Source organism: Vibrio sp. HDW18, assembly GCF_011306175.1.
GTDB classification, from domain to species: Bacteria; Pseudomonadota; Gammaproteobacteria; order Enterobacterales; family Vibrionaceae; genus Vibrio; species Vibrio chanodichtyis.
This window is the reverse complement of record NZ_CP049913.1, coordinates 1,613,829-2,075,201: the sequence shown is the minus strand read 5'-3', so window position 1 is coordinate 2,075,201 and position 461,373 is coordinate 1,613,829. Positions and strand designations below refer to the sequence as shown.

Annotated in this window: 382 protein-coding genes, 13 tRNA genes, 7 rRNA genes, 3 other RNA genes, 7 pseudogenes and 2 other annotated features (2 of these 414 running past the window's edge); of the genes and pseudogenes, 170 read left to right on the top strand and 242 right to left on the bottom strand. The window is 47.9% G+C overall.

Annotated features, from left to right (window positions below; all coding sequences use genetic code 11):
• From G7083_RS09995 to nagE, 3 genes are all read right to left on the bottom strand, one after another.
• Nucleotides 1-1,552 carry the 5' portion of a FimV/HubP family polar landmark protein gene (locus G7083_RS09995; protein ID WP_166014633.1) on the bottom strand. Its footprint begins 1,976 nt before the window's first position, so only the first 1,552 of its 3,528 coding nucleotides appear in the window; it begins with the start codon at nt 1,550-1,552; the stop codon falls past the left edge of the window.
• 223 nt (nt 1,553-1,775) lie between these two features.
• Nucleotides 1,776-3,446, bottom strand: a complete 1,671-nt coding sequence (gene glnS, locus G7083_RS09990) for a glutamine--tRNA ligase (RefSeq protein WP_166014632.1) — start codon at nt 3,444-3,446, stop codon at nt 1,776-1,778.
• A gap of 302 nt (nt 3,447-3,748) precedes the next feature.
• A complete protein-coding gene (gene nagE, locus G7083_RS09985) occupies nt 3,749-5,236 on the bottom strand; it encodes an N-acetylglucosamine-specific PTS transporter subunit IIBC (RefSeq protein ID WP_166014631.1) in 1,488 nt (495 codons plus the stop codon).
• A gap of 718 nt (nt 5,237-5,954) precedes the next feature.
• On the opposite strand from nagE, the gene nagA reads away from it, so the two are divergent.
• From nagA to asnB, 4 genes are all read left to right on the top strand, one after another.
• Entirely contained in the window at nt 5,955-7,091 is a 1,137-nt protein-coding gene (gene nagA, locus G7083_RS09980) for an N-acetylglucosamine-6-phosphate deacetylase (protein ID WP_166014630.1), read from the top strand.
• Between the two features lie 2 nt (nt 7,092-7,093).
• Nucleotides 7,094-8,308 carry an ROK family protein gene (locus G7083_RS09975; protein ID WP_166014629.1) on the top strand — a complete coding sequence of 405 codons (1,215 nt, stop codon included), beginning with the start codon at nt 7,094-7,096 and terminating at the stop codon, nt 8,306-8,308.
• Nucleotides 8,309-8,401: 93 nt separating this feature from the next.
• Nucleotides 8,402-9,988, top strand: coding sequence for a cation:proton antiporter family protein (locus tag G7083_RS09970; RefSeq protein ID WP_166014628.1), 1,587 nt, complete (start codon nt 8,402-8,404; stop codon nt 9,986-9,988).
• Between the two features lie 198 nt (nt 9,989-10,186).
• On the top strand, nt 10,187-11,851 hold the full coding sequence (gene asnB / locus G7083_RS09965; RefSeq protein ID WP_166014627.1) for an asparagine synthase B: 1,665 nt from the start codon (nt 10,187-10,189) through the stop codon (nt 11,849-11,851).
• A 112-nt stretch (nt 11,852-11,963) separates the two neighbouring features.
• On the opposite strand, the gene rfaH is transcribed toward asnB, so the two are convergent.
• The 4 genes from rfaH to htpG all read right to left on the bottom strand — a co-directional run bounded on the left by rfaH (nt 11,964) and on the right by htpG (nt 16,605).
• A complete protein-coding gene (rfaH, locus tag G7083_RS09960) occupies nt 11,964-12,461 on the bottom strand; it encodes a transcription/translation regulatory transformer protein RfaH (protein WP_166014626.1) in 498 nt (165 codons plus the stop codon).
• A 118-nt stretch (nt 12,462-12,579) separates the two neighbouring features.
• A complete protein-coding gene (hemH, locus tag G7083_RS09955) occupies nt 12,580-13,563 on the bottom strand; it encodes a ferrochelatase (RefSeq protein ID WP_166014625.1) in 984 nt (327 codons plus the stop codon).
• 120 nt (nt 13,564-13,683) lie between these two features.
• A complete protein-coding gene (adk, locus tag G7083_RS09950; protein WP_166014624.1) occupies nt 13,684-14,328 on the bottom strand; it encodes an adenylate kinase in 645 nt (214 codons plus the stop codon).
• Between the two features lie 369 nt (nt 14,329-14,697).
• Nucleotides 14,698-16,605 (bottom strand): molecular chaperone HtpG, encoded by a 1,908-nt coding sequence (gene htpG / locus G7083_RS09945; protein WP_166014623.1) that lies wholly within the window; start codon nt 16,603-16,605, stop codon nt 14,698-14,700.
• A gap of 263 nt (nt 16,606-16,868) precedes the next feature.
• Between htpG and G7083_RS09940 the strand changes: the two genes are divergently transcribed.
• The 6 genes from G7083_RS09940 to G7083_RS09915 all read left to right on the top strand — a co-directional run bounded on the left by G7083_RS09940 (nt 16,869) and on the right by G7083_RS09915 (nt 21,909).
• On the top strand, nt 16,869-17,711 hold the full coding sequence (locus tag G7083_RS09940) for a transcriptional regulator (protein WP_166014622.1): 843 nt from the start codon (nt 16,869-16,871) through the stop codon (nt 17,709-17,711).
• A 9-nt stretch (nt 17,712-17,720) separates the two neighbouring features.
• Entirely contained in the window at nt 17,721-18,242 is a 522-nt protein-coding gene (locus tag G7083_RS09935; protein WP_166014621.1) for a regulatory protein ToxS, read from the top strand.
• A gap of 172 nt (nt 18,243-18,414) precedes the next feature.
• Nucleotides 18,415-19,365: a TIGR01777 family oxidoreductase gene (locus G7083_RS09930; RefSeq protein WP_166014620.1), complete on the top strand. Its 951-nt coding sequence runs from the start codon at nt 18,415-18,417 to the stop codon at nt 19,363-19,365.
• A gap of 143 nt (nt 19,366-19,508) precedes the next feature.
• Entirely contained in the window at nt 19,509-20,363 is an 855-nt protein-coding gene (locus G7083_RS09925) for a co-chaperone YbbN (RefSeq protein ID WP_166014619.1), read from the top strand.
• Between the two features lie 162 nt (nt 20,364-20,525).
• On the top strand, nt 20,526-21,446 hold the full coding sequence (locus G7083_RS09920; RefSeq protein WP_166014618.1) for an SPFH domain-containing protein: 921 nt from the start codon (nt 20,526-20,528) through the stop codon (nt 21,444-21,446).
• A gap of 13 nt (nt 21,447-21,459) precedes the next feature.
• Nucleotides 21,460-21,909 (top strand): NfeD family protein, encoded by a 450-nt coding sequence (locus G7083_RS09915; RefSeq protein ID WP_166014617.1) that lies wholly within the window; start codon nt 21,460-21,462, stop codon nt 21,907-21,909.
• Between the two features lie 66 nt (nt 21,910-21,975).
• On the opposite strand, the gene cueR is transcribed toward G7083_RS09915, so the two are convergent.
• From cueR to zipA, 5 genes are all read right to left on the bottom strand, one after another.
• Nucleotides 21,976-22,410, bottom strand: a complete 435-nt coding sequence (gene cueR, locus G7083_RS09910; RefSeq protein WP_166014616.1) for a Cu(I)-responsive transcriptional regulator — start codon at nt 22,408-22,410, stop codon at nt 21,976-21,978.
• Nucleotides 22,411-22,591: 181 nt separating this feature from the next.
• Entirely contained in the window at nt 22,592-23,389 is a 798-nt protein-coding gene (locus G7083_RS09905; RefSeq protein WP_166014615.1) for a VvgS protein, read from the bottom strand.
• Between the two features lie 129 nt (nt 23,390-23,518).
• On the bottom strand, nt 23,519-24,556 hold the full coding sequence (locus G7083_RS09900; RefSeq protein ID WP_166014614.1) for a porin: 1,038 nt from the start codon (nt 24,554-24,556) through the stop codon (nt 23,519-23,521).
• A gap of 556 nt (nt 24,557-25,112) precedes the next feature.
• Nucleotides 25,113-27,119, bottom strand: coding sequence for an NAD-dependent DNA ligase LigA (ligA, locus tag G7083_RS09895; RefSeq protein WP_166014613.1), 2,007 nt, complete (start codon nt 27,117-27,119; stop codon nt 25,113-25,115).
• Nucleotides 27,120-27,229: 110 nt separating this feature from the next.
• On the bottom strand, nt 27,230-28,105 hold the full coding sequence (gene zipA, locus G7083_RS09890; RefSeq protein ID WP_166014612.1) for a cell division protein ZipA: 876 nt from the start codon (nt 28,103-28,105) through the stop codon (nt 27,230-27,232).
• Nucleotides 28,106-28,333: 228 nt separating this feature from the next.
• On the opposite strand from zipA, the gene cysZ reads away from it, so the two are divergent.
• The 5 genes from cysZ to crr all read left to right on the top strand — a co-directional run bounded on the left by cysZ (nt 28,334) and on the right by crr (nt 33,279).
• A complete protein-coding gene (gene cysZ / locus G7083_RS09885; protein ID WP_166014611.1) occupies nt 28,334-29,080 on the top strand; it encodes a sulfate transporter CysZ in 747 nt (248 codons plus the stop codon).
• Nucleotides 29,081-29,280: 200 nt separating this feature from the next.
• Nucleotides 29,281-30,249: a cysteine synthase A gene (gene cysK, locus G7083_RS09880; RefSeq protein ID WP_166014610.1), complete on the top strand. Its 969-nt coding sequence runs from the start codon at nt 29,281-29,283 to the stop codon at nt 30,247-30,249.
• Nucleotides 30,250-30,547: 298 nt separating this feature from the next.
• Nucleotides 30,548-30,805 carry an HPr family phosphocarrier protein gene (locus tag G7083_RS09875; protein ID WP_166014609.1) on the top strand — a complete coding sequence of 86 codons (258 nt, stop codon included), beginning with the start codon at nt 30,548-30,550 and terminating at the stop codon, nt 30,803-30,805.
• A 134-nt stretch (nt 30,806-30,939) separates the two neighbouring features.
• The gene (gene ptsI / locus G7083_RS09870; RefSeq protein ID WP_166014608.1) at nt 30,940-32,661 is read left to right on the top strand and encodes a phosphoenolpyruvate-protein phosphotransferase PtsI; all 1,722 of its coding nucleotides are present in this window, start codon (nt 30,940-30,942) and stop codon (nt 32,659-32,661) included.
• A 108-nt stretch (nt 32,662-32,769) separates the two neighbouring features.
• Nucleotides 32,770-33,279, top strand: a complete 510-nt coding sequence (crr, locus tag G7083_RS09865) for a PTS glucose transporter subunit IIA (protein WP_166014607.1) — start codon at nt 32,770-32,772, stop codon at nt 33,277-33,279.
• Between the two features lie 112 nt (nt 33,280-33,391).
• Here the strand turns inward: crr and G7083_RS15000 are convergent, their stop codons facing one another.
• Complete coding sequence (locus G7083_RS15000) at nt 33,392-33,844, bottom strand: apolipoprotein A1/A4/E family protein (protein WP_206212093.1); 453 nt, start codon at nt 33,842-33,844, stop codon at nt 33,392-33,394.
• Between the two features lie 131 nt (nt 33,845-33,975).
• On the bottom strand, nt 33,976-35,136 hold the full coding sequence (locus tag G7083_RS09855; protein WP_166014606.1) for a 2-octaprenyl-3-methyl-6-methoxy-1,4-benzoquinol hydroxylase: 1,161 nt from the start codon (nt 35,134-35,136) through the stop codon (nt 33,976-33,978).
• Nucleotides 35,137-35,387: 251 nt separating this feature from the next.
• Here G7083_RS09855 and miaB point away from each other — a divergent pair, with 251 nt between their 5' ends.
• The 5 genes from miaB to lnt all read left to right on the top strand — a co-directional run bounded on the left by miaB (nt 35,388) and on the right by lnt (nt 40,954).
• Complete coding sequence (gene miaB / locus G7083_RS09850; RefSeq protein ID WP_166014605.1) at nt 35,388-36,812, top strand: tRNA (N6-isopentenyl adenosine(37)-C2)-methylthiotransferase MiaB; 1,425 nt, start codon at nt 35,388-35,390, stop codon at nt 36,810-36,812.
• 67 nt (nt 36,813-36,879) lie between these two features.
• Nucleotides 36,880-37,998, top strand: coding sequence for a PhoH family protein (locus tag G7083_RS09845; RefSeq protein ID WP_166014604.1), 1,119 nt, complete (start codon nt 36,880-36,882; stop codon nt 37,996-37,998).
• The gene (ybeY, locus tag G7083_RS09840) at nt 37,995-38,459 is read left to right on the top strand and encodes an rRNA maturation RNase YbeY (RefSeq protein WP_166014603.1); all 465 of its coding nucleotides are present in this window, start codon (nt 37,995-37,997) and stop codon (nt 38,457-38,459) included. Before G7083_RS09845 ends, ybeY begins: the two co-directional genes overlap by 4 nt.
• A 69-nt stretch (nt 38,460-38,528) precedes the next feature.
• Entirely contained in the window at nt 38,529-39,401 is an 873-nt protein-coding gene (gene corC / locus G7083_RS09835) for a CNNM family magnesium/cobalt transport protein CorC (RefSeq protein WP_166014602.1), read from the top strand.
• Between the two features lie 38 nt (nt 39,402-39,439).
• Nucleotides 39,440-40,954, top strand: coding sequence for an apolipoprotein N-acyltransferase (gene lnt / locus G7083_RS09830; RefSeq protein ID WP_166014601.1), 1,515 nt, complete (start codon nt 39,440-39,442; stop codon nt 40,952-40,954).
• Between the two features lie 113 nt (nt 40,955-41,067).
• Here the strand turns inward: lnt and G7083_RS09825 are convergent, their stop codons facing one another.
• Nucleotides 41,068-41,538, bottom strand: coding sequence for a zinc ribbon-containing protein (locus tag G7083_RS09825; RefSeq protein WP_166014600.1), 471 nt, complete (start codon nt 41,536-41,538; stop codon nt 41,068-41,070).
• A 173-nt stretch (nt 41,539-41,711) separates the two neighbouring features.
• Here G7083_RS09825 and leuS point away from each other — a divergent pair, with 173 nt between their 5' ends.
• The 12 genes from leuS (at nt 41,712) to lipA (ending at nt 54,383) form a co-directional block, all read left to right on the top strand.
• Nucleotides 41,712-44,288 carry a leucine--tRNA ligase gene (gene leuS / locus G7083_RS09820; RefSeq protein ID WP_166014599.1) on the top strand — a complete coding sequence of 859 codons (2,577 nt, stop codon included), beginning with the start codon at nt 41,712-41,714 and terminating at the stop codon, nt 44,286-44,288.
• A gap of 170 nt (nt 44,289-44,458) precedes the next feature.
• On the top strand, nt 44,459-45,076 hold the full coding sequence (gene lptE / locus G7083_RS09815; RefSeq protein ID WP_166014598.1) for an LPS assembly lipoprotein LptE: 618 nt from the start codon (nt 44,459-44,461) through the stop codon (nt 45,074-45,076).
• Nucleotides 45,077-45,081: 5 nt separating this feature from the next.
• Complete coding sequence (gene holA, locus G7083_RS09810; protein ID WP_166014597.1) at nt 45,082-46,110, top strand: DNA polymerase III subunit delta; 1,029 nt, start codon at nt 45,082-45,084, stop codon at nt 46,108-46,110.
• Nucleotides 46,111-46,303: 193 nt separating this feature from the next.
• A complete protein-coding gene (gene rsfS / locus G7083_RS09805; RefSeq protein ID WP_166014596.1) occupies nt 46,304-46,621 on the top strand; it encodes a ribosome silencing factor in 318 nt (105 codons plus the stop codon).
• Between the two features lie 2 nt (nt 46,622-46,623).
• Nucleotides 46,624-47,094 carry a 23S rRNA (pseudouridine(1915)-N(3))-methyltransferase RlmH gene (gene rlmH, locus G7083_RS09800; RefSeq protein ID WP_166014595.1) on the top strand — a complete coding sequence of 157 codons (471 nt, stop codon included), beginning with the start codon at nt 46,624-46,626 and terminating at the stop codon, nt 47,092-47,094.
• A gap of 6 nt (nt 47,095-47,100) precedes the next feature.
• Complete coding sequence (gene mrdA / locus G7083_RS09795; RefSeq protein ID WP_166014594.1) at nt 47,101-48,993, top strand: penicillin-binding protein 2; 1,893 nt, start codon at nt 47,101-47,103, stop codon at nt 48,991-48,993.
• Nucleotides 48,993-50,114 carry a rod shape-determining protein RodA gene (gene rodA / locus G7083_RS09790; RefSeq protein WP_166014593.1) on the top strand — a complete coding sequence of 374 codons (1,122 nt, stop codon included), beginning with the start codon at nt 48,993-48,995 and terminating at the stop codon, nt 50,112-50,114. The genes mrdA and rodA overlap by 1 nt, the downstream gene beginning before the upstream one ends.
• Complete coding sequence (locus G7083_RS09785; RefSeq protein WP_166014592.1) at nt 50,114-50,899, top strand: septal ring lytic transglycosylase RlpA family protein; 786 nt, start codon at nt 50,114-50,116, stop codon at nt 50,897-50,899. The genes rodA and G7083_RS09785 overlap by 1 nt, the downstream gene beginning before the upstream one ends.
• Before the next feature lie 90 nt (nt 50,900-50,989).
• Entirely contained in the window at nt 50,990-52,165 is a 1,176-nt protein-coding gene (locus G7083_RS09780; protein WP_166014591.1) for a serine hydrolase, read from the top strand.
• A 143-nt stretch (nt 52,166-52,308) separates the two neighbouring features.
• Nucleotides 52,309-52,587 carry a DUF493 family protein YbeD gene (gene ybeD / locus G7083_RS09775; protein WP_166014590.1) on the top strand — a complete coding sequence of 93 codons (279 nt, stop codon included), beginning with the start codon at nt 52,309-52,311 and terminating at the stop codon, nt 52,585-52,587.
• A gap of 184 nt (nt 52,588-52,771) precedes the next feature.
• On the top strand, nt 52,772-53,425 hold the full coding sequence (gene lipB / locus G7083_RS09770; RefSeq protein WP_166014589.1) for a lipoyl(octanoyl) transferase LipB: 654 nt from the start codon (nt 52,772-52,774) through the stop codon (nt 53,423-53,425).
• Entirely contained in the window at nt 53,418-54,383 is a 966-nt protein-coding gene (lipA, locus tag G7083_RS09765; protein ID WP_166014588.1) for a lipoyl synthase, read from the top strand. Before lipB ends, lipA begins: the two co-directional genes overlap by 8 nt.
• A 92-nt stretch (nt 54,384-54,475) precedes the next feature.
• Here the strand turns inward: lipA and glyA are convergent, their stop codons facing one another.
• From glyA to vpsL, 6 genes are all read right to left on the bottom strand, one after another.
• The gene (gene glyA / locus G7083_RS09760) at nt 54,476-55,726 is read right to left on the bottom strand and encodes a serine hydroxymethyltransferase (RefSeq protein ID WP_166014587.1); all 1,251 of its coding nucleotides are present in this window, start codon (nt 55,724-55,726) and stop codon (nt 54,476-54,478) included.
• A gap of 348 nt (nt 55,727-56,074) precedes the next feature.
• The gene (locus tag G7083_RS09755; protein ID WP_166014586.1) at nt 56,075-56,500 is read right to left on the bottom strand and encodes a VanZ family protein; all 426 of its coding nucleotides are present in this window, start codon (nt 56,498-56,500) and stop codon (nt 56,075-56,077) included.
• A 49-nt stretch (nt 56,501-56,549) separates the two neighbouring features.
• A complete protein-coding gene (vpsO, locus tag G7083_RS09750; protein ID WP_166014585.1) occupies nt 56,550-58,763 on the bottom strand; it encodes an exopolysaccharide regulatory tyrosine autokinase VpsO in 2,214 nt (737 codons plus the stop codon).
• A 24-nt stretch (nt 58,764-58,787) separates the two neighbouring features.
• Nucleotides 58,788-59,309, bottom strand: coding sequence for an exopolysaccharide export protein VpsN (gene vpsN, locus G7083_RS09745; RefSeq protein ID WP_166014584.1), 522 nt, complete (start codon nt 59,307-59,309; stop codon nt 58,788-58,790).
• A 6-nt stretch (nt 59,310-59,315) separates the two neighbouring features.
• The gene (locus tag G7083_RS09740) at nt 59,316-60,503 is read right to left on the bottom strand and encodes an outer membrane beta-barrel protein (RefSeq protein ID WP_166014583.1); all 1,188 of its coding nucleotides are present in this window, start codon (nt 60,501-60,503) and stop codon (nt 59,316-59,318) included.
• 77 nt (nt 60,504-60,580) lie between these two features.
• On the bottom strand, nt 60,581-61,978 hold the full coding sequence (gene vpsL / locus G7083_RS09735; protein ID WP_206212092.1) for an exopolysaccharide biosynthesis glycosyltransferase VpsL: 1,398 nt from the start codon (nt 61,976-61,978) through the stop codon (nt 60,581-60,583).
• Nucleotides 61,979-62,495: 517 nt separating this feature from the next.
• Here vpsL and G7083_RS09730 point away from each other — a divergent pair.
• Nucleotides 62,496-63,653 (top strand): glycoside hydrolase family 55 protein, encoded by a 1,158-nt coding sequence (locus tag G7083_RS09730; protein ID WP_240911902.1) that lies wholly within the window; start codon nt 62,496-62,498, stop codon nt 63,651-63,653.
• A 205-nt stretch (nt 63,654-63,858) separates the two neighbouring features.
• Here the strand turns inward: G7083_RS09730 and G7083_RS09725 are convergent, their stop codons facing one another.
• The 14 genes from G7083_RS09725 to G7083_RS09660 form a co-directional block, all read right to left on the bottom strand.
• Complete coding sequence (locus tag G7083_RS09725; protein WP_166014580.1) at nt 63,859-64,641, bottom strand: hypothetical protein; 783 nt, start codon at nt 64,639-64,641, stop codon at nt 63,859-63,861.
• Between the two features lie 297 nt (nt 64,642-64,938).
• Nucleotides 64,939-65,655 carry an exopolysaccharide biosynthesis glycosyltransferase VpsK gene (gene vpsK, locus G7083_RS09720; protein WP_206212125.1) on the bottom strand — a complete coding sequence of 239 codons (717 nt, stop codon included), beginning with the start codon at nt 65,653-65,655 and terminating at the stop codon, nt 64,939-64,941.
• Nucleotides 65,656-65,674: 19 nt separating this feature from the next.
• Entirely contained in the window at nt 65,675-66,847 is a 1,173-nt protein-coding gene (locus tag G7083_RS09715; protein ID WP_166014578.1) for an aspartate-semialdehyde dehydrogenase, read from the bottom strand.
• Nucleotides 66,844-67,920: an exopolysaccharide biosynthesis glycosyltransferase VpsI gene (gene vpsI / locus G7083_RS09710; protein WP_206212091.1), complete on the bottom strand. Its 1,077-nt coding sequence runs from the start codon at nt 67,918-67,920 to the stop codon at nt 66,844-66,846. Before vpsI ends, G7083_RS09715 begins: the two co-directional genes overlap by 4 nt.
• Nucleotides 67,917-69,257 (bottom strand): exopolysaccharide biosynthesis protein VpsH, encoded by a 1,341-nt coding sequence (gene vpsH / locus G7083_RS09705; protein ID WP_166014577.1) that lies wholly within the window; start codon nt 69,255-69,257, stop codon nt 67,917-67,919. The genes vpsI and vpsH overlap by 4 nt, the downstream gene beginning before the upstream one ends.
• A complete protein-coding gene (locus G7083_RS09700) occupies nt 69,257-69,688 on the bottom strand; it encodes a serine O-acetyltransferase (protein ID WP_166014576.1) in 432 nt (143 codons plus the stop codon). Before G7083_RS09700 ends, vpsH begins: the two co-directional genes overlap by 1 nt.
• Before the next feature lie 10 nt (nt 69,689-69,698).
• Entirely contained in the window at nt 69,699-70,919 is a 1,221-nt protein-coding gene (locus G7083_RS09695) for a VpsF family polysaccharide biosynthesis protein (protein WP_166014575.1), read from the bottom strand.
• Nucleotides 70,916-72,325: an oligosaccharide flippase family protein gene (locus G7083_RS09690; protein WP_166014574.1), complete on the bottom strand. Its 1,410-nt coding sequence runs from the start codon at nt 72,323-72,325 to the stop codon at nt 70,916-70,918. Before G7083_RS09690 ends, G7083_RS09695 begins: the two co-directional genes overlap by 4 nt.
• On the bottom strand, nt 72,322-73,470 hold the full coding sequence (locus G7083_RS09685) for a VpsD family glycosyltransferase (RefSeq protein ID WP_166014573.1): 1,149 nt from the start codon (nt 73,468-73,470) through the stop codon (nt 72,322-72,324). Before G7083_RS09685 ends, G7083_RS09690 begins: the two co-directional genes overlap by 4 nt.
• A 64-nt stretch (nt 73,471-73,534) precedes the next feature.
• On the bottom strand, nt 73,535-74,776 hold the full coding sequence (gene vpsB, locus G7083_RS09680) for a UDP-N-acetyl-D-mannosamine dehydrogenase VpsB (RefSeq protein WP_166014572.1): 1,242 nt from the start codon (nt 74,774-74,776) through the stop codon (nt 73,535-73,537).
• 10 nt (nt 74,777-74,786) lie between these two features.
• Entirely contained in the window at nt 74,787-75,914 is a 1,128-nt protein-coding gene (gene vpsA / locus G7083_RS09675) for a UDP-N-acetylglucosamine 2-epimerase (non-hydrolyzing) VpsA (protein WP_166014571.1), read from the bottom strand.
• 439 nt (nt 75,915-76,353) lie between these two features.
• Entirely contained in the window at nt 76,354-76,863 is a 510-nt protein-coding gene (locus G7083_RS09670; RefSeq protein WP_166014570.1) for a low molecular weight protein-tyrosine-phosphatase, read from the bottom strand.
• Between the two features lie 288 nt (nt 76,864-77,151).
• Nucleotides 77,152-80,262 (bottom strand): vibriobactin export RND transporter permease subunit VexH, encoded by a 3,111-nt coding sequence (gene vexH / locus G7083_RS09665; RefSeq protein ID WP_166014569.1) that lies wholly within the window; start codon nt 80,260-80,262, stop codon nt 77,152-77,154.
• Entirely contained in the window at nt 80,262-81,320 is a 1,059-nt protein-coding gene (locus G7083_RS09660; protein ID WP_166014568.1) for an efflux RND transporter periplasmic adaptor subunit, read from the bottom strand. Before G7083_RS09660 ends, vexH begins: the two co-directional genes overlap by 1 nt.
• Before the next feature lie 286 nt (nt 81,321-81,606).
• Here G7083_RS09660 and G7083_RS09655 point away from each other — a divergent pair.
• From G7083_RS09655 to G7083_RS09640, 4 genes are all read left to right on the top strand, one after another.
• A tRNA-Tyr gene (locus G7083_RS09655) sits at nt 81,607-81,691 on the top strand.
• Nucleotides 81,692-81,776: 85 nt separating this feature from the next.
• Nucleotides 81,777-81,861, top strand: a tRNA-Tyr gene (locus G7083_RS09650).
• Nucleotides 81,862-81,945: 84 nt separating this feature from the next.
• A tRNA-Tyr gene (locus G7083_RS09645) sits at nt 81,946-82,030 on the top strand.
• Between the two features lie 84 nt (nt 82,031-82,114).
• A tRNA-Tyr gene (locus G7083_RS09640) sits at nt 82,115-82,199 on the top strand.
• A gap of 159 nt (nt 82,200-82,358) precedes the next feature.
• On the opposite strand, the gene gmhB is transcribed toward G7083_RS09640, so the two are convergent.
• On the bottom strand, nt 82,359-82,919 hold the full coding sequence (gene gmhB, locus G7083_RS09635; RefSeq protein WP_166014567.1) for a D-glycero-beta-D-manno-heptose 1,7-bisphosphate 7-phosphatase: 561 nt from the start codon (nt 82,917-82,919) through the stop codon (nt 82,359-82,361).
• Between the two features lie 210 nt (nt 82,920-83,129).
• Between gmhB and metN the strand changes: the two genes are divergently transcribed.
• From metN to metQ, 3 genes are read left to right on the top strand one after another with little or no spacing between them, the layout of a single operon-like run.
• A complete protein-coding gene (gene metN / locus G7083_RS09630; protein ID WP_166014566.1) occupies nt 83,130-84,164 on the top strand; it encodes a methionine ABC transporter ATP-binding protein MetN in 1,035 nt (344 codons plus the stop codon).
• Complete coding sequence (locus tag G7083_RS09625) at nt 84,154-84,831, top strand: methionine ABC transporter permease (protein WP_166014565.1); 678 nt, start codon at nt 84,154-84,156, stop codon at nt 84,829-84,831. Before metN ends, G7083_RS09625 begins: the two co-directional genes overlap by 11 nt.
• Nucleotides 84,832-84,867: 36 nt before the next feature.
• Complete coding sequence (metQ, locus tag G7083_RS09620; RefSeq protein WP_166014564.1) at nt 84,868-85,677, top strand: methionine ABC transporter substrate-binding lipoprotein MetQ; 810 nt, start codon at nt 84,868-84,870, stop codon at nt 85,675-85,677.
• A gap of 199 nt (nt 85,678-85,876) precedes the next feature.
• On the opposite strand, the gene G7083_RS09615 is transcribed toward metQ, so the two are convergent.
• Entirely contained in the window at nt 85,877-86,653 is a 777-nt protein-coding gene (locus G7083_RS09615) for a Zn-ribbon-containing protein (RefSeq protein WP_166014563.1), read from the bottom strand.
• Between the two features lies 1 nt (nt 86,654).
• Nucleotides 86,655-87,203, bottom strand: coding sequence for a SecY-interacting protein (gene syd / locus G7083_RS09610; RefSeq protein WP_166014562.1), 549 nt, complete (start codon nt 87,201-87,203; stop codon nt 86,655-86,657).
• Nucleotides 87,204-87,299: 96 nt separating this feature from the next.
• Between syd and queF the strand changes: the two genes are divergently transcribed.
• From queF to xni, 5 genes are all read left to right on the top strand, one after another.
• Nucleotides 87,300-88,145 carry an NADPH-dependent 7-cyano-7-deazaguanine reductase QueF gene (queF, locus tag G7083_RS09605; RefSeq protein ID WP_166014561.1) on the top strand — a complete coding sequence of 282 codons (846 nt, stop codon included), beginning with the start codon at nt 87,300-87,302 and terminating at the stop codon, nt 88,143-88,145.
• A gap of 14 nt (nt 88,146-88,159) precedes the next feature.
• Nucleotides 88,160-90,418: a tetratricopeptide repeat protein gene (locus tag G7083_RS09600; RefSeq protein WP_166014560.1), complete on the top strand. Its 2,259-nt coding sequence runs from the start codon at nt 88,160-88,162 to the stop codon at nt 90,416-90,418.
• A 121-nt stretch (nt 90,419-90,539) separates the two neighbouring features.
• Nucleotides 90,540-92,102 (top strand): GGDEF domain-containing protein, encoded by a 1,563-nt coding sequence (locus G7083_RS09595; RefSeq protein WP_166014559.1) that lies wholly within the window; start codon nt 90,540-90,542, stop codon nt 92,100-92,102.
• 46 nt (nt 92,103-92,148) lie between these two features.
• Entirely contained in the window at nt 92,149-93,507 is a 1,359-nt protein-coding gene (gene ppnN, locus G7083_RS09590) for a nucleotide 5'-monophosphate nucleosidase PpnN (protein ID WP_166014558.1), read from the top strand.
• 134 nt (nt 93,508-93,641) lie between these two features.
• Nucleotides 93,642-94,421 carry a flap endonuclease Xni gene (xni, locus tag G7083_RS09585; protein ID WP_166014557.1) on the top strand — a complete coding sequence of 260 codons (780 nt, stop codon included), beginning with the start codon at nt 93,642-93,644 and terminating at the stop codon, nt 94,419-94,421.
• Between the two features lie 85 nt (nt 94,422-94,506).
• Here the strand turns inward: xni and G7083_RS09580 are convergent, their stop codons facing one another.
• The 4 genes from G7083_RS09580 to pomA form a co-directional block, all read right to left on the bottom strand.
• Nucleotides 94,507-95,418: a transcriptional regulator GcvA gene (locus G7083_RS09580; RefSeq protein ID WP_166014556.1), complete on the bottom strand. Its 912-nt coding sequence runs from the start codon at nt 95,416-95,418 to the stop codon at nt 94,507-94,509.
• Between the two features lie 402 nt (nt 95,419-95,820).
• Nucleotides 95,821-97,272, bottom strand: coding sequence for a tRNA uracil 4-sulfurtransferase ThiI (gene thiI, locus G7083_RS09575; protein ID WP_166014555.1), 1,452 nt, complete (start codon nt 97,270-97,272; stop codon nt 95,821-95,823).
• Between the two features lie 161 nt (nt 97,273-97,433).
• The gene (locus G7083_RS09570) at nt 97,434-98,378 is read right to left on the bottom strand and encodes a flagellar motor protein MotB (RefSeq protein WP_166014554.1); all 945 of its coding nucleotides are present in this window, start codon (nt 98,376-98,378) and stop codon (nt 97,434-97,436) included.
• Nucleotides 98,379-98,389: 11 nt separating this feature from the next.
• The gene (pomA, locus tag G7083_RS09565) at nt 98,390-99,154 is read right to left on the bottom strand and encodes a flagellar motor protein PomA (RefSeq protein WP_166014553.1); all 765 of its coding nucleotides are present in this window, start codon (nt 99,152-99,154) and stop codon (nt 98,390-98,392) included.
• A gap of 312 nt (nt 99,155-99,466) precedes the next feature.
• Here pomA and xseB point away from each other — a divergent pair, with 312 nt between their 5' ends.
• The 3 genes from xseB to dxs all read left to right on the top strand — a co-directional run bounded on the left by xseB (nt 99,467) and on the right by dxs (nt 102,560).
• A complete protein-coding gene (gene xseB / locus G7083_RS09560; protein ID WP_166014552.1) occupies nt 99,467-99,709 on the top strand; it encodes an exodeoxyribonuclease VII small subunit in 243 nt (80 codons plus the stop codon).
• Between the two features lie 66 nt (nt 99,710-99,775).
• Nucleotides 99,776-100,660 (top strand): (2E,6E)-farnesyl diphosphate synthase, encoded by an 885-nt coding sequence (ispA, locus tag G7083_RS09555; protein ID WP_166014551.1) that lies wholly within the window; start codon nt 99,776-99,778, stop codon nt 100,658-100,660.
• Nucleotides 100,661-100,679: 19 nt separating this feature from the next.
• Nucleotides 100,680-102,560: a 1-deoxy-D-xylulose-5-phosphate synthase gene (dxs, locus tag G7083_RS09550; protein WP_166014550.1), complete on the top strand. Its 1,881-nt coding sequence runs from the start codon at nt 100,680-100,682 to the stop codon at nt 102,558-102,560.
• 125 nt (nt 102,561-102,685) lie between these two features.
• Here dxs and truC read toward each other — a convergent pair whose 3' ends face one another.
• Both truC and G7083_RS09540 read right to left on the bottom strand, forming a co-directional pair.
• Entirely contained in the window at nt 102,686-103,417 is a 732-nt protein-coding gene (gene truC, locus G7083_RS09545) for a tRNA pseudouridine(65) synthase TruC (protein ID WP_166014549.1), read from the bottom strand.
• Nucleotides 103,418-103,729 (bottom strand): YqcC family protein, encoded by a 312-nt coding sequence (locus G7083_RS09540; protein ID WP_166014548.1) that lies wholly within the window; start codon nt 103,727-103,729, stop codon nt 103,418-103,420. It abuts the gene before it with no gap.
• A gap of 188 nt (nt 103,730-103,917) precedes the next feature.
• Between G7083_RS09540 and G7083_RS09535 the strand changes: the two genes are divergently transcribed.
• From G7083_RS09535 to G7083_RS09505, 7 genes are all read left to right on the top strand, one after another.
• Nucleotides 103,918-104,217, top strand: coding sequence for a DUF3301 domain-containing protein (locus tag G7083_RS09535; RefSeq protein ID WP_166014547.1), 300 nt, complete (start codon nt 103,918-103,920; stop codon nt 104,215-104,217).
• A gap of 87 nt (nt 104,218-104,304) precedes the next feature.
• The gene (locus G7083_RS09530) at nt 104,305-104,601 is read left to right on the top strand and encodes a DNA-binding protein (protein WP_166014546.1); all 297 of its coding nucleotides are present in this window, start codon (nt 104,305-104,307) and stop codon (nt 104,599-104,601) included.
• Nucleotides 104,598-105,047, top strand: coding sequence for a YaiI/YqxD family protein (locus tag G7083_RS09525; RefSeq protein WP_166014545.1), 450 nt, complete (start codon nt 104,598-104,600; stop codon nt 105,045-105,047). Before G7083_RS09530 ends, G7083_RS09525 begins: the two co-directional genes overlap by 4 nt.
• 152 nt (nt 105,048-105,199) lie before the next feature.
• Nucleotides 105,200-105,895: a tRNA (N6-threonylcarbamoyladenosine(37)-N6)-methyltransferase TrmO gene (gene tsaA, locus G7083_RS09520; RefSeq protein WP_166015035.1), complete on the top strand. Its 696-nt coding sequence runs from the start codon at nt 105,200-105,202 to the stop codon at nt 105,893-105,895.
• Between the two features lie 130 nt (nt 105,896-106,025).
• Entirely contained in the window at nt 106,026-107,741 is a 1,716-nt protein-coding gene (locus tag G7083_RS09515; protein ID WP_166014544.1) for a proline--tRNA ligase, read from the top strand.
• 202 nt (nt 107,742-107,943) lie between these two features.
• Complete coding sequence (locus G7083_RS09510; protein ID WP_166014543.1) at nt 107,944-108,147, top strand: YaeP family protein; 204 nt, start codon at nt 107,944-107,946, stop codon at nt 108,145-108,147.
• Between the two features lie 5 nt (nt 108,148-108,152).
• Nucleotides 108,153-108,344, top strand: coding sequence for a DUF4250 domain-containing protein (locus G7083_RS09505; RefSeq protein WP_166014542.1), 192 nt, complete (start codon nt 108,153-108,155; stop codon nt 108,342-108,344).
• A 181-nt stretch (nt 108,345-108,525) separates the two neighbouring features.
• On the opposite strand, the gene purL is transcribed toward G7083_RS09505, so the two are convergent.
• The gene (gene purL / locus G7083_RS09500) at nt 108,526-112,419 is read right to left on the bottom strand and encodes a phosphoribosylformylglycinamidine synthase (RefSeq protein WP_166014541.1); all 3,894 of its coding nucleotides are present in this window, start codon (nt 112,417-112,419) and stop codon (nt 108,526-108,528) included.
• Nucleotides 112,416-112,622, bottom strand: coding sequence for a hypothetical protein (locus G7083_RS09495; protein WP_166014540.1), 207 nt, complete (start codon nt 112,620-112,622; stop codon nt 112,416-112,418). Before G7083_RS09495 ends, purL begins: the two co-directional genes overlap by 4 nt.
• Nucleotides 112,623-112,728: 106 nt before the next feature.
• Here G7083_RS09495 and mltF point away from each other — a divergent pair, with 106 nt between their 5' ends.
• Complete coding sequence (gene mltF, locus G7083_RS09490; protein ID WP_166015034.1) at nt 112,729-114,309, top strand: membrane-bound lytic murein transglycosylase MltF; 1,581 nt, start codon at nt 112,729-112,731, stop codon at nt 114,307-114,309.
• Between the two features lie 285 nt (nt 114,310-114,594).
• Nucleotides 114,595-114,729 (top strand): hypothetical protein, encoded by a 135-nt coding sequence (locus G7083_RS15325; RefSeq protein WP_274723536.1) that lies wholly within the window; start codon nt 114,595-114,597, stop codon nt 114,727-114,729.
• A gap of 87 nt (nt 114,730-114,816) precedes the next feature.
• Here the strand turns inward: G7083_RS15325 and tadA are convergent, their stop codons facing one another.
• The 6 genes from tadA to G7083_RS09460 form a co-directional block, all read right to left on the bottom strand.
• Entirely contained in the window at nt 114,817-115,329 is a 513-nt protein-coding gene (tadA, locus tag G7083_RS09485) for a tRNA adenosine(34) deaminase TadA (RefSeq protein ID WP_166014539.1), read from the bottom strand.
• 148 nt (nt 115,330-115,477) lie between these two features.
• A complete protein-coding gene (locus tag G7083_RS09480; protein WP_166014538.1) occupies nt 115,478-117,037 on the bottom strand; it encodes an AbgT family transporter in 1,560 nt (519 codons plus the stop codon).
• Between the two features lie 356 nt (nt 117,038-117,393).
• A complete protein-coding gene (locus G7083_RS09475) occupies nt 117,394-117,807 on the bottom strand; it encodes a prepilin-type N-terminal cleavage/methylation domain-containing protein (protein WP_166014537.1) in 414 nt (137 codons plus the stop codon).
• Nucleotides 117,797-119,104 (bottom strand): hypothetical protein, encoded by a 1,308-nt coding sequence (locus G7083_RS09470; protein ID WP_166014536.1) that lies wholly within the window; start codon nt 119,102-119,104, stop codon nt 117,797-117,799. Before G7083_RS09470 ends, G7083_RS09475 begins: the two co-directional genes overlap by 11 nt.
• The gene (locus G7083_RS09465; protein ID WP_166014535.1) at nt 119,101-119,691 is read right to left on the bottom strand and encodes a pilus assembly protein PilW; all 591 of its coding nucleotides are present in this window, start codon (nt 119,689-119,691) and stop codon (nt 119,101-119,103) included. The genes G7083_RS09470 and G7083_RS09465 overlap by 4 nt, the downstream gene beginning before the upstream one ends.
• The gene (locus tag G7083_RS09460) at nt 119,672-120,184 is read right to left on the bottom strand and encodes a Tfp pilus assembly protein FimT/FimU (RefSeq protein WP_166014534.1); all 513 of its coding nucleotides are present in this window, start codon (nt 120,182-120,184) and stop codon (nt 119,672-119,674) included. Before G7083_RS09460 ends, G7083_RS09465 begins: the two co-directional genes overlap by 20 nt.
• A gap of 96 nt (nt 120,185-120,280) precedes the next feature.
• On the opposite strand from G7083_RS09460, the gene G7083_RS09455 reads away from it, so the two are divergent.
• Entirely contained in the window at nt 120,281-120,730 is a 450-nt protein-coding gene (locus G7083_RS09455; RefSeq protein WP_166014533.1) for a type IV pilin protein, read from the top strand.
• 49 nt (nt 120,731-120,779) lie between these two features.
• On the opposite strand, the gene dnaJ is transcribed toward G7083_RS09455, so the two are convergent.
• From dnaJ to grpE, 3 genes are all read right to left on the bottom strand, one after another.
• Nucleotides 120,780-121,910, bottom strand: coding sequence for a molecular chaperone DnaJ (gene dnaJ, locus G7083_RS09450; RefSeq protein WP_166014532.1), 1,131 nt, complete (start codon nt 121,908-121,910; stop codon nt 120,780-120,782).
• Between the two features lie 195 nt (nt 121,911-122,105).
• A complete protein-coding gene (dnaK, locus tag G7083_RS09445) occupies nt 122,106-124,013 on the bottom strand; it encodes a molecular chaperone DnaK (protein ID WP_166014531.1) in 1,908 nt (635 codons plus the stop codon).
• A 259-nt stretch (nt 124,014-124,272) separates the two neighbouring features.
• A complete protein-coding gene (gene grpE / locus G7083_RS09440) occupies nt 124,273-124,869 on the bottom strand; it encodes a nucleotide exchange factor GrpE (protein ID WP_166014530.1) in 597 nt (198 codons plus the stop codon).
• A gap of 145 nt (nt 124,870-125,014) precedes the next feature.
• Between grpE and nadK the strand changes: the two genes are divergently transcribed.
• The 3 genes from nadK (at nt 125,015) to bamE (ending at nt 128,196) form a co-directional block, all read left to right on the top strand.
• The gene (gene nadK, locus G7083_RS09435) at nt 125,015-125,899 is read left to right on the top strand and encodes an NAD(+) kinase (RefSeq protein ID WP_166014529.1); all 885 of its coding nucleotides are present in this window, start codon (nt 125,015-125,017) and stop codon (nt 125,897-125,899) included.
• 117 nt (nt 125,900-126,016) lie between these two features.
• Nucleotides 126,017-127,681 carry a DNA repair protein RecN gene (gene recN, locus G7083_RS09430; protein WP_166014528.1) on the top strand — a complete coding sequence of 555 codons (1,665 nt, stop codon included), beginning with the start codon at nt 126,017-126,019 and terminating at the stop codon, nt 127,679-127,681.
• A 158-nt stretch (nt 127,682-127,839) separates the two neighbouring features.
• Nucleotides 127,840-128,196: an outer membrane protein assembly factor BamE gene (bamE, locus tag G7083_RS09425; protein ID WP_166014527.1), complete on the top strand. Its 357-nt coding sequence runs from the start codon at nt 127,840-127,842 to the stop codon at nt 128,194-128,196.
• A gap of 83 nt (nt 128,197-128,279) precedes the next feature.
• On the opposite strand, the gene G7083_RS09420 is transcribed toward bamE, so the two are convergent.
• Together G7083_RS09420 and G7083_RS09415 are read right to left on the bottom strand one after the other, a co-directional pair.
• On the bottom strand, nt 128,280-128,594 hold the full coding sequence (locus G7083_RS09420) for an RnfH family protein (protein ID WP_166015033.1): 315 nt from the start codon (nt 128,592-128,594) through the stop codon (nt 128,280-128,282).
• A gap of 2 nt (nt 128,595-128,596) precedes the next feature.
• Nucleotides 128,597-129,031, bottom strand: coding sequence for a type II toxin-antitoxin system RatA family toxin (locus G7083_RS09415; protein WP_166014526.1), 435 nt, complete (start codon nt 129,029-129,031; stop codon nt 128,597-128,599).
• Nucleotides 129,032-129,274: 243 nt separating this feature from the next.
• Between G7083_RS09415 and smpB the strand changes: the two genes are divergently transcribed.
• Nucleotides 129,275-129,760, top strand: a complete 486-nt coding sequence (gene smpB / locus G7083_RS09410) for an SsrA-binding protein SmpB (RefSeq protein ID WP_166014525.1) — start codon at nt 129,275-129,277, stop codon at nt 129,758-129,760.
• 68 nt (nt 129,761-129,828) lie between these two features.
• Nucleotides 129,829-130,195, top strand: a transfer-messenger RNA (tmRNA) gene (gene ssrA / locus G7083_RS09405).
• 150 nt (nt 130,196-130,345) lie between these two features.
• Here the strand turns inward: ssrA and G7083_RS15165 are convergent.
• A protein-coding gene (locus G7083_RS15165) for an IS630 family transposase (protein ID WP_240911889.1) occupies nt 130,346-131,381 on the bottom strand; the annotation gives its coding sequence in 2 pieces (ribosomal slippage) (nt 130,346-130,921 and nt 130,923-131,381; 1,035 coding nt in all).
• A 94-nt stretch (nt 131,382-131,475) separates the two neighbouring features.
• Between G7083_RS15165 and G7083_RS09385 the strand changes: the two are divergent.
• A pseudogene (locus G7083_RS09385) lies at nt 131,476-131,730 on the top strand (Arm DNA-binding domain-containing protein); the annotation flags it as partial.
• Between the two features lie 228 nt (nt 131,731-131,958).
• Here G7083_RS09385 and G7083_RS09380 read toward each other — a convergent pair.
• Nucleotides 131,959-132,462: a ribonuclease HI gene (locus tag G7083_RS09380; RefSeq protein WP_166015032.1), complete on the bottom strand. Its 504-nt coding sequence runs from the start codon at nt 132,460-132,462 to the stop codon at nt 131,959-131,961.
• A gap of 42 nt (nt 132,463-132,504) precedes the next feature.
• On the opposite strand from G7083_RS09380, the gene G7083_RS09375 reads away from it, so the two are divergent.
• The 4 genes from G7083_RS09375 to G7083_RS09360 all read left to right on the top strand — a co-directional run bounded on the left by G7083_RS09375 (nt 132,505) and on the right by G7083_RS09360 (nt 135,384).
• Entirely contained in the window at nt 132,505-132,756 is a 252-nt protein-coding gene (locus tag G7083_RS09375) for a hypothetical protein (RefSeq protein ID WP_166014524.1), read from the top strand.
• Between the two features lie 140 nt (nt 132,757-132,896).
• Nucleotides 132,897-133,232, top strand: coding sequence for a hypothetical protein (locus G7083_RS09370; RefSeq protein WP_166014523.1), 336 nt, complete (start codon nt 132,897-132,899; stop codon nt 133,230-133,232).
• Nucleotides 133,233-133,334: 102 nt separating this feature from the next.
• Nucleotides 133,335-134,024 (top strand): hypothetical protein, encoded by a 690-nt coding sequence (locus G7083_RS09365; protein WP_166014522.1) that lies wholly within the window; start codon nt 133,335-133,337, stop codon nt 134,022-134,024.
• Between the two features lie 4 nt (nt 134,025-134,028).
• Nucleotides 134,029-135,384: a hypothetical protein gene (locus tag G7083_RS09360; protein WP_166014521.1), complete on the top strand. Its 1,356-nt coding sequence runs from the start codon at nt 134,029-134,031 to the stop codon at nt 135,382-135,384.
• Nucleotides 135,385-135,432: 48 nt separating this feature from the next.
• Here G7083_RS09360 and G7083_RS09355 read toward each other — a convergent pair whose 3' ends face one another.
• The 3 genes from G7083_RS09355 to opgC form a co-directional block, all read right to left on the bottom strand.
• Nucleotides 135,433-135,600: an inovirus-type Gp2 protein gene (locus tag G7083_RS09355; RefSeq protein ID WP_240911901.1), complete on the bottom strand. Its 168-nt coding sequence runs from the start codon at nt 135,598-135,600 to the stop codon at nt 135,433-135,435.
• Between the two features lie 4 nt (nt 135,601-135,604).
• A protein-coding gene (locus G7083_RS09350) for an IS3 family transposase (protein WP_166014520.1) occupies nt 135,605-136,755 on the bottom strand; the annotation gives its coding sequence in 2 pieces (ribosomal slippage) (nt 135,605-136,512 and nt 136,512-136,755; 1,152 coding nt in all).
• A gap of 320 nt (nt 136,756-137,075) precedes the next feature.
• Nucleotides 137,076-138,278, bottom strand: coding sequence for an OpgC domain-containing protein (opgC, locus tag G7083_RS09345; RefSeq protein ID WP_166014519.1), 1,203 nt, complete (start codon nt 138,276-138,278; stop codon nt 137,076-137,078).
• A gap of 143 nt (nt 138,279-138,421) precedes the next feature.
• Here opgC and G7083_RS09340 point away from each other — a divergent pair, with 143 nt between their 5' ends.
• Genes G7083_RS09340 through G7083_RS09310 form a run of 8 tightly spaced genes read left to right on the top strand, consistent with a single transcriptional unit; the run spans nt 138,422 to nt 149,999 of the window.
• Nucleotides 138,422-140,254 carry a glycosyltransferase gene (locus tag G7083_RS09340; protein ID WP_166014518.1) on the top strand — a complete coding sequence of 611 codons (1,833 nt, stop codon included), beginning with the start codon at nt 138,422-138,424 and terminating at the stop codon, nt 140,252-140,254.
• A gap of 1 nt (nt 140,255) precedes the next feature.
• Complete coding sequence (locus tag G7083_RS09335) at nt 140,256-141,620, top strand: DUF3131 domain-containing protein (RefSeq protein ID WP_166014517.1); 1,365 nt, start codon at nt 140,256-140,258, stop codon at nt 141,618-141,620.
• Between the two features lie 19 nt (nt 141,621-141,639).
• A complete protein-coding gene (locus tag G7083_RS09330; protein ID WP_166014516.1) occupies nt 141,640-143,211 on the top strand; it encodes a DUF3131 domain-containing protein in 1,572 nt (523 codons plus the stop codon).
• Nucleotides 143,196-143,933, top strand: coding sequence for a DUF3131 domain-containing protein (locus tag G7083_RS15320; protein WP_206212090.1), 738 nt, complete (start codon nt 143,196-143,198; stop codon nt 143,931-143,933). Before G7083_RS09330 ends, G7083_RS15320 begins: the two co-directional genes overlap by 16 nt.
• A 17-nt stretch (nt 143,934-143,950) precedes the next feature.
• Nucleotides 143,951-144,547 carry a DUF3131 domain-containing protein gene (locus G7083_RS15315; RefSeq protein ID WP_206212089.1) on the top strand — a complete coding sequence of 199 codons (597 nt, stop codon included), beginning with the start codon at nt 143,951-143,953 and terminating at the stop codon, nt 144,545-144,547.
• Entirely contained in the window at nt 144,548-145,000 is a 453-nt protein-coding gene (locus tag G7083_RS09320) for a Globin (protein WP_166014515.1), read from the top strand.
• Nucleotides 144,994-147,789: a response regulator gene (locus tag G7083_RS09315; protein WP_166014514.1), complete on the top strand. Its 2,796-nt coding sequence runs from the start codon at nt 144,994-144,996 to the stop codon at nt 147,787-147,789. The genes G7083_RS09320 and G7083_RS09315 overlap by 7 nt, the downstream gene beginning before the upstream one ends.
• Complete coding sequence (locus G7083_RS09310; protein WP_206212088.1) at nt 147,786-149,999, top strand: glycoside hydrolase family 2 TIM barrel-domain containing protein; 2,214 nt, start codon at nt 147,786-147,788, stop codon at nt 149,997-149,999. Before G7083_RS09315 ends, G7083_RS09310 begins: the two co-directional genes overlap by 4 nt.
• 82 nt (nt 150,000-150,081) lie before the next feature.
• On the opposite strand, the gene G7083_RS09305 is transcribed toward G7083_RS09310, so the two are convergent.
• From G7083_RS09305 to G7083_RS09290, 4 genes are read right to left on the bottom strand one after another with little or no spacing between them, the layout of a single operon-like run.
• Nucleotides 150,082-150,528, bottom strand: a complete 447-nt coding sequence (locus G7083_RS09305) for an ATP-binding protein (RefSeq protein WP_206212087.1) — start codon at nt 150,526-150,528, stop codon at nt 150,082-150,084.
• Between the two features lie 23 nt (nt 150,529-150,551).
• Complete coding sequence (locus G7083_RS09300) at nt 150,552-150,896, bottom strand: STAS domain-containing protein (protein WP_206212086.1); 345 nt, start codon at nt 150,894-150,896, stop codon at nt 150,552-150,554.
• A gap of 21 nt (nt 150,897-150,917) precedes the next feature.
• Complete coding sequence (locus G7083_RS09295; RefSeq protein WP_166015028.1) at nt 150,918-152,153, bottom strand: SpoIIE family protein phosphatase; 1,236 nt, start codon at nt 152,151-152,153, stop codon at nt 150,918-150,920.
• Between the two features lie 18 nt (nt 152,154-152,171).
• Nucleotides 152,172-153,053, bottom strand: coding sequence for a hypothetical protein (locus G7083_RS09290; RefSeq protein ID WP_206212084.1), 882 nt, complete (start codon nt 153,051-153,053; stop codon nt 152,172-152,174).
• 325 nt (nt 153,054-153,378) lie between these two features.
• Here G7083_RS09290 and G7083_RS09285 point away from each other — a divergent pair, with 325 nt between their 5' ends.
• Complete coding sequence (locus G7083_RS09285) at nt 153,379-154,062, top strand: VC0807 family protein (RefSeq protein WP_166014513.1); 684 nt, start codon at nt 153,379-153,381, stop codon at nt 154,060-154,062.
• A gap of 65 nt (nt 154,063-154,127) precedes the next feature.
• On the opposite strand, the gene G7083_RS09280 is transcribed toward G7083_RS09285, so the two are convergent.
• Nucleotides 154,128-155,744 carry an NAD(P)/FAD-dependent oxidoreductase gene (locus G7083_RS09280; protein WP_166014512.1) on the bottom strand — a complete coding sequence of 539 codons (1,617 nt, stop codon included), beginning with the start codon at nt 155,742-155,744 and terminating at the stop codon, nt 154,128-154,130.
• A 238-nt stretch (nt 155,745-155,982) separates the two neighbouring features.
• Between G7083_RS09280 and fdxA the strand changes: the two genes are divergently transcribed.
• Nucleotides 155,983-156,306: a ferredoxin FdxA gene (fdxA, locus tag G7083_RS09275; protein ID WP_166014511.1), complete on the top strand. Its 324-nt coding sequence runs from the start codon at nt 155,983-155,985 to the stop codon at nt 156,304-156,306.
• Nucleotides 156,307-156,465: 159 nt separating this feature from the next.
• On the opposite strand, the gene G7083_RS09270 is transcribed toward fdxA, so the two are convergent.
• On the bottom strand, nt 156,466-157,200 hold the full coding sequence (locus G7083_RS09270; protein WP_166014510.1) for an RNA methyltransferase: 735 nt from the start codon (nt 157,198-157,200) through the stop codon (nt 156,466-156,468).
• Between the two features lie 140 nt (nt 157,201-157,340).
• Complete coding sequence (locus G7083_RS09265) at nt 157,341-157,670, bottom strand: DOPA 4,5-dioxygenase family protein (protein WP_166014509.1); 330 nt, start codon at nt 157,668-157,670, stop codon at nt 157,341-157,343.
• 232 nt (nt 157,671-157,902) lie between these two features.
• Between G7083_RS09265 and G7083_RS09260 the strand changes: the two genes are divergently transcribed.
• Nucleotides 157,903-159,441: an alanine/glycine:cation symporter family protein gene (locus G7083_RS09260; RefSeq protein ID WP_166014508.1), complete on the top strand. Its 1,539-nt coding sequence runs from the start codon at nt 157,903-157,905 to the stop codon at nt 159,439-159,441.
• A gap of 104 nt (nt 159,442-159,545) precedes the next feature.
• Here the strand turns inward: G7083_RS09260 and G7083_RS09255 are convergent, their stop codons facing one another.
• The 3 genes from G7083_RS09255 to guaB all read right to left on the bottom strand — a co-directional run bounded on the left by G7083_RS09255 (nt 159,546) and on the right by guaB (nt 163,515).
• The gene (locus G7083_RS09255) at nt 159,546-160,127 is read right to left on the bottom strand and encodes an acetate uptake transporter (RefSeq protein ID WP_166014507.1); all 582 of its coding nucleotides are present in this window, start codon (nt 160,125-160,127) and stop codon (nt 159,546-159,548) included.
• A gap of 233 nt (nt 160,128-160,360) precedes the next feature.
• Entirely contained in the window at nt 160,361-161,914 is a 1,554-nt protein-coding gene (gene guaA, locus G7083_RS09250; RefSeq protein WP_166014506.1) for a glutamine-hydrolyzing GMP synthase, read from the bottom strand.
• Between the two features lie 137 nt (nt 161,915-162,051).
• Entirely contained in the window at nt 162,052-163,515 is a 1,464-nt protein-coding gene (gene guaB / locus G7083_RS09245; protein ID WP_166014505.1) for an IMP dehydrogenase, read from the bottom strand.
• Nucleotides 163,516-163,722: 207 nt separating this feature from the next.
• On the opposite strand from guaB, the gene xseA reads away from it, so the two are divergent.
• The gene (gene xseA, locus G7083_RS09240) at nt 163,723-165,063 is read left to right on the top strand and encodes an exodeoxyribonuclease VII large subunit (protein ID WP_166014504.1); all 1,341 of its coding nucleotides are present in this window, start codon (nt 163,723-163,725) and stop codon (nt 165,061-165,063) included.
• Here xseA and G7083_RS09235 read toward each other — a convergent pair.
• The 20 genes from G7083_RS09235 to trmJ form a co-directional block, all read right to left on the bottom strand.
• On the bottom strand, nt 165,038-165,277 hold the full coding sequence (locus tag G7083_RS09235) for a zinc ribbon domain-containing protein (protein WP_166014503.1): 240 nt from the start codon (nt 165,275-165,277) through the stop codon (nt 165,038-165,040). The genes xseA and G7083_RS09235 overlap by 26 nt on opposite strands.
• Nucleotides 165,278-165,582: 305 nt before the next feature.
• On the bottom strand, nt 165,583-166,467 hold the full coding sequence (locus G7083_RS09230) for an alanyl-tRNA editing protein (RefSeq protein ID WP_166014502.1): 885 nt from the start codon (nt 166,465-166,467) through the stop codon (nt 165,583-165,585).
• Between the two features lie 54 nt (nt 166,468-166,521).
• Complete coding sequence (der, locus tag G7083_RS09225; protein ID WP_166014501.1) at nt 166,522-168,006, bottom strand: ribosome biogenesis GTPase Der; 1,485 nt, start codon at nt 168,004-168,006, stop codon at nt 166,522-166,524.
• Nucleotides 168,007-168,259: 253 nt separating this feature from the next.
• Nucleotides 168,260-169,417 (bottom strand): outer membrane protein assembly factor BamB, encoded by a 1,158-nt coding sequence (gene bamB, locus G7083_RS09220; protein WP_166014500.1) that lies wholly within the window; start codon nt 169,415-169,417, stop codon nt 168,260-168,262.
• Between the two features lie 12 nt (nt 169,418-169,429).
• Nucleotides 169,430-170,044, bottom strand: a complete 615-nt coding sequence (locus tag G7083_RS09215) for a YfgM family protein (protein ID WP_166014499.1) — start codon at nt 170,042-170,044, stop codon at nt 169,430-169,432.
• 36 nt (nt 170,045-170,080) lie between these two features.
• On the bottom strand, nt 170,081-171,349 hold the full coding sequence (gene hisS, locus G7083_RS09210) for a histidine--tRNA ligase (RefSeq protein ID WP_166014498.1): 1,269 nt from the start codon (nt 171,347-171,349) through the stop codon (nt 170,081-170,083).
• 25 nt (nt 171,350-171,374) lie between these two features.
• Nucleotides 171,375-172,499 (bottom strand): flavodoxin-dependent (E)-4-hydroxy-3-methylbut-2-enyl-diphosphate synthase, encoded by a 1,125-nt coding sequence (gene ispG / locus G7083_RS09205; RefSeq protein WP_166014497.1) that lies wholly within the window; start codon nt 172,497-172,499, stop codon nt 171,375-171,377.
• A 9-nt stretch (nt 172,500-172,508) separates the two neighbouring features.
• Nucleotides 172,509-173,510: a cytoskeleton protein RodZ gene (rodZ, locus tag G7083_RS09200; protein WP_166014496.1), complete on the bottom strand. Its 1,002-nt coding sequence runs from the start codon at nt 173,508-173,510 to the stop codon at nt 172,509-172,511.
• Between the two features lie 309 nt (nt 173,511-173,819).
• Entirely contained in the window at nt 173,820-174,941 is a 1,122-nt protein-coding gene (locus tag G7083_RS09195) for a bifunctional tRNA (adenosine(37)-C2)-methyltransferase TrmG/ribosomal RNA large subunit methyltransferase RlmN (protein WP_166014495.1), read from the bottom strand.
• 320 nt (nt 174,942-175,261) lie between these two features.
• Nucleotides 175,262-175,687 carry a nucleoside-diphosphate kinase gene (ndk, locus tag G7083_RS09190; RefSeq protein ID WP_166014494.1) on the bottom strand — a complete coding sequence of 142 codons (426 nt, stop codon included), beginning with the start codon at nt 175,685-175,687 and terminating at the stop codon, nt 175,262-175,264.
• Nucleotides 175,688-175,801: 114 nt separating this feature from the next.
• On the bottom strand, nt 175,802-177,085 hold the full coding sequence (gene pepB / locus G7083_RS09185; protein ID WP_166014493.1) for an aminopeptidase PepB: 1,284 nt from the start codon (nt 177,083-177,085) through the stop codon (nt 175,802-175,804).
• 164 nt (nt 177,086-177,249) lie between these two features.
• Nucleotides 177,250-177,444 carry a Fe-S cluster assembly protein IscX gene (gene iscX / locus G7083_RS09180; protein WP_166014492.1) on the bottom strand — a complete coding sequence of 65 codons (195 nt, stop codon included), beginning with the start codon at nt 177,442-177,444 and terminating at the stop codon, nt 177,250-177,252.
• A 47-nt stretch (nt 177,445-177,491) separates the two neighbouring features.
• Nucleotides 177,492-177,830: an ISC system 2Fe-2S type ferredoxin gene (gene fdx / locus G7083_RS09175; RefSeq protein WP_166014491.1), complete on the bottom strand. Its 339-nt coding sequence runs from the start codon at nt 177,828-177,830 to the stop codon at nt 177,492-177,494.
• 13 nt (nt 177,831-177,843) lie between these two features.
• The gene (hscA, locus tag G7083_RS09170; protein WP_166014490.1) at nt 177,844-179,694 is read right to left on the bottom strand and encodes a Fe-S protein assembly chaperone HscA; all 1,851 of its coding nucleotides are present in this window, start codon (nt 179,692-179,694) and stop codon (nt 177,844-177,846) included.
• A 23-nt stretch (nt 179,695-179,717) separates the two neighbouring features.
• Nucleotides 179,718-180,233, bottom strand: a complete 516-nt coding sequence (gene hscB, locus G7083_RS09165) for a co-chaperone HscB (RefSeq protein WP_166014489.1) — start codon at nt 180,231-180,233, stop codon at nt 179,718-179,720.
• Nucleotides 180,234-180,281: 48 nt separating this feature from the next.
• The gene (iscA, locus tag G7083_RS09160; RefSeq protein WP_166014488.1) at nt 180,282-180,605 is read right to left on the bottom strand and encodes an iron-sulfur cluster assembly protein IscA; all 324 of its coding nucleotides are present in this window, start codon (nt 180,603-180,605) and stop codon (nt 180,282-180,284) included.
• Nucleotides 180,606-180,675: 70 nt separating this feature from the next.
• Nucleotides 180,676-181,059, bottom strand: a complete 384-nt coding sequence (gene iscU / locus G7083_RS09155) for a Fe-S cluster assembly scaffold IscU (protein WP_166014487.1) — start codon at nt 181,057-181,059, stop codon at nt 180,676-180,678.
• A 36-nt stretch (nt 181,060-181,095) separates the two neighbouring features.
• Entirely contained in the window at nt 181,096-182,310 is a 1,215-nt protein-coding gene (locus G7083_RS09150; RefSeq protein ID WP_166014486.1) for an IscS subfamily cysteine desulfurase, read from the bottom strand.
• Between the two features lie 26 nt (nt 182,311-182,336).
• Nucleotides 182,337-182,858, bottom strand: coding sequence for a Fe-S cluster assembly transcriptional regulator IscR (iscR, locus tag G7083_RS09145; RefSeq protein WP_166014485.1), 522 nt, complete (start codon nt 182,856-182,858; stop codon nt 182,337-182,339).
• 147 nt (nt 182,859-183,005) lie between these two features.
• Nucleotides 183,006-183,737, bottom strand: a complete 732-nt coding sequence (gene trmJ / locus G7083_RS09140; RefSeq protein WP_166015026.1) for a tRNA (cytosine(32)/uridine(32)-2'-O)-methyltransferase TrmJ — start codon at nt 183,735-183,737, stop codon at nt 183,006-183,008.
• A 180-nt stretch (nt 183,738-183,917) separates the two neighbouring features.
• Between trmJ and suhB the strand changes: the two genes are divergently transcribed.
• The gene (gene suhB, locus G7083_RS09135; protein WP_166014484.1) at nt 183,918-184,721 is read left to right on the top strand and encodes an inositol-1-monophosphatase; all 804 of its coding nucleotides are present in this window, start codon (nt 183,918-183,920) and stop codon (nt 184,719-184,721) included.
• 199 nt (nt 184,722-184,920) lie between these two features.
• Here the strand turns inward: suhB and secF are convergent, their stop codons facing one another.
• The 5 genes from secF to queA form a co-directional block, all read right to left on the bottom strand.
• Complete coding sequence (gene secF / locus G7083_RS09130) at nt 184,921-185,868, bottom strand: protein translocase subunit SecF (protein ID WP_166014483.1); 948 nt, start codon at nt 185,866-185,868, stop codon at nt 184,921-184,923.
• 14 nt (nt 185,869-185,882) lie between these two features.
• The gene (gene secD, locus G7083_RS09125) at nt 185,883-187,736 is read right to left on the bottom strand and encodes a protein translocase subunit SecD (RefSeq protein ID WP_166014482.1); all 1,854 of its coding nucleotides are present in this window, start codon (nt 187,734-187,736) and stop codon (nt 185,883-185,885) included.
• Nucleotides 187,737-187,757: 21 nt separating this feature from the next.
• Nucleotides 187,758-188,090 carry a preprotein translocase subunit YajC gene (gene yajC, locus G7083_RS09120; protein ID WP_166014481.1) on the bottom strand — a complete coding sequence of 111 codons (333 nt, stop codon included), beginning with the start codon at nt 188,088-188,090 and terminating at the stop codon, nt 187,758-187,760.
• Nucleotides 188,091-188,194: 104 nt separating this feature from the next.
• On the bottom strand, nt 188,195-189,334 hold the full coding sequence (gene tgt / locus G7083_RS09115; protein WP_166014480.1) for a tRNA guanosine(34) transglycosylase Tgt: 1,140 nt from the start codon (nt 189,332-189,334) through the stop codon (nt 188,195-188,197).
• A gap of 193 nt (nt 189,335-189,527) precedes the next feature.
• Nucleotides 189,528-190,586: a tRNA preQ1(34) S-adenosylmethionine ribosyltransferase-isomerase QueA gene (queA, locus tag G7083_RS09110; RefSeq protein ID WP_166014479.1), complete on the bottom strand. Its 1,059-nt coding sequence runs from the start codon at nt 190,584-190,586 to the stop codon at nt 189,528-189,530.
• Nucleotides 190,587-190,850: 264 nt separating this feature from the next.
• Here queA and G7083_RS09105 point away from each other — a divergent pair, with 264 nt between their 5' ends.
• Entirely contained in the window at nt 190,851-191,297 is a 447-nt protein-coding gene (locus G7083_RS09105; protein ID WP_166014478.1) for a CBS domain-containing protein, read from the top strand.
• Nucleotides 191,298-191,305: 8 nt separating this feature from the next.
• On the opposite strand, the gene G7083_RS09100 is transcribed toward G7083_RS09105, so the two are convergent.
• Nucleotides 191,306-192,211, bottom strand: a complete 906-nt coding sequence (locus tag G7083_RS09100) for a hydrogen peroxide-inducible genes activator (RefSeq protein WP_166014477.1) — start codon at nt 192,209-192,211, stop codon at nt 191,306-191,308.
• Between the two features lie 222 nt (nt 192,212-192,433).
• Here G7083_RS09100 and G7083_RS09095 point away from each other — a divergent pair, with 222 nt between their 5' ends.
• The 3 genes from G7083_RS09095 to ppk2 all read left to right on the top strand — a co-directional run bounded on the left by G7083_RS09095 (nt 192,434) and on the right by ppk2 (nt 194,955).
• Complete coding sequence (locus G7083_RS09095) at nt 192,434-193,039, top strand: peroxiredoxin C (protein WP_166014476.1); 606 nt, start codon at nt 192,434-192,436, stop codon at nt 193,037-193,039.
• Between the two features lie 314 nt (nt 193,040-193,353).
• Nucleotides 193,354-194,118, top strand: a complete 765-nt coding sequence (locus G7083_RS09090) for a copper homeostasis protein CutC (RefSeq protein WP_166014475.1) — start codon at nt 193,354-193,356, stop codon at nt 194,116-194,118.
• A gap of 60 nt (nt 194,119-194,178) precedes the next feature.
• The gene (ppk2, locus tag G7083_RS09085; RefSeq protein ID WP_166014474.1) at nt 194,179-194,955 is read left to right on the top strand and encodes a polyphosphate kinase 2; all 777 of its coding nucleotides are present in this window, start codon (nt 194,179-194,181) and stop codon (nt 194,953-194,955) included.
• A 36-nt stretch (nt 194,956-194,991) separates the two neighbouring features.
• Here the strand turns inward: ppk2 and phoU are convergent, their stop codons facing one another.
• Genes phoU through G7083_RS09065 form a run of 4 tightly spaced genes read right to left on the bottom strand, consistent with a single transcriptional unit; the run spans nt 194,992 to nt 200,430 of the window.
• Complete coding sequence (phoU, locus tag G7083_RS09080) at nt 194,992-195,702, bottom strand: phosphate signaling complex protein PhoU (RefSeq protein WP_166014473.1); 711 nt, start codon at nt 195,700-195,702, stop codon at nt 194,992-194,994.
• 34 nt (nt 195,703-195,736) lie between these two features.
• Nucleotides 195,737-196,558 (bottom strand): phosphate ABC transporter ATP-binding protein PstB, encoded by an 822-nt coding sequence (gene pstB / locus G7083_RS09075; protein WP_166014472.1) that lies wholly within the window; start codon nt 196,556-196,558, stop codon nt 195,737-195,739.
• A gap of 2 nt (nt 196,559-196,560) precedes the next feature.
• The gene (gene pstA / locus G7083_RS09070) at nt 196,561-198,225 is read right to left on the bottom strand and encodes a phosphate ABC transporter permease PstA (RefSeq protein ID WP_166014471.1); all 1,665 of its coding nucleotides are present in this window, start codon (nt 198,223-198,225) and stop codon (nt 196,561-196,563) included.
• 9 nt (nt 198,226-198,234) lie between these two features.
• Nucleotides 198,235-200,430 carry an ABC transporter permease subunit gene (locus G7083_RS09065; protein WP_166014470.1) on the bottom strand — a complete coding sequence of 732 codons (2,196 nt, stop codon included), beginning with the start codon at nt 200,428-200,430 and terminating at the stop codon, nt 198,235-198,237.
• 198 nt (nt 200,431-200,628) lie between these two features.
• On the opposite strand from G7083_RS09065, the gene ppk1 reads away from it, so the two are divergent.
• Nucleotides 200,629-202,731, top strand: a complete 2,103-nt coding sequence (gene ppk1 / locus G7083_RS09060) for a polyphosphate kinase 1 (protein ID WP_166014469.1) — start codon at nt 200,629-200,631, stop codon at nt 202,729-202,731.
• Nucleotides 202,715-204,214 (top strand): exopolyphosphatase, encoded by a 1,500-nt coding sequence (ppx, locus tag G7083_RS09055; RefSeq protein ID WP_166014468.1) that lies wholly within the window; start codon nt 202,715-202,717, stop codon nt 204,212-204,214. The genes ppk1 and ppx overlap by 17 nt, the downstream gene beginning before the upstream one ends.
• A 119-nt stretch (nt 204,215-204,333) precedes the next feature.
• Here ppx and G7083_RS09050 read toward each other — a convergent pair whose 3' ends face one another.
• The 3 genes from G7083_RS09050 to phoB all read right to left on the bottom strand — a co-directional run bounded on the left by G7083_RS09050 (nt 204,334) and on the right by phoB (nt 207,414).
• Nucleotides 204,334-205,302, bottom strand: coding sequence for a PstS family phosphate ABC transporter substrate-binding protein (locus G7083_RS09050; protein ID WP_166015025.1), 969 nt, complete (start codon nt 205,300-205,302; stop codon nt 204,334-204,336).
• A 5-nt stretch (nt 205,303-205,307) separates the two neighbouring features.
• Nucleotides 205,308-206,609: a phosphate regulon sensor histidine kinase PhoR gene (gene phoR, locus G7083_RS09045; RefSeq protein ID WP_166014467.1), complete on the bottom strand. Its 1,302-nt coding sequence runs from the start codon at nt 206,607-206,609 to the stop codon at nt 205,308-205,310.
• A 115-nt stretch (nt 206,610-206,724) separates the two neighbouring features.
• A complete protein-coding gene (phoB, locus tag G7083_RS09040) occupies nt 206,725-207,414 on the bottom strand; it encodes a phosphate regulon transcriptional regulator PhoB (RefSeq protein ID WP_166014466.1) in 690 nt (229 codons plus the stop codon).
• Nucleotides 207,415-207,648: 234 nt separating this feature from the next.
• Here phoB and rdgC point away from each other — a divergent pair, with 234 nt between their 5' ends.
• From rdgC to G7083_RS09025, 3 genes are all read left to right on the top strand, one after another.
• Nucleotides 207,649-208,563 (top strand): recombination-associated protein RdgC, encoded by a 915-nt coding sequence (gene rdgC / locus G7083_RS09035; protein ID WP_166014465.1) that lies wholly within the window; start codon nt 207,649-207,651, stop codon nt 208,561-208,563.
• A gap of 150 nt (nt 208,564-208,713) precedes the next feature.
• Nucleotides 208,714-210,114 (top strand): tRNA 5-hydroxyuridine modification protein YegQ, encoded by a 1,401-nt coding sequence (gene yegQ / locus G7083_RS09030; RefSeq protein ID WP_166014464.1) that lies wholly within the window; start codon nt 208,714-208,716, stop codon nt 210,112-210,114.
• Nucleotides 210,115-210,116: 2 nt separating this feature from the next.
• Complete coding sequence (locus tag G7083_RS09025; RefSeq protein ID WP_166014463.1) at nt 210,117-210,371, top strand: YfhL family 4Fe-4S dicluster ferredoxin; 255 nt, start codon at nt 210,117-210,119, stop codon at nt 210,369-210,371.
• A gap of 35 nt (nt 210,372-210,406) precedes the next feature.
• Here the strand turns inward: G7083_RS09025 and nfsA are convergent, their stop codons facing one another.
• From nfsA to G7083_RS09010, 3 genes are all read right to left on the bottom strand, one after another.
• On the bottom strand, nt 210,407-211,129 hold the full coding sequence (gene nfsA, locus G7083_RS09020) for an oxygen-insensitive NADPH nitroreductase (RefSeq protein WP_166014462.1): 723 nt from the start codon (nt 211,127-211,129) through the stop codon (nt 210,407-210,409).
• A gap of 115 nt (nt 211,130-211,244) precedes the next feature.
• Nucleotides 211,245-212,336, bottom strand: coding sequence for a GGDEF domain-containing protein (locus G7083_RS09015; protein ID WP_166014461.1), 1,092 nt, complete (start codon nt 212,334-212,336; stop codon nt 211,245-211,247).
• The gene (locus G7083_RS09010; protein ID WP_166014460.1) at nt 212,270-212,671 is read right to left on the bottom strand and encodes a hypothetical protein; all 402 of its coding nucleotides are present in this window, start codon (nt 212,669-212,671) and stop codon (nt 212,270-212,272) included. The genes G7083_RS09015 and G7083_RS09010 overlap by 67 nt, the downstream gene beginning before the upstream one ends.
• A gap of 78 nt (nt 212,672-212,749) precedes the next feature.
• On the opposite strand from G7083_RS09010, the gene G7083_RS15155 reads away from it, so the two are divergent.
• From G7083_RS15155 to G7083_RS15140, 4 genes are all read left to right on the top strand, one after another.
• Nucleotides 212,750-213,785, top strand: a protein-coding gene (locus tag G7083_RS15155) for an IS630 family transposase (protein ID WP_240911889.1) whose coding sequence is annotated in 2 segments (ribosomal slippage) — nt 212,750-213,208 and nt 213,210-213,785 — 1,035 coding nt in all. Because the reading frame shifts where the segments join, the coding sequence is not laid out codon by codon here.
• 79 nt (nt 213,786-213,864) lie between these two features.
• A protein-coding gene (locus tag G7083_RS15150) for an IS630 family transposase (protein ID WP_240911900.1) occupies nt 213,865-214,900 on the top strand; the annotation gives its coding sequence in 2 pieces (ribosomal slippage) (nt 213,865-214,323 and nt 214,325-214,900; 1,035 coding nt in all).
• A 78-nt stretch (nt 214,901-214,978) separates the two neighbouring features.
• Nucleotides 214,979-216,014 (top strand): IS630 family transposase gene (locus G7083_RS15145; protein WP_240911899.1). Its coding sequence is split into 2 segments (ribosomal slippage): nt 214,979-215,437 and nt 215,439-216,014, totalling 1,035 coding nucleotides; the frame shifts between segments, so codons are not numbered across the junction.
• Nucleotides 216,015-216,092: 78 nt separating this feature from the next.
• Nucleotides 216,093-217,128, top strand: a protein-coding gene (locus tag G7083_RS15140; protein ID WP_240911898.1) for an IS630 family transposase whose coding sequence is annotated in 2 segments (ribosomal slippage) — nt 216,093-216,551 and nt 216,553-217,128 — 1,035 coding nt in all. Because the reading frame shifts where the segments join, the coding sequence is not laid out codon by codon here.
• 98 nt (nt 217,129-217,226) lie between these two features.
• Here G7083_RS15140 and G7083_RS08965 read toward each other — a convergent pair.
• The 11 genes from G7083_RS08965 to rluD form a co-directional block, all read right to left on the bottom strand.
• A tRNA-Asp gene (locus G7083_RS08965) sits at nt 217,227-217,303 on the bottom strand.
• Between the two features lie 33 nt (nt 217,304-217,336).
• Nucleotides 217,337-217,452: ribosomal RNA gene (gene rrf, locus G7083_RS08960) — 5S ribosomal RNA — on the bottom strand.
• Between the two features lie 111 nt (nt 217,453-217,563).
• Nucleotides 217,564-220,450, bottom strand: a 23S ribosomal RNA gene (locus G7083_RS08955).
• Between the two features lie 286 nt (nt 220,451-220,736).
• A tRNA-Ala gene (locus G7083_RS08950) sits at nt 220,737-220,812 on the bottom strand.
• Between the two features lie 6 nt (nt 220,813-220,818).
• Nucleotides 220,819-220,894: transfer RNA gene (locus tag G7083_RS08945), tRNA-Val, on the bottom strand.
• 30 nt (nt 220,895-220,924) lie between these two features.
• Nucleotides 220,925-221,000: transfer RNA gene (locus G7083_RS08940), tRNA-Lys, on the bottom strand.
• A gap of 18 nt (nt 221,001-221,018) precedes the next feature.
• Nucleotides 221,019-221,094: transfer RNA gene (locus G7083_RS08935), tRNA-Glu, on the bottom strand.
• Nucleotides 221,095-221,161: 67 nt separating this feature from the next.
• Nucleotides 221,162-222,719: ribosomal RNA gene (locus G7083_RS08930) — 16S ribosomal RNA — on the bottom strand.
• Together the 16S, 23S and 5S rRNA genes with 5 tRNA genes alongside form the textbook arrangement of a ribosomal RNA operon.
• A gap of 592 nt (nt 222,720-223,311) precedes the next feature.
• On the bottom strand, nt 223,312-225,885 hold the full coding sequence (clpB, locus tag G7083_RS08925) for an ATP-dependent chaperone ClpB (RefSeq protein ID WP_166014458.1): 2,574 nt from the start codon (nt 225,883-225,885) through the stop codon (nt 223,312-223,314).
• A 184-nt stretch (nt 225,886-226,069) separates the two neighbouring features.
• Nucleotides 226,070-226,792 (bottom strand): peptidoglycan editing factor PgeF, encoded by a 723-nt coding sequence (gene pgeF, locus G7083_RS08920; protein WP_166014457.1) that lies wholly within the window; start codon nt 226,790-226,792, stop codon nt 226,070-226,072.
• Nucleotides 226,793-226,794: 2 nt separating this feature from the next.
• Nucleotides 226,795-227,769, bottom strand: coding sequence for a 23S rRNA pseudouridine(1911/1915/1917) synthase RluD (gene rluD / locus G7083_RS08915; protein WP_166014456.1), 975 nt, complete (start codon nt 227,767-227,769; stop codon nt 226,795-226,797).
• Between the two features lie 153 nt (nt 227,770-227,922).
• Here rluD and G7083_RS08910 point away from each other — a divergent pair, with 153 nt between their 5' ends.
• The 6 genes and pseudogenes from G7083_RS08910 (at nt 227,923) to yjjX (ending at nt 235,016) form a co-directional block, all read left to right on the top strand.
• On the top strand, nt 227,923-228,648 hold the full coding sequence (locus G7083_RS08910; RefSeq protein ID WP_166014455.1) for an outer membrane protein assembly factor BamD: 726 nt from the start codon (nt 227,923-227,925) through the stop codon (nt 228,646-228,648).
• Nucleotides 228,649-229,091: 443 nt separating this feature from the next.
• On the top strand, nt 229,092-229,418 hold the full coding sequence (raiA, locus tag G7083_RS08905; protein WP_166014454.1) for a ribosome-associated translation inhibitor RaiA: 327 nt from the start codon (nt 229,092-229,094) through the stop codon (nt 229,416-229,418).
• Nucleotides 229,419-229,571: 153 nt separating this feature from the next.
• Nucleotides 229,572-229,688, top strand: a sequence feature (Phe leader region).
• An 11-nt stretch (nt 229,689-229,699) separates the two neighbouring features.
• Nucleotides 229,700-230,875 carry a prephenate dehydratase gene (gene pheA / locus G7083_RS08900; RefSeq protein ID WP_166014453.1) on the top strand — a complete coding sequence of 392 codons (1,176 nt, stop codon included), beginning with the start codon at nt 229,700-229,702 and terminating at the stop codon, nt 230,873-230,875.
• Nucleotides 230,876-231,127: 252 nt separating this feature from the next.
• Nucleotides 231,128-232,168 carry a spermidine/putrescine ABC transporter substrate-binding protein gene (locus G7083_RS08895; protein WP_166014452.1) on the top strand — a complete coding sequence of 347 codons (1,041 nt, stop codon included), beginning with the start codon at nt 231,128-231,130 and terminating at the stop codon, nt 232,166-232,168.
• A pseudogene (locus tag G7083_RS08890) lies at nt 232,152-234,547 on the top strand (GGDEF and EAL domain-containing protein). The gene G7083_RS08895 and the pseudogene G7083_RS08890 overlap by 17 nt, the downstream one beginning before the upstream one ends.
• On the top strand, nt 234,522-235,016 hold the full coding sequence (gene yjjX / locus G7083_RS08885; protein WP_240911937.1) for an inosine/xanthosine triphosphatase: 495 nt from the start codon (nt 234,522-234,524) through the stop codon (nt 235,014-235,016). The pseudogene G7083_RS08890 and the gene yjjX overlap by 26 nt, the downstream one beginning before the upstream one ends.
• 99 nt (nt 235,017-235,115) lie before the next feature.
• On the opposite strand, the gene trpR is transcribed toward yjjX, so the two are convergent.
• Together trpR and sltY are read right to left on the bottom strand one after the other, a co-directional pair.
• A complete protein-coding gene (gene trpR, locus G7083_RS08880) occupies nt 235,116-235,427 on the bottom strand; it encodes a trp operon repressor (protein ID WP_166014449.1) in 312 nt (103 codons plus the stop codon).
• A 54-nt stretch (nt 235,428-235,481) separates the two neighbouring features.
• Nucleotides 235,482-237,416: a murein transglycosylase gene (gene sltY / locus G7083_RS08875; protein ID WP_166014448.1), complete on the bottom strand. Its 1,935-nt coding sequence runs from the start codon at nt 237,414-237,416 to the stop codon at nt 235,482-235,484.
• A gap of 378 nt (nt 237,417-237,794) precedes the next feature.
• On the opposite strand from sltY, the gene ettA reads away from it, so the two are divergent.
• Together ettA and G7083_RS08865 are read left to right on the top strand one after the other, a co-directional pair.
• Complete coding sequence (gene ettA / locus G7083_RS08870; RefSeq protein WP_166014447.1) at nt 237,795-239,462, top strand: energy-dependent translational throttle protein EttA; 1,668 nt, start codon at nt 237,795-237,797, stop codon at nt 239,460-239,462.
• Between the two features lie 182 nt (nt 239,463-239,644).
• Nucleotides 239,645-240,013, top strand: a complete 369-nt coding sequence (locus tag G7083_RS08865) for a PilZ domain-containing protein (protein ID WP_166014446.1) — start codon at nt 239,645-239,647, stop codon at nt 240,011-240,013.
• A 67-nt stretch (nt 240,014-240,080) separates the two neighbouring features.
• Here G7083_RS08865 and tyrA read toward each other — a convergent pair whose 3' ends face one another.
• The 3 genes from tyrA to nagZ all read right to left on the bottom strand — a co-directional run bounded on the left by tyrA (nt 240,081) and on the right by nagZ (nt 243,488).
• Nucleotides 240,081-241,208, bottom strand: a complete 1,128-nt coding sequence (gene tyrA, locus G7083_RS08860) for a bifunctional chorismate mutase/prephenate dehydrogenase (protein ID WP_166014445.1) — start codon at nt 241,206-241,208, stop codon at nt 240,081-240,083.
• 12 nt (nt 241,209-241,220) lie between these two features.
• Nucleotides 241,221-242,294 carry a 3-deoxy-7-phosphoheptulonate synthase gene (locus G7083_RS08855; protein WP_166014444.1) on the bottom strand — a complete coding sequence of 358 codons (1,074 nt, stop codon included), beginning with the start codon at nt 242,292-242,294 and terminating at the stop codon, nt 241,221-241,223.
• Between the two features lie 204 nt (nt 242,295-242,498).
• Entirely contained in the window at nt 242,499-243,488 is a 990-nt protein-coding gene (nagZ, locus tag G7083_RS08850) for a beta-N-acetylhexosaminidase (RefSeq protein ID WP_166014443.1), read from the bottom strand.
• 105 nt (nt 243,489-243,593) lie between these two features.
• Between nagZ and G7083_RS08845 the strand changes: the two genes are divergently transcribed.
• Nucleotides 243,594-244,724: an anhydro-N-acetylmuramic acid kinase gene (locus G7083_RS08845; RefSeq protein WP_166014442.1), complete on the top strand. Its 1,131-nt coding sequence runs from the start codon at nt 243,594-243,596 to the stop codon at nt 244,722-244,724.
• Between the two features lie 17 nt (nt 244,725-244,741).
• A complete protein-coding gene (gene murQ, locus G7083_RS08840) occupies nt 244,742-245,668 on the top strand; it encodes an N-acetylmuramic acid 6-phosphate etherase (protein WP_166014441.1) in 927 nt (308 codons plus the stop codon).
• 111 nt (nt 245,669-245,779) lie between these two features.
• On the opposite strand, the gene fusA is transcribed toward murQ, so the two are convergent.
• Both fusA and radA read right to left on the bottom strand, forming a co-directional pair.
• On the bottom strand, nt 245,780-247,867 hold the full coding sequence (gene fusA, locus G7083_RS08835; protein ID WP_166014440.1) for an elongation factor G: 2,088 nt from the start codon (nt 247,865-247,867) through the stop codon (nt 245,780-245,782).
• Between the two features lie 314 nt (nt 247,868-248,181).
• Complete coding sequence (radA, locus tag G7083_RS08830; protein ID WP_166015024.1) at nt 248,182-249,558, bottom strand: DNA repair protein RadA; 1,377 nt, start codon at nt 249,556-249,558, stop codon at nt 248,182-248,184.
• Between the two features lie 128 nt (nt 249,559-249,686).
• Between radA and G7083_RS08825 the strand changes: the two genes are divergently transcribed.
• A complete protein-coding gene (locus G7083_RS08825; RefSeq protein WP_166014439.1) occupies nt 249,687-252,029 on the top strand; it encodes a PilZ domain-containing protein in 2,343 nt (780 codons plus the stop codon).
• A gap of 89 nt (nt 252,030-252,118) precedes the next feature.
• Here G7083_RS08825 and serB read toward each other — a convergent pair whose 3' ends face one another.
• On the bottom strand, nt 252,119-253,111 hold the full coding sequence (serB, locus tag G7083_RS08820; RefSeq protein WP_166014438.1) for a phosphoserine phosphatase: 993 nt from the start codon (nt 253,109-253,111) through the stop codon (nt 252,119-252,121).
• A 102-nt stretch (nt 253,112-253,213) separates the two neighbouring features.
• Between serB and G7083_RS08815 the strand changes: the two genes are divergently transcribed.
• Complete coding sequence (locus tag G7083_RS08815; RefSeq protein ID WP_166014437.1) at nt 253,214-253,837, top strand: YtjB family periplasmic protein; 624 nt, start codon at nt 253,214-253,216, stop codon at nt 253,835-253,837.
• Nucleotides 253,838-253,947: 110 nt separating this feature from the next.
• Here the strand turns inward: G7083_RS08815 and deoD are convergent, their stop codons facing one another.
• The 8 genes from deoD to G7083_RS08775 form a co-directional block, all read right to left on the bottom strand.
• Nucleotides 253,948-254,673 carry a purine-nucleoside phosphorylase gene (deoD, locus tag G7083_RS08810; RefSeq protein ID WP_166014436.1) on the bottom strand — a complete coding sequence of 242 codons (726 nt, stop codon included), beginning with the start codon at nt 254,671-254,673 and terminating at the stop codon, nt 253,948-253,950.
• An 80-nt stretch (nt 254,674-254,753) separates the two neighbouring features.
• Nucleotides 254,754-255,974: a phosphopentomutase gene (locus tag G7083_RS08805; RefSeq protein ID WP_166014435.1), complete on the bottom strand. Its 1,221-nt coding sequence runs from the start codon at nt 255,972-255,974 to the stop codon at nt 254,754-254,756.
• A gap of 19 nt (nt 255,975-255,993) precedes the next feature.
• Entirely contained in the window at nt 255,994-257,340 is a 1,347-nt protein-coding gene (gene deoA / locus G7083_RS08800) for a thymidine phosphorylase (protein WP_166014434.1), read from the bottom strand.
• Between the two features lie 87 nt (nt 257,341-257,427).
• Nucleotides 257,428-258,207, bottom strand: coding sequence for a deoxyribose-phosphate aldolase (deoC, locus tag G7083_RS08795; RefSeq protein ID WP_166014433.1), 780 nt, complete (start codon nt 258,205-258,207; stop codon nt 257,428-257,430).
• A 425-nt stretch (nt 258,208-258,632) separates the two neighbouring features.
• Nucleotides 258,633-259,889: a NupC/NupG family nucleoside CNT transporter gene (locus G7083_RS08790; protein ID WP_166014432.1), complete on the bottom strand. Its 1,257-nt coding sequence runs from the start codon at nt 259,887-259,889 to the stop codon at nt 258,633-258,635.
• A 204-nt stretch (nt 259,890-260,093) separates the two neighbouring features.
• A complete protein-coding gene (locus G7083_RS08785; protein ID WP_240911897.1) occupies nt 260,094-260,873 on the bottom strand; it encodes a TatD family hydrolase in 780 nt (259 codons plus the stop codon).
• A gap of 7 nt (nt 260,874-260,880) precedes the next feature.
• On the bottom strand, nt 260,881-261,654 hold the full coding sequence (gene yaaA / locus G7083_RS08780) for a peroxide stress protein YaaA (RefSeq protein WP_166014430.1): 774 nt from the start codon (nt 261,652-261,654) through the stop codon (nt 260,881-260,883).
• Nucleotides 261,655-261,846: 192 nt separating this feature from the next.
• Nucleotides 261,847-263,277 (bottom strand): sodium:alanine symporter family protein, encoded by a 1,431-nt coding sequence (locus G7083_RS08775; RefSeq protein ID WP_166014429.1) that lies wholly within the window; start codon nt 263,275-263,277, stop codon nt 261,847-261,849.
• 689 nt (nt 263,278-263,966) lie between these two features.
• On the opposite strand from G7083_RS08775, the gene G7083_RS08770 reads away from it, so the two are divergent.
• The gene (locus tag G7083_RS08770; RefSeq protein ID WP_166014428.1) at nt 263,967-264,146 is read left to right on the top strand and encodes a DUF3545 family protein; all 180 of its coding nucleotides are present in this window, start codon (nt 263,967-263,969) and stop codon (nt 264,144-264,146) included.
• Nucleotides 264,147-264,180: 34 nt separating this feature from the next.
• Here the strand turns inward: G7083_RS08770 and G7083_RS08765 are convergent, their stop codons facing one another.
• The 3 genes from G7083_RS08765 to nfo all read right to left on the bottom strand — a co-directional run bounded on the left by G7083_RS08765 (nt 264,181) and on the right by nfo (nt 266,714).
• Nucleotides 264,181-264,729 carry a hemerythrin domain-containing protein gene (locus tag G7083_RS08765; RefSeq protein WP_166014427.1) on the bottom strand — a complete coding sequence of 183 codons (549 nt, stop codon included), beginning with the start codon at nt 264,727-264,729 and terminating at the stop codon, nt 264,181-264,183.
• An 88-nt stretch (nt 264,730-264,817) separates the two neighbouring features.
• Nucleotides 264,818-265,498: a uracil-DNA glycosylase gene (gene ung, locus G7083_RS08760; RefSeq protein ID WP_166014426.1), complete on the bottom strand. Its 681-nt coding sequence runs from the start codon at nt 265,496-265,498 to the stop codon at nt 264,818-264,820.
• 367 nt (nt 265,499-265,865) lie between these two features.
• Nucleotides 265,866-266,714, bottom strand: coding sequence for a deoxyribonuclease IV (gene nfo, locus G7083_RS08755; protein ID WP_166014425.1), 849 nt, complete (start codon nt 266,712-266,714; stop codon nt 265,866-265,868).
• Nucleotides 266,715-267,059: 345 nt separating this feature from the next.
• Between nfo and grcA the strand changes: the two genes are divergently transcribed.
• Nucleotides 267,060-267,437, top strand: a complete 378-nt coding sequence (grcA, locus tag G7083_RS08750; RefSeq protein WP_166014424.1) for an autonomous glycyl radical cofactor GrcA — start codon at nt 267,060-267,062, stop codon at nt 267,435-267,437.
• Between the two features lie 137 nt (nt 267,438-267,574).
• Here grcA and thrC read toward each other — a convergent pair whose 3' ends face one another.
• From thrC to G7083_RS08725, 5 genes and pseudogenes are all read right to left on the bottom strand, one after another.
• Complete coding sequence (thrC, locus tag G7083_RS08745) at nt 267,575-268,864, bottom strand: threonine synthase (RefSeq protein ID WP_166014423.1); 1,290 nt, start codon at nt 268,862-268,864, stop codon at nt 267,575-267,577.
• The gene (gene thrB / locus G7083_RS08740; RefSeq protein ID WP_166014422.1) at nt 268,861-269,817 is read right to left on the bottom strand and encodes a homoserine kinase; all 957 of its coding nucleotides are present in this window, start codon (nt 269,815-269,817) and stop codon (nt 268,861-268,863) included. Before thrB ends, thrC begins: the two co-directional genes overlap by 4 nt.
• 35 nt (nt 269,818-269,852) lie before the next feature.
• On the bottom strand, nt 269,853-272,315 hold the full coding sequence (gene thrA / locus G7083_RS08735; RefSeq protein WP_166014421.1) for a bifunctional aspartate kinase/homoserine dehydrogenase I: 2,463 nt from the start codon (nt 272,313-272,315) through the stop codon (nt 269,853-269,855).
• 30 nt (nt 272,316-272,345) lie between these two features.
• Nucleotides 272,346-272,465, bottom strand: a sequence feature (Thr leader region).
• A pseudogene (gene thrL, locus G7083_RS15335) lies at nt 272,401-272,494 on the bottom strand (thr operon leader peptide). (Overlaps the previous feature by 65 nt.)
• 211 nt (nt 272,495-272,705) lie before the next feature.
• Nucleotides 272,706-273,191 carry a putative 4-hydroxy-4-methyl-2-oxoglutarate aldolase gene (locus G7083_RS08725; protein WP_166014420.1) on the bottom strand — a complete coding sequence of 162 codons (486 nt, stop codon included), beginning with the start codon at nt 273,189-273,191 and terminating at the stop codon, nt 272,706-272,708.
• Between the two features lie 664 nt (nt 273,192-273,855).
• Between G7083_RS08725 and arcA the strand changes: the two genes are divergently transcribed.
• Nucleotides 273,856-274,572, top strand: a complete 717-nt coding sequence (gene arcA / locus G7083_RS08720; RefSeq protein WP_166014419.1) for a two-component system response regulator ArcA — start codon at nt 273,856-273,858, stop codon at nt 274,570-274,572.
• Between the two features lie 105 nt (nt 274,573-274,677).
• On the opposite strand, the gene arcB is transcribed toward arcA, so the two are convergent.
• Both arcB and G7083_RS08710 read right to left on the bottom strand, forming a co-directional pair.
• Nucleotides 274,678-277,032, bottom strand: coding sequence for an aerobic respiration two-component sensor histidine kinase ArcB (gene arcB, locus G7083_RS08715; protein WP_166014418.1), 2,355 nt, complete (start codon nt 277,030-277,032; stop codon nt 274,678-274,680).
• 91 nt (nt 277,033-277,123) lie between these two features.
• On the bottom strand, nt 277,124-278,056 hold the full coding sequence (locus G7083_RS08710; protein ID WP_166014417.1) for a TIGR01212 family radical SAM protein: 933 nt from the start codon (nt 278,054-278,056) through the stop codon (nt 277,124-277,126).
• Between the two features lie 574 nt (nt 278,057-278,630).
• On the opposite strand from G7083_RS08710, the gene gltB reads away from it, so the two are divergent.
• From gltB to G7083_RS08680, 6 genes are all read left to right on the top strand, one after another.
• The gene (gene gltB, locus G7083_RS08705) at nt 278,631-283,175 is read left to right on the top strand and encodes a glutamate synthase large subunit (protein WP_166014416.1); all 4,545 of its coding nucleotides are present in this window, start codon (nt 278,631-278,633) and stop codon (nt 283,173-283,175) included.
• The gene (locus tag G7083_RS08700; protein ID WP_166014415.1) at nt 283,176-284,645 is read left to right on the top strand and encodes a glutamate synthase subunit beta; all 1,470 of its coding nucleotides are present in this window, start codon (nt 283,176-283,178) and stop codon (nt 284,643-284,645) included.
• 276 nt (nt 284,646-284,921) lie between these two features.
• Complete coding sequence (gene mtnN / locus G7083_RS08695; RefSeq protein WP_166014414.1) at nt 284,922-285,617, top strand: 5'-methylthioadenosine/S-adenosylhomocysteine nucleosidase; 696 nt, start codon at nt 284,922-284,924, stop codon at nt 285,615-285,617.
• A gap of 12 nt (nt 285,618-285,629) precedes the next feature.
• Nucleotides 285,630-286,583 (top strand): cobalamin biosynthesis family protein, encoded by a 954-nt coding sequence (locus tag G7083_RS08690; protein ID WP_166014413.1) that lies wholly within the window; start codon nt 285,630-285,632, stop codon nt 286,581-286,583.
• Entirely contained in the window at nt 286,584-287,414 is an 831-nt protein-coding gene (gene btuF, locus G7083_RS08685; RefSeq protein ID WP_166014412.1) for a vitamin B12 ABC transporter substrate-binding protein BtuF, read from the top strand.
• A gap of 72 nt (nt 287,415-287,486) precedes the next feature.
• A complete protein-coding gene (locus G7083_RS08680; RefSeq protein WP_166014411.1) occupies nt 287,487-288,107 on the top strand; it encodes a TRIC cation channel family protein in 621 nt (206 codons plus the stop codon).
• 16 nt (nt 288,108-288,123) lie between these two features.
• On the opposite strand, the gene G7083_RS08675 is transcribed toward G7083_RS08680, so the two are convergent.
• The 6 genes from G7083_RS08675 to secA form a co-directional block, all read right to left on the bottom strand.
• Nucleotides 288,124-288,909 carry a TSUP family transporter gene (locus G7083_RS08675; RefSeq protein WP_166014410.1) on the bottom strand — a complete coding sequence of 262 codons (786 nt, stop codon included), beginning with the start codon at nt 288,907-288,909 and terminating at the stop codon, nt 288,124-288,126.
• A gap of 208 nt (nt 288,910-289,117) precedes the next feature.
• Nucleotides 289,118-292,348: a carbamoyl-phosphate synthase large subunit gene (gene carB / locus G7083_RS08670; RefSeq protein WP_166014409.1), complete on the bottom strand. Its 3,231-nt coding sequence runs from the start codon at nt 292,346-292,348 to the stop codon at nt 289,118-289,120.
• 16 nt (nt 292,349-292,364) lie between these two features.
• Nucleotides 292,365-293,504, bottom strand: a complete 1,140-nt coding sequence (gene carA / locus G7083_RS08665) for a glutamine-hydrolyzing carbamoyl-phosphate synthase small subunit (RefSeq protein ID WP_166014408.1) — start codon at nt 293,502-293,504, stop codon at nt 292,365-292,367.
• Nucleotides 293,505-293,986: 482 nt separating this feature from the next.
• Complete coding sequence (gene dapB / locus G7083_RS08660) at nt 293,987-294,796, bottom strand: 4-hydroxy-tetrahydrodipicolinate reductase (protein ID WP_166014407.1); 810 nt, start codon at nt 294,794-294,796, stop codon at nt 293,987-293,989.
• A 112-nt stretch (nt 294,797-294,908) separates the two neighbouring features.
• Nucleotides 294,909-295,307 (bottom strand): 8-oxo-dGTP diphosphatase MutT, encoded by a 399-nt coding sequence (gene mutT, locus G7083_RS08655; protein WP_166014406.1) that lies wholly within the window; start codon nt 295,305-295,307, stop codon nt 294,909-294,911.
• Nucleotides 295,308-295,481: 174 nt separating this feature from the next.
• Nucleotides 295,482-298,196 (bottom strand): preprotein translocase subunit SecA, encoded by a 2,715-nt coding sequence (secA, locus tag G7083_RS08650; RefSeq protein WP_166014405.1) that lies wholly within the window; start codon nt 298,194-298,196, stop codon nt 295,482-295,484.
• Between the two features lie 355 nt (nt 298,197-298,551).
• On the opposite strand from secA, the gene G7083_RS08645 reads away from it, so the two are divergent.
• Complete coding sequence (locus G7083_RS08645; RefSeq protein ID WP_166014404.1) at nt 298,552-299,019, top strand: DUF721 domain-containing protein; 468 nt, start codon at nt 298,552-298,554, stop codon at nt 299,017-299,019.
• Nucleotides 299,020-299,143: 124 nt separating this feature from the next.
• On the opposite strand, the gene lpxC is transcribed toward G7083_RS08645, so the two are convergent.
• The 22 genes from lpxC to xerD form a co-directional block, all read right to left on the bottom strand.
• A complete protein-coding gene (gene lpxC / locus G7083_RS08640; RefSeq protein WP_166014403.1) occupies nt 299,144-300,061 on the bottom strand; it encodes a UDP-3-O-acyl-N-acetylglucosamine deacetylase in 918 nt (305 codons plus the stop codon).
• Between the two features lie 97 nt (nt 300,062-300,158).
• A complete protein-coding gene (ftsZ, locus tag G7083_RS08635) occupies nt 300,159-301,355 on the bottom strand; it encodes a cell division protein FtsZ (RefSeq protein WP_166014402.1) in 1,197 nt (398 codons plus the stop codon).
• Nucleotides 301,356-301,385: 30 nt separating this feature from the next.
• Complete coding sequence (gene ftsA, locus G7083_RS08630; protein ID WP_166014401.1) at nt 301,386-302,648, bottom strand: cell division protein FtsA; 1,263 nt, start codon at nt 302,646-302,648, stop codon at nt 301,386-301,388.
• Nucleotides 302,641-303,423, bottom strand: coding sequence for a cell division protein FtsQ/DivIB (locus tag G7083_RS08625; RefSeq protein ID WP_166014400.1), 783 nt, complete (start codon nt 303,421-303,423; stop codon nt 302,641-302,643). Before G7083_RS08625 ends, ftsA begins: the two co-directional genes overlap by 8 nt.
• Nucleotides 303,424-303,605: 182 nt before the next feature.
• Complete coding sequence (gene murC / locus G7083_RS08620; RefSeq protein ID WP_166014399.1) at nt 303,606-305,066, bottom strand: UDP-N-acetylmuramate--L-alanine ligase; 1,461 nt, start codon at nt 305,064-305,066, stop codon at nt 303,606-303,608.
• A gap of 13 nt (nt 305,067-305,079) precedes the next feature.
• Nucleotides 305,080-306,120, bottom strand: a complete 1,041-nt coding sequence (gene murG / locus G7083_RS08615) for an undecaprenyldiphospho-muramoylpentapeptide beta-N-acetylglucosaminyltransferase (protein ID WP_166015023.1) — start codon at nt 306,118-306,120, stop codon at nt 305,080-305,082.
• Between the two features lie 7 nt (nt 306,121-306,127).
• Nucleotides 306,128-307,321 (bottom strand): cell division protein FtsW, encoded by a 1,194-nt coding sequence (gene ftsW / locus G7083_RS08610; protein WP_166014398.1) that lies wholly within the window; start codon nt 307,319-307,321, stop codon nt 306,128-306,130.
• Nucleotides 307,322-307,337: 16 nt separating this feature from the next.
• Nucleotides 307,338-308,660, bottom strand: coding sequence for a UDP-N-acetylmuramoyl-L-alanine--D-glutamate ligase (murD, locus tag G7083_RS08605; protein ID WP_166014397.1), 1,323 nt, complete (start codon nt 308,658-308,660; stop codon nt 307,338-307,340).
• A 24-nt stretch (nt 308,661-308,684) separates the two neighbouring features.
• Nucleotides 308,685-309,767, bottom strand: coding sequence for a phospho-N-acetylmuramoyl-pentapeptide-transferase (gene mraY / locus G7083_RS08600; protein ID WP_166014396.1), 1,083 nt, complete (start codon nt 309,765-309,767; stop codon nt 308,685-308,687).
• Nucleotides 309,764-311,125 (bottom strand): UDP-N-acetylmuramoyl-tripeptide--D-alanyl-D-alanine ligase, encoded by a 1,362-nt coding sequence (murF, locus tag G7083_RS08595; RefSeq protein ID WP_166014395.1) that lies wholly within the window; start codon nt 311,123-311,125, stop codon nt 309,764-309,766. Before murF ends, mraY begins: the two co-directional genes overlap by 4 nt.
• Nucleotides 311,122-312,609: a UDP-N-acetylmuramoyl-L-alanyl-D-glutamate--2,6-diaminopimelate ligase gene (murE, locus tag G7083_RS08590; RefSeq protein ID WP_166014394.1), complete on the bottom strand. Its 1,488-nt coding sequence runs from the start codon at nt 312,607-312,609 to the stop codon at nt 311,122-311,124. The genes murF and murE overlap by 4 nt, the downstream gene beginning before the upstream one ends.
• A gap of 100 nt (nt 312,610-312,709) precedes the next feature.
• Complete coding sequence (locus tag G7083_RS08585) at nt 312,710-314,455, bottom strand: penicillin-binding transpeptidase domain-containing protein (protein WP_166014393.1); 1,746 nt, start codon at nt 314,453-314,455, stop codon at nt 312,710-312,712.
• On the bottom strand, nt 314,452-314,772 hold the full coding sequence (gene ftsL / locus G7083_RS08580) for a cell division protein FtsL (RefSeq protein ID WP_166014392.1): 321 nt from the start codon (nt 314,770-314,772) through the stop codon (nt 314,452-314,454). Before ftsL ends, G7083_RS08585 begins: the two co-directional genes overlap by 4 nt.
• 9 nt (nt 314,773-314,781) lie before the next feature.
• Nucleotides 314,782-315,732 (bottom strand): 16S rRNA (cytosine(1402)-N(4))-methyltransferase RsmH, encoded by a 951-nt coding sequence (gene rsmH / locus G7083_RS08575; RefSeq protein ID WP_166014391.1) that lies wholly within the window; start codon nt 315,730-315,732, stop codon nt 314,782-314,784.
• A gap of 175 nt (nt 315,733-315,907) precedes the next feature.
• Nucleotides 315,908-316,309, bottom strand: an RNA gene (gene rnpB / locus G7083_RS08570) — RNase P RNA component class A.
• 174 nt (nt 316,310-316,483) lie between these two features.
• Nucleotides 316,484-317,911: a dihydrolipoyl dehydrogenase gene (lpdA, locus tag G7083_RS08565; protein WP_166014390.1), complete on the bottom strand. Its 1,428-nt coding sequence runs from the start codon at nt 317,909-317,911 to the stop codon at nt 316,484-316,486.
• 262 nt (nt 317,912-318,173) lie between these two features.
• Complete coding sequence (aceF, locus tag G7083_RS08560; RefSeq protein WP_166014389.1) at nt 318,174-319,778, bottom strand: pyruvate dehydrogenase complex dihydrolipoyllysine-residue acetyltransferase; 1,605 nt, start codon at nt 319,776-319,778, stop codon at nt 318,174-318,176.
• Nucleotides 319,779-319,796: 18 nt separating this feature from the next.
• Nucleotides 319,797-322,472, bottom strand: coding sequence for a pyruvate dehydrogenase (acetyl-transferring), homodimeric type (gene aceE / locus G7083_RS08555; protein ID WP_166014388.1), 2,676 nt, complete (start codon nt 322,470-322,472; stop codon nt 319,797-319,799).
• A 49-nt stretch (nt 322,473-322,521) separates the two neighbouring features.
• On the bottom strand, nt 322,522-323,307 hold the full coding sequence (pdhR, locus tag G7083_RS08550; protein WP_166014387.1) for a pyruvate dehydrogenase complex transcriptional repressor PdhR: 786 nt from the start codon (nt 323,305-323,307) through the stop codon (nt 322,522-322,524).
• A 557-nt stretch (nt 323,308-323,864) separates the two neighbouring features.
• Nucleotides 323,865-325,604: a single-stranded-DNA-specific exonuclease RecJ gene (recJ, locus tag G7083_RS08545; protein ID WP_166014386.1), complete on the bottom strand. Its 1,740-nt coding sequence runs from the start codon at nt 325,602-325,604 to the stop codon at nt 323,865-323,867.
• 67 nt (nt 325,605-325,671) lie between these two features.
• A complete protein-coding gene (gene dsbC, locus G7083_RS08540) occupies nt 325,672-326,433 on the bottom strand; it encodes a bifunctional protein-disulfide isomerase/oxidoreductase DsbC (protein ID WP_166014385.1) in 762 nt (253 codons plus the stop codon).
• Between the two features lie 16 nt (nt 326,434-326,449).
• Nucleotides 326,450-327,328 (bottom strand): site-specific tyrosine recombinase XerD, encoded by an 879-nt coding sequence (gene xerD / locus G7083_RS08535; RefSeq protein ID WP_166015022.1) that lies wholly within the window; start codon nt 327,326-327,328, stop codon nt 326,450-326,452.
• Nucleotides 327,329-327,582: 254 nt separating this feature from the next.
• Here xerD and fldB point away from each other — a divergent pair, with 254 nt between their 5' ends.
• On the top strand, nt 327,583-328,101 hold the full coding sequence (gene fldB / locus G7083_RS08530) for a flavodoxin FldB (RefSeq protein WP_166014384.1): 519 nt from the start codon (nt 327,583-327,585) through the stop codon (nt 328,099-328,101).
• 93 nt (nt 328,102-328,194) lie between these two features.
• On the opposite strand, the gene ampD is transcribed toward fldB, so the two are convergent.
• A complete protein-coding gene (ampD, locus tag G7083_RS08525) occupies nt 328,195-328,749 on the bottom strand; it encodes a 1,6-anhydro-N-acetylmuramyl-L-alanine amidase AmpD (protein ID WP_166014383.1) in 555 nt (184 codons plus the stop codon).
• A 267-nt stretch (nt 328,750-329,016) separates the two neighbouring features.
• Between ampD and nadC the strand changes: the two genes are divergently transcribed.
• The 8 genes from nadC to yacG all read left to right on the top strand — a co-directional run bounded on the left by nadC (nt 329,017) and on the right by yacG (nt 336,136).
• Nucleotides 329,017-329,916: a carboxylating nicotinate-nucleotide diphosphorylase gene (nadC, locus tag G7083_RS08520; protein WP_166014382.1), complete on the top strand. Its 900-nt coding sequence runs from the start codon at nt 329,017-329,019 to the stop codon at nt 329,914-329,916.
• Between the two features lie 219 nt (nt 329,917-330,135).
• Nucleotides 330,136-330,600, top strand: a complete 465-nt coding sequence (locus G7083_RS08515; RefSeq protein ID WP_166015021.1) for a prepilin-type N-terminal cleavage/methylation domain-containing protein — start codon at nt 330,136-330,138, stop codon at nt 330,598-330,600.
• Complete coding sequence (gene pilB, locus G7083_RS08510; protein ID WP_166014381.1) at nt 330,601-332,289, top strand: type IV-A pilus assembly ATPase PilB; 1,689 nt, start codon at nt 330,601-330,603, stop codon at nt 332,287-332,289.
• Between the two features lie 34 nt (nt 332,290-332,323).
• A complete protein-coding gene (locus tag G7083_RS08505; RefSeq protein WP_166014380.1) occupies nt 332,324-333,550 on the top strand; it encodes a type II secretion system F family protein in 1,227 nt (408 codons plus the stop codon).
• Nucleotides 333,551-333,604: 54 nt separating this feature from the next.
• Nucleotides 333,605-334,477 carry an A24 family peptidase gene (locus G7083_RS08500; protein ID WP_166014379.1) on the top strand — a complete coding sequence of 291 codons (873 nt, stop codon included), beginning with the start codon at nt 333,605-333,607 and terminating at the stop codon, nt 334,475-334,477.
• A complete protein-coding gene (gene coaE, locus G7083_RS08495; protein WP_166014378.1) occupies nt 334,474-335,082 on the top strand; it encodes a dephospho-CoA kinase in 609 nt (202 codons plus the stop codon). The genes G7083_RS08500 and coaE overlap by 4 nt, the downstream gene beginning before the upstream one ends.
• Nucleotides 335,083-335,113: 31 nt before the next feature.
• Nucleotides 335,114-335,854: a cell division protein ZapD gene (gene zapD, locus G7083_RS08490; RefSeq protein ID WP_166014377.1), complete on the top strand. Its 741-nt coding sequence runs from the start codon at nt 335,114-335,116 to the stop codon at nt 335,852-335,854.
• An 84-nt stretch (nt 335,855-335,938) separates the two neighbouring features.
• Complete coding sequence (gene yacG / locus G7083_RS08485) at nt 335,939-336,136, top strand: DNA gyrase inhibitor YacG (RefSeq protein ID WP_166014376.1); 198 nt, start codon at nt 335,939-335,941, stop codon at nt 336,134-336,136.
• A gap of 58 nt (nt 336,137-336,194) precedes the next feature.
• On the opposite strand, the gene parC is transcribed toward yacG, so the two are convergent.
• The 6 genes from parC to nudF form a co-directional block, all read right to left on the bottom strand.
• Nucleotides 336,195-338,480, bottom strand: a complete 2,286-nt coding sequence (parC, locus tag G7083_RS08480) for a DNA topoisomerase IV subunit A (RefSeq protein WP_166014375.1) — start codon at nt 338,478-338,480, stop codon at nt 336,195-336,197.
• Nucleotides 338,481-338,483: 3 nt separating this feature from the next.
• Nucleotides 338,484-340,364 (bottom strand): DNA topoisomerase IV subunit B, encoded by a 1,881-nt coding sequence (gene parE, locus G7083_RS08475; RefSeq protein ID WP_166014374.1) that lies wholly within the window; start codon nt 340,362-340,364, stop codon nt 338,484-338,486.
• Nucleotides 340,365-340,544: 180 nt separating this feature from the next.
• Nucleotides 340,545-341,132, bottom strand: coding sequence for an esterase YqiA (yqiA, locus tag G7083_RS08470; RefSeq protein WP_166014373.1), 588 nt, complete (start codon nt 341,130-341,132; stop codon nt 340,545-340,547).
• Between the two features lies 1 nt (nt 341,133).
• Complete coding sequence (cpdA, locus tag G7083_RS08465; RefSeq protein ID WP_240911896.1) at nt 341,134-341,964, bottom strand: 3',5'-cyclic-AMP phosphodiesterase; 831 nt, start codon at nt 341,962-341,964, stop codon at nt 341,134-341,136.
• A gap of 30 nt (nt 341,965-341,994) precedes the next feature.
• A complete protein-coding gene (locus G7083_RS08460) occupies nt 341,995-342,444 on the bottom strand; it encodes a DUF1249 family protein (RefSeq protein WP_277347082.1) in 450 nt (149 codons plus the stop codon).
• A 9-nt stretch (nt 342,445-342,453) separates the two neighbouring features.
• Nucleotides 342,454-343,089 (bottom strand): ADP-ribose diphosphatase, encoded by a 636-nt coding sequence (gene nudF / locus G7083_RS08455; protein ID WP_166014370.1) that lies wholly within the window; start codon nt 343,087-343,089, stop codon nt 342,454-342,456.
• Between the two features lie 230 nt (nt 343,090-343,319).
• Here nudF and tolC point away from each other — a divergent pair, with 230 nt between their 5' ends.
• Nucleotides 343,320-344,630 (top strand): outer membrane channel protein TolC, encoded by a 1,311-nt coding sequence (gene tolC, locus G7083_RS08450; protein ID WP_166014369.1) that lies wholly within the window; start codon nt 343,320-343,322, stop codon nt 344,628-344,630.
• A 211-nt stretch (nt 344,631-344,841) separates the two neighbouring features.
• Here the strand turns inward: tolC and hldE are convergent, their stop codons facing one another.
• The 4 genes from hldE to G7083_RS08430 form a co-directional block, all read right to left on the bottom strand.
• Nucleotides 344,842-346,272 (bottom strand): bifunctional D-glycero-beta-D-manno-heptose-7-phosphate kinase/D-glycero-beta-D-manno-heptose 1-phosphate adenylyltransferase HldE, encoded by a 1,431-nt coding sequence (gene hldE, locus G7083_RS08445; protein WP_166014368.1) that lies wholly within the window; start codon nt 346,270-346,272, stop codon nt 344,842-344,844.
• Between the two features lie 63 nt (nt 346,273-346,335).
• Nucleotides 346,336-349,179: a bifunctional [glutamate--ammonia ligase]-adenylyl-L-tyrosine phosphorylase/[glutamate--ammonia-ligase] adenylyltransferase gene (gene glnE, locus G7083_RS08440; protein ID WP_166014367.1), complete on the bottom strand. Its 2,844-nt coding sequence runs from the start codon at nt 349,177-349,179 to the stop codon at nt 346,336-346,338.
• Between the two features lie 163 nt (nt 349,180-349,342).
• Nucleotides 349,343-350,599 carry a methyl-accepting chemotaxis protein gene (locus G7083_RS08435; protein ID WP_166014366.1) on the bottom strand — a complete coding sequence of 419 codons (1,257 nt, stop codon included), beginning with the start codon at nt 350,597-350,599 and terminating at the stop codon, nt 349,343-349,345.
• 300 nt (nt 350,600-350,899) lie between these two features.
• Nucleotides 350,900-352,417 carry an inorganic triphosphatase gene (locus tag G7083_RS08430; protein ID WP_166014365.1) on the bottom strand — a complete coding sequence of 506 codons (1,518 nt, stop codon included), beginning with the start codon at nt 352,415-352,417 and terminating at the stop codon, nt 350,900-350,902.
• 205 nt (nt 352,418-352,622) lie between these two features.
• Between G7083_RS08430 and G7083_RS08425 the strand changes: the two genes are divergently transcribed.
• The 3 genes from G7083_RS08425 (at nt 352,623) to G7083_RS08415 (ending at nt 355,482) form a co-directional block, all read left to right on the top strand.
• Nucleotides 352,623-353,303, top strand: a complete 681-nt coding sequence (locus tag G7083_RS08425; protein ID WP_166014364.1) for a TIGR00153 family protein — start codon at nt 352,623-352,625, stop codon at nt 353,301-353,303.
• Nucleotides 353,304-353,444: 141 nt separating this feature from the next.
• Nucleotides 353,445-354,707, top strand: a complete 1,263-nt coding sequence (locus G7083_RS08420; RefSeq protein WP_166014363.1) for an inorganic phosphate transporter — start codon at nt 353,445-353,447, stop codon at nt 354,705-354,707.
• Between the two features lie 166 nt (nt 354,708-354,873).
• On the top strand, nt 354,874-355,482 hold the full coding sequence (locus tag G7083_RS08415) for a TIGR04211 family SH3 domain-containing protein (RefSeq protein ID WP_166014362.1): 609 nt from the start codon (nt 354,874-354,876) through the stop codon (nt 355,480-355,482).
• 90 nt (nt 355,483-355,572) lie between these two features.
• Here G7083_RS08415 and G7083_RS08410 read toward each other — a convergent pair whose 3' ends face one another.
• Together G7083_RS08410 and G7083_RS08405 are read right to left on the bottom strand one after the other, a co-directional pair.
• Nucleotides 355,573-356,343 (bottom strand): general secretion pathway protein GspB, encoded by a 771-nt coding sequence (locus G7083_RS08410; protein ID WP_166014361.1) that lies wholly within the window; start codon nt 356,341-356,343, stop codon nt 355,573-355,575.
• Nucleotides 356,343-357,932 (bottom strand): ExeA family protein, encoded by a 1,590-nt coding sequence (locus tag G7083_RS08405; RefSeq protein WP_166014360.1) that lies wholly within the window; start codon nt 357,930-357,932, stop codon nt 356,343-356,345. The genes G7083_RS08410 and G7083_RS08405 overlap by 1 nt, the downstream gene beginning before the upstream one ends.
• A 92-nt stretch (nt 357,933-358,024) precedes the next feature.
• Here G7083_RS08405 and G7083_RS08400 point away from each other — a divergent pair, with 92 nt between their 5' ends.
• Complete coding sequence (locus G7083_RS08400) at nt 358,025-359,236, top strand: multifunctional CCA addition/repair protein (RefSeq protein WP_166015020.1); 1,212 nt, start codon at nt 358,025-358,027, stop codon at nt 359,234-359,236.
• 105 nt (nt 359,237-359,341) lie between these two features.
• Here G7083_RS08400 and eno read toward each other — a convergent pair whose 3' ends face one another.
• From eno to rlmD, 5 genes are all read right to left on the bottom strand, one after another.
• A complete protein-coding gene (eno, locus tag G7083_RS08395; protein ID WP_166014359.1) occupies nt 359,342-360,643 on the bottom strand; it encodes a phosphopyruvate hydratase in 1,302 nt (433 codons plus the stop codon).
• 78 nt (nt 360,644-360,721) lie between these two features.
• On the bottom strand, nt 360,722-362,359 hold the full coding sequence (locus tag G7083_RS08390) for a CTP synthase (RefSeq protein ID WP_166014358.1): 1,638 nt from the start codon (nt 362,357-362,359) through the stop codon (nt 360,722-360,724).
• A 273-nt stretch (nt 362,360-362,632) separates the two neighbouring features.
• Entirely contained in the window at nt 362,633-363,433 is an 801-nt protein-coding gene (gene mazG / locus G7083_RS08385; protein WP_166014357.1) for a nucleoside triphosphate pyrophosphohydrolase, read from the bottom strand.
• 27 nt (nt 363,434-363,460) lie between these two features.
• Entirely contained in the window at nt 363,461-365,677 is a 2,217-nt protein-coding gene (gene relA / locus G7083_RS08380; RefSeq protein WP_166014356.1) for a GTP diphosphokinase, read from the bottom strand.
• Nucleotides 365,678-365,734: 57 nt separating this feature from the next.
• Complete coding sequence (gene rlmD / locus G7083_RS08375) at nt 365,735-367,063, bottom strand: 23S rRNA (uracil(1939)-C(5))-methyltransferase RlmD (RefSeq protein WP_166014355.1); 1,329 nt, start codon at nt 367,061-367,063, stop codon at nt 365,735-365,737.
• 173 nt (nt 367,064-367,236) lie between these two features.
• Here rlmD and barA point away from each other — a divergent pair, with 173 nt between their 5' ends.
• The gene (gene barA / locus G7083_RS08370; protein WP_166014354.1) at nt 367,237-370,038 is read left to right on the top strand and encodes a two-component sensor histidine kinase BarA; all 2,802 of its coding nucleotides are present in this window, start codon (nt 367,237-367,239) and stop codon (nt 370,036-370,038) included.
• Between the two features lie 20 nt (nt 370,039-370,058).
• Here the strand turns inward: barA and acpS are convergent, their stop codons facing one another.
• The 11 genes from acpS to rpoE all read right to left on the bottom strand — a co-directional run bounded on the left by acpS (nt 370,059) and on the right by rpoE (nt 379,257).
• Nucleotides 370,059-370,436, bottom strand: coding sequence for a holo-ACP synthase (gene acpS, locus G7083_RS08365; RefSeq protein WP_166014353.1), 378 nt, complete (start codon nt 370,434-370,436; stop codon nt 370,059-370,061).
• A gap of 4 nt (nt 370,437-370,440) precedes the next feature.
• Nucleotides 370,441-371,172: a pyridoxine 5'-phosphate synthase gene (gene pdxJ, locus G7083_RS08360; protein ID WP_166014352.1), complete on the bottom strand. Its 732-nt coding sequence runs from the start codon at nt 371,170-371,172 to the stop codon at nt 370,441-370,443.
• Nucleotides 371,169-371,894 carry a DNA repair protein RecO gene (gene recO, locus G7083_RS08355; RefSeq protein WP_166014351.1) on the bottom strand — a complete coding sequence of 242 codons (726 nt, stop codon included), beginning with the start codon at nt 371,892-371,894 and terminating at the stop codon, nt 371,169-371,171. The genes pdxJ and recO overlap by 4 nt, the downstream gene beginning before the upstream one ends.
• Before the next feature lie 72 nt (nt 371,895-371,966).
• On the bottom strand, nt 371,967-372,944 hold the full coding sequence (gene era, locus G7083_RS08350) for a GTPase Era (RefSeq protein ID WP_166014350.1): 978 nt from the start codon (nt 372,942-372,944) through the stop codon (nt 371,967-371,969).
• Nucleotides 372,937-373,614 (bottom strand): ribonuclease III, encoded by a 678-nt coding sequence (gene rnc, locus G7083_RS08345; RefSeq protein WP_166014349.1) that lies wholly within the window; start codon nt 373,612-373,614, stop codon nt 372,937-372,939. Before rnc ends, era begins: the two co-directional genes overlap by 8 nt.
• Before the next feature lie 32 nt (nt 373,615-373,646).
• Nucleotides 373,647-374,543 carry a signal peptidase I gene (gene lepB / locus G7083_RS08340; protein WP_166014348.1) on the bottom strand — a complete coding sequence of 299 codons (897 nt, stop codon included), beginning with the start codon at nt 374,541-374,543 and terminating at the stop codon, nt 373,647-373,649.
• A 91-nt stretch (nt 374,544-374,634) separates the two neighbouring features.
• Nucleotides 374,635-376,428, bottom strand: a complete 1,794-nt coding sequence (gene lepA, locus G7083_RS08335; RefSeq protein WP_166014347.1) for a translation elongation factor 4 — start codon at nt 376,426-376,428, stop codon at nt 374,635-374,637.
• A 112-nt stretch (nt 376,429-376,540) separates the two neighbouring features.
• A complete protein-coding gene (locus G7083_RS08330) occupies nt 376,541-377,011 on the bottom strand; it encodes a SoxR reducing system RseC family protein (RefSeq protein WP_166014346.1) in 471 nt (156 codons plus the stop codon).
• Nucleotides 377,008-377,973 (bottom strand): sigma-E factor regulatory protein RseB, encoded by a 966-nt coding sequence (gene rseB / locus G7083_RS08325; RefSeq protein ID WP_166014345.1) that lies wholly within the window; start codon nt 377,971-377,973, stop codon nt 377,008-377,010. Before rseB ends, G7083_RS08330 begins: the two co-directional genes overlap by 4 nt.
• Entirely contained in the window at nt 377,970-378,611 is a 642-nt protein-coding gene (locus G7083_RS08320) for a sigma-E factor negative regulatory protein (RefSeq protein WP_166014344.1), read from the bottom strand. Before G7083_RS08320 ends, rseB begins: the two co-directional genes overlap by 4 nt.
• Nucleotides 378,612-378,684: 73 nt before the next feature.
• Nucleotides 378,685-379,257, bottom strand: coding sequence for an RNA polymerase sigma factor RpoE (gene rpoE, locus G7083_RS08315; RefSeq protein ID WP_166014343.1), 573 nt, complete (start codon nt 379,255-379,257; stop codon nt 378,685-378,687).
• 639 nt (nt 379,258-379,896) lie between these two features.
• Between rpoE and nadB the strand changes: the two genes are divergently transcribed.
• Nucleotides 379,897-381,504 (top strand): L-aspartate oxidase, encoded by a 1,608-nt coding sequence (gene nadB, locus G7083_RS08310; protein WP_166014342.1) that lies wholly within the window; start codon nt 379,897-379,899, stop codon nt 381,502-381,504.
• Between the two features lie 57 nt (nt 381,505-381,561).
• Here the strand turns inward: nadB and G7083_RS08305 are convergent, their stop codons facing one another.
• Together G7083_RS08305 and G7083_RS08300 are read right to left on the bottom strand one after the other, a co-directional pair.
• On the bottom strand, nt 381,562-381,906 hold the full coding sequence (locus G7083_RS08305) for a hypothetical protein (RefSeq protein WP_166015019.1): 345 nt from the start codon (nt 381,904-381,906) through the stop codon (nt 381,562-381,564).
• 49 nt (nt 381,907-381,955) lie between these two features.
• The gene (locus G7083_RS08300) at nt 381,956-382,216 is read right to left on the bottom strand and encodes a succinate dehydrogenase assembly factor 2 (RefSeq protein ID WP_166014341.1); all 261 of its coding nucleotides are present in this window, start codon (nt 382,214-382,216) and stop codon (nt 381,956-381,958) included.
• A gap of 168 nt (nt 382,217-382,384) precedes the next feature.
• Here G7083_RS08300 and ygfZ point away from each other — a divergent pair, with 168 nt between their 5' ends.
• Complete coding sequence (gene ygfZ, locus G7083_RS08295; RefSeq protein ID WP_166014340.1) at nt 382,385-383,356, top strand: tRNA-modifying protein YgfZ; 972 nt, start codon at nt 382,385-382,387, stop codon at nt 383,354-383,356.
• Nucleotides 383,357-383,999: 643 nt separating this feature from the next.
• Nucleotides 384,000-384,206 carry a DUF1107 domain-containing protein gene (locus tag G7083_RS08290; protein WP_166014339.1) on the top strand — a complete coding sequence of 69 codons (207 nt, stop codon included), beginning with the start codon at nt 384,000-384,002 and terminating at the stop codon, nt 384,204-384,206.
• Between the two features lie 174 nt (nt 384,207-384,380).
• Here G7083_RS08290 and G7083_RS08285 read toward each other — a convergent pair whose 3' ends face one another.
• From G7083_RS08285 to G7083_RS08275, 3 genes are all read right to left on the bottom strand, one after another.
• Nucleotides 384,381-385,610 (bottom strand): FAD-dependent 2-octaprenylphenol hydroxylase, encoded by a 1,230-nt coding sequence (locus G7083_RS08285; protein ID WP_166014338.1) that lies wholly within the window; start codon nt 385,608-385,610, stop codon nt 384,381-384,383.
• Nucleotides 385,611-385,621: 11 nt separating this feature from the next.
• Nucleotides 385,622-386,791 carry a 2-octaprenyl-6-methoxyphenyl hydroxylase gene (gene ubiH / locus G7083_RS08280; protein WP_166015018.1) on the bottom strand — a complete coding sequence of 390 codons (1,170 nt, stop codon included), beginning with the start codon at nt 386,789-386,791 and terminating at the stop codon, nt 385,622-385,624.
• 84 nt (nt 386,792-386,875) lie between these two features.
• Nucleotides 386,876-387,451, bottom strand: a complete 576-nt coding sequence (locus G7083_RS08275) for a YecA family protein (protein WP_166014337.1) — start codon at nt 387,449-387,451, stop codon at nt 386,876-386,878.
• A gap of 241 nt (nt 387,452-387,692) precedes the next feature.
• Here G7083_RS08275 and G7083_RS08270 point away from each other — a divergent pair, with 241 nt between their 5' ends.
• The 5 genes from G7083_RS08270 (at nt 387,693) to serA (ending at nt 391,017) form a co-directional block, all read left to right on the top strand.
• Nucleotides 387,693-387,998 (top strand): cell division protein ZapA, encoded by a 306-nt coding sequence (locus G7083_RS08270; protein ID WP_166014336.1) that lies wholly within the window; start codon nt 387,693-387,695, stop codon nt 387,996-387,998.
• 13 nt (nt 387,999-388,011) lie between these two features.
• Nucleotides 388,012-388,196: non-coding RNA, 6S RNA (gene ssrS / locus G7083_RS08265), on the top strand.
• 3 nt (nt 388,197-388,199) lie between these two features.
• Nucleotides 388,200-388,784: a 5-formyltetrahydrofolate cyclo-ligase gene (locus G7083_RS08260; protein WP_166014335.1), complete on the top strand. Its 585-nt coding sequence runs from the start codon at nt 388,200-388,202 to the stop codon at nt 388,782-388,784.
• A 102-nt stretch (nt 388,785-388,886) separates the two neighbouring features.
• Nucleotides 388,887-389,543, top strand: a complete 657-nt coding sequence (gene rpiA / locus G7083_RS08255; protein ID WP_166014334.1) for a ribose-5-phosphate isomerase RpiA — start codon at nt 388,887-388,889, stop codon at nt 389,541-389,543.
• Nucleotides 389,544-389,787: 244 nt separating this feature from the next.
• Entirely contained in the window at nt 389,788-391,017 is a 1,230-nt protein-coding gene (gene serA / locus G7083_RS08250; protein ID WP_166014333.1) for a phosphoglycerate dehydrogenase, read from the top strand.
• A 107-nt stretch (nt 391,018-391,124) separates the two neighbouring features.
• Here serA and ilvN read toward each other — a convergent pair whose 3' ends face one another.
• From ilvN to G7083_RS08220, 6 genes and pseudogenes are all read right to left on the bottom strand, one after another.
• The gene (gene ilvN / locus G7083_RS08245; protein WP_166014332.1) at nt 391,125-391,619 is read right to left on the bottom strand and encodes an acetolactate synthase small subunit; all 495 of its coding nucleotides are present in this window, start codon (nt 391,617-391,619) and stop codon (nt 391,125-391,127) included.
• A gap of 1 nt (nt 391,620) precedes the next feature.
• Nucleotides 391,621-393,342, bottom strand: a complete 1,722-nt coding sequence (locus G7083_RS08240; RefSeq protein WP_166014331.1) for an acetolactate synthase 3 large subunit — start codon at nt 393,340-393,342, stop codon at nt 391,621-391,623.
• A 443-nt stretch (nt 393,343-393,785) separates the two neighbouring features.
• Nucleotides 393,786-395,591, bottom strand: coding sequence for a long-chain fatty acid--CoA ligase (locus tag G7083_RS08235; RefSeq protein WP_166014330.1), 1,806 nt, complete (start codon nt 395,589-395,591; stop codon nt 393,786-393,788).
• 175 nt (nt 395,592-395,766) lie between these two features.
• The gene (gene leuO / locus G7083_RS08230; protein WP_166014329.1) at nt 395,767-396,726 is read right to left on the bottom strand and encodes a transcriptional regulator LeuO; all 960 of its coding nucleotides are present in this window, start codon (nt 396,724-396,726) and stop codon (nt 395,767-395,769) included.
• Nucleotides 396,727-397,030: 304 nt separating this feature from the next.
• Nucleotides 397,031-398,119 (bottom strand): annotated as a pseudogene (locus G7083_RS08225) (MJ1255/VC2487 family glycosyltransferase).
• Nucleotides 398,116-398,649, bottom strand: a complete 534-nt coding sequence (locus G7083_RS08220; protein WP_166014328.1) for a phosphatase PAP2 family protein — start codon at nt 398,647-398,649, stop codon at nt 398,116-398,118. Before G7083_RS08220 ends, G7083_RS08225 begins: the two are co-directional and overlap by 4 nt.
• Before the next feature lie 380 nt (nt 398,650-399,029).
• Here G7083_RS08220 and leuA point away from each other — a divergent pair, with 380 nt between their 5' ends.
• From leuA to G7083_RS15135, 5 genes are all read left to right on the top strand, one after another.
• Nucleotides 399,030-400,580 carry a 2-isopropylmalate synthase gene (leuA, locus tag G7083_RS08215; protein WP_166014327.1) on the top strand — a complete coding sequence of 517 codons (1,551 nt, stop codon included), beginning with the start codon at nt 399,030-399,032 and terminating at the stop codon, nt 400,578-400,580.
• Nucleotides 400,581-400,684: 104 nt separating this feature from the next.
• Nucleotides 400,685-401,776, top strand: a complete 1,092-nt coding sequence (leuB, locus tag G7083_RS08210; protein WP_166014326.1) for a 3-isopropylmalate dehydrogenase — start codon at nt 400,685-400,687, stop codon at nt 401,774-401,776.
• Nucleotides 401,777-401,826: 50 nt separating this feature from the next.
• Nucleotides 401,827-403,230 (top strand): 3-isopropylmalate dehydratase large subunit, encoded by a 1,404-nt coding sequence (leuC, locus tag G7083_RS08205; RefSeq protein ID WP_166014325.1) that lies wholly within the window; start codon nt 401,827-401,829, stop codon nt 403,228-403,230.
• 15 nt (nt 403,231-403,245) lie between these two features.
• Nucleotides 403,246-403,848, top strand: coding sequence for a 3-isopropylmalate dehydratase small subunit (leuD, locus tag G7083_RS08200; protein ID WP_166014324.1), 603 nt, complete (start codon nt 403,246-403,248; stop codon nt 403,846-403,848).
• A gap of 127 nt (nt 403,849-403,975) precedes the next feature.
• A protein-coding gene (locus G7083_RS15135) for an IS630 family transposase (RefSeq protein ID WP_240911891.1) occupies nt 403,976-405,011 on the top strand; the annotation gives its coding sequence in 2 pieces (ribosomal slippage) (nt 403,976-404,434 and nt 404,436-405,011; 1,035 coding nt in all).
• An 83-nt stretch (nt 405,012-405,094) separates the two neighbouring features.
• Here the strand turns inward: G7083_RS15135 and rrf (G7083_RS08185) are convergent.
• The 8 genes from rrf (G7083_RS08185) to G7083_RS08145 form a co-directional block, all read right to left on the bottom strand.
• Nucleotides 405,095-405,210 (bottom strand): 5S ribosomal RNA (gene rrf, locus G7083_RS08185).
• A 42-nt stretch (nt 405,211-405,252) separates the two neighbouring features.
• Nucleotides 405,253-405,328, bottom strand: a tRNA-Thr gene (locus tag G7083_RS08180).
• Nucleotides 405,329-405,376: 48 nt separating this feature from the next.
• Nucleotides 405,377-405,492 (bottom strand): 5S ribosomal RNA (rrf, locus tag G7083_RS08175).
• 93 nt (nt 405,493-405,585) lie between these two features.
• Nucleotides 405,586-408,472 (bottom strand): 23S ribosomal RNA (locus tag G7083_RS08170).
• A 286-nt stretch (nt 408,473-408,758) separates the two neighbouring features.
• Nucleotides 408,759-408,834, bottom strand: a tRNA-Ala gene (locus G7083_RS08165).
• Between the two features lie 8 nt (nt 408,835-408,842).
• Nucleotides 408,843-408,919, bottom strand: a tRNA-Ile gene (locus G7083_RS08160).
• 62 nt (nt 408,920-408,981) lie between these two features.
• Nucleotides 408,982-410,539: ribosomal RNA gene (locus G7083_RS08155) — 16S ribosomal RNA — on the bottom strand.
• 761 nt (nt 410,540-411,300) lie between these two features.
• Nucleotides 411,301-411,385, bottom strand: a tRNA-Leu gene (locus tag G7083_RS08145).
• A 187-nt stretch (nt 411,386-411,572) separates the two neighbouring features.
• Between G7083_RS08145 and G7083_RS08140 the strand changes: the two genes are divergently transcribed.
• Nucleotides 411,573-412,037 (top strand): RDD family protein, encoded by a 465-nt coding sequence (locus G7083_RS08140; RefSeq protein ID WP_166014323.1) that lies wholly within the window; start codon nt 411,573-411,575, stop codon nt 412,035-412,037.
• A 112-nt stretch (nt 412,038-412,149) separates the two neighbouring features.
• Here G7083_RS08140 and lptG read toward each other — a convergent pair whose 3' ends face one another.
• Nucleotides 412,150-413,220: an LPS export ABC transporter permease LptG gene (lptG, locus tag G7083_RS08135; protein ID WP_166014322.1), complete on the bottom strand. Its 1,071-nt coding sequence runs from the start codon at nt 413,218-413,220 to the stop codon at nt 412,150-412,152.
• Nucleotides 413,221-413,223: 3 nt separating this feature from the next.
• Nucleotides 413,224-414,324: an LPS export ABC transporter permease LptF gene (lptF, locus tag G7083_RS08130; RefSeq protein ID WP_166014321.1), complete on the bottom strand. Its 1,101-nt coding sequence runs from the start codon at nt 414,322-414,324 to the stop codon at nt 413,224-413,226.
• 193 nt (nt 414,325-414,517) lie between these two features.
• Between lptF and pepA the strand changes: the two genes are divergently transcribed.
• From pepA to G7083_RS08115, 3 genes are all read left to right on the top strand, one after another.
• A complete protein-coding gene (gene pepA / locus G7083_RS08125; protein WP_166014320.1) occupies nt 414,518-416,029 on the top strand; it encodes a leucyl aminopeptidase in 1,512 nt (503 codons plus the stop codon).
• A 44-nt stretch (nt 416,030-416,073) separates the two neighbouring features.
• Complete coding sequence (locus G7083_RS08120; protein ID WP_166014319.1) at nt 416,074-416,523, top strand: DNA polymerase III subunit chi; 450 nt, start codon at nt 416,074-416,076, stop codon at nt 416,521-416,523.
• Between the two features lie 93 nt (nt 416,524-416,616).
• On the top strand, nt 416,617-419,478 hold the full coding sequence (locus G7083_RS08115) for a valine--tRNA ligase (protein WP_166014318.1): 2,862 nt from the start codon (nt 416,617-416,619) through the stop codon (nt 419,476-419,478).
• A 108-nt stretch (nt 419,479-419,586) separates the two neighbouring features.
• On the opposite strand, the gene G7083_RS08110 is transcribed toward G7083_RS08115, so the two are convergent.
• Complete coding sequence (locus G7083_RS08110) at nt 419,587-420,324, bottom strand: pseudouridine synthase (RefSeq protein ID WP_166014317.1); 738 nt, start codon at nt 420,322-420,324, stop codon at nt 419,587-419,589.
• A 243-nt stretch (nt 420,325-420,567) separates the two neighbouring features.
• On the opposite strand from G7083_RS08110, the gene G7083_RS08105 reads away from it, so the two are divergent.
• Together G7083_RS08105 and G7083_RS08100 are read left to right on the top strand one after the other, a co-directional pair.
• A complete protein-coding gene (locus tag G7083_RS08105; RefSeq protein WP_166014316.1) occupies nt 420,568-421,839 on the top strand; it encodes a divalent metal cation transporter in 1,272 nt (423 codons plus the stop codon).
• Between the two features lie 89 nt (nt 421,840-421,928).
• On the top strand, nt 421,929-423,764 hold the full coding sequence (locus tag G7083_RS08100) for an acyltransferase family protein (protein ID WP_166014315.1): 1,836 nt from the start codon (nt 421,929-421,931) through the stop codon (nt 423,762-423,764).
• 92 nt (nt 423,765-423,856) lie between these two features.
• Here G7083_RS08100 and rapA read toward each other — a convergent pair whose 3' ends face one another.
• Nucleotides 423,857-426,766 carry an RNA polymerase-associated protein RapA gene (gene rapA, locus G7083_RS08095; protein ID WP_166014314.1) on the bottom strand — a complete coding sequence of 970 codons (2,910 nt, stop codon included), beginning with the start codon at nt 426,764-426,766 and terminating at the stop codon, nt 423,857-423,859.
• A gap of 440 nt (nt 426,767-427,206) precedes the next feature.
• Here rapA and G7083_RS08090 point away from each other — a divergent pair, with 440 nt between their 5' ends.
• The 5 genes from G7083_RS08090 (at nt 427,207) to G7083_RS08070 (ending at nt 431,890) form a co-directional block, all read left to right on the top strand.
• Complete coding sequence (locus tag G7083_RS08090; protein WP_166014313.1) at nt 427,207-428,583, top strand: PhoH family protein; 1,377 nt, start codon at nt 427,207-427,209, stop codon at nt 428,581-428,583.
• 147 nt (nt 428,584-428,730) lie between these two features.
• Nucleotides 428,731-429,732 carry an ornithine carbamoyltransferase gene (locus G7083_RS08085; RefSeq protein WP_166014312.1) on the top strand — a complete coding sequence of 334 codons (1,002 nt, stop codon included), beginning with the start codon at nt 428,731-428,733 and terminating at the stop codon, nt 429,730-429,732.
• A gap of 266 nt (nt 429,733-429,998) precedes the next feature.
• A complete protein-coding gene (pyrB, locus tag G7083_RS08080) occupies nt 429,999-430,928 on the top strand; it encodes an aspartate carbamoyltransferase (RefSeq protein ID WP_166014311.1) in 930 nt (309 codons plus the stop codon).
• Nucleotides 430,929-430,940: 12 nt separating this feature from the next.
• Nucleotides 430,941-431,408, top strand: coding sequence for an aspartate carbamoyltransferase regulatory subunit (pyrI, locus tag G7083_RS08075; RefSeq protein WP_166014310.1), 468 nt, complete (start codon nt 430,941-430,943; stop codon nt 431,406-431,408).
• A 92-nt stretch (nt 431,409-431,500) separates the two neighbouring features.
• The gene (locus G7083_RS08070; RefSeq protein WP_166014309.1) at nt 431,501-431,890 is read left to right on the top strand and encodes a Rid family detoxifying hydrolase; all 390 of its coding nucleotides are present in this window, start codon (nt 431,501-431,503) and stop codon (nt 431,888-431,890) included.
• 76 nt (nt 431,891-431,966) lie between these two features.
• Here G7083_RS08070 and G7083_RS08065 read toward each other — a convergent pair whose 3' ends face one another.
• From G7083_RS08065 to mlaF, 8 genes are all read right to left on the bottom strand, one after another.
• Nucleotides 431,967-432,695: a 1-acylglycerol-3-phosphate O-acyltransferase gene (locus G7083_RS08065; protein WP_166014308.1), complete on the bottom strand. Its 729-nt coding sequence runs from the start codon at nt 432,693-432,695 to the stop codon at nt 431,967-431,969.
• A 72-nt stretch (nt 432,696-432,767) separates the two neighbouring features.
• A complete protein-coding gene (gene murA, locus G7083_RS08060) occupies nt 432,768-434,033 on the bottom strand; it encodes a UDP-N-acetylglucosamine 1-carboxyvinyltransferase (RefSeq protein ID WP_166014307.1) in 1,266 nt (421 codons plus the stop codon).
• Between the two features lie 7 nt (nt 434,034-434,040).
• On the bottom strand, nt 434,041-434,295 hold the full coding sequence (gene ibaG / locus G7083_RS08055) for a BolA family iron metabolism protein IbaG (protein ID WP_166015017.1): 255 nt from the start codon (nt 434,293-434,295) through the stop codon (nt 434,041-434,043).
• Nucleotides 434,288-434,617 carry a lipid asymmetry maintenance protein MlaB gene (locus G7083_RS08050; RefSeq protein ID WP_166014306.1) on the bottom strand — a complete coding sequence of 110 codons (330 nt, stop codon included), beginning with the start codon at nt 434,615-434,617 and terminating at the stop codon, nt 434,288-434,290. Before G7083_RS08050 ends, ibaG begins: the two co-directional genes overlap by 8 nt.
• Nucleotides 434,614-435,252: a phospholipid-binding protein MlaC gene (gene mlaC / locus G7083_RS08045; RefSeq protein ID WP_166014305.1), complete on the bottom strand. Its 639-nt coding sequence runs from the start codon at nt 435,250-435,252 to the stop codon at nt 434,614-434,616. The genes G7083_RS08050 and mlaC overlap by 4 nt, the downstream gene beginning before the upstream one ends.
• Before the next feature lie 3 nt (nt 435,253-435,255).
• Entirely contained in the window at nt 435,256-435,744 is a 489-nt protein-coding gene (mlaD, locus tag G7083_RS08040) for an outer membrane lipid asymmetry maintenance protein MlaD (protein WP_166014304.1), read from the bottom strand.
• 2 nt (nt 435,745-435,746) lie between these two features.
• Nucleotides 435,747-436,523 (bottom strand): lipid asymmetry maintenance ABC transporter permease subunit MlaE, encoded by a 777-nt coding sequence (gene mlaE / locus G7083_RS08035; RefSeq protein WP_166015016.1) that lies wholly within the window; start codon nt 436,521-436,523, stop codon nt 435,747-435,749.
• 4 nt (nt 436,524-436,527) lie between these two features.
• Nucleotides 436,528-437,331, bottom strand: coding sequence for a phospholipid ABC transporter ATP-binding protein MlaF (gene mlaF, locus G7083_RS08030; protein WP_166014303.1), 804 nt, complete (start codon nt 437,329-437,331; stop codon nt 436,528-436,530).
• A gap of 603 nt (nt 437,332-437,934) precedes the next feature.
• Here mlaF and G7083_RS08025 point away from each other — a divergent pair.
• The 12 genes from G7083_RS08025 (at nt 437,935) to mgtE (ending at nt 447,218) form a co-directional block, all read left to right on the top strand.
• On the top strand, nt 437,935-438,897 hold the full coding sequence (locus tag G7083_RS08025; RefSeq protein WP_206212122.1) for a calcium/sodium antiporter: 963 nt from the start codon (nt 437,935-437,937) through the stop codon (nt 438,895-438,897).
• A gap of 24 nt (nt 438,898-438,921) precedes the next feature.
• On the top strand, nt 438,922-439,896 hold the full coding sequence (kdsD, locus tag G7083_RS08020) for an arabinose-5-phosphate isomerase KdsD (RefSeq protein ID WP_166014302.1): 975 nt from the start codon (nt 438,922-438,924) through the stop codon (nt 439,894-439,896).
• Nucleotides 439,896-440,453 (top strand): 3-deoxy-manno-octulosonate-8-phosphatase KdsC, encoded by a 558-nt coding sequence (gene kdsC, locus G7083_RS08015; RefSeq protein WP_166014301.1) that lies wholly within the window; start codon nt 439,896-439,898, stop codon nt 440,451-440,453. Before kdsD ends, kdsC begins: the two co-directional genes overlap by 1 nt.
• Nucleotides 440,450-441,013 carry an LPS export ABC transporter periplasmic protein LptC gene (gene lptC, locus G7083_RS08010; protein WP_166014300.1) on the top strand — a complete coding sequence of 188 codons (564 nt, stop codon included), beginning with the start codon at nt 440,450-440,452 and terminating at the stop codon, nt 441,011-441,013. The genes kdsC and lptC overlap by 4 nt, the downstream gene beginning before the upstream one ends.
• Nucleotides 440,994-441,488 (top strand): lipopolysaccharide transport periplasmic protein LptA, encoded by a 495-nt coding sequence (lptA, locus tag G7083_RS08005; RefSeq protein ID WP_166014299.1) that lies wholly within the window; start codon nt 440,994-440,996, stop codon nt 441,486-441,488. The genes lptC and lptA overlap by 20 nt, the downstream gene beginning before the upstream one ends.
• Before the next feature lie 2 nt (nt 441,489-441,490).
• Nucleotides 441,491-442,216, top strand: a complete 726-nt coding sequence (gene lptB / locus G7083_RS08000) for an LPS export ABC transporter ATP-binding protein (protein ID WP_166014298.1) — start codon at nt 441,491-441,493, stop codon at nt 442,214-442,216.
• 56 nt (nt 442,217-442,272) lie between these two features.
• Nucleotides 442,273-443,733 (top strand): RNA polymerase factor sigma-54, encoded by a 1,461-nt coding sequence (locus G7083_RS07995; RefSeq protein WP_166014297.1) that lies wholly within the window; start codon nt 442,273-442,275, stop codon nt 443,731-443,733.
• Between the two features lie 24 nt (nt 443,734-443,757).
• Nucleotides 443,758-444,045, top strand: a complete 288-nt coding sequence (gene hpf / locus G7083_RS07990) for a ribosome hibernation promoting factor (RefSeq protein WP_166014296.1) — start codon at nt 443,758-443,760, stop codon at nt 444,043-444,045.
• Nucleotides 444,046-444,047: 2 nt separating this feature from the next.
• A complete protein-coding gene (gene ptsN, locus G7083_RS07985; RefSeq protein WP_166014295.1) occupies nt 444,048-444,503 on the top strand; it encodes a PTS IIA-like nitrogen regulatory protein PtsN in 456 nt (151 codons plus the stop codon).
• A 19-nt stretch (nt 444,504-444,522) separates the two neighbouring features.
• Entirely contained in the window at nt 444,523-445,383 is an 861-nt protein-coding gene (gene rapZ / locus G7083_RS07980; RefSeq protein ID WP_166014294.1) for an RNase adapter RapZ, read from the top strand.
• A gap of 8 nt (nt 445,384-445,391) precedes the next feature.
• Complete coding sequence (locus G7083_RS07975) at nt 445,392-445,670, top strand: HPr family phosphocarrier protein (protein ID WP_166014293.1); 279 nt, start codon at nt 445,392-445,394, stop codon at nt 445,668-445,670.
• Nucleotides 445,671-445,856: 186 nt separating this feature from the next.
• Nucleotides 445,857-447,218 (top strand): magnesium transporter, encoded by a 1,362-nt coding sequence (gene mgtE, locus G7083_RS07970; RefSeq protein WP_166014292.1) that lies wholly within the window; start codon nt 445,857-445,859, stop codon nt 447,216-447,218.
• A gap of 74 nt (nt 447,219-447,292) precedes the next feature.
• Here mgtE and pmbA read toward each other — a convergent pair whose 3' ends face one another.
• The gene (gene pmbA, locus G7083_RS07965; RefSeq protein ID WP_166014291.1) at nt 447,293-448,636 is read right to left on the bottom strand and encodes a metalloprotease PmbA; all 1,344 of its coding nucleotides are present in this window, start codon (nt 448,634-448,636) and stop codon (nt 447,293-447,295) included.
• A 111-nt stretch (nt 448,637-448,747) separates the two neighbouring features.
• On the opposite strand from pmbA, the gene yjgA reads away from it, so the two are divergent.
• Nucleotides 448,748-449,317 (top strand): ribosome biogenesis factor YjgA, encoded by a 570-nt coding sequence (gene yjgA / locus G7083_RS07960; RefSeq protein ID WP_166014290.1) that lies wholly within the window; start codon nt 448,748-448,750, stop codon nt 449,315-449,317.
• 103 nt (nt 449,318-449,420) lie between these two features.
• Here yjgA and thiQ read toward each other — a convergent pair whose 3' ends face one another.
• From thiQ to mpl, 5 genes and pseudogenes are all read right to left on the bottom strand, one after another.
• Entirely contained in the window at nt 449,421-450,134 is a 714-nt protein-coding gene (gene thiQ, locus G7083_RS07955; protein WP_166014289.1) for a thiamine ABC transporter ATP-binding protein, read from the bottom strand.
• Nucleotides 450,128-451,722, bottom strand: a pseudogene (gene thiP / locus G7083_RS07950) (thiamine/thiamine pyrophosphate ABC transporter permease ThiP). The gene thiQ and the pseudogene thiP overlap by 7 nt, the downstream one beginning before the upstream one ends.
• Nucleotides 451,723-451,731: 9 nt before the next feature.
• Nucleotides 451,732-452,724, bottom strand: coding sequence for a thiamine ABC transporter substrate binding subunit (gene thiB / locus G7083_RS07945; RefSeq protein ID WP_166014288.1), 993 nt, complete (start codon nt 452,722-452,724; stop codon nt 451,732-451,734).
• Between the two features lie 314 nt (nt 452,725-453,038).
• Nucleotides 453,039-453,668 carry a flavin prenyltransferase UbiX gene (locus tag G7083_RS07940; RefSeq protein WP_166014287.1) on the bottom strand — a complete coding sequence of 210 codons (630 nt, stop codon included), beginning with the start codon at nt 453,666-453,668 and terminating at the stop codon, nt 453,039-453,041.
• A gap of 12 nt (nt 453,669-453,680) precedes the next feature.
• Complete coding sequence (mpl, locus tag G7083_RS07935; protein WP_166014286.1) at nt 453,681-455,036, bottom strand: UDP-N-acetylmuramate:L-alanyl-gamma-D-glutamyl-meso-diaminopimelate ligase; 1,356 nt, start codon at nt 455,034-455,036, stop codon at nt 453,681-453,683.
• 295 nt (nt 455,037-455,331) lie between these two features.
• Here mpl and G7083_RS07930 point away from each other — a divergent pair.
• Nucleotides 455,332-455,601, top strand: a pseudogene (locus G7083_RS07930) (fructose-bisphosphatase class I); the annotation flags it as partial.
• A 200-nt stretch (nt 455,602-455,801) separates the two neighbouring features.
• The gene (gene ppa, locus G7083_RS07925; RefSeq protein ID WP_166014285.1) at nt 455,802-456,332 is read left to right on the top strand and encodes an inorganic diphosphatase; all 531 of its coding nucleotides are present in this window, start codon (nt 455,802-455,804) and stop codon (nt 456,330-456,332) included.
• A gap of 103 nt (nt 456,333-456,435) precedes the next feature.
• Here ppa and G7083_RS07920 read toward each other — a convergent pair whose 3' ends face one another.
• The 3 genes and pseudogenes from G7083_RS07920 to G7083_RS07910 all read right to left on the bottom strand — a co-directional run.
• A complete protein-coding gene (locus G7083_RS07920) occupies nt 456,436-456,783 on the bottom strand; it encodes a gamma-glutamylcyclotransferase (protein WP_166014284.1) in 348 nt (115 codons plus the stop codon).
• 10 nt (nt 456,784-456,793) lie between these two features.
• Nucleotides 456,794-460,560: pseudogene (locus G7083_RS07915) on the bottom strand (translocation/assembly module TamB domain-containing protein).
• Nucleotides 460,557-461,373, bottom strand: the end of a protein-coding gene (locus G7083_RS07910; protein WP_166014283.1) for an autotransporter assembly complex family protein. It continues 911 nt past the right edge of the window; only the last 817 of its 1,728 coding nucleotides appear in the window; its start codon lies off the right edge, out of view; its stop codon occupies nt 460,557-460,559. Before G7083_RS07910 ends, G7083_RS07915 begins: the two are co-directional and overlap by 4 nt.

Below are 461,373 nucleotides of genomic sequence, written 5' to 3'. Positions count from 1 at the left end.
GTTCAAAATCATCATCCGTCGAGAGTGAATCCAACTCTTGATTAAGCAGCCCCTGTAGTGTTGCGCTATCTTGCAAGGCTGGTTCAGGGTCAAGCGCATCCAACTCGCTGGCTAATAACTCATCCAACAATGACTGTTCGACCTTCCCCTCCAACAACAGATCATTTTCATCGCCCGCTAATAGCGATTCGATATCATCATCGGAAAGGTGATTTTGATCGGCTAAGTCAAACGAGTCTGCCGCCATCATAGGAGCATCGGCTTGACTCGCTTCATCCAGCGCGCGCACCATTTCGTCTAAACCGAGGGCTTTATCCTCTTCGTTGACTGAGATGCCATTGGCGCTGGTCCCCAAAATATCAAACTCGGTATCCAAATCACCGTCATCATCGATGCCGACAAATAGCTCTTCACTGTCTGGTCGATTCAGATTAAAGTCGAGATCTGCTTCATCTAAATCAGCAAACACATCATCATCAGCAAAAGCTTGTTCAACATCATCCAGTGGTTTTTCATCACTGCTACTGAATAAGTCATCATCCAGCAGTAAATCATCACCAATATCTTCGATCTGATCCGCAGCTAACCCCATAGGGGCCGCCATGGCTAGATCCCCAGCGATGCTGGATGATGGCTGCGCCATTTGTTGCTGATCCGCCGAGCGACGATTGATCAGCAGCAGTATCACAATGGCAAGCAATAACCCTGGGATCAGCGCCAGTACAGCGACTAACCAGCCATTGGCAAGTAAATTATCTAAAGCAGAAGGTGCTAGGCGCTGCGCCTCTTGTGCTTTAATCCTTTCTTCTTCAAGCAGTTTCTCAACTTCGCTACGGATGCGGTTTTCATCACCCAATTCTTGCTTGAGCGTACTCATTTCTAATTGCACTTGTGACAGCATGACCCGCAAACTGTGATTTTTCTCCTCTAGCGCCATCACTTCCGCTTCTGCAGCTCGATTAATATCCGCCGCACGGTTTGCCTCAAGTTGAGCATTATTGGCAACATTAGCGTTGATTGTCTCCGCTTGTACTTGGGCTACCACTTCAGTTTTAGGGCTGGCCACTGGCACAGGTGCGCTACGAACTGGCGCCGGACGCACCCGTGGTGGGGTAACTGGAGAGGCGGTTAATTTCGCTTGATGAGCCGCCATAATATCAACCGCTTGTTGATTAGTATTCGCGCTAATCTGTGCCAATGAGGGAATACGCAACGTGCTACCGGGGATCAACGTATGAATATTCTGCCCCTCAAACGCTTGTGGGTTGAGTTGATAAATCGCCAACAAGGTTTGCTGTACCGAAACACTCGCTGATGGGCGGAATTGACTCGCAATCGACCATAAAGTTTGATCGGCGCTGGTCGGTCCAAAAAATCGAGCTGGCTCGGTATTAACCACCGATGGACGCACAGTGTTATCACTGTATTGTGGTGCAGATTGTACTTGGCCATTAGGACCAACCAAACGAATGCTTTCTGCACTGACAAAAGAAATCTGAGTCACAACCACAGTGGTTATCGACAGCAGCAGTCGTTGAAAAAATCGACGCATAAAAGGCTCAATATGTGCTTTGAATTTTGAAGTACGGAGATTGATTAAATATATCGGATCCACTTAGCAAAACTATAGACTGGCAGGCAAAAAATGTGTCATGACCGGAATAATCGCAGCAATCTCACACAAATTTCAGCGCTAACCTCAACCAAATTTATTTTCACCGTAAAAAATAAGCCAGCACTGTGGCTGGCTTAGCGAACAAAACTAACCGTTTTGATTACTGTTCATCGATTTTTGCAAAGCTATCGCGTAAACCGACCGTGCGATTGAACACCAATCCTTGTGGCGTAGAATCTTGGTTATCGGCACAGAAATACCCCATCCGCTCAAATTGATAACCGCACTCCGGTTGGGCGGCAAGCAAACTTGGCTCAACATAACCTTGCACTTTGGTTAATGATTGTGGGTTAATTGTAGCCGCAAAGTCATCGGCAGCAGCCGGATTTGGCACAGTGAACAGAGGCTGGTACAGACAAAATTCAGCAGCGACACCCTGTTCTGCAGATACCCAGTGGATCACCCCTTTCACTTTACGTCCATCGGCTGGATTTTTACCCAAAGTTTGTGGATCGTAAGAGCAGAAAATAGTGGTGATATTGCCTTGTGCATCTTTTTCGATACGCTCAGCTTTGATCACATAAGCACCACGCAGGCGAACTTCTTTACCTAACACCAAACGCTTGTATTTCTTGTTGCCTTCTTCACGAAAATCTTCGCGCTCAATCCACAATTCGCGCGTAAATGGCACTTCGCGCTCACCCATCTCCGGTTTATTGGGATGATTGGCTAAAGTTAGGGTTTCTACACTTTCCGCGGCGAAGTTCTCAATCACCACTTTAACTGGATCCAGCACCGCCATCGCACGCGGGGCATTTTCATTCAGGTCGTCACGAATGCATGATTCTAACGCACTGTATTCAATCATATTTTCTTGTTTAGTCACCCCAATCCGTTTACAAAACTCTCGAATCGCACTTGGGGTAAAACCACGGCGACGTAAACCGGAAATGGTTGGCATGCGCGGATCATTCCAGCCAGTAACCAGTTTTTCAGTCACTAGTTGGTTGAGTTTACGCTTAGACATCACCGTATATTCAAGGTTTAAGCGGCTGAATTCATACTGGCGTGGTTGGCAAGCAATCGTAATATTATCCAGAACCCAGTCATACAAACGGCGGTTATCTTGGAACTCAAGAGTACAGATTGAGTGAGTGATCCCTTCTAGCGCATCGGAAATGCAGTGAGTAAAGTCGTACATCGGGTAGATACACCACTTATCACCGGTTTGATGGTGAGTGGCAAAGCGCACGCGATACAACACAGGATCACGCATCACAATGAAAGAAGAAGCCATGTCAATTTTGGCGCGTAAACACGCTTGGCCTTCAGCAAATTCACCGGCACGCATTTTTTCAAACAAGGCCAGGTTTTCCGCCACGCTACGATCGCGGTATGGGCTGTGCTTACCTGGCGCAGTTAAGGTGCCACGGTATTCACGAATTTGTTCAGGTGTCAGCTCATCGACATACGCCAAGCCTTTTTCAATCAGCTCAATCGCATACTTATACAACTGGTCAAAATAATCCGATGAGTAACAAACCTCACCTGACCACTCAAAGCCAAGCCAAGTCACATCTTTCTTGATTGACTCAACATATTCGAGGTTTTCTTTTTCTGGGTTGGTATCATCAAAACGCAGATTACACTGGCCCTGATAATCCTGAGCAATACCAAAATTCAGACAAATTGATTTCGCGTGACCGATATGCAGGTAACCATTCGGCTCCGGCGGGAAACGAGTATGCACGGTGGTGTGTTTACCATCCGCAAGATCTTTATCGATAATTTGGCGGATAAAGTTCGATGGACGAGCCTCAGCTTCACTCATCTATAGCACCTCAAAATTCATTTAGTATTGTCAGAAAGCGTTTCTGTCTCTTGCGCGGCAAAAATTTGCGTAGCGTAGCATAGGCTAGAAAACAGAAAATATTGCCGCTAATCATCCACAATTCTTAGCGTTGGCACAATAAAAAGTATGGATTTGTTGTGATTATTTCTATGGTTTGCTGGTTATATCGTCGCTCACTCACCAAATGACGGGTAGCGGTCACCGGTTGTCGCTTGGCAAGCGGTAACGAAAAAGCCTCCGCTTTCGCGAAGGCTTGAAGTATCTCTAAAATTGATCAACGACTATGGCAGTTTTACAGCTGAGAGATCATCGTTTGGGTTGATATTTTTCATTTCACCCGCCACGATTTCAGCTAGAGGGCCAAGGATCACTTGCAGGTTATTGGTACCCAATTTCACCACACCCATTGCACCCAATGCTTTTAAGGTTTTCTCATCAATTACGCTCATATCGTTAACCGATAGGCGTAGACGAGTGATACACGCATCAATGCTTGACAAGTTAGCATGGCCACCCAGAGCTTTCAGGTACTGTTTTGCTAGCTCAGAAGACTCTTTTGCGCCAGAGATTTGATTGTCGCTGTCATCATCTTCACGACCTGGTGTTTTCAGACCGAATTTTAAAATCGCAGTGCGGAAAATCACATAGTACAGAGCAAAGAATACCAGACCTTGTGCAATCAGCATGTACCAGTTAACGGCTAGAGGGTTGCGAGATGACAACACCATATCGACCAGACCGGCTGAGAAACCAAAACCTGCAATCCACTGCATTGAAGCGGCGATGAACACTGACAGACCCGTTAACGCTGCGTGCAGTACATACAGCGCTGGAGCTAGGAACATGAATGAGAATTCAAGTGGTTCAGTTACACCAGTAAAGAATGAAGCAAAGCCTGCTGCGATCATGATCGAAGCCACTTTTTCTTTATTCTTAGCTGTAGAGGTGTGATAGATAGCCAGTGCCGCACCTGGTAGACCAAACATCATGATTGGGAAAAAGCCCGCTTGGTACATACCGGTAATACCTGGGATACCCGTACCTTCAGCGATAGATTTTGCACCACCTAAGAAGTTAGGAATATCGTTGATACCCGCAACATCAAACCAGAATACTGAGTTAAGTGCGTGATGTAAGCCAACAGGGATTAATAAACGGTTAAAGAAGGCATAGATACCCGCACCAGCAGAGCCTAAATCTTGGATAGACTCACCAAATGTCACCAGACCACCATACACATGTGGCCATACGTACATCAGGATAAAGGCAATGAAGATACCCGCGAAAGAGGTCAAGATTGGTACCAAACGTTTACCAGAGAAGAACGCCAACGCTTTGTGCAGCTCAACACTTGAGAAACGGTTATAGATTTCCGCCGAAACAATACCGACTAAGATACCCACAAACTGGTTGTTAATTTTGCCAAACGCAGCAGGCACAGCACTTGGATCAATACCTTGAATTTGTGCAACCGCTCCTGGCGACAGTAGGGTTGTCACCACTAAGAAGCCAACAAAACCCGATAGTGCCGCTGCACCATCTTTATCTTTAGACATACCGTACGCGACACCGACCGCAAACAGTACTGACATATTGTCGATAATCGCAGCACCCGCCTTGATCAAGAAAGCGGCTAATGCACTGTTTGCACCCCAACCATTAGGGTCGATCCAGTAACCGATGCCCATGAGTATTGCAGCGGCAGGCAAGGTGGCAACCGGTACCATCAACGCCTTACCTACTTTCTGGAAGTATCCGAGAATATTCACCTTAAGTTCCCCCTATAGGATTTTTATATAGTATTAGAAGACTTTTTTTAGCCTCCCAATTTAGTCCAAGTCAGTTTATGACATTAATTTTGCTCCGCAAATTAAAACCTCATCATTTGTGATCCTAATCACCAGACGCGGGCACAACACAAGGATTTTGCTAGCCAGATCATAAAACTTATTTTAAGATACAAAAAAACAGCCTTGATACATTAGTATCATAGCGTTTGTTGGTCAGACCTCCATCGTGTTACACTATTAAACATCGCTTTACGCACTTAATTAACCAGGTAAAGCTCGATAAAAAATAGCCAGACCAGCACTTATTTTTAGCCGCAGTTACTGTCGGCTTCAGCAAAAAAGATAATTCGCGTCTTGATTAAAGTTCGCTAACTAAGTGAAAGATACCCAAACTCCTTGGAGTTGCAGGTAAGCGGCAAGTGATTGAGTCCCCATGAGCATAGGCAAACTATGTGATTGGGGTGAGCAAACGTAGCCAACACCACTGCAGCTTCAAGCAGAAAGGGGATACACGTTTTAGTGGCGTCATCTTGTCAAGTCGCTATGCCCAAACCTCTTGGTGTTGCAGCTAAGCAGCAGATCCGTCCCCATGAGCATAGCAACAGGCTACGACTGGGTGAGCGAAGGCTGCTCGACAATGTCAACGAGTAAGGGAAGACACTGAATCTAAAAATATTGACAAGAGGATTAGCTGATCATGTACGCGCTAACTAACTGCAAAATCTATACTGGCAATGATGTACTAATAAACCACGCGGTGGTTATCCAACACCAACAAATCGAAGCGGTTTGCCCAGTCGCGTCTTTGCCTGCGGATATTAAAGTGATTGACCTACAAGGTGCGAATCTTAGCCCTGGTTTTATCGATTTACAGCTCAACGGCTGTGGTGGAGTGATGCTCAATGATGAGATCACGGCAAAAACCATCGATATCATGCACCAAGCCAATTTGAAATCTGGCTGTACTAGCTTCTTACCGACCCTGATCACCTCTTCTGATCAAGATATGCGTCAAGCGATTGCAGCAGCTCGTGAGTATCAAAACCAATATCCGAATCAATCGCTCGGTTTGCATTTAGAAGGCCCTTACCTCAATGTGATGAAAAAAGGCATTCACAGTGTCGATTTTATCCGCCCTTCTGATGACGAAATGATTGAAACCATGTGTGCCAATCGCGATGTGATCGCCAAAGTGACTCTAGCACCGGAAAATAACCGACCTGAGCACATCGAAAAACTGGTTAAAGCCGGGATTGTAGTTTCTATCGGCCACACCAACGCAACTTATGCCGAAGCACGCCAAAGCTTTGAATCTGGCATCACTTTCGCCACTCATTTATTTAATGCGATGACGCCAATGGTGGGTCGTGAACCCGGCGTAGTCGGCGCAATTTATGATACGCCAGAAGTGTATGCGGGGATCATCGCCGATGGCTTCCATGTTGATTACGCCAACATCCGAATTGCTCATAAAATCAAGGGCGATAAGCTAGTATTAGTGACCGATGCCACAGCTCCTGCAGGTGCAGAGATGGATCACTTTATTTTTGTTGGTAAGAAAGTATATTACCGAGACGGCAAATGTATTGATGAAAATGGTACACTTGGCGGTTCAGCCCTAACCATGATTGAAGCAGTTCAAAATACGGTTGAGCATGTAGGGATCGCTTTAGATGAAGCGCTGCGAATGGCGACTTTGTATCCAGCCAAAGCAATCGGTGTTGATGATAAATTAGGTCGTATCAAAAAAGGTATGATCGCCAACCTGACTGTTTTTGACCGCGACTTCAATGTTAAAGCGACAGTAGTTAACGGACAATACGAGCACAATTAATAATGAATGGCGGACAAATTGGTAACGTAGATTTAGTTAAACAACTAAATAGTGCAGCGGTTTACCGCTTGATTGACCAACAAGGACCGATCAGTCGAATCCAAGTGGCTGATATCAGTCAGTTGGCTCCCGCCAGTGTTACTAAAATTACCCGCCAACTGCTTGAGCGCGGCCTGATTAAAGAGGTCGCCCAACAAGCTTCGACGGGTGGTCGACGAGCGATTTCGTTAACCACCGAAGTACAACCCTTTCACTCTATCGCGGTCCGTATCGGCCGCGACTATATCCAGCTCAGTCTGTATGACTTGGGCGGAAACTCGCTGGTTGATGAGCACCATGAGTTTCACTACCACAACCAAGAGGTGTTGCTGACCAACCTTATCAAACGCATCCAACAATTTGTGCAACAACATAACGCTCTGATTGAACAATTAATTGCGATTGGTGTTGCACTACCTGGTTTGATTAATCCAGAGACGGGCGTAGTGGAATACATGCCCAATGTTGAGATCAATCAACTACCGCTTGGTGCTGCCATTCGTGAACAGTTTGCGGTGGAATGTTTTGTCGGTAACGATGTACGCGGTATGGCGCTGGCCGAGCATTATTTCGGAGCCAGCCAAGACTGCCAAGACTCGATCTTAGTTAGCGTGCACCGCGGTACTGGGGCAGGGATCATCGTTAACGGCCAAGTATTTTTAGGCTATAACCGCAACGTTGGTGAAATTGGCCATATTCAAATTGATCCACTCGGTGAACAGTGCCAGTGCGGCAATTTTGGCTGCCTAGAAACTGTCGCCACCAATCCAGCGATTGTTTCACGAGTTAAAAAATTGATCGCACAAGGCTATGAATCATCACTGGCTAATTTATCCAGCATCACGATTGATGAAGTTTGCCAACATGCCAATGCAGGTGATGAACTGGCTAAACAAGCGCTGGTGCGAGTCGGCAATCAACTCGGTAAAGCGATTGCCATTACCGTCAACCTGTTTAACCCACAGAAAATTGTGATTGCCGGACAAATCACCGCCACCAAAGAGATCGTGTTTCCTGCCATTCAACGTAATGTCGAAAATCAATCACTGAAAACGTTCCACCAACATTTGCCGATTGTCGCTTCACAACTCGATAAGCAACCAACCATAGGTGCTTTTGCAATGATCAAGCGCGCGATGTTAAATGGCGTTTTGTTACAAAAATTGTTGGAAGACTAAGCTTTTTAGTTAAATTTGAGCAACAGATTAACCTATAATGGCGGTGGTATGTAATACCACCGTTTTTTTATTATTAAATTAAGAACATAGCTCATGGATTTGATACTTCTTTCTGCGGCTTTTCTAGCCGGATTTATCGCTTTAAAGTGCCATTTACCCCCACTGGTCGGCTTTTTGATCGCCGGATTTGCCCTCAATGCTTATGGATTTACAAGCAATGCGACCCTTTCGACCTTGGCGGATTTAGGGGTCACTCTGCTTCTGTTTACCATCGGCTTAAAGCTGGAGGTCAAAACTCTGCTCGCGAAAGAGATCTGGGCCGGTGCGACCATCCACAATTTGCTCTCGACCGCACTATTCACGATTTTATTGTTGATCTTCAAACAACTAGGACTCACCAGTCTGGCCGAGCTCTCGTTGGATAAACTGCTTTTGGTCGGTTTTGCCCTGTCATTCTCTAGTACGGTTTTTGCGGTAAAATCGCTACAAGAAAAAGGTGAAATGAATGCCACCTACGGCACGCTGGCGATTGGTATTCTGGTCATGCAGGATATTTTTGCAGTAGTGTTCCTCACCGCCTCCACTGGCAAACTGCCAGAGTGGTACGCCATTGGCCTATTCATTCTGCCGTTACTACGCCCACTGTTTTATGAACTATTAGATTGGGTCGGCCATGGTGAAATGCTGGTCCTATTTGGCATTTTCTTTGCGCTAGTCGTTGGCGCAGGCAGCTTCCAACTGGTTGGTATGAAACCCGATCTTGGCGCACTGATTTTAGGCATGATGCTCGCCAGCCATCATAAAGCCTCGGAATTATCCAAAGCCCTATTCAATCTCAAAGAAGTATTCTTAGTCTGCTTCTTTCTCAATATCGGACTGTCCGCCCAACCGACCAGCACCGGGATCATGCTTGCGCTGCTGTTACTGCTGCTGCTGCCAATCAAAGGGGTTCTGTATTTTTGGGTCATCCATCAATTCCATTTCCGGGTGCGCACCTCATTGCTTGCGTCATTCTCACTGTTTAACTTCAGTGAATTTGGGCTGATTGTCGGTGGACTGGCGTTCAAAATGGGCTGGATCAACAGTGATATTCTGGTCGCCCTAGCGGTTTCGGTGCCTTTATCGTTTATTTTAGCCGCGCCAATTGAACGTAAAGGTCATGCCATATACCAGCGTTCAGCCAGATGGCTGAAAGAGTGTGCCGCCGAGTCACTGCATACCCGTGATCGGCTGATTGATCCTGGTACAGCACAAGTGCTGATTTTAGGCATGGGCAGGATCGGCCGTGGCGCTTATGAAGAGCTCACCTCACGGCATGGCGAGATCTGTCTCGGGGTCGAAATTCGTGAAGATGCCGCAATTAGCCATCGTGAACAGGGACGCAATGTGATCTCTGGTGATGCAACCGACCCTGATTTTTGGGAGCGCATTTTTGACACCGGAAAAGTCAAACTGGTGTTACTGGCGATGCCCCACCATCAAGCTAACCAAGTGGCACTTGAACAATTACACAAACGCCATTACCAAGGACAAATTGCCGCGATAGCAGAGTATCCAGATCAGATCGAGAGCCTGCTTGAGCAAGGAGCTCACGCGGCATTCAACATTTACAGTGAGGCGGGTACTGGTTTTGCACGCCATGTATCGGAGCAACTCAAGCCAAACTTTACCAAACGCTAGTCAGGCATAGGGCGAATTTCGCCCTATCGTCTATTTTCCCATCAATTATTAAACCGCATCTAACCAAACCAACAAATAAATAGAAAAAATTTAATCAAAATCTTTTTATTCAAAATAAAACCTAAGCAAGGGTTGCGATTTTTAATCAGAATGGCAAATTAATGCCAACAGATTAAAAAACATTTAAAAGGAATTGATATGTGTTCTATTTTTGGCATCTTAGACATTAAAACCGATGCAGCGGCATTACGACCAGTGGCACTGGAAATGTCGAAAAAACTGCGCCATCGTGGCCCTGACTGGTCTGGGATCTACGCCTGCGACAAAGCCATTCTGGCTCATGAACGTCTGGCAATTGTCGGTCTGAGCAGCGGTGCGCAACCCCTGTATAGCCCAGATCGTAAGCTGATCTTAGCGGTCAATGGTGAAATCTATAACCACAAAGAGATCCGTGAGCGTTACCAAGGCCAATATCAATTCCAAACTGACTCTGATTGTGAGGTGATCTTAGCTCTATACCGTGATAAAGGGGTTGAGCTATTAGAAGAACTCAACGGCATTTTCGCCTTCGTCCTCTACGATGAAGAAAAAGACCAGTACCTGATCGGCCGTGACCATATTGGCATCATCCCGCTTTATCAGGGCCATGATGAACACGGTAACTTATATGTCGCTTCGGAAATGAAAGCACTGGTTCCGGTGTGTAAAACCTTGAGTGAATTTCCTCCTGGTAGCTATTTAAGCTCACAAGATAAAACCGCGACGCGCTACTACGTGCGAGACTGGAACCACTATGATGCAGTAAAAGACAACGTCAGCAGCAAGCAAGAACTCACCCAAGCGTTAGAAGCCGCAGTAAAACGTCAACTGATGACCGATGTGCCTTATGGGGTACTGCTGTCTGGTGGACTCGACTCATCAATTACCTCAGCGATTGCGAAACGTTTTGCCGCCATGCGAATTGAAGATGATGAGAAAACCGCCGCTTGGTGGCCACAATTGCACTCATTCGCGATTGGTTTAGAAGGCGCGCCAGATCTCAAAGCGGCGCGTGAAGTGGCAGAGCAAATTGGCACCGTTCACCATGAAATGATCTATACCCTGCAAGAAGGATTAGACGCGATCCGTGATGTGATTTATCACATTGAGACTTATGACGTCACAACGATTCGAGCCTCAACCCCGATGTTCTTAATGGGCAGAAAAATCAAAGCGATGGGGATTAAAATGGTGCTTTCTGGCGAAGGGGCAGATGAAATCTTTGGTGGCTATCTCTATTTCCACAAAGCCCCCAACGCGCAAGAATTCCATGAAGAAACGGTTCGCAAACTGCTAGCACTCAACCTATTCGACTGTGCTCGCGCGAACAAATCACTGGCGGCTTGGGGCGTAGAAGGCCGTGTTCCCTTCCTCGATAAAGAGTTTATTGATGTCGCGATGCGCCTCAACCCACAAGATAAAATGTGTGGCAACGGTAAGATGGAAAAACACATTCTACGCGAATGCTTTGAGGATTATCTGCCGGCGTCGATTGCATGGCGTCAAAAAGAGCAGTTTTCTGACGGCGTCGGTTACGGCTGGATTGATACTCTGAAAGCCACCGCGGAAGCCAAAGTCACCGATCAACAGATGGAGAGCGCGTCATTCCGCTTCCCTTACAACACGCCGACCACCAAAGAAGGCTACGTGTATCGAGAAATTTTTGAAGAGCTGTTCCCACTAGAATCGGCAGCACGCTGCGTACCGGGAGGCCCATCCGTCGCTTGCTCTTCCGCGAAAGCCATTGAGTGGGATGAATCGTTTAAAAACTGCATCGATCCATCCGGTCGTGCGGTGAAAGCGGTGCACAAACAGGCTTACTAAGTTTTAATGCGTTCACAGCAAACTCAAATAGAACGCAGATAACAAAAAAGCCAGAGCCGATCCGATCGCTCTGGCTTTTTTATCGTGTGCAGCGTAGAAAACTCACTCAGCGTTAGGTGATTTCCCAATCCGTATTTTCAATACTGATCGGTACTTGCTGACTGATCATGTTAACCAGCATAATCGAGCGAGTTTCGCCATCCGGTTGCTGATAAATAGCATCAATCCCAGCAAACTGGCCTCGGGCAACGTGTACCGTTTGTCCTTGCTCTGGCAACTGATTAACCACTTGGCGCGATTTTTCAGCATCAAGCAGCTTTAATTGATCAATCAGTTCTGCTGGCACTTCATGTGGGATGAGCCCCAAGCGTACAAAATCCACCACTCCTCGCGTTGAACGCACAGTGGTAAAGCAAGGACCCAATTCAAAATCAAAGTGCACAAAGAGATAGGATGGAAACAGTGGTTCCAAGCGCTTTTGCTGCTTACCTTTGTGAATTTTCTCCACCCATATTTTCGGGTAGAAACACTCGACACTCTGATTGTTCAAGTGCAGCTGCGCGCGCTGCTGTTCACCGCGCTTACAGTAAAGTAGATACCAACGTTTCATCTTTATTTTTATCAGCCAACTTTTTTGGGCATGCTATCACACCCAACTGACAAAGGTGAAATCAGCCATTAAGCGCCATTGCACTAAATTGCCATACCAGCACACCAAGGGGGATTTTCTAATACTCCATGATTGGCTTGCCAATATTCGTATTGACCAGATCCGCCATCAGCGCAATATGCGGCGAGCTATCGTTTAAACAAGCAATGTAATGGAAAGCTTCACCACCATGGTGCAGGAAAATGTGCCGATTCTGCTCAGCGATCTCTTCTAACGTTTCTAAACAATCGACCGAAAAGGCAGGACAAATCACATCCAGCTTTTTCACCCCCTGATTGGGCAAGGCTTGCATGGTTTGGTCAGTATAAGGCTGCAGCCATACTTCCTTACCAAACTGCGACTGGTAACTCATCATCACCTTATCCGCCGCTAACCCTAACGCCTCAGCCAGTAAGCGAGTGGTGGTTTGGCACTGTAGGGGATAAATATCACCATGATCGGCATAGCGCTGCGGAATACCATGGTAAGAGCAAAGTAACAGATCACCTTGTCCATGTTGCTGCCATGAATCGCGAACAGTTTGCGCGAGCGCTTGGATATACAGCGGATGATCATGATAATCGGGAATAAATTGCAACTGAGGGACTACAGGTAATTGGCGCAACGCTCGTGCTAGACCATCAAATACCGCCGCCGTTGTCGTAGCGGAATATTGCGGATAGAGCGGTAGCACAACAATCTGCTCTACGCCTTGCTGCTGCAACTTACGTACACCGTCCAATAAGCTCGGCTGGCCATAAGTCATACCCAGCTCGACTGGAAATTGAGTTAGCTGTGCCAGCTTTGCCTGTTGACTGAGCGAATAAACCATCAGTGGCGAGCCTTGCTCCATCCAAATCGACTGATACAGCTTAGCCACTTTCGGTGCGCGAGTCGGCAAAATAATCCCATGCAGCAATGGACACCATAACCAGCGATTCATATCCACCACCCGCTGATCATGTAAAAACTGACTCAAGAACGCTTTCACCGCTTGCGTAGTTGGTGCATTAGGCGTACCCAAATTGGCCAGCAAAATACCGACTTTTTTATGCTGATTCATCGCTTCCTTCAATAAGCACAAGGCTAAGATTATCGTTCTACGGATTAAAGTGTATAAAAAAAGCGGCATCACTGCCGCTTTATTTGACCTATCAATCCAATCAGATAATCGGAAGAATTGTTACGCCAAAGCGTGAGCGATGTCAGCACTCACTTCGCTCACTGGTTTAGTACCATCAAACTTAAGATATTGAGTATGACCAGCCGCCGCTTCTTTACCGTAGTAATCAATCAGCGGCGCAGTTTGGGTGTGATAAACTTGCAGACGTGCACGAACGGTCTCTTCTTTATCATCTTCGCGGATCACTAAATCTTCCCCAGTCACATCATCTTTACCCGCCACTTGCGGTGGATTGTAAACTACGTGGTAAGTACGACCTGAAGCAATATGCGCACGACGACCGGCCATGCGCTCAACAATCACATCATCAGCCACATCAAACTCAATCACATAATCGACATTGATACCCATCGCTTTTAAGCCATCCGCTTGTGGGATAGTGCGTGGGAAGCCATCAAGTAGGAAACCTTTCTCACAATCCGCTTGAGCAATACGCTCTTTGATCAGACCTAAAATGATCTCATCTGAGACCAATTGCCCAGCATCGATTACCGCTTTCGCTTGCTGACCAAGCTCAGTGCCCGCCTTGATGGCTGCACGCAGCATGTCACCAGTCGAAATTTGTGGGATCGCAAATTTGTCCATGATGAATTGAGCCTGTGTGCCTTTACCTGCACCCGGAGCGCCGAGAAGAATGATGCGCATGTTTTATCCTCATACTAATTAATTTTTATACCGAAGCTCACTGCATAAACCAAACTAACGGTAAGTTTCGGTATAACCGATAGCAATCTCGCCAAACGATCACTTAACTTTAGAAAAATTCACCACCAAGGCTCACTTACTAAGGTTCGCTTGCCAAGTCGGCGTGCAAAAATACACGCGTTAATCGCCACATTCAAGTGCGGAATTCTACCACACAAATTTGCCCGTATAGCGGCCACAGCAAAAGAATGTGATACCCCAAACCCACATCCGTCAGCGTGCTGCAACAACCACTCTAAAAACGCCAACTGAGGCCACTAAAAAGCCCGCCGAAGCGGGCTGAGAAACCGAAGATCACACCAGTAAGCTTTAGTGTGTTGAGGTTAATAGTTGGTTAATCGCCGTTAAAAATTGGCTTGGATCTTCCATCGAACCGCGTTCGGCCAACATGGCTTGTCCCAGTAATACCTCAACCCAGCGGCCAAAAATTTGTTCATCCGCTTGATCAGCCATGCTTTTCACCAACGCATGCTCTGGGTTAATTTCAAGGATGTATTTCACTTCCGGTACTGGCTGGCCAGCCGCCGCCAGCAACTTAGCCATTTGTGTGCCCATTTCCGCATCATCAGTCACCACTACCGCTGGGGTATTGGCCAGCTTAAAGGTAGTACGCACCTCTTGTACGCGGTCGCCTAAATAGTGCTGCACCCGTTCAACCACCGATTTGAATTGCTGTTCGGTCTGTTTGTGCTGCTCTTTTTGCGCTTCATCTTCAAACTGGCTAAGATCCAGTCCCGCCTTGCTGATCGATTGCAATGTCTTACCGGCAAACTCCGGCAAGTAGTTCATCAACCATTCATCAATTCGATCGAACATCAGAATGACTTCAATCCCTTTCGATTTAAATTGCTCTAAATGCGGGCTATTTTTGGCAGCGTTATAGCTATCGGCAGTGAGGTAATAGATCTTATCTTGCCCTTCTTTCATGCGGTCAATATAAGCGGCAAGACTGACGGTTTGCTCTGCCGAATCAACCTCAGTCGAGGCAAAACGCAGCAAACCGGCCACTTTATCACGGTGGGCAAAATCTTCGGCTGGGCCTTCTTTGAGCACCAAACCAAACTCTTTCCAGAATTTTTGATAGTTTTCGGCATCATTGCTCGCCATACGCTCCAGCATGGTCAGCACGCGTTTGGTACAAGCTTGACGCAGCGATTGGGTCACCTTGTTATCTTGCAGAATTTCGCGTGACACGTTGAGCGGCAGATCGTTGGAGTCAATCAAACCACGCACAAAACGCAGGTAAGAAGGCATAAACTGCGCTGCATCATCCATAATAAACACGCGTTGCACATACAGCTTCAAGCCATGTTTATGGTCGCGGTTGTAAAGATCCCACGGCGCTTTGGCTGGAATATACAGCAAGCTGGTGTAATCATTTTTACCTTCAACCTTGTTATGGCTCCACAACAAAGGATCGCTAAAATCATGCGACACATGCTTATAAAATTCTTTATATTCTTCATCGCTCACCTCTGATTTAGAACGAGTCCACAACGCTTGTGCCTTATTGACCTGTTCCCATTTAGTGACAGAGGTTGCTTGACCTTGTTCATCCAACTCTGCAGTTTGGATATAAACCGGAATACCAATGTGATCAGAATATTTACCAATCACATCGCGCAGACGCCACTCGGACAGAAATTCTTGGCCATCTTCGCGCAAATGTAGAATGATTTCGGTACCACGCGAGGCTTTATTAATGGTTTCAACCGTGTACTCACCTTCCCCTTGCGAATGCCACTGTACCGCATCGGCCGCCGCGCTTCCCGCAGCACGGGTGCGCACGGTCACCGCATCGGCAACAATAAAGGCCGAATAGAAACCGACCCCAAATTGACCAATCAATTGTGAGTTTTTCGACTGCTGATCGGAAAGTTTGGAGAAAAACTCCGCGGTCCCCGATTTCGCAATGGTGCCAAGGTTTTCGATCACTTCATCACGACTCATACCGATACCATTATCGGCAATGGTCAACGTCTGCTGATCTTTATCAAACGATAGCTTGACCGCTAACTCGGCATCCCCCTGATACAGTTCAGGGTTTGAGAGAGCTTGAAAACGCAACTTATCCGCTGCATCAGAAGCATTAGAAATCAATTCACGTAAAAAAATCTCTTTGTTGGAATACAAAGAGTGAATCATCAGGTGCAGTAGTTGCTTAACTTCCGATTGAAAACCACGGGTTTCTTTATTAGTGGTTACTGTATCGCTCATAATCGCTCCGTTTACTTCTGTTTCAAACTGTTGATCCATCGAGAGACAATGGAATGACCTTGATCTGTCAGAGAGATATGGACAAAAAATGTAAATTCAAGGTCAAAAGTCATAAAAACACTGTTTTTTGTTGGCGATTGGATTATCCTAGCCACATATTTTTATCAAAAAAGATAAAAAACCAGTAAAGTCTGCCTATTGGGACAAGGAAATACTGGGATAGCCGATGTTCATACTAGGACGCAACTCAAAAGAAGATATCGATGGGTAATATTGGTACTAAATTCATTGTTGCTGAAAGATTCACCTTTGATCCCTTAAGCAATGCGCTGATTGATAAAGACAATGATCAAGAGTTAATCCGGCTCGGCAGTAACGAAAGCCGCATTCTATGGTTACTGGCCCAGCGTCCCAATGATGTGGTGTCTCGCCATGATTTACATGCTTTTGTCTGGCGCGAACAAGGATTTGAGGTCGATGACTCCAGTCTGACCCAAGCCATTTCAACCTTGCGCAAAACGCTGAAAGATTCCACTAAACTGCCACAATACATTAAAACCGTGCCCAAACGTGGTTATCAACTCATCGCGCGGGTGGAAATTGTTGAACAAACCATTCAGCGCGACAGCGAATTATTAAGCACCGAGTTTGCCGAAACTGACAAGATGTCGTCTGAAGTGCTCGAAGAGTGTACTGCCCCCAAAATCAGCCACTCTCAACCCTCAACTAGCGCAACGCCAGTCAAAACTAAGCCCGACTGGCTCACTCGGCTAATGTTTTTGGTCGCGATTGTGATGCCATGTTTAGTGTTGCTCACCAACCCAAGCCAAGCCAATTTCAAACCGTTAACCACGGTAGATGGGATTGCGGTCAATACCCCGATTAACCATCCGGATCTGTCACCTTGGCTAATTCCGATCAAATTATGCATCCAAAAATATAATCAACAACATACGGATCAATTAAAGCCACTGATGGTGATTGCCACCGGTGGGCAAAATAACCAACTCACGCTCAACTATATTCATAGCACTGCAGCCTCTAACAGCAATATCAGTTTACGCATTGTGGCCAATCCCAGCGATGCAATTAAAGTGTGCGAATAGGACTTTTCGATGAAATATAGATATATCGCGATTGGCAGCTTATTGTTTAGCCTGTTACTCACCGCCAAGCTGTACTGGGGCAGTGATTTTAAGCTGGAGCAAGTGTTAACTTCGCGTGAATGGCAATCCAAAATGGTTTCGCTGATCACCAGCCAAAATAACAGCCCAGCCATGGGCGAGTTACGCCGTGTCGAAGTTAATTCGAATGTGAAATATTTGCCCAACGGTACTTATTCGCGGGTTTCGATTGTTAAACTGTTTGCCGAAGATCATACATCTGAGAGTTCAATTAATATCTCCGAATCCGGAGAATGGGATATCAGTGATAATTATCTGCTGGTCACCCCAAACGAATTTAAAGATATCTCATCCAGCCACAATAACGATTTTAATCCAGAACAGCTTCAGCTCATCACTCAACTGTTCAAAATGGAAGCACAACAGAGTCGCCGGATCGATATTGTCAATCCCAGAACGCTGCTGTTTACTAGCCTCAATCATGGTTCGGCTATATTGTTTAGTAATGAGTAAAGCCTAGGTTCTCGGATCTATACCCAAACAACGTGAAGTTGCAGGTAAGCGGCAAGTAAATGAGTCCCCATGAACATCGACAAACTATGTGATTGGAGTGAGCCAACGTCGCCAACACCGCTGCAGCTTCAAGTAGTAAGGGGATAAACATCACTCGCGACAAGGAGTCATCATGCGCATATTGATCACTGGTGGTAGTGGCTTTATTGGTAGCCAACTGATAAAGATGCTGAGTGGGCATCAACTGCTGGTGCTGACTCGCGACATAACCAAAGCTCACGCGCATTTTAGCGCGCTCGGGGTATTGCCAAAGGCACGCGCAAATCTGACCTTGCTCGACTCACTGGATTCGCTAGCCGATTTCAATCAAATTGATGCGGTAATCAACCTGGCTGGTGAGCCGATTGCCGATCGGCGCTGGACGACCGCGCAAAAGCAGCGCATTACCGACAGTCGCTTAAACATCACTGAACAGTTGGTCGCAAAAATTCATGCCAGCACCCAACCGCCACGAGTATTACTCAGTGGTTCAGCGGTCGGTTGGTATGGCGATCAGCAACAGCACGCGTTTGATGAGCAGTTACACGTACATAGCCAACATTTCTCGCATCAAGTTTGCCAGCAATGGGAACAGCTCGCTTTGAAAGCCCAATCAAACCAAACTCGTGTTTGCCTACTGCGCACAGGTATTGTGCTCGCCCGCCATGGCGGTGCGCTCAAAAAAATGCTACCCGCTTACCGGCTCGGTCTCGGTGGACCGATTGCCGATGGTCAGCAATATCTGCCGTGGATTCATATGCAAGATATGCTGCGCGCGATACTGTTTTTGCTCGAAACCGAACACGCCCAAGGTGCGTATAATCTCTGTGCACCCCATCCAGTACCCAATGCGCAATTTAGCCTTACCCTTGCTAACACCTTACAGCGCCCGCATTTATTGACCATTCCACGCTGGCTGATACAACTGTTAATGGGTGAAGCCAGCGAGCTACTGCTCGATAGCCAACGAGCCAAACCGAAAAAACTGACTGATTTAGGCTTTCAATTTAACTACTGCCGAATTGAAAGCGCACTCCAACAACTATACCCAAACAACTTGGAGTTACAGGTAGGCGGCAAGTGAGTGAATCCCCATGAGCATAGGCAAACTATGTGATTGGGGTGAGCGAACGTAGCCAACACCGCTGCAACTTCAAGTAGGAAGGGTATATTAAGCCCAACTTCACCCCCAATTTAAATGGGATATTGTGCCACTAAGGATCGACCATGCCAGCCAGCACTATGATTGATATTACTGAATATAATTTCCAGCAGGTACTTGAACACTCTAGCCTTACGCCAGTGCTGTTTTATTTTTGGGCAGAAGCCAGCCCAGAGAGCGTGCAACTACTACCGGCATTGGAGCAACTGGTTGAACGTTATCAAGGCGCAGTGGTATTGGCTCGTTTAAATTGTCAGCAGCAACAAGCGATTGCCGCACAATTTGGCATCCAGGCAATCCCAACCATTGCCCTATTTATTCAAGGTCAGCCCGTCGATGGTTTAGGTGGCGCGCAACCGATCAGTGCGATTGAAGAGATGCTTGAACGCCATTTACCCAATGCGGAACAGCGTTTAATTCAGCAAGCGCTTGAGTTGGTCGCACAAGGCGAATACCAACCCGCGCTAACGCTATTATCCGGTTTAACAGAACCGTGGTGTAGTCAAGGCGAAGTCAAACTCGCTTTAGCCACTTGTTATCTCGAAACCGGCGCGTTCGATGCCGCCGAGGCGATGCTGGCCAGCATTCCACTCGCCTACCAACAAGGCGATTACCGAACCCTATTGGCCAAGCTTGAATTGCATCAGCAGGCCGCAAATAGCCCTGAGTTAATCGCGCTTGAACAGCAGTGGCAAGCCGATCCCAAAAATCCAAGCCTAGCTCTGGAACTGGCACGCCAATACCATCAAGTTAAACGGGATGAAGAAGCGTTGAGTTTACTGTGGTCTTGGCTCAGTCATGATCTCAATACGCTTGAGGGGGAAATGAAAAAAACCTTGATCGATATGCTCACCGCACTCGGCCAAGGCAATCCGCTCGCTACTCAATATCGCAAACAGCTTTACTCGCGACTGTATTAATTTAACCTGAATCGATAAATTGCCACCAGATCGCAATCTTAGCGATGGGTGGCACTCTCTAACCAGTAAGTGCGTATACTTTTTACTTAGGCGTATACCACTTGGCGCTGCCGCCAACACGGCACCACAACCACACGCTTCACTCAACAACAAGGAAAGATTATGGCTATTGATTCATTGATCACCATTGCAATATTGGTCGGCGCGGTGGTGATTTTTCTCTCATCGGCGGTCAAAACCGTACCACAAGGACACAACTGGACGGTAGAGCGCTTTGGTCGTTATACCCAAACCTTAAAACCGGGGCTCAATCTGATCATTCCGTTTATTGATCGGGTTGGGCAAAAAATTAATATGATGGAGCAAGTGTTAGATATTCCCGCCCAAGAAGTGATTTCTAAAGACAACGCCAATGTGGTGATTGATGCGGTGTGCTTCGTGCAAGTGATTGATGCCGCTAAAGCGGCTTATGAAGTCAGCCAACTGCAACATGCGATCCGTAATCTGACCTTAACCAATATGCGTACCGTATTAGGATCGATGGAGCTGGATGAAATGCTCAGTCAACGTGATATGATCAACACTAAACTGCTGTCGATTGTTGACCATGCCACTAGCCCATGGGGTGTGAAAGTCACCCGGATTGAAATTAAAGATGTGCAACCACCGGCGGACTTAACCGCAGCCATGAATGCGCAGATGAAAGCCGAACGTAATAAACGCGCTGAAGTCCTTGAAGCAGAAGGGGTGCGCCAAGCGCAAATCTTACGTGCAGAAGGGCAAAAGCAATCCGAAATTCTTAAGGCAGAAGGGGAAAAGCAAGCGGCGATTTTACAAGCGGAAGCGCGTGAGCGTGCCGCAGAAGCCGAAGCGAAGGCCACTACTATGGTGTCCGAAGCTATCGCCAAAGGCGATATGCAAGCGGTCAATTACTTTATTGCCCAAGGCTATACCGAAGCGCTCAAAGCGATTGGTCAGGCAGAGAATGGTAAGATCATCATGCTACCACTGGAAGCTACCGGTCTGATGGGCTCAATCGCTGGCATCGCTGAAATGTTTCAATCCTCTCAATCTAAGCAATAGGTAAGGTAATCTTGTGATCGCGCTGCTCTCGCAATTGAATGTTTGGCACTGGCTAACTTTAGGCTTGCTACTGCTCGCCGTCGAACTGCTCGGTACCGCAGGTTATTTCCTGTGGCTGGGGCTTTCTGCATTATTGGTCGGAGCGCTACTGCTGGTGCTGCCTTTAGGTTGGCAATTACAGTGGTTGGCGTTTGCCAGCTTCGCTCTCGTCACCACTTGGTTGTGGTGGCGACGCCAATTTAGCCAAGATAAACAGCACGATGCCACGCGCGATCTGAACCAAAAAGAGAAGCAACTGATTGGGCGGATGATCCCGATTGCGCAAGATACCGCCGCCGGAGAGTTTCAAGTCACGCTGGGTGATACGCGCTGGACTGCGCGCTGCGCTACCCCGCTGGCCGCAGGCACTGTGGTCAGCGTGATTGCGCTAGATGGCATTATTCTGCTTGTTGAGCCAATTTAGCCGACACTCTCGCTAACCCGCTTGCTTTATATCTCCAAACCACTTGGCGTTGCAGGTAGGCGGGTTCTAACTTTGATCGTGGATTGCTTTGATCGTGGATTGATTGCAACACTCACCTTGTTTGAGCTGATCAATGATCGGGCATTCGCTGCCCTCATCGCCAGGGCACGAGGCAATCCAACTCTCTAGCTGCTGCTTGATCAGGCTTAGCTCGGCCAGTTGGCTTGATACTTGTTGTAGCTTGTGCTGCGCTCGGGCACGAACGGCGGCCCGGGTGCGCTCTGGGTTATTGGCCAACGCCAGCATGGCTTTACACTCATCTAAACTAAACCCTACCCGCCGACAGCGTGCGATCAGCAGTAAATCATCCACATGCCGCTGCGTATAAGTGCGATAACCACTGGCGGAGCGCAGTGGCGGGGTAATAAGACCTTTCTCTTCGTATAGACGAATCGACTTGGCGGTAAGCTCGGTCAGTTTGGCGACTTGGCTAATATTCATAGGCTCCCCCCTAAACAAAAAAGATAAACAAAAACATACCCACAAAGACAAAAATCCAACGATAAAAACCACAAAGGCATGGGGTTAACCATGCCTTGTTAGGATTTAAAATGCAATTCAATGCCGTGAGCGCAAAAATAGCCGCCAGCAACTTTGCATTACAGATAAGAGCAGTAAACGCTTACTCTTGGCTGATCAGCCAAGCCAGAATCGCCGCTTTATCGGCTTTGTCGGCTTTTTGGTACCAATCCGCCATCATGGTCACCAGCTTATGCTCGCTAACCAAAGGCTTATCAACCGCCGCGCGGTTGGCAAACGCCCAGTTGGCAAATTCTTGTTGTTCAGCGCGAGTGGCTTCGCTATACAGATATTGGACCATTTGGTTAGGTTTTGATTCAGTCACCGACTTTACTGGCTCAGCCACCAATACAGGACTCACTTGAAATCCACCAATTGAAAGTTGTAAGTCACTCTCCCTAGCTAGTGCATTCATAAACCCAGAAGCAATACTAAATTGCGTATTCAATCGTCGACTTGCAGATTCAATAGTAAACGCAAAATCCTCTTGGTTGCGCAGAACAGTGTAGTCGATAGGAAAACGAACATATTGGGTTGAAGTGCAGTGTTCTGAACAACTACTTTTCGAAGGTTGCGTCACTTCTAAAGCATATTCTTTATCTTGATATTTTACCGTCTGATATTCATCAAAATTTTCAAAATAGCTTACCTGAAGATAAATATAGCTTTCAGGTACCTCATTTGAAGAACGTGGGATATTAGCCACAATATCTACAGATGATTTAAGTATATCTGGCCCTTTTAGCGCTTTAACTTGCGGAGTAAAACTCTTACTTTTTAGTTGAACAAAATCATAACGTTGATTAACGCTATCAAGGACATCTTGAAAACTACTATCTGCATTAAGAGAACCGCAGGCATTTAATACAAAAGGGATAAGAAAAATTAGTAGTTTACGCATAAAAATGCTACTCCATAAGTTTAAATTGATTCATCGTAATCCATTCATATAAAAAACGCTGACATAATGCCAGCGTTTTAACTAAATATTTTCTAAACCTTAACTTAAAAAATAGATTGTCAGAATCTATTAGAAACCGTACTCAAGACCAACGCGAGTTACAATGTCGGTATCTTTATCAGCTGTGAAATCTGAACGGCCAGCAACACGAATATATGGTACAAATCCGTTGATAACACCCATAACTTGTGCAGATAAGATGTTGTTAGCGTCATCCTGATCTACGCCACCTTTTTCTGAATCAAGGTTAGCTGCATAGCCAACCTTGATTCCAACCGGTCCATTCCAGTATTGACCAACAATTGAGAAAGAGTCTTGAGTATGTTTTACACCTGCAAGTTCAAGTTCTTCACCTTTAAATGCAGCAGCAATACCAAAACCACCAGGTAAACCAGCTTCAAAACCTACGATATAAGCAAAGGAATCTTGCCCGGCAAGACCATTGAAGTCACTTGCAGTCTCAACTCCACCCATCAGTGTCACTGTATCAATAGTATAGCGAGCATTAGCGCCTACGAATGATGAATCTCGTGTTGCTGCACCGCCACCATTGGCATTGTCATCGCGACCAACTGATGTAGCAAAAGAAAAACCACCAAATTTAGGTGAATCATAACGAATCTGGTTTGATTGACGATCATAGTGAGCGGCAATGCCACCCCAGTCAAAGGCTGCACCTAAACCTGGATTAGAAAATGGCCAGTCAACGATTTCATACAGAGGAGTCAAAACTCGACCAACACGCACATTACCCCAATCGCCTGATGCACCGAGATAAGTATCACGGAAGCCTAACACACCACCAGAAACACCACCATGGCCCCAATCGGTACTATCAACATAGCCAGATTCAATTTGCATGGTAACGGTAAAGTTTTCAAACATATCTTTATGGGCACGGAAACCAATACGTGATTCGTTTTCGACTACATAACCCGCGCTATCATCACGATTATCACCAGTGTTGTAGTTCACAAGAGAGATTGCTGCAACACCGTAAACATCTACATTAAAGTCTGAACCAACATTAACACTTGCTGCCATTACGCCAGTTGACGCCATCGCTACTGCAGCACCGAGAAGAGTACGTTTAAACATTTTGTCCATGGATAACTCCTAAAAATGGATATAGCTGTTTTTTGAGTTTCTCCCTTAAGTTGGCCGCCGAAGGGAGAAGTCATTTCCTTTTCGAGTATCGAAACCGATTCTCTTAGTTGTTGGCACACTGTTGTGTATCCATGTCTGTAGACTAACGCTCGGTGCAGAAACATCAATCAGAACTTAATTTTTATCTAAAAAAATATGAGCTACGGCAAACTTCTGGCCGGTTAGTGATCAAGATCGAATTCTTTTCACAAACTGGATGCGGTTATTTCAAAATATTGATTTATAAGCGAATTCACCAATGATGATGCGCATTTTTTTGAATTAGATCGAAAAATAGCGATTTGTAGGGTGACAATTTAAAAACCGATTTGACGACATCGAGAGGCAAAAAACCTAGGTTGTTTTTAGCCAAAAATAAACCCCAGCACAGGCTGAGGTTTAGATAAATTTAATCAAATAAGTTCCCATCGTAATGGCTTGAGCTGGCCAAAAGCTGGCGTCGATCACATTTTGCTGGGGTTGGCAAATCTTACCCTTCGGGTAAGCTGGCGCTGACTTATGTTAACCACGCCAGCAGTGCCGCTTCATCTTGCACCTCAACCCCAAGCTCCAGCGCTTTGTTAAGCTTAGAGCCCGCGGCTGCGCCGGCAAACAGAATATCGGTTTTGGCCGAGACGCTACCGGTCACTTTGACGCCTAACGCTTGCAGTGCCGTTTTCGCTTCACTGCGCGACAGCTTAGTGAACGTGCCGGTGATCACCACCACTTTACCGGCTAACGGTGAATCGATCGCCGCTTGCGCGACCATATCCGGCCAAGTCACGCCGAGCGCTTGCAGATCAGCAATCACTTGCTGGTTGCGAGGCTCTGCAAAAAAAGCCAGCAAATGGTCGGCGACCACGCTGCCGACATCGGCAACCGCCAGCAACTGCTCGCGAGAGGCGTTGGCAATCGCCTCTAGGCTTAAAAAATGCTGCGCTAGGTTAAGTGCGGTGGCTTCCCCCACTTCACGAATGCCGAGCGCATACAAAAATTTGGCTAAGCTGGTGTGTTTGGCTTGCTTGAGCGCATCCAGCACATTTTGCGCCGATTTGGGCCCCATGCGCTCTAATAATGTAAGTGGCGCTAGGGTTAAGCGAAATAGGTCAGCGGGAGTGTGCACCAGCTCGCGATCCACCAACTGCTCAATCACTTTATCGCCTAAGCCTTCGACATCGAGCGCTTTGCGCGACACAAAATGTTTTAACGCTTGTTTACGCTGAGCTTGGCAAATTAACCCGCCGCTGCAGCGTGCTACCGCTTCACCGGCCACGCGTTCAATCTCAGATTGACACACTGGGCAACGCTGCGGAAACACGATGGGCTTGGCATCGGCTGGACGGCGTTCAAGCACCACCGAGACAATTTGCGGGATCACATCGCCCGCGCGGCGGATCACCACCGTATCGCCGACCATCACGCCTAAACGGGCAATTTCATCACCATTGTGCAAGGTGGCATTACTGACGGTCACACCGCCGACAAACACCGATTCGAGTTTGGCAACCGGTGTGATGGCCCCCGTGCGACCAACTTGAAATTCCACTTCGTTGAGCAGAGTTAACTCTTCTTGAGCGGGAAATTTGTAGGCAATCGCCCAGCGCGGCGCTTTGGCCACAAAGCCAAGTCGATCTTGCAGGGCAATATCATCGACTTTGATCACCACTCCATCAATCTCATAAGCGAGCTCTGCGCGGCGCGCTAAAATATCTTGATAGAAGGCTTTCACCTTATCGAGCGAATTGACCTGCTGGGTAGCGGGGCAAATCGGTAATCCCCACTTTTTCAGCTGTAGAAAACGCTGATAGTGACTGCCCGCTAACTCGCCACCTTCAATAATACCGACGCTGTAGGCATAAAAGGCCAATGGACGCTGGGCGGTAATTTTAGAATCTAATTGACGTAAACTGCCAGCCGCGGCATTACGCGGGTTGACAAACTGCTTTTCACCTTTTTTAAGCGCACGTGCGTTAAGTGCTTCAAAACCCGCTTTAGGCATAAACACTTCACCGCGCACTTCAAGGCGAGTTGGAAAATCACTGCCTTGTAGACGCAGTGGGATCGCTTTAATGGTGCGCACGTTAGCGGTGATATTCTCGCCCGTCGCGCCATCACCACGAGTCGCAGCGCGAGTCAGCACGCCCTCTTCATACAATAAACTGACCGCTAAACCATCGAGTTTAGGCTCGCAGCAAAATGGGCTATCGGCTACTGCAGCAATTCGATCCAGCATACGACGATAGAAGCTATCCAGCTCACTATCATCAAACGCATTATCCAGCGATAACATCGGGATTTCATGCTCAACCGGCGTAAAGCCCTCTAATGGGCGGCCACCCACGCGCAAACTGGGGGAATCTGGGCTGATTAATTCAGGATGCTCAGCTTCTAAAGCGAGCAGTTCGCGCATTAAGCGATCATATTCGGCATCCGGAATGGTCGGTGCGTCTTCTACATAATAACGCACACCATGTTGATGCAGGGTTTGTCTTAGCTCGGTTAATCGTTGCGCGGCAGTGGGCATGGTGATTCTCTCGTATCTCGATGAAAAAAGGCTCCGCAGAGCCTTATCAGTATAATGAGCCCCATGGTGAAGCGCTTGGTGAGCGCTGGGGCTTGCGCGCCAATTCGCTATTATTCGTTATGGCGCGCTTTAAATTCTTGAATTTGCTTGCGATAAGCATCCAATCGATTGGGCGTCATTAAATTGCGCGCATCGTCCAACACATGACCACTGAGATCATCAGCAATTTGCTGCGCAGTTTTCAGCATCAATTTAAAGTTTTGCTCAGGATCGCCAAAACCCGGCAAGGTCATAAAAAACGAGATGCCTTGGGTAGTAAAATCGGCCGGATCATCATGCATCAAGGTTCCCGGTTGCATCATATTGGCGACGCTAAACAGCACTTTGCCGGTGCCTGACAGATCCGCATGCCGATGGAAAATATCCATCTCACCAAATAACAAGCCATTTTGTTGCATACTATCGAATAACTTAGTACCAACGAACGGCTGGTTACCTGCACAGTGCACGTTAAGCACAATCACATCGAGTGGATCTTCCTGAGGCGAAGGTTCAATCTGCGGCGATGGTGGTGTTGGACTCTCGGAGGCAATGACAGAGTGCACCACCGGTTCAGGCTGGGTGAGCGTGGAAGTCGCAGATGATGCGGGTACTGATTGGCGATGATAATTCGCCTCAATAGCTGCAGATTCAGCCGCCGATTCGGGCAACTCATCGCTAGAGAGAAAATCGGCGATCAGCGGATCGGCAGATCCTTTTGACAAGCCAAAATCGGGCTCTTTACGCGGTTTACGAATGATCTCAAATTCATCGGCAGCTGCCGATGACGGCGCAGTGGGTTGCTCACTAGCGGTATCAATTTTACGCAGAGGTTTATGCCCAAACTTGGACTTTCCCTCTTTTTTGCTGGTCCACAGACCGTGAAATAGCAACGCGGCAATTGCCAGCGCGCCAACCATTATCAATACGAATCGCAATTCCTGCATCTTAAATTCTCAATATCCCGTTTGATGTTCTGAGCTCTAGCGCCCGACAGGACGTGGTTCAGGGTGTGGGTTTGGCTTGTCGCGATACTTTACCAAAACTCTCGTTGAATTTAGAACAACTTAATGTGAGAAGTTGCCAACATCACGCGTTTTTTTGCGGTTTAAGCATTTTACTTAGCTCGCAATCCAGTACAATTTACCTTCGGTTTATCAAGGAACATCGCGTTTATGCACCCTACCCGTTCTGGATTTGGCTACTTCTACTATGGCCTATGTTTGGCATTTACCCCCGGCATCCGTCGCTTTGTCGCACTGCCGCTGTTGGCCAACATGCTGCTGGTGGGCGGCGCAATGTACTACTTATTTAGCCAGTTGGATATGTGGATTAGCCAGTGGCTCGGCCACTTGCCCGTCTTTTTGGCTTGGCTGCGCTATGTGTTGTTGCCATTACTGGCGTTAACCATTATTGCCACTTTTTCCTATTTTTTTAGCACCTTGGCTAATTTTATTGCGGCACCTTTCAATGGGTTATTAGCGGAAAAAATCGAGCAGCACTTATCTGGCCAAGTGCTCAGCGAACAGAGTGTATGGTCACTGATCAAAGATGTGCCACGCATATTGGCACGCGAATGGCGCAAGCTGCGGTATATGCTGCCCAGAGCGCTGGGGCTGCTACTGTTATTGCTGATCCCAGCGCTTGGACAAACAGTAGGTCCACTGGCTTGGTGGCTGTTCAGCGCTTGGATGCTGGCAATCCAATATTGTGACTACCCGTTCGATAATCATAAAATTGCTTTTGATGATATGCGTAATACTTTGCAACAAAATCAGCCGCAAGCTTATAGCTTTGGATTGATGGTTGCACTGCTCGCCAGTATTCCGATCATCAATCTGTTTATCATGCCGGTAGCGGTGTGCGGCGCCACCGCGATGTGGGTGCACGAATTTAAGCCACACTATCGGCACAACCGTTAGACGGCAAACACGTTAGGGTTGCCGCTAAGGGATCGTACACCAGCAAAAAATGAAGCTTTTATCGGCTACTCACACCACATAAGTTATAACTTTTTAATCTTTTTCGCTTAGTGAATATACACTTATGCTCTCATCATACTCACTATTCACGCACATACCGCTTAACGGGCTGACGGCGTACTGAATGAAGGAACATCACCATGAGCAAAATCTATCAAGACAACTCCCTGACGATTGGTAACACACCGCTGGTGCGCTTAAACAAAGTGTCAACTGGCAATGTGTTGGTCAAAATCGAGGCACGCAACCCGAGTTTCAGTGTTAAATGCCGGATCGGTGCCAACATGATTTGGGATGCCGAAAAGCAAGGCAAACTTAAGCCTGGGATTGAATTGGTTGAGCCGACCAGTGGTAACACTGGGGTAGCGCTGGCTTTTGTCGCCGCGGCACGGGGCTATAAATTAACCCTAACCATGCCAGAATCAATGAGCTTAGAGCGGCGTAAACTGCTCAAAGCACTGGGTGCCAATTTAGTGCTAACTGAAGCAGCCAAAGGCATGAAAGGCGCGATTGCTAAAGCGGAAGAGATTGTCGCCAGCAATCCAGAAAAATACCTGTTATTGCAACAATTTAACAACCCAGCCAACCCACAAATCCACGAGCAAACCACTGGCCCAGAGATTTGGGACGCCACCGATGGTCAAGTGGATGTGTTTGTGGCTGGCGTCGGCACTGGCGGCACATTAACCGGCACCAGCCGTTATATTAAAGGCACCAGAGGCAAAGCAATTGTGTCGGTGGCGGTCGAGCCCGCCGAGTCACCGGTCATCACCCAAGCGTTAGCGGGCCAAGAAATCAAACCCGCTCCGCATAAAATTCAGGGCATTGGTGCCGGTTTTATCCCCGGCAACTTAGATTTAAGCCTGATTGACCGTGTTGAGCTGGTGACCTCAGAAGAGGCGATTTCAATGGCGCGTCGCCTAATGGAAGAAGAAGGTATTTTAGCCGGAATCTCTTCTGGCGCGGCGGTAGTTGCCGCGAATAGAATAGCGCAATTACCTGAATTTAAAGGAAAAAACATTGTAACCGTACTACCAAGTTCTGGTGAGCGCTATTTGAGCACCGCGCTGTTTGCGGGCATTTTTACCGATAAAGAGAACCAACAATAATATGTAGCGAAATCAATTTTTCGTTTAAAAAAGCCCCAGTCAGGGGCTTTTTTGTTGATCCCTGCCTCACCTTTGGTAATATCGGGGCGTTTTATTTTTCGCTTCAAAATAAAGAAGCCATTGATTTACACTCTACCGCTCAAATTGCAAAAAATAGCAAAGGCGATAGGTAAAATTTTAACCAGTCTTAAGTTCTAACACGAAAAGCCTGTGACAGTGCTAGCACAAAGCGGGTTATGCAGTTAAGCTAATTCTGGTTAACAAACTTACAAAAAATAATCTTATTGGGGTATTAAACATGTACGAGAAGCAAGTAGAAATCACAGCAGAAAATGGCCTTCACACTCGCCCAGCTGCACAGTTTGTAAAAGAAGCGAAAGCTTTCGATGCAGACATCACTGTGACTTCTAACGGTAAAAGTGCAAGTGCAAAAAGTCTGTTCAAGCTGCAAACGCTAGGTCTGGTAAAAGGCACAGTTGTGACTATCTCTGCCGAAGGCCCTCAAGCGAAAGAAGCCGTTGACCACTTAGTGGCTCTGATGGACCAACTTCACTAATCCTGTCTTCCTGTTAAAGCCATTTTGTGCACACAAAATGGCTTTGTTGGAAATAACCCGAGAAATACGCTACATATTTATGGTTAGCGTTTGTCCCATCTCCCGTTTACAGTTGACCAGTTTAAGGTAAGGCTATGATTTCAGGCATTCTAGCATCTCCAGGTATTGCTATTGGTAAAGCACTACTTCTTCAAGAAGATGAAATTGTCCTAAACACAAACACCATTTCAGATGATCAAGTAGAAGCCGAAGTTGAGCGCTTTTACACTGCGCGTAACAAATCTTCTGCGCAGTTAGAAGTGATCAAACAAAAAGCACTTGAAACTTTTGGTGAAGAAAAAGAAGCCATCTTTGAAGGCCATATCATGTTGCTTGAAGATGAAGAGCTAGAAGAAGAGATTTTAGCCCTCATCAAGAATGATAAAATGGCGGCCGATAACGCGATCTACACCGTTATCGAAGAACAAGCTACCGCGCTTGAGTCATTAGACGATGAATATCTCAAAGAACGTGCCACCGACATCCGTGATATCGGTACCCGTTTTGTGAAAAATGCCCTAGGTATGCATATCGTTTCGCTCAGCGAAATCGATCAAGAAGTGATCCTAGTGGCCTACGATTTAACGCCTTCTGAAACCGCACAAATTAACCTGAACTATGTGTTAGGTTTTGTGTGTGATATCGGCGGCCGTACTTCTCACACTTCTATCATGGCGCGTTCTCTAGAACTGCCAGCGATCGTCGGCACTAACGACATCACTAAGAAAGTGAAAAACGGCGACACCCTGATCCTGGACGCAATGAACAACAAGATCATTGTTAATCCAACCCAAGCTCAAATTGAAGAAGCGAAAGCAGTTAAAGCCGCTTTCCTTGCTGAAAAAGAAGAGCTGGCGAAACTGAAAGACCTACCAGCAGAAACGCTTGATGGTCACCGCGTTGAAGTGTGCGGCAACATCGGTACAGTAAAAGACTGTGACGGCATCATCCGTAACGGCGGTGAAGGTGTTGGCCTATACCGTACTGAATTCCTGTTTATGGATCGTGACGCACTACCGACTGAAGAAGAGCAATACCACGCTTATAAAGAAGTGGCAGAAGCGATGAACGGTCAAGCGGTGATTATCCGTACTATGGATATCGGCGGCGACAAAGATCTGCCTTACATGGATCTGCCAAAAGAGATGAACCCATTCTTGGGTTGGCGTGCAGTACGTATCAGCTTAGATCGTCGTGAAATCCTGCGTGATCAGCTACGTGGTATTCTGCGTGCATCTGCTCACGGTAAACTACGCGTCATGTTCCCAATGATCATTTCAGTAGAAGAGATCCGTGAACTGAAAAACGCGATTGAAGAGTACAAGGTTGAACTGCGTGCTGAAGGTCATGCATTCGATGAAAACATCGAAATCGGTGTGATGGTGGAAACTCCTGCGGCGGCTGCAATTGCGCACCACTTAGCTAAAGAAGTTTCTTTCTTCTCTATCGGTACTAACGATTTAACTCAGTACACACTGGCGGTTGACCGTGGTAACGAGATGATTTCTCACCTGTATAACCCACTTTCGCCTGCGGTACTGACCGTGATTAAGCAAGTGATTGACGCTTCTCACGCGGAAGGTAAATGGACCGGTATGTGTGGTGAGCTAGCTGGCGACGAACGTGCTACTCTATTACTGCTGGGTATGGGTCTTGATGAGTTCTCAATGAGCGGTATCTCGATTCCAGTTGTGAAGAAAGTGATCCGTAATGCTAATTTCGCTGAAATCAAAGCGATGGCTGAACACGCAATTTCACTGCCAACTGCGGCAGAAATTGAAGCTTGTGTCGATCAGTTCATCGCTGCAAAAGCGTAATTATTGGTTAATACCAACAAGATAGACGATGAAAATAGTCGTCTATCTTTGGCGATTGGTATACTATACTTCGACAGAATAAAACTAACACGTTAGGAGCATGACACAATGGGTCTGTTTGACAAACTTAAAAAGCTCGTCTCTGACGACAGCGCTAACGCAGGTGCAATCGAAATCATCGCACCTCTTTCTGGTGAAATCGTTAACATCGAAGATGTGCCAGATGTGGTTTTTGCTGAAAAAATCGTTGGTGACGGTATCGCGATCAAGCCTGCTGGTAACAAGATGGTGGCTCCTGTTAACGGTACTATCGGCAAAATCTTCGAAACCAACCATGCATTCTCTATCGAATCTGACGACGGCATCGAGCTGTTTGTTCACTTCGGTATTGATACTGTTGAACTGAAAGGCGAAGGCTTCACTCGCATCGCTGAAGAAGGTCAATCAGTAAAAATCGGCGATACTATTATCGAATTCGATTTGGCTCTACTAGAAGAGAAAGCAAAATCAACTCTGACTCCTGTGGTTATTTCTAACATGGATGAGATCAAAGAGCTGAACAAACTTGCTGGTTCAGTAGTGGTTGGCGAAACTGCAATCCTACGCGTTACCAAGTAATCCACTTGTGTGATGTCAAAAACGCTGCCTTGCGCAGCGTTTTTTTGTTTTTAGCACCAGAATCAGTACGTTATCCCTATGCTGCTCTTTGATAAGTACTCAAGTCAGCACATTAGGCTTTGATGAGTTGTGCTAAGGCGATTAATAAGCCGCCAAGAGCAATAACCGAACCAATAGCGGTGACAATAATTGTTGATTTCAAAGAAGAAAACTTCATATCCATTTTAGTTTCAAGCTCACCAATGCGAGTAGAAAGCTTAGTATCAACCTCATCAATGCGTGCTGAAAGCTTAGTCTCAACCTCATCTATACGCGCTGAAAGCTTAGTCTCAACCTCATCTATGCGCGCTGAAAGCTTAGTCTCAACCTCATCTATGCGCGCTGAAAGCTTAGTCTCAACGGCATCAATGCGTGCTGAAAGCTTAGTCTCAACGGCATCGATGCGAATGATGAGTTTATCTTCCACACGGTTAAGTTCATCGCGGGTAGCGTTATGCTGCGCCTGATCAACAAGCAATTTGAGTAGATCTTTTTGTGTAATTTGGCCTGTATCGTTCATTTTCATCGCCCCAAATACCTTTGATTAACAATTATACCACAGCTCATATTAAAACTTGTTGGCCACTTTAGCATAAACAAAGCGTATTCAGTGAATGAATGCAGAACATTCATCCGACTTGCGAGAGATAACCAAGACTAAAGGCCGAGCGCATAACGCAGCACTTGTTTTTTTAATGGCCCAGCACATTCGGCCGCCGCCAGCGCAGCATTGCGCAGCAACTTGAGTGGTAGATGCGAGTTACTGAACGTTTGATAAAACAGATCCATACCGGTTTGCATCAATAGATTATCAGCACGCCGACCACGCTGATAAGCGGCAAAGTGTTCGACCGTCAGCCGCGTTTGATGCTCGGTTTGGGCCAATAATTCCGCCACATCTTTAAAACCAAGGTTTACCCCCTGCCCGGCAAGTGGGTTAATGGTATGTGCCGCATCCCCCACTAACACACAGCGATTTTTCACATACTGCTGAGCATGACGACGAGTCAGTGGGAAGCTGGCCTGCTGCAATACGCGAATATCACCAAGTTCGGCAGGGAAATGCTCAATAATCTCACTACGTAATTGCGCTGGGTTTAAACCTACCAAAGTGCGGATCCGCTGTGGGCTATCGTACCAAACCAACGATGCTTGATTGCCACCTAGCGGCAAATAAGAGCGCGGCCCAGTTGGGAAAAACTGCTGCCAAGTCGTCTCTTGCTGAATACGCTGAGTCTCAACATTAATCAACAAACAGTGTTGACGATAATCCCACGCAGTGATGCCAATCTGTGCCAATTGACGTACTTGGGAGTTGGCGCCATCGGCTCCAATCACCCAATCGCACTCCAGTACGGTACCCGATTGCAAAATAGCCTGACATCCCTGTCCACTTATCTCCAGTTTTAGCAACTGCTCTGGGCACATCAAGGTCAGTTGCGGATAATCCGCCAACTGCTGCCACAAGCCAAGTTGAATAATGCGATTTTCCACCATGTAACCCAACTGTGGTAAATCCAAGGCGTGACAGGAAAAACGTGTGCGACACTCAGGATGTTCCCACGTTTCCAAATGGTGATAGGGACAAGCACGCATCGCCACAATGTTTGGCCAAGCGCCAAGTGATTCTAAAAGCTGCACTGAGGTGTGTGATATAGCCGAGACACGCACATCCATCGCTTGAGCTGGCTCAAATGGTTGCGGTGCACAGCTATCGATCAAGGCAACCGTGCGTCCTTGCTGGGCAAATCCCAGCGCCGCCGCCGCGCCAACCATGCCTCCACCTACTACTAAAATGTCAAACTTGTTGCTGCTCATCGGTTTCTCACTCGGCCTATCATCCCCAACGCATTGTACGGAGTGGTTTCAAGATTGCGACCTTTTTTACCGGAAAACCTAACGACGAATCAGAGCAAAACCCAATCGCCATAAGGGCAACAGAGAATGATGCCAATTACTAGTCAGTCAGTTTTTAAAGCAGTACAATACGCTGCTTACCGCCGAGAGGGCGGCTAGAATGTGAGCTAAAGCTCAAATGATTGAAGAACTATTGAACGAGCGAAAGTGTGATGAGTAAGAAACTGCTAATTAAAACTTGGGGCTGCCAGATGAACGAATACGATTCATCCAAAATGGCTGACCTGCTTAATGCTGCTAACGGCTATGAGCTGACCGAAATACCCGAGGAAGCAGACGTTTTACTCCTAAATACCTGTTCAATTCGTGAAAAAGCACAGGAAAAAGTCTTCCACCAACTTGGACGTTGGAAAACGCTGAAAGATAAGAAACCCGGTGTAGTGATTGGGGTTGGTGGTTGCGTAGCGACTCAAGAAGGCGACTCGATTCGCCAGCGCGCACCGTATGTCGATGTAATTTTTGGCCCGCAAACCCTGCATCGTCTGCCTGAAATGATTCAGCGTTCACAAACCAGTTCTGCACCGGTGATGGATATCTCTTTCCCTGAAATTGAAAAGTTTGACCGCCTACCTGAGCCGCGTGCTGAAGGCCCGACAGCCTTTGTCTCGATTATGGAAGGCTGCTCAAAATACTGTACTTACTGCGTAGTACCTTACACTCGCGGTGAAGAAGTAAGCCGCCCAGTCGATGACGTGCTGTTTGAAATTGCGCAACTGGCTGAACAAGGCGTGCGTGAAGTTAACCTACTCGGCCAAAATGTTAATGCTTATCGTGGTGCAACGCATGATGGTGATCTCTGCTCTTTTGCTGAACTGCTGCGTTTAGTTGCCACCATTGACGGGCTTGATCGTATTCGCTTTACCACCAGCCATCCACTGGAATTTACCGACGATATTATTGCCGTGTATGAAGACACGCCTGAGTTAGTGAGCTTCCTACACCTGCCGGTACAAAGTGGTAGCGATCGCATCTTAACTATGATGAAGCGACCACACACGGCGATTGAATACAAATCGATCATTCGCAAACTGCGTAAAGCACGCCCAGATATTCAGATCAGCTCAGACTTCATCGTCGGCTTCCCTGGTGAAACTGATAAAGATTTCCAAGACACCATGAAGCTGATCCGCGATGTGGATTTTGATATGAGCTTTAGCTTTGTGTTCTCGCCACGCCCAGGCACCCCAGCGGCAGATTATCCTTGCGATCTGTCGGAAGAGGTGAAAAAAGCGCGCTTGTACGAGCTACAGCAACAAATCAACAGCCAAGCGATGCGTTATTCGCGCTTAATGCTCGGTACTGAGCAGCGAATTTTGGTCGAAGGTCCTTCGAAGAAAAACTTGATGGAGCTGTGTGGTCGTACTGAAAATAGCCGCTTTGTTAACTTTGAAGGCTCACCAGATCTGATTGGTCAATTTGTCGATGTCAAAATCGTGGATGTGTTTGCCAACTCACTGCGTGGTGAATTAGTGCGTACCGAATCGCAAATGAATCTGCGGATTGCCACCTCGCCTTCAGCAATGAAAGCCAAGACTCGCCGTGAAGATGAGCTTGGAGTGGCTACATTTACTCCTTAATCTCGTATACACTGTCGATAAATGTCCGGTCACAATCGGACATTTATTGGCATAGTGAGAGGCAAATTTGAGCAATAAAATTATAACCTTAGAAATCGATCTACACCCTTCTGATAACCAACGCTTAGCCAGCCTATGTGGCCCTTTCGATGATAACATCAAGCACCTCGAACGGCGCTTAGGGGTTGAAATCAATTACCGCGGCCATTTTTTTACCATCGTCGGCCAAACACATACTGCCGCTGCAGCACTGGATATTATTAAGACCTTATATGTGGCTACCGCGCCGCTGCGTGGTGAGATTGCCGATATTGAACCTGAGCAAATTCACTTAGCGATCAAAGAGTCTGGCGTGCTGGAACAGCAGCATGAGTCGAGCATTCGCTACGGCAAAGAAGTGGTAGTAAAAACCAAAAAAGGCGTGATCAAACCGCGCACCCCGAATCAAGCTCAATACTTGATGAATATGGTGACCCACGATATTACCTTTGGCGTTGGCCCAGCTGGCACCGGCAAAACTTATCTTGCGGTCGCCGCCGCAGTGGATGCACTTGAGCGCCAAGAAATCCGTCGCATTCTGCTCACCCGCCCTGCGGTTGAAGCGGGGGAAAAACTCGGCTTTCTGCCTGGCGATCTCAGCCAAAAAGTCGATCCTTACTTGCGGCCACTGTACGATGCCCTGTTTGAAATGCTCGGTTTTGAGCGGGTTGAAAAACTGATTGAGCGCAATGTGATTGAAGTCGCTCCCCTCGCCTACATGCGCGGACGCACCTTAAATGATGCGTTTATCATTCTTGATGAAAGCCAAAATACCACCGTAGAGCAGATGAAAATGTTCCTCACCCGGATTGGTTTTAATTCGCGAGCGGTGATCACTGGTGATGTGACCCAAATCGACTTACCACGCGGTGCAAAATCGGGGCTGCGCCACGCAATTGAAGTACTCAGTCAAGTCGAAGAGATCAGCTTTAACTTTTTCCAAGCTGAGGATGTGGTACGCCACCCAGTGGTGGCACGCATCGTCAATGCTTATGAACAGTGGGAAGCGCAAGATCAAAAGCAGCGTCAGCTACATGAGCAGCGCCGCCGTGAGGAGCGAGCAGCGGGGCTACTCAGTAGCGTCGTGAGCGAGACTTCGCCAGCTCAGCCAACGTCATCTAACCCACATGAGTCGCACCTGTCATGAGTATCGAACTGGACTTACAATTTGCCGTCAGCGATCACCATGGGCTACCAAGCGCTGCTGATTTTGCCACTTGGCTAACCCATACCATTAGCCCATTTCAAGCCCAAGCTGAAGTAACGATTCGGATTGTCGATAGTGCGGAAAGTCATCAGCTCAATCTCAATTATCGCGGCAAAGATAAACCGACCAATGTGCTCTCTTTCCCATTTGAAGCTCCTCCGGGTATCGAACTTGATCTGCTCGGTGATTTGGTGATCTGTCGCCAAGTGGTTGAACATGAAGCGATTGAACAAAATAAACCTTTACAGGCTCATTGGGCGCATATGGTTGTACATGGTAGCCTGCATCTGCTAGGTTATGACCACATCGAAGATGATGAAGCCAAAGAGATGGAAGCACTGGAAACCGAAATTATGCAACAAATGGGCTTTAGTGATCCGTATCTGACCGAAAAAATGTAACCCTTATCGGCCAAGATAAGGCACATGTGAGCTATCACACTTCTGATAGCGTTAGTAAATTGAGACATAATGAACGACGACAATGCTCAAAATTCGGAAGGTCCGAGTAGAAAGTCCTTCTTTGAACGCCTAAGCCAACTTTTTCAGGGTGAGCCAAAAGATCGCCAAGAGCTGGTCGATGTGATCCGCGACTCTGAAATCAACGATTTGATTGACCATGACACCCGCGACATGCTGGAAGGGGTGATGGAAATCGCCGAAATGCGCGTACGCGACATCATGATCCCACGCTCACAAATGGTCACCATCGATCGTACCCACAATCTCGATAGCTTAGTCGCCATCATGACCGATGCGCAGCACTCACGTTATCCAGTGATCAGCGAAGATAAAGATCATGTGGAAGGCATTCTACTTGCGAAGGACTTACTCAAATATCTCGGCTCGAATAGTGCTCCATTCGATATCCAGCAAGTGATCCGCCCAGCGGTGGTCGTTCCGGAGAGTAAACGGGTTGACCGCTTGCTCAAAGAGTTCCGTGAAGAACGTTACCATATGGCGATTGTGGTGGATGAGTTTGGTGGTGTTTCCGGGCTAGTGACTATTGAAGACATTCTGGAAGAAATCGTCGGCGACATTGAAGATGAATTTGACGATGAAGAGCAAAAAGAGATCCGTCAACTGAGCAAGCACACTTTCTCGGTCAAAGCTCTTGCCACTATTGAAGAGTTTAACCACACCTTTGGCACCAAATTCAGTGATGAAGAGGTGGATACCGTCGGTGGTTTGGTGATGACCGCCTTTGGACACTTACCCGCCCGTGGCGAGGTGGTCGATATCGCAGGCTACAATTTCAAAGTGATGGCAGCGGACAATCGCCGCGTGGTCGCCTTGCAAGTGACCGTGCCAGATCTAGAAACGCTCTCGCATGCACAAGAATAACCCTCTCCGATGACTGAGCAACGGTAAATAACAACACGATGAACAGCCTATTATCTCATCGCCTAATGCGGCCGCTCGCGGCCGCTTTGGTTGGTGTGTTGACCCCGCTGGCTTTTGCCCCCTATCAAATTTGGCCACTCGCCTTAATCAGCCCCACTTTACTGCTGCTGCTGCTGCATCAACAAACTGCACGGCGAGCTGCGATAATTGGTTATGCGTGGGGAATTGGGCAATTTGCCTTCGGGATCAGTTGGGTACATGTCAGTATCGACACCTTTGGCGGAATGCCTAAAATCGCTAGCCTGTTTTTAATGACCTTACTGGTCGGTTATCTCGCCCTTTATCCGGCACTTTTCGGCTGGCTGCTCAATCGCTGGTTTGCCAATAACTCGCGCAGCAAATGGTTAGGCGCAGTACCGGCATTATGGTTAATCACTGATTGGTTACGCGGTTGGGTGATGACCGGCTTTCCTTGGCTATGGCTTGGCTACAGCCAAATTGATAGTCCATTGGCTAACTTCGCGCCGATCGGCGGAGTGGAGTTGATCACCTTACTACTGCTGATCTGTGCCGGCAGTTGTGCTTATGCTCTGCTCAATCGCCGCTGGCTCACTCTCTTAATCCCGCTAATCATCTATGCCACTGGCTATGGCTTACAAGCAATCCAATGGGTCACCCCGCAAACCGAACGCAACACAGCGGTCGCGCTGATCCAAGGCAACATTGAACAAGGCTTAAAATGGCTACCCAACCAGCGCTGGCCAACCATCATGAAATACACCGATCTCACCCGAGAAAACTGGGATGCGGACATCATTATTTGGCCAGAAGCGGCAATCCCTGCACTGGAATCTGAAATTCCGTCATTCTTGCATAATTTAGATGCTGCGGCGCGAATCAATCAGAGTGCTGTGATCACCGGCATTATCAATCAAAATGATGATCAACAGTATTTCAATAGTGTACTGACCCTTGGCGTTACTCCTCACGAAGAGTATCGCTATGACCTAAGTCTGCGCTACCACAAATACCATTTGTTGCCATTTGGCGAATTTGTGCCATTTGAGGCGCTGTTAAGACCGCTCGCTCCCTTTTTTAATTTGCCGATGTCCTCGTTTAGCCAAGGCGAGTATGTACAGCCGAACCTGATTGCCAAAGGCTTCGCGTTTGCTGCCGCACTGTGTTATGAAATTATCTTTAATCAGCAAGTGCGTGACAATGTGACCGCTGAGACCGATTTTCTGCTCACGCTATCCAATGACGCTTGGTTTGGCCGCTCCATCGGTCCGATGCAACATATGGAAATTGCCCGTATGCGCGCATTAGAACTCGGTAAACCACTGATCCGTGCGACCAACAATGGCATTACCGCGATCACCGATCAACGTGGGCGGATTATCGCTCAACTGCCACAATTTGAAACTGGCGTATTAAGAGCCACAGTCACCCCAACTCGGGGCAGCACGCCTTATTATCAAGTCGGCACCACACCACTCTATCTCTGGGTCGGACTGGCTCTGATGTTGGCTGGCTGGCGACGTCGCCATATATAAGTACTGATATAAATACCAGTGCTGACACAAATAAACACTGACACAAACGGGAAGCAAAGCTTCCCGTGATTGGTTTGGATCAGGTTGGGTTTTTCAATAGATCTAAGATTGTGCTAAGGCTTAAGAGCTTGGCGGCTGAAAGCTTTACCGCCACATTGAGTACAAGGCTCTACCACAGTTGGGTGAGTAAACTCGGTTTTGTGACCGCAGTGATCGCACACCAAGATCCCCAAGCCAATCATGTCACCGACTTGATACAAGCCTTGATGCTCCAAATCGGCAAACAACTCTCGCCACTCGACGCTGGTGCGATCAGTAATCTCCAGCAGCCCCTGCCAAATCGAGTTAGTGATCATCAGATAAAATGGGCCACTTTTGCTCTGCTCAACACGTTCCGAAAACTCTTTGAGATCGGCTTCGATATAAGCTGAGATTAAGGCGAGCTCATCTTTGGTTAAATCATTAGCCGCATTCACATACTTGGCGGAAGATTGCACAATCTCATGCACACCATCAGAACTGTGTTTAAGGGTTTCTACCACCTCAGCCAATAAGGCTTCATAACTTGCTTTCTGTTTTGGCATATCTTACCTCTCTCAAGCCTGATGACTAGCGGATCATCCCCTTCCAACTTCAAGTTGCAGCTTCAAGTTGGAAGGGGATAGCTATTGTTGTAAACCCCTGCTTTCTGTATTCTATGCCGAACCGAAAGAGTTCGTTCCTACTGAACTCACAAATTCCAAGATGGATGTCATCGATGCAAGAGCAATACAACCCACAAGAGATTGAACACAAGGTTCAACAGCACTGGGACAACCACCAAACCTTCGTGGTTAGTGAAGACCCAAACAAAGAAAAATTCTACTGTCTTTCTATGTTCCCGTACCCAAGCGGCCGACTGCATATGGGTCATGTGCGCAACTACACCATCGGTGATGTAGTCTCTCGTTTCCAACGTCTGCAAGGCAAAAACGTACTACAACCTATCGGTTGGGATGCATTTGGTCTGCCAGCAGAAAATGCGGCGGTCAAAAACAATACTGCGCCAGCGCCTTGGACTTACGAAAATATCGAATACATGAAAAACCAGCTCAAATTACTGGGCTTTGGTTATGACTGGAATCGTGAATTTGCCACTTGCCGCCCAGAGTACTACCGTTGGGAACAAGAGTTCTTCACTAAACTGTTTGAAAAAGGCTTAGTGTACAAAAAAACCTCATCGGTTAACTGGTGCCCTAATGACCAAACCGTGCTGGCCAACGAGCAAGTAGAAGATGGTTGCTGCTGGCGCTGTGATACTCCGGTTGAGCAAAAAGAGATCCCACAATGGTTTATTAAGATCACGGCCTATGCCCAAGAGCTGCTTGATGATCTGGATAACCTAGACGGTTGGCCTGAAATGGTTAAAACCATGCAGCGTAACTGGATTGGTCGCTCTGAAGGTGTAGAACTGAAATTTGCCGTCAAAGGCGAAAACACTGACCTTGAAGTGTATACCACACGCCCTGACACCTTGATGGGTGTGACCTACGTGGCAATCGCCGCAGGTCACCCTCTGGCCAGCAAAGCGGCAGCCAATAACCCAGCCCTCGCCGCCTTCATCGATGAATGTAAAAACACCAAGGTGGCCGAAGCCGAAATCGCGACCATGGAAAAGAAAGGCATGGCAACTGGCCTAACAGCTATCCATCCTTTAAACGGTCGTGAAGTACCGATCTACATCGCCAACTTCGTATTAATGGATTACGGTACTGGGGCAGTGATGGCGGTATCAGCTCATGACCAACGTGACTTTGAATTCGCGACCAAATACGGCCTAGATATCATCCCTGTGATTAAGCCTGCTGATGGCAGCGAGCTGGATGTGTCTGAAGCCGCTTACACTGACAAAGGTGTGTTGTTCGCTTCTGGCGAATTTGATGGTTTGGATTTCCAAGCCGCTTTTAACTCGATCGCGGCCAAATTGGCAGCAGAAGGCAAAGGCACTAAAACAGTTAACTTCCGTCTGCGTGACTGGGGCGTGTCCCGTCAACGTTATTGGGGTGCACCAATTCCGATGGTGACGACTGAAGATGGCCAAGTCCACCCAGTACCAGCAGACCAACTGCCTGTGATCTTGCCAGAAGATGTGGTGATGGATGGGGTAACCAGCCCAATCAAAGCCGATAAAGAGTGGGCAAAAACCACCTTTAACGGTGCGCCAGCCCTGCGCGAAACCGATACCTTTGACACCTTTATGGAGTCTTCATGGTATTACGCGCGTTACTGTTCACCACAAGCGGATGATATTCTTGATCCAGCCAAAGCCAATTACTGGCTGCCAGTCGATCAATACATCGGTGGTATTGAGCATGCGTGTATGCACCTGCTCTATTCACGTTTCTTCCACAAACTGCTGCGTGATGCAGGTTACGTGCAAAGCGATGAGCCATTTAAAAAGCTGCTATGCCAAGGCATGGTACTGGCTGATGCTTTCTACTACACCAATGACAAAGGTGGTAAAGAGTGGGTTGCGCCAACTGAAGTCAAAGTAGAACGTGATGGCAAAGGCCGTATCGTCTCGGCAGTGGATACCACAGGTCGTCAAGTTGAGCACTCAGGCATGATCAAAATGTCTAAGTCGAAAAACAACGGCATCGACCCACAAGAGATGGTCGACAAATACGGTGCTGACACGGTACGTCTGTTCATGATGTTTGCCTCACCTGCAGATATGACCCTGGAATGGCAAGAATCTGGTGTTGAGGGCGCTAACCGCTTCCTGCGTCGGGTTTGGAAACTGGTTCGTGAACATGCTGCGCTTGGCCAAGCTCCAGCACTGGATGCATCTGCTCTGAATGCAGACCAAAAAGCGCTGCGCCGCGATGTCCACAAAACCATCGCCAAAGTGACCGATGATGTCGCGCGTCGTCAGACTTTCAATACCGCTATCGCTGCGATCATGGAGCTGATGAACAAGCTGACTAAAGCACCAATGGCCGAAGCGCAAGATCGTGCGATTCTGGATGAAGCACTGCAGGCGATCACGCTGATGCTGTACCCGATCACTCCACATATCTGTTTCGAAATGTGGGTGGCACTCGGTCAAAGCAATATCGATACGGCAAGCTGGCCAACGTACGATGAAGCCGCACTGGTCGAAGATGAAAAGCTGATCGTGCTACAAGTCAACGGTAAACTGCGTGGCAAACTGACCGTTGCTGCTGATGCCACTCAACAACAAGTGGAAGCATTAGGCATGCAAGATGAGAACGTGCAGAAATTCACCGATGGTCTAACCGTACGTAAAGTGATTTATGTGCCGGGTAAACTGCTCAATATCGTAGCGAGCTAACTTAGCCTAGCGTAACCAATCAACCCGCCATTAGCGTAACCAATGAACTAATGGCGGGTTTTAAGGTCAGTAAACAGGAATCGTCCTGTGTATTTATCTCAGCTTATCGCATGATCAACGCTTGATAAGCTGAGATAAGTATTGTGCCTAATAATGAGACTGAAGCCTCCATGCCTACCCCTGTTGTTACTAGTTTGAAATGGTCACTTTTGGTATTGCTCACCAGCTTACTGACCGCGTGTGGTTTCCACTTACGTGGTGACTACAGTATTCCACAAGAGCTATCGAGCATGTCTTTAACCAGTTATGACCAATACAGCAGCTTTACACGCTTAGTTCATCGCCAATTACGTCTGAATAAGGTCAACTTACAAACCCCCGCCGCCGATGTGCCGAATTTACATCTGCTCAGTGAAAGTGTCGGCGAACGCACCTTATCGCTATACCAAAATACCCGCGCCGCAGAAAAAGAGCTGACCTTTCGAGCCTCTTATCGAGTAACCGTGCCTGAGCTAGGCAGCCGGACTTTTTCAACCAGCGTTACGCGTAGCTATCTAGATAACCCACTGACTGCACTGGCAAAATCTGTTGAACGCGACATGATTGAAGAAGAGATGCGCCGCTTGGCCGCTAGCCAAATTGTGCGCCAAATGGCACGTTTAAAAGCCGACTTCGCCCGTAAAACACTGGATGAGCAAGCCTTAGAACATGAAAACGCTCAGGCCGATTATCAGCTTGAGACTCAAGAATTGACGGAGCCAACCGCCACAGAAGGCCAAAGTGAGTAGTTTCGATGCGCATTTACGCTGAAAAACTGGCTGAGTCACTGCACAAAACCCTGTATCCGATTTACCTCGTATTGGGTAATGAACCGCTGTTGATCCAAGAAGCCAAAACCGCGATTGAAACCGCGGCCAAAGCGCAAGGATTTATCGAAAAACATCGCTTCAGCGCGGATGCCAGCTTAGATTGGAGCTCTGTCTATGATTGTTGTCAGGCTCTCAGCCTGTTTTCCAATCGTCAGTTAATCGAGCTGGAAATCCCAGAATCGGGCATCAACGCCGCGACAGCAAAAGAGTTAAACACCTTAGTAGGTCAGCTCCACGCGGATATTCTGCTGGTGGTGATCGGTCCTAAACTAACTAAGGCCCAAGAAAGTGCCGCTTGGTTTAAAACCCTGAGCCAAAACGCCTGTTGGGTCAATTGCCTCACTCCTGAGTTAAACCGCCTACCACAGTTTGTGCAACAGCGCTGCTACACACTCGGCTTAAAACCGGACGCTGAAGCGGTACAAATGCTGGCACAGTGGCATGAAGGTAATTTATTTGCACTTAGTCAAAGCCTAGAAAAATTAGCCCTACTCTACCCTGATGGCCGACTCACCTTAGTGCGTTTAGAAGAGTCACTAAGCCGCCATAACCATTTCACGCCTTATCACTGGATGGATGCCTTGCTTGAGGGCAAGGCTAACCGTGCTCAGCGCATCTTACGCCAACTGATGCTGGAAGAGAGTGAGTCAATCATATTGATCCGTAGTGCGCAAAAAGAGCTGATCCAACTGTTAAAATGGCAGCAAGAGCGCCAAACGCTGGGCAATCTCGGTGCTCTATTTGATCGCCATCGGGTGTGGCAAAATCGTAGGCCACTTTATTCAGCAGCCTTGCAGCGATTACCCACTCGTACACTGCACTCACTACTGAGCTTACTGGCACAAGCTGAATTACTGGCCAAAACACAATATCAACAACCGGTATGGCCAATCTTGCAGCAATTGAGTTTGCAATGCTGTGATCCTCAGGTAAAGCTGCCTTTACCACACTAAAAGCGTGATATACTGCGCCGTTTATATACCCAAACAACTTGATGTTGTAGGTAGGCAGCAAGTGAGTAAGTCCCCATCAGCATAGACAAACTATGTGATTGGGATGAACGAACCTAGCCAACACCGCTACAGCTTCAAGTAAGAAGGGGATAAAAACTGTGGCTTTTATTAACTCAATTGAGAGGATATTCCCTTGCAAGCTGAAGCACTCAAAGACTTTCTTGCCGACAAAGCCGATGATATTAAAGCGGTGGATATCACCACGCTAGATGTTCAAGGTAAATCCAGCGTTACTGATTTTATGATTGTGTGCACCGGCACCTCAAAAACCCATGTTACCTCGATTGCTGAACATGTTGCCAACCAAGCCAAACTTGCTGGTCTAACCCCACTTGGCATCAATGGTGAAAATGAAGGTCAATGGGTGGTGTTAGATATGGGCAGCGTGATGCTGCATGTGATGCAAGCATCACAACGCGAACTGTATCAACTGGAAAAACTCTGGGGCTAAGTGTGAAAATTCAACTGATCGCGGTCGGTACCAAAATGCCGAAATGGGTTGAAGAGGGCTTTCAAGAATACCGCCGTCGCTTCCCGCATGATATGCCACTCGAATTGGTAGAGATTACCGCGGGTAAACGGGGTAAAAATGCCGATATTGCGCGCATTTTGCAAAAAGAAGGCGAAGCGATGCTCGCTGCGGTACCGAAAGGTAATCGCATCATCACCTTGGATATTCCCGGTAAACGCTGGGATACCGAGGAGCTTGCGCAACAACTGGAAAGCTGGAAACACGATGGCCGCGACGTTTCGATTTTGATTGGCGGGCCAGAAGGACTTGCTCCTGCTTGCAAAGCCGCGGCGGATCAAAGTTGGTCACTTTCACCGCTCACCCTACCTCATCCATTGGTCAGAGTCGTGATGGCGGAAAGCTTATATCGTGCTTGGAGCATCACCACTAACCACCCTTATCATCGAGAATAGCGTGCCATGCGACACCAGCATTCCCCAATCCGCGACCATCAAGCCGAAACGCAGCTGTTTCGTAATCGCGCTATCGTCTCTTTCTTGGCGATTTTGCTGTGTATGGGGCTGCTGGTCACTAACTTGTATCATATCCAGATCAACCAGTATCAAGATTATAAAACCCGCTCCAATGATAACCGAATCAAAGTGGTGCCGATTTCACCGAATCGCGGACTGATTTTTGATCGTAATGGGGTATTGCTGGCGGAAAACCGTCCAGTATTCAACTTAGAGCTGACCCCAGAAAAAGTGCCCAATATGACGGAAACGATTGAGCGCTTACAGCAGATCCTCGAAATTAGCCCAGAAGCACTGGCCGCTTTTGAAAAAGAACGCCGCCAAACACGGCGTTTTAACTCGGTACCATTACTGACTCAGCTCACCGACGAGCAAGTGGCTAAATTTTCGGTCAATCAGCACAAATTTCCCGGCGTTGCAGTTAGCGCTAACCTAAAACGTTATTATCCATATGGCGAAGTACTGACTCATGTGATTGGCTATGTATCACGCATTAACGATAAAGATCTGGAGCGCTTAGAGCGAGAAGATAAAAAAGCCAACTATCAAGCCACACGTGATATTGGCAAGCTGGGCATTGAACGTTACTACGAAGATTTGCTGCATGGCACTGCCGGTTATCAGGAAGTGGAAGTCAATAGCCGCGGGCGGGTGATCCGTACGCTAAAATATGTTCCGCCTATCCCCGGGCAAGATATTGTGCTCAACCTCGACATTGAGCTACAACTCTACGCTTATCAATTATTAGATGGACGCCGTGGCTCTGTGGTTGCACTCGATCCACAGGATAATGGTGTACTGGCGATGGTATCGAGCCCAAGCTATAACCCCAACTCGTTCGTACATGGTATTTCCGCCAAGGCTTACAATGAATTACTCAATGATACACGCCGCCCATTGGTGAATCGTACCACGCTGGGGATTTACCCACCCGGTTCAACGGTTAAGCCCTTTATCGCCGTTTCAGCACTGCAAGACGGCGTCATCACCCCAAATACCACGCGTAACGATCCAGGCTATTGGCGCATTCCTAATACCGATACGCGCCCTTTCCGTGATTGGCTACGCTGGGGACATGGTCGAGTTGATATCATCAAATCCCTTGAAGAGTCGGTGGATACCTTCTTCTATCAAATAGCCTACGATATGGGGATCGATAAGCTCTCCAGTTGGATGATGCGTTTTGGTTTTGGTGAATTTACCGGCATTGATATTTACGAAGAGAGTAAGGCGAATATGCCTACTCGTGAATGGAAAATGGCCCGCCATAAAGTGCCATGGTACCAAGGTGATACGATTCCGGTTGGAATTGGTCAAGGCTATTGGACCGCAACCCCGATGCAAATTGCCAAAGCCACCTCGGTGTTAGTCAACCATGGTGCTGTCACTGCACCTCATCTATTGCGTGCCACCATTGAAAACGGTGCCCAATTTGCTAGTCAGCGGGATATGTCTTACACCACCTATCCGCCGATTGATGGGGTGCCAAAACGGTATTGGGAGATGGCGATCCAAGGCATGCACTTGGTTAACCATGGCGCGAAAGGTACCGCACGACGCGCTTTTCAAAATATGTCTTATCCTACAGCGGGCAAATCCGGTACTGCGCAAGTGTTTGGTTTAGCTGATGGCCAAAAATACAACGCCAGCGAATTAGCGGAACATCTACACGACCACGCTTTATTTACTGGTTTCGCTCCGGTGAATGATCCCAAAGTGATCGTCACATTGGTACTCGAACACGGCGGTGGCGGTTCAAGCAATGGTGGCCCTGTGGTCCGTCAGATCTTCGATCGGGTGATTTTAGGTAACAGTGTGACACAAGAGGCACAACAATAATGAAGATGGATCCCTCTACCGGACAAAATCGGGTGCTGTTTGAGCGTTTTCATCTCGATTTACCGTTGTTAATTGGTGTCTTAACCCTGATGGGATTTGGGCTAGTAGTGATGTATAGTGCCAGCGGGCAAAGCATCGCTATGATGGATCGCCAAGCGATGCGTATGGCGATGTCACTGGTGGTAATGGTGCTGCTCGCACAAATTTCACCTCGCACTTACGAAAGTGCTGCACCAATACTGTTTTTCTGTGGGGGGGTACTGCTAGTGTGTGTACTGCTGTTTGGAGAAACCTCCAAAGGTGCACAGCGTTGGCTTGACCTTGGTTTTGTCCGTTTCCAACCCTCAGAATTGCTCAAACTGGCGGTTCCGCTGATGGTGGCACGTTATATCGGCAAACGCGCTCTGCCGCCCTCGTTAAAAACCTTAGCAGTTTCACTACTGATGGTGTTTGTACCGACTATCTTGATTGCGAAACAACCCGATCTAGGTACCTCAATTCTGATTGCCGCATCCGGCATTTTTGTGATTTTTTTAGCCGGGATCAGTTGGAAGCTGATCACGGCTGCGGCCATTTCCGTGGGTGCTTTTGTGCCTGTACTGTGGTTCTTTTGGATGCACGAATACCAAAAAGTTCGGGTACGCACGCTGTTTGACCCAGAATCCGACCCACTCGGAGCGGGCTATCATATTATCCAAAGTAAGATTGCGATTGGATCGGGCGGGTTATCCGGCAAAGGCTGGCTACATGGCACGCAATCGCAACTGGAATTTCTTCCTGAACGACATACTGACTTTATCTTTGCAGTAATTGCTGAAGAATGGGGTATGATCGGCATCTTAGCGCTGTTGAGCCTATATTTATTTATTATTGGCCGCGGGCTGTACTTAGCTAGCCATGCCCAAAATGCCTTTGGGCGCATGATGGCGGGCAGTATCGTACTCAGCTTCTCTGTGTATGTGTTTGTTAACATAGGCATGGTAAGCGGAATTTTACCTGTGGTAGGCGTACCGCTACCGCTGATTAGTTATGGTGGGACTTCAATGGTGACTCTGATGGCCGGTTTCGGTATTTTGATGTCCATTCATACCCATCGTAAGGCGTTTTCGAAGACACTTTAATGAACCGATTTTATTTATACACCTTGCTTATTTTCATTTTGGCTGGATGCAGCTCTTCCAGTGGCCGCTACGAGATGTCGGATGATAAAGCACCAGATAAACCACTGTCAGTTGAGCATATTGAAGATGCTCATCCACAGTATGAGCCATATAGCTTAGGCGGCAATAAAAACTACAACCTGCGCGGTAAGAGCTATAGCATTATTAAAGATCCCAAAGGCTTTGCCGAAAGCGGTAAAGCCTCTTGGTATGGTAAAAAGTTTCATGGTCACCGCACCTCAAATGGTGAAATTTACGACATGTATTCGATGACGGCTGCGCATAAAACCCTGCCGATCCCGAGCTATGTAAAAGTGACCAACACCGATAATGGCAAAACCACCATTGTCCGAGTCAATGATCGCGGTCCGTTCCATGACGGACGAGTGATTGATCTTAGCTATGCGGCCGCCTACAAAATTGGCGTAGTACAAGCTGGCACGGCCAATGTCAAAATTGAAGTCATCAGTGTCGACAAGCCAACAGCCCCGCGCCCGAAAATTAATGCGCTTGAATATGTGATTCAGGTGGTTTCATCACAACATGTTGAACGGGTGCGAACTTTAGCGCAGAACTTAGGTCAGAGCTTATCGGTGCCAAGCTTTGTGGAAAGCGCAGACAGCCATCATCGATTGTACCTTGGCCCCTTTACTGACGATGATCTAACCCAGAATTTACTTGAACAAGTAAAATCTGCTGGTTACGACAGCGCATTTATTAAAACGCTTAATAAACGCACTCAATAATAACTCAAACCAGACTTGATCATCCGCGTCTGGTTTGAGAGGTTATTTTTGTTAAGATTACGGACACTTAAGTAGAACTAAGCATTCACCATGAAAAAATTAATCCTAAAATCTGGGTTAGCGTCTTCGATTACGCTCGCCATCTCATTAAGCAGCAGCGCATTAGCCTCTCCGATCGTGGTTCCTGATGCACCACAAATTGCCGCCAAAGGCTATGTGTTGATGGATTATCATTCAGGCAAAGTGTTAGCGGAAAAAGAGAGTAATACCAAACTTTCTCCGGCCAGCCTGACCAAAATGATGACCAGCTATGTGATTGGGCAAGAGCTCCAACGTGGCAATATTTCACTCAATGATGATGTAACGATCAGCAAAAATGCTTGGGCGAAAAACTTTCCTGACTCATCGAAAATGTTTATTGAAGTCGGAACCACAGTAAAAGTCAGTGATCTTAACCGTGGCATTATTATTCAGTCCGGTAACGATGCGTGTGTCGCCATGGCTGAACACATTGCCGGAACCGAAGATGCGTTTGTCGATCTGATGAATGCTTGGGCTAGCTCGTTGAATATGAAAAATTCCCACTTCACCAACTCACATGGTTTGGATGATGCGAATTTATACTCAACCCCTTATGACTTAGCGCTACTTGGCCAAGCACTGATCCGAGATGTACCGGATGAATATGCCATTTATGCGGAGCAAAAATACACCTACAACGGTATCACCCAATATAACCGCAACGGCTTACTGTGGGATAAAAGCATGAATGTGGATGGGATCAAAACCGGACACACCAGTGGCGCGGGTTATAACCTAGTGAGCTCAGCGACTGAAGGGAGCATGCGTTTAGTCGCTGTGGTGATGGGTACCGACAGTGAAAACGCCCGCAAAGCAGAAAGTAAAAAACTGCTCAGTTATGGCTTCCGCTTTTTTGAAACCGTAGCGCCACATAAAGCTGGCGAAACCTTTGTCAACGAAACCATCTGGATGGGTAGCCAAAATACCATCGCGCTCGGCGTGGCAGAAGATACTTATGTCACCCTACCTCGTGGCCAAGCCAAAGATCTCACCGCCAGCTTTGTGCTGGAAAAAGAGCTTAAAGCACCACTGAAAAAAGGTGATGTGGTCGGGACGCTTTACTATCAACTCTCTGGCAACGATCTAGTGCAATACCCACTGATGGCGCTGGAAGATGTAGAAGAAGGTAGCTTATTTAATCGTCTGTGGGACTACTTGGTACTGCTGTTTAAAAGCTGGTTTTAAGTGAACCCTATCCTAGCTTGAGTGCATATCGATTCAACACTAAACAAAGCCGCCCAGTGCGGCTTTTTTGTGCGCTTGAGATCACATCGGAATGGCTGTAGTATTTCGTCCCGTTTTTCCAATGCTCAAACTGGAGTGTCACTATGCTCAACATCAACTCTGATGCGAAATTAAAAGATTTGCTCGAATTTCCATGTTCCTTTACTTACAAGGTCATGGGATATGCTAAACCTGAGCTACCAGAACGGGTGTTAGAAGTGATTCAGCGCCACGCTCCTGGTGATTACAGCCCACGAGTCAAACCAAGCGCAAAAGGTAACTATCATTCCGTATCAGTGACCATTCACGCGACCTCGATCGAACAAGTGGAAATCCTCTATAAAGAGCTAGGTGAAATCGATATTGTGCGTATGGTGTTGTAAACCTCGTCATTATTTTATTTGTTAAAATATTATTGGAAGCAGCTTCGGCTGCTTTTCTTTATTTTTCATCAAGTTAATTAGCCACCCCCACCATAACATCAAAAAGATGCCGCAGATAGGTAGTTGATTATGCACAAGCAGTTTATAATCGAAATACTTTACATATCTCAGATGGATGTGCTTGATGGAAAATCAGTTGTTAGTGAGATACCTTGGTAAGCAGGATTACACGCCCGTTTGGCAGGCGATGCACCACTTCACCGATCAGCGTAGCTCAACAACGCGCGATGAAGTCTGGCTGGTCGAGCACCATCCAGTGTTTACTCAAGGACAAGCTGGCAAAACTGAACATCTATTAAATACTGGTGATATTCCAGTGCTGCAAAGTGATCGTGGTGGGCAAGTCACTTACCATGGCCCCGGGCAATTAATCGCCTACGTATTAATTGATCTGCGCCGTAAACACCTCGGGGTTCGTGAACTGGTCACTAAGATTGAACAATTAGTCATTAACACCTTACAACACTACCAGATTGACTCTGCTGCCCGCCCTGATGCGCCTGGGGTTTATGTACAAGATAAAAAAATCTGTTCATTAGGTTTGCGTATCCGCAAAGGCTGCTCATTCCATGGGTTGGCATTGAATATTCAGATGGATCTTAGCCCTTTTCAACGCATCAACCCTTGTGGCTATCCCGGCATGGAGATGGTGCAAATCAGCGATTTTGATCGCTCGGTTGACCTCGAAGCCGTAGCACAACTATTAATCCAAAACCTCGTTGCTCAACTAGACTACGAGCAAGTCGAATTCAGCACAGAAGCCTATAATTATGAGTAAACCAATTCAGATGGAAGCCGGCATTAAGTATCGTGATGCCGCCAAAATGGCCTTAATTCCAACCAAAAATATGCCGACAGAGCCGCAAGAAATTCTGCGCAAGCCGGAATGGATGAGAATAAAGCTGCCCAGCGACAGTCAACGCATCCAAGACATCAAAGCCGCGATGCGTAAAAATAGCCTGCACTCAGTGTGTGAAGAAGCTTCGTGTCCCAACTTGGCGGAATGTTTTAACCATGGTACCGCCACGTTTATGATCCTTGGTGCCATCTGTACTCGACGCTGCCCGTTCTGTGATGTGGCCCATGGCCGCCCAAATGCGCCGGAAGCGCAAGAGCCGCAAAAACTAGCACAAACCATTCGCGATATGCAGCTCAAGTATGTGGTGATCACCTCAGTAGATCGTGATGATTTACGTGATGGTGGCGCGCAACATTTCGCTGCGTGTAACCGTGAAATTCGCCAGTTAAATCCACACATCAAAATTGAAACCCTAGTGCCAGATTTCCGAGGCCGGATGGATGTTGCCTTAGCCGCGCTGCAAGATAATCCACCGGATGTGTTTAACCATAATTTAGAAACGGCGCCACGCTTGTATCGTAAAGTGCGCCCGGGGGCAAACTACAAGTGGTCGCTAGAATTACTGCGCCAATTTAAACAGCAGCACCCGCATATCCCGACTAAATCAGGGCTAATGATGGGCTTAGGTGAAACCAAGCAAGAGATCATTGAAGTACTGCAAGACTTACGTGCCCATGGGGTAACCATGTTAACACTCGGCCAATATTTAGCACCAAGCCGCCACCATTTACCGGTTGAACGCTATGTCCCCCCTGCTGAGTTTGATGAACTAAAAGCCATCGCGCTGCAACTCGGCTTTACTCATGCGGCATGTGGCCCGTTTGTGCGCTCTTCTTATCATGCGGATTTGCAAGCCAAAGGGTTAGAAGTTAAGTAATAAAAGCCATTGCGCTTCTAAGTAATATGAAAAGTAAAAAGCCTGCAAAAATGCAGGCTTTCATTTATCGCAGTATCTGCTCGACTCACCGCTTACGCGTAAACGGGTAAACGTTGGCAGATCGCCAGCACTTTTTGCTTGGTCGCTTCAATTACCGCGGCATCATTGATGTTATCGAGCACATCACACATCCAGTTAGCCAGATCTTGTGCATCTTGCTCGGTAAAGCCACGACGGGTGATCGCCGGTGTACCTACGCGGATGCCAGAAGTCACAAATGGACTGCGTGGATCATTTGGCACCGAGTTTTTGTTAACCGTGATGTTCGCTGCACCGAGTGCGGCATCCGCATCTTTTCCGGTAATGTCTTTATCGATCAGATCGACCAAGAATAGGTGATTCTCGGTGCTGTTCGAGACAATTTTATAGCCGCGAGCTTGGAACTGCGCCACCATCGCCTTAGCATTTTTGACTACGCGCGCTTGATAGGCTTTGAACTCAGGCTCCATAGCTTCTTTAAATGCCACTGCTTTAGCCGCAATCACATGCATCAGTGGGCCACCTTGGCCGCCAGGGAAAACCGCAGAATTCAGTTTCTTATACATCTCCTCGCCAGCATTTGACAAAATCAAACCGCCGCGTGGACCTGCCAAGGTTTTATGGGTTGTGGTACTCACCACATGAGCAAATGGTACCGGTGTTGGGTAGACGCCAGCCGCGACCAAACCAGCAACGTGCGCCATATCGACAAACAGATAAGCACCGACTTTATCGGCAATATCACGCATCCGCTTCCAATCAACGATTTGTGAGTAAGCCGAGAAACCACCGATGATCATCTTAGGTTTGTGCTCTAACGCCAACGCTTCCATTTCGTCGTAGTTGATTTGGCCAGCTTCATCAATGCCATAAGGAATGATATTGTAATGCTTACCAGAGAAATTCACTGGCGAACCGTGGGTTAAGTGACCACCGTGTGCAAGGCTCATACCAAGCACAGTATCACCTGGGTTAAGTAGCGCCATATACACTGCGCTGTTCGCTTGAGAACCAGAGTGTGGTTGCACGTTGGCATATTCACAGCCAAACAGTTGGCAAGCACGTTCAATCGCCAAAGCTTCCGCTTTATCAACAAACTCACAGCCGCCGTAGTAACGCTTGCCAGGATAACCTTCCGCATACTTGTTGGTCAGTTGAGAACCTTGTGCTTGCATTACACGCGGGCTGGTGTAGTTTTCTGAAGCAATGAGTTCAATATGTTCTTCTTGACGAAGTGTCTCTTCTTGGATAGCCGCGTAAAGCTCCGGATCGTAATCAGCGATGTTCATATCACGCTTAAGCATCTGTATCTCCTGACTCAGATTTGACTGAAATTGCAAAAAAAAACACACAACGACTCAACGCAAACGTTTTCGTCATCACTTTATGCAACGCATTCTACATAATTTGATCTTTATCATAAAGCCTAATTATCGCAATTTATTATGCAGTTTTTTCATAACTCCAGAGACTACCTGCATGTTAAGCCACGTAAACATAGCTAAATATACCCAAAAAACTTGGAGTTGCAGGTAGGCGGCAAGTGAGTGAGTCCCCATGAGCATAAGCAAACTATGTGGTTGGGGTGAACGAACGTCGCCAACACCGCTGCAGCTTCAAGTAGTAAGGGTATAGCCTAGAAGCCGGATAGCTTAATGAACAGCAACTGGCTTACGTTGCCGCCATCCTACCCAAAAAGCGTTGCATAAACTTGCGCTCATCACCCCCATCAAGCTGGCCAAAATATCTAACAGGCTAAAAGTTCGTAGCGGTGCAAAAGCTTGCAACGCTTCATCCACCATACAACCGATCGCGACAATCCCGCCCGCGAATAGTACACCTTGATAACTAGCGTAGGTCGCCGAAAGCACCCGATAGACAACCAAGGTTAAGCTCAGGGCTAATAATGCATGCAGGTGTAAATCGCTGCCAACCATCAGCTCCAACTGTTTCACGTAATCAGCATGCCAACCGAATGATTTCAGCCCTGAAGCCAGCGCGGTCATTAGTGCTAATCCCCACAACAGCAGCATAGAGACTGGACGCTGCTCAATTAGCGCGCGCAATACATGCCACATTCGCTTCCCCTGATTGAAAACCAACAAACTTTCTTTTTCACTTTGGCTTCTACTCGCGCGCACTCGCTTTAGCGTAATCAGCATAATAAGCTTGAGGATGATAGTAACCGCTATAGCGTGAGGCTTGTTTGGCATTCAAGCGATTGAGGATCACCCCATCAATACGACTGGCTTGATGGGTCAATTTCCCCACCACATCACGCACCATCGGTGTGCGAGTATGATGAGCATCAATCACTAAAATTACCGAATCAACGTATTTGGCCAGCATAAAGCTGTCGCTTACCGCTAAACAGGGTGGAGTATCAATCACGATTTGTTGATATTGAGTACGTAATTGCGCTAACCAGTGACTGAATTTCGAAGATGACAGCAACTCTAACGGATTCGAGGTATAAACCCCCGCAGTGAGAATATCTAGCCCAGATTGCTGATCATGATATATACAATCTGCCAGACTATGGGTCCCGGTTAACAAATTAGTGATACCCGGCTGCGCACCGGAGATCCCAAACCGATGGGCAACCGCTGGCTTACGTAAATCGCAGTCAATCAGCAGCGTCTTCTCCATTTGTGCTAAAGACAAGGCTAAGTTAATACTGGATAGCGTTTTACCCTCGCCCGGTATACAGGAGGTCAACATCACCACATGCTGCCCCTGATTAACATGAGCCAGTAAATAACTGGTGCGGATAGTACGCACCGCTTCGGTGAGTTGATGTAAGCCCGCATCAAAATACGCTTTGGCATCTAATTTAGCACGCCGTTTACCAATCATTGGGATCACCCCTAATAAACTCAGCGCCAGTTGTTTCTCTACTTGCTTAATATCGGTGAAAGTGTCAGACATCGCATCAGAAATAAATGCCAACACACACCCAAAACCAAACGATGCCACCCACGTCAACAGCACAATCAGCTTTTTGTTCGGCTTACTCGGCGCTAACGGTGGGCTCGCTTGGTCAGTAAAGCGGGCAATAGTGGTATTAAAATCCCCTGAAGCACTGGTTTCTTTTTGGCGAGCTAAGAATAGATCAAACAACTCACGGTTAGTTTGCACTTCGCGTTTGAGTTCTGAAAATTTGGCATTTTTGACGGTTAGAGTTTGAAATTCTGATTTACGCTGCTTAAATTCCGCCTGCAGTGCCAGTTCCGCCTGCTTTGCTCCCTGTAACTCATTGTTGATACCATTAAGCAACTGCCTAAGCTCAGCGCGCAGATTGTTACGCACCGCATCTAGCTGTGCCTGCGCCGATTTCAATCTCGGGTGTTTCGGACCATAACGCTTAGAAAATTCAGAGACTTTACGCTCAGCATCGACCTCTGCAACCTTCAAATCTCGAATGGTCGGATGGTTGGAAATTTCTGGAATGGATGAGAGCGCAGTGATATCGCGATCATTTTTGCTATAGCTGCTAGCGACCAAATACAGGGTTTCTGCGGCGACACGACGATCGCGCGCTCGGTTCATCTGTGAAGTCAGCTCTTCCAGCCCCTGGGTTGCTAAGCCTTCCACGCCTTGCACATCCACTAAACCTTCGGCTTGTAAAAATGCCTGCAGTTGAGTCTCAGAACTGCGCATTTTTTCACGCAGCTCTTCCATACGGGTATTGAGCCAAGTGTTGGCTTTTAATTCCACTTCCAACTTCGCTTCCAGATGGCTATCCATATAAACCCGAGCGATCTCATTGGCGATGTTAGCCGCTAATTGAGGATCTCCCGCGGTATAGTAAATATTGACCAACTGCGTTTTACGGATCGGAACAATCTCCATACCCAGCTTGAACTTATATAACACTAGGCGATTTTGACGATATGCCAATTGTTCTGGATCTTGCTCCACATTTTGTGGCTTGAAGCGGTTAAGTATCGGTAACCACTGCAAGATCTGCTCTTTTAACTCGGATAAACGATTATTTTGCGCAGTAAGGTCGAATTCAGAGTGACTCTGTAAAGCTAAACGCTGAATGACCTGCTCTGCAATCGCATCCGATTTAAGAATTTCAATTTGAGTTAAATAGTATTCCTGACTTTTGGTATCGAGCCCATATACCTCTTCAATCGATACCGCTTTCGCTTGTGTCGATTCAATCAAAATCGTGGCTCGGGCGGTGTACTCTGAACGCATTGAGAGCACGAGCAATAAGCTTATTGCGGTGACTAAAGTTGAAAACAGCAAAATTCGCCATTTGTAGCTAAGCAGCACATTGAAATACTGACGAATATCAATGACTTCTTCTTGAGTGAATTGTTTACCTGCCATCTTGTGTACCGTTACACCCTAAAATTAAAAGAAGCTTTCGGAGACAGTCAATATGTCACCCGGTTGAAGTTTACTCAGTAACGTGACTTTGAGTGGTTTTGCCTCAAGATCATCGTTATTAGCAATAAATAGATTGGTTTTTGAGGCGCGTTCAGTGAATCCCCCCGCGATAGTGATCGCTTGATTAACCGTCAAACCGGGATGGTATGGGTAGCTACCAGGCTTCATCACTTGGCCATTCACAAAGAAAGGGCGATATTCGAGGATAGATACCGACACATTTGGATTGAGCAGATATCCATCCTGCAAACCATCATGAATCTCAGTTTTGACCTGTTCTAAGGTTTGACCTTTCAAATTAATTTTGCCAAGAAATGGATAATCCAACGTACCATTGTCACTGACCCGAGTTTCAAAAGAGAGCTCAGGTTCGTCATAGACTTGGATCCGAATTTGATCGCCAACTCCCAAACGATAAAAACCATCATTGGCTATCGCTAGAACTGGCAGTAACAAGCAGAGCACAAAAGAGAATAGAGACTTCATAGTGGGTTACATCACACCGTAAATGGACAGTAAATAAACATTTTGACTATAGCTGAGTCGATCAAAACTAGCGTCTTTGCTTTCGCGGCCAACCCCAACGTTAAAGGTTAACCAGCGCCGAAAATCATAACTGAGATTTAAACTCGCCTTGGTGGTTTGGTCTTCACGCTCGGAAACGGTGTAGGCTTCATCAACTTGAGTCCATTGCGCGACAGTCTGCCACTTAGCATTCCAATTGTGCGACCAACTGGCTTGGTAGGTTTGCGCATCGATGGCATCGCCGTCACCATCAGAGTCTGTCGAGCGGCGATGCGTCAACAGTTGCAATGCTGAATAGGTGCGAATTTGGTAAGTCACATCGACATCCCACGATAGAGAATCAAAATCCTTGCGGCTGGTGGCAACAAACTCTTTTTGCTGATAACCCAGTTTGGCACTGCCTTGCAATTTACCGGTGGCATCCCAAAACGCCCCAACGTAAGCAAAGTAATGATCATTATCTTTACTACTAGACTTAGGCTCCACTAAGTCATAGCGACGCGAGTTGGCGATCACCTGTGCAATCAATGAAGTGCGTGGCCAAGCCTGATAGTAAAAGGTCGAGTTAAAACGCCACTCCTCCCAGTCCTGATATTGGGTAATTGTACGGTTATTTTGGTAACGAAAATCCTGCCAAGCTAGATTGGTCTCAACACGACCTACCGCTTGGGTAGCACCAAAACCATAGCCAAAATTAAGTGTATGGCTATCATACTGGTTATACGCTAGGCCAAGCGTAGTATCGTTATCACCACGTCCTTCATGGGCTAATGCTAAGTGATATTGCAAAGCGAAACGATGACGTGAATTCAACGGCCACTGGCTAGAAAGATCGAGAAAATGGTCGGTAAAATTATCTTGCTCGGAGCTAAAATAGCGCCCATTGCGTAACCGATAGCTAACTTCAGTTTGATTGCCTTGCGGCTCAAACCTTAACCCGACTCCGGGTTCAATAATGGTAAAAGCGGAGCTGTCTTGCTGGCGGTGAGATTTCGCCAAATTGTCGTTGTAACCACTGGTTAAATTAAGCTGAGGTACTATCGCCACCCCTGATGCGGTCACGATCGGGTTCGGTGTTGGCTTCGCCTCAGCCGACGACACATAACATAATGCCTGTATCATTAAACTAGCGGTCACCACAGATGTCCATTTCATTACTTCCCTTTGCCTACCTTTATTGAATTCCATATTGATTCACCTGTCGCACATGGGCCATTCAAGTAAGTACTGACTTAATAGGCATTTTTGCCCACAAAGCCTTTAAAAATAGTCAGAAAAACAATTTTGAGATCGAACCACAGCGACCAACGGTGAATATAATCGAGATCAAAGCGTATTCGTTGCTCCATCTTATCTAAGGTATCCGTTTCACCACGCCAACCATTGATCTGTGCCCATCCGGTAATGCCCGGTTTGACTTTATGGCGTAGCATGTAGCGGTTAACAATGGTGCGGTATTGCTCATTATGTGCCACAGCATGTGGTCTTGGCCCGACAATCGACATACTGCCTTGCAGCACATTAAAAAATTGCGGTAATTCATCTAATGAAGTACGGCGGATAAAAGCCCCAAATCGAGTCACTCGTGGATCACCTTTAGTGGCTTGCAATACTTGGCTACCATTATCCATCACCCGCATACTGCGAAATTTCCATACTTGGATCGGCTTACCATCCAGACCATAACGATTTTGTTTAAAGATGATCGGCCCCGGCGAGCTAAGCTTGACGCCAAGCGCCACCATCAATAACACAGGACTAATCAACAGCAAGATCAGGCTGCTCAGCACCAAGTCTTCAAAGCGTTTAACCCAGTTCAATAGTCCATTAAATGGGCTATCAAAAATACTAAAGGCATTAACATCGCCAATCGTGTACCAACGTGAGTGCAATAAATTGAATGTAAAAAAATCAGGCACGATATAGGTATTGACTGTGCTATCAGAAAACGCCTCTAGAATTTGGCTAATCCGATGCTGAGCCTGCATCGGCAAGGCAATGTACACATTTTGCACCTGTCCAGTTTTGGCTAGATTTAACGCATCATTAATACTGCCTAATACTGGTGCTCCATCTTCAAGGCGCGCAGGTTCACGATCATCATAAAAACCTTGCATCACAATCCCTAATTCAGGGTTATGAATGAGATTCGCCGCTAACTCTTTGCCCTGAACTGTCATACCAATAATGACTGAGTTTCTAGTGTGTAAGCCTTTTTTATGCATGTAATAAACAGTGGCAAATGCCAATATACGCCAGCCAATCAATACAATAAAAGTACCAATAAACCAATTACCAATGACTAGACGGGAAAAGTCGATACTCACTTTTAAAAAATAACCTAGCAAGGTAAGACAAGCAATTGTTGCAGCCCAACAGAATGCCGTATGTAATGATAAAGATCGCAACTTTGCTGTACGCCAATCACTGTAAATATCTAAACTTTCAGCAATATATGAATAAAAAAGCCCACCCAACAAAGCCAATGAGATATAAGCCATGGTAACTACATGCTGATTAACTTTTACCGCAAGATACATAACCAACAAAATAAAAAAAATATCGATCAGTCGATAAAAGAATTTCCCTTGATAATGAGTAATCCGAATTCTACTCTTTTCTTTCATCACACTTTCTCCTTATCGAATCATGTTATCCAACCTGCCACATCAAATGTAGAAAATAGAAAAACAAACACCATCAATAAATAATCTTAACGTATGAGACATCTGGGATACAGGCTACATCTTTATTGATAGAAAAACATGCATCATTTGTAAGACATAATGTATATCACCAACTAAGCAACACAGTAAAAATCATTAGTATCAAATTAATCAAAAAGCACAAAACAAATAAAAACAAATAAAAAAACAAACAGATAGAAAGAAAAACCATTAAATTACAAGCCAATCCTAGTACAAAAATCAAAACTAAGGTTTATACTGAAAATAAACTTTAGTTATAATTTCAAATATAAGAAACAAATAAAAACAATATCGTTCAAATGAATTATTTTTGAGAAACAATGAAAATAATCACAATTAGGAAAAGTTTTAGTTGAACCGTAAGCTAATATCAGCCCTACCTACTGCCAATCCATCATGGCTGTGAACGTAAATGGCTAACTCACCAGAGGATCACACGGTGCATTATCAATTAAGCGCTCTCGCGCTATTATTAAGCTTTTCCAGTTTAGCTAGCGCTAATCCTTTTGATGTGACCGATTTTGGTGCCATCGCCAATGATGGGCTTGATGATTCATCGGCCTTTCAAGATGCCCTAGATCAGTTAAGCAATGGCGATATATTGACCATTCCATCAGGTGAATATCAAATTTGCAGAATGCTGCACCTGAAACAAAAAAATGACATCACTATCAGTGGTGTAGATGGTAGCCATTTAAAAAAATGCACTCCATTTGCTGGAGAATATTTACTGCATATTGCTTACACCCAAAACCTAACACTGCAATCGATTCATTTCGAAGGCATTAATAATGGTAATCAACAACCGGTATGGGGAGAACAAGGCATCTATTTAGGCAGTACTAAAGGTAGCCGGATCATACACAACCAATTTAACCACTTTGGTGATGCCGGATTACGCATCACCACTGCCAGTAATGACCATTCCAATCAACCAGGCTCCACTTCCATCATCGTCAGAGGTAATAAGTTTAAAGATTGTGCGCAAGTCACAACCACCCAAGCAACCTCCGGAACCGAAAAGGCAGGCACACAAAACATCCTGATTGATAATAATCAATTTATTGGTTGTAAGTTAAAGCTTTCTGCTCGCGCAGAAACGCGCGGAGCAAAAGTAACCAACAACACATTTGCAGATATCAATGGAACGGCTAATGAAGTGAGTTACTATTCTGATGTCAGCTATTTCAATAATAAATTTGATAATATCCTTGGATTTGCAATAAATATTTACCCAAATCCAAGAACAACAAAAGAAATTCAATGGGGTAATATCTCGATTATAGGTAATACGTTTGACACTATTCAACAAGGCATAAGATTACAAAGTTTTGGTAAAAAAACCATTGCAAAGCAGCCAATAAAAAACATTCAAATCGAAAAAAATATCTTTAATAACATCCATTTTAAAAATGGAAAAAACAAGATAGAAGATCAATATAAAGCCATCATTAGAACAACAACTCAAGATAGTGTTTTATCTTTCGACCATGTTCAAATCCAAAACAACCATTATAACCTAACACCATCTAGCCAGTTTCTATCTATAGACAACAAAACCACCAATATAACTATAGAAAACAACTCAGAAAAATGAATATACCCAAACAACTTGGAGTTGCAGGTAGGCGGCAAGTGAGTGAGTCCCCATGAGCATAGGCAAACTATGTGATTGGGGTGATTGGGGTGAACGAACGTCGCCAACACCGCTGCAGCTTCAAGTAGGAAGGGTATAACCAGATAAAATAACTGAGGCATCTTTTATATATGCCTCAGTTTCAGTAACATCGCAGATCGGAAGATTAGTCCTTAATGACCAATAGCAGTGATTCTGTTTTTGCACCAGACTCCAAATCTACCATTTCAGTCTTAATAACATAATACCCCGCAGGATAACCTTCTTCGAACCAAAAACCTCTTACTTTAGAATAGTCAGCTCCGGAAGCGATCGTCCACTTTTCTCGAGCATGAACAGGAATAACCAAGCCATGAGGGCCAATGGCGCTCATCCAGAATTCCACTTTAGCTTGAGTATCGCGTCCATTTTCAACATTAATTGAAAATGGCACATAACCACCAGTACTCGCTACATTTTTAATATCTAGCTGGTTGGTCACTTCAAGTGTGACACCATCAATTGCGGGCAAGCTATTAAAATCGACCCCTTTGGCAAAATCTTCATCACTATTAAAGATCTTACCGTCTTGGGTTACAACCTGTAAAGAAACGGTATATTTACCATCTCTCATATATTCTGGAACCCAAATACCACGAGTAATATTTAAGTTACTTCCTTCACGTAGACCTTGCTCTGACTCGATTGGTGAGGTATCTCCCCCAACTACCGCTTTAGCAGGAAAATAAAGGCCATCAGGACCAGTCACTGAAAGCCAATATTTAAATTTTACGCTACCACAATCTTCATTAGCAATTGACAACTGTGTGGATATATAGCCACCTTCACTAGGTAGTTGATTCTGATTTAATGTTACCTCAGGAGTAATACTACAAGTTTCATCGGCAAAAGAAGCTGATGAAAATAACAATGCACAACATGCAGCTAGATAAGTTCGACGGATTTTCATATTGTTTACCTTTCCTTGTAAAAGTAAATGGTTAGGCCTGTACCCAGCGTATTATCTGCCATCAATGAGCAACCAAGAGCAACATCTTAATGTGCATCAATGTGTCATTTTGGTATCAAGCCAATGTCAATATTAAAGGTAAATCATAATAAAAACACGCCAGTTTGATAAAAGCATTTACGCTTATCGAAAATAAGACAAACTTACACTACTAGACTTCATAACTGATTACTTAATTGTCATTCAAAATAATTAAAATAAAAAAGAACAAATAAACAAAGGGATTATTTTTTCTTTTTAAATGGTAAACTTTTCAACCAGCAGCATCCAAATATATTGACTATTCGTCAATAAATAACGCTTCCACATTCTTCTAGGCTCTTGTAATACGCGATAAAACCATTCTAAGCCTCCTTTTTGCATCCACAAAGGCGCACGAGATACATGTCCGGCCACCACATCAAATGTGCCCCCAACGCCCATGACAAAAGAAACGCCTAACTTATCTTTCCAGCGGTTGATAAAATTTTCTTTTTTCGGAGAGGTAATCGCGACAAACAGCAGCTGTGCGCCTGATTGACTAATTTTCTCAACGATCGCTTGTTCATCATCCCAAAAATAGCCGTGATGGTATCCGGCGATAGTTAATTGAGGATGCTTCTCCTGCATAACCGCCGCAGTTTTTGCCACAATCTCCGGTTTTGCACCCAAATAAAATACCGCAAGCTGTTCATTTTCAGCCATCGCATTGAGCTCTAAGAATAAATCAACACCTGCGACTCGTTCAGGTACCGTGTGACCAAGAAAACGCGCGCCCCAGACCACGCCCATACCATCGATATTGATCAAATCACACTCGGTGACAGATTGAGCTAATTGCTGATCCTTGCGCATGTTGACTAATTTCGCGACATTGACCACAACATGCTGTGTAAACTCGTGGCGCAAAATACGTTCACGGATCAGCGCAACGGTTTCCGCCATTGAAGCCACATCCATTGGGCTACCAAGCATATTTATACGTTTCAATTTGCTACTCCTTGTTACTGTGAGTTAAAGACAAGCGTAATGCCAAATACATCCATGCTTGAGTCCAACGCGTGTAGTGAATGCGATTCACTGAATGTCGGTTACGCTGATAAACAAACTGACCTCGATCAGGTAGATACAATGTGGCTACCGCACGCTGGATAGTGCGCTCAACCAAAACAATATCACTCTCACCATCACCGATGGTCAACAACGTGATAATCGCTTGTGCAACCGAATGCGGGTCAAGTGGATAAGGGTTGTTATGGTAATACTTAGCGGTACCATCTTCCGCCAACAGGTGTTGTCGATAAAACGCTAACCCCTGGGCAATCACGGCATCAAATTCTCTGGTCACTAATACACTACGCAAAAGATGCAACGCTTCGAGGTTATAGCCGGTATGAAAGCCATCAATAAATTGATGGTGATGACGCGTGCCATAAGCCCAGCTACCATCGCTAGCCTGAGCTTGCGCACTGTTACGTGCAATACGTAACGCAAGCTGGCGGTATTCCGCTCGCCCGGTTTCACTACCGACTACTGCGAGCCACGCCGCTGCCCATAAACTGGCATTGTGCACAAATGCGCTTTCTCCGGGGATATAAGCAAAAAATTCACCCCACTCATTTTGCGTCAATAAATGTTGAGTAATAAACTCACCACTGCTGAGCGCTAGTGCAACCCAATCGCTACGACCAGTAATACTTCCTAACCGATGTAAGGCACGGCAGACATAAACAGTGGTGATCACATTAGGCTTGCCTTTAGGCACAAAAAACGCGCGCGCTTTCCAGTCAAAATGATATCCCCAACAGGCACCATGCCAGGTATTTTGATCACAACGTTGGCTAATCAGCCATTCGGCAAGTCGCTCGGCCTCCGTTAATAACGCCGGATCTGAGGTCACTTGGTAGTGTTCAATCAAGCCAAGGATAAATAGAGCCACCCCTTTAGGATTACGTGCTTTAGGCACGCCAAACCATGGGCGAAGATTAAACGGCGAGCGCTTGAATAGCTGGATCCAAGCCAATCCAAAGAGCGAATCTTTACCTACCGGTAACCAATCAAACCAGCTTGAGTTCAGGCCATCAAATGGATCATAGCCGGCAAACTGTTCCGCTCGAGCTTGGTCAAGTAAAACTTGGCTAATGTGACTAATCGTGGATAATTTCATGATGTTAAAAGCTCATCGTAAAGAGTTTGTAACTGTGGGATAACTGCCTGCAATGAGAAGTTTTCGCTAAACTTTTGCTTACCTTCGGCAGCAACACGTTGATTTTCTATTCTATTCTCAATCAGATCACCCAGTGCCAGAGCCAGTCCTGCCACATCGCCAGCATTCACTAAGCGGCCTTGGTCACCATCGGTAATCGCATCGGGGATCCCGCCCGCTCGACTGGCAACAACCGCAATCCCAGCTGACATCGCTTCGATCACTCCCATCGGAAAACCTTCGTTATAACTCGGTAAACAATAAATATCGGTTTTACTCAGTAAATTGAGCTTCGCTTGGCCGGAGATCCAGCCGAGACAATGCACCGCGTTGGCTACCCCTAACTGCTCAGCGAGCGTTTGATAAGTGTTAAGATCGCCATCACCGGCTAAAAAAAGCTGTGCGTTCGGACAACGCTGTTTTACTAGGGCAAACGCTTGGATCAAATCACCAACCCCTTTACGCGCACCTAAACGACCAAGAAAAGCAATACTACCGAGCTCGGCGAGTTGGCGATCTAAATCCAAACTGGGGACAGCGTTATACAGAACAGAAACCCCTTGGAAACGGCCGAAAGTTTGTTGTACCCAGCTCAACCACTGAGTTGATAGCACCAACACATGATCGGCTAGCGCAAAAGTTTTTTTAATATTCTTTTTCAAAACTACATTACACTCATCTCGATAGAAATCACGAAACTCCGCACCATGTAAATGCAAAATCACTTTGCCACCTAAGCGCTTAGCCAAACGTACGATAATCGCTTTACGCCAATAACTGCCACGGGAAGACATATGGATATGCACGACCCCAACTCGGTAAACAATAAAACAGTAAAGCAATTGGCAGAGAGCAAACATAAAACGCAATAGCATGCGCCATTTGTTTGCTTGATCTAAGCTCGAATGGGAGGTAATCAATTTGATTTGATTGGCATCTAAAAAACCGCAATTGGCATAGGTTGACACCACCGTTGCTACCCCACCCAGCCCTTTATGGTCGGTGGACACCATTAGATTGATCGCTTTTCTCACGGCACATCCTTAATGGTACAAATGGCTTGGCGAATTTTACCGTTGGCACTGCGCTCAAGCTCGGTAACCATATCAACCGTAACCTTAATTGAACTACCTAACCGTGTTTGAGTATTGCTGATTAATTTCCGTTGCTGTTCCAGATTAAATTGCTCAGCTTCAGCAACAACTTTCACCACAATATGTTGCCGTTGATGTTGTACAAATTGGCAAGCAATAACCCCTGCGACCCCTTTGGGAATATGATTAAGGATATGCACTTTTTGTCCATCTTCCCCCAACAGATAGTCGCCAATTCGTCCATCAATACGTTGAATAACAGGAAACACGCGGCCACAAGGGCAACTATCATGTTTATCTAAATAAACATGATCACCGGTTTTATAACGGATCAATGGAAAATAGTGGTTGTTAAAATTAGTCCCCACCAGTTCATAGCGACCTTCTCCCGCCGGCAGTAATTCAACATACGAATAATCAGATAACAGGTGGTAGCGCCCGTGCTCACACTGGCCAATCGCCGCAACTCGTTCAAATTGCCCGTACCAGTCAAACACTTTGCAGCCAAAACGCGTTTCAATAATTTGTCTATCTTCTGCTGATAAGGATTCAGAAGAGGTGATGATCGATTTGAGCTTGGCCGGGTAGTAACTTTGTTTCGCCTCTAAATAGCGAGCTAAAGCTGCAATCGAAGACGGGTAAGCTTGGATTATCTCTACTCCAAAATTGACCATGGCTTGCAGATAACTCGGGATGCTTTGTGCAGTGAGATGGAATGATGACAGAACAATCATCTGTTCAAACCACGAGTAGCGCCAAAATGGGCCTTGCTTTTGGCTCAATGGCACCACCATATCTCCACGTAGCCAAGCACGTTTATCACCTTTACGATAGCCAGCCCAAGCCAACTGTCTTTCGACAAAGGCTTGCTCACGGATCACCGACTGCATGTCTTGCAAGATAGTCAACGGTGTACCTGTGGTACCACTGGTTGCCCCATGTACTACCACTGAAGGTTTGTTATGTGAGATGAACTGTGCGTGATCACTGCGTAATAGGGTTTTATCCAGATAAGGGAAAACCTCAAGCTCAAGATTAGGCACATCTAAATCCTGATAAAACGGCACATGGTTACGAGCATTCGCCAAGGTTTTTTGTAGCTGAATCTGCTGATAATCGGCTAAATGAGTCCGTGAAAATTCGTTAGCTTGGATCTCTTGCAACACCGCGCGCATCTCACCGTTTTCTCTAACCATTTTGCGTGAAAGCGCCCGCACAGAAAGCATGACGTTTTGCAGCCAGATTGGTGCTTTGACATAGAATGAACTGGTAAACATTAGTAAAAGTCCTTTGGATTAATTCCGGTTTTAATCACTTTGGCGGGAATCCCGACCACGACGCTGTACGCAGGCACATCAGCCAGTACCACTGCATTCGCACCAATCACAGCGCCATCACCGACGCGAATATCACCGAGTATTTTGGCACCTGTCGCAATGTAGACATGGTCACCAATCACGGGAACACCGTAAGAGCGAGAACGACCACCAATGGTGACATTACTACCAATCACACACTGACTACCGATCACGCAGCGGCGATGGATCACTACCGCAATACCGCCATAACCAAACACGGTACCCCGGCCAATTTTGGACTGGCTATAAATTGCACAATTGTGTATCAAACGAATCAAAACGTTGCACAACTGCGGCAAAAGGGGGACCTTATGCTGATAGGCAATATGCCCAACTCTATATAGCAACATGATCAACCTCCTATTGCACTCGCTTCACCACAGAGCGTTCAGGCCCTCGATAACAACAGGCCAACGTGAAAACCAGCAGCATTAGTGCTGGTGTTTTGACGGTTAAAGCATTATTGGTCATCGAAATCAGTACAAAGCTTAGTAAGCTGATTTGGTTGGCCAGTGGTTGCTGCCAAACAAGCTTCACAGGCACAATAAACGAGGCCAGCCATAGGGCTATGCAACCAAAAATACCAAAATTCAATATCCAGCCAATCAGGTAGTTTTCCACTACATTGATGCCAATATAAAACGCAATATCATTCAGTAGCCCATGACTTGCCCCAAATAGCCATTCCGAAACAGAGAGCTGTTCAAGCAAGATGAATACATCCAAGCGCGCTTCAGCACTCGTATCGAGATATAACTTAGAGAAAATTCGCTCACCAATCGGTGTAACAATCAGCATCACACTAACTACGATCACCAAGCAATAAGTCAGCGCCTGCAAATAAGCGAATTTCAATTTGGAATAAGCCACACCTTGGGTGATAAAAGCCCACATACTCGGTAACGCTAACCACACATTACCCAACAGAAAAATACCGAGTGCAGATCGACCGCCAAAAGCAAACAGAGCTAAGATCGCAAAAGCCACATAAAGTACGCTAGGTATCGCGCTATAGCGCATCAATAGCGGGGTTAACGCTGCCGTAATCAAAGCATTATTCAAAGGATGAGCTAAAAACGCCGTCGAGCGAAACACCGAAAAACCGCCAATTTCAACCGCAATAATGCTCTGCCCAACCATCAACTCGATAATTGCAATCGCGGCATTCAGCAGTAATAAATGGGCTAATAGTGTGAGCAATTGCTCACGAGCCGATAACGAAAGCCGAACCAATAGAGGAAGCAACAATAACGGTACGAATAAAGTATCGATTAAGTACGCAAGTCCTGAGGTACCAAACCGCATAAACCCATATCCCATGACAGCCAAGATGGATAATATTGCCACCCACCATGGCTTAGCTAGTTGCTGTAATGGGCGCAAAAACTCCAACACCCCAACTCGAACCAAGCAAACCATCACCAGCAGCATAGTGAGATAGGAATACAGATGAATTTTCGTCAGCGGATGACCACCTTCAGCAACATAGCTAATGCCAATATTCTCTAGTAAAAAAGCACCGAGAATAAATCCACTGACCATAATTACCGCCAGCCAGCGGCTTAAATTGTCTTCACTCAAGATCTTATCCACCAATTGGTCAAGCGCTGGCGAGCTTTAAATGGATTAAACAGCCATAAGCTCAAGCCATACACAGCAATCGACGACACGATATAACCGCTCAATGCCAGCAATGGATTAATAGATAATGGAAGCTTGAGGATTTGGAATAAGTAGCCGCCCATCACTGCTGCTGCGATCAGCACCTTAATGCCATCGCTACCTAGCGAATAGCGATACCCAGCACGCCATGCGCATAAAAAAACGAGCAAAGCCAGTAGCACACTCACCATCAGTAATGTTAATGCTGCACCAAATATCCCGAACCGATGCAACATGCTCGGCAAAAGCAGTACGCTGCAGGTTAATCCGATGAGCGAAATCCACAGTAACTTGCCAGGTTGCAATAAAAACTGTAAACCGTGTTCTAAATAGTGTGCCTTAAAATTAATCGTATAAACGGCTAGTGCAAGTACCCAAAATAGCGCTGGTGAACCAGTCATATATTGCTCCCCTAATAACAATTTAATCAGTGGTTGCTGCAATAAACCCAAACCGATCACCGCAGGTACGGTGAGCGTCAAAAGTAAATGAAGGTACGTTTGATGCTGATGCTGTAACACCGAGCGATCGGCACTGACTTTGGCTAAATTGGGATAAAGCGGTAGTGCAATCACCATAAACACCAACCCAAGAACACCTGCTAATAAGTTCGCTTGTGCTGCATAAATGCCAGTTTGCTGCATACCGCTAATATGAGCGATAAATAGCCGATCGATACGCCCACCGATCACACCGATCCCCCCAGCTAACATGATCGGGATCCCATAGGCAAACAAACGCTGCAACATCAGGCGATGCCACTTCGGTTGACTAGGCAGCCCAAAGATCAATGCACCAATGCCATAGCTTAAAGTTAAAGATAGCAGTGCCGACTCAATCGTCGCTGAATAGGCAAGCCAACCTAAAGAAAGTACCACCACAGAAATAGATTGCAGCAAAATGGCTTGACGATAAGCACTCAAGCGCTCATTTAACCGTGCTAATTCCAATTGGTATTGAAACAGCGATTTTACGGACAAAAGCAAGCACAGTATGGATAGTAGCGCTCCATTCAACTGCTGGTTGGCATAAAGAGCAAATGCGATCACCACAAAGCCAACCAATCCGCCAAACAATACCGTGAGAGAGATGGATTGTACTAACTGTTGCTGTTCTTGAGCTGAGTAGATCGGATAGAGGCGTAACATCGATGTATTCAGCCATTGGGTAGTAAAAGCACGTACCAGTTCTAATACCACCATACTCACCGCTAACAAACCATAATTTTCCGGAGTCAGAAAACGGGTTTGAATAGCAATCAACAAAAATACGCTCAGCGCCGAGAAGACTTGCACTGGTGCATAGCGCAGTAATTGGCCAATCAATGCAGCACCTCTCGATACAAACTTTGATAATGCTCAACCACATTTTCTACCGCAAACTGCTCTCGCAGGTAAGTTCTAGCCGCGTGAGTATTGGCCAATTTAATCTGGTCAATACTCTGGGCGACAGCCGCTTGCTCACTCTCCTTCATAAAAACCACACCAAGTTTGGCAAACTCATCTTGCCGCTCACCCAGTATTCCAACCGGCGTTGCGATTAGAGGCAATCCTGCAGCCAGCATCTCCAAAGGAGCTAGCCCAAAAGTTTCCTGAGCAGACAAAAACACACCAATATCAGAGTTGTTATATTGTTGAATAATCTGGTTCTGATTCAACTTTCCAAGAAAAATAACATTATCGGAAAGCCCCCACAGCTCAATTAACTTCTCAAGCTCAGAAAAATAAATGCGATCGACATTAGGTCCAATCACTCTTAAAGTCACCTTTCTGCCTGTTTTTTTAATTTCTCTCACTAAATCTAAAATTAAGTCTACGCGTTTTCTTCGAGAAATAAGAGCACAGGTAACTAATGTTATTCCTTCTGTATTTCTAGGTTGATTTCTTTTTGAATCAGAAAAATATCTAAAATCTATAGGGTTATATATTGCACGGATCGATTTTTTGGTATCTTTACTTAGGAAATGTTTTAATTCACCCCCAACGCAGGTAAATATATCAGATGAAAATTCACTTAGTAATGGGACGATTTTCTCGTATAAAAAGTCATTACTAAACGATACCGATTTGCGTCCTATTTTTTTATAAGAGTGAAGTGTTAAAATATTCTTGGTCTGGCTACCAAGGCCGATCATCCAGCTATTCATGTGTGCATGCACTATATCTGGTTGATACTGCACTATCTGCTCCCTAACTCGTAGCCAGCCAGTGACAATACTAGGTAAAGGCAAGCCCATACGTGATTCATTTGCTGGTGCAAATATCACTTCGACTTGTTCAGAAAGAACAATAGGTTGAACGGTAAATGGCTCTTGATTGGTTGGATCAAATGCAAGAATACGATAACGATATTGTGTTATTTTAGAAGCTAACTCGCGCACCAACATCTGGCATACGGAATCAACACCACCTGCATTTTTCGTTCCCCACTCAAGGGTAGTAAGGGGGACTATCAGTAGTATTTTTTTCATAAATTTATTTCCAGCGTTACTGGGTGCCGATAAAGATCGGCTTTAATCAGCACCCAAGGTGAACTCATGCCACCACTCCGCGTGTATCGATCACTACTTTCTTGGCAAATTCAGTTTTATCCGCCGCTTTAAACTCTTTATGATCAACCAACACCACAATAATATTAGCCAGTTCTAGTGCTCGTTCTAACGACACTAACTCAACACCTTGCTTGGCGAGTTTGCTCGGCAAGTCGGTGATATTAGGCTCAACGGCGAGCAATTGGCCGACCTGACTTTGTGCTAGGTGATGAGTAATGTCTAAGGCTGGGCTTTCACGTAAATCGTCAATATCCGCTTTAAACGCCAAACCTAAACAAGCGATGATCGGGGTTTTGAATTGATCTGCTGCCTGCTGAACTTGCTCAACCACCCAATGTGGCTTGCCATCATTGACTTCACGCGCGGTGCGGATCAATTGTGCTTGCGCTGGGCAACTATTCACAATAAACCACGGATCGACTGCGATACAGTGCCCACCGACGCCAGGGCCGGGGCTTAAAATGCTCACCCGAGGATGGCGGTTGGCTAAACGGATCAACTCCCACACGTTAATTTTTAACTTGTCACACACCAATGACAGCTCATTGGCAAAGGCTATATTGACGTCACGAAATGAGTTTTCGGTCAATTTGGCCATTTCAGCCGTACGTGCGTTAGTTACAATGCACTCACCTTTAACAAAGGTTTTGTATAGTGCGACGGCTTTTTCACTACACGCTTTGCTAATGCCACCAATCACGCGGTCATTGCTGACCAATTCTTGTAGAACATATCCCGGCAACACTCGCTCTGGGCAATAGGCGATTTTAATATCTGCTGAGCTGCCCTTCTGGGCCGGGAAGGTCAGATCAGGCCGCGCTTGCGCCAACCATTGGGTCAATTGTTCCGTGGCTCCCACTGGGGAGGTACTTTCCAATACCACTAAGTTGCCTTTAGCCAGTACCGGAGCAATGGTTTTTGCCGCCGCTTCGATGTAACTCAGATCGGGTTCGTGATTGTCGCCTTTAAATGGGGTCGGAACGGCCACCAAGAAGGCATCCGCAGGTTCGGCAGTTAAGGTTGCTTTAAGCTTGCCGGTCATCACCGCACTGCGCACCACAATATCGAGATCCGGCTCAACAATATGAATTTCTCCCTTGTTGATAGTTTCCACCGCATGAGCATTGACATCCACCCCTACCACATCGAGGCCACGCGAAGCCAATACTGCCGCGGTTGGCAGCCCAATGTAGCCCAGACCAATCACTGAAACTTTACTAAACATCTTCTATCCCCTAATTCATCGATTTCGCTAAAATGTCGGCAATACGTTGACAGGCTTGACCGTCCCCGTATGGGTTGTGAGCTTGACTCATCGCTTGATACGCTTGTTGATTGGTCAGCAGTGAGCTCAGTGCGGCACAAATTTGTTGTGGATCGGTTCCGACTAATTTCACTGTACCTGCGGCTAACGCTTCCGGGCGCTCGGTTGTTTCACGCATCACCAATACCGGTTTGCCCAGTGATGGCGCTTCTTCTTGAATACCGCCGGAGTCGGTCAAAATGATGTGCGCGCGATCCATTAAATAGACAAAAGGCAGATACTGCTGTGGCTCAATCAGCATGATATTGCTGATCCCGCGCAGTAACTGATTCACAGGCTCACGCACATTCGGATTGAGATGTACCGGATAGAGAATTTGGCATTCAGGATGGCGAGCGGCAGTATTGCGCAAGGCGTAACAGATACGTTCAAAACCACCACCGAAGCTCTCACGGCGATGCCCGGTAACCAAAATCAGTTTCTTACTGGCATCCAACTGCGCAAACTGACTCTCTAGCGTGGCTTGCAGATCGGCATCGGCGCGGATTTTATTGCGGATCTTGAGCAGAGCATCAATCACGGTATTGCCAGTGATAAAAATTTTTTGCGCGGAGTAATTCTCTTGCAATAAATTGTCGCGCGAGGTTTCGGTGGGGGCAAAATGGTACTCGGTCAACGCGGCGGTTAGCTTGCGGTTGCCCTCTTCAGGCCAAGGCGAATAAAGATTGCCCGTTCTTAAACCAGCTTCGACGTGCCCAACTGGAATTTGTTGATAATAAGCGGCTAACGAAGCGGCAAATGTGGTCGCAGTGTCGCCATGAACTAAAACCACATCAGGCTGCTCACTGCTCAATATCGGCTGCATCCCGAGCAAAATTTTGCTCGTGACACCATTGAGGGTTTGCCCCGGCTGCATGATATTGAGATCAAAATCTGGCGTGATAGCAAACAGCTGCAATACTTGATCAAGCATTTCGCGATGCTGCCCAGTGACACACACTTTGACTTCAAAACGACTATCTTGGCTCAGTTGCAAAACCAATGGTGCCATTTTGATCGCTTCAGGGCGGGTACCAAATACGATGAGAACCTTCTTCACGTCCCTATATCCTCTTCAATTCCGTAAATATTCCTTAAAGGGAATTCCATTAAATCCAAGCAACAGTAATTAATACCCATTAATAATGAGTAGCAACATAAACAACAGCTTTAACAAAACTAATTATTTAGCATTAGTTTTTACCAGCCAATTAGACATGTTCGAATAAAACATGGCTCACCATCACCACAAACAAACAAACAAACAAACAAACAAACAAACAAACAAACAAACAAACTTCACAGCCTAATTTGCCTGATTAATACGCATATAGATTATTAACTCAATTTAAAATAATCTCGTATTTAACCAAGCCATCAGACAGAAGGGCTACGCTATTCAACGGTGGTGATCGCTTTAATTCTTTAGTTAAAGAAATTACTAAACTTTCGCTTTACCTTGCTTTGTTTGATTCATCATATCCATATACGATACTCCGTTATTTATTCTTGTTTAATGGGTTAACCTCATGGGCGCCTAATCCCATCTTTTGCCAATAATCAATTAATGCGATTGCCCCAGACTCAATCAATAGTGCAGTGCGCAGAAACACATCACACGCCCCTTGGTAAGGGTCTGGGACCTCTCGCTCCAGCCGAGCTGCTTGGCTCAGGAACAGGGCTAGTTTATGTTTATGATGCACTGGACATCGATCGAGCAAATCTGCCAAATGGGTTCGGTCCATCGCATAGATAAAATCATGCTCAATAAAATCTTGTTGATTGATTTGCCGCACCGGATTAAATCCTGTGTGATAGCCATAATACTGTATCGCTTGCTGTGCTTTTTGATCAGGCTGTTTTCGCTGTGTATTTAACATCCCTGCACTGCTGACTTTAATATTCAAATTCTGCTGGCGAATTTTTTCACGTAAAATAATTTCAGCCATCGGTGAACGACATAAATTACCCGTACAAACGATCAGTATCGATAAAGGTTTCGTCTTCATATTTCAATACAAGCTTTATTATGATTTCAGCATAGGTTCTAACTTATTGGTAAAAACTGATGGTTAGCTTATCCCAACCTTACCGATGATGTGTGTCTCAAAATTGAGCTGGATATTAATTAGAACGAAAGCAGTATAATAAAAGTCGTTTGATTTATTTTATTAGAATTGAGCGTCACCAATTTGAATCAAAAATACGACAGGTGACATTTACTTAACGATGAGGATTGACATTGGTGAAATGAAAAGCCCACCACCACATAACGTGGTAGTGGGCAGCTCGGCCTGCTAGTGCTGAGCGCGTCCTTTTACATCAAGCTGTAGCTCATGATTAAGTTCAGCTTCGACATGCCCAGGCGCTTGAGTAGAACCTGAGATTAAACGATACATCGCAGGGATCACCAGCAAAGTGACGATGGTGGCAAATCCCATTCCAAAGAAAATCACTGTACCAACCGCAATCCGGCTCTCATAGCCAGCACCAGTAGAGATAATCAATGGGATAGATCCAGCCAAGGTAGTAAACGCAGTCATCAAAATTGGGCGCAAGCGACGTGCCGAAGCATCGACAATCGCCTTTTCAAACTCAATGCCACGATCACGTAGCTGGTTGGCAAATTCGACAATCAAAATACCGTTCTTAGTCACCATACCAATCAACATGATCATACCGATCTGGCTATAGATGTTCATGCCTTGATCCATCACAAACAGGCCAAGTAAACCACCAAATAGGCCCATAGGCACCGTTAGCATCACCACCAATGGGTTAATAAAGCTTTCGAACTGAGCCGCCAATACCAAATACGCTACCAGCAGCGCTAAGCCAAACACAATTGCAACACTCGATTGATTCTCGCGGAAATCTTTCGACTCTCCCGAGTAACTGACCGAAATATCACTTGGTAATAGCTCCAATGCCTGTTGGTCAAGAAAATCAAGTGCTTGACCTAAGGTGTAACCCGTTTCCAAGTTGGCGGTCACCGTCACCGATTTTTGCTTGTTGTAGTGGGCAAGACGGATTGCAGATGCCACTTCATCGATGCGCGTCACCGTATCCAGCGTCACCAGATCACCCGCGCTAGTACGCAGATAAATTTGGCTTAAATCAGCCGCATTGTTAAAGCGGTTTTCATCACCACGCAGATAAACGTCATACTCTTCACCACGCTCAACAAAAGTAGTAACGCTTTTACCGCCGAGCATCACCTCTAGGGTCTCGGAGATCGATTTAACACTGATCCCAAGTTCTGCCGCTCGTTGTTTATCGATAGTCACCACTAATTCTGGGGTTTGTTCCGAATAATCAATATCGGCACCCGTCATAAATGGTGACTGCTCAGCCGCTTGTTCTAACTTTTCCGCCCACGTTTTTAGCTCTGAATAATCGGAGCCGCCGAGCACAAACTGTACTGGCTCATTTGAGCCACCGCGAAAACCGGGCATAAATGGGAAAACTCGCACATCAGGAATACCCGCCAAAGCTTTACGCACTTGGCCTAGCGCTTGTTGTGCGGTAACGCTACGTTCATTCCAGTCATCGAGGATCATGATCACGAAACCAGTTTGATCGCCGGCATTACCACCAAACGCCGGCGATTGAATACTGAATGATTTCAAAAAGCCTTGTCCCACCAGCGGCATCAAACGCTGTTCAACCAATTCCATATTGGCGGCCATCCGGTTATAACTGGTCGCATCGGCACCACGCACAAAGGCGAAAATAACCCCGCGGTCTTCTGATGGAGTGAGCTGAGCAGGCACCAATTGCATCAAACCATAACTGCCACCCAGGCAGAACATAATCACCACGGGTGCAGCCCAACGCCAACGGATCGCACGGCTCACCACCAGACGATAAGCGTGCTCCAATTTGGCAAAAAATCGGTCAATCCATAAATTGAATCGGCTCGGTTTAACATTCGCCTTCAACAAATGGCTACCAAGCACAGGGGTTAACGTCAGCGCAATCAAGGAAGAGAAAATGACCGCCATCGCCAGCAGCACCGAAAATTCGGTAAACAGTAGCCCAACCATCCCATCCATAAAGGAGATCGGCAGAAACACCATCACCAACACTAAAGTGGTGGCAATGACCGCAAAACCCACTTCTCGCGTGCCCTTATAAGCCGCCAGCAGTGGTTTTTCACCCCGCTCAATATGATGGAAAATATTCTCCACCACCACGATCGCATCATCCACCACCAGACCAATCGATAAGATCAGCGCCATTAAGGTGATCAAGTTGATCGAAAAACCAAAGTAATACGCCGCCATAAAGGCGGATATCAGTGAAACGGGTACCGTCACCGCTGGGATTAACGTCGCACGCAATTGCCCAATAAAGATGTACAGCACCAGCACCACTAAACCACCCGTGATAAACAGCGTGCTATAAACTTCACTGATCGAACGCTCAATAAACACGGTCGAGTCATAGTCAATCGCTAAACGGGTGCCTTTCGGTAAGAATTGCTGCGCCTTATCGACCTCTTGGTGTACTCGTTTCGCCACTTCCAGTGGGTTGGCATCCGACTGCGGCACAATCCCCATGCTGACGTTGACAATACCGTCACTTTTAAAGGTCGAATTTTCGTTTTCGGCACCAATAAATACATCCGCAACATCTTTCAGATACACCGATGAGCCATCACTCGCCCGCTTCACCGCCAAATATTGAAAATCTTCCGGCGATTGATAACCACGCGCGGTACGCACTGACATTACAGTTGAATCATTGCGCACTTCGCCACCAGGGCTTTCAATATTCTCTTTATTTAGCGCATCAGTAATATCACTGGTGGTCACACCACGCCCGGCCATTAATTCTGGCTTCAAGCGCACGTACATTACTTTGTATAAGCCACCGGAGACATCGACTGAGCTCACTCCCGAGATCAAACTGAAACGGTCAAGCAGAACCCGCTCAATGTAATCGGTCAGTTGGGTGCGATCCATATCCGATGAGCTGAGATTGATATACACCGAAGCTTGGCCAGAACCGTTGTTTTTGAACACTTGTGGATCATCGGCCTCGTCAGGCAAGGAGCGCTGTGCCCGCGCCACTGCATCACGAATATCACTCACCCCGGTATTGAGATCGTAACCCAGCTCAAAGGTCACGGTAATGCGTGACATACCGTTACGGCTGATTGAGGTGATTTCATCAATACCGCTGATGCCGGCCAATTGATCTTCTAGCACGCTGGTGATCTGGCTTTCAATAATCGTAGCGGAAGCACCTTGATAACGGGTTGAAACCGACACGACTGGGTTTTCAATATCCGGCATTTCACGCACTGCGAGTTGGCTAAATGACACCAAGCCAAACACACACAGCAACATACTCAGAACTAGCGCCGCGACTGGGCGCTTAACTGAAACGTCTGACAACCACATTATTTGTCATCCTTTTTCAGCGGACGCCCTTCGACGGTCACTTCGGTAACCCGTGCGTTATCGCGCATGTTGACGATACCTTGCACGACAATTTTTTCACCTATCGCCAAACCTTGTTCAATCACCACCTGATTTTCAACCCGCGCGCCTAGTATCACTTCACGGCGTTGGGCCAGATTATCGTCGCCAATCACGTAGACAAAACGTTTAGTGCCCGAGTATTCCAATGCTTGCACCGGGATAATCGGTGCGCTAATTTCAGGAAAATTGATCCGCGCTGACATCAGCATGCCGGGCTTTAATCGCTGATCGGGATTAGGAAAATGCACTCGCACCCGCAAATTGAGCGTCTCTTGGTTGATGCGTGAATCCACGGCCACCACCGAACCAACAAACTGATGAGCAGGCCAAGCATCGCTGATCCCTTGTACTGCCATACCATCGCTGATCTGTGGCAGATAGCGCTCTGGGATCTGTAGATCGAGCTGCATTAGCGATAAATCATCCAAGGTCACTAGCTCTGCACCAGCACTCACCCATTTGCCACGGCTAAAATCGATAAAGCCGACCGTACCTTCAAACGGAGCCGTGATATGTAAATCGGCCAAATTAGCGCGCGCCGCATCCAATCTCGCTTGCGCGATCTGCACACTGGCACGCTGCGCATCAATTTCGGTTGGCGTAATCGCATTACGTTTCAGTAAGCGTTCATATTCGGTTAATTTACGCTGCTCATCTTGCAGATAAGCTTTCGCTTCCACCACTGCAGCTTGGGCTTTATCATCCTCTAACTGGATCAATAACTGACCTTTTTTCACCTGCTGATTGGCTTGCACGGCAATCAAATTGACCTTGCCCGCCACTTCTGCGGCCATTTCTACCGATTGTTGAGCTTTGAGCTTGCTGACTAAAGAAAGCGATTGAGAAATCTGCTGCGATTGAACTTGCTCAGTGACCACAGAAATCGCAGGAGATTGCGCTGGCTCTTGAGCGGATAACCCTGCGCTATGGATAAGTAGCGTCAGTAATGTCAATGAAAATACAGTGTTTTTATTCATGATCTGGCTTAGTGTTTAGAAAATCTAGCTATATTGTAGCGAGTGATACGCAACTTGAACGTCAAGGAACGTAAAGATTGCCAGTAAAAGTGTAAGGCACACTGTGACTTAAGCGACTAAAACGCTCAATAAGTTGCGAGTTTGCCGAAAAAGACAGCATTCAATTCAATTTACTAAAAAAACAGTTTACAGAGGGAGCGAGTTTGATAAGATGCGCTCCGCACTTAAGTGATGTGTTGGGAAAACATCAGTTAAGTCTTATCAGTAGTGATAAGAAAAATACCCTGGAGGGGTTCCCGAGTGGCCAAAGGGAGCAGACTGTAAATCTGCCGGCTCCGCCTTCGATGGTTCGAATCCGTCCCCCTCCACCATATTCTCCTCGTAAGAGGAATCCTTGATTGATGCGTTGGGAAAACGTCAGTTAAGTCTTATCAGCAGTGATAAGAAAAACACCCTGGAGGGGTTCCCGAGTGGCCAAAGGGAGCAGACTGTAAATCTGCCGGCTCCGCCTTCGATGGTTCGAATCCGTCCCCCTCCACCATATTCTCTCATAAGAGAAACCCTTGATTGATGTGTTGGGAAAACGTCAGTTAAGTCTTATCAGCAGTGATAAGAAAAACACCCTGGAGGGGTTCCCGAGTGGCCAAAGGGAGCAGACTGTAAATCTGCCGGCTCCGCCTTCGATGGTTCGAATCCGTCCCCCTCCACCATATTCTCTCGTAAGAGAAACCCTTGATTGATGCGTTGGGAAAACGTCAGTTAAGTCTTATCAGTAATGATAAGAAAAACACCCTGGAGGGGTTCCCGAGTGGCCAAAGGGAGCAGACTGTAAATCTGCCGGCTCCGCCTTCGATGGTTCGAATCCGTCCCCCTCCACCATATTCTGTTGATACATAAAAAAGCCAGCTCATCGAGTTGGCTTTTTTATTGCTATTTTTTATTGCTATCGCACCACTATTGATTAGTCGGCGGCTTATTATCGTATACTTGATCAATCAGGCTAAACCAGCCTGACCGATCACTATATGACTTTTTATGTTACTTTTTTACTCGCAGCAAATAATGTGGCACATCACGAATGCTATCCAGCACCACCGTTGCAAGTGCTTCACCTTGCTCGGTCACCGGTTTGCCGGTACGCACTAAAATTTTCGTGCCTACGCCAGCCGCCTCGGCCGCCATCATATCTTCCGCTTTGTCACCGACCATCACCGAGTTAGCCATGTCGATCTTGAGGAAATCACGCGCCGATAAAAACATCCCTGGCTTGGGTTTGCGACAATCACAATCTTCTTGGTATTGCCCTATACCGTGTTCAGCATGGTGCGGACAGTAATAAATACCGTCAAACTCAACACCATTATCAGCAAAGTTCCAGTCCATCCACTGGGTTAAAGAGATGAAACGCTCTTCACTGAACTTGCCACGCGCAATACCGGATTGATTGGTGATCAACACCAATAAGTATCCCATGCGTTGCAAAGCGGCGGTCGCTTCAAACACACCATCAATGAATTGGAAATCATGCTCATCGTGCACGTAACCGTGATCAACGTTGATCACCCCATCCCGGTCTAGAAATACTGCTGGTTTAGCCAAAATGCTTTCTCGTTTAACTCATTTGCCGCAAATTATTGCACGCTTTATTTTTTTCATCACTATCTAATTACTTTCTCATCTAACCATCGAGCACGTTTGGACGTCTAGACGTAAAAATATCTATTGACTTCAATTAGCCAAGCTCATAGCATCATTAACCAATAAGGAAGACCAAAAGATTATTCTGCTTGATGCAGTTCAGGGTGACACATGATTGAGATAAAAAGCGTCAATAAAGTGTTTTATCAGGGTGAGAAGCCAATTCACGCGCTGAAAGATATTAATTTATTGATCCCACAAGGTACCATTTTTGGGGTAATTGGCTCCTCTGGCGCAGGCAAAAGTACCCTGATCCGCTGCGTCAATATGCTAGAACAACCCACCAGTGGCCAAGTCATCATCGATGGGGTTGACTTAACCACGCTGAACCATTCACAACTGTGCGCCGCTCGCCGTAATATCGGCATGATTTTTCAGCATTTTAATCTGCTTTCATCACGCACTGTGTTTGCTAACGTGGCACTGCCTCTAGAGTTAGCCGGCCAAGCGCCAGCTTACATCAAAAGCCGAGTGACAGAATTACTCGCTTTGGTTGGGCTAGCGGAAAAACACGACAGTTACCCGGCCAATCTGTCCGGAGGTCAAAAGCAGCGGGTAGCGATTGCGCGCGCTTTAGCCTGCAATCCGAAAGTGCTGCTGTGTGATGAAGCGACCAGCGCGCTGGATCCCGCTACCACTCAATCGATTCTTGAGCTGCTGAAAGAAATTAACCACCAACTTAACCTGACCATTTTGCTGATCACCCATGAGATGGATGTGGTGAAAAGCATCTGTCATCAAGTGGCGATCATTGGTGATGGAGAATTGGTCGAAAAAGGTAGCGTAGGCGATATTTTTGCCCATCCCAAAACCGCCTTAGCCCACCAATTTATTCGCTCAACTTTAGATTTGTCGATTCCGGACGACTACCAAGCTCGCCTGCAGCCAACCCGCGTGGCCGGTAGCTATCCCTTAGTGCGTTTGGAGTTTACCGGCGCCACGGTTGATGCGCCGCTAATGACGCAAATTGCCCGTAAATACAATATTGATGTCAGCATCCTCAGCTCCGATCTGGATTATGCCGGTGGCGTGAAATTTGGCATGCTGGTGGCAGAAATTTTTGGTAATGCGGATGACGACCAAGCTGCGATTGAATATCTGCGCGATAACAACGTAAAAGTCGAGGTGCTCGGTTATGTCCTTTAATACTCTGACTCAATGGCTTACGCTAAATAGCGATTTATTACTGACCGCCACTTGGCAAACCCTATATATGGTGACGATTGCTGGTGTGGTCGGCTTTGCGGTCGGTATTCCATTGGGTGTGATCCTGCACACAACCAAGCAGCACGGTTTACTGGAGCACCGCCCGTTGAACCGAATCTTAGGCGCGGTAGTGAATATCGGTCGCTCGGTACCATTTTTGGTATTGATGGTAGCGATCATTCCCGTCACTAAGCTGCTAGTAGGAACCTTCATTGGTACTACCGCCGCCATTGTGCCGCTTACGATTGGTGCGATCCCATTTGTGGCGCGCTTAATTGAAAATGCGCTGCTGGAAGTACCAACCGGCTTGGTGGAGGCAGCCCAATCGATGGGAGCAACGCCACTACAAATTATTCGTAAAGTGCTGCTGCCTGAAGCGCTGCCGACCATTGTCAACTCTGTGACCATTACCTTAGTTACGCTGGTCAGTTATTCGGCAATGGCGGGCACGGTCGGTGGCGGCGGTTTAGGTGATGTCGCGATCCGTTATGGATTCCATCGCTATGAAATCACCATCATGGCAGTCACAGTAGTGATGCTGATCGTACTGGTACAAGTTATTCAATCCATCGGTGATGCGCTGGTTCGCCGAGTTGATCATCGATAACCCCTAATTACCGTCTGTTTGAACAAGGAGTTCATCATGAAGTTTAACCTGAAACATTTACTGACTATCGCCGCAGCTGCCTCAAGCCTGATCCTAGCTGGCTGTGGTGAGAAAGTGGTTGATAACAACAAAATCAAAGTTGGCGTTATCGCAGGAGCGGAAGCCCAAGTTGCTGAAGTGGCAGCAAAAATCGCCAAAGAAAAATACAATTTAGATGTCGAATTAGTGGTGTTTACCGACTACGTCACCCCCAATGCAGCACTGGATGATGGCTCCATCGATGCCAACGCATTCCAACATAAACCTTATCTCGACAAACAAATCGCCGATCGCGGTTACAAACTAGCAATTGTTGGTAACACCTTTGTCTATCCGATTGCGGCTTACTCAAAGCGGATCACTTCACTTAATGAGCTACAAGATGGCGCACGCATTGCGGTACCGAATGACCCAACCAACCTAGGCCGTGCGCTGCTGCTACTGCAACAACAAGGTCTACTGCAACTGCGTGAAGAGGTGGGCTTGCTGGCCACAGTGCGTGATATCATCGCCAATCCAAAGAAACTCGAGATCCTAGAGCTAGATGCGGCGCAACTGCCTCGTTCATTGGATGATGTCGCACTCTCAATCATCAATACCACTTACGCCAGCTCAATTAATCTGACCCCAGAGAAAGATGGGATCTTCGTGGAAGATAAAGAGTCGCCATACGTCAATTTGCTGGTTGCACGTGAAGCCAACGTCAACGCAGAAAATGTGCAAAACTTTAAGAAAGCTTACCAAACCGATGAAGTTGCTAAAGCGGCGGCAGAAATCTTCCAAGGTGGATCGGTGCAAGGTTGGTGATCACTATGTCGTAATGCATGCATCGGAAAAGCATCCACTGACTGAGCATGCATTGGAAAACATCAAAAGGTTGGCAACGCGCCAACCTTTTTTCATGCTATCAATCTAGCCAGCAACCTCTTCTACCCCACCGGCTCGCTAAAACCATCCCCCGCGCAAGGCCGTAATTTAGGGATGGTAACAAAATACGGGGCCAGCGTTATTTCAAATGATCCCATGAAATGTTAGAGACAATTCGGCACGACTCACAACGAAAATGGAAAATATCGTGCAACGGCTCATCAAGTAACCATTGGCCACCACATTGAGGGCAAACACGCGCCTGTTCATCGGCGAGACTGGTGCCACCAACACGATACAGATAGTAATAGGTCGGCACTTGGGTCAGAAATTCAATCCGTCCACACAAATCTCGCCCACGACGAAATAAATCACTGCCTACATCGCAGATTTCATGTAAAGCGGCATGCTCAGCTTGGCACGCGCCACCCATTTGTAGCTCATCACACGCTTGCCATTCGGTTTGCCATTTGATCACCGCTTTATGATCGCCATTGAAGGTGGGAGGATGACGATAAAGAGGGATCGGCAATAAACTTTCGCCACTGCGCAGCGGCGAGCAAGTATGTACATAAGTGGTATAGAGTATCTGCCAACTTGGCGTATCGGTTTCCGCGGCTTGCTCAGAGTTAATATCCAGCCCTAATAGCCGCACTTTTGGGGCTAACAAACCGGCTTCACTTAAGCGGCTCACGCAGCGCTCAACATATTGCGAATGAAACTTAGGGTGCAGGCTCTCCTTTTCTGGGCATACCGCACGCAGATAAAAGACTCCATCGCCGAGCACAATCGGAAACTCACGCCCCAACACTTGACCGTTATAGCGTAGCGCATCCATCAGTCCATTGATCGCTTTATCCACCGCGCTAATGGTGGTGTTATCAAAACACTCAAATTCCAATTCAACCACGTACATCTCAATTCACCACGGGTTCAAGTTGTTGTAAAAATTCCGCCAAATCCACGCTCAACACTTCGCGCTGAGTAGTGCCGAGTTTTTCAAGGATCACATTGCCCGTCACATTGCACACGGCAATCACCGCCATCTCATCATCTGTAGTGGCAATAAACACCGTAGGGCGCTGTTTTAAGCGGCGCTGCATGACCAAATGCCCCAGCAGATTTTCTTGCAGACGGGTGAAATCCTCCTCACTCCAGACTTGCAGCAGTATCAATGCTCGACCACGCCACCGCGCAGGCATATCCGCACTAAACTGACTGGCATAAAAGGCTTTGCTGTCTTCATGCAAAGAGAGCTCAATCGCCCGCTCCATCGCCGTAAAATCGGCCCATGCAGCGCGACTGACTGGTTGCCAACGCACTGCATCCCCCAGCGTCTCCACCACACAGGGTGAAGCCAATCCCAAAAGATCATGGCTTATGGGTAACTGACCGGTTTGCTGTTGCGATTGTTGTAAAAAACGTTGGCTAAAATCGCGTAGGGCTTGTACAACGCTGTGCGTCATCATCATCTCCATGTAGAGTTTGCGCCGCCTAATTAATGACACTGGCACTGGGATTGCGTAAAATTCTGCATATTCTAATTGAATCGACTGAAAAACATGAGCAAATATTCCGATGCCAAAGCACTGGCAGGCCTGACACTGGGTAAAACCACCGAGTATGCCAACCAGTACGATCCAAGCCTATTGCAAGCGGTACCGCGTAGCTTAAACCGTGATGTTCTGCAGCTTGGCAGCCAACTGCCCTTTCAGGGCTGTGATATCTGGACGCTGTATGAACTCTCTTGGCTTAATCAAAACGGTTTGCCACAAGTGGCGATCGGAGAAGTGGCGATCCCTGCTACCAGCCCAAATCTGATCGAATCCAAATCGTTTAAGCTCTATCTTAATAGCTATAACCAGACCCGCTTTGCCAATTGGGATGAGGTGACTGCACAACTGATACGTGATCTTTCCGCCTGTGCTGGAGAAACGGTAACCGTCAAAGTGCAGCCGCTGACCCACTACACTGCCGAACCAATTGCCACCCTGCAGGGTGAATGCATCGATGAGCAAGATATTGAGATTCAAGATTACCAGTTTGATCACACCCTATTACAAGGCGCGGCTCAAGGTGAGGTAGTCAACGAGATACTGCACAGCCACCTGCTCAAATCCAACTGTCTGATCACCAATCAACCCGATTGGGGCAGTGTTGAAATTGCTTATCACGGCACACAAATTAACCGCGAAGCTTTACTGCGTTATCTGGTTTCTTTCCGCGAACATAACGAATTTCATGAACAATGCGTCGAGCGGATTTTTACTGATATTATGCGCTACTGCCAGCCAGAAACCTTAACCGTTTATGCGCGCTATACACGGCGTGGTGGACTTGATATCAACCCATTCCGATCTAACTATCAAGCTGCGCCAACAGATAATCGCCGTATGGCACGACAATAAGGAAGCAATCTAGGATGAGATTTCTACACTGGCTGACTCTGGTGGGCATGCTGCTCGCAACTGGACTACAAGCAGCGATTTACACTTCACCGATGCTGAATGAAGCCGATGGCTTAGTTGAAATCTCACCTTTGCAAGCGAAAAAAATAGCCCAGCAATATCTCAATGAGCGCCATTTAGCCGAAAAAATCGAAAATCATCCGGCGGCTATTGCCCGTGATGAACCAGACAGCCGAATGCGCACTCCGAGCAGCAGTGTCGATGCGATGATGATTCTCGCGCAAGCGTTAGATAACCTAGCGGATCATCCATCAGCACAATTGATCCTAATCGATGCTCAAGCGCTTACCGAACAGTATCAATTGCCCTATTTGCGACTGGAGGTACAACTGCTCAGCACTCGTCTTGCTTGGCAAACCGATGGCGATGCACAGCATGCGCAGCAACGACTCGAACAGATCACCGCTCAGTATCGACAGATCGAAAATGCGGATCAAATCGCCAAGAGCATTAATTATAAAATTACCTTGCTGCAAGCGGAAATTGCCTCAAAAGCCAATCAAGTAGAGGTGGCGGATAAACTCTTCGCCCAATTAAAGCCGTATCTTGACACCTTAACCAGTGAGAAACCGGCGATTGAATATCACCTCAAATTGGGCGAGCATCATCTCAACCATGAACGCTATAACCTAGCGCTGTCTGAGTTTTTAGTCGCATACTGGAGTGCGATTGAAAATAACTCAGGGGTATTATTGGCCAAATCCAATACCCGACTTGGTCAACTTTTTTTCAATCGGCAAGTTTTAGATAAAGCACTAGATCATTTCTCACAAGCCGCCGATTTTTACGGTCGCTACGAGCAATCACCTTTTTTGCCTTTAGTGCTGAAACAGATGGGTGATATTTACTATCAGCAAGGAAAATACAACTTAGCTTTAGTGCATTATTTTAATGTCATCGATCATCAAAATCATCGTGCATTGCTTAATGATGAGATTGAAATACGCATTAAACTGGCCGCAACTTATTTACAGCTCTACAACTACTCGATCGCCGAACAATATTTAACCAGCGCAGAAGAGTTACTGGCTCTGACCGATGCTCCGCGCTTAAATGGACATGTCGCATTACTGCATTCCGGATTGGCTTATTATCAAAAAATGGCTCAAGATGTAATTCGCTACGCAGAAAGAGCCTTAGCCATAGGTCAATCTTTGCAAGATGATCAGCTACAAGAGCAAGCTTATCGCTTACTGTCACTCGGTTATGAAAAAAGTGGTTCCGCTAACCAAGCCCTAGCGGCCTTTAAACAAAGCCAAGCCTTGGCACAAAAACGACAAAATAAACTCAACCAAATTAGTGAAGATGCTTTCCGCCAACAACGGGAATTTATCGAACAAACCTTGCATTTAGTCGGGCAAGAAAAACAGCTACAAGAGATCCAAAACCAATTTACTCAGCTACGTAAAATTGCCCTGTTCTTACTGCTGATCACCTTAGTGATGTTGATGATAAATTGGCGACGTGGCTATATTATGCAACGTCAGCAAGATGAAATTTCAGAGCTACACGACACCTTATTTACTCACTCGCGATCCCAGCTCAATAACCTACGTATGCTGCATGCCAAGCTGCCCAGTTCATTAGAAAAAAGCCACCATAACTATGAACAATGGCAGCTCGGTGAGTTAATCCACCAACCGCTGAATGACCGGTTACGCTTCGCGCTAATCGATTTTCCTTTTATGCGTAATATGTACCTGCAAAACGGTTACAGTGCAGGTTTAGAATTAGAGCACGCTTTTGGACAATTCCTGAGAGAGAAAATCAAAGAGCCGAATCGGCTGTACCATTTTTCTGATGCAAGCCTACTTTATATCGAGAAAAGTGGTGAACAAAAAAGCGCTCCGGAAACACTGTTCAATCAGATTCAATTATGGATGAATGAATTTGCCGCTAATCGTAAGCTAAATCCAATCATTCGGATGGGGATTGTCGATTATCCATTTTTACCGCGCGCTTATACCGCAATTAATGATAAAGAATTGCTGGATATTTTATTGATGGCGACCCATATCGCCCGTGAATTAAGCCTAAGCGAAGGTCAAAGTCACTGGGTGTATTTTAAAGCGATTGAAAATGCACCCGCAGCCTGTTTTGCTTCTGGAAATATTCGGCTTGCTTGCAAACACGCCATCAATCAAGGGCTAATCAAAGTTCACTCTTCCTCACAGAATGAGGACAATATCAAAAAACTGTTAAAAGATGACTAAAAGATGGCTAAATGCTGCCCAGTCGACATAAACATTCAGTGACCTTGAGAAAATATTTGTTATTATCGATGAATTAATAAATAGGATCAGCATTGATCCTCTACTATCTAGTTTGTTGTACATGGGCGTTCTAGAACACGATCTTCAAGCAGAGCTTGACAAATTTAAATCTCAGTTAGAGCAAGTCCGTCTGACCCAAAGGGACACGTCGTTCAAATTTAACCGAGAACAACAGGTTCTTAAACGCGTGGTATCTTCATTGGCTAACCACTATCGAGGTAGCCATGAGCTAAACCAAAGTTTAGATGAGCTTAGCTATGCATTACAGCAGCCACAAGACATCAGCGAACTGATCCCTCAATTGGCGGTGCTGGAACGCATGTTGAAACAACGGTCACTTGCCATGGATAAACATCACCATCACCTAGATCGCCAATTACAACACAGCGCAGAAACCCTGCTGCGCGTGGCTGGGTTGCCACCCAAAATCAAACGCGATCTGCGCGATCTGCTCAGCTTTAGCGCAGCCCAACCGCAAGAAAAAACCGAACAAGCACTGCGCTTGTTGGACATCTACCAACGCGCGGTCAAAATCCAATCCATCAATCCCAATTTGGCGCAAAGTGACATCGCTCGGTCAGCGGATCGTGAGTTACTCGATCGCTTGTGTATCGATCTGCAACAGTTGATCACTGAACTTGATTTTAATGGTGAATCTGGCGAGCAATTGAATGATATTCGCTCTAAACTTCTGCTCGGTGTCAATCCTCACACTCTGCTTGAATTAACCCTTGAAGTACTGCGTTTGGTGGTGAATGGCAGCCAGATGGAACGGAAATCGGCCCAAGCCTTCTTAGAACAAGTCAATCTCTCGGTTGGCAACAACCTCAAAAGTGTCACCCAAAATCTAGAGCAGAGCCAAAATTATCTCATCCATCGCCAACAGATGAATAGTGAACTAGGCAACTTAGTGTCACGTAGCCAAACCACCCTCGCCGAACAAACCGATATCGCACAACTTAAGCAGAAAATGACCCCTTTGCTACGCGAAATGACCTCACTGACTGAACGCTTGCATTTAGCTGAACAGCGTGAGCAAGCCCTGTTCGAACGGATGTTATACAGCAAAGATCAAATGGCCGCCTTGTCGGATTTGGCGCAGAATTATCACCACCGACTGGAAGAACAAGCGTTACGAGCACAGTTAGATCCTTTAACTAAGATCTATAATCGGAGCTACTTTACTGAACGGCTCGAACACGAATACCGCCGTTGGATCCGTGGTCAGCACAATTTTCGAATTGTGCTATTTGATATCGATAACTTCAAATCGATCAACGACAGCTTTGGTTATACCGCAGGTGATAAAGCGTTAACCATTATTGCGCGCACCATCAAAAAAGAGCTGAGTGATGGTGATACTGTGGCGCGTTTTGCCGGTGAAGAATTTATGGTCTTAATGCCTGAGCGCTCAGATAGCGACAGCTATCAAATCATTCATCAAATTCAGCTTAACGTCTCGAAATTGCCATTTAAATTCCGCGATAAAAATTTGACCATTACGGTTTCAGCCGCCTGTCTGCGTTTTGCCGATTCCGACACTCCAGAAACTGTACTCGATCGATTAAATCTGACCTTAAACCAAGCCAAAAGCAGTGGTTCTAGCCAGTTGGCTTGGAAATAAACGCATAATATTCGCACGCCTCAACCTTAGGTTGAAGGAGGACACTATGATTATTCAAGTCAGCCCAGCCGGCAGTATGGATCTGCTTTCTCAACTCGAAGTCGAACGCCTGAAAAAAACTGCGTCTAGCGATCTGTATCAGCTCTACCGTAACTGTAGCCTTGCGGTGCTCAACTCCGGCAGCCATACCGATAACTCTAGAGAACTACTCGATAAATATAAAAATTTTGACATCACCGTCATGCGCCGCGAACGCGGCATTAAGCTTGAGCTGGTTAATCCCCCTGAACACGCTTTTGTTGATGGACAAATCATCAAAGGTATTCAAGAGCACTTATTTGCGGTGCTGCGCGATATTGTGTACATCAATATGCACTTAGCCGATAGTCAGCGGCTTAACTTAACCAATACCACTCATATCACCAACCTAGTATTTGGTATTTTGCGCAATGCTGGGGTGCTAGCCCCTGGAATTGAGCCTAATTTAGTGGTGTGCTGGGGCGGCCATTCAATCAATCCGGTCGAATACCAATATACCCGTGAGGTCGGCCATGAATTAGGACTACGTGAGCTCAATATCTGTACCGGTTGTGGCCCAGGAGCCATGGAAGGCCCGATGAAAGGCGCCGCGGTTGGTCACGCCAAGCAACGCTATTTAGCCTATCGTTACCTTGGCTTAACCGAGCCTTCGATTATTGCTGCGGAACCGCCGAATCCAATTGTCAATCAACTGGTGATCATGCCCGATATTGAAAAGCGCTTAGAGGCCTTTGTGCGCATGGCACACGGGATTATTATCTTCCCAGGAGGGCCGGGCACCGCCGAAGAGCTGTTGTATATCCTTGGCATCATGATGCATCCGGACAATGCCGATCAACCGATGCCAATCGTGTTAACCGGCCCCAAGCAGAGTGAAGCTTACTTCCATTCTTTAGATAAATTTATCACTGAGACTTTGGGTGAAGCAGCGCGTAAACACTACCACATTGTGATTGATAATCCAGCCGAAGCAGCTCGGATAATGAGTCATGCTATGCCGCAGGTACGTGAGCATCGGAAAAGCAAAGACGATGCTTACAGTTTTAACTGGTCACTTAAAATTGAGCCTGAATTTCAACTGCCATTTGAACCCAATCATGACAGCATGGCTAGTCTCGATTTACATTTAAGCCAGCCTCCAGAAATATTAGCCGCCAATTTACGGCGTGCTTTTTCTGGCGTGGTAGCGGGTAATGTCAAAGCGGAAGGGATCCGCGAGATAGAACGCCACGGCCCCTTTACCATGCATGGCGATCCACAATTGATGGCGAAAATGGATCAGCTACTCAATGATTTTGTCACTCAACAGCGCATGAAATTACCGGGTGGTACCGCCTATCAGCCATGCTATAAAATCGTGCTCTAGAGGGTAAAGATCAGCAAATCCCGCTCACATAATCCTACCAAGCAAGGCGATGAGCTCAAATTCAGATTCGTAATCTGGCGGGTTTTGATTACAATAAGGGCCTGATAAGCCCTTATTGTTGTTGATTGCTGGTTATGTCCCTTCACCTGGTTATTATTGATGCACTTAATTTGATCCGCCGTGTACACTCTGCACAGCCTGATCCCAATGACATCGCCCGAACGGTACACACCACCACTCGCACACTGCAACGCATTATTAATGAAGCTCAACCGAGCCATATGATCGCGGTATTTGATCATCAGCTAGCCGATCGTGGCTGGCGCGCTCAATTACTGCCTAGCTACAAAGCCAACCGCAAACCAATGCCAGAAATGCTCCAGCAAGGATTAGAAACCATTCAAGATGCGTGGTGGCAACTCGGGATTGATTCGCTGTTATCCGAAGGTGATGAAGCGGATGATTTGATCGCGACACTGGCCTGTAAAGTCGCCGGACGGCAACAAAAAGTCACCATCATTTCGACCGATAAAGGCTACTGCCAACTACTTTCGCCAACCTTGCAAATTAGAGACTATTTTCAGCAGCGCTGGTTAGATCAACCGTTTATCGCCCAAGAATTTGGCGTAGCACCAGCACAATTGACCGACTACTGGGGCTTAACCGGAGTCAGTTCAAGCCAAATTCCAGGCGTCGTGGGAATTGGCCCTAAAGCGGCGCAACAAATTTTGAACCAGTTTACCGATATTGAACAGGCGTATTTAAGCCCTGAACTGGCAGATAAATACCGTAAAAAACTCGAACCTCAGATTGAGATGGCGCGGATCTGCAAGCAAATCAGTACATTAAAAACCGACATTGAACTTGGCTTTAACTTACAAGAGATCCGCTTTAGCGCTCCCTCCAGCAGCTAACACTGTGCTGTTGGCCGATACTTGGCGTTACACATCAATCGCCAACATTCCCAATTCCAGCACCAGCAGAGAGTACACCCTATCGCTACACTTGCTGCAGGATCTCTACCTGCTCACTGCGTGCCTTGTTCAGCATCCAGTCACGAAATGTAGCCACCCGTCCGATGTCCGCTTGTTTTTCATGGCACACCACATAAAAAGCATTATTGGTCATCAGCACTTGATCAAACGGTGCGATTAAGCGCCCAGCATCCATTTCGGGTTGGGCTAATACGTTATTACCCAGCGCCACCCCTTGACCATGCGCCGCCGCTTGCAACACCATGGTTGAGTGGCTGAAAATCGGCCCGTGGTTAACATTAACGTTGTTGAGACCATTTTCTTTGGCAAACTGTTTCCAATCTTTGCGTGAAGTATCGTGCAGCAGCGTGTGATGAGCTAAATCACTTAAGCTTTCCATCGGCTTATTGCCCAGCAATAACGCAGGTGAACAGAGCGGGATCAGAAACTCTTGATATAGCTTATCGGCACGCAGCCCAGGCCAACTACCGCGACCATAATAGATCGCCACATCAACATCATCCGCCAGCGATCCCTCATCCATATCAACCGCTTTGATCCGTACATCAATATCCGGCTCTTGCTGGTTAAAATCCGCCAAGCGCGGCACTAGCCACTGGATCGCAAAACTCGGTGGCAAACTAATAGTCAATGCGCCTTTTTCACTGCGTTCAAGTAATTTATCTGTGGCTTCAGCTAATGAACCAAAAATATCTTTAATATCCAGAAAATAACTTTGCCCCTCTTCGGTTAGCAGCAAAGATCGATTACGGCGCCGGAATAATTTCAAGCCAAGAAACTCTTCTAACGCTTTGATTTGATGGCTAACTGCGGCCTGTGTCACAAATAATTCTTCACCGGCTCGAGTAAAACTTAAATGGCGAGCCGCCGCTTCAAACACTTTTAACGAATTGAGAGGAGGTAATCTTCTGGACATACAGATACTCGGTTAGTGATTAGTTTTTTTTATCTGAAACATTATAATTTGTCCGTTGCTAATCGACCAGAGAAAATCTATATTTCACCGCGTAACAGCGGCCTGAACGGCTTGATTTCTTTGTAAATCAATAGGCTTAGTTGTTGCGATGTTGTGTTTGCAAACTCGAATTTCGAGTTAGGTAGTTTCTACCCTCTGTTTTGTGCAATTATCCCTGCCACAAAACAAATACTTCCTGTATTTATTTTTGACCTGTCTGTCAAATTTTTAGCACCGCCTCTGGGCGGTGTTTTTTTATCTCCCGCCATTAAACAGATTCCGTTGAGTACCCCCGTTAACTCAGCAAAAAAAAACGCACCGCCTGCTCAGCAAACGGTGCGTGATAACCAACATGACTAACGTTTATGGACGATACACTTTCACGTTGCTAAATCCTTGTTCTTGCAAATACAAGGCTTGCAAACGGCTCATCACCCCACGCGCGCAGTACAACAAGTACGTTTTCGATGGATCTAAATCACCAAACTGAGTCGCTAACTTGTAAAACGGCAGGTGCTTAACGGTCACGCCATCCAGTTGCAGTGGACTCTCGTCCTCTTCATCTGGGCTACGAATATCCAGCACCACCGCATTGGCTTGGTCAGCAATGCTAACCTGTTCCACTTCTGGTGCTTGTTCCAGCGACTGTTTACCAATTTCACGAATATCGATCTGGCGCGCGTTGTACACCACTTGCTCAAGCAGCGCAAAATCAAATTTCGCTTCTTCTTGCTCAAGTTTCGCTTGTACCGCTTTAACGGTAGGGCTTTTCGAAATCACCCCACAAAATTCAGGCATGGTTTTGGCAAAATCTTCGGTACCAATCTCGCGCGCCAGCCGAATAATGTCATCTTTGTCCCAGTTGATCAGCGGACGCAAAATCAGCGTATCGGTTACATTGTCGATATGGCGTAGATTGGTTAAGGTTTGGCTCGACACTTGGCCTAGCGCTTCACCAGTTACCAAAGCCTGAATACCTAATTTTTCAGCGACCATACCAGCGGCGCGCATAAACATACGCTTTAACACCACGCCCATCTGGCCATCGTCGATCTTTTCTAAGATTTCAGCCACGATCGGCTCAAAATTAATCGCAATAAACCGCACTTTGGCCGATGAACCGTATTTCTGCCACAAGTAGTAAGCGGTTTGCTTGACGCCAATTTCATGAGCTGGGCCACCAAGATTGAAGAAGCAGTAATGCACTTTTGAACCGCGTTTAATGTGTAGGTAGCTCGACACACCTGAGTCAAAACCGCCAGAGATCAAACTCAGCACATCTTCTTGGGTACCGAGCGGGAAGCCGCCCAAACCTTTATAACGAGCGATGATTTGGTTGAGTAGATCATCAGCCACTTCAACTTGAACCGTCACGTCTGGATTGGTCAGTTTCACTTTGGCACTGGCCACCGCTTGATTGAGGCCGCCCCCGACATAACGCTCAAGTTCAATTGAGGTAAAATCGTGCTTGCCACGACGCTTAGCACGCACCACAAAGGTTTTGTTTTCGATATTGGCTCGATTAAGCTCAAGCACCTGTTCATAGATGTTATGCAAATCGGTAAAGGTCGATTGCTGCACTTCCAAAACTTGCTGAATACCAGGCGTGGTGGTCAAAATTTCCAGCACTTCCGCATAATAGGTATCGCTGGCCGAGGTCACTTCGATATGATCGCGACGATTGAATACCGCTACCCCTTGTGTGCGGGCTTTCACAATAATTCGAATATTGCTTTCAAGGATCTTTGTGAAACGCTTACGCACCGATTCACTTTTCACAAAAATTTCCGGATGGGGTTTGACGATAAATTTCATAAGGTTATTCGCAATCTGAGTTAGACAATCTGCCAAGCTGCAGGTAAGCCGCACTGAGGCGCTTACCGCTAAAGGGGCGCGATTATACACGATCCTCTAGTGTAGAGAAATGCCCATCAACCAGGCAAGTCATACGACTTGCCTTATGGTGATCCACCTACCTAGCGCGCTACTGCACGTGATGGAACTTCATCACTAAACAGCGGCTCACCTTGCAAAATACTAATCTCGACCCGTCGGTTGAGCGCTCGTTGCGCTTCGCTATCATTGCGACCCAGTGGCTGAGTATCGGCTAAACCACGCACCTGTAATCGTAAATGGTCAAAACCTTTCACTTTTTCCATTTCTTGCGCCACCGATACCGCGCGCTGAGCGGAAAGATCCCAGTTTGAACGATACAATTCAGAATCGAGCCTTTGATTATCGGTATGCCCAGTCACACGCACCTTGCCAGGAACATCTTTCACTAAATCGGCAATTTGTCGCACCAATGGACGGAATCTGGGCTGCAAAAATGCCGAACCTTCTGGGAAAGCACCTTTTTCGCGGATCCGAATATCGATTTGTTGACCTAAATTTTCAACCTCAATCGCGCCTTGTTCGATTTCACGCGATAACGCTTTTTTAATGCTTTCAGCCACAATCTCCATCTGCTCAGACATGATTTGAGATTGCGGCTCTGACTGGGTGTTCTGATTATCTTGAGTGGCAGTGTCAGGCGATTGTCCCCCTGTCATTTGCCCCAAATCGCGCTGATTGCCACCCGCACGATCCGCATCCCCCTCTTGAAACTCAAGCGTTTGCTGGGTGATGTCGATGGTTTGCTGCATGATCACATCAATCGGCGTTGGTTCAGGACGCCCGGGACGAAATTCTTGAGCAATAATGCTGGTCCCTTTCGGAATATCTTTTACTTCGAGACGATTTTGTACCCCAAAAGCAAACTTCATCGACCCTGCAATTTGCTTAAATTTGAGCACGTCCATTTCAGAAAATGACAGCAGCAAAACAAAGAAGCACACCAGCAATGACATCAAGTCGGCAAAGGTGCCAAGCCAAGCCGGTGCGCCAGGTGGCGGACATTTACAAGGTTGTTGGTCATCCATCGTCAGCTCCGCTACTCTTTATCAACATCAAGCGCACGTTTGCTTGAGTTTAGGTAGTTCTTCAAATAACTATCGATAACCCTTGGGTTTTGTCCATCTTGGATCGCTAAGACACCGTCCATAATCAAACGGCGATTGAGCGTCTCTTGATCGCGGCGTAAAGCCAGTTTATCGGCAATCGGAAAACAGATCATATTGGCCAATATCGCACCATAAAGGGTGGTCAATAGTGCCACCGCCATCGCAGGACCGATCGATTTAGGGTCATCCATATTGGATAACATCGCCACCAATCCAACTAAGGTGCCAATCATGCCCATCGCAGGAGCCACTTCCCCAAAAGAGCGAAACACTTGAGTGCCTTTACTATGTCGCTCATCGGTTAAAATTATGTCTTTTTGTAACGTGGCACGCACCACATCGGCATCATGCCCATCCACCAACAAATCAATGCCTTTTTGCATAAACGGATTGGGAATTTCCATCTCTTCTAGCGCCAAAAAGCCACCTTTACGTGCCGCATCGGCCATTTCCACAATTTTGGCAATCAGATCTTCAGGCTCATCGGCCTTGAACATAAACGCTTTACCAGCAATTTTACCGGCACCAAAAAATTGCCCAAAGGTGAACTTCATGAGCACCACGAAAGTTGATCCACCGACCACAATCAGAATCGAGACAACGTCGACGAACATCACCAAGCTGCCGCCTAGCACCATCGCCATAATAACGAAAGCTAAGCCGCCAATAAGACCAATCAATGTTGCTAAATCCACCAAACACTCCTCAGGCTATACATTCGCGATAATCAAAAGCTTACTTTGATTATCGGCAACAGAATAAATTCTTTAAGCAAATAGTCTCAATTGACCGTGAAAAACCGGCCTAGTGTAGCGGAAAAGCAAGCAATAGGCTGCGCTCGGGTAGCGAGTTTTTATCCATCGATGCGTGACTCAACGGGCTTTTTTTCATTTCGTTATCTGACACGGTAAAAAAGCTTTCCGTTTCTGACAAAATCGTTTGGTTCAATTTGACCAACTCAGCCCCCTGAGGTAACTTTCGTGCATCTTAACTAAGGCATATCGATTATGGCGAACAAGAAACCAGAAAACATGTCGTTTGAATCGACGATCGATGAACTGGAACAGTTGGTTGAACAATTGGAAAGTGGCGATCTCGCTCTTGATGAAGCATTAAAAAAGTTTGAACGCGGTATTTCGCTCGCCAGAGCCGGTCAACTCAAGCTTGATGACGCCGAACAACGCGTACGCATTTTACTCAGTCAAAGTGACGATGCGCCGCTAAGCGATTTTAACCCAGTCGCGGAGTAAACCACTTCGCCAAGGCCGTCGATCTGAAACCACAGATCCGGCACAACCGATACAGACGAGAGCCCTATGATTGAGGCGTTATCCTCATACCAACAGCGAAATAATCAGCAACTGGAACAGTGGCTAGAGCAGATCCCGTTTCAAAGCTTGCCATTGATTAAGGCGATGCGTTACGGGTTACTGCTTGGCGGCAAACGCGCACGCCCCTATTTGGTCTACATCACAGGGCAGATGTTGGGCTGCGCATTGAGCGAGCTCGATACCCCTGCGGCGGCCATTGAGTGTATCCATGCTTATTCGCTGATCCATGATGATTTGCCGGCGATGGATGATGATGAATTACGCCGCGGCCAGCCGACCTGCCATATCCAATTTGATGAAGCGACCGCGATTTTAACTGGTGACGCCTTACAAACGCTCGCCTTTACCATTTTGGCGGAAGGCAGCTTGTCTGCAGCGGGAGAAACTCAGCGGGTTGCCATGATCCAAACCCTAGCGCAAGCCTCTGGTGCGCAAGGAATGTGTCTTGGACAAGCGCTCGATTTAGCAGCAGAAAATCGCTTAATCTCACTGGAGCAATTACAAACCATCCATCGCAATAAAACCGGGGCGTTAATGCGCTGTGCGATCCGCTTAGGTGCATTAGCGGCAGGCGAAACAGGCCGCGCTATGTTGCCATATTTGGATCGCTACGCGGATGCGGTTGGACTAGCCTTTCAAGTACAAGATGATATTTTAGATATCATCAGCGACACGCAAACGCTCGGTAAACCACAAGGTTCGGATCAACAGCTCAACAAAAGCACTTATCCTGCATTGCTCGGCTTAGCTGGAGCGCAGCAAAAGGCGCAGGCTTTATTACAAGAAGCGCTGCTAGCGTTAAGTGAGATCCCCTACAATACTCAGTCTCTGGAAGAGTTCGCCCGATATGTTGTCGAGCGCAAAAATTAAACCATAAGCGCGCATAGTTATGACTCTTGATATTTCAAAATACCCAACTCTAGCTCTGGCGAATACTCCAGATGAGCTGCGCAGCCTGCCTAAAGACATGCTGCCGAAACTGTGTGACGAGTTACGCAGCTACCTACTCAATTCGGTCAGCCAATCAAGCGGCCATTTAGCCTCAGGGCTAGGTACGGTCGAGCTCACCGTCGCACTGCATTATGTCTACCGCACCCCCTTTGATCAGTTGATTTGGGATGTTGGCCACCAAGCTTACCCACACAAAATTCTGACTGGGCGACGCGATCAGATGCCGACTATTCGCCAAAAAGAGGGCTTACACCCCTTCCCTTGGCGCGAAGAGAGTGAATACGACACTCTGTCTGTTGGCCACTCTTCAACCTCGATCAGTGCCGCACTTGGTATGGCAATTTGTGCGGGTAAAGAAGGTCAAGACCGTAAAGTGGTCAGCGTGATTGGCGATGGTGCGATTACTGCGGGGATGGCATTTGAGGCGATGAATCACGCTGGCGATGTCCACCCCGACATGCTGGTGATCCTCAACGATAATGAGATGTCGATATCAGAAAATGTCGGCGCGCTGAATAATCATTTAGCCCAAGTGCTATCGGGCAGTTGGTACACTTCGATTCGCGAAGGAAGCAAAAAAGTCCTTTCCGGCATTCCGCCGATCAAAGAGCTAGTACGCCGCACCGAAGAGCATTTGAAAGGCATGGTGGTGCCGGGCACGTTATTTGAGGAGCTTGGCTTTAACTATATTGGTCCGGTTGATGGTCATGATGTACTGGAACTGATCAAAACCCTGAAAAATATGCGCGAGCTAAAAGGGCCACAGTTTTTGCACGTCATGACCAAAAAAGGCAAAGGCTATGCACCAGCGGAGAAAGATCCGATCGGCTATCACGGGGTACCTAAATTTGACCCAAGCCATGATAGCTTGCCGAAAAGCAACAACCCTCAGCCGACTTTCTCGAAAATCTTCGGTGATTTTCTGTGTGATATGGCCGCGCAAGATCCAAAATTACTGGCGATCACGCCTGCGATGCGTGAAGGCTCCGGCATGGTACGCTTCTCAAAAGAGTACCCGGAGCAATACTTTGATGTGGCGATTGCTGAACAACATGCCGTTACCCTCGCAACCGGTATGGCGATTGCTGGCTATCATCCGATTGTGGCGATTTACTCAACCTTTTTACAGCGCGGTTACGATCAACTGATCCACGATGTGGCGATCATGAACCTACCGGTAATGTTTGCTATCGACCGAGCAGGGATTGTCGGCGCAGATGGTCAAACTCACCAAGGGGCATTTGATTTAAGCTTTATGCGCTGCATCCCGAATATGCTGATCATGGCACCGGCTGACGAAAATGAGTGCCGGCAGATGCTCTATACTGGCCACCAACATCAAGGCCCAAGCGCAGTACGTTATCCACGCGGTAACGGCATGGGCGTTGAGCTGAAGAGTGACTTTAGCGCATTAGACATCGGTAAAGGGCGCATCATGCGTGAAAGTCAGGCTAACTCCGGTGAAAAAGTGGCGATTTTAAACTTTGGTACGCTATTACCAAATGCTTTAGCGGCCGCAGAGAAACTCAATGCCACGGTGGCCGATATGCGTTTTGTTAAACCGTTGGATCAAGACTTAATCCAGCAGTTAGCCCAAAGCCACGATGTGTTAGTGACGTTAGAAGAAAACGCGATTGCAGGCGGCGCGGGGGCCGGAGTGATTGAACTGATGATGCAACAAAAATGGATGAAGCCGGTGTTGAATTTAGGCCTGCCGGATCAATTCATCGTGCAAGGTTCGCAGCAACAGATGCATGCTGAACTGGGCTTAGATAGCGCAGGGATCGAACATGCGATCCGCCGCTACCTTGCCAAGTAGACGCACTTTAATCACTCACACTTGAATCACTACGCATTAACCAGCAAAGCCTTCATCACGAAGGCTTTGCTGTTATTGGCACGCGAATTTATGCTTTCGCGCCCCATTGTCAATGGGGCTAAGCCCTAACGATTCAGCAAGCCAACTGGCCAAGCAAATTGATTTAGCAAGCCTTGCCACACCTGATCGACATTGGCACGCAGCAGCAAAGGCTGCTGAGTGTAAGGATGCACAAAACGCAACTCGCTGGCATGCAACATCAAACGCTGCGCCGAAAAATGTTCCCGAAACAGTCGATTATGCACACCATCACCATGGGTGGTATCCCCAACAATCGGATGGCGCAAATGCGCCATATGCCGCCGTAATTGATGCTTACGCCCAGTTTTAGGTTGCATTTCCATCAAACAATAACGCGTGGTTGAAAATTTTCCAGTCGCGATCGGCAGCTCCACATGCGCCAGTGGTCGATAAGCGGTGATCGCCGACTGCGCGGGTTTATCTTGCTGGGCAAACTTATCGGCGATTTTATCCAATTCTTCTTTGAGTGGGTAATCGAGCACATCCGCCTCGCTGATCCAACCGCGCACAATCGCGTGGTAGGTTTTCTCCATCTCATGATTGGCAAACATCAGCATCACATCGGAGGCAATTTGACTGGAAAGTGCAAACACCAACACGCCGGATGTCGGGCGATCTAAGCGGTGCAATGGAAAGACATGTTGGCCGATTTGATCGCGCAAAGTCTGCATCACAAACTGAGTTTCATGCTTATCAAGCCATGAACGATGCACTAGCATGCCAGCCGGTTTATTGACGGCGACCAAATACTCATCTTGATAAATAATCTCTAGCATCTATTGGCACACCTCATCAATACGTCGGATCAGCGCCAGCAGCGGTTGGTACTGCGCCTCTCCCTGCCACGCTTCGGCAAAATAAGGCTCCAGCGCAAAACCGCGCGGCACGCTGGCCTGAGCGATGGCTTGTTGCATTTTCGGTACAAAAATCCACTGTAACCACTGCTCAGGGGCTAACGTATCCACCGCAAAAGGCGCTTGGCTAGCCAGTGCTTGTGCGCTCGGTGGCGTTGTCTGCCACAACTGCAGCGCACGCAAACTCGACTCCAACTCGACGAGTAAATTCCCCAATCGGGTGTTCAACAACATAATAGATCCGATTTATCTGTAGGCTAGTTTTCAAAAAGTGCCATAGAATAGCACCGATTCTCACCACAAGGTGATGAACCAACGCGTTATTGTACTGATAACTCCTGAACTGATAACTCGTGTACTGATGACTCTGCCCAAGTTTGGGGCAGTTCTGTTATGAGCTCCCAGCACACCAAGGATAAAGCATGATCGGTGATTTATTGTGGATATTAGCCCTCTGCTGCGCCGGATGGGGATTTTGGCAGCAGCGCCACCAAGTGGAAACCGCCAGACAAGCGATTCAACGCCACTGCACCCAGCTTGATTTACAGCTACTCAATGTGGCTTTGGGTCAGCACAAATTCAAAACCAGCCAAGGTGCATGGGGTTGGCATACGGTGTATCTGTTTGAATTTTCAGCGCTCGGTGATGATTGTTATCAAGGTCAGCTAGAAATGCGCGGCTTAAGAGTGGGACGTTTTAGCCTTCCGCCATACCGAATTTAACTCAAAATTGGCTCAGCGGCGCTGAGCGCTTTTGCTGACCGGCCATTTTGTCAGTAACATGCCAGCAAACCCCCATCAGGAACGATTATGCAGACCACCAACGTGTCACAACAACTAGAACAGATCCTTAATCAGCTCACCCAACAAGGCAAAACACCCTCGGTGGCGTTGGTCAAAGCGCGTTTAACCACCCCCGTGCCGATGCCAGCCATTATTGCTGCGCTCAAAAGTTGGAAAAATAGCCAACGCATCCCGAGCATCGAAGTCGCAGCCCCAATGCCTGCGAATCTTGAGCAGCGGGTTGCCCTGTTAGAACAAACCTTATTGCAACTCTCAGCACGGGTCGCTGAATTAGAAGCCAGAACCCAAGGAGCACCAGTATGAAAATTTGGGTTGATGCCGATGCATGTCCAAAAGTGATCCGCGAAACCTTGATCCGCGCCGCAGAGCGTACCGGTATCGAGTGTACCTTTGTCGCCAACCATCTGATCCCGCTACCAAAGCGCGATAACATTCGGGCGCTGCAAGTCTCTGCAGGATTTGATATTGCCGATAATGAGATAGTCAGACGCAGCGAAGCGGGCGATTTGGTGATCACCGCCGATATCCCCCTTGCCGATGAAGTGATCAGCAAAGGCGGTTTAGCGCTCAACCCAAGGGGTGAGCTGTACACCAAAGAAACCATCAAAGCACGACTCAATATCCGTGACTTTATGGATACCATGCGCGCCAGCGGTATCCAGACTGGCGGTCCGGCAGCACTTTCGCAAACCGATCGCCGCGAATTTGCCAATCATCTCGACCGGATTTTAGCCAAGCGTCGAGCATAAACCCTACGCCATTGATGGCCTGCCAGCTCGGTGGCAGGCTCAGCTAAAATGCCATTTCGCCTTGTGCAATGCTGAACCTGCATAACGGCGCGCGATTTTTGCTACCAGCTATGCTATTTTTCCGCTTATTCGCGCCAACTTATCATCACAATATGCATTCGATTGCCCCAATTGCCATTATTGAAAGCCCATACCAAGAGAAGTTTGCCGTCCCTCGTCAACCTCGTTTAGTGCCTAGTGCTAGGGCGAGAGTTAAACTGCTCGGTGAGTGCAACTGCGCTGAATCCATTCGTGGCATAGAGCAATTTAGCCATGTCTGGCTGCTGTTTTTGTTTGACCATAATCTGGCCGCAGGTTGGAAACCGACCGTGCGCCCGCCTCGCCTTGGCGGCAATCAGCGCATGGGAGTTTTCGCCTCCCGCGCTACGTTTCGCCCGAATGGCATCGGCATGTCCGCAGTTGAGCTATATGGGGTGAGTAAACAAGGTGATCAGTATTATCTCGAACTTGGCAGCGTCGATTTGGTCAATGGCACACCGATTATTGATATCAAACCTTATATTCCCTACTCCGATGCGATCCCTGACGCACAAGGCGGTTACGCCGATCAAGCACCAGTATGCCTACCGGTCAGCTTTAGCCCATCCGCCGAGCACGTACTCAACACTCATGCGGCTGGAGAACAGCGCCGCGCGGTGATCCATCAAGTACTGGCGCAAGATCCGCGCCCGGCTTACAAAAAGAATCGTGCTGACCACAAGTTATATGCGGTGAATTTGTACGATTGGAACGTGAAATTCAGCGTGAGCAATCAAGCAATCGTCGTCAGCGCAATTGAACCCTTTTGACAAAACCATTTGGCTGATATTATTAGCGCCCAAATTCGCTTTATAGCTTACTTCTGTTATAACGGGCTCCTGTTATAACGGGCTCCTGTTAAGGCGATTCCTTAAACTTTGATAAAACGGATACCATAGAATGCGTACCAGTAACTATCTTCTTTCCACTCTGAAGGAGACTCCAAACGACGCAGAAGTTGTGAGCCACAAGCTCATGCTCCGTGCAGGTATGATCCGTAAGCTGGCTTCAGGTCTTTATACTTGGCTGCCTACGGGTCTGCGTGTGCTGCGTAAAGTCGAAAACATCGTTCGCCAAGAGATCGATAATGCCGGTGCTATCGAAACCTTGATGCCGGTGGTGCAGCCGTTTGAGTTGTGGGAAGAGACAGGTCGCTCTGAAAAAATGGGCCCTGAGTTACTGCGCTTTACTGACCGCCATGAGCGTCCGTTTGTATTAAGCCCAACCGCGGAAGAAGTGATCACCGCGCTGGTGCGTAATGAAGTAAGCTCGTACAAGCAACTACCACTGAACCTGTACCAAATCCAAACCAAATTCCGTGATGAACGCCGCCCACGTTTTGGGGTGATGCGCGCCCGTGAATTCTGCATGATGGATGCGTACAGCTTTGACATCGATAAAGCGGGCTTAGAAAAATCGTATGACGCGATGCATGTCGCCTACTGCAAAGCATTTGACCGTATGGGGCTTGATTACCGCCCTGTGCTGGCCGATACCGGCGCGATCGGTGGTAACGGCTCACACGAGTTCCACGTATTGGCGGAAAGTGGCGAAGATCTGATCGCCTTCTCAACCGAATCCGATTACGCGGCCAACATCGAAAAAGCCGAAGCGGTAGCACCGGCGATTGAGCGCCCAGCGCCTGCGCAAGCGATGACGTTAGTGGATACCCCTAACGCAAAAACCATCGCAGAATTGGTTGAGCAGCATGGTTTGCCTATCGAAAAAACCGTGAAGACCCTGTTTGTTAAAGCTTCAGATGAAATCGATGCGCCTATCGTTGCGCTGCTCATCCGTGGTGACCATGAACTGAACGAAATCAAAGCCGAGAAACTGGCACAAGTGGCCTCGCCACTGGAAATGGCCTGCGAAGAAGAGATCCGCGCGCTGATCGGTGCCGGCCCTGGCTCATTAGGCCCTATCGGTCTGCAACTGCCATTCATCGTTGATCGCAGCGTTGCGGTGATGAGCGATTTTGGCGCGGGTGCCAATATCGATGGCAAACACTACTTTGGCATCAACTGGGAACGTGACGTAGCACTGGGCCAAGTGGAAGATCTGCGTAATGTGGTAGAAGGCGACGTTAGTCCATGCGGCCAAGGTACACTGCTGCTCAAACGCGGTATCGAAGTGGGCCACATCTTCCAATTGGGCACTAACTACTCAGCTAAAATGAACTGTGGTGTACTTGACTCAAATGGTAAAAACACCATTTTGGAGATGGGTTGTTACGGGATCGGTGTTTCTCGTGTCGTGGCTGCGGCTATCGAGCAGAATCATGATGATTACGGCATCATCTGGCCTGATGCGCTTGCACCTTTCCAAGTCGCGATTGTACCGATGAACATGCACAAATCTGAGCGCGTTCAACAAGCCGCTGAAAAATTGTATGCAGAATTAACCGCTGCGGGTATTGAAGTGCTGTTTGATGATCGTAAAGAGCGCCCAGGGGTTATGTTCTCCGATATGGAACTGATCGGCGTGCCACACACCATCATCATTGGTGAGCGCAGCATGGATGAAGGCCACTTCGAATACAAACATCGTCGTAGTGGAGAAAAACAAGCGGTGGCGATGGCGTCGATCCACGAGTTTATCCAAGCTCAGATCGCCTAATCACCGGCACGATCAACATCGCGCCAAACCCACTCATCAGGTCGCTCTCGGGCGGCCTTTTTATTACTCATACCAGCCCAGAGCTGATCGCCGGATAATCATTGTTCAAATGAGCGGTGAGTTTGCGTTTGCGCAAGTGGCAGTTTGGTATTTCCACCAGCTCTGTGTATATTGAGAGCAGTTATCATTTGAGGACAACCCAATGCAAGTTTACGATTGTTGTGAATTAGTACGCGAGCTTTACGCGCAAATTGGCAGTGGCGATCAAGGCTACATTCCTAAAGCAATCAGTTGTGCACTGCGCACATTAAATGAGATCGCCGCCGATCCCGCTTTACCGCTCGAAACCAGACAAAAAGCCGCATTTGCCGCGGCCAATTTGCTGATTTCCGATTTTGAGGATTAATCCCCATGAATTTAGCCAACTTTGCCAGCATGGATCCGATCATGCTGATGAGCATAGTGAACATGAAACTACGTGACGACTTTGGTGGTGATTTGGATAAACTGGCCAACGATTTCGAGATTGATCGCAGTGCGTTAGAAGCCAAGTTAGCCAGCGCAGGCTTTGAGTTTTTAGCGCCAGTCGGCCAATTTCGCTAAATCAACGATCATAGCCAAGCGCCGTTAATCAAAGCGGTGTGAAGCAAATTAGCAGCCCCCAGCCTAGCTGGGGGTTTTCTTTATACAAACTAGCTGGGGGTTTTCTTTATACAAAAAAGCGCAGAGATTTCTCTCTGCGCTTTTGGTTGGTCGTTAGCTTAAGGTTAACTCAAATTAACCTTTAACCAAGGTATTTACGGGCATTTTGGAACATCCGCATCCAAGCACTGTTCTCACCCCAATGATCTGGATGCCATGAGTTGGCTACAGTACGGAAAACACGCTCAGGGTGCGGCATCATGATCGTCACTCGACCATCTTGGGTGGTTAAACCGGTGATCGCATTAGGTGAGCCATTCGGGTTACTTGGATACGCTTGAGTTGGCTGACCAAAGTTATCCACGAAACGCACAGCTACGGTACCTGATTGCTCCAGCGCCGCCAAATGCTGCTCATTGCGCACTTCGACACGCCCTTCGCCGTGTGAAACCGCAATCGGCATTCTTGAACCAGCCATTTCACTAAAGAATAGCGATGGTGATTTTTGCACTTCGACTAAGCTAAAGCGCGCTTCAAACCGCTCAGATTCATTGCGCACAAAACGTGGCCACAGCTCAGCACCTGGGATCAAATCACGCAGGTTAGACAGCATCTGACAGCCATTACACACCCCGAGTGAAAAGCTATCTTTACGCTGGAAGAACTGCTCAAACTGCTCACGCGCTTGCGGATTAAACAGGATTGATTTTGCCCATCCTTCGCCCGCGCCCAGCACATCACCGTAAGAGAAACCACCACACGCGACTAAACCTTGATAAGCATCGAGCACGGTTTGTCCGGTTAAAATATCGCTCATATGGATATCGACCGCATCAAAACCGGCGCGATCAAAGGCGGCCGCCATTTCCACATGCGAGTTGACACCTTGCTCACGCAAAATCGCCATCTTCGGACGTGCCCCTTTGCCGATGTAAGGTGCCGCTATGTCTGCTTGCACATCGTAGCTTAGCTTGGCGCTCAAACCTGGGTCACGGTTATCTTGTTTGGCGGCAAATTCTTGATCCGCACAGGCGGAATTATCACGCAGTGCCTGCATTTTATGGGTCATTTCCGCCCAGATGGTACGCAGTTCAGTACGAGAGCGCTCAATCAACACTTGCTCACCACGGGTGATCAGCAAGCGATCGGTCGCTTCTACTTCACCAATCACATGTGAGCAAGCCGCCAAACCATGTGCCGATAACGTCGCGAATACGACATCCAGTTCAGTATTTTTCACCTGCAGTACAGCGCCCAACTCTTCATTGAACAGTGCCGCCAGCGCATCATCGCCTAAGCTTTCAATATTGGCTTTGATGCCACAGTGACCCGCAAAAGCCATTTCTGCCAGCGTCACCAATAAACCGCCGTCACCTTTGTCGTGATAAGCCACCAGCTTGTCGTCACGCACTAAAGCTTGCAGTGCATCAAAGAAGGCTTTGAGCTGAGCTGGGTTATCCACGTCAGCCGGTTTATCACCCAATTGCTTGTACACTTGCGCCAATGCGGTGGCACCAAGCCGATTCTGGCCATTACCTAAATCAATCAACACTAAGCTGCTATCGCCAAGATCGGTGCGCAGTTGTGGTGTCACTGTGTTACGAATGTCTTCAACCCGCGCAAAAGCGGTGATGATCAGCGACAGCGGCGAAGTGACTTCTTTCTGCTCGCCATTTTCCTGCCACTTGGTTTTCATCGACATCGAATCTTTGCCAACAGGGATCGTGATCCCAAGCGCTGGGCATAGCTCTTCGCCAATCGCTTTTACCGCTTCATAAAGGCCAGCATCTTCGCCCGGATGACCGGCTGGAGACATCCAGTTAGCCGAGAGTTTAATGCGCTTAAGGTCACCAATATCAGTGGCAGCAATGTTAGTGATCGCTTCGCCTACCGCTAAACGTGCTGATGCACCGAAATCTAACAATGCCACTGGGGTACGCTCACCCATCGACATCGCTTCACCGTGATAAGAATCAAAACTTGCAGCGGTTACCGCGCAGTTGGCGACCGGAACTTGCCATGGGCCAACCATTTGATCACGCGCTACGAGGCCGGTTACTGAACGATCACCAATGGTGATCAAGAACGTTTTCTCAGCCACGGCCGGTAAACGCAATACGCGATCCAGTGCTTGGTTAAGTTCAATCCCTGAGCGATCTAACGCTGGACTCGCCACTTTCAGTGAATTCGCTTCGCGATGCATCTTAGGGGCTTTGCCAAGCAAGATTTCCATCGGCATATCGATTGGTGTGTTGTCAAAATGGCTATCTTCTAAAGTCAAGTGACGCTCTGCGGTGGCTTCACCGACGACCGCATAAGGCGCGCGCTCACGCTGACAAATCGCCTCAAAACGCGGCATATCTTGTGCCGCTACCGCCAACACATAGCGCTCTTGCGATTCATTACACCAGATTTCTAACGGGCTCATGCCCGGCTCATCATTCGGTACACTGCGCAGTTGGAATTTGCCACCACGATCGCCATCATTGACCAATTCAGGTAGCGCATTAGAAATACCACCGGCACCCACATCATGGATAAAGGCGATTGGGTTTTGTTCACCCAATTGCCAGCAGCGGTCGATCACTTCCTGACAACGGCGCTCCATCTCTGGGTTTTCACGCTGTACCGAAGCAAAATCCAAATCTTCTGCAGATTGGCCAGAGGCCATTGATGAAGCAGCGCCGCCGCCAAGACCAATGTTCATCGCAGGACCACCAAGTACGATCAGTTTAGCACCGACCGGGATCTCTTTTTTCTGAACATGCTCGGCGCGAATGTTGCCCATACCGCCAGCAATCATGATCGGCTTGTGATAACCACGCACCTCTTCACCAGCGTGTGAAGTCACTTTTTCTTCATAAGTACGGAAATAACCGAGCAGATTTGGACGGCCAAATTCGTTATTGAACGCCGCACCACCGAGTGGGCCTTCCAGCATGATATCCAGCGCATTGACGATGCGACTTGGTTTACCAAAATCGCTTTCCCATGGCTGCTCGAAACCTGGGATTCGTAAGTTTGAGGTAGTAAAGCCGACTAAACCTGCTTTAGGTTTACCGCCAATCCCGGTAGCACCTTCATCACGGATCTCACCGCCCGAACCGGTTGAAGCGCCCGGCCAAGGCGAAATCGCGGTTGGGTGGTTATGAGTTTCTACCTTCATCAAAATATGCGCATCTTCATGATGATAGGTATATTTACGGCTATCCGGATCCGGGAAGAAACGGCCAACGGTCGAGCCGGTCATTACCGCGGCATTATCTTTATAGGCGGACAGTACGTGATCCGGCGTCTGCTCAAAGGTGTTTTTGATCATCTTGAACAGTGATTTATCTTGCACCGCACCATCAATCGTCCAATCTGCATTGAAAATTTTATGACGGCAGTGCTCAGAGTTCGCTTGCGCAAACATCATCAATTCGATGTCATTAGGATTGCGGCCAAGCTTAGTAAAACTCGCAACCAAATAGTCGATTTCATCTTCCGCCAATGCCAGACCAAGGGAAACGTTTGCCTCTTCAAGCGCACGACGACCACCGGCCAACACATCAACCTGACTCATCGGAGTCGGTTGTGCAACACTAAACAGTTGCTGCGCATCAGTGAGTTCTGCGAACACCACTTCCATCATACGATCGTGCAGCAGCGCTTTAAGAGTCAGGACTTGAACATCCGTCAGTGCCGCTTCTGTCTCCACATAATAAGCCGTACCGCGCTCTAAGCGCTTAATGGCACTTAACCCACAGTTATGCGCGATATCGGTGGCTTTCGAAGACCAAGGAGAAATGGTACCCGGACGCGGTGTCACCAGCAGCAGTAAGCCTTGTGGCTGATGTTCTTGAATGGTTGGACCGTAAGTGAGCAGTTGTTCGAGCTTTGCCAACTCTTGCTGATTAAGCTCAGCATTAAGATCGGCAAAATGCATAAACTCAGCATAAATACCCGTTACCGGTAGGTGTTGTTGATGACACGCAGTAAGGAGCTTGTTAACACGAAACTCTGAAAGAGCTGGGGAGCCACGCAAAATTCTCATGTGCTTAGGTCTCTATGTCCAATTGATTGAGGTGTAATTGGCATAAACTCTTTAAAATACAGCAAATTAAACTGTAAACAACCAATGTATGCCGATTTCACCTCAGCTAATGGCTGCGCATTATAGAGCAATTCTTTTTGTGACGTAACACCAAAAGCAACCGTTTGCGTCATTTTTTTCGTTAATTTTGAGTTACGGCCCATTTGCACAAATCTTCGAGCTAAATGACAGGCTATTCAGTGAGGACTTTGCCAAAACCAGCGCCTTTGATATAAAGGCATCTGTCTTGATGAGAGAAAACCCAAATTGATGACTCCTTTTGCCTATAAACTGCCCATTCGCGTACTCTGGCTAGGCTTATTGAGCCTAGTGCTGCTCGGCTGCCAAATTGATTCTGAGCCGAAAAGCGAGCTAGAAAAAATCCGTGAGCGCGGGGTATTACGGGTCGGCACACTGAATAATCCGCTCTCCTACTACATTGGTCCCGATGGCCCAACCGGATTGGATTACGAGTTAGCTCGCGAATTTGCTAAAGAGCTGGGGGTAAAACTGGAAATGAAGCCAGCCTATCGCCTTGCTAGCCTGTTTCCGGCGCTGAAAAATGGAGAAGTGGATATTATTGCCGCTGGATTAAGCCAAACCGAGCAAAGATTAAAAGATTTTCGGGCTGGTCCCGCCTATTACTATGTGTCGCAGCAGGTGGTCTATAAAAAAGGCGCATGGCGACCTCGCGACTTCAGACAGTTGGTCGAACGCCAACAAACATTACGCAAAGATAATCTTGAATTGGATTTTTTCAGCGTGGTGGATGACTCACATTTTGAATACACCTTGCAAGCCAAGCAGCAACTGCACCCAGAGTTTCAATTTGATGTTGATACCAATTCCGATGTGAATGATCTGCTGAAAAAAGTATCACAAGGTGAATTACTGTTTACCATGGCTGATTCGGTCGAAGTGTCGCTGTCACAGCGAGTCTACCCTGATTTAGCCGCGGCATTTGAGCTGACCGAAGATCAACCTATCTCATGGTTTTTACGTCGGTCGGATGATGAAAGTCTGTATGCTTTGATGATTGAGTTTTTTGGTAATTTAAAACAGTCTGGTTATCTTGCTTCATTGGAAGAAAAATACATCGGCCATGTCGGTGCCTTTGATTATGTCGATACGCGAGCCTTTATTCGTGCCCTTGACAGCCGATTACCGAGATGGATGGCGATATTCCAACAATACTCATCTGAGTTTGATTGGCGCTTAGTCGCAGCGTTAGCGTATCAAGAATCACACTGGAATCCGTATGCAAAATCACCAACTGGGGTGCGCGGCTTAATGATGTTAACCCTACCCACCGCACGCAGTGTCGGTGTTAGCGATCGCCTCGATCCTGAACAATCGATTCGTGGTGGGGTTGAATATCTGCGGCGAATGATGGTGCGCGTGCCTGATTCGATTTCTGAACATGAAAAAATTTGGTTTGCACTCGCCTCTTACAATATCGGCTATGGCCATATGATGGATGCGCGGCGTTTAACCAAGAGTCAAAATGGCGATCCTGATTCATGGGTCGACGTCAAAGATCGTCTCCCCCAATTACAACAGAAGAAATATTTCACCCAAACACGTTATGGCTATGCCCGGGGGGAAGAAGCGCGTAGCTATGTGGAAAACATCCGACGTTACTATCAAAGCATTATTGGCCATCTTGAACAGCATCAAGTCGCGGTCGGTGATGAAAGCATCGAAGATCTGGCAGTCATTGAGTTTGATGAAACTTTACTCAATCAAGACACCAGCAATGATGAACTTGATGAAGAAGTGGTTAAACTCGAAGCGGAATCCATCGATAATCGTAACCGCGATTTATCATCGGCTGATGAAAAGCAAAAATAGCTCGTTGATTTTTTGCTAAGAAAATCGCTAAATCAAGGCGTGAATGCGATTGATTACCTATAGTCAAAAATAAGTAACATTCACGCGTGATAATACACTCAAACAACTTGGAGTTGCAGGTAGGCGGTAAGTGAGTCCTCATGAGCATAGACCAACTATGTGATTGGAGTGAACGAACCTAGCCAACACCATTGCAGCTTCAAGTAGGAAGGGTACACACGGATTGTAGGTTCCATCCCCTAAGGGGTTGGTTTTTTATCTCAGTAAGCAGTAGGAGGGTGTTTTATGTTGCGACGTAAACGTCAAACAAAACTCCTGAACAAAACCGTATCGGCCAATCGCCGCCGCCGTATGTTAGCCAACAGCAAGAAAAAACTGCTGGCTCGTCACCGCGCTTTCGTACAACTGATCGAAGCGTAATATGCTCGAAACGTAATATTCTCAAAACTTAATAGCTCGAAACTTAATAGCTCGTATGGCAAACATCACTCGATGTTTGCCAAAGATTCACAGATCCAATGACCTTTTCGCCTGACGTTGGCTTTTGATCTCTTTACGGCGACGTTGGAAAAAAGCTTGCAACTGAGCGCGACATTCTGACTCCAACAGTCCCTTTTCAACCGTCGCATAATGGTATGCCGCTTGGCTGCTAAACAGATCCATCACCGTCCCCGCCGCTCCCGCTTTCAAATCCGGTGCACCATACACTACCCGTTTCACTCGGCTATGCAATAAGGCTCCGGCACACATTGGGCAAGGCTCTAGCGTGACATATAAGGTAGTATCGAGCAGTCGATAGTTATTCAGCACCACTCCTGCTTTACGGATCGCATCAATTTCAGCGTGTGCAGTCGCATCATGCTGCGTAATCGAACCGTTCCAACCTTCTGCAATAATCTCACCATCACGCACTAATACTGCACCAACCGGGACTTCACCCTGTTGCTCGGCATGTTCGGCTAATGCGATAGCTCGACGCATAAATTGTTCATCTTGAGCAGAAAATAGTGACTCGGACACAAACCTACCCCGGCGTGAATTGAAAACGCTGATTCTAGCTGAGATTGCTGGCAAAACGAAAGCCAGTGTAGCAAAAAGCCCACTCGATTGAGTGGGCTTGGCTTAGAGAATATTTCGCGCTTACATGCTGTAGCTTACATGGTGTAGCTTACATGGTGTAAGTGTAAGGCGCTTGGATACCAAGAGGAATACCAACCGCCCAGTAAGCAAGCAGGAACAGTGACCAACCAATCAGCATCGCAATCGAGTAAGGCATCATGATCGAAGCCAGAGTCCCAATACCAGTCGATTTCACATAGCGTTGGCAGTACACCACCACCAGTGGGAAGAACACCATCAAAGGTGAAATGATGTTAGATACTGAATCGCCCACGCGATACGCTGCTTGAGAAAGCTCAGGAGAGATGCCAACCGCCATCAACATAGGCACAAGGATCGGGCCAATCAGAGCCCATTTCGCCGAGGCAGAGCCCACCAACAGGTTGACCATTGCGGTCAGTAAAATCATCCCGACAATCGTCGCTTGACCTGGCAAGTTCATCGCTTTCAAGCCTTCCGCGCCATACAGAGCGAGCATAGTACCAATGTTCGATTGACCAAATGCCGAAAGGAACTGCGCACAGAAAAATGACATCACAATATAAGCACCCATGGTCGACATGGTGCCAGACATGGCTTTAATCACATCATTGCTGTTTTTAAACGTGCCGGCGACACGGCCGTAAACAATGCCAGGAATGATAAATAGGATAAAAATCAGTGGCACAATCGATTTCATAATCGGCGCACTGAACGCGGTGATTTGACCATCAGGTGAACGCAGAGCTGAATTTTCAGGCCATACCGCAGCCACCAACAGCGCAAGACCGGCAACCATCGCCCAACCTGCGTAGCGGAATGCTTTGGATTCAATTGGCGTAAAAGAGCCAAGATCCGGAGCGGATTCAGCATCTTCATCAACTTTAGTTGCCGCTAAACGTGGCTCAATCACTTTATCGGTGACATACCAACCAATCGCGACAATGATGATCGATGAAAGACCCGTGAAATAGATATTCGCCAATGGGTTAACTTGGTAAGACTGATCCAACACTTGCGCTGCAGTTTGAGTAAAACCGGCCAGCAGAGGATCAATTCCAGATGGAATAAAGTTCGCCGAGAAGCCGCCTGATACCCCAGCAAAAGCTGCGGCAATCCCCGCCAACGGATGACGACCCGCCGCATGGAAAATAATCCCACCTAATGGAATAACCAGTACATAACCCGCATCTGCCGCCGTATGCGACACAATCGCCACCAAAATCAGCATCGGGGTTAGCAGTTTTAACGGTGTAACATTGAGCATTTTCTTCAAGCCAGTGGTAATAAACCCAGAAGAGTCCGCCACACCAACCCCAAGCATCGCCACTAATACAATGCCAAGCGGCGCAAAACTGGTAAAGGTAGTCACCATATTGGCGAGAAAGTGCGCCAGAGATTCACCGGTCAGTAAATTCTTGATTTCGAGTGCTTGAGCGGTACGTGGGTTAATTAAATCAAAGCTCAGGTTCGACAGCAGCGCTGAAGAGACCCAAATGATGATCAAAGCCCAAAAGAAAAGAATTGCCGGATCAGGGATTTTGTTTCCCGCCCGTTCAATAAAGTTTAAAAAGCGATCCATGCCACTCACTTTAGTGGATGTCGCTTGGTTGGTAGTGTGGTTACTCATAGTAAATTCCGTAATGTGATGTTGCTGCGTGAGGTCCTACTTATTCGACCTTCTGTTGCCGTTTCAAGTTTCCGTATGCAGGAGATCAATTCGTCACCGTGAAACGGTAATTTTTCGTCCGACATTGTATAGAAACCGCTAACTTAAAGCACAGGATTCGTTATTTTTTTACATAGTTAGAGACATATTTTGCAAAAATGCAAAAATGCAAAAATAAAGGCACAGATAGCAAATATTACAGATAAAACAATAGATACATTTTAGCAACCAATGTGCAAAACTAAGGTGGCAAAAATCTCAACATCAGCGATCGATTTAAGCTCTCACGACAAGGTACATAGAGTAAATATGGAGGGTTAATCAAATTCGCTGTGTTGTGAAATCATGGTATGCAGCGTCACGGATTGAGCGGTGCCATGCCGATCTTGCCAGCGCGCTTCAATCTCAATGCTTTTTAACTCACCCGCCAGTGCTACGGCAGGCACCGACCAAGACAAATGATAAAGCGGATGCGAGTTATCCTGCCCAGCAACAATACTACTAGCAAAATCAGCGCTCGGCAGCGCAGCGCTGACAGAAGAAGATCCACGAGTACGAAACCACTCTAATTTCTGCTCGGCAAGATTTAATGCCGCGACGCTGTGCAGGGCATAATCGGCCCGCTGCTCAATATAGGCTTGCAGTTTGACTAGTCCGAGTGCACCGACGCCAATCAACACAAAAGAGATCATGACTTCAATTAAGTTAAAACCAGCTTGCTTATTGCGCATACCAACTTCCTTGTTGCCAGCGGATATTATTCAAGCTAGAGGTGGGGCGTTTACTGGAATCAAATGACAGTGTCATAGATCCTGCGATAGAGGCTTTAAGACCATCAGCATCAAACCCATAGCCCCCCGTTGCCTTAAAGGCACCAGCATCAACATAAACCGTTTGCTGAAGATCGGTATACTGTTTACCAACCGTAAAATGGGTCGGCGCTCCCGTCTCCGTCGTAAACAAACTATTCCAATAATTTTCTAAATTTTCTGGCAAAAATTGGGGCTTATTTTTATCGACTAAATGGAAAATAGCCCCTTCAAATGTAGTAGCACCAGTATTTATAAACGTACCGTCTTGAATAACTAATGTGTATTTTTTAGCATTGCCCGTCATCACCAAATTACCATGTATGGCACAATTACCCGTCACCCAAACCTGATCCACATTTTTAAATGCATTCTCAATTAATGATTTACACTGCGTTGGATCGGTTGTTTCTATTCGACCCTGTTCTGGAAATGATTCTTTTAACTTGGAAGTATTTTCTGGTGTTTTTTTATAGCCAAAAAATGATTCAAATGGATCAATTTTATCATCATGTACAAAATCATCTTTTAATTCATAATCGGAATCATCTGGATTATCCGTTTTAGTTTTAGAGGCATGGCCAGTTAAATGCACATTGGTGGTGGTATTTTGCGTACAATTCCCAGCGGGAGAACCCGCATATAAACTATTTTCTTTGATACCTTCGGTTTGATACTTAGCACTAGGGCTGCCTTGTAGGGTGTAGCTGTATTTATAGGTAATCGACACACACTCATAATCCCCCGCTTGATTAGGAGGACCTTTAGCATCAGGATTGACTTGTAAATCACCGTAAGTGGTTAACCTCGATGTGGTTTGAATCGCCCCTTTACTGCTATTATTGTGCATGGTGAAGATTTTACTCAATTGCGTCCAACCATTGTGGGATTTAGCATTAATTTGATAGCGACCGTCAGCAAAATCAGTAATATTTAACTGACTAAGATTTAAGGCATCTTTACAGATCTGATTAAGCTGACCATGACCAATCGGAATAAGATTTTCAATGGTTGATATATCTTGCTTAACGTAAGTAAATAAACATTCTAGTCCACCTTCTGCTTGCCAATGTTGCTGGCGAGCCGTCACTTCATTCTGAGCGCGCTTAATTTGAAAAAATAAATTTTTATAGGAACCTAAGGTCACCACCAACGCTGCCGACAACAAGATTGAGGTAATCAGTAAAGTCGTCATACCTTGTTGATATTTAGCTCTCATTGCCAATTCCTTTGCTGAATCGTTAATCCAATGGTATGCGAAATAGTCGGGTCTTTTTTTAATTCAGCCGCCATCGTAATAGAAAGCAAAGCACTATCCACCGAAGCGCCTTGCAGTAATGAATGGCTGACATCAAATTGAAGCACTTTAATTTGGCTCGGCATAAAAAGATCGAAACATCCACTCGCAACGCTTGCAATATCTAGAGGTAACGGGGTTTCATTTTGGCAATATTGCAACATATGATTATTTAATCGATATACGGTATTGCTCACCGAGCTTGAACTTAATCGGTAAACATAGCCAATTTGATTCGCTTGATGGAAAAGTACCGAGCTCGCTCCAGATAACATCAACGAGTAAGTTTCAATGCCAGCAAAACCCGCACGCTGAATATCTTCTTTCATCTGCTGCATCACACTGCTCATTTGCTGTTGCAGCATAATCTGCTGACTACGCCGGGCCGCCGTTTTTTGGTTAGCCAGAAAAACACCGCCGATGATGCCTAGTGCGATCACACCAATTAATCCGGCAATCATAAATTCAATTAAGCTATTGCCTTGATATTTAGCACTTTTCAAAGCCATACTTTGCCTCATTGTCCGCACAGACTCGGATACGTCCCGCCCGATTATGCACAATCACTTTAATCGGATTGGCATCCAATTCCGTTTGTTTAAGTACCATACTGCCTGCAGTTTGAGGATTGCCCATCACCGGATCAAATTTGAGATTCGTTAAGGTACCAGTACTGGATACCAGCACATTGCGATAGCGCGCGCCTTGCAATACCGCCAACGTATTGTGCTCGGTAATATCAGCAACGCCCTCCACACTGGCTAAGCGTAATACCCAATCACCAGTGGCAGAAGGTAAGCCTTGCATGTGTACCCACAAATTTTGATTTCTCAATACCGCTTCTGATTTCGCTTGGATCAAAAAACCTTGTAACTCATTGGCTAAATTAACCATTTTGCTCTGTTGGTTAATTTGCGAAAAATTGGGGGCTGCAAACAGCAGCAGTGTGGTAAGCACGGCTACGGTGATCAGTAGCTCAAGTAAGGTAAAGCCGCGATGCATTTCCCAAAATCCTTTGCAAGCTGTGAGAAGAGGATGAATCAACTTGCATAGATGCTAACAGCTATCAACAATGGCGTTGTTTGATAAAGAGAACTAATGGAAATGATTCGAAAATTTTTCTGCAAGCCAAGGTTAGTCTGGCAACAAGGTATGACCTTGATCGAATTAATGATCGCGGTAGTGATAGTCGGAATACTCGCGAGCATCGCTTATCCCGATTATACCGACTACGTTAAAGAGGGGCATCGTAAGCAGGCGCTCACCGATATGACCAAGATTCAACTCTATTTAGAAGAAAAATATAACCATGGCTATACGGATGCCGCTGCGGACATCGTTGATGCTCAAAATGTATGTAATTCCTTTTGTAGCGTAGACAGTGATCGTTACAATATTGTGGTCGAAACAGCGGCCACTAGCTATGTGATTACAGCAACCCCACAATCCAGTAAAGGACAAAATAGTGATAAATGCGACGGCAGCACTTACCCCTCTCTCACGTTGAATGAGAAAGGAGTGACATCACCAATTGGATGCTGGAAATAAGAAAAGACCAGCAAGCTGGCCTTTTCGATAGTGACTCATTGAATCTTGATTAACTGGTTAGGTCATCAAAAAACTTCTTCACACCATTAAAGAAGCCTTCGGCTTTCGGTTTATGTTTGGTGGCTGCTTCGCCACCACAGGACTCTTCAAACTCTTTCAGCAGCTCTTTTTGGCGCGCACTTAAGTTAACCGGGGTTTCTACCACCAATTTAACAATCAGATCACCAAACGCAGCCGAGCGAACACCTTTCACCCCTTTGCCACGCATACGGAACATGCGGCCAGTTTGGGTTTCAGTCGGCACTTTCAAGCTCACACGGCCATCGAGCGTTGGTACTTCAACCTCACCACCAAGCGCGGCCATCGCAAAGCTGACCGGCACTTCACAGTACAAGTTATTGCCATCACGCTCAAAAATATGGTGCTCTTTAACATGCACTTGTACGTACAAATCACCGGCTGGTGCACCCATTTCTCCGGCTTCACCTTCGCCCGCCAGACGAATGCGATCGCCCGTATCCACCCCTGCCGGAATTTTCACATTCAGAGTCTTGCTCTTCTGTTTGCGGCCTTGACCGTGGCAAACATGACAAGGCTCTTTAATGATCTTGCCTTTGCCATGACAGGTTGGACAGGTTTGCTGCACCGCAAAGAAACCTTGGCGCATTTGCACTTGGCCATGGCCATGACAAGTTCCACAAGTTTGGGCCGAGGTGCCTTTTTTCGCACCAGAGCCTTCACAAGTATCACAATGCACTAACGTCGGCACTTCAATCTCTTTCGAGCAGCCACGCACCGCTTCTTCGAGGCTCAATTCCATGTTGTAACGCAGATCGGAGCCGCGCTGTGCTCTTGGACCGCCGCCACGGCGACCGCCCCCAAAGATATCGCCAAAGACGTCACCAAAAATATCGCCAAAATCAGCGCCACCGCCGCCAAAACCACCAGCGCCTTGTTCAAACGCCGCATGGCCATATTGATCATAAGCGGCTTTCTTCTGGCCATCGGTCAGAATTTCATACGCTTCCTTCACTTCTTTAAACTTTTCCGCCGCACCGGCATCACCCGAGTTACGGTCCGGGTGGTATTTCATCGCAAGGCGTTTATAGGCCTTTTTAATATCACGCTCGGAGGCGTCACGGCCTACGCCTAGTACTTCGTAAAAATCACGTTTTGACATGTTCTCAGTCACCAATTTATTACTGTCAGCGGCTACGCCGCTCGGTGGGTATCGATATAGATAAGGGAGATCTGATGCCTTTATCTGTAGCGACACTCATTAAACAGACGGGCGTAAGAGTTGCCTCAAACGCCCGCGATAAAGTTCAATAAGAGTCAGCGAATCCGCACCCATTCAGGGTGCGAAAGCACGTCATTATTTCTTATCGTCGTTCACTTCTTCAAACTCAGCGTCAACCACGTCATCTTCTTGCGCTGAAGACTGACCTGCGTTGCCACCTTGGGCTTGAGCTTGTTGTTGGGCAATTTCCATCAGCTTCTGTGCCGCTGCCATCAAAGCTTGTACTTTGGCATCGATTTCTGCTTTGTCTTCGCCTTTTTTCGCTGTTTCCAGCTCACCGATCGCCGCTTCAATCTTGGCTTTATCATCTGCAGGCAAAGCTTCACCTGCTTCAGTGATCTGCTTACGCGTTGCGTGGATCATTTGGTCAGCTTGGTTACGCGCAGTCGCTAACTCTTCGAACATTTTGTCCGCTTCTTTGTTGGCTTCCGCTTCTTGAACCATTTTTTCGATTTCAGCATCGCTCAGACCACCAGAAGCTTGGATAGTGATCTTCTGCTCTTTGCCGGTTTGTTTATCTTTGGCTGAAACGTGCAGAATACCATCCGCATCCAAGTCAAAAATAACTTCGATTTGTGGCATGCCACGTGGCGCAGCATTAATGCCTTCTAGGTTAAATTGACCCAGCGATTTGTTGTACGTCGCTTGCTTACGCTCACCTTGCAGTACATGGATAGTTACTGCGCTTTGGTTATCTTCCGCCGTAGAGAACACTTGGTTCGCTTTGGTTGGGATGGTGGTGTTTTTCTCGATGAGTTTGGTCATCACACCGCCCATGGTTTCGATACCTAGAGAGAGTGGAGTCACGTCTAACAGCAGAACGTCTTTCACTTCACCGGCTAAAACGCCGCCTTGTACTGCTGCACCAACGGCAACCGCTTCATCAGGGTTAACATCTTTACGTGGCTCTTTACCAAAGAATTCAGCAACTTTCTTCTGAACCATTGGCATACGAGTTTGACCACCAACCAGGATCACATCATTGATGTCATTAACAGATAGACCAGCATCTGCCAGTGCGACTTTCAATGGATCCAGTGAGCGTTGTACCAGATCTTCAACCAGCGCTTCCAATTTAGCACGGGTCACTTTGATGTTCATGTGCTTAGGACCGGTTGCATCGGCGGTGATGTATGGCAGGTTAACATCGGTTTGTTGTGCAGAAGAGAGTTCGATCTTCGCTTTCTCTGCTGCTTCTTTCAGACGTTGCATTGCCAGTGGATCGTTACGCAGGTCGATGCCTTGTTCTTTTTTGAACTCGTCAACCAGATAGTTGATCATGCGGTTGTCAAAGTCTTCACCACCTAAGTGAGTATCACCATTGGTTGACAGAACTTCGAAAGTTTTCTCACCTTCAACTTCATCGATTTCGATGATAGAGATATCGAATGTACCACCACCTAAGTCATACACAGCGATAGTGCGATCACCGCCTTGCTTGTCTAGACCGTAAGCCAGCGCTGCTGCCGTTGGTTCGTTGATGATCCGTTTCACTTCCAGACCCGCAATACGGCCAGCGTCTTTGGTCGCTTGGCGTTGCGCATCGTTAAAGTAAGCTGGTACGGTGATAACTGCTGCAGTGACTGGTTCACCGAGGAAATCTTCCGCAGTTTTCTTCATTTTTTTCAAAATTTCAGCCGATACTTGAGGCGCAGCCATTTTTTGGCCTCGTGCTTCAACCCAAGCATCACCGTTGTCTGCCTTAACGATTTTGTAAGGCATAATTTTGAGATCGCGCTGCACTTCTTCGTCTTCAAAACGACGACCAATCAGGCGTTTGATAGCAAATAGCGTATTTTGTGGGTTAGTAACCGCTTGACGTTTGGCAGGTTGGCCTACCAGCGTTTCGCCATCTGTATAACCAATTACCGAAGGTGTTGTACGCTCACCCTCTGCGTTTTCGATTACGCGAGGTTTATCGCCATCCAATACCGCAACACATGAGTTTGTAGTACCTAAGTCAATACCAATGATCTTACCCATCAGGCTATCTCCAAAAAAATTCTATGTTCGATTTGTCTAACCCCTATATGGGGATGGAGAATGGGGTTTCAACCCCTACTCACAAACCAAAACGGGCTTGTTTGCTTCTCGTATGTCCCTTAAATAAGGTCTTCAAACACCATTTCAAGGGCAAAAATGAAAAAAAAAATCCGATTTATGGGCTTTTTCAGCATAAATTGGTGATTGGCATAAAAAAAGCGAAGCCACTGGCTCCGCTGGTTCACGCACATGGTGAGTATTATTTCGCGACCATAACCATCGCAGGACGCACCACGCGACCATTTAGTTCATAGCCTTTTTGCATCACAAACATCACGGTGTTTGAGTCATGCTCGGCACTTTCTTGAATTGACATCGCTTGATGGAACTCTGGATTAAACGTTTCACCGTGCGGATTAATCTCTTTCAAGCCAAACTTCGCGATGGTATCAACGAACGTTTTATGGGTGAGCTCAACCCCTTCCAGCAGCGGTTTCACCGCTTCAACCGCACCATCTGCCGCTTGAATCGCACGCTCAAGGTTATCAATAACCGGTAGCAACTCTTCGGCAAAACGGCTCAGTGCGAATTTACGCGCTTTATCCACTTCTTGCTCGCTGCGGCGACGCATGTTTTCTACTTCAGCACGCGCACGCAGAGCGTGATCTTGCTGCTCTTTAACTCGCTCTTCACTTACCAGCAAAGCCGCTTCTAATTGAGCGATTTTCGCTGCTTGCTCATCCATCTCTTCAGGATTCCAGTCGATATCGGCATCAGTGCCTACTACTTCTGCATCTGTTGCAAGCGCATCTTGCGGCAGTTGCTCGTCTTGGTTTTTGATCTCTTGGTTGCTCATGATATCTCCAAAATTCACTTGATACTGGCTAGGAGGCATTGTCTCAGCCCGGATTGCCTAGCACAAAAATTCGCATAAAAGCACAACTTGCCCTTATTATGGGGACGATGAATTCTGATTCAAGCCTAAATCGGTTGGAAACCTTATGAAAAAGCCATTCAACGTGCTGGCCATCATCGGCAAACCGCGTGATCAACAAGCGATTCAAACGCATAAAGACATTTATCACTGGCTGACCGCGCTCGGTTATACCGTGTTGATTGATGATCGTTTACAGGAAATTTTGCCCGATTTGCCAGCAGAACATTTTGCGAGCTTAATTGCGCTTGGTCAGCAGGCGGATCTCGCTATCGTGGTCGGTGGTGATGGCAACATGCTCGGTGCTGCGCGGGTATTATCCCGTTTTGATATCGCCGTGATTGGCGTCAATCGCGGTAATTTAGGCTTTTTAACCGATCTCAATCCGGAAGATTTTCAACGCCGCCTACAGCAAGTGCTTGATGGCCATTATTGGCAAGAAACCCGCTTTTTGTTAGAAGCGGAGATCCATCGCCATGGCCAAATCAAAAGCCATAATGCCGCCTTAAATGAAGCGGTATTACATCCGGGCAAAATCGCACATATGATTGAATTTGAAGTTTACATTGATGATAACTTCGCTTTCTCACAGCGCTCCGATGGTTTAATTGTGTCGACGCCAACCGGATCGACCGCTTATTCACTTTCCGGTGGTGGCCCGATCCTTTCGCCGAGCCTGAATGCCATCACGCTGGTGCCAATGTTTCCCCATACCCTTTCCTGCCGCCCTTTGGTGGTCGATGGCAATCGCCGAATTAAACTGGTGGTGTCACCGGAAAACCGCGGCATCCAAGAAGTCAGTTGTGATGGGCAAGTGTCCCTTCCGGTTTCTCCCGGCGATGAAATTCATATTTATCAAAGTCCCAATCTACTCAAACTGATCCATCCTGAAGACTACAGCTACTACCATGTGCTGCGTACTAAACTCGGCTGGTCAAGTAAGCTGTTTTGATATTGCTCACAGGATCGTAACAATCAATAAAAAAATTCACCTGCGTGACTTTACTGTATAAAGAAACAGTATAAACTGTTTCTTTATACAGTATTGGTTAATCATACAGGTGCAAACATGCTGGCTCACTTGAGTATCAATAACTTCGCGATTGTTAAATCGCTACAACTTGAACTATCCAAAGGAATGACCACCATTACCGGTGAAACCGGCGCAGGCAAATCGATTGCGATTGATGCGCTAGGTTTATGCCTAGGAGGACGCGCAGAAGCCAGCATGGTGCGCCAAGGTGAAGATAAAACCGAAGTCTGTGCTGCTTTTCATCTCGATAACAACCTGCTTGCCAGTCGCTGGCTAGAAGATAATGAATTATTAGAGGGCAAAGAGTGCATTCTACGCCGCATCATTAGCAAAGATGGCCGCTCAAAAGCCTTTATCAATGGCAGCCCGGTGCCATTATCACAGCTCAAAACACTCGGACAATTGCTGATTAATGTGCATGGTCAGCACGCACATCAGCAACTGATGAAGCCCGAATACCAACTCACCATGCTCGACCAATACGCAGGCCATGCGGATTTACTCAAAACCACGCGCCACACCTACCAAAATTGGCGGCAGGCCAACAACCAACTCAAACAATTGCGCGAAAACAGCCAGCAAAATCAAGCTCAATTACAGCTTTTAGAATACCAAATTAAAGAACTCAACGAGTTAGCACTTGGCGAACAAGAATTTATTGAACTAGAGCAAGAGCATAAACGGCTTACCAACAGTGGCGATCTAGCGCTCAATTGCCAACGCGCGATTGAGTTATTAAATGAAGGTGAAGAAATCAATGCGTTAAGTTTATTGCAAACCGTGAGCCAAACATTGACCGATTTGGCCGATATGGACAGCAAGCTCAGTGGCCTACCTGCTATGCTGGCAGAAGCGCAGATCCAACTCGAAGAAACCTACCATGAACTGCGCCACTATTTGGATGGGATTGAAGTTGATCCCGAACAGATGGCCTATATCGAAGAGCGCTATTCCAAAGTAATGTCACTAGCACGTAAACATCATGTGCTACCAGAAGAGCTGTATCAACATCATCAAGCATTACTGCAACAAATTGCTGTACTCGATTGTTCGGATGAAAAAATGGCGGCGCTGATCAGCGAAGTCGACACACTATACCAAACGTTTATTACCGCAGCAGATAAACTGCATAAATCACGCACTCGCTACGCAAAAGAGCTGGATAAGTTGATTAGTCGTAGCATGCATGAATTGAGTATGGAGCAAGCACAATTCAAAATTGAAGTGCAGCAAGATAATGCCCACTCTTCACCTTTAGGTTTTGACGCAGTGACCTTCTTAGTCTCCACCAACCCAGGACAACCACTACAAGCGATCGCTAAAGTCGCTTCCGGTGGCGAACTGTCACGCATGTCACTGGCCATTCAAGTGATCACCGCGCAAAAAGTAGAAACACCAAGCCTAATTTTCGATGAGGTCGATGTTGGCATTTCCGGCCCCACCGCCGCCGTGGTCGGCAAAATGCTGCGCAAGCTCGGCGAATCAACCCAAGTACTGTGTGTGACCCACTTACCGCAAGTAGCAGGATGTGGCCATCACCAACTGTTTGTCGCCAAACAAACCAAAGCGGGCAAAACTGAAACGCAAATGCTCAAATTGGATCACGAGCAACGGATTGCAGAACTCGCACGCCTACTTGGTGGCAGTCAAATCACCGAGTCAACCCTGGCGAATGCCAAGGAGTTACTGATCGCGGCCTAATGACAACACTTATCGCCGGACTTTTTGTTCAGCTTTGCAACCAAACTCAAAATTCATAGTCTGAATAAGCTCAGAGTGCGATCGAGGTTTTTACATCTGCGCTGAGCTTGTTTATTATCAGCCAAGTTTTTAGCCCTGTGGGACAGAGAGTTTTAACAATGCAGTTTACTAAGTGGTTTATCGCCCTTCCTCTTGCCGTGACCGCCTTATCCGGCTGCTCTTTATTAGAGCGCTTGGTGTATCGAATCGATATCAATCAGGGTAACTACGTCGATCAACAGTCGGTGCAACAACTTAAATTTGGCATGAGCAAAGAACAAGTACGTTTTGTACTCGGTTCGCCAATGCTGATTGAAAATAGTTACCCAGATACCTGGTACTACATTTATCACCACACTCCAGGCCATAATGATTCGGTGCAGAAAAACCTGATCGTAAAATTTGATGATAGCAAACTAGTTAACGTGACAGGTGACTTCCCGACCGGTAAAGAATTCTTCGAAGGCGTTAATTAAGACTTTCCGCAATATGATGTGCGGATAACTTGTGGCTTAATAGCATTAAGCAGGATCAAAAATAAAAGGCTTTGAACCGCCTTTTATTTTTGTATTGTTTGCACCGCCACCTGCTTGGCCTGTTCCGCGCGTTTACGGCGGATCTCTTTCGGGTCAGCCAACAATGGACGATAAATCTCAATCCGATCTTTATCGCGAACCTGAGCGTCTAACTTCACATTACGACTAAAAATGCCCACTTTATTGACCGCCAAATCAATTTCAGGGTATTTCAATAACACACCAGAATGCTGAATAATCTCCTCAACCGTTGCCGATGGCTCAACATCTAACTTAACAACATGTTGCTCATGCGGTAGTGCATACACCACCTCAACCTGTAGCCTTTCACTGCTCATCATCACTCTCCATACACCTGTTTGGCTCGACGGGTAAATGCATTCACCATATTGCTGGTCAATTCGTTAAAAATTTTGCCAAATGCCAGCTCAATCATCTTGCTGGAAAATTCAAACTCTAAGCGCAGTTCCACCTTACAAGCGGCTTCATCTAAAGGGGTAAAAAACCACCCACCACGCAAAGTTTTAAATGGCCCATCCACCAGACTCATTACAATCGCAGCACCTGGGGTTAATTGATTGGCGGTTGTAAACGTTTTGCCAATCCCCGCTTTGGCAACATCCACCGATGCCAACATATGACTCTCGCTCTGCTCTAATACACGAGAACCAGAGCACCCCGGCAAAAACTCCGGATAGCGAGCCACATCATTGACCAAATGAAACATCTGCTCTGCACTAAACGCAACCAAGGCAGAACGACTGACTTGTTTCATTTTTACTCCTTACCACGACTCAAACTGCTTGCGAAAATGGATTGTACTTTCATCCCCCTAGCACCTCAAGCCATCCTCGATGACGGCTCAAACGGTTTAAAGTCATCGCGCAACGATAAGCATACTCCTCTATGACATACAAACTCTGTGATTGGTAGGCTTGAGTCAACGCCCAGATAGCCGTATGCTACGGCAAACAAAAGCGTTTCCTAACCGCCGACCAATCCGTATAATGCGCCCACTATGACGAAAAAAAAATCCAATACCAAAGCGGGTAGCAACACTATCGCGCTGAACAAAAAAGCTCGCCACGAATACTTCATCGAAGATGAATTTGAAGCCGGCATGGAGCTACAAGGCTGGGAAGTAAAATCACTTCGCCAAGGTAAAGCCAACATTGCCGAAAGCTACGTTTACATCAAAGATGGCCAAGCGTTTATTTCAGGTATGACTATCACTCCGTTGCAGCAAGCCTCAACTCACGTGATCGCCAACCCAACCCGTATCCGCAAGCTGCTACTTTCACGCCGCGAACTCGACAACCTATTTGGTCGTATCAATCGTGAAGGGATGACGCTTACCGCATTGTCACTCTACTGGTCTCGTTCGTGGGTCAAAATCAAAATTGGCGTCGCGAAAGGTAAAAAACTGCACGATAAACGTGAAGATCTGAAAGAAAAAGAGTGGCAACGCCAAAAAGATCGAGTGATGAAAAGCGCATTGCGCTAATAATCACCACTTAAACAATGGGAGCTAGACAGAAGCATTGATTCTGGTACTATGCATCCGTTACCTCTGGGGCTGATTCAGGATTCGACGGGAATTTTGCAGTCTGAGGTGCATGCCGAGGTGCGGTAGGCCTCGTTAACAAACCGCAAAAAAATAGTCGCAAACGACGAAAACTACGCACTAGCAGCTTAATACCCTGCTCAGAGCCCTTCCTCCCTAGCTTCCGCTTGTAAGACGGGGAAATCAGGAAGGTCAAACCAAATCAAGCTGGCGTGGATTCCCCCACCTGAGGGATGAAGCGTAAGACCTAATTCAGGTTAGCCATTCGTTAGCGTGTCGGTTCGCAGGCGTTGGTGAAATTAAAGATCGACTAAGCATGTAGTACCAAAGATGAATGATTTTCGGACGCGGGTTCAACTCCCGCCAGCTCCACCAAATCATAGTTTAAAGACGTCTCAGGACGTCTTTTTTCTTATCTGAAATAACAAAAAATCAATAACTTAGCATTTATAGCCATTCCATAAGATTCCATAGCAGCTTTGACTTTTAGGAACCAATGTAGGAACCTTATACCAATCTGGAAAATTAACTGGTCAGCTCTATCCACCTTCTCGAACACATCTGTCTGACTCTGGCCGAGCATTTCAAAAAACTATTCCAAGCCCGACATACTTTGGAGACAATGTCTTCGTAATCCGTAAAAGACTGGTTGGCTAGATAGTGTTGTCTTAACCAACTCCATACTTGTTCTATTGGATTCAACTCAGGGGAATAGGGCGGGAGTTTGATGACACTGAGGTTCTGAAATTCATTGGCAATATCTTCTGTGTGCCAGCTTGCACCATCCATAATGACCACTGCGTGACGACCTTTTTCGGTCACCGCGGAGATCTGCCTAAGATGCTCAACCATAAGGTCCTTGTTAACCCAAGGAACGACCATCGCCTCGCCAATGCCTCTAGCGGGACAGACAGAACCAAACAGATACGCATATTCAAATTGTTGTTGCTTCACGGCTCTGGGACGTGTTCCTTTTTCTGCCCATAACCGTGTGGTGGTGTTTTGTTGCCCAAATCTGGCTTCATCCTGAAACCAGACATCAACCCGTTCTAAAGCGATATGTCCTGGGATCTTCAGGATCGTTTCAATTTTAAATTTTTTTAAAATCGTCTTGGATTTGCTGGGATTGACGAGGATGTTTGGAGCGAGAAGTTACCCAAGAGAACCCCATGTGCTCGAGCAGGTAATAGATAGAATCAGGGTGGTAGTGCTGGCCAAATTCTTTCACGATATAAGCGTGGATGTCGGCCCCAGTGAGTCGTCCGCCTAGTGTATCATTGGCTTTATCTTTGATGTATTGGCTCAATTGCTCTCTTTGCTTGGATGTTAAGAATGGTGGTCGTCCCGTTCTTGGTTTTTCCTTGAGGCCTTCTAATCCTTCCTCAAGAAAAGTGTGAACCCACCGATTAACACTGGTTCGGCTAACCTTAAGAAACTTGGCGATTTGGGTGCGAGAGTGCCCATCTTTGAAATGGTCGAGGGCCAGCAGTCTCATTTTCATCTGAATAGATTTCTGCTGGCTTGCGAGCTTTTTAAAGTCGATATTATCGAGGCTGTCCATAGTGAATAAGTTCTATCGTTGAATGCCCTCAATTAGATCATATTTTTTCTTTGATTGGTATTAGTTTTGTGTTCCTAATTTATGGTTCCTAAACATGCCGAGACAGACAAAACAGCTATCCGCTACTGAAGTCAAAAACGCTAAGGCAAAAGAGAAAGAGTATTACCTCGTAGACGGTCAAGGATTGAAACTGCGAGTACTTCCGAGTGGCTCTAAGCAATGGCTATTCAACTACTATCGCCCAACAAACGGTAAACGCGCTAATCTCAACTTAGGCCGATTTCCTGATGTTTCTCTTGTTCAGGCCCGTAAAGCCTCTTTGAATGCCAAAGAGCTGATCGCCCAAGGCAACAACGCATTAACGCCATGGATTGATGCCCTCACTGATCACGTTAGATTGAAGGTAAAAACCAGTGTTTGGCCGTGATGAACAGACAAAAATAAAGCCGATACAACGCCCTATTTAGGACATTATATCAGCCTATTTAATTGCCAGCACTCGCCCTTAAGAGAGAGCTCAGCCCTTGTGGCACAAGGGCTGAGCACCAATAGAGGATCGGGCATAGGTAAACTCGCCTTACAGATTTATAAGTGCTTGTTTTGCCATATCATACGCTTCATTCAACGCGGGATGCGTACTTGATGTTGCCCTGTTTACATCGATGTATTTCTCAGCTCGGAGCGCATCTATCTGTTGCCATAGGTCACGATTTGCTACTGGCTTTTTGTCTGACTTACGCCAACCTTTTTGCTTCCAGGTATCAATCCATTCGTTAAACCCACGAACACAAAAATCACTGCTGGTATAGATGACATCGCCATCACACGCATACTGCATACATTCCACCAGCGCAATCAGCTCTAGCTCTGTATTACTGGTGTATCCCTGCATCGGTAAACATTGTTGGTCTATTCGCTCACCGGCTTTGTCGTACACCACCAAACCAATTCCGCCACCTGCACTGGACGCCGTGACGGCGATAAACAACGCGCATGATTCATTTTTCATTGTTGCTTCCTTTTCTGTTTTGACAACGCAACGTGCTTGTCTCTCATCAGATAAGGGGGTGACGTGAAAAATGAAGTGTGCGCGTCACAGAGCCCTGAACCATAAGGACACGTTATGACCACCTTTTCTCCGCTACGCGAAAAGCTCTTAAAGGCCCTACTGAAAGCCGCCCTCGCTGGGTATCACCACCTCAGTGCCCACTTTCAAAAGGTCAAAGCTGAAATGACAGAACTCAGTGACCACGATTTATTTGAAGAAACAAAGCATCACCCCACCCTGCATTTACGCTGCCTCTTGGCAAGCTTTGAGCTCATCCAGCGTGGCTACTATATCAGCGATATCCGTGATGTGAGGAATGACTCTTAACTTCACAGCGACATCAATATGCGCGCCATTTCACAAAACCATACCAATAAAATTGAGTGAGACATTATCTGTCTCACTCGTCCGTATTCTTTCAACAATTAACAGCACAGTGCTCTACGTGCGGATCGAGGATAAAACAAATGAGTAAAAGCAACGTATTACATCACGTAGATGAACAATCTCTAAATGACCTTATTCGCCGCCACGAATCATTCACGTTAACGAAAGTGAAGAACTTCAACCAAACGGTGAAGAAGGTAGAGCGACTAATAGAAAAACAAGGGCTATCTTGCCGAGTCTATACAGCCGGTCGCGCTGCCACCATGGCAGCGGCTCTAGCCTCCGGCCCTGCGGTCATCTTTGGCTTAGCCTCTGCCGCCGCCATCGCAGCTCATAAAGTTGCGACACTCAACCCTGACTATGAAATCGCAAAGTATCCGCTTGCAGACAAGCTGGTTGTGAACTTCAAAAAGTAATCCTCTGGACTGTGTGGCCACCAGTCTTCCCATTTTTCCCGCTATCTCTCCAAACATTGATGTCTTGGGGCCAGATAAGTGTGCTTAGAATTTGGTGGTCCTATGTCTATTAGTACAAATCGACGAAGTGCCGAGCACCTCGAATTGATATTCGAGATTTATTCATTAATCCCAACGACACGCAAAATTACCGTTCGTGAGATCCATCAAGCGCTTACGGATAAAGGGATCGTCAGAACAAAACGAACCGTACAGCGCTATCTTGATAGCCTGCTGAACTATTTCGATATAGAGCAAGATACACGAAGCCAACCTTATGGCTATCGCAGAAAAATCACGACCAAACTGACCTTTAGCCCATGCGATCACATGATGTTCAGCTGGGCAGAGCTCAGTTTGAAGGCGCTGTTACCTAAGTCTTATCACGAAATCATTAGCCAAGCTTTCATTGCATTCAACGCGCCAGAATCGAAATCGCTACCGATCGATATTCGTTTATCTGCACCAAATGATGAAACGGCGTGTGATGACCAAGTGTTCGAAACCTTGTGCCTGGCCGTATTTTACCAACGAGAAGTTCGACTTACGCTGATTAATCAACCAACTTGCCTTTATATCAATCCATTAGGCTTTATTCTCGACAGCAATGGCTTATACCTGGTCTATCAGTTTCAAGAGCAATTTCATGTCATCACCCTAGCTAACGTAGTTTCAGCCTATTTGACAACCTTTGCTTACCATTATCCGCCCCAGTTTTCACTGAAAGATATACAACCACATAAAAGGAAATGACTTTATGGCAACACATGCTTTAAAAACCGTGCTCACCCTCCCCGCATTACTCGTATTGACAGCTTGTGGCGGCTCTGACGACTCAAGTAATGAATCATCGATTTCACGCACGGTACCAATTACGTCAATGAGTGTCGTGCAAGAGGGCTTTCAAACCTTTAAACCACGAGATCACCAATTAACAGGATTTACCGCACGTTCTATAAAATACCGGCGCACCATAAACCATGATGATGGTATCAGTTCATATGTCTATGAAAATCCACAAACTGGCGAAGTCAGCTCGGTTGTGTTTGAAGGTGACGATGACTCAAGTGAAGGGATACTCCCCATGCCGACTATCGATACTATCGTCGATCTCAACGAGATCTATTCGGCTATCAACATGAGTAACACCGCTATTGCAATTGATGGTTCCATTATGACCGGCAAATATACCCTCATTCAAAACAAGGTAACTGGGGATGTTTATCCGTTGGTGGAAGATGGTAAGCCAATCTATAAACCCGTCGAGGCAGAGCATGAAGCTTGGATCACCAATACTCGATTTTCTCATAATGGAGACACACAGCGTATTTATTTGCGCCATGGCGATACATTGAGCTTACACAAAGCAGAGCTTATCGAAGGACTTTTCGTGATCAGCAAGATATTTGATGATTACCTGCGTGATGATGTCATTTTGCCAAATGGCGATATTGCAAGTCAGCCATGGAACAGCCGAGACACTTTAACTTGGAGAGAGCAAGACGGTACAGAGCATGAGCTCGCTTACAATACGGATTTGAGTACACCATTCTTGTATGACGGTAAACTCTATGCGGTTCGCACATCAGATAATGCAATGATTGAGTTAACCTTCAACGGAACTACTCTTGTGCAAACTGACGCAGGTTGGACAATCAACGGTTATCGCCCATGGCCGCTAAGTGTAGTGCGTGGTGATTATAAAATGCACTCTGACTGTTCGGTGTATAAGTTCGATGCAACGAACAAAACCATCACGCAATTAGAATCGGCAAAAAACCATACTGGCTATGTTGCCAACGCAGGTCAAAACGCCTTGTTTTGCATGTTTGCCGACGCCGATGATGATGCAGCCTTTCCTAAGTTTTTCCGCTTCGATATTGATAAAGCCGCCCTTAATCAATTAGCGACAACAACCGTAAATGCATCAAGTGGCACTAAACTAGATGCTAATGAGCGTATGGCGGTTGTCAGTGATAACGAGCTAATGTTCTATCAATACCCGAGCGGCAGCTTCACCGAGTACTACGTAAACTTCGATGCTGGAACTACAGTTGAAAAGGGCGTTGAATCCGTAACGACAATCAAAATGCAGACGGTAACAACCGAATAAATAAGCATTATGAATGCAAGGAATGAGGGCAATCCATGCCCTCTTTTTTTATTTTATTGAATAACCGAAGTTTCTGCTCCGAAGCCCAAATTGCTTGGTTCGCACTTTGGCAAAGTAACTGAGACGACGAAATAGTTCGTCAAGAACAGAAGAAGACCTAAGGCTGTTTACATCGATGTGATATACACATTTATCTGATCCGTTAACTCTGGACACTTAACTAAGCACTGTTTTTCAATTCAAAATTCTCAGGGCTTAAATAGCCAAGTGAACTATGCCTTCTCGTTTTGTTGTAATCAACTTCTATGTACTCAAACACGGTTTGTTTCATGGTTTTCCTGTCCATGATTGGCTCGTACTGAATGGCTTCGACCTTCAGTGAATGGAAGAAGCTTTCTGCACAGGCATTGTCCCAGCAGCAGGCTTTTCGGCTCATACTTTGGATAAGTTCATGTTTTTCAATAATATCTCGATATGCATGTGAACAATATTGGCTGCCGCGGTCGCTATGAACGATCACGCCCTTTGGAGACCCACGACGAAATAACGCCATCGTCAACGCATCACAAGCCAGTTTAGCGGTCATGCGATTATTCATCGACCAGCCAATTACTGCGCGTGAGTACAAATCGATAATCACCGCCAGATATAACCAGCCTTCGCTTGTCATCAGGTACGTGATATCACCGACCCATTTTTGGTTCGGACTGGTGGCATCGAAGTTCTGTTGTAGTAGGTTTGGCGCTACTGGAAGCTGGTGACCGCTGTCAGTGGTTGTTTTAAACTTACGTGCGGCTTTAGCCACTAAATTCTGCCTTGTCATGCTGTTTATGATGGTTTTTAGATCCGCGCATTCTCCCTCTTCTGCGAGATCGACTTGAATACGCCGAGCACCTGAACGCTCCTTGCTCTGGTCAAACATTGCTTTGATTTGCTCATCACGGCAGTGTTGCTTGAGTAAGCGAGCACTTGGTTTCTTGCTTGATTTTCGCCAGGCATAATACCCACTTCGCGTCACACCAAGCACCGTCGCCATTGGTTTTAGGCGAAACTGGTGCTGGTGTTTAAGCATGAATTCGAATCGTTCTATTTTTGATTCTTCGCGAAGTAGGTGGCCGCCTTTTTTAGGATGGCAAGATCCTCGGCTTGGTCGGCTAACTGGCGTTTTAACTTGGCAACTTCAGCAGCAAGTTCAGCTTCACGTTGGCTGGTTGTCGATTTCTTTTCACTGGCAGAGCGCCAGTTATAAAGCTGTGATTCGTAGATTTTGAGCTGCTTTGCAGCTTCAGCAACGCCAACACGCTCAGCGAGTTTCAGGGCTTCTGCTTTGAATTCAGCAGTGTGGGGCTTGCGGGTATTTTTGGTTGTCATATTCACCTCGTTAAGTCATTTTACTCACTTAGCGTGGTGTCCAAAAGTATTGGATCAGATCAATATTGTGTGCTTTGGCTATTTTTTACCAGTAGTGCTTTAAGCTCTGCAAGATGACCGCTATACACTGAAAATTGACAAGCATTTGTTTTTAGGAATCAGTGAAAAACTCAAATCAATAATTTAGCATTTATAGCTATTCTATAGCAGCTTGGATTTTTAGGTTATAGTGGCCAACTAAAATTGGGGCGTACCTATGCTGACCGAAATGACTGCGGGTATACTTACGCACGATCCTCTACCAAAGATAAATACAACAACTAATTGGGTATGATATTTTTTAATACCTTGAATTTTGCCATTAACCATAATGCGAGTAGGCACAGGACATGCACTAACGTATTTAGTATCCAATGCTGTTCCCATAAATTAAATTTAACCCACTGACTCGCCAGCAAGACAATATAAACATGCAAAATAAAGGCATATAATGAATTTTGCCCTAAGACGATAAAAAACCAGCCAAACAATTTATTGAATGGTAGCCAACAATAAGTTAGTAGCAGATACAGTGCTACAATCAAGCAAGCATTATTTAATATTCTCAGTGGTCCTAATGCATTTTTGGCCGCAAAGTTTTTATACAGCCAATCAAACTGTTCAGCGGGGATAACATGCAGCATGAGATAACTTGGCATAAACAGATTGGTATGGTTTTGTGCAATAAAAAACATCACCATGGCTATTACGACCATAGCGGCAATAACCGATTTCCCCGTTTGGGTTTTCGCTAAGGAAAGCAGCTCATCTTTATACCAACCACAACTCATACCCAGCACATAGATCAATTGCCAAGCCAATAATGGAAAGGCTGAATCAAATTTAGCCGAAACAATATGTTGCAGGGTTAGTTGAAAAGAACAGTAGAAAAATAGTGATGATATAACTAAATAAAACACTCGCTGAGCATGCAATAACCATAAAAAAATCGGACTCAATAATAACAGATAAAAATACAAACCTAATATTTGAGATTGATGAGGGCCAATTTGCAAAAAAATGATCTGATTGAACCAAGCTTCTTTGATTTGCTCACTCACCGGATACATAGAATAAGCCACACCGGAATAACGATCCACAAAGTGAGTCAGTTCATAAATGTCGATAAAACTTATCCATCCAAGAATAAGTATCGAGAGAATAATAACAATATTAACCACATATAGTGTAACTGCTCGTCGAATCAAAGAATATGACACACTCAGCAACGGTTCAGTTTGTAACTGTCGGCGCTTAAGAAAACCGAGCACAAATCCGGAGAGGATCACAAACCCTTCTGCGCCAGTGATCAAACCGAATCGCTCCCAAGTTAAAATATTAAACAGCGACATCACCTCTACGTGTGCAACCACCATCATCAACATCGCCATGCCACGCAGCATATCGATGCGTAAATCACGTTTATCAACAGAGGTATAAGAGAAATTCAGCCTAGCGGGCAATGTCGTTTGCTTGACACTCATAGACTGGCCTTTTTCGATGCACAGCGCTTATCAAGCCAGACAGTATATTGATAAGTAATACTATTGTTTAAAGCACATCCTTGCATATCACTTACCCTTGTCTAGACTCTATTTAATAACATTACTATAACTATGGATAAGACGTGGCAAATTTTTATTTTTCATGTTTTGAAGAAAGGACTCCGCCACCACCACTAAAGCCAAATCCGATCATCGAATTTACTTGGCAGTTGCTCTCTGTCGTGACACTGGTTTTCGGTGCCAATTATATTCGCTGGCGGTGGATGGAATCATTAAATTACGATGCGCTATGGTATGCGGTCCCTCTTGTCGTAGCCGAAACACTGGCCTTTCTGGGTTCGATTCTGTTTACCATCAACCTTTGGCAAGTAAAGGATGTGGCTAAACAAAGTGCCCCAGACTGTATTACTCAATGTGTTGAGCCTGAACAAAACATTGAGCCGCGAGCGATTAAAGTCGATCTCTTTATTGCCACCTATTCCGAAGATACCGAATTAGTCCGCTTATCGATTCAGGATGCTAAACGCATCACTTACCCGTTCCCGATCGAATATAAAATCCATGTGTTAGATGATGGTAAACGTCCGGCCATGAGATTGGTGGCACAACAAGAAGGGGTTAACTATCTGTGCCGAGAAAACAACATCGGTTTTAAGGCAGGTAATCTACGCAATGGCATGGAACAAACCGACGGAGATTTCATTGTTATCTGCGATGCGGATACACGAGTTTTTCCATCTCTATTAACCAATACGCTCGGCTATTTTCGCGATCCATCAGTCGCTTGGGTGCAAACTCCGCAATGGTTTTATGACTTACCCGCTGGAAAACGCCTTCCGCTCGTGCTTAAAAAAAAATTAGGCCGCCCAGGTCAAGCCTTCGGTTGGTTGGTCGAGAAATTGATCGGGCCAATCACATTAGGACACGACCCCTTTTTTAATGATCCACAAATGTTTTATGACGTGATACTGCGGCGCAGAAACTGGGCCAATGCAGCCTTTTGCTGCGGTGCGGCATCCATTCACCGTCGGGAAGCGATTATACAAAGCGCATTACGCCGTTATGTACATGCGGTCGAATCGGAAATCTCCCATTTTACTCAACAAATCACCGATGAAGATCTGCGTGATGAATTAAGTCGAGCAATGAAAAAACACGTCGCGTATGACACTGAGTTAACGCCGTATAAATTTCATGTCTCTGAAGATATTTACACCTCGATTTTGTTGCATGGCGATCCCGAGCGGCGCTGGCGCTCTGTGATGCATCCTGAGGTTGAATCAAAAATGTTATCTCCCCAAGATTTGTTAACTTGGATGATCCAACGTTTTAAATACGCCGCCGGTTCGCTCGATATTCTGCTGCATGACCCGATCTTCCATAAAGCGAACTTTAAATTAAACATGGCGCAGAAACTGATGTACGGCACCACCTTTTGGTCGTATCTCGCCTGCTTGTGGAATGCGGTGTTTTTAATCTCACCGATCATCTATCTGTTTACTGGGATCCCGCCGATTTCAGCCTACTCGACGCCGTTTTATCTGCACTTTCTCCCCTTTTTCTTGTGCTCTGAACTGGCTTTTATGTTTGGTACTTGGGGAATTTCCGCATGGGATGGCAAATCCTCCTATCTGGCATTGTTTTCCATGAACCTGAGGGCATTAGATACCGTGCTGCGCGGTGAAAAAATCAAATTTCACGTCACACCTAAAGAGCGCCAGCAAGGCAACTTTCTGGCGTTAGTTAAACCACAATTATGGATTATTGGCTTAACCTTGTTCGGTATGGGTTGGGGAGGCTTACAACTCTACTTGGGCAATGTCGAATCACCTTCTGGTTATGTGATTAATCTATTCTGGGGTGGGGCGAATATTGCCGCGATGCTGCCGATGGTGTTAGCCGCAATTTGGCGACCAGAAGAAAATGGATCCCCCTCCGCGCAGGAGGCTAGCTAAGATGTCTTGGAAACAGAATTTATTGCGCGCGCGCAGTTATATTGCAGTGATGCTCGGTTTTTTGATTGCTTTTTATGTGGTGCTGCAAGTTGAAAGCCACATCGAGTCAACCCGATACGTGCCAAATCATTTAACCCTGAGTAATGATTTCCCACTCCTGCCTCCACCACGACAATTAACCTTTAATGAAGCGATTTGGGCTCGAATTGCTTGGCAGTATTTTGTCAATAATTTACAGCCCAATGGCCTGGTGAATACGGTTGATAACCAGCCCTACTCAACCATGTGGGATACGGGCAATTATCTGGTGGCGATGATCAGTGCCGAACGACTCGGGATAATCTCCCGCGCTGAACTCCATCATCGACTACAAACCCAACTTCAGACTCTTACTTTATTACCGCTCACCGATGGCAAATTACCAGCGGTGTATTATCACTCCCAATATCTCACCCCACTGCCCAGTTTAGATCACAATCCACGTCAACCGGATTGGTCTGCTATCGATCTCAGCCGACTCATGATGGCCTTGAATATGGCAAGCTGGCTCTATCCTGAACATTCTGCGGCAATTCAACAACTGGCTGGTCAATGGCAATTTGATGCCCTTTTCATGCAGCGTGAATCCAAAAAAATCCTCAGTTTACAGAAGCCTAAAACTTGGCGACTGATTTCACAAGCCAATCGCCCTAGCTATGGCGATCAGTTGTATGCTCTTAGCAGCTTGCGCCAAATCCATAGGCTGGCTGGCACAGTGCTGAGCACTCCACAAGCCAACCAACGGTTTATCAATATCGATGGACTTAACATTCCTTATGAAGGCTTCTCATCGATTGCTGGCATTACTCGCCCCGTCGTCTCTAACTTGCCTCTGCTGTTAATTGGGTTAGAAGTAGGATTTGATCTGGACTCAGCCGAAATGAGCTGGCGGATCATGAAAGTACAAGAAAACCGTTATAACAGCGTTGGCGATTTGGCGTATTTAGGGGTTGATTATGCAGCGCAGATCCCGCGCTTTATAGAGAATTCGAATCCGAACAAACCACCTAGCGCGATTGATAACGCTCGCCGAAAAATCAGTGCAAGCGCACTGCAACTTTCTACTCGCTCAGTATTTAGCGAGTACGCTCTATTTGGCACACCATGGAATACCCGCCAGTTGCAGCGGCTAATCACACTCTATGAACCCGGTCGAGGCTGGTATGAAGGTATTACGGCGGACACCCAACAACGCAGCGATATGATCAGTGCGACCACCAATGCCGCGGTTTTAGAAAGTCTGGTCTATATCTCCATGGGCCCATTATTTTGCCAAAACTGTATGCCGCCATCCGTTGCCACTCCCGCTGACGATCAGCAGCCATAATTTGCGATAAGGAACGACTATGCCTATTTACTTTACTGTCCAATCGTTTAGCAACTTACTGCTGATAGCCAAACAGCTATGTTTAGTCAGTTTACTAGTAATAACCCCACTCGCGATGGCCAGCATCCAGCTACCCGCAGCCGATTATCCTCCCCGCCATGGAGAGCTAACTGCGCGTGAGCAAGCGGTTGCCAATAAAGCATGGGCTTATTTTGTCAGCAACTATCAGCCAGCAACGGGGTTAGTCAACGCGGTCAATAATTATCCATCAACTACCATGTGGGATAGCGCCTCCTATCTGGCCGCACTCACCTCAGCACGAGAACTTGGCATTATCAATAAAGAGGAGTTTGATCATCGTTTGCTTAAATTCCTCGCTACCTTGAATACGTTGCCGCTGTTTCAAAATGAATTACCAAATAAAGCCTATCACACTGAGACCGCGCAAAAAGTTGACTATCAAAACAAACCTGCCGAGATTGGCTTTTCTGCCATCGATATTGGTCGGATGCTACTGTGGCTGAAAATCATTAAAGAGCGCTACCCTGAATATTCCAATGATGTTGACAACGTGGTACTGGGCTGGGATTTCAGCAATGTGATTAATGATTGCGGAACACTGTATGGCGCAATGCTGGATGGCAACAAACGCCCGATCTACGTTCAGGAGGGACGGCTCGGTTATGAAGAATATGCTGCTAGCGGTTTCCAATTGTGGGGCTTTAAAACCTGCCAAGCTTCGCGCCCTGAACCTTATCAGTTAGCCGATATTTATTGTGTGCTAGTGCCGTATGATGCGCGCGATCCACGCACTAGCAATCAACATAACTATGTGGTTGCAGAATCCTATGTACTGCATGGCCTAGAAATGGGTTGGGACACCAGTGATGATCGCTCCAACAATAACAAAAAATATAGCCACCCTTGGATGCAGGATTTTGCCAACCGAGTATACCAAGCGCAGGAAAATCGCTATCAGATCACCGGCCGCATGACCGCACGCTCAGAACACCAACTGGATAAAGCCCCCTACTTTGTATACGACAGTGTCTATTCCGATGGTTTTGATTGGAACACGATTACGGATAGAGGTAAGTATGTACCTGAAATGGCAGCCATTTCGCTCAAAGCAGCCTTAGGAATGTGGAGTTTGTGGCAATCGCCTTATACCGATAGATTGTTTGATGCGATTGAAAATGCCAATGAACAAGACAAAGGCTTTTACGAAGGACTGTATGAAAATGGTAATGGCCCGATCCGAACCTTCACCGCCAACAATAATGGGATCATGCTCGAAGCATTATTGTTTAAAAAACAGGGCCGCATTTTAAAATTCAACACCAATAATCCGCAGGATGCGCAATATGCGCCTTCTCTGTGGGATAAAACCTTAGTCAATGTGTTCGATGAGAAAAATACGCCCTTTAATCGTCCATTTATTCAACCTGACAAAAATTTAAAAAACTGGTGTCAACAAACGGGCATCGCATTACGCGATGCCCCTGCATGCCAAGCGTGTCAATGTCCACAATGTGATATTGATGCCCCTGTAAAATTGCCGCCGGTAGCAACATCATGCTTAAGACCATAACGCTGATCCTCGCACTGACAGCGGCGATCATCTCAGCCGCACTGATCACAATCAATGCGCGTTCTGATGGTATAGCATTGATCGATGAGGGCGCGCTGAGCCATGAACAACATCAGTGGGCTACCACGGCTTGGCGTTATGTGCAAAACAACACCCAACCAAGTTCTGGTTTAGTCAATAGCAAAGATCGCTATCCAGCGACCACACTTTGGAATCTCGGCGATACTTTGATTGCCCTAACCAGTGCCAGACGTCTTAATCTGATCAGCCAAGCCGAGTTCGATGTACGGTTGTCGGCTCTATTACGCACCCTTAGTAAGCTACCACTAACCACTGCAGGTACTCCTAACTCACTGTATAACAGTGTCGATGGCTCATTAAATCAACAGCAACCCGCGACAACCAAAGCTAAGGATTTAGCGCGCTTACTGATTGGAATGCAGATGTTGCTCAGCCATTTTCCGCAGTACCGCACCTATCTTGAGCGCAGCGTAATGCGCTGGAATTTCTGCCCGATCATCGATAATCAAGGCTTACTGCAAGATGGCCAGCAACAAAATAACCGTTGGAAAACGCAGGCAATTGCCGATATTGAATACGCTGATTACAGCCGTGCTGGGTTTTCACTATGGGGCTTTGAACTATCACAACAGCCCTTGCCGTTCAAAAAAGCCATCATGTCTGGATTTGTGATTGATTATACCCCCGAGATCCTCGTTTAGGCGGTGGGCCAGCCGGTGTGGAGAGCACTCCCTATATTGTGACTGGCATTGAACTTGGCTGGAAAATGCCTGATAACTCGCAGGCAAGCACGCGTATGCAAACACGCGCGAAACGGGTTTATCAAATACAAGAAAAACGCTGGCAACAAGATCAGATCCTCACCGCACGAGCTCGATATTCCCGCTCAGTTGCCCCTTGGGAAATTTACGACAGCATTTTTGCCAATGGCTATCCTTGGAATACGCTCGCCGAGGGCACTCGTTACACGCCAGAATTAGCCCTTCTTTCAACCCGGGCAATTTTTGGCTTGTGGGCTCTGTGGGACAGCCCCTATACCCAAGCCTTGATGCAGTTAGGCAATCTACATCAAGATGCCGAGCATGGCTGGTTTGAAGGACGCTATGAAACCAATGGTAGCCACAACCGCACCTATACTCTCACCACTAACACTCTGGTACTGGAAGCCATTTTATTTAAATCGACTGGCAAGCCGCTGATCCGCTCAGTCGCCTCAGGCGGTTATCTTGAAGCACAGATGCACAATATTTTTAACTGGCCGCGTAGGTGCTTGCCACAGGAGCGAAATCCTCAGCCGATGCAAAAGGAAGAGTAAATGGGCATCAATTACGCAGAACTGTTCAATAATAGCTACGCGCGGATCATGGCCAGTGATAAGGGCGATCGCTTCTTCACCCATTTCTATGCCTTATTTAGTGCCAGTCACGATGAGGAGATTGCCCCTTTAAGTCAGGCGGTTCGTTTAGAAAAGCAAAAAATGATCTACAAAACCTTTTTCTATATGCTTTCGGTTGCCAACACCCATGTGGTCGCTGATTACCTGATCCAAATTACCCGCGATAACCATCCACAAAACCTCAACCTCGCCCCTTCTCGCTATGCATTATGGCGTAAATCGGTACTGCAAACCGTGCAGCATCTCGACCCACAATGGGATGAAGAAACGCTCACCGCATGGGCGGTCGTTTTAGCCCCAGGGCTTGAATTTATGCGCCGCCAGGCCGAGTTGTACCACAAACCATCCATTCAGGAGGCTCGCTCATGCTAGGCCATCGGCAACTGCATACGGCACTCAACGCGCCAAATATCGCGTTAGCCATCTATGATCAAGATGAAAAATTACAATATTGGAATCAAAGGATCCTTGATTTTTACCCCGCACTAAAAGATTGGCTGCACGTAGGAATTAAGCTCAGCGATGTACTGCAGATGATCATCGAGATTGCCTACCCAAGCATACACGCGGAAAGCAAAATCAGAATGCTAGAATCGGTACTGGCCAACTATCGACGTAATAACCACTATGAAGTAAGACGTGTCACCACACGCACCCTTTATATCCAATATCAGCGCACCCCTGACGGGGGAATTATTAGCTCACATACCGACATCAGCCACTACGCCGACATCATCAAAAATGAGCAGCGGCTGCATAATGATTTTATTCTGGCTGCAGAAACATCACGCATTGGGATTTGGGGCTGGCAATACCAGAGCGATGAACTACAAGTCAACCCTGCACTACTGTTGCTACTGGGTATCCAGAGTGATACCCACATCATGACCAGTACGTTATGGGCTCACGCTTTCCATCCAGATGATCTACCACGACTTCACCAAAGTATCCATGATGCAACACAAGCGGTACTACCAATTTTCACTTGCGAAGTGCGTGTATTGCGTCCGAAAAATACCTATGGATGGGTATTAATTCAGGGGCAAATTGTTGCCCAAGACTTACAAGGCGCGGTGCAAAGAGTGATCGGCACCCTGCAAGATATTTCTGAGCAAAAGAATGCCGAAGCCGCTTCGCGCCAAGCGGTGGAAGTGGCCAAGGCGGCCAATCAAGCCAAAAGTGAATTTTTAGCCAATATGAGCCATGAAATTCGTACCCCAATGAACGGCATCTTGGGCATGACTCAATTGTGTTTAGAAACTGACCTTACACCAGATCAGCGCGATTACATTAATATGGCGCACAACTCAGCCAGTGCCTTATTAAATATCATTAATGAAATTCTCGATTTCTCTAAAATCGAGGCAGGCAAACTGATCCTTAATAATGAAGAATTTGCGCTGCGCCCACTGATTCAGGAGATTACCCGCCCACTAGCGGTTAAATTTGCTGAAAAAAATCTTGAGTTGCTGGTCGATATTCACCCCGATGTGGCAATTGAAGTTCACTGTGATCCGCTGCGATTACGACAAATACTGACCAATCTGATCGGCAATGCACTGAAGTTTACCCTGCGCGGTGAAGTCGTATTACGCATTGTGGTTGATCCTGAAATTCCTAATCGGCTTGTCTTTAGCATTACTGACACCGGCATCGGCATTGCGGCCGATAAACAGAAAGTGATCTTTGAATCTTTTAGTCAGGCGGATAATTCCACCACCCGCAAATATGGCGGTACCGGATTAGGTTTAACTATTTCATCCCGATTGGTCGAGAAAATGGGCGGAGAGTTAAAATTAACCAGCCAAGTTGGCCAAGGGAGCTGTTTTTATTTCTCACTCCCTGTATTTGCAGATATTCACAAAAAGACCCTATCTTGGCCGCCGATTTTATCCGGGGTCGATGCGTTGGTGGTTGATGATAATGATACCAATCTGCGGCTACTCTCTGGGCTATTGCGCAACATGGGTCTCAAACCTGTGGTAGCAAGCTCAGGCAAACAAGCTCTGGAAATTATGAATGCCAGCCCGACTTTTCCCCTCGTGCTATTAGATGCGCAGATGCCGGAGATGGATGGGATGGCTTTAGCACTGGAAATTATGTATTCGCCAAGGCTACGCGTAAGCAAGTTGATCATGCTCAGCTCAACCGGCAATCGCCTAGATCGGGAAGTGCTCAAAAAAATCGGGGTCTGTTTTTTACTCAGTAAACCGATTGATGCTAAAGAGCTGTTTGAAACTATGGTGCAAGCCTTTTTATCACTGCCTCTACAGCAAATCACGACCAATCAAACCTCTAATACACCATCTAATAACCGAGTAGAACCCACCACACCGTTCACCCAATTAGCCACTCCACGCACGCAACCCTCAACCCATTACCATCTGCTGATCGTGGAAGATAATCTGGTCAATCAAAAATTAGCGCTCCATTTTATTGGCAAATTAGGTCACAGCGCCGAGATTGCCAATAATGGTCTAGAGGTACTAGAAAAATGCCAACGTGCCCACTACGACCTGATCCTGATGGATCTTCAGATGCCGGAAATGGATGGCTTTGAAACCGTAGCGGCCATTCGCCACAGCGAAGCAGCGCACTCATCCATCAACCCAGTGCACCAACCGATTATCGCGATGACGGCCCATGCGATGAAAGGCGATCAAGAGCGCTGCTTACAACACGGTTTTGATGGCTATATTGCCAAGCCGATCCGCTTGGAGTTATTAGCCGAACAGATTGCCGCGGTCATGGCCTCCAGCTCCAGCTCTAGCAACAGCAACAGCAACAGCAACAGCAACATGAGCTTAGATGTCAGCACGCCACCAATCATGGATACCAGCGCAGCCTTGGCACAACTGAATAATGATCAGCCATTATTTCAGCAACTGGCGCTGATGTTCATCGATGAACTGCCCCATTTGCAGGCAGAATTGAATGCTGCGATCACCAAACCGTCGTTTGAAGAGATCCGGCGCAGCGCCCATCGCTTTAAAGGCGAAACACTGCATTTTGTCTGTAAAGCACTAGAAAATTGCCTTAAAGAGATTGAATTTTCGGCGATCGCACAGGATATGCCATCGATCATGGTTCGACAGAAGCAACTGGAACCCTTGTGCCTACAACTGCAACAGGCACTACGCACCACGCTGGAGGCTAAATGACGCACATCTATCGCGGAATAGGATTGTTGGTTTTAATGCTGCAAGGTTGTGCTTGGTTTCCATTACACACAACCCCAAATACCTACTCCCTTGATGGTCAGTGGCAATATCACGATGCCAATCCGCCGTTTGACGATATACGCGCCACCAATCAGCCAGCAACATGGCAAACCATTGCGGTGCCGGCCAACTGGTACAGTGCGGGTGTCGATCATCATGGAGCGCTATGGTATCGCACCGAATTTCGCCAACCAGCACTGCGCGCCGATCAATTAGCTACCCTGATTTTTTCAGGCGTGGATTATCAGGCCGAGGTTTGGCTCAATCAGCAACGCATTGGGCAACATGAAGGCTATTTTCAACGTTTTCAGTTTGATGCCACCAACCTATTGCAGCAACAAAATGAACTACAAGTCAAAGTCACCAGCCCATTTGAACCTCTAGGTGAGGTTTGGCCGCTGCATAAGCAAGCGATCAAGGGGGTATTATCACAACATGATACGCGCCCAGGTGGCGCTTGGTCGAGCCAAGGGCAAGATGCCAACTCAGGGGGAATTTGGCAACCGGTTACTTTGCATATTAGCCGTGGCGCAGTGATTGATGACACGATAGCCAGCACCGACTGGAGCCGCGGATTGGATCATCCCGCCTTAAATATTCGCCTCAATTATCGGGTTAATCATCCGCGAGAGGCATTACTGAAGTTACGCGCAGTACCGATTAATTTTTCAGGCCAACACTATCAATTGACGCAGCCGGTGCAATTGCATGGCTCTGCGCACAGCCCAATGTCGCTTTCTGCCACAATACCGATGCCACAAGCCAAACTGTGGTGGCCATACGGCTATGGCGCACAAAACCTATATCGTATTGAGGCAACGCTGTCTGATGCTAACGGCTTGATGGATCAAAAAACCACCCAAACTGGGCTAAGAGAAATTCGCGCCACGCCGGATCAAAAAGCTTGGTTACTCAATGGTCATCGGCTGTTTATCCGAGGCACCAACTATATTGGATCACCTTGGCTCGGCACCATGACTGCAGCTAACTATCAACGCGATTTACAACTGATGCGTAAAGCCAATATCAATGCGGTGCGAGTGCATGCGCACATCGCCAGTCAAGCCCTGTACGATCAAGCGGACCAAGCTGGCATGCTGATTTGGCAAGATATGCCGCTGCAATGGGGATACGATGACAGCCCCAGTTTTGCGCAAAAAGCCGCCCAGCAGGCCAAAGATTTACTGCGACAATGGGCAAATCACCCATCGATCATTGTGTGGTCGGGTCAGAATGAACCGCCCTTTGACTCGGTTTGGATGAAACAGAAGTTCGCTGATTGGACGCCAGATTTAAATCGGCAGCTCGCAGCAACCGTTGCCGCCACGTTAAGTGAAGATCAGAGCAGGATCATTAATCGCTGGTCCGCAGTCAACGAACACTACTGGCAAGGTTGGTATTTTGGCGTCGCAAACGATTTTTTGAAAGTGGCCAAAAACTCGATCATTAGCGAATTTGGTGCTCAAGCACTACCCAATCTCACCACCTTACGCACGATTATTCCCGACCAGCAAATGTGGCCTGCCAGTACCGACCCCAATGATCCGGGTTGGGATATCTGGCAGTACCATAACTTTCAGCCATTAGAAACCTTTCGCAATGCTAAAATATCCCGCGGCAACACGGTTGAAGAGTTTATTGCCCATAGCCAAGCGTATCAGGCCAATTCTATCCAACTGGCCGCGGAGAGCTATCGTCGGCAGCGCTATCAACCGGTCGCCGCGCTGTTTCAATTTATGTTTAGCGAAACTTGGCCTTCGATTAACTGGGCGGTGCTTGATTATCAACGGATCCCCAAAGCCGGTTATTTTGCGTTACAGAAAGCCTATCAACCTGTGCTGCCTTCGATTGAACCGATCACCCTCACTTGGCAGGTGGGCAACAGTGGCAAAATTGGCCTATGGGCCATCAACGACCGTTGGCAAGATTACCGCGATGCCAAACTGCGTTGGCAAGTATTACAAGATGAACGTAAATTAGCCGAAGGTGAACAATGGCTCGATCTACTGGCAGACAGTGGTTTTAAAGTGACAGAACTGACGATCACACCGCGTTCAAGCCAACCTTTACTGCTGGTGACCGAGCTGCAGGACAGTGATGGCCATTCATTGGGCAAAAATAGCCGCTACTTTGTCATTACCGCTCAATGATTCGCGCTAAGTGATTCGGTTTGATGAGCTTAGCGCCGCAAGGTTTAGCGCGCGGACCTAAGAGGCTTCAAGAGACGGGAGGTTAAACATGTTTGAGCAAACTGAGTCGATTATGCCCTGCGATGCAACGATAACTGACGTGATCCATCATGCTAAAAATCAGCTTCAAACCAATACCGCTTTCTGGCCAAGTCATTTGCTCATCAGGATCCAGCTCAGAAAGCGTCGCTCCCGCTTCGAGCGCTTGTAAAACGGCTGCAGGTATTGGTTTCCCCGTATCACAAAGCTCGATGGTTAGCTCACCATCACGGTAACAGAACGTCACCCCGACCCACTGTTGAGTGTCGTAATTAACGCCATGTCGCACGATATTGCTGAACGCTTCACAAGCAGCGAGTTCAAGTTGATACACCACCGCCGAATCCAGTTTAAGCCAAGCGATAAATTGCCCCAAAGCCTGAATCAGGCGCTCTAAATTATCGAGTGAGGTCGATAATTGAAGCGTTGTTGTGTTAATTTTCTCCATCATTTTTCACCGAACAAATGGAAATATCAGCCAATCAGCATTTTTAAAGCTTCTTGACGATTGTCCTTAATCGAAAAAATACGATCCATTCTGGTCAACTTAAACAGATTTAAAATATTGCTATTGAGTGAACACAGCACCAAATCACCTTTACCATTTAAACTTTTGAGGATCGAAACCAATGCGCCAAGGCAGCTACTATCAATAAAATCAACGTGGCTAAAATCCAGCAGTAGATGGTGGTTATTTGGGCCTATCACATCAAGCACTTGCTGCTTAAAAGCGACAGCAACTGAAGCATCCAACCGACGAACCACTGGGACGACAATTTCAACCCCCTTTTCACTGTACATCTCAAAATTCATAATCATCCTCAATCCTGTTTAGTGAAACTAGGCAATACGCTCGATTGCGACTAGCGAAATATCATCCTTAAAAAGCTGTGGATATTGGCTATGCTCCACCCTCATTGGCTGACACCAATTCGCTAATACCTCTTCAACCAACTGAAAAATTTTAGTTTTTTCTTTATTGCGTAAATCACACATCAGGGCGTGTAAACGATCTTCCCCATACAATTCACCTGCATTATTCTCACATTCGCTAATACCATCGCTATACAGATAAAGTTGATCTCCCTTTTGCAGGCAAAAATGACAACTTTGGTATTGGGATTCAGCAAATAACCCGACCGGTACTCCGCCTTCCCCAACTAACATCAACTCCCCTGGTTGGCGAACAATAAAAGGCGTCGGATGACCGGCCTGACACAAACACCCGTGCCCTGTACGAGTATCAATCAGCCCATAAATCAAGGTGAAATAACTGGCAACATCCTCATTATCGAGACAAAAACGTTGATTCAATGCTGCTACAACCTCGTGTGGCGGCACTATCTGCCCTTCAATAATTAATAACCGTCCACTCAAGCGGCCAGATAAAAACTCACGAGCTACCGCCAATGACTGCATTGCCGCACTAACGCCATGCCCTGCGACATCAACACTGTAAAAAGCCATATGGTGCTGATCGAGCATAAAATAGTTCAATAAATCTCCCGAAAGATAGGCAGATGGCAAAAACATCCAACTGGCTTCATAGCCTCGGCTGGTCAATTTTTTGCTTGGTAACAAACTGTGCTGCAGACGTGCCGCAGCTTGCAGATCTTGTTCAATCTGTTGATAAGCGCTACTCAAGCGTTGATTACGTACCGCTAATTTGTGTTCTAGCTGTAAAATACGTTCAGCAACATGCAGCCGAGCATGCAGTGAGTCTTGCACAACCGGCTTGGACAAAAAATCGTCCGCACCGGTTTCTAAACCCAGCACCATATCGCTAGTGCCCTGTCTTGCGGTGATCAAGATAATGTAGATATAGTGGCCATAATCGGTTAAACGAATTTGACGACACAACTCACAGCCATCCATGCCCTCCATTTCCCAATCACTTAATACGATATTAATCTTATGCTCACTGAGTTTAAGCAGCGCATCCTGCCCATCTTCCGCTTGTAACACACGGTAGCCCCACTGACTCAAAATATTCGCCAGTAGAAACCGATAGCTTTTCGAATCATCCACCACCAGAAGCGTAAGCTCAGGAAGCCCTTCGGAGCTGTCTATCGTCATCGTCACGGTTCATCCATCTCAAAAAGGCAGTGTCCAACTTAGATTAATGGTTCCCTGCCGGAAATTAGTACTAGAACTGGCTCGCCACGGGTAACGCGCGCCGGAATAATTGTCGTAGCGCAGTGAGACAGCCCCGGGTAGGTAGCTAGATACATAGCCAAAACTGTAGGTGTAATCACTATCCCAAGGCTGTTGCTGCTGATCATCCAGATAGTAAAAAGTGGAAACGCGCAAAAAATAGTGTTGCAGTAAGGTGTAGCCACAACTGGCCAGTAGCTGATTTTTATTGCGCTGCAAACCGTTGTCGGCCAGAGAATAAAAGCGCGCCACATAGCTATAACCCACTTGGCAAATCAAGTTATCCTTTTGATTAAGCAGCAGATAGGGTTCAATACTAGCAGGCAGCGAAAATTTATAGGCTAAGGTCCATTTGCCTTGATCAAAATAGGTATGTTGATCGCCCTTGGCCGGATAAAAATAGTTACTGCTACCGTAATTGCCATAGACCAAACTGAACGTGCCGGGATGCCAATCATCGTAGCCAAAGCTGTATACAAAATTGGTACTGTATTTACTGGCATCCTGAATTGGCGTTCCCAGCGTGATATTGGCAAAAAAATAGCTCAGCGGTGAATATTGCATACTTAATAAAGCGCGCTGGTTATAGCGTTGATGAGTGACCGAGCTCTCCTCACCCGTCGGTACTCTAACGCCAGTTTTCTCCAGCGTAGTGCTATAACTTAATGCTGCAGAAAACGATGATCCACTACCGGAAAACAAACGCTGCCAAGGGTTAGTAAACACATTAACCGCAGGAGGGTCAGGCGTCACCACCTCCTCAGCCTGTACCCGGCTTGCAACCAGACAAAGCAAAACACTAACCCACACCACAATCTTCATTGTAATAATCCATTCCCTCAAGTGGTTACCACACCTTAAACCATACAGTGATAGCCAATTTTTCCAGCTCTACACTACTTTTTATTCAAGTGTAGACGCTGATTATCGGGTTATGGTTTTTTATCCGTTTACTGTGTGTTTTGCCCTCAATCCAACATGCCAAATTTGCCAGCCCGCGAGGCGATAATACCCTTGGACAGATCCAGCGCCGCTCCAGCATTAACCAACACCTACTTACAATTAACCAAGCCAGCAATCAGCAACAGGCTTGAGTCAAACGGCTTGATTCGTATACTGGGCGCTCAATAAATAGGAAATGTGTCGTATGAAATCCAACCAAAGCTTATTGAGTAATGTGCTGCTCAACATTGTGATCCCGGTGCTTATTTTGAGCAAAATGAGTGGCGAAGATAGCCTCGGCCCAACTTGGGCGCTGGTGGCCGCATTAGCCTTCCCACTGTTGTTTGGCTTGTTTAGCTTTGTGCAAGAGCGCAAAGTCAATTTTTACTCGGCGCTTGGCATGATCAGTGTGTTGCTGACAGGAGGCATTGGTCTGCTGCAACTGGATCCTGCCTATGTGGCAATTAAAGAAGCGGCCATTCCAGGGCTGATTTTCGTGATTTTGGTGGTGAGTAACCTGCTCGGCTATCCTTTGGTGCGCAAAATGCTGCTCAATGAAGATATTGTTGATCACGATAAACTGCACAGCGCGTTAAACTCGCCAGAAAAACAGGCGCAATTTGAGCGGCGAGTGAATATCAGCTCATATCTGATTGCCTGCTCATTTTTTGTTTCTGCAGTACTCAACTATGGCTTAGCCAAGTGGATTGTCAAAAGCCCAGCCGGCAGCGAAGCGTTCAATGAAGAGATCGGTAAAATGACCGCGCTGAGCTTTCCGGTGATTTCACTGCCGGTGACGATATTAATGATGGGCGCGCTGTTTTATCTGTTTCGCAGCCTTGCCAGCATCACTGGACATAAAATCGAAGATTTTTTGCGTAGTAAGTAATTACTTACCTCATGCAGCATGATCAAAAAAGGGCTCAACGGAGCCCTTTGCTTTTATCGCCAATGTTATTCGCCAGCGAACTGCGCCACCATATCACGCGCGACGGCTTCCGCTACTTTAATCCCATCAATCCCGGCCGATAAAATTCCGCCGGCATAACCTGCACCTTCACCAGCTGGGTAAAAGCCTTTGAGATTAATGCTTTGCAAATCTTTGCCACGCTTGATGCACACGGGGGAAGAGGTACGAGTTTCCACTCCGGTCAATAAACCATCTTCAGAGGCAAAGCCTTTAATTTGGCTATCAAACGCGGGAATGGCTTCACGGATCGCTTCGATTGCAAACGCAGGCAGCGCTTGCGACAGATCGGTCAGCTTAATGCCAGGAGTGAAAGAAGGCTGCACATCGCCCAATTCACTTGGGTTACGCCCCTGCAGGAAATCACCAATTTTCTGCGCCGGCGCATCATAAGTTTCACCGCCAAGTTTATAGGCATTGGCTTCCAATTCACGTTGCAGACGGATCCCCGCCAGCGGATCACCTGGGTAATCTTGCTCTGGCGAAATCCCCACCACAATCGCACTGTTGGCGTTACGCTCAGCGCGTGAATATTGGCTCATGCCATTGGTCACGACTCGCCCCTCTTCCGAAGTTGCCGCTACCACTGTGCCACCCGGACACATGCAGAAGCTGTATACGGTACGGCCATTTTTACAGTGATGCACCAGCTTGTAATCCGCCGCACCCAAAATTGGGTGGCCAGCACTTGGGCCAAACCGCGCTTCATCAATCATCGATTGTTTATGCTCAATCCGAAAGCCGACCGAGAACGGCTTGGCTTCCATATACACACCGCGTTGGTGCAGCATTTCAAAGGTATCACGCGCACTGTGGCCAACCGCAAGAACAACGTAACGAGATTTGATCTCTTCACCATTGGACAGCGTCACTCCGGTAATTTGGCCATCTTGCAAATGCAGATCATCCACTCGGGTGCTAAAACGAATTTCACCGCCCAGCTCAAGGATTTTCGCACGCATTTTTTCAATCATGGTCACCAGTTTAAAGGTACCGATATGCGGCTTGCTGACATAGAGAATTTCTTCTGGCGCACCGGCGTCAACGAATTCGGTGATCACTTTGCGGCCGTAAAAATTCGGATCTTTGACTTGGCTGTAGAGTTTTCCATCCGAAAAAGTGCCAGCCCCGCCTTCACCAAACTGCACATTCGATTCTGGATTCAAAGTCCGCTTGCGCCAAAAACCGAAGGTGTCTTTGGTGCGCTCACGCACCTCTTTGCCTCGCTCAACGATGATCGGCTTAAAGCCCATTTGCGCCAACACTAAACCCGCAAACAGACCACAAGGACCAAAGCCAATCACCAGTGGGCGCTCGGTCAAATTGTCAGGCGCGCTGGCGACAAATTTATACGCCATATCCGGCGTTGGGCGCACCTGCTGATCCTTACTGAACTTAGCGAGCAATGCTTCTGGGTTTTCCACGACCACATCCACGGTGTAAATCAGTTGAATGTCACTTTTTTTCCGAGCATCGTAGCTACGTCTAAACAAATTAAAAGAGAGCACTTGCTGCGCAGGAATTTTCAACTTGGCCGCAATGGCATCAAGCAGCGCGCCTTGCTCATGGTCGAGCGGCAACTTAAGTTCAGTTAAACGTATCATCGGATATCTCGTCGGTCATAGGTGTCTTAGCCTCACCACCACGGTGGCGGCTCACAATGGCGCGCATTTTACGAGAATTCGCTTTCTCTGTCATATGAAAAGCGTGGTTCAAACAGCAAAGCGGGGGTATCGCAACCGCTTGGGTTGAATTTTCGCGGCGGCGCAGTATCATCGCGATCCTTGATTTTTGTGTACACTTGGCGTGTGCGAAACGGCTAATGAGAGAGAGCGAACTGTTATGGCTTTTGTCGTCACCGATAACTGTATTCAATGTAAATACACCGACTGTGTCGCAGTGTGCCCCGCCGATGCGTTCCATGAAGGACCGAATTTTATGGTGATCAATCCGATCGAGTGCATCGATTGTGGATTGTGTGTGCCGGAATGTACCGCGCAAGCGATTGTTCAGGAAGACGAATTGGTCGGTGAGCAACGGATTTTTATCCAGCTCAACGCTGAGCTGGCAGAACATTGGCCCAATCTCACCGAAGTCAAACCGGCAATGGCAGAGGCGGCCAAGTGGGATGGCGTGCCCAACAAATTGGATATGCTGGAAAAGTAAAAACCAGCCGCGATTTTGAGCGTGCTATACCTCGAAACCAAAAGCCTTGAAGCCTTGAAGCCAAAAGTCTTGAGCTTAACGCCTTGAAATAAAAAACCTAGAGATAAAAAAGCGTCGCGAACCGACGCTTTTTTTTGCAATACGATAGGTAAACGCCGATCAAGGATGTAAGCGGCGAATGTTATCAATAATGATCCCAGTCGCCATCGCGACATTCAGCGACTCCGCACCACCAAACGCCGGAATGGTGATTTTATCCGTCACATACTGCGCGGCTTGCTCACGAATGCCGTGAGATTCACTACCCATCAATACAATGCCTTGCGCTTGAAAAGCGGTTTGGTGCACGCTCACCCCTTCCAAAAAGGCACCGTACACGGGCAAATTGGCCTTGGCTAAATAGTCGGGGAGATCGACTTGGCTCACTTGTACGCGAGCAAAACTGCCCATCGTGGCGCTAATGGTTTTCGGGTTATACGGATCCGCACAATCTTGGCTGGCGATGATGTGCGAAATGCCATACCAATCGGCCACACGAATAATGGTGCCGAGGTTACCGGGATCGGAAACGCCATCTAACGCGATCATTAAGCCTTGTGGCTTAGGCACTTTGATGCGTGGGATAGCCACCACCGCAATCGCCGCGTTGTTGCTAACCAAAGTGCTGGCTTTGGTTAAATCATCCAAAGCCGCTTCAATGCACTCGAAACCCGCTAAGGCTTGCGCGTGCTCGGCGAGAAACTCGGCGGTGGCAAAAATGTGTTGCACGTTAAGCGTGCTGTGGGTCAGCTCTAGGACGTTTTTCTCGCCCTGAACCAGAAATAAGCCATGCGCTTTGCGCTGTTTCTTCTGCCCTAAAGCGCGAAGCAATTTAAGTTGGGTTTTCGAAATCATGATGCTGTCCGAGATAAATGCCGGCGAATTATAGTGCAAAGCCTCGGTCAGCTAAAGAGGCGCATCATCAAGCCACCACCCACGCCGTTAGGCAAACCAAACATCAATCCTGTTGGCCGCCCTCTCAGCTCATCTGTTCGCTAGCGAATATTGCGAAAAATTGTACGGTCTAATCCTAACGGTTCACCCAGCCAGCGAATGTTGTGCGCTTGGTGATCAGCCGCATCATCGCCTGATACCGGATGAATAAGCACACTCAATGGACCACGCTGAGCATCGAGCCACTCGATAAGCTGCTGCTGATTATCGCGAAAATGCAGTTCAAACATCGGTTTTAAATGTGGCCCAACACGACGTGGCACTAAGCCAAACACCATCAACACATCTCGACGCTCGGCTGCGATTTGCTGACGAAAACGTTCAGCAATGAGGATTTGTTCGGCATCAAAATAAACATGAGCATGGTACATAACCACTCCTTATCGGGATAACAGGATAACGGACTTAGCATAGCGCGAAGAGGCAGGCAGTATTAGCTGACAAATTTGCACAACAAGGTTGATCAATTCGAACAACCACCAGCCTGTACATTTTGCGCTCACCATCACGCATCGGCGCTTTGCTACACAAACTGGTTCTCCCGAGCCGGACACAAGGTTAGTATAATAAATGCACAATCACTGATTAACATGGAAAAGAGTTATGCAGTCATTCGTTGATTTTATAAATGGAATTATTTGGAGCCCAGCACTGATTTACCTGTGTCTTGGCGCGGGTTTGTTTTATTCGATCCTGACCCGTTTTGTACAGATTCGCCACTTATTCGAAATGTGGCGTCTACTACTCAATAATAAACAGTCCGCGAAAGGAATTTCTTCCTTTCAAGCGCTGGCCGTATCGCTCTCTGGCCGAGTCGGTACTGGTAATATTGCCGGAGTAGCGGCCGCCATTGGTTTTGGTGGCCCTGGCGCAGTCTTTTGGATGTGGATGGTGGCATTCTTTGGTGCCGCTACCGCCTACGCAGAATCGACGCTGGCGCAAATTTATAAAGAAGAAGATAACGGTGAGTTTCGCGGCGGCCCTGCCTATTACATCGAAAAAGCGATGGGACAAAAATGGTATGCTTGGATTTTTGCAATAGCCACCATCATCGCTTGTGGCGTGCTACTGCCGGGCGTGCAGTCCAATAGCATTGGTAATGCAGTAGAATCGGCGTTTGGCTCCGGCCCGATGATTGAAACCGCCATCGGCACGTTTAGCTTTGCCAAAATTTTTACCGGTACCGTGATTTCGATTCTGCTCGGATTCATCATTTTTGGTGGGGTTAAACGGATCGCCAGTTTTACGCAAATCGTGGTGCCGTTTATGGCCCTCGCCTATCTGATCACCGCCTTTGTGATAATTCTGCTCAATATTGGTGAAGTGCCACGCATTATTGGCCTGATTATTAACGATGCTTTCTCACCAATGGCTGGTGTCGGTGCTGCTATCGGTTGGGGGGTAAAACGTGGCGTTTATTCCAATGAAGCCGGTCAAGGCACCGGACCACACGCAGCGGCGGCGGCTAACGTGCAGCATCCTGCCCAGCAAGGTTTAGTGCAATCTTTTTCGATTTATATCGATACCTTGATGGTGTGCTCAGCCACCGCATTTATGATTTTGATCACTGGGGCTTACAATGTGCATGGCGCAACAGAAAGCCTATTTATAGTACAAAATCTGCCAGCTGATGTGATTGCCAGCAGCCCAGCCTTTACTCAAATTGCCGTCAACAGTGCACTACCCGGGATCGGCAAACCTTTCGTTGCCTTTGCGCTGTTTTTCTTCGCCTTTACCACTATTTTGGCTTACTACTACATTGCCGAAACCAACGTGGCTTACATTCGCCGCACGTTTAAAGTCAACGGCTTGATGTTCGTGCTGAAGCTGGCCCTAATGGCCGCGGTGTTCTACGGCACGGTGCGCACCGCCAACTTAGCATGGGCACTGGGTGATGTCGGAGTTGGCTTGATGGCTTGGCTGAATATTATTGGCATTATCATCATCTTTTTTATGGCCAAGCCCACGATGGCTGCGTTGAAAGATTATGAACAGCAGCAGCAACAAGGTGTCACTGAGTTTATTTTTAACCCGGTCAAACTGGGTATCCAAGGAGCCACTTACTGGGAAGATCGCTATCTGCGCAAAACAGGCAAAGCCGCCAAAGCTAAGCCGCAAGAGACCGCAAAGGTTGAGCCTTAACAGTCGGCTCAAACACCATCAACTAACCTGTTGATTTTATATGTATAAAAAAGGTTAGCCATTGGCTAACCTTTCTGCATTACCGATCAACGGATACTCAGCAATTATGCTTGTTGCACAGGCTGAATGCGTTTTTGACCGACGGGTAACACGACGCGGCCGTATTCATTATTCAGCACTTGCGCCATTGCAAAGTAGATTGCGCTGGCACCACAGAAGATACCTTCGAAACCGGCGATAGTACCGATCAGTTCACTACCAGTAAAATCGCGCGCGGCTAGTAGAGCAAACAGAATGGTCAGAGAACCAAACACCACTTGCTTGGCAGTTGGGTAGCACAGTGAACCAATAAACATAAAGCCAGTAAAAATGCCCCACAGTGCTAAGTACCAACCCATAAAAGGAGCTGGGCTAGCAGGCAAGCCCATGTGTGGCATCACAATCAGACCGACTAGAGTCAGCCAAAATAGTCCATAAGAGGTAAATGCTGTGGTACCAAAGGTGTCACCACGTTTAAAGCACATAATGCCGACAATAACCTGACTCAGACCGCCGTAAAAAATACCCATCGCGAGGATCATCGAATCGATAGGGAAAAAACCTGCATTATGGATATTGAGCAGAATGGTGGTCATACCGAAACCCATCAGACCAAGAGGGGCTGGGTTGGCTAACTTAGTTGACATGTGAACTTACCTTCAGAGTGTGAATTCAAAAATGTGTATAAAAATTACGCGCGGATTTTAATTAACCAGCCAAGAAAAGAAAAAAGATCTTATTGGAAACTTAGATTGAGGAAACAGTTAGTTACATTATGGCTAACAAATAATCACCAAGCCAAAAACAAAAAAAGTCCGCAATTACGCGGACTTAAGGTTGATTTGGTGCCTGTTAATGCCAGGCCTTTCTTAAAGGAGCATTATTCCCACTCAATGGTTGCTGGTGGCTTACCTGAGATGTCATACACCACACGAGAAATGCCATTCACTTCATTGATGATCCGGTTAGACACTTTGCCTAAGAACTCATATGGCAGATGCGCCCAGTGTGCGGTCATAAAGTCGATGGTTTCCACCGCGCGCAGTGAAACTACCCAATCGTACTTACGACCATCGCCCATTACGCCCACTGAGCGTACGGGTAGGAATACGGTAAAGGCTTGCGAAACCTTGTTGTACAGATCGGCGGCGTGCAGTTCTTCAATAAAGATCGCATCGGCACGACGCAGTAAATCACAGTACTCTTTCTTCACTTCACCCAGTACGCGCACGCCAAGGCCTGGTCCTGGGAACGGATGGCGGTACAGCATATTGTAAGGTAAGCCAAGCTCAAGGCCAATTTTACGCACTTCGTCTTTAAACAGTTCACGCAGTGGCTCAACCAGACCCATCTGCATATCATCTGGCAAACCGCCTACATTGTGGTGCGATTTGATCACATGCGCTTTACCGGTTTTAGACGCAGCCGATTCGATCACATCTGGGTAGATAGTACCTTGTGCCAACCATTTAGCATTTCTAAGTTTTTTCGACTGTTCATCAAACACTTCAACAAACACACGACCAATGGTTTTGCGTTTAGCTTCTGGCTCATCAATCCCTTCTAGCGCACTTAAGAAACGCTCTTCGGCATCGACTTTGATGATGTTGAGACCAAATTTGTCGCCAAACATATCCATTACTTGCTGGCCTTCATTTAAGCGCAACAAACCGTTGTCAACAAATACGCAAGTTAGGCGGTCACCAATCGCACGGTGTACCAACATCGCCACCACCGAAGAGTCAACACCGCCAGACAGGCCAAGGATCACTTCATCGTTACCGACTTGCCGTTTAATCCGTGCCACAGCATCTTCAATGATCGATTCCGAAGTCCACAGACGCTCACAACCACATACGCCCAGCACAAAGTTTTCCAGCATCTGTAAACCCTGTTTGGTATGGGTCACTTCAGGATGGAACTGCACGCCGTAGTATTTTTTCTCTTCATTGGCCATCGCAGCGTATGGGCAAGTATCGGTTTCGCCAATCTTGACAAAATCGGCCGGAATTTCGACCACTTTGTCACCGTGGCTCATCCAAACGTCTTGCGTCAGCTCAAGACCTTTAAACAGCGCGGATTCGCCAGCAATTTTCACTTGAGCATAACCAAACTCACGCTCATCAGACGTTGCCACACGGCCACCGAGCTGCTCAGCCATGGTCTGCATGCCGTAGCAAACACCAAACACTGGCACGCCACTGTCGAACACATATTGTGGGGCACGTGGCGAATTGGCTTCGGTCACGCTTTCTGGGCCACCAGAAAGAATAATGCCATCTGGATTGAATTCGCGAATATCCGCCTCTTCGACATCCCAGCTCCACAGCTCACAGTACACACCAATTTCGCGCACGCGACGGGCTACCAGTTGAGTATATTGCGATCCAAAATCGAGGATCAGAATTCGTTGGTCATGAATATTCTTAGTCATTATTTAGCAGTCTTATCAGCCGAGAATTAAATACAGGTAACAGTTAAAAGCAGGTGAGTCATCATATCGAATGATGAACGGAGGCGAGTCTACTCGCCTCACATTGACTCATCAAGCATTAAAGCAAACGTTTACGCTTAGCCCATACGGTAGTTGGGGGCTTCTTTGGTGATCTGCACATCGTGCACGTGTGACTCTTTCATACCCGCACCAGAGATACGCACAAATTGCGCTTTAGTGCGCAGATCTTCTACCGTCGCCGAACCAGTTAGGCCCATACAAGAGCGTAAGCCACCCATTTGTTGATGGATGATCTCTTTGAGTAGACCTTTGTAAGCGATACGGCCTTCAATGCCTTCTGGAACCAGCTTATCTGCGGCGTTGTCAGTTTGGAAGTAACGATCCGAGGAACCTTTTGACATCGCCCCCAGAGAGCCCATGCCACGGTAAGCTTTATAAGAGCGGCCTTGGAACAGGATCACTTCACCCGGCGCTTCTTCAGTACCAGCAAACATTGAACCCACCATCACGCAAGAAGCTCCTGCCGCAATCGCTTTGGAAATATCGCCCGAGAAGCGGATACCACCATCAGCAATCACTGGGATACCAAACTCTTGTGCCACGCCTGCGGCATCAGCAATCGCGGTCACTTGTGGTACACCGACACCGGTCACGATACGGGTAGTACAGATAGATCCAGGACCAATCCCCACTTTTACAGCACTCACGCCGGCTTCGATCAATGCACGAGCACCTTCAGCGGTGGCTACGTTACCACCGATGATTTCAAGGTGTGGATAAGCGGCACGAGTTTCGCGAATACGCTGTAAAACGCCTTCAGAGTGACCGTGTGAAGAGTCGATCAGCAGTACGTCAACGCCCGCTTCAACCAGCGCTTTAACCCGCTCTTCATTGCCAGGAGCCGCACCAACTGCCGCACCCACACGCAGACGGCCTTGCTCATCTTTACATGCGTTAGGTTTGCTTTCCGCTTTATGGAAGTCTTTCGCTGTGATCATGCCTTTGAGTAAAAACTCATCGTTGACCACCAGAATTTTCTCAACCCGCGCTTTGTGCATCTGTTCTTGCACTTCAGCGCCGGTCGCGCCCTCTTTAACGGTCGCGAGACGCTCTTTTGGCGTCATTACGGCAGCAACCGGTTTGGTCAGATCGGTAACAAAACGGACATCACGCCCAGTAATGATACCCACCAGTTCATTGTGTTCGGTCACGACAGGGAAACCAGCAAAACCGTGGCGATGAGTCAGTGCCATCACATCGGCAATGGTTTGCTCTGGGCGCACAGTGACAGGATGTGTCACCACTCCCGCTTCAAAGATTTTTACTTGGTGAACTTGAGCCGCTTGCTGTTCAATCGACATATTCTTGTGAATAAAGCCAATGCCGCCTTCTTGAGCCAGAGCGATCGCAAGACGTGCTTCCGTGACAGTATCCATCGACGCAGACACCATAGGAATGTTTAGCGCAATATTTTTGGTCAGCCGAGTGCGAAGATCAGCAGTATTAGGAAGAACGGTAGAATGAGCAGGAACGAGTAAAACGTCGTCAAAGGTTAGAGCTTCTTTTGCGATTCGTAGCATGTGCAATATCTCACAACAGGAGTGTTAAGAACGAAAACCCACTTTATCGTTTCGCGTAATAAAGGGATTTATATTTGATATTGCGGACGGATTATACGCCCGAGGCAATCGGTTGACTACACATTTATTCATTTTTTATTTGCATTTTACCCCTTGTTATGTATTATCTTGCGGCTAATTTCCATACCCACGTCTGGGAGATCAGCCTTGTCCTCTCCTGCTCGCAATCCAAGTATCTACACCGTTTCCCGTTTAAATGCTGAAGTCCGTTTGTTACTGGAAAATGAAATGGGCATCGTCTGGCTGATCGGGGAAATTTCTAACTTCTCTGCCCCTGTTTCAGGCCACTGGTACCTCACCCTCAAAGACAGCCAAGCGCAAGTTAAATGCGCGATGTTTAAGGGTAATAACCGTCTGGTCAATTTCAAGCCACAAAATGGCCAGCAAGTGTTAGTCAAAGCGCGACTCTCTTTGTATGAACCGCGTGGTGATTACCAAATCATCCTTGAAAGTATGCAACCAGAAGGCGACGGCCGTTTACAGCAGCAGTTTGAACAACTGAAGATGCAGCTGTCCGCAGAAGGGTTGTTCGCTCAAAGCCGTAAACAAGCATTACCAGAACATCCACGCTGTGTCGGGATCATCACCTCACGCACTGGCGCAGCACTGCACGATATTTTGCAAGTGCTCAAACGGCGCGATCCTCAGTTGCCGGTCGTCATTTATCCAACCTTAGTGCAAGGTGAAGAAGCCGCGCTACAGATTGCCCAAGCGATTGGTCGCGCCAACTCACGCGCCGAGTGTGATGTGTTGATTGTGGGCCGTGGTGGGGGCTCATTGGAAGATTTATGGTGTTTCAATCATGAAATCGTCGCGCGGACTATCGCTGCCAGTCACATTCCGATCATCAGTGCGGTCGGGCATGAAGTGGATGTCACGATTGCTGATTTTGTCGCCGACATGCGTGCCCCAACCCCTTCTGCGGCAGCAGAGCTGGTCAGCCGAGATCAACGCCATAAGCAGCAGTTACTTGTGCAATGGCCCGCCAAATTAGCAAGCGCAATGCGTCACTATTTGGCTCAGCAGCATACTCAGTTTACTCACTTACATCACCAACTGGATAAACAGCATCCTCAAGCACGCCTAGAGCGCCAACAGCAGCAATTAGATGAATTAAGCCTGCGGCTGACCCAAAAAATCCAGCACCGCTTGCATACTCAGCAGCAGCGCTGTGATCATTTACGCCACAAGATCCAACTGCATTCACCACTGCAACTTATCCACCAGCAGCGTTTTGATCTCCTCCAACAGCAGCAGCGTATTACTCAGTCCACTCAGCAGCATAGGATCCAAGCGCGCCACCAATTAGCTTTACTCAGTGAGAAATTGGACGCGGTAAGCCCACTGGCCACCTTAGCCCGTGGTTATTCGGTGACTCGTCAACTCAGCGGTGAATTAGTACGCGAATGCGCGCAAGTAAAAGCGGGTGACTGCTTGGTCACCCAGCTGCGAGATGGTGAAATCAGATCTGTGGTGAGTTCTGATTAATCGGTTGGAAGATAAAGCGAATTTTCGACTTCGATTTCAGCTCATTACACTGATTACAGAAATAATTAGCCGCACCACAAGCTTGTAGTTTTTGTAATTCACCCGCGCATTGTGGACAAAATCCCACGTTACGATAATCCTGAGTACAGGCAGTACAATGATACTGCCCTACCCATTCCAATTGCTGGCTGCACACCGGACATAGGTTGTCCATATAACGACTCCTGATCTTTTTGCATTACATCACATAATCTATCAATCAAAGATCATCCGCGATGATCTTTATCACGCCTGCGCCGTTGAACGCACAGCATTTAACCAATAACTGATACTCTTTTAAACAAGATCCTAAGCAGATCTTGTGCTCAAAAGGTTTTGATCAGCGATCAGCCCATAAAAGAACTTTTATATAACCACCCACCGAAAGCATAAGTTACATATCCTGCATTTCAATTTTAAACAGATTAAAACACTTAAGAAATCCAATTTATAGACAACAAACAGAATATAACAAAAAGATCATTCCCATTCTGCCGCTTGTACCTTCGTCACCGCAATAATATGTTGTTGATCGAGCGATTTAAGTGTCACTTGGATCGATCCTAGCGCCTTTAAACCATTGCTGTGCGTGCCGCCACAAGCAATTCTCGCGATCTGAGCTTCATGTAAGTCACACACCCAATAACGTGAATCGGTGAGCGTCGAGCCTGCGCATTCCAAGCCGATCGGACTGGCAAGTGCTAGCCATTCGACCAACTGCTGATTAGTTTTTTGTTCTATCAAATAGAGATCTCTTAGCACATCATCACTATTTAAACCGCGCTTACGCAGCGTTTTACCCAAACGATAGCTATCGGTTGAGCAATCTGGCGTGACATAGCTAGAAACTTGCGCATAGCTATTGAAATCAAAATAACCATGCGCATCTTTACGCTCGGCATCCTTGCGCCAATAGCTTTGCGCGAGCACTTTATTCAGCGCCAAGTAAGCCAAATGGCCAGCACTATGTCCGCGGCTTAAACTGGCTTGGTATGCTGCATCGACGATCAACTGAACATGATCACCCACTTGCAGCGCCGCCGAAACCACATCTAATCGATGTACCACCACAAACACCCAGCCGCTTTCGCTACGTTTGACTGGAATCTCCTCCCCGACATACAACCGACCTGATGCTTGCTCAATCGCACCGACTAAGCATTGGCTGAGCGGATACTCATCTCCCTGCCAAATCAGCAGACCGCGATCAGACGGATGATCAGGCCAAATATGGCTAACCGGATGAAACGGCGTGCAATACGTCACCACATCCACCCCAGCGGAATGGGGCTGACACAGCATGATTTGGCTATCCAGTGTGGTGATCCCTTGTGGGAAAGTCACTTCAGTCGCGAAGTAGGTCATAGCATCTCTCTCCTTCAGAGACAAAAAAGCCCAAGTAAACTTGGGCTATATTGATTATTTTCTGCGGTTTTTAACCATGCTCATCAAGCGCTTACGTTGCCGCTCTTGTGAAAGCGTCATTTTGTTGGTTTTACTTTCAAATGGGTTCTCACTGTTTTGGAACTGAATACGGATTGGCGTACCCATAATTTCCAACGCACGACGATAGTAGTTCATCAAATAACGCTTATAAGAATCCGGCAGTTCATTCACTTGGTTACCATGGATCACGATGATCGGCGGGTTGTAACCACCCGCATGGGCATATTTCAGTTTGACACGACGTCCACGCACCATCGGTGGCTGGTGATCATCGGTGGCCATTTTCATGATCCGAGTCAGAACCGAGGTGCCAACCCGAGTGGTTGCCGAGCGATAAGCTTCTTGCACCGATTCAAATAAGTGGCCGACACCAGTGCCATGTAGCGCTGAAATAAAGTGAATGCGGGCGAAATCAACAAAGCCGAGCCGACGATCCAGCTCTTTTTTCACCCGATCTTTAACTTCGGTATCTAAACCATCCCACTTGTTGACTGCAATCACAATCGAACGCCCTGAGTTAAGCGCAAAGCCAAGTAAGCTTAGGTCTTGATCTGAGATATTCTCACGCGCATCAACCACCATCAGCACCACGTTCGCATCTTCAATCGCTTGTAGGGTTTTCACTACCGAGAATTTTTCAACGGTTTCATTGATGCGCTTACGACGACGCACCCCAGCAGTATCAATCAGAACATATTCACGCTCATCACGTTTCATCGGAATGTAGATCGAGTCACGTGTGGTGCCCGGCATATCGTAAACCACCACTCGCTCTTCACCGAGGATCCGGTTAGTCAGCGTGGATTTACCCACATTCGGGCGGCCAATAATCGCCAGCTTAATCGGTAAGTCTTGTAGGCGCTTATATTCGGCTTCCGCTTCTTCTTCGCTGTACTCTAACTGCTCTTGTTCTGGCTCTTGCTCACCGGTTAAATCCACCAGTAAGGCTTGCTCAGCTTCCATCTGTTCTGCCAGTGGGTTTAACGCACGATCAATCAGCGCACCAACACCACGACCATGTGCCGCCGCAATTTGATACATTTGATCCATGCCTAACTGCCAAAACTCGGCACAAGCGGCATCACCATCAATACCATCCACTTTATTAACCACCAACACGGCGGTCTTTTCGATGCGGCGTAGGTGTTGAGCAATCGCTTCATCGGCCACGGTCAAACCGGCACGGCCATCGACCATAAACAGCACCACATCGGCTTCATCAATCGCCGCCAGTGACTGCGCGGCCATTTTGGTTTCAACCCCTTCCTCAGAGCCATCAATACCGCCGGTATCAATCACAATAAATTGGTGCTCACCCAACTTAGCTTGGCCATATTTACGGTCGCGGGTTAAACCGGGAAAATCTGCAACTAATGCATCCCGTGTGCGAGTGAGTCGATTAAACAGCGTCGATTTACCGACGTTAGGACGCCCAACAAGAGCAACAACAGGTACCATAACAACCTCTACAAAATGTCATTTTATGTAGTTATAGGTAAACACTCTGTCACAAGCGCTAAATTTTTACCTATAACCACTTTGAACTGTGCAACTGGAGATTAATCCAATCGAGATAACGGCCTTTCACTCTCAATTTTAGGCAACAAACCCTAAATGGGGAGTAATAAAAAGCCAGTCATAAAACGCCAGCAATAAAACGGCTCCTAACTGTTGCCAGCCAGGAGCCGTGTGTGAATCATATCACAGTTTACTATTGAATCGTCAGCTTCTTTAGCTGGCCATCACGCGTGACTATCACATAGCCATCATTTAATGCTAATGGCCCAACCGCAAAACCGCTGTTGTTGACCAGCTGCTGTGCGACAAATTCACCGCTATTACGATCCAGCCAGTGTAGATAACCTTGTCCATCACCGACCACGACATAGTCACCGATCATTTTTGGGGCAGTCAACAAACGGTGTTCAAGCTGGGCGTTACTCCACAGCTCGGTACCACTGCGCGTATCAACCGCCACGAGATGATCTTTATCGGTCACCAGATAGAGACGGCTACCATCGGTCGCCATATCGATGGTGGCAGAATAATTACGCTTCCAAATTGGCTGACCAGAGCGTAAATCTATCGCCATTAATTGGCCGTTAAATCCAACCGTAAATAGCGTACCACCAATCACTAATGGCGATGCATCGACATCGACTAAGCGATCAATTTCCGTCGCCCCTTTCGGCTGCCCGACCGGCTGTTGCCAAATCAGTTGACCACGCTCAGCAATCGCGGCGGCCAAGCGTCCACTTGGGGTTCCCCAAAATACCCCTCCCGCCACTGCGGTAGGCCGACTATCACCACGTAGAGTTAACGTCGGGACTTCGGTACTGATGGTCCATTTCTGGCTACCATCATCTTGCGCCAAAGCAATCAAGGTTCCACGGCTGGTATTGACGATCACCATATTGTTGTCGGCAACGGGCGCAGCAAGCACTTCGCCGTCAATCGCAGTGCTCCATAACGGTTCGCCACTCTCTGCATCTAACGCCGTCACCACGCCATTTTCACTACCGATAAATAACTTACCGAACGCCGCCGTCACCCCACCGGATAAACGAGCCGAACTGTCACCCTCGAGATCGGTGGTCCAAAGCGCTTTACCGGTTTGTGGGTCGAGCGCTTTGACAAGCCCATCACGACTGGCCACATACACTTTATCGTAAGCATAATCCGGAGCCAGTTTAGAGAAATAATGCCCAACACCATCGCCGATCGAAGCGCTCCACAGCGTTTTCGGAGTAAATGTACTTTTCAGCACCGGCAGTGGTGCCATGATCACGTTTTCTTCTTCACTAGCACAGCCAGCGAGCAGTGCTAACACGCCCACTGCGACCAGCGCTTGCTTGAACAACTTCTTCATCAGCGAGTGCCCTTACTTAGCGAGATCATCCAGTTTCATTTGCAATGTTTGGCTAGCATCTGTCGCTTGTTGCGCTTCAGTATAGGCCGCGTAAGCGCCAGTACTATCACCTTTACGCAGCAGAATATCACCACGCAGCTCTGCGACTCGTCCAGCCCAAGCAGACGCTTGAATGCTGCTTAGTTGAGCTAATGCTTCATCAAACTGTCCTTGCTCAGCTTGTACCCGTGCAACACGCAAGCTCAGCAATGGTTGTAGTGCCGGATCTTGCGTAGCACCTTTTGCCCACTCTAGCTGGGCGAGTGCTTCATCTAAGTGACCAGCTTCAACTTGCACTTTGGCCAACTGCATCGCGGCCAATACCGCGTATTCGGTTTTCGGATTAGCCTCAATAAAAGTTTGCAGCGTTGCTTCAGCTGCAACGCCACCTGCCAGCAGTGCATCAACCGCTTGGCTATAGCGGTGTGAAGCGGCTTCTTGTGCAGCAACCACGGTGTCTTGGTAATAACGCCAGCCAAATAAGCCGCCCAAACCGATCACCGCACCAAACATCACGGCTTTACCGTTCTCTTTCCACCAATCTTTGATCGCTTCAACTTGTTGTTCTTCAGTATCGTAGAGTTCCACTTCCTGTCCTCTTATTTAAAATCTGTCGCGGGAGAATTACACTAAATGGGCTAATAAGCTGGCCACTTGTGCCTGAGCAACAGTGCTCTGTTCGCCGCCGATTAAATCTTTAACCACTACAGTTTGAGCAGCCACTTCATCTTCGCCCAATACCAAGGCTATCGCTGCGCCAACTTTATCGGCACGTTTAAATTGCTTTTTAAAATTACCGCCACCAAAGTGGCTCATGATCCGTAGACCGGGTACTTGCTCACGCAACTGCTCTGCCAGTTTCATCCCAGCCAACAAAGTGCCTTCCCCCGCCGTTACCATATAGACATCGACACTACGGCGTACATCGGTATTACCTAGGGTTTCCATCATCAGCACTAAGCGCTCTAAACCCATAGCAAAACCGACCGCTGGCGTTGGTTTACCGCCAAGCTGCTCGACTAGACCATCGTAGCGACCACCGCCACATACGGTGCCTTGCGAACCCAGACTTTCAGTCACCCACTCAAACACGGTGCGATTGTAGTAGTCCAAACCACGCACTAAACGCTGATTAACCGTGTATTCGATACCTGCCGCATCGAGAAGTTCACACAGACCGGTGAAATGTTGTTTGGAATCAGCATCTAGGTAATCAGACAACTGTGGTGCATCACCTAAAATTGCTTGTACTTCTGGATTTTTTGAATCGAGCACGCGCAGTGGATTGGTGTACAGACGGCGCTGACAATCTTCATCTAACACACTTTGATACTGTTCAAGATATTCAATCAAAGCGGTACGGTAGTTAGCACGCGCCGCGAGCGAGCCAATCGAGTTAAGCTCTAGACGTACATGCTCAGCAATACCAAGCTCGCGCCATAGGCGCGCGGTCATCATGATCAATTCAGCATCCACATCTGGTCCTTCAAGGCCAAACACTTCGACACCACATTGGTGGAACTGACGATAACGACCTTTTTGTGGGCGTTCATGACGGAACATGGGGCCCATGTACCACAGGCGCTGTTCTTGGTTGTACAACAGACCATTTTCGATGCCAGAACGCACGCAACCTGCAGTGCCTTCAGGACGCAGACTTAAACTGTCACCATTGCGGTCTGCAAAGGTGTACATCTCTTTTTCGACCACATCAGTCACTTCACCGATCGCACGACTAAATAGATGAGTCATCTCAACAATCGGCATGCGCACTTCGCTGTAGCCATAAGCGCTGATCACATTTTTCACCGCACCTTCGACTTTTTGCCAAAGTGGCGATTGGGTTGGGAGACAATCGTTCATGCCTCGGATTGCTTGAATAGTTTTTGCCACAATGCTTACCGTTATATCGTTGAGATTAATCTTGTTCTACTTGCTTAATGTCGATGCGATTTTTTTGATCTAATTGCGCCGCTTTAGCACGAATACGTGCTTCCAATTGTGCAACGAGATCATCGTTATCCAATCGCTCTTTCAAACGCACGCCATCTTCATAGAACGCACTTTTCTTATTGCTGCCCGCTAACCCTAGATGAGAAACTTCAGCTTCACCAGGGCCATTGACCACACAGCCAATGATGGATACATCGATCGGGGTTAATACATCTTCCAAACGTTGTTCTAGTGCATTGACGGTACTGATCACATCAAATTCCTGACGCGAACAGCTTGGGCAGGCAATAAAGTTAATGCCACGCGAACGAATGCGCAGCGATTTTAAAATATCGAAACCAACTTTGATCTCTTCCACCGGATCAGCGGCTAGCGAAACACGCAGCGTATCACCTATCCCTTCGGCCAGCAGCATGCCGAGACCGACCGCCGATTTGACCGAACCAGCGCGAGCGCCACCCGCTTCGGTGATCCCCAAATGCAAAGGTTGATCGATCTTTTGAGCCAATAAGCGATAAGAGCCAACCGCCAAAAAAACATCAGAAGCTTTAACGCTGACTTTAAACTGATCAAAGTTGAGACGATCCAGAATATCCACATGGCGCATCGCCGATTCGACTAACGCTTCTGGAGTCGGTTCGCCATATTTAAGTTGCAGATCTTTTTCGAGTGAACCGCCATTCACTCCAATTCGAATTGGAATATTTTTATCACGCGCACAGTCAACCACCGAGCGGATCCGCGCTTCGTTGCCGATATTGCCTGGGTTAATGCGCAAACAATCAACGCCATATTCAGCGACTTTAAGTGCGATCCGGTAATCAAAATGGATATCGGCCACTAACGGAATCGAGACTTGCTGCTTGATCAGCTTGAAGGCTTCTGCGGCTTCCATGGTCGGAACCGAAACACGCACAATATCAGCCCCGACTTTTTGCAACGATTGAATTTGTGCAACCGTGGCAGCCACATCGGTGGTGCGAGTATTGGTCATTGATTGTACGGCGATGGGCGCACCATCACCAATAGGAACGCCGCCCACATAAATACGTGTTGAGCGGCGACGCTTAATAGGAGACTCATGTTGCATAGACATTTTCTACGGTAAGGTCAATCTTGCTACTTTGCCGGAAGTATACCCAGAAAGGTCGACCGGTTCACTGGCTAATGTGATCGAGACGCCTTCTGGAGCACCCAGTACCACGTTATAAGGACGCTGACCGGTTAAATTTAGGCTTTGGCCGGCTTTTTTTACCCCGTTGGAGAGGGTTTTTCCGGTAGCATCTTTGACTTGAATCCAGCAATCGGCGGAAAAATTAAGTACCAGTAAAGCCGATGGTTGAGCAGGGCTAGTTGACGCTACTTGACTGGGTACCGCGACAACAGCAGGAGCCGCTTGTGGCACAGTAACACTCACCACAGGATCAGTGCTGATCGTATTGGGTAGCACAGCAGAGGCATCGACCTCTGCTGCAGCATCACTTACTTCACTGACTTGCGGCTCTGCAATCGCCTCCTCACTCGGTGGCAAATTATCTTGCAGGTCATTCAGAGGAGGAACGCTAGCGAACTCTTGATTGGCAATACTCACCTCATCCAAATTGGAGGACTCAGATAACGTACTCATATTTGGTGGCGTTGATTCCGGAATAACGTTATTTTTCTGGCTATTTTGCCACCACCACAGCGAAGACATGCTAATAATCACCGCAAAAATCACCCAAGTAATCAGCATAATGCGGCTATCATGCAATTGGCGATTGGTTTTCTTAGAAAAGCTTTTCATATCCGGCTGGGTAGCCACTGGTGCTTGCCCATAACACTCATCAAAAGCACACAGAACTTCCGCCTCACTCATGCCAACAGCTTTGGCGTAAGAGCGCAGATAACCACGCGTAAAAGTGGCCACCAGCCCATCTTCGAAGCTATTTTCTTCAATCCGTTCGATTAAAGAAACGCGCAATCTGAGCCGATCGGCAATTTGACGCTGAGTGAGACCTAATTCTTGGCGTTTTTGCTTAAGTAACGTGCCTGGCGGTACTTTTTCAATGCTTGGTTGTGCCGTTTCCGGTTGGTGATCATCGTGGTGTTGAGTAGTCATCCGTAATCTTCATCTCTTTATCTGGATTAAACGGTGCATCAGTCACTTTTATGGTTGATTATCGGTAGTGTTCAGACGCGTTTGCTTAATCGGTGCAATGGGTTAGCGCTTGGCTAAAGTGGCTCAAATCAACTTTGAGGAATGAGGCCCATTCTAATAGATATTGTTGACTAAACAATAAAGAAATGGTCAATAAATCACAGTTAGTTCAAGGTTTTTGTTGGATTTGACCATTAAAAGCAGCACTTTTGGGTGATATACAATAAAAATCAAGCCAGAGACCTGCTCTGGCTTGATTAAATCGACGGATTAAAGATTTTTTATCGCGATGCTTTGTTCAGCAAGCGGTTTGGTTTTTGTACGCTTAGTGCGGTCAATCACATCACCGACCAACTGGCCACACGCAGCGTCAATGTCATCTCCACGTGTTTTGCGGATCGTTACTGTGTGCTCATACTGCATTAAAGTCTTTTGGAAGCGATCGATACGGGAATTACTCGGTTTCTGGTAAGGCGAGCCCGGATAAGGGTTGAACGGGATCAGGTTAATCTTACACGGGGTACCTTTCATTAATTCGGCCAGTTCATGAGCATGCTCGGTGCCATCGTTGACATGATCCAGCAATACATACTCCACCGTTACCTTACCGCGGTTGGCATTCGATGAAGCAATATAACGACGCACGGTGGCCAAGAACTCTTGGATATTCCAACGATCGTTGATCGGCATGATTTGGCTACGTAACTGATCATTCGGCGCATGCAACGAAATGGCCAGTGCCACATCGATTTGACCAATCATCTGTTCAAGACCAGAAACCACTCCTGAAGTGGAAACCGTTACCCGACGCTTAGACAGACCAAAGCCGAGATCATCGAGCATAATTTCAAGCGCTGGGATCAAGTTTTTCATATTCAGCAACGGCTCACCCATGCCCATCATCACCACGTTAGTGATCGGACGACGGCCGGTCTCTTTTTCTAAGCCAATTTCACGCGCTGCACGCCATACTTGACCAATAATTTCCGACACGCGCAGATTACGGTTAAAACCTTGCTGCGCGGTTGAACAGAATTTGCACTCTAATGCACAACCTACTTGGGAAGAGACACATAACGTTGCGCGATCTTCTTCTGGGATATACACGGTTTCGACATCTTGATCACCGACACGCATCGCCCACTTAATCGTGCCATCGGCAGAGTGCTGTGCCGCTGAAACATAAGGTGCACGGATCTCACACTGCGCTTTGAGCTTCTCGCGCAGTTGCTTGTTGATATTGTTCATTTGATCGAAGTCATCACAACCAAAGTGATAAATCCACTTCATGACCTGCTCGGCGCGAAACGCTTTTTCACCCAATTGTTCGGCAAAAAATGTGCGCAAACCTTGGCGGTCAAAATCGAGTAGATTGACTTTTTCTGTGGTCATGGTGCCTCTCAGACAGACGGAACAGTAATTAAGGGCGCGAATTGTACAGCCTTTATGCAATGACAACAAGGGTCACAACGGTACGGCTAATCAAGCATCAGAGTGGGGATAGATCAGCGAGAATCTCGGTTAGACTCCAAACTGCGAGCCTAACCGCCGGCAACTCAGCCAGCGATAAGTTAACGTATATACCCAAACAACGTGGAGTTACAGGTATGCGGCAAGTGAGTGAGTCCCCATGAGCATAGACAAACTATGTGATTGGGGTAAACGAACCTAGCCAACACCGCTGCAGCTTCAAGTAGGAAGGGGATAATAAGTTAGCGTGGGCAGATTTCTGCCTCAGGAAAGAAAAATTCAATTTCACGCGCTGCCGATGCTGGACTGTCACTACCATGCACTGAGTTATAACGCATACTCAAAGCATAATCGGCACGTAAAGTTCCACAGGCGGCCTGCTCTGGATTGGTTTTACCCATCAGTTCACGATAACGAGTGATAGCATTTTCACCTTGTAAAACTTGCACCATAATTGGCCCTGATGTCATAAATTTTTTCAGCTCAGGGAAAAATTCTTTACCCTCATGCTCTGCGTAAAAACCGCTCGCTTGCTGTTCATTCAGGTGCACCATTTTGGCCGCCACAATCTGTAATCCAGCTTTTTCAATACGATGATAGATTTCACCAATCAGGTTACGCTGTACTGCATCTGGTTTGATGATCGAAAATGTTCTTTCTAGAGCCATAAAATGTCCTTTTGTTTGTTGTGATGATTGTGGGTTGACTGCAATTGTTTGGCTGCGATAATTTGCCAAGCAATGAAACTAGGGCAGCGTAATGCGCTGCCCTTAACATGATACTTATTGCATCAGAACCCGCGCGAGCATTTTCACACCCATGCCTGTAGCACCCGCCGCCCATTTATCGCTGGCTGATTTGCGGTAAGTGGCCGAGCAGTCAAAGTGCAGCCAACCTTGTTGATAGTTTGGCACAAAGTAAGATAAAAATGCCGCTGCAGTACTCGCACCTGGCGTGTAATCGCCACTGCTGATGTTAGACAGATCCGCAAAGTTTGATGGCAGCATCTCACGATGAAACTCCGCCAGTGGCAGTGCCCACAAGGCTTCATTCTCTTGTTTCGCCGCGATTAAAGCTTGTTGGCTCAGAGATTCATCAAATGAAAGTAACGCGTGGTAATCGTTACCCAAAGCATTTTTGGCCGCGCCAGTTAATGTCGCGCAATCGATGATCAGTTGTGGTTGTTGCTCACTGGCGTACAGCAGACCATCAGCCAGTACTAGGCGCCCTTCCGCATCGGTGTTGAGGATCTCAACCGTTTTGCCATTTTTGTAGGTGATGATATCGCCCAGTTTTAAAGCGCGACCTGACACCATGTTTTCCGCACAACATAAAATCAGTTTTACCCGCTTATTTAAACCACGCAGCATGGCTAAGCCTAACGCGCCAGTGATCATTGCCGCGCCGCCCATATCAGATTTCATGGCTGACATCATATTGGAAGGTTTGAGGCTGTAACCGCCCGAATCAAAAGTAATGCCTTTGCCGACTAAACAAGCAAAGACTGGTGCATTCTCATCGCCGGTTGGGTTATAGTCGAGTTGCAACATGACGGAAGAACGTTCTGAGCCGCGCCCAACCGCGTAGATCCCCTCCCACCCTTCGGTGAGTAAATCTTTATCTTTCACAATGCGATAAGTCACACGCTCAGGAGCCAGTGATTTAATAAACTCACCGGCCATGGTTGCTAACTGGCGTGGCGCCACGTCTTCTGCGCTTTTATTAATAATGTCGCGCGTCCAATCGGTGGTTTTAATCCGCGCTTCAAGCTCAGCTTGTTCGGTTGGAGCTAGTGCTGCCCATTCAAGGGTATTGCGTTTTTTCGCTTCACGATAACCTTGGTAGAAAGCCCAAATCGTTTCCAGTTGCCAGCCTTCACCAGCTAATACTAGGCTACGGATCGCTTGATTATCTAATTTACGTGCCGCGCGCTGGATCGCACCCAGATCTTGCGCTTGGGTGACGTGAATGGTTGCCCCTTGCTCGGCAAAAGAAATCAGCGCCTTTTCTCCCCACTGAGGCTGGGCAGCTTGCGTACTCAAAAATACAGACATCGATGTAGACATGGTTTCTCCTTGCCTTAAATATTGGCTTTATTTATGCCGTCTCATTAATTGACCAAGATGTTAACATTTTGACGCGTTAAAGTATCAATCGAATAAAAAAACGGACTCAATGGCCCGTTTTTTTTGATCAAAATTGTTAACCAAATGCAGTTTTTAGCGACAACTTACTCAAATTCATCCATCCAACATAAGATCACCGCTTCAAGAATTTTTTCATTGGAGTGATTCGGCTGATCGGCAAAATCGTCCAGCTCCATAATCCAACGATGCAGATCGGTAAAACGAACCGTTTTAGGATCAAGCTCAGGAAACTTGTCACACAATGCGATGGCGAGCTCGCGCGAATCTGTCCATTTCATGGTTAACCTTCCTATTGGTGGAACCTCGCGAACCGCGAGGTTAACAATTAATGCTCTTCGCTCGCGTGGTTGAGGGTGTATTTCGGGATCTCAACCACGAGATCTTCATCCGCTACGCGAGCCTGACAACTGAGGCGAGATTCTGGTTCCAGCCCCCAGGCTTTATCCAGCATATCGTCTTCCAGTTCATCACTCTCTTGCAGTGAATCAAAACCTTCACGAACAATACAGTGGCAAGTGGTACAAGCACACGATTTTTCACACGCATGCTCAATGGCAATACCATGTTTTAGGGCTACATCAAGAATCGTTTCCCCACTTTGCGCTTCTAAAACTGCGCCTTCAGGACAAAGGGTTTCATGAGGCAAAACAATAATTTTAGGCATGTTGGTTGTCTCTTCAAATCTCATCAACAGAGTGGCCAGCCAGTGCGCGACGAATCGATTTATCCATTCGTTTTGACGCAAAATCCTGACTCGCTTTATCGGTGTCTTTTATTCCTTGCTCAATCGCATCGGCATTGTCGCCATTGCGTAACTCAATCAAGCGTTCAATGGTCTGTAGTAATGTTTGGCGCTCTTGCTCAGTCAGTAGCTCATCACCATCTTCTTGTAACGCAGCCAGTATACCTTCAATAACCCGATCCGCTTCTACGCGCTGCTCGGCCAGTGCTCGGCTCAGCATATCTTGCTTGGCGTAGGCCATCGAATCTTTCAGCATCTGAGTCACTTCATCATCGCTTAAACCATAAGACGGTTTAACCTGAATTTGTGCCTGCACGGCGGTGCTTTTTTCCAGTGCGGTGACCGACAGTAAACCATCCGCATCAACTTGATAGGTGACGCGAATGTGCGCAGCTCCCGCTGCCATCGGAGGAATACCTTTGAGTGAAAAACGCGCCAGAGAGCGGCAATCATCGACCATTTCGCGCTCACCTTGCACCACATGTACACTCATCGCGGTTTGTCCATCTTTAAAGGTGGTAAACTCTTGCGCGCGCGCCACAGGAATGGTGGTATTGCGAGGAATGATTTTCTCGACTAAACCGCCCATGGTTTCAATCCCTAACGAAAGTGGGATCACATCGAGCAGCAGCATTTCCGCATCCGGCTTATTACCGACCAGAATATCAGCCTGAATCGCCGCGCCAATCGCCACCACTTGATCAGGGTTAATGCTGGTCAGCGGGGTACGACCAAAAAACTCACCCACTTGTTCGCGCACCAGTGGGGTGCGGGTTGAACCACCGACCATCACCACTTCCAGCACTTCATCCGCCGTCACTCCAGCATCTTTTAATGCGCGGCGACAGGCGAGTAAGGTCTTTTTCAGCAATGGGCTAATTAAACTGGCTAGCTGCTCACGGGTAAACGTCCCTTGCCAACCGAGTACTTTGACTTGCGCCGTCATCTGTTCGGTCAAATCAATTTTAGCTTGGCTGGCGGCATTAATCAGTGCGCGCTGCTGCTGCGCGGTTAAGTTGTTCAGCCCGATCTGCGTTTGCAGGTGCTGAGCAATCAGCTGATCAAAATCATCTCCACCGAGTGCAGAATCACCACCGGTCGCCAACACTTCAAATACGCCGCGTGACAAACGCAAAATCGAAATATCGAAAGTACCGCCACCGAGATCGTATACCGCGATCACCCCTTCTTGGCCCGAATCTAAGCCATAAGCAATTGCTGCTGCGGTCGGCTCATTGAGTAAACGCAGCACATGCAAGCCCGCTAATCCTGCTGCATCTTTGGTGGCAACGCGCTGTGCATCATCAAAATAGGCCGGCACAGTGATCACAACCCCAGCTAAATCACCGCCTAACGTCGCCGTCGCACGCTCAGCTAACGCACGCAAAATATCCGCCGAGATCTGAATCGGGTTTTTGTCACCTTGCGCAGTTTGCACAATCGGCAAGCCCTTTTCGCTGGCTTTAAAACGATAAGGCAGATGTGGATAGCGCTGATTGATGTCTTGCAGTGAACGCCCAAGCAGACGTTTAACCGAAATCACCGTGTTGTGTGGATCGGTTTCGGCTTGCTGACGAGCAGCATCACCGACCAAAGTTTGCTCGGCGCCATAGTTGACCACGGATGGGAGAATACTCTGCCCTTGGTCATCGACCAAGGTACTCGCCGTGCCACTGCGTACCGTCGCCACTAACGAGTTGGTGGTGCCTAAATCAATCCCTACCGCCAATTTATGCTGGTGGGGTGCCGAACTTTGACCCGGCTCTGCAATCTGAAGTAATGCCATCAGTTGTTCCTTTGAATCTTGAATTAGCCAAGCAGTTGGTCTTCGACGCGTTCTACTTCATGTTTGAGTTTGGCTATAAATTTGAGCTTTCTGACTTGATCGGCCGCCGCCGGCCACTCAGCGTGGCTCAATAAATCTTGTAACTGGGTCAGATAAGCACGCTGCATGGTGCTCACCTTACGCTCAAAGCCGAGCAATGCGGCTTCAGGATCCGCGAGTGACGCCAGCGATTCCAACTCTTCACGCAGCTCCATCTGCTCCATTAGGAACAGCGGATCTTGCAGGGTTTGCTGCTCGGCATTCATCGCTATACCTTGCAGCGACAAAAGATATTCGGCACGCTGTAGCGGATCTTTGAGCGTTTGATAAGCATCGTTGATCTGCGCGGCTTGTTGTACTGAGAGCAGTCGATCTCGTTCAGAAGCGTTGGCAAAATTATCCGGATGGAAGCGTTTTTGCAGCATTCTAAACTGGGAAGAAAGAAGGCTACCATCCAGTTCAAACTGGATCGGCAGCCCAAATAATTCAAAATAATTCATATTGTTCGCGGTCCTGTGGTCGAGAGCGGTCTCGCTGGCCAGTTACCGTTAAACGTTGAAGCTTTCACCACAACCGCATTCACTTTTGACATTCGGGTTGTTAAATTCAAAACCTTCGTTTAACCCTTCTTTCTTATAATCCAGTTGGGTGCCATCTAAGTAGACCATGCTTTTGGTGTCAATGATCACCTTAACCCCATGGCTTTCAAAGACATGATCTTCTTGGTTAAGATCGTCAACGAATTCGAGCACATACGCCATTCCTGAGCAGCCAGTGGTCTTGACACCAAGACGTAAACCGATGCCTTTTCCACGATTATCCAGAAAAGTTTTAACTCGGTTTGCTGCGCTTTCGCTAAGAGTGACGGCCATACTTCAACCTTAATGATTTTAATCAATGAACAAGTGGGAGTTATTAGAATAACTCCCTAATAACAATAAATTAGTGCTGATGCTTTTTCTTGTAATCCGCTACCGCGGCTTTGATCGCATCTTCGGCAAGGATCGAGCAGTGAATTTTCACTGGTGGCAGTTCAAGTTCTTCCGCAATTTCGCTGTTTTTGATCGCTGCCGCTTGATCAATACTCTTGCCTTTCACCCATTCAGTCACTAGCGAGCTAGAAGCAATCGCACTGCCACAGCCGTAAGTTTTGAATTTCGCATCTTCAATGATGCCTTCCGGGGAGACTTTGATCTGCAAACGCATCACGTCACCACACGCCGGTGCACCAACCATGCCACTGCCGACAGAAGGATCTTCTTTATCAAATGACCCAACGTTACGTGGGTTCTCGTAATGGTCAATGACCTTTTCGCTGTATGCCATGTTCGTTACCTCGAATCCTGTATAACCTTGGAATGATTAGTGGTGTGCCCACTCAACCGTGTTGAGATCCACACCTTCTTTGTACATATCCCACAGGGGTGACATGTCACGCAATTTATCCACCGCAACCCGAATTAACTCAATCGCGTAGTCGATATCCGCTTCCGTGGTAAAACGGCCAAAAGAGAAACGAATTGAGCTGTGTGCCAATTCATCGTTTAGACCTAAAGCACGCAATACATAAGAAGGCTCAAGGCTGGCCGATGTGCAAGCACTGCCTGACGACACGGCCAGATCTTTCAGTGCCATCAGCAGAGATTCACCTTCTACAAACGCAAAACTGACGTTGAGATTATGTGGTACACGCTGATCCAGATCACCGTTAATGGTCACAGCTTCCATATCTTTGATGCCGGCCAGCAAACGCTCGCGTAGCGCCAGTGCATGCTGATAATCGTGCTGCAACTCATCTTTCGCAATGCGGAACGCTTCGCCCATCCCAACAATTTGGTGGGTTGGCAAAGTGCCTGAACGGAAACCACGCTCATGACCACCGCCGTGCATTTGCGCCTCTAAACGGATGCGTGGCTTACGGCGTACATACAAAGCACCGATACCTTTCGGACCATAAATTTTGTGGGCAGACAGGGAAATCAGATCGACTTTCATCTCTTGTACATCAATCGCCACTTTACCCGCCGATTGTGCGGCATCAACATGAAACACCACTTTGCGCGCACGGCACAGTTCGCCAATCGCGGCGATATCTTGGATCACGCCAATTTCATTATTGACATGCATGATCGAGACTAAAATGGTGTCATCGCGCATCGCGGCTTCCAATTTAGCCAGATCAATCAAGCCATTGCTTTCTGGATCAAGATAAGTCACTTCAAAGCCTTCACGCTCCAATTGGCGCATGGTATCCAGCACCGCTTTGTGCTCGGTCTTGCTGGTAATAATGTGCTTGCCTTGCTTGTTATAAAAGTGAGCGACACCTTTGATTGCAAGGTTATCCGATTCAGTGGCTCCCGATGTGAAGACAATTTCACGAGGGTCAGCATTAAGCAGGGCCGCAATTTGTTCACGCGCAGTATCAACGGCTTCTTCTGCCTGCCAGCCATAACGGTGCGAGCGCGAAGCTGGGTTACCGAAGGTACCATCCATCGTCATGTACTGAACCATTTTCTCAGCCACGCGCGGATCAACCGGGCATGTTGCTGAATAATCTAGATAAATAGGCAGTTTCATTTTCTACTCCAGTGTAAAGCTTGCCGCTATGAGCGAGCATTAATACCAAAAGGTGCCGCAGCGCAGGTGGCTGGATTTGAGTTATTGTGTGCAACCCTTTGGTTGACCGCAAGATGCAGATCTTGCCGATCGGAAACTTCGAGAATTTCGTTATCCACCATCAGCTCGCCGAGCGTGATGTTGTTAAGAAAATCGCTAATGCGTGAACTCAAATCACGCCACAGTGTGTGAGTCAAACAACGAGTACCGCCCTGACAATCACCTTTGCCACTGCATTTTGTGGCGTCAACCGATTCATCGACTGCGGCAATCACAGTTCCAATCGCAATCGCGTATGAGTCCATACCGAGTCGATAACCGCCACCAGGGCCGCGCACACTCGCGACTAAACCTGCTTTACGTAGCTTAGAAAACAATTGCTCTAAGTACGAGAGAGAAATGCCTTGCCGTTCAGAAATATCGGCCAACGGTACCGGATTTTGTTGCGAATGCAGAGCCACATCTAACATGGCGGTTACCGCATATCTTCCTTTCGATGTCAGTCTCATAATCACCATCTCGACACTGTTTATATGGCAAGAAGTGTTCCATACCCGACTCTTTGGGTCAAGTATTTATTTGACTAATTCAGTCAGGTATTCATCCCTAGCAACTATAGGCTTATTCCGTCTATAGACTTATTACTTTTTATAGACTTACTGCTTCGCTGCGAGTGATTTTTGCACAGCGGTTAAAATACCACGCAACATATTGATTTCTTGAGCTTCCGGACGAGCACGAGTAAACATGCGGCGCAGTTTATTCATCACCTGCCCCGGCTGCTGGGCCGAAATAAATTCGGTTTGGGTGATGACCGTTTGCAAATGCTGATAGAAACGCTCCAGCTCTTGATGATGCGGATAGGCGGATTCTACCTGATGTGGATCTTGGTTCGGCTTGAGCGCTAACCACGCCATACGCAGCTCATAGCTCAGCAATTGCACCGCCATCGCGATATTGAGTGAGCTGTATTCTGGATTGGCAGGAACACAAACATGGTAATGACAGCGTTGCAGCTCATCATTGGTTAAGCCTGTACGCTCTCGGCCAAAAACCACTGCCACCGAATGGTGCTCGGCTTCGGCGATCAATTTTTCTGCACACTGCCGCGGCTCTAAGATTGGCCATTCCAATGTACGCGAGCGCGCACTGGTGCCAACCACTAGCCCACAATCGGCCACGGCTGCTTCAAGGGTTGGGTAAATCTCAGCATTGAGTGCGATTTCGCTGGCGCCAGCGGCCAAGGCAATCGCTTGAGCATCGACCTGACATTGCGGATCGACTAATACCATGCGGCTTAAGCCCATTACTTTCATCGCCCGAGCAGCTGAACCGATATTTCCAGAGTGAGAAGTGCCGACCAATACGACTTTTACGCGATCTAACATCATTTGCCCAAAGTACTCCCAATAAAGCCGCCGGATATTATCATAAAGCAGATTAAAATGGTCAGACCGTTTGCGGCAATAGACAACCAAACGCACAAAAAATAACCACTTCCTTTTTCGATTGGTTTTGGTATACTGCCGGCCGCTTTTTCGTTCTTTAACATCCGTTGGGAAACTCGTATGCATCCAATGCTTAATATCGCTATTCGCGCCGCGCGAAAAGCAGGTAACCATATTGCCAAATCTCTGGAAAACGTAGAGAAAATTCAATCGACCCAGAAAGGGACTAACGACTTTGTCACTAACGTCGACAAAGAAGCGGAAGCGATTATCATTGCAACCATCAAAAGCTCTTATCCTGAGCACTGCATCATTGCAGAAGAAGGCGGCCTTATCGAAGGCAAAGATAAAGAAGTACAATGGATCATCGACCCACTGGATGGCACTACTAACTTTGTCAAAGGTTTCCCACACTTCGCGGTTTCTATTGCTGTACGCTTTAGAGGCAAAACCGAAGTGGCTTGTGTTTACGACCCAATGACCAATGAACTGTTCACCGCACAACGTGGTTCAGGTGCTCAGCTCAACAATGCGCGTATTCGTGTTCAGCCACTGAAAGATCTACAAGGCGCAGTACTGGCAACCGGTTTCCCATTCAAACAAAAACAGCACTCAGAATCGTTCATCAAAATCGTCTCTGCTATGTTTATTGAATGTGCTGATTTCCGTCGCACCGGTTCAGCCGCATTAGATTTATGCTACTTAGCCGCCAACCGCGTTGATGGTTATTTCGAACTCGGCCTAAAACCTTGGGATATGGCAGCAGGTGAACTTATCGCTCGTGAAGCAGGCGCCATCGTGACTGACTTTGCTGGTGGCACTGATTATATGCAATCAGGCAACATCGTGGCCTCTAGCCCACGTGGTGTAAAAGCCATTTTGCAACACATCCGTGAAAACGGTAACAGCGCGATCTTGAAATAAGATCGGCTCTACGACAGTATATATCGCCCTGCCATAATGGCAGGGCTTTTTTTTTGTCCCGGTTTACCTTTCAAACTAAAAAAACTAGCATGCAAATCCAAGCGCTAGTGTAACAAGGGGCAATCACTGGCGCGCAAGCCGTTGGATAAAAAAACCGCTGCCAAGGCAACGGTTTTTGAGAAGAAAAAGCCAATCAAAACTAAGATAATTCATCCAACTCAGCACCCTCTTTCTCCACTTGTGGTGGGAGTAAGTGCTCACGAGTGATACCAAGTTTCAGCGCTAATGCCGAGGCCACATAAATCGAAGAGTAAGTCCCGACCGTGATCCCGAGCAGCAAAGCCAAGGCAAAACCGTGGATCATCGCACCGCCTTGAGTAAACAGTGCAATCACCACAAACAGCGTAGTACCTGAAGTGATCAGGGTTCGACTTAAGGTTTGGGTCACCGAACTATTCATGATCTCAGCGGGTGACTCTTTACGCATCTTACGGAAGTTTTCCCGGATCCGGTCAAACACCACGATAGTATCGTTAAGCGAATAACCAACCACCGTGAGCAATGCCGCAACAATGGTCAGGTCCACTTCGATCTGTAACAGCGAGAAAATACCGAGGGTGATGATCACATCGTGCGCCAGTGCCAACACCGCTCCTGCCGCCAGTCGCCATTCAAAGCGCACCGAAACGTAGAGCAAAATACACAGCAAAGAGACCAAAATCGCCAAACCACCCGCTTCGGTTAATTCATCTCCGACATTAGGACCAACGAATTCGATACGGCGCATTTCAACATTGACGCCCGTGCCTTGTTGGATAGCAGCTAGGATTTGATTACCGAGCATTTCGCCGGTCATCGCCTCACGTGGGCGCAAGCGCACCATCACATCACGCGCTGAACCAAAATTTTGCACAGTGGCATCGCCAAAACCTTGCGCGGCCAACGCACTGCGGATCTGCTCTAAATTGGCTGGCGGTTCAAAGCCAACTTCAATCAAGGTTCCGCCAGTGAAATCTAGGCCCCAGTTCAGCCATTTGGTCGACAGTGTAAACATCGATGCGCCGATCATCACCAACGACAATACGAAGGCAAATTTTGACCAACGCATGAAGTCGATCATTTTATCTGCTTTTAGGATTTGAAACATAACTGACCCCAGCCTCAGATCGACAGCTTGTGAATACGCTTACCGCCATACACCAGATTCACGATACAACGTGTTCCGATAATCGCAGTAAACATAGAAGTTAAAATACCAATCGATAGCGTGACCGCGAAGCCTTTGATCGCCCCAGTTCCCACTGCAAACAAAATAATCGCGGTGATCAAGGTGGTGATATTGGCATCAGCAATGGTGCTAAAGGCGTTGGCATAACCGTGATGAATGGCCTGCTGTGGATTTTTCCCATCGCGCAACTCTTCACGAATACGCTCAAAGATCAATACGTTAGCATCAACCGCCATACCAATCGTCAACACAATACCGGCAATACCCGGCAAAGTCATCGTCGCCCCTGGGATCATCGACATCACGCCAATAATTAGCACAATGTTCACCATCAGCGCCACGTTGGCAATAACGCCAAATTTGCGATAGTAAAGCAGAGTGAACAACATCACCGCGACCATGCCCCAAATACAGGCTTGGATCCCCATATCGATATTTTGCTGGCCCATTGATGGACCAATGGTACGCTCTTCAACAATCGAGATCGGCGCAATCAGTGCACCAGCACGCAGTAACAGTGCTAAGTTGTACGCTTCAGTTGGAGAATCAATGCCGGTGATGCGGAAATTACGTCCCAAGGCCGATTGAATCGTCGCTTGGTTAATCACCTCTTCATGCTTGATCAGCAGCACCTTGCCTTCCGGTGAACGCTTACCGCTGTCTTTGTATTCCGCAAAAACGGTTGCCATCAATTTGCCGATGTTCTTTTTCGAGAACGCGGCCATTTTGTTACCACCTTCGCTATCGAGCGAAATGTTCACCTGCGGACGGCCATATTCGTCGGCACTTGAGCTGGCATCGGTAATGCTTGAACCACCGAGAATCACGCGTTTTTTCAACACCACAGGGCGACCATTGCGATCCAGCTTAATTTCGCTACCCGCTGGAACGCGTCCTGCCGCTGCAGCCGCAAGATCAGCGCTGTCATCAACTTCACGAAATTCCAGAGTAGCCGTCGCACCTAAGATCTCTTTGGCACGTGCGGTATCTTGCACACCAGGCAGTTCAACCACTATCCGTGCTGCACCTTGTCGCTGCACCAGTGGCTCCGCGACGCCCAGTTCATTGACTCGATTACGTAAGATCGTGATATTTTGCTCGACCGCGTAATTGCGAATTTCCTGTAAGCGAGCTTCTGTAAACTTAGCCAATAGCACAAAACGGCCATTAGTTTCTGTCGTCGTAAACGTCATATCACGATGTTTTGACTCCAAAAACGACTTAGTTTGCGCAAGCTGCTGCGCATCACGCAAGGTCACTTCCACCGCATCAGATAAGGGCCGGATCGCACGGTAACGAATTTTTTCATCACGCAAATCACTGCGGAAAGACTCTTCTTGCTGGTTGACCAGCTTTTCCATCGCCGCGTCCATATCCACTTCCATCAGGAAGTGCACACCACCACGCAAATCAAGGCCGAGCTTCATTGGTGCAGCACCAATTGATTCAAGCCAATCAGGGGTAGCCGGCGCAAGGTTTAATGCCACGATTTTATCTTGGCCTAGCGCTTCGCTGATAATATCTCGGGCGCTAAGTTGAGTGTCGGTATCATTGAAACGGACCAAGACTGAGCCATTTTCAAGAGCAATCGACTTTTGGGAGAGATGCGCTTTATCGAGCGCAGTGGTGACAGCATCCAGCGTTGACATATCAACAGAGGCGCCACGCGCCCCTGTAATTTGAATAGCTGGATCTTCACCGTAAAGATTTGGAAGTGCATACAAAGCTGCAATCGCGATGGTCAACACCACCAGCAGATACTTCCACAATGGATAACGGTTTAGCACAGCGAGGATCCTATGGCTGTTTTAAAGAGATTTCAGCGTACCTTTTGGCAGTACAGCAGTCACGAAGTCCTTCTTAATCACCACTTCATTATTGGTATTCAACTCGATAGTGATGTAAGCATTGTCTTCCGCAATCTTAGTGATACGACCAACCAAACCGCCGCTGGTCAGCACTTCATCACCTTTGGTCATGGCTGACATCAGGTTTTTGTGCTCTTTAACGCGTTTAGCTTGTGGGCGGTAGATCATGAAGTAGAAGATCACCGCGAACATGCCAAGCATGATCAGCATTTCAAAACCGCCACCTGGTGCGGCACCTTCGCCTGCGGCATGGGCTACAGAAATTAAACTCATTGAGAAACGTCCTCTAAATTATTGTTGTTTAATGTTGATTGTATTGGGATGCCCGGAGTTGAATTCAACCCGCTGAATGCAAAAATCCAACCCAGAGCACTAAATTAAGCCAGATCTTTTTGCAGTGGTGGCACTTCGCGGTTACGACGCGCGTAGAACTCTGTCACAAATTGATCAAAACGGTCTTCGTCAATCGCCGTGCGAATGCTCTCCATCAAGCGTTGATAGTAACGCAGGTTATGGATCGTATTCAGACGAGCACCGAGGATTTCGTTACAACGATCCAAATGGTGCAGATATGACTTGGTATAATTTCGGCAAGTGTAACAGTCACACTGCGGATCGAGAGGCGTTGTATCGGTTTTATGTGCTGCATTACGGATCTTGATCACACCGCCAGTCACAAATAGGTGACCATTACGCGCATTACGAGTTGGCATAACACAGTCAAACATGTCGATACCACGACGCACACCTTCCACCAGATCTTCCGGCTTACCGACGCCCATCAAGTAACGAGGCTTGTCTTCTGGCAGTTGTGGGCAAGTATGCTCCAAAACTCGGTGCATATCTGGCTTAGGTTCACCAACCGCAAGTCCACCGACTGCGTAACCGTCAAAGCCAATCTCAGTCAGGCCTTTGACCGAAATATCACGCAAGTCTTCATACACGCCACCCTGCACAATACCAAACAGGCTGTTCGGGTTTTCCAGCTTATCGAAGTGATCCCGTGAGCGCTGAGCCCAACGCAGCGACATTTCCATCGATTTTTTCGCTTCATCATGAGTCGCTGGGTATGGGGTACATTCATCAAAAATCATCACGATGTCAGAGCCGAGATCTTTTTGGATTTCCATTGATTTTTCGGCATCCATAAAGATTTTGTCACCGTTGACCGGGTTACGAAAATGCACTCCCTCTTCAGTGATTTTACGAATATCGCCTAAACTGAACACTTGAAAACCGCCTGAGTCGGTCAAAATCGGACCTTGCCAGTTCATAAAATCGTGCAGATCGCCGTGCATTTTCATCACTTCTTGGCCTGGGCGTAACCACAGGTGGAAAGTGTTACCGAGCAGAATTTCGGCCCCAGTCTCTTTCACTTCTTCTGGGGTCATCCCTTTCACGGTGCCGTAAGTACCCACTGGCATAAACGCTGGGGTTTGTACTGTGCCGCGTTCAAAGGTCAGTTGACCACGTCGCGCATTACCGTTTTTCTTTTTCAGTTCAAATGTTAATTTCACTCAGCCTCCAATGTCAGAGAAACAGTCTGACCGTCTACAATCCAAGCCTTGCACTATGGCATAAGGCGGTTTGAGGAGCGGGCGCGGCTCCCTGCGCAAAAGGTGTATACCTTTTCTGGCTACTGCCAGCACTCATTTTGATCATCCCTTTCCGATAGTCGCGACCCAGCTAGTCACCACATCGTTGGGGACATTACGCTTTAGTCGTCTGTTTGCGAATAAACATCGCATCGCCATAACTAAAGAAACGATAACCTTGCTGCACAGCATGTTGATAAGCATCCATGGTGTGCTGATAACCGGCAAAGGCACTCACCAACATAATCAACGTCGATTCGGGTAAGTGGAAATTGGTGATCAAGCAATCCACCAACTGGTATTGATAACCAGGGAAGATGAAGATTTGTGTATCACCAAAGAAAGGTTTAAATTCGGTTCCTTGCTGCAGTGCAGCTTGCGCGGCACTTTCCAGTGAACGCACCGAGGTAGTGCCGACCGCAATAATTCGTCCACCACGCGCTTTGGTCGCCGCAATCGCATCAACGACCGGTTGTGGCACTTCTACGTATTCCGCATGCATATGGTGATCGTGAACATTTTCCACGCGTACCGGCTGGAAAGTCCCCGCTCCGACATGCAAAGTCACATAGGCTAGCTCAACCCCTTTAGCTTGAATTTGCTCAAGCAGCGCGTTATCAAAATGCAACCCTGCGGTTGGTGCAGCCACCGCGCCCGGTTTTTGGTTATACACGGTTTGATAACGCTCTTTATCGGTCGCTTCATCTGGGCGATCAATGTAAGGCGGCAGCGGCATATGGCCGATTTGATTGAGAATATCCAATACCACTGTTTGTGCGCTAAAACGGATTTCAAACAAAGCATCGTGACGCGCCTGCATCACCGCATGAAATTCATCATGCTCGCCTAAATAGAGTTCCGTACCCGGCTTTGGCGGTTTTGATGAACGCACGTGCGCCAAAATCGTGTGTTGATCGAGCACTCGCTCCACCAACACTTCCAATTTACCGCCGCTGGCTTTACGACCAAACATACGCGCAGGGATCACTCGCGTGTTGTTAAACACCAACAGATCGCCCGCTTGCACCAGATCAAGAATATCTTTAAAGGTGCCATCGGTCAGTTGACCACTATTGCCGTCCAGTTGTAGTAGGCGGCTGGCAGTACGCTCTGCTTTAGGGTAGCGAGCAATCAGCTCGTCTGGGAGTTCAAAGTGAAAATCTGAAACTTGCATGGCTCTTTCTTGATTAAGTGGTCAGGATCATCGCCCGATTTCGCGGCGCGCCAGTATATACCGAACTGCCATCAAGATACAGGAATGCTGTGGTGATGCCGCCATCGCAAGGTAACCTTTTGTAAAGCATTCACCGCAACATACTGCAGCATAATATACCCGATATTTTGCTACAGTTCGCAGCAGTCGCCTACTGGCAGCGCTATAGTTAAGCTTGAAGGTGAAAAACCGCTCAAGTTTTTCTGTTTGAGAAAGGAGTTAGCGATGATCAAAGTTGAAGACATGATGACGCGTCATCCACACACTTTACTGCACACGCATACGCTCAGCGATGCCAAACATCTTATGGAAGCACTCGATATCCGACATGTGCCAGTGGTCGATAGCAATAAAAAATTATTGGGCATTATTAGTCAGCGCGATTTATTGGCCGCACAACCAAGCTTGCCACGGATCAGCCCCAATGGCTCATACACACTCGATACTCCACTGTTCGAGGTGATGCATAGCGATGTGATGAGCGTAGCCCCGCAAGCGGGCCTCAAAGAGAGCGCGATGTATATGCAAAAGCATAAAATTGGCTGCTTACCGGTGCTGGCCAAGGGCGAATTGGTCGGCATTATCACCGACAGTGATTTTGTGACCATCGCGATTAATCTGCTCGAATTACAAGAAGAGAGTGACCCCGAACCGTTAGATGAAGATCTGTAGACTAGGCACTACAATAGCTCAGCGACCACTTTAGCAAGCTGATGGAACGTCTCAATCCGCGAAGAACTCGGACGCCAAACCAAGCCGATGTCACGATAGGCTGTTTGGCCCGGCGGGTCGACCACTACCAAATTTTGCTTATCCAGCAAACCATGATCGATCGCCATTTGTGGGATAAAGGTTGTCCCTAAGCCATTGGCAACCATTTGCACTAAGGTATGCAAACTGGTCGCGGTAAACGGATTGATTTTCTCTTTATCCGTCAATTGACAAGCGGAGACCGCGTGCTCAGTCAAGCAGTGCTCTTTTTCCAATAAAAACACCGACTCATCCGGCAGATCCGCATAACGGATCGGTTGGCGGATCTGTCCGACCTGATCACGACTGATCACCATACGAAACGGATCTTGCCCAACCACATAACTCTCCATATTGCCAATATCGACCGGCAACGCCAAAATCAGCACATCCAATTCGCCGCTGCGCAGTGCAGCCAGTAGATTGACCGTAGTATCTTCACGCAGCAATAGATGCAATAGCGGATAACGCTGGTTAATCTGTTGTACTAAATCGCACAGCAAAAAGGGCGCAATGGTCGGAATACAGCCAAGGCGCAACTGGCCTTGCATACTATCGCCTTGGCACAGTTGACCAAGCTCGACTAAATCTTGCCCTTTGGCGAGCAATTCTCGCCCCTGCTGCACCACCAACTCACCAATACGGGTAAACACCAACGGGCTTTTTTTATCTTGCTTTTCATATAAGGGGCAACCGATGAGCTCTTCCAGAGTTTGAATGCCCTTGCTTAAAGTGGATTGACTAACGAAACAGCGCTGCGCCGCTTCGCTAAAGTGGCGCGTTTCGTATAACGTGACCAGATACGATAACTGCTTGAGGCTTGGCCATTTATTCATATTTGATCACAACCTTAACCAGCACCAAAGTGTAAAACATGCTCAAAACCCACCTTTATCTGCATCAGACTAGCATTATCGTTTTTTTCGATTAACCTAATCTAATTAATTCATTTTTTACTTGTTGTTCTTTGTACTATATTTCTTGGCGTTCTTCACGGACTGAATTATGAACTCTATCGAGATAGTTCAGTACTTACAAAATTGCTTAGGAGCAAAAAAATGGTACTAGTTGGTCGTAAAGCCCCTGATTTTACTGCAGCAGCTGTATTGGGTAACGGTGAAATCGTTGATAACTTCAACTTCGCAGAATTTACTAAAGGCAAGAAAGCGGTTGTTTTCTTCTACCCACTAGACTTCACCTTTGTTTGCCCATCTGAACTGATCGCCTTTGACAACCGTTACCAAGACTTTATCGCTAAAGGCGTAGAAGTGATTGGTGTGTCAATTGACTCTCAATTCTCTCATAACGCATGGCGTAACACAGCGGTTGAAAACGGTGGTATCGGTCAAGTGAAATACCCACTGGTTGCCGACGTTAAACACGAAATCTGTAAAGCTTACGATGTAGAGCACCCAGAAGCGGGCGTGGCTTTCCGTGGCTCATTCCTGATTGATGACCAAGGTATGGTTCGTCATCAAGTGGTTAACGATCTGCCACTAGGTCGTAACATCGATGAAATGCTGCGTATGGTTGATGCACTGAATTTCCACCAAACTCACGGTGAAGTGTGCCCAGCGCAATGGGAAGCAGGCAAAGCAGGTATGGAAGCGTCACCAAAAGGTGTAGCCGCATTCCTGTCTCAATACTCTGCTGACCTAAAATAAATCTCTTAACCCCGCGCTCAACACGGGTGGTTGGAAATAATAAAGCGAAAACGCAACGCCAATCAGTTAAGAAGTAAAGTCCTCAAAGCCCAAAGCATTGCTGCGGGCTTTTTTTATCTCTTTCATTTTGCATCCTACTGATGCATATCTATCCCAACTCCCACTCACCTAGCCTCCAGAAACATGGGGGGTAAATAGGTAATTGCAGCGCTAAACTTTACCCCTATTCTAACTCATCATCGGCCATTTCTACTGTTATCATAACGGCTTACAACAGCTTGTACTTTTCCGTTACTCCCGTAGGAGCTCAGCCCATGAATTATCAACTCGAAGTCTGCATCGATAACCTTGAATCACTGCATCATGCACAAGCTGGCGGGGCAACCCGGATTGAGCTTTGCTCATCGCTGGCATTAGGCGGTTTAACCCCAAGCGCAGGGTTAATGCAGCGTGTGGGGCAACTCGCTGCCGTACCGGTTTATGCCATGATCCGCCCCAGAGCCGGTGATTTTTTCTATCACGATGAAGAGTTAGCCATTATGGCGGAAGATATTCATGCGGCACATCATGCCCAATTACAGGGCGTGGTGCTCGGCCTACTGACTCAAGATGGCAATATTGATGTCAAACGTTGCACACCATTGGTAGAACTGGCTCAGTCACTGGGTTTGGGGGTCACTTTTCACCGCGCCTTTGATCACTGCGCTAACCCTGAATGCGCTTTAGAACAGATTATTGCACTTGGTTGTGAGCGAATTTTAAGCTCAGGTTTGGCCAGCAGCGCCGAACTGGGTATCGAGTGCTTAGCACAATTGGTCCAGCAAAGCGCCGGACGAATTTCCATCATGGCAGGGGCTGGCGTCAATCCAGATAATGTGGCGCAGATTGCGTTAGCCACCGGTGTGCATGAGTTGCATCTATCAGCGAAAAGCACGCGTCCAAGCCTAATGCAGTTTGTACGTGCAGAAAGTAAAATGGGCACCGCCGAGTGTGATGACTTTATCATCCCGATCACCAGCCGCGAGATATTGCAAAAAACCGTACAAGCTCTGCGCGCGATCAAGCCTCACGGAATTTAGTGCCACTCGCTGCTATGCTTAAGCGATTAAAGGACTTACCCGATTAGAGGAGAAGATGCGATGACCAAATTGGATAAAAGCAGCTACGAGCGTGAATTAGAACTACTGCAAATTGAGCTGGTTAAATTACAAGAGTGGGTCAAACAACAAAAGCTTAAGCTGGTGGTGATTTTTGAAGGTCGCGATGCGGCAGGCAAAGGTGGGGTGATCAAAACCATTACCGAAAAGCTCAATCCACGGGTGTGCCGGATTGCTGCGCTACCCGCGCCGACCGAAAAAGAGAAGACTCAATGGTACTTTCAGCGCTATGTAGCTCACCTTCCAGCAGGGGGCGAAATCGTGCTGTTTGACCGTAGTTGGTATAACCGCGCAGGGGTCGAAAGAGTGATGGGCTTTTGCAGCGAGGAGGAGTATCAAGAGTTTCTGCGCTCGTGCCCTGAGTTTGAACGCATGTTGCAGCGCTCGGGAATTATCCTGCTCAAATACTGGTTTTCGGTATCCGATGAGGAACAAGAAAAGCGCTTTATTGAGCGGATCAACACCCCAGTGAAACGCTGGAAATTCAGCCCGATGGATCTGGAATCACGCACCCGTTGGGCGGCTTATTCACGAGCTAAAGATGAGATGTTTGCTTATACCGATAGTAAACATTGCCCTTGGTGGGTAGTTCCTTCTGATGACAAAAAACGCGCCCGACTCAATTGTATTAGCCATTTACTAAGCAGCATTGAATATCAAGAGATTGAACATCCGCCGATCACGCTGCCTGAAATTAATAAACAGGGTTACGTGCGACCACCGATCGAAGATCAAACCTTTGTACCACAGCGCTATTGAGCAATAGGATCGCGGCATCGCGATCCCATCATGTGGTTACAAATTCGTTTTTTTGAGCACGTCATTGATGCCTTGATCACCTAAATGGCGCACATCTTTGCCTTTGACAAAGTAAATGATGTACTCGCAGATGTTTTGACAGCGATCACCGACTCGCTCAATCGCACTCGCCGACCAGATAACCTGTAAGATATGCGGAATATTTTTCGGATCTTCCATCATATAGGTCATCAGTTGGCGCACCACCGCTTCATACTCTTTATCGAGCCGGTCATCCTGCTGGTAAATTTCTGCTGCTGCTTGCACATCCATGCGGGCAAACGCGTCCAAGACTTGATGCAGCATCGCTATTGCTTGACGACATAAAGGTTCGAGGGACACCTGAAATTGCTGCTGTTTGGCTGGCGGACGCTCTAGTGCGATATAAGCCATTTTGGTTGCCGAATCACCAATCCGTTCTAAATCAGTAATGGTTTTGATGATCGCCATGATCAAACGTAAATCTTTAGCGGTCGGTTGCCGCTTGGCGATGATGCGGGTACACGCTTCGTCAATCGAGACTTCCATCGTATTCACTTTGTGATCATCGTTAATCACTCGGCGCGCCAGTTTTTCATCATCTTCATGCAAGGCCTGCATCGCCAACGTCAGTTGCTGCTCGACTAAGCCGCCCATAGTCAACACTTGACTACGAATAGACTCCAATTCCACATTGAACTGCCCTGAAATATGTCGACCTAACTGCATAGCACATCCTTACTAAAACTGACTGAACAAAGGCTTAACCGTATCGTCCGGTAATGTAGTCTTCAGTACGCTTTTTCAATGGTGAGGTGAAAATAGTGTCGGTATCTGCGTACTCGATCAACTTTCCCATATGGATAAAAGCGGTGTGATCGCTTACACGTGCCGCCTGTTGCATGTTATGGGTCACGATCACCACGGTATATTTGTTTTTCAGCTCGTGGATCAATTCTTCAATGGTTAAAGTGGAAATCGGATCGAGTGCCGAGGTTGGCTCATCAAGCAGCAACACTTCTGGCTCAATCGCAATCGAGCGCGCAATCACCAAGCGCTGCTGCTGACCACCGGATAAACCAAAGGCATTTTCATGCAAACGGTGCTTCACCTCATCCCACAGTGCGGCGGCACGCAACGAGCGCTCGGCGGCATCATCTAATGTACGGCTATTTTTGATCCCTTGTAGGCGCAACCCATACACCACATTTTCATAAATCGATTTGGGGAAAGGATTTGGACGCTGAAAAACCATGCCGACACGGCGACGCAAGGTCGGCACATCGACATCAGGATGATAAATATTTTTGCCGTGCAGTTTAACCTCGCCTTCAACACGAGTACCTTCCACCAGATCATTCATCCGATTAATGCAGCGTAATAGTGTCGATTTACCGCAGCCAGAAGGGCCGATAAAAGCGGTAACCTGACCTTTCGGAATGCGCATTGAAATATCACTCAAGGCGCAACTCTGCTGGTAATACAGGCTTAAATGCTCAATCGAAATGGCCGTCTGTTGTTCGGTTAAATTATTGACATCTAAAGGCGCTACATAGTAGCCCAGGGTAGGATTTGCAGAATACATAACTAGTCTTGCCCCAACGTTCGGTATTTTTCGCGTAAATTATTACGAATGCTGATAGCGGTTAAATTTAGCGTAACAATCACCGTAACCAATAAAAAAGAAGTGGCGTAAACCAGTGGGCGCGCCGCCTCAATATTGTTGGTTTGAAAACCAATATCATAGATGTGAAAGCCTAAATGCATAAACTTACGTTCCAAATGCACAAACGGAAATTCGCCATCAACCGGTAAGCTTGAAGCCAGCTTAACCGCCCCCACCAACATCAGCGGTGCTACCTCACCAGCAGCACGCGCAATCGCCAAAATCAGTCCTGTAATGATAGCAGGGCTAGCAATCGGTAACACAATGCGCCACAAAGTTTCAAACTGGGTCGCTCCTAATGCTAATGAGCCGTGACGCAGTGAATTAGGGATGCGTGATAAGCCCTCTTCAGTGGCAACAATCACCACCGGCAGAGTTAATACCGCCAGGGTCAACGCCGACCACAATAATCCAGGTGTACCAAAAGTGGGGGTAGGTAAACGCTCGGCATAAAATAGGCTATCGACCGAAGATCCGAGCGTATAGACAAAAAAACCTAAACCAAATACCCCATACACTATCGAAGGAACCCCTGCGAGGTTAATCACCGCCACGCGGATCAGGCGAGTGAATGCGCCCTCTTTGGCGTATTCGTGCAAATAAATCGCGGCAATCACTCCAAGTGGCATCACAATGATCGACATGATCAACACCAACAATACCGTACCGAAAATCGCCGGAAACACGCCACCTTCTGAGTTTGACTCACGCGGCGACTCCGATAAAAAGCGCCACGCTTGCTTGCCCCATTGCGTCAGTTTTTGATCTAGCGTCATCTGATTGGGATACCAGAAATCCAAAATCTCACTTAATGGTACAGCAACCACCTGACCGCGCATATCCGCGACCTGCAAAACTTGCTGATCAAGGGGCGCGCGCAGAGCATCGAGCTGCTGCTGCACTGTAGCCAGTTGTGCTTCTAAATCATTTTTACGTGACAGATACTGTTGTTGATAAGTCTCGGTCAGTCGGTTATCCAACTGCTTACGCCGTCTTTCCAAACGCAGTTTTTCTAGATCGCCGCTGATCACACGCACCTGCTGATCCACAATCTGCTCAACTTGCAGCCGGATCGCTTGAGCTTGTTGCAATGCTTGTCGCAACGCAGTGCTGAGCGGCACAGTAGGCAATGAGGAATCACTGAGCGATGCGTGCACCGGTTCAAAATAGAGCGGTTTGCCAAAGAGTTGGCCACCGCGGCTACGCTCAATCACTGCCCAACCTTGCGGTGCACCTTTCAGCTCAATTTGAAAATCAAGTAATGCAATAAAATCCGAACCATACAGATCTCGATTGGCTACCTTGATATTAAGCCGCGTCGCCAAACCGGCCGCATCCACCGCGATCGGGAGCGGAATATTCATCTGTTTTAAATGGCTCACCGCAACACTTTCCTGTGCGTAAATCTGCCCAATCACCGTGTGACCATCGCTAGTTTGCCACTCTAATAACGGTGCTGGCCAAAAATAGGTAAGGCCACGCCAACCGATGACCAGCAACAAACCGAGCACCGCAATCAAGCTGACACTTACCGCTCCTCCGGTCAGCCAGATCCAAGGAGCACCGGATTTAAACCACTTCAACATATTGCTCCATCATAAAGATCGGTATTTTTCACGCAGCCGCTGACGCACCCACTCCGCTAATGAGTTAACCGCAAAGGTAAAGGTCAACAGCAGCAGCGCGGCTAAAAATAGGATCCGGAAATGCGCGCTTTGCACTTCCGACTCCGGTAATTCGACAGCGATGGTCGCCGATAGAGTGCGCATCCCCTCAAAAATATTCCAATCCAGTAGTGGCGTATTGCCGGTAGCCATCAATACAATCATGGTTTCCCCTACCGCACGGCCAAGCCCCATCATAATCGCGGAAAAGATCCCGGGACTTGCGGTCAGTAACACCACGTACAGCAAGGTTTGCCATGGCGTCGCCCCTAAAGCTAACGAGCCATCAGACAGATGTTTAGGTACGGAGAAAATCGCATCTTCGGCAATAGTGAAAATAGTTGGGATCACCGCAAATCCCATGGCAAAGCCGACCACTAACGCGTTACGCTGATCATAACCAATTCCATGCTGGGCCAGATAAACTCGCAAATCGCCCGCAAATAGCGCGCTTTCTAGCTCGCCACTATACGCCAAAATAAGCAAGGCCTGCCCTATCAGCAGTGGCACTAGAATTAACGCATGCCAACCATTTGGGATCCTACGCAGCCAAGTTTTCGGTAAGCGAGACCAAATAAAACCGACCACCATCGTCGAAACCGGTAGCAGCACCATCAATGCTAGTAAGGCGGGTAAATGGCTTTCGACAAACGGCGCAAACCAGAGTCCAGCCAAAAAGCCAATGATCACCGTCGGCAATGCTTCCATCAATTCAATGCTCGGCTTCACCACTCGTCGCATCGCTGGCGTCATAAAATAGGCGGTATAAATTGCGCCTAATACCGCAATCGGCACTGCAAACAGCATGGCAAACGCCGCGGCTTTGATGGTACCGAAGGCTATCGGTACTAAGCTGAATTTTGCTTCAAAGTCATCGCTGGCCGAGGTCGATTGCCACACAAACTCCGGCTCTGGATACCCTTCGTACCACACTTTTTGCCACAAAGCAGAAAAGGAGATTTCGGGGTTGCGATTTTCGACTCGTGCCAATCGGATCTCGCCTTGATCATAGCTGGCTAAATAAGATTGATTGTTTGACATCGCCACCAACTGTGGCGCTTGTTGATAAGCTCGCTCAAACAGCACCAATTTTTCGCTGGTGGTGTTATGGCTTTGCAAAGTGCCATTGCGATAGAAACTATAAAAACCTTTACTGTGCGTATCTGGCAGCAAAAACCGCACTTCAGAGGCGAGTTTAAAATGCCGAATTGAGCTCAATTGGCGCTCACCCTCACGCAGCACATCAAACCACTGTGATACCAAGCCATCATGATGTACCGCTAATAACGAAAATGCCCCTGACAACAGGTAAAGCTGCGCCACTTGGTGGTGGTTATCGCCGGCACTCATATCCAATACTTGGCGGATCCGATACGTATGTTCTTCAAGCTGGATCACCACCAACTCAGAACCAGTACGCAAATACAGCGTTTTTCCATCAGGGGTCAGCAATAGTTGGCTCAACGCCTCAAACGGCACACTAAGATTGAAGCGGCTCTGCTCTTGTCCAGTTTGCCGATCGAGATGCACTACCTGAATGCGCTGCACTTGATCATAAGTGACAAAAATCAGTTGCTGCTCAGTGAGCGCAAATGCCAATTGCTGCAATCGCTGCTCACTGATACGCCATTCGGCAGGCAAAGCGAGACGCTCGACACTGGGGGTAAATTGACGCCCCTGCGCAGTCATCGAATGGGCCAGTTGCGGATGAAACACCGCCACTTGGTTCTGTTCACCGACGGCGGCAAACCAGCCTTGCGCAGCCGGTGTTTGCGCCCAGAGCGCAGGTTTAAAACCTAAGGCTTGTCTGAAGATGGGTTGCTGCGTTGACTGCGTTAATGGCCAAAATTCGGCGACACCTTGCGCGGATAATAGCCAAGCATTCTCACCATAATCATCAATGCTCATCGCTAACGGTGCCGGAGTTGAAATCGATTGGGTCGCGACATCAGCATGCCATTTAGCATCGCCAAACAGTGGTAATACCACCAACGCCAAATAGATAAAGATCAGCACCAGAGCGCCCAACACACTCACCCCACCACAGGTCACTGCAAAACGTACCACACGGTCTTTGACTAACCGTGCGCGATCACGTTCTTTCAATGAAAATGGCTGTCTGACCATGCTTGGGATTACCTACAGGTTGGAGGAGTGTCATAATATTTCTATTCGGTGACAATTATATTACAAGCGACAATAAATTACTGAAATCAAAACAACTCTATGATACAGAAGGCAGTGCAATAAAACTGTCACAAAAATGACCTAATTTGCATGGCTTCTGATGATGATTACGTAACGTCACAATGGCAAAGGTAAAGTATGAGTGCGGATAAGCTGTACATCGACAAGGAACTGAGTTGGCTCTCATTTAATGAGCGCGTATTACAAGAAGCCGCGGATAAAACCGTGCCACTGATTGAGCGGATCCGTTTTCTCGGGATATTTTCCAACAACCTCGATGAATTTTACAAAGTGCGCTTTGCCGATGTGAAACGGCAAATTTTGATCAACCGCGAACGAGGCGGTAACGACACCTCCAAACACCTGCTCTCGCGCATGCAAAGTAAAGCGCTCAAACTCAACCAAGACTTCGATAATCTCTACAATGAACTGATTTTAGAAATGGCCAGACGGCGTATTTTCTTAGTCAATGAAACTCAACTCGATGACATCCAGCTCAAATGGGTCAAGAAGTATTTCCATAAAGAAGTTCTGCCGCACGTGACCCCGATCATGCTGCGAGATGACATCGATGTCATGCAGTTTTTGAAAGACGAATACGCTTACATTGCCGTTGAAATGCGCTGTGGTACAGAGTTTAAGTACGCACTGATTGAGATCCCAACCGATCAACTGCCGCGTTTTGTGATGCTACCAGAGCAAAAAGGCAAACGCCGTAAAACTATTATTCTGCTCGATAATATTATCCGCCTTTGTCTCGATGAAATTTTCCGTGGTTTTTACCACTATGACTCGCTCAACGGCTACTCGATGAAAATGACTCGCGATGCCGAATATGATTTACGGCACGAAGTGGAATACAGCTTACTCGAACAAATGTCGGAAGGCTTGAGTCAACGTTTAACCGCGCTGCCGGTACGCTTCGTGTATGAGCGTGAAATGCCAGAAGCGATGCTGAAAATTTTATGCCAGAAACTCAAAATTTCGCACTACGATAGTTTGACCCCAGGGGGTCGCTACCACAATTTTAAAGATTTTATTTCCTTTCCGAACGTCGGGCGTGACTACTTAGAAAATAAACCGTTACCGCCAATGACCTGTGCCGATTTTGAAGGCCATGCAAACGCCTTTGATGCGATCCGCGCGCAAGATATTTTATTGCACTACCCTTATCACAGCTTTGAACACATTACCGAGCTGGTACGCCAAGCCTCTTTTGATCCCAAAGTCGTCAGCATCAAAATCAATATTTACCGGGTCGCAAAAGATTCACGCTTGATGAACTCACTGGTCGATGCAGTGCACAATGGCAAACGGGTGATTGTGGTGGTCGAATTGCAGGCGCGCTTTGATGAAGAGGCCAATATTGAGTGGTCACGCATTCTAACCGATGCCGGTGTGCATGTTATTTTCGGTGTGCCTGGCATGAAAATTCACGCCAAATTGCTGTTGATTACCCGCAAAGAGGGCGATGATTTCGTTCGTTATGCGCATATTGGCACAGGCAACTTCCACGAACGTACCGCACGGATTTACACTGACTTTGCGCTGCTGACGGCCAACCAAGAATTGGCTTCCGAAGTCCGCGCCGTATTTGCCTATATTGAAAATCCATTCCGACCGGTCAAGTTTAACCATCTGATTGTTTCACCACGCAATTCTCGCATCCAACTCTACCGCCTGTTAGATGGTGAAATTGCTAATGCCAAAGCAGGTAAACCCGCGGCCATCACCCTCAAAGTCAACAACTTAGTCGATAAGGGATTGATCAATAAATTGTATGGCGCGAGTGCCGCTGGGGTAAAAATTCGCATGATCATTCGCGGCATGTGCTCTTTGGTTCCTGGCGTTGCCGGCGTGAGTGACAATATTGAGATCATCAGTATTATTGATCGTTTCCTTGAGCACCCGCGTGTGCTGGTGGTGCATAATGATGGCAATCCGCAGGTATTGATTTCCTCCGCTGATTGGATGGAACGCAATATCGATCATCGGATTGAAGTTATGACGCCGATCCGTGACGAACGTATCAAACAACGTATCATCGATATTCTTAATATTCAGTTCATCGATACGGTCAAAGCGCGTCGTATCGACAAGGAAATGAGCAATCAGTACGTAGAACGCGGCAATCGCAGAAAAGTACGTTCCCAAATTGCCATTTACGACTATCTTAAAAATGTCGAAAAACAAACTCGCAAAGCACAGGGGCAACAGGAAACCAATGACAACAGTCAGTAATGCCAGAGAAATCGCCGCGATTGATCTCGGCTCCAACAGTTTTCACATGGTGGTCGCCAAAGTGGTCGATCAAGATCTCCAGTTGATCAGTCGTCACAAACAACGAGTCCGGCTGGCTGCAGGGTTAGATGCAGAGAAAAATCTCGACCCAGAGGCGATGCAACGCGGCTTAGAGTGCTTAACCATGTTCGCCGAACGCTTACAAGGGTTTGATCCACATAACGTTCGCATCGCGGCCACCCACACGCTGCGCCAAGCCAGTAATGCTAACGTGTTTATTCAGCGCGCACTTGAAGTGTTGCCCTTTCCGATTGAGATCATCCCCGGCGCAGAAGAAGCTCGTTTGATTTATCTTGGGGTCGCTCACACTCAGCCACAAGCCGACTCGATGCTGGTGGTGGATATTGGTGGCGGCAGCACGGAAATGATCATCGGTACAGGCTTTGAGGCCGAGCTGGTCAACAGTAAACAGATGGGATGCGTCAATTTTACTGAGGCTTACTTTGCCAACGGTAAACTATCACGCAAAAACTTTTCCCAAGCGATTGTCGCCAGTGAACAGAAGTTAGAAGCGATTGCCGCTCAATATCGTAAAAAAGGCTGGCAAGTCGCGTTTGGATCTTCCGGTACCATTAAAGCGATTCGCGAAGTCTTGCTCGGACAGGGGTATGATGATGGCCTGATCACCTTTGAGCGACTCAGTAAGCTGATCGACAAACTGTGTGAATCCGATGACATCGAACAGTTACAACTGCCCGGTTTAACCGATGATCGCAAGCCGGTATTTGCTGCCGGTGTCGCTATCTTATCCGCGGTGTTCCAAGGTTTAAAAATCAAAGAGATGCACTTCTCTGATGGTGCGTTACGCGAAGGGCTACTGTATGAGATGGAAGATCGCTTCAAGTATTCCGATATTCGTTTGCGAACCACCGAAAACCTCGCTGCCAAGCATCTAGTCGATTTAGAGCATGCGGCAAAAGTCAAAGGCCACGCGCGTGAGTTTCTGGCACAAGTTTCAGCAGAGCTCGGCTTAGCGCAAGACAATGAGCTGCGTGATTTGCTCGAATGGAGTGCACTACTGCATGAAGTGGGACTGAGTATTAACTTACAAGGTTTTCATCGCCATTCAGCCTACATTTTACGCCATAACAACATGGCCGGCTTTAACAGCGAGCAGCAATTGGTGCTGTCCAATTTGGCCCGTTTTCAACGTAAATCACTCAAACTGAGTGAATTGGACGATTTTAGCCTATTTAAGAAAAAACATGTGATTGGCCTGATCCGCGTTTTACGCTTAGCGATTTTAGTCAATGGCCAGCGTAATGATGATCCACTGCCACCACTGACCTTATCGGCCAAAGAAGATGAATGGCAACTGCAATCGACCCAGCCTGACTGGTTAGAAAACAACAAGCTACTGCACGCGGATTTGCTCTCCGAACAAGAGTACTGGCGTGAAGCCGGTTGGCAACTGCTGTTTTAATTTTGCACCATTTATAAAGCCACAGCGCCCAACTCAGGTTGGGCGTTTTGATATAAGAGATTAGCGATAACTAATGTGGCTGCGGTAAACGGCAAACTCGTCCGTGTTCAAGATCACGATTAACGGTTTGAGCTGATAATCCCTACTTTGGCTAACTCTTCTGCGGCAACTTGGGCGGTGATGGCTAAATAACCATCTTTCGCGACTAACGCTTGTCCCTGCTGGGAAAAAATAAAGCGAATAAATTCACGTTCAATCGGTGACAATTCTCGATTGGGATTTTTGTTCACATACACATACAAATAACGTGAGAGCGGGTAAGCCCCTGACAAAATATTGGCCTGAGTCGGCTCAATATACTGCTCACCTGCACGGGCTATCGGTAACAGCTTAGCGCCTGAAACACGATAGCCAATCCCAGAATAACCAAGGGTATTAATGGATGAGGCGACCGATTGTACCACCGAGGCCGACCCCGGCTGCTCATTAACCCGAGTTTGGAAATCGCCCTGACATAAAGCGTGCTGCTTAAAGTAGCCATAAGTCCCTGAAACTGAATTACGCCCAAACAGCTGAATATTGCGCTTGGCCCAGTCATAAGGCAAACCTAACTGCGCCCAGGTGGTGATCGGATAATTGGCACCACAACGCAAGGTTGAGGAGAAGATCGCATCCAACTGCTGAAAATTGAGACCTTGGATCGGGTTATCACGCTGCACAAAAATCCCAACCGCATCAATCGCCACCCGTAAAGCAGTCGGCTTATAACCATGCATCGCCTCAAAAGAAGCGATTTCACTACTGCGCATCGGGCGACTCATCGGGCCAAACTGAGCGGTACTTTCAGATAATGCCGGAGGGGCGGTAGCCGAACCAGAGGCCTGAACTTGTGCATTGACCGCCGGATAATAGGCTTGAAATTCTTCGACCCACAGCGTAGTCATCCCCGCCAGCGTGTCAGATCCAACCGATAACAAGCTACCCGAGATACCACTGACTTTGTTATAGCTGGCTAAGTCGTGATCGACTCCGCTTGCAGCAGACGCCAGCAAGCTCAGTGAGCTGAATAACCCAATCCGACTTCGCATCGAGATCATAGTTTGGCCACTAAACGCTTAGGGAGCACAAAAGAGAACTGGCTCCCCACCCCAACTTGGCTATGGATCTCTAAATGAGAGTCGTGGTGTGCCAAAGCGTGTTTGACAATTGCCAAACCTAAACCACTGCCACCAGTATCGCGGGAACGCGCTTTATCCACTCGATAAAAACGCTCAGTGAGTCGGTGCAGATGCTGCGGTTCAATCCCCTCGCCTTTATCTTCCACTTCTAAGCAAGCGCCTTGACTCGAGCGATACCAACGTACATCAATCTGCGCACCGGGCGGAGTATATTTCACCGCGTTATACACCAAATTAGAGATGGCACTGCGCAGTTGATCTTCATCCGCCAGCACCTTGAGACTTTTATCGACCTCAAAATGCAGTTGATGCTGCCCATCACCACTCAAGCTCGCGGCTTCTTTCTCTAAGACATCCAGCATGGCTGGGACATCCACCACTTGATCGAGTTCGACAATCGGCGAAGCTTCAATTTTTGATAGCGTCAGCAATTGGTTAACTAGGCTATTCATTCGATTCAGTTGCTCGGTCATCACCCCATGGGCTTTACCCCACATTGGGCCCGCTAACACATCCGGATCTTCGGTCATCTCCAAATAGCCTTGCAGCACCGTCATTGGAGTGCGCAGCTCATGGGAAACGTTAGCAAAGAAATTACGTCGCATCCCTTCTAGCTGCTTAAGCTGAGTGACATCACGTACCACCATTAGGTGCTCACCTTCGGTATAAGGCACAATCCGCAGTTCTAACATCCGCTCACTATTGAGTGGTGAGCGCATTTCCAGTGGATCGGTAAAATCGTCTTTTTTGAGATATTTGATAAAGTCTGGAGTGCGCAGCAAATTAGAGATCGGCTGTCCAGCATCATCTGGCCAGCGAAACCCCAGCAAATGCTGTGCTAGACGGTTACACCATACAATATTGCCTTCACTACGAAACACCACCACCGCATCGGGCAGCGATTCACCACCATTCCGAAAGCGGCGGATCAAATTGGTCAACTCTTTGCGTTTTTTACGATGACGCTGCTGTAAACGATAAATACCATTAAACAGCGACTCCCAGTTACCACTGCCAGAGGGAGGCGTTAGGCGCTTTTCATCCCACAGCCAAGCTGAAAGGCGAATTTGATGGTTCAAATGCCAAGCCAGCTGCAATACTGTCGCAACCAGCAGCAACCACGGCATTTGTCCAAAAATCCACCCCACCACAATCCATGGCAAGTAAAAAAAAGCCAGCTCCCAAGCCAGCTTTTTCCAGGTTAGACGTTCAACCATACGAATCTGTATACCACCTCTTCGGCTTTAATCGCGAAAAAACGACACTTGCGTTAAACAACTGGCTTTGCTTGCACAACTAAGGTTTAGTTGAAAACTAGGCTTTGATTTAAAACTAGGCTTTAGTTGAAAAACGGTATCCTGCACCGCGCACCGTTTGGATAAACTTATCATGCCCAGCCTCTTCCAACGCTTTACGCAGGCGACGAATATGTACATCCACCGTGCGATCTTCGACATAAACGTTGGTCCCCCAAACGTTATTGAGCAGTTGTTCGCGGCTATACACTCGCTCTTGATGAGTCATAAAGAAATGCAGCATTTTAAATTCGGTCGGACCCATGTCCAACGCCTGATCATTTGCAGTCACACGGTGTGATACGGGATCAAGTTTTAAACCTTGTACATCAATCACATCTTCTAGTGCGGTTGGAGTGACACGACGGATCACCGCTTTTAAACGCGCGACCAGCTCTTTAGGTGAAAAAGGTTTGGTGATGTAATCATCCGCACCAACTTCTAAGCCGCGCACTTTATCTTCTTCTTCACCACGCGCGGTGAGCATTACAACCGGAATGTTGCGCGTCATCTCTTCGCGCTTCATGTGCTTGATGAGGTTGATACCGCTGCCGCCAGGCAACATCCAATCGAGCAGGACCAGATCAGGAAAAGGCTCAGCCAGTTTACTCAGCGCCGAATCATAATCTTCGGCCTCAACCGCCTGATAACCTTTTTGTTCAAGCACGAAACACAACATTTCACGGATCGGTGCTTCGTCTTCAACAACCAGAATCCTTCTAGACATAATTGATTAACCCTTGTTTTTCAGCAACGCTGTGCATTATGGGAAATATTTATGACACTTTTGTGACCTTTGCAAACAAATTTTCATATAAGGTTCAGCCGAGATTCATATAGCCAAGCTAGGAAAACCAGCCGCAACCAGTGAGCAGTAAAGGCTGATTTTTTGAATTAGGGTTAGGACTTTATCAGCGGATTCCCCTATCATGTGGCGCTTGCTAATCGAGGGAAAACACGAATGTGGTTTAAAAACTGTATGCTGTATCGCGTCAATCGCGAGGTTAACTTCAATGCCGATCAACTGGAAAAACAGTTGGCTGAATTTCGTTTTACGCCATGCGGTAGTCAGGATAAACAGAAGTTTGGCTGGGTTGCTGCGCTAGGTAAACACGGCGATATGATGACCCATGTTAGTGACAACCGCATTTTGATCTGCGCGAAGCGTGAAGAAAAAATGTTACCCGCATCAGTGATCAAAGAGTCACTCAATGCCAAAGTCGAAGCTCTGGAAATCCAAGAAGGCCGCCCACTCAAGAAAAAAGAGCAAGAGGCGCTCAAAGAAGAGATTGTGATCGATTTGCTGCCGCGCGCATTTAGCAAAAGCCAACTGACTTTTGTGCTGATCATGCCAAGTGAAGGCTTCATTTTAGTTGATGCGGGCAGCTATAAAAAAGCGGAAGAAGTTTTGGCACTGCTGCGCAAAACCATGGGTAGCTTGCCAGTAGTACCGGCCATTCCTGAGATTGCCGTGGAAACAACTCTGACCCAATGGGTCAAGGATGGTCATCTCCCCCAAGGTTTTAGCCTGATGGAAGAAGCGGAACTGAAATCACTGTTGGATGATGGAGCCACCATTCGCTGTAAAAAACAAGAACTGAGTAGTGATGAAATCCTCAGTCATATACAAGCCAATAAAGTGGTCACCAAACTGGCGATCAACTGGCAAGATCGGATCCGCTTTATGTTGGCGGAAGATTGCAGCATCAAGCGGTTGGCTTACAGCGATGAGCTCAAAGAGCAAAATGATGATATTGCCCGCGAAGATCGCGCCGCGCGCCTAGATGCCGATTTCTCACTGCTGTGTGGAGAAATGGCGGTATTTTTACCGGATCTGTTCAACGCATTAGGCGGTCTGCCCCATCCTGAAGCCTAAGCGCCACTTGCCGATTATTTCACCACCTCAGTCACTCTGAGGTGGTGAGAGTTTCACTAGGCAGCGTAAAGTTTTTGACGTAAAATTTGCGCCCTTTCCAATACCATCAGGTGGTATTGGCCTGACTTGAGATCAGATGAGACGCAAACCATGAGCACAACAACCCCCTTTGTACCAGAACTGCTTTCCCCTGCCGGCAGCCTAAAAAATATGCGTTACGCTTTTGCCTACGGCGCAGATGCGGTGTACGCCGGGCAACCACGTTATAGCCTGCGCGTGCGTAACAACGAGTTCAATCACGAAAACCTGCAAATCGGGATTAACGAAGCACACGCACTGGGTAAAAAATTCTATGTGGTGTGCAATATTCAGCCACACAACTCTAAGCTAAAAACATTTCTCCGTGACCTTAAACCGGTGATTGATATGGGACCTGATGCGCTGATCATGTCCGATCCAGGTCTCATCATGATGGTGCGCGAAGAGTTTCCACACATGCCGATCCACCTTTCGGTACAAGCCAATGCTGTGAACTGGGCAACCGTAAAATTTTGGGCCTCACAAGGGGTGGAGCGCGTGATTGTCTCACGGGAACTCTCTTTGGAAGAGATCGAAGAGATCCGTGAGCAATGCCCAAATACTGAAATTGAAGTGTTTGTACATGGAGCATTGTGCATGGCTTATTCTGGTCGTTGTTTGCTCTCTGGCTACATTAATAAACGCGATCCAAACCAAGGGACTTGCACCAACGCGTGCCGCTGGGAATATAAAGTCGAGGCCGCCAAAGAAAATGAAGCGGGCCAAATCGTTGAACAGTTTGATCCACAGGCGGCACAAGCCATCGAAGTCCAAGATCAACGGCCCGATACCACCATTGGTGCAGGCAAACCGATTGATGATGTGGTGCTGCTTTCTGAGAGCCATCGTCCTGATGAAAAAATGGCCGCCTTTGAAGATGAGCACGGCACTTACATTATGAATTCGAAAGATTTACGCGCGATTCAGCACGTCGAGCGCCTGACTCAAATGGGTGTGCACTCACTGAAAATCGAAGGACGGACCAAATCTTTCTACTACTGTGCACGTACTGCGCAGGTGTACCGCAAAGCGATTGATGATGCCGTAGCGGGTAAACCTTTCGATGAGAGCCTAATGACCACGCTAGAAAGCTTAGCCCATCGCGGTTATACCGAGGGTTTCCTGCGTCGCCACACTCATGATGCTTATCAAAACTACGATTATGGCTATTCCGTTTCTGACACTCAGCAGTTTGTCGGTGAATTCACTGGTAAACGCCGTGGTGCGCTGGCTGAAGTGGAAGTGAAAAATAAATTTGTACTTGGTGATAGCCTTGAGCTGATGACGCCCAAAGGTAATATTATCTTCTCGTTACAAGCGATGGAAAACCGTAAAGGTGAAGCAACCGATGATGCCAAAGGTAATGGTCACTTTGTTTACATTCCGGTACCAGAAGAGCTGGATCTCAGCTACACACTGCTGATGCGTAACTTGGTTTCAGGACAAGATACCCGTAACCCAACAGGCAAATAATTATGGCGCTACTGATCACCGCCAAATGCACCAACTGTGATATGTGTGAGCCAGAGTGTCCAAACAGTGCAATTGCGATGGGCGATAAAATCTATGAAATCAACCCTGATTTATGCACCGAATGTAAAGGACACTATGACAAACCGACCTGCCAGTCAGTTTGTCCAATCAATAACTGCATTATCACCGATCCTGCTCATCGCGAAACTGATGAGCAATTACTTGAAAAGTTCGTGATAATTCAAGGACTCGCATAAATCCACCATCCCAGCCAAGAGCTGGGATGGTTACCTTATTTCAGCGCTAAACCTTTCCCCTGCAAATAACTGAGCATAAATGGACGCGACTCTTGTGAGAGCTTCGCGGTGATTTGCTCAGACCATCCCTTTTGTTTAGGATTGCCAGAACGTTTTTGGTAATAATCGACCATAACGTGATCATATTCCGCGACATAATTTTGATTCAAAGGTTGGTAGTGGTTTTCATGCACGATCACTTGCGCCGCCAAGCGCGGTTTCAATTCTGGATCTTGGGCCGGATGGCCTAAACACATTCCAAACAATACCGCACTGTAAGGTGGTAACTTAAGCAAAGCATCCACTTGATTGGGTGAATTACGTAAACCACCAATATAGACACCACCAAGCCCCATCGATTCTGCAGCTAACATACAATTTTGCGCCATAATCCCCGCATCAACCGCACCAATTAAAGTGAGCTCGATAAACTCGGGTTTTACGTTAGGATTGAGTGCATAGTGGCGTTGATAATCAATGCAAAACACCAAAAATTCAGCCGCACTAGCAACATAAGCTTGCTTGCCAGCCAACTCAGCTAATTGCTGACGCAGCGCGGTATCCGTAACCCGGATCACCGAAATAGCTTGCAATAAACTGGAGGATGAAGCGGCAATCCCTGCAGCAATGATAGTTTCAAGTTGCAGAGCTGAAATCGGTTGTTGGGTAAAATCCCGAATAGAACGGTGACTCAGAATGGTATTAATCACGGGGTTCATATCATCTCCTCGACAGAATTGAGCATCAAGATAATACGCTGAGCCCGAACAATAACCAAACTCTTGTCGGTTATGATGGATAAATCTTATTGATGATCACTCGCGCTCACTTATATCAGTCCGCCAAAAACCAGCAATCGCGTCCTGACTCCTTGCAACGATACAGCGCCGCATCCGCTCGTTCAAATATGGCATCATCCAAAAGTGAATAACGAGCTGCCCCAGCACTGAGTGTGATTGGTAGACTATACTCACACCACTGCAGTTGCCTTACTTGTGCGAGCAGACGAGTCAAAGTATCACCAAGCACCTCACGTTCAAGGGAAATCAAGGCCACGAACTCATCTCCTCCAATCCGAAAAACAGCCATGGTACCCAGTACATCGACCAGACACAGTGCAACTTGGCATAGAACCTGATCACCAAAACTATGTCCTTGACTGTCATTAATTTGCTTAAATTGGTCAATATCAAATAGGATCAGCCAAAATGGCTCACCACGTCGTTCTAATATCTGCTTACTCTGCTCAAAGGCACGTCGATTCAATATCCCAGTCAGAGGATCACGTAGTTGTGCATCTCGCCCTTTAAGAAAGCGAACCCTAACCTGATCGATTTCACTAAGGCTTTGTCCAACAAACCAAGTTTTATGTTTAGCAAACCGATTAACCACCTTTGAATTATCGACAATTTGATTGAGAGATTTAGCAACTAATTGTTGTTCATTGCGAAAGACTCGCACTAATAAGGCAATGCTAGACAACCAGATTAAGATAATAGTGAAAAGTGGCAAAACCATCTTAAATAGATCATCACGCAGTGCTTGGCGAAAAATATCAGCAGAAATAAATAGATTAAGATCCCAACTCACTTCATCTAGTTCACGCTTGATATAAGCACCATTTTTGAGCCCCCCAAAACCAAGCCAATCACTCTTGTCCTCTTCTCTTGGTGAATCCGGTAACAGATCAAAATGGCTGCCCACTAAAATGCTATCGCTACCACGGTGAGTGAGATAAAGAGCCACTTGATTATTACCGATCGTGCGTTGTAATGCCAAACACAGTGGTTCAAACAACATATCGACCATCAATAGGCCAAGTAACTCACCAGTATCTGCATAGACATGCTGAATCAGAGTTAATACAGAATCGCCAAAGATATATTCTTTGTAGGGACCAAACCAAATCGGTAATGGTCCCTCCATTGCGATAGCTGCATACCAAGGTCGCTCTGATGGTCGGTAATTACTCGGAGGATCCCAGTGTGGATAAGTATCGACCCGATCAAATTGCTTATTATAAAAAATAGAAAATGGTCAACCTGATTGATCTGATGCGCAATCGTCCAAGTAGGATTAAATGCCGACTCACCACGAGAGATGGCTTGTTTATCGAGTGAGCTTTCAAGCACCATCAACTGACGTTCATTGCGCTGTACCATTTCATGAACAACAGCAGCCTCCACCGAAGAAGCCATATGTGCATAGCCGGCAATCGTTTTATCAATATCACGATAAAAATTGACGATCACTAATGCCACAGTGGCGATCAAAACTAATACCAATCAAAGAAAAAATATGATCTAATTGAGGGCATTCAACGATAGAACTTATTCACTATGGACAGCCTCGATAATATCGACTTTAAAAAGCTCGCAAGCCAGCAGAAATCTATTCAGATGAAAATGAGACTGCTGGCCCTCGACCATTTCAAAGATGGGCACTCTCGCACCCAAATCGCCAAGTTTCTTAAGGTCAGCCGAACCAGTGTTAATCGGTGGGTTCACACTTTTCTTGAGGAAGGATTAGAAGGCCTCAAGGAAAAACCAAGAACGGGACGACCACCATTCTTAACATCCAAGCAAAGAGAGCAATTGAGCCAATACATCAAAGATAAAGCCAATGATACACTAGGCGGACGACTCACTGGGGCCGACATCCACGCTTATATCGTGAAAGAATTTGGCCAGCACTACCACCCTGATTCTATCTATTACCTGCTCGAGCACATGGGGTTCTCTTGGGTAACTTCTCGCTCCAAACATCCTCGTCAATCCCAGCAAATCCAAGACGATTTTAAAAAAATTTAAAATTGAAACGATCCTGAAGATCCCAGGACATATCGCTTTAGAACGGGTTGATGTCTGGTTTCAGGATGAAGCCAGATTTGGGCAACAAAACACCACCACACGGTTATGGGCAGAAAAAGGAACACGTCCCAGAGCCGTGAAGCAACAACAATTTGAATATGCGTATCTGTTTGGTTCTGTCTGTCCCGCTAGAGGCATTGGCGAGGCGATGGTCGTTCCTTGGGTTAACAAGGACCTTATGGTTGAGCATCTTAGACAGATCTCCGCGGTGACCGAAAAAGGTCGTCACGCAGTGGTCATTATGGATGGTGCAAGCTGGCACACAGAAGATATTGCCAATGAATTTCAGAACCTCAGTGTCATCAAACTCCCGCCCTATTCCCCTGAGTTGAATCCAATAGAACAAGTATGGAGTTGGTTAAGACAACACTATCTAGCCAACCAGTCTTTTACGGATTACGAAGACATTGTCTCCAAAGTATGTCGGGCTTGGAATAGTTTTTTGAAATGCTCGGCCAGAGTCAGACAGATGTGTTCGAGAAGGTGGATAGAGCTGACCAGTTAATTTTCCAGATTGGTATTAATACCAATCAAAGAAAAAATATGATCTAATTGAGGGCATTCAACGATAGAACTTATTCACTATGGACAGCCTCAATAATATCGACTTTAAAAAGCTCGCAAGCCAGCAGAAATCTATTCAGATGAAAATGAGACTGCTGGCCCTCGACCATTTCAAAGATGGGCACTCTCGCACCCAAATCGCCAAGTTTCTTAAGGTCAGCCGAACCAGTGTTAATCGGTGGGTTCACACTTTTCTTGAGGAAGGATTAGAAGGCCTCAAGGAAAAACCAAGAACGGGACGACCACCATTCTTAACATCCAAGCAAAGAGAGCAATTGAGCCAATACATCAAAGATAAAGCCAATGATACACTAGGCGGACGACTCACTGGGGCCGACATCCACGCTTATATCGTGAAAGAATTTGGCCAGCACTACCACCCTGATTCTATCTATTACCTGCTCGAGCACATGGGGTTCTCTTGGGTAACTTCTCGCTCCAAACATCCTCGTCAATCCCAGCAAATCCAAGACGATTTTAAAAAAATTTAAAATTGAAACGATCCTGAAGATCCCAGGACATATCGCTTTAGAACGGGTTGATGTCTGGTTTCAGGATGAAGCCAGATTTGGGCAACAAAACACCACCACACGGTTATGGGCAGAAAAAGGAACACGTCCCAGAGCCGTGAAGCAACAACAATTTGAATATGCGTATCTGTTTGGTTCTGTCTGTCCCGCTAGAGGCATTGGCGAGGCGATGGTCGTTCCTTGGGTTAACAAGGACCTTATGGTTGAGCATCTTAGGCAGATCTCCGCGGTGACCGAAAAAGGTCGTCACGCAGTGGTCATTATGGATGGTGCAAGCTGGCACACAGAAGATATTGCCAATGAATTTCAGAACCTCAGTGTCATCAAACTCCCGCCCTATTCCCCTGAGTTGAATCCAATAGAACAAGTATGGAGTTGGTTAAGACAACACTATCTAGCCAACCAGTCTTTTACGGATTACGAAGACATTGTCTCCAAAGTATGTCGGGCTTGGAATAGTTTTTTGGAATGCTCGGCCAGAGTCAGACAGATGTGTTCGAGAAGGTGGACAGAGCTGACCAGTTAATTTTCCAGATTGGTATAATACCAATCAAAGAAAAAATATGATCTAATTGAGGGCATTCAACGATAGAACTTATTCACTATGGACAGCCTCAATAATATCGACTTTAAAAAGCTCGCAAGCCAGCAGAAATCTATTCAGATGAAAATGAGACTGCTGGCCCTCGACCATTTCAAAGATGGGCACTCTCGCACCCAAATCGCCAAGTTTCTTAAGGTCAGCCGAACCAGTGTTAATCGGTGGGTTCACACTTTTCTTGAGGAAGGATTAGAAGGCCTCAAGGAAAAACCAAGAACGGGACGACCACCATTCTTAACATCCAAGCAAAGAGAGCAATTGAGCCAATACATCAAAGATAAAGCCAATGATACACTAGGCGGACGACTCACTGGGGCCGACATCCACGCTTATATCGTGAAAGAATTTGGCCAGCACTACCACCCTGATTCTATCTATTACCTGCTCGAGCACATGGGGTTCTCTTGGGTAACTTCTCGCTCCAAACATCCTCGTCAATCCCAGCAAATCCAAGACGATTTTAAAAAAATTTAAAATTGAAACGATCCTGAAGATCCCAGGACATATCGCTTTAGAACGGGTTGATGTCTGGTTTCAGGATGAAGCCAGATTTGGGCAACAAAACACCACCACACGGTTATGGGCAGAAAAAGGAACACGTCCCAGAGCCGTGAAGCAACAACAATTTGAATATGCGTATCTGTTTGGTTCTGTCTGTCCCGCTAGAGGCATTGGCGAGGCGATGGTCGTTCCTTGGGTTAACAAGGACCTTATGGTTGAGCATCTTAGGCAGATCTCCGCGGTGACCGAAAAAGGTCGTCACGCAGTGGTCATTATGGATGGTGCAAGCTGGCACACAGAAGATATTGCCAATGAATTTCAGAACCTCAGTGTCATCAAACTCCCGCCCTATTCCCCTGAGTTGAATCCAATAGAACAAGTATGGAGTTGGTTAAGACAACACTATCTAGCCAACCAGTCTTTTACGGATTACGAAGACATTGTCTCCAAAGTATGTCGGGCTTGGAATAGTTTTTTGGAATGCTCGGCCAGAGTCAGACAGATGTGTTCGAGAAGGTGGATAGAGCTGACCAGTTAATTTTCCAGATTGGTATAATACCAATCAAAGAAAAAATATGATCTAATTGAGGGCATTCAACGATAGAACTTATTCACTATGGACAGCCTCAATAATATCGACTTTAAAAAGCTCGCAAGCCAGCAGAAATCTATTCAGATGAAAATGAGACTGCTGGCCCTCGACCATTTCAAAGATGGGCACTCTCGCACCCAAATCGCCAAGTTTCTTAAGGTCAGCCGAACCAGTGTTAATCGGTGGGTTCACACTTTTCTTGAGGAAGGATTAGAAGGCCTCAAGGAAAAACCAAGAACGGGACGACCATCATTCTTAACGTCCAAGCAAAGAGAGCAATTGAGCCAATACATCAAAGATAAAGCCAATGATACACTGGGCGGACGACTCACAGGGGCCGACATCCACGCTTATATCGTGAAAGAATTTGGCCAGCACTACCACCCTGATTCTATCTATTACCTGCTCGAGCACATGGGGTTCTCTTGGGTAACTTCTCGCTCCAAACATCCTCGTCAATCCCAGCAAATCCAAGACGATTTTAAAAAAATTTAAAATTGAAACGATCCTGAAGATCCCAGGACATATCGCTTTAGAACGGGTTGATGTCTGGTTTCAGGATGAAGCCAGATTTGGGCAACAAAACACCACCACACGGTTATGGGCAGAGAAAGGAACACGTCCCAGAGCCGTGAAGCAACAACAATTTGAATATGCGTATCTGTTTGGTTCTGTCTGTCCCGCTAGAGGCATTGGCGAGGCGATGGTCGTTCCTTGGGTTAACAAGGACCTTATGGTTGAGCATCTTAGGCAGATCTCCGCGGTGACCGAAAAAGGTCGTCACGCAGTGGTCATTATGGATGGTGCAAGCTGGCACACAGAAGATATTGCCAATGAATTTCAGAACCTCAGTGTCATCAAACTCCCGCCCTATTCCCCTGAGTTGAATCCAATAGAACAAGTATGGAGTTGGTTAAGACAACACTATCTAGCCAACCAGTCTTTTACGGATTACGAAGACATTGTCTCCAAAGTATGTCGGGCTTGGAATAGTTTTTTGAAATGCTCGGCCAGAGTCAGACAGATGTGTTCGAGAAGGTGGATAGAGCTGACCAGTTAATTTTCCAGATTGGTATAATTTTCCAGATTGGTATCAAGCGTAGAGAGCAAATAGCCAATAGCAAAAAACCCAGTCCGAAGACTGGGTTTCATAATAAGTGGCGGAGCGGACGGGACTCGAACCCGCGACCCCCGGCGTGACAGGCCGGTATTCTAACCAACTGAACTACCGCTCCGCTGTCTGGTTAGCGCTTGGTGCTAAATTAAAAGCCTGGCGATGTTCTACTCTCACATGGGGAAACCCCACACTACCATCGACGCTGTTTCGTTTCACTTCTGAGTTCGGAATGGAGTCAGGTGGGTCCAAAACGCTATGGTCGCCAAGCAAATTCTTTCTCTCTATTTCTAGAGAATAATCTGGAAAGCTGTCTTCGTTCTCTCAACACATTCTTATGCGCTTAGCTTTGAGTCCACTACAAAACCCCTTGGGTGTTGTATGGTTAAGCCTCACGGGCAATTAGTACAGGTTAGCTCAACGCCTCACAACGCTTACACACCCTGCCTATCAACGTTCTAGTCTCGAACAACCCTTTAGGACAGTTAAACTGTCAGGGAAGACTCATCTCAGGGCTCGCTTCCCGCTTAGATGCTTTCAGCGGTTATCAATTCCGAACTTAGCTACCGGGCAATGCGTCTGGCGACACAACCCGAACACCAGAGGTTCGTCCACTCCGGTCCTCTCGTACTAGGAGCAGCCCCCTTCAATCTTCCAACGCCCACGGCAGATAGGGACCGAACTGTCTCACGACGTTCTAAACCCAGCTCGCGTACCACTTTAAATGGCGAACAGCCATACCCTTGGGACCGACTTCAGCCCCAGGATGTGATGAGCCGACATCGAGGTGCCAAACACCGCCGTCGATATGAACTCTTGGGCGGTATCAGCCTGTTATCCCCGGAGTACCTTTTATCCGTTGAGCGATGGCCCTTCCATTCAGAACCACCGGATCACTATGACCTGCTTTCGCACCTGCTCGAACCGTCATTCTCGCAGTTAAGCGGGCTTATGCCATTGCACTAACCTCACGATGTCCAACCGTGATTAGCCCACCTTCGTGCTCCTCCGTTACTCTTTGGGAGGAGACCGCCCCAGTCAAACTACCCACCAGGCACTGTCCTCAACCCCGATAAGGGGCCTAAGTTAGAACATCAAACATACAAGGGTGGTATTTCAAGGACGGCTCCACGACAACTAGCGTCATCGATTCATAGCCTCCCACCTATCCTACACATGTAGGTTCAATGTTCAGTGCCAAGCTGTAGTAAAGGTTCACGGGGTCTTTCCGTCTAGCCGCGGGTACACTGCATCTTCACAGCGATTTCAATTTCACTGAGTCTCGGGTGGAGACAGCGTGGCCATCATTACGCCATTCGTGCAGGTCGGAACTTACCCGACAAGGAATTTCGCTACCTTAGGACCGTTATAGTTACGGCCGCCGTTTACCGGGGCTTCGATCAAGAGCTTCGCTTGCGCTAACCCCATCAATTAACCTTCCGGCACCGGGCAGGCGTCACACCGTATACGTCATCTTGCGATTTTGCACAGTGCTGTGTTTTTAATAAACAGTTGCAGCCACCTGGTATCTGCGACTCTCGTCAGCTCCATCCGCTAGGGACTTCACCATCAAGAGCGTACCTTCTCCCGAAGTTACGGTACCATTTTGCCTAGTTCCTTCACCCGAGTTCTCTCAAGCGCCTTGGTATTCTCTACCCGACCACCTGTGTCGGTTTGGGGTACGATTTCTGACTATCTGAAGCTTAGAGGCTTTTCCTGGAAGCAGGGCATCAATGACTTCACTGCCGTAGCAGCTCGACGTCGTGTCTCAGCCTTACAAAGAGCCGGATTTGCCTAACTCTTAAGCCTACGCACTTGAACCAGGACAACCGTCGCCTGGCCCACCTAGCCTTCTCCGTCCCCCCATCGCAATAGTCAAAAGTACGGGAATATTAACCCGTTTCCCATCGATTACGCCTTTCGGCCTCACCTTAGGGGTCGACTCACCCTGCCCCGATTAACGTTGGACAGGAACCCTTGGTCTTCCGGCGAGGAGGTTTTTCACCCCCTTTGTCGTTACTCATGTCAGCATTCGCACTTCTGATACCTCCAGCAAACCTTACAGTTCACCTTCAACGGCTTACAGAACGCTCCCCTACCCAATATCTAAAAGATATTGCCGCAGCTTCGGTGTATTGCTTAGCCCCGTTACATCTTCCGCGCAGGCCGACTCGACTAGTGAGCTATTACGCTTTCTTTAAATGATGGCTGCTTCTAAGCCAACATCCTAGCTGTCTGAGCCTTCCCACATCGTTTCCCACTTAGCAATACTTTGGGACCTTAGCTGGCGGTCTGGGTTGTTTCCCTCTCCACGACGGACGTTAGCACCCGCCGTGTGTCTCCCGGATAGTACTTACTGGTATTCGGAGTTTGCAAAGGGTTGGTAAGTCGGGATGACCCCCTAGCCTTAACAGTGCTCTACCCCCAGTAGTATTCGTCCGAGGCGCTACCTAAATAGCTTTCGGGGAGAACCAGCTATCTCCGAGTTTGATTGGCCTTTCACCCCTAGCCACAAGTCATCCGCTAATTTTTCAACATTAGTCGGTTCGGTCCTCCAGTTGATGTTACTCAACCTTCAACCTGCCCATGGCTAGATCACCCGGTTTCGGGTCTATATCCAGAGACTGAACGCCCAGTTAAGACTCGCTTTCGCTACGGCTCCCCTATACGGTTAACCTTGCCACTGAATATAAGTCGCTGACCCATTATACAAAAGGTACGCAGTCACACCACGAAGGTGCTCCTACTGCTTGTACGTACACGGTTTCAGGTTCTATTTCACTCCCCTCACAGGGGTTCTTTTCGCCTTTCCCTCACGGTACTGGTTCACTATCGGTCAGTCAGGAGTATTTAGCCTTGGAGGATGGTCCCCCCATATTCAGACAGGATATCACGTGTCCCGCCCTACTCGATTTCACGCTCGATGAAGCGTCGGTTACGGGGCTATCACCCTGTTTCGCCAAGCTTTCCAGCTTGTTCACCTACTTCAACGAGTGCTTAAGGGCTAATCCAGGTTCGCTCGCCGCTACTACCGGAATCTCGGTTGATTTCTTCTCCTCGGGGTACTTAGATGTTTCAGTTCCCCCGGTTTGCCTCACTAAACTATGAATTCATCTAGTGATAACTGCTTATGCAGCTGGGTTTCCCCATTCGGAAATCGCAGACTCAAACGGCTCTTACTGCCTCATCTGCGCTTATCGCAAGTTAGTACGTCCTTCATCGCCTCTGACTGCCCAGGCATCCACCGTGTACGCTTAGTCACTTAACCATACAACCCGAAGGAGTTTCGGGTTGTTGTTTAAACAACCTAAGTTGTCTCGCGTTTATTTACATGAGTGCGAGACAGATTTTGCCGGACTCAAATTTTGAACAAGACCTTAGCCTTATTCGATACCAAGCACACTTGAATGTGTTGTTGGTGTTTATCTTTCGATAAACATTGAGAACTTTACAAACAACAAACGAATTTGTTGTTTTGTCAGCTTTCCAAATTGTTAAAGAGCAAGATTCATCAAGAACCATTTTTAAACACTCTCAGCGAAAATGCTTAAAGATGGTGGAGTTATGCGGGATCGAACCGCAGACCTCCTGCGTGCAAGGCAGGCGCTCTCCCAGCTGAGCTATAACCCCATAATATGGTGGGCGATACCGGGTTCGAACCAGTGACCCCCTGCTTGTAAGGCAGGTGCTCTCCCAACTGAGCTAATCGCCCACGTATTTTACTTCCCGTGGCGGAAGAGTTTGGTGGGTCGTGCAGGATTCGAACCTGCGACCAATTGATTAAAAGTCAACTGCTCTACCGACTGAGCTAACGACCCCTTTACTTCACAAGGAAGTGGTATCCCGTAGGGGAGTCGAACCCCTGTTACCGCCGTGAAAGGGCGGTGTCCTAGGCCTCTAGACGAACGGGACACTATGTTTGCTTCTCTAATCTAAACCATATCAATCTGTGTGGACACTCATCACGATAATCATCGTGTAAGGAGGTGATCCAGCGCCAGGTTCCCCTAGCGCTACCTTGTTACGACTTCACCCCAGTCATGAACCACAAAGTGGCAAGCGTCCTCCCGAAGGTTAAACTACCTGCTTCTTTTGCAGCCCACTCCCATGGTGTGACGGGCGGTGTGTACAAGGCCCGGGAACGTATTCACCGCAACATTCTGATTTGCGATTACTAGCGATTCCGACTTCATGGAGTCGAGTTGCAGACTCCAATCCGGACTACGACGTACTTTCTGAGATTCGCTCCACCTCGCGGTATCGCTGCCCTCTGTATACGCCATTGTAGCACGTGTGTAGCCCTACTCGTAAGGGCCATGATGACTTGACGTCGTCCCCACCTTCCTCCGGTTTATCACCGGCAGTCTCCCTGGAGTTCCCACCATTACGTGCTGGCAAACAAGGATAAGGGTTGCGCTCGTTGCGGGACTTAACCCAACATTTCACAACACGAGCTGACGACAGCCATGCAGCACCTGTCTCAGAGTTCCCGAAGGCACTCCAGCGTCTCCGCTAGATTCTCTGGATGTCAAGAGTAGGTAAGGTTCTTCGCGTTGCATCGAATTAAACCACATGCTCCACCGCTTGTGCGGGCCCCCGTCAATTCATTTGAGTTTTAATCTTGCGACCGTACTCCCCAGGCGGTCTACTTAACGCGTTAGCTCCGAAAGCCACGGCTCAAGGCCACAACCTCCAAGTAGACATCGTTTACGGCGTGGACTACCAGGGTATCTAATCCTGTTTGCTCCCCACGCTTTCGCATCTGAGTGTCAGTATCTGTCCAGGGGGCCGCCTTCGCCACCGGTATTCCTTCAGATCTCTACGCATTTCACCGCTACACCTGAAATTCTACCCCCCTCTACAGTACTCTAGCTTGTCAGTTTCAAATGCAACTCCTAGGTTGAGCCCAGGGCTTTCACATCTGACTTAACAAACCACCTGCATGCGCTTTACGCCCAGTAATTCCGATTAACGCTCGCACCCTCCGTATTACCGCGGCTGCTGGCACGGAGTTAGCCGGTGCTTCTTCTGTCGCTAACGTCAAATCATAACGCTATTAACGCTACAACCTTCCTCACGACTGAAAGTACTTTACAACCCGAAGGCCTTCTTCATACACGCGGCATGGCTGCATCAGGCTTGCGCCCATTGTGCAATATTCCCCACTGCTGCCTCCCGTAGGAGTCTGGACCGTGTCTCAGTTCCAGTGTGGCTGATCATCCTCTCAGACCAGCTAGGGATCGTCGCCTTGGTGAGCCATTACCTCACCAACTAGCTAATCCCACCTGGGCATATCCTGACGCGAGAGGCCTTACGGTCCCCCTCTTTGGTTATCTTCGTTTATAGAAAACAACATCATGCGGTATTAGCCATCGTTTCCAATGGTTATCCCCCACATCAGGGCAATTTCCCAGGCATTACTCACCCGTCCGCCGCTCGCCACCCAAGGAACAAGTTCCTCTGTGCTGCCGCTCGACTTGCATGTGTTAGGCCTGCCGCCAGCGTTCAATCTGAGCCATGATCAAACTCTTCAATTAAAAGTTTTTTGAAGCTTTCGCTTCGGCTCAATGAATACTGACTTTAAATTACCTTAGTAATTCAAAGCTATTATCGTTCCAACAGAACGATAATGAATTGACTGTGCTCTTGTTGGCTTTCACTTTTAAAAAAGTGAAACAAAACAGCTCAAGGCTGCTGACCAACTTGATTTGGTCACTCAGTTCATTGATTAATCTTTTTGAGATCATCATCAACGAGTGCCCACACAGATTGATTGGTTTATATTGTTAAAGAGCATTTTGCTTCGACTTTCTTACCGAAGAGGCTGTGCATTTTAGCGAGATAATTTTCAGTGTCAAACACTTTTTTTCATCTTTTTGCATCGAAGCATTTGCCTAGCTGACTGGCCCGAAAGCCTTGCGGCGCCTGCCGTGTCAGTGAGGGCGCATTATAGGGATGATTTTGTTTCTGGCAAGACCCTAAATGCACTTTTTTCTACACTTAAAACTCAAGCGGACAAATAACCAGCAAAAAAACACCAATACTCCCCATTATGAACGGTGAAACAGACCAAAGAACCACTAAACATGGCTCTCTGGTGCTTGTTTTGCTAGCTCATTTTTAATTCAACTACTGCGTTGCAAAAATATTACCGTCTTTTACCGACAATTTAATTGGTGAGCCTGGTAAAAATTTTCCGGCCAAAATCGATTTCGCCAGAGGATTCTCCACATTTTGCTGGATCGCCCTTTTCAGTGGGCGTGCACCATATACAGGGTCGAAACCGACATGAGCAATCAGCTCAAGCGCTTGATCATCCACCTCTAGTGGGTAATCACGCTCCGCCAAACGTTGACGCAAGCGGCCTAGTTGAATCGAGGCGATCAACTTAATATGCTGCTGACCTAACGGATGGAATACCACACTTTCGTCGACTCGGTTCAAAAACTCTGGACGAAAGTGTTTAGTGACCACATCCATGACTTGCTGTTTGATACCTTGGTAATCCAAGCTAGCAAAATTCTCCTGAATACGGCTTGATCCTAAGTTAGAGGTCATGATCACCACGGTATTACGGAAATCCACCGTGCGACCTTGGCCATCAGTCAATCGTCCGTCATCCAAAACTTGCAGTAAAATATTAAACACATCAGGGTGGGCTTTTTCTACTTCATCCAACAAAATCACTGAATAAGGTTTACGGCGCACCGCTTCTGTTAAGTAACCACCTTCTTCATAGCCAACATAACCAGGAGGCGCACCGACTAAACGAGCCACCGAATGTTTCTCCATAAACTCCGACATGTCGACCCGCACCATGGCATCTTCACTATCAAACAGGAAATTGGCGAGTGTCTTACATAGCTCGGTTTTACCAACCCCTGTTGGACCAAGGAATAAGAAGGATCCGATGGGACGATTCGGATCCGACAAGCCAGCCCGACTGCGCCGAATGGCATTGGCGACCACTTCAACCGCTTCTTGCTGACCGATCACCCGGTGATGCAACACATCTTCCATGCGCAGTAATTTTTCTTTCTCGGCTTCCAGCATTTTTGAAACTGGGATCCCGGTCTGCTTAGACAGCACTTCAGCAATTTCGGCATCAGTAACTTTATTACGCAATAGGGTCATTTCCTGCATTTCAGCTTGCGCAGCAAGATCAAGCTGCTTTTCTAACTCAGGGATACGGCCATATTGCAATTCTGACATGCGACTTAAATCACCAGCACGACGCGCCACATCGAGATCTAGCCGCGCTTGCTCTAATGCAGCTTTAATATGTTGGGTACCAGAAAGTGCTGCTTTTTCGGCTTTCCACACTTCTTCAAGCTCTGCGTAATCACGCTCTTTTTCTTGCAGCTCTTCATTTAAGAGTGTCAACCGTTTGGTACTGGCTTCATCATGCTCATTTGACAGTGCTTGTTGCTCTATCTTCAATTGAATAATTTTACGTTCCAGCTTATCCAGCGCTTCCGGTTTGGAATCAATTTGCATCCGGATACTGGATGCCGCTTCATCAATCAAATCGATCGCTTTATCGGGTAATTGCCGATCCGAAACATAACGATGCGATAAACTCGCCGCAGCGACAATCGCCGGATCAGTGATTTCCACATGGTGATGCAGCTCGTAACGCTCTTTTAAACCACGTAAGATGGCGATGGTATCTTCTACACTTGGCTCATCGACCAGTACTTTTTGAAAGCGGCGTTCTAAGGCGGGATCTTTTTCTATATATTGACGATACTCATCCAGTGTGGTGGCTCCGACACAGTGTAATTCTCCACGCGCCAAAGCTGGTTTGAGCATATTGCCAGCATCCATCGAACCTTCGCCTTTCCCCGCGCCGACCATGGTATGCAGCTCATCAATAAACAGAATGATGTTGCCTTCTTCTTTGCCCAATTCATTGAGCACCGATTTTAAACGCTCTTCAAATTCACCACGATATTTAGCCCCCGCCACCAGCGCGCCCATATCCAAAGATAACACTCGCCGACCACGCAACCCTTCAGGCACTTCATTATTGATAATACGCTGCGCTAAGCCTTCGACAATCGCCGTTTTACCCACCCCAGGCTCACCAATGATCACTGGGTTATTTTTGGTACGCCGTTGTAACACTTGAATGGTGCGCCGAATTTCATCATCTCGGCCAATCACCGGATCCAGTTTGCCCTGCTCTGCCCGCTCGGTCAGATCGATGGTGAATTTTTCCAATGCTTGGCGTAACTCTTCCGCATTCGGATCCTTGACTTTCTGTCCACCGCGAATTTTTTCAATCGCATCAGACACTTTTTTCTCGGTGAGACCAAGTTGTTTCAACAAAAGCCCAAGCGGCCCCTTATCTTCCAGTGCTGCGAGTAGATAGATTTCAGATGAGATGTAAGCATCTTGACGCTTTTGTGCCACTTTATCACACAGGTTAAATAACGAACCCAAAGCAGAAGAGAGCTGCACATCACCACCAATACCACTGACTTTCGGTAAGCGATCGAGTAGTTCGCCCAGCTTAGAACGTAGCTGCATCACATCGATATTCAGCATGGTAAGTAGTGGACGGATCGGGCTGCCATTTTGATCAAGCAGCGCCATCATTAAGTGCACCGGTTCGATATATTGATGATCACGCCCAAGCGCTAATGACTGGGCATCAGAAATCGCGATCTGAAATTTGCTGGTAAATCTATCAAGACGCATATCAACCTTCCTAATCTCATCTGAGATGAACTAAATCTATCTATTAAGATGGTTATCAACGGCTAGATTTTCAAGGGAAATGGGGCAAACTTTGTGGCAGAAAATGGGTTGTAAAAAGATAAGGGATAGACAATAGAGGTGGGAGATATAGTGTTTAGTGGGAGATACAGTGTTTAACGGAAGATTACTCTTCAAGCCAAATAAACGTCGCTTGACGACCGGTCACACCATCGCGGCGATAAGAATAAAAATTTGTTGAGTCTTGATAAGTACACAGGCCACTCTCAAACACTTGATCAATCCCCAGTTCATGCAAACGCAGCTTGGCTAATTGCCCCATATCCGCCAGCCATTTGCCTTTCTGCGCCTGAGGAGTAAACGCCTGTTCAGCATCGGAATGATGAGCGACAAAGGCAGAAAACACGTCGTCCCCCACTTCAAACGCTTGTGCGCCAATCGCAGGGCCAAGCCATACCATCACATCGCCACTCATTTTTGCTGCGGTTTGTTCAACAATCCCGTTGGCTAAACCACGCCAGCCAGCATGGACAGCCGCAACTTGAGTTCCTACCTGATTGGTCATCAGCACAGGTAAACAATCTGCCGTCATCGCCGAACACACCACATTCGGAGTCGAAGTTATCAGACCATCGGCGTTTAACACTTGTTCGGTCGGAGCATCGACATTGAGTACCATCGTAGAATGGGTTTGATTTAGCCAAATCGGTGAGCCGGGCAAGGCTGATGTTTCCACCAACGATTGCCGATTACGTAGTACAAGCTTCGGATCATCCCCAACATGCATACCAAGATTTAAACCCTGATACACACCTTGTGAAAAACCACCCGTACGAGTCGAACTGAATGCTCGAACTTGCTTTGGCGCTTTCCAGTTGGGGAGAATCATGCTTAGTACTCTTCCGTAGGATTTAGCTGAGCGTCTTCACGCAGAGCGAGGGTCATCGCCACCATATCATCCGGTACTGGCGCATGGAATTCGAGCTCTTCTCCTGTGATCGGATGTTCAAACTTCAACATCACCGCATGCAACGCTTGACGGTCAAAATGACGAATCATTGTCGTTAGCTCTTCACTCGCCCCTTTCGGGATGCGCGCGCGGCCACCATAAGCGGTATCCCCTAATAGAGGATGCTGCAAATATGCCATGTGCACCCGGATTTGGTGTGTACGCCCAGTTTCTAGACGCAAACGCAAACGGGTATGCTCACGGAAATGCTCCGCGACACGGTAGTGAGTGACCGCATGCTTACCCATTGGCGAAACCGACATCAGAGTGCGCTTAGTCGAGTGACGACCAATCGGCTTATCAATCATGCCGCCTGCAGTCATGGTGCCAATCACGATCGCTTCATACTCACGAGTCACATCGCGCTTTTGCAACGCACGCACTAAGTGGGTCTGTGCGGGTACGGTTTTCGCAACCACCATTAAGCCCGTCGTATCTTTATCGAGACGATGGACAATCCCCGCCCGCGGCACTTCTGCAATCGGCGGATAATGGAATAACAGCGCATTAAGCACAGTGCCATCCGCTTGACCAGCACCAGGATGCACCACAAAGTCACGCGGTTTGTTAATCACGATAATATCGTCATCTTCATACACAATGTTCAGTGGCAAATCCTGCGCTTCCCAGCGCTGTTCATCTTCTAATTCAGCCTGAACGGTAATCACCTCGCCACCCATTACTTTGGTGCGCGGCTTGGTAACAACTTCACCATTCACGACAATCTTGCCTTCCAGCAACCACTCTTTTAAACGCGAGCGAGAAAAGTCGGCAAATAATTCCGCTACAGCTTGATCAAGACGTTGACCAAGCTGGCTATCTTTTACTGTTTGAGTTAATTCAATCTGATGAGCCATATCGAACTTTTTAAAAAACCGTGAGACTAATAGTCACTAGTATGGAAAAATACCCCGACATTGTAGCTGTTACTGCCAAGAAAGTAACGAAACGATTTGCGCGCGGCTTACGCACTATTGAAAAGCAACATTTGCAAGGAATTCCACCCTGACATGAAATACCAAACTTTATCAGGCCTACTCGCGTTATCCCTGTTATGGGGTTGCTCTAGCACTCCAGAAGTGGTGCCGGATGTACCACCATCAGAACTTTACTCGCAGGCTCAAACCGCGCTGCAAAGTGGCTCTTGGCTAACCGCTATTGAGAAATTAGAAGCGCTCGATTCCCGCTACCCGTTTGGAGCGTATTCTGAACAAGTGCAACTTGATTTGATTTATGCCTACTACAAAAATGATGACTTGGCATTAGGCTTAGCTACGATTGAGCGATTTATCCGCCTCAATCCAACCCATGAAAAGATGGATTGGGTATTTTATATGCGTGGTTTGACGCATATGGCGCAAGATCGCAACTTTATGCATGATCTGTTCAATATCGATCGCCATGATCGCGATCCTGAACCAGTAAAAGCCGCTTTCAATGATTTTAAACGACTGCTCCAGCGCTATCCCAATAGCCCTTACGCCCAAGATGCTCAGCAGCGCATGCTCGCACTAAAAAATCGTTTAGCCGAATATGACTTAGCCACCGCCGATTTCTATCTGCGCCGTGAAGCTTGGATTGCCGCCATCAATCGCACCCAAGAGCTACAGAAAACCTATCCGGATACTCAGGCGGCACGTAAAGGATTAGAGATTCAGCTTAAAGCCTACCAACAGCTCGGCTTAATGGATGCCGTTGAGCGCACTAAGCTGTTGATCCAGCTAAACCCGCTATAGGCTAAACTTCTCACTGACATAAAAAGAGCCACTCAAAAGTGGCTCTTTTCTATCGTAGTGGATTATCGCCATCACGCCTGCTAATTCCGTTAGTCATACTTTTACCATGCCAGCTCATCGACTCATGTCACTCATGTCACTCACCCAATGAGTGATAATGCTCACAAACCCAAAGTGGTGTTTTTTATTCTTTCGGTATTTTAAAGTCGCAACAAGGCACTAAAAAATCGGCAGTTTTTAGTTTCTACTTGTTCTGAATCTAGCGCTTTTGTAAGAGATAACAAGCTTTTTATGACTCTGACTGGCATAAGCTTTGCGACAGATCACGTTTATCCCGACACAAAAAAAATGCCGCGTCAAAGGTGATGCCCATCACGTTATTTCCCATTCAGCACGCTAATCTGAATGCAACCCATAAGAGATGACACAGAGGAATAAGCATTATGAAAATCAACATCACTGGCAAAAATATCGATATCACCTCTGCAATCCGCGCTCATATTGAGGGTAAATTCAAAAAATTAGAGAAATGGCAAGTCGACATTATCGGCTGTCAAGCCAGCTTTAGTGAAGAGCCGAATAAACAGAAAAAATTTGAAGCGATCGTGAGCATTCCACGTGGTCAGTTAGTTGCCTCCGCCATTCACGAGGATTTGTATGCTGCGATCAACGAAGTAGAACAGAAACTGGAACGACAATTAAATAAACTGCGCCACAAACCCGAAGCTCGCCGAGCCGATAAACCAGAACCTAGTGAAGAGCTAGAATAACCAGCCATTGATCGCCAAAACCATTCACTGTTACGGTGCTCAACCGTTAATACCATCGATAGATAGCGCCTTCAGGCGCTATTTTTTCGCTTGACGCTCTTTAGGGGCTTGCTTATTGTGTATGCACAATAAACTGGATAACTATTCATTGTTCACGCTAATTGGCTGTGCTTTTTTGATTTATTTTTCCATCGCGCACATGACTCGCTGGTGATTTAAAGGCAAATCAAAAACGCACAGAAAGCCTCCTCTTTAGGGGGCTTTTTTATAAGGATAAGTTTATGACCGACAAACCATGCTCACTCGATGATATTCGCTCACGCCTTAACGAACTGGACGACCAATTGCTTAGCCTGCTGTCAGAGCGCCGCCAAATGAGCATTGAGGTTGCCAAAAGTAAAGTGGAAACCGCCAAACCGGTACGTGACCCAGCGCGTGAACAACAACTATTGGTCAAGCTGATCAACGCAGGCAAAAACAAATACCAGCTAGATGCGCAGTACATCACGAAGATTTTTCACACTATCATTGAAGATTCAGTATTGCTGCAACAAGCCTATTTGCAAAACTTAGCCAATCCACAAAGTCGTAAGCCACTGGCTAGAGTTGCCTTTTTAGGTGCCAAAGGCTCTTATTCACACCTTGCTACTCGCGAATATTTCAGCCGTAAAAATACCGAATTAATTGAGCTTAATTGCGATCGTTTCAAAGAAGTTGCCAGTACGGTGGAATCGGGTCATGCCGATTACGGTGTGCTACCCATTGAAAATACCAGTTCAGGATCAATCAATGAAGTGTACGATTTGCTGCAACACACCACCTTGTACATCGTTGGCGAACTAACCCAACTGATTGAACACTGTTTAGTCGCTACCCAAGAGATTCGCTTAGAAGATCTGAAAGTGCTCTATTCTCACCCTCAACCACACCAACAGTGCAGTGAATTCCTGAGTCACTTAAAAGGAGTGAAATTAGAAAGCTGCGCCAGCACCGCCGATGCCATGAAAAAAGTGCAACAGCTTAATCGCGCCGATGTGGCAGCGATTGGCAATTCAGCCAGTGGTAAGCTCTACGGCTTACAACCGATCCAAGCCAATATTGCTAACCAAACTGAAAACCATACTCGTTTTATTGTGGTAGCGCGTAAGCCTGTTGAAGTCTCACCACAGATCCCAGCCAAAACCACGTTAATTATGTCGACCTCACAAGAAGCCGGGTCACTCGTTGCGACACTTCTGGTATTACAACGTTATGCGATCAATATGACCAAGCTCGAATCGCGGCCGATTATGGGCAATCCTTGGGAAGAGATGTTCTATGTCGATTTAGCCGCGCACATTGATTCACAAGCTATGCAGCAAGCGTTAGTCGAACTCACCCAACTGACTCGCCACTTGAAAGTGCTCGGTTGTTACCCAAGTGAAAACATCAAGCCAATCCAAGTAAAATTTATTTGAAGCGACAAATTTGACCAAATAAGCTGACAGTTGCATAAGATTTAATTACAATACTCCGCGATTAAACATAGCGTTAATTCGCCGAAACAGAGCATGTCGCTGATAGCCTAACGCGAAGTGATTCATTTTTTTGCTGCTGTTTGCTTACTGCGGTTTACTGACTCTTGTTTTTTGCTTATGTTGTTTTCTTGCTCATGTAGTTTTGTTACTGATAGTAAGAAAAGCCATCACGAATGGAGATCGTATTGGCCAATGATTAAACGCATTTTTTCGCTGATCATGTTGAACACTGTCTGTGCTCACACCTACGCTTCACCACTCAATATCTATCTATGGGAAGATACCATTGCCCCAAGTATCATCGATACTTGGCAGCAAAAAACTGGTATTTCAATTAATCTTTACCATTTTGATAACGATGATCAACGCAGCTTACTGATGCTAAAAAGTGTTCAACTGCCATTCGATATTGTGATGTTAGATAATGTCTCAGCGTCAATATTCTCACGCCAGAATACCTTTGAAGATCTCACCGCGCTGCCCAACCGTGCAAATAATGATCCGCTATGGCTGCAAGCATGTGGTACACACTCCATCCCTTATTTTTGGGGCGCAGTGGGGATCGCCTATCGTAAGAGCCGATTTAGTACTCCTCCCAGTCAGTGGAGCGAGGTAATCGATATTGCACCAGAGCATCGTGGCCACGTCGGGATGCTCAAAGACAGTGTCGAAACGTTATTACCTGCACTATCGATGCTCAACGCCTCACCGCTCACGGATTCAGTTGATCTTTTAAAGCAAGCCTACCACCTACTCGAAGCTGCCAAGCCTAATATTCTGACCTATGAATATGCGCTAAGTTATGTGCGCAGCCATCCTCGACCGGACAATTTGCACATGGCGGTGACTTATAGTGGTGATCATTACTCACTCAACCGTTTCTTGAACGAGCAAGATTGGCAATTTGTGGTACCTGAAGGCCCGGCCTATCTATGGGTAGACTGTCTGGCGGTAAATAGTACCTCAACCAACGTTACCCAAGCCAAAGCTTTTCTCGATTTCCTAATGCAACCCAATATTGCCGCAATTAACGCTGAATATATCCAAACCGCAAGTCCAAACTATAAAGCACGAGCTTTGCTTCCGGCAGAGCATTGTGAAGACAGTTCGATTTATCTGCCGGAGCCACGTCTCGCAGTGGCGCTTATCGACAGTGAGCTGTCAGCCAAAAATCTCAATCTACGCGCCAAAATCATCAACAGTGTGACGCATCACTATGAAACTAAACCATAGAGTTCTATTACTGATCACCCCAGTGATCCTGCTCAGTGTCGCTGTTTCAAGCCATATGATTTATACCAGTCAGAAAAATGCTCTGATCAGAAGAACCGAGAGTTATCTGCAACTGAATATTGAGAAATTAGCTAACCATTATCAACAAGCACAAGCATTGGTCAGTAGTTACGCTTTTACCTTAGCCAAAAGCGACATCATGCGGCACTATTTCTCGCTAGAAAATAATCCGTATCAAGAACTGGCGTTAGTGGATAATCTGCGCGAAACCTTAGATATTTTACAACCGAGTGAGCAACAGTTCGTTGCACTATCGATTCTAAATGGTAATCAAGAACTGCTTTACTATGCAGAAAATAGTACCGATCCATTTACAACCATGGACCCTCAGGTACAGGACTACGTCACACAACGTTTTTCAACCACCCAAAAAACTTCCGACATTAGTTACACGCTCAATTCCGCTGGTGAAGATATACTGGTTCGCTATGATCTATTAGATCAACAGACCTTATTAACGCCCCTCAGTTACAATCGGCAAGATGTGTTTTTTGTGGTGGTGTATGTGGTATTAGAGCAGTTGAGCCAACTGAGGCAACAAATTGAATTTGATAGCCAAAGCCCGATTATTTTTAGTCATACCCCACCAACGTATCGAACTCAATTAACCCAATCGGTTGAGCTACAACCCGGATTTTACGCAACATTAAACCCCGCCCCACACATACTCAATACCAAGCTGGGCGCAATTCAGCTTCGACTGCTACTCTCTTTTGGTCTCTCTGCCTTGGTTACGGTTCTCCTACTACTGATGCTACTTTATCGTCATGTAATTAACCCCATACTTAAATTGGATAAACAGTTGCAAGAAGTGGAGAACCATCAACGCAAGAATATTGAACCACTGAAAACTCACGATGAGATTGGCCGCCTCTCCTCACGTTTTTACGCTATATACACCGAATTAAACTCGACCTATCAACGTACCAAAGCCTTAGCTGAAAATGATCATCTCACTAAACTGGCCAACCGCTATCAGTTTCAAGTGCAAGCCAATTTGCTACTTTCCCGCTATCATGCCACTCAGCAGATCTGGGTAATGTATATCGACCTCGATAACTTCAAATATGTCAATGACAAATATGGCCACCAAGTGGGGGATTCGCTATTAGTCAGCTTTGCTAGTCATGTTCATCAACTGTGTAAAAGCTTTGAAGTCAGCCACAATACCTTCAGTATTGCCGCTCGCTTATCCGGCGATGAATTTGCCATTTTGCTGGTCGCCCCGAAGCAATTCAATGACTGCGTGAACCTATTTGCTCAACGGATACTCGATCCAATTCAGAGCAAAAGTCATTCCGCACTGAGTGATTTTCCGATTACGGCCAGCATTGGGATTGCCACTTTCCCCAACGATGGTACTCATATCGAAAAATTACTCCTGAATGCCGATACTGCGATGTATCAAGCCAAAAATGCCGGGAAAAATCAGCTAGCCTATTACTCGCAAGCTTTAGACCAAATAGTACAGCGACGTAATAATATCGAGCGTGCTTTACGCTTAGGTTTATTTGAAAAAGAGCTGAATTTGGTTTACCAACCTTACTTTACTTGCTCTGATGGACGCTTAGCCGGTTTTGAGGTGTTACTACGTTGGCAGTCTGAATCGCTCGGAGAAATCTCTCCCGATGAATTTATCCCGATTGCGGAACAAATAGGACTCTTTGGCACCATAGACCGCTGGGTTATCATGCAAACATTTAGAGAGTTTGCTCGCCTGCAAGCGATAAGCAGTGATCCGGTACAGATTTCGATTAATCTCTCTTCCGCTGAACTCAATTCACTGAAATTAGCTGAGTTTATCGACTTGCAAGCCAATTTGTATAAGGTCGATCCACAATGGATTGATTTTGAAATTACCGAAACATTCGCGGCCGACTCACAAAGTACTCCCCTTTTACATGAGCTTTCACGCTGTGGCTATGGATTAACTATTGATGATTTTGGCTCTGGCTATACTTCGATCACTCAGTTAGTACAGTACCCAGTGCAAAAAATTAAGTTTGATCGCCAATTTTTAGATACACTGATTGCCAGCAATAAACAGAATGTCATTCGACCATTGATTGACTTTTGCCACTCACAATCGATCAAAGTCACCGCGGAAGGTATTGAGAATCAAGCAATTCATCAGTGGCTAACCGATTGCCAATGTGATTATATGCAAGGTTTTTACTTGGGTCGTCCAATGAGCCTTAGTCAACTCAAGCCTTGGCTTACCTCCTTATAACCACTAACCACGATAAAAAAAGTTATGCGCAAAATTATTATTGCTTCGCAAAACCCTGCCAAAATAAATGCGGTGAAAAGTGCATTTAACACCGTGTTTGCTGATCATGACGATGCGTTTATTGGCGTATCTGTACCCAGTGACGTCGCCGCTCAACCGATGAGTGACACCGAAACCAAACAAGGCGCTCTCAACCGAGTACGAAATGCCAAACAGCGGTATCCTGGCGCAGACTATTACGTCGGTATGGAAGCGGGGATTGAAGATAACAAAACCTTTGCTTGGATGATTGTTGAATCCGACGAACAACGAGGCGAATCACGCAGTGCTTGCTTAATGTTGCCACCATTGGTGCTTGAACAGCTTGGTTCAGGTGCTGAGTTGGGGGATGTGATGGATCAAGTGTTTGGCACAAAAAACATTAAGCAGCAAGGTGGCGCAATTGGTTTATTGACCGCTCATCACCTAACCCGCAGCTCTGTGTATCACCAAGCGTTGATTTTGGCCTTGATCCCATTTATCAATCCTGACCATTACCCTCAAGCATCATCAACATGACTTAATGTGGATTCTTCATGCCACTATTCAGTCATGTTACTGCGATTAATGCTGAGCTATTCACAGCTCAGCATGTTGTAAACCGATCGCTTTTGAGCTTTAACGAGTTGGAGAGGCCGGCGAGGTTAACAGTTGCGCCAATGTGGCTTTGTCTTGCTCACTACGAGATTTAAGCTCATTCGAGCCTCGCGTAATCGTCGCAATCCCCACGCCAAGCATCTGGCTGATTTGTCGCTGTGACATATCGCCACTTAACAACTCATGCACAATATTGACTCGCGCAACCAGCGCTTCACGTTCATCAAGTGTCATCAGCAACGTCAGTAGCAGTTCATGCTGATCTTGCTGTACCGCCTGCTGAACCAGATCCAAAACTTGCTGCCACTGCGTATAATAAGGTTGTGCTACCATAGTTGTACTCATTAAGTGATACACCCGCTTATTGTAGTGCAGCAGGGAGAGGAATCAATACTTTGTATTTAACTCCCGTTCACTAAGAAAATGGCCTTCTACCGCCATTAAATCTCGATAATAGGTTTCAAACATTAAAATATTCTGCACATAACCGCGCGTCTCAGCAAATGGGATCGCCTCAATAAAGCCATACACATCCAACTTGCCTTGCGTACGCTGCCGCCAATTATCAACCCGGCTCGGTCCGGCATTGTAGGCTGCGAACGCTAAAATCCGATTCTGATCATAGCGCTCAAGTAAGCTACTGAGATAGCGACTACCAATTTCGATATTTTTAGCCACTTGGTATAGCTGATCAGGATGGCTATAACTCAACTGATATTTATTTGCCGTATAACGCGCCGTATCTGGCATAATCTGCATCAAACCTCGTGCGCCAACGGGGGATTGAGCATTCGGATTCATCGCACTCTCTTGTCTGGCTAATGACATCAAAGTGATAGGGTCAATACTATTTTGCTGTCCATGCAGAGTAAATAAATCTTGATGGATCACAGGGAAACGCAACTGATTATTATCCCATAACTTGGCAGTAATCGTCGCCATAATGGTCATCTGGTGCCAGCCAACGCTGGCAGCATAAGCGGCTAACATCGCTTGCTCACTTGGGCTAACCCGGGCCAGTAACCAGCGCCACTCACTGTTTGCGGCAGTCATTTTATTCAGCAAGACCAGCTCGTTGATCCGAGCTAACGCCTTGTGATGGGCTTTAAGTGCGGATTGATCAAGTACCAAGGTGCTAGTCGGATAATTCACCGCTTGCTGCAACCATTTGGCGGCGGCAACACTGTAAAAGTGGCGCTGTCCAAGCAAAGCTTGTAAACGCTCACGACCTTGCTGCGGCTGACCAAGAGCAATCTCACTTCTCGCTTGCCAATATTGCCAGCGCAATGTCTTGCGCTCTTGCTCAGGTAACAGCGCAATCCACTTGGCTAAATCACGCCAATCACTCTCACGCAGCGCCAAACGAATGCGCGCTTCAATCAAACGCACCTCATGACTATCGCGAATCACCTGATCGCGCCATTCGGTGATCGCCGGTTCTTGAACATCCATCAGACGAATCGCAATAAAGCGAGCGGTTCGATTTTTTTGCGCTTGAGACCAAGCTTGGGCTTTCGCTACGTCATTCAACACCGCTTGGGCCTTTAACGGCTCAGCTCTGGCCCACTTTTGCAGCGCCAATTCGGCCAGTTGTTGATTAAACGGATCTTGCGCAGCCTTGCGGCTGTAAGCCAATACTCGCTCCGGTTTATCAAACAGTTCGAGCATCGCTTGAGCTTTGGCTTGAGCCTTTTTACCCTGCAATTTTTTTTGCAGATAGACCATCAGGTTACGATTACGCCCCTCAAAAGCCAATAACGCCCGCTTGAGTCGCCACTGATCGGTTAAGCCCCCCACCCGCTGCCATTCAGCAAACAGTGGGTCACATGCATCAGCAATGCTCGCTCCACTCATCCACAATTTTTTCGCGCCGGCGAACGCCTCATTACGCAGACCGGTTTGTAACTTGGCATAGTAATAGTGACACTGATAAGTCTCACCTTTGGGTAATTCGGTTTGAAATTTAAGTAAGGTTAGCCATTTTTTATCACGCGCCAATGCATCTAAATACGGTGCAGCAATTCGTGAGGCAAAGGGGAATTCTTGGTGGCTATCAATAAAATTGCGCACCACCAGCGGTGGCTTATTGCCAATATCAATCAGAAAAGCACGGTAATCGAGATAAGGGGTCAATGGATAGTCATCGATGTGTTGGCGAATACGCAGATATTGTGTGAGGTCCTGATGATTCAAGCTAAGCTGCACTTTCTCATATTGCTCTCGCTGTACGGTTAAATCGGTAATATTCGCGCTGACAGCGCAGGCGGTTAACATGAAGACTGACACGAGGCTACCCGGCTTAAGTCGCGTCACAGACATCATAAGATCTCATCCTTAAAATCAATGGCAATTGTGGCTAGCGATAAGCACAACCAAAAAAGAAGCTAACACCACCTATCTGGGTAATCCCGACTATTGAACGGATTCTCACCACTGTTCTCAATAGCAGTGAAGTAAACTTAATGCAAATAATGCAACATTTTATTAAGTATGGCTGACCACAGGGGAAAAAGCCTAAACCAATCACGCTAGGCTAATTGTAGTGACTGACGTTCACCTGCGCGCGGCCCACTCCCATTAAATAAGAAAGTCTCAAGAAATGTTTCGCCCCCCAAAAAGTGGGCACTCTAGTAACAAAGCGACTTGCTTTGATATAGAATAATCACTTTATTCCGTTTGAAAGAGTAGGAACGATCGGCAATGGCTGAATACGTATATACCATGTCTCGGGTGAGCAAAATTGTGCCACCCAAGCGTCAAATTCTAAAAGACATCTCTTTGAGTTTCTTCCCTGGCGCAAAAATCGGTGTTTTGGGCCTTAACGGCGCAGGTAAATCAACCCTGCTGCGGATCATGGCTGGCATTGACAAAGACATCGATGGTGAAGCTCGCCCACAACCTGGCTTAAACGTCGGTTACCTGCCGCAAGAGCCAAAGCTGGATGAGAGTAAAACCGTACGTGAAGTGGTGGAAGAAGCTGTTGCTGATGTGGTACACGCCCTTAAGCGCCTCGATCAAGTGTATGCCGCCTACGCTGAGCCTGAAGCGGATTTTGATGCGCTGGCTAAAGAGCAAGGTGAGCTTGAAGCGCTTATCGAAACCAAAGATGGCCACAACTTAGAAAACGTATTGGAGCGCGCGGCGGATGCACTGCGCTTGCCAGAATGGGATACGCAAATCAAATTCTTGTCTGGGGGCGAGCGTCGCCGGGTTGCGATCTGCCGCTTGTTACTCGAAAAACCAGACATGCTGTTACTCGATGAGCCTACCAACCACTTGGATGCAGAATCCGTCGCTTGGTTAGAGCGTTTCTTGGTTGATTACTCAGGAACTGTGGTGGCGATCACCCACGACCGTTACTTCCTCGACAATGCCGCAGGCTGGATTCTCGAGCTTGACCGTGGTGAAGGTATTCCATGGCAAGGCAACTACACGTCATGGCTAGAGCAAAAAGATGCACGCTTGAAGCAAGAAGCTTCGCAAGAAAAAGCGCGCCAAAAAACCATTGAGAAAGAGCTGGAATGGGTACGCCAGAATCCAAAAGGTCGTCAGGCGAAATCGAAAGCGCGTATGGCACGCTTTGAAGAGCTGCAAAATACCGATCACCAAAAACGTAATGAAACCAACGAACTGTTCATTCCGCCTGGTGAACGCTTAGGCGATAAAGTGGTTGAAGTCAAAAACCTCACCAAATCGTTTGATGGCAGAGTGTTGATTGACGATCTGTCATTTAGCATGCCAAAAGGAGCGATTGTTGGCATTATCGGTCCTAACGGTGCCGGTAAATCGACGCTGTTTAAAATGCTCAGCGGTGTAGAACAACCGGATTCAGGCAGCATTGAGTTGGGTGATACGGTGAAGCTAGCATCGGTGGATCAGTTCCGCGACAGCATGAATGATAAGCACACCGTGTTCCAAGAAATCTCTGAAGGGGCAGATATTATTCGCATCAACAACTTTGAAATCCCAGCGCGTGCTTACTGCTCTCGTTTTAACTTCAAAGGCGTTGATCAGCAAAAAGTGATTGGTGAGCTGTCCGGTGGTGAGCGTAACCGTGTGCATTTAGCCAAACTGCTCAAAGCTGGTGGTAACGTGCTGTTGCTCGACGAACCCACCAATGATCTGGATGTAGAAACGCTACGCGCTCTCGAAGAAGCATTGCTGGAGTTCCCTGGCTGCGCGATGGTGATCTCCCATGACCGCTGGTTCCTTGACCGTATTGCGACTCATATTCTTGACTACCGTGATGAAGGTAAAGTCAACTTCTACGAAGGTAACTATACCGAATATATGGAATGGCTAAAACAAACGCTTGGCGCACAAGCGGCCGAGCCACACCGGATCAAATACAAACGTATTACTAAATAATCATTGGCCTCGAAGACAGTAGAGGTCGCAATGCGACCTCTCTTTTTTATTCACTAGCGTGATCAGCTACTTTTAGTTAATTGACTTCGTGCTGTTTGTGGTAAAACTAGCGGATTATGATTCGACGTCAGAAAGTTTAGTGCTCATTTGCTATGCTTAATCTATTTATCTAGGAAACCTCAATGATCGAAAAACGCCGTTTTTCACGGATTTTGTACCAAGCACCTGCCACCTTAAAACAAGGTGAGAAACAGTTGGCAACTTGTATTCAAGATCTGTCATTACATGGCTTGCTGCTGTGGTGCGAAGAGCCACCCAAGTTAGATGCACACGCTCTGGTCGAAGTAGTTTTTACGCTACCAGACAGTGAAATAACTTTGCATTTGACCGCTAAGATCATTAGCGTACAAGAGCGCATTCTACGCATGGCTATCAATCATATTGATATCGATAGCATTGCCCATTTGCGCCGTTTAGTAGAGTGGAACCTCGGTGATGACAGCTTACTGCATCGCAATTTAGAACACCTCTCTTATCTTGAGCAGCCTTAATTGATCTACCTTAATCACCCCCGATTTAACATGCCTTTTGCCACCACCAATCGCACTCGCCGGTCGGCTAAGTGCGCTGGAGTGTGTCATTGGCTTGCTTGAGCAGATGCTGGCTTTCGTGCATAAACTGCTGGGAATAGTCACCGAACCACTGGCTAACTCGCGCAAACTGTTCGACAAAACTCGCCTTATCCCCCATGCTGACCAACTCTACCGCCTCGGATAAACTGCGCTGAAAACGCTGGATCATCGCAATATTATCGGCGGATGAGAGAATAATATCGCCATATAAATGCGGATCTTGTCCAAATAAGCGTCCCACCATCGCCAGCTCTAAACGATAAATCGGTGAGCTCAACTTAAGCAATTGCGCCAAATTCGGGTTTTCTTTACGCAGATGCAGCCCATAAGCAAAAGAAGTAAAGTGACGCAGTGCTTGGATTAACGTCATACCTTGATCGTGTTCTACCGCATCAATTGGGCACAAACTGGCTCCCCAAATCGCCAGCTGCTGAAGCAACCATTGGTAATGTTCAGCGCCTCTTCCATCGCAATGGACCACCACCTGTTTAGCCAAACTTGGCACATCAGGACCAAACATCGGGTGTAACCCCACCACTGGCCCAGCATGCACTTGCAGCATCGCTGCGAGCGGTTTGGCTTTGATCGAAGTTAAATCGCACAAAATACAATCTGCCGGTAGTTGGCCGAGCTTTTCAATCACACCAAGCGTTAAGTGGATCGGTACCGTAACCATCACTAATCCGGCATCGTGCAGTAACTGATCGGCCTTATGCCAATCTTGGCTGCCTAACACTTTGACTTGATAGCCAGAGAGTTTAAACATTCTCCCAAACAAGCGGCCAAGTTGACCATGACCCCCGATGATCACCACCGAACGCAGCTTAGGGTTGAGGCATTTAAAACCCGCATCCTTTTCGCTGGCATAAGATTCACGCATGGTGCGGCGCAAAATATCTTCGATCAATTGCGGTGGCACACCTTTGCTTTGTGCTTCAGCTCGACGTGAAGCCAACATTGCGGCTTCACGGTCCGGGGCATAAATCGGCAAACCAGCGCGGCTTTTCACCTCGCCGACTTGCTCAACCAAAGCCAAACGACGAGCGAGTAGCTCAACCATTTGCCGATCAACTTGATCAATTTGCTCTCGCAACTGATCCAACTCTAACGCCATATTCTATCCTTGTTATGGTTGTAAGCGGTTGTGCAAAAACGGGATCAGCTCCTGATGAGCATGACGCAGCAGCGCTTCGGTGGCCGACCAACTGATACAACCATCAGTGATGGATACACCATATTGCATTTGATCACGCGCCAAGTCAGACGACTGATTCCCCGCATTGAGATGGCTTTCAATCATCAAGCCAATAATCGAGCGATTACCTTCACGGATCTGATGAATTACATCTTCCGCCACCAAAGGCTGACGGCGATAATCTTTGCGCGAATTGGCATGACTGCAATCCACCATTAATGATGGCACTAACCCCTGTTGCTGCATCTCTTGCTCACATTCCGCCACCGATACCGAATCATAATTGGTCTGTTTGCCGCCGCGTAAAATGACATGCCCATTAGGATTACCTTGGGTGGTGAGCAGTGCCACTTGGCCTGCGCGGTTAATCCCCATAAAACGGTGACTGGATGAGGCAGCTTGCATCGCATTGATTGCAGTGGCTAAATTACCATCAGTGCCATTTTTGAAGCCGATCGGCATCGAAAGGCCACTGGCCATTTCGCGGTGAGTTTGCGACTCAGTAGTACGTGCGCCAATCGCCGCCCAGCTAAACGTATCCGCCAAATATTGTGGGCTAATCGGATCGAGCGCTTCGGTGGCAAGCGGAATGCCCATTTCAGCTAAATCCACTAACAGCTGACGCCCAACATGCAACCCATGCTCAATATCAAAACTGCCATCCAGATGCGGATCATTAATCAAGCCTTTCCAGCCGACTGTGGTACGCGGTTTTTCAAAATAGACCCGCATCACAATGTAAAGCTGATCACTCAACTCAGCAGCCAGCGTTTTTAGTTTCTGCGCGTACTCTTTGGCCGCATCAATATCATGAATTGAGCAAGGACCACATACAATCAACAAACGTGGATCGCGCTTATGAATAATATTCGCCACTGTCTGGCGCGATTGACGAATAAAGTCGCGCGCAGCATCACTCAGCGGAATTTTGCTCTTTAAAGCCTCAGGGGTGAGCAAGATCTGTTCATCACTGATATTGACATCGCTCAATTCACTTCTCTTCATTCCATTTCCTGTAATTTATTATTTACACGCCATCTATGGCGTGACCAAAAAATCAACAGGAAACACGTTAACAGGCTTTGAAAACATTGCAAGTGTAAATTTATAGCAACAAGCCTTGTAAGGCTAAATTTGCACCTCTTTTTATCTCACCAACACGAGATTGGATTCAACTCGTAAGGGGATAAATAACCCGCTGGCTTATCATCAACTAAATTGCTCAATGAGACGCTGCATATTATTGACCGCCAGCCGCCAACGCTCGGAACGCTGCAACTCGCGATAACTGAACTGCTGCTTTTTCAGCAAGCTTTCGGCTTGCGGTACGTCAATAATCGGTAAATTATCCAATACTGAAATCGCCGCTTGGCGTTGATTACACAGCAAAATCATGTCACAACCCGCCAGCAACGCTTGCTGAGCACGCTCGACGGGCCCGCCCATCACTGCCGCACCTTCCATGCTCAGATCATCTGAAAAAACAATGCCTTTAAAACCGAGCTCCTGACGTAACACTTGCTTTAACCAGTAACTCGAACCACTGGCAGGCTGTGGATCATAATGTGGATAGACCACATGCGCTGGCATCATCGCATCAAGTACCCCCGCTTCAATCTGAGCTCGAAAAATCGCCATATCTTGTGCAATCGTTTCACGCTCATCATAAGGCGTTTCCAGATGCGAATCGGCCACTACCGCTCCATGCCCTGGGAAATGTTTACCGGTGGTGGCCATGCCAACCGCTTGCATACCTCGCAGATAAGCACTGCTATGCTTAAGCACCGTTGTTACATCTTCACCAAAAGATCGATTACCGATCGCTTGGCAGGCAAATCCCATATCGAGTACTGGTGCGAAGCTCAAGTCCACATCATGGGCAATCAACTCAGCAGCCATTAACCAACCACCTTGCTCCGCTAATTCAACGCCATTATCAGCCCGAGCATAAGATTGAGCAGCAGGAATACGACTAAAACCTTGGCGAAAACGCTGTACACGCCCGCCTTCTTGATCAACACCAATCAAAATCGGCCGCTTGGCCGCCTGTCGAATCGCATGATTAAGGGCTAACAGTTGCTGATTGTCGTGATAGTTACGGCCAAACAGGATCACCCCGCCCACCGTCGGATGTTGTAGAATTTCGCGATCTTCGCTACTCAGTTCATAACCGGCGACATCCAACCAAAGTGGTCCCATGTTTGCTCCTTGAAAAAATTGACAAAATTGTCACAAGCCTCGAGATTATTCAGTTTATTTTTCAATTACAATGCCTTTGTTTGAATATCATAAGAGGCGGATCAGATGGCGGAAAGCGAGCTCTACATCGGAGTGATGTCAGGCACCAGTTTGGATGGCGTTGATACCGCATTGGTTGCCCTACAAGGCGATCATATTACACTGCTCGCCCACCATGATTATCCGATGCCAGCCAGCCTAAAACAGCGGCTACTCAGTATCTGTATCGGCCAACCCACCACATTGATTGCGATTGGCGAGTTAGAACACGATCTCGGCCATCTATTCAGTGATGCAGTGCTGGCTTTGCTTAAGCATAGTGGTTATCACCCCGCCCAGATCCGAGCAATTGGCTGTCATGGGCAAACCGTGTTCCATCAACCCACTGGAGCGAAACCTTTTACCCTGCAGATCGGTGATGCCAATATCATCGCCGCACGTACAGGCATCACGACCGTGGCCGATTTTCGACGCAAAGATATCGCCCTTGGTGGACAAGGCGCCCCGTTAGTCCCCGCGTTTCACCGCACCATTTTTCATGCGACACAATCGACCGTGGTGGTACTCAATATCGGGGGAATTGCTAATATTTCGGTGCTTAAACCGAATGGTGAAGTGATAGGCTATGATACTGGCCCCGGTAATATGTTGATGGATAGTTGGTGCTTGCAACAACATAACCAAGCCTATGATCAAGATGCTAAATGGGCCAAACAAGGCCAAATCAATCACGCTTTGCTGGCTCAGTTAAAACAAGACCATTACTTTGCATTGTCAGCGCCGAAAAGCACAGGCCGCGAGCGGTTTAATCTGCCTTGGTTGCAAGCGGAACTGAGCAAATTTTCAATGCATTTAGCCAATACGGTTAATGCAACCGATGTGCAACGTACGCTATGTGAGTTCACAGCACAAACCATTGCCGAACAAGTCAACCTATTTGCTGCAGGTATACAGCCACAACTGCTGGTCTGTGGTGGCGGCGCGCAGAACCCTCTGTTAATGGAACGCCTGCAAGCTTTACTGCCCGATTGGCAAGTGGCTCCAACCACGCAAATGGGGGTTGATGGGGATAATATGGAAGCGATGGCTTTCGCTTGGCTGGCTCAGCGACGGATCCATAATTTACCAAGTAATTTACCGAGTGTGACCGGCGCATCACGCCATGCTAGCCTTGGTGTGATTTACTACCCTGATTAATCGCTACAGGAATTGTTATGACTAATGATGCTCTTATCGCCGCTCTATCTCATTTGGTTTCCGAACAACGCAATCCAGATACGATGGATATCGACTTACTCTCGGCCCAAGAGATTGTCGAACGCCTAAACCAGCAAGATAAACAGGTTCCACTCGCGGTAGAAGCAGTGCTGCCACAGATTGCTCAAGCGGTCGATAAAATTACCGCCACCTTTAAACAAGGTGGGCGCTTGATTTATCTTGGCGCGGGAACGAGTGGCCGGCTTGGTGTATTAGATGCCTCAGAGTGTCCTCCAACGTTTGGGGTCAGCGACCAGATGGTGATCGGTCTGATTGCCGGAGGTAAAGAGGCAATGTTTACCGCGCAAGAAGGTGCGGAAGATAACCCAACCCTTGGCGTATATGATTTACAGCAAATCCACTTTAGTCACCAAGATGTATTGGTCGGTATCGCAGCCAGTGGCCGTACCCCTTATGTGCTGGGTGCTTTAGAATACGCCAATCATATCGGGGCAACCACCATTGCTCTCTCGTGTAACCCGGATTCACCGATTGCGGAAATTGCCCAAATCGCGATTTCGCCGGTGGTGGGGCCTGAAGCATTATCCGGTTCAACTCGTCTCAAGTCGGGTAGCGCACAAAAACTGGTACTCAATATGCTGACCACAGCCAGCATGATCCGGCTTGGCAAAAGCTATCAAAACTTAATGGTCGATGTGCGGGCAAGTAATCGCAAACTGATTGCCAGAGCGATCCGGATTGTGATGCAAGCCACTGACTGCCAACGCCATGAAGCGGAAACACTACTTGAACAGAGTGGCAATAACGCTAAGCTAGCGATTTTGATGTATTTAACCGGTATGAGCTATCAACAGGCATCTGCCAAGCTTTGCCAGTCGGAAGGATTCTTACGCCGCGCAGTACAGCAGCATACACAGCCGTAACTCACAGAATATCACGGTTCCGTTATTAGCCGCTTGCCATGGCACCTGCGAAAACAACAAAGCCCCGTAAGCTTACACTTACGGGGCTTTTTTAAGCTTTACAACTAACAATTACTTCTTCGCGTTACGCTCTTTAACTTCAGCAATTACTTGCTCTGCTACGTTGTTTGGACATGCTGAGTAGTGAGAGAACTCCATAGAGAACTGACCACGACCAGAAGTCATTGTACGTAGAGTACCGATGTAACCGAACATTTCAGATAGTGGAACGTCTGCTTTAACGCGCACGCCAGTCAGACCCATTTCTTGGTCTTTGATCATGCCACGACGACGGTTCAAGTCACCGATAACGTCACCAACGTGATCTTCTGGAGTGAACACATCCACTTTCATGATTGGCTCAAGAAGCTGAGGTGCTGCTTTTGGAATTGACTGACGGAATGCGCCTTTCGCCGCAATTTCAAATGCGATTGCAGATGAGTCAACTGCGTGGAAGCCACCGTCAAACAGTTCAACTTCAACGTCAAGTACAGGGAAGCCAGCTAAAGTACCGGTATCCATCATAGACTTGAAGCCTTTCTCAACAGCTGGCCAGAATTCCTTAGGAACGTTACCACCAACAACTGTTGACTTAAAGGTGAAGCCAGTGTTTTGCTCTCCTGGTTTGATACGGTAATCAATCTTACCGAATTGACCAGAACCACCAGACTGTTTCTTATGCGTGTAGCTATCTTCAACCGCTTTAGTGATAGTTTCACGGTAAGCAACTTGAGGAGCACCCACTTCCAGCTCAACGCCGTAAGTACGCTTAAGGATATCTACTTTGATGTCTAGGTGAAGTTCGCCCATACCTTTAAGGATGGTTTCGCCTGAATCTTCGTCAGTTTCAACTTGGAATGATGGATCTTCTGCAACCATCTTACCAATCGCGATACCCATTTTCTCAGAACCGTTCTTATCTTTAGGCTTAACAGCGATAGAGATAACTGGGGTTGGGAAAATCATCGGCTCAAGGGTACATTCATGCTTAGGATCACATAGAGTGTGACCAGTTTGAACGTTCTTCATACCAACGATCGCGATAATGTCACCTGCTTGTGCAGATTCCAGTTCGTTACGGTCGTTTGCGTGCATCTCAACCATACGGCCAACACGCTCAGTTTTACCGGTTGCGCTGTTAAGAATGGTATCACCCTTCTTAATTTTACCTGAGTAGATACGAACGAAAGTCAGGGCACCAAAACGGTCATCCATGATCTTGAACGCAAGCGCTTTTAGAGGAGCATCAACAGAGACTGTTGCTACTTCACCTGTTGGCTCACCAGTTGCAGGATCAGTCAGTGGCTGAGGATCAACTTCAGTTGGAGAAGGCAGGTAATCAACAACTGCATCTAGAACCAGTTGCATACCTTTGTTTTTGAATGCAGAACCACAGAAAGTTGGGAAGAATGCCAGCTCACGAGTACCTTTACGGATACACGCTTTGATCTGCTCTACAGTCGGCTCTTCGCCTTCCATGTAAGCCATCATCAGCTCGTCATCTTGCTCAACAGCAGTTTCGATCATCATTTCACGGTATTCTTCTACCTGATCAACCATGTCTGCTGGAACTTCTTTAATTTCGAAGTTTTCTGGAAGACCTGAGTCATCCCATACGAATGCTTGACGAGTCAATACGTCAACCACACCAACGAATTCATCTTCACGACCGATAGGCAGCGTCATAACCAGTGGGTTTGCGCCAAGAACTTTCTTCACCTGTGCAACTACACGGAAGAAGTCAGCACCCATACGGTCTAGTTTGTTAACGAAGATCAGACGAGATACTTCTGATTCGTTTGCGTAACGCCAGTTAGTTTCTGACTGAGGTTCAACACCGCCAGAACCACAGAATACACCGATACCGCCGTCAAGAACTTTCAGAGAACGGTAAACTTCAACAGTGAAGTCAACGTGTCCTGGGGTGTCGATTACGTTAAAACGGTGACCTTTCCAGAAACAGGTAGTCGCAGCAGACTGGATAGTAATACCACGCTCAGCTTCTTGTTCCATGAAGTCCATCGTTGAAGCGCCGTCATGTACTTCGCCTACACGGTGGATTTTACCAGTCAGCTTCAGGATACGCTCAGTGGTAGTGGTTTTACCCGCGTCAACGTGCGCGAAAATACCAATGTTTCTATATAATGATAAATCTGCCATTGTCTTACTCTGTTAATAAGGTATAAAGTGCGCGCAGAGTATATCACAATCTGTCAAGACTGATACCCTTGCTTACACCTGCTGATAAAAAATATCCTTAACCGACTTGAAATCATCGCTTAGTCGCGAGTGCGCTGACGCTCATCCACCGAGCAAAACTCTTCGATTTATGCGGTGTAAATCGCGCCTCTACCCACTACAACTGCAAATCTTTAAGGTGCCATTAACTATCGACTGTCGCAGACAAACTATAGGTGATCCGCCCACGACTCGCGAGGTTCCAAGCAGATTTTTTTAGCCGCACTAGCTTAGGATTACAACTCATCAAAAGCCGCAATCGCATCCGCGAGTTTCTTAACGCCATGAATTTGCATTCCCGCTACACCACCTTTGGGCAAATTGGCAATCGGCACAATCGCTTTCTTAAAACCGTGTTTAAAGGCTTCATTAAGCCGCTCTTGGCCACTGGGAACCGGCCGAATTTCACCAGCCAAGCCCACTTCCCCAAAAATCACCACATCTTTAGGCAAAGGTCGATCGCGAAAACTGGAGAGCAGCGCCATCAACAGCGCTAAATCGGCACTGGTTTCGGTGACTTTAACCCCACCGACTACATTGACAAACACATCTTGGTCCGCCATCTGCAAACCACCGTGTTTATGCAGCACTGCCAACAATAAAGACAAGCGGTTTTGCTCTAAACCGACCGCCACACGTCTTGGATTGGCCAACTGTGAGTAATCGACCAAGGCTTGAATTTCCACTAACAGCGGGCGAGTACCTTCCCAAACCACCATCACCGAACTACCGGAGGTGGCTTCCTCTCCGCGAGATAGGAAAATCGCCGAAGGGTTACTCACTTCGCGCATCCCTTGTCCGGTCATAGCAAACACCCCCAGCTCATTCACCGCCCCAAAGCGGTTTTTATGGCTACGCAGGGTACGAAAGCGGCTATCGGTATCACCATCCAGTAAAATCGAGCAATCAATAATGTGCTCCAACACTTTAGGCCCAGCTAGCGTGCCGTCTTTGGTTACATGACCAACAATAAATACCGCCACATTATTCTGTTTGGCATAGCGAGTGAGTGCCGTGGCCGATTCACGCACCTGCGCCACACTCCCCGGCGAGGATTGCACATCCGCCATATGCATAACTTGAATGGAATCGATCACCATAATGCGCGGTTTTTCTTGCTCTGCGATTTGGCAGATGCGATCCACATTAGTTTCTGAGAGCATTTTTAGATGCTGTTTCGGTAAGCCAAGCCGCGCTGCACGTAGCGCCACCTGTTGCAGTGACTCTTCACCAGTGACATATAGGGTGGGCATCTGTTCAGAAAGCAAACACATGGTTTGCAGCAGTAATGTCGATTTACCTGCACCAGGACTGCCGCCAATCAAAATCGCCGCCCCAGGCACAACACCGCCACCGAGCACGCGATCCAGCTCTTTAAAACCACTGCTAAAGCGAGGCACCTCTTGCAAATCAATATCCGCCAAGGTTTGTACTTTGGCTTCAAGAGCGCCGGCATAACCCGCGAGTCGTTCATTCCGCACAACCTGTGGTGAAGCGGCAAGACGCACTTCCGAGATCGAATTCCATGTACCACAGGCGTTACACTGCCCTTGCCAACGCGGGAAATCCGCACCACATTCGTTACATACATAGGCGCGTTTTGCTTTCACTATTCATCCTCGAACTTGCACTCACTGATCAAGCGTAATACTTTAACAAAAAGGCATCGCAACCACATATCGCTAAAGAAATGTCACAGACCGCCGATGCATCACAATAGAAGACACTTTAACAGAAAAGTATGCAGCAAATCGAAATTCTCTCTCTCGCGGAAAGGCTCATCTCGGTTTACCACTCTGGTGAACTCGATAAGCTTTTAACTCATATGACCGATGGACAACCACCATCCACCAAGTTATTGGTGAAAATGGAGCTGAACCGCCTAATGGCTCCTTGCAGCAAAAGCATTGATTTACGCGGTAAGGTTCAAGGTGAGTGTCGGGAGTATGCGTTCGATAATCGCCAGCATTGGCTCGATGATGTCGCGTTCAACGCCTACCATAAAAATATGAAGAAATTTGGCGGCTATACCGAGGGAGTATGGGAAGCGGTTAATAACACGCGCAATAATTTTCGAGTCATGAAGCAGCAAGGCAAATTGGCACCGAAAAATGACCAGCCGAAAGATACCAGCTTTGAGGTTGAACCGCTCAAACTCGGCTACGACCTCAAGCGTCAAGAAAATCGCTTAAAGATCGCTACCCAAATTGAGATTCGATTACTAAACGAACAGTTGATCCATGGCTTAAGTGTCGATCTCTCGCCTTCCGGAGCCAAATTAAAAGTCCCTGCCGCCTTTGACTACAGGCTTGGAGAAATTATTCAAATCTACTTTGCTGAACTGCATAGCGCCTCGATGGTGACTGGGCTGCAACAAGGTCTTGAATATCGCATTCTTGGTATTGATGAAGCCCATGACAGTGATGCGGTTAAATTTTTACGCGTACTAAAACTCAATAATAGCGATGTGATAGAACAAGTGATTGAGGAGGCGATTCAAACCAATACTCAAAAAGCACGCCATGACAATCAAGATAAAATCATCCGCGCACGTACTCGCGGTTATGAGCATATGTACCTCAAGCACACCAGTAACTTGCCGCTGTTTTTTAGTCACAACGAGCTCAAACTGGCACTACTGACCGAAAATAATCGGCCGATTTGGCAATATTGGCATGACGAACGGAATCAACAGGCACTCGGCTCGTTATTCAAACCAGAACGCATGGCGTACTTAGCCGCTCCAGGCGTGCGTGGCAGCAATAATGTGCTCTATGCGTTTAAACATGAGCATCAACATAAAACGCTGTTTTTTTCGATGCTGATGCCTGAGGCCAGCCAAGAACAACGTAAGCTGTTTTGGCATATCGGAGCCAAGCGCGACAGTTGGCGAGCGTTTCGCTTATTTGTATTTGAGTTATCCGATCAAGAAAGACAAGCCTTAGCACAACATTCCAGTGAGCTTGCCAATCACTCTAGCGCCTTGACCCACTGTGGCGTGTTGCAAGAAATTGGTAATAGTGAGACTGGCCATGATTATCTGCTGGCCGACAAACCGAATCTGGCCACTAGTGCGCTCAATGATTTTCGCCATCCTCGCCAAGTGATGGGTAATCCGATGGGCATCTACTTTGACGCTCGTTCGCGGCGTAAAGAGCCGCGTTATCGCTTTCGAACCCCAGTGCAAGTGAATAACGGCACACACAGTGTCACAGGGGCGACCGTCGATCTCTCCAAACGGGGCTTAAGCCTGCAATTAGATGCGCCCTTAGCGGTTAAAGCCAATGATCAAGTTTGGGTCGATTATCTTGAGCTCAAGCTGTATGACAAGACTCTGCCACTGGGCAATACCCCTTACCAAGTGGTGCGCATCGATCCGACTGGGCGTAGCTTACAGTTAGTGATTGAAGAGAGTGTTCAAACGATAAAAACCATCGCCTTTTTCAATAGCATCATTGAATACAACCAAGACAAACTATTGAAAAAAGAGGAAATACTGCCTAGCAATCCACTGCTCGAAAGCCTGCATAACATCCTGCTAGACAAGATGGTAAGCACTCCATTTTTTGTCGAAAAAGTAGCTAACAACCTTAAGCCGAAAGTGATTGGGGTCAATTATCCATTACCAGCTTATCTCAACCTACTCGCTCAATTAGGCAGTGAGCAGCGAATTACCTTGCAACCGATTTTTAAAGGCCACACTAATTCACTACTCGCAAGCCCGATGAAACGGATTGAAGGTGCTGAGCCTCAATACCGCGAAATCTACTTGAGCGTAGTGAAATATGGCACCCAAATTCAATCCATCGAATCACGCTTACTCAGTGATTTTAATGATACCGGCGAGCGGATCCGCTTCATTCGCCAAGGGCAGACAATGGGTGAACTCTATGTACTCAGGATCAGTGGCGTTCCGGTCTTTGCCCCCATCACCAATTTGCTGCTCAGCGATTTGAACGAACTGGCCACGATTAGCCTAGCGCATGCTAAACAGCTCGAAAAAGAGATGTTGGCACAAGTGGGCTATGGCGAAATTGTCGATATTACCGAGGAAGTGTTGATCCGCCTTGAGCTAACCGGCTAGCTAACGCCCGCCACTTCTATCAAGCATGGAATAACAAAACCCGCCAAGCGATCGCAATCAACCGTTTGGCGGGTTTGGCCGGAATTGGGTTACAGGTGAGTTTTTGGCTTGGCTTGCCAACTTAGCTTTTGCTGAGCAATTAATCCGGCAGAAATAATGCACAGCACACCGCCTAATCCGGCAAAACGCACCGCGGTTTGTGCTTGTGCTTCAACTTTCGGTTTTGCATGAAATGCCACCCCCAGTCCTGCCGCAGCCATCATCAGCAAATCGTTAGCACCATCGCCAACCGCAACCGTATTATGCATTTCGATATCGTATTGCAGCGCCAGAGCGCGCAGAATATCCGCTTTAGTTTGCGCCCCCACCACCTCACCCAACACTTGACCCGTCAGTTTACCATCGATAATTTCCAGTTGATTGGACTTGGCATAATCGAGTGACAACTCCGCTTTTAGATGATCAGAAAAATAGGTGAAGCCCCCTGAAGCAATCGCGACTTTCCAGCCTAGCGCATGCAGCGTAGCCACCAGCTCTGGCAACTCTGGCATCAATGGCAGCATTGCGCGCACTTGGCTTAAAATCGATTCTGGCGCACCTTTAAGTTTACTCACGCGCAAACGCAAACTTTGCTCAAAATCGAGCTCACCTTGCATCGCGCGTTCGGTCACTTGCGCCACTTCTTCCCCCACCCCCGCGAGTTTGGCAATTTCATCAATGCATTCAATTTGGATCGCGGTCGAATCCATATCCAATACCATCAAACCGGGTTTGCTCAAATCTGGGACATCTTGGATCCGCGCATAATCCAACTCCAGAGCTTGCAAAATGGTTTCATGCTCAGGCGTCAGTTCTCCAGCCATTAAAGCCACCTGATAACCACCCACTTGCCACAAGGCTAAAATGGCGTCAGAACGCTCGGTAAAGAAACCCATATCGGCAAACTGAGTGGGAGTGAGGTAATGGCCATAGACAATCCAACTGGCGCGATGTTTCGCTAACGGATTCACTCCACGCGTGGCAGGGAAACGCTTGAGCAGCGAAGGGTGTTTTTTGATGGGTAACATTGTTAAAGCATCCATGTCGACTTTCCTTATTCGGTACAGCCAGACGTTACCCTATTGCAATTTAAAAACGCAAGTCTCAAACTGAGCGCAGTTGGTTTTTTGCAGGTGTTTTTCCGCATGGATGGTTCACTTTTTTCATTTCGCCTAGTGGCGCGTATTACCACAATGCTCGCGATTGCAGTGATGTTTGTGATCACGATTCAGAATAGCGTGGTGATCAGTAAAGGTAATGAGCGCATTCAAGCCAACCAACTGGAAACCCTGACTAAAGTGTTGATCACCCAAGCGGCACTTTCGGCCAGCAGCATGATTGTCGATCAAGATCAAGAGCGTCTGTTAGCACTTACTAACCAATTAGCTACCGAACGGCTAGTGTTTGATGCCTCAATTTATGACTCAGAAGGTGTGTTATTTGCTGCCAGTGATGCTGCGTTAAGTGTGCGTGAGGTGCTCGGTTTAGATACCCCACTGCATACGGCGAGCATTGGTCGCCAACAGTTGGTCGAGCCGGTGATCCACGATGGTAGTGTGATTGGTTTTGTGCGGATCAGTTTTGAAACTGGTAAAGTGACGGCGATTTCTGACCATCACTATCGTAAAAGTGATCACAATATGTATTGGATGCTATTGATGAGTTTTGTCAGCGGAGTTTTGCTCACCTTACTGCTGCGCCGTAAAGCCAAAAATCCAACCGGTGAAAATCTATTGCTCCAGCAAACAGAACCCTCATTGGATGAATAACATGCCACTTTAGTACCCTCTTCAAATGATCACCGCCAAGCGAGCGTGATCATAAAAAACCTCAGTTGGCACTGAGGTTTTTTATCGTTCAGGCTAAATCAGAGCAGTGATTAATAACCCGCTTGATCGCCAATCAACACTGAATCCAGCGCGATTTCAATCATTTCATTAAAGGTATTTTGACGCTCTTGAGAAGTGGTTTGCTCACCGGTTTTAATGTGATCAGACACGGTGCAAATAGTCAGAGCTTTCGCGCCATATTCTGCCGCCACACCGTAAATCCCCGCAGCTTCCATTTCTACGCCGACGATGCCGTATTTATCCATCACATCAAACATCGATGGATCTGGCGTATAGAATAATTCAGCCGAGAATAGATTACCGACTTTAACCTCAATCCCACGGGCTTTGGCGGCTTCTTCCGCGGCCTTAACCATCTTGTAGTCAGCAATCGCAGCAAAATCATGATCTTTAAAGCGAATGCGGTTTACTTTAGAGTCAGTACACGCGCCCATGCCGATCACCACATCACGTAGTTTGATCCCTTCATTCACCGCACCACAACTGCCGACGCGAATGATCTTCTTCACGCCAAAGTCTTTGATCAATTCAGTCACATAGATTGAGCATGATGGGATACCCATCCCGTGTCCCATCACAGAGATCTTACGTCCTTGATAAGTACCGGTGTAACCGAACATATTACGCACGTCACACACTTGAACCACATCATCAAGGAATTTTTCTGCAATGTATTTGGCGCGCAGTGGATCACCCGGCATTAATACTACGTCAGCGAAATCGCCCATTTGCGCATTAATATGTGGAGTTGCCATGTTTTCGTTCCTTTGGTTTGTTGGCTATCAGCCATCATTAACAAAACCCAACGGCTAAGTTTAGCCCTTGAATATGCGTGTTAGAAAAGTTTTTTACCGTAATCCATTGGCGAAATGCCAAAGTAACTGGCGAGCGTCTGCCCAATGTCAGCAAAGGTGTCACGTCGGCCTAACGACCCCGGCGCAACTTGCTTGCCATACACCAATACCGGAATATGTTCACGAGTATGGTCGGTTCCCGGCCATGTTGGGTCGCAGCCATGATCGGCGGTGAGGATTAAAATGTCCTGTTCCTGCATCAGCGCCAACACTTGCGGCAGACGCTGATCAAAATACTCCAATGCCGCAGCATAACCCGCCACGTCACGGCGGTGACCATAAGCAGAATCGAAATCAACGAAGTTGGTGAACACGATAGTGTTATCACCCGCTTGTGTGATCTGCTCCAAAGTCGCATCAAATAAGGCTGAAATACCCGTCGCTTTGACTTTATCGGTGATGCCGCTGTTCGCGTAAATATCGGCAATTTTACCGATCGACACCACGCGACCCTGCTTTTCTTCGACCAGCTTTTGCAATACGGTCGCTGCGGGTGGTTCAAGTGATAGATCGCGTCGATTACCAGTGCGGGCAAATTGTCCCTTACCCGCGCCGATAAATGGACGCGCAATCACACGACCAATGTTGTAATCCGCCAGCTCTTCACGGGCGATTTGGCATAGTTCGAGCAGACGCGATAAACCGAACGTCTCTTCATGACAGGCGATTTGGAATACTGAATCGGCAGAGGTGTAGAAAATCGGCTGACCAGTGCGCATGTGCTCTTCGCCCAACTCATCCAGTACTTGTGTACCTGAGGCGTGACAGTTACCTAAAAAGCCATCCAGTCCTGCACGGGCTAAAATGCGATCGGTCAGCTCTGATGGGAAGCTATTTTGCTTATCGCTAAAATAGCCCCATTCAAACAGTACTGGCACACCAGCAATTTCCCAGTGACCGGATGGCGTATCTTTGCCGGAAGAGAGCTCCGCCGCATGAGCATAAGCACCTATGATATCGGCACGCTGATCCAGCCCAGCCGCAAAACGTCCCGTCGATTCTTTATGCGCCATCGCTAAACCGAGTTTAGACAAGTTTGGCAGCTGTAAGGCACCGGTACGCTCGGCGTTATCGGCCAACCCTTGCGCACAGTGATCGGCAATATGGCCTAGGGTATCAGCACCCACATCACCAAATGCGCTTGCATCTGCTGTCGCGCCAATCCCAAAGGAATCTAACACTAAAATAAAAGCTCTTTTCATTCTTCACTTCTCCCCGTGGCTACACGTCTTGCGCACGAATTTGACGGTAAACATCCGGTGTTGGCACATAATCACCGCCCACTTTAATCGCATTGTGTAGCGCGTTAGCCGCTTGTTGCCACTGCTGTTCATCGCGCGCATGGATGATGGCTAAAGGTTTATGAGGATCAGCGATTTCACCCAGACGGATAAATTGGTCAAAACCGACCGCGTAATCAATCTGATCACTCGCTACCCGACGACCGCCGCCCATTGCGACCACAGCCATACCAATCGCACGAGTATCCATCGCAGAAATAATACCGGACTGCTGCGCGTACACCGGACGCACAATCTCGGCTTTGGCTAGGTAGTTGTCGTAGTTCTCCACAAAATCGCTTGGGCCACCAAGGCCTGCCACCATCTTGCCAAAGCGCTCGGCCGCTTGACCGTTATCCAGCACCGCTTGCAACTTGTCTCGCGCTTGTGTGGTGTCTTTGGCTAATTTGCCAAGAATCAGCATTTCTGCACACGACTCCATGGTCACTTCCAGCAAGCGAGGGTTACGGTATTCACCCGTCAGGAAACGTACCGCTTCACGCACTTCAACCGCGTTACCCGCAGAAGAAGCCAGCACTTGGTTCATATCGGTTAAAATCGCGGTGGTGTGGGTACCAGCACCATTGGCGACCGCCACAATTGATTTGGCCAACTCTTCAGAGGCCGCATATGTGGGCATAAACGCGCCAGAGCCCACTTTGACATCCATGACTAATGAATCGAGCCCAGCAGCCAATTTCTTAGCAAGAATTGAAGCTGTGATCAGAGAGATGTTATCGACCGTGGCGGTAATATCACGTGTGGCATACACCCGTTTGTCCGCTGGCGCCAAATCACCGGTTTGACCGATGATCGCCACTCCAGCTTGTTTAGTGACGTGGCCAAACAGCTCATTACTTGGAGTGATGTTATAACCGGGGATCGCTTCCAATTTATCCAGCGTGCCGCCGGTATGACCCAAACCACGCCCAGAAATCATCGGTACATAGCCACCACAGGCTGCCACCATTGGGCCAAGCATCAATGAGGTCACATCCCCAACACCACCGGTTGAGTGTTTATCGACCACTGGGCCATCAAAGTGCATCGGCCGCCAGTCGATCACCATCCCGGAATCGCGCATCGCACAGGTCAGTGCAATCCGCTCTGGCATGGTCATTTCACGGAAAAAAATCGCCATCGCAAAGGCCGCAATTTGCCCTTCCGAAACGGTATTATTGGCGACACCTTGAATGAAAAATTGGATCTCCTCATTAGTGAGGATTTCACCATCACGTTTTCTGCGGATGATTTCTTGAGGTAAATATTTTGTTTGCGATGAATACATAGTCGCCTCCCAGTTCCAAATGAAACTGCGTAGTGTAAAGAGGTAAAGCAGCGCGAAGGCTCGCGCTGCCATCAGACACAGTGAATATTAGTAAGCGGCTGGATCGGCCTTTTGGTCTGTGACTTCTAATGTATTCAGAAGGTTGGTAAGTAGGCTGGAAGCACCAAAGCGGTAATGACGGCTATCGGCCCAATCGCTACCGAGAATCTCATCGGCCATCGCCAGATATTGCTGGGCATCTTGTGCAGTGCGTACCCCACCAGCCGGCTTAAAACCTACCGTTTTCGCAACACCCATATCGCGGATCACTTCCAACATCAGGCGAGCATATTCTGGTGTCGCATTGACAGGGACTTTACCGGTTGAGGTTTTGATAAAATCCGCACCCGCTTCAATACAAATTTGCGATGCTTGTTTGATCAGTGCGGCTTGTTGCAGCTCACCAGTTTCGATGATCACTTTCAGTAGCACCTGCTCGCCACAAGCCGCTTTGCACTGTTTCACCAGTTCAAAACCGACTTGTGGATTGCCAGACATAAGTGCACGGTAAGGGAATACCACATCCACCTCATCAGCGCCGTAAGCCACCGCCGCTTTGGTTTCAGCTACTGCAATCTCAATATCATCATTACCGTGTGGAAAGTTAGTCACTGTCGCGATACGGACCTCAGGAGTGCCTTGTTCACGCAGTGTCTTCTTAGCAATCGGAATGAAGCGAGGATAAATACAGATGGCGGCGGTATTGCCGACTGGACTTTTCGCGTCATGACACAGTTGGATCACTTTGGCATCGGTATCATCGTCATTCAGGGTCGTCAGATCCATCAGTTTAAGTGCACGTAGAGCTGCTACTTTCAATTCGCTCATTTCTCTCTATCTCCGATCAATATAGTCATCTATTTTACTGCTTAGTCGATTCTTAGTTCGCTAAACAGCCACAAATAAACGGACTTGGTTCCTTGAAGACTTGGTGCTCAAGCACCAATTGCAATCCTTGTCACCGCACAGTACCCGTTTGGGTCACCGGTTGTATCGCAATCACTACAGTATAGCGGTTTGCGACTAGACGGTAGTGATACGCGAGGAGCAAACGGTTTGCATCTCAAAAAAAATGGGCCAATATTTTACGCTAACCCATTGTTGAATAATGGTCTAAGTTCGAAAACTCACCAGTGATAGGTGAGATCACCATCGAGCTAGCCCACAAATAAAACACCCCGCAGCAATCACTTGCTACGGGGTGAATTTAAACGTGTCTATCGCATTGTTGCTCTAAACTCTGTCTCTAATGATTAGAAAGAGAGGAAGAAACCAGCGATAGTCGCCGCCATCAGGTTAGACAGCGTACCAGCAATAACCGCTTTAACACCCATACGTGCGATATCACCACGACGCTTAGGCGCCAGGCTACCCAGACCACCCAATAGGATTGCGATAGAAGACAGGTTAGCAAAACCACACAGAGCAAACGAAATGATCGCTTTGGTTTTCTCTGACAGCACCGCTGGTGCAGCATCAGTCAGATAAGGAGCAAACTGCGAGTAAGCAACAAATTCGTTAGCCACGGTTTTCAGACCGATAAACTCACCCGCTACAGTTGCTTCATTCCAAGGCACACCGATCAGGAACGCTAGTGGCGCAAACACCCAACCTAACAGCATTTCTAATCGCAGCTCAGGCATGCCGAACCAGCCACCCACGCCACCTAGCATACCGTTGATCAGAGCAATCAGACCAATGAAGGCAATCAGCATCGCACCCACGTTCAGCGCCAGTTGCAGACCAGCAGAAGCACCGCCTGCCGCAGCATCAATAACGTTAGCCGGTTTGTTATCGCCGCCATCCATAGCCACATCATCATTATCGAGTGGCTTTTCAGTTTCTGGCATGATCAGTTTTGCAAACAGCAAACCACCTGGTGCCGCCATGAATGACGCCGCAACCAAGTATTCGATCTTAACGCCCATTGAAGCGTAGCCCGCCAGTACACCACCAGCGATAGAAGCCAAACCACCACACATCACCGCAAACAGCTCAGACTGAGTCATTTTTGGTACAAATGGACGCACCACTAATGGTGCTTCGGTTTGACCAACGAAAATGTTCGCTGCTGCAGACATTGATTCTGCGCGTGAAGTACCGAGGGCTTTTTGCAAACCACCACCCAGAATGCGAATAACCCACTGCATCACACCCAAGTAGTACAAAACAGAGATCAGTGCAGAGAAGAAGATCAGCGTTGGCAATACGCGGAATGCGAAAATAAAGCCGCCGCCGCCAAACACTTCAAACATCTTGCCTGATACCAGTCCGCCAAACAGGAACGAAGTACCATCGTTACCGTAGTTAATGACGTTAGAGACGGCATCCGAGAAGCCACGTAGTAGCTCTTGGCCCCAAGGAACATACAAAATGAATGCACCCAGTGAAAATTGGATAGCGAAAGCGCCACCCACGGTTCTTAAATTGATAGCTTTACGGTTACTTGACAGAAGTACTGCGATTCCCAGCAGAACTGCCATGCCGATTAGGCTCATAAACAGGCTCATGGTTTATGACTTCCTTATTAGTTTAATGTTGGCGTGTGACAAAATGGAGCGATTAAGCGGGGGCAATTATACCCATGGGCACTGGGGGAAAGTAATGCCAGACTCACAGTTTTGGATAAGATTCATCACGCATTCACCAATTTCTGTGATGGGCGTCATGCTTCTTGTTAGAGTTACGCAAAATAACCACATGTTTTTGAGATTTTATTTACACAAACCAAACAGATTTTGACTGGTTTGCCACAGAATTGGCGCAATCGATTCCTCAGCCACGCCTTTTAACTTCGCCAGTGTGGCTAATACTAAACGTAATTGAGCAGGGTGATTCGCCTCTCCTTGCCAGCCATTGAGCGGCATATCTGGCGCATCGGTCTCCAACACTAAGTGCTGGGTAGGCAAAGCGGCGATCGCTTGGCGCGTTTTATTGGCTCGCGGATAAGTGATAGCCCCACCCACCCCAATTTTAAAACCTAAATCAATAAACTGCTGCGCTTGTTGCAAGCTGCCAGTAAAAGCATGTAGCACGCCGCCCTGTTGAAAACGCTGCTGTTTCAATAACTGCAACAATCGGTTATGCGTACGCCGGCTGTGTAAAATCACCGGTAACTTGCCGTGGGTGGCTATGGCTAATTGGGCGATCAACATCTGCTGTTGCAACTGAGCATCCACCTCTATCGCGTCATCCAAACCACACTCGCCTAGCGCCACGCAAGCGGCATCTGCATGGCTCAACGCGGTTTCTAATCCAGCTAAATGGGTAACCGAATCTCGATCTAAATAGAGCGGATGAAAACCTAAAGCATAATAAATGGTGGATGGGAAACGCTGGGCAAGCTCAGCTACCTGGTGCCAATTTTGCGGCCCAATCGCAGGCACCAGCAGATGTTTAACCCCTTGCTGAGCCGCACGTTGTAACGCGCTTTCTGGGGTGCTAGCGAAGGGCGAAAAATCAAAATGGCAATGAGTATCAAATAACGGCCACACCGTTGAATTAACCCTCTTCACGTTTAAAGACTAACTCAGTAGGGGTCGACTCTTCAGCAACAAAATAATAGCCAGCGCTATTAAAGGCCTGTAACTCCTCAATCGAATCAATTCGATGTTCAATGATGTAGCGTGCCATCATGCCGCGCGCTTTTTTAGCAAAGAAACTGATAATCTTATATTGCCCCAGCTTGGCATCTTTGAAGATCGGCGTGACAATTTGAGCGTTTAAACGCTGTGGATTAACCGCTTTGAAATATTCATTCGATGCCAAGTTGACCAATAACCGATCCCCTTGCGCGAGCAACGCCTGATTGAGCTGCTCAGTAATAATATCGCCCCAATACTGATATAAATTCGCCCCCCGTGAATTGGCTAATTTGGTGCCCATCTCTAACCGATAAGGCTGCATTAAATCAAATGGACGCAGTACGCCATATAAACCAGAAAGCATGCGCAGGTGTTGCTGAGCATAATCCAAATCGCTGGCCGATAAGGTTTGCGCGTCTAACCCGGTATACACATCGCCCTTGAAAGCAAAAATCGCCTGACGCGCGTTGTCTAAGCTAAAGGTTTCACTCCACTCAGCAAATCGTGCCACATTGAGTCCGGCGATTTTATCGCTCACGCTCATCAGAGCGGCAATCTCACTGGGTGATAAAGTGCGACAAATCTCAACTAAAGCGGCAGCATGGGAAACAAGCTCAGGCAGGGTAAACGTTGTGCTAGCAACCGGTGATGTGTAATCGAGGGTTTTCGCCGGTGAAACAACAATCAGCATAATAATTCCTATGATTCAATTGAACTTATGTTTGGCCGCTGGTCGCGGTGACGGTGCGCCTCGCCAGATCATTTCGGCAAGCATAAGCAGACTAAAATAGAGTACAAAAAAAGCCATGCACTGTCTGCATGGCTTTTTCAATTGCTCACATCGGAGATCTCGATGTTGATCTCTGGCTAGAATGTTTTCTTTCTACGATGCTTTTTGGTTATCCCAAATCCCATCTTCAAGTTGAGACTTCAGTTCTGGATAATCATTAGCGTCGAAGGTTGGTACTTTACCAGCATCCAATTGGCGATTGTAATCTTTAGCCAGCTTAATCACGATGCTAGAGAGCAGCAAAATCGCCACCAAGTTGACAATTGCCATCAGCCCCATCGACACATCGGCCATCGCCCATACGGTTGGCAGAGTGGCCAGCGATCCAAACATCACCATGCCTAAGAACACTAAACGAAACAGCACTAAGCCTTTTTTGTTGTTATGTTCTAGGAAAATCAAGTTAGTTTCTGCGTACGAGTAATTAGCAATGATGGAGGTAAACGCGAAAAAGAAGATCGCAAAAGCAATAAAAATGCTACCCCACTCACCGACTTGTGAGCTTAATGCGCGCTGAGTCAACTCAATCCCAGTCAATTCACCGTGCGGTACATATTCACCTGAGACCAAAATAATGGCCACGGTCGCAGTACAAATCACCACAGTATCAATAAAGACGCCCAACATCTGCACATAGCCCTGTGAAGCCGGGTGTGGTGGATAAGGCGTCGCTGAAGCCGCAGCATTAGGTGCAGAACCCATACCCGCTTCGTTAGAGAACAAACCACGCTTCACACCATTGATCATGGCTTGTGCAATCGCATAGCCAAGGCCGCCGGCTGCAGCCTCCTGTAACCCGAAAGCACTTTTGAAAATCAGGCTAATCGCACCAGGCACTTTATCGAAGTTAATCACGACCACAAACAGAGCAATCGCCAAGTAAGCAAATGCCATGAAAGGCACGATCAGCTCTGCGGTACGGGCAATTTTGCGAATACCACCGAAAATCACGAAGCCACTGAGTAGCACCAGCGCTAGCCCCACCGTGATAGGCTCAAGACCAAATGCGGTTTTCATCGCCCCCGTAATCGAGTTAGCTTGCACCGCGTTAAATACTAAACCAAACGCAATAATCAAGAAGATGGAGAACAGTACGCCCATCCAACGCATACCCAGCCCTTTTTCCATATAGTAAGCGGGGCCGCCGCGGTAATTGCCATCTTTATCACGGGTTTTATACAGCTGTGCCAACGTGCTTTCAGCAAAAGAGGTCGCCATCCCCAGCATGGCAATCAGCCACATCCAGAAAATCGCTCCAGGGCCACCGGCGGTTAAAGCGACAGCCACCCCGGCCATATTCCCAGTACCGACCCGAGCCGCTAAGCTGGTGCATAAGGCTTGGAAAGAAGAGATACCCGCATTATCGGCTTTACGGCTGTTTTTTAGCACGCTAAACGTATGGGTAAAATGACGAAATTGGATAAAACCCAATCGCAATGTGAAATAGATACCAACCCCAACTAGTAGGTACACCAAAATGGAACCCCATAGTAGGTCATTCATTAAATTAATTAAGTCTGTCACAGGAACCTCGTCTTGAGTGATGGGCTGCTTTTACTCCGATGAGTAAAAGTTTCTGTTACACGGATAGGCTATTAAAATTATCTTTTTGCCGTGCACTCGTAGTGCCATTGAGCAAATAAAGGCCCTCAACAGCACCCAGCCTGTTTTTTGACGAGCGGATAATGCAATCTCAACCCACAAAAATCAATATGAACATAATTTCGTTAAAATGTTATTTTTCACCTTAGAATCACGCTCTCATAACATAAACAAAACCATTTCAATAACAAGGTAAGTACAATACAGAAGCAAAATAATCACAACAATGTTTAGTTATTAATCATCATTTACTGGTTATACCAACGAAATCTCAGCCTCTGAGAATCAGAGTATTTCTGTTTGACCTATGTCTTAGAGTAAAACAAGTCTGTCTTTTGTGACCGTTTGCACAAAAACTCAGCCAAACTAATCGCCACAACTTAAAAAATAACATTTAAGCAACACAGCAAACGGCGCAATTTAATCGTTTGCGTTTATCTTTAGGTTACTATTTCATCAAAAAAGACACCGCAAAATGTGAATTTCTATTTAAAAACCAACCAAAGCTTAATTAAATCGAAACAAATGAGAAATAAATCATAGTTACGCTTCGCTAAGGTGTGCTATTTAGAAAGCACTCAGGGAATGATGACCATCTAGTGAGGCTATTTATGGACGAACTACGCTTTGATGAACTATTAGAACTCGAATTCTCCAAAATCCGTCACACCCGCACCAAACCTGTCAAACGGATGTGGCGAGAAATCGAAGCGATTCGAGATCGAAAACGGCTAGAAAAAGAGCTGTTAGAGATGGATGTGTGTCTCGAGCTACAAGACATCACCATTTAATTAACCACTCAACCGCGACTGACGATTGCTCCACTTAAATGGATTCGGATTCACTTGTGCGCACTCGGTGAGCCAAATGAGCATAACGCTCAGCAATCGTGTCACCAAATACAGGATCATCTAGGTTTTCCTGCCATTGAGCCTCGACACTTCGCCAATCATCACCACTGAAACTTTGGCGGATCAGCGGTAAAATCGACTGCTCCTCCAGCTCAAGATGCTGAGTCTGCTGATCGATAAAGGTTTGCAATAATTCCACCAGCACCGTCTGAGGAACCACGGCGTCATGTAGAATCATCACCGTGACTTCTAAAAACTGCTGGCTCATTTGCGCTAAAGCTTGATGCTGCTGTGCAAGATTGGCGACCTGCGGATCAGCATAGTGCGCCAGATAATAGCGGTACAAAATATCTTCTTTGGGATGATGTACTTGCTCACTATGACTGGCTAAATAGTCAATCATCTCTTTCAACAGGCGGTAGTTAATCGGCTGCTCATTTTTCACACGCGCTAATTTTTGGCCTAACATCGACAACAAACGCACCATGTAACGGTGCTCACGCTGGATCTGCTCCATCATCATCGGTTCAATCTCCCTATCATACTAGGCAACAGTGTAGAGATGGATCGCGATGCCAGCTTTGAGGCAGATCGAAAAAACGCCAACCGAATTAGATTACCTGCGGTAGCTGCCAGTCGATAGGAGCCATGCCTTGAGCTTGTAATAACTGATTGGTTTGTGAAAAATGCTGACAGCCGAGAAAGCCTCGATGTGCAGAGAGTGGCGACGGATGAGGAGCCATTAACACATGATGACGCTGACGATCGATGCGTTGTCCCTTCTTCTGCGCATGTGAGCCCCACAGTAAAAAAACTAACCCACTACGCTGCTGATTAAGCACATCAATCACATGGTCAGTAAAGGTTTCCCAACCAGTTTTGGCGTGAGAATGGGCCATTCCTTGCTCGACCGTGAGTACAGTGTTGAGCAACAACACGCCTTGCTGTGCCCAACTTTGCAGATAACCGTGTGCTGGAATTTGAAAGCCCGCAATATCTTGCGCGAGCTCTTTATAAATATTGACCAGAGAGGGGGGCGTTTTAATCCCCGGTAATACGGAAAAACATAGGCCATGTGCCTGATTTGGCCCATGGTAAGGATCCTGGCCCAAAATCACCACTTTAACATCGCTAAATTCAGTAAAGCGAAACGCGTTAAATACATCCTTGGCGGGGGGATAAATCACCTTACCAGCTTGGCGTTGGCTTTCGACAAATTGCAGGGTTTGTTGAAAATACTCCTGCTGCTTTTGCTGGCCAATCACATCATGCCAAGTGAGAGATTGAGACATATCAATACCTTAAAATTCAATTTTCCTACCGTATTGTATACTCAAATTAAGCACAGTTGCAGACGAGTGTGTCACCTTGTCACAGATCACACACTGAATAACACCAGCAGATAGTATGAACGGCAAGTTCAATCCAATCTTGAAAACAACAATAACCTTATCGATTAATGCGGTTTTGGTGGTGGCGCGCGGTGATGGCCTTGTCCATTAACATGTCGATTAGGCACCGGACGACGAGCGGCAGGTCGAGGGGCGGGGGAAATTGAATTGGGGAACGAATTCATAACAGCATCCTTCTGACAAACTGGCATGGATCATGAAGAAAGAAATATGCCAAATCTGTGAAACTCACCAATTAATTAAACTTTTATTGTAAAAATTTCCGCAAAGTTGCGATCTCCATCGCCCAGAGATCTGGATCAATCGTTTCTAGAATCAAAGGGATACCATTAAATCGAGCATCCTGTACGATATATTCGAAACACTCCCAACCAATCTCGCCCATGCCGAGTGAATGATGGCGATCGACTCGGCTGGCTAACTTGCTTTTTGAATCATTAATGTGCATCGCACGTAAATAGTGCATACCGACCACGCGTGCAAATTCAGCAAACGTCTCATCGCATGCCGCTTTTGTTCGCAGATCATAACCCGCGGCAAAAGTATGGCAGGTATCCAGACACACCCCAACACGCTGCTTATCTTCAACTTGCTCAATAATCGCGGCTAAATGCTCAAAGCGCCAGCCAAGGTTACTGCCCTGCCCTGCGGTATTCTCGATCACGGCGACAACATTCGGCACCGCGCGATGTGCTAAGTTAATTGACTCGGCAATCAAGGCTAAACACTCCTGTTCTGAAATCTGTTGTAAATGACTACCGGGATGAAAATTGAGTAAGCGCAAGCCAAGTTGATCACAGCGCTGCATCTCATCAATAAACGCCGCGCGTGATTTGGCTAATTTTTCTGGCTCTGGAGCACCTAAATTGATTAAGTAAGAGTCATGCGGCAAAATAGCTTCGCTGGTGAATCCCCATTTAGCACAGTTGGCTTTAAATGCCCGAATAGTACTTTCTTCCAGCGGTTTAGCAGCCCATTGGCGCTGGTTTTTAGTAAATAGAGCAAAGGCATTGGCACCGATTTCATGCGCACGCATTGGCGCAAGCTCTACGCCACCCGACGCCGAAACATGTGCCCCAATTAACTTCTCATACATAATATTGCTCTCATTGTTACTTAATCACTGCCGACTTTCATTGCATCGAGCTAACTTGCTGATTTTGTCTATTCTAAGTCAAACCACATCACAAAAATGTAGTAATTTAACAACAAATTTGAATTTAAAAATTTTTTAATCATTCAAATAAATGTAATTACTGTTATTTTTAAAACATTTGTTGATACAAATCAAAAATAAAAGTCCAAACCAAAAGTGCAATTCTGCCATTTTTTGACCTAAATCAATATTTAAAATGTGGACATTTGCTATATAATAGCCAACTCAACAAGATCTGAAAATTAACACCAATAATACCACTTCAATGTGGACTAGGAGAAAGTGATGATCCAAGGTATCCAAATTACTAAAGCAGCCAACGACGACCTATTGAACTCTATCTGGTTGATCGATAGCGAAAAGAATGAAGCACGCTGCGTTGCTGCGTTGCAAGGCTACACCGCTGATCAAGTGGTTAACATTAATGAACTAGGCCAGTTCGAGAGTCGTGAAGTGGCGATTGAAACCACACCACGCATCGAAGGTGGTCAACACCTAAATGTGAACGTATTACAACGCGAGACTCTTGAAGATGCCGTTGCGCATCCAGAGAACTACCCACAACTGACTATTCGTGTTTCAGGTTACGCGGTGCGTTTCAACTCATTGACTGCAGAGCAGCAGCGCGACGTTATCGCACGTACTTTCACTGAATCTCTGTAATTCAGCAATCCGTACTCCGGTTACTCAAACGGTGCTCAATGAGCACCGTTTTTTTATCTCTAAACACTAATCAGGTGAAATGAGTTTCGCCAGACTAACTTTTGTCTGGCTGACTTTTACCTTACCGAATACGCAGCTCACCGCGATGATTGCATCCCGATTAACAGGGCTCGTAAAGCCGTAAAGTCTGCATCCAACTCTTGAGACAATAGATCGAGCGCCGCATGCTTAGCCAACGGTGCCGGCAGTTCAATATCCGTCGCTAAAATATCATCCACCACCTCTTTAAATTTGGCCGGATGAGCAGTGCATAAGAAAAGCCCGGTCTCTTGCGGCGCAAGCTGCTCGGTAAGCAGCTGATAGGCAATCGCACCATGCGGCTCACATAAGTAGCCTAACTCATACAACTGCAGTACCGCTTTGGCACTTTGCTGATCAGAAACCGCACCTTTGCCTAAGGTTTCCAAGCCCCAGCCCATACGCTGACACAGCTCTTCAATCCGAGGCCAGTTATTAGGCTGACTGACATCCATCGCATTGGATGTCGTGGCAATGGTCGGTTTCGGTTCCCAACGCCCAGTGGTTAAGTAGCGTGGCACCGTATCATTAGCATTGGTCGCCGCAATAAAACGTTTTACCGGTAAGCCTAACGCTTTAGCCAGCAAACCGGCGGTTAAGTTACCAAAATTGCCACTCGGGACTGAGATCACCAAATTTTCACGCTCAGCCTTGCTCATCTGCGCAACCGCTTCGAAGTAGTAACAGATCTGCGCCATTAAACGGCTAATATTGATCGAATTCGCCGAATTTAAGCCAATTTGCTCACGCAGTTGCGCATCATCAAACGCTTGTTTAACCAAAGCTTGGCACGCATCAAAATCACCATCAATCGCCACGGTATGAATGTTGTTACCCAGTGTGCAAAATAACTTTTCTTGCAGCGGACTGATTTTACCTTTGGGATACAAGATCACCACATTGATATCTGGCATACCATAGAACGCGTGCGCTACTGCCGCACCAGTATCCCCCGATGTTGCCGTTAAGATGGTAATTTTTCCGCCATTAGAGACCGCGGCCAAAGATTGCGCCATAAACCGGCCACCAAAATCTTTAAATGCTAAGGTCGGACCATGAAACAGCTCTAACGCATACACCCCTTGCTTAACTTTTTTGATCGGGGCGGGAAATTGAAACGCAGCATCGACCATAGCACGAACTTTTTCAACCGGCAGTTCATCACCAATCAAAGCAGCGAGAATCTTGCTACTACGTGATACGAAATCTTCCGCGAGCAGTGGATCAATATCATCAAATTTCGGCAAATGTGCCGGAAAAAACAGTCCTTGATTACGGCCTAATCCTTGACGAACCGCTTGGCCAAAAGAGACTTGTTCATCATTTTTTTTTATGTTGTACAGCTTCATAACTCACTTCCTGTTCGTTTCGAGCCTTGCTTGTCTAGCCGACAAATGTGCACGAATCCTTGTTGATTTTGAACATAATTTTGCTCAAGCCAACTGGCGACACGCTCAGCAACGGCTTGTTCTTTACATACGCTAAATAGGGTTGGGCCACTGCCTGAAATTCCGGTGGCTAACGCTCCAGCTGCGGCGGCATAGCTACGCGCCTTGGCAAAACCGGGCAGCAGTTTCTCACGGTAAGGTTCTGCAATCACATCTTTGATCATTTTGGCGGCTAATTCAGGCTGCTGGGTATGACAAGCATGAATAAATCCCGCCAAATAGCGACCGTGCGCGACAATATCTTGCCGACGATACTGAGCCGGTAAAATCGCGCGTGCCTCTGCGGTTGAGACTTTAATCCCCGGATAAGCCATCACCCAGAACCAATCATCAAAACTTGGCACTGATTGACTGATAATACCGAGCTCTTCGAGCATCAACTGTACGCCACCTAAATAGCAAGGCGCGACGTTATCATAATGGATACTCCCCGAAATTTGCCCTTCCATTTCGCCCATCAGTGCCAACAGTTCGGTTTGATCAAGCGGGTTGCCATGAAATTGGTTGAGCGCATCCAAAGCAGCCACAATCGAACAAGCACTAGAGCCGAGCCCTGAACCAATCGGCATATTTTTTTCCAGCGTCATGATCAACGGTTTCAGCGGCAGCGCTTTTTTGTCTAGCTCACGAGCAAAGACTTGCCAGCAATCATACACAATATTCTGTTGGGGATGGCTCGGTAACTTATCGACAAAGCGACCCACCGTTTTCAGTTCAAAAGGTTGCGTACCACACTCAACTTTGACTCGATCGCCGAGCAGTGAACCATCGATCGGTGACACTGCCGCTCCCAATACATCAAATCCAACACTGACGTTACCAATCGATGCTGGGGCGTAAACCACAACACTCATGTCACTTGAATCCATGTCACTTGCACTCATCTCTGTTAAACCCCTAATTTCCAACCCAGTGTACGCATTACATCTGAGAAGACCCCAGCGGCGGTGACTTGTGCTCCTGCACCATAGCCACGCAATACCAGTGGGATCGGTTGATAGTAGCGACTGTAAAACGCCAAGGCATTTTCGCCATTTTTGACTTTAAACATCGGATCGTGCTCATCCACCGCCACAATTCGCACTTGGCATTGGCCATCTTCAATTTGCGCCACGTAACGCAACACTTTACCCTGCGCTTTGGCTTCAGCAACCCGAGCCGCAAATGCCGCATCGGCTTCGGGTAAGCGCGCTATAAAGGCTTCAACACTGCCTGAAGCATCAAAACCAGCAGGCAATGCGGGTTCAACATGTACATCACTCAGCTCCAACTCATAACCAGCTTCCCGCGCCAAAATGAGCAATTTACGCGCGACATCCATTCCCGATAGATCATCACGTGGATCCGGTTCAGTAAAACCTTTCTGTTTAGCCAAGTAGGTCGCTTGACTCAAACTCATGCCTTCATCGAGTAGACCAAAAATAAACGACAGCGAGCCGGAAAGAATCCCGCTGAATTTTTCTAGCTCATCGCCTGCCACAATCAGGTTTTGTAAGTTTTCAATCACCGGTAAACCTGCGCCGACAGTGGTTTCATACATCAATTTACGTCGTGAGTGACGCGCCACCTCACGCAGTTGATGGTAATAGCTCATGCTGGCCGTGTTGGCTTTTTTATTCGGCGTCACGACATGAAATCCAGCCGCGAGTAAATCCGCATACTGGTTCGCAATCTCATCACTGGCGGTACAATCGACCAATACCGGGTTAATAATATGATGACGCTGCACTAGGTCAGTTAAGTGGGCAACGCTGACCGGCTGATCAGCATTGATCATTCGATCGCGCCACTGCTCAAGCGCTAAGCCAGCACTATCCACCAACATTCCTTTGCTATTGGCCAAGCCACATACCCGCATGATGATGCCTTTTTCTGCCAATTTGGTTTGTTGACGTTGAATTTGATCAACCAGCTCGCCACCGACGCCACCGACCCCGATCACGAACACATCTAAAAAGTGTTTCGAGTTAAACAGGTTTTCATGACACGCTTTGATCGCTTCTGCAATCTTATCATCTGGGATCACTGCCGAAATGGCGCGCTCTGAAGAGCCTTGCGCAATGGCAATCACATTGACGTGTACTTCAGCCAAAGAGGCAAAGAATTGTGAGGCCACGCCACGAGAAGTGCGCATCCCATCACCCACCAGCGTGATAATCGCTACATCATCGACAAACTCAACCGGCTCTAATAAGCCATCTTTGAGTTCCAGTTCAAAAGTCTCAGCCAGCGCCTGCTGAGCCAATGCTTTATGCTGTCCATCAATACAGAAACTGATGCTGTATTCGGAAGAAGACTGGGTGATCAGTACAATCGAGACATCTGCCGCCGACATCGCGCCAAATACCCGACTCGCCATGCCAACCATTCCTTTCATTCCCGGTCCTGACACATTGACCATGGTCAGATTGCTCAGCGTGGTGATACCTTTGATCGCCAGCTTATCTTCACCGGTATCTTGACCGATCAGCGTACCAGCGCCTTGTGGATTAAAGCTGTTTTTGATCAGACACGGAATTTGGAATTGGGCAATCGGCGCGATGGTTTTAGGGTGTAATACTGATGCGCCAAAGTAAGAAAGCTCCATCGCCTCTTGATAACTGAGTGATTTCAGTAAACGCGCATCATCAACCAATCTTGGGTCACAGTTGTACACGCCATCGACATCGGTCCAAATTTCACAGCAATCCGCACGCAAGCAAGCCGCCAAAACAGCCGCTGAATAGTCAGAGCCGTTACGTCCTAAACAGACCAATTCACCTTGCGCATTACCGGCGGTAAACCCCGGCATAATGTTGACGTGCTGCTGCTGCGGCAGTGGCGAGTGTCGAAAACGCTGAGTCGAAGCTTCAACATCGACCATAGCTTCAAGGTAGTCGCCTTTGGCTAATAAATATTGCACCGGATCAATCAGATTAGCCGGTAAACCTTTGGCTTCGATGACCGCTTTCATCAGTTGAATTGAGATCCGCTCACCTTTACTGATGATCCGTGCATTGGCATTATCAGGGCACATACCAAGCAGGGTAATGCCTTGTACAAACTGACGCAGTTGGCACATGGATTCCTGTACTTGAGCGTTATAAGCTGCCATTTCTAAATTGGGCAGTTGCTGATGGATACCATCGCGCAAGGCGTAAAATGCCTCTTCAAGCTCGACAATTTGTGCTTCTACCTCACCACGGCACAAAGCGCTCTCAATCACCGCCACCAGCTTATTGGTGGTTTTACCTGGTGCCGACAACACCACCGCCACCTCTTCTTGCTGTGCATTATTGGCAATAATGTCTGCCGCGCGCAAAAAGCGCTCTGGATCGGCCAATGATGAACCACCAAACTTTAATACTCGCATCCCTTCCTCCAAACGTATTTAAAACCGGTATAAAAAAAGGCCTGTATCGGTTGGGATACAGGCCTTTTTTTGTGAATTTTTTCGCTCAGCAGCCTGCCCCAACATGCGATGTGTCGGTAATGGTAATAATGGTGGTCATTACGATCAGGCTGTGATTCAACATAAGTCCATTTGTCTATCTGTGTGTTTGCGTGCGAATACGTTTAACCTATTTCTGTTCAATTCGTCAACGAAAATCTAATTTTTATTTGTGATTTTAAATATATATATCCGTGTTCCGTGATGCGATGAAATAAAATTTCTGGTGCAATTAAACAGTGACTTAGCCTGCCGAACTGGCTAACCAAACACTGGATAGCCATTGCAGTAAGCCGTCAGTAGTCCCTGTGCTCAAAACACGTCAAGCGGCGTCTCGGAGATGACAATGCCATTCCAGTCCGCATACAGGTAATCACCGGGTTCAACAATTTGGTTTTGCATGGTCAAAGTGACATTGACATGACCAGCACCACGCTTTTCGGTTTTAAATGGGCAGCTACCGAGCGCTTTGATACCTAAGTCCATCTCCGCCATGGCGACCACATCACGCACCGCACCGTAGACAATCACGCCTTCCCAACCATTTTTGATGGCTAAGATCGCCAATTGATCGCCCATTAGTGCTTTTTGGCACGAGCCATGTCCATCAACAACCAGTACTTTGCCTTTACCATTTTGACTCAGCACTTCAGCGACTTGCGAGTTATCGTGATAGCAACGCACCGTCACAATCTCGCCCCAAAAGGCACAGCGTTGACCAAAATTCTGCAGTGGCAGATTAAGCAAAGTGACTTGCGATTCATACTTATCGCAAAGATCTGGGGTTATATCTCTCATCATTCCTCCATGATTATCTGTTTTAGATTTATTGACTTGGGATTAACCCGAGATAAAGCTCGCTATCACCAATCATCGGGCTTATTGAAAAGCACTATTATCCAGCGGATAAGTATTTTCTAAGCCGCGAACAAACACCCTCTAGCATCACTTTTATCCCATCATAATCAATTGAGTCTAGCTGTAAACGTTGATTATTTACGCAATTCTCATTGTATGACAAGTGCAGACGCTCAGGGTTCCATGTGGTAGTTATGCAAATAAAACGACCAAATCATGAATTCCATCCAGAAAAAACACCACTCTCAGTAGGCTCACCAAGGGTTGAACAACCGCTTCGTTGCATAACTCACTCGGTTTAAAAATCGTGATAATGCTTAATATCTGTTACATTATAACTCTTGATATAAATCAACAAAGTGATGGGAATTAACATACGGGCATTGTTAGCATGCTGTTAACATTATAAAATCCCGCCCCATAGACTGGTAGAGCCTGTTGGGAATAGGAACCCTCAATGCGAGTTACATCAAGGATGGCGGACAAAAAGCAGTAATGTTTATTAATTTTCATCTTATTAATTAACATAACCCACCAAAATGTGATCTTTTTGCCTAGAATGATTTCTACTAGCACGTTTTTTTTACAAGTTTAGGTAACGCTAATGCAAACCCCGCAGATCCTTATCGTCGAAGATGAGCAAGTCACTCGCAACACTCTTAAGAGTATTTTTGAAGCAGAGGGATACGCTGTTTTTGAAGCCAATAATGGTGAAGAAATGCACCAGTTGCTGTCTGATTATCCAATCAATTTAGTGATTATGGACATCAATCTACCAGGAAAAAATGGCTTACTGCTTGCACGTGAATTACGTGAACAAGCCGATGTTGCACTGATGTTTTTAACTGGACGTGACAATGAAGTCGATAAGATCCTCGGCCTAGAAATCGGCGCGGATGACTACATCACGAAGCCTTTTAACCCACGTGAATTAACCATTCGCGCGCGTAACCTGCTCAGCCGTTCAATGAATGCGGGCAATGCACAAGAAGAAAAACGGAGTGTTGAGAAATACACGTTTAATGGCTGGGAACTGGATATCAACAGCCGCTCACTGGTCAGCCCTGATGGTGAAAACTACAAGCTGCCACGCTCAGAGTTTCGTGCTCTGCTGCACTTCTGCGAAAATCCAGGCAAAATCCAAACTCGTGCCGATCTGCTGAAAAAAATGACTGGTCGCGAGCTGAAGCCACATGACCGTACTGTTGATGTCACGATTCGTCGCATCCGTAAGCACTTTGAATCTGTGTCTGGTACTCCAGAAATTATCGCTACCATTCACGGTGAAGGTTACCGCTTCTGCGGTGATTTAGAAGACTAATCGTTGTGTCACCCAAAGTGACACCCAAAAAGACCCTAGCTTAATCGCTAGGGTCTTTTTTTAACCGACTGATATTGGTTTTAACCGACTGATATTGGGCGCTGGTTAATCAACTTTTTCTGGCTGCATTAACCACTGTTTCAAAAGCCCAATGTCCGATGGGTACTCATTTTTAATCTCTTCTACCCAATCGCTGATATTTTCCCACCAGGCTGGCGTGTCGGGTGATTGCGCTTTTTGGGCAATCATCTGGATCCGTTTTAACCCAATCGATCCCGCCGCGCCTTTGATTTTATGGGCTTCATTGACTATCCCCTCTTGATCTTTGGCAATCATATTGGAATCCAATACACTCACATAACCGGGCATCGATTGTTCAAATAAACTGACACTCTCCAGAACTGGCTGACTGCCGACAATATCGATATAAGATTGCAACATCTCAATATCCAATAGCTTGCGATACATATCTTGGATCGGTTTTTGTACCGTCACTTGAGGTTCGGGGAAAGCAGAAATCGTTTCTCGCTGATCGGTGATTTGAGCGATCACTTTACGCACCGCAGCCACCGATAGTGGCTTACTGAGCGCTGCATCCATACCCCTACGACGATATTCTTCTTTATCTTTTAGCACATTAGCGGTTAACGCCACTAAAGGCGGCAAGGAGGTATAGGTAGCACGATAGTGCTGAGCAATATCAAATCCGGTCATATCCGGCAACTGAATATCCAGAAAAACCAAATCGTAGTCGGTCGGGTTAAAGCGCTCAATCGCCTCTTCTCCCGTCATCGCCACCGTCACTTGATGTCCCATACTCTCCAATAGCGAACGTGCCACAGTAATATTCAACTGAATATCTTCTACCATAAAAATTTTCAGCTGAGTGGGCGATGCTGGCGGTTCAATGCTAGCTGGAGCCTGATCTAGCAGTGGCACCGTGATCTTAACTGTAAAAGTACTGCCGAAACCTTGTTCGCTCGTCACACTAATATCGCCCCCCATCAATTGAATTAACTGGAGTGATACCGCTAAACCAATCCCAGTACCTACCGCATGTAAGTTATCTTTACCGGATTTCACTTGATAATACATGGCAAAGATTTTTTGCTGCTCCGCTTCAGAAATGCCAATCCCAGTATCTTCAACTTCAAGGGTGATTTCGGCTTGCTGCTCATGGCACTCAGCACTGACCGTCATCACTACGCCACCTTCTTTCGTAAATTTCATCGCATTACTGAGCAAATTCCATAGCACTTGACGTAGACGAGTCGCATCCACTTCGACCCAACAAGGCAATTCGGTCAAACGCTCTAAATCAAAGCGCAGACCTTTTTGCTCAGCCATCAAGGCTGCGAGCATTTCAATTTCAGCCACAAACTCTTCAAAATTAAGCGCTTCGGGGAACAGTTCTAACTTACTGCGATCAAACTTATCCATATCAATAATATCGTTGAAAATATTACCGAGAGTGATAGCGCTGACATTAATAGTTTGCAAATGTTTGCGCTGCTCAACACTAAGCGGTGTATCCAGCAACATGCGACTCAAGCCAACAATCCCATTTAGCGGAGTGCGCAATTCATGGCTAATGGTTGAAATAAAAGTGGTTTTATCGCGACTGGCTTTTTCAAGTGATTCTTCGTTACGTTTACGTTCGGTAATATCTCGACCAAAACCGACCAACCCCAGCCGACGACCATCTTTGCTATACAAGGGCACTTTACGTAACTCAAAAAAGCTCTTGCGGCCATTAGGATAAACAACCCACTGTTCATGAGTAATTTCCGTATTATTGTCAAATACTTGCTGATCGGTATCCACTGACGTTTGCGCCATTTCTTGATTGTAGACATCCCAAGGAGTTAACCCTACTAACTCACTTTCCCGCTTACCGGTCATTTCTTCCATCGCGCGGTTACAGCCAGAAAATTCACCTTGCGCATTACGGTAGTAGATCAAATCCGGAGAAGCATCAATAAATGAGCGTAATAAAGTGGTCCGTTCCGCTAGTTCGAGTTGGGTCTTTTCACGTTGATAGACTTCATTTTCAAGATCAAGCATCGCTTCTTCACGGGCTTCTTCCGCTTTAACTCGCTCTTCGATCTCTTGATTCAATTTGAGAATATTGTGCTGATATTTTTGATTAAGCTCACGATCGCGCACCCCCATCTCTTTGAGTTTAGAGACTAACTTGGAGAGCCGCTGGCGAGAACTTTCAAGCTGATCTACGATCATCGAAAGTACATAGATCGCTACGGAGGTGATGATGATACTAATAAATACTGAACGAAGAATATCGATATCATCGATAAACCCCTTTAATAATAGGGTCAAAGCCAGATGAATCACAAAATCCAATGCAGCTAAAGCAATCGCCACCAGAATTGAAAAACGTAACACCCCGAGCTTAGCTAATGAGTCCACGTAATACTGAGCCAAATTTTTTATCGATTTCATTCACTGCTCCGTCAGATAATCCGCCATCAGTCTAGCCTTTTTGCTTGGTAAAGGTTAGCTATGCGATCTCACTTGTCTTCAATCTGCGATCTCAAAGCCGTGCGCGATAGTCAAAAGGCGTGCCGAGTAGCGAACCTTGCCCGCCATCAATCGCCAGTGTTTGACCAATCGCGGTCATCGCAGCCCAACGATTCTCACACCATAAAGGTGCCAATAGAGTTGGTCGGCGTGCTGCCGAAGAGACTCGATGGTAAATAATATGCGGCGGCGTCGAACGGATCATCGCACAAGCAATCGCTACATATTCCTCTTGTTCAAGCACCGATAACCGCCCAGCTCGCCACGCTTTGGCCATAGTACTGCCTTCGACGATATGTAAACCATGTAACTTGATACCATCGCTACCCACCTCAAGCACTTGCTGTAACGTTGCCAGATTATCATCACGATGCTCACCCGGCAGACCAACAATTAAGTGAGTACACACTTTGATACCGAGCGCCCTTGCCTTGGTAGCGACCTCTGCATAACAGGCGAAATCATGGCCACGATTAATCCGCTTTAACGTGTGGTTATGCGCAGTTTGTAATCCAAGCTCTAACCACACTTCATACCCTTGCTGCACATACCCGGCCAGCAACTGTAACACCACATCTGGCACACAATCTGGTCGCGTCCCGACACATAAACCGACAATATCCGCCGCTTCAAGTGCTTGTTCATACATAGCTTTCAACACTTGCACTTCAGCATAAGTGCTGGTGTAAGCCTGAAAATAAGCGAGATATTTATTGGCGCGTTTGATTTCGCCGGCCCGATCTTGCAACTGCTGCTGAATGGTTTGCTGCTGAGTGGCTTCATTGGCAAAGGAGGCCACATTACAGAAAGTGCAGCCACCACGGCCAATGGTTCCATCGCGATTAGGGCAACTAAACCCACCATGTAACGTCAGTTTATGAACTTTTTCACCATAACGACGCTGTAAATCTTGTCCGATGGTATTGACTAATAGATGTAGATGCATGTCCAACACTCACAATAAATATTCACGATATTTCATGTAATTAAATTACATTCCGCATCATTTAGGCGGCGAATTTTAATCTTTTGAGTTGAATTTCGAATCGATTCAAATCAAGAAATCGGCACAAATCAAACCACATTCACCCCTTACCGCTAAGCAGTTAAACAAAACGTTCATCTTCCGGTAAAAAAATAAACCCAAGCACAGAGTTTTCGTTGGAATTTGCCCCAGCAAAATTGTAGGATACTTTCAGTTTTCCGTGCTTTTTTGCTCATGAAATAGCAAGCAACGCGGTAGACTTGTCGGTGATATTCCCCACCTACCAAAAGAATTCACTAGAAAAGTGGCTCGATAATAGGAATATCGCTAAGGATTGTCTTTCTCACAACATAATTCCTGTGAGAGACGGAAAGGACGCGGATCTGCTGCCTAAGCAGATTTCACTTAAAACCAAAAAAGGATAAGACGCAGCATCCCAGCACCAAGTCGCTCGCTAGCATGGCTTAAGGTAGCAAGGGATCACTGAAGCTCGCTTCAGTGCGGTTGCGTCCTCGATAACTGGAAGGATGTATCTATGGTAGATAAAGCGCAACGTTCGCGTGGTCTTTATACGCCTGAGTTGGAGCACGATGCTTGTGGTATCGGCTTTGTCGCCCACCTGAAAAATCGCAAATCCCATCAGGTGGTCACTCAAGCTTTGGATATGCTTGCACGCATGGAACACCGTGGCGGTCAGGGTTGTGACCCTCGCAGCGGTGATGGCGCAGGCATTTTGTTGCAAAAACCTCACGAATTTTTACTCGAAGAAGCGGTCAAGCTTGGCATCAAGCTGCCCTCATTTGAAAAATATGGCGTGGGAGTGGTGCTATTCCCGAAAGATGAGCACAAACGCGCTCAGTGTCGCGATATTCTGGAACGGAACGCGAAACGCCTTGATCTTGATGTGATTGGCTACCGTGTGATCCCCACCGATAACCGTATGCTCGGGGCAGATCCGCTCAGCACTGAGCCACAGTTTGAACATGTGTTTATTTCCGGTGGTCCCGGCATCCAACCCGATGAACTTGAACGTAAACTGTATGTACTACGTAACTACACGGTGCGCGTCTGCTTAGAAAGCGTCTCCAATATCGGTGATGATTTTTACATCAACTCGATGTCGTACAAAACCTTGGTCTATAAAGGCCAATTGACTACTGCGCAAGTACCACAATACTTCCTTGATTTGCAAAACCCAACCATGGTCACTGCACTGGCGCTGGTACACTCGCGCTTTTCGACCAACACCTTCCCGAAATGGCGACTGGCGCAACCGTTCCGCTACATCGCACATAACGGCGAAATCAACACCGTGCGCGGTAACTTGAACTGGATGAAAGCGCGTGAAGCGATTTTACAATCCAAACTGTTTACCCAAGCTGAAATCGATATGCTACTGCCGATCTGCCAAGAAGGTGCATCGGATTCGGCCAACTTTGATATGGTGCTTGAACTGCTGGTGCTGTCCGGCCGCAGCTTGCCTCATGCTCTGATGATGATGATCCCTGAAGCGTGGCAAGAGAACAAAGCGATGGAACCCAAACGCCGCGCTTTCTATCAATATCATGCCAACGTGATGGAACCTTGGGATGGCCCAGCCTCGGTGTGCTTTACCGATGGGGTACAAGTGGGTGCCACATTAGATCGTAATGGTCTGCGTCCATCACGCTATACCGTAACCAAAGATGATTTCCTGATCATGGCCTCTGAATCTGGCGTAGTGGAAATTGACCCGGCCAATGTCGAGTACCGTGGTCGTCTGCAACCCGGGCGGATCTTTGTTGCTGATCTAGAGCAAGGGCGCATCATCTCCGATGAAGAAGTCAAAGATGACATCGCCTCAGCCCAGCCTTACGAACAGTGGGTCGAAGAAAACCTACTCAGTTTGAAAAAACTGCCGGCGGCTGACAACGTACATAGCCAGCCATCGCCAGAGCGTCTGCTGCACCGCCAACAAGCGTTTGGGGTGAGCAGTGAAGAGGTCAATGACATCATTCTACCGCTTGCGCAAACCGGCTATGAGCCACTTGGCTCAATGGGAGCCGACTGGCCAGTCGCCGTATTGTCCCATCAATCGCAGCATCTGGCCAACTACTTCAAGCAACTGTTTGCTCAGGTGACCAACCCACCGATCGACCCGATCCGTGAACGCATGGTGATGTCACTCAACACTTACATTGGTCGCGATCAAAACTTGCTGGCAGAAACGCCAGCCCACTGCCGTAAAGTCGAGCTTGAATCGCCGGTCATTTCTAACACTGAGTTGGAAAAACTGCGCGCAATTGATAACGAGCACTTGCAAGCGAAAACCTTAGATATCGTATTTCGCGCCAGTGATGAATCGGGCAAACTTGAGCGTGCGCTCAAGCGGATCTGTCAATACGCAGAAGATGCGGTAATTGATGGCTACTCGATTATTTTGCTGACCGACCGTGCCGCCAACTCAAACCATGCTGCCATTCCGGCCATGCTGGCGGTGGGCGCGGTACACCATCACCTGATCCGCAAAGGTCTGCGCTCCAAATGTGGCATTGTTGTCGAAACCGGTGACGCGCGTGAAACCCATCACTTTGCCACTCTGCTCGGTTATGGCGCCAATGCCGTCAACCCGTATCTGGTGGTGGAAACCATTGTTGAGCTTAAACGGCAAAACAAACTCGATGCGGATATTGCGGTGGAGAAATACTTCGAAAACTACCGCAAAGGTGTCAACGGTGGCTTGCTGAAAATCTTCTCGAAAATGGGGATTTCCACCCTGCAGTCCTACCACGGTGCGCAAATTTTTGAAGCGCTTGGGATCAGCAAAGCGGTGGTGGATAAATACTTCACAGGCACCATCACCCGTATCCAAGGCTTAACTCTCGACGATATCGCCAAAGAAGTTCTGGTACGCCATCGCATTGGTTACCCAACTCGGGAAATTCCCCTGCAAGTGCTGGATGTCGGTGGGGTTTATCAGTGGAAACAGCGCGGTGAACAGCATCTGTTTAACCCTGAAACCATTTACTTGCTGCAACAATCAACTCGCCATAAAGACTACGCACAGTTCAAGCAATATGCCGCGGCGGTCGATAGCCAAGGCGATAAAGCGGTGACTCTGCGCAGCCAGCTCGATTTTGTCAAAAATCCGGCCGGCTCAATCCCGATTGAGCAAGTGGAACCGATTGAAAGCATCGTCAAACGTTTTGCGACTGGAGCGATGTCATTTGGCTCGATCTCTTACGAAGCACACTCGACACTGGCGATTGCGATGAACCGCTTAGGCGCGAAATCCAACTCTGGTGAAGGCGGCGAAGATCCGATGCGTTTTAAACTCAACGCCAATGGTGATTCAGAACGTTCAGCGATCAAACAAGTCGCCTCTGGCCGATTCGGGGTAACCTCTTACTATCTGACCAACGCGGATGAAATCCAGATCAAGATGGCGCAAGGGGCGAAACCGGGCGAAGGTGGTCAATTGCCGGGCGATAAAGTCGATGAATGGATTGGTGCCACTCGTCACTCCACACCAGGAGTAGGTTTGATCTCACCACCACCGCATCACGATATTTATTCGATCGAAGATTTAGCCCAGCTGATTTTCGATCTGAAAAACGCCAACCGCAAAGGGCGGGTGAACGTCAAACTGGTGTCTGAAGCCGGTGTCGGTACCATTGCATCCGGTGTCGCTAAAGCTAAAGCCGACGTGGTGCTGATTGCTGGCCACGATGGTGGTACCGGTGCCTCTCCGATTTCATCAATCCGTCATACGGGTCTACCGTGGGAGCTAGGCTTGGCGGAAACTCATCAGACTCTGCTTAAAAACGGACTGCGTAACCGCATCGTGGTGCAAGCCGATGGTCAAATGAAAACCCCGCGTGATATCGCAATTGCGGTACTGCTCGGCGCAGAAGAGTGGGGCGTCGCGACCGCAGCGCTAGTGGTAGAAGGTTGTATCATGATGCGTAAGTGTCACAAGAACACCTGCCCAGTCGGCATTGCAACGCAAAATAAAACGCTACGTGAGCGTTTCGAGGGACGTGCGGATGATGTGGTGACCTTCTTCCAATACATGGCGCAAGGTCTGCGTGAAATCATGGCCGAGCTGGGTTACAGAACCATTAGTGAAATGGTCGGTCAAGCGCACAAACTGACCGTGCGCGATGATATCGGCCACTGGAAATACCAGAATCTCGATCTCTCACCGATCCTGTTTATTGAACCGCCGCGTCATGAAGATGGCATTTATTGTCAAACCGAGCAAAATCACCAGCTTGATAGCGTACTGGATCGCACTTTGATCCAACTGGCCAAGCCAGCGCTTGAGCATGGTAGTGCGGTGACCGCGGAACTGCCGATCATCAACACCGATCGTAGTACTGGTACTATGCTGTCCAACGAAATCTGTAAGGTTTACCAAGACCAAGGTCTGCCACAACCGATGCAGGTAAAATTCAACGGCAGTGCCGGACAATCGTTCGGCGCATTCCTCACCAAAGGCGTTTACTTTGAAGTCGAAGGTGATGCCAATGACTACTGGGGCAAAGGGCTTTCTGGTGGCACATTGGTGCTGTACCCGAACCGTAATTCATCGATTGTACCGGAAGAGAATATTGTAGTCGGTAACGTCTGTTTCTACGGTGCGACCTCTGGCGAATCTTACATTCGCGGCCTAGCGGGTGAGCGTTTCTGTGTGCGTAACTCAGGCGCGAAAGTGGTTGTTGAAGGTATCGGTGATCACGGCTGTGAATACATGACCGGCGGTGTCGCGGTGATCCTCGGCTCAACCGGCCGTAACTTCGCAGCGGGTATGAGCGGCGGTGTGGCTTACGTTTGGGATAAATCTGGCGACTTCAAAGCTAAGCTCAATGCCGAGCTGGTCGATCTGGATCCTATCGAAGCACAAGACCAAGCCCTACTCAAAGAGATGTTAACTAAGCATGTTCAATTCACAGGTAGTGAAGTGGCCAAAGCTTTCCTTGCCAACTTTGATGCAAGCCTAGCCACTATGGTGAAGGTGATGCCGCGTGATTACAAAGCGGTATTGCACAAGCGTGCCGAGCAGGAGCAACAAGCCACATTAGCAGCGGAGGCGGTATAAATGGGTAAAGCAAGCGGATTTTTAGAATTTGGTCGTGAGCTGCCGAAAAAAATCGACCCAGCAGAGCGGATCAAAAACAACCGCGAGTTTGTTCTTAACCAAGAATTTGGTAACAAGATCAATCAGCAAGCTTCACGTTGTATGGATTGTGGTGTGCCGTTTTGTCATAACGGCTGCCCGATTGGCAACATTATTCCCGAGTTTAACGATGCGGTGTATCGCGACAGTTGGGAAGAAGCTTGGAATATTCTGAGCTCAACCAATAATTTCCCAGAGTTTACTGGCCGAGTTTGCCCAGCGCCTTGTGAAAGCGCCTGTGTGCTCGGGATTAACCAAGATCCAATTACCATCTGCAACATTGAAAAAACCATTGCTGAACGCGCTTATCAAGCGGGTTATGCCAAACCAAGAACCCCACGTTCACGCACCGGTAAAACGGTGGCGATTATCGGTTCAGGACCAGCCGGACTGGCCGCCGCCGAGCAGCTTAATGCAGCAGGCCATAGCGTGACCGTGTTTGAGCGTGATGAAAAAGTCGGTGGTTTGCTGCGCTTCGGTATTCCGGATTTCAAACTGGGCATGGATGTGATTGATCGCAAAATCAATGTGATGGAGCAAGCCGGCGTTAAGTTCGTGGTCAATGCCCATATCGGGGTCGAGATCAATGCTCAACAATTGCGCCAAGAGTTTGATGCCGTATTGCTGACCGGTGGTTCAACCGTACCCCGCGATCTGGCTATTCCGGGACGCGATCTGCAAGGCGTGTATTTCGCGATGCAGTTCCTTGCGCAAAATAACCGCCGCGCCAATAACATGGAGCTCAAAAGTGCGGAAATCCATGCTCAAGGCAAGCACGTGGTGGTGATTGGTGGTGGAGATACTGGCTCAGATTGTGTCGGTACCTCGAACCGTCATAGCGCCGCGAGCATTACTCAGGTGGAGATCATGCCGGTTCCATCCAAAATGCGCCCAGCCAATATGCCTTGGCCGCAATATCCAATGATTCTGCGCACGTCCACTTCGCATGAAGAAGGGTGTCAGCGTCATTGGAATATCCTCACCAAAGAGTTCATCGGTAACTCACAAGGTCAAGTCACCGGACTGCGCATTGCTGACATCGTGTGGCAAGATGCCGCCCCTGGTGAGCGGCCAAGCTTTAATGAAGTGGCGGGCAGTGAGCGAGTGATCCCTTGCGATATGGCATTTTTGGCGATGGGCTTCCTGCATCCAGAACCACACGGGGTGATCGCTCAGCTCGGTATCAAGCTGGATGAGCGTGGTAATGTGGCCACACAAGATTTTGCCACCAACCAAAAAGGCGTATTCGCCGCTGGCGATATGCGTACCGGCCAATCACTGGTGGTGCGCTGCATCAACGAAGGCCGTGAATGCGCACGCGCCATTGACACCTTCTTGATGGGCAATACTCACCTCGAAGCCAAAGCCGATTCACTGATGCTTTCGGCTTAAGTCAAACACAGGCGCGAGCGATACATCCTCGCTTGCGTCTTGTGAGTGAAACCTTTCCTTCCATCTTGTTTGATTTCGGCCAGCCCTCGGGCTTGGCCTTTTTTATCCAACCTTTTTATTCAGCCTAATTCACTTCACTGCCACGTTCAAGAAACACTCTTTGGGCGTAAAATCGCCAGACTCGATGATCCCACTGACCGCTGTGGCTCGATCCGTTAACTGTGCTCGTGCTACACTGCGACTCGTTTTCCTATTGATAGATAAAAGAGAGCTTCCATGAAAATCGGCATCATCGGCGCAATGCAACAAGAAGTCGCCATCCTAAAAGATCTTATTGAAGATGTGCAGCAAGTAGAGCAAGCCGGTTGCACGTTTTACAGCGGTCGAATCCAAGGTGTCGAAGTCGTGCTGCTGCAATCTGGGATCGGTAAAGTCGCGGCCGCGTTAGGCACCACTTTACTGCTCAGCCAATACGCACCCGATGTGGTGTTCAACACCGGCTCTGCCGGCGGCTTTGATGCCAGCCTAAATGTGGGTGATGTGGTGATCTCAAGCGAAGTGCGTCATCACGATGCGGATGTGACAGCTTTTGGTTATGAGATGGGCCAAATGGCAGGCCAACCAGCAGCTTTTATCGCTGATCAAGCATTAATCGCCCTCGCCGAGCAAGCACTAGCCAGCTTACCAGCCACTCATGCAGTACGCGGCTTGATCTGTACCGGTGATGCGTTTGTGTGTAGCACCGAGCAACAAAGCGTGATCCGTCAACACTTCCCACAGGTTGTCGCAGTAGAAATGGAAGCATCCGCCATCGCGCAAACCTGCCATCAATTCAAGGTGCCCTTTGTGGTGGTGCGTGCTATCTCTGATGTCGCAGATAAACAATCGCCAATGTCATTTGATGAATTTCTTCCCTTAGCCGCGCAAAGCTCTTCGGCGATGGTGTGCAAAATGATTGAATTGCTCAAATAAGTGAGCCAATAGATGGATAACGGATTTTCCCATCTGTATGCCAATGGTGCGCTGCTCGTCATGTGGGGCGCACTGCTGTTTCACTGGTTACTACCGATCCCTCATGCCGCGCACCCGCTGACTTTGTGGCACAAGTTTGCTCAGTTGTTGGCCAGCAAAGTGAATACTCCGGGCTGCTATCGGCAAACTTTGCTATCCGGCGCTTTAGCTTGGGGGTTAATGATCATCCCCACAATCGCACTGTTATTGGCGCTTAAACCACTGGTCTGGCAGCCGCAGTTGTTTGATTTAGCTCTGCTGCTGATTGCGTTAGATTGGCGACGCCAGCAAACGCTTGCCAATCAACTGGCGCAAGCGTTAGCTATAGACAATAAACCGCAAGCACGCGAGCTGTTACAACCGTTGCTCAATCGACAAACCGCGCCACTTTCAGTGCTTGGACTTGGCAAGGCGGGCGCGGAAACCTTGATCATGGGCTTTGGACGCAACGTGGTGTGTGTGCTGTTTTGGTATGGCCTACTCGGCGGCAGTGGCGCACTGCTGTATCGCTTGATGGCTGAACTGGCGCGAGCATGGTCACCCTCGCGCAGTACATACCAACCTTTTGGCCTCTCTGCGGTGCGGATTTTAGCCGTGCTCGATTGGCTACCACTGCGGCTATTTAGCTTATTGATCATGTTCGGTAAACAAGCGGGATCGATCTACCAAGCAGTGCTGGAACAAAGCCGCAGTTGGCCACTACCCGGCCCGGCTTGGCTATTGTGTGCGGTTAGCAATAAATTGCAACTCTCACTCGGTGGGCCTGCGATGTATGGAGATAAAAAAAGTGTCCGCGCGAAAATTGGTGGGCGGATTGCCCCTGCGGCAATCCATCTAGCGCAAGTACACCATTTGATCGCTTGGCGCATCTTAGTCTGGATCGCATTAGAAAGCCTACTGTTACTGTTCATCTATCGCGGAGTATAAATGCCTGTTATCCAACTGTTCATCGGCGCGTTATGGTTTATCACAACCTGCGCATTCGCCGCACCATTTGTGGCGCAGCGCGTGATTAGCCTTGCCCCACATGCCACGGAAATTGCTTACGCAGCAGGTCTCGGCGATCAATTGGTCGCCGTCAGTGAATACAGTGACTACCCACCCGCTGCACTAAAACTGGATCGTGTTGCTAATCATCAAAGCATCAATATTGAAAAAATCCTTACCCTGAAACCCGATTTGATCATCGCTTGGCCGGCTGGCAACCCACCACGGGAATTGGCCAAACTGCGCCAACTCGGCCTGACGATTTATGACTCGCAAACCAAAACGCTCGCTGAGATTGCCAATAATATTGAAGCGCTGAGCCAATATTCCGCCAACCCACAATTGGGCCAACAAGCAGCACAGCAATTTCGCCAGCGTTTACAGGCGCTGCGCGAGCAATATGCGACTAACCGGCCGGTGCGCTATTTTTATCAGCTCAGTGAAAAACCGATCATCACCCTCGCGCAGGGGCACTGGCCAAGTGAAGTGTTTAGTGTCTGCGGCGGCGAAAATATCTTTGCTGATAGTGGCGCGCCCTACCCGCAAGTGAGCATAGAACAAGTGTTGGTCAAACAACCTGAAGTGATTTTTACCTCGCCCCATGCGCTGAGCGATGATCATATGTGGCAAGCCTGGCGCAACCAATTGAGTGCGGTAAAAAACCAGCAAGTTTGGCCTTTGACCACGGACTGGTTAAATCGCCCTACCCCAAGAAGCTTAGATGCGGTGCAACAAGTGTGTGAGTACCTCAAAATTGCACAAAATCAGTAACGGTAGCCGATAAAATTTCGTAAAATCCGCCGCGATTTCTCTACCTGATACGATATACATAGTGAGACAGCCTTGGATACCTCTCTGCTTTACTTGATTGATATGTTTGGTACCGCGATATTTGCGGTTTCTGGTGTGCTGCTGGCTGGACGCTTGAAAATGGACCCATTTGGCGTAGTGGTACTCGCCAGCGTCACCGCGATTGGGGGGGGCACTATCCGCGATATGGCGCTCGGTGCAACGCCGGTCTTTTGGATCAAAGATACCCTCTATTTATGGGTGATCCTGATCACTTGTGCGCTGACCATGCTATTGGTGCGTCGCCCAAAGAGAGTCGCGTGGTGGATCCTGCCGGTGTGTGATGCAATTGGCTTAGCGGTATTTGTTGGAATTGGCGTGGAAAAAGCGCTGAGCTACCAAAGTTCAGCGCTGATTGCGGTGATCATGGGGGTGATCACTGGCTGTGGCGGCGGCATTATTCGTGATGTCTTGGCGCGAGAAATTCCGATGGTGCTGCGCAGTGAGGTGTACGCCACCGCGTGTATTATCGGTGGCATAGTCCATACCAGCGCACTGAGCATCGGTTGCAGCAGCTCAACCGCGCTGCTCTCTGGGATCTTTACCACGTTACTGATCCGGCTTGGTGCGATTCGCTGGCATCTATCGCTCCCCACTTTTGCCCTATCAAAATAAGCGAGCTTGCCTCGTGCTAAAAGCCAATCATGGATTGCAGCGCGCTGGCGTGCTGCTGCCAAAGTAGCCGAAGCGCCATCAGCATCGACATGGTGATCACCAATGGTCGGATCCAACGCTGACCTTTGCTGATCACCACTTTTGCGCCCAAACGCGCACCAATAAATCCGCCCACTGCCATGGTTAGGCCGATCGGCCAAATCGGTAAGCCTGCGATAATGAAAAAGGTTAGCGCGGCGATATTGGAAGTAAAATTGAGCACCTTAGTGCGTGCAGTGGCTTCAACTAAGCCAAGATGGCCTAATGCGACAAAACACACGGTAAAAATCGCCCCAGTACCTGGGCCAAAAAAACCATCGTAAAAACCGACCCCAAATCCTACCGTAAACGCAAAAGCACTCTCAGATAAGGGGGCTGGGCCTTGGTCGGCTTTGGTCGCGGGAGCGAGTAAGAAATAGAGTGAGATAGCGATCAACAGCCCTGGGATCAAGCTGGTCAATAAAGAGGCATCAATATACTGCACCGCCTCCGCGCCAAGCGCCGCACCGACAAAGGTACAACCAATCGCCAGTCGCATCGTTTTTAAATTCACGATACCTTTACGCACAAAATACAGCGTAGCCGAAAAGCTACCAAACGAACTTTGTAGCTTGTTGGTCGCTAACGCTTGAGTCGGTGGCACTCCTGCCGCCAGCAAGGCCGGTAAGGTCAGCAAACCGCCGCCCCCCGCCATGGCATCAATAAACCCGGCGACGCAAGCCACCATCAGTAATAGGCCTAATATTTCTAGTGAAAGTTCCATTTTTTCCCAAGCGATTCAAAGATAAAGTCCAACAGTAGCACTGCTTACTATCGGAAAACAGACCGGCGCAACGGCATAACCACCACAGCGATTGATCGAGTAAAATTCAACTATAACATCGCTTGAGATAAGCGCGTAAAAAAGCCCGCTGACGAGCGGGCAAAGAGGTTGTCAGAGAGGCTTAAAGCCTCTCTTGTTGTAATACCAATTAAGCTTGGTTCGCTTTTACACGTGCATGCAGCTCTTGTACTGAGGTGACGAAGGCTTTGGCATCCGCGGTATGCGCCATACAAGTGGCAAACGCTGCGTTTAACGTCGTGGTGTAGTTGACTTTGTGTGCCAACGCGCCACGGCGCAGTACTTTTGAGTCTTCAATTGCTTGGCGGCCAGAAGCCGTGTTCACAATGTAGGTGTACTCATGGTTTTTGATGCGATCCAGAATGTGTGGACGACCTTCATGCACTTTGTTGACCAGACGTGGGTTGATGCCCGCTTCGCCCAGAATCACCGCCGTACCGTGAGTCGCATCCAACTGGTAACCGAGTTTCACTAGCTTAGAAGCCAGATCGACCACACGCTGTTTGTCGCCTTCACGTACCGACAGTAGCGCACGACCACCTTCTGGATACACCGAGCCACTGCCCAATTCTGCTTTAGCGTAGGCTTCAGCAAACGTGGCACCCACACCCATGACTTCACCGGTTGAGCGCATTTCAGGGCCAAGCAATGGATCTACGCCTGGGAACTTGTTGAACGGTAGAACCACTTCTTTGACTGAGTAGTAAGGTGGAATGATCTCTTTAGTGAAGCCTTGTTGCTCCAGAGTTTGTCCAACCATGACTCGCGCCGCGATTTTCGCCAATGGTGCGCCAGTCGCTTTAGAAACAAACGGTACAGTCCGCGCAGCGCGTGGGTTGACTTCAATCAGGTAAACTTCGTTGTCTTTGACCGCAAACTGAATGTTCATCAGGCCACGTACGCCCAATTCAAATGCCAGTTTCTCAACTTGCTCACGCATCTTGTCTTGGATTTCTTGGCTCAGCGTATAAGCGGGCAGTGAACAGGCAGAGTCACCAGAGTGAACACCCGCTTGCTCAATATGTTCCATGATGCCGCCAATCACAACGCGTTCACCATCACAAATTGCATCAACATCGACTTCGGTCGCATCATCAAGGAAGCGATCCAGCAAGACTGGTGATTCATTCGATACGCTGACCGCTTCATTGAAGTAACGACGCAGATCTTGCTCATCGTAGACAATTTCCATTGCACGACCGCCCAGTACATAAGATGGACGAACCACGAGTGGGAAACCGATTTCACGCGATTTTTCAATCGCTTGCTCAATCGCTGTCACGGTGGCGTTTTCAGGCTGTTTGAGGCCTAAACGTTGTACCGCTTGCTGGAAGCGTTCACGGTCTTCCGCGCGGTCAATCGCATCAGGGCTAGTACCAATCACTGGTACACCGGCAGCTTCTAGCGCACGGGCTAGCTTGAGCGGCGTTTGACCACCGTACTGTACAATCACCCCTTTTGGCTTCTCAACGCGCACAATAGCCAGCACATCTTCCAAAGTGATTGGCTCAAAGTAGAGACGATCTGAAGTGTCATAGTCGGTTGATACGGTTTCTGGGTTACAGTTAACCATGATGGTTTCGTAACCATCTTCACGCAAAGCCAGCGCCGCGTGTACACAACAGTAGTCAAATTCGATGCCTTGGCCGATACGGTTTGGGCCACCGCCGATCACCATGATCTTATCTTTATCAGTTGGATTCGCTTCACACTCTTCATCATAAGTGGAGTACATGTAAGCGGTATCGGACTTAAACTCTGCCGCACAGGTATCCACACGCTTATAAACCGGATGGATATTGTATTGGTCGCGCAGACGGCGGATTTCGCCTTCACCCACTCCGAGCAGTTTTGACAAACGCGCATCGGAGAAGCCTTTACGTTTCACCTTACGCAGAACGTCTTGATTCAAACCTGCAAAACCACCGGCTTTAACTTGCGCTTCGATATTGACCAGCTCTTCGATTTGCACCAAGAACCAGCGATCAATATTGGTCAGGTTAAACACACCGTCAACTGACATACCAGCACGGAAGGCATCAGCGATATACCAAATACGCTCAGCGCCGGCTTCTTTTAGTTCATAGCGGATTTTGGTCAGCGCATCTGGCGCGTCCAGATCCACTTTTTCATCCAGACCTGCTGCGCCCACTTCTAAGCCACGCAGGGCTTTTTGCAGCGATTCTTGTTGGTTACGACCAATCGCCATCACTTCACCAACCGACTTCATTTGCGTAGTCAGGCGGTCATTGGCACCGGCGAATTTTTCGAAGTTGAAACGAGGGATCTTAGTCACCACGTAGTCGATGGTCGGCTCGAACGAGGCTGGAGTTGCACCGCCAGTGATGTCGTTCATCAACTCATCTAGCGTAAAGCCCACTGCCAATTTGGCGGCTACTTTCGCAATCGGGAAGCCCGTGGCTTTAGAAGCTAGTGCTGATGAGCGAGATACGCGTGGGTTCATCTCGATGATCACCATACGACCATCTTTCGGATTGATACCGAACTGAACGTTAGAGCCACCGGTTTCTACGCCGATTTCACGCAGTACCGCCAGCGATGCGTTACGCATCAGTTGGTACTCTTTATCGGTCAGAGTTTGTGCTGGCGCCACCGTGATCGAGTCACCGGTGTGGATACCCATTGGGTCAAAGTTTTCAATCGCACAGACGATGATGCAGTTGTCGTTTTTATCACGCACCACTTCCATCTCGTACTCTTTCCAACCGATCAGCGATTCGTCGATCAGCAGTTCATTGGTCGGAGAAAGATCCAGACCACGTTCACAGATCTCTTCAAACTCTTCGCGGTTGTATGCGATACCGCCACCACTCCCCCCCATAGTAAAGGAAGGGCGGATAATACATGGGAAGCCAACCATATCGAGGACTTTATACGCTTCTTCCATGCTTTTCGCGGTATCAGCACGTGGGCACTCAAGGCCGATCGATTTCATCGCCTTATCAAAGCGTGAACGATCTTCTGCTTTATCAATCGCATCGGCTGTCGCGCCGATCATTTCCACACCAAACTCAGCCAGTACACCATGCTTTTCCAGCGCCAATGCACAGTTGAGTGCCGTCTGGCCGCCCATGGTTGGCAAAATAGCATCAGGACGCTCTTTTTCGATGATGTTACGCACCACTTCCCACTGGATTGGCTCGATGTAAGTTGCATCGGCCATCTCTGGGTCAGTCATGATGGTTGCTGGGTTTGAGTTAACCAGAATAACGCGGTAGCCCTCTTCACGTAGCGCTTTACATGCTTGGGCACCTGAGTAGTCAAACTCACAAGCTTGACCGATAACAATTGGACCCGCACCAAGGATAAGGATGCTCTGAATGTCAGTACGTTTTGGCATTATCTACTACTCCAAATTAAGCGCGGTATTGTTTAATCAGTTCAATAAAATGGTCGAACAGCGGTGCGGCATCGTGCGGGCCAGGGCTTGCTTCTGGGTGACCTTGGAAGCTAAAAGCTGGCTTGTCAGTACGATGAATACCTTGTAATGAACCATCAAACAGCGATTTGTGAGTGGCACGCAAGTTAGCGGGTAGTGTCGCTTCATCAGCAGCAAAACCGTGGTTTTGCGAAGTGATCATCACCACGCCACGATCCAAATCTTTTACTGGGTGGTTAGCACCGTGATGACCGAACTTCATTTTTACCGTTTGCGCACCCGAAGCAAGGGCCAAAATTTGATGGCCTAGGCAGATACCAAACACTGGGATATTTTTCTCAAGGAAAACTTGAGTCGCTTCAATCGCATAAGTACATGGCGCAGGGTCGCCAGGGCCATTAGATAGGAAGACACCATCTGGATTGAGGGCTAATACTTCTTCTGCCGAGGTTTCGGCGGGTACCACAGTTAAACGACAACCACGGTCAACCAACATACGTAGAATATTGCGCTTGGCACCAAAATCATATGCCACGACATGGTAAGGCAATTCGCTGTCAACTTTAGCTTCTGGCAGGCCGCCTTCTAGCGTCCATGATCCTTGTTGCCATGAGTAGGCTTCTTTAGTCGAAACCACTTTAGCCAGATCCATACCTTTAAGACCCGGGAACTCTTTAGCTTTGGCAAGCGCTAATGCTTGATCCAGATTATCGCCCGCCATGATGCAGCCATTTTGTGCACCTTTCTCACGTAAAATGCGGGTTAGCTTACGAGTATCAATGTCTGCAATACCGACAATATTTTGCGATTTTAGATAGTCAGAGAGTGATTGTTCACTACGGAAGTTAGAAGCAATAAGAGGGAGGTCACGGATCACAAGGCCTTGGGCATGAATCGCGGTCGATTCTTCGTCTTCGGAGTTGGTTCCGGTATTGCCAATGTGAGGATAAGTAAGAGTAACAATTTGCTGAGAATAGGAAGGATCAGTGAGGATTTCTTGGTACCCCGTCATCGAGGTATTGAAAACAACTTCACCAACGGAAATACCATCTGCTCCGATGGAGACTCCGTGGAACACCGTCCCATCTTCTAGGACTAATAGTGCTGATTTACTCAAGACAACCTCCAGAATAAAAATGCATAAAAAATAAATTATTTTTCAAACCCACCCTCGTACTAGCCACTAAACTATGCATTAGGGTGCCATAGGCAAATTGGCGATATTCTAGAGATCTAAATCTAATCTGTCAATATAACCCTAAAAACTTAACTTATTTTTACAGCAGTTAGATTCAATTACAGTTCAAAAGCATCAAAAAAACACATTTACCCAGTCAATTAACCTTGCCAATCTCCCCATCGACCTGAATCAAGATTTTCCAATTTGAAATTATTGACAAAAAAACAACCAACCACAAAGCAAACGTTCACCACCAAGTTTTACGCACAAAAAACACCAGTAAAGCAAGAAAACCAAGCAAAACCAGCAAAAACACCAGCAAAGTTGCTTGCAAAAACCATTACATAGCCAAGAAGAGTTTGTTGCGATTTTGGATGATAAAAAAAACGCCAGCAAATCGCTGGCGCATAATTATGTATTTACAATTCATTCAAACCTAGCACATCCGTCATCGAATACAACCCAGCCGGCTGCTGCGCCAGCCAAATAGCGGCTTTGACCGCACCATTAGCAAAGGTCATCCGATCGGTCGCTTTATGGCTGATCTCGACTCGCTCACCAATATCAGCAAACATCGCGGTGTGCTCACCAATAATGTCGCCAGCCCGAATGGTTGCAAAGCCGATTTCATGGCGTGAACGCTCGCCAGTGATCCCTTCACGCGCATACACCGCAACATCACTCAATTGGTTACCCATCGCATGTGCAATCGCCTCACCCATACCGATCGCGGTACCCGAAGGGGCATCCACTTTATGGCGATGATGCGCTTCAATGATCTCAATATCGCAATAATCCCCCATCACTTGCGCGGCTTTCTCCAATAGCTTGAACACCAAGTTAACCCCAACACTGTAATTAGGTGCCATCACAATTGGGATCTGTTTGGCCGCTTGAGCAATGGTCGCGCGCTGTAAATCAGAAAAACCAGTCGTACCAATCACCAGCTTTTTACCATACTGCTCACACAACGCTAAATTCGCTAAGGTGCTGGCTGGAGCCGTGAAATCAATAATCACATCAAACTGCTCAACCGCTTGCTCAAGGTTATCAACCAGCACTATGCTTTGTTTACCAATCCCACACAGTTCACCAATATCGACACCAACCAATGAGGACTCAGGACGCTCTGAGCCAGTGCCCAATTCACACAGCGAATTCTGGTGAGTTGCTTTTACCAGATTACGTCCCATACGCCCTGCGGCACCCGCTATCGCAATTCTAACCATCTTGCTGTCTCCATTCTCCACTGCCTGCGCAGTTGCAATTTGTTGCGCTAAACTACCAACTATCGTCGCCGGTGACTAGTCTGCGGCGAAACTCAAACGAGCAAAAATCAATTTAAGCAAACTCTACCATTACCCGCTCAACAATCGGTTGATTGGCTTCGGGAAAGTCATAGTCAACTAAATCCGCTACCTTGACCCAACGCCCTTGTTGACCTTCACGTCCGTAAGGTTGCTGTGCAAAAGCGCTGACTAACATAAAATCAAAGCACAGTGCTTTGTCTGGGTAGTCATAATCAAAATGCTGAAAAGGGCGCTGCTCGGTAACCACAATCCCAATCTCCTCTGCTAACTCGCGCACCATAGCTTGCTCGACACTCTCGCCGGCTTCAACTTTACCACCGGGGAACTCCCAATATCCGCCTTTATGCAGATGATCAGGACGTTTGGTAATATAAATTTGGTTCTGCTCTGGGTTAAAAATGATCCCTGCAACGATATGGACACGTTTCAAACTATAGCTCCGGTTTAATCTAGCAAACTGAAAATAATCGAGGTCAAGCCGCCTCACTGGTCAATCACATTCTGTGCTAAGCATCATTCGCTGGTCAACACGCTTGAGCACTAAAGCCCAGTTGCAAAAAGAGCCGCCACAGCGACTCTTTTATTTTACTAACCAACAATCGGTTTAATTAATTTGCCCGTGGCACTGTTTGTATTTTTTGCCACTGCCACATGGACACGCTTCGTTGCGACCAACTTTGCGCTCATCACGCACCATAGGCTGGTTCGAACCCTGCTCTTGTGGTTCATCTTCAGGATTAGCATGCTGGGCTTGCGCATGACGCGCCGCTTCTGCCGCTTGAGCTTGGCGTTGAGCTTCTATGCGTTCAACTTCTTCTTGCTGCTGCACGCGCACTTTTGACAGCACCGTGATCACATCCGATTTCAGGGATTCAAGCAACTCTTCAAACAGCTCAAACGACTCACGTTTGTACTCTTGTTTTGGGTTTTTCTGTGCATAACCACGTAAATGAATACCTTGACGCAAATGATCCATCGCCGCCAAATGCTCTTTCCACAAAGTATCGAGCGTTTGTAGCATTACCGATTTTTCAAAGTTACGCATCACCGCCGGACTCACCGCTTGCTCTTTGGCTTGATACACTTCAACCGCTTGCTCGATAATGCGTTCACGCAACGCTTCTTCATACAGTTTGTTGTCAGCATCCAACCAAGATTGGATTGGCAGCAGCAGATCGAAGTCATTTTTCAGCCGCTCTTGCAAGCCGTCGATGTCCCACATATCTTCCAGAGATTGTGGCGGAATGTATTCATCGATCACTGTGTTGAGTACATCTTCACGGTTTTGCGCAATCATATCGCTGATATCATCAGCGCTCATCAGCTCATCACGCAGCTCATAAACCACTTTACGCTGGTCGTTCGCCACATCATCGTATTCCAGCAATTGTTTGCGAATATCGAAGTTGCGACCTTCCACTTTACGTTGCGCTTTTTCAATCGAACGCGACAACATTTTCGACTCAATCGCTTCGCCTTCATCCATACCGCTTTGGATCAATGCTGCCATACGGTCAGAGGTGAAAATACGCAGTAAAGTATCTTCCATTGAGAGATAGAAACGCGAAGAGCCCGCATCACCTTGACGGCCAGAACGACCGCGCAACTGATTATCGATCCGACGCGACTCATGACGCTCGGTACCAATGATGTGCAAACCGCCCGCTTGCAGAACTTGATCATGTATCGGTTTCCAATCCGCTTTGATCTGCTGGATCTGCTCTTGGCTTGGGTTGTCTAGTTTTTCCACTTTCGCTTGCCAGCTACCACCCAATACAATATCGGTACCCCGACCAGCCATGTTGGTAGCGATGGTTACTGCTCCAGGCATACCGGCTTGAGCAACAATTTCCGCTTCTTTTTCATGGAACTTAGCGTTGAGTACATTGTGCTTAATGCCGGCTTTTTGTAGCGCGTTAGACAGCAGCTCCGACTTTTCAATCGAAACCGTACCGACCAATACAGGTTGGCCTTGTTTGACCCGCAGTTTGATATCTTCAATGATCGCGGCAAACTTCTCGGCTTCCGAGCGGTACACCACATCCGGCATATCATTACGTACCATAGGTTTGTTGGTGGGGATCACCACTGTTTCCAAACCATAGATTTGTTGGAATTCAAACGCTTCGGTATCGGCGGTTCCGGTCATACCGGAGAGTTTTTCGTACAGACGGAAGTAGTTTTGGAAGGTGATCGAAGCCAAGGTTTGGTTTTCGTTCTGGATTTTCACCGCTTCTTTCGCTTCCACCGCTTGGTGCAAGCCATCGGACCAACGACGCCCTGGCATAGTACGACCGGTGTGCTCATCAACGATCACCACTTCACCATCCGGGGTTACGATGTAATCGACGTTCTTTTCAAACAAAACGTGGGCACGCAGCGCGGCGTTGACATGATGCAACAAGCTAATGTTGGCTGGCGAATACAGCGTATCGCCCTCAAGCATCATACCGTTTTTCACCAACAGCTCTTCGACAAACTCTTGGCCCGTTTCGGTTAGATGTACCTGCTTAGATTTTTCATCCACCGTAAAGTGACCGTCACCACGGTACTCTTCGGAGTCTTCTTGATCTTGTTTTTGTAGCAGTGGGATCAGCTTATTGATACGGATATACAGATCCGAGCTGTCTTCTGCTGGACCGGAAATGATCAACGGTGTACGCGCTTCGTCGATTAAGATCGAGTCCACTTCATCGACCACGGCGAAGAAACGGGCGCGTTGCACGCGATCCTCTGGGCGGAACGCCATGTTATCGCGCAGATAGTCAAAACCAAATTCATTGTTGGTGCCATAAAGAATATCCGCTTGATAAGCTTCTTTTTTAGCTGGCTGCGGCATATTCGGAATGTTGATGCCAACCGTCATACCTAAAAATTCAAACAGTGCACGGTTAGTTTCCGCATCGCGTTTCGCTAAGTAGTCATTCACGGTAACAATGTGAACACCCTTGCCTGGTAGCGCATTGAGGTAGGCCGCCAAAGTGGCGGTTAAGGTTTTCCCTTCACCAGTACGCATTTCAGCGATTTGACCACCATCAAGTACCATACCGCCAATCAACTGCACATCGAAATGACGCATACCAAATACCCGCTTGGATGCTTCACGTACGGTGGCAAAGGCCTCTGGTAACAGTTGGTCTAGATTTTCACCCTGTTCAAGACGTTGACGAAATTCGACTGTTTTGGCTTTGAGCTCTTCATCGGAGAGCGCTTCAAAGGCAGGCTCGAAGTTATTAATCTGTTTTACAATCTTGCGTAAACGGCGCAGTGTGCGGTCATTGCGACTGCCAATCACCTTTGTCAGTAGCTTAGTTATCATTTGTTATGGATCTCTCTGTGCTAAATCGCTGTCTATCGACCTTGGAATGGGTTTAGTCTCTACCTATTTTCAACTAAGGATACTGAGATAAATCATTACTGTGAGATATTGTGATGACGGCGTTTATTTTCAAGGCACGCGGTTAATTAAGTGCTGCCTAGTGTAAGGAATTTTTGTCTTAACAACCAAGTTTCTCGATGATTTGTTGAATAGCAGCTTGCGGTTTTGTGCACTAAGCCCAATGTTGATAAGGTTACGAGGCGATTTTACTCAAGCCAGTACCAGCAAAGATGTACGTTTCGGTACGTCAAGAAGCGCGCTAGAATAGCCACTACCCAAATCAAAGGAGAGTCCGATGCGTGATCATCGCCCTACCGCTACCGATGAGTTGATTCAGGCATCCAAACTCAAACAAATCCAAGATCATGCGAAAGCTATTTTGCTGATTAATCGCCAATTACAAGAAATCCTACCAAAAGGCTTAAAAAGCCAAGTGCGCGCCGCCAATGTGCGCGGCGGTAATCTAGTATTAGAAGCCGCGAGTGCCGCGATTAAGATGAAAGTGGATTACGAGCGTTTGCATTTACTCTCGCAGCTTAGGCAAAACGGATTTGGTCATTTGATCACAATTGAAATACGAGTCAACCCAGATCTATATCGGCAAACCTTAGCCAATACCAATGCGGCCCCAATAGCCGAGCCTCGGCGACAATTATCCGAACATACAGCGCACGTGCTGCTGGCGATTGCGGATCACGCTTCTGATAAGGTAAAGAAACGCCTGCAGAGCTTAGCGCAGTTAGCACAGACTAAAAACCAGTAAAGCTCGATCTTTTGCGGCTTCAAGTTTTGCTTTGCCGAGAAACAATAAAGCCAGACTTGAAGTCTGGCTTTATTAGCAATTCTATTACGACGCTTTTATTGCGAAGTAATGCTTGATGACGCGCTTAGGCAATAACCATATTGGGCTCTGCAAACGCAACCGGTGAACCCGCTTGCTCTTCGAACGTTGCCCACTCCCAAGCTTCTTGGTCAGCTAATACGGCACGTAGCAGTTGGTTGTTCAAACCGTGGCCTGATTTATAAGCACGGAATTCGCCGACAATCGCATGACCCGCCATGTACAGATCGCCAATCGCATCCAGTACTTTATGCGTGACAAACTCATTGTCGAAACGTAAGCCTTCATCGTTCAGGATCCGGTAATCATCCAACACGATCGCACAATCAAAACTACCGCCTAAACAGAGATTTTGTGATTGTAGATACTCGATATCACGCATGAAACCGAACGTCCGCGCACGGGAAATTTCTTTCACAAAACCCTGCGAAGAGAAATCAAACACAAGGCGTTGATCATCACCATCAATCGCAGGGTGATTGAATTCAATTTCGAAATCCATACGGAATCCATTGAAAGGCAAAAATTCCGCCCACTTATCACCGTCTTCAATACGTACAGGTTTCTTAATGCGAATAAAGCGTTTAGCGGCATTCAGTGTTTCAATACCGGCTTGTTGCAACAGATAAACAAACGGGCTAGCACTGCCATCCATAATAGGAATTTCAGGCGCATCGACTTCGATAATCGCGTTATCGATGCCCATGCCAGCCAGTGCAGCATTGAGGTGCTCAACCGTAGAGATGCGTACACCATGGTCATTGACCAGAGCAGTACACAGCATGGTATCGCGCACTGAAGCTGGATCAGCAGGAAAATCAACCGGTGGGTTGAGATCAGTACGGCGATAAACGATTCCGGTATTGGCAGCAGCTGGGCGAAGAGTTAGCGTAACTTTACGACCAGAGTGTAAGCCCACCCCAGTTGTTTTCACTATTTCTTTGAGAGTACGTTGTCTGATCATCTCGTTGCCTCGAATTTATTAGCCATAATGCACGGCCGGCACAACACCGACCGTCATCCTACCAGAATTTTGAACACTGTCAAATTATGCTGTTATTTTAGTCAGCCTGGCGTCTTAGGAACGCAGGGATATCAAGATATCCACTCTCTTTTTCCTGCTTTGGCGCCACACTTTGACTGGCTGAAGCGTGGGATGGCACTGCGACTGATTGAGCTTTGATTTCCACTCGTTCATGCACAGAAGCAACCACTTTTTCTTCAACACGAGTAGTGTTCGGTGCTGATACAGCAGCCACTTTGGCTTTACCACCAGCGACTAAGGTAATGTCTGGTTTTTTCTCATTACCAATACCAGTTGCAACTACGGTGACGCGGATTTCGTCTTGCATATCTGGATCTAACGAAGTACCGATCACCACAGTGGCATTGTCCGATGCAAAAGCTTTTACGGTATTACCAACCGTTTCAAACTCATCCAATCGCATATCTAAGCCTGCAGTAATGTTAACTAACACACCACGAGCGCCAGCCAGATCGATATCTTCTAGCAGCGGGCTAGAAATTGCCATTTCAGCCGCTTCTTCGGCGCGATCATCACCGCGCGCAACACCGCTGCCCATCATCGCGTGACCCATTTCCGACATCACAGTACGTACATCAGCAAAGTCGACGTTAATCATGCCTGGGCGAGTAATCAATTCCGCAATACCTTGCACGGCATTTTTCAATACGTTATTTGCACTAGCAAAAGCTTCCAGTAACGTAATACCGCGACCCAAGACTTTGAGTAGCTTTTCATTAGGAATCGTGATCAAAGAATCAACGTGCTTAGACAGCTCTTCAATCCCTTGTTCAGCAAAGGCCAAACGTTTTTTACCTTCAAAGCTAAAAGGCTTGGTGACCACCGCAACGGTTAAAATCCCCAACTCTTTAGCCACTTCAGCAATCACGGGAGCGGCACCAGTACCAGTACCACCACCCATACCCGCTGCGATAAACACCATATCGGCACCGGTGAGAAATTCTTTAATCCGCTCTTTATCTTCCAGAGCGGCATCACGTCCCACTTGTGGATTGGCACCAGCGCCAAGACCTTTGGTGATATTGCCACCAATTTGAATCACCGTACTCACACTGGTTTTACGTAACGCTTGTGCATCAGTATTGATGCTCATGAATTCCACACCTTCGATGGATTCACGCACCATGTGTTCAACCGCGTTACCGCCGCCACCACCTACTCCAACGACCTTAATTACCGCATCGTCAGACATTTCCATCATCGGTTCAAACATGTGTTATCTCCGTTTTTCCTGTCTCTCAGGTTAAAACTCTTTTTGTATCCAATTGCGCAAGTGGCTTATCCAACCGGTCATTGACGGTCGTTTCGGCTCTTGATATACAGCCTCATCATTGATTTGGCTATCTCTTGCGTAGTGAAGTAATCCAACGGCCGTAGCATGATACGGCTCTTTTACATAGTCAGTAAGGCCGCTCACTGCGAGTGGTTTACCAACCCTAACTTGATTGCGGAATACGCGCTCGGCGCATGCCACTAAACCTTCAATTTGTGCTGCGCCACCGGTCAATACAATCCCAGCGGCTAATTGGTGTTTAATGCCTTCTTTACGCAGTGATTCTTGAACGGTATCCACCGTTTGATTAACCATTCCGATCAGTTCAGTGTAGCGAGGCTCAATCACTTCCGACAAGGTTTGCCGTTGCAAACTGCGTGAAGGACGCCCACCAACGCTGGGGACATTCACTGTATCGTCTTTGCTGACCAATTCACTCAGCGCGCAGCCATATTTTACTTTGATCTCTTCGGCGTCACTGACTGGGGTACCAAAAGCAAACGCAATATCACTGGTGACCGCATTGCCCGCATAGGAAAACACTTCGGTATGACGCAGTGCGCCGCCCGTCCAAATCGCGATATCCATTGTGCCTGCGCCGATATCGACCACGCACACACCCAGTTCACGCTCATCTTCGGTGATCACCGCATTGCTGGCAGCTAAACCAGAATAGACTAATTGTTCAACTTTTAGTCCACAGCGTTCGACCGCTTTGATAATGTTTCTCGCCATATCATTATGGCATGTGATCAAGTGCACGCTAACTTCCATGCGAACCCCTGATAAACCCAGTGGGTTTTTTATTCCTTCTTGATAATCGATGGTGAACTCTTGCGGAATAACATGCAGAATGCGTTGTTCTTCACCAATTTTGATCGATTTAGCGGTATGGATGGCGCGATCCATATCCTCTTGGCAGACTTCTTCATCAGAAATCGTCCCCATACCTTTCTCAATCCGGCTGGCAATATGCCGCCCGGAGATAGACAGAAATACCTGACTAATTTTACATTCAGCCATCATTTCTGCTTGATCGATCGCTCGCTGAACCGATTTAACTACCGATTCAAGATCGTTGACCCCACCTTTATCCATTCCGCGCGATGGGCTACTTCCCGCGCCAATAATATTAATTTGACCATCAGGGAGTATTTCACCCACGAGAGCGGAGACGGTGGCAGTGCCTATGTCCAGACCAACAATAATGTTGTCATCGACAGTCTTAGTCATCGTTTTTCTCTTGTGTTAACTCTTGTTCAGGGAACCAACCCACGGCGGCTCCAGTATCATACCTGAGGTCGATATAGCTGACTTGTTCAGCTTTATTACCTAATTGTTTATAGAGCAAAAAGAAACGCGCCACTCGCTCTTCTAATGACTCTTTACCTAATTCTAGACGAATGCCATTGTCGAGAATAATTTGCCAAGCTCTGCGCTCATTTAAAACTAATGAGGAGATATTTAAACCTAACTGGGCAAATTTCGGGTTGAAATCTCGCCATGCGCTTAATACTTGTGACGCGCTGCCCTCAGGGCCATATAATTTAACGTATTCGCCTTTAACTTGGCCAATATCGCCATAAAATACTCGGCCATGTTTATCTAATAACGCATTGGCATTCCACAACGCTTCAACTTGATATTCGGTTAAATAAACTTTAATCGTATCTGGCCACTGTTTACGAATCGATGCCTGAGCTACCCATGGGATCGACTGCACGCTCTGTTGCAGAACATTAATATCTTGTGACATAAAAGTTCCAATATGATTCAAGCGCGCTAATACCCGTTGCACATCGAGCGCGGAAACATATTGTAAGTCACCCTGTAAAACCAATTTCGACAGCGGTAGGCGTTGCTCATCCCACATCCAACTGATCGTGGCATACAGCAGACTCACGATCAGCAGCAGTACCACCAAAAAAAAACTCGCCCCGCAGGCATGTTGCTGAACATGTGGTGAGCGGGTAATTCTACGGCCTTCTAAAAGTACTTGCTTGATCAAAGCCTGATGTTCCTGTTTTAACCACTGGCAATTGGATGCCCCATTTCGCTGCATCATTACAGTATAAAGCAATAACTTTAACCCACGGATTATACTGAGGTGGTCAAAAGTAGCAAATACCCAACATCAGAAATCTGGGTTTGATACCAAGTAATTCACCAATGAGACACCCATAAAGTTAGTTATATTGCTTGCATACGCGCAATATTGAGCTCTAACGCGGCTAAATGTTTGGCTACTTTCCCAACATCGCCCGCACCTTGCGTCAGTACCAAGTCACCATCTTGCAAGATGTTAGCCAACACCGAAGGCAAGGTGTGGCTATCGGCAACAAAAATCGGGTCAATTTTGCCACGACTACGAATGGTACGACATAACGAGCGACCATCCGCTCCTGCAATCGGTTTTTCGCCTGCCGAGTACACATCCAGCATGATCAAAACATCCACCTGTTCCAGTACGTTCGCAAAATCATCATACAGATCGCGAGTACGTGTATAACGGTGCGGTTGGAAAATCATCACTAAGCGTTTATCAGCCCAACCATTGCGGGCGGCTTTGATGGTGACATCCACTTCTGTCGGATGGTGACCGTAATCATCCACCAGCATCGCAACCCCATTACCGGTAGCAAATTCACCGAGATGATCAAAGCGGCGGCCAGTACCTTGGGTATTGGCCATCGCGCGTAAAATCGCCTCATCACTAATGTTATCTTCACTCGCCACCGCAATCGCTGCCGCGGCATTGAGTGCATTGTGACGGCCGGGGATATTGAGCGTGATATCCAAATTCGCTTTGCCTTTACGTACCACGGTAAATTGGCCCTGCTGACCATTCTGGCGGTAATTTTCAATGCGCACATCGGCATCATCCGAGAATCCGTAGGTGATGACTTGGCGGCTAACACGCGGAATAAGCTCACGAATCACCGGATCATCAATGCACAAAATCGCTTGCCCATAAAAAGGCAGATTGTGCAGAAAATCGATAAAGGTCTGTTTAAGGTTGTCAAAATCACCGCCGTAAGTGTCCATGTGATCTGCTTCAATATTGGTGACAATAGTCACCATCGGTTGCAGATGTAGGAAGGAAGCATCGCTTTCATCGGCTTCGGCAATCAAAATTCGGCTAGAACCTAACCGCGCGTTGGTACCCGCACTTTTGACCAATCCACCATTGACAAAGGTAGGATCCAATCCTGCTTCAGAATAAATCTGCGTGACGAGCGCGGTGGTAGTGGTTTTACCATGAGTACCAGCCACCGCGATCCCGTGACGAAAACGCATCAGCTCGGCCAACATTTCAGCCCGGCGCACAATCGGAATGCGTTTTTCACGGGCGGCTTGAATTTCTGGGTTCTGTTCATTGATCGCGGTTGAAACCACCACCACGCTGGCGTGCGCCACATTCTGCTCTGCATGACCAATAAAAATGGTCGCGCCTTTGTGCGCTAAACGTTCCGTGACAGGATTAGCCGCTAAATCAGAGCCGGAGATTTGGTAGCCTTCATTAAGCAACACCTCAGCAATCCCGCTCATCCCAGCCCCGCCAATACCGATAAAGTGAATCGCTTTCACGCGGCGCATCTCTGGCACCATAGCGCGAATTTGCGCGAGGTCTTGGGTATGTTTAATCGTCATAATTCTGTTCTCATTATTGGGTGATGGCGATGATTGCCTCAGCCACCACCTTATCTGCATCTAATTTCGCCGCGTGTCGTGCTTTGTGCGCCATGGATAATAACTGGGTGCGATCCAAATCCCGCACCGCTTGAGCCAGTTTTTCCACACTAAGATCGGGCTGCTCAATCATTTGCGCTGCACCACAAGCGACCAAATGATCAGCGTTCAGCGCTTGCTGGCGATCTTTATGCATGAAGGGAATAAAAATCGCCGCTAAACCTGCGGCCGAGACTTCCGAAACGGTCAGCGCTCCAGAGCGGCAAATCACCAAATCGGCCCAGCCATAAGCTTCGGCAACATCATCGATAAATTCGGTGACTTGCGTGTCAGCGATCCCCGCTTGTGCATAAGCAGCGGCCACTGCTGGCTGATTGTGTTTGCCCGCTTGATGGCGAATTTGGTAACCCTCACCAAGCGCGGCCATCACCGCAGGCATGGTTTGATTCAAAATGCGCGCACCTTGACTGCCACCCATCACCAAAATTCGCAGCGCGCCACTGCGCTCAGCAAAACGTTGTTCCGGCCTCGCAAGCTGGACCACATCTTGCCGCACCGGATTACCGACCACCGGCGCATCGCGAAATGCACCAGGGAACGCTTGAAAAACACGGCGAGCGATTTTCGCTAGCCACTGATTAGTCAGGCCCGCCACCGCATTTTGCTCATGCAACACCAGCGGAATACCGAGTAGCCAAGCAGCAATCCCGCCCGGACCACTGACATAACCGCCCATGCCAAGCACTGCATCGGGCTGATAAGCCTGCAAATGACGACGCGCTTGTAAAATTGCGTTAACGATTTGCACGGGAGCTTTCAGCAAACTAACCCATCCTTGGCCGCGCAACCCTTTGACCTGAATAAAATCAATGTCAATACCGTGTTTGGGCACCAAATCGGCTTCCATACGATTCGCGGTACCTAACCAGCGGATCTGCCAACCTTGTTGCTGCAACTGCTTTGCCACCGCTAAACCGGGAAATACGTGGCCACCAGTACCACCGGCCATCACCATCAATTTTTTACTGTTCATCAACTGTGCTTTCTTCTGCTGTGTGGCGCTCGGCTAAACGGCATTCATAATCGATGCGCAGTAAAATCGATACCGCCACGGACATAATAATTAAACTGGAACCACCATAACTGATCAGTGGCAACGTCAAGCCTTTGGTCGGCACCATACCCGCCGCAGCGCCGACGTTAACCAAGGTTTGAAACGCAAACCAAATCCCAATCCCAAACGCCAGATAACCACCAAATTGCTGATCGTACTGAAAGGCTTTTTTACCAATCAACATCGCTTTTAAGATCAGACTGAAAATCAACATCAGCACCAACACCACACCGACAAAACCTAGCTCTTCGGCTAACACCGCGAAGACAAAGTCGGTATGTGCCTCTGGTAGGTATTCTAGTTTTTGGATCGAATTGCCCAAACCTTGCCCAAACCATTCGCCACGGCCAAACGCCATCAACGATTGCGTCAACTGATAACCACTGCCAAACGGATCTTCCCACGGATCTAAAAACGCAGTCACTCGCCGCACTCGATAAGGCTCGATAGCAATCAGCGCGACTACTGCTAGCACTCCGGCTACCATTAGCGCCAAAAATTGCGACAGCTTAGCCCCAGCAATAAACAGCATGCCAAACAGGGTCACTAGCATCACGATCACGGTACCTAAGTCAGGCTGAAAGAGCAGTAATACCGCCAAAGCACCAAACACCATGATCGGTTTTAAAAAACCGCCAAAGAACGTCTGCCGCACTTCATCGTGCTTACGCACCAAATAGCCAGACATAAAAATAAACAGCGATAACTTAGCCACTTCAGCAGGCTGTAAATTAAAGATACCAAGTGGGATCCAGCGTGATGCACCGTTGACCGATTTCCCTGCGACCAACACCACGATCAGTAAAAAGAACGAAAAGCCGAGCAGCAGCGAGCTGTATTTCATCCAGCGCTGTAAAGGGATTTGCAACACTACACTGGAGGTGATCAGCGCCAACAGTAAGAACAGTGCATGGCGCAACATAAAATGAAATGGCTGATCGGTCAGCCGCGAGCTGATCGGAAACGAAGCCGAAGTCACCATTACCAAACCGATCAACATTAGACCAAAGGTAATCCACACCAATTGACGATCAAACAGCACCTTGGGGGAACGAGAGCTCAACCAAGTGGGCAGTGCGGTGACAGTTTGGGCTAGAGACAAGCTAAGTTACCTATCGTTATGCGTATTGCTGAGCGAGTTGAGCAAAGCGATCTCCCCGCGCCATAAAGTTTTTGAACTGATCAAAACTGGCACACGCCGGTGACAGCAGCACCATATCGCCACTTTTTAACTGTGGGCGCAGGGTATCGATGATGCTTTCCAGCGAGTCGTAAAAACGCGCAGTGGGATGCAGTGACATAAATTGCTGACCATCAACGCCAAAACAGCATAAATGCACTGGCAAAGTCGCGAGCACTGGTGCTAACGGTGTGAAATCCGCACCTTTACCGACACCACCGACCAAGAGATATAATTGACCTTGAATGTGCAGCCCAGACAACGCCGCTAAGGTACTGGCTACATTGGTCGCTTTTGAATCGTTAACCCAGCGGATCCCATGTTTGTCGGCCACCACTTGGCAGCGATGGCTCAAACCGGTGTAAGATTTAAGCGCTGGCAAAGCCAAACGGTAATCCACCCCAGCGGCATCAAGCAAAGCGAGTGCGGTCAGTACATTCGCGACATTATGTCGCCCGACCAAACTCAGCTCATCAGTCGCCAATAGCGCGTGATCACCGGCCACCAGATATTCACGATCTTGCTGCTTCGCCACACTAAATTGTGCTGGCTGCTCAACCGCAAAAGTGACCAACTTAAGGTGATCGGTCTGATCAGGCAAAGTTTGCGGATCATCGGCATTCACCACTGCGGTTTCAGCATGATCAAATATGCGCAGTTTGGCTTGGCGGTAATCGGCCATGCCTTGATAGCGATCCATATGATCTTCAGAAAGATTGAGAAAAGCGGCCGCTTTCAGTTTTAGGCTCGAGGTGGTTTCTAATTGGAAGCTTGATAGCTCAAGCACATACAGCTCCACCTCAGGGGCGAGCAGATCCAATGCCGGAACACCAATATTGCCACCAATCGCTGTTTTTACACCCGCGGCATTGGCCAGCACACCGCTTAAATCGGTCACCGTGCTTTTGCCGTTCGAGCCAGTAATCGCAATCACTGGCTTATCCACATGCCAAGCGAACAGTTCTATATCGCCGACCACAGGAATTCCAGCGGCCAGTACTCGTTGGATTTCCGCTGTCGCCAGCGCGATACCTGGATTGGTGACCACTAAATCGGCACTCAGCAACCACTCAAGATTCCAACCGCCACGATGCAGTGCAACGTCAGACGAAAGTTGCTCTTGCCCCGGTGGTGTTGCGCGAGTATCGATCACCTGCACGGTCACTGACGGATGGTATTTGCGCAGATAATTGACGACCGATAGCCCAGTAATACCGAGCCCAACCACCACCACATGCTGTATGTTTTGCCAACGATCCATGGAAATTTACATCCTTAAGCCAGTTTAGCGAACCTTGAGGGTCGCTAAGCCAATCAATACCAACACAATCGAAATGATCCAAAAACGCACGATCACGCGTGGCTCAGGCCAGCCTTTTAATTCGTAGTGATGGTGGATAGGCGCCATACGAAAGATACGCTGCCCGCGCAGTTTGTACGAACCAACCTGTAAAATCACCGAGAGGGTTTCCATAACAAACACGCCGCCCATGATCACCAGCACAAATTCTTGACGCACCAGTACCGCGATCGTGCCTAATGCACCGCCTAATGCTAATGCACCGACATCGCCCATAAACACTTGCGCCGGATAGGTGTTAAACCATAAAAAGCCTAGCCCAGCACCGACCATCGCGGTACACACTACCACCAATTCCGAACTGTGCGGGATGTAAGGGATGTGTAGATAATTAGCAAAATTGACATTACCAGTAGCCCAAGCAATCACCGCAAATCCAGCCGCCACTAATACGGTTGGCATGATCGCTAAACCATCCAAACCATCGGTCAAGTTCACCGCATTACTGGTGCCAACAATCACAAAATAGGTCAGCACAATGTACATTAAACCGAGCTGGGGCATCACCTCTTTAAAGAAGGGCACCACCAGTTGAGTGGCCGCCGTATCTTGACCATGTACATACAGCGCAAACGCCACCACTAACGCAATAGTTGATTGCCAGAAATATTTCCAGCGGGCAATTAAGCCATCAGTATTCTTACGCACCACTTTACGGTAATCATCCACAAAACCGACCGCACCGTAACCGAGCAATACTGTGAGTACTGCCCAGACATAAGGATTGGAGAGATCGGCCCACAGCAACACAGTGATCACAATCGCAGCAAGGATCATGACGCCGCCCATGGTTGGGGTACCGCGTTTACTAAAATGCGATTCTGGTCCTTCACTGCGAACCACTTGACCAATTTGCAGCAACTGCAAACGCTTAATCAGACGCGGTCCCATCCATAAAGAAATCGCCAATGAAGTTAAAATGCTGACAATCGCGCGAAATGACAGATATTCAAATAAACGAAAAAAAGAAAAATATGGCTGGAGCAGTTCAGCAAGCCAAATAATCATGCAAATTTCTCCTTAAGAGCAGCCGCAATCTTACTCATTCCGGCACTGTTGGCACCTTTAACCAACAGTACTTGAGCACGGCCCTGTTGTTGTTCTATATGTTGCTCAATAAATGCTAGTAGGTCTTGATGGGTAGCAAAGTGATGGCCTTGGCACCGATCACTGATCACTTTTGCATCCTGACCATAAGTCAGGACAAACTCAAAACCAAAGGGTGCAGCATGTTCACCGACTTGTTGGTGAAGTGCAAGGCTTTCGTCACCTAACTCCGCCATATTGCCCAAAATTAACCAGCGCACTGCCGAAAAGCTAGCGAGCAGATCAATCGCCGCTTGCATCGCCGGCACACTGGCGTTGTAGCTGTCATCAATCAAGCGAATATCGGCGCGCAATTGAGTGAGATCGACCCGACCTTTGACTTGGGCAAGCTCCGCTAAGCCTTGAGCAATTTCGGTCAAGCTCGCGCCCATCTGTTGTGCTAACGCAGCGGCGGCCAGTGCATTAGCCACATTGTGTTGACCAATAATGCCAAGCTCGACATCAACCGCACCTTGTGGCGTTACTAAACTAAAACTAGCCACTCCGTGCGCATTTAACCGCACATCACGTGGATAAAAGTCAGCGCTGTGATCGACCATAGAAAAAGTTGTCACTTGTTTATCGGCTAATACATCGTTCCAGTACTCTCCACCTTGACTATCTCGATTGACAATCGCGACCCCACCAGCAGCTAAACCTTGATAAATTTCACCTTTGGCACGTTTCACCCCATCAATAGATCCAAAACCTTGCAGGTGTGCCGCCGCGACATTATTGACTAATGCCACATCCGGCTTAACCAATCCAGTGGTGTAAGCAATTTCCCCCACATGATTGGCTCCCAGCTCAATCACCGCATAATCATCCGCTTCAGTTGAGCGCAGCAAAGTGAGCGGCACACCAATATCATTATTAAAATTACCTTGGGTATACAGCACTTGGCCTTTGGCACTTAAAATGCTCGCTACCATCTCTTTAACCGTGGTTTTGCCGCAACTGCCAGTGATCGCCACGGTAGGGGTATGACACTCGGCATGTACCCAAGAGCCAAGCTGACCTAACGCTTGTTTGGTATCCGCTACCACCAGTTGCGAGCACTCACTCGCCAGCTCACGTTCGACCAGCAAGGCAACCGCGCCACCGTTCACCGCTTGAGCGGCAAAATCGTGCGCATCAAAACGCTCGCCAACCAAAGCGACAAACAGCGCTTGAGCTGGAATATTGCGACTGTCGGTCGAGACCGCGCTGATCGCGCGATCTTCGCCAACCAGGCGCGCATTAAGGAGAGTGCAGAGCTGTGAAAGCATCACGCGGATCATAATGGTAACTCCAATAACTGTTGCGCGGTTTCCCGATCTGAATAGTGGATCGTTTGCTGAGCCAGCACCTGATAATCTTCATGGCCTTTGCCGGCGAGCAGAATAATGTCTTGCGCACTAGCTTGTTGCAGCGCATAACTCGCGGCTTGAAAGCGGTTATGTTCAATATGAGCGAGTTCAGGGTGAGCAAGTCCAGCCAGCATATCGGCCACAATCGCTTGTGGCGCTTCACTGCGTGGATTGTCATCGGTGAGGATCACCCGATCGGCAAACTGCTCTGCCATCGCCGCCATTAGTGGCCGTTTACCCCGGTCACGATCACCGCCACAGCCGACAATTGCCCACAGTTGTCCAGCACAATGTACGCGCAAAGCACGCAGCGCTTTTTCTAATGCATCCGGTGTATGGGCATAATCGACCACGATTTTGGCGCGCTGCGCACGTTGAAAAAGCTCCATGCGGCCTAATACTGGGCGCAGCTGTGGCGCGCTCGCCAGCAAAGCACTTTTGTCAAAACCTAAGCTGAGCAAGGTTGCCAATGCCAATAACAAGTTACAGGCATTGAACTCGCCAATCAGTGGCGCGTGCAGCTCGCCTTCTCCCCATGAACTGTCAAAATTGAGCGTGATACCACTTTCTGCGTATTGCACTTGGCGCGCCCAGATAGCTTGTGCGGTGGTTGGCTGCACCAGTAACGAAACCCCAATCGCATCGGGTAACTGTTTGACCGATTGCGCGCCGACCGCATCATCGACATTGATGATAGAACGTTGGCAAGCATGCTCACTAAATAGAGAGAATTTCGCTTGCGCGTAAGCCTCCATGGTGCCGTGATAATCCAAATGGTCACGGCTCAAGTTGGAAAAGACGCCAGCGACAAAATTGAGCTTTTTCACTCGCCCTTGCACTAAACCATGCGATGAAGTTTCCAGTACGCTGTACTGTGCGCCACGCTCGGCCAAATCACGTAACGTGGCTTGAATTTGCAGCGCATTACCCGTGGTATTCGCCGCTGGTTCAAGTGCATTTAAAAAACCATTGCCAGTGGTGCCCATCACCGCCGCTGGGTGGCCTAATAGCTCAAGCCACTGGGCAATCAATTGGCTAATGGTGGTTTTGCCATTGGTGCCCGTCACCGCAATCAATTGATTGTGATGACCGCCATACAGACGCCCAGCCAACTCAGACAAGTGTTGACCAAGCTCAGCCAAGTAGATCACGGCCACTTGCTGGTAATATTCAATCTGACCGTGGGCATGCTTGGCATCCGCCTCAGCCAATACCAGCGCGGCGCCTTGCGTGATCGCTTGCTGAATATAGTGCCGACCATCAACGGCATGGCCTTGAATCGCGACAAACGTATCACCCGCTGTGATCTGGCGACTATCCAGTTCTAAATGAGTGATGGGCAGTGCCGCCAAATTTGCGTCGCTCAGCTCTAACCAAGGAGCGATCAGTTCAAAGAGCGCTTTATGCGTGTTCATGTTCCCTCTCACACTATGCTTTATTCGGGCCGCGAGCTCGATGCAACGCGGCCTATTTGAGGTGTTTCTGCTTTAGGAATCTAGCCAAAAGATAATCAAACTATCTGGCTTGGAAGCGGTTTTCATCCGGCGCGACATTGAGGATTTGCAGTGCACCTTTCATAATTTCGGAAAAAACCGGCCCCGCTACCGCACCGCCATAATAAGAATCGCCCTGCGGCTCATTAACCATCACCACCAACGAAATTCTGGGATTACTCACCGGAGCGACACCAGCGGTATAGGCAAAATATTCATCGCTATATCCGCCAGCAATCGCTTTACGCGAGGTACCCGATTTGGCTGCAATCCGATAACCCGGTACGGCAGCGCGAGTGGCTGTCCCTCCCGGTTGGGTGACGGTTTCCAACATTTCCAGCACTTGCTTGACATATTTAGGCTCCACCACTTGGCGTGCAGCAGCAGGCTGCTCGCCTTTAATAATGTGGATTGGCTGATATTTGCCATGATTGCCCAACGTGGCATAGGCGTGGGCAAGTTGGATTGGAGTGATCGCCAGTCCATAACCAAACGATAAGGTGGCAATTTCAAACGGAGACCAGCGGCGGCGATTAGGGAAAATTCCCGCCGTTTCACCAACCAAATTCAAGCTGGACATTTCGCCTAACCCGACCGAACTGTACATGCCAAGCAAAGCTTCCAGCGGCATCTCTAAGGCTAATTTCGCCACGCCGATATTGCTCGATTTTTTCAAAATTAGGGTTAAGTCAGCTTTCCCCACTTTAGAAGTATCACGCACTCGACTGCCACCAATTTGCATGGTGCCATCACCGGTATCAATCACGGTATTTTTATCGGCGATGCCATTGGCTAATGCCGCCAGCACCACAAAAGGCTTAACCGTCGAGCCAGGTTCAAAAGCATCGGTGATCACCCGATTGCGCATTTTAAAACTTTGCCAGTCGTTACGATTATTCGGGTTATAGGATGGCGCATTCACCATCGCCAATACCGCGCCAGTTTTGACATCCAACATCACCGCCGATGCCGAGGTGGCACGATAATCAACCATCGCCTGCTTGACGGCACGAAAGGCAATCGCTTGTAAGCGCTGATCGATGGTCAATTGTAACGGTTTGCCCTGTTCGCGCTCTTCTAGCGCAATATTTTCCACCACCCGACCATCTTTATCTTTGCGGATCACGCTCTTGCCTGACTCGCCGGTCAAAGTGTTGTTGTAGCTGCGCTCGATCCCCTCAAGCCCCGCACCATCAATCCCTGTCACTCCAACTAGGTGAGCACTCACTTCACCGGCTGGATAATAACGCCGCGACTCTTCTTTAAGACCAATTCCGGTCAATTTCAATTCACGAATATAGTTGGCCATCGCGGGGCTGACTTGGCGCTGCAAATAAATAAAACGTCGAGTGCGGTTATCCTCGATTTTTTTGATCATCTCTTGTCGATCTAACCCGAGCACATCAGCTAAGGCATGCCACGGTTTTTTATCGACCAAGCCACCTTTTTTATAGATGTCGACCGGATCGGCCCATACCGCTTCCACCGGCACGCTCACCGCTAATGCTTCGCCATTACGATCAGAAATAATCCCGCGCGCGGAGGGTAAGGTTTTGGCGCGAATTGAGCGTAAATCCCCTTCGCGGATCAGATTATCAGGCTCGATGATCTGGATATACGCCACCCGTGCTACCAAGGCACAGAAAGCGCTCAACACAAAAAACAGTAGCAGATAAAAGCGCCAGCGGATAAAAACCGGCTCAGGCTGAGTGGAGCTCACTTTAGGCGAGACTTTGCTTGATTTGGCTCGGGCAGTTTTGTTGTTCATTTAAGATTGATCACGACTTCGGTTTCTGAGTCTGGACGCTGCATCTGCAGATCTTGTCTCGCCAATTGTTGCACTCTGCTATGTTCCGATAAGGCAGTTTCTTCCAAAATCAAATTGCGCCACTCATTATCGAGCCGTTCACGTTCCATAAACGCTTGGTCTTTAGCGCTGATCGCTTGTCTGGCCTGATGGGTCATAAATACCACCGCCATCGCGCAGCTAAAAATCAGCAGCAGCAACAATAAAGGCAGCCGACCTACGGTGAGTAGGTCGAGGGCAATTAATTTAGCCAAATTCGGCGGTAACTGACGAGGCATAGTAAGCTGCTACAGCTTTTCCGCCACGCGCAGCACAGAACTGCGTGAACGCGGGTTAAGTTCAACTTCTTGATCGGTTGGTTTGAGCGCTTTACCGACCGTTTTCATCTTGGCGCTACCGAGGGCCTGGATCTGCGCTTGAGTCAGTGGCAAACCATGGGGCACCACTGGACCTTGGCTCTCTTTACGCATAAAGCGTTTCACCATGCGATCTTCCAACGAATGGAAGCTGATCACGGACAAACGCCCTTGCGGAGCCAGAATTTCACTCGCACCACGCAGCGCGGTATCAATCTCTTCTAATTCACTGTTGATGTAGATCCGAAAAGCTTGAAAAGCGCGTGTGGCCGGATGTTTTTTCTCTTTAAAACTTTTTGGTGCCGCTTCAGAGATCAGTTTGGCTAATTGACCGGTGCGGGTTAACGGTTCATTAAGCTCGTTTTGGCGGTATTCGACAATCGCTTTGGCAATTCTGCGCGCATGTTTATCTTCGCCAAACTCGCGGATCACCCAAGTAATATCATCCAGATCCGCTTGTGCCAACCAAGCAGAAACCGGCATACCACAGGTCGGATCCATACGCATATCCAGCGGGCCATCTTTCATAAAGCTAAAACCACGCTCGGCATCATCCAACTGTGGTGAAGACACGCCTAAATCAAACAGCACACCGTCAACTTTTCCAACTAAATCATAACGCTGTGCGTATTCTGCAATCCCAGAAAAAGGACCATGGACGATGGTAAAACGCGGATCATAAATTTTCTGCGCTTCGGCAATCGCTTGTGGATCACGGTCGATACTGTACAAACGGCCTTGTGGGCCTAACTGGGCGAGAATGCTGCGGCTGTGACCACCACGGCCAAAGGTACCGTCGATGTAGATCCCATCCGGCTTGATCGCCAATCCTTCAATCGATTCATTAAGGAGTACAGAGATGTGTTGGAAAGATGCAGTCATGATTTTCTCGTTGTGCTGGGCATACCCGCCATATAGTGTACTGATTTCAGACACTACCGCTAACTATAAGCGTTACAGGACGTGACTTTGCGCTAAGTTTAATGGTTTTGCTGTTACCTGAGTCAGCAAAAAGCAAAAAACCCACCATAACACAAGGCTATGATGGGTCTGCAATAGGTGGAGTCGACGTATAAGCCGGGTTCTGTTCCGCTTGCGCGGTAGTAGCCATTCCTCTAGGCCAGCAATCACTCACTGGCTCAAGCAACCTACCCGCCTCCTAACGCGAGCAACGCTATGTGGAGGCCTATTTGGTCTTGCTCCGGGTGGAGTTTACCCTGCTACGAACTGTTGCCAGTCGCACGGTGCGCTCTTACCGCACCCTTTCACCCTTACCTGATCCTATCCCGAAGGAGAGGCCATCGGCGGTTTGCTCTCTGTTGCACTTGTCGTAGGCTTGCGCCCCCCAGGCGTTACCTGGCACCCTGCTCTCTGGAGCCCGGACTTTCCTCCCCCTTATCAGTCTCCCTGACACAAGGCCAAGGGACGTCAATAAGGCAGCGACTACCCAGTCAACTCCGCGGCGGATTGTAGCGGGAAGTGTGAGCAGAGTCCAGAAACAATCGGTCGGAGCGTCAAATCTCGCTTTAACTGCTTACTTTACCGCCAATCAGGAAACGGAGACGAAAAAAAAACCGCTGCCAGCAGCGGTTTCTTCAATCAAGCGCGGAAAATTAACCACGTAGATCAGACATTACTTTTTCTTTTTCGCTTTGGCGTTTGGTAGGTCAGTGATAGTGCCTTCAAACACTTCCGCCGCCAGGCCAACCGACTCATGTAGAGTTGGGTGAGCGTGAATGGTCAGTGCGATGTCTTCTGCATCACAGCCCATTTCGATCGCTAAACCGATTTCACCCAGCAGTTCACCACCGTTAGTACCGACGATAGCACCACCAATCACACGGTGAGTCTCTTTATCGAAGATCAGCTTAGTCATACCGTCCGCACAGTCAGAAGCGATCGCACGGCCAGAAGCCGCCCACGGGAAAGTCGCCACTTCGTAGTTAATCCCTTCTGCTTTGGCTTCTTTTTCGGTTTTACCAACCCAAGCCACTTCTGGCTCAGTGTAAGCAATCGATGGGATCACTTTTGGATCGAAGTAGTGCTTCTTACCCGAGATCACTTCGGCAGCCACGTGGCCTTCATGCACCCCTTTGTGGGCGAGCATAGGCTGACCTACGATGTCACCAATCGCGAAAATGTGCGCAACGTTGGTACGCATTTGCTTATCCACATGGATAAAGCCACGCTCGTCCACTTCCAGACCCGCTTTCTCAGCATCCAGCAGTTTACCGTTTGGCACACGACCAATCGCAACCAGAACCGCATCGTAACGCTCAGGCTGAGCTGGCGCACTCTTACCTTCCATTGACACGTAGATCCCATCTTCTTTCGCTTCTACTGCGGTAACTTTGGTTTCTAACATCAGGTTAAATTTGTCTTTGATGCGTTTGGTATAGACTTTAACCATATCTTTATCCGCCGCTGGGATAAGTTGATCAAACATCTCAACCACATCAATTTTAGAACCGAGTGAGTGGTAAACGGTCGCCATTTCTAAGCCGATGATACCACCGCCCATGATCAGCAGTTTTCCAGGAACTTCTTTCAGTTCCAGCGCATCGGTTGAATCCCAAATGCGTGGATCTTCATGCGGAATGAATGGCAATTTGATAGGACGTGAACCCGCAGCCACAATCGCGTGCTCGAAAGTCACCACAGTGGTGCCGTCTTCACCTTGCACTTCAATCGTGTTCGGGCCAGTGAATTTACCGTAACCATTGACGACATTCACTTTACGCATTTTCGCCATTCCAGCCAGACCGCCGGTCAGCTGAGTGATGACTTTCTCTTTCCACAGACGAACTTTATCGATGTCTGTTTTTGGCTCACCAAATACGATACCGTGCTCAGCCAACGCTTTGGCTTCTTCAATCACTTTGGCTACGTGCAGCAGTGCTTTAGAAGGAATACAACCAACGTTAAGACACACACCACCTAGCGTGTTGTAACGTTCGATGATGATGGTATCCAGACCTAGATCTGCACTACGAAATGCGGCTGAATATCCGGCAGGACCGGCACCTAGCACCACGACTTGGGTTTTAATTTCTTTGCTCATTGCGACCTCTTGTAGTCAATATCCCTAACAGGCTGATGGGCGTTATCTCTCGTGGTGTGATTTAACCTACCGCAACGAGGATGGCAAACCAATCATCTAACACGCTGACTTGCAGACCGTAACAGTTTAACGAGATGTTAATGGTGTGCAAAGTCAATCCATGTAGCCTGTGAGCGAAACAACAATTCAACCTAGCAAGCTTGCAGCGTCAAATTGCGAGAGAACCAATAGATCGGGTGGCTTACACCACCCGAAAACTCGCTTACAGTACCAAACGACGAATGTCGCTCAGACTCTCATTCAAGTAAGTGATAAAGCGAGCGCCTTCCGCACCGTCGATCACACGGTGATCATAAGACAGCGACAGTGGCAATTGCAGACGTGGCACAAACTCTTTGCCATTCCACACCGGCTTCATCTCCGACTTAGACACGCCAAGGATCGCTACTTCTGGTGCGTTAACGATCGGCGTAAACGCAGTCCCACCAATGCCACCGAGGCTAGAGATAGTAAAGCAGCCACCTTGCATATCCGCCGCCATCAGTTTACCGGCGCGCGCTTTCTTCGAAACTTCCGCCAGCTCTTTCGATAGCTGGTAGATGCCTTTCTTATTGACATCTTTAAACACAGGAACCACCAAGCCATTCGGAGTGTCGACCGCGATGCCGATATTGACGTATTTCTTCAGGATCAAGCTTTCGCCATCGTCAGACAAAGAAGCATTGAACGCTGGGAAAGCTTCTAACGCTTTCGCCGCCGCTTTCATGATGAACACTAATGGCGTGATCTTCATTCCGGTATCACGCTTGGCTTCCATCGCGTTTTGCTCTTGGCGGAATTTCTCTAACTCAGTGATATCCACGTTGTCCCATTGGGTTACGTGCGGGATCATCACCCAGTTACGGTGCAAGTTAGCACCCGAGATTTTCTTGATGCGCGACAGTGGTTGCACCTCGGTATCACCAAACTTGCTAAAGTCCACTTTTGGCCAAGGCAGTAAGCCAAGCGCCGAGCCGTCACCTTTACCCGCCGCTTGCGCGCCAGATTCCAAACGTTTCAGCGCTTCTTTCACGTAAAGCTGTACGTCTTCTTTTAAGATGCGGTTCTTACGGCCCGAGCCTTTCACTTGCTCAAGATTAACCCCAAACTCACGTGCTAAACGACGCACCACAGGTGAGGCATGTAAGTACTGATGGTTTTCTTTAAACTCACCACTGGCGGCCGGTGCTGCTGCAGCGACTGGTGTTGCTGCTGGCGCTGAAGCGGACTGAGTAGTAACTGGGGTTGCTGCGGCCGTTACTGGAGCCGCGACCGGTGCTGCGCCCGCCACTTCAAATACCATGATCAGCGAGCCGGTTGAGACTTTGTCGCCCGCGGCGATTTTGATCTCGCTTACCGTGCCAGCAAAAGGCGCAGGGACTTCCATGGAAGCTTTATCGCCTTCCACGGTGATCAGTGATTGCTCTTCGGCCACCACATCGCCGACTTTGACCATGATTTCCGTCACTTCAACTTCATCACCACCAATGTCTGGTACTTGCACTTCCTTGCGTGCCGTAGCAGCTGGAGCCGCGGCCACTGGAGCCACAGCAACCGGTGCCGCCGCTTGAGGAGCTGGTGCAGCCGCTGCTGCACCTTGCGCTTCAAAGACCATGATCAGCGAGCCAGTAGACACTTTGTCACCCACCACCACTTTGATCTCTTTCACGATGCCCGCTTGAGAAGCAGGCACTTCCATCGATGCTTTGTCGCCTTCCACCGTGATCAGTGATTGTTCTTCCGCCACTTGGTCGCCAACGTTGACCAGAATCTCAGTGACTTCAACCTCATCCGCACCGATGTCAGGTACATAAATTTCGATTGTCATTACGTTTCCTTCCTTCAATTAAGCGTACTGCGGGTTGGTTTTTTCAGTATCGATGTCGAATTTGTTGATGGCTGCTGCAACCACAGATTTCTCCACATCACCACGTTTAGCCAATTCATTCAGCGCTGCAACAACCACATAGCCAGCATTCACTTCGAAATGACGACGCAGATTTTCACGGCTGTCTGAGCGGCCAAAACCATCGGTTCCCAGCACTTTGTAAGACTCACCCGGAATGAATGCGCGTACTTGATCCGCGTAGTTCTTCATGTAGTCGGTCGCTGCAATCGCAGGCTCAGTCCCCATCACTTGTGCGATGTAAGGCACTTGCGCATCCACGGTAGGGTGCAGCATGTTGAAGCGCTCACACGCTTGGCCATCACGTGCCAATTCGTTAAATGAGGTCACGGAGTAAACATCCGATGCAACACCGTACTCTGCACTCAGAATTTGCGCAGCTTTACGCACTTCATTCATGATGGTGCCTGAGCTCATCAGTTGCACTTTGGCTTTGTTACCCGCCGCTCCTTGAGATGAGTAGCTTTCCAGCTTGTAGATCCCCTTACGGATCCCCTCTTCGGCACCCACTGGCATCGCAGGATGAGCGTAGCTTTCGTTCATCACCGTCAGGTAGTAGAACACGTTCTCTTGCTCACCATACATGCGGCGAATACCGTCTTGTAGGATCACCGCCACTTCATAAGCGAAGGTTGGGTCGTAAGAGATACAGTTAGGAACGGTGCCCGCCAGAATGTGCGAGTGACCATCTTCGTGCTGCAGACCTTCACCGTTCAGTGTGGTACGGCCAGCTGTCGCCCCCAGTAGGAAGCCACGCGTTTGTTGGTCGCCCGCCATCCATGCCATGTCGCCAACGCGTTGGAAACCGAACATTGAGTAGTAGATGTAGAACGGGATCATCGGCAAGTTGTTGGTGCTGTATGAGGTTGCCGCCGCAACCCAAGATGACATTGCACCCAGCTCGTTGATCCCTTCTTGCAGTACCTGACCTGAGGTTGCTTCTTTATAGTAAGAAACGATATCGCGATCTTGTGGGGTGTAGTTCTGACCGTGCGGGTTGTAGATACCGATTTGACGGAACAAACCTTCCATACCAAAGGTACGCGCTTCATCGGCGATGATCGGCACAATATTCTGACCAATGTTCTTATCTTTGAGCAGGATATTCAGCGAACGGACATAGGCCATGGTTGAAGAAATTTCACGGCTCTGCTCTTCGAGCAGCGGCTTAAACTCTTCCAGCGCTGGCACCACGAATTCGCCCGTGAAGTTAGGCAAACGCGCAGGGGTATAACCGTGCAGCGCTTTACGACGAGCGTGCAGGTACTCGTACTCTTTTGAGCCTTCATCTAGCTTCAGGTAAGGCAGATTTTTGATCTCTTCATCGGAAATCAGATCTTGCAAGCCAAGACGGTTACGCATCGCCAAAACATGGGTCATATCCATCTTCTTCACTTGGTGGGCAATGTTCTTACCTTCCGCCGCTTCACCCATGCCATAGCCTTTGACCGTTTTCGCGAGGATCACGGTTGGACGACCTTTGGTTTCTTGGGCATTTTTGTACGCTGCGTACACTTTCGATGTTTCATGACCACCGCGTTTCAGTGCGAAGATCTCATCGTCAGTCATATCGGCCACCAGCGCGGCTGTCTCTGGGTATTTACCAAAGAAGTGCTCACGCACATACGCGCCATTTTTCGATTTGAGCGTTTGGTAATCGCCATCCACCGTTTCGTTCATCAGTTGCAGCAGTTTACCTGTGGTGTCTTTGGCCAGCAGTTTGTCCCAGCCGTTACCCCAGATCACTTTAACCACATTCCAACCCGCGCCACGGAACAGACCTTCCAACTCTTGGATGATCTTACCATTACCCGTCACTGGGCCATCCAGACGTTGCAGGTTACAGTTGATCAGGAAACACAGGTTATCCAGCTTCTCACGAGCAGCGAAAGAGATCGCACCGCGTGATTCTGGCTCGTCCATTTCACCATCGCCAAGGAAAGCGTAGACACGCTGTGCGGTGGTGTCTTTTAGGCCACGGCCATTGAGATACTTCAGGAAGCGCGCTTGGTAAATCGCAGAAATTGGCCCCAAACCCATAGATACCGTCGGGAATTGCCAGAATTCAGGCATCAATTTCGGGTGTGGGTAAGAAGGAATGCCTTTGCCATCGACTTCCTGACGGAAGTTATCCAGTTGCTCTTCACTCAAGCGGCCTTCGACGAAAGCGCGAGCATAGATCCCCGGAGAAATATGACCTTGATAGTAAACCAAGTCACCACCGTCTTGCTCATTAGGCGCACGGAAGAAGTGGTTGAAACAGGTCTCATAGAACGCCGCGGAAGATTGGAAAGAAGCCATGTGGCCACCCAGTTCCAAATCTTTTTTCGAGGCACGCAGCACGATCATGATCGCGTTCCAGCGAATGATCGAACGAATACGACCTTCGAGCGTGGTATCACCTGGGTAAGCAGGCTCTTGCGCCGCTGGAATGGTGTTGATGTAGTTGGTGGTCACGCCGGTTGGCATATCAACCCCATCTAAACGCGCTTTTTCCAATACTTGCTCAAGCAGGTATTGGGCACGCTCTACGCCTTCTTCACGGACAACGGATTCAAGGGCAGCAAGCCACTCCTGAGTTTCCAGTGCATCTACGTCATGCTTCATGTCAGACATGGCGATCTATCCTTCTGTTGGTTGGATTAAGTTGAATCGCAATGGCCGCTTATTGCGGCGCATTACCTTGCTGAATTCGACGCAGAGATCGCTCTCGACGAGTCTGCTCTCGGGTCAAGTCCAACAACGTTTCTTCAATATAAGCTAAATGAGAATGGGACATTTCACGCGCCTTTTCCGGCTGACCAGAAACAATCGCATTCACAATGTTAGCTCGGTGCTTAGTTACTTTCTCTACCGCTGCTGGGCGGTGATGTAATAATGTAAAGTTTTGACGAATATTCTGCTCAAGCAGCGGGCTTAAACTGCGCACAATGTGTAATAGCACCACGTTGTGCGCCGCTTCAGTAATGGCAATTAAAAATGCCATGACACATTCCGCTTCTTGATCGACATCGTGTTGATCAACATGCTTGCCGTGTTGAGTTTCGGCAATCTTGGTCGCACAGTGTTGGATCCGAGCAAAATCTTGTTCGGTACCACGCAATGCCGCAAAATAAGCGCAGATGCCTTCCAGCGCATGGCGCGCTTCCAACAGATCTAACTGCGTTTCGGAGTGGCTAGACAATAAATTGAGCAAAGGGTCGGTAAAGCTTTGCCACATACGATCACTAACGAACGTACCACCACCTTGGCGGCGGGTGAGCAAACCTTTGGCTTCTAGGCGTTGTATCGCTTCTCTGATTGAGGGACGAGACACATCAAACTGCTTGGCCAACTCACGTTCCGGGGGCAGTTGCTGACCGGGCGCGAGTGATCCTTCCACTATCAATCTCTCCAATTCTTGTTCAATCGCATCAGAGAGTTTTGGCTGACGAATCCTTTGATAGGCCATAATTTATTGTTCTTTTACTTTTATTCTTGTTGCTGGCAATTGGTCATACCAATTTCAAGTTGCTGCAGAAATTAACATAATTAAAATATCACTGTCCAGCCAAAAGTTGACCCAAATCATGGAAGCACCTCCCAGCAAACATTTTGCTAACAATATTTAATTGAGACCATAAAATAATTGAGCGAGTCAGTTACAAAAAACACACGAATGGGGCGTTGATGGGCTAGAAAACGACAACACCGGAGGATTTATACCCAAACAACTTCGAGTTTCAGGTCGGCGGCAAGTGAGTGAGTCCCCATGAGCATAGGCAAACTATGTGATTGGGGGTGATTGGGGTGAACGAACGTCGCCAACACCGCTGCAGCTTCAAGTAGGAAGGGTATATTGCTCGCAAGAGTTCGATTTGGGGATATTGCTCGGCGCAAAATGCGTGGACAGTCAGTGCCCTCGGCAGAAAAAGAAATGGCAAAATGGGAGTATCCGCAACTCAATGATTTGGCGTTGTGGATCAGCAGCAACAGACCGCTGCCACTTCAAGTGGCAAGCGGATGACTCTATTTGGCTTCGATATGATCGATCATCAATTGCAGTGACTGATTTCCACGAAATTGATTGATATCGAGTTTGTAGGCTAAGCGAACGGTTTTGACCGAGGCATCCGGCCAGCGGCGCAGATCAACATTAAACGCAATCCCATCGATCATCACATTGCTGGCAAAGCCTTTATACAGCGGCTCTAACATCAATTTGAGATGCTTATCACCAACCAATTTTTGGTGCAATACTTTAAACTCGCCATCAAACAGTGGCTCAGGGAACGCTTGCCCCCACGGCCCGCCCGCGCGCAGTATTTCAGCGGTGTGTAGCGAAAACTGCTCGGGCGTCAGCTCACCATCACTGAGAATAATGCCTTGCAAGGCGGCATCATCCAGCTCTTGGCGTACCAGTTGATCAAACAGCTGACAAAAACGCTCAAAGTTTTGCGGCTCAATAGTTAAACCCGCCGCCATCGCATGGCCGCCAAATTTAATGATGATACCGGGATGCTGGGTGTCAATTTTATCCAGTGCATCGCGCATATGCAGCCCAGCAATTGAGCGGCAAGAGCCTTTCAGTTTGCCATCACTGCCTTGCGCAAAAGCAATCACTGGGCGGTGATATTTCTCTTTGATGCGTGAAGCGAGAATGCCGATCACCCCTTGGTGCCAATCTCGCTGAAACAGCACTAAACCGTAAGGCAGCTCGCGATCGTCACTCAGTTGCAAACGCTCACAAAACGCCACCGCCTCTTGCTTCATGCCCTCTTCAATCTCTTTGCGAGTTTGATTAAGGCCATCCAGTTCACTGGCCATGCGCCTTGCGGCGTGGATATCATTACACAGCAGCAACTCAACCCCAAACGACATATCATCCAAACGACCAGCGGCGTTGATCCGTGGCCCGAGCGCAAAACCAAAATCCGCCGCCACCAAACGCGATGCATCCCGTTTTGCGATTTCAATCAATGCTTGGATCCCCGGACGCGCAAGCCCAGCGCGAATGCGTTGCAAACCTTGATGGACCAAAATGCGGTTATTGTCATCCAGTGGCACCACATCAGCGACCGTGCCGAGCGCGACTAGATCAATCAATTCCATTAATTTAGGTTCAGCCATGCCTTGCGCGGCAAACCAACCTTGCTGACGCATATGCACGCACAGCGCCATCATCAAATAGAACGCAACCCCAACTCCGGCTAATGCCTTAGAGGGGAAAGCACACTGCTGCAAATTGGGGTTCACCATTGCATCCACCGGCGGCAACTGTTGGCCCGGTAAATGGTGATCGGTGACCAACACTTGCAAGCCTTGCTGCTTGGCGTAACTCACCCCCTCTAGCGAAGAGACCCCGTTATCAACCGTCATGATCATCTGTGCGCCACGCTGCAGGGCTTGATCCACCACTTCAGGGCTTAAGCCGTAACCATCGTCAAAGCGGTTCGGTACTAAGTAATCCACATTACGGCTGCCAAGCATGCGCAGCGCCAACACCGACAACGCCGAGCTGGTCGCGCCATCGGCATCAAAATCACCCACCACTATGATGCGTTTTTGCTCGACAATCGCGGTAAACAGCAACTCCACCGCACGCTCAATGCCGTGCAGTTGTTTAAATGAATGCAGCGCTTTGGCGGCTTTTTCCAGTTGTGCTACATCGCTTACACCACGGCTCAGGTAAAGCCGACGTAACAGTGGGTCGATGTGATCAGGTAACAGCGCAAGATCGGGCGCAGGTCGACGTTGAATTTCTATCATGTGATGACAGGCCAAAGTTACCTTCGGCCTGATCCTTTAATTAATGGTCAATGAGGATTGGAGCCGATTATTGAGTGGCCTGTAGGCGTTGCAGCAACTGTGGTGCAGGCAGATAACCGCCAACCATCTCACCATTAGGCAAGAAAATCGCCGGTGTGCCGCTAATGCCTAACTCTTGGCCAAGTCGGTAATGCTGGGCAATGGTTTGTTGGCACTGGGTGAGCGATTGACCTTTGGCCAGCGAATCTGCGCTAATGGTTTTACGATTAACTTTCGCCTCATGCAGCGCCGCTTTCGGATCGCTAGCACACCAAATCGCGGCCATTTGCTCAGCCACTTGGCCAGTCGGCCCTTGGCGAGGATAAGCCAAGTAGCGCACGGTAATACCTAAATCGTTGTACTCTTGGATTTGGCTGTGCAAACGCACACAGTAGCCACAGGAAATATCGGTAAACACACTGATCGCGTATTTTTCGTTGGCCGCTTTAAATTCCAGCATGCTCGGTTGCAGTGCCGCCAATTTTTGCGCATTGAGCGGAGCTTGACGCTGCGCCAACACATCAACATAGCCGCCATTAGCATCCAGCGCGTACAGCGTGCCCGCAATAAAATGCTGACCATCCTCGGAAGCAAACAGTACCCCACCAGACGTTTGCACTTCGAGTAAACCGGCAATATCCGCCGGTTTGACCTGCATAACTTGCAGGCCGAGTTTGGCAAAGCGCTGTTCAAGTTGCGCTGTATTTGATGGTTCAGTGCTGGCTTGCACGCCCGATGCCATGCTCAATAAAGGAAAAGCCAGCCATGTTAGTCGGCGCAGTATGCTCATCAATATCACCTTATTTTCAAGCCCTTGGATGGTGCTCGTTGTGGAGTTGTTTAAGCCGCTCGGTCGCGACATGCGTATAAATTTGGGTGGTGGATAAATCACTATGCCCAAGCAGCATCTGCACCACACGCAAATCCGCGCCATAATTGAGCAGATGAGTCGCAAACGCATGCCGCAATACGTGCGGCGAGAGTTGATCGAGTTCAATCTGCGCAATCAGCGCATAGTATTTGATGCGATGCCAGAAGGTTTGCCGGGTCATCTGTTGACCACGGCTGCTCGGAAACACAATATCTGAAGTCCGTTCACCTAATAGTAAAGACCGTCCGTGCTGTAAAAAAGTTTCAATCCATTCTACGGCATTTTCGCCCATCGGCACCAAACGCTCTTTGCCACCTTTACCGGTCACGCGCACCACCCCTTGGCGCAAGCTCATATTTTCCATGGTCAGCGAGACTAATTCAGTGACCCGCAAACCGGTGGCGTACAGCAGTTCGAGCATCGCTTTATCGCGTAGCTCAATCGGCGCTTGTGGATCTGGTGCATTCAGCAGCGCCTCAACTTGCGCCTCACTCAAATCTTTGGGCAGACGCACCGGTAATTTGGGGCTGATCAACAGTGCGCTCGGATCATCGGCACGCACTTGCTCACGGTGCAAATACTGAAACAGCCGCCGAATGGCCGATAGCATGCGCGCTTTGGAGGTCGCTTGGTAATTTTGCTCGCTTAACCAGCTCTGATACTCCAGCAGGCCAGCAAAGCTAATGAAATCTAATCGATAGCCCTGCGCAGCCATCCAATCTAATAATTTAATCAAATCATTGCGATAAGAAGCGACGGTATTTTCCGCTAAGCCGCGCTCTAACCACATCGCATCTAAAAATCGTTCAACCATCCCCAGATCTGTCGATAAAGGTTCAGCAGATAAGGGATCGATAGATAAGGCTTCGCTCACACAGTCCTCAGCTTTAGCTGTCTCTTTACAGCGTGTTTTTATTCTTAACTCAAAAATTCCCGCTCTCGTTGCCGTTAGGCGGCAAGTCGCACGGGTATAACATAAAAAAGCCCACAATGCAGGATATTGGCTGCATTGCGCCCATATTTATGGTTAGAATTTGCCATGGCTACCTCAACCGAAACAAACAACTGATGAAGATTGGTCTATTTTATGGATCTAGCACCTGCTACACCGAAATGGCAGCTGAGAAAATTCGCGCCATAATTGGAGAAGAGCTAGTGGATATCCACAATGTCAAACAGGCTCCGCTCAGCTTGATGAATGATTATGATCTGCTGTTGCTGGGCATTTCAACTTGGGATTTCGGTGAAATTCAACAAGACTGGGAGGCGGTATGGGATCACATCGCTGGCGTGTCGCTAAAAAACAAGTACGTCGCGTTATTCGGCTTAGGCGATCAAGAAGGTTATGGCGAGTGGTTTCTGGATGCGATGGGGCTGCTGCACAACCAGATCCAACAGAGCGGAGCTAACCTGCTTGGCTACTGGCCCAATCAGGGCTACCACTTTGCAGCTTCCAAGGCTTTGACTGAAGATGGCAGCCATTTTGTCGGCCTAGCGCTGGATGAGGATTCACAATATGAATTGAGCGATCAGCGCATCGCTACTTGGGTGGAACAAGTGCTGAGCGAATACCACGCTGCGCTGTAAGTCAACGCCCAATCTATGCCGCAAAGCCATACTAAGCAAAGCCATGATGCTGCCAAGCAAAACCATGCTGCTAACGATTCATGCTGCTAACGATTAAAGCGCTGTAGCCTGTAATCCTGCGCGTAAGCGTCGCCAATCAAACACTAAGCCGGGATCGGTTTTGCGCAGCGGCGCAATATATTGATGGCCAGTAATGCGCGCCGCGGTGATGTGCGGATAACGCGCCATTAGCGCTTGAGTCAAGGTGATCAACGCCTGATATTGCGCCTCGGTATACGGCACAAAATCGGTGCCTTCTAATTCAATACCAATCGAATAGTCATTGCATTTAGCGCGCCCAGCAAAAGAAGAGACACCCGCATGCCACGCGCGCAGATGAAACGGCACAAATTGCACCACTTCACCATCACGACGGATCACACAATGCGCCGACACGCGCATTGGCGCGATCACTTTAAAAAACGGGTGCTGCTCGGCATCCAATTGGCCGAGAAAAAACTGCTCAATATATGGGCCACCAAATTGATTGGGCGGCAAGCTGATGTTGTGCACCACCAGCAGTGACACATCTTCACTATCACTGCGTGCATCACAGTGTGGCGAGGGGACTTTTCTCGCCAGACGGTACCAGCCTTGTGCATCAATCATGCTCGCTCCTTGATGGGTTGACTGCTTGGGTTTGTTCACGGCTTAACTTTATTCACAACTTAGCTTTGTTCGCGACTCACGTTTATCCTCAATTGAAGTTTGTTCGCAACTGGGGATAAATTTGCCGCCAACGGCCAACGCTCAGTCGCCGGCGGATGCAGCCCATTCTAGCGTGCGGCAATTGAAATGCGAGATTAAAGGCTGAATTTCTCGCCGACAGTCAGTATCATGGCCGAGTTAGCCATTAACACGGACCCTCGACTTGCGATGAAATCGACTCACAACAGCCAAGATCGCCTAGCATACTTAACCCAACAATTGCCAGCCGATATTACCCGCAGCGTCAGCGATGCGCTCAAAGAAGACTTAGGCGGCACACTCAACCCTGCGGCCGATATTACTGCAAGCCTGATCCCCGCCGATCGCATTAGCCGCGCGACCCTTATCACTCGTGAAGCGGGGGTATTTTGCGGCCAATTATGGGCCGATGAAGTGTTTAAGCAGCTCGGTGGCCAAGTCCATATTGAGTGGCAGGTACAAGACGGTGATACGCTTACCCCTAACCAAACCTTGTGCAGCTTAACCGGGCCAGCGCGCATTTTGCTCACCGGTGAGCGCAGCGCGATGAACTTTATCCAAACCTTATCCGGCTGCGCCACGCTCACTGCGCGCTATGTGCAAGAGCTCAAAGGCACAGAGTGCCGCTTGCTCGATACCCGCAAAACCATTCCCGGTTTGCGCAGCGCCCTGAAATACGCGGTAGCGTGCGGCGGTGGTCATAATCACCGGGTTGGGGTGTTTGATGCTTACCTCATTAAAGAGAACCACATTATTGCCTGCGGTGGGATAGCTCAGGCGATCAGCACAGCGAAACAGCTTAACCCCGGCAAACCGGTTGAAGTGGAAACCGAAAGTTTGGCCGAATTGGAAGAGGCGATCCGCGCCGGAGCCGATATCATTATGCTCGATAACTTTAGCCTTGAGATGATGCGTCAAGCGGTACAGATTAACGCTGGGCGCGCGGCGCTGGAAAACTCCGGCAATATCACGCTTGATAACCTAAAACAGTGTGCTGAAACTGGGGTGGATTATATTTCGGTCGGCGCGCTAACCAAGCATGTACGGGCGCTCGATCTCTCGATGCGCTTTAGCGCCGAGCCCGCTTAACCGCGCCGCAACCACTTAACACAGCTGCCCGTCATCCAGCGCAGGCCCCCATCGGGTGCCTGTGTTTTTTTAACTGACTCGTAATTTTTTGCACCGCCGCCGCAAGCTAAGCAGGTAATTCTGTGCGTGGCTCGCAGCCTCCTATCAAGCCCATTTCTCCTGTGCATCACACTGCTTATCCTCAGCTCACGATATACGTCAATAGCAATGGAGAAAGTGATGAAAGCGTATAACAAACTGCAACAGGGCTTTACCCTAATTGAATTGATGATTGTGGTGGCGATTATTGGCATTTTGGCCGCTTTTGCGATCCCCGCTTATCAAAACTACACCAAACGAGCTCACGCCAGTGAAATGCTGAGTGCAGCATCTGCTTTTAAAACCGCCGTCGGAATTTGTTTACTAGATGGTCAAGCTGATTGTTCCGCAGCGAAAGGAGGTGTACCTGCAGCGCAAAGTTTTGCAAAAAGTACCAATGATCATTTCACTATTACGTCAAATGTTAAGCAAACAACCGTAGGTTCTGTAGATAACAATTCTGAAATCACTGCCACCGTGGTTAAAAAAGGCGCACTACCTAAAGATGGTAAAGTGGCCTTAGAACCCAAGCTAGACGCTTCCGGTGTAACGTGGGTTGTAACCTGTACTGGAGAGGGTTTTGCAGATTGGTGCCCTGTCAAGTAAATGCTCACCAATCTAATCGCGATCTTGCGCCAAGCTGAGCTAATTAGTGCGGCGCAACAGCAAGCGGTGCTCGAACACGTTAGCGCTGCCGACACTTCGGTGCCGGAGGCGCTGCTGGAGCTAAAGATTTTCCACCCTCAGCAGTTAACCGAGCAACTGAGCCATATTTTTGGCTTACCAGAAACCGAACTTAACCGCTACGACTATGCCGAGCTGTGCCAACAGCTCGGTTTACGTGAGCTGATCACCCGCTATCAAGCACTGCCGCTCGCCAAACAAGGCAATTTACTGCTGCTCGCGGTGTCCGATCCAACCTTACTGCAAGCCGAAGAAGAGTTTCGCTTCGCCTCTGGGCTACAAGTTGAGTTGGCACTGGCCGATCATCGTGCCTTGCAAGCGGCAATCCGCCGTTTGTATGGCCGCTCAATTCAAGGCGCAGCTAATCAAGGTAAAGAGATCAGTCAAGATGAGCTGGCCGATCTGGTGCAAATTGGCGCCGATGAGCTGCAAGCGATTGAAGATCTGAGCCAAGATGACTCGCCGGTCAGCCGTTTTATTAACCAAGTGCTGCTTGATGCGGTGCGCAAAGGCGCCTCGGATATTCATTTTGAGCCGTATGAAAACCAATTTCGCATTCGGCTACGCTGCGATGGGATTTTAATCGAAACCCAGCAACCGGCGAGCCAGTTAAGCCGCCGCTTAGCCGCGCGGCTAAAAATCCTCGCCAAACTCAATATTGCCGAGCGCCGCCTACCGCAAGATGGGCGGATCAAACTGCGCCTTAATGCCGATACCGCAATTGATCTGCGCGTCTCAACCTTGCCCACGTTATGGGGTGAAAAAATCGTGCTGCGGCTGCTCGACAGCAGCGCGGCCAATTTGGATATTGATAAGCTCGGTTACAACCCGCAGCAAAAACAGCTCTATCTAACCGCGCTAAAACGCCCACAAGGGATGATTTTAATGACTGGCCCAACCGGCAGCGGCAAAACCGTATCGCTGTACACAGGGCTGCGCATTCTCAATACCGCGCAAATCAATATCTCCACCGCAGAAGATCCGGTCGAAATTAACCTGACGGGTATTAACCAAGTACAAGTGCAACCGAAAATTGGTTTTGGCTTTGCCGAAGCACTGCGCTCATTTTTGCGCCAAGATCCCGATGTGGTGATGGTCGGCGAAATCCGCGATCTGGAAACCGCAGAAATCGCGGTCAAAGCGGCGCAAACTGGTCACTTAGTGCTCTCAACTTTACATACCAACTCCGCGGCAGAAACCGTGATCCGCTTAGCCAATATGGGAGTGGAGCCGTTTAACCTCGCCTCATCACTGAGTTTAATTATTGCTCAGCGCCTGGCGCGTCGCTTATGCCAACAGTGCAAAGTGGCTCATGCGCCATCGGCGATTTTGCAAAACCAGTTTGCCTTTCAAGCCGATGAAGTGTTGTACCAAGCCAATCCAGCCGGCTGCAATGAATGTACCGGTGGCTATTCTGGTCGGGTCGGCATTTATGAGGTGATGGCGTTTAACCCAGAGCTGGCAGAAGCGATTATGCAGCGCGCCACCATTCAACAAATTGAACAGCTAGCCTGCGCAAACGGCATGCAAACCCTGCAACAGTCCGGCTTAGAAAAACTGCGCCAAGGCATCACCAGTTTTACCGAGCTACAACGAGTACTGTATTTCTAAACCAAGCACGATCGACCAAACAACGAGTTCTTCTATGCAAGCGAGCAAATCTGTAGCCTTAAAACACTACCGCTGGAAAGGCATCAACAGTAACGGCAAAAAAGTCCACGGCCAGTTACTGGCACTCAGCGAATTAGAAGTGCGTGACAAGCTCAAAGAGCAGCACATTCAGATCAAAAAACTCAAAAAAGGCAGCGTCTCTTTACTGGCACGCCTTAGCCATCGAGTCAAAGGTAAAGACATCACCCTATTAACCCGCCAACTGGCTACCATGCTCACCACTGGTGTACCGATTGTGCAAGCGCTCAAGTTGGTCGGCGATAACCATCGCAAAGCGGAGATGAAATCGATTCTGGCGCAAATCACCAAAGGGGTTGAAGCGGGTACGCCACTCTCAAAATCGATGCGTACTGCCAGCTCGCATTTTGACAGCTTGTACGTTGATTTGGTGGAAACCGGTGAAATGTCCGGTAATTTGCCGGATGTGTTTGAACGCTTGGCGACTTATCGGGAAAAAAGTGAACAACTGCGCGCTAAAGTGATCAAAGCGCTGATTTACCCCAGTATGGTGGTATTAGTGGCGCTTGGCGTTTCTTACCTAATGCTGACTATGGTGATCCCCGAATTTGAAGCGATGTTTAGCGGTTTTGGGGCGGAACTACCTTGGTTTACTCAGCAAGTGCTCAAACTATCACACTGGGTACAAGCCTATAGTGGATGGGCATTACTGGCGATTGGCGTAGCACTCTTCGGGCTCAAAACGCTACGCCAAAAATCATTGGCAGTGCGTTTAGCTACCAGTCGCCTCAGCCTGAAAATGCCGGTCATCGGCTCAGTACTGGCCAAAGCCTCGATCGCCAAATTCAGCCGCACTCTCGCCACCAGCTTTGCCGCCGGTATTCCGATCCTCGCCAGTTTAAAAACCACGGCCAAAACCGCAGGTAACATCCACTTTGAACACGCCATCAATCAAGTGCACCGCGATACGGCGGCCGGGGTACCGATGTATATTGCGCTGCGCAATACTGAAGCGTTTCCGGAAATGGTGCTGCAAATGGTGATGATTGGCGAAGAGTCAGGCCAGTTGGATGATATGCTGAATAAGGTCGCCAGCATCTACGAATTTGAAGTGGATAATACCGTGGATAATCTCGGCAAAATCCTTGAGCCGCTGATCATTGTCTTTCTGGGCACTGTGGTGGGCGGCCTAGTGGTGGCGATGTACTTGCCGATCTTTAACTTGATGAGTGTCTTAGGTTAGTATGGCAATCCCCACGCACTTGGACGCTGGGACAATTAGCTTAGAGCATAAAAAATGGAACTGTTTGATTACTACCCGTGGCTATTTCCGCTATTGGTTAGCTTATTTGGCCTGATCATCGGTAGCTTTCTGAATGTGGTGATTTACCGCTTACCGAAAATAATGGAACGCGAATGGCGCGCTGAGTGTGCGGCAAGTTTTCCTGAATACGCGATTAGCCCGCCAGACGGTGTGCTCACCCTCAGTGTGCCGCGCTCCACTTGCCCACACTGCAATACCCCGATTCGAGTGATCGATAATATCCCACTGCTCAGTTGGCTGTGGCTGCGCGGTAAGTGCTCACACTGCCAAGCACCGATCAGTGCTCGTTATCCCTTGATTGAGCTATTGAGCTCGGTGGTCAGTGGCCTGATCGCCAGCCAATTTCCGTTTGGTATCTATGCCGTGGCGCTACTGTTTTTCAGCTATGTGCTGATTGCAGCAACGTTTATCGACCTCGATACCATGCTGCTGCCCGATCAACTGACCCTGCCGTTACTGTGGGGTGGTATTGCACTGGCACTGCTTGGTTTTTCTCCGGTTTCACTTCGTGATGCGGTGATCGGCGCTATGGCAGGCTATCTCTGTCTATGGTCAATTTACTGGCTGTTTAAATTACTGACCGGCAAAGAAGGCATGGGCTATGGCGATTTCAAACTGCTGGCCGCCCTCGGCGCTTGGCTTGGCTGGCAACTATTGCCAGTGATCGTGCTGCTGTCGTCACTGGTTGGCATCGTGTTTGGCTTAATCCAACTGCGCCTACAACGGCAAGGGATTGATAAAGCTTTCCCATTTGGGCCTTATTTGGCGATCGCAGGTGGCTTGGCTCTGCTGTATGGTGAGTCGATCATCGCGTGGTACTTCTCCACTTGGGTTGGGCCATTATGAGCTTATTCGTTGCACTGACTGGCGGCATCGCCAGCGGCAAAACCACGGTTGCCAATCTGTTTCATGAGCAGTTTGGCATCGACTTGGTCGATGCCGATGTGATTGCTCGTGAGGTGGTGGCTACCAACACGCTAGGGCTACAAGCGATTGCAGCCCATTTTGGGCCAAGCATTTTACAGGCCGATGGCTCACTCAACCGCGCCGCCCTACGTGAGCGCATCTTTACCGATCCGGATGAGAAAGTCTGGCTGGATCAACTGCTGCATCCGCTGATCCGTGAGCGGATGCGAGCGGCGCTCAACCAAACCCGCTCCCCTTATGCATTATTGATTGTGCCGCTCTTGGTTGAAAACCAACTGCAAAGTATGGCGGATTGGGTGCTGGTGGTAGATGTGGATGAAAAAGTACAGATTGAGCGCACTATGGCGCGCGATAGGGTGTCACGCGAGCAAGCACAAGCGATTCTCGCCGCGCAAGCCTCACGCGCTGAACGACTGGCAATTGCCAACGATGTGCTCAAAAATGATGCAGAAAACCAGAAACTTTTGCCACAAATCACACTATTGCACCAAAAGTATCTAGCCATGAGCAGGCAAAATTTGTGAGAATAAGCGCAAAGAATCCAAGGCTAGCTCAATGACCACACACCTGTTTGAACATCCTCTCAATGAAAAGACGCGCATCTACCTGCGAGTTGAAGCGCTGCTCAACCAGATGGAGCAAACATCAGACTTCAGTGATGGCATTCAGTATCCGCTATTTTTCCGTTCTCTGTTCGATATGCTGGATATTTTTGAGCAGATCCAACTGAAAAGTGAGCTGGCGAAAGATATGGAAAAGCAGCGCCTAACCTATCGTAGTTGGCTCAATGTGGAAGGGGTCGATCAGGCGATGCTGAAAACGCTACTTAGCGAGCTGGATGCGGTGCATCGTGATTTAATGAGCGCCGAGCGATTTGGTCAATCACTCAAAGAAGATCGTTTCCTGAGTGCCATTCGGCAGCGTTTTAATTTGCCCGGTGGCGCTTGCTGCTTTGATCTGCCTGCGCTGCATTATTGGCTGCATCTGCCACTGGAGCGTAAAATGCGCGATGCCAAGCAGTGGATGCAAACCTTAACCCCACTGTCAAATGCCCTTAAACTGTGGCTGAAACTGACCCGAGAGACCGGAACTTACCGTTCACGAATGGCCAATAATGGCTTCTACCAAAGTGATGCCGAGGATGCCAATATCCTACGTCTTGCGATCCCGCTCGAATATGGCGTCTATCCGATGATTTCCGGACACAAAAATCGCTTTGCGATCAAGTTTCTCGACTTCTACAGCGGACAAGCCAGCAGCCAAGATATTGGCTTTGATTTAGCGGTGTGCTGTTAAACTTCCCCCATTGTCACTGACAATCGTAATAAATTCGCTTCAATTAAGAATAGCCCGCTGCGGCTTATTCAACAGGACCGTGTTATGACCCCAAAAATCACCATCGTCAAATGCCCACAATGTCACGCTGATGTGCCATGGAGTGAGCAGAGCCCACACCGCCCATTTTGCAGCAAGCAATGCCAAATGATTGATTTTGGTGAATGGGCCGATGAAGAGAACGCGATTGCTGGCGCGCCAGATATGTCCGACAGCGATGGTTGGTCAGAAGAGGCGTATTAGTTCACAAGCTTAAGAGTAAAGAAAGAGGAGCCACATGGCTCCTCTTGTCTATGAGTGTCTATTCGTCTGGCGAACTATGGGTTGACTCTGGCTCGGCTGAGGTTTCAATCTCAATCGCGGTCACCCGCTGTAAACCACGCGGTAACAGTGCCCCACGGCGGCCACGCTCACCACGGAAGTTATCCAGATCGCTGGCTTTCAAGCCCAATTTGCGCTTACCAGCATACAGGGTAATCGACGCACCTTGTGGCAGCACCATCAAGTTCGACAACACTTCCTCACGCGTTTTGGCTTTGGCGGCAGGAATGTTGATGATCTTATTGCCTTTACCTTTGCTCAGTTGCGGCAGATCCTTGATCGGGAACAGCAACATTCGGCCTTGGTTGGTGATAGCTAAAATCTCATCGCGATCCAAATCAGCAATCACTTGCGGCGTCATCACTTCTGACTGATCAGGCAAATTGATCAGCGCCTTACCGGTGCGGTTTTTCGATAATAAATCGTCACCTTTACACACAAAGCCATAACCGGCATCCGATCCGATCAGCCACAACTGCTCTTCATCGCCCATCACCACCTGACGAATCGAGGTACCTTCCGCCATATTGAGTCGGCCAGTAATCGGCTCACCTTGGCCACGCGCAGAAGGCAGAGAGTGCGACTCTAATGAGTAACTGCGCCCATCACTGCCTAGCAGCACCGCTTGCTGGTTACTCTTACCACAGGCGTGAGTCAGATAATTATCACCCGCTTTATAGCTTAAACTGTGGCAATCCACCTCATGCCCTTTGGCATGGCGGATCCAGCCTTTTTCGGAAACCACGACAGTGATCATTTCACTTGGCATCAGATCACGCTCGGTCAACGCCTTGGCTTCTTCGCGTTCAACTAATGGAGAACGGCGAGCATCGCCAAATTTATCCGCATCAGCTTTGATCTCTTTTTTGAGCAGGCTATTGAGACGACGTTCCGAGCCAAGTAACTCTTCGAGTTTCTTGCGCTCTTTTTCTAGTTCATCCTGCTCACCGCGGATCTTGATCTCTTCCAATTTCGCCAAGTGGCGCAATTTTGTATCTAAGATCGCGTCGGCTTGAATCTCACTCAGGTCAAAGCGCGCCATCAGCACCGCTTTCGGATCCTCTTCGGTGCGGATGATTTCGATCACTTCATCAAGGTTGAGATAAGCTATTAGCAAACCTTGCAAAATATGTAAGCGCGCCAGCACCTTATCCAGGCGGTATTGCAAACGTGAGCGTACCGTTTCACGACGGAAGCGGATCCACTCGTTGAGGATTTGCACTAAGCCTTTGACCTGCGGACGATTATCCAGCCCGATCATATTCAGATTCACCCGAAAGCTTTTTTCCAAATCGGTTGAAGCGAATAAGTGGTTCATCAGCAGATCGCAATCCACGCGATTGGATCGCGGCACAATCACAATGCGGGTCGGGTTTTCATGATCCGATTCATCACGCAGATCCTCCACCATCGGCAGTTTCTTCGCGCGCATCTGCGCGGCGATCTGCTCCAGCAGTTTGGCACCAGACACTTGATGGGGCAGCGCGGTGATCACAATATCGTTACCGTCTTTGCTCCATACCGCTCGCATTCTGACGCTGCCGCGCCCTGAACGGTACATTTTTTCAAGCTCAGCGGTAGGGGTGATGATTTCCGCTTCGGTTGGAAAATCAGGGCCTTGGACATACTGCATTAAGTCGGTCAGTGACGCCTGCGGATGATCCAGCAAATGCATGGTCGCTTCAGCAACTTCACGCACGTTGTGCGGTGGAATATCGGTCGCCATCCCGACGGCAATGCCGGTGACCCCATTGAGCAAAATATGCGGCAGCCGCGCTGGCAACATTTTTGGCTCTTGCATGGTGCCATCAAAGTTCGGTTGCCACTCAACTGTGCCTTGACCTAATTCACCCAATAACACTTCCGCAAATTTAGACAATTTGGCTTCGGTATAACGCATCGCAGCAAACGATTTCGGGTCATCGGGCGCACCCCAGTTACCTTGACCATCAACCAAAGGATAGCGGTAAGAAAATGGCTGCGCCATCAATACCATGGCTTCGTAACAGGCAGAATCACCGTGTGGATGGTATTTACCGAGCACATCACCCACGGTACGCGCCGATTTTTTGTATTTGGACGAGGCGGAAAGCCCAAGCTCGGACATCGCGTAAATGATACGACGTTGCACCGGTTTTAAGCCGTCGCCAATGTATGGCAACGCGCGATCCATGATCACGTACATGGAATAATTAAGATAAGCGTCTTCGGTAAACTTGCGCAGCGGCAACTGCTCAACGCCATCAAAGCTGATTTCTGTAGACATGGGTTACACCTCTGCTATGTCGCCGTTGCTTTGCAGCCAAGCACGGCGGTCATCCGCCCGTTTTTTGCCCAGCAGCATATCCATCATTTCGTCGGTGGCTTCTGGATCATCAATCGTCAGTTGCACCAAGCGGCGAGTATTCGGATCCATCGTGGTTTCGCGCAGTTGCAGTGGATTCATCTCACCCAAACCTTTAAAGCGTTGCACATTAATTTTGGCTTTTTTCTGGCTCAGGCGCTCTAATACGCCCTCTTTTTCCTGATCATCCAACGCGTAGTACACCTCTTTACCACAGTCGATACGATAGAGTGGAGGCATAGCCACATACACATGACCGGCTTTGACTAGCGCACGGAAATGGCGGGTAAACAGCGCGCACAACAAGGTGGCAATGTGTAGACCATCGGAGTCCGCATCGGCGAGGATACACACTTTGCCATAACGCAAGGTGTCCAGATCATCACTATCGGGATCAATCCCCAGCGCAATCGAAATATTGTGCACTTCTTGTGAAGCAAGCACTTGATCGGCGGAGACTTCCCAAGTGTTGAGAATTTTGCCACGCAGCGGCATGATCGCTTGGAATTCGCGATCGCGGGCTTGTTTGGCCGAGCCGCCTGCCGAATCCCCTTCCACCAAAAACAGTTCGGTACGGTTAAGATCTTGCACGGTACAGTCGGTTAATTTGCCGGGTAATGCTGGGCCGGAAGCAATTTTCTTACGCACCACTTTTTTGCTAGCGCGCATACGCTGATGGGCGTTAGTAATACACACTTCCGCTAACTGTTCAGCTAATTGCGGTTTTTCATTCAACCACAAGCTGAAGGCATCTTTCACCACTCCAGACACAAACGCTGCCGATTGGCGGGAAGAGAGACGCTCTTTGGTTTGGCCAGCAAATTGCGGATCTTGCATCTTGATCGACAGTACATAGGCACAGCGATCAAAAATATCTTCTCCGGTCAGCTTAACTCCGCGTGGTAGCAGGTTGCGAAACTCACAGAATTCACGCATCGCATCGAGTAAACCTTGGCGCAAACCATTAACGTGAGTCCCCCCCTGCGCGGTTGGGATCAAGTTAACGTAGCTTTCACTGATCAGATCGCCGCCTTCCGGCAGCCAAATCACCGCCCAAGTCGCCGCTTCAGTTTGCGCGCTAAACTCACCGGTAAACGGCTCTTCAGGCAATAAGGTGTAACCTTTCACCCCTTCGGCCAGATAATCTTTCAAACCGTCTTGATACAGCCAACGGTGCTCATGGTTATTAACTTTATCGGTAAAGATGATCTCTAAACCTGGGCACAGCACCGCTTTAGCACGCAAATTATTAATCAGGCGGGATGCAGAAAAGTTGGCGAAATCAAAATATTTGCTGTCCGGCCAGAAATGCACGCTCGTGCCGGTATTGCGTCGACCACAGGTGCCTGTCACGCTCAACTCGGTGACTTTCTCGCCATGTTCAAAAGCAATGTCATACACTTGACCATCACGGCGTACCGTCACTTCCACCCGTTTCGACAGGGCGTTGACCACCGAAATACCAACCCCGTGCAAACCACCGGAGAATTGGTAGTTTTTATTGGAAAACTTACCGCCTGCATGCAGTTTGCATAAAATCAGTTCAACCCCAGAAATTTTCTCTTCTGGGTGAATATCTACTGGCATTCCTCGCCCGTCATCAATCACTTCTAATGATTGATCGGCATGCAGAATAACCTGAATTTTGGAGGCGTATCCGGCCAACGCTTCATCGACAGAGTTGTCGATCACTTCTTGGCCAAGATGGTTAGGCCGCGTGGTATCGGTATACATTCCCGGTCTGCGACGGACTGGTTCTAAGCCATTGAGAACCTCAATAGCGCCAGCATTATATTGTTCAGTCATAATCGGAATGCTTTATTTGCTGAATGATTAGGCGTGTACTAGACGCCAAAGTCTAAGGGCAACATAGTCTGGAAGCTGCCGATTGATGTCAAGGACAGAGCGCAAGGTTCGGTTAAATTTATGACGCTTTGCGCAGCAAAATACACAAGCTGCACCTAAATGAGCAAACTCGCCCATCAATCAAAGGGCTAGGAATTGAATGATCTGCGCTGGGTAACGTTCAAAATCGATAAAGCTGTGATCACCACCCGCTTCGAGTGTCAGCTTGGCAGCATGGTATTTTTCAACTGCTTGGCGATAATCGAGCACTTCATCCCCCATCTGCTGCAGTAACCAAAAATCACTCGGCTGCTTGAGCTGCGGGACATCTAACCCTTTGAGCTCATCAATATGACCCGCATCAAGCACGTAACGCTCATGCGTGTAAGGGTTAAGCTGCTCACCGAGAAAATCCGCTAACAGCTCATAAGGCTTGACCGCCGGGTTAATCACTACCGCGGGCAAACCCGATTGAGCATTTAGCCACGTGGCTAAATAGCCGCCCAGTGAACTGCCAACCAAACCAATTCGGTAGTGCTCACGATACGGCTCGATCAGCGCTAACAAATGCTGCGCGGCTTGCGCGGGAAAACTCGGCAACTTGGGGACCAAGACCGTGATATCTGGCCGATGTTGCTGGCAATACTGCTGCATCACCTGCGCTTTGTGTGACAACGGTGAGCTGTTAAACCCATGGATGTAAACCAGCAGTGAGGGACGCGCAGCCATATTAGTATCCATTGGAAGTAAAGTCAGGTAAGAAACGGCCGTGCTTCAAGCGTTTAACTTGACTACTGATCTGTCCATCCGCGTGCAAAGTCAGCTCACGCCAACCGGGAGAACAGTTGTCCAAAGCAAAATTTTGTGAATTGGGTTTAAACTGCACACAGGTCGATGGGGTTGCCATCACCCGCGCGCCCAAATGCATCCGATCCATCTCCTGATGCACATGGCCACACAACAGCGCGCGGACATTACGATGTTTTGCCACCACAGCCCAGAGATCTTCACTCTGTTTCAGCGCATGTTGATCCAACCACGCACTGCCGACCAATAACGGATGATGATGAAGTAAAACTAAACTGTGGCGCTGTGGATGCTGGCTCAATTGGTCATCAAGCAATTGCAGTTGTGCTGGACTGAGACAACCATGCGGAGCGCCACTGACTTGTGAATCGAGCAGCACCATCTGCCAGTGTTCACCGAGCAAAACATGCTCAATGGCTTGAATCTGCTCGCTGGGCAACACACTGTGCATACTGGGCGGATAATCGTGGTTACCAGGCAACCAGTAGCAAACTTTGGGTTGCGCTTGGGTGGTTTGTAGCGGCGCAACAGTGCGCACGAAACGCTGATAAGATTCCGGCGTATGATCTTGCGAAATATCCCCTGTCGCAACCAACGCATCAAACTCGACCTGCTCTTCTACAATGGCCGCCACCACCGCTGAAAAACTATCCGCAGTATTCACACTCAGCAAGCTACCATCCTCTGCCGCGAATAAATGGGTATCCGTGATCTGAATAAGCTTGATTGCTGACGGTTCTGATTGAGATGACACTTTCAAAATCGGTAAACCTACCTCTGTTATTTATGGTGATAGAGTGATCGGGCTGCGGCTAATGCCACATTTTAGGCAGAAGGTCAGCCAATCACCTAAAAAGCGGTTTAATTGCGCTTTTTCATCAGGTTGCACCATGTTTTGATTGGGATAATCATAACGCGGTAACACTCGCTCTCGCGGCAGCGTGGAGCACACTTCGGCCACCCGAGCATCGTGGTATAGCCTGACAGACATAGTCGGCAATGGAAACGCCGACCAGTCATCACTTTGACAAATTTCCAGCAAAGTTGTGTATTTTGTGACTTCTCGCACTTCCAGTTGATAGGCTATCTGCGCCGCTTGGTAACAGCGCCGCTCTCCCACTTCTGGTTGGACTGGCAACAGCGCATTCAATTTAGCGTAGTTGGTCTCATAGACGCGCATCAGCTCTCTAAGATCAACATGATAAGGCTTTCTTGCTCTCAATTGACTATTCACCGCTCATTATCACTCTGTATGCTGCCACTGCTGCTGTAAGCGCTGATAATTCAATGCCAACCATTGCAGGGCAATAATCGACGCACCATTCTCAATTTTGCCTTGTTCGACCAGCTGATACGCCTCGGCTCGACTCAGCACATGAACCTGAATATCTTCACCTTCACAGTCTAAACCATGAATGCCGCCTGCCTGTGAGCAGTCAACTTCGCCAACAAACACATCCAACTTTTCAGAGCAGCCACCCGAAGAGGGGTAATAAGAGAGGATTTTTTCCACTCTTGCAACCGTTAATCCGGCCTCTTCGATCGCTTCGCGACGCACCACTTGTTCTGAGCTCTCTTGGCTATCGATCACCCCAGCGACAATTTCCAATTGCCAAGGCTGCGCGCACTCAAGTGCACCGACTCGGATCTGTTCAATGATCACCACTTGGTCACGAATCGGATCGTACGGTAATAGTGCCGCCGCATGACCACGCTCAAACATTTCACGCTCGATCGGCTCACTCCATCCCCCAGCAAAACGCTGGTGTTTAAAGCGATATTTCACCATCCGAAAATAACCTTGAAACAAGGTCTGTTTATTAAGGATCTCGACATGTTGCTGATTAAAACAGAGCGGTTGTGGCTTGGCATCTTGCATAGTGATCTCCTCGCGGTCGATTTTACAGTTTACTCGCGGAATTTGCCGACTTCCAACAAGTGCTCAACTTTTTATGTAAATTTTATTTTAAATTTTAAGTGGCTCAAAATTTTTATTGCACAAGTGGATAGTTAAGTGTAAAAAAGTGCAAAGTTTCGAGTGAATTACCACCAATTTGGGTTAAACTCTTGAGGAATAAATCCTTTCACATCACGTCAGGAATAGGACCGATGAAAAAACTGATTCCATTATTTGTTAGTGCTGCGCTAGGCACACTAAGTTCTGCTGTGTGGGCAGAAAACCTGGCAGAGATTTATAACCAAGCAAAAGAGCATGACCCTCAATTACTCAGTGTCGCCGCGCAACGTGAAGCGGCATTTGAAGCGATAAACTCCAGCCGCAGCAGTCTATTACCACAGATTAACCTGACTGCTGGTTACAATATCAGCCGTAGTGATCAAGATTCACGGGAAAGTGATCTGCTCTCGGCGGGCATTGCGTTCTCACAAGAGCTGTATCAACGTTCAAGCTGGATAAATTTAGATACCGCAGAGAAAAAAGCGCGCCAAGCGGATTCACAATACGCAGCAGCTCAGCAAGGTTTGATCCTGCGTGTCGCGCAAGCCTATTTTGAAGTGCTGCTCGCTCAAGATACCCTTGAATTCGTGCAAGCCGAAAAAGCGGCAGTCGGTCGTCAATTAGAGCAAACCAAACAACGCTTTGAAGTTGGCTTGTCTGCGATTACTGACGTACACGATGCACAAGCACAATACGATAGCGTGTTAGCCGATGAAGTGCTCGCCGAAAACAATCTGATCAATAGCTATGAGACGTTGCGTGAAATCACTGGCCAAGGATATTCAAAACTGGCGGTATTAGACACCAAACGTTTTGCGGCCAGTCGTACCACAGAGTCAAGCGAAGCGCTGATTGAGCAAGCTCAGCAGAAAAACTTATCGCTGCTGAGTGCGCGCATTAGCCAAGATGTGGCGCGCGATAATATCTCGCTAGCCAGCTCTGGCCATCTGCCATCACTGACACTGGATGGTGGTTACAACTATGGTAATAATCGCAACGACAATGCATCGAATCCATCCGATTACAACGATTTCAAAATCGGGGTCAATTTATCAGTACCACTTTACACCGGTGGTAACACTACCTCACTAACCAAGCAGGCTGAATTTGCTTACGTGGCTGCCAGTCAAGATCTTGAAGCGACTTATCGTTCGGTGGTGAAAGATGTACGTGCTTACAACAATAACATTAATGCCTCAATCGGAGCCCTGCGTGCTTACGAGCAAGCGGTAATTTCGGCCAAGTCAGCCCTTGAAGCGACTGAAGCAGGTTTTGATGTGGGTACGCGTACTATTGTCGATGTGCTTGATTCAACGCGCCGTCTGTATGATGCCAACAAAAACTTGTCTAACGCACGTTATGACTACATTTTGAATGTACTACAACTGCGCCAAGCAATTGGTACGTTGAGTGAACAAGACATTATTGATGTCAATGCGGGCTTGCGGGTCGCGAAAAAATAATTCGCCGCTATCAATTGATACTAAAAATAAAGGGGCCCGTTTATTTGGCCCCTTTTGTTATTGATAAAATCCGTGCTATACCCAAACAACTTGGAGTTGCAGGTAGCCAACACCGCTGCAACTTCAAGTGGGAAGGGGGATATTTCTAACATCAGCGAACGCTTCAGCAACGCAGTCAATCACTGTCGCGCATTGGACTGGGGGGGGGGAATTAACCACGCCCGCCTTTAATCGCCGCGATAATTTCTGAGGTTGAACATCCATTTTCAAAGTTCAACACTTTCACTTCACCACCGGCCGCTATCACCTCTTGCCCACCTGCGATCTCGTGCGGTTGGTAATCACCACCTTTGACTAACAAATTAGGCAATACAGCCGCGATTAAACGCTGTGGGGTATCTTCACTAAATGGCACCACCCAATCGACCGCGCCGAGTCCAGCTAATACGGCCATGCGGCGCTCAGTGCTGTTGACTGGACGCGCAGGGCCTTTCAAACGTTTGACTGACTCATCTGTATTGACCGCCACAATCAGTCGATCGCCAAGCTCTGCCGCATGGTTAAGGTAGGAAACATGGCCTGCATGCAAAATATCGAAGCAGCCATTAGTCATCACCACTTTTTCACCGCGCGCCTTGGCTTTTTTCACCGCTTCAATCAGGGCTTGTTCGCTGATCACGCCAAAATCGGTATCTTGGCTGCCGTGTACCGCCTCCGCCAATTCAATGGTCGAAACGGTTGAGGTGCCAAGTTTGCCCACCACTACCCCAGCTGCGGCATTGGCCAGCGCACACGCTTCATCCAAATCTTTACCTGCTGCAACCGAAGCGGCCAACACTGAAATCACCGTATCCCCAGCACCGGTCACGTCATACACTTCGCGCGCTTGGGTTGGTAAATGGAATGGTGTCATTCCACGGCGTAACAGGGTCATACCATGTTCACTACGCGTCACCAATAACGCTTCTAAATCGAACTGCTCAATCAGTGCGAAGCCTTTGTCGACCAAATCTTGCTCCGATGTCACTTTACCGACCACCGCTTCAAACTCAGACATATTCGGCGTTAGCAATGATGCACCACGGTACGGTTCAAAATCACTGCCTTTTGGGTCAATAAACACCGGAACCCCAGCCCGCTTAGCTTGTTGAATAAACTGCTGCACGTGCTCTAGCGCACCTTTGGCATAATCAGACAGGATCACTGCACGCACCTTAGGTAGCGCATTTTGCATACGCGATAAGATCAAATCCGCATCAGTATTTTCAAATTTGTCTTCAAAATCGAGACGGATCAACTGCTGGCCGCGGCTCAAAACGCGCAATTTAGTGATGGTCGGATAATTAGCCAACGCCACAAAATCACAATCTACCTTCAGTGAAGTCAATTTGTCAGTCAGCACACGCGCGGGTTCATCTTGCCCAATCAGGCCAATAATGTGCGCTTGGCCGCCTAATGACGCAATGTTCATCGCCACGTTAGCCGCGCCGCCTGGCCGCTCCTCACTCTGATCTACTTTGACCACCGGCACCGGCGCTTCCGGTGAGATACGGCCAGTTGGGCCATACCAGTAACGGTCTAGCATCACATCACCGACAATTAATACCCCTGCTTTGCTGTAGTCAGGTAGGACTGGTTTCATGCTTAATCTCCAATAATCCGATTGCGGCCAAGTCTATCACAGCCACTGAAAGGGCAGAAGTCATCAAGCGAGCCACTGCTGCCAAGCTTGTATCACTTGTTGACGTTCCACGACAAATTGCGTATCGCGCACATCGGCCGATTGGTTGAGCAAATTACGGCGATGGATTTGATCCCGCATGCTGGTGTAAGCCTGAGTCAAAGCCAACGCTTGTGCTTCATCCATCACTTGATACTGCATCAACGACTCAAAAATACGCACATTATCCGACCAACGGGTCAGCTGAGGCTGTTGATGGCTAAAACATAACACCAAATATTGCGCTAAAAATTCAATATCAGTGATCCCACCTTGATCTTGCTTGAGCATAAAACGACCGGCTTTTTTGCCGCCAAGGTGATCGCGCATTTTCAAACGCATGGCAACCACCTCTTGTTTCAACTGCTCTGGCTCGCGTGGCAAGCAAAGGATCTCATGCCGCGTGGTGGCAAATGCTTGTTGCAGCGGTGCATCACCGTAAATCATCCGCGCTCGAACCAAAGCTTGATGCTCCCATGTCCACGCCTCTTGGCGTTGGTACTCATCAAACGCTTGGGTTGGGCAAACCAGTAATCCGGAAACGCCGGAGGGGCGCAGGCGGGTATCCACCTCATACAGAATTCCCGATGCGGTACGGGTGGAAAAAATGTGCATCACTCGCTGGGCTAAGCGTAAATAAAACTGTCGGCCATCAATCACTTTCTCGCCGTCGGTATACACCTCGGCTGGGCAATCGTGCATAAACACGATATCTAAATCTGAGTTGTAGCCAAGCTCCCAACCGCCGACTTTGCCATAGCCCACCACGCCAAAGCCTTTGCCATCACGCTGTTTAAGATGGGTCGGCTCGCCATATTTACTGCTCACTTGCAGCCAGGCTTGACGGATCACTGCTTCGACAATCGCTTCGGCCAGATAGGTTAAGTGATCACTCACTTTCATGATCGGCAGCGCGCCTGCAATGTCTGCCGCCGCGATGCGTAAAATTGAGATTTGCTTAAATTGGCGCAGCGCTTCCATCTGCTGCTCCATATCTTCCTCTGGAATGCGCGCCAGAAAATCGCGCAGCTCGCTTTGATAAGACTCCAGAGGGATCGGGTGATACAGATGCTGTGGATCGATCAGTTCATCGAGCAAAATTGGATAACGCGCTAACTGCTCTGAAATCATTGGGCTGGCGGTACACAGCCGTACCAGTTGCACTAACGCCGCGGGATGCTCATCCAACAATTCAAGGTAAGTGGTGCGAGTCGCAATATTGTGCAGCAGGTTAAGCACACGAGCTAAACCAAATTCGGCCTCAGGATGAGCAAACACCGCTTGGTACAGTTTCGGCATCAAGCGATTGAGTACCTCACGCCCGCGAGGGCCGATGGTACGCTTGGCAAGATCCTCTTTAAATTGGGTAATGATGCGAATCGGCTGCTCACCAGCGGCGAGGCCAAGATCATGCTGAATAATGTGCTCGATCACTTCCGGCTTATGGGCCATATCCCACAGCTCATGAAAATGACGCTCCACCGTTTGATCTTCTTCCTCATCTTCACCGATCAAGCTCGCAAAGACCTGATGCACCTGCTGCATATGCTGGTTCACTTGTTGCTGAAAACTTGACCAATCGCTCACTCCCATTGCCACCGCCAGCCGCCATTGATCTTGCTCTTTATCAGGCAACGTCTGCGTCTGTTTATCGGCGATCGCTTGCAGAAAATTTTCTACTCGGCGCAAAAAGCGATAAGCATCACGCAGATCTTGCACTTGCGCGAGTGGCAACAGGGCTAACTCAGCGATCGCATCCAGCGTTTCCAGTAGGCCGCGTTTACGTAAGCTTGGCTCGCGGCCACCTCGGATCAATTGAAACACTTGGGCGATAAATTCGATTTCGCGGATCCCGCCCGCGCCGAGCTTAATATTGTTACTTAAACCACGGCGGCGCACTTCGCTACTGATCATCGATTTCATGCGACGCAGCGACTGAATGGCACTGAAATCGATGTAACGCCGAAATACGAAAGGCCGCAACATTTGGCGCAGCTCTTGGTATTGGGGATACATTTCTCGCCCAATCACTCGCCCTTTGATCATCGCGTAGCGTTCCCAATCACGCCCCTGCTCTTGATAATAATCTTCTAACGCCGCATAGCTCATCGCCAGTGGACCACTGTCACCAAACGGGCGTAAACGCATATCGACACGATAACAGAAGCCCTCCGGCGTCGGCTGATCCAACAGTTTGATCAAGCGCTGGCCAAGCCGGGTAAAAAACTGAGCATTAGCGATTGCTCGGCGCGCACCTTGGGTTTCACCATTTTCCGGATAAGTGAAAATCAGATCGATATCAGAGGAGAAATTAAGCTCGCCACCACCCAGTTTGCCCATCCCAATGATCAGCATTGGTTGCGGCTGGCCTTGTGCATTACATGGCGTGCCCATTTCCAGACAACAGCGCTGATATAGCCATTGGTAACTTTCAAAAATTAACGCTTCCGCCAATTGTGAAAGATGAGTGAGGCTCTGCTCAATCGTCCAACTGCCACAAAAATCACACCATGCGATGTAGACCATCTCTTGATGACGAAATTTTCGCAGTATCGCTTGCCCTGCGGCTTCATCGTGACAATCCACCAAATGTTGTGCCAATTGGTGTCGATAGCCCTGCCAACGTGACGCTTGGGCAAGCCAGTTCGGCAATTGCTGGCACAACTGGCGATCCCGCTTTAAGGTTTCGGCAATAAACTCACTCAGCCCAAGCACTCGATGCAGCTCGGTTTGATAATCGGCCGGCCATTGAGCAATCTCTGGCTGCAATGCCAACAGTTGCTGATAATGTTGTTCGGCGATGGATAAAAGAGCACTAGGCAGTGGCATGCGGCATCCTTGTCTTAATCGGTTAAGCTCAGTGGTGATTACGCTGATTCGTGATACGTTATCAGTGATGAGTTATATCGCAAACTGGGGTTGAAAAAAAACGCCCACCGCAGAGTGTGAGCGTTATATTCCTCTTTTATTGAGTGGAACCGTGTTAGCGGGTTTACACTCGAAAGGCAGTGATTTTGCTATCCAACTCTTCGGCGTTAGTTTGCATGATTTCTGACGTTTCTAACAGTTCGCTCATCACGGTGACTGAGCCTTCAACCAATTCGCGGACATTATTGAGATTTTTGTTCATCTCTTCCGCCACACTGCTTTGCTGGCCGGCGGCAGAAGCAATTTGGAAGTTCATATCATTTAACTGCTGCACTTGGCTGACAATCCCATCCAGCTCAGTGCCTGCATTGGTGATCAGCTCAACTCCATCCGCTGCTTGTACTACGCTTTTTTCCATTAAATCGACCGCGCTGTTGGCACTCTGTTGCAACTGAGTGATCATCTCTTGAATTTCCACCGTCGCATTTTGGGTACGCTGCGCCAGATTACGCACTTCATCAGCCACCACCGCAAAGCCACGTCCAGCTTCACCGGCACGCGCCGCTTCAATCGCCGCATTGAGCGCCAATAAATTGGTTTGTTCTGAAATGCCACGAATGGTACCAACCACACTGCTGATCGCGACCACTCGCTCTTCAACCTGATTGACCGCGTGAGCAGAAGCGCTAATGTCTTTTGACAATTCACTCATTTTACTGATGGTGCTTTTCACAAACTGCTGACCGGTATCGGCTTGCAGTGAGGTGCTTTCGGTCAGGGATGAGGCATTTTGCGCATGTTCCGCCACAGTTTGGACGGTCGATGACATTTCACTCATCGCTGTCGCCAGTTGATCAATCTCATTGAACTCTTCCAGCGCCGAATCTTTGGTTTCCGACATGCTCATAGTCATCACTTCAGTCAATGAAGTTAATTCCTGTGAGGCGTTGATCTGCGTGCGGATCAACTCTTGCAGTTGATGACGCGTTTTCTCTAGTTCACGCGCCACATCACCATACTCATCCTTACAATCCATATTGATCGGTTGCGATAAATTACGCTGTGCCATTAACTTAATCGCATCATTCAGATACTGAGTTTGGCGCAGCATGACTCGTGCAACAAACAGCAGCAGTACCGCAAAGAAAGCAATTAATAACAAGGTTTGCCAAAAGATTTGCACCAAGTAGTTATCATAATACTGCTGGGCGACTTGCGCATTTTGGGTAGCCGAAAGCAGTGATTGGTAGAAAATACTGGCATCCCATAGCTGCTTGCCAACGATCAACACCGTGCTGAATACCATTAGTATCACCATTTTCGGCACTAAGCGAAAATCGGTAATTAAACGCTCCCACGGCTTAAAAGACATCGTTGTCATGATCCTGACTCCATATTATTGAGATTAGGTAACCAAACTGAGCGCGTAATAATGCAATCAGTTGTACGAATAATGCCGATGATAACAAACATTAAACTCAACCAATGCGCGGCATATCGCTAATTCTTTCGTTGAGTAAAATAATTTGTGAGCTTGGTCGGCTTCCCGAGCATTCTCGCCACCTTACTATCGGCTTCTACCACCAAAACTAAAGAGTTTTTACCATGGTGTAGCAAGCAAACAGGGAGGCCAAAGCCTCCCTGATCTCAATCAAACTCAGTGTTCAACAACGAAATCTTGTTACTCACACCAATAACGATGCGCTTCAACCCCCATAGTGCGGCTCTGCTCCATCGCATGCAGAATTGAATTTTCTTGACGGTTTAGCCAGCGTTTCAGTTGATCTTGCTCGTCACCTTGCAGTAAATCCACCAGCCGCTCTAACGGCTTCAAGCGCAGTAGATCATCAATGCCATGCAATAAATCGGCCCACGGCATACGAAATGCCTGACGATCTTCCGCCGCATACAAGTTGGCAAAACTGACCCCTGTGTACAAATTGCGCATTAAACGATACTGCTGATCGATGTACTCTTGCACGGTTAACACTTTACCCGGTGGGAAAGCTTCCATTAACTCAGCCCAAGCTCGATCAAGTTTTCTTACCGCAAAGATTTCCAGCGGCAGTGCCATTTTTTCACGCGCTTTGTCGTCTAAAAACGGCTGCCAGCCACGGGTCAATACCCAGCGACTGAGATCGAGCAATAGTCCGGTATAACGCGCACTACTCAACAAGCGCAGAGTATCCTCACGCTGGGGTAAACTTTCTTGCAGAGTTTTTAGCTCAGTAACCAAGAACTTACGCGCATCCAATTTACGCAGCGCATAGCCTTTATCCTCTTGCAAACTGGCAAGGTATTCAAACTGTTTTAGCCACTGCAGCTCTTGCTCTAACCATTTCAATTCTTGACGTAAAATGGCACTGGCACGGCGCGGTATCACCCCTCCGTACACTGAGAGTAATTGGCGCAAATAGCTGACCGCGTGGTGTATTTCATGTAGAGCGGCCACCTCTTCACGTTCAGTGTAAATCTGCTCGTGGTGCTGCCAATGGTCAAGGGCATGTTCCAGCGCACGGATGAAGCACGATTCAGCGGTATCATTTTTATCGACACTGACCAGTGCCAATGGCGTGATCGGCTCACCCGCGTGGTTAGCCGCTAACCGATAGCCACGCGCGGCTTTACTTAGGTTACCTAAGCGCATGCCGCCCTGTTCACACAACTGACGTGCCAAGGTAAACAGTGCATCGGTTTGCCCTGATTTAAGCTCTAATTCCACTTCACAAATCGGCTGTTGGCGCTCACCGGCCACCACCACACCTTGATCAAAAGCAACTTCCACTTGGCTACCATCAGCCATGCTAATCAGCCATTGTTCACGGGTAAAATTGGTAGAAAACAGTGGCAATAGCTCGGCTTGCAACTCGGTCAACGGTTTCGCGGCAGGCCAAATATCCATCGGGTGTAAAGAGAGATCGGGATCATTACTATGATGTTCGGCATTAAACTCTGGACGCTGATGCAGACCTGCTACCACCCGGCCAGCGGTTTTCACCGTTTGGACATACACTTCATCAAAACGACGGATGCGCAAGCCAATATCATGCTGGCGTAACCAGTTGTCAGGTGTATCAAAGTACGTGTTTCCTAGCTCGCGACAGCTGTGCTGAAGTACTTTAGTTTCAGAAAGTTTGGCGCATAAAATCGTCGAAAATTCTGGAGAAACAAAAAACTTCAGTTCTATCTCGGTTTCCATAGTTATACCTTTCGCTGCAGATGCCGACAGGATATTGCCTTATAGACATAGGAGCAAGAGAGAAATATCCGTTCAATCGTGATCTAAAACAGTTTTATTGCGCCAGTGTTTGAGTTAACATGCGCGCCTTTATAGCCAACGCTCAACATTTCACCATATTATGGTGTATGTTATTTAAAGGTTATAGCTATTAGGTTGAATGACCATGCCAGTAAATACAATTATGGGGTTATTTGCAAAGTCCCCAATTAAGCCTTTGCAACGTCATGTTGTGTGTGTGAATGAATGCTGCTCACATCTGATCAATTTCTTTGAAGTTTGTAACAAAGATGATTGGGAAACGGCCGGTGAAATTCGTGCACAAATTTCTCACCTTGAGAAAGAAGCTGACGTGTTAAAACGTGAAATCCGCCTTAAACTTCCTCGCGGTTTGTTCATGCCAGTCGATCGCAGTGACATGCTTGAACTGCTCACCCAACAGGATAAATTAGCTAACCTTGCCAAAGATATTGCCGGCCGAGTGTATGGCCGTCAGCTTATCATCCCTGAGCCTCTCCAAGAAAACTTCATCGCTTACGTCAAACGCTGTTTAGATGCAGCGAACCAAGCGCAGAAGGTGATCAGCGAGCTCGACGAGTTATTGGAAACCGGATTCAAAGGCCGTGAGGTCACCCTCGTGGCTGAAATGATCCATCAACTGGATGTGATTGAAGATGACACCGATACCATGCAGATTCGCCTGCGCCAGCAACTGATGGCCATCGAATCGAAAATGAATCCGATTGATGTCATGTTCTTGTACAAAATTCTTGAATGGGTGGGCGGCATTGCCGACCAAGCGCAGCGCGTTGGCGCTCGCTTAGAGCTGATGCTTTCTCGTTCTTAAATTTAAAGTTAACCAAATAACGAAGAGCAACCATATGATGACAACCCGCTAGGCGCTAAGTACTCACTACGCTGAAGGTTGTCATATGCATAAAAAACAAGCAAAGGTTGCTCCGCTTGTTATCAACAACTAGGTATTACGATGGAAATCCTTGCAAACTACGGCACTGTGTTGATTATTGTGGCAGCTGTCTTCGGTTTCTTGATGGCAATTGGTATTGGTGCCAATGATGTGGCCAATGCCATGGGCACTTCCGTAGGGTCAAAAGCACTCACTGTTAAACAAGCAATTATTATTGCGATGATTTTTGAATTCGCAGGCGCTTACTTAGCCGGTGGTGAAGTAACGGAAACTATCCGTAATGGGGTTATCGACACTTCACTTTTCGTAAATACGCCGGATGTGCTGATCTACGGCATGATGTCAGCTCTGCTGGCAGCTGGAACTTGGTTACTGGTCGCCTCTTATATGGGCTGGCCAGTTTCCACTACCCACTCGATTATTGGTGCGATCATCGGTTTTGCGTGTGTGTCGGTAGGCACTGAAGCGGTCGATTGGAGCTCAGTACAAGGCATCGTCGGTAGCTGGCTGATCACGCCAGTCATTTCTGGCTTATTTGCTTACCTGATCTTTGTCAGCGCCCAACGCCTGATTTTTGATACCGAAAAGCCGCTGATTAATGCTAAGCGTTTTGTGCCAGTGTACATGTTTATCACTACAATGGTGATTGCTCTGGTGACCATCAAAAAAGGCTTGAAGCACGTTGGCCTACACCTTTCAAACACCGAAGCTTGGATGTGGGCGGCGGTAGTCTCTGCGATTGTGATGGTCGGCGGCTACTTATACATTCAACACAAATTTGCCAATCGTGATGAAGACCACGGCTTTAGTGGTGTGGAGAGCATCTTTAGCGTATTAATGGTGATCACCGCCTGTGCGATGGCCTTTGCCCACGGTTCAAACGATGTAGCCAACGCGATTGGTCCATTGTCAGCGGTGGTTTCAACCGTTGAGCATATGGGTGAAGTGGCAGCGAAAAGCTCGATCGCATGGTGGATCCTACCGCTTGGTGGTTTTGGTATCGTGGTTGGCTTAGCCACACTGGGTCATAAAGTCATGGCCACTATCGGTACTGGAATTACTGAACTGACGCCAAGCCGTGGTTTCGCCGCTCAGCTTGCCACCGCCTCTACGGTAGTGCTGGCTTCTGGTACTGGTCTGCCCATTTCAACCACACAAACTTTGGTGGGTGCTGTGTTAGGGGTCGGTTTTGCACGTGGTATTGCCGCACTTAACTTAGGCGTAGTGCGTAACATCGTCGCCTCTTGGGTGGTCACCCTTCCTGCTGGTGCGCTACTGGCGGTGGTGTTCTTCTACGCTATTCAAGCAGTGTTTGCCGGCTAAGCCTAGGTAAAATCAGAGTTAGCCAACCGTCAGGATTGGCTCAAACGCACAGAAAGGGAGGCTTAGCCTCCCTTGTTAGTTGCAGCGCTTACCAAAACTGCATACTATTTGCGACACATTTGATGAGACCTATCACTAAACCTATCTTTAACCTAAGGGATTTACTGTGAAAAAACTGATCTGCATGGTGCTACTTTCCATGTTGGCTGCACCAACGTTCGCGCAAGAGCGCTACATTGCCGATAAACTCTTCACTTACATGCATTCAGGCCCAAGTAACCAATACCGTATTCTTGGCAGCATTGAAGCAGGTGAAAAAGTTAAGCTGCTCAGTGTCAATAAAGAAAATGGCTATAGCCAGATCAGCGACGAACGCGGCCGTACCGGTTGGGTAGAAAGTCGCTTGATTAGCCGTCAAGTCAGCAATGCACTGCGCCTACCCGCACTAGAGCAAGAATTGGCAGATGTGAAAAAACAGTTAGCCAATGCGCGACAAAATGCCGACAGTGAAAAAGCAGGACTGGCCGAATCCCTTGAGCTGCGCAATCAACAGATCACCGATCTGGAACGTAGTTACAGCGAGATCAGTAAACAGCTCACCCAGTCACAAACGGAAATTCGCGAACTGCGCGCCAAACTCGATACGCAAAAAGAAGATTTGCTGCTCAAATACTTCACCTATGGCGGTGGTGTAGCGGGGATCGGCTTACTATTTGGTTTGCTATTACCGCATATTGTGCCACGCCGTAAACGTAATCCTTCTGGTTGGGCCTAACTATCCAGCTTGCTTAGACAAAACGGTCACTCAGGTGACCGTTTTGTTTTAGCTCTCTTTAATCGTTGGGCAATAAGAGTTGGGCTGAACCTAACCTTTCCAGTCATACAGTGCTGGTATTTCGATCTCCTCGCCACCAAAGATAATCACGCTGCTTTGGGGTTTGATACTCTCTAGTTTCACTTCGGGTGTCAGCATCTCTCCTTCGCGATACTCTACCCCATTCACTTTTATCCAGCGTTTTTGGTCATTACTGGAAAAAGCATGCATCTGAAAATTCAGTGCTGGAAGCTGCCCTTGGTAACGATCGCTGTGTTGAGTTAATGGCACCGCCGCAGAAGTTGCTGTGGTTGGGGCGGCTGACTCACTGGATTGATCGCGCATAATCGCCTGAACACGCAATGCTAATTCAGGCGAAAGCTGAGTTAAATCGAGCTCGCCCAACGCCTGATTTGACGCACTCTGTTGACCAGAAGCTTGGATTGTCGCCGGTGGTGCCACAATGTTTCCAGCTAAGGACGTCAAATCCTCTTCTAGATAGGGTTCATCGAGTACTGATTCGACAAAGGTCGGTTGCAGATCCTCAAATTCGGGATAAGTTAAACGCTCTAATGGCGCATCAACTTGCACCGTTTTAGGCTCGGTTGGTCGATTAGCCACTTCCTGCTGCACTTGTTCATAGCGTTGGTAAGTCATCACTCCCGCTGTCACTAACCCCGGAACGAGCCACAGCATTAAATGCAACCAGCGTGATGGACTCATCGCTGTGGGTTCTTGCTCGGTATAAGCGAGATCACTGACTGGATGAGCTTGTTGATAATGGTGCTGAGATTGCTGCAAGGCATGCATTACTTTTGACATTAGCCCTCCTCCTGCAAACTTGGCGCTTGCTGCTGGGTCAATAGCTCAAGGCGGCGTAAGGTTTGTCTTCCTGCGATACCATCAACATGCATATTTTGCCAACGTTGGAATAACTCAACTTTACGCGACAAATCCTTATCAAATTGCTCACGCGGACGTTCAGGCTCACCTAACACTTGCGCCAATTTGCTCTCGAGTAACGCGACATCTCCCCCTTGCATTCCCTGTTTTAAGGTTCGGGAAAAACCACCTTGCCAAAGTAGAGCAAACTGCCCATTCCATAGCGGCTCTAGCCATTGACGTGCAACACGATAACGCTCGCCATTCACCAACAGCTCAACTTGCTCGCCCGTTAAGCGATACAGCACTGCGTAAACTGGCACTTCATCCAGCACTAAAGTCAATACTGCTGGCAAATCGTAAGTCTGCAGCGTTGACCAATCTCCGCTCTGCTCTTCGCACCAGAGCGCGGTATCCGCCTGAGTTTGGCAAAACCGCTCCATCACCGAGGCTTGATACCCCCAAACTGCATACAGGGTTTCAAAGGCATGCTCGCTACTGGTCGCATTGAGTAACGCACTGCGTAGTGCTGGTGGGAAAACCATCTGCTCGATCGGTGACACCACTTCTGCTAGCGGAAAATAGCTTTGCATCGCCCGATCAAGCTGGAGTGGTAATTGCCATGCCAATACTGCGCTCAGCACAATCCCCCCCAATGCGCTGGAAAGATAAGAGAGTTTGCGCGCGGGTGGTTTGCTTGATGTCACTTGATAAACGGAGGATTGAAAGCTCATCACTGCTTGGCAGGCAAGCTTAATTCTCGCCAAACTCAGCGTTTGCTCACCCGCTTGATAAGCTTGCTTTAGCGCCGCATCACACACCAGATTAATTAAACGCGGAATACCGTGAGTTTGCTTAGCTATCCATAGGCACCCTTTACGTGCAAACAGCGCAGGATCACCCCCAGCTTGCTCGACTCGAAAGTGAATATAATGTACACATTGCTGCTCGGTGAGCGGTAACAGATGATAGCGTCCCGTAATCCGCTGCGCGAGCTGGCGTAATTGCGGCATGCGCAGTTTATCTTGCAACTCCGGTTGACCAATCAGTAGCACTTTCAGTAGTTTATGCTGGTCGGTTTCTAGATTGGTTAGCAAACGCAACTGCTCTAACACATCCGGAGCGAGGTGCTGTGCTTCATCAATCATCAAGAGTACTTGTATGCCTTGCGCGTGCTCGGCCAACAAAAACTCATGCAGCACTTGTGTGAGCTTTTTTAACGTCGCTTGTTTCGGATAGCTAACCTCAAACTCATCGCAAATCGCTTCCAACAGCTCCAGATCGGAAAAAGTCGGATTGAGGATCATCCCGGCGCGCGTTTTGCCCGGCAAACTGGCCAAAATCGCTCGAGCGACAGTGGTTTTACCGGTTCCCACTTCACCAGTGAGCATCGCAAAACCGCCACCATCGCCCAAACCGGCTTGCAGGTGTACTATGGCTTCCTGATGACGCTGACTCAGATAGAGATAGCGCGCGTTGGGGACGATCGAAAACGGTAACTCGTCAAACCCAAAGAAGTGTAGATACATGCTGGTTAACCCTATTCATCACTGTGGGTGCAACGTATCATTGCTGACTAAGATTAGCCAATGCCATTCATGTAATTTTTTGAGACTCTATGATGCAAATTTATCTAGTCGGTGGCGCAGTGCGCGATCAATTACTGCAACTTCCTGTCTATGACCGTGATTGGGTGGTGGTCGGCAGCAGCCCACAAGCCATGTTAGCGGCGGGCTTTCAAGCCGTAGGCAAAGATTTTCCCGTATTTTTGCATCCGAAAAGCAAAGAAGAGCATGCTCTTGCTCGTACCGAACGCAAAACCGGGGTTGGTTACACTGGGTTTGCCTGCCATTACGCGCCGAATGTGAGCCTAGAAGAGGATTTGCTGCGCCGCGATCTGACCATCAATGCCATCGCGCAAGATCAAGCAGGCCAACTGATCGATCCTTATGGGGGTCAGCGCGATCTTGCCGCGAAAGTGCTGCGCCATGTCTCTCCGGCTTTTGTGGAAGATCCGCTGCGCGTACTGCGCGTAGCGCGCTTTGCGGCCAAGCTGCATCATCTCGGTTTCACGGTTGCCGAGCAGACCATGCAGTTGATGGCTGACATTGCTCAGTCAGGTGAGTTACAGTACTTAACCGCTGAGCGAGTGTGGCAAGAGTGGCATAAATCACTCTCAACCAATCATCCCGAAGTGTTTTTACAGGTGCTGCGCGATTGTGGTGCGCTCGCCATTGTCCTGCCCGAAATCGCTCGTCTGTTTGGTGTTCCACAACCCGAACAGTGGCACCCAGAAATCGATACTGGCATTCATACCTTAATGGTGGCGAAGCAAGCGGCACGACTTTCTAATTCGCTTGCGGTGCGCTTTGCGGCGCAAGTGCATGATTTAGGCAAAGGAGTGACACCGCCAGCTGAATGGCCAAGCCATAAATTACACGGCCATACTGGACTGAAAATCATTGAATCATTGTGTGAACGGATTCGAATACCGAATGAGTTTCGCGAGTTGGCGCTCGCAGTGTGTGCGCAGCATTCCAATATCCACCGTGCGGACGAATTAAAACCCGCCACCAAACTCAAGGTGCTCGGGTTGTTGGATGTGTGGCGTAAGCCTGAGCGGCTTGAGCAAGTGTTATTGTGCTGCGAAGCGGATCATTGTGGCCGTTTAGGTTTAGAGGCCGAGCCGTATCCACAACGCGACATTTTCCAGCGCGCTTATCAAGCCGCGCTCAGCGTAGAAGTACAAGCTGTGATTGCAGCAGGCTTTCAAGGTAAGCATATCAAACAAGAGTTGGATAAACGGCGCGTGGCCGCAATTAGCGACGTCTAAGCTTCATTTCCATCCACAGTAGCAAAGCAAAACGCCCTGCAATGCAGGGCGTTTGATTTATCACGCAACCGTTATGTCAACGGCTGTGCATCGGCTCGCTTAAAATTAAGCTTGGCCTTTTACTTCTTTCAGACCGTTGAAAGGAGCACGTGCACCCAGTGCTTCTTCGATACGGATCAGTTGGTTGTACTTAGCAACACGGTCAGAACGGCTCATAGAACCAGTCTTGATTTGACCTGCTGCAGTACCTACCGCTAGGTCAGCGATAGTTGCATCTTCAGTTTCGCCTGAACGGTGAGAGATAACTGCAGTGTAGCCAGCATCTTTTGCCATCTTGATCGCAGCCAGAGTTTCAGTCAGAGAACCGATTTGGTTGAACTTGATCAGGATAGAGTTTGCGATACCGTTGTCGATACCACGTTTCAGGATCTTGGTGTTAGTTACGAACAGATCGTCACCAACGATTTGGATTTTCTTACCCAGTTTCTCAGTTTGGTATGCGAAACCATCCCAATCAGACTCGTCCAGACCGTCTTCGATAGAAACGATTGGGAACTTCTCAGTCAGCTCTTCTAGGAAATCAGAGAAACCGTTAGAAGTGAAGATACGACCTTCACCTTTCAGGTTGTATTCTTTCTTCTCTGCATCGTAGAACTCAGAAGCAGCACAGTCCATCGCTAGCGTGATGTCAGTACCCAGTTTGTAACCAGCTGCTGCTACTGCTTCAGCGATGACTTCTAGCGCTTCCGCGTTAGATTTCAGGTTAGGTGCGAAACCACCTTCGTCGCCAACTGCAGTGTTGTAGCCTTTAGACTTCAGTACTTTAGCTAGGTTATGGAACACTTCTGCGCCCATACGTACTGCTTCTTTCAGAGTTTTCGCGCCAACAGGTTGGATCATGAACTCTTGGATGTCGACGTTGTTGTCAGCGTGCTCACCACCGTTGATGATGTTCATCATTGGTAGAGGCATTGAGAATACGCCTGGAGTGCCGTTCAGCTCAGCAATGTGCTCAAACAGAGGCATGCCTTTTGCTGCTGCTGCTGCTTTCGCGTTCGCCAGAGAAACCGCTAGAATCGCGTTTGCACCGAAGTTTGATTTGTTTTCAGTCGCGTCTAGGTCGATCATGATTTGGTCAATAGCTGCTTGATCTTTTGCATCTTTGCCAACCAGAGCGTCTGCGATAGGGCCATTAACCGCAGCCAGCGCTTTCAGAACGCCTTTACCTAGGAAACGAGACTTGTCACCGTCACGCAGTTCAAGCGCTTCACGAGAACCAGTAGATGCACCTGATGGTGCAGCAGCCATACCTACGAAACCACCTTCTAGGTGAACTTCAGCTTCTACTGTTGGGTTACCACGTGAGTCAATGATTTCACGACCTAGAACTTTAACGATCTTAGACATTAATGTTTCCTCTCAATTGAATTTAAATGTCAAAACTAAAAGGGTAGCCACACAGCTAAAGTGGCTACCCGTATCCTTTTACTTCAATTTACCGCGTTGGTACTGACCTGCTGCTTTGACAAAACCAGCAAACAGAGGGTGACCATCGCGTGGGGTTGAGGTGAATTCTGGGTGGAACTGCGCTGCTACAAACCATGGGTGAGCAGGGTTCTCAATCACTTCAACCAGCTTCTTATCTGCTGACAGACCAGAAACCTTCAAACCTGCTTTTTCAATCTGAGGACGCAGCAGGTTGTTCACTTCGTAACGGTGGCGATGACGCTCATGAATCGTCGCACTGCCGTACATTTCATAGGCTTTGGTGCCTTTTTCAAGGTGGCACAGCTGTAAACCAAGACGCATAGTACCGCCAAGATCCGATTTTTCGCTGCGCTCTTCAACATTACCTTCACCATCAACCCATTCAGTGATAAGGCCTACCACTGGATATTTGGTACTTTTATTAAACTCAGTGGAGTGTGCACCTTCCATACCCGCAACGTTACGCGCGTATTCAATCAGTGCCACTTGCATACCTAGGCAGATACCAAGGTAAGGAATTTTGTTTTCACGCGCAAACTGTGCAGCGCAGATTTTACCTTCAATACCACGGTCGCCAAAGCCACCCGGTACCAAAATCGCATCCAGACCATTGAGCACATCAGTGCCTTTGGTTTCAACGTCTTGTGAATCGATATACTTGATGGTCACATTCAGACGATTCTTCAGACCCGCATGTTTCAGCGCTTCGTTGACCGACTTGTAAGCATCTGGCAGTTCGGTGTACTTACCGACCATACCGATAGTCACGTCACCCGTTGGATTGGCTTCTTCGTAAATCACCTGTTCCCATTCCGACAGATCTGCTTCTGGCGCGTTGATGCCAAAGCGTGCACACACCAGATCATCCAGCCCTTGCGAGCGGATCAGTTGTGGGATCTTGTAGATAGAATCGACGTCTTTCATCGAAATAACGGCTTTTTCTGGCACGTTACAGAACAGAGCGATCTTCTTACGCTCGTTGGCTGGGATCATGCGATCGCTACGGCACACCAGAATATCCGGTTGAATACCAATCGAAAGCAGCTCTTTGACCGAGTGTTGGGTTGGTTTGGTTTTCACTTCACCGGCAGCCGCGAGATAAGGCACTAGCGTTAAGTGCATAAACATCGCATTTTCACGGCCAACTTCGATCGCCAACTGACGGATCGCTTCCATAAATGGCAGTGATTCGATATCACCGACGGTACCGCCTACTTCAACGATCGCGATATCATGGCCTGCAGAGCCTGCAATCACGCGCTCTTTGATCGCGTTAGTAATATGAGGAATAACCTGAATAGTAGCACCGAGATAATCGCCACGACGCTCTTTGCGTAGTACGTCAGCGTAAACACGACCTGCAGTAAAGTTGTTACGCTTGGTCATCTTGGTACGAATAAAACGTTCGTAGTGACCAAGATCTAGGTCGGTTTCTGCGCCATCTTCCGTAACGAACACTTCACCGTGTTGAGTTGGGCTCATGGTGCCTGGATCAACGTTGATGTAAGGGTCAAGCTTCATCATGGTCACTTTAAGACCACGAGCTTCAAGAATCGCTGCAAGGGATGCCGCTGCAATACCTTTACCTAGAGAGGATACAACCCCGCCAGTAACAAAAATATAATTTGTCGTCATGTTTAACCTGAAATTGGTTGAATGAGGGAAATGAATTTCATCTGGACGGGACAAAACTATACCAGAACCCCCCCACTGCCACAACGTGAAATCTATCACACTCAATTTTTTATTTTTTGCTTCAAATCAAACCAAATTGATGCAAAGCCACCAAAACGAATACCTGCCAACTTAGTTTTGCTGGCCCATTGGGCGGTTTTTTAGCGCCGAGTGAAGATGTTGGCAACTCGGCTAACCCAGCCCGGTTATTGGTTATTGGTTATTGGTTATTGGTTATTGGTTATTTTCCGCCTGTTTGACTTGCTGCCAAAACTGATCGAGCTCTAACAAACTGAAATCTTGCAATGACTTATGTTGCGCTCTCGCTCGCTCTTCAACCCCTTGAAAACGGCGCACAAATTTAGCGTTGGCTTTGCTCAGCGCCATCTCAGGATCATGGCCCAAATGGCGCACTAAGTTGACGGTCGCAAATAATAAATCACCCAACTCGAGTTCGACTTTTTGAGTATCCACATCCACCTGCAGCGCTTCGTGCATGACCTCTTCGACTTCTTCATATACCTTATCCACCACCGGGCCAACGCTATCCCAATCAAATCCATATTGAGCACATTTTTTCTGGATTTTATCCGCACGTGACAAGGCGGGTAACGAACGCGGCACCGCATCAAGGATGCTCTGTTGATGCTTGCCAGCCAGCGCTTTTTCTCTGGCCTTTTCCGCTTGCCAGTTGGCATCAATTTGCGCTTGATTATCAAATTGAGCATCCGCAAACACATGGGGATGGCGGCGAGTTAGCTTCTCATTTACCGTTTCGACCACATCACGAAACTCAAACAGCCCCTGCTCTTTGGCCATTTGGCTGTAGAAAATCACCTGAAACAGCAGATCGCCCAGCTCTTCACGCAAATTCGGCCAATCGCGCTGGGTGATGGCATCCACCACCTCAAACGTCTCTTCAATCGTGTACGGCGCAATCGTGTCAAAGGTTTGCTGTTTATCCCAGGGACAACCTGATTCAGGATCACGTAGACGACGCATAATTTGCTCAAGTTGTTCAATTGGATGTGACATAGCTTGCCTTATATGTGGAGATTTCATTTAACCTAAGCGTTTGACCAGCATCACATCTTTGATCTGTTCAATCCGCTTGGAAACTCGAACTAGCGCTTCCACGTTATTGACCTCAAGATCGAAATCCATAGTGATGATCTGCCGCTTATAGTCTGAGCGACTCTTCATGCTCGCCACTTTGATTTTTTCATTGGCTAGTAGGGTGGTGATATCTTTTAGTAAACCACTGCGCTCCATCGCCTCAATGCGCACCGTTAGCAAATAACTGCCAGCAAAACCACTGCCCCATACGGTATCAATGATCCGCTCTGGCGCATGATGACTCAGCTCTTCTAACTGCTCACAGTCACTACGGTGTACCGAAATCCCCCGACCTTGGGTAATGTAGCCACGGATTTCATCACCGGGGATCGGCTGACAGCAGCGTGCTAAATGCGTCATCAGGTTATCCACCCCTTCCACCACCACCGCATCTTTATGCGGCCGATTAGCGCTGAGAGGTCTGTTTTCCTGCAGTTTCTCAAGCACCAGTTTATCTTGTTGCTCTGCGGTGGGCTTGTTGACTAATGCATTGATGTGGTTAACGATTTGGTTAATGCGCAGATCGCCGCTGCCAATCCCAACATACATTTCATCGACGCTGTTGACGTTAAAACGCTTGAGTGCGTAAGCCTCGGCATGTTTCAGATTGGCACCAATTTTGGCTAATTCACTCTCGAGAATTTCACGGCCAGCGTCGAGATTTTTCTCACGGCTCTGTTTGCGAAACCAAGCGTTGATCTTAGCCCGTGCACGCCCTGAGTGGACAAACCCTAGCGATGGGTTAAGCCAGTCACGCGATGGATTAGGCTGCTTGGCGGTAATGATCTCCACCTGATCGCCCATCTGCAATTTATGGGTAAACGGCACGATACGCCCCGCTACTTTGGCACCGATACAGCGATGACCCACTTCAGAATGGATGTGGTAGGCAAAATCGAGCGGAGTGGCGCCCATGGGTAAATCCACCACCTCGCCTTTCGGAGTAAAGGCATACACCCGATCATCAAACACTTGGCTGCGCAACTCATCAAGCATCTCGCCTGAATCGGACATCTCTTCTTGCCAATCGAGCAGTTTACGCAGCCAAGTGATTTTCTCATCATAACCACTGCGGGCAGCGCTGCTGCCTTCTTTGTATTTCCAGTGCGCCGCGACCCCAAGCTCTGACTCTTCGTGCATCTGTTTGGTGCGGATCTGGATTTCGATGGTTTTGCCTTCTGGGCCTAAAATGACAGTATGGATCGATTGATAACCGTTCGGCTTAGGGTTGGCGACATAGTCGTCGAATTCGTTCGGTAGATGACGATATTTAGTATGCACGATACCGAGCGCGGCATAACAATCTTGCAGTTTTTCGGCAATAATTCGCACCGCTCGCACATCAAATAGCTCATCAAAGGCGAGACTTTTTTTCTGCATTTTGCGCCAAATGCTGTAGATGTGTTTGGGACGCCCACTGACTTCGGCATTGATCTCCGCCAGTTGCATTTCAGCACGTAAATCGTCGACAAAGTCACGAATATACTGCTCGCGCACAATCCGCCGCTCAGATAACTGTTTGGCAATCTGCTTGTACGTCTCTGGCTGCTGATAACGAAACGCGTAATCTTCCATTTCCCATTTCAGTTGCCCAATACCGAGTCGGTTGGCTAACGGCGCATAGATATTGGCACACTCTTTGGCCGCCACACGGCGCACATCATCCGGCTCATTTTTCACTTCACGCAGATTACAGATCCGTTCGGCCAGCTTGATCACGACGCTGCGAAAATCATCCACCATCGCGAGCAGCATCCGGCGCACGTTATCCACTTGAGCGGAAGCTTCACTGCCATGCAAGGTGACATTGAGCTGGCCAATCGCCGCCATCTCTTCCACACCTTGGATCAATTTCAGTACTTCTCGCCCGTAGCTCTCTTGCAGCGATTCGCTATCTAACACGCCACTGCTGGCGATCGGAAACAGCAAAGCCGCCACCAACGTTGGGCGATCCATCGACAAAGTGATCAAAATTTCGATCATTTCGCGCCCACGCCATAGCAGCAGCGGGCCTTGTGAATGGGTAGCCAGCAACTGCTCACAATCGCGATACACCTCGGTCAATTTCGCCGCGGTTTTCGCCTCTTGTGCGAGACTGGTGATCCAGGTTGCGAGTTCAAACTGTTGATCTGGGTTTAAGTGTGCGCTGCGTACCGCAACCATTGATATCATCCTAATAATTGTCTTTGTTAGCCTTCGACCGACGCCTCAATAAACCGTTTAGCGATTAGCCTTTTTTACAAACAGTGCCATCGATTCGAGATGGCTAGTATGGGGGAACATATCCAACATACCTAATTTTTCTAAACGAAATCCTTGGCTTAATAAGCTTTGACTATCACGAGCCAATGTCGCGGGATTGCACGAGACATACACCACCCGCTCAGCCCCTAGTGCCGCCAATTGTTGTACTATACCTTCCGCACCCGCTCGCGCAGGGTCGAGCAGTACTTTAGCAAATTTCTGCTGCGCCCATGAGGCGCGTGTCATATCTTGTTCCAAATTCGCCTGATAAAACACCACATTGTTAACTTGATTCAACTTGGCGTTATGGGTGGCGTGTTGCACCATCTCGGCCACCCCTTCCACGCCAACCACTTGGTGCGCCAAGTTAGCCAACGGTAAAGTGAAGTTACCTAAACCACAAAACAGATCCAGCACCTGATCTTGCGGGTTAACCTCTAACCAAGCGAGCGCCTGCGCCACCATCTGCTGATTCACGCTACGATTAACCTGAATAAAATGGCTCGGTAAGAAACTTAACCGCGCCCCGGCTTCCTCACAATAGGCGATTTCCCCTTGCACATGTTGCAGTTGTCCCGCCTCTAAGCAGAGATAAAGGCTCAATTGGTGCTGGGTAGCAAACTCGCTCAAACGGTCATGATCTTGCGCTGCTAGCACACCGAGATGGCGCAGCAGCAGTACTCGTGTATTGTCGCCGCGCACCAATTCAACATGGCCCAATAATTCAGGCTGGCTCCAATCACTCAGCAGTGATTTTAAAGGGGGGAGCAAGGCATTTAAGCTCGCCTCCAGCACTGGGCAGTCGGTAACTCCGACGATCGCTTTACTCTGCTTACGGCGAAAACCAAACTGCAATTGCTGGGCTTTTTTATCCCATTGAAGACTGAGCCGTGCCCGACGACGATAACCTTGATCATCAGAGCAAATCGGCGGCGACAGAGCAAGCGTCTGCTTAGCAAACTTGGCCATTAATTGACTTAATGCTTGCTGCTTGTGAGTCATTTGTGCCGCGCGTTCTAAATGCTGCAAATCACAACCACCGCACTGTCCGTAATGCTGACAAAATGGCGCAACCCGCTGTGTGCTTGGCTGCAACACTTTGATCAACTGACCTCTGGCGTATTTGCTTTTGCTTTCCGTGAGCTGGATCAGCACCTGTTCGCCAGGCAAAGCGCCGTCAACAAACAACGGCTTATTGTGCCAAAAGGCCAGCCCGCTGCCTTGATGATCCAACCGTTCAATACTGACCGGTTGATGCTTTTTGTCTAACGTAGTGGGTTTTTTCGGTTGAAAGAAACGTGCCATGCTTTGTGCTCAAGTGTTGAAATCGGTGTGTTTTCGCCCCAGTGTCACTATTCTGCGCTGGGAGGATTGTCGAAGCTGAGCGTGTTGATTAAGCTAGCGCTAAGCCTGCCTCACCCAATTTCGAATTAATGTGGGGTATTTTCCCATATCCACACCACAATGTTTAGACAATAATGAATCGAAGATATGGCTTGCGTGCCCGCGTAATTACCCTCACTCTGGCTCCCACCCTGATTATTGGTCTGCTGCTCAGTGCGCTGTTCTCTTTTAACCGCTATCACGACTTAGAAAACCAAGTGATCAGTTCTGGCGCGAGCATCATCGAGCCACTGGCGATCGCCAGTGAAGATGCGCTGCGTATCCAGAGCCGCGAATCGGTACGCCGCATCATCAGCTACGCACACCGCAAAAACTCCAAGTTAGTGCGCAGTATCGCGGTATTTGATCTCCATCATGAACTGTTTGTCACCTCCAACTTTCATCCCAATTTTGAACAGTTGATGTACCCCAAAGATCAGCCGATCCCATTTTTAAGTAGCTCAGTGATTGATGAAAACACGCTGATTTTGCGCACTCCGATCGTCTCCGAGCGCACCTTACTCGAAAATGGTGATGCCAATCCGGCCACGCCAGTCACTGGCTATATCGCGATTGAACTGGATCTTTCATCACTGCGCTTACAGCAATACCAAGAAATTTTCTCGGCCGGCTTAGTGCTGGTGATTGGCATTTTACTCTCTGCAGTGTTTGCGTTTCGTTTGATGCACGATGTGACCCGCCCGATCACCCATATGAAAAATATGGTCGACCGGATCCGGCGCGGACATTTGGATGTACGGATTGAAGGCAAAATGCACGGCGAATTAGATGCCCTGAAAAAAGGCATCAACGCGATGGCGGTGTCTCTGTCAGAATACCATGTCGAGATGCAGCACAGCATCGACCAAGCCACTTCCGATTTGCGCGAAACCCTTGAGCAGCTTGAAATTCAAAACGTGGAGCTTGATATCGCCAAAAAACGTGCCCAAGAAGCGGCGCGAGTTAAATCTGAATTTTTGGCCAATATGTCGCATGAGCTGCGCACCCCACTCAATGGCGTGATTGGCTTTACTCGGCAGATGCTCAAAACCCAGTTGACCAACAGCCAAACCGACTGTTTACAAACCATTGATAAATCGGCCAATAACCTACTAACCATCATTAATGACATTTTAGATTTTTCCAAACTGGAAGCGGGCAAACTGGCCCTTGAAAACATTGCCTTTGAATTTCAAGATGTGCTGGAAGAGGTGGTCAACCTACAAGCCACCAGCGCCCACGAAAAAGGGTTGGAGATCACGCTTAAAATCGATCCGAAGATCCCTCGTGGCGTGGTTGGCGATCCACTGCGTATTCAGCAAGTGCTGACTAACTTAGTCGGTAACTCGATTAAGTTTACCGAGCGCGGCAATATTGATGTCAGCATCGAAATGCGCACTCAACGTGACGATATGATCGACCTGCAATTTATGGTGCGCGACACTGGGATTGGTATTTCGGAGCGCCAACAAGCTCAGCTATTCCAAGCATTTAGTCAAGCTGATGCCAGCATTTCACGCCGTTATGGTGGTACTGGCCTTGGGCTGGTTATCACCCAGAAATTGGTCAGCCATATGGGCGGCGAAATCAGCCTCACCAGCCGTTTACACCAAGGCTCGACATTCTGGTTTACTCTGCGTTTACACACCACTGAGCTGCCAATCAATGATGGCTATGACGCCCAATTACTGGCCGATCGTCATTTACTATTGATTGAACCGAATATGCAAGCGGCCGCAATTGTGCAGCAAACCTTGCAGCAAAGTGGCTTGGAGGTGACCTATCAGTCCACGCTCCCAGAGCACGATCAAACCTATGACTACGTACTACTCAACCTCGCGCCGAATAAAGAAATCAATCCTAGCCTAGTGCAAACCTGGGTACAGCGCGCACTCACGATCAGCCAGCATGTGATTGTTGGCATGCCAACCACCGAATTAGCTCTCGCCGATCAATTGATGCAACACTACCCGATCAAATGCATCAGCAAGCCGCTGTCACGCAAAAAACTGCTGCAAACCCTAGCCGCACAGCAACCCGCTTTAACCAGTAGCAGCGCTCCTAAGCCACAAGCCGCGAAACTGCCACTGCGTGTGATGGCCGTAGATGATAACCCCGCCAATCTCAAGCTGATCACAGCCCTACTGCAAGAGCGAGTGGAGTGTGTGATCGCTTGCACCAGTGGCCAAGAAGCGCTCGAGCAAGCACAACAACGGCAATTCGATATCATTTTGATGGATATTCAGATGCCACATATGGATGGTGTCACCGCTTGTAAAGCGATTAAGCAGCTCGACGGCTATCAAGAGATTCCGGTGATTGCCGTCACTGCGCATGCGATGGCGGGTGAACGAGATCGCTTACTTAACGCTGGCATGGATGATTACCTGACCAAACCGATTGATGAGCCGGTATTGCAGCAGGTATTAATCGACTGGGATCCTCATTCGTCCAAGCAGGCTATCCGCAAACCTTTCTCCGCCGGAGAGGCAGCCTCCTCAGCAATAGCAGAGTCACATCAGCAGACAATGGTAAAGGATGATGAGAGGGTGATTGATTGGTCACTGGCGTTGCAACAAGCCGCCCATAAACAAGCTCTGGCCCAAGAGATGCTGAGCATGTTAGTCGATTTTCTACCGCAGATGGCCAATGTGGTCAATCTCGCGTTAACCGATCCGCAGTATTCGGCAAGTGATCTGCTGCACCATATCCACAAACTGCATGGCAGTTGTGCCTACAGTGGTGTACCGAAACTGCGCCGAGTGTGTGCCAATCTAGAACAAGCGCTGCGCAGTGATGTCACGATTGCAGAACTGGAGCCAGAACTGTTTGAGCTACAAGATGAGATGATCAACGTGATACAAGCCGCGGCCGATTATCTGCCGAGTGAGGATTAATTCGCCGCAGGAGGCGCCGTTTAACGCTCGAAAATAACCGTCGCCATTGCATAACGGCGTTCATCCGATAAAGAAAGATGAATCGAACGCACCTCAAGCAAGGCGGCTAATTGCGCGGCTTTACCGCTTAAACTTAGCAGCGGCTTACCCAAAGCATCATTACTGATGGTGAAGTCGTGAAAGGTCACGCCCTGGGCAATTCCAGTGCCTAACGCTTTCGAGGCCGCTTCTTTGGCCGCAAAACGCTTGGCTAAAAATCGCCCTTGCCGCTGCAAACTCTGAAACTGCTCGAACTCCGCATCGGTGAGGATACGGCGCGCAAAGTTTTCACCTGAGCGCGCCAATGCCTTTTCCACTCGTTCGATTTCAGTAATATCAGTTCCAAGACCTACAATCATCGGCTTAACGACGTGCCGCCAGCATCAAGGCTTTCATATCGGCGACCGCTTTGGCTAAACCATCAAACACGGCACGACCAATGATCGCATGGCCGATGTTAAGCTCGTAAATTTCAGGGATTGCCGCAATCGGCGCAACGTTATGGTAAGTCAGACCGTGGCCAGCGTTGACGGTGATCCCCAGATCATCAGCATAAGCCGCAGCCGCCGAAATTTTTTTCAGCTCATTTTGCTGCTCAAGCTCGCTAGATGCGTCAGCATAATGGCCGGTATGCAGCTCGATAAACGGTGCGCCACAACTTTTCGCCGCATCAATTTGCTCACGATCCGCGTCAATAAATAGCGAAACTTTAATCCCCGCCGCGGTGAGTTTTTGGGTCGCCGCTTTAACGCGCGCTAGCTGACCAACCACATCCAAGCCACCTTCGGTGGTGAGCTCTTCACGCTTTTCTGGCACTAAGCAGACATATTCTGGCTGAGTTTGCAGCGCAATCTCGACCATCTCATCGGTCACCGCCATTTCTAAGTTCATACGCGTTTGCAACGTTTCGCGCAAAATACGCACATCGCGATCGGTAATGTGACGGCGATCTTCACGCAAATGAATAGTAATGCCATCGGCACCAGCACGTTCAGCCATTTCCGCGGCATGCACCGGGTCTGGATATTGGGTGCCGCGCGCATTACGTAATGTCGCCACGTGATCGATGTTCACACCAAGATAAATCGAGCTCATTTTTCTGTACTCCGTGCTCTAGGGAGAGCTGTTTGACGAAACAACTCACGACTTTTTAAAGGTTTGCCGCCAAGATACGGCTTTAAGGCCAAACGTGTAAAGCGTTTTGCCGCTTGCAATTGAGCTTGGCTGATAAAACGCCGCTCACTGATCGCAATCAGCTCATCACCGAGAAAAGTGAGATTATCGCGACGCAGTGACGCCATAAAGCCTTTTTGCTCGCGGTAGCGGTAGGTCATCTGTGGCGCAACCGGTTCGCCACTACCAGCACAATGTAAAAAATCCACCCCATAACCCAGTGCGGTCAGTAACGCTAACTCAAAGCGCCGCAGCGCAGGCTCCGGATTGGTACTTTGCGCCAGTTCCGTCAAAGCAAACAGATAATCATGAAATAACCCAGGGCTTGCGACTTCAGGCATCAAGACTCGATCGATCAGCTCATTGATATACAGCGCAGAATACAGACAGACACCCGACAGAGGTAAACCGAGGCTGATCGGCTCAGCTTGGCGTAAGGTTTTCATCGAGCCATTGCCCGACCATTTTAGCAGGAGCGGAGTAAAAGGTTGCAGCGCACCTTTAAGATTGGAACGTTTGCCACGCGCCCCCTTGGCCATTAGGCTGACTCGGCCATACTCCTCACTAAACACATCAAGGATCAAGCTCGATTCACTGTAAGGGCGGCGATGCAGAACAAAACAGCGTTGCAGTCCGTCTGACATTTTCCTGTTCTATTATCTCGTTAAGAGCGGGGATCAAAAAAGGTGACAACAGAGTTGCCACCTTTTGTGCGGTTAAAGATCGTCGATATAGCCGAGTGAGCGCAGCGCACGCTCATCATCCGCCCAACCGGATTTCACTTTCACCCAAGTTTCTAAATACACTTTACGACCAAACAGTTGTTCCATATCCAGTCGAGCTTCACGGCCAATGGTTTTGATTTTTTCGCCATTTTTGCCAATCACCATTTTTTTCTGACCAATACGCTCAACCAAGATCAGCGCATTAATGTGAAAACCATCATTGTCCGGATTGTAATCGAAACGCTCGATTTCCACCGTAACCGAATACGGAAGCTCTTCGCCGGTAAAACGCATCAATTTTTCACGCACGATTTCCGACGCCATAAAGCGCTGTGAACGATCCGTCACATACTCTTCAGGGAAGTGGTGCAGCGCTTTCGGTAAGTGTTGACGCACATGCTTTTTCAGCACATCCACGTTTTTACCCAGCTTAGCCGCAATCGGTACGATATCGACAAATTGCATCCGCTTGGAAAGATCCAGCATGTGCAGCATCACTTCGTTACGATCTTTCACCTGATCGACCTTGTTGACGCACAGCACCACTGGGAAATTGGCTTTTTGCAGTTTGTTGAACACCATTTCATCATCGGCGGTCCAGTGGGTACCTTCGACCACAAACAACACTAAGTTAACATCGCTCAGTGAACTGCTCGCGGCACGGTTCATCAAACGGTTAATCGCACGCTTCTCTTCAATGTGCAGTCCTGGGGTGTCGACATAAATCGCCTGATAAGCACCATCAGTATCCACGCCCATAATTCGGTGGCGAGTGGTTTGAGGTTTACGCGAAGTGATGGAAATTTTCTGCCCTAATAGGTTATTAAGCAGAGTCGATTTACCCACGTTTGGACGACCAACAATCGCGACAAAGCCGCAGTGTTGATCTTCTGGGGTGGATGTTTCTACGACTTCGCCATCATGTTGCGAGGCAAAATATGCATCGATATCAAATTCTTGATCAGCCATGAGTTAGTTGCTCCAGTGCCGTTTCTGCAGCCGCTTGTTCTGCCTTGCGGCGGCTGGTGCCTTTACCGATCACAGGTGCATCCATACCTGCAACTTCACACGCAACGCTAAATTCTTGGTTGTGTGCTTCACCTTTAATATTAGTCACAGTGTAGATAGGCAGTGGTTTTCTTCTGCCTTGCAAAAACTCTTGTAAGCGAGTTTTCGGATCTTTTTGTGATACGCCCGGTTTGATCTCATCCAGTCGGCATTGATACCACTTGAGCACAATCCCACGCACGGTTTCCAGATCGCTATCGAGGTAAATCCCACCAATCAAGGCTTCTACCGCATCAGCCAGAATCGAGTCACGGCGAAAACCACCGCTTTTCAACTCACCTGGACCTAATTTTAAGTAATCTCCCAGATCGAATTCTCGACCCAGTTCCGCCAATGTGTGCCCACGCACTAAGGTGGCACGCATACGACTCATATCACCCTCATCCACTTTAGGAAAGCGGTGATACAGATCGTCAGCAATGACAAAACTTAAAATTGAATCGCCCAGAAACTCAAGACGTTCATTGTGCTTACCATTGGCGCTGCGGTGTGTCAGCGCCAGATTAAGCAGCCCGCTATCTTGAAAGGTATAGCCGAGCTTACTTGTTAATTTATTCATTAGAGGTGTCATATTCTCAATGTTATTGGCCCACTGATGCAGGCTTAATGGATCCCGCCAATACGATTCAATCGCACTCCACTTGGGATCCAAGATGGAAGTACGCTATCGGCAGCGCGTTCAAACTCGAAACTGATCCAGATCGCAACAGCTTTCCCGACCAAATTCTGCTCTGGCACAAAGCCCCAGAAACGGCTATCAGCGCTATTGTCACGGTTATCACCCATCACAAAATAGTGCCCTTGTGGTACCACCCACTCATTGACGCCACGACGCGGACGATAGTCGGCCACGTTGTCCATGCGCAGTGGATTGACCAAAATACTGTGTGCTTGTTGGCCTAACTGCTCATCAAGCTGGATAAGCGGAATATTATTCTGATAAAACTCACTCGATTGCACATTTGATAATGTCACTGCTTGGCATTGGCTTTGGCCTTGTGGCTGGATACACAGCTCTTTATCTACACTGTAGCGCACCGTATCTCCCGGCATACCGACGACGCGTTTAATATAGTCGATATTCGGACTGACCGGATATTTGAACACCACAATATCGCCACGTTCAGGTTGGCCAGTTTCAAGCAACTGAGTACGCCAAACCGGATCTTTCAAGCCGTAGGCATATTTTTCAACCAGAATAAAATCACCAACTAACAGGGTTGGCATCATCGAGCCAGATGGGATCTGAAATGGTTCATAAATGAACGAACGCAGAATTAACACCAAGGCGATCACTGGAAAAATCGACACGCTGTTCTCAATCCACCACGGCTGCACCAAGGCTTTATTGAGCGCTGAGGCCGGTAAATCTGGAGTTTGTGCTTGTAGCTCAGCCTGTTTTTGCTGACGCTGTTTTGCCCAGCGCAGTTTTTCCAGAGTCCAAACCAGACCTGTGATCAGAGTGACTAGCACCAAAATCAGTGAGAATGTGTTCGCCATTGACTTCCCTTATCTAAAAAATGCGAAAGTGAAAGAGCCGAAACCCTTTCACTCATCGGTTAAACCCATCAATCTCAACTCAGCAAAGAAATTAATCTTTACCCACATGCAAAATGGCGAGGAACGCTTCTTGCGGCAGCTCAACGTTACCGATCTGCTTCATCCGTTTCTTACCTTCTTTCTGCTTCTTGAGTAGCTTCTTCTTACGACTCACGTCACCACCGTAACACTTAGCCAGTACGTTTTTACGTAACTGCTTGACGGTAGAACGCGCGATAATGTGGTTACCAATCGCCGCTTGGATCGCAATGTCAAACATCTGGCGAGGGATAAACTCTTTCATCTTCTCCACCAATTGACGGCCGCGAGTTTGCGACTGATCACGGTGGGTGATGATGGCCAACGCATCAACTTTATCGCCATTGAGCAGCACATCGACACGCACCATGTGCGACATTTCAAAGCGTTGGAAACCGTAATCCAGAGATGCATAACCACGTGAAGTCGATTTCAAGCGGTCAAAGAAATCCAGTACAACTTCCGCCATTGGCACATCGTAAGTCAGAGCGACTTGGTTGCCGTGGTAAACCATATCAACTTGAGTACCGCGTTTTTCGATACACAAGGTGATCACGTTACCGAGATAATCGGCAGGCACCAGAATATTACAGCGCGCAATCGGCTCACGGATCTCTTCAATATCGTTGATAGCTGGCAGTTTAGCTGGGCTATCAACGTGGATGATCTCTTTATTAGTCTTCAGCACTTCATACACTACGGTCGGCGCGGTGGTGATCAGATCAAGATCGTATTCACGCTCTAGACGCTCTTGGATAATCTCCATGTGCAGCATACCAAGGAAGCCACAGCGGAAACCAAAACCAAGTGCAGCCGAAGTTTCTGGCTCATAAAACAGTGATGCATCGTTCAAGCTCAGTTTGCCCAGTGCATCACGGAAGTTTTCATAATCATCCGACGAGACCGGGAATAAGCCCGCATAAACTTGAGGTTTTACTTTTTTAAAGCCCGGCAGCGCTGTTTCGCAACCATTTTTAGCTAAGGTTAAAGTATCGCCGACCGGTGCACCCATGATATCTTTAATACCACACACTACCCAGCCAACTTCGCCAGTATTGAGTGCGTTGGTATCGACTTGTTTGGGGGTAAAAATACCTAAACGATCAACACCCCAAATTTGGCCGGTGCTCATCACTTTGATCTTGTCGTTTTTCTTCAGGCTGCCATTTTTAATCCGCACCAAAGAAACCACGCCAAGATAGTTATCAAACCAAGAGTCAATGATCAACGCTTGCAGCGGTGCTTCTGGGTCGCCTTGTGGCGCAGGGATCGCAGAAACAATCTTCTCCAACACCTCATCGACGCCTACTCCGGTTTTAGCCGAACAGCGCACAGCATCGATCGCATCAATACCAACAATGTCTTCAATCTCTTCAGCAACCCGCTCTGGTTCTGCCGCAGGCAGGTCGATTTTATTGAGGATCGGTACTACTTCCAGATCCATCTCAATCGCGGTGTAGCAGTTAGCCAAGGTCTGAGCTTCTACTCCTTGACCAGCATCCACTACCAACAGTGCGCCTTCACATGCCGCTAGCGAACGTGATACTTCGTACGCGAAGTCAACGTGTCCTGGAGTATCGATAAAGTTCAGTTGATAGGTTTGGCCATCTTTCGCTGTGTAGTCGAGTGTCACACTCTGCGCTTTAATGGTGATACCACGCTCACGTTCGAGATCCATCGAATCAAGAACTTGATCGGCCATTTCACGATCACTCAAGCCACCACAGACTTGAATTAAACGGTCAGATAGTGTTGATTTACCATGGTCAATGTGGGCGATAATCGAAAAGTTACGAATGTGCTTCATAGGCTTGGGATGACTAAACTCTTAAATAATAAGGACATAGAAAAGCCGCGCTGGCGGCCATTCATTCAAGTGGGGCGATTCTACCCAATTTCGGTTGGGTTCGCATCATAATTTAGGCCAGTGGGATCCCCAGTTTACGCAGTACGACCACTTGCTGCTCCGAGCGCCGCTCAAGCACTGCGGCATAATGTTTGGCCACCCACACGCCAAGCAGAATCGACAATAGCGAAGTGAGGATCACCACACTTTCGCCAATCGCTAACCATGGGGCGAGCCATTGAGCGCCAAACAATGCACCAAGTAGCATAAAAAATAGCGGCAACAGATACACTAACGCCGCCGATTGCAACAGGCTTTTTTCTGGCAAGCCGATTTCAACCACTTCTCCAGCCTGTAATGCTTGCTGGGTGTGTAGCTGCCATAATAGGGCTTTGCTACCCAGCGCTTTCGATACAATACCAGTGCCACAACTGCTGGATGATTGGCAGTGGTTACAACTGGTTTGTTGCTGACAGCTCAAAGTAACCAGAAAGCCTTGTTGAGTCGCGACCACTTGAGTTACGGTCGCCAACGCGGTCATCATGGTGCTGGCACTCCCGCCACATTGATCAACACGGATTGAGCGATCCGCTGCGCGGTTGCTGGTGGAATATCGCCGACTACCGAAATTTCATTGTCACCTTTGACTAAACTGTGCAAGGTTCGCCGACCTTGTCGCACCAATTGACCTTTCAATGAGTAATTATCACTGGCCGAAATATACACCGAGAAATTAAACAGGCCGTCAGAGTACATCTGGCTTTCTACTAGACGCTCAGTGATCGCCATACGATAACGATTCAGCTCCATCGCCTGAAAACCTTCTGGCACCCAGCTTACTTGCCAAAAAGTTTGTTGCATGCTGCCTTTGGGTAATTTCAACACTTCTGGCAGTTGGACCGAATTCAATCCAGCCATCAGCTCAGCTAACCGTTCACTGATCGAATAGGAAATGGTGCGATATTGCTCTAAGACTTCACCATCACGATCCAGCAAGTCTGCGCGTAACGGCAAATGGCTCTTCTCATCAACCCATAACACATAGGAATAGCGCAAGCCATCTTTCGGCACCACACGCAACACTTGGCAAGGGACACCCGCTTCGCGCGCCCGGCCAATTTTGACAAAATCGTAATACTGACTCAGTTGGGCAACATCACTATTAATCATTGGCATGGTTGGCGCGACCATCTCGCTCGACTCGATGGTAAATGGTTCGACGCCGGGCTCAATATAGCTCACTTCATCGCCGCGCCGGATCACTTCACGCACCGGACCACTTAAATACACTAGATGTGCCAATTGCTGCTGATCTTGACGCACATGACGATACAACAGTGGCTCAATGCTGTTTTTCTTAACCAAGATATATGAGAGTTCGTAATTAAGATGTTGGCTGGCTTGGTTCATCTGATACAACAACGCCTCTGCAGGCTGTTCTTCTGCAAAGGCGGTTGTTGAAGTGGCACAAAACAGCGTCAGCGCACTGATCAAAAATTTCTTCATTCCGCAACCGATTCAACTGAATGTTGGTGAGAAACGGCATTCTCACTATTTAAGCGTAATTGCAATTCATAGTCCTGCAGCAAGGCATTTACACGGCGGCGCTGCTCTTGCATAGTACTATCTGGTGCATGCTTTTCAACCGAGTCACGCGTCAAACTGACAGGCTCGGCGCTACCGGCCAATGGAATCGTTTGCAATACTGGCAACTCACCATCGATCGCCGAGCTCTGCCCGGCATACTGCTGAACACCAAACACCACCGCCAAACAAACCGAGGCAGCAATACCAAATTGACTCAATTGCGACCACCAAACCGGTAATTGACGCTTGGCCTGCTGTGGTGTGGGTTGCTCAGTAAGCTTGGCTTGCTGCAGATCAATCACATTGTGGGTATCACGTAATGAATGGTTTTTATCACGCAATAAATTGTGATCGGGTTCATTTTCCAATGCCAACGCAACGCTTTCAGCAATATTCCACTCCTTTGCTACTGGCGCATCACCGCGCAGCACATCACCAATCAGGTGGTAATTGCCCCAAGTTGCACAGGCTTGAGGATTGTGAGCCAATTGTAAAATCAGCTCATTGTCGATCATCTCGCCATCCATGAGTGCTGAAAGTTTTTGTTTGTCAGCCATTCTGTTCACCATAGTTATTACGCAATGTTATTACGGAACGTTATTACGAAATTCGCTTGCGACCGAGCTTGCATTACAAAAGCGGGCTAATTCTCTTTTCGACCGCCTCACGCGCGCGAAAAATTCGAGAGCGCACCGTTCCGACCGGACAATCCATCACTTCCGCGATTTCCTCATAACTTAAGCCTTCTAGCTCACGCAAGGTCATTGCCGTTTTCAAATCATCAGGTAATGCATCTATCGCATCGAACACTGCCTGTTTCAATTCGTTGGACAACGTAATGTTCTCTGGGTTCGATATTTCTTTTAATGCATCACCACCTTCATAAAATTCAGCGTCTTCAGCATCAACATCACTAGCTGGTGGGCGTCGATTCTGCGCCACAATGTGATTTTTCGCAGTATTCACCGCAATACGGTATAGCCAAGTGTAAAATGCACTGTCACCACGAAAAGTGGGAATGGCTCGATACGCTTTAATAAACGCTTCCTGCGCCACATCCGCTACATCGCCAGAATTGCTGATGTATCGGGAAATAAGGTTGCAGACTTTATTTTGATATTTCAAAACCAAAAGATTAAACGCTTGCTTATCCCCATTCTGAACTCGCTCAATCAATACTTGATCGGTCAGTTGCTCGTTCATGCGAGCGGTCACTCCTATTGTTATGTCCCTCTACCCTCTCAGATATGGGTACTCATTGTGCGAATTATAATATTGACATCACTGCTTATATGAGCACCTTTGAGACTCGCTATCATTGATAAAGTTCATTAGTCAGTAAAATATTTTGCTTAAAACCCCATCAATCCAGCCAGTTCATCGTCAGTATCAAGCTGACATGCCACTGCACACCACTTAAACCTACGGCGTGATCCCACAACTAGCGAGATATCTAACACGCCGGAATAGAGAGCGAGTAATATGACAATAATATTTACAAATGATTGCATTTAGCGCGATGATAATAGCAGGATTTACCCCGTGTAAACGATGCAAATTTTTCGATAATTTTTCGCCACTTACTGCTGGAGAATTTATTTTTCGCGCAACGGTTCCGGTGTTATACCCAAACAACTTGGAGTTGCAGGTAGGCGGCAAGTGAGTGAGTCCCCATCAACATAGGCAAACTATGTGATTGGGTTGAGCGAATGTAGCCAACACCGCGGCAACTTCAAGTAGGAAGGGTATATTGCTCATCCTCAGTCAAGCTTTGTTGTGAGATGAGCAAATTAAATAGATTTCGAGTTGGATAACTCACACAGTTTGGGAATTGGCAATTTTATGAACGTAGACCGAGATCATCAATGTGATGTATTAGTCATAGGAAGTGGCGCGGCAGGCTTATCGCTTGCTTTACAGGTCGCTCAATACGCAAAAGTCGTAGTATTAAGTAAAGGACCACGCAGTGAAGGCGCTACCTTTTATGCACAAGGAGGAATTGCCGCGGTATTTGATGAAACCGATAGTGTCGAATCTCACGTGCAAGATACGCTGATTGCTGGTGCTGGCATCTGTAATGAACAAACTGTGCGCTTTATCGCCGAACACGCCAAAGCGTGTGTGCAGTGGTTGATTGATGGTGGCGTACCGTTTGATCAAGCCGAAGATAGCAATACTGAACATCCTCGCTACCATCTGACCCGCGAAGGGGGTCATAGCCATCGACGCATTTTACACGCGGCGGATGCGACCGGAATGGCGATGCAAACCTCACTGCAAGATAATGCCCACCACCATCCGAATATTACCGTCCTCGAACGCCACAATGCGTTAGATCTGATCACTGAAGATAAGATTGGAGGCGATGCCAATAAAGTGGTCGGTGCTTATGTATGGAACCGTAATGCTGAACACGTAGAGACCATTCGCGCGAAATTTGTGGTGCTGGCCACCGGTGGTGCATCGAAGGTGTACCAATATACCTCAAACCCAGATGTCTCTTCCGGAGATGGGATTGCGATGGCATGGCGAGCAGGCTGTCGAGTCGCCAACTTAGAGTTCAACCAATTCCATCCAACCTGCTTGTATCATCCCGAAGCGCGCAACTTTCTGCTCACCGAAGCACTGCGCGGTGAAGGTGCGTATTTACGCCGTCCCGATGGCAGCCGTTTTATGCCCGATTTTGATGTGCGAGCCGAACTGGCGCCACGTGATGTGGTTGCGCGCGCTATCGACTTTGAGATGAAACGCTTAGGTGCTGACTGCATGTATCTGGATATCAGTCATCAACCGGCTGATTTTATCGAAAAACATTTCCCGACCATCTATTCACGCTTGATGGATTTAGGGATTGATATGACCAAAGAGCCGATCCCGATCGTGCCTGCCGCCCACTATACCTGTGGTGGTGTGATGGTTAATCCACAAGGCCAGACCGACCTTAAACAGCTGTATGCGATTGGTGAAGTCAGCTATACCGGTTTGCACGGTGCTAATCGCATGGCCTCAAATTCACTGCTGGAATGTGTGGTGTACGCTTGGTCAGCCTCGCGTGATATTATTGTGCAATTGCCACAGGCAACCATGCCGGATCCGCTACCACGTTGGGATGAAAGTCAAGTGACCTGCTCTGATGAAGAAGTAGTATTGCAGCATAACTGGCATGAACTACGGCTATTTATGTGGGACTATATGGGCATTGTGCGCTCAGACAAACGTTTAGAGCGGGCAATGCGCCGGATTCAGTTGTTGCAACAAGAAACCCATGAGTATTACAGCAATTTTCGCGTCTCCAATAACTTGCTAGAAATGCGTAACTTACTGCAAGTGGCCGAATTAATGGTGCGCTGTGCCATGCAGCGCAAAGAGAGCCGCGGTTTGCACTATACGCTCGATTATCCGGATCCGTTGCCGCACAGTGGCCCAACCATTTTAGTACCAGAAAAATAAGTGCCAGAAAAACTAGGCACAGTTTAATCACTTGCCACGATCCCTGAGGACACCATTTCAGGCTATCGGCCAATCATTACGGGAGCGATTAAGCTCCCGTTTTAATCGCACTAACAATTGTCGATAGGTAATGGGATCGCAGCTATCACGCCAGATCAACCAAGCTTGCCCCTCGCCTTGTAAACGGATAAACCACGGCGCGTACAGAGTATCGATCGCCTTAAAACTCAACCGCTGCTGGCCAATTTGCAACTGGCCGCTAAAGGTCAGCTCCACTTCCCCCGCTAAACTAGGTGGCATCCACACCCCGCGTCGATGACCATGCCAGATCCAAGCCGCAAAATAAGGTACCAGCAGCAAAGGTATTGCCGATGCGATGAGCACCCAGCCCATCAACATGATTAACAACAATGCGCTGAACTGAGCGTAGCGCGAAGGAATAAAGATCAGCTTAACGGTGTTTGCTGAGGTTATGAGCGACAATTTTATCCACCATCGCCGCAAGACCTAAATTCTCACAGCGGCCTTGCCCCATCACCCAACGAAAAAGATCGGGATCGTCACTTTCCAATAACGCCACAAAGTCCTGTTGTTCCGATTCTGACAACAAATCAAAACACTCTTCGAAAAAGGGCATGATGACCACATCAAGCTCTAACATCCCACGACGGCACGCCCATTTGATGCGCGCTTTTTGTTCAGCGGTGTACATTGCTTTTCCTTACCTGCTGGTTGTGTATAACACAATCGTTTGCTATGCCTTGGAGTGTAACAAGCCCCCCCACCCACCGCTAGTGACTCAATCACACTCCCTGTTCAAGCTGACAAAAAAGTTGATCCCGATTAACATAGCCACACTTTTTCCTCAGTGGTGCATAACATGGACTGGCAAAATCATTTTTCCGTGCTCAATCTCTCTTCTCACGATCCGCTCCCAGAATTGATGCTCACTCACCTCACTGGCTGGGGAGTCATCACTATGGTGGGTGCGGATAAAAAAGCCTATTTGCAAGGTCAAGTCACCTGCAATGTGGTTTCGCTAACACCACAACAAGTCACCTTTGGCGCACACTGTGATGCCAAAGGCAAAGTGTGGTCAGTATTTCGTCTATTTCATCATCATGATGGCTACGCGATGCTACAACCTCGCTCAGCAATAGCCGCCGAACTGCGTGAGCTAAAGAAATACGCCATTTTCTCTAAAGTAGAGATCACTGAATCTAGCGATATCGGCTTGGGTGTTATGGGCAGCCAAGCCGAGGCGTGGATTGATGGTTTGAGTGCATCTCGCGACGATGTTCGTAACATCGAAGGCGGTACCGCGGTACGCATTAGCCCGCTGCGCTGGTTACTTTTGCTCGATCCAGCATACGCGCAACAATATGTCGCAGCCTGGCAGGGCTTGTGTGTAGAGCAAGCCATCTGGACACAGTTGGATATCGCTGAAGCAGTGCCGGTCGTCACCGCAAGCGCGCAAAATGAGCACATTCCACAGGCGCTCAACCTACAAGCGTTAGATGGCATCAGTTTTAACAAAGGCTGTTATACCGGGCAAGAAACCGTGGCTCGCGCCAAATATCGTGGCATCAACAAACGCGCGATGTATCTGGTTAAAGGTAATTTAACCGCCCCGCTTGAGCCACACCAACCCATCACTCTCGAACGTGCAGTCGGCGAAAACTGGCGCAGTGCGGGAACATTACTGACCCATTACAGCTTTACTGACCAGATTGCGATGGGCCTCATGATCTTACCCAATGATCTGGAGCCCGACGTTGAACTGCGCTTAACTAATCAGCCAACCACACACTGGCAGATCCAGCCATTGCCTTATTCACTGCTGGATGAGTAGTAAAAAAGCTTACCACCACAGCCTGAGCCGCCAGTGTTCTGCGCGGATCAGGCCAGTTAACCACGACACCACATCACTCTCGCTTTAGCTGTAACAGCGTGCATTTCTTACATCACGCTGCGAGCCTCTTCAAATAAATTAACCGCAGGCAATGAGTTTATAGTCATAATGAAAACATAATTAGTCAAAAGACCCGCAATCATCTAGGCTATACCACGTTGATTGACATATTGAGCATCCAAGTTTGCTCTTTATTTATCAATGGAAAAGTGCATTAACTGAATATTCAAGTTAGCCACTTTTTGTGTAATGCATCTGTGACTATTTGCCCGCTTAATCGCGGGCTTTTTTTTACCATCAAATAACCACACACTTACTCAATGAAAATTTTTTAGCTTTATTCTTAAAATTGTCATAACTGGCTGGCTTAATGCTGACTGCTTATTCAGCACCGACTGCCAGACATCAGAATAAATTTCAAGTTTGATCATACAAGACTGAATATTTGACTGTAAATTTGTCTAGTTGTGCACAGATACTCTAAATCATCGATAACCACTGCGTATTTCACCAGAGATATCACAGTATTTTTATACGGATTTTTTTATACTTATTCGTGCTAGAACAATGCAAGGATCGAACTATGAGACTGTTTAAGCGCTATACACCAGGTATGATTGCTAAACATGTAAGTCGTTTATTTAAAGGTCGAATTTATATTTATGGGATAGGTAAATTTGAGTTTGATCACGGTAAATTACAACTGCCAGAACAAGCGGAGCAGCGCCACTATCAAACCGTGAAAGAAGTCAATCAAGCGATAATGAAGCTGCGCTGTGCTTATGCATAAATCAGCAAATAGTCGCAGGCGATACTGCCGTGCTAGCGGGGAAGGTAAACTCCCCCTTGTGCAACGGTGAGAAATCAGCGATGTCAAACGGAGCGCGCTGTAAACTGTCGCGCGAGAAAAATTCACATAACCGAGCTCAAAATCAACAATGCTGACTTATAGCACGAGTTTGAATTAGTAGGCACGCTCTAACCACACCTGCTTAGCCAATTCAGGTAAATCACCTTTTAAGCCCAGTGCTCGCTGCATAATTTCATGTTTTGCCCCCGGCAATTGTCCGACCAAATGCATGCCGAGCCCACGGATCAGCTTTTTGGCTGGGTTATCACCAGCAAACAAATCGCGGAAACCTTGCATCGCGGCGATCATTTTGGCCGCTTCGGCTTTGCGCCAACGTTCGTAATGGCGCAGATGACGCAGCTCTCCAATATCACGATTTTGCTGCCACACACTTAGTAGCTCTTGTGCCAAGCTGGCCGCATCCAACAAACCTAAATTGACGCCTTGCCCAGCTAATGGGTGAATGGTATGCGCTGCATCGCCAACCAGCGCCACTCGCGGGGCGACAAAATCACGGGCATAACGCATCTTCAATGGCAAAACTTGCCGCTCTCCAACCACTTCACACAATCCTAAACGCGCATCAAACTCAGCGGTCAAAGCGCGGTTAAACTGGGCCGCATTCATATTAAGCAGCGCCTCTGCCCGTGAAGGCTCGGTGGACCAAACCATCGAACTTAACTGCGGATCAGACATAGGCAGCAAAGCCAGCGGTCCTTGGGCAGTAAAGATCTGCCGTGCCACTTGCTGGTGCGCTTCACGGGTACGTACATTGGCCACCAGCGCACTGTGCCCGTAATCCCAGTGGGTTAACGGAATATTCATTTGATGACGCAACCAAGAGTGAGCGCCATCCGCCCCCACCACCAGCTTAGCACTGAAAGCTTGTCCATTACTCAAGGTGAGCCAAGCTTCGCTCTCACCAATCGCAATGCTTTGACAAGTGGCAGGCACATGCAACACAACATTGGCTTGTTGTTGTACTTGCTCTAACAGGGCTAACTGAATCACTCGGTTTTCAACAATATGGCCGAGATTAGGTTGCATCATGGCGTTGGCATTAAATTCAATGCGCGCAAAACTGTCTTGCTCCCATACCTCCATCGCCTGATAAGGTGCAGCTCGACGCGCAACAATGCCTGACCATGCATTGAGATTACGCAGCACAATTTCACTGGAGCGGCTTAGCGCTGAAACTCGTACATCAGGCAGAGGGGTTAATTGATCATCCGCTACATGGCTTTCGATCACGGCAATGCGTACGTCACTCTCTTTGAGCGCGGCCGCTAATGCCAAGCCAACCATACCGCCACCGATAATCACCACATCGACACTTTGCATCATTTTATTACCTATTAGCGGTTAACTAAGCCGAGGGTACGGCGCAATAACGGCGTTTTTAATAAGGGAAGATGATCGATCATCATCAGACCGAGGTTGCGCCCAACGCACATTGGCCACCACGGATTGGAAAAAGTATGCACCAAGCCAGTGGTAAGCTCGATGGTGGCAGCGCGGTCTGCCTGACGCAACTGAGAAAAACGCTGCAATAGTGCATACTCGCCGGCATCTTCACTATGCGCAATTTGCTCGGCTAAAGTTGCAACATCACGTATCCCAAGATTAAAGCCTTGCCCTGCAATCGGATGCAACGTTTGTGCCGCATTCCCCACCAGTGCAAAGCGATGGGAGATATTTTGCTCACGGTAACGGAGCAGCAGCGGATAGACGTTACGCTGGCCAACTTGGGTAAACTCGCCTAACCGCCAACCAAACGCTTGCTGTAAGCGGTGTAAAAATTCGCGATCCGTACAAGTGAGCCATTCATCGACTTGCTCGGGTGGCAAACACCACACCAGTGACGAGCGATCTTGACTCATCGGCAACAAAGCCAGCGGGCCATGCGGGGTAAAGCGCTCGAAAGCGCGTCCGGCATGTGGCTGAGCAGTGGTGAGATTGGCAATCAGCGCCACTTGGGCAAAATCATGCTCATGCATGGTTAAGCCTAAAGCTTGGCAGCAGCTCGACATGGCACCATCCGCGGCCACCAACAGCTTACCGCGTAAGCTTTCACCACTATCCAACTGTACGCTCACCCAATCCGCTTGACGCGTAATATGGCTCACGCGATGCGGCATAAACTGCCAAAGCGCAGAATATTGTGCCATCAGTTCAGCGTAGATACGCCCAACTTCGGCCAATTCGACCACATAGCCCAACGCCTCAATCCCCAGCGATTCTCGATCAATCTCGGTCATCCCCGCATGAAATTGATCCGACACGTGGATCTGCGCAATCGGCGTGGCGACGGGACGTAAGCTCGGCCAGAGTTGTAACTGTTGCAGAATCTGCACCGTACCATAAGAGAGCGCAATACTGCGTGCATCAAAACCAGGATGTGCCTCATGATCTGCGGCAACCGCGTCAATCAATGCAACTTTTAGCCGGCCTTGGCTGAGTTGCTGTAAGGCAAGCGCGAGCGTCGCCCCGGCCATTGCACCGCCAGCGATGATCACATCAAACATCGGCGGCAAATCACGATTGTGTGTACTGGTGTCGGTGCCTGTCATCACGCTTCCTTAGCCATACTTGATAACCATGCTCGATGATTAATGTAGCGTTGGAGTCTGATCTGAGGTCGGTTTGGCCCCAAACTCAGCGTGCAATACCCATACACAAGCTTTGAGATGCTCAATCACTTGCTCTAATAGTTCGCCCTGCTCGGCTAAATCATCCTCTTCATCAATGCCCAATTTGGACATCTCTTCCAGATCATCGAGTGCCTCTTTGGCTTGTGCTGAAGCGCGCGGCAGATCCGCGCCACTCAAGCCGAGTCCAGAGATAAAGTGGTTAATCCACTCTGCCACCGCATCCGAGAGTTCAAACAAGGCATTCTCACCTTCCTCTTCTGGCAGTAGCAAAGAGAGTTCAAGATCGGTTGCCACTAATTCGGCGTGAGTCGCGACTAGCGTTTGTTCTGCACTGGCTAAAGCACCCGTTGGCCACCCCATACCATCATTGGTATAATCAAAAAGCAGCGCTTGCCAGCTTTTATCATGCACATTTAAGCCCCCCGCCAACATGCCGGTCAGTAAACCTTGTAATTCAGCGGGACTCATCGCGAGAGAAGCACTATGCAGTTGGTCGGCTAAGGCGAGATAGGTAGGAAGTGTCGGTTTGGTCATGTAGGATCCACTCAGCGAGAAATTTCACTAATCCTATCACTTCAACGCCACAGCGAAAATGCTCAGCTGCGGTTGCTGATTAGCTTTTGCGCAAATTGTCCAAATCATGAGTTTTCAAGCGTTGATTTATCCGCTTGCGACCAGAAAGGCTTGAATCTTGTTTTGGCTTTACCTATAGTTCCACCTCAATGGTCACTAGAGCGGATTGATCTTTTCGATACGCCAAAAGAGTTCATTTATTATGAGTAATCAAGCGGTTGATATTGAAATTTTGGGCAAAGTGACCCGGGTAAATTGCCCAGCAGGTCAAGAAGCGTCTTTACTTCAAGCAGCGCAAGATCTCGACCATAGATTGAAAGAAATGGCAGAGCGGACTAAAGTCACCAATGAGGTGAAATTATTGACCATCGCGGCGCTCAACATCTGCTATGAATTACAAACCAAGCAACAAGAAAATGTAGGTGCTCAGTCACAACTGAGTCAGCGCATGGAACAGCTCACCACCTCATTAGAAGCCGCATTGCAAAATGTACAGCGGAACAAATAAGCGCAAGCATTGATTTACCCTGGGGTGTTCGTCAGTGGATTTACGTCCCCTGAGCCGATAAGCAACATAACAGGATTGGTATTGGGTAGCTATTGAGCAAGCTCGGCTTGTACCGAGAAGCCTACGGTTACTATTATTGATCCGCCTTGAACCTGCAGGTTCAAGGGCTACAATCCTCAACGGCACCCTGGGGTTCCCTTTATGACCGATCCTCGTACTCAGCTTCGCCAGCAAATGCGTCTGCGTCGACAAGCGCTATCCGCTTTACAACAACGCACTGCCAGCCTGCAACTGATTGATCGTTTTGCAACCCTGCCAGAACTCTCCACCGCGCAGCGCATAGCACTGTATCTTGCCAACGATGGTGAACTCGATACACAACCATTAATCGAGTGGCTATGGCAACAAGGTAAGCAGGTCTATCTGCCCGTATTACACCCCTTTGCCAAAGGGCATCTGCTGTTTTTGCACTACCATCCTGATACCATCATGAGCGAAAATCGTTACCGCATTCGCGAGCCAAAACTCGATCAACGCTTGATCTGCCCGGTCAAACACCTCGATATCATTGCCACACCATTGGTGGCGTTTGATCTCTATGGCCAAAGATTGGGCATGGGCGGCGGTTATTACGATCGTACTTTAGCCCCTTGCTTACATCATCAACCCGCCGTGTTACCGGTGGGTTTGGCGCATGATTGCCAGCAGGTTGAGCATCTACCCACTGCAAGTTGGGACGTTCCGTTGCGAAAAATTGTGACTCCCAGCAAGGTTTGGCAGTGGTAACCGATCAATTGCTCAGTTTGACCTGCGCCAAAGGATGACTTGCCGTTGCGGTTTGGGGTTATAATCGCGCCGCGCAAGATAAACGCTATTTTGGAGATAGGCATGACTCAAGATGAAATGAAAAAGGCCGCCGGTTGGGCTGCCCTAAAGTACGTAGAAAAAGGCAGTATTGTCGGTGTGGGCACAGGTTCGACTGTCAATCACTTCATCGATGCACTTGGTTCGGTTAAAGATCAAATCAAAGGTGCCGTGTCTAGCTCGGTTGCATCTAGCGAGAAATTAACCGCGCTCGGTATCCATGTCTATGACTGCAATGACGTTGCAGAGTTGGATATCTATGTCGATGGTGCTGATGAGATCAATCCACAGCGCGATATGATCAAAGGCGGTGGTGCTGCGCTAACTCGTGAAAAAATTGTTGCCGCAATTGCCAAAAAATTTGTGTGTATCGTCGATGGCAGTAAAGCGGTTGACGTACTTGGTGATTTCCCTCTGCCGGTCGAAGTGATCCCAATGGCACGCTCTTATGTTGCACGTGAACTGGTTAAATTGGGCGGAGATCCGGTCTATCGGACTGGCGTGATCACCGACAACGGTAATATGATCCTCGATGTACACAATATGCGCATCAGCCATCCAAAAGATTTGGAAACTAAGATCAACGGCATCGCCGGTGTCGTCACGGTCGGTCTTTTTGCCCACCGCGGAGCAGATGTGGTGATCACTGGCACGGCACAAGGCGCCAAAATCGAAGAGTAAACGAGCAGGGCATCGCCCTTTTCCGTTATTCGCTTACAAACGGCACCCATCGGTGCCGTTTTTTAGGCTTTTTTCTAAGAAAACTCTGTCTTATTCCGTAATTTTCTTACCCAAAGCCAAAAAAGTTTGTTAGTTTAATGAGCAGAAGGCGCACAAGGAAAACGTTTGCTTTTCTAGATCATGACTCAACTTTCGAACGACGGCGCCAGTTAGCCCACCTTCCCATTGTTTTAAGGACGATAAAATGGCCAAAGTTTCACTGGAAAAAGACAGAATTAAGATCCTCCTGCTTGAAGGACTTCACCCCTCTTCAGTTGAAGTACTGCAAGCGGCCGGTTACAGCAATATTGAATACCATAAAGGTTCGCTTGAAGAGGCTGAATTGATCGAAGCGATCAAAGATGTACATTTTGTGGGGATCCGTTCACGCAGTAATCTGACAGAGAAAGTGATCAATGCGGCCGAAAAACTGGTCGCGATCGGTTGTTTTTGTATTGGTACCAACCAAGTCGACCTTAATGCCGCCGCTAAACGTGGTATTCCGGTGTTTAACGCACCGTTCTCAAATACCCGTAGTGTTGCTGAACTAGTGCTCGGTGAAATTCTACTGTTACTGCGCGGCATCCCCGAGAAAAACGCCCTCGCCCATCGTGGCATTTGGCAAAAAAGTGCCGATCACGCCTATGAAGCGCGTGGCAAACGGTTAGGTATTATCGGCTATGGTCATATTGGCACTCAGCTTGGTATCATTGCCGAAAACTTAGGTATGCAGGTTTATTTCTATGATATTGAAAATAAACTCTCTTTGGGTAATGCGACTCAAGTACATACCCTCAGCGATCTGCTCAATAAATGTGATGTGATTTCGCTGCACGTGCCAGAAAATGCTGGCACCAAAAACATGATGGGTGCCGATGAATTTGCCCGCATGAAACCAGGTTCGATTTTTATCAACGCAGCTCGCGGTACCGTGGTTGATATTGCAGCACTATGTCATGCACTGGAGTCTGGTCATATTGCTGGCGCAGCGATTGATGTGTTTCCGGAAGAGCCAGCTTCAAACAAAGAACCATTCACATCGCCTTTATTGCAGTTTGACAATGTCATTCTAACCCCGCATGTCGGCGGCTCAACCCAAGAAGCACAAGAGAACATTGGTATTGAAGTTGCGGGTAAACTGGCCAAATATTCAGACAACGGTTCAACCCTATCCAGCGTCAACTTCCCTGAAGTATCACTGCCTGAGCATCGTAACTGCTCGCGTCTGCTGCATATTCACGCCAACCGTCCAGGGGTGTTAACTCAAATTAACACCATCTTCGCCGAGGAAGGGATCAACATCGCCGCCCAGTATCTGCAAACCACCGCAGAGTTTGGCTATGTGGTGATTGATGTCGAAACAGCTCGTTCTGAAGAAGCATTAACTAAGCTAAAAGCGATCGAAGGCACCATTCGCGCTCGTATTCTGCATTAATATGCTACACCTCCATCCAGCTATCACTGGATGGAGGTGATCTTGGCTGATAAAGCAAAAAAGCCAGTGCTTGAATAACGGCTGGCTTTATTACTTCCTGCGGATCGTTAAGCTCGTAGTGCACGTTCTCCACGTGCAATGCCCACTACACCACTGCGTGCAACTTCAATCACTTCGGTGACTTCGGCCATCGCATCTATAAATGCATCCAATTTTTCACTCGCACCAGCCAACTGAATGGTGTACTGCGCTGCACTAACATCCACAATTTGGCCACGGAAAATATCTGTGGTGCGTTTAACTTCAGCACGAGCAAAACCGGTGGCTTTGACTTTGACTAGCATCAGTTCACGTTCAATATGCTCACACTCCGTTACCTCTTGAACTTTTAACACATCGATTAATTTATGCAGTTGCTTCTGGATCTGCTCTAACTGCATCTCATCGGTTTTGGTAGTGATATTGAGCCGTGACAAAGTGGCATCATCGGTTGGCGATACATTGAGCGTTTCAATATTGTAGCCGCGCTGTGAAAACAGCCCAACTACACGTGATAAAGCACCCGGTTGGTTTTCCAATAGCAGTGAAATTATGTGTCTCATGTTAAGTTCGCTCCGTTTTGCTCAACCACATTTTGTCCATCCCCTCACCTTTGATCTGCATGGGGTAAACGTGCTCAGTTTCATCGACATGAATATCGACAAACACCAGACGATCTTTCATCGCTAGCGCTTTTTCCAGCCCGGCTTGCAGCTCATCAGGATGGGAGATACGGATCCCCACATGACCATACGCCTCGGCGATAGCGGCAAAATCGGGAACTGAACTCATGTAGGAGTTGGAGTGACGTCCTTGATAAATAATATCCTGCCACTGTTTGACCATTCCTAGGAAATGGTTGTTTAAATTAATAATTTTTACCGGAATATCGTATTGCAGTGCGGTTGACAGCTCTTGAATATTCATTTGAATACTGCCATCTCCGGTGACCACTAACACCTCTTGCTCAGGCAGGGCAAATTTCACCCCCATCGCTGCGGGCAAACCAAAACCCATAGTGCCTAAACCACCAGAGTTGATCCACTGCCGTGGCCTAGCAAATGGATAATAAAGCGCGGCAAACATTTGGTGCTGACCAACATCCGAGGCAATAATCGCGTTACCTTGGGTAAGGCGATATAGCGTCTCGATCACTTGCTGTGGCTTGATCCGCTCAGCGGAGGTTTGATAGGCCAAGCATTGGCGATCACGCCATACTTGGATCTCACTCCACCAACGATCTAATGCAACCGGATCATTACGTTCAGCGTTCTCTTCAAGAAGCTTGATCATGCCATCCAGCACTTGGTCGGCAGAACCCACAATCGGCAGATCGACTTTAACGTTTTTTGAAATCGATGATGGATCGATATCGATATGCATAATTTTCGCGTTCGGGCAGTACTTCTCTAAGTTGTTGGTCGTACGGTCATCAAAACGCACCCCGACCCCAAAAATCAGATCGGCATGATGCATCGCCATATTGGCTTCATACACCCCATGCATCCCGAGCATACCGAGCGAATGTTTATCGCTACCGGGAAATACGCCCAGCCCCATTAAGGTACTCACCACAGGTAAATTGAGCGCTTGTGCCAATTGGCGCACCTGCCGCTCGGCATTGGCAGTCACCGCTCCGCCACCAATATAAAGTACTGGTTTTTTCGCGTCTAATAAGGCACGTAAGCCTTTTTTGATTTGCCCTTTATGACCCGCCGTGGTCGGGTTATAAGAGCGCATTTTGATCGTATCGGGATATTGATAAGGCAATTTATGCAATGGATTCATGACATCTTTCGGAATATCGATCACCACAGGACCCGGCCGCCCGCTGGCGGCAATATAAAAGGCTTTTTTGATCGTTTCCGGTATATCTTGCGCTTTTTTAACCAAAAAACTGTGTTTCACAATGGGTCGTGATACGCCGACAATGTCGCACTCTTGAAACGCATCATTACCAATCAAGTTAGTCGCGACGTTGCCGGAGATGACGATCATCGGGATCGAGTCCATATAAGCGGTCGCAATGCCAGTCACGGTATTAGTCGCACCCGGTCCTGAGCAGACCAACACTACTCCAGGTTTACCCGTCGCACGCGCATAACCGTCGGCCATATGAGTCGCGGCTTGTTCATGACGAACTAAAACGTGTTTGATTTGATCGGTTTTTTCATGCAGGGCATCGTAGATATCGAGTACCGAGCCACCTGGATAACCGAAGATTTGCTCGACACCTTCATTGATCAGAGACTGCACTATCATCTCTGCGCCAGATAACATTTCCATATTGTCTCCTTACCAACCAACCTTATGCTCGGTCGGCACAAGGCTTGGTTTTACATAGTTTAGGGCTTATTGGTAGCCTAATTCGAAAACGCTCCGCTTTCGGCTATGTCCTGCGTCTGTCATAACAGCCATCAGGTTACGTAACAAATGTAACGCGTTATGAACAATGGGTCTAACCCAAATTTGGGTATTTTTTGAGCGCGACCAACAATCTGTGGATGATTAAGCATGCAATTTTGGCAGGTGATCGGGATTTAGATTGAATATCCAATCAGGCATCTAAAAAAAGTAGATTATTTTGTGGTTCCGCCGCATCAACCGCGTGCTGCAATAGGCGGTTGATGGCTATGAACAGCCTGTGTGATCCGATTTGCCATGTAAAAAAACACCACCGGGTCGCTAAACCAGGTGGTGTCTAATCATCCACTTATCGCTTGAAGGGACTATTTCTTCGACGGATCTTGATACATCTCTTCGATTTCATCTTGATAGCGATCACTGATCACTTTACGCCGCAATTTTTGGGTTGGGGTCAATTCACCGCTGTCCATCGAAAAGGCTTTCGGCAGTAGCTTGAATTTTTTGACCTGCTCAAACTTCGCCAACTCTTTTTGCAGTTCATTGACTCGTTTTTCAAACATTTCCAACACTTGACTGTGCTTAATCAGATCTAGCCGATTGTGATATTTAATGTTGAGCTCTTTGGCATACAATTCCAATGAATCAAAACAAGGCACAATCAAGGCGGAAACAAACTTGCGCGTATCGGCAATCACCGCGATCTGCTCGATAAAGTGGTCTTTACCAATCGCGCCTTCAATCAATTGTGGAGCAATATATTTACCACCAGAGGTTTTCATCAGCTCTTTAATGCGGTCGGTGATAAACAGGTTGCCATCTTGATCGATGTGACCCGCATCTCCGGTTTTCAGAAAACCCTGTTCATCAAAGCTATCCGCTGTTTCTTGCTCAAGCTTATAGTAGCCTCGCATCACCATCGGTCCGCGTACTAAAATTTCATTCTTAGCACCAATTTTTACTTCCGCACCCGGCATGGTAATGCCGATTGAATCAGGGTTAAAACCGTGATCATCCCAACAAGAGACTGTCGCGGTCGTTTCCGTCATGCCATAACCTAGCTTGACGTTAATCCCAATCGCATGGAAAAAACGACCAATCGTTTCATCCAACTTAGCCCCGCCACACGGCATAAAGTTGATCCGCCCGCCAAGCAGTGCACGCAGTTTACTTAATACTAATTTGTCCGCTAATTGATGACTTTGCTTTAGCAACCAAGAAGGTTGTCGTTGCTGTTGATGGCAAACAACCATTTTGGCTCCCATATTGACCGCCCAAGTAAACAACACTTTGCGGATCAATGGCGCTTTAGACACTCGTTCATGGATAGCGGAGAAGATTTTTTCGTAAAAACGCGGAACGGCACACATCACGGTTGGACGCACTTCGCTTAACGCCTCACGCACATGAGCGACATCTTGCAAATAGCAGTTCACTACACCTTTGTATAATACATAGGCGGTCCATGCGCGTTCATACACATGTGATAGCGGTAGGAAACACAGCGAGACATCTTGCTCAGTTAGATTCAGTCGTTGATCATGCCCCTCTAACTGAGCGGCAATATTACGGTAATCGAGCATCACACCTTTCGGCGTACCTGTGGTACCCGAAGTGTAAATCAAGGTAAATAGATCGTCATAGTTGGCTTGTGCCAGTAGCGTATCGAGTTGTGCGTGATCTTGGGTTTGATGTTGTGCGACAAAATCATCCCAGTACATTGCACAATCCGCTTGCTGCAGATCAATCTCTCGGCTCATCGCTACGATCAAACGTAGCTCAGCACAGCGTTCAAACTGACTGAATGCCGCATCAAATTGTGCTTGCTCGCCAACAAAAACGATTTTTACATCAGCATTTTGTAAAATGTAAGCGGCCTGATCTGGAGTGTTGGTAGGATAAATAGGAACCGTCACCGCTCGGATCTGTAATGCAGCAAAATCGGCGATAGTCCAGCGTGGCATGTTATTGGAGAAAATCGCTATTTTATCTTGAACGCCAATTCCTTGCGCTAATAGGGCGATGGACAGTTCATCCATTTGCGCACCAAATTGCTGCCAACTGATATCTTGCCATACACCGGCATTTTTATACTTGAGAGCAGCGCGTTCGCCACCTTGAGTAATGCGTTGGCGGATCCGTTTAACGATGTGAAAATCTAAGTTCGTCATATCTCTTACCTATAGCTTACACCTGTAAGCCTTTTTTCAGCGCACGAGTGTACCTTCCAGCACCGAAAACACAACTGGCCGACATCAAAATTATTGATGAATACTCATTCTGTAACAAAAAAACCTTAAGCAGCATTCACTGCCTAAGGCTTAATTCTTTGCTGATGTATTAAGCTCAGCGCCGAGCGACCACTTCTCCGCAAATCATCATCAGTTGATCGCGCAGCCAAATGTGGCCTTTATCTTTCTCACTCGACTCATGCCAGCTCAAATAACCTGCAATGTTGGCATCAGCAAAAGGGAACGCCAGGATTTGTAACTGCTCACGATTAGCCGCACTCTCCACCATCCAACGCGGAGCTACGGTCACTAATTCAGATTGGCCGACCACGTACAACACATTGCTCAGGCTAGTTCCTTCATAGTAAGACTGGCAATCAAACTCACGATACGCCAGTTCAGAGAAACTACGTTGACCATGAATTTTAGACAGTTTGGCATGCTTTTCATCCGCCAATTGCTCAGCGCTAATCGCGCCTTGAATGCGTGGATGTAATTGAGAAGCCACGACCACCAGCTCATCTTGAAAAATTTCTGTGCTTGAGAAGCCTTGCTCATCAAAGCGTGCATAATCGATAACAAAATCAATTTCTTGATAGCGCATACGCTCAGCAATTTGGCGATCAAACTCTGCATCAAGATGCAATTGTACACTGGGTGCCAACTCGTCAATCGAAGTCATGATCTGAGGTGCAAAACGCAAATCACAAGGGCTGCAGATAGCCAATTTAAATAGGCGGGTCGAGGTTTCTGGTGTGAAAACTGAGCTTGGTAATTCATTGCGGATCAACTGCAACGCCTGACGAATGGGGCCAAACAGGTGGCGAGCGCGCTGAGTAGGCTGAATGCCACGCCCTTGACGCATAAACAACTCATCATTAAACATCACTTTTAAACGCGCAACCGCATTACTGACTGCGGGCTGTGACATTCCTAAGTTATGTGCCGCACGAGTGATATTTTGCTCTTGCATGACCGCGTCAAATACGGTTAACAAATTGAGATCAACCCCTCGAAGAGTGCTTTCCATACGGTAACTTGCAATGGCACTCATTGCGTCTTTTTTATCTAACATTTGCATGCCTCACAGTGTTATCACTCGCAATAGAAATGAATACATCGCGGGTGAATAAATAAGTGCTGTTTTTAATATTTACCGGCCAGATACTTGGTGGATGGCGAGTAATATCGACTAATTATTCAAGCCTTTGCAATAGTCTTGACAAAAAGTCAGCTAATTTTAGCCATTAATTAAAAATAACCTTATTAATCAATGTGATTAATTTTTATAAAAATCCATAAAGTTTAAAACATAATGGTTTTTTATGGATTATTAATGATAGTTACATGCATTGGGTTTAATAAGTTTAATATTCACGTCAAAACCGTTTTAACGTAAGATTCATAGGGTGGATAAGTTCATCGGTAAAGATCGTATAACTCGGAAAATCGACTTGTTGCCAGAGTTGCTGGCACAGCGTCGTACTATCATGCCACTAGCCCTGCATAATCCACTCGGCTAAACTCTCGGCCACATCAGGATAGCTGACACGCTCAGCTTGCTTTTCATCCAGCCATCTACGCACACAGGTCGGGTCGAGGAACTCCATCACATTGGCTAAACCTAGTGTCTCAAGAGTTGCCGCATTACTCACTTGTTCAAATTGACCATGTAATGGTTTGATCAGTAATTTTTTCCCTAATGCTAATGCTTCCGAAGGCAGTTCAAATCCACCGCTGGTGATCACTCCCTGACATTGATGCAAATGATGCTGAAAATTGCCATGCTGCAAACAATGCAACTCAACATTCTCCGAGCATTCATGGTGTTGTACATCAGGGTGATAGCAGATAAAACGGGTGTGGGTGAAGCGATACAATAATTCGCAAATTTCATGAATATTTTCAAAGGGTAGATACACCAGAATAAAAGGCTGCTGACTGAGTAATAGCTTGGATGGATAGATAATTGGCGGCAAGATTGGCTGATCAAAATGATACCAGTGCAACCCTAAATGGTGATTAGCTGGCGCAAAATGACGTAAAATCTGCTTATCCAGCCAAGAAGCACCTTTTAGCGGTACTGAATACAAAAAAGCATTTTGATGGCTAATACTAATACAAGGTAGCTGGTGTAATTTCGCGGCCCACGCGGTCACCGGCTCAAAATCGTTTAAAATCAAATCATAACTAGAGAGATCCAGCGTTCGCACTTCTTGCCAAAACTGCCACAGACTATTATTACATAGTGTTTTGACGTAATTGACGTGACCATTTTCAGTGGCAAACGTCAGCCCGCGCCGAGTTTTAAACTCACCAAAACATTCCATCGAGAAATACTTATCCGCTGCACGCCCTGAGAACAGATAATCGACGTCCATCTGTCGTCGTTGTAGCGCTTCACACATCGCTCGTGAACGAGCAATGTGGCCATTGCCCGTACCTTGTACCCCATACAGTATTTTCAAATGGCTTTCTCCACCACGCTAATCGCATAAGTTGCACTCGCAATACCAAGCACAGCGCCAGCCAGTACATCACTTAAGAAATGCACACCAAGTAACACTCGTGCTAGCCCAATCAATCCGGCCCAGCTCACCGCCGCCACATACCACTGTGGATAGAGGTAACCAATTAAAGTCGCCATCACGAAAGCCGCAGCAGTATGCCCAGAGGGTAAACTATACCGATCACTGGGCGTGATATAAGCCGTGACCAATGTACAGAATTCTTGTGGTCGGCGGCGCTGAAAACTATTTTTCATCAGCCAATAGATCGGCAGTTCGATCGCAAAAGCCAATAGCCCCATGGTCAAAAACTGTGCGCCGCATACGCTATCTAGCAACCAAGCAAGCAACCCCATCACAATGTAGAGATGGCCATCGCCAGTGTGGGAGATTGATTTACTAAAGCGGGCAAGTGGAAGGTTATACTTGTGCTGTAAGCAAAGTAACGAAAAAGCCAAATCCAAATTAGCAATAGGTTTGATCACTCGCATCACACATCCTTTTGTCACGTAGGGTGATACTTTGAGCTTATCGAGAGCAAATGACAGTCTAGTGAAAATTGTTTGGCGAAATGGTGACAACAACGCTGACACTTTGACCGAATTGCATAAAAAATCAACTTTAGGGTTGACGTGTTGTGTCGAGTAAGGTACTAATCTGTTAACTTAATCGAGTGGATTGTTACTAATGACAATGCGTTTTTCTCTGCTACTGGGCCTACTACTGATCGTGGAAACATCACGCGGGTAGGTTGTGGCAGAAAAACACCACACAAGATAACAAACCCGCAGCCGATGCGGGTTTTTTTATCGCCGATTTTTATCCACATCTAGGAAGTGAGTAGTTAACTCTACCGTGCGAGGAAGCAAACATGAATGATCAGGTGATTATATTCGATACCACATTACGTGATGGTGAACAGGCGCTGTCTGCCAGCCTAACGGTAAAAGAAAAGCTACAAATCGCCTACGCACTGGAACGCTTAGGGGTGGATATCATCGAAGCGGGGTTTCCGGTTTCTTCGCCGGGTGATTTTGAATCGGTGCAAACCATTGCCCAAAACCTCAAACATAGCCGTGTGTGTGCTCTTGCGCGAGCGGTGACCAAAGACATTGATGCGGCAGCGCAAGCATTACAAGTTGCCGAAGCGTTTCGTATTCACACCTTTATTTCTACTTCAACGATTCATGTGCAAGACAAACTGCGGCGCAGCTACGACGATGTGCTAGAAATGGCGGTTAAAGCGGTCAAGCATGCTCGCCAATACACCGATGATGTCGAGTTCTCTTGTGAAGATGCCGGCCGTACACCTATCGACAACCTATGCCGCATGGTGGAAGCGGCGATCAATGCTGGTGCACGTACCATTAATATTCCCGATACTGTCGGTTACACAGTGCCAAGTGAGTTTGGCAATATTATTCACACCCTATTTAATCGGGTACCCAATATTGATAAAGCGATTATTTCGGTGCATTGTCATGATGATCTCGGGATGTCAGTTGCCAATTCGATTGCCGCAATTCAAGCCGGGGCTCGTCAAGTTGAAGGAACTATCAATGGTATTGGTGAGCGAGCTGGCAACTGCGCATTAGAAGAGATCGCCATGATCATCAAAACTCGTCAAGCACTGCTTGGTGTGACAACGGCGCTAAAACATGAAGAGATCAGCCGTACCAGTAAACTGGTTAGCCAACTGTGCAATATGCCAATCCAAAGCAACAAAGCGATTGTGGGAGCCAATGCCTTTAGCCACTCTTCAGGAATCCATCAAGATGGCATGCTCAAAAACAAAAATACCTATGAAATTATGACTCCAGAATCGATCGGCCTAAAAAACCAAGTGCTGAATCTGACTAGCCGTAGCGGTCGAGCCGCCGTGAAAAGTCATATGCAATCAATGGGCTACAACCAAGATCAATACAACTTGGATGCTCTATATGAAGACTTCTTGAAGCTGGCCGATCGCAAAGGTCAGGTATTTGATTACGATTTAGAAGCCCTAATGCATTTTTCCAATTTGCGTGAAGAAGATGATTTTTACAAACTCAACTATTTAAGTGTGCAATCGGGCAGCCTAATGGCCACCACCAGTATCAAACTGCAGTGTGGCACGGAAGAAAAATGCGAAGCCGCCGTCGGTAACGGTCCGGTCGATGCGCTGTATCAATGTATCTATCGGATTACTGGTTATGAAATTGTGCTGGATAAGTTCGATTTAACCGCCAAAGGCGAAGGCGAAGATGGCCTAGGTCAAGCAGATATTATCGCCAATTACCAAGGGCAGAAATACCATGGTACAGGCATTTCAACCGATATTATTGAAGCGTCAGGTCAAGCGTTATTGCATGTTATCAACAGCATTCATCGCGCCAATCAAATAGCGCAAATTAAACAGAAAAAAAATCTGGCTACGGTTTAGGGCAATAGCCATTTTGAGGCGGCCACCCACTCGGTGGCACCGCAAATAACCCATCATATCCAGTAGCAGTAATCCAACTTACAAATCGTTCAGAAAGGACTCACATGATAGATAAACAATACAAAATTGCCGTATTGCCCGGAGATGGCATCGGTCCGGAAGTGATGGCACAAGCCTATAAGGTATTGGATGCGATAGAAAAGAAACACGGTTTACGCTTAATCCGTGAACAGCACGATGTTGGCGGTATTGCGATTGATAACCACGGTTGTCCACTGCCAGAAAGTACTTTGCATGCTTGCGAAAATGCGGATGCCGTCTTGTTCGGCTCCGTCGGTGGTCCAAAGTGGGAACATCTGCCACCCAATCAACAGCCTGAACGCGGTGCTTTACTGCCACTGCGTAAACACTTCCAACTATTTTGTAATTTACGTCCCGCTCAGATCCACCAAGGCCTAGAAGGCTTTTCGCCACTACGTGCTGACATCTCTGCTCGCGGTTTCGATATTGTGGTAGTACGTGAACTCACTGGCGGCATTTACTTTGGTCAACCGAAAGGCCGTGAAGGTCAAGGCGATCATGAAAAGGCCTTTGATACTGAAGTCTATCACCGTTTTGAAATTGAACGTATCGCGCGCATCGCCTTTGAGTCGGCTCGCTTGCGTCGTAACAAAGTTTGCTCGATCGACAAAGCCAATGTGCTGCAAAGCTCGATCCTGTGGCGCGAAGTGGTCAGCGAGATTGCCAAGGAGTATCCCGATGTCGCGCTTTCACACATGTATATCGATAATGCCACCATGCAACTTATCAAAGATCCAGCTCAGTTCGATGTCATGCTCTGCTCGAACATTTTTGGCGACATTCTATCTGACGAATGCGCGATGATCACCGGCTCGATGGGCATGCTACCTTCGGCCAGCATTAATCAGAGCAAGTTTGGTTTATACGAGCCTGCGGGCGGCAGCGCACCGGATATCGCTGGTAAAAATATCGCCAATCCTGTGGCACAGATTTTATCAGCCGCACTGATGTTACGTTATAGCCTAGGTGAAGAAGCCGCTGCACGTGATATAGAACAGGCGGTAAGCCAAGCGCTCGCCGCTGGACAGCTCACTGCCGATTTATCTGGCAGTAAACCGGTACTCTCAACCTCTGAGATGGGTGATCAAATCGCTAATTATATTTTGAATGCATAGGATCAAAGAGGTGCAAACCTCTTTAGCTCACTGAGCGCAAGGAACAAGCAATGTCAAAAGCCAAAACTCTTTACGAAAAAATTTACGATGCCCATGTGGTCATTGCCGCAGCGGGAGAAACACCGATTTTGTACATCGACCGCCATCTAGTCCATGAAGTGACTTCTCCACAGGCCTTTGATGGCTTGCGTGAAAAAGGCCGTGCCGTTCGCCAAGTCAATAAAACCTTTGCCACCATGGATCACAACGTATCCACCACCACCAAAGACATTAATGCCTCCGGTGAAATGGCACGTATCCAAATGCAAACTCTTTCCAAAAACTGTGCAGAGTTTGGCATTACTTTGTACGACATTAATCACAAATACCAAGGCATTGTACACGTAATGGGGCCTGAACTTGGCATTACCCTACCGGGTATGACGATTGTCTGTGGTGACTCACATACCGCCACTCACGGCGCATTTGGTTCACTCGCTTTTGGTATCGGCACCTCAGAAGTAGAGCACGTATTGGCGACCCAAACTCTGAAGCAAGGGCGCGCCAAAACCATGAAAATTGAAGTGCGAGGCAAAGTGGCTCCTGGTATCACCGCCAAAGATATTGTACTGGCGATCATCGGTAAAACGACCGCAGCAGGAGGAACAGGTTATGTAGTCGAATTCTGTGGTGAAGCGATCCGCGATCTCTCCATGGAAGGACGGATGACCGTCTGTAACATGGCGATTGAACTTGGAGCTAAAGCGGGTTTGATCGCCCCCGATCAAACCACCTTCGACTACATCAAAGGCCGAAAATTTGCCCCTCAAGGTGAAGATTTGTCTGCTGCGATTGCATATTGGCAAACTTTAAGTACCGATGATGATGCGCAGTTTGATGCTGTCATCACTCTTGAAGCGCGAGACATCAAGCCACAAGTCACCTGGGGGACGAACCCTGGGCAAGTGATTGCGATTGATGAGCCGATTCCATCACCCAGCCAGTTTGGTGATCCAGTTGAGCGCAGTTCAGCAGAAAAAGCGCTGATTTATATGGGGCTAGAAGCAGGCAAAAAACTGTCCGACTATCCAGTTGATAAAGTGTTTGTCGGTTCATGCACCAACTCACGAATTGAAGATATGCGTGCCGCCGCCGCGATCGCAAGAGGTAAGAAAGTCGCTTCTCATGTGCAGGCTCTCATTGTACCGGGTTCGGAGCAAGTTAAAGCCCAAGCCGAAGCGGAAGGGTTAGATAAAATCTTTATTGAAGCAGGGTTTGAATGGCGCTTGCCAGGATGTTCAATGTGTTTAGCGATGAACAATGATCGCCTCGGGGCGGGAGAGCGCTGCGCTTCTACATCTAACCGCAACTTTGAAGGACGACAAGGGCGTGATGCTCGGACACATTTAGTCAGTCCAGCGATGGCAACAGCAGCCGCGATTGCCGGTCATTTCGTCGACATTCGTCAGTTTTAACTCAAGGAGAACCCGATGTCAGGATTTCAACAACATACCGGTTTAGTCGTGGCGCTGGATGCCGCTAATGTTGATACCGATGCGATTATTCCAAAGCAGTTTCTGCAAAAAGTAAATCGTAGCGGATTTGGCAAACACCTTTTTCACGATTGGCGCTTTTTGGATGGTGCCGGTGAACAATTAAACCCCGATTTTGTGATGAATCAGACTCGTTATCAAGGCGCGAGCATTTTACTGGCGCGCGAAAACTTTGGTTGTGGCTCATCTCGTGAACACGCCCCTTGGGCATTAGCCGACTATGGTATCAAGGTGATTATCGCGCCAAGCTTCGCTGATATTTTTTATGGCAATACGATTAACAATCAAATGGTCCCAGTTCGCTTAACCGAACAACAAGTGGAAGAGCTGTTTAACTATGTTGAACATAATCAAGGGGCGACGATCACCGTTGATTTAGAAGCGCTCAGCGTGTTGGCTAATGGCAATATCTATTCTTTTGAAATGGATGATTTTCGCCGTCATTGCCTACTAAATAATTTAGATAACATAGGTTTAACACTCCAGCATCAGGCAAAGATCACTGAGTATGAAGCAAATATCCCCAGTTTTCTAAAATAGATCGCTTTGATTAAAATCGAGCATACTCACTAGGCTGCCAATAGGTGGCCTTTTTATCGCATTATTATACCAACCAAAGAAAAAATATGATCTAATTGAGGGCATTCAACGATAGAACTTATTCACTATGGACAGCCTCAATAATATCGACTTTAAAAAGCTCGCAAGCCAGCAGAAATCTATTCAGATGAAAATGAGACTGCTGGCCCTCGACCATTTCAAAGATGGGCACTCTCGCACCCAAATCGCCAAGTTTCTTAAGGTCAGCCGAACCAGTGTTAATCGGTGGGTTCACACTTTTCTTGAGGAAGGATTAGAAGGCCTCAAGGAAAAACCAAGAACGGGACGACCACCATTCTTAACATCCAAGCAAAGAGAGCAATTGAGCCAATACATCAAAGATAAAGCCAATGATACACTAGGCGGACGACTCACAGGGGCCGACATCCACGCTTATATCGTGAAAGAATTTGGCCAGCACTACCACCCTGATTCTATCTATTACCTGCTCGAGCACATGGGGTTCTCTTGGGTAACTTCTCGCTCCAAACATCCTCGTCAATCCCAGCAAATCCAAGACGATTTTAAAAAAATTTAAAATTGAAACGATCCTGAAGATCCCAGGACATATCGCTTTAGAACGGGTTGATGTCTGGTTTCAGGATGAAGCCAGATTTGGGCAACAAAACACCACCACACGGTTATGGGCAGAAAAAGGAACACGTCCCAGAGCCGTGAAGCAACAACAATTTGAATATGCGTATCTGTTTGGTTCTGTCTGTCCCGCTAGAGGCATTGGCGAGGCGATGGTCGTTCCTTGGGTTAACAAGGACCTTATGGTTGAGCATCTTAGGCAGATCTCCGCGGTGACCGAAAAAGGTCGTCACGCAGTGGTCATTATGGATGGTGCAAGCTGGCACACAGAAGATATTGCCAATGAATTTCAGAACCTCAGTGTCATCAAACTCCCGCCCTATTCCCCTGAGTTGAATCCAATAGAACAAGTATGGAGTTGGTTAAGACAACACTATCTAGCCAACCAGTCTTTTACGGATTACGAAGACATTGTCTCCAAAGTATGTCGGGCTTGGAATAGTTTTTTGAAATGCTCGGCCAGAGTCAGACAGATGTGTTCGAGAAGGTGGATAGAGCTGACCAGTTAATTTTCCAGATTGGTATAATGAAGAAATGCATAAATCTCAAATAGCAAAAAGCCGCTGTATCACTACAGCGGCCCTGAAAGCAAACCTGGCGATGTCCTACTCTCACATGGGGAAACCCCACACTACCATCGGCGCTACTTCGTTTCACTTCTGAGTTCGGGATGGAATCAGGTGGGTCCAAAGTGCTATGGTCGCCAAGCAAATTTTATAATGTTAGCTTAATGCTACTCATTGAAATAGATGGTGCTGATACCCAGAATCGAACTGGGGACCTCATCCTTACCAAGGATGCGCTCTACCGACTGAGCCATATCAGCACACAAGTTTTTAAAGCACGTTATTTATAGCATGCTTTGTAATTAAAAGCCTGGTGATGTTCTACTCTCACATGGGGAAACCCCACACTACCATCGACGCTGTTTCGTTTCACTTCTGAGTTCGGAATGGAGTCAGGTGGGTCCAAAACGCTATGGTCGCCAAGCAAAATTTTAAAATCTGGAAAGCTGTTTTCATTCTCACACACACATTCTATGCGCTTAGCTTATTGAGTCCATCAAAACCCCTTGGGTGTTGTATGGTTAAGCCTCACGGGCAATTAGTACAGGTTAGCTCAACGCCTCACAACGCTTACACACCCTGCCTATCAACGTTCTAGTCTCGAACAACCCTTTAGGACAGTTAAACTGTCAGGGAAGACTCATCTCAGGGCTCGCTTCCCGCTTAGATGCTTTCAGCGGTTATCAATTCCGAACTTAGCTACCGGGCAATGCGTCTGGCGACACAACCCGAACACCAGAGGTTCGTCCACTCCGGTCCTCTCGTACTAGGAGCAGCCCCCTTCAATCTTCCAACGCCCACGGCAGATAGGGACCGAACTGTCTCACGACGTTCTAAACCCAGCTCGCGTACCACTTTAAATGGCGAACAGCCATACCCTTGGGACCGACTTCAGCCCCAGGATGTGATGAGCCGACATCGAGGTGCCAAACACCGCCGTCGATATGAACTCTTGGGCGGTATCAGCCTGTTATCCCCGGAGTACCTTTTATCCGTTGAGCGATGGCCCTTCCATTCAGAACCACCGGATCACTATGACCTGCTTTCGCACCTGCTCGAACCGTCATTCTCGCAGTTAAGCGGGCTTATGCCATTGCACTAACCTCACGATGTCCAACCGTGATTAGCCCACCTTCGTGCTCCTCCGTTACTCTTTGGGAGGAGACCGCCCCAGTCAAACTACCCACCAGGCACTGTCCTCAACCCCGATAAGGGGCCTAAGTTAGAACATCAAACATACAAGGGTGGTATTTCAAGGACGGCTCCACGACAACTAGCGTCATCGATTCATAGCCTCCCACCTATCCTACACATGTAGGTTCAATGTTCAGTGCCAAGCTGTAGTAAAGGTTCACGGGGTCTTTCCGTCTAGCCGCGGGTACACTGCATCTTCACAGCGATTTCAATTTCACTGAGTCTCGGGTGGAGACAGCGTGGCCATCATTACGCCATTCGTGCAGGTCGGAACTTACCCGACAAGGAATTTCGCTACCTTAGGACCGTTATAGTTACGGCCGCCGTTTACCGGGGCTTCGATCAAGAGCTTCGCTTGCGCTAACCCCATCAATTAACCTTCCGGCACCGGGCAGGCGTCACACCGTATACGTCATCTTGCGATTTTGCACAGTGCTGTGTTTTTAATAAACAGTTGCAGCCACCTGGTATCTGCGACTCTCGTCAGCTCCATCCGCTAGGGACTTCACCATCAAGAGCGTACCTTCTCCCGAAGTTACGGTACCATTTTGCCTAGTTCCTTCACCCGAGTTCTCTCAAGCGCCTTGGTATTCTCTACCCGACCACCTGTGTCGGTTTGGGGTACGATTTCTGACTATCTGAAGCTTAGAGGCTTTTCCTGGAAGCAGGGCATCAATGACTTCACTGCCGTAGCAGCTCGACGTCGTGTCTCAGCCTTACAAAGAGCCGGATTTGCCTAACTCTTAAGCCTACGCACTTGAACCAGGACAACCGTCGCCTGGCCCACCTAGCCTTCTCCGTCCCCCCATCGCAATAGTCAAAAGTACGGGAATATTAACCCGTTTCCCATCGATTACGCCTTTCGGCCTCACCTTAGGGGTCGACTCACCCTGCCCCGATTAACGTTGGACAGGAACCCTTGGTCTTCCGGCGAGGAGGTTTTTCACCCCCTTTGTCGTTACTCATGTCAGCATTCGCACTTCTGATACCTCCAGCAAACCTTACAGTTCACCTTCAACGGCTTACAGAACGCTCCCCTACCCAATATCTAAAAGATATTGCCGCAGCTTCGGTGTATTGCTTAGCCCCGTTACATCTTCCGCGCAGGCCGACTCGACTAGTGAGCTATTACGCTTTCTTTAAATGATGGCTGCTTCTAAGCCAACATCCTAGCTGTCTGAGCCTTCCCACATCGTTTCCCACTTAGCAATACTTTGGGACCTTAGCTGGCGGTCTGGGTTGTTTCCCTCTCCACGACGGACGTTAGCACCCGCCGTGTGTCTCCCGGATAGTACTTACTGGTATTCGGAGTTTGCAAAGGGTTGGTAAGTCGGGATGACCCCCTAGCCTTAACAGTGCTCTACCCCCAGTAGTATTCGTCCGAGGCGCTACCTAAATAGCTTTCGGGGAGAACCAGCTATCTCCGAGTTTGATTGGCCTTTCACCCCTAGCCACAAGTCATCCGCTAATTTTTCAACATTAGTCGGTTCGGTCCTCCAGTTGATGTTACTCAACCTTCAACCTGCCCATGGCTAGATCACCCGGTTTCGGGTCTATATCCAGAGACTGAACGCCCAGTTAAGACTCGCTTTCGCTACGGCTCCCCTATACGGTTAACCTTGCCACTGAATATAAGTCGCTGACCCATTATACAAAAGGTACGCAGTCACACCACGAAGGTGCTCCTACTGCTTGTACGTACACGGTTTCAGGTTCTATTTCACTCCCCTCACAGGGGTTCTTTTCGCCTTTCCCTCACGGTACTGGTTCACTATCGGTCAGTCAGGAGTATTTAGCCTTGGAGGATGGTCCCCCCATATTCAGACAGGATATCACGTGTCCCGCCCTACTCGATTTCACGCTCGATGAAGCGTCGGTTACGGGGCTATCACCCTGTTTCGCCAAGCTTTCCAGCTTGTTCACCTACTTCAACGAGTGCTTAAGGGCTAATCCAGGTTCGCTCGCCGCTACTACCGGAATCTCGGTTGATTTCTTCTCCTCGGGGTACTTAGATGTTTCAGTTCCCCCGGTTTGCCTCACTAGACTATGAATTCATCTAGTGATAACTGCTTATGCAGCTGGGTTTCCCCATTCGGAAATCGCAGACTCAAACGGCTCTTACTGCCTCATCTGCGCTTATCGCAAGTTAGTACGTCCTTCATCGCCTCTGACTGCCCAGGCATCCACCGTGTACGCTTAGTCACTTAACCATACAACCCGAAGGAGTTTCGGGTTGTTGTTTAAACAACCTAAGTTGTCTCGCGTTTATTTACATGAGTGCGAGACAGATTTTGCCGGACTCAAATTTTGAACAAGACCTTAGCCTTATTCGATACCAAGCACACTTGAATGTGTTGTTGGTGTTTATCTTTCGATAAACATTGAGAACTTTACAAACAACAAACGAATTTGTTGTTTTGTCAGCTTTCCAAATTGTTAAAGAGCAAGATTCATCAAGAACCATTTTTAAACATTCTCAGCGAAAACGCTTAAAGATGGTGGAGTTATGCGGGATCGAACCGCAGACCTCCTGCGTGCAAGGCAGGCGCTCTCCCAGCTGAGCTATAACCCCATCGTTAGTGGTGGGCCTGAGTGGACTCGAACCACCGACCTTACGCTTATCAGGCGTACGCTCTAACCACCTGAGCTACAGACCCACTTCATGCTCAAATCTAAACCATATCAATCTGTGTGGACACTCATCACGATAATCATCGTGTAAGGAGGTGATCCAGCGCCAGGTTCCCCTAGCGCTACCTTGTTACGACTTCACCCCAGTCATGAACCACAAAGTGGCAAGCGTCCTCCCGAAGGTTAAACTACCTGCTTCTTTTGCAGCCCACTCCCATGGTGTGACGGGCGGTGTGTACAAGGCCCGGGAACGTATTCACCGCAACATTCTGATTTGCGATTACTAGCGATTCCGACTTCATGGAGTCGAGTTGCAGACTCCAATCCGGACTACGACGTACTTTCTGAGATTCGCTCCACCTCGCGGTATCGCTGCCCTCTGTATACGCCATTGTAGCACGTGTGTAGCCCTACTCGTAAGGGCCATGATGACTTGACGTCGTCCCCACCTTCCTCCGGTTTATCACCGGCAGTCTCCCTGGAGTTCCCACCATTACGTGCTGGCAAACAAGGATAAGGGTTGCGCTCGTTGCGGGACTTAACCCAACATTTCACAACACGAGCTGACGACAGCCATGCAGCACCTGTCTCAGAGTTCCCGAAGGCACTCCAGCGTCTCCGCTAGATTCTCTGGATGTCAAGAGTAGGTAAGGTTCTTCGCGTTGCATCGAATTAAACCACATGCTCCACCGCTTGTGCGGGCCCCCGTCAATTCATTTGAGTTTTAATCTTGCGACCGTACTCCCCAGGCGGTCTACTTAACGCGTTAGCTCCGAAAGCCACGGCTCAAGGCCACAACCTCCAAGTAGACATCGTTTACGGCGTGGACTACCAGGGTATCTAATCCTGTTTGCTCCCCACGCTTTCGCATCTGAGTGTCAGTATCTGTCCAGGGGGCCGCCTTCGCCACCGGTATTCCTTCAGATCTCTACGCATTTCACCGCTACACCTGAAATTCTACCCCCCTCTACAGTACTCTAGCTTGTCAGTTTCAAATGCAACTCCTAGGTTGAGCCCAGGGCTTTCACATCTGACTTAACAAACCACCTGCATGCGCTTTACGCCCAGTAATTCCGATTAACGCTCGCACCCTCCGTATTACCGCGGCTGCTGGCACGGAGTTAGCCGGTGCTTCTTCTGTCGCTAACGTCAAATCATAACGCTATTAACGCTACAACCTTCCTCACGACTGAAAGTACTTTACAACCCGAAGGCCTTCTTCATACACGCGGCATGGCTGCATCAGGCTTGCGCCCATTGTGCAATATTCCCCACTGCTGCCTCCCGTAGGAGTCTGGACCGTGTCTCAGTTCCAGTGTGGCTGATCATCCTCTCAGACCAGCTAGGGATCGTCGCCTTGGTGAGCCATTACCTCACCAACTAGCTAATCCCACCTGGGCATATCCTGACGCGAGAGGCCTTACGGTCCCCCTCTTTGGTTATCTTCGTTTATAGAAAACAACATCATGCGGTATTAGCCATCGTTTCCAATGGTTATCCCCCACATCAGGGCAATTTCCCAGGCATTACTCACCCGTCCGCCGCTCGCCACCCAAGGAACAAGTTCCTCTGTGCTGCCGCTCGACTTGCATGTGTTAGGCCTGCCGCCAGCGTTCAATCTGAGCCATGATCAAACTCTTCAATTAAAAGTTTTTTGAAGCTTTCGCTTCGGCTCAATGAATACTGACTTTAAATTACCTTAGTAATTCAAAGCTATTATCGTTCCAACAGAACGATAATGAATTGACTGTGCTCTTGTTGGCTTTCACTTTTAAAAAAGTGAAACAAAACAGCTCAAGGCTGCTGACCAACTTGATTTGGTCACTCAGTTCATTGATTAATCTTTTTGAGATTATCATCAACGAGTGCCCACACAGATTGATTGGTTTATATTGTTAAAGAGCGTTTTGCTTCGGCTTTCTTACCGAAGAGGCTGTGCATTCTAGCGAGATAATGGTCAGTGTCAAACACTTTTTTCATCTTTTTGCATCGAAGCGTTTTGCCTAACTGACTGGCCCGAAAGCCTTGCGGCGTCTGCCGTGTCAGTGAGGGCGCATTATAGGGATGATTTTGTTTCTGGCAAGACCCTAAATGCACTTTTTTCTAAAAAACCATTCATTCGCCTACAAAACCAGCAAAACTGTTATTTATTGAACTTTTCCTTTAGTTTTGTCGCTTTTCTGCTGCGCAAATCTTAATAAAACGCCCCCTTCGTTATTCCGAACGATCAACCACGTCAGAAAGAAGAAGCGAGGTATTGCTCAAGGGGATCACGTGAATTACTGGCTACAATGGCAAGCCACTTTAATTAAAGATAATAGCTGGTAAGTTTGGCTATCAGAGGGAAAGATTTCACGTCGATGAAAAAGCAAAAAGCCGACTCAATTGAGTCGGCTTCTTTAAATCATGGTACCGATGGACGGACTTGAACCGTCACTCCCGAAGGAAACGGATTTTGAATCCGTCGTGTCTACCAATTTCACCACATCGGCATCTAGGCTATTGCCCTTTGATGGAACGCATTATACGTAAGAAGCGCAGTCACGCAATAGCAAAATATTGAAAGCTGTGTTGTTTGCTGATTATTTCACCATCGAACCATAAGCGGTGTGCCAGTGCTCTTTATTTAGCCTTCACCTCTGGCTATTCTGTTACCTTTAATGGCCAGCACTGAGCAACATGAATTACACCACCCTCCCTAGCGCAGGTTTATTACGCCGTCTAGCAGCCTGGAGCTACGATACTCTGATCGTGATAGCGATGTTAATCATTGCCGGCGGGATCGTGGTCGCAGTACTTGAAGCTTTAGTTGCCGCGCAGTTGGTGAATTACGCCCCCTATCAAGATGCCAGTGATCTGCTCAGCACACATCCGCTATGGAGTGTGGTTTATCGTGCTTATCTGGCTCTCACTTGGATCGGTTTTTTTGTCTATTTCTGGACGCGCGCGGGGCAAACTTTAGGTATGCGTGCTTGGAAGCTGTATTTGTGTAGCGAACAAGGGCAAACCATTTCTATCACTCAAGCTTTGATTCGTTTAGCGACTTCGGGCTTTGGGCTTGCCAACTTAACTGTGGTGTGTGATGCCAAACAGCGCGGATTTCATGATATCTGGGCCAAAACTCGCGTCGTGGTATTACCTTAAAAACCACGCAACTTATCGAGTTGTCCGCCGCATAACAAAAGAGCGCAAGGAAAACCTCGCGCTCTTTTATTACTCTTTATTTCCCTGGTCGCTCATCACCGCTTGCTTGGGGTTAGAGTTTTCGACCTAATAAGCCTAAGGCGATCGCGAGGAAAACCAAACCAGGGGCAAGTGCACCTAATAAAGGTGGCAGCCCATACACCAAACTTAGCGGCCCAAAAAATTCACTGGAGATATAGAAGGTAAATCCTGCGATCACGCCAGATAAAATTCGCGCGCCCATTGTCACACTACGTAATGGGCCAAAAATAAACGAGAGTGCCATCAGCATCATCACCGCAATCGAGATCGGCTGCGTGACTTTGCGCCAAAAAGCCAGTTGATAGCGGGAGGCATCTTGCTCTGAAGCTTGCAAATACTGCACATAATCATTCAAGCCACTCAGTGATAACTCTTCTGGCTTGACGGTCACAACCGCGAGCTTATCGGGTGCTAATGACGTGCGCCAACGGTATTCAGGTAAAGATTGTTTACTGATCTCAATCTCATTGTTCAAACGGGTCAACTGAACATCTTTCATCAGCCACTCATTGCTGCCGACATACTCCGCCAACTCAGCAAAAATTACCTCACTGAGTTTTTTATTCTGATCGAAACGCCATAAATTGAGCCCATAAAGCTGCTCGTTATCCACTTTGGCGATAAAAATAAAATCGTTCGCATCGCGCGCCCAAACGCCGGTGCGCACCGACATGATCGCGCCACCCGAAGTAGCAAAGGCCCGCATATCACGCGCCAGTTTCTGTGCTTGCGGAGCGCCCCACTCGCCGAGCAAAGTGATAATGATCATCAGTGGAATGGCCGTCTTAAGCACCGACAACCCAATATCGAGCTTAGAAAACCCCGCCGCCTGCATCACCACCAATTCGGAACTGGAAGCTAATGCCCCTAAGCCAATCAAAGCCCCTAATAGAGCCGCCATCGGGAAAAACATTTCAATGTCGCGTGGCATACTGAGTATTACAAACCATAACGCCTGCAGTAAATCGTAGCTGCCATCACCGACTTTACGCAGTTGCTCAACATATTTGATGATGCCAGACAGACCAACAAAGGTCACCAGCACTAAAGCTGTCGTGGCAACAATCGTACGACCGATATACCAATCTAGGATTTTAAACACGATTTAAGCCCTCGTTCTCTGTTTCCATCGGTCTTTAAAGCGGCGCATCGGTATACTATCTGTGGTATTGACAATCAAAGCCGCGATTAACAATGCCGCATTGATCGGCCACAAACCGATAATCACTGGCAACGAGCCATCCTCGATGGCAGACTTGGTCGCACTAAGCGCTAAGAAATAGGTCAAATAGATCAAGATCGCTGGCCCCATTTTGGCAAAGCGTCCTTGGCGAGGGTTAACCGCCGATAGCGGCACCACCAACATGGTCAGTAATGGGATACACACCACCAACGAGATCCGCCACTGCAATTCTGCTTGAGCTTGACGATTAGAATCGTGCAACAAACTGAAAGTCGACAAAGCTTCCCAATCACGATCCGACGACTTCACTTCACGCTGACCAATCAAGCCATCATAAGCATCAAAATTGGTGATCATATAATCAACCCGGGTAGGAATACCTTCATAGCGCGTCCCATTATATAGGGTGATGATTTGGCGGCCGTCGCTCAACTCTTTAACATCACCAGAATTGGAAAACATCACACTTGGCAGTACCGATTCACGGGGCATCAGTTGGGCGACAAACACGTTATGCAGTTTTTTATTTTCGATATTATCGATAAACACCACCGATGAACCATCGGGAGAGCGTTGAAAATGGCCTTTTTGCAACAGCTCAACGCTGTTTTCGGAGGCAAACTGCTCCATTAATTGCGCTTCTTTATCTTGGCTCCAAGGGGCAAGCCACAACACATTGAAAGCCGCCACTGAAGCGGTGATCAAAGCGAGGTATAACGCTGCGCGAATTAAAAATTTATTGCCAATTCCGGTGGCATTCATCACGGTAATTTCACTTTCCGCATATAAACGGCCAAAAGTGAGCAAAATTCCGATGTATAGACTTAATGGCAGCATTAATAGGCCCATCGCCGGCATATTGAGTCCGACAATCGATAAAATCATGCTGGTAGGAATATCACCGTCAGAGGCCTCGGCTAACACGCGGATAAATTTCTGGCTGAGAAACACTAAAAACAGCACGAAAAAGATCGCAAACTGACTTTTTATTGTTTCTCGGATCAAATATCTAACAATAATCACGCTGAAATTACCTATGCAAAACTTGTTTTTTTGATTGAATCACTATAATTTCCGGATGAACCTTTTATTTTTTGAAAATTTCGCTAACGGCTAGGTTGTGCATACAAAAGGTCGATCCTTGATAGGATCCAGCAAGTAAGAGATGCATTATCTACCATTTAGTTCTATTTGTCTTCAGGATGTAGGAGTACGCATGGAGTTCAGTGTTAAGAGTGGCAGCCCTGAGAAACAGCGCAGCGCATGTATCGTTGTCGGGGTGTTTGAGCCGCGTCGCCTTTCTCCAGTCGCAGAACAGCTCGATAAAATCAGCGATGGCTATATTAGCTCACTGCTGCGTCGTGGTGATCTCGAGGGTAAACCAGGGCAGATGCTACTGCTGCATCAAGTCCCAAATGTGTTATCTGAACGAGTTCTGCTGGTCGGTTGCGGTAAAGAACGCGAGCTGGGTGAGCGGCAGTACAAAGAGATCATTCAGAAAACTATCAATACGTTAAACGAAACTGGCTCAATGGAAGCGGTGTGCTTTTTGACTGAGCTGCACGTCAAAGGTCGTGATACCTATTGGAAAGTGCGTCAAGCAGTAGAAGCGACCAAAGATAGCCTGTACACCTTTGATCAATTCAAAAGTGTTAAGCCAGAAACTCGCCGTCCACTGCGCAAATTAGTCTTCAACGTGCCGACTCGCCGTGAATTAAATCTTGGTGAACGCGCGATTGCCCACGGCCTTGCGATCTCATCTGGGGTTAAAGCGTGCAAAGATCTTGGCAATATGCCGCCCAATATCGCCAATCCAGCTTACCTTGCTTCACAAGCTCGTCGTCTGGCCGACGATTATGAGAGCATCACCACAAAAATCATTGGTGAAGAAGAGATGGAAAAACTGGGCATGGCCGCTTACCTTGCAGTCGGTCGTGGCTCACGCAATGAATCGATGATGTCGGTCATCGAATACAAAGGCAATCCAAACCCAGAAGCCAAACCGATTGTGCTGGTCGGTAAAGGGCTAACCTTCGACTCAGGCGGTATCTCACTCAAACCGGGTGAAGGTATGGATGAGATGAAGTACGACATGTGCGGCGCGGCATCGGTTTTTGGTGCCATGAAAGCGCTTGCCAAGCTAGGTCTACCGCTTAACGTCGTTGGCATCTTGGCCGGTTGTGAAAATATGCCCGGCAGTAACGCTTACCGCCCAGGGGATATTCTGACCACCATGTCAGGCCAAACCGTTGAAGTATTAAATACTGATGCTGAAGGTCGTTTGGTGCTGTGTGACGTGCTGACATATGTTGAACGGTTTGAACCGGATTGCGTGGTCGATGTCGCGACACTGACTGGCGCGTGTGTGATCGCTTTAGGTCATCACATTAGTGGCGTGATGGCCAATCACAATCCATTAGCCCATGAGCTGGTGAATGCCTCTGAGCAATCCAGTGATCGTGCTTGGCGCTTACCACTGGCCGATGAATATCACGAACAGCTCAAGAGCCCATTTGCCGATATGGCCAACATTGGTGGTCGCCCCGGCGGCGCAATTACCGCGGGCTGTTTCTTGGCTAAATTTACCAAGAAATACAACTGGGCACACTTAGATATTGCTGGAACAGCTTGGCGCTCAGGCGCAGCCAAAGGCTCTACCGGTCGTCCGGTGTCACTCTTGGTCCAATTCCTGCTCAATCGCAGTGGCAGCCTAGACGCAGAAGAGTAAACATACTAGGGCCTACGGGCCCTTTTTAGTGAAAGGTAACCAAGATGCCAACCGCGACCTTTTATCTCATCCCCCCCAGCTCCGCGCAGGCAACTGTAACGGGTTTGCTTGAATACGTGCTGTATTTGGCGCGTCACTTTACCGCACAAGGGGCGCGAATTTACCTGCAATGCCAAGATAAACAACATGCGGAACAGCTTGCTGAGCACTTTTGGCAGCTCGAAGCTGAGCAATTTTTGGCGCACAATTTGGTCGGCGAAGGCCCCAAATACGGTACCGCGATTGAGATAGGTTATGTCGGCGTTTCCCCTTCTTGGAATCGTCAATTGGCAATAAATTTGGCGGATAATCAGACAACCTTTGCGCGTACCTTTGCCGAAGTGGTAGACTTCGTGCCCTGCGCAGAAAATGCCAAGCAGCTCGCACGCGAGCGGTATAAACTCTATCGACAAGCGGGTTATCAGCTGCAAACGGTTGAGATCCAGTATCCGTAACCGTCCATCCTTATAGTTAAACTTTCTGCTCAAAGAAAGCTCAACTATAGCGATAGATTGAATTAACCATCACAGCATCCATTAAAGAGCACTATGGAAAAGACATACAACCCAGCATCAATCGAACAAGATCTGTATCAGACTTGGGAACAGCAAGGCTACTTTAAGCCTCACGGTGACACCACTAAAGATGCCTACAGCATCATGATCCCGCCACCGAACGTTACCGGCAGCCTGCATATGGGCCACGCCTTCCAAGACACCATTATGGATACTCTGATCCGTTGTCAGCGGATGAAGGGCAAAAATACCTTGTGGCAAGTGGGAACCGACCACGCGGGTATCGCCACGCAAATGGTGGTTGAGCGTAAGATCGCGGCAGAAGAAAGCAAAACCAAGCACGATTACGGCCGTGATGCGTTCATCGACAAAATTTGGGAATGGAAAGCTGAATCTGGCGGTACCATCACCAAGCAGCTGCGTCGTCTTGGCGCCTCTGTCGATTGGGATCGTGAACGCTTTACCATGGATGATGGCTTCTACAAAGCCGTGCAAGAAGTGTTCGTGCGCCTCTATAAAGATGACCTCATCTACCGCGGCAAACGCCTAGTCAACTGGGATCCCAAACTGCACACCGCGATCTCCGATCTGGAAGTAGAAAACAAAGAGACCAAAGGTCACATGTGGCACTTCCGTTACCCGCTAGCGGATGGTGTGAAAACGGCCGATGGTAAAGATTACATCGTGGTGGCGACTACCCGTCCAGAAACCATGCTGGGTGATACTGGCGTAGCGGTTAACCCTGAAGATCCGCGTTATAAAGATCTGATTGGCAAACAACTGATCCTGCCGATCGTCGGTCGTCGCATTCCGATCCTCGGTGACGAACATGCGGATATGGAAAAAGGCACTGGCTGTGTGAAAATTACCCCAGCGCACGATTTCAACGACTATGAAGTCGGTAAGCGCCACCAGTTGCCGATGATCAATATCCTCACCTTTGATGCCAACATTCGTGATGCTGCTGAAGTGTTTAACACCAATGGCGAAACGAGTACTGCTTACGGCACCGAAATCCCTGCCCAATATCAAGGCATGGAGCGTTTTGCCGCGCGTAAAGCGATCATCGCCGAATTTGAACAGTTAGGCCTGCTGGAAGAGATCAAAGATCACGATCTCACCGTGCCTTATGGCGACCGTGGCGGCGTGGTGATTGAGCCAATGCTGACCGACCAATGGTACGTTCGTGCCGGTATTCTGGCCAAACCTGCGGTTGAAGCGGTAGAAAATGGCGATATCCAATTCGTACCAAAGCAGTATGAAAACATGTACTTCTCTTGGATGCGTGACATTCAAGACTGGTGTATCTCGCGCCAACTGTGGTGGGGCCACCGCATTCCAGCTTGGTATGACGAACAAGGCAATGTGTTTGTTGGTCGTGATGAAGCTGAAGTGCGCGCAGAAAATAACCTAGCAGCGGATGTGGTACTTCGTCAAGACAATGATGTACTCGACACTTGGTTCTCATCAGCATTGTGGACCTTCGGCACACTAGGCTGGCCAGAGAAAACTCCTGAGCTGAAAGTATTCCACCCAACCGATGTGCTGGTCACTGGCTTTGACATCATCTTCTTCTGGGTTGCGCGCATGATCATGATGACCATGCATTTTTGTAAAGATGAAGATGGCAAAGCACAAGTGCCATTTAAAACCGTGTACGTAACGGGTCTGATCCGTGACGAAAACGGCGACAAAATGTCGAAATCGAAAGGTAACGTGCTTGATCCAATCGACATGATTGACGGTATTGATCTTGAATCTCTGGTCGCCAAACGTACCGGCAACATGATGCAGCCACAACTGGCAGCGAAGATTGAGAAAAATACGCGTAAGACGTTTGAAAACGGCATCGAAGCCTACGGTACCGACTCACTGCGTTTCACCCTCGCGGCCATGGCGTCCACCGGTCGTGACATCAACTGGGATATGAAGCGTCTGGAAGGCTACCGCAATTTCTGTAATAAACTGTGGAACGCCAGCCGTTATGTGCTGATGAACGCCGAACAGCAAGATTGTGGTTTTTCCGCAGGCGCAGAGCTTGAGTACTCACTGGCCGACAAATGGATCGAATCACAATTCGAACTGGCGGCGAAAGAGTTCAATGGCCACATTGATAACTTCCGCTTGGATATGGCGGCGAATACGCTGTACGAATTCATCTGGAACCAATTCTGTGACTGGTACTTAGAACTGACTAAGCCAGTGCTGTGGAAAGGCACGGAAGCTCAGCAACGCGCAACCCGTCGCACGCTGATCACCGTACTAGAGAAAACGCTGCGTTTGGCGCATCCCGTGATCCCTTATATCACCGAAACCATCTGGCAAAGTGTTAAGCCACTGGTCGATGGCGTGCAAGGCGATACTATTATGCTGCAAGCGCTGCCTCAGTATGATGCGGCCAACTTCAACCAAGAAGCCTTGGATGACATTGAGTGGGTGAAAGCCTTTATTACTAGCATCCGTAACCTGCGTGCAGAGTACGACATCAACCCAGGTAAACCTCTGGAAGTGATACTCAAAGTGGCGAATGAGCAAGATGCGGCGCGCATTGAAGCCAACAAACCAGTGCTGGTTTCTCTAGCCAAGCTGGAAAGTATTCGTGTCTTGGCGGATGGCGAAGCGACACCTGCCTGTGCTACTGCACTGGTTGGCAAGTCTGAGCTGATGATCCCAATGGCCGGCCTAATTGATAAAGACGCAGAGCTGGATCGTCTGGCCAAAGAGATTGCTAAGACACAAGGTGAAATTGCGCGTATCGAAGGCAAGCTCGGTAACCAAGGTTTCGTGGCCAAAGCGCCAGAAGCGGTGATCAGCAAAGAGCGTGAAAAGCTCGCCGGATATCAAGAAGCGTTGGTGAAACTTGAGCAGCAAAAAGCAACCATCGCTGCACTGTAAGCGCTTGATTCAAAACATTTGATTAAAAACACAAAGGCAGCGATTTCGCTGCCTTTTTTATGGTCTTTTCTGATCGCTCAGCATTCGATGGTGGGCGAGCTCGTGCCGTTAGTCTTGCTTAAGCTTTTTATAATCGGGCAGTTTTCGCTCAGGATCAAAATGCTGCAAAATTTGCTCCTCAGCCTGCGGATAAAAATCACAAGGCACAAAGAGCGTGCGTAGCCAATGACTACGAGGATGATAGAAACACAGCTCAGCCGCATGCAGTTGCAAGCGATCGGCAAACTCAACGGCTTCTGGTGGCGCGTACAGATCATCACCGACGATCGGGTGACCAAGCGATTGCATATGCACACGCAGTTGATGCGAACGTCCAGTAATTGGGATCAGCCGCACTACAGTCGTTTTCTCTTCGCGCTGGACCACTTGATAACGGGTTAGCGAATCACGTCCCTCTTCAAAACAGACTTTCTGTTTCGGCCGATTGGGCCAATCACAGCATAGCGGCAAATTAACCTCACCTTCGTCTTGCTCCATCACTCCCCATACGCGGGCATAGTAAATTTTATGCGTGAGACGATACTGAAACTGCTTCTTCAACGCCGATTCCATATGTTTGCCCTTGGCAAATAGGATCAGGCCAGAAGTCGACATATCGAGCCGATGTACCACTTTCACCTCAGGGCAGTAATCCACCAAACGAGCCCACATACTGTCGTAGTGCTCAACGGGTCGCCCAGGAACCGATAACAAACCGGAAGGTTTGTTGGCTGCAATGATATGTTCATCCTCATAAATCACATCAATCCACGGATCCTTAGGAGGATTGTATTCGGTCATTGCCATTACTATTGTCTCGTCTCACCAAAAAACGGCGCATTATATCAGCTATTGGCTAGCCTGTTAGCCCTAAAGCTTGCGGATCCGTCAGCAAATCACCTCACTCTCGCTCAACCCTCATTTAAAATTGCCATTGAGTGTAAATATTTATTGACGATTACAACTTATGTGATATTTATACTTGTCATTGACAAATCAAAAGCACCAAAAAGAAATCCGTTTACCCTCACCATTTTAAAAGGAATCAAAATGGAAAATACTGCACCTTGTCCCTCGCAGACACGAGGTTCACTGACCCAGCTTATTCGCTCACTCGGTCCTGGGATCATGATGGCGGCCGCCGCTGTTGGAGGATCACATCTGGTGGCATCAACCCAAGCGGGAGCGATTTACGGCTGGCAACTTGCGGGGCTGATTTTGCTCGTCAATCTCTTCAAATACCCGTTTTTTAGAGCTGGGGTTCAGTACACCATGGGCACAGGCGAGAGCTTAGTTGAAGGTTACGCCAAACTTGGCCGTGCTTATTTGTGGGTATTTGTCATCCTGAGCCTATTTTCAGCCATCATCAATACTGCCGCGCTGTTGCTGTTCAGTGCCAGTTTACTTGGCTACTTTATTCCGTTTGAGCTTAGCCACCTAACCCTGTGTATGCTGGTGCTCATCACCTGCTTAATGATCTTATTCGCTGGTCACTATCGAGCTTTAGATAGCTTATCAAAACTGATCATGGCCGTCCTGACGATCGCAACCTTACTGGCCGTGGCAATCGCTGCAGTAAATTACACCCCAAGCGTACAGGTCGAGCCGATCCCCTCGCCTTGGACACTGGCTGCGATTGGTTTTATCGTGGTCACCATGGGCTGGATGCCAGCACCGATTGAAATCTCCAGCCTGACCTCGCTGTGGCTAAAAAGCCAATGCCGCCAGCAAACGGTAACGCCTCAGTCGGCCTTATTGGATTTTAATGTCGGCTATATCGGTACTGCGCTATTAGCCATGGTATTTTTGGCGCTCGGTGCCTTAGTGCTACATGGCTCTGGCGTTGAACTGGCCACCTCTGGCGTTGGCTTTTCACATCAATTAGTTGGAATGTATGCCAGCACCATCGGCGAATGGGCGCGCTACCTAACTGCGGTGATCGCTTTTTTCTGTATTTTTGGCAGCACGATTACCGTGATTGATGGTTATTCACGAGTGATCGCAGAATCGCAGCGCTTGCTGCAACGTAGAGCGCAGCAAAAACCACAAATTTTGCAAGCTTGGATGCTGATGGTCTCGCTGTTGGCGATGGCGATTATTCTGTTCTTCGCCTCCGCACTAATGCCATTACTCGACTTTGCAATGGTGATGGCGTTTATGACCACGCCATTTTTTGCGTTACTCAACTACATTCTGGTCACCAGAACCACACTACCGGCCACGCTACAAGTCGGCCCGAAACTGAAACTTCTATCACTGATTGGCCTTACTTACCTGTTTGGCTTTCTTGCCTTATTTATTTGGTGGAAATGGTTAATGTAAAATGCTTTTAAAAATATCAGTCACATAGCACAATAGTTCGACGATTTTAAGCGTAAAAGAACCATTATAACGGCAACGGTCCACCGTGATTGCTTGCCAATTATCTCGCACGCGCACGGCGCATCATTCCTGCACTATTGGTATTATGTAGTAGCTTGTTAGTCATTGGCTGGTTTTGGCTACCGAATGCCGATTACAAGACGCTGGCCGGACATGTCGGCACGGCAGTGGCATTTTTGTCTAATATTAAATTCTGGCGCGAAGCTGGCTACTTTGATGCAGCTTCCCATGATAAATGGCTACTACATACTTGGTCACTCTCCGTGGAATGGCAGTTTTATCTGCTACTACCGATCGGCTGTTTGCTGGTATGGCACTGGTTTGGCAAACGCGGGGTAAAATGGGCGCTGATTGCAGCTGGCCTGGCCTCGCTTCTGCTGTCGGTGTATGCCACTATGCGCTGGCCTGGGGCCGCATTTTATTTATTACCCACCCGCGCATGGGAAATGCTCGCAGGCGGATTGGTCTGGTGGGTAACACGCCAGCCAGCCAGCCAGCCAGCCAGCCAGCCAGCCAGCCAGCCAGCCAGCCAGCCAGCCAGCCAGCCATGGGCAGCATTCGCTGAACTACTCGGTTTTGCTCTGATTATTTTTGCTATCACGACTTTTGATGCCACGATGCAATGGCCGGGCTACTTAGCTTTAGTCCCTGTCGTGGGTGCAATGTTGGTATTAGCGGCTAACCGTCAGCATTCATGGCTTACCGCCAACCCTGTGACGCGCCGCCTTGGCGCCAGCTCTTATTCGGTTTATTTGTGGCACTGGCCACTGGTGGTATTGCTCACCTATGCTGGGGAGCACACCAATCCACAGTGGGTAATTTTAGCGATTTTCAGCTCGCTGATATTCGGTGAATTATCACTGCACTGGGTTGAAAATCCAACACGTCGTCGTCTGAACAACCAAGCAATTATGCGTCAGAGTATGGTATTAGTGGCGATGATCACATTCATTGGTTTGGTGGCAACTGGGGTTTGGGGGTTAATTAAAGTGCAATATCCGCTGGTGATGCAGCGCTTAAATCTAGAAATTCAGCGGATTGCAGACGAAACATTTAATTTTAACCCCTCCCGTAATACCTGCCATTTAGGCCTCAACAAGGGCACCGATTCCCCACTATGTGAATTTGGTCATGGCGAGGTAAAGGCGATCGTGGTCGGAGATAGTCATGCTAATAGCATTGTGAGTGCAGTACCAATTGCCAGCAATGGCAAAGCAATAGAATTAACCTATAGCTCATGCCCAACTGTTTTAGGGCTTAAAAAGACAGATCCCAAGAGTCGATGCCACGAGTTCAATAACAAGGCCATCACCATAATTAATGAAAATTATTCAAATAGTACAAAAATATTCATCATCAATAGATTAAGTCTTTATATTTATGGGTACAATGAAAACACACAATATCAAGGCATCCCCTTAAGTTATTTTGACATTCAATATGACAAACCGAGTGCCGAATTAAATCGTCAATTTAAGGCTCATCTGATAAAAACCATGTGCTCAATTGACAACCCATCTCGGGTGTACCTCGTGCGCCCAATACCTGAAATGGGTATTGATGTGCCCAAAACCATGTCCCAGGCGCTAATGTTTGGTAAGGCCGCACCGGGTATTTCTATTTCACTTGATGAGTACCATGAACGGCATAAAGTCGTGTGGGAAGCGCAAGATGCAGCGGCGGAGCAGTGTGGTGTTAAAATCCTCGACCCACTGCCTTATTTGTGTTCTGAAGGACGTTGCTGGGGCAGTAAAAATGGCCGCCCGATTTACTACGATGATGATCACTTAAGTGAATACGGTAACAAACTATTAGTGCCAATGTTTAAGCAAATATTTACCGCATCAGCAACTAACGAACTGTAATTCGACTACACGCTATGGCGATTAATTACCCGTGAGTCATTAAAAAGGCCTTCATTTGAAGGCCTTGGCTATTGAGTGCACGGCACAATGACTTAGTTATGCGCGACCACAATCAAACGCAATGAATCCAATTGATACTGCGCATTGGCAATATAACCGGTCAGGGCTTGGATTTGCTGCTCTAACGCTTCAATCTCTTGATCACGAATGTTCGGATTGACCGCTTTAAGCGCCAGCAAACGCTCTAATTCACCATGCAAACTCTGCTGCATATCACGCTGTGCTTGTTCACGGATCGCATTGACTTGTACCTCAGCGAGCGTTTCACTGGCCGTGATCAAACGATGCACATCATGCTGCACTGAGCTAACAAATTTACTGGCTAAATGGCGATTGACTGGACTTAATTGGCGGTTAAAACCTTCAAACTCCACTTGTGTCGAGAGATCATTACCGCGCGCATCGAGCAGAATACGGATCGGTGACACCGGCAAGAAGCGACTGATGCCACTGCGTTTCGGCGCTTGCACATCCACCACATACACCAATTCGAGTAAAATCGTGCCTACAGGTAGCGCTTTGTTTTTGAGCAGCGATACCGCGCATACGCCAACCGCTTCACTCATCAGCAGATCGATACCACCTTGGATCATCGGGTGCTCCCAACTGATAAAGTGCATATCTTCACGAGACAGTGCCGTTGTTCGATCAAAGGTAATGGTCGCTCCTTCATAAGGCAGCCCCGGATAACTGGGCACCATCATGTGCTCAGCCGGAGTCACCACCAAGGCATTTTCACCACGATCTTCTTGATGTAAACCAATCGCGTCAAACAAGCCGAGCGCGAAAGTAACCAAATTGGTATCACCATCGGTTTGGGCAATTTGTTCGGCAATGTGCCGCGCTTTATCTCCACCGTTGGAGTGCATTTCCAATAAGCGATCACGGCCAACTTCCAACTGTGCGTGTAAGGTTTTGTTGAGCTTGGCCGATTGCTCAATGATCTCTTCCAGCTCGTCACCACCACCGGCAGCAAGGATCGGGATCAGACGTTCGGCAAACGCATCGTATACCGCACGCCCCGTTGGGCAGGTTTGCGCAAAAGCGTTCAAACCTTCTTGATACCAACGGGCTAAAATCGCTTGTGAGGTATCGGTCAAATACGGTACGTAAATATCAATATCGCGTTGCTGACCAATCCGATCCAAACGCCCAATTCGCTGCTCAAGCAAATCCGGGTTGAACGGCAGATCAAACATCACTAGTTGGTTGGCAAATTGGAAGTTACGTCCTTCAGAACCAATTTCACTACAAATCAGCACCTGAGCACCGCCCTCTTCTTGGGCAAAGTAGGCGGCGGCTTTATCGCGTTCGATGATCGACATGCCTTCATGGAATACGGTAGCGCGAATGCCTTCGCGCTCACGTAGCGCTTGCTCCAATTGCAGCGCAGTGCTGGCACGTGAAGCAATCACCAAAATCTTGTCACTGCGTTTAGCTTTAACTTTTTCCAGCAACCAGTTGACCCGCGAATCAAATTGCCACCAGCAAGACTCATCCCCTTCAAACTCTTGGAAAATCTCTTCGGGATAGAGCATTTTCATCGCGCGCGCTTCAGGGCTGAGCTTACCGCCGAGCATACCCGCGACGCGCATCGATGTAGTGTATTGGCTCGGAATATCCAGCGGCAACAGGTGCACATTACGTACAGGGAAGCCTTTGATCGCTGACCGCGTATTGCGGAATAAAACCCGCCCGGTCCCGTGACGATCCATCAGGTTATCGATCAGCTCTTGGCGAGCCAACGCCATCTCTTCGGCACAAGCATGGGCTTCTAGCGCTTTAAACAGTGGCTCGACATCTTGCTCGGACAGCAGTTCCGCGATTTTATTTTTCGCTTCATCACTCAGTTTATCGCCGCTAAATAGCGCGGTGACCGCATCCGCGACAGGAGCGTACTGCGCCTCTTCTTCAACAAAGGCCTGATAATCATAGAAGCGATCCGCATCGAGCAGACGCAAACGAGCAAAGTGACTTTCACGCCCAAGCTGCTCAGGGGTTGCCGTCAGCAGCAATACGCCAGGCGTTTGCTCGGTCAGCGCTTCAATCACTTGATATTCACGGCTTGGTTTTTCTGGGTGCCATTCTAAGTGGTGCGCTTCATCCACCACCAATAAATCCCAGTCGGCCTCTAAGGCTTGTTCAAAACGCTGGCGACTTTTGCGCAGAAAATTCAATGAACAGAGGACGTATTGCTGAGTCTCAAACGGGTTATCCGCCTCATTCAATGCCTCGACGCAGCGCTCTTCATCAAAAATAGAAAAGTGCAAATTAAAGCGGCGCATCATCTCCACTAGCCATTGATGCTGCAGCGTTTCAGGCACCACAATCAACACCCGCTCCGCTCGGCCAGCCAAGACTTGCTGGTGAATGATCATCCCCGCTTCGATGGTTTTACCAAGCCCAACTTCATCGGCCAGCAGTACGCGTGGCGCGTGACGACGACCCACTTCATGGGCAATGTACAACTGATGAGGGATAAGGCCAGCACGCATACCGCACAAGCCACGCATCGGGCTTTTGTGCTGCTGATATTGATTGGTCAGCGCACGATAACGCAGCACAAAGTTATCCATGCGGTCAATTTGACCAGCAAACAACTTATCCTGCGGTTTATTAAAACGAATTTGGTTACTGAGGAAAATTTCACGCAGCGCAATCGCGGGCTCTTGCGTATCCACGCGAGTCCCTAAATAGGTGTATACGCCTTGCTCGTCAAGCACCTGTTCCACTTGTAACGACCAGCCTTGCTGGCTATCCACCACATCGCCGACATTGAAGATCACTCGGGTGACCGGCGCATCAGAGCGTGCATAGACACGATTTTCTTCCGATGCCGCAAACATCAAAGTTACCGTACGCGCATCAAGCGCCACTACAGTACCTAATCCGAGCTCACTTTCCGTATCGCTTATCCAGCGTTGCCCTAAAGCAAATGACATGAATGGATTACCTCATCAAATAGCGTTGCAGAGAATTTTGCACTCCCATTCAATCAGCCGTCGCTTATCGATACAGGCCGATTGGGGTGCAGAAAAAGGCCGCTAATCTTACTTGATGGCGTGATACAGGTCACGTTGATTCCCGATCACAAGCGGCTTTTTGTGACTTTTTTTTCTAAGCCAGCGGCTTGACATCAAATTGTCAACAACCAGTGGCATTGCTTAATGGTGTGATGACTATACCCAAAGAACTTGGAGTTGCAGGTAGGCGGCAAGTGAGTGAGTCCCCATGAGCATAGGCAAACTATGTGATTGGGGTGAACGAACGTCGCCAACACCGCTGCAGCTTCAAGTAGGAAGGGTATATACTTAACTGGTACCACGCGCCAATACGTATGGGTTTACCCTGATAATGTAGTGTATGCCGTAAGGAGATGCTGATGAGCGATACTGTTCGCAAACTGTTTGTCTTAGATACCAATATCCTACTGCACGAGCCCCTTGCGATTTACTCTTTCCAAGAGCACGATGTGATCATCCCGATGACCGTACTGGAAGAGCTGGATCGAATTAAAGATAGCAAACGCGATGTAGCACGTGATGCGAGGGTGGCGATTCGCGCCTTAGAACACCTGTTTCATGAAGCGACACCGGAACAAATCAGCTCTGGAATTTCACTGTCTAAACAGCATGGTGCCAGCGGCACACTGGCGATTTTGGCCGATTATGCCCTAGCGGAAACGGTCAAAGCGTTTACCGATAAAGAGGGGGATAACCGGATCCTCAATGCGGTGCTCTATTTACAAACTCAGCACGCCCCACGCCCAGTGGTATTGGTCACCAAAGACATTAATATGCGTTTGCGGGCCAAAGGTGCTGGAGTGTTACAGGTTGAAGATTATCGTACCGATCAACTGATTGATGATATTCAGTATCTGACTAAAGGCTTTCAAACTCGCGCTGGACATTTTTGGGATAGTGTCGCCGAGGTTGAAAGCTACACTTTAGCTGGCCACACCTTTCATAAGTTAGATCGCGCCCCTTTTGACCCGACCTTTCTCAATCAATATGTGATCGATGAAGATAGCGATTTCGCCGCGCGAGTCGAAAGTATTGATGACGATAAATTAACCCTACGTGATCTGAGCCGCGATCGCATGGTGCATCGTCGCGCTTGGGGCATCACACCGAAAAATATTTACCAAGCTATGGCGCTCGATGCGCTGCTCGATCCTGAGATGGATCTGGTGATCCTCACCGGAGCCGCAGGCAGTGGTAAAACCTTGCTCGCCATGGCCGCCGCCTTAGAGCAAACGCTTGAGCGTAAAATGTTTGATAAAATCATCGTCACCCGCAACACACCGGATATTGGTGAATCGATTGGATTTTTACCCGGTAGCGAAGAGGAAAAAATGCTGCCGTGGCTCGCTTCAATCACCGATACCTTAGAAGCGCTGCATAAAAATGATCACTGCACTGAAGGCTCACTCAAATACATCTGCGATAAAGCCAATATTCAGTTTAAATCGATCAACTTTATGCGTGGCCGCTCAATCCAAAATGCCTTTGTGCTGCTCGATGAGTGCCAGAATCTGACCGCTTCACAAATCAAAACCATCATTACTCGCTGTGGTGAAGGCACCAAGATTGTCTGCTCAGGTAACTTAGCCCAAATTGACTCGCACTATTTAACCCCTGTTACTTCCGGCCTCACCTACATGGTTGAGCGCTTCAAAAACTTTGCAGGCAGCGCCAACATCCATCTGAATGGCGTGGTACGCAGCCGTTTGGCTGAATTCGCTGAGCAAAATTTATAAGCCTGTCGGTGAGATGTTATCTGCATCTCACCTTATCACCTCGCTTTTATCGCGACTTTTATTTATCAACGGTAAATATTTATTCACTTTTACGGCATTTTTATGATTTACTGAGCGTAACTGGAATCGCCAAATAAGGATCAGCCAATGGCTTTCAATTTACGCAACCGCAATTTTCTCAAGCTACTCGACTTCACCACCAAAGAGATCCACTTTCTGCTGGATTTAGCTGCTGAGCTAAAACGAGCCAAATACGCTGGTACTGAGCAGAAAAAGCTGCAAGGCAAAAATATTGCGCTGATCTTTGAAAAGTCCTCGACTCGGACACGCTGTGCCTTTGAAGTTGCAGCCTTCGATCAAGGGGCGCAAGTCTCTTACATCGGCCCATCCGGCTCACAAATTGGCCATAAAGAGTCGATGAAAGATACCGCGCGCGTATTAGGTCGCATGTATGACGGCATTCAATATCGTGGTTTTGGCCAAGCGATTGTTGAAGAGCTCGGTCAATATGCTGGCGTACCTGTATGGAATGGTTTAACCGATGAGTTTCATCCAACCCAAATATTAGCCGACCTGCTCACTATGCAAGAGCATGGTGATGGTAAACCACTGCATGAAATCAAGTTCGCCTACCTAGGCGATGCACGTAACAATATGGGCAACTCCCTGATGGTCGGTGCCGCGAAAATGGGCATGGACATTCGCTTAATCGCGCCGAAAGCCTACTGGCCAAATGATGCCTTGGTGGCAACCTGCCAACAGATTGCCAAGCAAACTGGGGCCAAAATCACCTTAAGCGAAGAGGTGCAACAAGGCGTTAAAGGCTGTGATTTCCTCTACACCGATGTGTGGGTTTCAATGGGCGAAGCGGCCGAGGCGTGGGACGAACGAGTGGCGTTAATGAAGCCCTACCAAGTCAACATGGATGCCATCCAAGCGACCGGTAACCCACAGGTCAAATTTATGCACTGTTTACCGGCCTTTCATAATGATGAAACGGTGCTTGGCCAGCAAATTGCCGCTCAATATGACATGCAAGGCTTGGAAGTCACCGAAGAGGTCTTTGAATCAGCCCACTCAATTGTGTTTGATCAAGCCGAAAACCGCTTACACACTATCAAGGCGGTGATGGTGGCAACCTTAGGCTAGCTGACATAGATTGGCGACGATAAGTGACCGAATATCCCCGCACTGTGTGATGTAATCGCTTGCGCTCACAAACTTTCGGCGTATAATTTCGACCGTTTGTCTGAGGGGTATCCAATGAAATTTGCACAACGTGCAGCTCAAAATAGTGTCAATAGTAGTCAGTCGTTTGACTTACTAGCGCCGCTGTTTTTCCCCTCATTGATTTGTTAAAGCCTCCCTTATGGGGGGCTTTTTTATAGCTATTAGAACATATAGGGAAGACGATCATGGCGAATTCGCTTTACCAAAAGCACATTATCTCGATTGCTGAACTCTCGCGCGCAGAGTTGGAGTTGATTGTGAAAACCGCAGGCCAACTGAAGGCACAACCCAATCCTGAATTGATCAAGCACAAAGTGGTGGCGAGCTGTTTCTTTGAACCCTCTACCCGTACTCGCCTCTCGTTCGAAACCGCTATTCAACGTATCGGCGGCAGCGTGATTGGCTTTGATAACGGCGGTAATACCTCGCTGGCCAAAAAAGGCGAAACACTGGCCGATTCAGTACGCGTGATTTCCTCTTATGTTGATGCATTTGTGATGCGCCACCCACAAGAAGGTGCGGCACGTTTAGCTTCTGAATTTTCTAATGGCGTCCCAGTGATTAACGCGGGTGACGGCTCTAACCAGCACCCATCACAAACCTTGCTGGATCTGTACTCTATTTTTGAAACGCAAGGGCGACTCGATAATCTCAATGTAGCGTTTGTCGGCGATTTGAAATATGGCCGTACCGTACACTCGCTGGCACAAGCTCTGGCTAAATTTGATAATAACCGCTTCTTCTTTGTCGCTCCTGAAGCACTGGCGATGCCGGATTACATCTGTGAAGAACTCGATGAAGCCGGTGTGCAGTATCAAATGTTCAACGATATGGAAAGCGTAATCCCTGAGCTCGATATTCTGTACATGACCCGTGTGCAAAAAGAGCGGTTTGATGAGTCTGAGTACGTGCATATTAAATCGGCGTACGTTTTGACTGCCGCCCACCTCAATCAAGCTCGCACTAATCTCAAAGTGTTGCATCCACTGCCTCGTGTGGATGAGATCACCACCGATGTTGATAAAACCCCACACGCTTACTATTTCCAACAGGTTGAAAACGGGGTTTATGCTCGTGAAGCCCTGCTGGCTTTGGTTTTAAACGAATCGTTGTAAGGAGAACCGATCATGACAAAAGAGACCAAACTACAAGTTGAAGCGATCAACAACGGCACGGTGATTGACCATATTCCAGCACAAGTAGGGATTAAAGTACTGAAACTGTTTGATATGCACCATTCCACGCAACGTGTCACCATCGGCCTCAATCTACCGTCTTCAGCGCTGGGCAGCAAAGATCTGCTCAAAATTGAAAATGTATTCATCAGTGAAGCACAAGCCAATAAGCTTGCACTGTATGCGCCACATGCCACCGTCAATCAGATTGAAGACTATCAAGTGGTGAAAAAATTGGCGCTCCAGCTACCGACGCGGATCAATAATGTGTTTGCCTGCCCAAATAGCAACTGTATTTCACATAATGAGCCGGTAGAAAGCAGCTTTAAAATTATTGAGAAAAATCAGGATATCCGGCTTAAGTGCAAATACTGTGAAAAAGTGTTTGCCCGTGATGTCGTGACCGAAATCGAAGCCTAAGCAAGCAGAGCGCCAGTGACGTGGCGCTTTACCCATGCAGGGTTTACAGGCAAACTAAACGGCGATTTGGCAATAACCGACGGATAATCAACATGACAAAAGTTCTGCATACGCAAGCAGCCCCAGCGGCAATTGGCCCTTATATTCAGGGGATTGATCTGGGTAATATGGTGCTCACTTCTGGGCAAATCCCAGTCAATCCAACGACCGGTGACATTCCTAGCGATATCGCAGCGCAAGCTCGCCAATCACTGGATAACGTAAAAGCAGTAGTGGAAGCTTCAGGCCTTACCGTGGGTGACATTGTTAAAATGACGGTCTTTGTCAAAGATCTCAATGACTTTGCTAGCGTAAACCAAGTCTACGGTGCGTTCTTTGATGAACATAAGGTCGCCCATTACCCTGCGCGTTCTTGCGTCGAAGTGGCACGACTGCCAAAAGATGTCGGCATCGAAATTGAAGCCATCGCGGTGCGTAAGTAATCCCATTGATTGGATCTCAAATACAAAAAGGGTTGCCACTGGCAACCCTTTTTATTCGTGTCAATCAACTCTGCGACTAGGCTTTACGGTTCAGCTCCGCCACTTCGGCATCCAACTCGGCGAGTTTAGTTTGCATCTGCTGACGGCAAAGCTGGGACAGCTCGCGAATATTCTCTTTGCTGTAACCTTCAGTGCTGATCGGTGGTAACACCTCGACAATCACATGCCCGTTGTTCCAGCGATTAAAGCTAAGCTTATCGGTCGAGCTACACACAATCGGAATGATCGGCACCCCAGCACCAATCGCCGCATGAAATGCACCGGCTTTAAATGGCAATAAACCACGTCCGCGTGAACGAGTTCCTTCAGGGAACATCCACACCGAAACATCACTGTGGCGCATCGAATCAATCACTTGATCTATAGTGCCTTTGGCTTTGGCTTTATTGCTACGATCAATCAAAATATTACCGGTTAACCAATACAGCTGGCCAAACAGCGGCATCCAAGCCAAGCTTTTTTTACCCACCGTCACCACTTTTGGAGTGACTGCTTTAGATACGGTAAAGAGATCCCAGTTATTTTGATGGTTAGCAATGTACACATGCTGACCACGCTGATCGATATCAGCAGGCGCTCGGTATTCCAGTTGGATCCCGAACACTTTTGACATCGCGGCAAATTTTTTACCAAAGGTATACACATGTTTTGGGTTGCGCGGACTAAGCAAGCAGTAGCCACAACCAAATACAAACATCACAATGGCAAATACGGCCACGGCGAAGATACGCAATACAGCAATCATGCAATCTCTCCCAAAGGGCTAGAATAAAAAGGCCGAAATCATTGGATTTCGGCCCATTTATAAATGGAAAATTTAACGCGGGTCGCGGAAACGCTCAATCTTAGCGCCCAGCGCTGAGAGTTTATCCTCGATCCGCTCATAACCACGGTCAATATGGTAGATACGATCGACAATGGTTTCGCCTTTAGCGATACAACCAGCAATCACTAAACTCGCCGAAGCGCGTAAATCAGTCGCCATCACTTGCGCGCCACTTAAGCGTTCAACATCACCACAAATCACAGTGTTACCTTCAATTTCTGCTTTCGCTCCCATGCGTTTTAACTCAGGCACATGCATAAAACGATTTTCAAAAATCGTTTCAGTGATCATGCCACTGCCTTTCGCCATCATGTTGAGCAAAGTAAATTGCGCTTGCATATCGGTGGGGAAACCAGGGTGTGGCGCAGTACGCACATTAACCGCTTTTAGCTCGCGCCCCGTCATATCAAGGCTGATCCAATCTGCACCAACCTCAATCGCCGCGCCCGCTTCTTCCAGCTTCGCCAATACCGCTTCGAGTAAATGCGCATGCGTGTTACGACAAATAATTTTGCCACTCGAGACGGCGGCGGCGACTAAAAAGGTACCGGTTTCAATCCGATCCGGCACCACAGCGTGCTTGCCGCCACCAAGGCGTTCCACCCCTTCGATGGTAATCGTATCACTACCCATCCCAGAGATTTTGGCGCCCAGTTGGTTGAGGAACATCGCCGTATCAACAATTTCCGGCTCACGGGCTGCGTTATCCAACACTGTGGTACCTTCGGCTAAGGTCGCGGCGCACATAATGGTGATCGTGGCACCCACACTGACTTTATCCATCACAATGTGCGCACCTTTTAAACGGCCATCGACATGCGCTTTGACATAACCATCTTCTAAAGTGATGGTCGCACCAAGTTGCTCTAAGCCGTGAATATGCAGATCAACCGGACGCGCACCAATCGCACAGCCTCCCGGTAAAGAGACTTGCCCCTGGCCAAAACGCGCTACCAATGGGCCTAACGCCCAAATTGAAGCGCGCATGGTTTTCACCAAATCATAAGGCGCACAATATTGATTGATTGGACCTGCGTCGACATGTACTGAACCATTACGCTCAACTTTTGCGCCCAAACGCTCAAGCAGCTCCATAGTGGTGTCGATATCACGCAGATGGGGAACATTGGCAACCTCAACCGGTTGCTCGGCCAAAATCGCGGCAAATAAAATTGGCAAGGCGGCGTTTTTAGCGCCAGAAATGGTCACTTCACCTTGAAGAGGTTGACTTGACCCAATAACTCGAAACTTTTCCATAAAAACCTTACAGGGACATCAACTTCTTATTGCGTGCCCATTCTTGTGGGGTAAACGTTTTCATTGTGACCGCATGAATCTCATTGCGCTGGATGTATCCCATCAACGGGGCATAAATCATCTGCTGTTTCTTCACGCGGCTCATATCGGCAAAGCAAGCATCAACCGCAATCACTTGATAATGACTGCCCTCACCTGTTACTTGAATCTCTTCAAGATTAAGGGCTTGCTGTAAAATTTGTTGGACTTGTGCGCTATCCACCATTCACCTCGGTTGGTCTGGCTATGTGTTGAGACATCAAATGTTCAATATTGCTCAACTGAAACAGTGTGCGCAGTTGTTCTGGCACGAAGCTGAGCATTATATGACAGTTTCTTCGTTTTGCATGCTCTATTAAGTGAATTAACAACACCATACCCGCCGAGTCGATTCTGCCAACTTGCTGCAAAGAAATCTCGATTTGCCTTGCTGGCGGCTGCCAATTTTTGAGCAAGATCCATAATTGCGGCACCGAATCACGATCCAACTCGCCGCTTAAGCCAAATTGATGGTCATTAATTGCTTGCCACTGCGGATGACTCATTGGCTTTGACTCTCAAAACGAATCGGCTGTTTAGCCAATTGTTCAAGTTCCTGCGCGGTGGCTAAAATGCCTTGCTGACGAATTTTTCCGTTCCATTCGGACTGTTTACTCGAGAGCAGACTCACGCCTTCAGCGATCAGATCAAATGCTTTCCACTCGCCCGATTTCTCTTGGCGCAGTTTAAACTCAAGTTTAATGTTGGGACGTGGCGCATCGACAATATCGACTTTGACGCTGGTAATGCGGCGATCCTCTTCCAGTGGCATTGGAGGAGCAAACTCAATGGTTTGATTGCTGTATTGAGTCAAGACCTGCGCGTAACTGGTCACCAGATAAGCGCGAAATGCTTTGACAAACTCCGCCACATCTTCACGCTTAGCACCTCTGAGATTCGGGCCCAGTAATTTAAGCGCCGCGTACTGATCGTTGACATAAGGCATCAACTCTTGCTCGACAATCACTTTCAAATATTGCGGATCTTGACGCACTTGAGGCTGTTCGTTTTTTAGACGCTCAAACGACTGCTCAGCAACGGCTTTCATCATTTGATAAGGGTTGCTGGTATCAATGGTCGCCGCTGTCGCGAGCCAAGGCATTAACATTGCACTCGCTAGGAGTAACGCTTTTTTCCACATCACTTATTCCTTTTTCTCTTTGTCTGATCCGCCGACGCTATACAGCACTTGGCCAATCAAATCTTCCAATACTAATGCAGATTTGGTGTCTTCAATTCGATCGCCCTCTTTAAGCATCGCTTCATCTTCAAACACAAAACCGGGCACTAAACTTAAATACTGCTCACCGATCAAACCTGAAGTTAAGATCTGTAAGCTGGAGTTTTCTGGAAACTGGTCATATTGACTATCAATCGCCAGCGTTACTGTTGGCAACAAACGCGTTTTGTTGAGCGCGATCGATTCCACACGCCCCACCACTACGCCACCCACTTTGACTGGCGAGCGCACCTTGAGACTGCCAATGTTGTCAAATTCTGCGGTCAGACGATAAGTATTGGTTGCGCCCAATCCTTTGACGTCGGCGACCTGAAAAATCATCACCAATATCGCGCAAATTCCAGCCAGTACAAAGCTGCCAACCCAAAATTCAATTTTTCGTGTTTGTTGCATGATCAATTCCCAAACATCAATGCGGTTAGAATAAAATCTAGCCCAAGAACGGCTAGTGATGAGTGTACTACCGTGCGAGTCGTCGCTCGGCTGATCCCTTCCGAAGTCGGAACCGCGTCATAACCATTAAACAAAGCAATCCAAGTTACCGTAAACGCAAACACCACACACTTGAGTGCGCTGTTGCCAATATCTTGTCCCAATTCAACCGAGGATTGCATCGCCGACCAGAAACTGCCGTGATCAATCCCTTTCCAATCCACACCGACTAACTGCCCGCCCCAGATACCAATCGCCATAAAAATCATCGCCAGCAGCGGCATCGAAATCACCCCCGCCCAAAAGCGTGGAGCAATCACCCGTTTGAGCGGATCAATCGCCATCATTTCTAAGCTGGAGAGCTGTTCCGTCGCTTTCATCAGACCAATTTCTGCGGTTAATGCCGAACCGGCACGCCCAGCAAACAGCAGGGCTGTCACCACAGGTCCCAGCTCACGCAGCAGTGATAACGCCACCATTTGACCTAAACTGGTTTCAGCGCCGTAATCGACCAAGATCACATAGCCTTGCAAACTCAGCACCATGCCAATAAAAAGGCCAGAAACCATGATAATCGCCAACGATTGCACCCCAATACTGTATAGCTGGCGTAGTAAGAGCGGGAAATTACGCACCGGTTGCGGCCGTCCAACCAGGGCTCCAAACAGCATTAAACTGGCACGGCCAAAGGTTTCACTGATCGCCAGAGCTCGCTGGCCGATACGGCTAACCCACTGCATCACATCATTTAGCACTAAACAGCTCCTGTTCTAGCGGCTGGGCAGGGAAACGAAATGGCACTGGGCCATCAGCATCACCGCATAAAAATTGTTGGACACGCGGATCAGGATTATCGCGCAGCGCTTGCGGAGAGCCTTGTGCAATCACTTTGCCATCAGCTAGCAGATACACCCAGTCAGCAATGCTCATCACTTCTGGCACATCGTGCGAAACCACTACCGAAGTTGCGCCCAAGGCTTGGTTAAGGTTGCGGATCAGCTCGACTAGAACGCCCATAGTGATCGGATCTTGTCCAACGAAAGGTTCATCATACATGATAAGTTCAGGATCCAGCGCGATCGCACGAGCCAAAGCCGCGCGGCGCGCCATGCCGCCAGACAGTTCGCTGGGCATTAAATTGGCCGCACCACGTAAACCCACCGCTTCTAATTTTAGCAGCACTAAGCTTTTGATCAGCGTCTCATCCAATTCGGTATGCTCACGCAGCGGATAAGCCACATTGTCGAAGACGTTGAGATCGGTAAACAGCGCGCCGGATTGAAATAACATGCTCATTTTTTTACGCGCGCGATACAGTTTACCTCGGCTGAGAGTCGGAATATTTTCACCATCAAACCAAATTTCACCGTGCTCTGGCAGCAGTTGGCCACCAATTAAACGCAGCAAGGTGGTTTTACCGATCCCAGATGGCCCCATGATCGCGGTAACTTTACCGCGCGGAACATGCAGATCAATATCATCAAAAATGACTCGACGCGAACGTGAGAAGCGTAAATTTTTGATGGTGACTAAGTCAGATTGGGACATACGAGCACTTCTTAGTTAGATCGACACGTTAGTTAAATCGATGTATCAGCTAAATCGACTTGTTAGCTAAATCGATGTGTTAGTTAAATCGACATCCGGTAAGAATGCGCATGATAATGCACAATATGGTGCAATTAAAAGCATACAGCAGTGCCAGGCACGGTTCTTGACCAAGATTTGTCACAGGCACCGTCAGCGATCGCAATCCACCAATACTTCTATAACCACCTAGGTAGCTTCTTAATTGAGCATAGACCATTGACTCAACCAACTTGGTTTCGCCAACCAGTGGCTAACATGCCGATTTAAGCACAATCCATCCAATGCGGGTTAAGCGTGTGGCATGCCGCTGTTACTGGTCATCAATCACCTGTGGATGCCCAACAACGCTCGTGCGATCAGCGCAATTAATTCGAACTTCAGCTTCCCTTTTAATGACCAACAAGTCAAAATTAGCGATCAATTCTCGGCCTAACTCGCTGCAGATGATTGAGGATGAATAATTTCATAATCAAATGGGTTAACTCACTGATTAGGATGGCATATATTGCATCTCTCACTTCAGCATCAATGGCGTTAGTATTCATTTATTATTTGGAAATCATCATGCTTGAAGCGGTGGTCTTGCTGTTTATCGGTCTCGCGATCTTAGTCTGGGGTGCAGACAAATTAGTGTTTGGTTCAGCGGCATTAGCCCGCAATATCGGGATCTCCCCTTTAGTGATCGGTATGACCATACTGGCCATGGGTTCCTCTGCGCCAGAAATGATGGTTTCAGCGACCGCCGCATTAGAAGGCAAAACCGATACGGCGGTCGGTAATGTGTTGGGCTCCAACATTGCCAATATTGCGCTGATTTTAGGTATCACCGCGATGGTTAAACCGCTCTCGATTGGCTCTGCGGTGATCCGCCGTGAACTGCCGATCATGCTTGGCGTCACGCTGATCGCTGGCATGATCTTATGGGACAACTACCTCGGTTTTTATGAAGGCATCTTACTGATCGGCCTGTTTAGTGTGTTCATCTTGGTCATGCTACTAATTAGCCGCAAAGAGCAATCCCATGGCGATACCTTACTCGATGAACAAGCATCAGATATCCCTGCAGGAGTGAATAATCGCCGTGCGCTGTTTTGGGTAATCGTGGGGCTGATCCTACTGCCGCTCGGCGCGAGTATGCTGGTGGATAACGCAGTGGTGATCGCCAAATATTTCGGAATGAGCGATCTGGTGATCGGTTTAACCATTATTGCGATTGGCACTAGCTTGCCAGAGCTGGCCGCTTCTTTAGCCGGTGCGCTCAAGGGCGAAGATGACATGGCAGTGGGTAATATTATCGGATCCAACGTGTTTAATATTTTAGCGGTCATGGGGATCCCCGGTTTACTCAACCCATCACTCCTTAGTTCACAAGCGATGGGGCGTGATTTTTGGGTGATGCTGGGCGTTTCACTGCTGTTAGTCGCGCTGGTGTTGGGTAAGCGTCGCCAAATTAACCGCTGGGAAGGTGCACTACTGCTAAGTGGCTTCATCGGTTACATTACTTATCTATTGCTAAATATTTAACGGCGCGAAAGAGGAATATTGCCGATGTCCAACTCATTTGATTACCAAGCGGTGGCGAAACAAGTACTGCAAACCGAAATTACGGCGTTGCAACAATTAGAACAATACATTAATGCCGATTTTGTTAACGCATGTCGCATGATGTTAGCCAACCAAACCGGCAAAGTGGTGGTGATGGGCATGGGCAAGTCGGGGCATATCGGTAAAAAAATTGCCGCCACCTTGGCCAGCACCGGAACATCCGCATTTTTTGTTCATCCTGGCGAAGCTTCACATGGCGATCTCGGCATGATTGAACGTGGCGACATCGTGCTGGCCATCTCAAACTCCGGAGAATCATCGGAGATTTTATTTCTGTTACCCGTGCTCAAACGCTTGAACATCCGCGTGATCAGCATGACCGGTAATCCCCATTCCAATATGGCGAAACTGGCGGATATCCATCTGCAAATCACCGTGCCACGCGAGGCGTGCCCATTAGAATTAGCGCCAACCTCAAGCACGACCGCAACCCTAGTCATGGGCGATGCCTTAGCAGTAGCGGTGATGCAAGCGCGCGGCTTTACCGCAGAAGATTTTGCTCTGTCTCATCCTGGCGGTGCACTTGGACGTAAACTATTACTTAAACTTAACGACATTATGCACAGCGGCGATGCACTGCCTAAAGTTGCACCGCACGCACTGATCCGCGATGCACTGCTGGAGATCAGCCAAAAAGGGCTCGGAATGACCGCCATCGTTGATGAACAAGATCAATTGCTCGGAATTTTTACTGATGGCGATTTACGCCGTATCCTTGATAAGCGGATTGATATTCACAGCACCACGATTGCACAAGTAATGACTTGCCATCCGACCGTTGCTCAACCCAACTTGCTAGCGGTAGAAGGACTTAATCTGATGCAAGCCAAACGGATTAACGGTTTGATGCTGGTGGAAAACCACAAATTAGTCGGCGCACTCAATATGCATGATCTCCTTAAAGCAGGAGTCATGTAATGAGCACTCGCATTGCAACCTTGTATGGCGCAGTGGAACCTTCACTGCTCGCGATTGCCAAACAGATCAAGCTGCTGATTTGTGATGTAGACGGCGTATTTTCCGATGGCTTGATCTACATGGGCAATCAAGGGGAAGAGTTGAAAACCTTCCATACCCGTGATGGTTATGGGGTCAAAGCCTTAATGAGTGCGGGGATTGAGATCGCGATCATTACTGGTCGCCGTTCACAAATTGTTGAAAATCGGATGAAAGCGTTGGGTATTTCACTGATCTATCAGGGACAGGATGATAAGGTGCAAGCCTATAATGACATTTGTCGCCGACTGGCGATCCGTCCTGAACACACGGGTTATATTGGTGATGATTTGATTGATTGGCCAGTCATGGAAAAAGTAGCGCTGCGCGTGTGCGTCGCCGACGGCCATCCATTATTGGCTCAGCGCGCCAATTACGTTACCCATATTAAAGGCGGTTACGGCGCGGTGCGTGAGGTGTGTGATTTAATCTTACAAGCACGCGATGAATTGGATGTGCATAAAGGCTTGAGCCTATGACTTTACCGCGTATTGTGTACGTATTATTGCTGTTTATCGCGACGTGGTCGCTGTATTACTTGCTTGAGCAAAACCAAGCCAACAAGATTCAGGTCGCGCCTAATCTTGAGCTGCCAATGTTCAGCGGCAAAGATTTAGAGAATATCTCGTACAGTGAACAAGGTATTCGCAGCTATGTGATCACCTCAACCAATCTGGATCACTATGCGAAAAGTGGTAATACCCTGTTTAAAGCTCCGATACTTAAAGTGTATCAGCAAGGCACGCTACAAGAATGGGAAATCACCGCCCGTCGCGGTATTCTGAGCAAAGATCAGGTACTGACTTTATATGATGATGTGGTGGCGAACAATTTACTGCCTGACTCAGGCTTTGATGCTCTGACCACCAGTGAAATGAGCATCCAACTGAAAAGTCGTGATTTTTGGGCCGACAAGCCAGTCAAACTGCACGGTCCACAATTTGAAACACATGGTCAAGCGATGAAAGGCAATTTTGCCGATCACTCGGCTGAACTGTATAACCAAGTACAAGGTAGATATGAAACGCTCACACCTTAGCCTTATTGCTTGTTTGCTCGCCTCGACTCAGGCTTATGCACTCTCTACCGACAGGGAACAGCCGGTTTACATCGACTCGGATAGTCAACAACTGGATATGAAGAGCAACCGCGTTACCTTCTTGGGCGATGTTAAACTCAAACAAGGCAGCATCACTATCAATGCCGATAAGCTGATCGTGATCCGTAACCTCGACAACGGCAAGATTGAAGAGATTGAAGGTTACGGTAATGTGGCCACGTTCTCGCAGCTAACTGATGAAGGTAAAACCCTGTACGGGGAAGCAAAAGAGCTGTACTACAAAGTGCGTGATGATGAATTAGTGATGGTCAATAAAGCCATGCTCGCACAAGATGACAGTGAAATTCGCGGCAGCAAAATTCGCTACAAAATCAGCACACAAAAGCTGGTTGCCGATAGCGATGGCAAAGGGCGCGTCTCGACCGTTCTTCAACCACAAGTCATTCAAGAGTAATCATGGCCATTTTAAAAGCACAGCACTTAGCCAAAAGCTATAAAAAACGCAAAGTGGTTTCCGATGTCAGCTTACAAGTTGAATCTGGCCAAATTGTCGGTCTCCTCGGCCCCAATGGCGCGGGTAAAACCACCTCGTTTTACATGATTGTCGGTCTAGTAGCGCGTGATGAAGGAGTGATCACCATTGATGATAACGACATCAGCATCCTACCGATGCACAGCCGCTCACGGATGGGGATTGGCTATTTACCACAAGAAGCCTCGATTTTCCGCAAACTCTCGGTCGAAGATAACATCATGGCGGTACTGCAAACCCGCGAAGAGCTGACCCATGAAGAGCGTCAAGACCGACTCGAAGATCTGCTGGAAGAGTTCCATATACAACACATTCGTAAAAGTGCTGGCATGGCCTTATCCGGAGGCGAACGTCGCCGAGTAGAGATTGCCCGCGCACTGGCGGCTAACCCACAATTTATCTTACTTGATGAGCCTTTTGCGGGGGTTGACCCCATTTCGGTCATCGATATTAAAAAGATCATTGAGCATCTGCGTGATCGTGGCTTAGGGGTTCTCATCACCGATCACAACGTGCGTGAAACGCTCGATGTGTGTGAGAAAGCCTATATTGTCAGCCAAGGCCGCCTGATTGCTGAAGGCAGCCCACAAGAGGTGCTCAATAACGAGCAAGTTAAGCAGGTTTATCTCGGCGAACAATTCCGCCTATGATTAACCAACGCGTAGAGTCCACCCCATACTAACAATAACAAGGCATCCATTACTGCATGAAACCGTCATTACAGCTCAAGCTTGGTCAACAATTAGCCATGACTCCGCAACTGCAACAGGCGATTCGTCTACTGCAGCTTTCGACGCTGGATTTGCAGCAAGAAATACAGGAAGCCTTGGAGTCTAACCCTTTGTTAGAAGTGGAAGAGCACCAAGACGACACGCCGACACCGGACAATCAAGCCTCGTCGGAAGAAACCGCTCATGATCAAGAGCACTATGACGCCGAGCCACAAGACAGCTCAGAGCTGATTGAACGCTCCGAGATCAGCGCCGAATTAGAAATGGATACCACTTGGGATGAAGTATACAGCGCCAACACTGGCAGCACAGGCCTAGCCCTTGATGATGACGCGCCGATTTACCAAGGTGAGACCACCCAAACTCTGCAAGATTACCTGCATTGGCAACTCGATTTAACCCCATTTAGTGACGTCGATCGCACCATTGCCGTAGCGCTGATCGATGCGATCGACGATTACGGTTATTTAACTGTCTCACTTGAGGAAATCCAAGAGAGCTTGCACAGTGAGGATATTGAGCTTGATGAAATCGAAGCAGTGCGCAAACGTATTCAGCAATTCGATCCATTCGGCGTCGCCTCACTCAATTTGCAAGACTGTTTACTGCTGCAGCTCACCACTTATCCAAGCGATACCCCTTGGTTAAACGAGGCGCAGCAACTACTTACACACTATATTAATGATTTAGGCAATCGCGATTACAAAACTATTCTGAAAGAGACTAAGCTCAAAGAAGAAGAATTACGCGAAATTCTGCAACTGATCCAACAACTCGACCCACGTCCAGGCAGTCGAATTGCTCAAGATCACGCAGAATATGTCATCCCAGATGTCTCTGTGTATAAAGAACAAGGGCGATGGTTGGTCACCATCAACCCAGATAGCATCCCTAAACTTAAGGTCAATCAGCAGTACGCTAGCCTAATGCGCGGCAATAATGCCGACAGCAATTACATTCGTAGCAACTTGCAGGAAGCGAAATGGCTGATCAAAAGTTTAGAAAGTAGAAACGAGACGCTGCTCAAAGTTGCCAAGTGCATCGTAGAACACCAGCACGATTTCTTCGAGTATGGTGAAGAAGCAATGAAACCTATGGTGCTTAACGATGTAGCCCTAGCGGTAGAAATGCATGAATCGACGATTTCGCGAGTCACCACGCAGAAATACATGCATACCCCACGCGGCATTTTTGAGTTGAAGTACTTCTTCTCCAGTCACGTCAGTACCGACAATGGCGGAGAGTGCTCGTCTACGGCGATCAGGGCGCTGATCAAAAAATTAGTGGCGGCGGAGACACCCGCTAAGCCACTGAGTGACAGCAAGATCGCCACCCTACTCGCAGACCAAGGCATCCAAGTGGCGCGGCGTACCATCGCTAAATACCGCGAATCACTCGGCATCGCCCCATCGAGTCAGCGTAAACGCCTACTATAGGCCTAAACTAGAGAAGGAAAGTCTATGCAAATCAATATTCAAGGCCATCACATTGATCTTACCGATTCAATGCAAGACTATGTTCACTCCAAATTTGACAAACTTGAACGTTTTTTCGACCACATTAATCACATTCAAGTTATTTTACGTGTTGAAAAACTGCGTCAGATCGCCGAAGCTACGCTCCACGTAAACCAAGCAGAAATTCACGCCCACGCGGACGATGAAAACATGTATGCCGCCATCGATAGTGTGGTGGATAAATTGGTTCGACAATTGAACAAGCATAAAGAAAAACTAAGTAGTTATTAATCATGCAATTGAGCGAAGTACTTTCATTGGACTGCACCAAAAGTGCAGTCCAATGTTCTAGTAAAAAACGAGCACTAGAAATCATCAGCGAAGTCGCTGCCCTTCACACTGGTCAAAATTCTACCGAGCTGTTTGAGTGTATGCTCAGCCGTGAAAAAATGGGCAGTACCGGAATTGGCAACGGCATCGCTATCCCCCATGCACGCATGTCCAACAGTGAACATGCGGTTGCTGTTTTACTGCAATGTGCAGAGCCGATTGAATTTGATGCGATTGATAACCGACCCGTTGACCTGCTGTTTGCGCTACTGGTCCCTGAAGAACAATGTAAAGAACATTTGAAAACTTTAGCTTGCATGGCAGAACGCCTCAACGATAAGCAGATCCTCAAACAGCTGCGCAACGCAGCAAGCGATCAGCAACTGTATGACATCATGGTTAATCAACCTGATGATTAATCAATAATAGGTCAACCTCATGCGTTTAATCGTGGTCAGCGGCCAGTCGGGTGCGGGTAAAAGTGTCGCATTACGAGTGTTAGAAGACTTAGGCTATTACTGTGTCGATAACCTACCAGTTAGCTTATTGCCCGCTTTCATTCAATCGGTACAAGGTAGCCAGCAAAACGTCGCGGTCAGTATTGATATTCGCAATTTGCCCAAAGAGCCGGGGCTAGTGCAGGATGTGCTCAATCAGCTCAAGCAGAATAACGATGTCAGCATGCTGTTTTTAGATGCCAATCCAGAAACACTACTCAAACGTTATAGCGAAACACGGCGCATTCACCCTCTATCACTCAGCCACAGTAAACCCTCTCTTGCCCAAGCCATCGAGCTGGAAAAGCAGCTGCTGGCCCCGCTCAAAGAGCAAGCCGATCTGCTACTCGATAGCAGTAATCAATCGTTGCATGATCTGAGTGAAACGGTACGCATGCGTATTGAGGGGCGTGAGCGCAAAGACTTAGTCATGGTGTTTCAATCCTTCGGCTTTAAGTACGGTTTACCGACCGATGCTGACTACGTATTTGATGTGCGTTTTTTGCCCAATCCACATTGGCAGCCCGACCTGCGCCCACTGACTGGGCTAGATGCCCCCATCCAAGCCTTTTTAGCTAGCCATAGTGAAGTGCTGGAACTCAAACAGCAGATCCAAACCTTCTTCGAATATTGGCTGCCCATGCTGGAAAAAAATAACCGTAGCTATCTGACCATTGCGATTGGTTGTACTGGCGGTAAGCATCGCTCGGTTTACCTAACCCAACAGCTTGGTGAATATTTTGCAGAGCAAGGACATCAAGTACAAATTCGCCATACTTCATTGGAAAAACAGCAATCCTAGAGGTGATTATGTCGCAGCTCTGCCAAACTGTACTGATCCAAAATCGCCTTGGCCTGCATGCCCGCGCCGCCATCAAACTGGTGCAATTGGCCCAATCATTTGATGCAATACTCACGGTGCAAAGCCAAGATGGCCGCACGGCTACCGCCGATAGCGTGATGGGACTACTGATGCTTGAATCGGCACAAGGGCAGCAGGTGGTGATCTCTGCTGAAGGCTCACAAGCCCAACCCGCGCTCAATGCGGTCTGCCAGTTGATCGAACAGAAGTTTGATGAAGATGATTAAAGCACACTAGGCTCCGCGACTAGCGCTTGCCGTCTTGTAGACTTGCCCCTAGGTAGAGAGTCAATCATCAAACCAAGCCTAAACCGAGCAAATAAATCGACCATCGGTAATAAGATCTTATTAAATAAGCGGGTAAATTAAGTTACCATGCTGACCATTATTCCAACGCCAACCTAGGGGGAAGCCATGGCCGAGCAAATCGAATTTGACCAAGCTCACCTCACCCTCCAAGAAATCACCGATGCCTTAGATAACGGCCGCTTTGTCCATGTTCGTCGCCAACTGCAAGACATGGAGCCAGAAGATATTGCTCATCTACTGGAAGCCTCACCACGTAAAGCGCGTGAGGTACTGTGGCAGCTGACGGATCCTGAAGATTACGGTGAGATTCTTGATGAGCTAAATGAAGACGTCAAGGACGCGCTGGTGTCCAAGATGGCACCGGAAAAGCTTGCCGAAGCCACCGAAGGCATGGACATCGACGATGTCGCCTATGTTTTACGTAGCTTGCCAGATGATGTGTCACGTGAAGTATTGGCACAAATGGATGCCGCCGATCGCTTGCGAGTAGAAACCGCGCTCTCCTATCCAGAAGATACCGCCGGTGGTTTGATGAACACCGATGTGATCACCATTCGCGCCGATGTCGATGTCGATGTCGTATTGCGTTATTTGCGGATGAAAGGTGAGCTACCAGAAGCAACCGATGCACTGTATGTGATTGATGATGAAAGCAAACTGATTGGTCACCTTTCACTCTCGACCCTGCTGACTACCCAACCTGATGTAGCGGTCAGTGAAGTGATGGATGATGCCGATGAAGCGATCAAAGTCGATATGAAAGACTCGGACATCGCCAATCTGTTCGAACGGCGTAACTGGGTTTCCGCGCCAGTAGTCGATGAAAATCAGCATCTGGTGGGCCGGATCACCATCGATGATGTGGTTGATATCATTCGTGAAGACGCCGAGCACTCGATGATGAGTATGGCGGGTATGAATGATGATGAAGATACCTTTGCTCCAGTGGTCAAATCGGCGCGCAAACGCAGTATTTGGCTAGGAGCCAACGTGCTGGCCGCCCTAGCCGCAGCGTCGGTTTCCAATATGTTTGAAGCCACCCTAGAACAGATGGCCGCGGTCGCCGTATTAATGACCATAGTCCCATCTATGGGTGGTGTCGCTGGCAACCAAACCGTGGCGCTAGTGATCCGTGGCTTGGCACTGGGTCATATCGGTGACAGTAACCAACGCGAATTACTGCTCAAAGAAGCGGCCATCGGCCTGCTCAACGGCATTATGTGGGCATTGATCATTGGTACGATTGTCATGGCATGGAAAGGCGACTGGATGCTCGGTGCGATCATCTCGGCGGCAATGATGACCAACCTAATTGTGGCTGGCATTGCTGGTGTTTCGATCCCGATTTTGCTCAAAAAAATGAATATAGATCCAGCTCTGGCTGGCGGAATGGCATTAACCACAGTGACCGATGTGATTGGTTTATCGGTATTTCTCGGTTTAGCCACCTTGTTGATAGTCCATTAAAGCCGCTCAACCAGCCACCAAAAAGCCGACTTAGCGTCGGCTTTTTGATGCTTAACTCAAGCCAAACAACGAATTTACTCGCCAGCGACTTTCATTGCTTCTAACAAAATCGAACCGGTTTGGATCTGTGAGCGCGTTTCAATATCACTGCCGACAGCCACGATCTGTTGCAACATCTGTTTGAGGTTGCCAGCGATGGTAATTTCAGCTACCGGATATTGAATCACCCCATTTTCAACCCAAAAACCGGACGCTCCGCGTGAATAATCACCAGTGACTACATTCACGCCTTGTCCCATCACTTCAGTAACCAGCAAGCCGGTACCGAGCTCTTTGAGCATCTGTTGGTAATTTTGCCCAGTCGATTTCACATACCAGTTATGAATACCACCCGCATGGCCGGTCGGGGTCATCTGCATTTTGCGCGCCGCGTAACTGGTCAGCAAATAGGTCGCTAACACACCATCGGTGATGATCTCCAAATCTTGGGTACGTACCCCTTCGCTATCAAATGGGCTCGAAGCTAGACCCCGTTTGACATGCGGTCGCTCGCTGATATTAAACCAAGCGGGCAGGATCGACTGACCAAGATGATCGAGTAAAAAACTCGATTTACGATATAAATTGCCACCGCTGATCGCCATCACCAAATGACCGATTAAGCCGGTTGCCACATCCGCGGCAAACATCACCGGATACTGACCCGTTTTCAGCTTGTGTGGATCAAGCCGGCTAACCGTGCTTTGTGCCGCTTGTAAACCGACGGTTTCTGGTGTCCATAAATCATCACGATGACGCGCGACACTATAGCTATAATCACGCTCCATTTCGCCATTGCGCCCTTCGCCAATCACACTACAGCTAATGCTGTGGCGGCTTGAGGCATAGCTGGCTAATAAACCGTGACTGTTACCATACACGCGCAGGCCATAATGGCTATCGTAGCTACCGCCATCACTCTGTTTAATCCGCTTGCTGTAACCTAACGCAGCCTGCTCGGCAGCAATCGCCATTTGCGCAGCGACATCCGGATCCGGCTCATCGGGATGAAATAAATCAAGATCTGGGATCTCCTGCACCATCAACTCTTGCGGTGCGGGTCCAGCATAAGGGTCTGGTGAAGTGTACTGAGCAATATCCAACGCCGCTAACACGGTTTGTCGGATCGCTTTTTCACTCAAATCCGAGGTTGAAGCACTGCCTTTGCACTGACCGCGATAGACGGTGATGCCCAATGCGCCATCACTATTGAATTCAACATTCTCAACTTCGCCCATCAGGGTCGAAACACTTAATCCGGTACTTTTGGTGATCGCTACTTCCGCCGCATCAGAACTCGCCGCCGCCAGCTCTAATGCTCTGGCCACTGCGGCTTCCAGCTCTTGGCGCTGCAGCGCAACTCGCTCTTTTACATCCATCTCTCATTCCACCATGGGTGATTAATGTGAATAGGATAACAAGAATTTCGCTTTCTCCCCACGATTCTTGCTAAAATAGCCGACATAAATAACTCATCATGATGAAAGAAGATGGCACGTAAAAATCAGAAAGCCCCTTGGGAAGAGGAAGAAGAGATCATTTGGGTCAGCAGAACCGAATTGAAAAACGACATGCTGGCATTACAAAAACTGGGCGAAGAGCTGGTTGAGCTCAAGCCATCAGCATTAGCTAAATTCCCTCTGACCGAAGAACTGGCAGAAGCAATTAAAGATGCCCAGCGCTTTAAAAATGAAGCCCGTCGCCGCCAGTTGCAATATATTGGCAAATTGATGCGCCATATTGACCCAGAACCGCTACAAACCGCATTGGATAAAGTGCGTAATAAACATTCGCAAACCACAGCTTTGCTGCATAAGTTAGAGCTGTTGCGCGATCGTATTGTGGCAGAAGGCGATAGCGCGATTGAAGCAGCGCTGGCACTCTATCCCGATGCGGATCGTCAACGTCTGCGTCTGTTAGCCCGTCAAGCCACAAAAGAAAAAGCGACCAATAAGCCGCCAAAATCATCACGCGAGATCTTCCAACTGCTAAAAGAAGCCATGTTGGCCAAACAAGAGATCGAAGAACAGAGTGAAGACGATCTGGATTCAGCGCAATAACAGCTTCGGCAACAAGCCATCGCGTGTTAAGCAAGAGGATCAAAAAAGGTTAGCGCAAGCTAACCTTTTTTATAGCCAATTCATCACGATTAAGTAAGCGCTATTACGCCTCACTCACCGCTGCCGCAATAAACTGCGCCAATTGAGGATGAGGATGCTGCACACTGAGCGCCTGACAATCGCTCACCACTTGTACCTTACCCTGACTTAAGAAAGCCACTTGGCTGGCAATCGCCCGCGCATCACTTAAATGATGGGTCACCATCACGACCGTGCGCTGGCGTTCAGCGGCCAACTGTTTAACCAGAGCTAACATCTCTTCACGCAGTAGTGGGTCAAGAGCTGAAAAAGGCTCATCAAACAGCCAAATCGGATTGGGTTGAACGAAGCAGCGCGCTAACGCCACTCGCTGCTGCTGACCGCCGGAAAGCTGATTGGGTAAACGCTCCAGATACTCGGCAATCCCCACTTGCCGCGCGGCTTGTTCTACTTGCCGCCGCTGCTCTGCGCTCAATTTAAGCCCTGGGTGCAAACCTAGGCCAATATTGTCGCGCACCGTCAGATGTTCAAACAAATTATGCTGTTGAAACAGCATAGAAAATGGCCGCTGGTAAGGCGCCAAACCAAGCAGCGACTGGTCATTAACCTTGATACTGCCGCTAGCCGGCTCAATAAAACCCGCGACTAAACTGAGCAAGGTCGATTTACCAGCACCACTGGGGCCCATCAGCGCCATAATCGTGCCAGCTGCTACCTGCAGATCAAACTCAAACCATTCGTGCTCATACTCGTAGCACACTTTTTCTAACCTTAACATGACTCTCCTCTCTGACGCTGAGTCAACAATCGTTCCAGCAGATAAAACCAGCCGACACTGATGAGCAGCATGGACAACGCCACCACTGCGGCGGTATCCATCTGATAACTGCCCAGCAATTGATAGAGATAGAGCGGCAGAGTGCGAAAATCTTGGCTACCAAATAGGGCAATCGCACTTAAATCTCCCATCGAGAGTAGGAAACCAATCGCAAACGCATGGGAGATAGGTTTACGCAGCGCGCGCCACTCCACCAAACGAAATCGACGCCAACCGGACAGACCTAAACTGGCACATAACCATTGATACTGCCGGGCCAAATGCCACATTGGCTGGCTGAGCGTTTTCACCACATATGGCAACGCCATTAAGCCATTCACCGCCACCACAATCCAAAACGCCACACTAAATACATCGGTGATATTACGCAGCAATAAAAATAGCCCAGTACTCACCACCAATCCCGGCGTCACCAAAATTAAACTGGCCACCCATTCAATACCGCCCGCGCGACGATGCGCGGCTTTTAAACGCAGTGCACGGCTGGTGAGCAACATCGCGATCCCACTCGCCAACGCTAGGCTACTGGCAAGACTCGCCACTTGCACCGAGTGCAGCAGTGCTGACCAAAACGCGCTACTGGTCAACACACTGGCCAATTTTGCATTGATCCCAGCCAGCAACACCATCAGCAGTGGCGGCAACACCAAAGCCGATACCGCAATAATCCAACCGGCATCCCACAACTTAGCGCGCCATGAATCGCGTAACCAACGATGCGCGAGTTGGCTTGATACGCGACTGAAAGGTCGAGAGGGCGCTAACCACTGCACACCAAGAGTGAATAATGTGCACAGCAACATTTGCCAAATCGCCAACAGCGCGCCGATGTGTAAATCAAAATCGAATTTGATCGCTTGATAAATCGCCAGTTCAATGGTGGTGGCTTGTGGCCCCCACCCAGCGCCATCACGGTGGTAAAACTGGTAAAGCAGAGCATAAACACTAAGCCCGCCACATGTGGCAGTTGCTGGCGCATACGCGGCCACTCGATCAACTTAAACTTCTGCCAACGACTCATGCCCAGATGAGCACACAATTTATGTTGCTCACTGGGGATCGCCTCTAAACTTTGCAGCAGCAAACGGCTGGCATAAGGCAAGTTAAACAGTACATGGGCGAGCAAAATGCCGTTGAGGCCATAAATCGAAAACGGCAGTGATAGCCCAAAGTGGTGCAGCCATTGGGCTAACCAACCGCTGTTACCGTAGATCGCCAGCAAGCCAAAAATCACCACCAGCACCGGCAACACTAAGGTCATCGCAAACAGTTTGAGTAGTAAATCTCGCCCCGAGAAACGGCGCTGGCTGAATGCATGGGCAACCGGGATCGCCAATCCGACACTGAGCAGCGTCGAGCACAGGGCTTGATAGAAACTGAATTTTGTGACATGCCAATAATAGGCATCTTGCCAGATCAGTTGCAGATTGAGTGATGGAGCTTGCCACAACAGAGCCGCTAATGCGGCACAGACAAAGGTCGCGATCCCCGCCGCGACCCACCAACCTAATTGAGGAATGTGATTCAAACTGGCACCTTACAAGCTCAGCGCTTGCTGCCATTCACGGATCCAAGCTTTACGCTGGTGTGCGACTTGCTCAGCACTGAATGACAGTGCTTGGTCTGGCTGGGCTAAGTGAGTAAATCCAGCCGGCAACTCAACGGCGGTGACCGGATACATCCAGTTACCGGTTGGGATCACGCGTTGAAACTCAGGGCTAAGCATAAATTGCAGGAATTGATCCGCCAATTCGCCATTGTGACTGGTTTTGACTTTGGCGGCGACTTCCACTTGCAAGTAGTGCCCTTCGCTAAAATGAGCGCTGGCAAAACGCGGATCATTCTCCGCAATCAAATGGTAAGCAGGTGATGTGGTGTAAGAGAGTACCAAATCCGCTTCGCCTTTCAGGAACATCGAATAGGCTTCCGACCAGCCTTTAGTAACGGTCACGGTTTTGCGCGCCAGTTGCTGCCACGCTTGTGCGGCTTGATCGCCATACACCGACTTGATCCACAGCAGCAAACCCTGCCCCGGTGTTGAAGTGCGCGGATCTTGATAAATCACTTTCAGATCATCACGTTTTTCCACCAGCTCTTTTAAGCTGGTCGGTGGGTTAGTCAGCTTCTCTTGGTTATACACAAAAGCAAAATAGCCATAGTCATAAGGTACAAACGTATCGTCACGCCAACCGTTGGGCAATGTTACCTTGCTGGTATCGACACTGTGGGTGGCCAATAAACCGGTTTGTTTGGCTTCGGCAATTAAATTGTTATCCAGCCCGAGCACCACATCCGCTTTGCTGTTACGGCCTTCTAAGCGCAGACGGTTGAGGATGGATACGCCATCTTCTAACGCGACAAATTGCACATCGCAGCCACATTGTGCTTCAAAGGCTTTTTCAATCGCCGGAGCAGGCCCCCAGTCGGCGGCAAAAGAGTCGTAAGTGTAAACAGTGAGGATTGGCGCAGCAGACGCTGCAGAGGTAACACATAGGGTTGCTAGTGCAACCTCAGTCAGTTGAAATTTCAAGGCTCGCTCTCCTTTGAGCGGCACAGGCTTGAGGGAGGCAGAGAATCATCCATTATTGCATTCTGCACACCTAACTCAATTCCTACGCCAGCATTATCTGGTTCAGGTTAAACCGCGAACATCGCGGTCATTGCGGGTCCCAAGCAGTGCTTGATCTCAGCGCCATTCGAATGAATGGGTGGCCCCCCGTGAGTGGACTGAATTGTAATGGCAAATAGGGTAATTAGCCAGTAGCGGACAATCACCACTGGCTATAAACGACTTGGAATGGCAGCCAACACCGCTGCAGCTTAAAGTAGGAAGTGGATAGTGAATTACTCACCGCGCGCGCGTTGATCATAGCCCCAACGCGGCACGAGCGCTTGCTCTACGCCAAGGTGATCGAGAATACGCGCGACCATAAAATCAACTAGATCGTCAATTGATTGCGGTTGATGATAAAAGCCCGGCGCTGCTGGCATGATAGTCACGCCGATTTGCGACAGTTTGAGCATATTTTCCAGATGCAGGGTCGAAAATGGCGTTTCACGCACCACCAATAGCAGCTGGCCGCGCTCTTTTAACACTACATCGGCAGCGCGCTCAATCAGGTTATCCGACATACCATGAGCAATCGCCGCCACACTTCCTACCGAACACGGGCAGATGACCATCTGTCGCGGCGCGGCCGAGCCGGAGGCGACGGGTGAAAACCAATCATCTTTACCGCATACCACCAACTTATCACTGGCGCAGCCGAGATACTCGACCAAAGCCGTTTGCGCCGCTTCGGGATTGGCCGATAACTGCAAGCCATGCTCGGTCGCTAGCACTACGCGGGCCGCCGATGAAATCAGCAAGTAGACTTGATAATCGGCCGCTAACAGGCATTGCAATAAACGCAGCCCATAAGGGGCACCGGAAGCCCCTGTCCAAGCCAAGGTAATGGTTCGAGGATTGTTCATGCTCACCTTAAATTATTGCGTTTGCAGCGCGCTAAGTAGTTTGCCATGAATACCGGCAAAGCCACCGTTGCTCATCACCAAAATCTGATCCCCCGCTTGAGCTTGTTGGGCAATCAACGTCACTAATTGATCGATATCGCGGCAAACTTGCGCAGGCTGTGAACATTGCTGAGCAACCTCTTCCACCGACCAGCTCAGATCCGCCGGTTGATATAGATAGACCGAATCTGCACTGTGCAGCGCAGCGGCCAAGGTTTGTTTATGCACGCCAAGTTTCATGGTCGCCGAGCGCGGTTCGAGCACCGCGATGATTTTGTTATCACCGACCTTGTTACGTAAGCCACCCAGTGTCAGTTCAATCGCGGTTGGGTGATGGGCAAAATCGTCATACACCGCCACACCATTGATTTCGCCTTTCAACTCCAAACGACGCTTAGTATTGATAAATTGCCCTAAAGCTTCACAAGCGAGATCGGCCGCAACCCCAACATGACGCGCAGCCGCTATCGCCATCAAAGCATTATTGACGTTGTGATCGCCAACTAAGTTCCAATTGACTTGGCCAACCCGCTCACCTTTGAGCAATACATGGAATTGTGAACCATCAGCGGTGATTTTTTCCGCTTGCCACTCGCCTTGTTCACCACTGAATTCAGTTTCACTCCAGCAGCCGCGCGTTAACACATCGGCTAATGCCACATCCGCTTTGGGCGCCAAAATGCGGCCAGTGCCTGGAACCGTACGTACCAAATGGTGAAATTGCCGCTTGATCGCTTCTAAATCATCGAAGATGTCTGCATGATCGAACTCTAAGTTGTTCATCACTAACGTGCGCGGATGGTAATGCACGAACTTCGAGCGTTTATCGAAAAAAGCACTGTCGTATTCGTCAGCTTCAACCACAAAAAACATGCTGTCACCTAAGCGGGCAGAAATGCCGAAATTACCCAGCACCCCACCAACTAAAAACCCCGGCTGATAACCACACTGCTCTAAGATCCAGGCGATCATGCTGGAGGTGGTGGTTTTACCGTGCGTGCCAGAAACCGCAATCACCCAGCGATCGTGCAACAGAAAATCTTGTAGCCACTGTGGGCCAGAGGTGTAGCGCAGATTGTGGTTAAGCACATATTCCACACAAGGATTACCTCGGCTCATCGCGTTACCGATCACCACCAGATCAGGTTTAGGCTCCAACTGAGCCGGATCAAAACCTTCAATAATCTCGATGCCCTGCGCTTCTAGCATGGTGCTCATTGGCGGATAAACATTGGCATCGCTGCCAGTGACTTTATGGCCGAGTTGCCGCGCCAGCATTGCGACGCCACCCATGAAAGTGCCACAGATCCCCAAGATATGAATATGCATAAAAAGCCAGCCTTGTTACGGTGCAATTGGAATCACTCCATTATCCCGATCCGCCAGGTAAAAGCGAGCCTGACTATTCCGCCAGATGTAAATTAGAAATGATTGCCGAGCAAAGTGAGATCTCGGTCGGTTAGTTCAATACCCATAAAAAGATCTGAGTTTTACAATCGATGCTCAGCAAGCGGCATAGCGTTATCGATCCCACTAGAGGATCCCTCGATCTTGCTGAGCAACTTAGCGGCGCACACTTGCGTGCAATGCTCATCTCCCCCAATACAAAAATAAAGGTCTTGCCATGCAAAAAATGCGTACTCTCGGTGAATTTATTCTCGCCAAACAACATGATTTTCCTCATGCCAGCGGTGAACTCTCCTCTCTGCTGGCTTCGATTCGTTTGGCTGCGAAAATCGTCAACCGAGAAATTAACAAAGCCGGATTAGCGGATATTATTGGCGCGTCGGGTCATGACAATATCCAAGGTGAGCAGCAACAAAAGCTCGACCTGTATGCCAATGAGACATTCAAAGCGGCCTTAGAAGCACGCGATCAAGTCTGCGGGGTGGCCAACAGTGGATTATGGAGATCACCCCGCTTGAGCTGCATCAGCGCGTGCCTTTTTTCGTTGGTTCAAAAATATGCTGCGCCAGGTCGAAACATTTTTAAAAAATTATCCGGATTAGGCCAAGCGTTCGCGCAAACTTGACTAAGCTTGCACAAGTTATCCGCCAATCATTTCAACTCTGGCCCCAATCAAGGAAACACGACATGAGCTTAAACAATGTTCCTGCTGGTCAATCATTGCCTAACGATATTTATGTGGTGATTGAAATCCCAGCCAATGCTGATCCGATCAAATATGAAGTTGATAAACAATCTGGCGCCGTGTTTGTCGATCGCTTTATGTCCGCGCCGATGTTCTACCCCTGCAACTATGGTTACATTAACCACACCTTGTCACTGGATGGCGATCCGGTTGATGTATTGGTTCCGACGCCATACCCACTGATCCCGGGTTCGGTGATCCGCTGCCGTCCGGTTGGGGTATTACAGATGAGTGATGAATCGGGTCAAGATGCCAAGGTGGTGGCGGTGCCGCACACTAAGCTGTCTAAGGAGTACGATCACATTCAAGATGTGGATGATTTACCGCTACTCCTCAAAGCCCAGATCACTCACTTCTTTGAACATTATAAAGAATTGGAATCCGGCAAGTGGGTAAAAGTGGATGGCTGGGCTGATGCCGCTGCAGCACGCACTGAGATCCTCACGGCTTATCAACGCGCACAAGATGCGTAATCACCACTTGGCACCTGCAGGATAAGCCAACCCACGATCGGCTTATCCTGCTAAGGTAAAATTTTAACTCAATGCGTTAAATCAGCTTGTTCAATTCATCCGATTAAACACGCTGACACCAATCACCCGATCCAATCAGTGAATGGCAATGATGCGCCGGTTGATAGATATAGATCCAAGCAGTACCAAACGGAGTTTCAATCGTGTCACGCCGGTACTCTACTGGCACATCCTCCAACTGATCGAGCTGGGCTAAGGTGGGCTGATCCACCAAATACACTTCACCATATACCGATTGATGGCCTTCGACTAAGCCTGGATAGGCGCCTAAATCATACAGCGCATACTCAGGTTTGGTTTCGAATTGGCCAAGCAACTGACTGTGCTGTAAATAAAAGTGGTTGCTCTCTCCTTGGCGCAAAGTGCCATACACAAAAACTAAGTGCTGCACATCTCCCTCCTTAGTTAAATTCAAACTGATAGAGCAGATCTACGGCACCATTGACCCCAGAAACCGCCTCTAAATACAGATCCTTCATCAAACGATAACGGATCGTAAACTCGCCCAGTGAATTAAAAATGCCCACCCCATATTTAACTTGCAAGCCGGGCAAAATATAGCCACTGACCGTCACTTGCGAATCATCGCCTGAGCCTGCGGTATCCAGTTGTAAATCCTGCACGCCAAAGGCTTGGCCGATCTCGCCAACCAATTTGCCACTTTGTGCCAAACTTAGCCCAATCAAGGTAGTGGTCATCGCATTACCACCCGCTTCACCATCAATATTCTGTCCACGCAATAAATAAGACAGCGCGTTAGCTTGCGGCATCGCCGGCTCGGAAAAAATCACCAAGGAAGGATTATCTGAAGGACCACTGACCCGCACCCCAGCCACCACATCATCTTGAGTGTTATTCGGGTTGCGAATGGCAGTGATCGCCAAATAGGGCAGATCGACCGGGCCATTCATCAAGATTTTACCCTCTTTGATTTGTAAATCTTGTCCAAATGAGCGGTACTGACCATCGCGAATATTCACTTCACCCAAAATAAATGGGCCTTTATCCTTCTGCGCCACATTAAGTCGTCCAACTAAATTGCCTTGTAAGCCAAACGCTTTAAGTTGGAAATCATCACCAATTTGCAGATTAATATCGGTTTCGAGACTAAATGGCAGTGAATTTGGCTCAGTCACTGGTTCAAAATTGGCATTCAGTACCACTTGATCTTTGGAAATACCAATCGCACTCGGTGGTAACTCCTCAACCACAATCCGTCCCCATGGCAAGGCAATATTGCCGGTCACTTTGGCTAATTGCGGTTGCATGGCAAGAGTGAGATCGGGCACCACTTTGACCCGCACCATAGGGGGTAACTCAACCCTCATCGATGAGGCATGCACGCGGGTAGTTAAGCGCCAGTTGTCTAATTGCTGCCAATCGGCATCACCATCAACTTCAAGCAGGCCATCGCTGGTAGCAATATCCGCATTTAAGCTTGCCTGATAACCATTAAATTTGAGTGACACTTGACCAGAAGGAATATCCACCGGAGTGATCTCACCGATCACTCGAATATCATTAGCACTAATTTCACCGTGCAATTGTGGATGCAGCATAGGACCACTAAATTGTAGCTCGGCGTTCAGATTAGATTTCGCCTCGCTGTACTCGCCAATCAAAGGTTGTAGAAAATCCAAATTAAACGTGCTGAGATTAAGCTCACCTTGCATGATTTTCTGCTCACTACGCACATCAGCAATCGAGATGGCACCAGAAAAATCCCCGTTATCGGTCGCTGCGACTAGCCAATTGGCCTGCAATTGATTACGCGCCAACTTGGCCGACAACCGTGCATGATCCCAGCCAAAAATCAGATTTTTTTCCAGTTTTTGGATAACTTGCCCTTTGCTTAAACTCAACTCGGCTTGCAGTTGCGGTGCGGTATTCGGCGCCCATTTCGCCGTTACTTGACCATCAAGCTGACCACTGAGCTTGGTTAGTTGAGGCAATAAATCCGCCAATTGGCTAAAGTCAAATTGCTTAATCGCAATACGTGCGGCACCACGTTCACCTAACTGCGCCTCCTGCTCTAAACAGATCTGAGCTGCAGCTTGGCCCCAGCAATGGGCTGCGACCTTAACCCGTTGGCTGGCTTGGTCAAATGATAATGCGGTGGCTTGCTGTAATTGCCACCGCCCTTGCGATGAGCTAAGCCACATCTGCTCTAGCTCACCTTGCCAACGCAGGCTAGGCTCTAAACGTAAGCGGCCATTTACGGCTAGGCTGGTTGACGCCAGTGCTGAAGTGAGATCCACCGTCACGTTATGTCGTTGCTGCGAGCCCTGCGCTTTAACATCGAGTGTATCGATGCGTTGATCTTGATATTGCACATCGCGCACTTGCAGCGAGAGATCGCCTTGCGGCTCCGGTAGCGCGGCCAAATTGCCTTGTAAAGTCAGATGCCCAATCGCCGCCCAATCTTGCCATCGCACCTGATCGGCATCCAACATCAATTTAACCCGTGGCTGTTTGAGATCACCACGCAGCACAATATCACCAATGACTTTGCCTTGAGCGTCAGGTAACGATTTACTTAAATCTGGCACATCCAATTCAACCGCCATACGCCACTGCTTGTTCAATTGGCCTTTGGCGGTCAATGAGTTAGGGCCATGAACGATAGAAACGCCTTGCGTGACTAAAGTAATATCGCCTAGCCCTTGTCGATCAGAGGCACTGACTTGACCGCGCAGTTGTAGTGGGTAATCTCGCAGCACTCCGTTAATTGCCAAACGAGGTAGCTCAACTTGCCAGCCGCCTTGCTGAGTTAATCCTCCGCGCGTCTCGAGTTCACCACTCAAATGACCTTCCACAGTTGGCCACTGCAAGGCCGGCTGAAGATGGTCGAGCTTTAATCGCGCCTCCCAGTCGAGCGCAGTTTTCCAGTTCAACCGAGCCGTTCCGCCCACGCTACCACCGAGTGCAGCCATCTCGAATGATGACAGCGCGATCTGATCCAAATTACCTTGACCATTAAGAGTCAGAGCGAGATCGGGCAGATCCGCGCCCTGTAATGCGGCATTTTGTAGTGTAATTTGATAGCTGGCCAATGAGCCATTGGCACGTAAATTGGGCACTTGGAGCTGATAATCCGCCTCGCCGAGCATTGGCCACTGGGCACGAACTTGCGACAGTTGTAGATCAAACGGCAGATCGGTGGCTAACAGATTCAACTGCGCCCGTAATTGTGCTTGAGCTAGCTTATCCAAACGCGCTTGTAGTTGCAGATCAGCCAAGCTGCCCTGCGCACTCAGGTTTAATGTTTGGCCGTTGAAATCAGCGAGCCGCAGTTGACTCTTTAGTTCCAACTGTAATGGATAATCGTGATTCAGTGTCACTTGACCTTGTAGCTCGGCAACCAGTTCCGGCATGTTTAACTCTAAGCTCGAAATCGACACTTGATGCTCAAATGCACGCGCCGCAAAACCGAAATGATTGATCACTATCGGGGTGGCTTGCTGCAGTTGGAAATCACGCACATCAAAACGTTCAAGCTCGATCTGCAGCGGGATCAGCACTGATGGCAATACGATAGGTGGAACATGACTGGTCGCGGAAGCTTGCGTTTCACTGCTTAGCTCAGCTTGTGACTCGGCGAGAGCGAGGCGGATCCCTTGCCACTCAGTTTGACCAATCCGCAGCCGATTACCTTGCCACGTTGCGCGGGTGGTCAACTGCTGCCAAGCCAGTTGCTGGCCGAGGATATTAAGCTGAATATCTTGCAGCGCCAGTTTACCGACCCGGATCGGAATCGGGGTAGAGAGTGATGTCAACGGCTCAGACTCCACCGCCGGCTCAAGCTCGGCAGGTGACTCTGGCAGCGAGGGTAAATCGAGTCGCAAACCTTTTAGCGTCAACTCATTAATGCAGACACTCGGCTCCAATAAACAATTAGGATTGATCGCCAAGCTGAATGTTTGCGCCGCCAGCGTCAGATTAAGATCGCGGTCGGCATAACTCACGCCTTGCAGAGTAAAGCGGGGAAATAACGCACCTTGCGCTTGCGCAACCTGCAACTGAGGCAATGCCGACTGTGCCCCCATAGCACCGCTTGTAGTCCAGCGTTAGTAAACAGCGCACCTGCCACCGCCAGCACTAACCCCATCACTAAAATCAGTAGCAACATAGACAACCATTTGGTCCACTTTAGTGCTCGTTTGATCATAATTCAGGCCCTAAGGTGAAGTGGATTTTGAACTCATCGCCAGGAGTGGCATCCAACCCCCACGCAAAATCTAACCGAATAGGCCCAACCGGAGAAATCCAACGGATCCCAGTACCAACACCCTTTTTCCAGTCGGGGTTATTATTGAAAGCATCGCCGACATCGATAAACATCGCCGCCCACCAATTGCCGGTTAAGCGATATTGATATTCCAGTGAACCGGTCGCAATATACTTCGCCCCAGTCAATGCCCCGCTGGCATCTTTAGGTGAAATGGATTCATAACCGTAACCACGCAGATTGTTATCACCACCAGCAAAAAAACGTAATGAGGGTGAAAGCTGATCAAACTGCTCAACCACGTTAGCGCCACCATCAACCCGAATTAACGCTCGATGGTTACGCGCATAAGTTCGCAACCAAGCAGAGCCAGTTTGCACCCGCAGTACCCGAGTTTCAGACAACAGTTGTGGGTCACCATACTCTAAGGTGACGGTTTGCTTATCACCCCAGGTCAGTAAACCGCTGTTGCTACGTGCACGAGTACGAGTATAAGTAACACCAGGCAACACAAATTGGCTGTTATCGTCTTGCAGACCTTGCTCATAGTTTTCCAGTAGATAACGTACAAATATCGAGCGATGCCAACCACTCTCCAGCAACCAATGCCGCTCCAGAGATAGGTTAGACTCCATACTCTGAGTATCACGCTTATCGACATGCTTCATGCCATATTGGATGCGATAATATTCGTGCAAAGCGTCATCTAAGGGGATTTTGTAGCCAGCGGTAATGGTTTGTTCCGGCGCCGAA

Excerpts from the sequence above, each read along its gene's own strand:
- glnS (WP_166014632.1), bottom strand. The coding sequence starts at position 3,446 with ATGAGTGAAGCTGAGGCTCGTCCATCGAACTTTATCCGCCAAATTATC.
- nagA (WP_166014630.1), top strand. The coding sequence starts at position 5,955 with ATGTACGCGCTAACTAACTGCAAAATCTATACTGGCAATGATGTACTA.
- G7083_RS09975 (WP_166014629.1), top strand. The coding sequence starts at position 7,094 with ATGAATGGCGGACAAATTGGTAACGTAGATTTAGTTAAACAACTAAAT.
- G7083_RS09970 (WP_166014628.1), top strand. The coding sequence starts at position 8,402 with ATGGATTTGATACTTCTTTCTGCGGCTTTTCTAGCCGGATTTATCGCT.
- asnB (WP_166014627.1), top strand. The coding sequence starts at position 10,187 with ATGTGTTCTATTTTTGGCATCTTAGACATTAAAACCGATGCAGCGGCA.
- rfaH (WP_166014626.1), bottom strand. The coding sequence starts at position 12,461 with ATGAAACGTTGGTATCTACTTTACTGTAAGCGCGGTGAACAGCAGCGC.
- hemH (WP_166014625.1), bottom strand. The coding sequence starts at position 13,563 with ATGAATCAGCATAAAAAAGTCGGTATTTTGCTGGCCAATTTGGGTACG.
- adk (WP_166014624.1), bottom strand. The coding sequence starts at position 14,328 with ATGCGCATCATTCTTCTCGGCGCTCCGGGTGCAGGTAAAGGCACACAG.
- htpG (WP_166014623.1), bottom strand. The coding sequence starts at position 16,605 with ATGAGCGATACAGTAACCACTAATAAAGAAACCCGTGGTTTTCAATCG.
- G7083_RS09940 (WP_166014622.1), top strand. The coding sequence starts at position 16,869 with ATGGGTAATATTGGTACTAAATTCATTGTTGCTGAAAGATTCACCTTT.
- G7083_RS09935 (WP_166014621.1), top strand. The coding sequence starts at position 17,721 with ATGAAATATAGATATATCGCGATTGGCAGCTTATTGTTTAGCCTGTTA.
- G7083_RS09930 (WP_166014620.1), top strand. The coding sequence starts at position 18,415 with ATGCGCATATTGATCACTGGTGGTAGTGGCTTTATTGGTAGCCAACTG.
- G7083_RS09925 (WP_166014619.1), top strand. The coding sequence starts at position 19,509 with ATGCCAGCCAGCACTATGATTGATATTACTGAATATAATTTCCAGCAG.
- G7083_RS09920 (WP_166014618.1), top strand. The coding sequence starts at position 20,526 with ATGGCTATTGATTCATTGATCACCATTGCAATATTGGTCGGCGCGGTG.
- cueR (WP_166014616.1), bottom strand. The coding sequence starts at position 22,410 with ATGAATATTAGCCAAGTCGCCAAACTGACCGAGCTTACCGCCAAGTCG.
- G7083_RS09905 (WP_166014615.1), bottom strand. The coding sequence starts at position 23,389 with ATGCGTAAACTACTAATTTTTCTTATCCCTTTTGTATTAAATGCCTGC.
- G7083_RS09900 (WP_166014614.1), bottom strand. The coding sequence starts at position 24,556 with ATGGACAAAATGTTTAAACGTACTCTTCTCGGTGCTGCAGTAGCGATG.
- ligA (WP_166014613.1), bottom strand. The coding sequence starts at position 27,119 with ATGCCCACTGCCGCGCAACGATTAACCGAGCTAAGACAAACCCTGCAT.
- zipA (WP_166014612.1), bottom strand. The coding sequence starts at position 28,105 with ATGCAGGAATTGCGATTCGTATTGATAATGGTTGGCGCGCTGGCAATT.
- cysZ (WP_166014611.1), top strand. The coding sequence starts at position 28,334 with ATGCACCCTACCCGTTCTGGATTTGGCTACTTCTACTATGGCCTATGT.
- cysK (WP_166014610.1), top strand. The coding sequence starts at position 29,281 with ATGAGCAAAATCTATCAAGACAACTCCCTGACGATTGGTAACACACCG.
- G7083_RS09875 (WP_166014609.1), top strand. The coding sequence starts at position 30,548 with ATGTACGAGAAGCAAGTAGAAATCACAGCAGAAAATGGCCTTCACACT.
- ptsI (WP_166014608.1), top strand. The coding sequence starts at position 30,940 with ATGATTTCAGGCATTCTAGCATCTCCAGGTATTGCTATTGGTAAAGCA.
- crr (WP_166014607.1), top strand. The coding sequence starts at position 32,770 with ATGGGTCTGTTTGACAAACTTAAAAAGCTCGTCTCTGACGACAGCGCT.
- G7083_RS15000 (WP_206212093.1), bottom strand. The coding sequence starts at position 33,844 with ATGAAAATGAACGATACAGGCCAAATTACACAAAAAGATCTACTCAAA.
- G7083_RS09855 (WP_166014606.1), bottom strand. The coding sequence starts at position 35,136 with ATGAGCAGCAACAAGTTTGACATTTTAGTAGTAGGTGGAGGCATGGTT.
- miaB (WP_166014605.1), top strand. The coding sequence starts at position 35,388 with ATGAGTAAGAAACTGCTAATTAAAACTTGGGGCTGCCAGATGAACGAA.
- ybeY (WP_166014603.1), top strand. The coding sequence starts at position 37,995 with ATGAGTATCGAACTGGACTTACAATTTGCCGTCAGCGATCACCATGGG.
- corC (WP_166014602.1), top strand. The coding sequence starts at position 38,529 with ATGAACGACGACAATGCTCAAAATTCGGAAGGTCCGAGTAGAAAGTCC.
- lnt (WP_166014601.1), top strand. The coding sequence starts at position 39,440 with ATGAACAGCCTATTATCTCATCGCCTAATGCGGCCGCTCGCGGCCGCT.
- G7083_RS09825 (WP_166014600.1), bottom strand. The coding sequence starts at position 41,538 with ATGCCAAAACAGAAAGCAAGTTATGAAGCCTTATTGGCTGAGGTGGTA.
- leuS (WP_166014599.1), top strand. The coding sequence starts at position 41,712 with ATGCAAGAGCAATACAACCCACAAGAGATTGAACACAAGGTTCAACAG.
- lptE (WP_166014598.1), top strand. The coding sequence starts at position 44,459 with ATGCCTACCCCTGTTGTTACTAGTTTGAAATGGTCACTTTTGGTATTG.
- holA (WP_166014597.1), top strand. The coding sequence starts at position 45,082 with ATGCGCATTTACGCTGAAAAACTGGCTGAGTCACTGCACAAAACCCTG.
- mrdA (WP_166014594.1), top strand. The coding sequence starts at position 47,101 with ATGCGACACCAGCATTCCCCAATCCGCGACCATCAAGCCGAAACGCAG.
- rodA (WP_166014593.1), top strand. The coding sequence starts at position 48,993 with ATGAAGATGGATCCCTCTACCGGACAAAATCGGGTGCTGTTTGAGCGT.
- G7083_RS09785 (WP_166014592.1), top strand. The coding sequence starts at position 50,114 with ATGAACCGATTTTATTTATACACCTTGCTTATTTTCATTTTGGCTGGA.
- G7083_RS09780 (WP_166014591.1), top strand. The coding sequence starts at position 50,990 with ATGAAAAAATTAATCCTAAAATCTGGGTTAGCGTCTTCGATTACGCTC.
- ybeD (WP_166014590.1), top strand. The coding sequence starts at position 52,309 with ATGCTCAACATCAACTCTGATGCGAAATTAAAAGATTTGCTCGAATTT.
- lipB (WP_166014589.1), top strand. The coding sequence starts at position 52,772 with ATGGAAAATCAGTTGTTAGTGAGATACCTTGGTAAGCAGGATTACACG.
- lipA (WP_166014588.1), top strand. The coding sequence starts at position 53,418 with ATGAGTAAACCAATTCAGATGGAAGCCGGCATTAAGTATCGTGATGCC.
- glyA (WP_166014587.1), bottom strand. The coding sequence starts at position 55,726 with ATGCTTAAGCGTGATATGAACATCGCTGATTACGATCCGGAGCTTTAC.
- G7083_RS09755 (WP_166014586.1), bottom strand. The coding sequence starts at position 56,500 with ATGTGGCATGTATTGCGCGCGCTAATTGAGCAGCGTCCAGTCTCTATG.
- vpsO (WP_166014585.1), bottom strand. The coding sequence starts at position 58,763 with ATGGCAGGTAAACAATTCACTCAAGAAGAAGTCATTGATATTCGTCAG.
- vpsN (WP_166014584.1), bottom strand. The coding sequence starts at position 59,309 with ATGAAGTCTCTATTCTCTTTTGTGCTCTGCTTGTTACTGCCAGTTCTA.
- G7083_RS09740 (WP_166014583.1), bottom strand. The coding sequence starts at position 60,503 with ATGAAATGGACATCTGTGGTGACCGCTAGTTTAATGATACAGGCATTA.
- G7083_RS09725 (WP_166014580.1), bottom strand. The coding sequence starts at position 64,641 with ATGAAAATCCGTCGAACTTATCTAGCTGCATGTTGTGCATTGTTATTT.
- vpsK (WP_206212125.1), bottom strand. The coding sequence starts at position 65,655 with ATGCTTGGTAGCCCAATGGATGTGGCTTCAATGGCGGAAACCGTTGCG.
- G7083_RS09715 (WP_166014578.1), bottom strand. The coding sequence starts at position 66,847 with ATGAAATTATCCACGATTAGTCACATTAGCCAAGTTTTACTTGACCAA.
- vpsH (WP_166014577.1), bottom strand. The coding sequence starts at position 69,257 with ATGTTTACCAGTTCATTCTATGTCAAAGCACCAATCTGGCTGCAAAAC.
- G7083_RS09700 (WP_166014576.1), bottom strand. The coding sequence starts at position 69,688 with ATGTTGCTATATAGAGTTGGGCATATTGCCTATCAGCATAAGGTCCCC.
- G7083_RS09685 (WP_166014573.1), bottom strand. The coding sequence starts at position 73,470 with ATGAAAAAAATACTACTGATAGTCCCCCTTACTACCCTTGAGTGGGGA.
- vpsB (WP_166014572.1), bottom strand. The coding sequence starts at position 74,776 with ATGTTTAGTAAAGTTTCAGTGATTGGTCTGGGCTACATTGGGCTGCCA.
- G7083_RS09670 (WP_166014570.1), bottom strand. The coding sequence starts at position 76,863 with ATGAAGACGAAACCTTTATCGATACTGATCGTTTGTACGGGTAATTTA.
- vexH (WP_166014569.1), bottom strand. The coding sequence starts at position 80,262 with ATGTGGTTGTCAGACGTTTCAGTTAAGCGCCCAGTCGCGGCGCTAGTT.
- G7083_RS09660 (WP_166014568.1), bottom strand. The coding sequence starts at position 81,320 with ATGAATAAAAACACTGTATTTTCATTGACATTACTGACGCTACTTATC.
- metN (WP_166014566.1), top strand. The coding sequence starts at position 83,130 with ATGATTGAGATAAAAAGCGTCAATAAAGTGTTTTATCAGGGTGAGAAG.
- G7083_RS09625 (WP_166014565.1), top strand. The coding sequence starts at position 84,154 with ATGTCCTTTAATACTCTGACTCAATGGCTTACGCTAAATAGCGATTTA.
- metQ (WP_166014564.1), top strand. The coding sequence starts at position 84,868 with ATGAAGTTTAACCTGAAACATTTACTGACTATCGCCGCAGCTGCCTCA.
- G7083_RS09615 (WP_166014563.1), bottom strand. The coding sequence starts at position 86,653 with ATGTACGTGGTTGAATTGGAATTTGAGTGTTTTGATAACACCACCATT.
- syd (WP_166014562.1), bottom strand. The coding sequence starts at position 87,203 with ATGACGCACAGCGTTGTACAAGCCCTACGCGATTTTAGCCAACGTTTT.
- queF (WP_166014561.1), top strand. The coding sequence starts at position 87,300 with ATGAGCAAATATTCCGATGCCAAAGCACTGGCAGGCCTGACACTGGGT.
- G7083_RS09600 (WP_166014560.1), top strand. The coding sequence starts at position 88,160 with ATGAGATTTCTACACTGGCTGACTCTGGTGGGCATGCTGCTCGCAACT.
- G7083_RS09595 (WP_166014559.1), top strand. The coding sequence starts at position 90,540 with ATGGGCGTTCTAGAACACGATCTTCAAGCAGAGCTTGACAAATTTAAA.
- ppnN (WP_166014558.1), top strand. The coding sequence starts at position 92,149 with ATGATTATTCAAGTCAGCCCAGCCGGCAGTATGGATCTGCTTTCTCAA.
- xni (WP_166014557.1), top strand. The coding sequence starts at position 93,642 with ATGTCCCTTCACCTGGTTATTATTGATGCACTTAATTTGATCCGCCGT.
- G7083_RS09580 (WP_166014556.1), bottom strand. The coding sequence starts at position 95,418 with ATGTCCAGAAGATTACCTCCTCTCAATTCGTTAAAAGTGTTTGAAGCG.
- thiI (WP_166014555.1), bottom strand. The coding sequence starts at position 97,272 with ATGAAATTTATCGTCAAACCCCATCCGGAAATTTTTGTGAAAAGTGAA.
- G7083_RS09570 (WP_166014554.1), bottom strand. The coding sequence starts at position 98,378 with ATGGATGACCAACAACCTTGTAAATGTCCGCCACCTGGCGCACCGGCT.
- xseB (WP_166014552.1), top strand. The coding sequence starts at position 99,467 with ATGGCGAACAAGAAACCAGAAAACATGTCGTTTGAATCGACGATCGAT.
- ispA (WP_166014551.1), top strand. The coding sequence starts at position 99,776 with ATGATTGAGGCGTTATCCTCATACCAACAGCGAAATAATCAGCAACTG.
- dxs (WP_166014550.1), top strand. The coding sequence starts at position 100,680 with ATGACTCTTGATATTTCAAAATACCCAACTCTAGCTCTGGCGAATACT.
- truC (WP_166014549.1), bottom strand. The coding sequence starts at position 103,417 with ATGCTAGAGATTATTTATCAAGATGAGTATTTGGTCGCCGTCAATAAA.
- G7083_RS09540 (WP_166014548.1), bottom strand. The coding sequence starts at position 103,729 with ATGTTGTTGAACACCCGATTGGGGAATTTACTCGTCGAGTTGGAGTCG.
- G7083_RS09535 (WP_166014547.1), top strand. The coding sequence starts at position 103,918 with ATGATCGGTGATTTATTGTGGATATTAGCCCTCTGCTGCGCCGGATGG.
- G7083_RS09530 (WP_166014546.1), top strand. The coding sequence starts at position 104,305 with ATGCAGACCACCAACGTGTCACAACAACTAGAACAGATCCTTAATCAG.
- G7083_RS09525 (WP_166014545.1), top strand. The coding sequence starts at position 104,598 with ATGAAAATTTGGGTTGATGCCGATGCATGTCCAAAAGTGATCCGCGAA.
- tsaA (WP_166015035.1), top strand. The coding sequence starts at position 105,200 with ATGCATTCGATTGCCCCAATTGCCATTATTGAAAGCCCATACCAAGAG.
- G7083_RS09515 (WP_166014544.1), top strand. The coding sequence starts at position 106,026 with ATGCGTACCAGTAACTATCTTCTTTCCACTCTGAAGGAGACTCCAAAC.
- G7083_RS09510 (WP_166014543.1), top strand. The coding sequence starts at position 107,944 with ATGCAAGTTTACGATTGTTGTGAATTAGTACGCGAGCTTTACGCGCAA.
- G7083_RS09505 (WP_166014542.1), top strand. The coding sequence starts at position 108,153 with ATGAATTTAGCCAACTTTGCCAGCATGGATCCGATCATGCTGATGAGC.
- purL (WP_166014541.1), bottom strand. The coding sequence starts at position 112,419 with ATGAGAATTTTGCGTGGCTCCCCAGCTCTTTCAGAGTTTCGTGTTAAC.
- G7083_RS09495 (WP_166014540.1), bottom strand. The coding sequence starts at position 112,622 with ATGGGCCGTAACTCAAAATTAACGAAAAAAATGACGCAAACGGTTGCT.
- mltF (WP_166015034.1), top strand. The coding sequence starts at position 112,729 with ATGACTCCTTTTGCCTATAAACTGCCCATTCGCGTACTCTGGCTAGGC.
- G7083_RS15325 (WP_274723536.1), top strand. The coding sequence starts at position 114,595 with ATGTTGCGACGTAAACGTCAAACAAAACTCCTGAACAAAACCGTATCG.
- G7083_RS09480 (WP_166014538.1), bottom strand. The coding sequence starts at position 117,037 with ATGAGTAACCACACTACCAACCAAGCGACATCCACTAAAGTGAGTGGC.
- G7083_RS09475 (WP_166014537.1), bottom strand. The coding sequence starts at position 117,807 with ATGCGCAATAAGCAAGCTGGTTTTAACTTAATTGAAGTCATGATCTCT.
- G7083_RS09470 (WP_166014536.1), bottom strand. The coding sequence starts at position 119,104 with ATGAGAGCTAAATATCAACAAGGTATGACGACTTTACTGATTACCTCA.
- G7083_RS09465 (WP_166014535.1), bottom strand. The coding sequence starts at position 119,691 with ATGGCTTTGAAAAGTGCTAAATATCAAGGCAATAGCTTAATTGAATTT.
- G7083_RS09460 (WP_166014534.1), bottom strand. The coding sequence starts at position 120,184 with ATGCATCGCGGCTTTACCTTACTTGAGCTACTGATCACCGTAGCCGTG.
- G7083_RS09455 (WP_166014533.1), top strand. The coding sequence starts at position 120,281 with ATGGAAATGATTCGAAAATTTTTCTGCAAGCCAAGGTTAGTCTGGCAA.
- dnaJ (WP_166014532.1), bottom strand. The coding sequence starts at position 121,910 with ATGTCAAAACGTGATTTTTACGAAGTACTAGGCGTAGGCCGTGACGCC.
- dnaK (WP_166014531.1), bottom strand. The coding sequence starts at position 124,013 with ATGGGTAAGATCATTGGTATTGACTTAGGTACTACAAACTCATGTGTT.
- grpE (WP_166014530.1), bottom strand. The coding sequence starts at position 124,869 with ATGAGCAACCAAGAGATCAAAAACCAAGACGAGCAACTGCCGCAAGAT.
- nadK (WP_166014529.1), top strand. The coding sequence starts at position 125,015 with ATGAAAAAGCCATTCAACGTGCTGGCCATCATCGGCAAACCGCGTGAT.
- recN (WP_166014528.1), top strand. The coding sequence starts at position 126,017 with ATGCTGGCTCACTTGAGTATCAATAACTTCGCGATTGTTAAATCGCTA.
- bamE (WP_166014527.1), top strand. The coding sequence starts at position 127,840 with ATGCAGTTTACTAAGTGGTTTATCGCCCTTCCTCTTGCCGTGACCGCC.
- G7083_RS09420 (WP_166015033.1), bottom strand. The coding sequence starts at position 128,594 with ATGAGCAGTGAAAGGCTACAGGTTGAGGTGGTGTATGCACTACCGCAT.
- G7083_RS09415 (WP_166014526.1), bottom strand. The coding sequence starts at position 129,031 with ATGAAACAAGTCAGTCGTTCTGCCTTGGTTGCGTTTAGTGCAGAGCAG.
- smpB (WP_166014525.1), top strand. The coding sequence starts at position 129,275 with ATGACGAAAAAAAAATCCAATACCAAAGCGGGTAGCAACACTATCGCG.
- G7083_RS09375 (WP_166014524.1), top strand. The coding sequence starts at position 132,505 with ATGACCACCTTTTCTCCGCTACGCGAAAAGCTCTTAAAGGCCCTACTG.
- G7083_RS09370 (WP_166014523.1), top strand. The coding sequence starts at position 132,897 with ATGAGTAAAAGCAACGTATTACATCACGTAGATGAACAATCTCTAAAT.
- G7083_RS09365 (WP_166014522.1), top strand. The coding sequence starts at position 133,335 with ATGTCTATTAGTACAAATCGACGAAGTGCCGAGCACCTCGAATTGATA.
- G7083_RS09360 (WP_166014521.1), top strand. The coding sequence starts at position 134,029 with ATGGCAACACATGCTTTAAAAACCGTGCTCACCCTCCCCGCATTACTC.
- opgC (WP_166014519.1), bottom strand. The coding sequence starts at position 138,278 with ATGAGTGTCAAGCAAACGACATTGCCCGCTAGGCTGAATTTCTCTTAT.
- G7083_RS09335 (WP_166014517.1), top strand. The coding sequence starts at position 140,256 with ATGTCTTGGAAACAGAATTTATTGCGCGCGCGCAGTTATATTGCAGTG.
- G7083_RS09330 (WP_166014516.1), top strand. The coding sequence starts at position 141,640 with ATGCCTATTTACTTTACTGTCCAATCGTTTAGCAACTTACTGCTGATA.
- G7083_RS15320 (WP_206212090.1), top strand. The coding sequence starts at position 143,196 with ATGCTTAAGACCATAACGCTGATCCTCGCACTGACAGCGGCGATCATC.
- G7083_RS09320 (WP_166014515.1), top strand. The coding sequence starts at position 144,548 with ATGGGCATCAATTACGCAGAACTGTTCAATAATAGCTACGCGCGGATC.
- G7083_RS09315 (WP_166014514.1), top strand. The coding sequence starts at position 144,994 with ATGCTAGGCCATCGGCAACTGCATACGGCACTCAACGCGCCAAATATC.
- G7083_RS09310 (WP_206212088.1), top strand. The coding sequence starts at position 147,786 with ATGACGCACATCTATCGCGGAATAGGATTGTTGGTTTTAATGCTGCAA.
- G7083_RS09305 (WP_206212087.1), bottom strand. The coding sequence starts at position 150,528 with ATGATGGAGAAAATTAACACAACAACGCTTCAATTATCGACCTCACTC.
- G7083_RS09300 (WP_206212086.1), bottom strand. The coding sequence starts at position 150,896 with ATGATTATGAATTTTGAGATGTACAGTGAAAAGGGGGTTGAAATTGTC.
- G7083_RS09295 (WP_166015028.1), bottom strand. The coding sequence starts at position 152,153 with ATGACGATAGACAGCTCCGAAGGGCTTCCTGAGCTTACGCTTCTGGTG.
- G7083_RS09290 (WP_206212084.1), bottom strand. The coding sequence starts at position 153,053 with ATGAAGATTGTGGTGTGGGTTAGTGTTTTGCTTTGTCTGGTTGCAAGC.
- G7083_RS09285 (WP_166014513.1), top strand. The coding sequence starts at position 153,379 with ATGAAATCCAACCAAAGCTTATTGAGTAATGTGCTGCTCAACATTGTG.
- G7083_RS09280 (WP_166014512.1), bottom strand. The coding sequence starts at position 155,744 with ATGATACGTTTAACTGAACTTAAGTTGCCGCTCGACCATGAGCAAGGC.
- fdxA (WP_166014511.1), top strand. The coding sequence starts at position 155,983 with ATGGCTTTTGTCGTCACCGATAACTGTATTCAATGTAAATACACCGAC.
- G7083_RS09270 (WP_166014510.1), bottom strand. The coding sequence starts at position 157,200 with ATGATTTCGAAAACCCAACTTAAATTGCTTCGCGCTTTAGGGCAGAAG.
- G7083_RS09265 (WP_166014509.1), bottom strand. The coding sequence starts at position 157,670 with ATGTACCATGCTCATGTTTATTTTGATGCCGAACAAATCCTCATTGCT.
- G7083_RS09260 (WP_166014508.1), top strand. The coding sequence starts at position 157,903 with ATGCAGTCATTCGTTGATTTTATAAATGGAATTATTTGGAGCCCAGCA.
- G7083_RS09255 (WP_166014507.1), bottom strand. The coding sequence starts at position 160,127 with ATGTCAACTAAGTTAGCCAACCCAGCCCCTCTTGGTCTGATGGGTTTC.
- guaA (WP_166014506.1), bottom strand. The coding sequence starts at position 161,914 with ATGACTAAGAATATTCATGACCAACGAATTCTGATCCTCGATTTTGGA.
- guaB (WP_166014505.1), bottom strand. The coding sequence starts at position 163,515 with ATGCTACGAATCGCAAAAGAAGCTCTAACCTTTGACGACGTTTTACTC.
- G7083_RS09235 (WP_166014503.1), bottom strand. The coding sequence starts at position 165,277 with ATGGACAACCTATGTCCGGTGTGCAGCCAGCAATTGGAATGGGTAGGG.
- G7083_RS09230 (WP_166014502.1), bottom strand. The coding sequence starts at position 166,467 with ATGACCTACTTCGCGACTGAAGTGACTTTCCCACAAGGGATCACCACA.
- der (WP_166014501.1), bottom strand. The coding sequence starts at position 168,006 with ATGGTACCTGTTGTTGCTCTTGTTGGGCGTCCTAACGTCGGTAAATCG.
- bamB (WP_166014500.1), bottom strand. The coding sequence starts at position 169,417 with ATGAAGAAGTTGTTCAAGCAAGCGCTGGTCGCAGTGGGCGTGTTAGCA.
- ispG (WP_166014497.1), bottom strand. The coding sequence starts at position 172,499 with ATGCAACATGAGTCTCCTATTAAGCGTCGCCGCTCAACACGTATTTAT.
- rodZ (WP_166014496.1), bottom strand. The coding sequence starts at position 173,510 with ATGACTACTCAACACCACGATGATCACCAACCGGAAACGGCACAACCA.
- G7083_RS09195 (WP_166014495.1), bottom strand. The coding sequence starts at position 174,941 with ATGACCACAGAAAAAGTCAATCTACTCGATTTTGACCGCCAAGGTTTG.
- ndk (WP_166014494.1), bottom strand. The coding sequence starts at position 175,687 with ATGGCTCTAGAAAGAACATTTTCGATCATCAAACCAGATGCAGTACAG.
- pepB (WP_166014493.1), bottom strand. The coding sequence starts at position 177,085 with ATGTCTACATCGATGTCTGTATTTTTGAGTACGCAAGCTGCCCAGCCT.
- iscX (WP_166014492.1), bottom strand. The coding sequence starts at position 177,444 with ATGAAATGGACAGATTCGCGCGAGCTCGCCATCGCATTGTGTGACAAG.
- fdx (WP_166014491.1), bottom strand. The coding sequence starts at position 177,830 with ATGCCTAAAATTATTGTTTTGCCTCATGAAACCCTTTGTCCTGAAGGC.
- hscA (WP_166014490.1), bottom strand. The coding sequence starts at position 179,694 with ATGGCATTACTTCAGATTGCAGAGCCGGGTCAAAGTTCGGCACCCCAC.
- hscB (WP_166014489.1), bottom strand. The coding sequence starts at position 180,233 with ATGAATTATTTTGAATTATTTGGGCTGCCGATCCAGTTTGAACTGGAT.
- iscA (WP_166014488.1), bottom strand. The coding sequence starts at position 180,605 with ATGGCCGTCACTCTTAGCGAAAGCGCAGCAAACCGAGTTAAAACTTTT.
- iscU (WP_166014487.1), bottom strand. The coding sequence starts at position 181,059 with ATGGCATACAGCGAAAAGGTCATTGACCATTACGAGAACCCACGTAAC.
- G7083_RS09150 (WP_166014486.1), bottom strand. The coding sequence starts at position 182,310 with ATGAAACTGCCTATTTATCTAGATTATTCAGCAACATGCCCGGTTGAT.
- iscR (WP_166014485.1), bottom strand. The coding sequence starts at position 182,858 with ATGAGACTGACATCGAAAGGAAGATATGCGGTAACCGCCATGTTAGAT.
- trmJ (WP_166015026.1), bottom strand. The coding sequence starts at position 183,737 with ATGTTAGATCGCGTAAAAGTCGTATTGGTCGGCACTTCTCACTCTGGA.
- suhB (WP_166014484.1), top strand. The coding sequence starts at position 183,918 with ATGCATCCAATGCTTAATATCGCTATTCGCGCCGCGCGAAAAGCAGGT.
- secF (WP_166014483.1), bottom strand. The coding sequence starts at position 185,868 with ATGTTTCAAATCCTAAAAGCAGATAAAATGATCGACTTCATGCGTTGG.
- yajC (WP_166014481.1), bottom strand. The coding sequence starts at position 188,090 with ATGAGTTTAATTTCTGTAGCCCATGCCGCAGGCGAAGGTGCCGCACCA.
- queA (WP_166014479.1), bottom strand. The coding sequence starts at position 190,586 with ATGCAAGTTTCAGATTTTCACTTTGAACTCCCAGACGAGCTGATTGCT.
- G7083_RS09105 (WP_166014478.1), top strand. The coding sequence starts at position 190,851 with ATGATCAAAGTTGAAGACATGATGACGCGTCATCCACACACTTTACTG.
- G7083_RS09100 (WP_166014477.1), bottom strand. The coding sequence starts at position 192,211 with ATGAATAAATGGCCAAGCCTCAAGCAGTTATCGTATCTGGTCACGTTA.
- G7083_RS09095 (WP_166014476.1), top strand. The coding sequence starts at position 192,434 with ATGGTACTAGTTGGTCGTAAAGCCCCTGATTTTACTGCAGCAGCTGTA.
- G7083_RS09090 (WP_166014475.1), top strand. The coding sequence starts at position 193,354 with ATGAATTATCAACTCGAAGTCTGCATCGATAACCTTGAATCACTGCAT.
- ppk2 (WP_166014474.1), top strand. The coding sequence starts at position 194,179 with ATGACCAAATTGGATAAAAGCAGCTACGAGCGTGAATTAGAACTACTG.
- phoU (WP_166014473.1), bottom strand. The coding sequence starts at position 195,702 with ATGCAGTTAGGTCGACATATTTCAGGGCAGTTCAATGTGGAATTGGAG.
- pstB (WP_166014472.1), bottom strand. The coding sequence starts at position 196,558 with ATGTATTCTGCAAATCCTACCCTGGGCTACTATGTAGCGCCTTTAGAT.
- pstA (WP_166014471.1), bottom strand. The coding sequence starts at position 198,225 with ATGTTGAAGTGGTTTAAATCCGGTGCTCCTTGGATCTGGCTGACCGGA.
- G7083_RS09065 (WP_166014470.1), bottom strand. The coding sequence starts at position 200,430 with ATGGTCAGACAGCCATTTTCATTGAAAGAACGTGATCGCGCACGGTTA.
- ppk1 (WP_166014469.1), top strand. The coding sequence starts at position 200,629 with ATGAGTGCGGATAAGCTGTACATCGACAAGGAACTGAGTTGGCTCTCA.
- ppx (WP_166014468.1), top strand. The coding sequence starts at position 202,715 with ATGACAACAGTCAGTAATGCCAGAGAAATCGCCGCGATTGATCTCGGC.
- G7083_RS09050 (WP_166015025.1), bottom strand. The coding sequence starts at position 205,302 with ATGCGAAGTCGGATTGGGTTATTCAGCTCACTGAGCTTGCTGGCGTCT.
- phoR (WP_166014467.1), bottom strand. The coding sequence starts at position 206,609 with ATGGTTGAACGTCTAACCTGGAAAAAGCTGGCTTGGGAGCTGGCTTTT.
- phoB (WP_166014466.1), bottom strand. The coding sequence starts at position 207,414 with ATGTCTAGAAGGATTCTGGTTGTTGAAGACGAAGCACCGATCCGTGAA.
- rdgC (WP_166014465.1), top strand. The coding sequence starts at position 207,649 with ATGTGGTTTAAAAACTGTATGCTGTATCGCGTCAATCGCGAGGTTAAC.
- yegQ (WP_166014464.1), top strand. The coding sequence starts at position 208,714 with ATGAGCACAACAACCCCCTTTGTACCAGAACTGCTTTCCCCTGCCGGC.
- G7083_RS09025 (WP_166014463.1), top strand. The coding sequence starts at position 210,117 with ATGGCGCTACTGATCACCGCCAAATGCACCAACTGTGATATGTGTGAG.
- nfsA (WP_166014462.1), bottom strand. The coding sequence starts at position 211,129 with ATGAACCCCGTGATTAATACCATTCTGAGTCACCGTTCTATTCGGGAT.
- G7083_RS09015 (WP_166014461.1), bottom strand. The coding sequence starts at position 212,336 with ATGGAGGGACCATTACCGATTTGGTTTGGTCCCTACAAAGAATATATC.
- clpB (WP_166014458.1), bottom strand. The coding sequence starts at position 225,885 with ATGCGTCTTGATAGATTTACCAGCAAATTTCAGATCGCGATTTCTGAT.
- pgeF (WP_166014457.1), bottom strand. The coding sequence starts at position 226,792 with ATGATTCTCCCCAACTGGAAAGCGCCAAAGCAAGTTCGAGCATTCAGT.
- rluD (WP_166014456.1), bottom strand. The coding sequence starts at position 227,769 with ATGGCTCATCAGATTGAATTAACTCAAACAGTAAAAGATAGCCAGCTT.
- G7083_RS08910 (WP_166014455.1), top strand. The coding sequence starts at position 227,923 with ATGAAATACCAAACTTTATCAGGCCTACTCGCGTTATCCCTGTTATGG.
- raiA (WP_166014454.1), top strand. The coding sequence starts at position 229,092 with ATGAAAATCAACATCACTGGCAAAAATATCGATATCACCTCTGCAATC.
- pheA (WP_166014453.1), top strand. The coding sequence starts at position 229,700 with ATGACCGACAAACCATGCTCACTCGATGATATTCGCTCACGCCTTAAC.
- G7083_RS08895 (WP_166014452.1), top strand. The coding sequence starts at position 231,128 with ATGATTAAACGCATTTTTTCGCTGATCATGTTGAACACTGTCTGTGCT.
- trpR (WP_166014449.1), bottom strand. The coding sequence starts at position 235,427 with ATGGTAGCACAACCTTATTATACGCAGTGGCAGCAAGTTTTGGATCTG.
- sltY (WP_166014448.1), bottom strand. The coding sequence starts at position 237,416 with ATGATGTCTGTGACGCGACTTAAGCCGGGTAGCCTCGTGTCAGTCTTC.
- ettA (WP_166014447.1), top strand. The coding sequence starts at position 237,795 with ATGGCTGAATACGTATATACCATGTCTCGGGTGAGCAAAATTGTGCCA.
- G7083_RS08865 (WP_166014446.1), top strand. The coding sequence starts at position 239,645 with ATGATCGAAAAACGCCGTTTTTCACGGATTTTGTACCAAGCACCTGCC.
- tyrA (WP_166014445.1), bottom strand. The coding sequence starts at position 241,208 with ATGGCGTTAGAGTTGGATCAGTTGCGAGAGCAAATTGATCAAGTTGAT.
- G7083_RS08855 (WP_166014444.1), bottom strand. The coding sequence starts at position 242,294 with ATGAAGAGAAGTGAATTGAGCGATGTCAATATCAGTGATGAACAGATC.
- nagZ (WP_166014443.1), bottom strand. The coding sequence starts at position 243,488 with ATGGGACCACTTTGGTTGGATGTCGCCGGTTATGAACTGAGTAGCGAA.
- G7083_RS08845 (WP_166014442.1), top strand. The coding sequence starts at position 243,594 with ATGGCGGAAAGCGAGCTCTACATCGGAGTGATGTCAGGCACCAGTTTG.
- murQ (WP_166014441.1), top strand. The coding sequence starts at position 244,742 with ATGACTAATGATGCTCTTATCGCCGCTCTATCTCATTTGGTTTCCGAA.
- fusA (WP_166014440.1), bottom strand. The coding sequence starts at position 247,867 with ATGGCAGATTTATCATTATATAGAAACATTGGTATTTTCGCGCACGTT.
- G7083_RS08825 (WP_166014439.1), top strand. The coding sequence starts at position 249,687 with ATGCAGCAAATCGAAATTCTCTCTCTCGCGGAAAGGCTCATCTCGGTT.
- serB (WP_166014438.1), bottom strand. The coding sequence starts at position 253,111 with ATGGATGCTTTAACAATGTTACCCATCAAAAAACACCCTTCGCTGCTC.
- G7083_RS08815 (WP_166014437.1), top strand. The coding sequence starts at position 253,214 with ATGGATGGTTCACTTTTTTCATTTCGCCTAGTGGCGCGTATTACCACA.
- deoD (WP_166014436.1), bottom strand. The coding sequence starts at position 254,673 with ATGGCAACTCCACATATTAATGCGCAAATGGGCGATTTCGCTGACGTA.
- G7083_RS08805 (WP_166014435.1), bottom strand. The coding sequence starts at position 255,974 with ATGAAAAGAGCTTTTATTTTAGTGTTAGATTCCTTTGGGATTGGCGCG.
- deoA (WP_166014434.1), bottom strand. The coding sequence starts at position 257,340 with ATGTATTCATCGCAAACAAAATATTTACCTCAAGAAATCATCCGCAGA.
- deoC (WP_166014433.1), bottom strand. The coding sequence starts at position 258,207 with ATGAGCGAATTGAAAGTAGCAGCTCTACGTGCACTTAAACTGATGGAT.
- G7083_RS08790 (WP_166014432.1), bottom strand. The coding sequence starts at position 259,889 with ATGAGCCTGTTTATGAGCCTAATCGGCATGGCAGTTCTGCTGGGAATC.
- yaaA (WP_166014430.1), bottom strand. The coding sequence starts at position 261,654 with ATGCTGATTGTTGTTTCACCGGCGAAAACCCTCGATTACACATCACCG.
- G7083_RS08770 (WP_166014428.1), top strand. The coding sequence starts at position 263,967 with ATGGACGAACTACGCTTTGATGAACTATTAGAACTCGAATTCTCCAAA.
- G7083_RS08765 (WP_166014427.1), bottom strand. The coding sequence starts at position 264,729 with ATGATGATGGAGCAGATCCAGCGTGAGCACCGTTACATGGTGCGTTTG.
- ung (WP_166014426.1), bottom strand. The coding sequence starts at position 265,498 with ATGTCTCAATCTCTCACTTGGCATGATGTGATTGGCCAGCAAAAGCAG.
- nfo (WP_166014425.1), bottom strand. The coding sequence starts at position 266,714 with ATGTATGAGAAGTTAATTGGGGCACATGTTTCGGCGTCGGGTGGCGTA.
- grcA (WP_166014424.1), top strand. The coding sequence starts at position 267,060 with ATGATCCAAGGTATCCAAATTACTAAAGCAGCCAACGACGACCTATTG.
- thrC (WP_166014423.1), bottom strand. The coding sequence starts at position 268,864 with ATGAAGCTGTACAACATAAAAAAAAATGATGAACAAGTCTCTTTTGGC.
- thrB (WP_166014422.1), bottom strand. The coding sequence starts at position 269,817 with ATGAGTGTTGTGGTTTACGCCCCAGCATCGATTGGTAACGTCAGTGTT.
- thrA (WP_166014421.1), bottom strand. The coding sequence starts at position 272,315 with ATGCGAGTATTAAAGTTTGGTGGTTCATCATTGGCCGATCCAGAGCGC.
- G7083_RS08725 (WP_166014420.1), bottom strand. The coding sequence starts at position 273,191 with ATGAGAGATATAACCCCAGATCTTTGCGATAAGTATGAATCGCAAGTC.
- arcA (WP_166014419.1), top strand. The coding sequence starts at position 273,856 with ATGCAAACCCCGCAGATCCTTATCGTCGAAGATGAGCAAGTCACTCGC.
- arcB (WP_166014418.1), bottom strand. The coding sequence starts at position 277,032 with ATGAAATCGATAAAAAATTTGGCTCAGTATTACGTGGACTCATTAGCT.
- G7083_RS08710 (WP_166014417.1), bottom strand. The coding sequence starts at position 278,056 with ATGCATCTACATCTATTAGTCAATACCATCGGACAAGATTTACAGCGT.
- gltB (WP_166014416.1), top strand. The coding sequence starts at position 278,631 with ATGGTAGATAAAGCGCAACGTTCGCGTGGTCTTTATACGCCTGAGTTG.
- G7083_RS08700 (WP_166014415.1), top strand. The coding sequence starts at position 283,176 with ATGGGTAAAGCAAGCGGATTTTTAGAATTTGGTCGTGAGCTGCCGAAA.
- mtnN (WP_166014414.1), top strand. The coding sequence starts at position 284,922 with ATGAAAATCGGCATCATCGGCGCAATGCAACAAGAAGTCGCCATCCTA.
- G7083_RS08690 (WP_166014413.1), top strand. The coding sequence starts at position 285,630 with ATGGATAACGGATTTTCCCATCTGTATGCCAATGGTGCGCTGCTCGTC.
- btuF (WP_166014412.1), top strand. The coding sequence starts at position 286,584 with ATGCCTGTTATCCAACTGTTCATCGGCGCGTTATGGTTTATCACAACC.
- G7083_RS08675 (WP_166014410.1), bottom strand. The coding sequence starts at position 288,909 with ATGGAACTTTCACTAGAAATATTAGGCCTATTACTGATGGTGGCTTGC.
- carB (WP_166014409.1), bottom strand. The coding sequence starts at position 292,348 with ATGCCAAAACGTACTGACATTCAGAGCATCCTTATCCTTGGTGCGGGT.
- dapB (WP_166014407.1), bottom strand. The coding sequence starts at position 294,796 with ATGGTTAGAATTGCGATAGCGGGTGCCGCAGGGCGTATGGGACGTAAT.
- secA (WP_166014405.1), bottom strand. The coding sequence starts at position 298,196 with ATGATAACTAAGCTACTGACAAAGGTGATTGGCAGTCGCAATGACCGC.
- G7083_RS08645 (WP_166014404.1), top strand. The coding sequence starts at position 298,552 with ATGCGTGATCATCGCCCTACCGCTACCGATGAGTTGATTCAGGCATCC.
- lpxC (WP_166014403.1), bottom strand. The coding sequence starts at position 300,061 with ATGATCAGACAACGTACTCTCAAAGAAATAGTGAAAACAACTGGGGTG.
- ftsZ (WP_166014402.1), bottom strand. The coding sequence starts at position 301,355 with ATGTTTGAACCGATGATGGAAATGTCTGACGATGCGGTAATTAAGGTC.
- ftsA (WP_166014401.1), bottom strand. The coding sequence starts at position 302,648 with ATGACTAAGACTGTCGATGACAACATTATTGTTGGTCTGGACATAGGC.
- murC (WP_166014399.1), bottom strand. The coding sequence starts at position 305,066 with ATGACGATTAAACATACCCAAGACCTCGCGCAAATTCGCGCTATGGTG.
- murG (WP_166015023.1), bottom strand. The coding sequence starts at position 306,120 with ATGGTGATGGCCGGTGGTACTGGTGGCCACGTATTTCCCGGTTTAGCG.
- murD (WP_166014397.1), bottom strand. The coding sequence starts at position 308,660 with ATGGATCGTTGGCAAAACATACAGCATGTGGTGGTGGTTGGGCTCGGT.
- mraY (WP_166014396.1), bottom strand. The coding sequence starts at position 309,767 with ATGATTATTTGGCTTGCTGAACTGCTCCAGCCATATTTTTCTTTTTTT.
- murF (WP_166014395.1), bottom strand. The coding sequence starts at position 311,125 with ATGATCCGCGTGATGCTTTCACAGCTCTGCACTCTCCTTAATGCGCGC.
- murE (WP_166014394.1), bottom strand. The coding sequence starts at position 312,609 with ATGAACACGCATAAAGCGCTCTTTGAACTGATCGCTCCTTGGTTAGAG.
- G7083_RS08585 (WP_166014393.1), bottom strand. The coding sequence starts at position 314,455 with ATGAACAACAAAACTGCCCGAGCCAAATCAAGCAAAGTCTCGCCTAAA.
- ftsL (WP_166014392.1), bottom strand. The coding sequence starts at position 314,772 with ATGCCTCGTCAGTTACCGCCGAATTTGGCTAAATTAATTGCCCTCGAC.
- rsmH (WP_166014391.1), bottom strand. The coding sequence starts at position 315,732 with ATGACTGCATCTTTCCAACACATCTCTGTACTCCTTAATGAATCGATT.
- lpdA (WP_166014390.1), bottom strand. The coding sequence starts at position 317,911 with ATGAGCAAAGAAATTAAAACCCAAGTCGTGGTGCTAGGTGCCGGTCCT.
- aceF (WP_166014389.1), bottom strand. The coding sequence starts at position 319,778 with ATGACAATCGAAATTTATGTACCTGACATCGGTGCGGATGAGGTTGAA.
- aceE (WP_166014388.1), bottom strand. The coding sequence starts at position 322,472 with ATGTCTGACATGAAGCATGACGTAGATGCACTGGAAACTCAGGAGTGG.
- pdhR (WP_166014387.1), bottom strand. The coding sequence starts at position 323,307 with ATGGCCTATCAAAGGATTCGTCAGCCAAAACTCTCTGATGCGATTGAA.
- recJ (WP_166014386.1), bottom strand. The coding sequence starts at position 325,604 with ATGATAGAAATTCAACGTCGACCTGCGCCCGATCTTGCGCTGTTACCT.
- dsbC (WP_166014385.1), bottom strand. The coding sequence starts at position 326,433 with ATGAGCATACTGCGCCGACTAACATGGCTGGCTTTTCCTTTATTGAGC.
- xerD (WP_166015022.1), bottom strand. The coding sequence starts at position 327,328 with ATGGTTGAACGATTTTTAGATGCGATGTGGTTAGAGCGCGGCTTAGCG.
- fldB (WP_166014384.1), top strand. The coding sequence starts at position 327,583 with ATGAAGATTGGTCTATTTTATGGATCTAGCACCTGCTACACCGAAATG.
- ampD (WP_166014383.1), bottom strand. The coding sequence starts at position 328,749 with ATGATTGATGCACAAGGCTGGTACCGTCTGGCGAGAAAAGTCCCCTCG.
- nadC (WP_166014382.1), top strand. The coding sequence starts at position 329,017 with ATGAAATCGACTCACAACAGCCAAGATCGCCTAGCATACTTAACCCAA.
- G7083_RS08515 (WP_166015021.1), top strand. The coding sequence starts at position 330,136 with ATGAAAGCGTATAACAAACTGCAACAGGGCTTTACCCTAATTGAATTG.
- pilB (WP_166014381.1), top strand. The coding sequence starts at position 330,601 with ATGCTCACCAATCTAATCGCGATCTTGCGCCAAGCTGAGCTAATTAGT.
- G7083_RS08505 (WP_166014380.1), top strand. The coding sequence starts at position 332,324 with ATGCAAGCGAGCAAATCTGTAGCCTTAAAACACTACCGCTGGAAAGGC.
- G7083_RS08500 (WP_166014379.1), top strand. The coding sequence starts at position 333,605 with ATGGAACTGTTTGATTACTACCCGTGGCTATTTCCGCTATTGGTTAGC.
- coaE (WP_166014378.1), top strand. The coding sequence starts at position 334,474 with ATGAGCTTATTCGTTGCACTGACTGGCGGCATCGCCAGCGGCAAAACC.
- zapD (WP_166014377.1), top strand. The coding sequence starts at position 335,114 with ATGACCACACACCTGTTTGAACATCCTCTCAATGAAAAGACGCGCATC.
- yacG (WP_166014376.1), top strand. The coding sequence starts at position 335,939 with ATGACCCCAAAAATCACCATCGTCAAATGCCCACAATGTCACGCTGAT.
- parC (WP_166014375.1), bottom strand. The coding sequence starts at position 338,480 with ATGTCTACAGAAATCAGCTTTGATGGCGTTGAGCAGTTGCCGCTGCGC.
- parE (WP_166014374.1), bottom strand. The coding sequence starts at position 340,364 with ATGACTGAACAATATAATGCTGGCGCTATTGAGGTTCTCAATGGCTTA.
- yqiA (WP_166014373.1), bottom strand. The coding sequence starts at position 341,132 with ATGGCTGCGCGTCCCTCACTGCTGGTTTACATCCATGGGTTTAACAGC.
- nudF (WP_166014370.1), bottom strand. The coding sequence starts at position 343,089 with ATGCAAGATGCCAAGCCACAACCGCTCTGTTTTAATCAGCAACATGTC.
- tolC (WP_166014369.1), top strand. The coding sequence starts at position 343,320 with ATGAAAAAACTGATTCCATTATTTGTTAGTGCTGCGCTAGGCACACTA.
- hldE (WP_166014368.1), bottom strand. The coding sequence starts at position 346,272 with ATGAAACCAGTCCTACCTGACTACAGCAAAGCAGGGGTATTAATTGTC.
- glnE (WP_166014367.1), bottom strand. The coding sequence starts at position 349,179 with ATGCCACTGCCTAGTGCTCTTTTATCCATCGCCGAACAACATTATCAG.
- G7083_RS08435 (WP_166014366.1), bottom strand. The coding sequence starts at position 350,599 with ATGACAACGATGTCTTTTAAGCCGTGGGAGCGTTTAATTACCGATTTT.
- G7083_RS08430 (WP_166014365.1), bottom strand. The coding sequence starts at position 352,417 with ATGGAAACCGAGATAGAACTGAAGTTTTTTGTTTCTCCAGAATTTTCG.
- G7083_RS08425 (WP_166014364.1), top strand. The coding sequence starts at position 352,623 with ATGCCAGTAAATACAATTATGGGGTTATTTGCAAAGTCCCCAATTAAG.
- G7083_RS08420 (WP_166014363.1), top strand. The coding sequence starts at position 353,445 with ATGGAAATCCTTGCAAACTACGGCACTGTGTTGATTATTGTGGCAGCT.
- G7083_RS08410 (WP_166014361.1), bottom strand. The coding sequence starts at position 356,343 with ATGTCAAAAGTAATGCATGCCTTGCAGCAATCTCAGCACCATTATCAA.
- G7083_RS08405 (WP_166014360.1), bottom strand. The coding sequence starts at position 357,932 with ATGTATCTACACTTCTTTGGGTTTGACGAGTTACCGTTTTCGATCGTC.
- G7083_RS08400 (WP_166015020.1), top strand. The coding sequence starts at position 358,025 with ATGCAAATTTATCTAGTCGGTGGCGCAGTGCGCGATCAATTACTGCAA.
- eno (WP_166014359.1), bottom strand. The coding sequence starts at position 360,643 with ATGTCTAAGATCGTTAAAGTTCTAGGTCGTGAAATCATTGACTCACGT.
- G7083_RS08390 (WP_166014358.1), bottom strand. The coding sequence starts at position 362,359 with ATGACGACAAATTATATTTTTGTTACTGGCGGGGTTGTATCCTCTCTA.
- mazG (WP_166014357.1), bottom strand. The coding sequence starts at position 363,433 with ATGTCACATCCAATTGAACAACTTGAGCAAATTATGCGTCGTCTACGT.
- relA (WP_166014356.1), bottom strand. The coding sequence starts at position 365,677 with ATGGTTGCGGTACGCAGCGCACACTTAAACCCAGATCAACAGTTTGAA.
- rlmD (WP_166014355.1), bottom strand. The coding sequence starts at position 367,063 with ATGGCACGTTTCTTTCAACCGAAAAAACCCACTACGTTAGACAAAAAG.
- barA (WP_166014354.1), top strand. The coding sequence starts at position 367,237 with ATGAATCGAAGATATGGCTTGCGTGCCCGCGTAATTACCCTCACTCTG.
- acpS (WP_166014353.1), bottom strand. The coding sequence starts at position 370,436 with ATGATTGTAGGTCTTGGAACTGATATTACTGAAATCGAACGAGTGGAA.
- pdxJ (WP_166014352.1), bottom strand. The coding sequence starts at position 371,172 with ATGAGCTCGATTTATCTTGGTGTGAACATCGATCACGTGGCGACATTA.
- recO (WP_166014351.1), bottom strand. The coding sequence starts at position 371,894 with ATGTCAGACGGACTGCAACGCTGTTTTGTTCTGCATCGCCGCCCTTAC.
- era (WP_166014350.1), bottom strand. The coding sequence starts at position 372,944 with ATGGCTGATCAAGAATTTGATATCGATGCATATTTTGCCTCGCAACAT.
- rnc (WP_166014349.1), bottom strand. The coding sequence starts at position 373,614 with ATGACACCTCTAATGAATAAATTAACAAGTAAGCTCGGCTATACCTTT.
- lepB (WP_166014348.1), bottom strand. The coding sequence starts at position 374,543 with ATGGCGAACACATTCTCACTGATTTTGGTGCTAGTCACTCTGATCACA.
- lepA (WP_166014347.1), bottom strand. The coding sequence starts at position 376,428 with ATGAAGCACATTCGTAACTTTTCGATTATCGCCCACATTGACCATGGT.
- G7083_RS08330 (WP_166014346.1), bottom strand. The coding sequence starts at position 377,011 with ATGATGACCGCGTTGGCGACCGTAACTCAAGTGGTCGCGACTCAACAA.
- rseB (WP_166014345.1), bottom strand. The coding sequence starts at position 377,973 with ATGAAGAAATTTTTGATCAGTGCGCTGACGCTGTTTTGTGCCACTTCA.
- G7083_RS08320 (WP_166014344.1), bottom strand. The coding sequence starts at position 378,611 with ATGGCTGACAAACAAAAACTTTCAGCACTCATGGATGGCGAGATGATC.
- rpoE (WP_166014343.1), bottom strand. The coding sequence starts at position 379,257 with ATGAACGAGCAACTGACCGATCAAGTATTGATTGAGCGAGTTCAGAAT.
- nadB (WP_166014342.1), top strand. The coding sequence starts at position 379,897 with ATGAACGTAGACCGAGATCATCAATGTGATGTATTAGTCATAGGAAGT.
- G7083_RS08300 (WP_166014341.1), bottom strand. The coding sequence starts at position 382,216 with ATGTACACCGCTGAACAAAAAGCGCGCATCAAATGGGCGTGCCGTCGT.
- ygfZ (WP_166014340.1), top strand. The coding sequence starts at position 382,385 with ATGGACTGGCAAAATCATTTTTCCGTGCTCAATCTCTCTTCTCACGAT.
- G7083_RS08290 (WP_166014339.1), top strand. The coding sequence starts at position 384,000 with ATGAGACTGTTTAAGCGCTATACACCAGGTATGATTGCTAAACATGTA.
- G7083_RS08285 (WP_166014338.1), bottom strand. The coding sequence starts at position 385,610 with ATGATGCAAAGTGTCGATGTGGTGATTATCGGTGGCGGTATGGTTGGC.
- ubiH (WP_166015018.1), bottom strand. The coding sequence starts at position 386,791 with ATGTTTGATGTGATCATCGCTGGCGGTGCAATGGCCGGGGCGACGCTC.
- G7083_RS08275 (WP_166014337.1), bottom strand. The coding sequence starts at position 387,451 with ATGACCAAACCGACACTTCCTACCTATCTCGCCTTAGCCGACCAACTG.
- G7083_RS08270 (WP_166014336.1), top strand. The coding sequence starts at position 387,693 with ATGAGTAATCAAGCGGTTGATATTGAAATTTTGGGCAAAGTGACCCGG.
- G7083_RS08260 (WP_166014335.1), top strand. The coding sequence starts at position 388,200 with ATGACCGATCCTCGTACTCAGCTTCGCCAGCAAATGCGTCTGCGTCGA.
- rpiA (WP_166014334.1), top strand. The coding sequence starts at position 388,887 with ATGACTCAAGATGAAATGAAAAAGGCCGCCGGTTGGGCTGCCCTAAAG.
- serA (WP_166014333.1), top strand. The coding sequence starts at position 389,788 with ATGGCCAAAGTTTCACTGGAAAAAGACAGAATTAAGATCCTCCTGCTT.
- ilvN (WP_166014332.1), bottom strand. The coding sequence starts at position 391,619 with ATGAGACACATAATTTCACTGCTATTGGAAAACCAACCGGGTGCTTTA.
- G7083_RS08240 (WP_166014331.1), bottom strand. The coding sequence starts at position 393,342 with ATGGAAATGTTATCTGGCGCAGAGATGATAGTGCAGTCTCTGATCAAT.
- G7083_RS08235 (WP_166014330.1), bottom strand. The coding sequence starts at position 395,591 with ATGACGAACTTAGATTTTCACATCGTTAAACGGATCCGCCAACGCATT.
- leuO (WP_166014329.1), bottom strand. The coding sequence starts at position 396,726 with ATGTTAGATAAAAAAGACGCAATGAGTGCCATTGCAAGTTACCGTATG.
- G7083_RS08220 (WP_166014328.1), bottom strand. The coding sequence starts at position 398,649 with ATGCGAGTGATCAAACCTATTGCTAATTTGGATTTGGCTTTTTCGTTA.
- leuA (WP_166014327.1), top strand. The coding sequence starts at position 399,030 with ATGAATGATCAGGTGATTATATTCGATACCACATTACGTGATGGTGAA.
- leuB (WP_166014326.1), top strand. The coding sequence starts at position 400,685 with ATGATAGATAAACAATACAAAATTGCCGTATTGCCCGGAGATGGCATC.
- leuC (WP_166014325.1), top strand. The coding sequence starts at position 401,827 with ATGTCAAAAGCCAAAACTCTTTACGAAAAAATTTACGATGCCCATGTG.
- leuD (WP_166014324.1), top strand. The coding sequence starts at position 403,246 with ATGTCAGGATTTCAACAACATACCGGTTTAGTCGTGGCGCTGGATGCC.
- G7083_RS08140 (WP_166014323.1), top strand. The coding sequence starts at position 411,573 with ATGAATTACACCACCCTCCCTAGCGCAGGTTTATTACGCCGTCTAGCA.
- pepA (WP_166014320.1), top strand. The coding sequence starts at position 414,518 with ATGGAGTTCAGTGTTAAGAGTGGCAGCCCTGAGAAACAGCGCAGCGCA.
- G7083_RS08120 (WP_166014319.1), top strand. The coding sequence starts at position 416,074 with ATGCCAACCGCGACCTTTTATCTCATCCCCCCCAGCTCCGCGCAGGCA.
- G7083_RS08115 (WP_166014318.1), top strand. The coding sequence starts at position 416,617 with ATGGAAAAGACATACAACCCAGCATCAATCGAACAAGATCTGTATCAG.
- G7083_RS08110 (WP_166014317.1), bottom strand. The coding sequence starts at position 420,324 with ATGGCAATGACCGAATACAATCCTCCTAAGGATCCGTGGATTGATGTG.
- G7083_RS08105 (WP_166014316.1), top strand. The coding sequence starts at position 420,568 with ATGGAAAATACTGCACCTTGTCCCTCGCAGACACGAGGTTCACTGACC.
- rapA (WP_166014314.1), bottom strand. The coding sequence starts at position 426,766 with ATGTCATTTGCTTTAGGGCAACGCTGGATAAGCGATACGGAAAGTGAG.
- G7083_RS08090 (WP_166014313.1), top strand. The coding sequence starts at position 427,207 with ATGAGCGATACTGTTCGCAAACTGTTTGTCTTAGATACCAATATCCTA.
- G7083_RS08085 (WP_166014312.1), top strand. The coding sequence starts at position 428,731 with ATGGCTTTCAATTTACGCAACCGCAATTTTCTCAAGCTACTCGACTTC.
- pyrB (WP_166014311.1), top strand. The coding sequence starts at position 429,999 with ATGGCGAATTCGCTTTACCAAAAGCACATTATCTCGATTGCTGAACTC.
- pyrI (WP_166014310.1), top strand. The coding sequence starts at position 430,941 with ATGACAAAAGAGACCAAACTACAAGTTGAAGCGATCAACAACGGCACG.
- G7083_RS08070 (WP_166014309.1), top strand. The coding sequence starts at position 431,501 with ATGACAAAAGTTCTGCATACGCAAGCAGCCCCAGCGGCAATTGGCCCT.
- G7083_RS08065 (WP_166014308.1), bottom strand. The coding sequence starts at position 432,695 with ATGATTGCTGTATTGCGTATCTTCGCCGTGGCCGTATTTGCCATTGTG.
- murA (WP_166014307.1), bottom strand. The coding sequence starts at position 434,033 with ATGGAAAAGTTTCGAGTTATTGGGTCAAGTCAACCTCTTCAAGGTGAA.
- G7083_RS08050 (WP_166014306.1), bottom strand. The coding sequence starts at position 434,617 with ATGAGTCATCCGCAGTGGCAAGCAATTAATGACCATCAATTTGGCTTA.
- mlaC (WP_166014305.1), bottom strand. The coding sequence starts at position 435,252 with ATGTGGAAAAAAGCGTTACTCCTAGCGAGTGCAATGTTAATGCCTTGG.
- mlaD (WP_166014304.1), bottom strand. The coding sequence starts at position 435,744 with ATGCAACAAACACGAAAAATTGAATTTTGGGTTGGCAGCTTTGTACTG.
- mlaE (WP_166015016.1), bottom strand. The coding sequence starts at position 436,523 with ATGCAGTGGGTTAGCCGTATCGGCCAGCGAGCTCTGGCGATCAGTGAA.
- mlaF (WP_166014303.1), bottom strand. The coding sequence starts at position 437,331 with ATGTCCCAATCTGACTTAGTCACCATCAAAAATTTACGCTTCTCACGT.
- kdsD (WP_166014302.1), top strand. The coding sequence starts at position 438,922 with ATGTCCAACTCATTTGATTACCAAGCGGTGGCGAAACAAGTACTGCAA.
- kdsC (WP_166014301.1), top strand. The coding sequence starts at position 439,896 with ATGAGCACTCGCATTGCAACCTTGTATGGCGCAGTGGAACCTTCACTG.
- lptC (WP_166014300.1), top strand. The coding sequence starts at position 440,450 with ATGACTTTACCGCGTATTGTGTACGTATTATTGCTGTTTATCGCGACG.
- lptA (WP_166014299.1), top strand. The coding sequence starts at position 440,994 with ATGAAACGCTCACACCTTAGCCTTATTGCTTGTTTGCTCGCCTCGACT.
- lptB (WP_166014298.1), top strand. The coding sequence starts at position 441,491 with ATGGCCATTTTAAAAGCACAGCACTTAGCCAAAAGCTATAAAAAACGC.
- G7083_RS07995 (WP_166014297.1), top strand. The coding sequence starts at position 442,273 with ATGAAACCGTCATTACAGCTCAAGCTTGGTCAACAATTAGCCATGACT.
- hpf (WP_166014296.1), top strand. The coding sequence starts at position 443,758 with ATGCAAATCAATATTCAAGGCCATCACATTGATCTTACCGATTCAATG.
- ptsN (WP_166014295.1), top strand. The coding sequence starts at position 444,048 with ATGCAATTGAGCGAAGTACTTTCATTGGACTGCACCAAAAGTGCAGTC.
- rapZ (WP_166014294.1), top strand. The coding sequence starts at position 444,523 with ATGCGTTTAATCGTGGTCAGCGGCCAGTCGGGTGCGGGTAAAAGTGTC.
- G7083_RS07975 (WP_166014293.1), top strand. The coding sequence starts at position 445,392 with ATGTCGCAGCTCTGCCAAACTGTACTGATCCAAAATCGCCTTGGCCTG.
- mgtE (WP_166014292.1), top strand. The coding sequence starts at position 445,857 with ATGGCCGAGCAAATCGAATTTGACCAAGCTCACCTCACCCTCCAAGAA.
- pmbA (WP_166014291.1), bottom strand. The coding sequence starts at position 448,636 with ATGGATGTAAAAGAGCGAGTTGCGCTGCAGCGCCAAGAGCTGGAAGCC.
- yjgA (WP_166014290.1), top strand. The coding sequence starts at position 448,748 with ATGGCACGTAAAAATCAGAAAGCCCCTTGGGAAGAGGAAGAAGAGATC.
- thiQ (WP_166014289.1), bottom strand. The coding sequence starts at position 450,134 with ATGTTAAGGTTAGAAAAAGTGTGCTACGAGTATGAGCACGAATGGTTT.
- G7083_RS07940 (WP_166014287.1), bottom strand. The coding sequence starts at position 453,668 with ATGAACAATCCTCGAACCATTACCTTGGCTTGGACAGGGGCTTCCGGT.
- mpl (WP_166014286.1), bottom strand. The coding sequence starts at position 455,036 with ATGCATATTCATATCTTGGGGATCTGTGGCACTTTCATGGGTGGCGTC.
- ppa (WP_166014285.1), top strand. The coding sequence starts at position 455,802 with ATGAGCTTAAACAATGTTCCTGCTGGTCAATCATTGCCTAACGATATT.